Annotated in this window: 322 protein-coding genes, 1 tRNA gene and 1 riboswitch (1 of these 324 only partly in view); of the genes, 134 read left to right on the plus strand and 189 right to left on the minus strand. The window is 57.2% G+C overall.

All coding sequences use genetic code 11. The annotated features are described in order from the left end of the window. Positions 1-406 carry the end of a VWA domain-containing protein gene (locus OHL22_RS09380; protein WP_263335997.1) on the plus strand. 725 nt of this gene lie to the left of the window's left edge, so only the last 406 of its 1,131 coding nucleotides appear in the window; its start codon lies beyond the left edge, outside the window; its stop codon occupies positions 404-406. A gap of 288 nt (positions 407-694) precedes the next feature. On the opposite strand, the gene OHL22_RS09385 is transcribed toward OHL22_RS09380, so the two are convergent. The 3 genes from OHL22_RS09385 to OHL22_RS09395 all read right to left on the minus strand — a co-directional run bounded on the left by OHL22_RS09385 (position 695) and on the right by OHL22_RS09395 (position 4,550). Beyond that, positions 695-2,341 carry an Ig-like domain-containing protein gene (locus OHL22_RS09385; RefSeq protein ID WP_263336000.1) on the minus strand — a complete coding sequence of 549 codons (1,647 nt, stop codon included), beginning with the start codon at positions 2,339-2,341 and terminating at the stop codon, positions 695-697. 273 nt (positions 2,342-2,614) lie between these two features. Continuing rightward, positions 2,615-3,979, minus strand: coding sequence for a TROVE domain-containing protein (locus tag OHL22_RS09390; RefSeq protein WP_263336001.1), 1,365 nt, complete (start codon positions 3,977-3,979; stop codon positions 2,615-2,617). Between the two features lie 196 nt (positions 3,980-4,175). Continuing rightward, the gene (locus OHL22_RS09395) at positions 4,176-4,550 is read right to left on the minus strand and encodes a hypothetical protein (protein WP_263336004.1); all 375 of its coding nucleotides are present in this window, start codon (positions 4,548-4,550) and stop codon (positions 4,176-4,178) included. A gap of 1,367 nt (positions 4,551-5,917) precedes the next feature. On the opposite strand from OHL22_RS09395, the gene OHL22_RS09400 reads away from it, so the two are divergent. The 3 genes from OHL22_RS09400 to OHL22_RS09410 all read left to right on the plus strand — a co-directional run bounded on the left by OHL22_RS09400 (position 5,918) and on the right by OHL22_RS09410 (position 9,355). Beyond that, the gene (locus tag OHL22_RS09400; protein ID WP_263336006.1) at positions 5,918-7,105 is read left to right on the plus strand and encodes a hypothetical protein; all 1,188 of its coding nucleotides are present in this window, start codon (positions 5,918-5,920) and stop codon (positions 7,103-7,105) included. A 97-nt stretch (positions 7,106-7,202) separates the two neighbouring features. Further along, positions 7,203-8,156, plus strand: a complete 954-nt coding sequence (gene cysK / locus OHL22_RS09405; RefSeq protein WP_263336009.1) for a cysteine synthase A — start codon at positions 7,203-7,205, stop codon at positions 8,154-8,156. A 50-nt stretch (positions 8,157-8,206) separates the two neighbouring features. Next, positions 8,207-9,355, plus strand: a complete 1,149-nt coding sequence (locus OHL22_RS09410; protein ID WP_263336010.1) for a trans-sulfuration enzyme family protein — start codon at positions 8,207-8,209, stop codon at positions 9,353-9,355. A gap of 153 nt (positions 9,356-9,508) precedes the next feature. On the opposite strand, the gene tsaE is transcribed toward OHL22_RS09410, so the two are convergent. The 3 genes from tsaE to OHL22_RS09425 are packed head-to-tail and all read right to left on the minus strand — an operon-like array spanning position 9,509 to position 13,261. Continuing rightward, positions 9,509-9,967, minus strand: a complete 459-nt coding sequence (gene tsaE / locus OHL22_RS09415) for a tRNA (adenosine(37)-N6)-threonylcarbamoyltransferase complex ATPase subunit type 1 TsaE (protein ID WP_263336011.1) — start codon at positions 9,965-9,967, stop codon at positions 9,509-9,511. Positions 9,968-9,994: 27 nt separating this feature from the next. Continuing rightward, complete coding sequence (locus tag OHL22_RS09420; RefSeq protein ID WP_263336014.1) at positions 9,995-11,644, minus strand: NAD(P)H-hydrate dehydratase; 1,650 nt, start codon at positions 11,642-11,644, stop codon at positions 9,995-9,997. Positions 11,645-11,698: 54 nt separating this feature from the next. Continuing rightward, positions 11,699-13,261 carry a multicopper oxidase family protein gene (locus OHL22_RS09425; protein WP_263336017.1) on the minus strand — a complete coding sequence of 521 codons (1,563 nt, stop codon included), beginning with the start codon at positions 13,259-13,261 and terminating at the stop codon, positions 11,699-11,701. On the opposite strand from OHL22_RS09425, the gene OHL22_RS09430 reads away from it, so the two are divergent. Beyond that, the gene (locus tag OHL22_RS09430) at positions 13,260-13,472 is read left to right on the plus strand and encodes a hypothetical protein (protein WP_263336019.1); all 213 of its coding nucleotides are present in this window, start codon (positions 13,260-13,262) and stop codon (positions 13,470-13,472) included. The two genes, OHL22_RS09425 and OHL22_RS09430, sit on opposite strands and share 2 nt — an antisense overlap. A gap of 16 nt (positions 13,473-13,488) precedes the next feature. Here OHL22_RS09430 and OHL22_RS09435 read toward each other — a convergent pair whose 3' ends face one another. From OHL22_RS09435 to OHL22_RS09450, 4 genes are all read right to left on the minus strand, one after another. Further along, entirely contained in the window at positions 13,489-15,282 is a 1,794-nt protein-coding gene (locus OHL22_RS09435) for a phospholipase C (protein WP_263336023.1), read from the minus strand. Between the two features lie 252 nt (positions 15,283-15,534). Then, a complete protein-coding gene (locus OHL22_RS09440) occupies positions 15,535-16,764 on the minus strand; it encodes an HlyD family secretion protein (RefSeq protein ID WP_263336026.1) in 1,230 nt (409 codons plus the stop codon). Between the two features lie 2 nt (positions 16,765-16,766). Next, entirely contained in the window at positions 16,767-18,128 is a 1,362-nt protein-coding gene (locus OHL22_RS09445; protein ID WP_263336028.1) for a TolC family protein, read from the minus strand. Between the two features lie 341 nt (positions 18,129-18,469). Next, positions 18,470-19,165, minus strand: coding sequence for a sigma-70 RNA polymerase sigma factor region 4 domain-containing protein (locus OHL22_RS09450; protein ID WP_263336031.1), 696 nt, complete (start codon positions 19,163-19,165; stop codon positions 18,470-18,472). A gap of 272 nt (positions 19,166-19,437) precedes the next feature. On the opposite strand from OHL22_RS09450, the gene ppk1 reads away from it, so the two are divergent. Then, positions 19,438-21,666, plus strand: a complete 2,229-nt coding sequence (ppk1, locus tag OHL22_RS09455) for a polyphosphate kinase 1 (protein WP_263336035.1) — start codon at positions 19,438-19,440, stop codon at positions 21,664-21,666. Between the two features lie 3 nt (positions 21,667-21,669). On the opposite strand, the gene OHL22_RS09460 is transcribed toward ppk1, so the two are convergent. After that, positions 21,670-24,285, minus strand: coding sequence for a winged helix-turn-helix domain-containing protein (locus tag OHL22_RS09460; RefSeq protein WP_263336038.1), 2,616 nt, complete (start codon positions 24,283-24,285; stop codon positions 21,670-21,672). Between the two features lie 212 nt (positions 24,286-24,497). Between OHL22_RS09460 and OHL22_RS09465 the strand changes: the two genes are divergently transcribed. After that, the gene (locus OHL22_RS09465) at positions 24,498-26,309 is read left to right on the plus strand and encodes an ABC-F family ATP-binding cassette domain-containing protein (protein WP_263336043.1); all 1,812 of its coding nucleotides are present in this window, start codon (positions 24,498-24,500) and stop codon (positions 26,307-26,309) included. Here the strand turns inward: OHL22_RS09465 and OHL22_RS09470 are convergent. The 12 genes from OHL22_RS09470 to OHL22_RS09525 form a co-directional block, all read right to left on the minus strand. Next, on the minus strand, positions 26,306-26,542 hold the full coding sequence (locus tag OHL22_RS09470) for a Thivi_2564 family membrane protein (protein ID WP_263336048.1): 237 nt from the start codon (positions 26,540-26,542) through the stop codon (positions 26,306-26,308). The two genes, OHL22_RS09465 and OHL22_RS09470, sit on opposite strands and share 4 nt — an antisense overlap. A gap of 207 nt (positions 26,543-26,749) precedes the next feature. Continuing rightward, positions 26,750-27,907 (minus strand): MlaD family protein, encoded by a 1,158-nt coding sequence (locus OHL22_RS09475; RefSeq protein WP_263336053.1) that lies wholly within the window; start codon positions 27,905-27,907, stop codon positions 26,750-26,752. Further along, on the minus strand, positions 27,904-28,701 hold the full coding sequence (locus OHL22_RS09480; RefSeq protein ID WP_263336057.1) for an ABC transporter ATP-binding protein: 798 nt from the start codon (positions 28,699-28,701) through the stop codon (positions 27,904-27,906). The genes OHL22_RS09475 and OHL22_RS09480 overlap by 4 nt, the downstream gene beginning before the upstream one ends. Positions 28,702-28,721: 20 nt before the next feature. Then, positions 28,722-29,522, minus strand: coding sequence for an MlaE family ABC transporter permease (locus tag OHL22_RS09485; protein WP_263336060.1), 801 nt, complete (start codon positions 29,520-29,522; stop codon positions 28,722-28,724). 144 nt (positions 29,523-29,666) lie between these two features. Beyond that, positions 29,667-34,037, minus strand: coding sequence for a hypothetical protein (locus OHL22_RS09490; protein WP_263336062.1), 4,371 nt, complete (start codon positions 34,035-34,037; stop codon positions 29,667-29,669). A 141-nt stretch (positions 34,038-34,178) separates the two neighbouring features. Beyond that, positions 34,179-35,195, minus strand: coding sequence for a GNAT family N-acetyltransferase (locus OHL22_RS09495; protein WP_263336065.1), 1,017 nt, complete (start codon positions 35,193-35,195; stop codon positions 34,179-34,181). Between the two features lie 273 nt (positions 35,196-35,468). Beyond that, positions 35,469-37,175: an ArnT family glycosyltransferase gene (locus OHL22_RS09500; protein ID WP_263336069.1), complete on the minus strand. Its 1,707-nt coding sequence runs from the start codon at positions 37,173-37,175 to the stop codon at positions 35,469-35,471. 227 nt (positions 37,176-37,402) lie between these two features. Next, positions 37,403-38,440 (minus strand): DHH family phosphoesterase, encoded by a 1,038-nt coding sequence (locus OHL22_RS09505; RefSeq protein WP_263336072.1) that lies wholly within the window; start codon positions 38,438-38,440, stop codon positions 37,403-37,405. Positions 38,441-38,443: 3 nt separating this feature from the next. After that, entirely contained in the window at positions 38,444-38,872 is a 429-nt protein-coding gene (gene rbfA, locus OHL22_RS09510) for a 30S ribosome-binding factor RbfA (RefSeq protein ID WP_263336076.1), read from the minus strand. An 85-nt stretch (positions 38,873-38,957) separates the two neighbouring features. Next, on the minus strand, positions 38,958-39,881 hold the full coding sequence (locus tag OHL22_RS09515; protein ID WP_263336081.1) for an EamA family transporter: 924 nt from the start codon (positions 39,879-39,881) through the stop codon (positions 38,958-38,960). A gap of 83 nt (positions 39,882-39,964) precedes the next feature. Beyond that, the gene (locus OHL22_RS09520; RefSeq protein ID WP_263336085.1) at positions 39,965-40,261 is read right to left on the minus strand and encodes a DUF503 domain-containing protein; all 297 of its coding nucleotides are present in this window, start codon (positions 40,259-40,261) and stop codon (positions 39,965-39,967) included. A 14-nt stretch (positions 40,262-40,275) separates the two neighbouring features. Then, entirely contained in the window at positions 40,276-41,706 is a 1,431-nt protein-coding gene (locus OHL22_RS09525) for a sodium:solute symporter family protein (protein ID WP_263336087.1), read from the minus strand. Between the two features lie 125 nt (positions 41,707-41,831). Here OHL22_RS09525 and OHL22_RS09530 point away from each other — a divergent pair, with 125 nt between their 5' ends. Both OHL22_RS09530 and OHL22_RS09535 read left to right on the plus strand, forming a co-directional pair. Next, complete coding sequence (locus tag OHL22_RS09530) at positions 41,832-42,371, plus strand: hypothetical protein (RefSeq protein WP_263336090.1); 540 nt, start codon at positions 41,832-41,834, stop codon at positions 42,369-42,371. 413 nt (positions 42,372-42,784) lie between these two features. Then, on the plus strand, positions 42,785-43,057 hold the full coding sequence (locus OHL22_RS09535; protein WP_263336093.1) for a GlsB/YeaQ/YmgE family stress response membrane protein: 273 nt from the start codon (positions 42,785-42,787) through the stop codon (positions 43,055-43,057). Positions 43,058-43,121: 64 nt separating this feature from the next. Here OHL22_RS09535 and OHL22_RS09540 read toward each other — a convergent pair whose 3' ends face one another. Genes OHL22_RS09540 through trxB form a run of 3 tightly spaced genes read right to left on the minus strand, consistent with a single transcriptional unit; the run spans position 43,122 to position 45,116 of the window. After that, entirely contained in the window at positions 43,122-43,442 is a 321-nt protein-coding gene (locus OHL22_RS09540) for a DUF167 domain-containing protein (RefSeq protein WP_263336096.1), read from the minus strand. Next, on the minus strand, positions 43,439-44,179 hold the full coding sequence (locus OHL22_RS09545; RefSeq protein WP_263336099.1) for a YggS family pyridoxal phosphate-dependent enzyme: 741 nt from the start codon (positions 44,177-44,179) through the stop codon (positions 43,439-43,441). Before OHL22_RS09545 ends, OHL22_RS09540 begins: the two co-directional genes overlap by 4 nt. Before the next feature lie 4 nt (positions 44,180-44,183). Beyond that, entirely contained in the window at positions 44,184-45,116 is a 933-nt protein-coding gene (gene trxB, locus OHL22_RS09550) for a thioredoxin-disulfide reductase (RefSeq protein ID WP_263336102.1), read from the minus strand. A 184-nt stretch (positions 45,117-45,300) separates the two neighbouring features. Between trxB and OHL22_RS09555 the strand changes: the two genes are divergently transcribed. From OHL22_RS09555 to OHL22_RS09580, 6 genes are all read left to right on the plus strand, one after another. Continuing rightward, entirely contained in the window at positions 45,301-45,501 is a 201-nt protein-coding gene (locus OHL22_RS09555; protein ID WP_263336106.1) for an allantoinase, read from the plus strand. Positions 45,502-45,667: 166 nt separating this feature from the next. Next, positions 45,668-48,736 carry an Ig-like domain-containing protein gene (locus OHL22_RS09560; RefSeq protein WP_263336108.1) on the plus strand — a complete coding sequence of 1,023 codons (3,069 nt, stop codon included), beginning with the start codon at positions 45,668-45,670 and terminating at the stop codon, positions 48,734-48,736. A gap of 170 nt (positions 48,737-48,906) precedes the next feature. Continuing rightward, positions 48,907-50,322, plus strand: a complete 1,416-nt coding sequence (locus OHL22_RS09565) for an NAD(P)/FAD-dependent oxidoreductase (RefSeq protein WP_263336112.1) — start codon at positions 48,907-48,909, stop codon at positions 50,320-50,322. 27 nt (positions 50,323-50,349) lie between these two features. Next, entirely contained in the window at positions 50,350-51,678 is a 1,329-nt protein-coding gene (serS, locus tag OHL22_RS09570; RefSeq protein WP_263336116.1) for a serine--tRNA ligase, read from the plus strand. Between the two features lie 40 nt (positions 51,679-51,718). After that, complete coding sequence (locus OHL22_RS09575) at positions 51,719-52,111, plus strand: hypothetical protein (protein WP_263336121.1); 393 nt, start codon at positions 51,719-51,721, stop codon at positions 52,109-52,111. Positions 52,112-52,267: 156 nt separating this feature from the next. After that, complete coding sequence (locus tag OHL22_RS09580; RefSeq protein ID WP_263336124.1) at positions 52,268-52,942, plus strand: LolA family protein; 675 nt, start codon at positions 52,268-52,270, stop codon at positions 52,940-52,942. 31 nt (positions 52,943-52,973) lie between these two features. Here the strand turns inward: OHL22_RS09580 and OHL22_RS09585 are convergent, their stop codons facing one another. Continuing rightward, complete coding sequence (locus OHL22_RS09585) at positions 52,974-54,359, minus strand: ArnT family glycosyltransferase (protein WP_263336127.1); 1,386 nt, start codon at positions 54,357-54,359, stop codon at positions 52,974-52,976. A gap of 385 nt (positions 54,360-54,744) precedes the next feature. On the opposite strand from OHL22_RS09585, the gene OHL22_RS09590 reads away from it, so the two are divergent. Continuing rightward, a complete protein-coding gene (locus tag OHL22_RS09590) occupies positions 54,745-58,278 on the plus strand; it encodes a glycosyltransferase (RefSeq protein ID WP_263336131.1) in 3,534 nt (1,177 codons plus the stop codon). A gap of 40 nt (positions 58,279-58,318) precedes the next feature. On the opposite strand, the gene OHL22_RS09595 is transcribed toward OHL22_RS09590, so the two are convergent. Next, positions 58,319-58,843, minus strand: coding sequence for a c-type cytochrome (locus OHL22_RS09595; protein WP_263336134.1), 525 nt, complete (start codon positions 58,841-58,843; stop codon positions 58,319-58,321). Between the two features lie 41 nt (positions 58,844-58,884). Between OHL22_RS09595 and OHL22_RS09600 the strand changes: the two genes are divergently transcribed. From OHL22_RS09600 to OHL22_RS09635, 8 genes are all read left to right on the plus strand, one after another. Then, a complete protein-coding gene (locus OHL22_RS09600) occupies positions 58,885-60,186 on the plus strand; it encodes a potassium channel family protein (RefSeq protein ID WP_263336137.1) in 1,302 nt (433 codons plus the stop codon). 85 nt (positions 60,187-60,271) lie between these two features. After that, the gene (gene pruA / locus OHL22_RS09605) at positions 60,272-61,861 is read left to right on the plus strand and encodes an L-glutamate gamma-semialdehyde dehydrogenase (protein ID WP_263336138.1); all 1,590 of its coding nucleotides are present in this window, start codon (positions 60,272-60,274) and stop codon (positions 61,859-61,861) included. Between the two features lie 21 nt (positions 61,862-61,882). After that, positions 61,883-62,671 (plus strand): SDR family NAD(P)-dependent oxidoreductase, encoded by a 789-nt coding sequence (locus tag OHL22_RS09610; RefSeq protein WP_263336142.1) that lies wholly within the window; start codon positions 61,883-61,885, stop codon positions 62,669-62,671. A gap of 333 nt (positions 62,672-63,004) precedes the next feature. Further along, entirely contained in the window at positions 63,005-65,158 is a 2,154-nt protein-coding gene (locus OHL22_RS09615; RefSeq protein ID WP_263336145.1) for a PAS domain-containing protein, read from the plus strand. A 112-nt stretch (positions 65,159-65,270) separates the two neighbouring features. Further along, the gene (locus OHL22_RS09620; RefSeq protein WP_263336147.1) at positions 65,271-66,062 is read left to right on the plus strand and encodes an inositol monophosphatase family protein; all 792 of its coding nucleotides are present in this window, start codon (positions 65,271-65,273) and stop codon (positions 66,060-66,062) included. A 39-nt stretch (positions 66,063-66,101) separates the two neighbouring features. Further along, positions 66,102-66,467: a DUF3175 domain-containing protein gene (locus tag OHL22_RS09625; RefSeq protein WP_263336150.1), complete on the plus strand. Its 366-nt coding sequence runs from the start codon at positions 66,102-66,104 to the stop codon at positions 66,465-66,467. 46 nt (positions 66,468-66,513) lie between these two features. Then, positions 66,514-67,302, plus strand: coding sequence for an SOS response-associated peptidase (locus tag OHL22_RS09630; RefSeq protein ID WP_263336154.1), 789 nt, complete (start codon positions 66,514-66,516; stop codon positions 67,300-67,302). 218 nt (positions 67,303-67,520) lie between these two features. After that, on the plus strand, positions 67,521-70,016 hold the full coding sequence (locus tag OHL22_RS09635; protein ID WP_263336158.1) for an ABC transporter permease: 2,496 nt from the start codon (positions 67,521-67,523) through the stop codon (positions 70,014-70,016). A 6-nt stretch (positions 70,017-70,022) separates the two neighbouring features. Here the strand turns inward: OHL22_RS09635 and OHL22_RS09640 are convergent, their stop codons facing one another. Next, a complete protein-coding gene (locus OHL22_RS09640) occupies positions 70,023-70,742 on the minus strand; it encodes a response regulator transcription factor (protein WP_263336161.1) in 720 nt (239 codons plus the stop codon). 469 nt (positions 70,743-71,211) lie between these two features. Here OHL22_RS09640 and OHL22_RS09645 point away from each other — a divergent pair, with 469 nt between their 5' ends. Then, on the plus strand, positions 71,212-72,879 hold the full coding sequence (locus OHL22_RS09645; RefSeq protein ID WP_263336163.1) for an FAD-dependent oxidoreductase: 1,668 nt from the start codon (positions 71,212-71,214) through the stop codon (positions 72,877-72,879). Positions 72,880-73,025: 146 nt separating this feature from the next. After that, positions 73,026-74,477, plus strand: coding sequence for an ATP-binding protein (locus OHL22_RS09650; protein WP_263336166.1), 1,452 nt, complete (start codon positions 73,026-73,028; stop codon positions 74,475-74,477). A 34-nt stretch (positions 74,478-74,511) separates the two neighbouring features. Here the strand turns inward: OHL22_RS09650 and OHL22_RS09655 are convergent, their stop codons facing one another. Next, entirely contained in the window at positions 74,512-75,027 is a 516-nt protein-coding gene (locus tag OHL22_RS09655; RefSeq protein WP_263336168.1) for a GNAT family N-acetyltransferase, read from the minus strand. Positions 75,028-75,247: 220 nt separating this feature from the next. Between OHL22_RS09655 and motA the strand changes: the two genes are divergently transcribed. Further along, positions 75,248-76,123: a flagellar motor stator protein MotA gene (motA, locus tag OHL22_RS09660; protein ID WP_263336169.1), complete on the plus strand. Its 876-nt coding sequence runs from the start codon at positions 75,248-75,250 to the stop codon at positions 76,121-76,123. A gap of 9 nt (positions 76,124-76,132) precedes the next feature. Further along, complete coding sequence (locus tag OHL22_RS09665; protein ID WP_263336171.1) at positions 76,133-76,954, plus strand: flagellar motor protein MotB; 822 nt, start codon at positions 76,133-76,135, stop codon at positions 76,952-76,954. 21 nt (positions 76,955-76,975) lie between these two features. Here the strand turns inward: OHL22_RS09665 and OHL22_RS09670 are convergent, their stop codons facing one another. Then, positions 76,976-77,509 (minus strand): hypothetical protein, encoded by a 534-nt coding sequence (locus OHL22_RS09670; protein WP_263336174.1) that lies wholly within the window; start codon positions 77,507-77,509, stop codon positions 76,976-76,978. 99 nt (positions 77,510-77,608) lie between these two features. Here OHL22_RS09670 and OHL22_RS09675 point away from each other — a divergent pair, with 99 nt between their 5' ends. Further along, positions 77,609-79,825: an alpha-galactosidase gene (locus tag OHL22_RS09675; RefSeq protein WP_263336177.1), complete on the plus strand. Its 2,217-nt coding sequence runs from the start codon at positions 77,609-77,611 to the stop codon at positions 79,823-79,825. 68 nt (positions 79,826-79,893) lie between these two features. On the opposite strand, the gene OHL22_RS09680 is transcribed toward OHL22_RS09675, so the two are convergent. After that, complete coding sequence (locus OHL22_RS09680) at positions 79,894-81,048, minus strand: MBG domain-containing protein (RefSeq protein WP_263336179.1); 1,155 nt, start codon at positions 81,046-81,048, stop codon at positions 79,894-79,896. A gap of 926 nt (positions 81,049-81,974) precedes the next feature. Here OHL22_RS09680 and OHL22_RS09685 point away from each other — a divergent pair. Further along, positions 81,975-83,552: a ribulokinase gene (locus OHL22_RS09685; protein WP_263336182.1), complete on the plus strand. Its 1,578-nt coding sequence runs from the start codon at positions 81,975-81,977 to the stop codon at positions 83,550-83,552. A 19-nt stretch (positions 83,553-83,571) separates the two neighbouring features. Here OHL22_RS09685 and OHL22_RS09690 read toward each other — a convergent pair whose 3' ends face one another. From OHL22_RS09690 to OHL22_RS09710, 5 genes are all read right to left on the minus strand, one after another. Then, positions 83,572-85,641: an FUSC family protein gene (locus tag OHL22_RS09690; protein ID WP_263336186.1), complete on the minus strand. Its 2,070-nt coding sequence runs from the start codon at positions 85,639-85,641 to the stop codon at positions 83,572-83,574. A 6-nt stretch (positions 85,642-85,647) separates the two neighbouring features. After that, positions 85,648-86,877, minus strand: a complete 1,230-nt coding sequence (locus OHL22_RS09695) for an efflux RND transporter periplasmic adaptor subunit (protein WP_263336188.1) — start codon at positions 86,875-86,877, stop codon at positions 85,648-85,650. 7 nt (positions 86,878-86,884) lie between these two features. Beyond that, positions 86,885-87,160 carry a YtcA family lipoprotein gene (locus tag OHL22_RS09700; protein ID WP_263336190.1) on the minus strand — a complete coding sequence of 92 codons (276 nt, stop codon included), beginning with the start codon at positions 87,158-87,160 and terminating at the stop codon, positions 86,885-86,887. Further along, the gene (locus OHL22_RS09705) at positions 87,157-88,587 is read right to left on the minus strand and encodes a TolC family protein (protein WP_263336192.1); all 1,431 of its coding nucleotides are present in this window, start codon (positions 88,585-88,587) and stop codon (positions 87,157-87,159) included. Before OHL22_RS09705 ends, OHL22_RS09700 begins: the two co-directional genes overlap by 4 nt. Positions 88,588-88,865: 278 nt before the next feature. After that, positions 88,866-89,696, minus strand: a complete 831-nt coding sequence (locus tag OHL22_RS09710) for a PGN_0703 family putative restriction endonuclease (RefSeq protein WP_263336194.1) — start codon at positions 89,694-89,696, stop codon at positions 88,866-88,868. A gap of 303 nt (positions 89,697-89,999) precedes the next feature. On the opposite strand from OHL22_RS09710, the gene OHL22_RS09715 reads away from it, so the two are divergent. Further along, the gene (locus tag OHL22_RS09715; protein WP_263336196.1) at positions 90,000-91,322 is read left to right on the plus strand and encodes a hypothetical protein; all 1,323 of its coding nucleotides are present in this window, start codon (positions 90,000-90,002) and stop codon (positions 91,320-91,322) included. 123 nt (positions 91,323-91,445) lie between these two features. Here OHL22_RS09715 and OHL22_RS09720 read toward each other — a convergent pair whose 3' ends face one another. From OHL22_RS09720 to OHL22_RS09760, 8 genes are all read right to left on the minus strand, one after another. After that, positions 91,446-92,726: an MFS transporter gene (locus OHL22_RS09720; protein WP_263336199.1), complete on the minus strand. Its 1,281-nt coding sequence runs from the start codon at positions 92,724-92,726 to the stop codon at positions 91,446-91,448. A 72-nt stretch (positions 92,727-92,798) separates the two neighbouring features. Then, positions 92,799-93,851, minus strand: a complete 1,053-nt coding sequence (locus OHL22_RS09725; RefSeq protein ID WP_263336201.1) for a VWA domain-containing protein — start codon at positions 93,849-93,851, stop codon at positions 92,799-92,801. Between the two features lie 13 nt (positions 93,852-93,864). Next, positions 93,865-94,950, minus strand: coding sequence for an RluA family pseudouridine synthase (locus tag OHL22_RS09730; protein ID WP_263336203.1), 1,086 nt, complete (start codon positions 94,948-94,950; stop codon positions 93,865-93,867). After that, on the minus strand, positions 94,947-95,834 hold the full coding sequence (locus OHL22_RS09735) for a prolipoprotein diacylglyceryl transferase family protein (RefSeq protein WP_263336206.1): 888 nt from the start codon (positions 95,832-95,834) through the stop codon (positions 94,947-94,949). The genes OHL22_RS09730 and OHL22_RS09735 overlap by 4 nt, the downstream gene beginning before the upstream one ends. A gap of 500 nt (positions 95,835-96,334) precedes the next feature. Next, the gene (locus OHL22_RS09745) at positions 96,335-97,432 is read right to left on the minus strand and encodes a redoxin domain-containing protein (protein ID WP_263336209.1); all 1,098 of its coding nucleotides are present in this window, start codon (positions 97,430-97,432) and stop codon (positions 96,335-96,337) included. A gap of 237 nt (positions 97,433-97,669) precedes the next feature. Then, positions 97,670-98,266 carry a zinc-ribbon domain-containing protein gene (locus OHL22_RS09750; protein ID WP_263336212.1) on the minus strand — a complete coding sequence of 199 codons (597 nt, stop codon included), beginning with the start codon at positions 98,264-98,266 and terminating at the stop codon, positions 97,670-97,672. 136 nt (positions 98,267-98,402) lie between these two features. Continuing rightward, positions 98,403-99,968, minus strand: coding sequence for a S10 family peptidase (locus tag OHL22_RS09755; protein ID WP_263336216.1), 1,566 nt, complete (start codon positions 99,966-99,968; stop codon positions 98,403-98,405). Positions 99,969-100,052: 84 nt separating this feature from the next. Then, complete coding sequence (locus tag OHL22_RS09760) at positions 100,053-100,994, minus strand: catalase family peroxidase (RefSeq protein ID WP_263336221.1); 942 nt, start codon at positions 100,992-100,994, stop codon at positions 100,053-100,055. A gap of 375 nt (positions 100,995-101,369) precedes the next feature. Here OHL22_RS09760 and OHL22_RS09765 point away from each other — a divergent pair, with 375 nt between their 5' ends. Beyond that, positions 101,370-103,685 (plus strand): S53 family serine peptidase, encoded by a 2,316-nt coding sequence (locus tag OHL22_RS09765; RefSeq protein ID WP_263336224.1) that lies wholly within the window; start codon positions 101,370-101,372, stop codon positions 103,683-103,685. Positions 103,686-103,874: 189 nt separating this feature from the next. Beyond that, on the plus strand, positions 103,875-104,102 hold the full coding sequence (locus OHL22_RS09770) for a hypothetical protein (protein ID WP_263336227.1): 228 nt from the start codon (positions 103,875-103,877) through the stop codon (positions 104,100-104,102). 41 nt (positions 104,103-104,143) lie between these two features. On the opposite strand, the gene OHL22_RS09775 is transcribed toward OHL22_RS09770, so the two are convergent. The 6 genes from OHL22_RS09775 to rpmI all read right to left on the minus strand — a co-directional run bounded on the left by OHL22_RS09775 (position 104,144) and on the right by rpmI (position 109,295). Continuing rightward, positions 104,144-104,509: a cell division protein ZapA gene (locus tag OHL22_RS09775; protein ID WP_263336231.1), complete on the minus strand. Its 366-nt coding sequence runs from the start codon at positions 104,507-104,509 to the stop codon at positions 104,144-104,146. A 9-nt stretch (positions 104,510-104,518) separates the two neighbouring features. Continuing rightward, the gene (locus OHL22_RS09780) at positions 104,519-105,076 is read right to left on the minus strand and encodes a hypothetical protein (protein WP_263336234.1); all 558 of its coding nucleotides are present in this window, start codon (positions 105,074-105,076) and stop codon (positions 104,519-104,521) included. A 72-nt stretch (positions 105,077-105,148) separates the two neighbouring features. Continuing rightward, on the minus strand, positions 105,149-107,272 hold the full coding sequence (gene pheT, locus OHL22_RS09785) for a phenylalanine--tRNA ligase subunit beta (RefSeq protein WP_263336237.1): 2,124 nt from the start codon (positions 107,270-107,272) through the stop codon (positions 105,149-105,151). Then, complete coding sequence (gene pheS, locus OHL22_RS09790) at positions 107,269-108,351, minus strand: phenylalanine--tRNA ligase subunit alpha (protein WP_263336240.1); 1,083 nt, start codon at positions 108,349-108,351, stop codon at positions 107,269-107,271. Before pheS ends, pheT begins: the two co-directional genes overlap by 4 nt. Positions 108,352-108,456: 105 nt before the next feature. Then, entirely contained in the window at positions 108,457-108,831 is a 375-nt protein-coding gene (rplT, locus tag OHL22_RS09795) for a 50S ribosomal protein L20 (protein WP_263336242.1), read from the minus strand. A gap of 266 nt (positions 108,832-109,097) precedes the next feature. Continuing rightward, the gene (gene rpmI, locus OHL22_RS09800) at positions 109,098-109,295 is read right to left on the minus strand and encodes a 50S ribosomal protein L35 (protein ID WP_263336244.1); all 198 of its coding nucleotides are present in this window, start codon (positions 109,293-109,295) and stop codon (positions 109,098-109,100) included. Positions 109,296-109,482: 187 nt separating this feature from the next. On the opposite strand from rpmI, the gene OHL22_RS09805 reads away from it, so the two are divergent. Both OHL22_RS09805 and OHL22_RS09810 read left to right on the plus strand, forming a co-directional pair. Further along, the gene (locus tag OHL22_RS09805) at positions 109,483-110,238 is read left to right on the plus strand and encodes a hypothetical protein (protein WP_263336247.1); all 756 of its coding nucleotides are present in this window, start codon (positions 109,483-109,485) and stop codon (positions 110,236-110,238) included. A 429-nt stretch (positions 110,239-110,667) separates the two neighbouring features. Then, the gene (locus tag OHL22_RS09810; RefSeq protein WP_263336249.1) at positions 110,668-112,962 is read left to right on the plus strand and encodes a carbohydrate binding family 9 domain-containing protein; all 2,295 of its coding nucleotides are present in this window, start codon (positions 110,668-110,670) and stop codon (positions 112,960-112,962) included. A gap of 7 nt (positions 112,963-112,969) precedes the next feature. On the opposite strand, the gene OHL22_RS09815 is transcribed toward OHL22_RS09810, so the two are convergent. Together OHL22_RS09815 and infC are read right to left on the minus strand one after the other, a co-directional pair. Beyond that, a complete protein-coding gene (locus tag OHL22_RS09815; RefSeq protein ID WP_263336254.1) occupies positions 112,970-115,126 on the minus strand; it encodes a S9 family peptidase in 2,157 nt (718 codons plus the stop codon). A 104-nt stretch (positions 115,127-115,230) separates the two neighbouring features. Beyond that, positions 115,231-115,941, minus strand: a complete 711-nt coding sequence (gene infC, locus OHL22_RS09820; RefSeq protein ID WP_263336257.1) for a translation initiation factor IF-3 — start codon at positions 115,939-115,941, stop codon at positions 115,231-115,233. A 102-nt stretch (positions 115,942-116,043) separates the two neighbouring features. Here infC and OHL22_RS09825 point away from each other — a divergent pair, with 102 nt between their 5' ends. Next, the gene (locus tag OHL22_RS09825; protein WP_263336260.1) at positions 116,044-116,673 is read left to right on the plus strand and encodes an NAD(P)-dependent oxidoreductase; all 630 of its coding nucleotides are present in this window, start codon (positions 116,044-116,046) and stop codon (positions 116,671-116,673) included. Positions 116,674-116,712: 39 nt separating this feature from the next. On the opposite strand, the gene OHL22_RS09830 is transcribed toward OHL22_RS09825, so the two are convergent. Together OHL22_RS09830 and OHL22_RS09835 are read right to left on the minus strand one after the other, a co-directional pair. Next, positions 116,713-117,546 carry a dienelactone hydrolase family protein gene (locus tag OHL22_RS09830; RefSeq protein ID WP_263336263.1) on the minus strand — a complete coding sequence of 278 codons (834 nt, stop codon included), beginning with the start codon at positions 117,544-117,546 and terminating at the stop codon, positions 116,713-116,715. Positions 117,547-117,618: 72 nt separating this feature from the next. Beyond that, entirely contained in the window at positions 117,619-119,037 is a 1,419-nt protein-coding gene (locus OHL22_RS09835) for a MiaB/RimO family radical SAM methylthiotransferase (RefSeq protein ID WP_263336266.1), read from the minus strand. Between the two features lie 168 nt (positions 119,038-119,205). Between OHL22_RS09835 and OHL22_RS09840 the strand changes: the two genes are divergently transcribed. Continuing rightward, positions 119,206-120,399: an MFS transporter gene (locus tag OHL22_RS09840; protein WP_263336269.1), complete on the plus strand. Its 1,194-nt coding sequence runs from the start codon at positions 119,206-119,208 to the stop codon at positions 120,397-120,399. 224 nt (positions 120,400-120,623) lie between these two features. On the opposite strand, the gene OHL22_RS09845 is transcribed toward OHL22_RS09840, so the two are convergent. The 3 genes from OHL22_RS09845 to OHL22_RS09855 form a co-directional block, all read right to left on the minus strand. Next, entirely contained in the window at positions 120,624-121,169 is a 546-nt protein-coding gene (locus tag OHL22_RS09845; RefSeq protein ID WP_263336274.1) for an AAA family ATPase, read from the minus strand. 173 nt (positions 121,170-121,342) lie between these two features. Then, the gene (locus OHL22_RS09850; protein WP_263336277.1) at positions 121,343-121,789 is read right to left on the minus strand and encodes a hypothetical protein; all 447 of its coding nucleotides are present in this window, start codon (positions 121,787-121,789) and stop codon (positions 121,343-121,345) included. Positions 121,790-121,958: 169 nt separating this feature from the next. Beyond that, on the minus strand, positions 121,959-123,959 hold the full coding sequence (locus tag OHL22_RS09855; protein WP_263336280.1) for a 30S ribosomal protein S1: 2,001 nt from the start codon (positions 123,957-123,959) through the stop codon (positions 121,959-121,961). A gap of 921 nt (positions 123,960-124,880) precedes the next feature. On the opposite strand from OHL22_RS09855, the gene OHL22_RS09860 reads away from it, so the two are divergent. Next, positions 124,881-125,456, plus strand: a complete 576-nt coding sequence (locus OHL22_RS09860) for an HIT family protein (protein WP_263336283.1) — start codon at positions 124,881-124,883, stop codon at positions 125,454-125,456. Positions 125,457-125,488: 32 nt separating this feature from the next. On the opposite strand, the gene rmuC is transcribed toward OHL22_RS09860, so the two are convergent. After that, positions 125,489-127,000, minus strand: coding sequence for a DNA recombination protein RmuC (gene rmuC / locus OHL22_RS09865; RefSeq protein WP_263336286.1), 1,512 nt, complete (start codon positions 126,998-127,000; stop codon positions 125,489-125,491). A gap of 299 nt (positions 127,001-127,299) precedes the next feature. Here rmuC and acpP point away from each other — a divergent pair, with 299 nt between their 5' ends. Both acpP and fabF read left to right on the plus strand, forming a co-directional pair. After that, positions 127,300-127,542 (plus strand): acyl carrier protein, encoded by a 243-nt coding sequence (acpP, locus tag OHL22_RS09870; protein ID WP_263336289.1) that lies wholly within the window; start codon positions 127,300-127,302, stop codon positions 127,540-127,542. 3 nt (positions 127,543-127,545) lie between these two features. Next, positions 127,546-128,793: a beta-ketoacyl-ACP synthase II gene (gene fabF / locus OHL22_RS09875; protein ID WP_263336292.1), complete on the plus strand. Its 1,248-nt coding sequence runs from the start codon at positions 127,546-127,548 to the stop codon at positions 128,791-128,793. A gap of 73 nt (positions 128,794-128,866) precedes the next feature. Here the strand turns inward: fabF and OHL22_RS09880 are convergent, their stop codons facing one another. From OHL22_RS09880 to OHL22_RS09905, 6 genes are all read right to left on the minus strand, one after another. Beyond that, positions 128,867-129,625 (minus strand): YIP1 family protein, encoded by a 759-nt coding sequence (locus OHL22_RS09880; protein WP_263336295.1) that lies wholly within the window; start codon positions 129,623-129,625, stop codon positions 128,867-128,869. Positions 129,626-129,871: 246 nt separating this feature from the next. Then, entirely contained in the window at positions 129,872-130,801 is a 930-nt protein-coding gene (locus OHL22_RS09885) for a DUF5715 family protein (protein WP_263336297.1), read from the minus strand. A 211-nt stretch (positions 130,802-131,012) separates the two neighbouring features. After that, positions 131,013-133,841, minus strand: coding sequence for a DNA gyrase subunit A (gene gyrA, locus OHL22_RS09890; RefSeq protein ID WP_263336300.1), 2,829 nt, complete (start codon positions 133,839-133,841; stop codon positions 131,013-131,015). Positions 133,842-134,145: 304 nt separating this feature from the next. Continuing rightward, positions 134,146-135,357, minus strand: a complete 1,212-nt coding sequence (locus tag OHL22_RS09895) for a glycosyltransferase family protein (RefSeq protein ID WP_263336306.1) — start codon at positions 135,355-135,357, stop codon at positions 134,146-134,148. 178 nt (positions 135,358-135,535) lie between these two features. After that, positions 135,536-135,907 carry a hypothetical protein gene (locus OHL22_RS09900; protein WP_263336309.1) on the minus strand — a complete coding sequence of 124 codons (372 nt, stop codon included), beginning with the start codon at positions 135,905-135,907 and terminating at the stop codon, positions 135,536-135,538. 18 nt (positions 135,908-135,925) lie between these two features. After that, on the minus strand, positions 135,926-136,672 hold the full coding sequence (locus OHL22_RS09905) for a dienelactone hydrolase family protein (protein WP_263336312.1): 747 nt from the start codon (positions 136,670-136,672) through the stop codon (positions 135,926-135,928). 117 nt (positions 136,673-136,789) lie between these two features. On the opposite strand from OHL22_RS09905, the gene ruvB reads away from it, so the two are divergent. After that, entirely contained in the window at positions 136,790-137,830 is a 1,041-nt protein-coding gene (gene ruvB / locus OHL22_RS09910) for a Holliday junction branch migration DNA helicase RuvB (RefSeq protein ID WP_263336315.1), read from the plus strand. 57 nt (positions 137,831-137,887) lie between these two features. Next, positions 137,888-138,448, plus strand: a complete 561-nt coding sequence (locus OHL22_RS09915) for a thioredoxin family protein (protein ID WP_263336318.1) — start codon at positions 137,888-137,890, stop codon at positions 138,446-138,448. Positions 138,449-138,496: 48 nt separating this feature from the next. On the opposite strand, the gene galU is transcribed toward OHL22_RS09915, so the two are convergent. The 3 genes from galU to mfd form a co-directional block, all read right to left on the minus strand. Next, positions 138,497-139,372 carry a UTP--glucose-1-phosphate uridylyltransferase GalU gene (galU, locus tag OHL22_RS09920; protein WP_263336321.1) on the minus strand — a complete coding sequence of 292 codons (876 nt, stop codon included), beginning with the start codon at positions 139,370-139,372 and terminating at the stop codon, positions 138,497-138,499. Positions 139,373-139,510: 138 nt separating this feature from the next. Then, complete coding sequence (locus OHL22_RS09925; RefSeq protein ID WP_263336323.1) at positions 139,511-141,259, minus strand: DUF885 domain-containing protein; 1,749 nt, start codon at positions 141,257-141,259, stop codon at positions 139,511-139,513. Positions 141,260-141,270: 11 nt separating this feature from the next. Then, positions 141,271-144,861: a transcription-repair coupling factor gene (gene mfd / locus OHL22_RS09930; RefSeq protein ID WP_263336325.1), complete on the minus strand. Its 3,591-nt coding sequence runs from the start codon at positions 144,859-144,861 to the stop codon at positions 141,271-141,273. A 156-nt stretch (positions 144,862-145,017) separates the two neighbouring features. Here mfd and tdh point away from each other — a divergent pair, with 156 nt between their 5' ends. Together tdh and OHL22_RS09940 are read left to right on the plus strand one after the other, a co-directional pair. Further along, positions 145,018-146,049 carry an L-threonine 3-dehydrogenase gene (gene tdh / locus OHL22_RS09935; RefSeq protein WP_263336328.1) on the plus strand — a complete coding sequence of 344 codons (1,032 nt, stop codon included), beginning with the start codon at positions 145,018-145,020 and terminating at the stop codon, positions 146,047-146,049. Positions 146,050-146,074: 25 nt separating this feature from the next. Then, a complete protein-coding gene (locus tag OHL22_RS09940; RefSeq protein ID WP_263336331.1) occupies positions 146,075-147,262 on the plus strand; it encodes a glycine C-acetyltransferase in 1,188 nt (395 codons plus the stop codon). A gap of 9 nt (positions 147,263-147,271) precedes the next feature. On the opposite strand, the gene OHL22_RS09945 is transcribed toward OHL22_RS09940, so the two are convergent. Next, entirely contained in the window at positions 147,272-148,711 is a 1,440-nt protein-coding gene (locus OHL22_RS09945; RefSeq protein WP_263336332.1) for a M20/M25/M40 family metallo-hydrolase, read from the minus strand. 165 nt (positions 148,712-148,876) lie between these two features. On the opposite strand from OHL22_RS09945, the gene OHL22_RS09950 reads away from it, so the two are divergent. From OHL22_RS09950 to OHL22_RS09965, 4 genes are all read left to right on the plus strand, one after another. Further along, on the plus strand, positions 148,877-149,818 hold the full coding sequence (locus tag OHL22_RS09950) for a VOC family protein (protein ID WP_263336335.1): 942 nt from the start codon (positions 148,877-148,879) through the stop codon (positions 149,816-149,818). A gap of 26 nt (positions 149,819-149,844) precedes the next feature. Next, positions 149,845-150,201: a VOC family protein gene (locus tag OHL22_RS09955; protein WP_263336337.1), complete on the plus strand. Its 357-nt coding sequence runs from the start codon at positions 149,845-149,847 to the stop codon at positions 150,199-150,201. A 66-nt stretch (positions 150,202-150,267) separates the two neighbouring features. Continuing rightward, positions 150,268-151,749 (plus strand): Asp-tRNA(Asn)/Glu-tRNA(Gln) amidotransferase subunit GatB, encoded by a 1,482-nt coding sequence (gene gatB, locus OHL22_RS09960; RefSeq protein ID WP_263336339.1) that lies wholly within the window; start codon positions 150,268-150,270, stop codon positions 151,747-151,749. Positions 151,750-151,912: 163 nt separating this feature from the next. Beyond that, positions 151,913-153,028, plus strand: coding sequence for a bifunctional transcriptional activator/DNA repair enzyme AdaA (locus OHL22_RS09965; RefSeq protein ID WP_263336343.1), 1,116 nt, complete (start codon positions 151,913-151,915; stop codon positions 153,026-153,028). A gap of 31 nt (positions 153,029-153,059) precedes the next feature. Here OHL22_RS09965 and OHL22_RS09970 read toward each other — a convergent pair whose 3' ends face one another. From OHL22_RS09970 to OHL22_RS09985, 4 genes are all read right to left on the minus strand, one after another. Then, positions 153,060-153,809, minus strand: coding sequence for an SDR family NAD(P)-dependent oxidoreductase (locus OHL22_RS09970; protein WP_263336346.1), 750 nt, complete (start codon positions 153,807-153,809; stop codon positions 153,060-153,062). A gap of 134 nt (positions 153,810-153,943) precedes the next feature. Continuing rightward, positions 153,944-154,261, minus strand: a complete 318-nt coding sequence (locus OHL22_RS09975) for an ArsR/SmtB family transcription factor (RefSeq protein ID WP_263336349.1) — start codon at positions 154,259-154,261, stop codon at positions 153,944-153,946. A gap of 84 nt (positions 154,262-154,345) precedes the next feature. Next, positions 154,346-154,720, minus strand: coding sequence for a DoxX family protein (locus tag OHL22_RS09980; protein ID WP_263336351.1), 375 nt, complete (start codon positions 154,718-154,720; stop codon positions 154,346-154,348). A gap of 122 nt (positions 154,721-154,842) precedes the next feature. Beyond that, on the minus strand, positions 154,843-155,781 hold the full coding sequence (locus OHL22_RS09985) for an ArsR/SmtB family transcription factor (RefSeq protein WP_263336356.1): 939 nt from the start codon (positions 155,779-155,781) through the stop codon (positions 154,843-154,845). 80 nt (positions 155,782-155,861) lie between these two features. On the opposite strand from OHL22_RS09985, the gene ahcY reads away from it, so the two are divergent. Further along, the gene (gene ahcY / locus OHL22_RS09990) at positions 155,862-157,322 is read left to right on the plus strand and encodes an adenosylhomocysteinase (RefSeq protein WP_263336359.1); all 1,461 of its coding nucleotides are present in this window, start codon (positions 155,862-155,864) and stop codon (positions 157,320-157,322) included. 571 nt (positions 157,323-157,893) lie between these two features. Here ahcY and OHL22_RS09995 read toward each other — a convergent pair. The 3 genes from OHL22_RS09995 to OHL22_RS10005 all read right to left on the minus strand — a co-directional run bounded on the left by OHL22_RS09995 (position 157,894) and on the right by OHL22_RS10005 (position 161,282). Continuing rightward, positions 157,894-158,493 (minus strand): hypothetical protein, encoded by a 600-nt coding sequence (locus OHL22_RS09995; protein WP_263336361.1) that lies wholly within the window; start codon positions 158,491-158,493, stop codon positions 157,894-157,896. A 69-nt stretch (positions 158,494-158,562) separates the two neighbouring features. Further along, positions 158,563-160,803, minus strand: a complete 2,241-nt coding sequence (locus OHL22_RS10000) for a M56 family metallopeptidase (RefSeq protein ID WP_263336363.1) — start codon at positions 160,801-160,803, stop codon at positions 158,563-158,565. Next, positions 160,800-161,282 (minus strand): BlaI/MecI/CopY family transcriptional regulator, encoded by a 483-nt coding sequence (locus OHL22_RS10005; protein ID WP_263336365.1) that lies wholly within the window; start codon positions 161,280-161,282, stop codon positions 160,800-160,802. The genes OHL22_RS10000 and OHL22_RS10005 overlap by 4 nt, the downstream gene beginning before the upstream one ends. Before the next feature lie 166 nt (positions 161,283-161,448). On the opposite strand from OHL22_RS10005, the gene OHL22_RS10010 reads away from it, so the two are divergent. Beyond that, on the plus strand, positions 161,449-161,802 hold the full coding sequence (locus tag OHL22_RS10010) for an FmdB family zinc ribbon protein (protein ID WP_263336368.1): 354 nt from the start codon (positions 161,449-161,451) through the stop codon (positions 161,800-161,802). A 57-nt stretch (positions 161,803-161,859) separates the two neighbouring features. Here the strand turns inward: OHL22_RS10010 and OHL22_RS10015 are convergent, their stop codons facing one another. The 7 genes from OHL22_RS10015 to OHL22_RS10045 form a co-directional block, all read right to left on the minus strand. Continuing rightward, complete coding sequence (locus OHL22_RS10015; protein WP_263336370.1) at positions 161,860-162,636, minus strand: ABC transporter ATP-binding protein; 777 nt, start codon at positions 162,634-162,636, stop codon at positions 161,860-161,862. 72 nt (positions 162,637-162,708) lie between these two features. Next, complete coding sequence (locus tag OHL22_RS10020; protein WP_263336373.1) at positions 162,709-163,575, minus strand: prephenate dehydrogenase; 867 nt, start codon at positions 163,573-163,575, stop codon at positions 162,709-162,711. Positions 163,576-163,594: 19 nt separating this feature from the next. Beyond that, a complete protein-coding gene (aroF, locus tag OHL22_RS10025; RefSeq protein WP_263336375.1) occupies positions 163,595-164,647 on the minus strand; it encodes a 3-deoxy-7-phosphoheptulonate synthase in 1,053 nt (350 codons plus the stop codon). Then, positions 164,644-164,985, minus strand: a complete 342-nt coding sequence (locus OHL22_RS10030; protein WP_263336378.1) for a chorismate mutase — start codon at positions 164,983-164,985, stop codon at positions 164,644-164,646. The genes aroF and OHL22_RS10030 overlap by 4 nt, the downstream gene beginning before the upstream one ends. A 198-nt stretch (positions 164,986-165,183) precedes the next feature. Next, positions 165,184-166,017 (minus strand): tryptophan synthase subunit alpha, encoded by an 834-nt coding sequence (gene trpA, locus OHL22_RS10035; RefSeq protein WP_263336383.1) that lies wholly within the window; start codon positions 166,015-166,017, stop codon positions 165,184-165,186. Between the two features lie 15 nt (positions 166,018-166,032). After that, entirely contained in the window at positions 166,033-167,277 is a 1,245-nt protein-coding gene (gene trpB, locus OHL22_RS10040; RefSeq protein ID WP_263336385.1) for a tryptophan synthase subunit beta, read from the minus strand. Positions 167,278-167,318: 41 nt separating this feature from the next. Further along, complete coding sequence (locus tag OHL22_RS10045; RefSeq protein ID WP_263336388.1) at positions 167,319-167,921, minus strand: GrpB family protein; 603 nt, start codon at positions 167,919-167,921, stop codon at positions 167,319-167,321. 137 nt (positions 167,922-168,058) lie between these two features. On the opposite strand from OHL22_RS10045, the gene OHL22_RS10050 reads away from it, so the two are divergent. Then, positions 168,059-168,793 (plus strand): hypothetical protein, encoded by a 735-nt coding sequence (locus tag OHL22_RS10050; protein ID WP_263336391.1) that lies wholly within the window; start codon positions 168,059-168,061, stop codon positions 168,791-168,793. A gap of 27 nt (positions 168,794-168,820) precedes the next feature. On the opposite strand, the gene OHL22_RS10055 is transcribed toward OHL22_RS10050, so the two are convergent. The 4 genes from OHL22_RS10055 to OHL22_RS10070 form a co-directional block, all read right to left on the minus strand. Further along, complete coding sequence (locus OHL22_RS10055; protein ID WP_263336393.1) at positions 168,821-169,525, minus strand: phosphoribosylanthranilate isomerase; 705 nt, start codon at positions 169,523-169,525, stop codon at positions 168,821-168,823. Beyond that, a complete protein-coding gene (gene trpC, locus OHL22_RS10060; RefSeq protein WP_263336395.1) occupies positions 169,522-170,352 on the minus strand; it encodes an indole-3-glycerol phosphate synthase TrpC in 831 nt (276 codons plus the stop codon). Before trpC ends, OHL22_RS10055 begins: the two co-directional genes overlap by 4 nt. 94 nt (positions 170,353-170,446) lie before the next feature. After that, positions 170,447-170,533 (minus strand) — tRNA-Leu (locus OHL22_RS10065). Between the two features lie 143 nt (positions 170,534-170,676). After that, positions 170,677-170,997 carry a cupin domain-containing protein gene (locus OHL22_RS10070; protein ID WP_263336398.1) on the minus strand — a complete coding sequence of 107 codons (321 nt, stop codon included), beginning with the start codon at positions 170,995-170,997 and terminating at the stop codon, positions 170,677-170,679. A 182-nt stretch (positions 170,998-171,179) separates the two neighbouring features. Between OHL22_RS10070 and OHL22_RS10075 the strand changes: the two genes are divergently transcribed. The 3 genes from OHL22_RS10075 to OHL22_RS10085 are packed head-to-tail and all read left to right on the plus strand — an operon-like array spanning position 171,180 to position 172,401. Then, positions 171,180-171,485, plus strand: coding sequence for an ArsR/SmtB family transcription factor (locus OHL22_RS10075; protein WP_263336401.1), 306 nt, complete (start codon positions 171,180-171,182; stop codon positions 171,483-171,485). A 3-nt stretch (positions 171,486-171,488) separates the two neighbouring features. Beyond that, positions 171,489-171,968 (plus strand): SRPBCC family protein, encoded by a 480-nt coding sequence (locus OHL22_RS10080; RefSeq protein WP_263336404.1) that lies wholly within the window; start codon positions 171,489-171,491, stop codon positions 171,966-171,968. 49 nt (positions 171,969-172,017) lie between these two features. Continuing rightward, positions 172,018-172,401: a hypothetical protein gene (locus OHL22_RS10085; RefSeq protein ID WP_263336408.1), complete on the plus strand. Its 384-nt coding sequence runs from the start codon at positions 172,018-172,020 to the stop codon at positions 172,399-172,401. Between the two features lie 7 nt (positions 172,402-172,408). On the opposite strand, the gene OHL22_RS10090 is transcribed toward OHL22_RS10085, so the two are convergent. From OHL22_RS10090 to mutY, 4 genes are all read right to left on the minus strand, one after another. Then, complete coding sequence (locus OHL22_RS10090) at positions 172,409-172,813, minus strand: DUF1634 domain-containing protein (protein ID WP_263336411.1); 405 nt, start codon at positions 172,811-172,813, stop codon at positions 172,409-172,411. A 1-nt stretch (position 172,814) separates the two neighbouring features. Continuing rightward, complete coding sequence (locus OHL22_RS10095; RefSeq protein WP_263336414.1) at positions 172,815-173,648, minus strand: sulfite exporter TauE/SafE family protein; 834 nt, start codon at positions 173,646-173,648, stop codon at positions 172,815-172,817. A 131-nt stretch (positions 173,649-173,779) separates the two neighbouring features. Next, positions 173,780-174,211: an OsmC family protein gene (locus OHL22_RS10100; RefSeq protein WP_263336416.1), complete on the minus strand. Its 432-nt coding sequence runs from the start codon at positions 174,209-174,211 to the stop codon at positions 173,780-173,782. A gap of 421 nt (positions 174,212-174,632) precedes the next feature. Then, positions 174,633-175,730, minus strand: coding sequence for an A/G-specific adenine glycosylase (gene mutY / locus OHL22_RS10105; protein ID WP_263336418.1), 1,098 nt, complete (start codon positions 175,728-175,730; stop codon positions 174,633-174,635). 487 nt (positions 175,731-176,217) lie between these two features. Here mutY and OHL22_RS10110 point away from each other — a divergent pair, with 487 nt between their 5' ends. Beyond that, positions 176,218-177,129: a hypothetical protein gene (locus OHL22_RS10110; RefSeq protein WP_263336420.1), complete on the plus strand. Its 912-nt coding sequence runs from the start codon at positions 176,218-176,220 to the stop codon at positions 177,127-177,129. 89 nt (positions 177,130-177,218) lie between these two features. Here the strand turns inward: OHL22_RS10110 and OHL22_RS10115 are convergent, their stop codons facing one another. The 5 genes from OHL22_RS10115 to OHL22_RS10135 form a co-directional block, all read right to left on the minus strand. Then, on the minus strand, positions 177,219-178,169 hold the full coding sequence (locus OHL22_RS10115) for an SRPBCC family protein (RefSeq protein WP_263336423.1): 951 nt from the start codon (positions 178,167-178,169) through the stop codon (positions 177,219-177,221). Beyond that, the gene (locus OHL22_RS10120) at positions 178,153-178,545 is read right to left on the minus strand and encodes an ArsR/SmtB family transcription factor (RefSeq protein ID WP_263336426.1); all 393 of its coding nucleotides are present in this window, start codon (positions 178,543-178,545) and stop codon (positions 178,153-178,155) included. The genes OHL22_RS10115 and OHL22_RS10120 overlap by 17 nt, the downstream gene beginning before the upstream one ends. Before the next feature lie 265 nt (positions 178,546-178,810). Beyond that, complete coding sequence (locus OHL22_RS10125; RefSeq protein ID WP_263336428.1) at positions 178,811-179,704, minus strand: OmpA family protein; 894 nt, start codon at positions 179,702-179,704, stop codon at positions 178,811-178,813. Between the two features lie 273 nt (positions 179,705-179,977). After that, positions 179,978-180,574, minus strand: coding sequence for a DUF2393 domain-containing protein (locus tag OHL22_RS10130; protein ID WP_263336430.1), 597 nt, complete (start codon positions 180,572-180,574; stop codon positions 179,978-179,980). Positions 180,575-181,125: 551 nt separating this feature from the next. Next, the gene (locus tag OHL22_RS10135) at positions 181,126-181,884 is read right to left on the minus strand and encodes an ATP-binding protein (protein WP_263336432.1); all 759 of its coding nucleotides are present in this window, start codon (positions 181,882-181,884) and stop codon (positions 181,126-181,128) included. A 180-nt stretch (positions 181,885-182,064) separates the two neighbouring features. Here OHL22_RS10135 and OHL22_RS10140 point away from each other — a divergent pair, with 180 nt between their 5' ends. Then, positions 182,065-184,110: a spermidine synthase gene (locus OHL22_RS10140; RefSeq protein ID WP_263336435.1), complete on the plus strand. Its 2,046-nt coding sequence runs from the start codon at positions 182,065-182,067 to the stop codon at positions 184,108-184,110. 16 nt (positions 184,111-184,126) lie between these two features. Here the strand turns inward: OHL22_RS10140 and OHL22_RS10145 are convergent, their stop codons facing one another. The 4 genes from OHL22_RS10145 to OHL22_RS10160 form a co-directional block, all read right to left on the minus strand. Continuing rightward, complete coding sequence (locus OHL22_RS10145; RefSeq protein ID WP_263336438.1) at positions 184,127-184,912, minus strand: SDR family oxidoreductase; 786 nt, start codon at positions 184,910-184,912, stop codon at positions 184,127-184,129. Between the two features lie 119 nt (positions 184,913-185,031). Continuing rightward, the gene (locus tag OHL22_RS10150; RefSeq protein WP_263336439.1) at positions 185,032-186,168 is read right to left on the minus strand and encodes a hypothetical protein; all 1,137 of its coding nucleotides are present in this window, start codon (positions 186,166-186,168) and stop codon (positions 185,032-185,034) included. Between the two features lie 31 nt (positions 186,169-186,199). After that, positions 186,200-187,678: a S41 family peptidase gene (locus tag OHL22_RS10155; RefSeq protein ID WP_263336441.1), complete on the minus strand. Its 1,479-nt coding sequence runs from the start codon at positions 187,676-187,678 to the stop codon at positions 186,200-186,202. Next, positions 187,671-188,021 (minus strand): PadR family transcriptional regulator, encoded by a 351-nt coding sequence (locus OHL22_RS10160; RefSeq protein WP_263336443.1) that lies wholly within the window; start codon positions 188,019-188,021, stop codon positions 187,671-187,673. Before OHL22_RS10160 ends, OHL22_RS10155 begins: the two co-directional genes overlap by 8 nt. A 229-nt stretch (positions 188,022-188,250) precedes the next feature. Here OHL22_RS10160 and bglX point away from each other — a divergent pair, with 229 nt between their 5' ends. From bglX to dusB, 3 genes are all read left to right on the plus strand, one after another. Beyond that, on the plus strand, positions 188,251-190,551 hold the full coding sequence (bglX, locus tag OHL22_RS10165) for a beta-glucosidase BglX (RefSeq protein WP_263336446.1): 2,301 nt from the start codon (positions 188,251-188,253) through the stop codon (positions 190,549-190,551). Positions 190,552-190,634: 83 nt separating this feature from the next. Further along, positions 190,635-190,856, plus strand: coding sequence for a 50S ribosomal protein L31 (gene rpmE / locus OHL22_RS10170; RefSeq protein ID WP_263336450.1), 222 nt, complete (start codon positions 190,635-190,637; stop codon positions 190,854-190,856). A gap of 84 nt (positions 190,857-190,940) precedes the next feature. Next, positions 190,941-192,182 carry a tRNA dihydrouridine synthase DusB gene (dusB, locus tag OHL22_RS10175; protein WP_377819445.1) on the plus strand — a complete coding sequence of 414 codons (1,242 nt, stop codon included), beginning with the start codon at positions 190,941-190,943 and terminating at the stop codon, positions 192,180-192,182. Positions 192,183-192,981: 799 nt separating this feature from the next. On the opposite strand, the gene OHL22_RS10180 is transcribed toward dusB, so the two are convergent. Continuing rightward, the gene (locus OHL22_RS10180) at positions 192,982-193,749 is read right to left on the minus strand and encodes a hypothetical protein (protein ID WP_263336453.1); all 768 of its coding nucleotides are present in this window, start codon (positions 193,747-193,749) and stop codon (positions 192,982-192,984) included. A 203-nt stretch (positions 193,750-193,952) separates the two neighbouring features. On the opposite strand from OHL22_RS10180, the gene OHL22_RS10185 reads away from it, so the two are divergent. Together OHL22_RS10185 and OHL22_RS10190 are read left to right on the plus strand one after the other, a co-directional pair. After that, complete coding sequence (locus OHL22_RS10185; RefSeq protein ID WP_263336455.1) at positions 193,953-195,125, plus strand: prenyltransferase/squalene oxidase repeat-containing protein; 1,173 nt, start codon at positions 193,953-193,955, stop codon at positions 195,123-195,125. 55 nt (positions 195,126-195,180) lie between these two features. Continuing rightward, positions 195,181-196,071: a DUF4097 family beta strand repeat-containing protein gene (locus OHL22_RS10190; protein WP_263336457.1), complete on the plus strand. Its 891-nt coding sequence runs from the start codon at positions 195,181-195,183 to the stop codon at positions 196,069-196,071. Between the two features lie 3 nt (positions 196,072-196,074). Here the strand turns inward: OHL22_RS10190 and OHL22_RS10195 are convergent, their stop codons facing one another. Continuing rightward, entirely contained in the window at positions 196,075-197,688 is a 1,614-nt protein-coding gene (locus OHL22_RS10195) for a hypothetical protein (protein WP_263336458.1), read from the minus strand. A 7-nt stretch (positions 197,689-197,695) separates the two neighbouring features. Then, positions 197,696-198,235 (minus strand): YfiT family bacillithiol transferase, encoded by a 540-nt coding sequence (locus tag OHL22_RS10200; RefSeq protein ID WP_263336460.1) that lies wholly within the window; start codon positions 198,233-198,235, stop codon positions 197,696-197,698. Between the two features lie 415 nt (positions 198,236-198,650). On the opposite strand from OHL22_RS10200, the gene OHL22_RS10205 reads away from it, so the two are divergent. From OHL22_RS10205 to OHL22_RS10230, 6 genes are all read left to right on the plus strand, one after another. Then, positions 198,651-199,931 (plus strand): amidohydrolase family protein, encoded by a 1,281-nt coding sequence (locus OHL22_RS10205; protein ID WP_263336462.1) that lies wholly within the window; start codon positions 198,651-198,653, stop codon positions 199,929-199,931. 51 nt (positions 199,932-199,982) lie between these two features. Further along, positions 199,983-201,449: a metalloprotease TldD gene (tldD, locus tag OHL22_RS10210; RefSeq protein ID WP_263336467.1), complete on the plus strand. Its 1,467-nt coding sequence runs from the start codon at positions 199,983-199,985 to the stop codon at positions 201,447-201,449. Between the two features lie 130 nt (positions 201,450-201,579). After that, complete coding sequence (locus OHL22_RS10215) at positions 201,580-201,846, plus strand: hypothetical protein (RefSeq protein ID WP_263336471.1); 267 nt, start codon at positions 201,580-201,582, stop codon at positions 201,844-201,846. Positions 201,847-201,923: 77 nt separating this feature from the next. After that, positions 201,924-202,646: a DUF5995 family protein gene (locus OHL22_RS10220; RefSeq protein ID WP_263336474.1), complete on the plus strand. Its 723-nt coding sequence runs from the start codon at positions 201,924-201,926 to the stop codon at positions 202,644-202,646. A 42-nt stretch (positions 202,647-202,688) separates the two neighbouring features. Then, positions 202,689-204,083, plus strand: a complete 1,395-nt coding sequence (locus tag OHL22_RS10225; RefSeq protein WP_263336476.1) for a TldD/PmbA family protein — start codon at positions 202,689-202,691, stop codon at positions 204,081-204,083. A gap of 21 nt (positions 204,084-204,104) precedes the next feature. Further along, positions 204,105-205,355 carry a UvrB/UvrC motif-containing protein gene (locus OHL22_RS10230; RefSeq protein ID WP_263336478.1) on the plus strand — a complete coding sequence of 417 codons (1,251 nt, stop codon included), beginning with the start codon at positions 204,105-204,107 and terminating at the stop codon, positions 205,353-205,355. On the opposite strand, the gene OHL22_RS10235 is transcribed toward OHL22_RS10230, so the two are convergent. After that, a complete protein-coding gene (locus OHL22_RS10235; RefSeq protein WP_263336481.1) occupies positions 205,356-206,537 on the minus strand; it encodes a glycoside hydrolase family 27 protein in 1,182 nt (393 codons plus the stop codon). 137 nt (positions 206,538-206,674) lie between these two features. Continuing rightward, positions 206,675-207,982 carry a DUF2264 domain-containing protein gene (locus OHL22_RS10240; RefSeq protein WP_317890893.1) on the minus strand — a complete coding sequence of 436 codons (1,308 nt, stop codon included), beginning with the start codon at positions 207,980-207,982 and terminating at the stop codon, positions 206,675-206,677. Positions 207,983-208,095: 113 nt separating this feature from the next. On the opposite strand from OHL22_RS10240, the gene rpe reads away from it, so the two are divergent. Next, positions 208,096-208,770 carry a ribulose-phosphate 3-epimerase gene (rpe, locus tag OHL22_RS10245; RefSeq protein ID WP_263336887.1) on the plus strand — a complete coding sequence of 225 codons (675 nt, stop codon included), beginning with the start codon at positions 208,096-208,098 and terminating at the stop codon, positions 208,768-208,770. Positions 208,771-208,882: 112 nt separating this feature from the next. Beyond that, on the plus strand, positions 208,883-210,481 hold the full coding sequence (gene bamD, locus OHL22_RS10250; protein WP_263336484.1) for an outer membrane protein assembly factor BamD: 1,599 nt from the start codon (positions 208,883-208,885) through the stop codon (positions 210,479-210,481). A 74-nt stretch (positions 210,482-210,555) separates the two neighbouring features. Here the strand turns inward: bamD and OHL22_RS10255 are convergent, their stop codons facing one another. Continuing rightward, on the minus strand, positions 210,556-210,948 hold the full coding sequence (locus tag OHL22_RS10255) for a response regulator (protein WP_263336487.1): 393 nt from the start codon (positions 210,946-210,948) through the stop codon (positions 210,556-210,558). Between the two features lie 197 nt (positions 210,949-211,145). Here OHL22_RS10255 and OHL22_RS10260 point away from each other — a divergent pair, with 197 nt between their 5' ends. Then, the gene (locus OHL22_RS10260; protein WP_263336491.1) at positions 211,146-211,859 is read left to right on the plus strand and encodes a Crp/Fnr family transcriptional regulator; all 714 of its coding nucleotides are present in this window, start codon (positions 211,146-211,148) and stop codon (positions 211,857-211,859) included. 20 nt (positions 211,860-211,879) lie between these two features. Here OHL22_RS10260 and OHL22_RS10265 read toward each other — a convergent pair whose 3' ends face one another. The 7 genes from OHL22_RS10265 to OHL22_RS10295 all read right to left on the minus strand — a co-directional run bounded on the left by OHL22_RS10265 (position 211,880) and on the right by OHL22_RS10295 (position 223,323). Then, positions 211,880-214,726, minus strand: a complete 2,847-nt coding sequence (locus OHL22_RS10265) for a phosphoenolpyruvate carboxylase (protein ID WP_263336494.1) — start codon at positions 214,724-214,726, stop codon at positions 211,880-211,882. A gap of 95 nt (positions 214,727-214,821) precedes the next feature. Further along, positions 214,822-217,314, minus strand: coding sequence for an ABC transporter permease (locus OHL22_RS10270; RefSeq protein WP_263336498.1), 2,493 nt, complete (start codon positions 217,312-217,314; stop codon positions 214,822-214,824). Positions 217,315-217,529: 215 nt separating this feature from the next. Continuing rightward, the gene (locus OHL22_RS10275; RefSeq protein WP_263336502.1) at positions 217,530-218,804 is read right to left on the minus strand and encodes a Gfo/Idh/MocA family protein; all 1,275 of its coding nucleotides are present in this window, start codon (positions 218,802-218,804) and stop codon (positions 217,530-217,532) included. Positions 218,805-218,843: 39 nt separating this feature from the next. Beyond that, positions 218,844-219,794, minus strand: coding sequence for a sugar phosphate isomerase/epimerase family protein (locus tag OHL22_RS10280; protein ID WP_263336506.1), 951 nt, complete (start codon positions 219,792-219,794; stop codon positions 218,844-218,846). A gap of 111 nt (positions 219,795-219,905) precedes the next feature. Further along, a complete protein-coding gene (locus OHL22_RS10285; protein WP_263336509.1) occupies positions 219,906-220,472 on the minus strand; it encodes a sugar O-acetyltransferase in 567 nt (188 codons plus the stop codon). Positions 220,473-220,547: 75 nt separating this feature from the next. After that, on the minus strand, positions 220,548-222,533 hold the full coding sequence (locus tag OHL22_RS10290) for an ABC-F family ATP-binding cassette domain-containing protein (RefSeq protein WP_263336512.1): 1,986 nt from the start codon (positions 222,531-222,533) through the stop codon (positions 220,548-220,550). An 88-nt stretch (positions 222,534-222,621) separates the two neighbouring features. Then, a complete protein-coding gene (locus OHL22_RS10295; protein ID WP_263336517.1) occupies positions 222,622-223,323 on the minus strand; it encodes a hypothetical protein in 702 nt (233 codons plus the stop codon). Between the two features lie 153 nt (positions 223,324-223,476). Here OHL22_RS10295 and OHL22_RS10300 point away from each other — a divergent pair, with 153 nt between their 5' ends. The 7 genes from OHL22_RS10300 (at position 223,477) to OHL22_RS10330 (ending at position 231,237) form a co-directional block, all read left to right on the plus strand. Beyond that, positions 223,477-223,932: an RNA-binding S4 domain-containing protein gene (locus tag OHL22_RS10300; protein ID WP_317890894.1), complete on the plus strand. Its 456-nt coding sequence runs from the start codon at positions 223,477-223,479 to the stop codon at positions 223,930-223,932. A gap of 432 nt (positions 223,933-224,364) precedes the next feature. Further along, a complete protein-coding gene (locus tag OHL22_RS10305; protein ID WP_263336520.1) occupies positions 224,365-227,013 on the plus strand; it encodes a TonB-dependent receptor in 2,649 nt (882 codons plus the stop codon). A 268-nt stretch (positions 227,014-227,281) separates the two neighbouring features. Beyond that, on the plus strand, positions 227,282-228,055 hold the full coding sequence (locus OHL22_RS10310; protein ID WP_263336522.1) for an SDR family oxidoreductase: 774 nt from the start codon (positions 227,282-227,284) through the stop codon (positions 228,053-228,055). Between the two features lie 24 nt (positions 228,056-228,079). Next, positions 228,080-229,195: a sugar kinase gene (locus tag OHL22_RS10315; RefSeq protein WP_263336525.1), complete on the plus strand. Its 1,116-nt coding sequence runs from the start codon at positions 228,080-228,082 to the stop codon at positions 229,193-229,195. A gap of 26 nt (positions 229,196-229,221) precedes the next feature. Next, positions 229,222-229,509: an Imm27 family immunity protein gene (locus OHL22_RS10320; protein WP_263336528.1), complete on the plus strand. Its 288-nt coding sequence runs from the start codon at positions 229,222-229,224 to the stop codon at positions 229,507-229,509. Between the two features lie 30 nt (positions 229,510-229,539). Then, positions 229,540-230,205, plus strand: coding sequence for a bifunctional 4-hydroxy-2-oxoglutarate aldolase/2-dehydro-3-deoxy-phosphogluconate aldolase (locus tag OHL22_RS10325; RefSeq protein WP_263336530.1), 666 nt, complete (start codon positions 229,540-229,542; stop codon positions 230,203-230,205). A gap of 18 nt (positions 230,206-230,223) precedes the next feature. After that, positions 230,224-231,237, plus strand: coding sequence for a zinc-binding alcohol dehydrogenase family protein (locus OHL22_RS10330; RefSeq protein ID WP_263336531.1), 1,014 nt, complete (start codon positions 230,224-230,226; stop codon positions 231,235-231,237). 50 nt (positions 231,238-231,287) lie between these two features. Here OHL22_RS10330 and OHL22_RS10335 read toward each other — a convergent pair whose 3' ends face one another. Continuing rightward, on the minus strand, positions 231,288-232,340 hold the full coding sequence (locus tag OHL22_RS10335) for an exostosin domain-containing protein (RefSeq protein ID WP_263336532.1): 1,053 nt from the start codon (positions 232,338-232,340) through the stop codon (positions 231,288-231,290). A gap of 444 nt (positions 232,341-232,784) precedes the next feature. After that, the gene (locus tag OHL22_RS10340; RefSeq protein WP_263336533.1) at positions 232,785-236,228 is read right to left on the minus strand and encodes a vitamin B12-dependent ribonucleotide reductase; all 3,444 of its coding nucleotides are present in this window, start codon (positions 236,226-236,228) and stop codon (positions 232,785-232,787) included. A gap of 702 nt (positions 236,229-236,930) precedes the next feature. Here OHL22_RS10340 and OHL22_RS10345 point away from each other — a divergent pair. Beyond that, entirely contained in the window at positions 236,931-238,352 is a 1,422-nt protein-coding gene (locus tag OHL22_RS10345; protein ID WP_263336534.1) for a pentapeptide repeat-containing protein, read from the plus strand. A gap of 155 nt (positions 238,353-238,507) precedes the next feature. Here OHL22_RS10345 and OHL22_RS10350 read toward each other — a convergent pair whose 3' ends face one another. Both OHL22_RS10350 and OHL22_RS10355 read right to left on the minus strand, forming a co-directional pair. Next, a complete protein-coding gene (locus OHL22_RS10350) occupies positions 238,508-242,086 on the minus strand; it encodes a Plug and carboxypeptidase regulatory-like domain-containing protein (RefSeq protein WP_263336536.1) in 3,579 nt (1,192 codons plus the stop codon). 388 nt (positions 242,087-242,474) lie between these two features. Next, positions 242,475-245,045: a PAS domain-containing protein gene (locus OHL22_RS10355; protein WP_263336537.1), complete on the minus strand. Its 2,571-nt coding sequence runs from the start codon at positions 245,043-245,045 to the stop codon at positions 242,475-242,477. A gap of 285 nt (positions 245,046-245,330) precedes the next feature. On the opposite strand from OHL22_RS10355, the gene OHL22_RS10360 reads away from it, so the two are divergent. Beyond that, positions 245,331-246,209, plus strand: a complete 879-nt coding sequence (locus OHL22_RS10360; RefSeq protein WP_263336538.1) for an aldo/keto reductase — start codon at positions 245,331-245,333, stop codon at positions 246,207-246,209. Between the two features lie 68 nt (positions 246,210-246,277). Here OHL22_RS10360 and OHL22_RS10365 read toward each other — a convergent pair whose 3' ends face one another. The 5 genes from OHL22_RS10365 to OHL22_RS10385 all read right to left on the minus strand — a co-directional run bounded on the left by OHL22_RS10365 (position 246,278) and on the right by OHL22_RS10385 (position 251,877). Next, entirely contained in the window at positions 246,278-247,984 is a 1,707-nt protein-coding gene (locus OHL22_RS10365; RefSeq protein ID WP_263336539.1) for an alkaline phosphatase family protein, read from the minus strand. Between the two features lie 330 nt (positions 247,985-248,314). Further along, the gene (locus OHL22_RS10370; protein WP_263336542.1) at positions 248,315-249,082 is read right to left on the minus strand and encodes a carbonic anhydrase; all 768 of its coding nucleotides are present in this window, start codon (positions 249,080-249,082) and stop codon (positions 248,315-248,317) included. Positions 249,083-249,212: 130 nt separating this feature from the next. After that, positions 249,213-249,746 (minus strand): DinB family protein, encoded by a 534-nt coding sequence (locus OHL22_RS10375; RefSeq protein ID WP_263336544.1) that lies wholly within the window; start codon positions 249,744-249,746, stop codon positions 249,213-249,215. 174 nt (positions 249,747-249,920) lie between these two features. Further along, entirely contained in the window at positions 249,921-251,084 is a 1,164-nt protein-coding gene (metK, locus tag OHL22_RS10380; protein ID WP_263336546.1) for a methionine adenosyltransferase, read from the minus strand. A gap of 292 nt (positions 251,085-251,376) precedes the next feature. Further along, the gene (locus OHL22_RS10385; protein ID WP_263336549.1) at positions 251,377-251,877 is read right to left on the minus strand and encodes a helix-turn-helix domain-containing protein; all 501 of its coding nucleotides are present in this window, start codon (positions 251,875-251,877) and stop codon (positions 251,377-251,379) included. A 347-nt stretch (positions 251,878-252,224) separates the two neighbouring features. On the opposite strand from OHL22_RS10385, the gene OHL22_RS10390 reads away from it, so the two are divergent. Beyond that, complete coding sequence (locus tag OHL22_RS10390; protein WP_263336553.1) at positions 252,225-253,328, plus strand: ABC transporter permease; 1,104 nt, start codon at positions 252,225-252,227, stop codon at positions 253,326-253,328. A 131-nt stretch (positions 253,329-253,459) separates the two neighbouring features. Here the strand turns inward: OHL22_RS10390 and OHL22_RS10395 are convergent, their stop codons facing one another. The 5 genes from OHL22_RS10395 to OHL22_RS10415 all read right to left on the minus strand — a co-directional run bounded on the left by OHL22_RS10395 (position 253,460) and on the right by OHL22_RS10415 (position 259,619). Next, positions 253,460-254,485: a radical SAM protein gene (locus OHL22_RS10395; RefSeq protein WP_263336556.1), complete on the minus strand. Its 1,026-nt coding sequence runs from the start codon at positions 254,483-254,485 to the stop codon at positions 253,460-253,462. 260 nt (positions 254,486-254,745) lie between these two features. Further along, on the minus strand, positions 254,746-255,282 hold the full coding sequence (locus OHL22_RS10400) for a hypothetical protein (RefSeq protein WP_263336558.1): 537 nt from the start codon (positions 255,280-255,282) through the stop codon (positions 254,746-254,748). Positions 255,283-255,292: 10 nt separating this feature from the next. After that, positions 255,293-255,871 carry a hypothetical protein gene (locus OHL22_RS10405; RefSeq protein ID WP_263336562.1) on the minus strand — a complete coding sequence of 193 codons (579 nt, stop codon included), beginning with the start codon at positions 255,869-255,871 and terminating at the stop codon, positions 255,293-255,295. Beyond that, a complete protein-coding gene (locus OHL22_RS10410; protein ID WP_263336564.1) occupies positions 255,831-256,436 on the minus strand; it encodes an RNA polymerase sigma factor in 606 nt (201 codons plus the stop codon). The genes OHL22_RS10405 and OHL22_RS10410 overlap by 41 nt, the downstream gene beginning before the upstream one ends. Positions 256,437-256,694: 258 nt before the next feature. Continuing rightward, positions 256,695-259,619 carry a VWA domain-containing protein gene (locus OHL22_RS10415; RefSeq protein ID WP_263336568.1) on the minus strand — a complete coding sequence of 975 codons (2,925 nt, stop codon included), beginning with the start codon at positions 259,617-259,619 and terminating at the stop codon, positions 256,695-256,697. Positions 259,620-260,060: 441 nt separating this feature from the next. On the opposite strand from OHL22_RS10415, the gene OHL22_RS10420 reads away from it, so the two are divergent. Next, the gene (locus OHL22_RS10420; RefSeq protein ID WP_263336570.1) at positions 260,061-260,453 is read left to right on the plus strand and encodes a BlaI/MecI/CopY family transcriptional regulator; all 393 of its coding nucleotides are present in this window, start codon (positions 260,061-260,063) and stop codon (positions 260,451-260,453) included. Further along, complete coding sequence (locus OHL22_RS10425) at positions 260,450-263,338, plus strand: M56 family metallopeptidase (protein ID WP_263336574.1); 2,889 nt, start codon at positions 260,450-260,452, stop codon at positions 263,336-263,338. The genes OHL22_RS10420 and OHL22_RS10425 overlap by 4 nt, the downstream gene beginning before the upstream one ends. A gap of 134 nt (positions 263,339-263,472) precedes the next feature. On the opposite strand, the gene OHL22_RS10430 is transcribed toward OHL22_RS10425, so the two are convergent. The 7 genes from OHL22_RS10430 to OHL22_RS10460 form a co-directional block, all read right to left on the minus strand. Continuing rightward, positions 263,473-264,630 carry a DUF362 domain-containing protein gene (locus OHL22_RS10430; RefSeq protein ID WP_263336576.1) on the minus strand — a complete coding sequence of 386 codons (1,158 nt, stop codon included), beginning with the start codon at positions 264,628-264,630 and terminating at the stop codon, positions 263,473-263,475. Positions 264,631-264,779: 149 nt separating this feature from the next. Continuing rightward, on the minus strand, positions 264,780-266,120 hold the full coding sequence (locus OHL22_RS10435) for an enolase C-terminal domain-like protein (RefSeq protein ID WP_263336580.1): 1,341 nt from the start codon (positions 266,118-266,120) through the stop codon (positions 264,780-264,782). A 316-nt stretch (positions 266,121-266,436) separates the two neighbouring features. Beyond that, positions 266,437-267,639, minus strand: coding sequence for a glycoside hydrolase family 27 protein (locus tag OHL22_RS10440; RefSeq protein WP_263336583.1), 1,203 nt, complete (start codon positions 267,637-267,639; stop codon positions 266,437-266,439). Between the two features lie 254 nt (positions 267,640-267,893). Next, positions 267,894-268,775 (minus strand): PDZ domain-containing protein, encoded by an 882-nt coding sequence (locus OHL22_RS10445; protein WP_263336585.1) that lies wholly within the window; start codon positions 268,773-268,775, stop codon positions 267,894-267,896. A 249-nt stretch (positions 268,776-269,024) separates the two neighbouring features. Next, entirely contained in the window at positions 269,025-270,032 is a 1,008-nt protein-coding gene (locus OHL22_RS10450) for a HEAT repeat domain-containing protein (protein WP_263336587.1), read from the minus strand. 119 nt (positions 270,033-270,151) lie between these two features. Beyond that, a complete protein-coding gene (locus OHL22_RS10455) occupies positions 270,152-270,904 on the minus strand; it encodes an RNA polymerase sigma factor (protein ID WP_263336589.1) in 753 nt (250 codons plus the stop codon). Between the two features lie 146 nt (positions 270,905-271,050). Beyond that, positions 271,051-273,405: a DUF5703 domain-containing protein gene (locus OHL22_RS10460; protein WP_263336590.1), complete on the minus strand. Its 2,355-nt coding sequence runs from the start codon at positions 273,403-273,405 to the stop codon at positions 271,051-271,053. 169 nt (positions 273,406-273,574) lie between these two features. Between OHL22_RS10460 and OHL22_RS10465 the strand changes: the two genes are divergently transcribed. Continuing rightward, complete coding sequence (locus tag OHL22_RS10465; protein ID WP_263336593.1) at positions 273,575-275,497, plus strand: glycoside hydrolase family 13 protein; 1,923 nt, start codon at positions 273,575-273,577, stop codon at positions 275,495-275,497. Positions 275,498-275,659: 162 nt separating this feature from the next. Here the strand turns inward: OHL22_RS10465 and OHL22_RS10470 are convergent, their stop codons facing one another. Further along, on the minus strand, positions 275,660-277,231 hold the full coding sequence (locus OHL22_RS10470; RefSeq protein ID WP_263336595.1) for a zinc-binding metallopeptidase family protein: 1,572 nt from the start codon (positions 277,229-277,231) through the stop codon (positions 275,660-275,662). A gap of 45 nt (positions 277,232-277,276) precedes the next feature. Beyond that, on the minus strand, positions 277,277-278,041 hold the full coding sequence (locus OHL22_RS10475; RefSeq protein ID WP_263336597.1) for a hypothetical protein: 765 nt from the start codon (positions 278,039-278,041) through the stop codon (positions 277,277-277,279). 194 nt (positions 278,042-278,235) lie between these two features. Here OHL22_RS10475 and OHL22_RS10480 point away from each other — a divergent pair, with 194 nt between their 5' ends. Together OHL22_RS10480 and OHL22_RS10485 are read left to right on the plus strand one after the other, a co-directional pair. After that, complete coding sequence (locus OHL22_RS10480; protein WP_263336599.1) at positions 278,236-278,811, plus strand: ECF-type sigma factor; 576 nt, start codon at positions 278,236-278,238, stop codon at positions 278,809-278,811. Between the two features lie 14 nt (positions 278,812-278,825). Continuing rightward, positions 278,826-281,447: a serine/threonine-protein kinase gene (locus OHL22_RS10485; RefSeq protein ID WP_263336602.1), complete on the plus strand. Its 2,622-nt coding sequence runs from the start codon at positions 278,826-278,828 to the stop codon at positions 281,445-281,447. 49 nt (positions 281,448-281,496) lie between these two features. Here OHL22_RS10485 and OHL22_RS10490 read toward each other — a convergent pair whose 3' ends face one another. Further along, positions 281,497-282,273 carry a TIGR03435 family protein gene (locus tag OHL22_RS10490; protein WP_263336605.1) on the minus strand — a complete coding sequence of 259 codons (777 nt, stop codon included), beginning with the start codon at positions 282,271-282,273 and terminating at the stop codon, positions 281,497-281,499. Positions 282,274-282,632: 359 nt separating this feature from the next. Between OHL22_RS10490 and OHL22_RS10495 the strand changes: the two genes are divergently transcribed. From OHL22_RS10495 to OHL22_RS10505, 3 genes are all read left to right on the plus strand, one after another. After that, positions 282,633-284,303 (plus strand): alpha-L-fucosidase, encoded by a 1,671-nt coding sequence (locus tag OHL22_RS10495; protein ID WP_263336608.1) that lies wholly within the window; start codon positions 282,633-282,635, stop codon positions 284,301-284,303. 317 nt (positions 284,304-284,620) lie between these two features. Further along, the gene (locus OHL22_RS10500) at positions 284,621-285,457 is read left to right on the plus strand and encodes a CPBP family intramembrane glutamic endopeptidase (protein ID WP_263336611.1); all 837 of its coding nucleotides are present in this window, start codon (positions 284,621-284,623) and stop codon (positions 285,455-285,457) included. Positions 285,458-285,604: 147 nt separating this feature from the next. Continuing rightward, positions 285,605-286,477, plus strand: a complete 873-nt coding sequence (locus OHL22_RS10505) for an alpha/beta hydrolase (RefSeq protein ID WP_263336615.1) — start codon at positions 285,605-285,607, stop codon at positions 286,475-286,477. Between the two features lie 174 nt (positions 286,478-286,651). Here the strand turns inward: OHL22_RS10505 and OHL22_RS10510 are convergent, their stop codons facing one another. Beyond that, entirely contained in the window at positions 286,652-287,359 is a 708-nt protein-coding gene (locus OHL22_RS10510) for an energy transducer TonB (RefSeq protein WP_263336618.1), read from the minus strand. 174 nt (positions 287,360-287,533) lie between these two features. Here OHL22_RS10510 and OHL22_RS10515 point away from each other — a divergent pair, with 174 nt between their 5' ends. Beyond that, on the plus strand, positions 287,534-288,040 hold the full coding sequence (locus tag OHL22_RS10515; RefSeq protein ID WP_263336621.1) for a ferritin-like domain-containing protein: 507 nt from the start codon (positions 287,534-287,536) through the stop codon (positions 288,038-288,040). A 71-nt stretch (positions 288,041-288,111) separates the two neighbouring features. Here OHL22_RS10515 and OHL22_RS10520 read toward each other — a convergent pair whose 3' ends face one another. Both OHL22_RS10520 and OHL22_RS10525 read right to left on the minus strand, forming a co-directional pair. Beyond that, on the minus strand, positions 288,112-288,504 hold the full coding sequence (locus OHL22_RS10520) for a hypothetical protein (RefSeq protein ID WP_263336624.1): 393 nt from the start codon (positions 288,502-288,504) through the stop codon (positions 288,112-288,114). Between the two features lie 34 nt (positions 288,505-288,538). Then, entirely contained in the window at positions 288,539-289,516 is a 978-nt protein-coding gene (locus OHL22_RS10525) for a hypothetical protein (protein ID WP_263336627.1), read from the minus strand. 451 nt (positions 289,517-289,967) lie between these two features. On the opposite strand from OHL22_RS10525, the gene OHL22_RS10530 reads away from it, so the two are divergent. Beyond that, positions 289,968-291,011 (plus strand): DUF2235 domain-containing protein, encoded by a 1,044-nt coding sequence (locus tag OHL22_RS10530; RefSeq protein WP_263336632.1) that lies wholly within the window; start codon positions 289,968-289,970, stop codon positions 291,009-291,011. A 300-nt stretch (positions 291,012-291,311) separates the two neighbouring features. Further along, positions 291,312-291,866 (plus strand): molybdopterin-binding protein, encoded by a 555-nt coding sequence (locus OHL22_RS10535; RefSeq protein WP_263336634.1) that lies wholly within the window; start codon positions 291,312-291,314, stop codon positions 291,864-291,866. Here OHL22_RS10535 and OHL22_RS10540 read toward each other — a convergent pair. From OHL22_RS10540 to OHL22_RS10550, 3 genes are all read right to left on the minus strand, one after another. Then, positions 291,855-292,910 carry an acyltransferase family protein gene (locus OHL22_RS10540; protein WP_263336636.1) on the minus strand — a complete coding sequence of 352 codons (1,056 nt, stop codon included), beginning with the start codon at positions 292,908-292,910 and terminating at the stop codon, positions 291,855-291,857. The two genes, OHL22_RS10535 and OHL22_RS10540, sit on opposite strands and share 12 nt — an antisense overlap. Before the next feature lie 207 nt (positions 292,911-293,117). Next, positions 293,118-295,910 carry an amylo-alpha-1,6-glucosidase gene (locus OHL22_RS10545; RefSeq protein ID WP_263336638.1) on the minus strand — a complete coding sequence of 931 codons (2,793 nt, stop codon included), beginning with the start codon at positions 295,908-295,910 and terminating at the stop codon, positions 293,118-293,120. 99 nt (positions 295,911-296,009) lie between these two features. After that, on the minus strand, positions 296,010-296,870 hold the full coding sequence (locus tag OHL22_RS10550) for a hypothetical protein (protein WP_263336640.1): 861 nt from the start codon (positions 296,868-296,870) through the stop codon (positions 296,010-296,012). Positions 296,871-296,972: 102 nt separating this feature from the next. Between OHL22_RS10550 and OHL22_RS10555 the strand changes: the two genes are divergently transcribed. Beyond that, positions 296,973-297,248, plus strand: coding sequence for a PQ-loop domain-containing transporter (locus OHL22_RS10555; RefSeq protein ID WP_263336643.1), 276 nt, complete (start codon positions 296,973-296,975; stop codon positions 297,246-297,248). A gap of 216 nt (positions 297,249-297,464) precedes the next feature. On the opposite strand, the gene OHL22_RS10560 is transcribed toward OHL22_RS10555, so the two are convergent. Next, on the minus strand, positions 297,465-298,919 hold the full coding sequence (locus OHL22_RS10560) for a glycoside hydrolase family 125 protein (protein ID WP_263336646.1): 1,455 nt from the start codon (positions 298,917-298,919) through the stop codon (positions 297,465-297,467). 171 nt (positions 298,920-299,090) lie between these two features. On the opposite strand from OHL22_RS10560, the gene OHL22_RS10565 reads away from it, so the two are divergent. Both OHL22_RS10565 and OHL22_RS10570 read left to right on the plus strand, forming a co-directional pair. Next, positions 299,091-299,954, plus strand: a complete 864-nt coding sequence (locus OHL22_RS10565; protein WP_263336649.1) for a DUF1003 domain-containing protein — start codon at positions 299,091-299,093, stop codon at positions 299,952-299,954. Positions 299,955-300,004: 50 nt separating this feature from the next. Continuing rightward, positions 300,005-300,655 carry a YdeI/OmpD-associated family protein gene (locus OHL22_RS10570; RefSeq protein WP_263336652.1) on the plus strand — a complete coding sequence of 217 codons (651 nt, stop codon included), beginning with the start codon at positions 300,005-300,007 and terminating at the stop codon, positions 300,653-300,655. Between the two features lie 245 nt (positions 300,656-300,900). Here the strand turns inward: OHL22_RS10570 and OHL22_RS10575 are convergent, their stop codons facing one another. The 4 genes from OHL22_RS10575 to OHL22_RS10590 form a co-directional block, all read right to left on the minus strand. After that, entirely contained in the window at positions 300,901-303,324 is a 2,424-nt protein-coding gene (locus OHL22_RS10575; RefSeq protein ID WP_263336654.1) for a DUF3536 domain-containing protein, read from the minus strand. 218 nt (positions 303,325-303,542) lie between these two features. Further along, positions 303,543-304,334 carry a DNA-3-methyladenine glycosylase family protein gene (locus tag OHL22_RS10580; protein ID WP_263336657.1) on the minus strand — a complete coding sequence of 264 codons (792 nt, stop codon included), beginning with the start codon at positions 304,332-304,334 and terminating at the stop codon, positions 303,543-303,545. 115 nt (positions 304,335-304,449) lie between these two features. After that, positions 304,450-304,878: a DoxX family protein gene (locus tag OHL22_RS10585; protein ID WP_263336658.1), complete on the minus strand. Its 429-nt coding sequence runs from the start codon at positions 304,876-304,878 to the stop codon at positions 304,450-304,452. 64 nt (positions 304,879-304,942) lie between these two features. Beyond that, a complete protein-coding gene (locus OHL22_RS10590; protein ID WP_263336661.1) occupies positions 304,943-305,377 on the minus strand; it encodes a hypothetical protein in 435 nt (144 codons plus the stop codon). Between the two features lie 300 nt (positions 305,378-305,677). Between OHL22_RS10590 and OHL22_RS10595 the strand changes: the two genes are divergently transcribed. Then, positions 305,678-307,069, plus strand: a complete 1,392-nt coding sequence (locus OHL22_RS10595; RefSeq protein ID WP_263336663.1) for an MFS transporter — start codon at positions 305,678-305,680, stop codon at positions 307,067-307,069. Between the two features lie 205 nt (positions 307,070-307,274). On the opposite strand, the gene OHL22_RS10600 is transcribed toward OHL22_RS10595, so the two are convergent. Together OHL22_RS10600 and OHL22_RS10605 are read right to left on the minus strand one after the other, a co-directional pair. Then, a complete protein-coding gene (locus OHL22_RS10600; protein WP_263336666.1) occupies positions 307,275-308,405 on the minus strand; it encodes a ferritin-like domain-containing protein in 1,131 nt (376 codons plus the stop codon). Between the two features lie 186 nt (positions 308,406-308,591). Then, on the minus strand, positions 308,592-309,113 hold the full coding sequence (locus OHL22_RS10605) for a MarR family winged helix-turn-helix transcriptional regulator (protein ID WP_263336668.1): 522 nt from the start codon (positions 309,111-309,113) through the stop codon (positions 308,592-308,594). 99 nt (positions 309,114-309,212) lie between these two features. Here OHL22_RS10605 and OHL22_RS10610 point away from each other — a divergent pair, with 99 nt between their 5' ends. The 5 genes from OHL22_RS10610 to OHL22_RS10625 all read left to right on the plus strand — a co-directional run bounded on the left by OHL22_RS10610 (position 309,213) and on the right by OHL22_RS10625 (position 312,236). Next, a complete protein-coding gene (locus tag OHL22_RS10610; protein ID WP_263336670.1) occupies positions 309,213-309,722 on the plus strand; it encodes an SgcJ/EcaC family oxidoreductase in 510 nt (169 codons plus the stop codon). Between the two features lie 62 nt (positions 309,723-309,784). Next, a complete protein-coding gene (locus OHL22_RS10615; RefSeq protein ID WP_263336672.1) occupies positions 309,785-310,837 on the plus strand; it encodes an LLM class flavin-dependent oxidoreductase in 1,053 nt (350 codons plus the stop codon). 70 nt (positions 310,838-310,907) lie between these two features. Beyond that, a complete protein-coding gene (locus tag OHL22_RS10620) occupies positions 310,908-311,549 on the plus strand; it encodes a reverse transcriptase-like protein (protein ID WP_263336674.1) in 642 nt (213 codons plus the stop codon). A gap of 52 nt (positions 311,550-311,601) precedes the next feature. Next, the gene (locus OHL22_RS25020; protein WP_377819458.1) at positions 311,602-311,844 is read left to right on the plus strand and encodes an AbrB/MazE/SpoVT family DNA-binding domain-containing protein; all 243 of its coding nucleotides are present in this window, start codon (positions 311,602-311,604) and stop codon (positions 311,842-311,844) included. Then, positions 311,841-312,236 carry a PIN domain-containing protein gene (locus OHL22_RS10625; protein WP_263336676.1) on the plus strand — a complete coding sequence of 132 codons (396 nt, stop codon included), beginning with the start codon at positions 311,841-311,843 and terminating at the stop codon, positions 312,234-312,236. The genes OHL22_RS25020 and OHL22_RS10625 overlap by 4 nt, the downstream gene beginning before the upstream one ends. Before the next feature lie 79 nt (positions 312,237-312,315). On the opposite strand, the gene OHL22_RS10630 is transcribed toward OHL22_RS10625, so the two are convergent. The 3 genes from OHL22_RS10630 to OHL22_RS10640 all read right to left on the minus strand — a co-directional run bounded on the left by OHL22_RS10630 (position 312,316) and on the right by OHL22_RS10640 (position 315,467). Beyond that, a complete protein-coding gene (locus tag OHL22_RS10630; RefSeq protein WP_263336678.1) occupies positions 312,316-312,807 on the minus strand; it encodes a hypothetical protein in 492 nt (163 codons plus the stop codon). Next, positions 312,788-313,381: a hypothetical protein gene (locus OHL22_RS10635; RefSeq protein WP_263336681.1), complete on the minus strand. Its 594-nt coding sequence runs from the start codon at positions 313,379-313,381 to the stop codon at positions 312,788-312,790. The genes OHL22_RS10630 and OHL22_RS10635 overlap by 20 nt, the downstream gene beginning before the upstream one ends. Before the next feature lie 256 nt (positions 313,382-313,637). Then, the gene (locus OHL22_RS10640; protein ID WP_263336683.1) at positions 313,638-315,467 is read right to left on the minus strand and encodes a glycoside hydrolase family 127 protein; all 1,830 of its coding nucleotides are present in this window, start codon (positions 315,465-315,467) and stop codon (positions 313,638-313,640) included. A gap of 258 nt (positions 315,468-315,725) precedes the next feature. Here OHL22_RS10640 and OHL22_RS10645 point away from each other — a divergent pair, with 258 nt between their 5' ends. Further along, on the plus strand, positions 315,726-316,829 hold the full coding sequence (locus OHL22_RS10645) for a LacI family DNA-binding transcriptional regulator (RefSeq protein ID WP_263336684.1): 1,104 nt from the start codon (positions 315,726-315,728) through the stop codon (positions 316,827-316,829). A gap of 31 nt (positions 316,830-316,860) precedes the next feature. On the opposite strand, the gene OHL22_RS10650 is transcribed toward OHL22_RS10645, so the two are convergent. Continuing rightward, positions 316,861-317,301, minus strand: a complete 441-nt coding sequence (locus OHL22_RS10650; RefSeq protein WP_263336686.1) for a hypothetical protein — start codon at positions 317,299-317,301, stop codon at positions 316,861-316,863. A 528-nt stretch (positions 317,302-317,829) separates the two neighbouring features. Between OHL22_RS10650 and OHL22_RS10655 the strand changes: the two genes are divergently transcribed. Genes OHL22_RS10655 through OHL22_RS10670 form a run of 4 tightly spaced genes read left to right on the plus strand, consistent with a single transcriptional unit; the run spans position 317,830 to position 320,188 of the window. After that, positions 317,830-318,183: an ArsR/SmtB family transcription factor gene (locus OHL22_RS10655; RefSeq protein ID WP_263336688.1), complete on the plus strand. Its 354-nt coding sequence runs from the start codon at positions 317,830-317,832 to the stop codon at positions 318,181-318,183. Positions 318,184-318,208: 25 nt separating this feature from the next. Continuing rightward, positions 318,209-319,045, plus strand: coding sequence for an arsenite methyltransferase (locus OHL22_RS10660; protein ID WP_263336690.1), 837 nt, complete (start codon positions 318,209-318,211; stop codon positions 319,043-319,045). Further along, entirely contained in the window at positions 319,042-319,740 is a 699-nt protein-coding gene (locus tag OHL22_RS10665; RefSeq protein ID WP_263336693.1) for an MIP/aquaporin family protein, read from the plus strand. Before OHL22_RS10660 ends, OHL22_RS10665 begins: the two co-directional genes overlap by 4 nt. 10 nt (positions 319,741-319,750) lie before the next feature. After that, on the plus strand, positions 319,751-320,188 hold the full coding sequence (locus OHL22_RS10670) for an arsenate reductase ArsC (protein ID WP_263336696.1): 438 nt from the start codon (positions 319,751-319,753) through the stop codon (positions 320,186-320,188). A gap of 294 nt (positions 320,189-320,482) precedes the next feature. Here the strand turns inward: OHL22_RS10670 and OHL22_RS10675 are convergent, their stop codons facing one another. Next, positions 320,483-323,191, minus strand: a complete 2,709-nt coding sequence (locus tag OHL22_RS10675; RefSeq protein ID WP_263336698.1) for a hypothetical protein — start codon at positions 323,189-323,191, stop codon at positions 320,483-320,485. Positions 323,192-324,005: 814 nt separating this feature from the next. On the opposite strand from OHL22_RS10675, the gene OHL22_RS10680 reads away from it, so the two are divergent. The 3 genes from OHL22_RS10680 (at position 324,006) to OHL22_RS10690 (ending at position 327,010) form a co-directional block, all read left to right on the plus strand. After that, complete coding sequence (locus OHL22_RS10680; protein ID WP_263336701.1) at positions 324,006-324,752, plus strand: hypothetical protein; 747 nt, start codon at positions 324,006-324,008, stop codon at positions 324,750-324,752. Then, complete coding sequence (locus OHL22_RS10685; protein ID WP_263336703.1) at positions 324,749-325,204, plus strand: type II toxin-antitoxin system VapC family toxin; 456 nt, start codon at positions 324,749-324,751, stop codon at positions 325,202-325,204. The genes OHL22_RS10680 and OHL22_RS10685 overlap by 4 nt, the downstream gene beginning before the upstream one ends. 429 nt (positions 325,205-325,633) lie before the next feature. Next, entirely contained in the window at positions 325,634-327,010 is a 1,377-nt protein-coding gene (locus tag OHL22_RS10690; RefSeq protein WP_263336706.1) for a DNA polymerase Y family protein, read from the plus strand. 34 nt (positions 327,011-327,044) lie between these two features. On the opposite strand, the gene OHL22_RS10695 is transcribed toward OHL22_RS10690, so the two are convergent. Then, the gene (locus OHL22_RS10695) at positions 327,045-328,064 is read right to left on the minus strand and encodes a ribonucleotide-diphosphate reductase subunit beta (protein WP_263336709.1); all 1,020 of its coding nucleotides are present in this window, start codon (positions 328,062-328,064) and stop codon (positions 327,045-327,047) included. A gap of 315 nt (positions 328,065-328,379) precedes the next feature. Beyond that, positions 328,380-330,860: a ribonucleoside-diphosphate reductase subunit alpha gene (locus OHL22_RS10700; RefSeq protein ID WP_263336711.1), complete on the minus strand. Its 2,481-nt coding sequence runs from the start codon at positions 330,858-330,860 to the stop codon at positions 328,380-328,382. A gap of 138 nt (positions 330,861-330,998) precedes the next feature. Further along, positions 330,999-331,226: riboswitch (cobalamin riboswitch) on the minus strand. A 149-nt stretch (positions 331,227-331,375) separates the two neighbouring features. Here OHL22_RS10700 and OHL22_RS10705 point away from each other — a divergent pair. After that, positions 331,376-332,149, plus strand: a complete 774-nt coding sequence (locus OHL22_RS10705; RefSeq protein WP_263336716.1) for a hypothetical protein — start codon at positions 331,376-331,378, stop codon at positions 332,147-332,149. A gap of 48 nt (positions 332,150-332,197) precedes the next feature. Here the strand turns inward: OHL22_RS10705 and OHL22_RS10710 are convergent, their stop codons facing one another. Next, positions 332,198-332,764, minus strand: coding sequence for a hypothetical protein (locus OHL22_RS10710; RefSeq protein ID WP_263336719.1), 567 nt, complete (start codon positions 332,762-332,764; stop codon positions 332,198-332,200). 454 nt (positions 332,765-333,218) lie between these two features. Between OHL22_RS10710 and OHL22_RS10715 the strand changes: the two genes are divergently transcribed. From OHL22_RS10715 to gluQRS, 5 genes are all read left to right on the plus strand, one after another. After that, complete coding sequence (locus tag OHL22_RS10715; RefSeq protein ID WP_263336722.1) at positions 333,219-333,755, plus strand: RNA polymerase sigma factor; 537 nt, start codon at positions 333,219-333,221, stop codon at positions 333,753-333,755. Positions 333,756-333,759: 4 nt separating this feature from the next. Further along, complete coding sequence (locus tag OHL22_RS10720) at positions 333,760-334,125, plus strand: hypothetical protein (protein ID WP_263336725.1); 366 nt, start codon at positions 333,760-333,762, stop codon at positions 334,123-334,125. A 25-nt stretch (positions 334,126-334,150) separates the two neighbouring features. Beyond that, positions 334,151-334,738, plus strand: a complete 588-nt coding sequence (locus tag OHL22_RS10725; protein ID WP_263336727.1) for a DUF4252 domain-containing protein — start codon at positions 334,151-334,153, stop codon at positions 334,736-334,738. Next, the gene (locus tag OHL22_RS10730; RefSeq protein WP_263336731.1) at positions 334,735-335,313 is read left to right on the plus strand and encodes a hypothetical protein; all 579 of its coding nucleotides are present in this window, start codon (positions 334,735-334,737) and stop codon (positions 335,311-335,313) included. Before OHL22_RS10725 ends, OHL22_RS10730 begins: the two co-directional genes overlap by 4 nt. Positions 335,314-335,404: 91 nt before the next feature. Then, positions 335,405-336,421 (plus strand): tRNA glutamyl-Q(34) synthetase GluQRS, encoded by a 1,017-nt coding sequence (gluQRS, locus tag OHL22_RS10735; protein WP_263336734.1) that lies wholly within the window; start codon positions 335,405-335,407, stop codon positions 336,419-336,421. 23 nt (positions 336,422-336,444) lie between these two features. Here gluQRS and OHL22_RS10740 read toward each other — a convergent pair whose 3' ends face one another. From OHL22_RS10740 to OHL22_RS10750, 3 genes are all read right to left on the minus strand, one after another. Then, a complete protein-coding gene (locus OHL22_RS10740) occupies positions 336,445-340,614 on the minus strand; it encodes a chemotaxis protein CheB (RefSeq protein WP_263336736.1) in 4,170 nt (1,389 codons plus the stop codon). Positions 340,615-340,973: 359 nt separating this feature from the next. Continuing rightward, positions 340,974-343,601: an ABC transporter permease gene (locus tag OHL22_RS10745; protein WP_263336738.1), complete on the minus strand. Its 2,628-nt coding sequence runs from the start codon at positions 343,599-343,601 to the stop codon at positions 340,974-340,976. Continuing rightward, the gene (locus tag OHL22_RS10750) at positions 343,598-343,960 is read right to left on the minus strand and encodes a PadR family transcriptional regulator (protein WP_263336741.1); all 363 of its coding nucleotides are present in this window, start codon (positions 343,958-343,960) and stop codon (positions 343,598-343,600) included. The genes OHL22_RS10745 and OHL22_RS10750 overlap by 4 nt, the downstream gene beginning before the upstream one ends. Before the next feature lie 263 nt (positions 343,961-344,223). Between OHL22_RS10750 and OHL22_RS10755 the strand changes: the two genes are divergently transcribed. Both OHL22_RS10755 and OHL22_RS10760 read left to right on the plus strand, forming a co-directional pair. Then, positions 344,224-344,484, plus strand: coding sequence for a helix-turn-helix transcriptional regulator (locus OHL22_RS10755; protein WP_263336745.1), 261 nt, complete (start codon positions 344,224-344,226; stop codon positions 344,482-344,484). Between the two features lie 73 nt (positions 344,485-344,557). Further along, positions 344,558-347,221: an ABC transporter permease gene (locus OHL22_RS10760; RefSeq protein ID WP_263336748.1), complete on the plus strand. Its 2,664-nt coding sequence runs from the start codon at positions 344,558-344,560 to the stop codon at positions 347,219-347,221. 375 nt (positions 347,222-347,596) lie between these two features. Here the strand turns inward: OHL22_RS10760 and OHL22_RS10765 are convergent, their stop codons facing one another. The 3 genes from OHL22_RS10765 to OHL22_RS10775 all read right to left on the minus strand — a co-directional run bounded on the left by OHL22_RS10765 (position 347,597) and on the right by OHL22_RS10775 (position 351,966). Next, positions 347,597-350,350: an ABC transporter permease gene (locus tag OHL22_RS10765; protein WP_263336752.1), complete on the minus strand. Its 2,754-nt coding sequence runs from the start codon at positions 350,348-350,350 to the stop codon at positions 347,597-347,599. Beyond that, positions 350,343-350,696: a PadR family transcriptional regulator gene (locus OHL22_RS10770; RefSeq protein WP_263336755.1), complete on the minus strand. Its 354-nt coding sequence runs from the start codon at positions 350,694-350,696 to the stop codon at positions 350,343-350,345. The genes OHL22_RS10765 and OHL22_RS10770 overlap by 8 nt, the downstream gene beginning before the upstream one ends. A 502-nt stretch (positions 350,697-351,198) precedes the next feature. Continuing rightward, positions 351,199-351,966 carry a retropepsin-like aspartic protease gene (locus OHL22_RS10775; protein WP_263336894.1) on the minus strand — a complete coding sequence of 256 codons (768 nt, stop codon included), beginning with the start codon at positions 351,964-351,966 and terminating at the stop codon, positions 351,199-351,201. Here OHL22_RS10775 and OHL22_RS10780 point away from each other — a divergent pair. Further along, on the plus strand, positions 351,907-352,041 hold the full coding sequence (locus OHL22_RS10780) for a hypothetical protein (protein WP_263336899.1): 135 nt from the start codon (positions 351,907-351,909) through the stop codon (positions 352,039-352,041). The two genes, OHL22_RS10775 and OHL22_RS10780, sit on opposite strands and share 60 nt — an antisense overlap. Before the next feature lie 211 nt (positions 352,042-352,252). Beyond that, positions 352,253-354,487 (plus strand): winged helix-turn-helix domain-containing protein, encoded by a 2,235-nt coding sequence (locus OHL22_RS10785; RefSeq protein ID WP_263336758.1) that lies wholly within the window; start codon positions 352,253-352,255, stop codon positions 354,485-354,487. Between the two features lie 168 nt (positions 354,488-354,655). Here OHL22_RS10785 and OHL22_RS10790 read toward each other — a convergent pair whose 3' ends face one another. Further along, entirely contained in the window at positions 354,656-355,516 is an 861-nt protein-coding gene (locus tag OHL22_RS10790) for an NmrA family NAD(P)-binding protein (RefSeq protein ID WP_263336760.1), read from the minus strand. 109 nt (positions 355,517-355,625) lie between these two features. Here OHL22_RS10790 and OHL22_RS10795 point away from each other — a divergent pair, with 109 nt between their 5' ends. Further along, positions 355,626-356,540 (plus strand): LysR family transcriptional regulator, encoded by a 915-nt coding sequence (locus tag OHL22_RS10795; protein ID WP_263336764.1) that lies wholly within the window; start codon positions 355,626-355,628, stop codon positions 356,538-356,540. 66 nt (positions 356,541-356,606) lie between these two features. On the opposite strand, the gene OHL22_RS10800 is transcribed toward OHL22_RS10795, so the two are convergent. The 3 genes from OHL22_RS10800 to OHL22_RS10810 form a co-directional block, all read right to left on the minus strand. After that, a complete protein-coding gene (locus OHL22_RS10800) occupies positions 356,607-359,330 on the minus strand; it encodes an ABC transporter permease (protein ID WP_263336768.1) in 2,724 nt (907 codons plus the stop codon). 10 nt (positions 359,331-359,340) lie between these two features. Next, entirely contained in the window at positions 359,341-359,673 is a 333-nt protein-coding gene (locus tag OHL22_RS10805) for a PadR family transcriptional regulator (protein WP_263336772.1), read from the minus strand. A 109-nt stretch (positions 359,674-359,782) separates the two neighbouring features. Next, a complete protein-coding gene (locus tag OHL22_RS10810; protein WP_263336774.1) occupies positions 359,783-360,673 on the minus strand; it encodes an SMP-30/gluconolactonase/LRE family protein in 891 nt (296 codons plus the stop codon). 271 nt (positions 360,674-360,944) lie between these two features. Between OHL22_RS10810 and OHL22_RS10815 the strand changes: the two genes are divergently transcribed. From OHL22_RS10815 to OHL22_RS10825, 3 genes are all read left to right on the plus strand, one after another. Then, complete coding sequence (locus OHL22_RS10815) at positions 360,945-362,198, plus strand: RNA polymerase sigma factor (RefSeq protein WP_263336776.1); 1,254 nt, start codon at positions 360,945-360,947, stop codon at positions 362,196-362,198. Positions 362,199-362,298: 100 nt separating this feature from the next. After that, positions 362,299-362,697, plus strand: coding sequence for a YciI family protein (locus OHL22_RS10820; RefSeq protein ID WP_263336778.1), 399 nt, complete (start codon positions 362,299-362,301; stop codon positions 362,695-362,697). A gap of 68 nt (positions 362,698-362,765) precedes the next feature. After that, on the plus strand, positions 362,766-363,410 hold the full coding sequence (locus OHL22_RS10825) for a dihydrofolate reductase family protein (RefSeq protein WP_263336780.1): 645 nt from the start codon (positions 362,766-362,768) through the stop codon (positions 363,408-363,410). A gap of 51 nt (positions 363,411-363,461) precedes the next feature. Here the strand turns inward: OHL22_RS10825 and OHL22_RS10830 are convergent, their stop codons facing one another. Further along, on the minus strand, positions 363,462-365,150 hold the full coding sequence (locus tag OHL22_RS10830; RefSeq protein ID WP_263336782.1) for a GMC oxidoreductase: 1,689 nt from the start codon (positions 365,148-365,150) through the stop codon (positions 363,462-363,464). Next, the gene (locus tag OHL22_RS10835) at positions 365,147-365,749 is read right to left on the minus strand and encodes a gluconate 2-dehydrogenase subunit 3 family protein (protein ID WP_263336785.1); all 603 of its coding nucleotides are present in this window, start codon (positions 365,747-365,749) and stop codon (positions 365,147-365,149) included. Before OHL22_RS10835 ends, OHL22_RS10830 begins: the two co-directional genes overlap by 4 nt. Positions 365,750-366,193: 444 nt before the next feature. Here OHL22_RS10835 and OHL22_RS10840 point away from each other — a divergent pair, with 444 nt between their 5' ends. After that, positions 366,194-367,072: an alpha/beta fold hydrolase gene (locus OHL22_RS10840; RefSeq protein ID WP_263336789.1), complete on the plus strand. Its 879-nt coding sequence runs from the start codon at positions 366,194-366,196 to the stop codon at positions 367,070-367,072. 80 nt (positions 367,073-367,152) lie between these two features. Here the strand turns inward: OHL22_RS10840 and OHL22_RS10845 are convergent, their stop codons facing one another. After that, positions 367,153-367,512: a hypothetical protein gene (locus OHL22_RS10845; protein WP_263336793.1), complete on the minus strand. Its 360-nt coding sequence runs from the start codon at positions 367,510-367,512 to the stop codon at positions 367,153-367,155. 73 nt (positions 367,513-367,585) lie between these two features. After that, entirely contained in the window at positions 367,586-368,614 is a 1,029-nt protein-coding gene (locus OHL22_RS10850) for a radical SAM protein (protein WP_263336795.1), read from the minus strand. A 225-nt stretch (positions 368,615-368,839) separates the two neighbouring features. Between OHL22_RS10850 and OHL22_RS10855 the strand changes: the two genes are divergently transcribed. Together OHL22_RS10855 and OHL22_RS10860 are read left to right on the plus strand one after the other, a co-directional pair. Beyond that, positions 368,840-369,040: a cold-shock protein gene (locus OHL22_RS10855; protein WP_263336797.1), complete on the plus strand. Its 201-nt coding sequence runs from the start codon at positions 368,840-368,842 to the stop codon at positions 369,038-369,040. 72 nt (positions 369,041-369,112) lie between these two features. Beyond that, positions 369,113-369,421 carry a hypothetical protein gene (locus OHL22_RS10860; protein ID WP_263336799.1) on the plus strand — a complete coding sequence of 103 codons (309 nt, stop codon included), beginning with the start codon at positions 369,113-369,115 and terminating at the stop codon, positions 369,419-369,421. Positions 369,422-369,930: 509 nt separating this feature from the next. Here the strand turns inward: OHL22_RS10860 and OHL22_RS10865 are convergent. The 5 genes from OHL22_RS10865 to OHL22_RS10885 form a co-directional block, all read right to left on the minus strand. Then, the gene (locus OHL22_RS10865) at positions 369,931-371,349 is read right to left on the minus strand and encodes a deoxyribonuclease II family protein (RefSeq protein ID WP_263336801.1); all 1,419 of its coding nucleotides are present in this window, start codon (positions 371,347-371,349) and stop codon (positions 369,931-369,933) included. A gap of 54 nt (positions 371,350-371,403) precedes the next feature. Next, complete coding sequence (locus OHL22_RS10870; protein WP_263336803.1) at positions 371,404-372,060, minus strand: hypothetical protein; 657 nt, start codon at positions 372,058-372,060, stop codon at positions 371,404-371,406. Positions 372,061-372,070: 10 nt separating this feature from the next. After that, positions 372,071-372,400 (minus strand): hypothetical protein, encoded by a 330-nt coding sequence (locus OHL22_RS10875; protein ID WP_263336806.1) that lies wholly within the window; start codon positions 372,398-372,400, stop codon positions 372,071-372,073. Between the two features lie 303 nt (positions 372,401-372,703). Further along, on the minus strand, positions 372,704-373,858 hold the full coding sequence (locus OHL22_RS10880) for a VWA domain-containing protein (RefSeq protein ID WP_263336808.1): 1,155 nt from the start codon (positions 373,856-373,858) through the stop codon (positions 372,704-372,706). Between the two features lie 246 nt (positions 373,859-374,104). Then, positions 374,105-375,325: a glycosyltransferase family 61 protein gene (locus OHL22_RS10885; protein WP_263336810.1), complete on the minus strand. Its 1,221-nt coding sequence runs from the start codon at positions 375,323-375,325 to the stop codon at positions 374,105-374,107. A 187-nt stretch (positions 375,326-375,512) separates the two neighbouring features. On the opposite strand from OHL22_RS10885, the gene pncA reads away from it, so the two are divergent. The 3 genes from pncA (at position 375,513) to OHL22_RS10900 (ending at position 378,961) form a co-directional block, all read left to right on the plus strand. Continuing rightward, positions 375,513-376,151 carry a bifunctional nicotinamidase/pyrazinamidase gene (gene pncA, locus OHL22_RS10890; RefSeq protein ID WP_263336813.1) on the plus strand — a complete coding sequence of 213 codons (639 nt, stop codon included), beginning with the start codon at positions 375,513-375,515 and terminating at the stop codon, positions 376,149-376,151. A 240-nt stretch (positions 376,152-376,391) separates the two neighbouring features. Beyond that, complete coding sequence (locus OHL22_RS10895; protein WP_263336816.1) at positions 376,392-377,159, plus strand: Bax inhibitor-1/YccA family protein; 768 nt, start codon at positions 376,392-376,394, stop codon at positions 377,157-377,159. 416 nt (positions 377,160-377,575) lie between these two features. Beyond that, positions 377,576-378,961 (plus strand): MBL fold metallo-hydrolase, encoded by a 1,386-nt coding sequence (locus OHL22_RS10900; protein ID WP_263336819.1) that lies wholly within the window; start codon positions 377,576-377,578, stop codon positions 378,959-378,961. Positions 378,962-379,013: 52 nt separating this feature from the next. Here the strand turns inward: OHL22_RS10900 and OHL22_RS10905 are convergent, their stop codons facing one another. The 6 genes from OHL22_RS10905 to OHL22_RS10930 all read right to left on the minus strand — a co-directional run bounded on the left by OHL22_RS10905 (position 379,014) and on the right by OHL22_RS10930 (position 385,754). Beyond that, the gene (locus tag OHL22_RS10905) at positions 379,014-379,946 is read right to left on the minus strand and encodes a hypothetical protein (protein ID WP_263336822.1); all 933 of its coding nucleotides are present in this window, start codon (positions 379,944-379,946) and stop codon (positions 379,014-379,016) included. A 75-nt stretch (positions 379,947-380,021) separates the two neighbouring features. Continuing rightward, positions 380,022-380,648, minus strand: coding sequence for a hypothetical protein (locus OHL22_RS10910; RefSeq protein ID WP_263336825.1), 627 nt, complete (start codon positions 380,646-380,648; stop codon positions 380,022-380,024). Then, entirely contained in the window at positions 380,645-381,268 is a 624-nt protein-coding gene (locus OHL22_RS10915) for an RNA polymerase sigma factor (RefSeq protein ID WP_263336828.1), read from the minus strand. The genes OHL22_RS10910 and OHL22_RS10915 overlap by 4 nt, the downstream gene beginning before the upstream one ends. Positions 381,269-381,458: 190 nt before the next feature. Continuing rightward, positions 381,459-382,139: a Fe2+-dependent dioxygenase gene (locus OHL22_RS10920; protein ID WP_263336830.1), complete on the minus strand. Its 681-nt coding sequence runs from the start codon at positions 382,137-382,139 to the stop codon at positions 381,459-381,461. Between the two features lie 16 nt (positions 382,140-382,155). Continuing rightward, entirely contained in the window at positions 382,156-384,831 is a 2,676-nt protein-coding gene (locus OHL22_RS10925) for a TonB-dependent siderophore receptor (RefSeq protein ID WP_263336832.1), read from the minus strand. A gap of 626 nt (positions 384,832-385,457) precedes the next feature. Beyond that, positions 385,458-385,754: an antibiotic biosynthesis monooxygenase family protein gene (locus tag OHL22_RS10930; protein ID WP_263336834.1), complete on the minus strand. Its 297-nt coding sequence runs from the start codon at positions 385,752-385,754 to the stop codon at positions 385,458-385,460. Positions 385,755-386,151: 397 nt separating this feature from the next. Here OHL22_RS10930 and OHL22_RS10935 point away from each other — a divergent pair, with 397 nt between their 5' ends. Further along, positions 386,152-386,811 carry a Crp/Fnr family transcriptional regulator gene (locus tag OHL22_RS10935; protein WP_263336837.1) on the plus strand — a complete coding sequence of 220 codons (660 nt, stop codon included), beginning with the start codon at positions 386,152-386,154 and terminating at the stop codon, positions 386,809-386,811. A gap of 117 nt (positions 386,812-386,928) precedes the next feature. Here the strand turns inward: OHL22_RS10935 and OHL22_RS10940 are convergent, their stop codons facing one another. After that, entirely contained in the window at positions 386,929-388,557 is a 1,629-nt protein-coding gene (locus tag OHL22_RS10940; protein ID WP_263336840.1) for an FAD-dependent thymidylate synthase, read from the minus strand. 308 nt (positions 388,558-388,865) lie between these two features. On the opposite strand from OHL22_RS10940, the gene OHL22_RS10945 reads away from it, so the two are divergent. The 3 genes from OHL22_RS10945 (at position 388,866) to OHL22_RS10955 (ending at position 392,011) form a co-directional block, all read left to right on the plus strand. After that, entirely contained in the window at positions 388,866-389,675 is an 810-nt protein-coding gene (locus OHL22_RS10945) for a YqjF family protein (RefSeq protein WP_263336843.1), read from the plus strand. Between the two features lie 63 nt (positions 389,676-389,738). Further along, complete coding sequence (gene fabG / locus OHL22_RS10950; RefSeq protein ID WP_263336845.1) at positions 389,739-390,485, plus strand: 3-oxoacyl-[acyl-carrier-protein] reductase; 747 nt, start codon at positions 389,739-389,741, stop codon at positions 390,483-390,485. A 212-nt stretch (positions 390,486-390,697) separates the two neighbouring features. Then, positions 390,698-392,011 carry an EAL and HDOD domain-containing protein gene (locus OHL22_RS10955; RefSeq protein WP_263336848.1) on the plus strand — a complete coding sequence of 438 codons (1,314 nt, stop codon included), beginning with the start codon at positions 390,698-390,700 and terminating at the stop codon, positions 392,009-392,011. A gap of 72 nt (positions 392,012-392,083) precedes the next feature. Here OHL22_RS10955 and OHL22_RS10960 read toward each other — a convergent pair whose 3' ends face one another. After that, a complete protein-coding gene (locus OHL22_RS10960) occupies positions 392,084-392,965 on the minus strand; it encodes a hypothetical protein (protein WP_263336851.1) in 882 nt (293 codons plus the stop codon). Between the two features lie 134 nt (positions 392,966-393,099). On the opposite strand from OHL22_RS10960, the gene egtB reads away from it, so the two are divergent. Both egtB and egtD read left to right on the plus strand, forming a co-directional pair. Further along, positions 393,100-394,392, plus strand: a complete 1,293-nt coding sequence (egtB, locus tag OHL22_RS10965; RefSeq protein ID WP_263336853.1) for an ergothioneine biosynthesis protein EgtB — start codon at positions 393,100-393,102, stop codon at positions 394,390-394,392. 32 nt (positions 394,393-394,424) lie between these two features. Beyond that, positions 394,425-395,441, plus strand: coding sequence for an L-histidine N(alpha)-methyltransferase (egtD, locus tag OHL22_RS10970; protein ID WP_263336855.1), 1,017 nt, complete (start codon positions 394,425-394,427; stop codon positions 395,439-395,441). 69 nt (positions 395,442-395,510) lie between these two features. Here egtD and OHL22_RS10975 read toward each other — a convergent pair whose 3' ends face one another. The 4 genes from OHL22_RS10975 to OHL22_RS10990 all read right to left on the minus strand — a co-directional run bounded on the left by OHL22_RS10975 (position 395,511) and on the right by OHL22_RS10990 (position 402,805). Next, positions 395,511-396,740: a glycoside hydrolase family 27 protein gene (locus OHL22_RS10975; RefSeq protein WP_263336857.1), complete on the minus strand. Its 1,230-nt coding sequence runs from the start codon at positions 396,738-396,740 to the stop codon at positions 395,511-395,513. A 168-nt stretch (positions 396,741-396,908) separates the two neighbouring features. Next, a complete protein-coding gene (locus OHL22_RS10980; RefSeq protein WP_263336860.1) occupies positions 396,909-398,036 on the minus strand; it encodes a mannose-1-phosphate guanylyltransferase in 1,128 nt (375 codons plus the stop codon). A gap of 345 nt (positions 398,037-398,381) precedes the next feature. Continuing rightward, on the minus strand, positions 398,382-400,808 hold the full coding sequence (locus tag OHL22_RS10985) for an ABC transporter permease (RefSeq protein WP_263336863.1): 2,427 nt from the start codon (positions 400,806-400,808) through the stop codon (positions 398,382-398,384). Between the two features lie 317 nt (positions 400,809-401,125). Further along, positions 401,126-402,805, minus strand: coding sequence for an ankyrin repeat domain-containing protein (locus OHL22_RS10990; RefSeq protein WP_263336866.1), 1,680 nt, complete (start codon positions 402,803-402,805; stop codon positions 401,126-401,128). Positions 402,806-403,182: the final 377 nt, after the last annotated feature.

Raw genomic sequence — 403,182 nt, forward strand, 5'->3', positions numbered from 1 at the left:
AGATAACGCCTCCACGCTCAATCTCGAACAGGCGATTCGCCGTGTGCAGCAGCTCTCCGGACCGGTTATCTACTCCATCGGCCTGCTCTTTGGCGATGAGATGTCGCACGGCGAAGTTCGTCATGCCCGGCGAGCGCTTGAAATGCTCTCCGGCGAAACCGGCGGTATTGCCTTCTTCCCCAAATCACTCGATCAGATCGATGAAATCGCCGCCGAGGTGGCGCGCGACATCCGCAGCCAGTACACGCTGGCCTATCACAGCACCAAGCCAAGCACACAGCCCGGCTTCCGGCATATCACCGTCGTTGCCCAGTCCAAGAGTGAGGGCAAGCTCAACGTACGCACGCGCACGGGCTATTATCCAGTGGTGAAGCCTCCGGCGAAACCCGCTACATCAAACCCCTGATCCCGGCTCGCGCTCTTTCGACACTTCGCGGATTGGATCAGAGGGTTTCTCCGCAACAGCATGCGCATCCTGGTTTCTTCTATGCTCGATAAAGATAAAAAAGTCAGAGATATAGCGTTATTCAACGCATTGAAGCAGGTGGCGCCAGCCGAAGCTCTGCCGGCGCATATTCCTGTCTCGGTTCTCTAAGTTTCGATCAGATTTGACAAGAGATTTTTTAGCATTCAACATTGCCGGCCGAAGAGCTGCCGCAGGTAACAGCAGATCTTCGGCTGCAAAAAAATCGAGCTAATAGAAGATCGCTCCGATCGACGTATCGCCGGCTAAGGTCACGGTACAAGTCGGAGAGTTCAACAGTGTATAGCCGGGAGCGGGAACACATCCTACCCCTCCACCCACTCCATCGCCCGAGGACCATCCGCCGAATCCCGCCCCCAGCGGAGAAGCCGTTATCACAATGGTAGATCCGGTTTCATAGGTTCCCGTGCACACTGAGCCTCCTGACGTAGAACCCGGTCCACAATGAATCAAGTTTGGAGTTCCGGTGTCTGAAGGAGCAGTGATGAGCCATGTCGTATTATTCTCGCCTGCGTTAAACACTGTAATGGTTGCGAATTGCGGATGAGCGATCTCCTGATCACACACCTGAGTTATGGGGTCTTTACAGGTAAATAGCTGAGGGCTGGACACCACAACGGTCCCATCTGGGTTGGTGGCTTCGGCAAAGATGTCGGTAAATCCGGTATAACCCTGCGCCGTGGCCAATCCGGCTGGTTCTCCCGAAACGCCAGCTGAATTAATCGACGCTACATCCGGCAAAGTGGTCACCCAGGTTACTTGATTTGTGAGGTCACGAACTGTCGGCGTGGTCGAGTACGTGCCGAACGCCAGAAATTGACCGGTCATACCGCGGTTAGAAACCGTGATTCCGTTGGGAACCACAGTGATCGAGATCAATGGCTCCTGAGCTGCGCCAAGAGTTACCGAATAGGTGCCTTGAGATACGATTTTACTGCCATCTTTGTTTGTCCAGGTCGCTGTAATCGATGCTGTGCCATTCCCGACCGCAGTGGCAAGTCCCGGCGTCCCGCTACCATTGGTTCCGATTGTGGCGACTGAGAGGTTGCTGGAAGCCCAAACTACCTGACTTGTGACGTCGAACTGCAGCCCCGTACTACCGTCGGTACCCAGCACAAAGAACTGACTCGTTTGCGCCTGCGAGGTGGCTGATTGCGACCCGGGGTACATCGTAAGTGCTGTAATCTGTTCAGGCGTGCCACCAACAACCGTAAAGGTTGCAGTACCGGTTACTACCGTGCCGTCTTCGTTGCTGGCCAACGCAGTGATCGTCGTCGTTCCTTGGCTGACTGCCGTTGCCAACCCCGTAGAGCTGATCGTGCCAATTTGCGACGAGCTTGACTGCCAAACCACTTGATTCGTGACATCCACGGTACCTCCAGCAGAAGTCGTACCGATGGCAAGAAATTGAGCCGTTACGCCGGGCGATTGTACAGACTGGGAACCAGGAATTACCGTAACTCCGGTCAGTATGGTCGAGTTGCCGCCATGTCCCCCGCCCGTCACCGTCACTTCTACTACGTTGCTGGTGATCAGGCCGCCAAATCCGTTCGTACTGGCTGTGATGGTTGTCGTTCCGGCGCCAACCCCCGTCACCACTCCGGTTGAGCTCACCGTCGCCACCGCAGTAATACTGGAAGCCCAGGTAACCTGATTGGTGATATTACTCTGGCTCGATGGATGGTTTCCGTGCGAGGTCGTTCCGGTCGCGGTCAACTGCACGGTAGCTCCGGCCGCCAGACTCACTGTAGATGGGCTCACCGCGATGGAATCAATTCCAGTCGCGGAGCCGCATCCGAAAAAGGGCACAAAGAGGCCAACCAGCAGAAGCGCTCCAACCAGGGCACGAACACGCATACTCTCTCCTCGCAGACGCAAAAGGGCGCAGCTTTTTGTGGTCATAGCTCCGCCCGGTTGCTTAACTTAAAGTCATTGCAAGTTCATTGCCATGCTTCAATCACCCTCAAGCCGTACGAATTGAACGGCTTACCTCATCCTTTCCCGGAGAGGTGTAACCATCCGTATACCTATCCCCGCAGCCAGATACGCCCGTTTACAGAACGGGCCTGGAAAGCAGAAAATTGCCGGCGAGCTATTAACTCACCGGCAAGAATTGTTCATCTTTCTCTTTTAAACCGCCTGGGACTCCTTTTCGAGTTCGGCGATGTACTCCACCACAGCCTCACTGAAGCCGTCGATATGAATCCATCCGCCATCACCAGAGCCATACCCGACTCCGTTGCGCGCACTGGCTACGTTGATTACGTACCCACGCCCGCGCGGAGCGGTAACCCGGTCATGCGACTGTTCGTCGGTGATTACCACCAGGCGGTCGTATCGCGGATGCTCCCACTCCACCTGCTTGAGAGCGGCTCCAAGATACGTTCCTCCGTGCGGCTGGCTCCGTTCAATCGCGTCGCGCAGCGCCAACCCACGCCTCGCCGGAACCTGCTTTACAGCATCCGAAAAGGAGTAGATCGACACCCGCTGCGCGATCTCCCGCAGCAGAATCGCCAGACCATATGCCGCGTCTGTCCGGTTCATCTCTGAACGCCGCGATAAAGGCGACTCCATCGAGCCCGAGACATCCACAAGCAAGATGGTGTGCCCGGCCAGCTTCGAGCTCCGCCCTTCAAGCGAACGGAACATCGCCAGCTCCAGCGCCTCTTCCCACTGCATAGCATTTCGCGCCGCAGCCAGGAAGCGGAAAGGCAGCACCCGCTCCGTCTTCATCTGAGCCAGCGCCGACAGTACCAGATCCTCACGTACCCCGGCCTGTGCCATGTTGCGCAGGTTACGCAACAGGGCCAGCGCTCCAAGCCGACGCTCGGAGAGCAGCCGCTCCCAGACCCCAGCCTTGGAGACCCCATCGGCCTGTCCGGCAGCCGACAGCGCCACCTCCCAGGTATCGGGAACCGTAAGCTCGTTGGCCACGAGGCGCTTCCACAGCTCTGCCTGCTCGCTATCCAGCGGCTTGGCGTGCGAAAGGAACAGCACGTCGCGCAGCCGAACAGACGCTGCCCGGTCGTACTTGGCCAGCGCGTACTCGTCGAACTTGACGAATGCCTCAGCAAGCCCCTTCTTCACCTGCGCCGACAAAGGAACGCGTCCTTCGGCCCAGTAGATGGCCAGAAACTCAGCCAACTCATCCGCTCGCTGAATCACACGCTGCAGCGTTTCCGCCACCAGCGCGCGGTGTGTTGCATGACGCGCCATTTCGCGCACCAGCAACAGCGGCACATGACGCAGCTTCATCCGCTCGCGAGCTTCAACAGCGAGAGCGGCAACCTCAGCCGCAGCGACCCGAGGCACTAGCATCCGGATGCGATCCGCGATCGACTGGCCGTCCTCGTAGAACTCCTTCTCCCACAACATGCACGAGAGGACCGAGCGCCGCAGCATCTGTTCCGCGCTCAGCACCTTCGCCGGAGCTCCCTCGTGGGTGCGCAGCGGAGTATTCTCGTAGTCGTCCAGTTTCAGTACATTCAATCGCATCGTTTGCCTCGTTTCTCAGGCGCTATGCCTGAAGTCGGTAATTCCCTGCCGGGGAATGAGTCGGGAACGGAACCAGGTGCTCTGCCTTTGAGCTACCCAGACTTGCGTCCGGGGCGGGACTCGAACCCGCAACCCCCCGCGTGTCGAGCGATGTATCCGTTCCCTGCGCCACCGGCAGGATTGTTATCGTTCGGAACTAGACGCTCAGTGCAACAGCGTCTACGTCCTCGAATTCTTCTTCACTGTCCTCGTCGTTTATCGGAGCCGGATCAAATTCCGGTTTTTCGGTCTCACCTGAAGTCGCACCGAATCCCCGCATCTTCTTCGAAACTCTGACAGGCTGAATTTCGATCGCAAGCTTCTCCATCTGCTGCCAGGTGGGTTTGAACTTGTCCTGAAAATCTGTGCATTGATGCACCACAAACGGGACCGCAATGCTCGGATACACATTGGTGCAGATCACCAGCATGTCCGACTCGCGGTATCCAGTCGTGATCTGCGCATTGCTGCAGCTCTGGCAGAGGTTTTCATTGCCGACGGGCGTCCCATTCTTCATGTATGTCTTTCCCATATCCTCATCACTCGCTATCCGGCGCGTGCCGGAAGAAAAGCTGGCCGGGGAATAAGTCGGCGACGGGCTCTTACCGTTGCTCTACCACTGAGCTATTGAAGCTTGCGCCTCACGAGGGATTCGAACCCTCCACACGCGGTTTATCGTCGAAGTATCCGTTGCCTGCGCCACCGGCCAGGTGGCTGTTGATTGCGTTGCACATCCACTGCGCCGGGGAATAAACGGCGAGAGTTCGGAAGATCGCCTGCGAAACCCAGTCCCTCAACACTGCCGCGCAAAAGACGCAGAGTTCTATTCCGCAGAGCGATCTTCCGGCGGGGTTTCCTTTCCCCGCTGTTTCATGGCAGGAAGTAGCTCTCTCCTGTCGCCACCGGCGCATAACTTAGAGACAGACTTACCTTGTTCACCGCGGATAACTTATCCTGGGCGTCAATTGATCTAATAAGTCTGAAACTCTTCCAGGTCTTCCCAGGGGAACAAACAGGAGCGGGGGTTATCGTTCGTCAGTCGAAGTACCCGCACCCTTCGCCACCTGGGAAGAGTTTGTTGGCATCAGGTCTGCTGCCTTCGCCATTGCACCGCTTGATCCCATTTGGGATCAAAGCAGCGAGATGACTGCGAGAAACAGCAATACCCTCAGCAGAAAATACGGAAATCCAATGTGCATGCGCTTTGCGTAGGATGCGCCAGCAAGGGGATTACTGGTAATCAGGAAGCCACGCCCGGACGCCGGTAAAGCCGGACTTCGGCTCTGCCAGCTCACGCACCTGGTAAATCGAGTTGTGCGTCATGTGTTCCATCGGGCGTTTCTCCTACGCGAAGTTAGATTGCCACAACTTACACGAAAATTGCAAGCACTTATGGCAATGTTTGCGAGAAATATATATAGCCCTGCCAATATATCGGTGGAAAACTTGCCGCTCATAGACCTTGGACTATCTCACTACCCGGATGGCAGGTACTCCACCGTGGCAATATATGACAACATCGTGAATTGCCAGCCAGTCACTCATTACAACCATGCCTGTCTCAAACTAAAAGACCCCGGAGCACGCCAGGATGGGGCTCACATTTGGAAATAGGTATGATGGAGATAAGTGTGCGGGTCAAACCGGCGCTCAACATCTCCTGCCGCTGACAGGCAAAAGCCGTCAGGCAAAATCTGACGCTCCTCCGGGCCGGTGCTTTACACCTCGGCTCGATGCAACGCACTCATCATCAAGGAGAAGCTACCGCTGCAACCCGTGAGCCGCCTGCAATCATTTCAAGCCATTTTCTTTCCAAGACTGCGGCGTTTCCTCCAGTTCCTGCCTTCTCAGGGAATCTCCACAGCCGCAAGCCTACTCTACGGCTTCCTATGCGTTCGCATGCTACCGAAGCCGGAATACGCTAAGTTTACCGTCGTCTTCGGCTTCCTCGGCACTCTTACCATCCTGTCCGACATCAGTCTCTCCAGCTCGCTGATCCCGCTTATCGGCGATCGCATCGATGACCTGCAGTGGATTGCCGACCACGTTGCATCTCTGCGGCAATTGTCACACCGGCTTTACTTCCTAGTAGCACCGGTCGCTATTATCGGGTTCCCACTCATCGTCCGCCATCAACCCTGGGATTGGCAGATCGTCGCCTCCATGATTGCCATCCTGCTCGTCTCCGCCTGGTTCTCGCGTCTTTCCGGCGCCTACGGCGCGGTGCTCATCGTTCGCCGCGACCGCGAGCGATGGCTTTGGGCGCAAAAGGCTTCAAGCCTCGGCACTCTCGCGCTGCTGCTCCTCTTCTGGGCATTGCATTGGCTTAACGCCTTTGCAGCCATCCTTATCAATGTCAGCGGCATTATTTTAATCAGCCAGATCTATTACTTTCGGGCCAGGCATCTTCTCGGAGTACGCGGAAACCCTTCCAAGGAAAAACGACGCGCCATCATTCACCTGGCGGTGCCCTCCATACCAGGGGCCATCTTTTATGCGGTTCAGGGACAAATCTCGGTTCTTCTCATCACTATTTTTGGACGCATCGATGGAGTTGCAAATATCGGCGCTCTGGGCCGTCTCGCACAAATTTACACCGTCTTTACGCAGATGAATCCACTCCTCCTGGAGCCTTACTTCGCCAAAATATCCAAAGCTCAGCTCAAGTCCAGCTATGTCGTCATGCTCGCAGCTACGTTGGGTCTCTGCGGTTCCATCACCGGCGCCGCAGCCCTCTTCCCGCGGCTATTCCTCCTGATATTAGGCCCCAAATACGCAGGCCTGAATCTCGAACTGTTGCTGGTTATAGCCGCGGCCTCCATCGGTTTTTTGGCGGGCGTTCTCTATGTTGTCCACTGTTCCCGCCGCTTTGTGTATTGGTGGAGCGGTCTTTTGACCATCGTGCTTACGGTCATTCTCCAAATCATTTACATCTGGCGTGTTGACCTCGGAACCATGAAGGCTGTTCTCACGCTGGGTCTGCTGTCTTCAATCATTGGCTTGTTCGTAAATGTGCTCACTGGCATATATGGCTTCGTGCGAGGACCGCGAGAACTAGCGATTATGCAGGAAAATGTAGAAGCGTAGTCCATTCCGGCCGCCTGCAGACAGCCGGACCAGTTCACTAAAGCATGCACACCCTGCCCGCAGGCTAAGTTTGCCATGCGCGCTACACTGGACGAGCATGTCCATCGCCGCTTCTGTCACACGCGTTTTGCACGTCGCCGACGACATTACCCAGCTTGTTGGCTCCACTCCGATGCTGCGCCTCAATCACATTGCAGCTGTGACTGACGCAGCGCTTTTTGCCAAGCTCGAATTCCTGAACCCAGGCGGCAGCATCAAAGACCGCGCCGCACTGGGCATGATTCTCGATGCCGAGGCGCGCGGGCTGCTGCATCCCGGTTCGACCATTCTGGAAGCAACGGCAGGCAACACCGGTGTCGGCCTTGCGCTTATCGGCGTGAATCGCGGATATAAAGTAAAGCTCTTCGTCCCCGAAGGATTTGCCGAAGAGAAGTGCATTCTCATGCGTGGTTTTGGTGCGGAAGTGATTCGCACGCCGGAAGCGGAAGGCATGAAGGGCGCGATCGACCGTGCGCGTAAGGCTGCGGAAGCTATTCCAGATTCATTCACCGCGATGCAGTTCAGCAATCAGGCCAATCCCGACTTTCATCACGACACAACCGCCGTTGAGATATGGGAGCAGATGGAAGGCCGCGTCGACGCCTTTGTTGCCGGCGTTGGCACTGGCGGCACGTTCAGCGGCATTGCGCGCTTTCTCAAAGAGAAAAACGCTGCCTGCATCACCGTAGCCGTCGAGACACAGGGATCGATCTTGCAGGGTGGCGCGCCGGGCAAGCACAAGGTGGAAGGTATCGGTGTCAGCTTTATCCCTGAAACCTTTCATCGCGAGTTCTGCGACCGCATCGTTGCCGTGAGTGATGAGGATGCGTTTGCGATGGTGAAACGCCTTGCGGCGGTAGAAGGCCTGCTGGGCGGATCAAGCGCCGGAGCGGCTGTACATGCCGCTGCACAGCTTGCACGCGAACTAGGCGCAGGCAAGCGCATCGCTCTCATCATTCCCGACTCGGCTGAGCGCTATCTCTCGAAGAAGATCTTCGAGGGTGGTGTGTGACGCAGCCTTGGCATCGATACAAGTTCGACGCGATAAGCTAATAACTGACTATGTCTGAATACAAATACGCAACGCTTGCCGTACACGCAGGCCAGCAGCCCGATCCACAAACTGGCGCCGTCAATGTTCCGGTCTACCTGACCTCTACCTTTGAGCTGACAGGAGTCGGCACAGACAAGGGATGGGACTACTCCCGCGCTGGAAACCCCACGCGCGCGCGGCTGGAAGAGGCTCTCACCGCGCTCGAAGGCGGCACGTGCGGCCACGCGTTTTCGAGCGGCATGGCGGCTATCACGGCGCTGGTCTCACCGCTCCATGCGGGGGATCATCTGATCTGCTCGCAGAATGTCTACGGCGGCACGGCGCGCCTGCTCGATCGGGTCATTCAACACTTCGGCATTGAGATTGAATACGTCGATCTCACTGATCTCGATCTGCTCAAGAAGTCCATTAAGGCCAACACAAAGCTGGTGCATGTCGAGACGCCGACCAATCCGCTGATGCAGCTTACTGATATCGCAGCGGTAGCTGAAGTGGTACATAAGGCCGGTGTCGAAGTCAGCGTCGACAACACGTTTATGTCGCCCGCGCTGCAGAGCCCCATCGCACTTGGCGCCGACATCGTCATGCATTCGACGACGAAGTTTTTGAACGGTCACTCCGACGGCCTCGGCGGTGCGCTGATTGGCACCAAGCCGGAGCACAAAGACCGCTTCCTGCTGATGCAGAAAGCCATGGGCGGTATTCTGTCGCCGTTCGAGTGCTTCCTGGTGCTGCGCGGCATCAAGACCCTGCCGCTACGCATGAAGCAGCATGAAGAGAACGGCCGCGCCGTTGCCGCATTTCTTGCGAAGCATGCAAAGGTGCAGAAGATTTTCTATCCGGGCCTTGAGACGCATCCGCAGCATGAGCTTGCGAAGCGGCAGCAGAAGGGCTTCGGCTCGATGATGACGCTGGAGCTTGGATCGCGCGAAGCCGTTGACCGGTTCCTGAAGAGCGTCAAAATCTTTTTGAATGCCGAGTCACTTGGCGGAGTCGAATCGCTTGCGTCGCACTCGGCTACCTCGACCCATGCCGCGCTCACCGAAGAGCAGCGCCTCAAGATTGGCATCACGCAGGGGCTGGTGCGGCTCTCGGTCGGCATCGAGGACAAGGACGACCTGATCGCGGATCTGTCCCAGGCGCTCGATCACGTATAGACCACATACATGCAAGATGTCCGGCGAAAGATTGCGCATCGCGGGACACGTATTGACCAGCGTCTGTCGAGTATTGCGCAACGTGGCACGCCGATTACGCAGTATCTGACGTTTATTGCACATCGTCACACGCGCATTGCGCAGCGTTTTTCGTCAGTTCAGCGTGACTACGATCTTGCGCGCGTCGCCGCCGGTTGAAGTCACCACAATTTCACCATCAGCATGCTTGCGGATGCTCTCGAACTTTTCTCCCCACTCGACGAGAACGATGGCGTCATCCGTTCGCATTTCTTCGAACCCAAGCGAATCCAACTGACGCTCGGTTTCGAGGCGATATAGATCGAGATGCAGCAGTTTCACAGATTTGCCGTTGAGCGTACCGGCATACTCATGCACCAGGGTAAACGTGGGGCTTGTCACTTCATCGGGATCGGCTGCGCCAAGCGCCGAGGCTATCCCCTTGACCAGCGTCGTTTTGCCTGCGCCCAGATCACCCCGCAGAATCAACAACTTCGGCGGCGTCAGATTGTCGACGAGCTTGCGGCCAATGGCTACGGTTCCGGCAGCGGATTTGCTCTCGTATTCGTGGCTTGCGGCAGCAGTCTTTGTCATGGCGCTCCTGTATGGCGAGAAAACCTGTTATGAGCCGAGGTCAGGTGAAATGCCCTGGAGCCAAACGTATCCGTTTTCGGCCTGTGGATGATAGTGGAAAGCACGGTACAGATTCGCCAGAGAGTCGGTTGCGAGCAGCGTGTGCTGGTCGCCGCCAATTCCGGGCTCCCTAACAGTAATATCGGCCGCTAATCCGTGAAGATACACGGCAGTTTCCACTGCTCTGGCAACATCGTGTGGATGCTGTGCGAGCATGGCTGCAACCATGCCGGTCAGCAGGTCGCCACTACCGCCCTTTGCCATCGCGGGGTTGCCTGTGGTGTTGACGGCGATCTGTCCATCGGGGTGAGCGATGAGTGTACGCCATCCTTTTAGCACCAACGTCAGCCCATACTTCGTTGCAAAATCGCGTGCGATGTTGATGCGGTCTGCTTCAATCTCAGCGGTCTTTTTGCCTGCAAGCCGCGCCATCTCACCGGGATGCGGCGTCAGCACGAGCGTACGGCCTTTCGCGATCGCGGCGATGCGATTCGGGTTTGCGGCCAGGATGTTCAATCCGTCGGCATCGACGACTGCGGATAATCTGCTCTGTTCCAAGAGGCCGAGCACGAACTCGGCGGTCTGCGGCTCGGTTCCGAGACCTGGGCCTATGGCCAGAACCGTGATGCGTTTGAGCAATGCTTCGAGCCGTTCCGGGTGCAGGTTCCCGGCGGAGATTTCGCCATCGGGATTGACGGCAAGTGCATGCGTCATCAACTCCGGCGCAATTGCAGCAACCAAGGGCAGCACTGAGGGTGTGACGGCGGCCGTCACCAGTCCCGCGCCGGAGCGCATGGCTGCGAGCGAGGACATTGCCGGAGCGCCTGATTTGCCGGAACTGCCCCCAATCACGAGCACATGGCCGTACATGCCTTTATTTGAATTTGCGGGGCGTTCGACATCCGCGATGGCCTTGGATGATCCAGACCAGTGCAGACCGAGATTGGAAATGATGGCTTCGTTTGGAGAGCCGATGGGCGCAATGATGACGGGGTCGGAGAGCCCACGTGTCAGCAGGCCGAAGACATGGGCCGGTTTTGGCGCAGTGAAGGTGACGACAGCATCGGCAGGAAATGCGGGGCTGCCTTCTGCCGTATCTGCGCTTATGTCCGCGCTCCAGCCTGAAGGAAGATCGATGGCGAGAATCTTTGCTTCGCGTGCCCCTTGCTCAACCCACTGCAATGCTGCCAGCGGCAGCCCTCGGAGCGGCGGTTGAAAGCCTGTACCGACCAAGGCATCGATGATGAGATCAGCTTGAAGAAGCGCATTCAGCGGCAAAAATTCTTCGGCCGATGTGACGAGGTGAATCGAGCTTTGCTGTCTCTGCGCGTGGGCAAAGGCTTGCAGTTCTTCCCAGGCAGCAGCGGCGTCGCCCTTCAAGCCATCAGGAGCACCGAGAAGAATGGTGTTGACCTGCAATCCTGCTTCTGCGAGAAGCCGCGCGGTCATCATGCCGTCGCCGCCGTTGTTGCCACGGCCGCAGAGTACAAGTACACGATGCGCATCGGAGAAAAGCTGCCTTGCGATAGCGGCTACGGCAAAGGAGGCCGATCGCATGAGCTTAAGAGATGGCACGCCATAGCGCTCGACCGTCACGCGGTCGCAGGCCTGCATTTCGGCGGCAGTTAAAACCTTCATACGCTTCATCCTAGAGCACTGCTATCTCATTCGATGCGCGAACGGGAGATTGGCTCACGCCTTGTGCGTAGCCGATACCACCTCAAAAGGACGCATCATCTCGCGGGCGGCATGCTCGAGCAGATGGCAGTGCCATACGTATCGCCCTGCATAGCCCTGGAAGGGCACAATGATGCGCGTCACCGTCTCGGGATGGGCCTTGACGGTGTCCTTCCAGCCGCGCTCATTTGGCTCCGGCGGAGCTGCGCTTCCCAAGTAATTGAGCTGCTTGTTATTGAGAAAGGTATCGACATCGAAGGGAAGACGGTCGAGAATCTGGAAGCGCACCAGGTGCAGATGGATGGGATGAACATCCTGGGTTGTGTTGATCAGACTCCATATCTCGACCGAGTCGAGCAGTGGCTTTTCGGTGACAGGATCATGCCAGTACTGCCCGTTGAGCAGCATGAGCATCAGCCGCGTCTTGGGGTCCATGTATTCGTTGAGCGTGAAACTGCGGGTGCGCACGGCAGAGGATTCGGCAATCGGCTCGATATGCCGCAACAGGGTTGGCATGCCCGATGCCTGCGTCTTCGCTGTGTTTGCGGTTTCAGCTACGCGAAACTGGAGAATTTCGAGCTTTCCGTCCTGCAATACAAATTTCGTTCCGGCAAGAGATGAGAAATCGATCAACAGATCGGCTCGCTCCGCGGGTGCAAGCATCAACTGCTTCATTTCCACGGGGGCGGCGAGCAGGCCCTGATCTGTTCCGATCTGATGAAAGGCGTGGCCGTTGGAAAGCGAGAAGAAATAGGTGCGCGAGTTGGATGCGTTAAGCAGGCGAATGCGATACAGGCGCGGCTCCACATCAAGATAAGGCCAGATCACGCCGTTCGCGAGGATGACGTCACCGTAGACCTCAGAGACCCACGGAGCCTCGGGGTCGCCGGAGTCGGGGTAATGCAAGCCTCCGTCGGCGTAGAAGAGGCGGTCGCTGATGGCGAGCGGAATCTCGTATTTGCCGCGCGGCAGATTCAATGCGTCTTCCTCGGTATCGCGAACCAGAAAGAAGCCGAAGAGTCCTGCGTATTGATTGAGGCGCTCGATGCCCATGGCATGGTCGTGGTACCAGAGCGTCGCAGCGTCCTGCTCCATTGGGTAGAAAGCCGTCTTGCTTTGTCCCGATACCGACCAATCTTCGGGATACCCATCGCTATCCGCTTCGACACGCGCACCATGCACATGCACAGCAGTCCGTACTTCAGGCAAATCTTTTCCGGCTCCGCAGAGCGTGTGATCGACGGGGAGGAAATGTTTCTCGGGCAGTTCGTTGACCCACTCGATCATCATCGGCTCGCCTTTGCGTGCTTCGATGGTCGGGCCTGGCGCTGTGGAGCCGTAGCTCCAGATGCTGGTGGGCGGCAGATCGCGATGCACCTTTACATCCACACGGCGCATGGCGATACGGTGATAGGCTACCTGCCCTCCGGGCTTGTGCGGATGGGGCCGTGTCTCTTTTGCGACGAGGGGCTCAGGTTTGGGCAGCGGATCGACGTACCTCGCCAGCCGCTCAGGATGCAGCCATGGCCGCACTGTGGATTGCTGCTTTGCCTGTTCGCTGACGAGATGGTGAGTCATGCCCGGCATCGGGCTTTGGGACATCAACTCAAGATTGCCGAATAAACCGCTCTGCCCTGCCGCCAAAGCCGCAATTCCTTTTGCGCCGCGCAACAGGATCGTTCGCCGTGAAGAATCCATATCTTTCAGAATGCTGGTTGAATGTTTCAAACAAAAAAATTCGCTGCGCTCCATTGCCGAAGCGCAGCGTCAGTTTGCTATGCAAAGTTAAGTTTGCCTCCGCAAAGCTATTCGACGATCGCGCCGGTGTTGGGATCGAGGAACAGCTTGCGCTTCTTGACTTCGTGCTCAGGACGATTGAAGTCGAACATCGGCGCGATGGAGTTGGCGACTGAGTCAAACGAGCCGCCCGGCTGAATCCGCTTGCCACCGAGGAAGTTGTCTTCGATGAAGCGGATGATGGAGGTCTGATCGAGCAGGGTGTGGTCGATGTAGTTGTCTTTTGCCCAGGGTGAAATCACGAGTAGCGGAAGACGCGTGCCGTAGCCGCAGCGTCCGAGAACCGGCAGGCCGCCAACGCCATTGAGCGGTTTTTTGCGATCCGGCGTCTTGCCGTCTTCCTTCTGCTGAGCGCCGGTCTGGCAGACGCCCGGAGCATTGAGCGCGTCGACCGTGAGGCTGGTGGAAGGGTTCACGATGGAGGGCATCTGGTGGTCGTACCAGCCGTCGGAGTCGTCATAGGTGATGACAACGGCGGTGGAATCCCAGAAGGTGCTTTCCTGGAGCGCATTAATTACGTTCACGACAAAAGCCTGCTCATCGACGGGATCGGAGTTGCCCGGGTGCGCGTCCTCGAAGGACGGAGCCTTGAGGAAAGTGACCGAGGGCAGGATGCCGTTGTCGAGCGCGGTGAAGAAATCATCCGTGTCGTACTGATGATTTGCGGGATCCTTCTTCTTGGAGCCCCACTCGTAGCTGCTGCCGATGGCCTTGATCGAGCTAGGACGGGCGTGGGTCAGGTTGGCCGTGGAGGCGTAGTACTGGAATGGCTCATGGTGCTCGACATAGTCCGCCTGAGGAACACCGCCGTAGCCGGGAATCGCGTTCGGCGTGGAGCGCTGGCAGCCTGTGGTGCCATTGGCGTTGGTCAGCTCAAGGTTGAAGCCGCCCTGGAACCAGCCCCAGGTGATGTTCTTGGAGTTAAGCAAGTCACCGATGTTTTTGCCGGCAAACGCGACATTGTCGGAAGCAGTGGCGGAGCAGGTATCACCGAGAGGCTCGGCATCGCCGATCAGTGTGAATCCACCCTGTCCGTCAAAAACTTCATGAGAATTGTGCAGCAGCGTCGTTCCGCTGACGACGTTGGTGTACTGGGCAAAGCCGTTGGTCTGGCCGGAGATCAGATTGATAGCGCCTGGGGTAGATGGGCCAAACTGCGAGGTATAGGTGTTGTCGTTGAGGGCGAAGTGGTTCGCGTAATTCCACATCGCAGTGACAGTGTTGCCGTCAAAGTAGCCCATCACCAGGCCCTTGCTGAGAGCAGCCTGAGAATCTGCGGTGGCGGAAGGCGGCGGACCAGCGGCGCCCGTCGATCCTGGGAACTGATCGACCTTGCCGTTGTCGTATGCGACTTGTTCCGGCTTAGGAGCGTGGCTCTGATCGGCTGTGCCGGCCTGGGAAGGAGCGAGACGGAAGGGATTGGCCGCCGAGGTGCCATTGAAGGTTGCGCCCGAGCCTGTGGGTCCATTCGGATTGTCGGTCAACAGGTTCAGGTTCTTGATCGGCGCGAAATCTTTAGTGGGATCGAGCGGCGTGATCAGGTTGTTTGCCACGTCGTGTCCGGGATGAGTGGAGGGGATGTAGTGGAAGCGAGTTTCTCCGGAATTGTTCTGCGCCTTGGGATAGGTGCCGAAGTAGTGATCAAACGAGATGTTTTCGCCAAAGATGACGACAACGTGCTTGATCGGTGTCGTGGTCTCAGGCTCGTCCTGCTGGCGGTTGTGCGATTCAGCAAAAGACGGGAAAGGGATGGTGCTGACTGCGATCATCGCCGAGAGCGACGCCGCGAGAAATCTGCGCATGCTACCTCCATATCATTGCTGCAAGCAATGACAGAAGAGTTGTAGATGGCTTCTGTAACACGTTGTTCAAAGTTGTGTGACTGTAGTGCAAATTCATGAGCGTTTTTGCTTGACAGGCCAAACGGAAGCAATTTCGCTCGTTTCGGATGAGTTCCAGCCTCGAAATTTGGGGGATTCCAAAGCAAAAGAGCCGCGAACCGATTTGGCTCGCGGCTCTAATGGCATCCGGCTACCGATGCCGGATGGATGCGCTTACTTTACCTTGACCTTCGGCTCAACTGACATGCCGGGGCGCAGCAGATGATCCTTGTCTTCTTGTGCAAGGTTGGTGAAATCGACACGAACGGGGATGCGCTGCACTACCTTGACATAGTTGCCGGTGGCGTTTTCCGGCGGGAAGAGCGAGAGCACGGAGCCGGTGGCGCCGCCAACCTGCGTTACCTTGCCTTGATAATCGCGGCCTGTCGAATCTACGTGGATCTCGACCGACTGACCAGCGGAAACGTGGCGCAATTGTGTTTCCTTGAAGTTAGCCGTGATCCAGATATCGTCGAGCGATACGAGCGTAAGCAGGTTCTGCCCAGGCGAGACATTCTGGTTAAGTTCAAGGTTCTTGCGCGTCACAATGCCGTTGGCCGGAGCAACGATCTTGGTGTAGCTGAGGTTGAGCTTGGCTTGATCGAGCTGAGCCTGAGCTGCCTCGACCTGCGCCTCAGCCTGTTTTGCGCGGGCATCCTGCGCGGCGACCTGTTGCGGAGCGGTTTCGGCGTACTTATACGATGCTTCCGACTGAGCCTCGCGCTGGTTGGCTACGCGAACGGCTTCCTGCGAGGCCTGCACCTGCGCCTGCGCATCAGCCAACGCGGCCTTGTCGGCGTCGGCAGCAGCTACAGCAGCGTCAAACTGCTGCTTGCTGATCACGTCTTTGGCGACGAGCGGCTTGTAGCGTTCCAGATCAGACTGCGATTTGATGCTGTTTGCCTTGGCCTGCTCGACCCTTGCCTGCGCGGCGATCAACTGGCTCTGTGCCTGCAATACCGAGGCGTGAGAACCGGTGACATCCGCGCTTGCCGAACGCAGGTTGCTGCCTGTGTTCACACTGGTGATCGGCACATTGACTCTCGCGGCCACGGCGGCGGCCTTGGCACTGGCGAGGCCAGCTTCGGCATTCTCAACGGCAACCTGATAGTCAGCCGGATCGAGCTCTGCGATCACGGTGCCTTTGGTAACGAACTGATTTTCGTCGACGTTGACCTTGATGACCTGTCCGTTGATACGCGCGCTTACCTGAATCAGATGGCCACTGATCTGGGCGTCGTCGGTGTCTTCGTAATAGGTCGAGTGCCAATAGAAGAGACCGCCGGCAATGACCAGAACTGCGAGGACAATCAGTAGAATGCCGCGACGCGACTTCTTGGGCTGAGGAGTTACCGCTCCCTTCGGGTCCGGCTGCGCGCCGGAGGCTGGAGTTGCGTCCGCCACGTTTACTTACCTCCTAGAAACTGTTTGTAGTTCTGCGCCACACCCATGGCACGGGCCAGATTGAGCTTGGCTACGTTGTGCTGGTAGAGGCTGTTGACATATTGACTGTTGGCCTCGGCGACGCTGCGTTGCGCATCGGAAACGGCGAGGTTGTCGCTTACGCCAGCCTTGTATCGCTGCTGCGCATCGGAAAGCTCCTGCTCCGAGAGATCCACATTCGATTTGGATACTTCTACCTGCTGCTGCGAGGAAGCGATGTCGAGCAGCGCATCGCGTACATCGGCTTCTATCTGCGCATCCAGATCGCTTTGCTGCGCTAGCTGCTGATCGAGCTGAGCCTGCGCCACCTGCGCTTCACCGCGGAACTGCATTTCCTTGAAGATCGGAATCGTCAGGGTGCCTGTTGCATCGACCGTGCCGTGCGAGCTGCGAACGTTGACACCAATGTCGCCGTAATCGGCGTCGGCCTTTACTGTCGGCAGACGATCGTAAGTTGCGGCCTTGCGCTCGTCCTGATTGGCCTTGGTGATCTCTGTCGAGGCCTGACGGTCTTTGCGCGTGTCGAGGGCCTGTTTGATTGCTGTCTGCACATCAGGCTGGTCGAAGGCTGCGTAGGGAGCTTTGTCTGCCACTTCGAATTTCTGAGCCAGAGGCAGACCAATGATGTGCGCGAGAGCCAGTTTGTCTTTTTCTGCCGTATTCTTCGCGACGATCAGTTGCTGCTGCAGGCTCTGGTAGTCAACCTGGGCGCGAAGCTGATCGAGGCGCGGGGCGGTTCCGGCAGCATGATTGCTGACGGCCTGATCGAGCGAAACCTTCGAGGTTTCCACCTGGGCCTGCGTGGCATCGATCTGAGCTTCATCGGCGAGAACCTTAAGATATGCGTTGCCGATGGTAAGAATCACCATTTGCTTCGCATCTTCTGCCGAGAGCTTGGATGCCTCGAAATAATGCTTGGAAGCAAGGTAGGTCTTGATTGAGTTCAGGCTGAAAACGGTCCAGGAAAGATTTGCGCGCAGATCGGTGTAGCCGAAGGGTCCGATCACGGTTGGCACGCCGGGAATGCGGAGACCCTCGGCAGCAAGATCGACCTGCTGGTAGGCCTCTTTGATATTGCCGTCCACGGAGGGAAGCAGCTTTTGCAGATCCTGGAGCCGCTCGCCACGAGCGCTGGTTATCTGGGTATTGGAAAGCAACAGGCCGAGGTTATTTTGCAGACCGCGCTGGACAGCGTCATCAAGTGTCAGAGACAGCGTATCCTGCGTGGCCGTCCCTTTGGTTACTCCGCCCTGGTAGCTGGATGCGGGCGGTGGCGTCGGCGCCGACTGCTGGCTGCCCAGACTGATCTGGGAGAAAGCCGGCATGGCGACCGCGGCTAACAACCCTGCCGCTAACGAGATGTTCGCCAGCCGGACCGGACACAGGAATCTCCTGGATGGGTTGGCTGGAGGAGAAGGTTGGTTTTGCATTTTTTCGGAGGTCACTCTCACTCAAAGCGTTTCGCTGGTCTGCTAATGGATGCGGTAAGGTGCGCGAAAGGTTCCAAAACAAAGCGCATACGGCTGCGAAAACTGCCGGACACAGCTCTGGGGTGCTGCAGCGGCTGGAAAACCGCCTTATGGAATCTCAAGAAGAATAAACCACGAACAGGTCATCGAACGCCTGTGACGGGCGTTCGTGCGCTATAGTACCAAGACAAGACAACTTACCGAGCTGCGGAGAGATGGATAAGCTGCGAGGCCAGAGAGCAAAGTGCCTGGCGGAAAGCAATGCGCACGCCATCTGGAGTCCAGCCCTGCGCCTGTTCACCGCCATCGAGCGACAGAAGTCCAGCGACCTCGGCGGAGTTCAGGCCCGCAATCGCCCGCAAGACAAAAATCACGCGAAGTTGCGGTGTGAGACCCTCGAGCCATTGGCGGAGCCTGCGATTTTCAGGACCGCTGATCATCTGTTCGAGCTCCGCAGGGGTGACACCGGCCGCTGAAAGATCATCGTCTTCGATACAGCTCGCCGGGCCGCTTTCGCCCTCTGGAGCTGCCAGTGAAGCCGGATCGCCCTGCACCAGACTGGCAATCGCGTTCTCGGCCAGCAGCATTCGCGCCTGATGCCGTGCATCCTCGGGATCGCTACAGGAGTTGAGGTCGATTGCAGCGACCACCCCTTCGACAGCAGCTATCGCTACTTCACCCTCGCCCAGCAGCATGGAAGCGATCCGATACTGCTCAGCGGCAATCTGATCTAATACACCATCCCACTTTGCCAATTCTGCCTCCACCTGCGCTGCATCCTTCGGGTTTCCGTCCAGCATGCCAACCATGGTTTGAAACACTCCCGGGCCATCCGGATGCAGCGGTACCTCGGGAATAAATCTACCGTCGAGTGATATTGGATTGGATGGCATAGCCCACCTCCGGGAAGATTCGGACTCGGCGATCGGGCAGGGACGGACTGCTGGACCTCTTATTTTATCCTCAATCCGGTTCATGTGTTGCGTCAACTCGACGAAGAATCCATATTGCGTTTTGACCGATGGTTAACACCTGCGCACTCACAAATGCGATATGAGTTGAGGAGTACTCTTGAGTCGGGACGCGCGCGAGTTGTGAATCGCCCAATAAGCGTCTAAACTTCTGAAATTCTTGACCCCCACCGCAAAAGGCTGACTGGCGGCGGATGCGGAGAACGACTGAAATGGCACGAGCCACGAAGCAGGTAAAGCATTTTGCCGGGCGCGATACGTCCTGGATGCAGTTCAACCGGCGCGTGCTGGAAGAGGCGCAGGACGAAACCAACCCCATTCTGGAACGGGTCAAATTTCTCGCCATTACCGGCAGTAATCTGGACGAATACGTGGAAATCCGACTGGCTGGGCTGCTGCAGCGGACGGAAGACGGCCACACCGAGCCGGGATACGATGACCTGCCCCCGGAGGAGTCGCTGGCCGTTCTGACGGCCGACATGCATGACTTCGTCGAGGCCCAGTACCGCTGCTGGAATGAGCAGATTCTGCCGGAGATGCGGCGCAACGGCATTCGATTGCTGCAATGGGACGAACTGACTGACTCGCAACGCGAGATTGCCAAGGCGTACTTTCAACGGGAAGTCGATCCGCTGCTGACTCCAATCACGATCGATCCGGCGCACCCGTTTCCGCGGGTGCTGAACCGGGCGCTTTGCCTTGCGATGCTGCTGCGCGTAAAGCGCCGCAGTTCTGGACCGACGGTTCTCGGAGTATTGACGGTGCCGCGCGCGCTGCCCCGGTTCGTGCGTCTTTGCGAGCCAGACGCTGCGAATCCTACCTTCGATTACATTCTGCTGCAGGATCTGGTTGCACAGAACCTTTCCGGCATGTATCGCGGATATGAGGTGATCGCCCAGGCAGCTTTCCGAGTGACCCGCAATTCGAATCTCTACTTCGAAGAAGAAGAAGCGCGGTCGCTGCTTGAGTCGATCCGCAGTGAGTTGCACAACCGGCGTAAAGGCGATGCTGTTCGGCTGGAGATCGTAACCGATGCGCATCCTGAGATCGTGGACCGGCTGCGCACCAATTTTGAGCTTGACGACTCGCAGGTTTACCAGGCGGATGGCCCGGTGAATCTTGCCCGCCTGATGTTTTTCTACGGCGACATTCAACGGCCAGAGCTCAAATTTGCCCCGTTCGTTCCCAAGCAGCTTCACCTGAGCCGCAAGGTCAACGACATCTTTGAAGACCTGCGCCAGCGCGACATTCTGCTGCATCATCCCTACGATTCCTATGAGCCGGTCGTGAACTTTATCCAACAGGGAGCGATCGATCCTCGCGTGGTTGCGATGAAACAGACGCTTTACCGCACGAGCTCAGATTCTATGATGTTTCAGGCGCTCACCGATGCAGCGGCGTCGAAGGAAGCTACGGTCGTCGTGGAATTGATGGCGCGCTTCGATGAGGCGTCGAACATTCGCTGGGCGCGCAGCATGGAAGATGCGGGCGTTCAGGTGTTCTACGGCGTGGTTGGCCTCAAGACGCATTGCAAGCTGGCTATGCTGGTCCGACGCGATGAAGACGGCGTGACGCGGCGCTATTGCCATCTGGGGACGGGCAATTACAACCCGATTACTGCACGCTTCTACACCGATCTGAGCCTGCTTACGAGCGATCCGCAGATTACGGATCAGGTTCACATGGTCTTCAACTATCTGACGGCCCATGCCGAGATTGATGATTACCGGCCACTGCTGGTGGCTCCGCTCACGATGGCGGAGACGTTTCTGCAACTCATTCGGCGTGAGACGGAGCATGCCGCCGCGGGCCGTCCAGCGCACATCATCGCCAAGATGAACGCGCTGCTTGAGCCTTCGGTGATCGAGGCGCTCTACACCGCATCGCAGGCGGGTGTGCAGGTGGATCTGATCATCCGCGGGGTGTGCATTCTGCGCCCAGGCGTTAAAGGCCTGAGCGACAATATTCGCGTACGCTCGATCGTAGGCCGATTCCTTGAACACAGCCGCATCTTCCACTTTGCCAACGGAGGCAAAGAGGAAACATATCTAGGCAGCGCGGACTGGATGCCTCGAAACCTCTTCGAACGCTGCGAGGTTGTCTTCCCGGTGAAGGATAAGGCGATTCGAGCGCGCATTCAGGAAGAGATTCTTGCCGCATACCTGGCCGACACGGCCAAGGCGCGGCTGATGCAGGAAGATGGCAACTATCTGCGCCAGAATGACGGCAAGAAAAACAATGGCGCATTCAGTGCACAAGAGTTTCTGATGCGTCGCGCGGAAGGCAAAGCAGATCTGGATGCGATACCGCAACCGGGAAAGGCAACCGCGCCAGTGGTGAGCGCTGAAACCGCGGCAAAGCCCGCAAAAAAGCGTGCAGCCGTACCGGCAAAGGCCGCAACTGCGTCTGTTGTGGAAGCATGAGATTTAACGTCTGGCTGAAGCGAGCCGTTTCGCTGGATGTGAAGGAGTCGCCTGCGAACTTCGCACTGTTTCACCTGCCAGCCGGGCGTACTCGGATTTGGCTTCTTTGAGCCGCGGCAAATCTGAGTCGGCGTCTTTCCATATCTGCAGCAGAAGCCGATAGGCCATCCGCGCATCATCGGTGCGCCCTGCCTGCACGTCGGCGCGCGCCAGTCCAAGCTGAGCCAATGGGTAGTCATGGGAGAGCGGCTCAACACCGGAGTGGCCTTGAATTTTGCTGAACTCTGCCGTGGCCTCCGCCGGCTGATGAGCCATCAGGTAGGCGCGTCCGCGGAGAGCCGGAACACCGAAGCCGCTCAGATCAAACGACTCCGCCGGCTTGAGCGCATCGATGGCATCGCTGGGCCGCTGCTCGTTGAGCGCAATCGCCGCTCTCACCTGCGGTCCGCGATACTCCTGCCAAAGCGTACTTGCCAGATGCGCATCAAGCTGCGCTTTGAGTTCTTCTTCGGTCCGTGTGATCATGCCTGCGTGCGCCATGGCGACAAGCGCGTCGGGATAATCTTCTGTTCCGGAGATGTGGCTTAAAGTAGATTCAGCCGCGTCGATCAGGCCTAGTTCCGCTTCGATACGGGCCATGGAAGCAAGCACCTGCGCCGCGCGGCTGTCGGCTCCGTGAGCGCGAAACCCTGCAATCGCGGTGTTTGCCATCGCAGCGCCCGCTTTCGCTTTGCCCTGGGCAAAATCCATCAGAGCCTGTTGCCATTGCATTTCTGGCTCGGCATCTTTGCCGCGAGCCCAGGCGATCTGTTCATCGATCCCGGCCTGATCGAGACGGAGAAACGCCGTCTGCAAAAGAAACTCGTGAATCTCCACTCCATCGATTTGCCGGTCGATGGCCAGACGACAGGTCTCGGCAACGCGCTCAAACTGGTCGAGATGCATCTGTGCGCGGGCCAGCACGACATAGGCCTCGGGATTGGCCGGATCGAGCTCAACTGCCCGCTGCGCAGGATCGAGCGCCTGAGCCGGATTACCTGACTCGATCTGCAGCTGTGCGAGCTTCAGAAATGGGGTTGAGCCATTCGGATACTCCGCAATCCAGTCTTTGTAATTGTGAATGCCGGCGCGCAGATCGCCTGTCACCAGTGTGTTGTACATGGCGGCAATGAAGAGCCGCGTCCGATCATCCACGGTGCTGCGAAGCTGGAAGGCACGGGTGATTGCCTGCACGGAGAAATCGCGCTGTCCGAGGTCGGCATACACGCCACCAAGATCGGCAAAGGCCAATGCAAACTGGGGATCGATCTCGACTGCGTGCTGCAGTGGGGCGACTGCATCTTGCAACTTGCCTGTGTTTGCCAATTGATCGCCATCGGCGAATGCTTTGAGAGCCTCTAATGACGATGCCCGGCCTTCGAAGAGCGATCTGCTGTACTGCGAGACCGAGGCAGGGCTTTCCCCAAGCTGCCGCCGCATATCCCATACGACACGGTCCAGAACGGAGACCAGTCCGTCGGTTGTCTCGGCAATGCCACGGCTTACCGCAGCCTGGCGGCCACTGCCGCAGCGGAAGGCAGAGAGTGTGAGCAAGTATCCGCGGGTTAAGCGGTGCACTTCACCGGTCAGGTAGCTCTCTGCTCCGAAGGCCCGGCAGACTGAGCCATACGCACCGGCGCCTTTTGTTTTTGCAGCAGCTAATGCCTGGTCGACTTTGGCCTGCGCGGGAACATCGAACCATGGCGACTGCTCAAAATCAAGATAGACCGCGGTCCTGGCAGCGGGGTCGAACTGCGGCACTCCTGAATTGTTGGTGAACTCGGCAATAATCAGCACGGGGGTGTGCACCGCGGACCGATGCGCCCACCGCCATAGAAAGAATCCGCCGAAGCCAATCACCGCGATCGCAAACGTGATGCATGCGAGTTGCCATGGACCGGGATGTAGAAGTCCGTTGAACACGCGGGCAGCAAAACTATGCGGCTTGTCGTCCTCGTCCTCTATTTCGCTTCTTCCTGCGGAAGACCGCGGCCCCGTGGCGCGGGTTCGTCTTCCGGATTGCGACTTCATTCTGCGTTCCGGGCGCAGACCTGGCTTTGTCCGGCTTCGAAATGGTTCGCGAGACAGGTCTTCGAGGGATGTATGCGATGCTGCATCGAAAGAACGCAGAACCGGGGGCGGTTCATCGGTATTCGCGGGTGTTGGTGCAATTTCGACTTCCGGAACGATATCCGGATCTGGCTCATCTTCGACGGGAATTACGCGTGGGGTGAACTGAAACCCTCGTTTGGGGATCGTGACTATGAGGCGGTCTCCCGATTGGGTGCCGGAGAGCGCCTTTCTGAGCAGGAAAATGTGCTGGTTGAGATTGCTTTCTTCAGCAAGGGACTCTGGCCAGAGCGCCTCCGCGATTGTTTCTTTGCTTATGACGCGCTGTGGATGCCGCACAAAGAAAGACAGCACATCGAAGGTGCGCATGCCGAGAAAGATGGAATGTCCGTTGCGATGCAGAGTACGCCGACTGAGGTCGATCTCGAAGTCCTGAAAGCGAAACCTCTGCGGCTGGTTCGGTGACGAACCAGATGCCGAGATCGATGTGCCGATACGCGAAGCCTGCATGAACGAGTCCGGAAGTAACTACGGTAACAGGCTAAGACATTGCATTCAATACAACCTGGTACTTATGCCGCCTGATCGCCTGCATCCGTCCCGAACCGAAATTATCAACCGCAGTGCAGGACGCGGCTCCGAAAGCACCGTATAACCGGCTCATACAATCAAGAGAGCGCAATGGGGCAAAAGTCCTGTGTGCACGGAGAAGTGGTCAGACATTGGCAGCATTGGTAAATGGCAACGGACTCACGAAGTCCTTCGGTGCGGTTGCGCTCTTTCGCGGCATCGCGTTTCCAATTGACGAGGGCGATCGGGTAGGCCTGATTGGGCCAAATGGGAGCGGAAAATCGACGCTGCTCGGCATCCTCGGCGGAGAGATCGAGCCGGACGAGGGCGAGGTGGTGCGCCGTAAGCTGACGCGCCTGAGCTATGTTCCGCAGGTTTCGGAGTTCTCTGCCGGCTTCAGTGTTCGAGAAATCGTGACTGCGGCGCTGCGTGATGCGGCAGTTCCGGAGAGTGAATGGGAAGCTCGGCTTGCCGACACAATGGGCCGCGCGGGCTTTGAAGACTTTGAGACAGAGGCAGCCAGCCTTTCGGGCGGATGGAAGAAGCGCCTCTCTATCGCCCGCGCATTGGCGACGCATCCAGATGTGCTGCTGCTCGATGAGCCCACCAATCATCTGGACCTTGCGGGAATCGAGTGGCTGGAAGAACTACTGGAGTCAGCTTCCTTTGCCTGCGTGGTCATCAGCCATGACCGCTATTTTCTTGAGAATGTCGCAACGGAGATTGTCGAGCTGAATCGACAGTATCCGCAGGGGCTGTTGCGTGTTCATGGCAAGTACAGCGAATTCCTGATCAAGAAGGAAGAGTTTCTGGAAGCGCAGTCGCGCCGCCAGGAAGCGCTGGAAAATCGGGTGAAGCAGGAGATTGAGTGGTTGCGGCGCGGGCCCAAGGCGCGCACTACCAAATCGAAGGCGCGCATTGGCACGGCCAACGAAATGATCGGCGAGCTCAGGGAGATGAAGGGCCGCGCGCAGGTTTCCACCGCTGCGATTGATTTTTCCGCGAGCGATCGACAGACGAAACGTCTCGTCGAGATCAGTGGACTTCGCTATTCGATCGGCGAGCGGCAGCTGTTTTCCGGCATGGACTTCAATATCAATGCAGGCATGCGTATTGGGCTGGTCGGCGCTAACGGCAGCGGCAAGTCAACGCTGCTGCGCTTGCTGATGGGGCAAATTGATCCCGAAGCAGGCGAGATCAAGCGCGCACCCATGCTGCGTCTTGTTCACTTTGACCAGACTCGCGTGCTTGACGAGACGCTTACGCTGCGCAGAGCGCTAGCTCCGGAGAGCGACTCCGTTGTCTATCAGGATCGCGTTATCCATGTAGCATCGTGGGCTTCGCGTTTTCTCTTTACGGGTGAGCAGCTCAATCAACCGGTGGAACGATTGAGCGGCGGAGAGCGCGCTCGCGTGCTCATAGCAAAGTTGATGCTGCAGCCTGCCGACCTGCTGCTGCTCGACGAGCCTACCAACGATCTCGATATTCCAACGCTGGAGATATTGGAAGAAAGCCTGCTCGAATATTCTGGCGCGCTCGTTCTCGTAACGCATGATCGCTATATGCTCGATCGAGTCTCAAACGTGGTGCTTGGCCTTGACGGTCTTGGCAATGCTGCACGGTTTGCGGACTACGGACAGTGGGAAGAGTGGCTGGCTGCGCAGAAGCGTGAGAAGCTGAAACCAACACAGAGCACAAGTATTTCTGAATCTACATCGCATAAGCCCTCTGTCGAGAGCAAGAAGAAGCTTTCCTATATCGACGCTCGCGATTATGCGACTATCGAACAACGTATCGCCAGCGCTGAAGCAGACCTTACGGCCAAGAAAAGCGTCATGGAGCAGCCCGATGTCGTCATCAATGCAGCCCGTTTGCAGACCGCTCTGACGGAGTTAGAGAGCGCGCAACAGGCAGTTGACGCGCTCTACGCACGCTGGGCAGAGCTGGAAGAAAAACTCAGCTAACGATTGATGTGGATTGTCGATAAGTTCGACAGCAGGCCGAATGCCTCAAGCAGCCACAGCACCACTACAATGACCACGACGGCGTTGAGGATTCCCTTGATGCTGGATTGCATTGGGATGAAGTTGTTTACGAGCCATAGCAAGACGCCCACAACAACCAGGACGAGCAAAATATGCAGCAAGGGAACATCGATTACGGTGGCCACAGCAACAGCCGTTAAAGACAGCAACATGGTCCTTCCCTCCGGGAATATCGTTGTTCCGGCAGAGCTATCCCAGCCCAGCCGGTTTCGTTGATATTGGATGCGGAGAGAACAGCGAATCAGTATTTCAACAGGACAAAACTTGTTATGTATTGCATTGAAGTGTGCTTTTCAGCACAGAACTGTATGCCTCCGAACGGCTTGCCCGCGGCTGCAATAACGAACCCTGACGATTCCCTACCTGGAAGACTGCGACGAATTATCCTGCTGTGATTTATCCGGATTCTTGTCAGGCGGCATCGCTGTTCCAACCGGATAAATGAGTATCTTTATCTCGCCCCATCCGGACTTCGACACTTCACCAGGCTGCTTGCCCAGCGATAAAGTCTTCAGTTTGGTGTCGTCGAATCCGTAGTGCTGGACGATGTAATCTCGCAATGCCAGAGCACGGCCTTCGGCCAGCGTCATATCCGTATCGCTGCTACCCTTTGCGCCTGCCGCGATCTCAATTACAGCTACGCCAAAATCATTCCCGGCCAGATATTCCCCGGCGTCTTTCAGCTTCTTTTGTCCCTTCAGCCGCGCTGTGTCCTGCTTGTCGAAGAGGTCTTTCGCGTCATAATCGAATTCTTTTACGGGTGTGCCATCTGGCGCATTTGCGATGGCGTCCTTGCCTAGATCCGCAGAGTCTTCATAGCCGCGATTCTTGAAGAATCCACGAAGCAGAAAGTTGTGTTTGAGAGCCTCCATATTGTCCTGGAAGTCTTTGATACCGGTTTGCGCAGACGCCACGGTAGCGTCTGCCTTCTTCGCCGTCTCATCAAAGTTGTTGTAGATGGAGCGGTCATTGATCAAAGCACCAACTGTTCCCTGCCCCTGATCGATCTTTGCGCTTACCGACTTCAGATGTTCACTTACCTGGTTGATGTTCTTCATCGCCGCCTGGCCCTCTCCGAGCAGGCCGTTTGCCTTGGCCACCAACTCTGACATCTGCAGCGGCGGTACGCTGGCGATGGTATCGCCGCTTTTTACCTCCGCCTGATCAGACGCTCCGAATGAAACCGCTACATACTGATTCCCGAGCAGGCCTTCTGTCTCTATCGATGCTATCGAGTTCTTTCGCACGATCTTGCGCGTCGACTCATTCATCATCATCGTTACAGTGAGCTTTCCGTCTGGATTATTCGGCAGATCGACAGCTTTTACGGTGCCCGCATGTAGCCCGCCCACCATTACATCGGCTCCTTGCTGCAAGCCGGCGACATTAGCAAACTGCGCCTTTAGCTCATAGGTAGGCGTAAAGAGATAGCGTTTGCTGCCAATTATGAAGATTCCAGTCAGAAGGATTGCAAGCGTGAAGAGGATGAAAGCTCCAAGGCGCGCTGTTCGGTTCATACCTGCTCCAAATCTCGCTGCAGAAATTCCATAACGATGCGCTCTTTGCTTTGCTGCAGTTCTTCATAGGAGCCCTCAATCACGATCTTTCCCTCATCCATCAGGGCAATGCGCGTTGCGATTGTCCTCGCGCTCACCATGTCATGCGTAACGACGATCGATGCGAGGTTGTACTCCTTTTGCAGCTTCATCACAAGCTGGTCGATCTCGGCGGAACTGATAGGGTCGAGGCCGGCTGTCGGCTCATCCAGCAGCAGCACTACCGGATCAAGCGCCAATGCACGCGCAAGGCCGACGCGCTTCTGCATGCCGCCCGAGATGTCGGACGGCATCTTCTTGCCATGACCTTCCAATCCAACCTCAGCGAGCAACTCGTGGACACGATCTGTCCTCTGCTGCGCATTCAAATCACGGCGGTGATGGACCAGTGGGAAAGCAACGTTCTCTGCCACGGTCAATGAGTCGTAGAGTGCTGCGTGCTGAAATAGAAAGCCCATCTGTTTTCTCGCGTCATCTATCTCTCGCGCGCTTGCTCCATTCATGTCTACACCGAGAACGCTGGCATTGCCTTCGTCGGGTGGTTCCAGTCCTACCAAGATGCGCAGAGTTACGCTCTTACCCGTACCACTCCGCCCAAGAATTGCGAGCGTCTCGCCGCGCCTCACTTCAAATGAGATGCCATCGAGCACGCGCTGCGGACCGAACGATTTGACGAGATTGCTGACGATGATCGCAGGCGCGCTGTTTTCACCGCTCACCTCTTTGAACTGTGCTTCATTCTCCATTGCGTGCATAACGAGTCTCTCAATCTGTCTCATGACCAGATCAACAAGATGATCTTGACCAGTACAACGTCCGCAAGAATCACGAAGAGGGATGACAGCACAACAGAGGTCGTGGCTGAACTGCCCACGCCCTGCGCTCCGCCACGCGCCCGCATTCCTTGAAACGACGCAACGCAGCCGATGATCAATCCGAATACGCAGGTCTTGAATGTGGAGGGCAAGAAGTCCTTGAAACCTGCACCTTGAAATCCCTGGTTGATAAAGCGCACGAGCGTTATGGGCTCCATCAACGTAGATGCAACCCAGCCCATGAACACACCACTGAAAGAAGCGGCGAGCGTCAACAAAGGCATGGCAATGATGCAGGCTGCGATGCGCGTGGAAGCGAGCAATCTTCGCGGGTCGACGGCTGAGGTTGCAATGGCGTCGATCTGCTCTGTGACTTTCATGGCTGCGAGCTCAGCTCCAATACCCGCACCAACGCGTCCGCTCACGACTAGCGCAGTAATGATGGGTCCCATTTCCGTGATCACGGAATACACGATGGTGGTTGGCAGCAGAGATTTGGCGCCGAACTGCACCAGGCTCTGCCGTGTCTCCAGAGCCAGCACAGTTCCCGTAGCAGCTCCTGCGAGCATCACGAGGGGCAGAGAACGTGATCCAACCTCATCTAACTGGCGCACAAATTCTTTGAATTCGAAGGGCGGCTTTATGGCGGCGCACAGAACCTGCCATACAAAGATGCCAAACTCTCCGAACCACTCCAGCATGCCCAACAGCAGGTTGGGCTTTGAGTGCACAGCGGATACTGCGGTTGGATTGGTCGACATTCCGCTAGCTCCCGGCTTGTCCCAGTTGCTGACAGGTTGCTTGCATACGGCGCATTCGCGCCCTGTTCCGACAGTCTGCCAGTTTTTGAGACTAACGGTTTCATCGCGTCAGGTCTGCCCAAAAGCAGTCATACAAAGTGTTCCTTAAGGCGCAGTTTTGAAGGTCCACGTTCCCCACAGGCCAGGTGTCAGCTCAGCCTCGCTGGGTACATCGGAGACGATAGCCGTTGCCTTGTTGCTCCAGTAGACACGCTGCAGCGTCTGTGTTCCATCGCCGCGCAGGAGGCCAATATCCGCTCGAATGGTTTCTCCGGGAGCGGGCTTCAAACCAAGCTCCTGCAAGGGAACGGAGAGAACGTATGTTCCCGCATCGTTGCCGCTCAACGCAAGCAACTGCACCTGGCTGCTTACGTCCTGCACCGAATCCATGGTGATGGTTCGTAATGGCGAAGAGAATGAGACAGGGCTCTTTGCATCCAGTGAAACGGGGCGATACAGCATGGCTTTTGTCTGCTTATTAACCTGATATACAAGCAGCCTTTCATCCCCAGCGACGGCAGCGGTTCGTTTGGGATCTGCGCCGGGATTGTTGCCGATCATCAGATCCAGCGCACCACCACTCTTGAATGGTGCGTTGACAACGGCTGCTGAGTTGCGCAACAAGTTCGCATCTCCTGTACGGAAAACCGCATACAGGTTGCCGCCGGCGATCATAATCGAGGTCTCGGCGTCGTTTGCCAGGTGCCCAAAGCCCAATGTATTGGTGCGATGATCAATTGTGGCCCAGGAGGCATTCTTCATCAGCTCCGGCACTTCGCTCAACTGAGGCGCAGGCCCGCTGCGCATCGCCACATCCAGCGCTTTTGCTCCCTGCTCCTGCTGCCGCGCCGCCTCTCGCTGCTTGAAAAATGCCTGCGCCTGCATCAGATGCTGCGATGTTATCTGCAATGACAGGTTGGGCAAGCGGTGCACAGTATTCAGACCGTCGACACGCACCAAAGCTGTGCGGTATCCATCATCGACATATACTTTGCCATCGGATGTCTGTGTGATTGAAGGGAAGAAGTCCTCATCATGCAGCGATACCTGATTCAGGGACATGTTGCGTATGGCGCGAGGCATTGTCCATGGCTGCCCTGTACGCACATCCTGAAAAAGCTGGGTGACGAAGAACCCGTCCATCGTGAAGATATATAAATCACCCTCGTTGCTGTTAACACCCCAAAGTGTTTCAGTGCCAGGGCCGGGATGAATCGGCTCACCCAGCAGACGCGTGACACCTATCAGTTCTCCCGGATGATCGGGCACCGGAGCATCATGACTAGGATGAAGTCCGGGCCAAAGATTGGGATAGCTCCAGCGGTGATTTTGCGCATCGATGCCGCCGATCGCATCACGTGAGAATGGCTCGGGAGCTGTCGTCAGAATGACTCCTTGGGGAGAATACAAGGCTTGTCCACCACCATCGCCGAGAGGAAGCTGCGCCCCTGCGGCCAAAGTCTGGATGGAGTGCAGATCGTATATGGGAACGCCTTCAGATGTGAAGCGGGCTGGAACAAGCCGGACAGCTTTGCCGTCGAGATATGCGTCGACGATGGAAAGATCCGGCATTAAAGTGAGTGATCCAGAAAGTCCTTTTTCCATCGAAACTTCCGCGGGATCGACCTTGCCGTTGCCATTGACGTCTGACCAAGTGAAGAAAACTGCGTCTTGAGGCTTATTGCTTAACGGATTCGTTCCAGCAGGCCATAGCGACCGGAAAGAATCACTTTGCAGAAGAGGCCAGTCATTGGCCGTACCTGCAGCAGCAATCGGATATGAGGCTCCGTTTTTTATCCCGTAGAGCACTGCAATGGGCACTCCCTCGGTTCCATGTCCCAGAAATGTGTTGTGAAAGTATTGATGACCGTGTCCCTCGATCGGGGTAGAGGGATCACTATGTGCTGGGAAAGGAATTGGCCCTGACTGCGATTGATCGCGCAAATACAAAATGTCGGAAATGCTACTTGTCCCTTTGTCCCAGTCGAGTTTGAACTCCATTCCGTCGTAGTAGAACTTCGTCTTGTCGGCTGCATCCAGTGAGCCGCCACCGCCATATTCCGGTCCGCCATAGAAGGCTTTCACAAACTGCCCGTCGAGCGTCCAAATGCTCACGCGCTTGGGCTGGAAATTTTGCTCGGCAACCCAGAGATGCTGATTGCTATCGATGGTGAGGCCAAGAGGATGATTCATGTGCAGCGAATCGTAAGGGCCAACTTTTGCCGGACCGGCATGACCGATGACCAGCAGCAACTTGCCGGCGGATGAAAAGACTTTTACCTGGTTCGAATTTCCCCAGTCGCTGACGTAGATATTGTTTTGATCGTCGACCGTGATTCCATGTGGATCATCCAATCCGTCGGCCACAACAACATGCGGTTGCGCAAGAGTTGGGCTATTCGCTTTCAGCGGCATCGAAAAGCGAAGAATCTGCTTACCTGCCAGCACCAGCAGATTGCCTTGCGAGTCAAATGTGAGCCCGCGTGGATTTTGTACTTGCGATTGGCCCAGAACGTTTCCGCTGGCCGCTTCGACAAAGAAAACCTGATTGAGAAGTGGGAAGCTTACAGCCAACACGCCATTCCATGCCGCGAGCCCGCCAGCCTCGTCGGGCCACCTATCCGAGCCGCTTGGCTGGCCCGGTACAGGCTGCCCCATGTTGAAGTTGTATGCAAGAAGCGGCTTGTCGCCCTGCGCTGTTAATCCAGTCAGACGCAGCACAGCCGATTGTGTCTTTGCGGCGGATGCTCTATCGCCAAACACTGCCGCCGCGTATGCATAAAACCTGGCGTCGGCATGAGGTCCTCGATCCCGCGCGAGGAACGCTGCTCCTGTCCAGCCTCCTCCAATCCATTCCTTACCACCCTGTTTGTTACCGTTCAGATCGACCCAGGCAAACCCAGCTCCACCTTCCGCGACATAACAGCCCAGATAGACCAGAGGTTTGCCTCCGGGAGCTTTGTCCGCGGGAACAAACAGCGTTGACCACGCAGGTGTGTGTGTTGTCAGCCAACCGCCCGTACCGTCGGCTGTATCCCATGGAGGATTCCCCGGTTCATACACGGAGAATTCGTAGCTCAAATTGACGGCCTGATGTTCTATGCCGCGCACGGTGTATTGACCTGGCGCAACCAGATTCGTTGGGATGTAGTATTCTCCGTGACTGGCGGCATCCCGATCGCGCCCGGTATCACTGGAACCGTCCCACCAGACGTTATTCGAGCCTGCCGGGAAATAGGTATCGGAGACGAGGTTGCGCACACGATTGCCTGCTGCGTCGTCGATCACGAGCGAGACATAGCCTGCGGCAGGCAACGTAAACTGGACCGGGATTGGCGGATGAATAGCCGGCGGCGCACTGGATGCAATCATCGCGGGCAGTGCATTCCCGCCAAGCGGCGAGAGAGCCATCAACCCTGCCAGCCAAACACGCGTTCCGTCGTGCGTGCTTCCTTTCAGATGGGGATGATGCGATTCGTTAGTCACCTCCGTCATCCGTAAGCGGACAGCGCGAGTCGTGATGTCCGAGCCAAAATCAAACCAATCTACGCCTAGTTGCAGCGGATACTGATTACTCAGCGTGTAATGGCCCACTACTCGCCAATCCGATTCAGGAGCTCCTTCCAGCGCCACGCCGGCGGGTCCGGTAAACACCTCGACATCGGCGGCGTTGAATCCAGCCCAAAGCGTAGCCAGCCCGCGCAAAGTTACCGGATGCTGCCAGTGCAAGATAATCCACTCCGGTTGCAAAGCCGACACTGTATGCCGAAAATCCGGACCGTTATCCCATGGATGCCAATCGAATTTGTCGTTAATCAGTTTGCCGGACGCGGCATTGTTAGCGCTGACCTGGACGTTTCCAAGTGTCGCCAGATTCGCAAATCGCGTAGAGAGCACGTAAATACCGTCCATTGAGCCGGTGTATGTGGTGTCGGAAGCCGATGCCACGTGCGAAAAACGAATCGCTCGCGTTTGTGTCACTGACGGAAGCACCCATACCGTATAACCGTCGGTCGATACTTCCCCATCTGCCAGCTGTCCCTGAGAAATTCGCTGTGCAGGAAGCCACTGGCTGTCATCTGCCAGGTTACCGGGATACGGCGCTCCGGGACGCAGAACGCTCAATTGGCCACCACTCCGCACCAGCACCGATCCAATTGCAACGGGCTGTGTAAACGCCAGCCGCAGGTATCTTGGCCCCGGTTCGGCTGACGCACCATACGCCATTCCACTACTCGATGGCATGGTCGCCCGAGTCCAGACAAGCTGACGCAAAGCATTTGGGTTCTGCAGCGGCCGCTCATGGCCGTCGACCCATTCGGCGAAATGCGGCATGTCCAGACTTGCATCTGTAACGGGAGTCGCAAACGGTCCGGATTGCGGCTGTGGATCTGGAGCGGACAAAGCGGGGAGAGCGACAGCAAATAAAACAAGCGAGAAGGCAAGAAGGGAAATGCGGGGAGATAGCTTTCTCATGTTCTCTAATTGGATGCCGGAACACAGGAAATCTGCAATACCAGGTATCAACCTGATCCAATTTGGTTGCACCCATGTCATGGAAGATTGTCCAGAGCTAATTGTCAGCGATGTCGAACACGCAGATGCGCAAACCGGGTATCAACCAGAGAAAGAAGCACCGTTGCGGTTCCAGAATGCAGCACTGAAGGCATGCGATGCCTCGTAATTTTCCGTGAGATACAGATTGACGGCACGCTCATTAGCCTCGGTTACGGTCAGCGTCAGCTCCATCATGCCCAGACGGCGGAACTCGCGAGCTGCGACACGCAGCAGGTGACAGCCAAGGCCATGCTGACGCCAGGATGGATGAACGCAAACCTGAGTGATGTGTCCGCAGTAAAGACTTACACGAGAACCGAGAATGAGGGCTACCAGTTCACGACGGCGGCGGTCGTACACAACGTGCGAAGCTTGCGGAGAGAAGACGCCGCATCCGGGAAAACGAACGATGTTTTGCAGAAAACGCTGCGATCCGTGCACCGTGCGGTACTGATCGTTGATGCGGCTATCTGGATGGTCACGATAGGCTTCGGCGATGAGGCGTCCGGCTGGGTTCAGATCCTGGTCCGTCCACGGGCGGATTTCCAGTTCTGGTGGCAGGGCATCGACTGGCCCGAGCCCGCCTGATGCGAGTGACTGACGCATATACAAGCGGCGGTAGACTTCGAACCCCGAACGTCGAAGTATCTCGGAATGCTCCCCAGCCCGGTGCAGAAGAAGCTGTGATTCAATGCGATCTACTCCAGGGGAATGCAGGAGCAGTTCCAATAACCGGCTCAGCAGGCTCTCTTCCACTTCGCGGGCTGCTTCTTCGGCTTCCAGCAGGTCTTGAGACGAATCGCCTGACTGGTTGGGCAAAGCAAAAACATCGCCTATGACTGCCTTTGTATCCTCATAAACACAGAAAACATAGCCAGTTACGCGGCCATTGTCGAGCGCAACATAGCCCGGCAGCGAACGCGAATCGAGGTATTGCAGCAGAAGTTTGGCGGAGGCGAGATAATCCCAGTTCAGGCGCTGCCGCCAAACGACGCTCTCTGCCTCAAGGACGGGGCGCAGCATAGGCGATGCGAAGTGCCGCAGATCGAGAATCTCGACGGAAAGCCCTGAAGCCATACCGAGCCACACCCTTTACAGCAATAGACGATCAAGGGATCGTCAGCGCCACCCTAATTACGAAATCCCAGGACGATCGCAGCAGATTCGCGATTCTGATAAGAGAAAGAATACCGCAAAATCAGCTCGATGCCAGTTGGCAAGGTCAAGACTGAGCTCGGTTTAAGGCAGTTTTCCATCTACCTTGCGCCTTTTTATTCAGCGATATGCGGTTTTTCTTGGAAAAGGCCGCTTTACCTTCCAGATTCCGTATTGCCAGTGCGGCCCACGTCGCTATCTTGCTCCTACCAGGTACACCGTAAGCTCCTGTTCGGGAAACACGAAGAGCTGCTCATAGTGCCTGCCTTCCAAATATTCCTCTAGGGCGGCTTTAGAGCCAAGATCGACTCCACCTCTACCGGCAACGCGGACGACAAGGACATGCTGCTCATCGGGCACGCCACCTTCGTCGTAGTTCACCACTTCGTGGTTGCGGTAGAAGGCCAGGCCATACTCCACATCGCGGCGCACACGAAAGACGGCAATGGTCTCGTTGGGAGGAACCAGCGTAGCAATGCGCTCCGCCAGCGGGCGCGCGGAATAGTAGCGATCGAGCATGTCTATTGTGCGTTTGCTGGCGGCAACCCCAGGAATCCAGAAAAATGGGCCGATTCCATAGAGGAAGAGTTCAAGCACAACAACGATGCAGCAGGTGGCAACGCGAAGCCGGGCAACGCCCCACCGGTAAACGACGAGAAGAATGAGCGCCGCGGCAGAGATGGCTGAGATGCTTGCGATAACCGTCGCGTGGGTGGGTGGCATCTGCTTCGTTCCGTGAACCACGAACCACGGCAGCAACAAAACGGTTGCAGTAATAACGGCGACCAGAGTCACATGGCCTATCAATACCCAACGCTGCAGGCCGCGGGCGCGGGCGCGGAAGAGGAAGTCTCCACTGAGGATGGTAATGGGCGGCAGGGAGGGGAGGATATAGCCGGGAAGCTTGGACTGCGAAAACGAGAAGAAGACAATGGGGATCAAGGCCCACAGGACGAGGAATTCTGGAAAGGCATCGCCGGGTTGACTAACGGCACCACTGGTCTTCGGCTTACCGGGGAAGCGATGGCGGATGCGCCATTCCACAACCGAGACGTGAATGCCATCCCACATGGCACGCATTGCGACGACAGTCCATGGCATCGTGGCCAACAGGACCACGACGAGGTAGTACCAGAAGTGCTGCTGATGCTGGAAGCGGTTGGTGGCGAATCGCTCGAGATTGTGCTGAAGAAAGAATTCGTTGAAGAAGGTGGGATTCTGGTGCTGGACGGCTATAAACCACGGGAGAACAATCGCGAAATAGAGCAGGATGCCCGGCCACCAGAGGGACTTCCAGAAGATCCAGTGCTCTTTGCGCAGAAGCGCGAATGCACCGATGATGACCAATACCAGGAAGGGTGCGACCGGCCCCTTGGCCAGCGTGGCGACGGCAGTAAAAAAATAAATGTCGAAGAGCCAGAACTTGGACTTGGTCTCATACCACGCATACCAGCCGAGCAAACCTATGGAAAGCGGCGCGGCAAGCTGCATGTCCGTCGATGCGCCACGCGAAAACCCGAGAATGCCAACGCAGGCCGCGGTAATGAGCGCTGCATCGAGATGGCCTCCGGGGCGAAAACGCCGCATGTGGAGGTAGGTAAGTCCAACGAGCCAGAGGGCGAAGCTGACGGAGGGCAGGCGCGCGACCCAGTCACGCACGCCGAAATCCTTGAAGACATACATGGCGCGCCAGTAATAAAGAGCCGGCTTTTCGAGCCAGGGGCGGCCATAGAGATAGGGGGTGACGCAGGCGCTCAGCTTATCGTGCAGGGTGTGCGCCTCGTTGAACCTGTTGAGCATCTCATGCGCAATCTGCGCATAACGCGGCTCATCGGCACCCACTAGCCCCAGGCCCGCTCCCCCGAAGATGGGCGTAACGCCATAAAGGAGAAAGATTGCCATGAAGGCAAAGAGGCTGACGACCTCCCACGTGGTATCAGAGGAAGGCCACTGCTTTGGCAGCCATCTGCGCAAACCCGTAACAGGTTGAGGTAAGGGCATCTCCACTGGATTTTTATCTCAACTCGCCGACTTCAATCTATCGAACAGGCCACGTTGGAGGGAGATTGGCACGAGTCTTAGGCTACCAGATTTGCGAGACGAAACTTGTCTTTCGTATCACAGCAGTTTTAAGCCTTGTGTCCTATTTCGCGGCAGAGAGCTTCGAGAATCTCATCCGTTGCTCGCTGCATGGGGCCATCGAGAGAGCATCCAGCGGCGTTTTCATGGCCTCCGCCGCCGAGGCGCTCGGCGATTGAGGCAACATTTACCTTGCCCTTGCTGCGCAGGCTGAGGCGGATGCGGCCCTCCGGGAGTTCACGGAGAAAAACAGCGGCCTCGATGCCGGCAATGGAAAGTGCGAAGTTGACCACGCCTTCACAATCTTCTTCGGCCGCACCCGCATCGATCATGTCCTGATGTGTGACGGAGACCCAGGCAAGCGGCCCATCGCGACGCAGCGTGCTCAATGCCTTGCCCATGAGAAGGATCTTTGAAAACGGGTTAGCGAAATAAACATCGCGGGCGATGTGCACCGGATCGGCGCCCGCCTCGACCAGCTCGGCTGCAAGAGCAAACGTGCCGGGACGCAGCGTGCCATAGCAAAAGCCGCCGGTGTCGGTGAGGAGCGTGGTGTAGAGGCATGTCGCCATTTCCTGTGTCACGACACACCCTGCCGCCTTCACCAGCCGATGCACCAGCTCGCCGACTGAAGTTGCATCGAAATCGATCCAGTTCAACTCACCAAATTCCTTGCCACTGGCATGATGGTCGATGTTGATGTGGTACATGCGTTCGAGACCGCGCAGACGCGTACGCTCCAAACCGTCGCACTCCAATAGAACCACGGCGTCATAAGGTCCATGCACCCGCATCGCGTGACGAATATCCTTAGCTCCCGGCAGATTGCGATAGACAGCGGGCACGCGATCTGCCGCGACGAGATCGGCGCGCTTGCCCATCTGCCGCAAGAGCATCCCCATAGCCAGCATCGAGCCGACAGCATCGCCGTCAGGACGCGAATGCGAACAGACCAAAAACTTTTCCCCTTCGCGTAGAGCCTTGAGGATCGCCAGCATCGGAGCCGGTAGTGGCTGCGGCACAGCGGCCGCATCGACAACCTGCGGAGGCTGCATGCGGCGATGAGAAATGGGTTGAGGTGTAGCCATCAATCAGTTTGTCTCTCGGGTTACTGGCTCGGGCTGTGCAGCCGATTCAGAATTTTCTCCGCCGGCGAAACGTTGACGGCGTTTCGATCGCCCCAGTAATTCCTCTATTCGGGCATTGAATTTCTGTGTCTTGTCGATGTGAAAACTAAGATCGGGAACGCGACGCACACCCATGCGCTCCAGCAGCTCATGGCGGATATAGCCTTTTGCAGCAGTGAGTGCGGCAACAGTGGCCTTTTCAGCCTCTTCGTCTCCGTTGACAGCGATATATACCCGCGCGGATTTGTTGCCGGGGTGCATGGCAACCTCAGTTACATAGCAAACAGCGATGCGAGGATCGGAGAGCTCACCTTCCAGCATCGCGCCGATTTCTTCACGCAAAGTCTCCGCGACACGGCTGCGATGATATATGCGCGATCTTGGTTCGGCCATAGCTTTCCCTCCGAATAAACTAATTAGAATACCAGAGCGATTTTCTCTCGCCTTTCGCTACTGTGCGCTACGAGAAACCGCACGCTCAGCCCTGGTCTTTTACTGTCTGTTTTCTGGCAGTTGTAATCACGATCACGCTGATTAACACGCATACGGTACCCAGAATGGTTCGAAGACCCAGCGGCTCACCACCCAGGAAATATCCCACAATCACGGCAACAACCGGGTTGACATAAGCGTATGTGCCCACCTTTGTAGGCGACTCGTGGTGGATAAGCCAGAGATAGGCCGTGAAACCGATGATGGAACCGAAGACAATCAGATATAGCAGTGCAACCCATGCAGCCGGAGCGACACTCGCGAGATGGAACCGCTGGAATTCGCCTGCCAGGGCCGCAGGTACCATCAGCATCACGCCACCAGCCAGCATCTGTGTTCCAGAGCTCATGACTTTGGAGGCTGGCAGCGGCAGGCGGCGCGTGAGTACCGATGCAATGGACCAGCTTATAGCCGCGAGAATGAGTGCTCCCGCTCCGGCAGCATCTACCGGTGCGCCGCTGAGGCCGAGCGATCGGACGGTGAGAACACACACTCCAATGATCCCGATCAACAACGCCAGGGCCAAGCGCACGGTAAGCCGCTGCGTACGCAGAATGAATATCTCAGCCAAAGCCATAAAGGCCGGGATCGTAGCAAGCACTACCGCGGCTATCCCAGACGCGACACGCTGCTCTGCCCAGAAGAGCAGGCCGTAATCCATAACGAAGATCATGGACGCCAGCAGCAAAATCGACGGCCATTCGCGTCTGCAGGGCGCTGGTTCACGCTTGATTCCAGCCCAGAGCAGCAGCCCCAACCCGGCAACGAAGAAGCGCAGAGCGGCCAGCAGGAACGGAGGAACCTGCTCAACGCCGACGCGGATAGCAAAGAATGTTGAGCCCCAGACGAAATAAATGATGGCAAAGGCCGTCAATGTCTTCCAGAGTGGGCGGCTCGGGTCATGCGTCATGCTCAATACCCTGATGCAGCGTTAGCAAGCAGATGCGGGGCCAGGATTCGGAGATGCAGTTCTTGTTCGAAGCTCCGGCGCGTTCAGATCTCGAGAAAATCCCACCAGGCATCGGCGACCTCGGCGCCAAGATCGCGGACTATTCGAGACGCCGCCTTCTCAACCTCGGCCATCTGCCCCTGCAGATAATCGCGGGAATGCGAGATGGCAGCGATGCCAATGGTGGCGCTCTGCCAGGTAACGGCTTCGTCGAGTTCGGCGACGGAAATGTTGAATCCCTGGCGAAGCTGGTCTTTGAGCGAGCGCACCACCTGTCGGCGATCCTTGAGCGAGTGCGCGTACTCGATGCGGAGTTCGAGAGTAAGCTGGGCTACGGGCATGGATTCAAATGCGCTTATGAGAACTGCGCGAGTTGTTCTGAGGTTGGTTTGGGCGTAATGAGACTCACCACGATCATGACGGCAACTGCCGCGATCAGCGCGGGAAAGATTGCGTCACGCTCGGCCAGGATCGGCGGGAAAAGATGCTTGACGGCTGGCATATCCCATGTGAGGGTAACGGCGGTCCCGGTAGCGATTGCGGCCACTGCTCCCCACGCTGTGACACGCTTTGAATAAAACGCAGCGAGGATCACGGGCGTGAGAGCCGCTGAATAAACGGTATAGGCATAGAGCATCTTTTCGAGGATGCTCTCGGCGTAGAGCGCCTGATAGAGGGCCCAGCAGCCGAGCAGGACAACCGTGAGGCGCGAGACGATGAGGACACGCTTGTGGCTGGCCTCGGGCGAGATGTAGCGAACGTAGATGTCGTTAACGAGATTGGTCGCGGGCGAGAAGAGAAAGTTCGATGCCGTGGAGATGACCTTGGCAAAGACCGCGGCGAGCAGCAGTGCGCCCATAAAGGCCGGCAATCCATGACGTGCCGTGTAGGGGATAATTTCGCGCGGATGCTGGGCTACTTCTCCGGTCTGGAACATCGCCGAACCGGCGACCGCGATGATGATGATGACGGTTTCGAGCAACAGCGTACCGATGATCCAGCCGACAACGGCTTTGCGCGCATCGCCTTCGCTCTTTGCCGCGAAGAATTTCTGATACATCGCCTGGTTGCCGAGCATGAGCAGCAGCGTCGGTACGAGGAACTCCATGGCGCGAAGGAAGCTGAGATTGCCAAGCACCTGGAAGTGTGTTGCGGGCAGCACTGCTTCCATGCCGGACCATCCGCCTGCGCGTGAAACCAGATAGGGCGCGGCGATGACGCAGATGACGGTGACGATGGAGCCAATGATGAGGTCGGAATATGCCACAGAGGACATACCTGCGAGCGCGGTGAGGATGATGACGAAGCCAGCGATCAGATAGGTACCGAGCGCGGGTGAAACGACATCAGGAAAGATCAGATGCAGCACGTCGCCGCCGCCTCGGAACTGATAACTGGTGATGCCGGTGTAGGCGAAGAGGATGGCTATGGCCCCCAGGACGCGCGCGGTCTGGTTATAGCGGGCTTCGAGAAGATCGGGAATAGTAAATTGAGCAAATTTCCGTGCTCTTGGCGCAATGAAGTATATGAGCAGCAGTCCGAGCCATCCTCCGGCCGGCTGCCAGAGTGCGGCCATGCCGTTGCGGTAGGCATTTTCTGCTCCCGCGAAGAGAGAGCCGGCGCCGATCCAGGAGCTGAGCAGTGTGAAGACGAGGACGATTGCGGGCAGCGTGCGTCCGGCGACGAGATAGTCGGCCTTGGTTTTAACCGTGAATGCGCGATAGACCGAAACGGCCATCAACGCGACCGCAATGATTACCAGCAATACGACGTAAAGCGACGACATTAACCGCAGTTCCCTTCCCTGACTCGTTGGAAGACAGAGTAATGCGAGTGTAACGGATCGGGCCGCGGCCTAACCCTGAGGCCGTTGAGACGGAATCTCAGGCAGGAGTTCCGGGGAGGGACAGCATGTACTATCCGCTTATTCAGAATATGACTTGGACAGAGCAACTGTTGTGCTTTGGCATTATCGTTGCGATCTTTCTTTTTATCCTTATTCGCATCATCTACCGCACACGCTCGATGAAGCGCTTCGCCACGGAACGACAATTCCGCTGGCTGGGCAAGGAACTGCCGGATGGCATGCATCTGAGGAAGAGTTCTTTCGCCTGGCGCGATACGAAGATCACAAACAGCGTGGTAGGGTCGCTGCGAGGAAATGAGATTGCGGTGCTCGATGTTGCGTACGATCTGCCTAAGGAAGGTGGACGGCAGGCGCGAACAGTGAATCAGACTGTGGTGGCCTTTCGCAACGCGGGCGATCTGCGCTGCTCAGACACACCGTCTACGGGCGGGCGCAAGTTCCATCTTGAGGTGGCTGGCGACTGGATCATAGCTTATACCGAAGGCAAGCTGATTGCCGTGTCGAAGCTGGATGAGAAATGCCTTGAGATATACGCGCAGGCAGTGGTGCTGATTCAGAGGCTGCCTGCGCTCAGGAATGCTTGAGCGGCGCGAACGAAGGATGTTCTTTTTCTGGCGCCAGGCTTGCATAAGGGAGACTTGCTGATTGTCGCAAGCCCGAGCCTTGGTTGATACCTAGCATCGCCGCAAAGGCGGTGCTGAGCGCTTCGTCTTCTTACTCTCGAAGAGGCGAGTAGTATGCCCATGCCGAATTCGCATGCAGGATACGATTCGCCGGTGGCGCAGCATTGATCAGCTTCCTTCGCGCGCCCATCCAGTGACTCAGGTGTGGTGACTAATTTCTTCTTGCGCAGTCTTCGTGGTCCGTCATACCCTCGCATCCAACCAATTCGTTGGTCCTAACGCGTCAAATACAATCTTGCGCGGAATGATCAATTACAGAGGACAATTCCCCCCAGATCAAATAACGAACCCAAACATATAAGGAGAACGCACACATGGGTCATGGGCTTATCGCTTGGATTTTCATCGGAATCGTCGCGGGCTGGCTTACCGGCAAGCTGATGAAAGGTTCTGGCTTTGGCGTATTTATGGACATGGTTGTTGGTCTTGTCGGAGCACTGGTAGGAGGGTTTCTCTCAAGGCATTTAGGCTTCGGTGGCGTAGGGCAGCATGGCCTTATCGGAAGTATCGTCATTGCGGTTATCGGTGCCGTCGTTCTCACGCTGATCATCCGGCTCATCTCGGGCAACAGATCGGCAAACCTGTAACCTTTCGATACGCGCGGGGCTGATCCATAGCCCCGCATTCGAGCCCCGCATTCGAGTGAGCTAACTACAGGTGAGGCAGCCGCTCCTGTAGGTCGGCAGGGCTGATGCCGCGCACAAGGAGAACTTTGTTCCGGGAGAGTTCGCCCGAGAACACAGTTACGGAGGATTTTGGGAGTTTGAGTAACGACGCGAAGAACGCAATCAACGCATCATTGGCGCGGCCTTCGACAGGCGGAGCCTGCACCGCAACTTTGAGGACGATCTGATCGTCCTGGCCGTGGATGCCTAGGATCTCGGTCTTCTTAGCGCCGGGCTGTACTCGAACAGTGATGGTGCAGCCCTGTGCATGTTTACGTAGAGCCGCGGCTATCCGGGCTTCGGTCATTTCTGATAGCCGGGACGTGTGCCGAAGAGTGCTGTACCGACACGGATGCGCGTCGCTCCCTCGGCGATAGCGAGCGCGTAATCGCCGCTCATGCCCATCGAGAGCACAGGGAAGTTTAAGCGCGGGTAGGTTGCTGCGAGCCGGTCGCAAAGTTGGCGCAGATGACGAAAGCAGGCGCGGGTTTCGTCTTCACGAACATCGAGCGGAGCGATGGTCATGAGGCCTTCGGTTTCGAGGTTGGCGAGATCGGGCAGCTTTTCGAGCAGCTCGCTCAACTCGGGCGAGTCAGGTGCGAGGCCAGCTTTGGTCTCTTCTGTGCTGAGCTTGATTTCGATCAGGACTGGTAGCTTCTTGCCAAGTTTTGCGGCGGCTTCGTTGAGACGCTCGGCGAGCTTGAGCGAATCGACTGAGTCGACAGCGTCGAAGACTTCGGCGGCTTTAGTAGCTTTGTTCGATTGCAGGTGGCCGATGAGGTGAACACGGACGGCCTGACGCGCGGGCATTGCTGCTCCAGGAATCGAAGCCAGCGAGAGATCGACGGATTTGGAGGTGAACTCCTGCACGCGGTTTTCGCCGAAGACGTAGAGGCCGAGGCTGGCGGCCTCAAGAATGGCGGAGGCCGGGTGGTTTTTTGACACGGCCATCAGCTCTACATCTTCGCGCTGTCTGCCTGCGGCGTGACACGCGGCTGAGATGGACTCCTCAAGCCGCGCGTGTCTTTCTTCGAATTCGGACATTGCCTCAGTGACCGTGCTCTTCGAGATACTTCTCTGCCTCAAGAGCAGCCATGCAGCCGGTGCCAGCGGCGGTGATGGCCTGGCGGTAGCGGCGGTCCTGCACGTCTCCGCAGGCAAAGATGCCGGGAACGCGGGTCATGACATTGTCTTTGGTGACGATGTAGCCCTCGTCGTCGAGATCGATCTGGCCATGGAACATCTTGGCATTGGGTTCGTGGCCGATGCCGAGGAAGAATCCGGTGACGGGAAGGACCGACTTCTCGTTGGTCTTGATGTTGCGGATGTGCAGGCCGCGGACGGACTTCTCTTCGACGCCGAGCACTTCGTCAACGACGGTATTGGTGACAATCTCGATCTTGGGATGAGCGATGACGCGCTCAAGCATTACCTTGGAGGCGCGGAAGCTTTCGCGACGATGGATGAGATAGACCTTGGTGGCGAAGCGAGTGAGGAATAGCGCTTCCTCCATGGCGGTGTCGCCGCCGCCGACTACGGCAATGTCGTGACCTGAGAAGAAGAATCCATCGCAGGTGGCGCAGCTTGAGACGCCATGGCCGATCAGGGCCTGTTCACTAGGCAGACCGAGCCAGCGCGCGCTGGCGCCTGAGGCAATGATGAGCGTCCGGGTGTGAATCTCGCCCTGAGAGGTCTTGAGCTTGAAGGGATGCGACTTGAGGTCGACGGAAACCAGGTGGCTCAGCTTGAATTCAGCACCGAAGCGCGCAGCCTGTTTCTTCATGTTTTCAATGAGTTCCGGCCCCTGGATGCCCTCTGGCCAACCGGGAAAGTTCTCAACCAGCGTGGTGATGGAGAGCTGGCCGCCGGGCTCGTGGCCCTCAAGAACAAGGGGTTTCAGGTTGGCGCGTGCGGTGTAGATAGCAGCGGTGAGGCCGGCGCAGCCGGAGCCGAGAATAACTGTGTCGCGAATCTCTTCCATGATATGTACCTTGACGATTGTAACGGAGCCTTTCTGCGGGGCGCATCCGTTAAACCAACCGGCTTATCCATCGGTTCGACTGGGACCGAGGTAAGACGGCGTCTGGTGTATGCCTCCTGACAATGGATGCGCGGGAATCGCATTCGGCTCAAAGCGAAGATAAACCGGCTGTAAGATAGAGCGTATGGCCAACCTGACGCTGATATACGGATTGCGGCTGCTCCCTGAGGGAGAAGTGACTGAGGTAAAAGACGCGGTGTTACAGCTTGCCAACGGACATGAGGCGCGGGTCACGATGCATGTGCTGGAGGGCTCGCGCGAGGAGATCGAGCGGCAGCTCAAGATGAGCCTAGATGCTTTCTTCGATTTCTACCCCGAAATTTAGAGATCTCTGACCCCGGCACGTTAAAACCACCCTAGAAATCTCTGATCTTACGCATGAATTCTGGCCCTGCTCCTGCATGCGAGGCAGTGGATGCCAGCGCGTTCTGTGCGGTTAATTGAGCCGGAGCGAACGCTGGATTTGTTCCCTGCGGAGCAATTGGGTGGGTTTGGCTTTCAGGATAGGCAGGAAGGTTATCGGACGCGGGTGCGTGCTCGCGCTGGGCATCCATGCGTTGGCTATTTGCGTCTGCTTTTCCGCCGGTCTGGAAGATGCCTTTGCCGGAGGGCCGAAGTATGTGGCGGGAGCTACTTATTTCAACGCGGCCGTGATGGGCCAGCCCGTTGTCTGGGCCAACGGACGGCTGCACTACTTTGTGGACCAGGGCTCGCTGGGTCCATTGTTGAATGCGCAGGCCGTGGCGATGGTGGATGCTGCGGCGGCGGTGTGGAATGCGGTGCCGACGGCAGCTGTCCAGCTCACCGATGCGGGATCTCTGGCAGAAGACGTAAATGGCGGCAATGTCGTGGCCGGAAATGGGGTGCTGGATGCGCCGAACGATGTTGTGCCCGATGCGACAGCGACACCTGTTGCCGTGATCTTCGATTCGGATGGAGCGGTGATCGATGCACTGGAAGGATCGGGAGCGAGCGATCCGACATCTTGCCAGCTCAATGGGGTACTTTACTGGATCGACAACATGACAACCAACGCCAATTTTGCGCACGGCGTGATTGTGGTGAATGGCCGCTGTGCTACGTCGGCGAGCCTGCTGCAAATGATGAGCTATCAGTTGGAGCGGGCCTTCGGGCGCATCCTGGGGTTGGATTATTCGCAGGTGAACGACGATGCACTGAAGAACAGCAGCGAAACGAACGGTCCACTGGGCTGGCCGATCATGGAGCCGGCGAACTATGAATGCGGCGAGACGGGTGGAAGCTGCATACCGAATCCGACGCAGATTCGGTATGACGATGTAGCTGCGGCGAGCCGGATGTATCCGGTGACTGCGTCGAATCTGGCGAACTTTCCGGGAAAGCAGCTTACCGCTGCCAATACGGTATCGATTCAGGGAACGATCAGCTTTCGCAATGCGCAGGGGATGCAGGGCGTGAATGTGGTAGCGCGGCCGCTGGATGCGAATGGGAATCCGCTGTACCAGTACACGGTGACGTTTGTTTCGGGTGCGTATTTCACGGGAAATCATGGAAATGAGATCACCGGGTATGTGGATACGCAAGGGAATCGGTATGACCGCTTTGGCAGCAGCAATACTTCGATGCAAGGATACTTTGACCTGAGTGCGATTCCGCTGCCGCCAGGCGTGACCACGGCAAACTATCAGGTGACCTTCGAAGCTGTGAATCCGCAATATGCGAATAGCGAGTCGGTTGGGCCGTATGTACTCGGTTCGCCTGCACCATCGGGCACGATGACGACGATAACGTTGACAGGCCTGACGGCGGGCGGCAGCAAACAGCTTGCGATTATGGTGGCAAATTCGGCTGGTGAGACCACGCCAATCCGGATTCCGGTGGGACCAAATCCAAGACCGGACATGATTATGGAACCGGAATTCCGTCTGGTGATGCAGCCGGGCTCCGGCGCTTCTAGTGGATCAGATCTGCGCACGGCGATCAGCCCGGTACGTATACCGGCGGCACTTGGGACAGAGGCTGATCCAGAGCCTTTGCCTCCGTCCGGCGAGTGGACCAGCACCCTCAACAAAATTGGCGGAGGGGGCTGGTATTCGTTTCCGGTGCAGGCAAACCGGGTCTTCACTGTTGTGACGCAAGCTCTCGATGAGACCGGCACGCCGAGTTCAGTGAAGGCCATGCCCAGCATCGGAGTGTGGGATGCTTTTGCTGCGATCGGCTCGGCTCCAGCAGCGTTCGCCTCTGCTGCAAATGGCGTGGCTACGGGCGAAACGTGGCTGCAGGTTTCGAGCGCTGCAGCCGATACGGTGCGGTTGGGCATTCAGGATGCTCGCGGGGATGGGCGCTCAGACTACGCCTATCATGGCTGGGTTTTGTATGCGGATTCAGTGTCTCCAGAGCGGCTGCCTGCTGCGGGAGGAGCGTTTGTCATTAGCGGCATGGGATTTCGCACTGGAGACACGGTTTTTGTTGGAGGGGCCAATGCACAGGTAACGAGCATTTTGCCGAACGAGATTACCGCGATTGCTCCAGCAGCGGGAGCCGGAATTTCCAGTTCGCAGGATGTAACCGTCAACGATCTTCCCGGCTTTAATGCGACGGCCGTGATTCCAGGCGGAATTAGTTACGATGCAGTAGCGGGGGATGCTTTAAGCATCGTTGCGGCTCCGGCAAATCAAGTGCCTCTGAATGTGCCGCAGCCTTTCACGGTGAAGGCTGTTGGCTCGGATGGGACGCCTGGGGGCGGAGTTACCGTGACGTACGCGATTGCGTCCGGAGCGGCTTCGCTTGGGTGTGGGCAGACCGTTTGCAGTGTGGTCACCTCAGGCGATGGAACGGCGACGCTGCAGATAGCGGCGACAAGCACCGCGATTGCGATTGTCACCGCTTCACTGATCAATGGAGCCAGCGTGCAGGCGCACTTTTATGGCGGGCCCGCGGCAACGATAAGCGTGCTGACGCCCACGCTGTATCTGGCAGCGGGCGCAACGATGCAATGGCCCGTGCAGGCGCTGGTGCTGAACAACGGGATTCCGGTTGCGGGGCAGAGTGTGAGCTGGCAATCGGTAAGTGGCATCGCTGCGCCGGGCACAGCGTCTTTGACTAATTCCTCCGGCATTGCCTCTGCGACGCTGACGGTGGGACCGTTGGCGGAAGGAGCTACGGCAACCTCGAATGCGTGCGTGGCTGGCACGACGAGTTGCGTGGGTTTTGGTGTATTTGGCTCGCGGCCTGAGTTTGGATCTCTGATCGCTGTTTCGGGGACCGATCAGAGCATGGCTTCCGGCGCTACTCCCGTGCAGGTGGTGTTACGGGCTCTGGACATGGACGGCAATGCCATGGCGGGCGCAACAGTGAACGTTACACAGGCACTCTACGCGTGGGCTCCGCAATGTTCCGCACATGGCCGATGCGTTCAGGCTCCTTTGCTCGTAACACAAAGCTCGACTTTGACGTCTGCTCTGGATGGTTTTGTGTCGATTACTCCGTTGACTCGCTCAGGGGTTGCGACAAAACTGCTCGGTCTCGCGACGACGGGAAATTCAGCGAGCCTGATGTTCAGTGTTGAGCAGCATCCATGATGCGCGATGGATTCTTGTCTTCAATTTCTGGGTTCGATTATGGTCGATGGGATTGGCGTTCAACCGCTCAAAGGCGGCTGAAGATATTTCTCACACGCAGCAGATGCCGTTTATCAAGACCTATGACTCGTTTTCAGGCTTCGCCGCATCAGAAACTGTGAGGACTGGAAATGAACGAGACCAACACTTCTCCGTGGGCTGCACAAACCGGTGGCCGCAGACCTCGGGTGGCTGTGGTCGGCGGCGGTTTCGCCGGCATCAATGCGGCAATGGAATTGGGTAAGTTAGCAGTGGATGTGACGCTGATCGATCGCCGCAACCATCACACGTTTCAGCCGCTGCTATACCAGGTCGCTCTCGCGGTGCTGTCACCTGCGCAGATAGCGCAGCCGATCCGAGGCATTCTGAAAAACTTCAATAATACTCAGGTTCTGATGGATGAGGTGACGGGAATCGATTCTTCGGAACACGAGTTGCAGCTCGCCAGTGGAACGACGATCCAATACGACTACCTGATTCTGGCGACGGGTGCAACGCATTCTTATTTTGGTCATGAGGAGTGGGCGAAGAGTGCGCCGGGACTGAAGTCGATAGAGGATGCGCTTGAGATTCGCCGCAGGGTCTTGCTGGCGTTTGAATTGGCAGAACGGCACATGCTGGAACATGGGTGGCATCCGCCCTTGAATTTTGTGGTGATCGGCGGTGGCCCGACGGGAGTTGAGCTGGCTGGGGCGATTTCGGATATCGCGCGGCTGTACCTGCGGCATGACTTCCGCAAGATTCAGCCGAGCGAGGCGCGGGTGTTGCTGGTCGAAGGATCGCCGCGAGTGCTGGCGACGTTTCCGGAGGATTTATCTGAAAAAGCGCTGAAGCAACTGAAAGACATCGGCGTCGAGGTATGGAATAACAAGCAGGTGACGGAGGTTGGCCCCGGCTACGTAAAGGTCGGGGATGAGCGCGTTGAGGCCGCGGTTATTTTGTGGGCCGCAGGAGTAGCTGCATCACCGCTAGGGAGGATGCTGGGAGCACCGGTGAGCAAGCGCGGCACGGTCATTGTCGACAGATTCCTCAATCCGACAGATATGCCGGAGGTATTTGTCTGCGGAGATCTGGCTTATTTCGAGCAGGATGGGCATCCGGTGCCGGGAGTGGCGCAACCTGCGATGCAGATGGGGCGGCATGCGGCGCGAATGATTGCCGCTGACCTAGCGGGCAAGCCTCGCACCGGTTTTCGCTATTTCGACAAAGGGGATATGGCAACGATTGGACGGCTGGCGGCCGTGGCGAAGATCGAATGGCCGTTTAAGGCTCACTGGGGCGGATTCATGGCCTGGATCACCTGGTCGGTCATCCACATCTATTTCCTGATCGGCTTCCGCAACCGCCTGCAACTTTTCTGGTCCTGGACGTGGACGTTCTTCACCTTTACCGATAGCGCCCGGCTGATCACCGGAGATCAAAGGCTGCCGGGTTGGGAGGATGCAACTCACGGGTCGGCGCATGATCCCGAAAATCCCGTTCCGGGGCAAATTCCGGGAGTGGAGCCGGTTGGGATGGCGGCTGCCGAGGCACGCCAGCGCAGATAACACCCGGTCTAGTAATCTGGTAAGACCATGCTGGATCTGGCGTTTGTTCGCAACAATCTGTCACTTGTGGAAGAAAAGCTGCGCGCCCGCGGCGCCGATCCTGTTGCGCTATTGGGCGACTTCCGTTCGCTGGATGTCCGGCGCCGGGAGGCGATTACCCAGGCGGAGCAGCTTAAGGCGCGGCGAAACGAGCTGAGCCAGCAGGTTGGTGCGCTAAAGAAAGCCGGGCAGGATGCCACCGCTCTGATGGATGAGACGAAGTCTCTCAAGGAGCAGTTGGATGGGCTCGATACAGCGGCGGCGGCGCTGGACGACGAGATGCGCCAGTCGCTGGCACGCATTCCCAACCTGACGCGGGACGAAGTACCTGTGGGACGGTCGGAAGAGGATAATGTCGCGGTCAAGCATTGGGGTGAGAAACGGAGCTTTGACTTTACTCCGAAGCCGCACTGGGAGATTGGCGAGGCGCTGGGAATTCTAGATCTGGAGCGGGCGGCGAAGCTGAGTGGAGCGCGGTTTGCTGTTTACAAGGGCGCTGGAGCGCGGCTGGAGCGGGCGCTGATCAACTTTATGCTCAACCGGCATACGGAGCAGCATGGTTATACCGAGGTGCTGCCTCCGTTCATGGTGAACAGCAAGAGCCTGTTTGGAACCGGGCAGTTGCCGAAGTTTGGCGAAGATCTGTTTCGCTGCCAGGATGGCACGGATTTTGTGCCGGGCGAGTACCGGGACAACGACCACTGGTTGATTCCGACAGCGGAAGTGCCGGTGACGAATCTGTACCGCGACGAGATTCTGGATGAGGCGAAGCTGCCGATTTCGCTCACTGCGTATACGCCTTGTTTCCGGGCTGAGGCAGGAGCAGCGGGCAAGGATACGCGCGGGATTATCCGGCAGCATCAGTTTCAGAAAGTGGAGTTGGTGAAGTTTGCCAAGCCGGAAGAGTCAGACGCCGAACATGAAAAGCTGACCCGCGATGCGGAAGAGATTCTGGAAACTCTGGAACTACCCTATCGGCGTGTGCTGCTGTGTACAGGGGATACCGGGTTTTCTTCGGCAAAGACGTTTGATCTGGAAGTGTGGCTGCCGGGGCAGGGCGTGTACCGGGAAATCTCCTCCTGCTCCAACTTTGAAACTTTCCAGGCGCGGCGGGCGAATATCCGCTATCGTCCGGCGGCGGGTGGTGCAAAGGCAAAGAACGAATTTGTGCACACGCTGAATGGCAGCGGACTGGCTGTGGGCCGAACGTGGCTCGCGATTCTTGAGAACTATCAACAGGCTGACGGCTCGGTGCTGATACCGGAGGCGCTGCGGCCTTATATGGGAAATCTGGAGCGGATCACGGCGCAGAGCTAACATATTTGCGCTGACCCGGATCGATTCGCGTGTGGATGGTATGAGTCAAAACACGATTGGCAAGACATTTCGCAGTTACTTTTTCTGGACGCATCCGAGAGGCAGTTTTCATTACGACGTAATGGTGACGCTGATTCTGGCGTTTATTTTTATTACCCCACGCTTCTGGGATTTCGGCGATAAAGCTCCTGAGAATGGAGCGTTGGCTGGACCGATCCAGGTACTGCGCGATGGCAACTATGGGCTGGTGATTACGGTTCCGGCAAACAGCGTGAATGTAACACCGGACGCGGATATCCGCACGGTGCGAAAGGCGCTGCATGTGGCTATTCAGCCAGTTACGGGGGATGCGGTTTCCGTGGTGAAGTGGGAGACTGCCGATTATGACGCCAATGGCAAGCCGGGCTCATGGAAGGTCTGGGCGCATCGCTAGGATGAGCTATCCGGTGTGGAATCAAGGATTGCCGACGTTAGGTGTTCGGGAATCGGTGGTATGGCTGGCATCCTTCGTGGTTTTCTTTCCGTCCAATGAAGCTGGAGAGATATGAAAGACTTCAGGAAATTTTTACGCTTTGGATGTGTACCACTGGTGGCTTTTGCCGTAGCGGGAACCGCGATTGCGGCGGACAATCTGCAGCCGGTGCTGAGTAAGCTGGACGAGTCCTCCAAGACTTTTAGCTCTGCAGAAGCCGACATCGTATGGGAAGGCACGCAGGTCAATCCCGTTCCAGATACAGATACGCAGAGCGGGACAGTGGTCTTTGCGCGGTCTGGTGGACAGATGCGGGTTGCCGTGCACATCAAAGCCGACAATGGGAAACCGTACCAAAAAGATATGGTTTACGCCGACGGAGTAGGCAAACTCTATGAACCGGCGATCAAGCAGTTGCAGGTATTTCAGGTTGGGAATCGGCGCGACCAGTTGAACTCTTTCCTCACCCTGGGCTTTGGCGGGAGCGGCGCTGACCTCGAAAAGAACTGGAATGTGCAGTCACAGGGAGTAGAGGCGGTAAATGGCGTTCAAGCAGCGAAACTGCTGCTCACTCCGAAAGATGCGGCGCTGACCAAGTCGACGCCGAAGGTGCTTCTGTGGATTGATACGGCCCGCGGGGTTGCGGTGAAGCAGCAGCGCTATGACTCCGATGGAAATTACCTCACATTTACGTATAACCACATCAGGCTAAACGGTAAGGTGCCGGGAGATACGTTTGAGATTAAGACTGCGTCAGGGACGCAGACCGTCAATCACTCGGGATCCAACTAAGGTGCTCCAAAATGGTTGATGGTTCCCGTGCTCAGCGCGTCAGCGCATCCATTGAGCGCCGTCGGAAGATATGTTGTAGCGAGATGCCACCGGTAGCGAAGAGGAACGGGAAGAACTCCAGCGTATAGCGCGTTTCAGGCGCTTCAATGGTGAGCAGCAGCAGGCAACGTAATACGAGATAGGCCACCATGTACTGCCAGTAGCGCGGTTTGAGAAATAGCCCGTAGATTCCCAAGCCCAAGAAGAGAAGATTAACGACGCCGTAGACGATACTAAAGCGGGTCTCGGAACGGTGCAGGTGATACTGCCACCATTTGAGATCGATGGTGAGATTTTCGACACGGGGACGGAAGGTCATGTCCGCCAGACGGCCCAAAGGCATGAGAATCATGGTGCGGATGGGGTGATCGTGGGCGCGTTCCCGGGCGAGAGCGGCGAAGCGGACATCCAATTCCGGTGGCATGTCAGGGTTGCGATTGTAGATAGCGAAAATCTGCTCGGTTTCGGCCTTTTGCGCTGGCGAGTCGAAGACCCAGGATGGCAGATCGTTTAGATCGACAGTATCGTCGGGGACATTCCAGTAAATGTTGTAGGTGCAGGTGAAATCGAGGCACCAGGTTTTAACCCAATGCTGCCAGCCCAGGTGCGGGTCTTCGCCGGGGTCATTGGCGTAGCGCGGGGCCAACGGTTCGAAAACGTGGAAGACTTGCCAGTTGCGGACAGCCCAGAAGGCAAAGGGAAGCACTGCAAGGACACCAGCGATCAGAGCTTTGGAAAGCATAGGCCGTAGTGATTGAGTTGTGGCGCGCGCGAAGAATAGCGCCGGCCAGAGCGCGAATGCCAGAAGTGCGCCGTCGGGACGAAAAAGAGCCGCGGAGCTTAATGCAAGGGTGAATAGCAGAAGATATAGAATCGAGTGCTGCCTCCTGGTCAGATAACGGTCGAGGGACCACAGGGCGAGGCAGATTGCATCGAACGTAGGGGACTCGGTGAGCGGCGCTCCGGAAAAGACTGCCGTAAAGGGGCACATGGCAGCGAGCCAGAGTGCGTTCAATCCGGCGCGATCGGTTGAGATATTGCGGACAAAGTCGGCAAGAAGCAGGCATGAAAAGAGTTCGAGGGCGATCTGGAAATAACCGACGGCGTTGTAGTTTTCAATACCGAAGACGCGGAAACAGGTGGCGAGAAAGAGCGGATAACCGGGCAGACGGATGAGCGTGGGATGGATGGAATCGGTGCCAATGGCGAATGTCCCATGCTGCAGGAGATTGCGGGCTATGGTTCCGTAGATCAGGGCATCGCCGCTGACCTGGGGGAAGGCTCGCATCATCCAAAGCCTAAGAATGAGACCGCCGATTAACGCTGCCAGCGCACGCCAGCCCAACCACTGCCAATGCGGGAACGAGATGGGCGACACAGCGCTTACACTAGAGAAAGAAGAGACTGATATTTTGTCGTTCGCAGAAAGTTTCTCTTGTTTGCTCAGCGCATGACGCTTGAATGCGACCCGGTCCTGGCCGGACGCTTCCTCCTGTTGCTCTTGTACATGTTCTGTCTTGGATTGACGCCCCGAACCTGCTTCCATAGGATTCGAGTGTAACCGCTGCCAGCAGAATCGACTGCCGCAGACAGGGACAAGAGCAAGAAGGCACATTCACGCTTTCGATTTCGAAAGATCTGGAAAGAGCAAAGAGGTTTCGTCTGAGAGACGCATTTCCAGTTACCGAATTCGACTTACTATGTAGGAAATTTTTCCAATCCTCGCGGAGATTTATCCGGAACAGCAACAGCAATCCCCAATCATGAGCCCAGATCGCCAGATTTTTTATGACCCTCAACGCAAACGCTGGAAGCGCCTGCGCCGCATCATGGATGTCTCCGCGGTCATTTTCACCCTTGTCGTTACGATCTTTATCTTCAATGTACTGCGCGGGCAGCGCCTTCCTGAGTTACTGCTTCCGGCGCCGAAGCACAACTATAAGGCGCTGCACGACCGCCAGTCAGATCTGATACGCGCGGAAAAAACGAAAGCGAAATCGAGTCGGCGCAAGACAACGAAGAAGGCGTCGGAGGTTCCGTTCAATACGGGCGAAGGCATCCGGACGGCGTACTACAGGCCAGACGATACGGCGAGCTATTCCTCGTTCAAGGAGCATGTCCATCAGATCGACATCGTATTTCCAGTCTGGCTGCATGTCTCGCTGAGCAGCGGCGACCTGATGGAAGAATCGGGCGACGACCGGACCGAGTATCGCGCTGTGGATAACCGGAGTGTGCGCGACCCGGATGAGCTGAACAAGATCAAGAATGTGATTTCGGCGGCAAAGGAAGACACAGAAATCTTTCCCGACCTGACCAGCTACAATCCGCAGAACCAGAGCTTTGACCCGGCGATTGGCTCGATTCTCATGGATCAGGGGAAGCGGGACGCGTTGCGGCAGCAGATTATTCAGTTCTTTGCCGGGTTGCCCATGTATCGCGGCTTGTCGCTCGACATTGAAAACCTGCCGGATGAGGCTATTAGTTCGTACCTGCAGTTCATTCATGACTTGTATGCAGATATGCATGCTCGCAATCTGCGACTGTATGTAAACGTCGAGGCAGGCACGGATGACGATGATTTGAAGTCGATCGCAGCGAACTCCGACGGCGTGATTCTCATGAATTACGACGAGCACGAGGAGAACAGCGATCCGGGGCCGATTGCTTCACAGCAGTGGTTTCTGGGAAATCTGACGCGCGTGCTAAAGGATGTTCCGAAAGAGAAATTGATCTGCGCGGTTGGTAATTTTGGCTATGACTGGTCGATGTCGATTCCCGACCCGAAGGACAAAAAACATCCGAAGCCGAAGGTGCTGAACACGGACGATCTTAGCGTGCAGGAGGCGTGGCAGCGTGCTTCCGATGCCGATGCCGATCTCGATCTCGATTACGACTCACTCAATCCGCATTACTCATTCATTGATGAGGACGAGCACGTACGCCATGTGGTGTGGTTCCTGGATGGCGTGACGCTGCTGGATGAAATGCGTGGCGCGCGGACGCTGGGTATTCAGACATTTGCACTTTGGTCGCTTGGGCAGGAAGACCGCTCACTTTGGAATATATGGGACAAGCCGAGCAGTGCGGATGCGCTAAATCAGCTCTCAGCAGTGCAGCCCGGCCACGATATCGACAGCGAAGGTGTTGGCGACATCCTGCGAATAAGCGGAACACCTAAGCCAGGACACCGTACAGTGCTGCAGGATACGGATGAATCAGACCTGCGGCGGCGGTTGATTATTGACGAGCACATGGATGAATATCCGCTAAGTTACAAGGTCACTTACTACGGATATCATCCAGGGGAAATTGCAATTAGTTTCGATGACGGACCTGATCCGACGTGGTCTCCCAAGATTCTGGACATTCTTAAGAAGAAGAATGTAAAAGCAACGTTTATGCTGATCGGCTCACAGGCTCAGGAGAACGTGGGGATCATGCAGCGAATGGTGCGCGAAGGACATGAGATTGGAAATCATACCTATACGCACCCTGATATCAGTGAAATTTCGCCGCGACAGCTACAGCTGGAAGTAAATCTGACGGAGCGGTTATTCATCAGCAAGCTTGGAGTCCAGCCGCTGTACCTGCGTCCTCCGTATGACATTGATGAAGAGCCAGACACAGACGATCAGGCTGAACCAGCGTACCGCATACAGCAGATGGGCTATGTGATTGTCGGCAACAAGATCGATACAGACGATTGGAACGAGCATCCGCGGAAGACGCCGCAGCAAATGATCACTTCGGTGCTTTCACAACTCGACGAGATGAAGACTAAGCCGCAGTTTCAGGGCTCAATCCTCTTGATGCATGACGGAGGCGGTAACCGTGCGCCAACAGTAGCAGCGTTGCCCGAGTTGATTGATGCTCTGCGTGCACATGGATATAAATTCGTTACTGTGAGTTCGTTGATGGGCAAGACCACGGCAGAGGTGATGCCCAAGATCACCGGTCTGCAATATTGGCGAGCGAGGGCCGACTCAGTTACGTTTAGTGCGCTGAGCCTGGTGGGACACTTCGTCGTCTGGGTTTTCTTTGTGGGCGATGTGTTGATGAGCGTCCGGCTGTTGCTTATCGGAGTACTGGCGCTGATTGACAGGCTTCGCGGGCATAAGCCAGATGTGCCGGAATTTACTCCAGCCGTAGCTGTATTGGTCCCAGCCTATAACGAAGAAACGGTCATTGTCCGCACAGTGCGTTCGGTGCTGAACTCGACGTACAAGAATCTGCGCGTGGTTGTGATTGACGATGGATCCAGTGACAGAACTGCAGAGGTAGCACGCGACGCCTACGGTCCAGAGATTGCAGCAGGCAAGGTCACGGTGCTCACCAAAGCCAACGGCGGCAAAGCTGCTGCGCTCAATTACGGACTTGAGCATCTGACGGAAGAGTTCTATGTCGGCATCGATGCGGATACGGTGATTGCTCCGGACGCCATTACTAAGCTGATTCCGCATTTTGTGGATGAGCGCGTCGGCGCGGTTGCCGGCAATGCCAAGGTTGGCAATCGAGTGAATCTGTGGACCCGCTGGCAGGCGCTTGAATACATTACGAGCCAGAATTTCGAACGGCGGGCACTGAATCTATTTAATGTAGTGACCGTAGTACCGGGAGCTATTGGCGCGTGGCGGACAGGCCCCGTCAAAACTGCGGGCGGCTATCCGGTAAACACCGTGGCGGAAGATGCAGACCTGACGATGAGCCTGCTGGAGCAAGGTCTAAAAGTGGTTTACGAAGACCGCTCGCTGGCGTTTACGGAAGCACCGATTAACGCGACAGGGCTGATGCGGCAACGCTTCCGGTGGTCGTTTGGCACGCTTCAGGCAGTGTGGAAGCATCGCGCGGCGTTCTCGACAAATAAGGCAATGGGGCTGTTTGCATTGCCGAATATCGTTATCTTCCAGATGCTGCTGCCGCTGGTGTCGCCATTCATTGACCTGATGTTTGTGTATGGTACGCTGCAGTTTTTGTATAACAGCTACTTCCATCCGGAAGCCGCGAGCATGGCTTCATTTGAGAAGCTGGTCGCCTATTTTCTGACCTTCATGGTTATCGACTTCATCACCTCTACGATTGCGTTTAGCCTGGAACCGAGGCACGCGGCAAACAAAGGCGACGGATGGCTGCTGTTCCATATTTGGCTACAACGGTTTGCTTACCGGCAGGTCTTCTCGGTGGTGTTGTTCAAGACGATCAAACGCGCGATTGACGGCCGGCCGTTTAACTGGGACAAAATTGCCAGAACGGCAAAGATGAGCAAACAGACCGACCGGTTGATGGAGGGAGTGTAGCTCGTTTAACCATGATCAACGGCATTCCGGCTCTTCTCGTTTACATGGAAGAACCAGAACGAGAACTGGGGCGTGGATGGCCCGGAGGCAGAGTGCGCAGGAATGCGATGATCTGCCAGCGCTGATCTTCAGGAAGCGAGCTCCACTGTGGCATTCCCTGGTACGGATCGCCGTGCTGCAGCATCCAGGCGAGTTCACCGTCGGTTGCGTGACGAATACGCTCGGTACGCAGGCTCGGACGGTTGGGACGACCGTTCGCATCGGCTGCGTGGCATTTGGCGCAGTTTGCCAGGAAAAGCTGATGACCTGCCTCGGCTGCCTGCGGATTGTGTGCGAAAGGGTTCTTGCGGGCGCGATCTTCGTCGGGAACACGATGCAGCCATTTGCCGTCGAACACTCTGGTCTGCGCGAAGCTGATGGTCGAGTACCCCGCTGCCAGGATTATCAGACTCGAAACGATGATTGCGGCAGAGAGAAGAAGAGGTTGGCGCTTACGAGATTCGGCCTGGGGTGGTTTACGCTGGTCGCTGCTGACTTCCTGAGCGGCGGGAAGTGAAGACGGCATCAATACTGTTCCCTCTATATCGATGGTAGCCGACCGGAATGATGAAACGTAATTGCGCCGGCGGCATCGAACCACCGATGCTCACAGAATCGAGCCTGATTCTGATTTTGGACATCCGCTTTTATAGTGATCTCATGCACCCTGCAGCACTCATTGCCGGTTTGGCTCTTCTCGCATTTGTTCTGCTCGATGCGTTTCAGACAATTATTCTGCCGCGCAGACCGGTTGGACGGTTTCGTATCACCCGCCTGTTCTTTTTGGTGACATGGTATCCGTGGACCGCACTCGCGCAGCTGATGCGTGAACGTAAGACCCGAGAACAGATGTACAGCGTGTATGGACCGCTGGCTCTGCTGCTGTTGTTTGTGCTCTGGGCGGCGCTGCTTACCTGTGCCTATGCGCTGATGTATTTCGGCCTGCACGAGCCATTTGTCGATCCAGAGCATCCAACGAGAATTTTTGCGGTGTTCCGCAGCTGCCTTTATGTCAGCGGAACCACCATCTTTACCCTGGGCCTCGGAGATGTGCAACCGGCCAACCAGATTGCACGCATGCTGACAGTGCTTGAGGCGGGTACGGGGCTCGGCTTCGTGGCTCTGGTGATCGGCTACGTGCCGGTGCTGTATACGGCGTTTTCTAGTCGGGAAGTATCGGTGGCATTGCTGGATGCGCGGGCGGGTTCGCCTCCCAGCGCTAGCGAGATGCTGCTGCGGCATAATTTCAAAGGCGGCCACGAGGCGCTAATCGTGCTCCTGGCGGAGTGGGAGCGATGGGCAGCCGGCATGCTGGAAACCCACATCTCGTATCCCATCCTGTGCTACTACCGGTCGCAGCACGACAACCAAAGCTGGCTCTCGGCGATCACAGCGATTCTGGATACGTGCGCGCTGCTGATCACGACCATCGAGGGACCATGCACTCGTCAGGCACAGCTTACCTTCGCTATAGCGCGGCACGTGCTGGTTGATCTAGGGCATGTGTTTCATCGCGAAACCGAGGAAAAACGATATCGCGAAAGCAAACCTGTACGGTTGCAGGATGAAGAGTTTGCACGGCTTTGCGACGCATTGTCAGAGGTAGGGTTTTCACTCTGCGGGGATTTGACGACACGGAAGCGCCTGGATGCGATCCGCAAGATGTATGAACCACATGCGCAGGCAATGGCGGATTACTTAAAGCTCGACCTGCCTCTTTGGATGCCGCCTCCAACAGCAAAGCCGGATAACTGGAAGACGGTAGCTAATCTTCGGACCCCAACTGCTGTTGCCGACCGGCTGATAACGCAAATCAGCCTGCGTTCCGCAGCATCCGGGCTGCAGGATGACGAGTTACACCCGCTGTAATCGGATTGAAGATCGGAAATTGGATTCCTCGATCTCCAACCGTATCGACTTCGCAGCACTGCGCAGCTTCGGCTAGACTTGCAGCATGGCGCACGAATCGGTTTTCCCTATCCAGATGCTGTCGCCCAAGGGCGAATTCAAGAATGAACCGTTTGTCGACTTTGCCGATCCCGAGAATGCCCGGGCGATGCGCGAGGCGCTGGCAGATGTGGCCACCAAGCTTGGGCGTGAATATGACCTGGTCATTGGTGGGCACCGTGAGCGGACGACGGGCAAGATCACCTCGATCAATCCGGCGAAACCTGCGCAGGTGGTGGGTGTGCACCAGAAAGCAGGCGCGGAGCACGCGCAGGAAGCGATGGATGCAGCGCTGCGTGCGTTCCACTCATGGAGCAGAACACCGGTTGAGGTGCGGGCATCGCTGCTGCTGGGTGCGGCTGAGATCATTCGCAATCGCAAATTTGAGTTTGCCGCGTGGCTGACCTATGAGGTGGGCAAGAACTGGGCCGAAGCCGACGCCGATGTGGCCGAAACAATCGACTTTCTGGAGTTCTACGCTCGCGAGGCCCTGCGGCTGGCGCACGCAACGACGCCGATTCAGTATCCGGGTGAGAAAAACCGCCTGATGTACATTCCCCTGGGAGTCGGTGCTGTGATTCCGCCGTGGAATTTCCCGTTCGCGATTATGGCGGGGATGACGACGGCTGCGATTGTTACCGGAAACACAGTGATTTTGAAGCCATCGAGCGATTCACCGACGATTGCGGCGCAGTTTATGGAAGTGCTGGAGGAAGCAGGTCTGCCGGCGGGCGTGGTGAACTTCTGCCCTGGCTCGGGAGCCACCTTTGGCAACGCGATCGTGGCGCATCCGAAGACGCGTTTTGTGGCGTTCACCGGATCGAAGCCCGTGGGCCTGGATATTCACGAGCTCGCGGCAAAAACGCAACCCGGGCAGATCTGGATCAAGCGCACGGTGCTGGAGATGGGCGGCAAGGACTCGATTGTGGTCTGCGCCGATGCGGATGTAGATTCCGCGGCAGACGGCGTGGTGGCTTCAGCCTTTGGGTTCAGCGGGCAGAAATGCTCGGCCTGCTCCCGCGCTATTATCGAGGCGCCGATCTATGACGTCTTTGTCGAGAAAGTGCGAGAGCGTGTGGCGAAACTGACCGTTGGCGATCCTGCCAGAAACCCAAATATGGGACCAGTGGTCAACGCAGCTGCGCGCGACTCTATCCTTGGCTACATAGAGAAGGGCAAGGCCGAAGGGCGGCTTATTTCCGGTGGCGCCGCAGTCGAAACGGCGGCCGGTGGCTATTTCATCCAGCCGACCGTAATTGCCGATATTGATCCAGACGCGGTGATTGCGCAGGAAGAAATCTTTGGACCAGTGTTGGCGCTGATCAAAGTGGAGAGCTTTGAAGAGGGGCTGGCAGTGGCCAACAATACCGAGTTTGGCTTGACCGGCGCACTGTACACCAACGATCACGAACGGCTGAAGCAGGCAGCGGATGAGTTCCATGTGGGCAATCTGTATCTGAACCGCAAATGCACGGGTGCGATGGTGGGTGCACATCCGTTTGGTGGATTCAATATGAGCGGAACAGACTCGAAGGCCGGCGGTCCGGATTATCTGCTGCTGTTTACGCAGGCCAAGAGCGTCGCCGAGAAGCTGTAGCGCGGCGCACAGGTTAGCGAAATGACAACGAAGACAGACAGCCGGGTTGCGGTCATAACGGGTGGCGCGCAGGGGATCGGTCGCAGGACTGCAGAGTTGCTAGCTTCACGCGGCTACAACATCGCCATCATTGACCTCCGCGAGCCTGCGCAGACCGTCCTCGCTATTGAAACACAGGGTGGAACGGCGATTGGCTTTGCCGGGGACATCACGGATGAAGCCACGGTAGAGCGGTTTGCCGACAAGGTCTTCCACACGTTCGGCCCAGTCGACGTTCTGGTAAACAATGCAGGTATTAGTTGCATTTGTGCGGCGGAAGACACGGAGGCCCATATATACCGGCGAGTGATGGAAGTGAACCTTGTCGCTCCATTTCTGCTGGCGAAGGCTTTTGGGCGCGGAATGCTGGAGCGGCACAGCGGTGCAATCGTAAATGTAGCCTCGATCGCAGGGCTAGCTGGCGTCTCAGACCGCGCCGCCTACAATGCATCGAAACATGGGCTGGTGGGGCTTACGCGCACATTGGCAGCAGAGTGGGGCGGACGGGGCGTTCGCGTGAATGCGGTCTGTCCCGGCTGGGTGAAGACGGAGATGGACGCCACCGACCAGGCCGGAGGCAGCTATTCAGATACGGACATTACCCAGCGCGTACCGATGGGCCGGTTCGCGACTCCGGATGACGTCGCGCGGGCGATCGCCTTCCTGGCAGATAACGCGGAGAGTGGATTTGTGAATGGCCACACGCTCACGGTCGATGGTGGATGGACGGCAGACGCTAGCTGGGAATCGGTTCGCCTGCGCAAGCGGTGAGCGCTGATTCTCTGACTCTCTTTTCAAGGTCCAGAGGACGAGCAATCCGCCAACCCTTTGACAAAATCTTGCGCGTTTTCGGCCAACGCATACGCCTGTCTTCACATCTAATTCGTGGAAAAAATAAAACAGGTTGCGGGGCGTCTGCGATCGGGCCGGGGATTATCGCTGCATTCCGGGGTATTCAATCTGAGTCCTTTTATCTAAGCTTTGCTAAGAAAGTGTGCGTTTGCGAAGATAGAGACTCGATAAAATTATCTCTGTCCCCCTCTCGAATATGGAAAGGGTCTGAGCAAGCGCAGGGTCTTTCGCAGCCATTGATGACAAGGGCTCATGAATCCATCGTCTTTCCGGCTTTTGCTGCTACGCTTCGCTTTGCTGCCGATTCTGTGTGTCTGCTTATTTGTCGGCATCCTTAGCTGGCAATTTCATGAAATCGACTTACTGCGCACCCAGACGACACAGGCAACTACGCTGACGATTGGAAGCGACCGGCTTCTAAACAGTCTTGTCGATGAAGAGACTGGCGTCAGAGGATTTGCGCTGTCGGGAAACGCCGCGTTTTTACAGCCTTATCATGCAGCCACTGACCGAATTGACGACGAGTTGGACGCCATTGCCAATGCGGCGGACGGCAAAGCACTTGTAACCGCCGAATTGCACGAGATACGGCAGGATATTGCCAGCTTTGACAAAGCAAATGAGGCAATCGTCTCGGCGGTACCCGCACATATCGAAGATGCCGATGCTTTGCTGGCGCAAAAACAGGCGATGGATCGTCTGCGTACCAGGATTCGCAAGCTCGAGAATGAGCAGTCTGCACTACGCCAGCAAGGGCGACAAAAACTGCTAAAAATGTACGCCGCGCAACCAGTCGTCGCGATCGTTGGCGGAGCACTGGTTGCCATTTTTCTCGTGCTGGATGGAATCGGGCAGTTCCGCAAATTATCGAGAGCTTTTGCGGAGCAACTACGAGAGGTTGAGATTCAGCGCAATTCGCTTTCGACAACATTGAGAAGTATTGGCGACGCCGTCATTGTTTGTGACCAGGACGGGAAAATTACACTATTGAATCCGACCGCAGAAGAACTGACAGGCTGGAGTTCGCTGGAGGCCGTCGGCGAACACTTGGATGCAGTTTTCCCTATCGTGAATGAGACGAGCCGCAAAAAGGTCGAGAGTCCGGTAGCAAAGGTGTTGCGCACAGGACAGATAGTGGGTCTGGCGAATCACACCGTGTTGATTCGGCGCGATGGAAGCGAAATCGCCATCGACGACAGTGGAGCGCCGATTCGTGGCGAGAAAGATGGAATCGCCGGCGTGGTGTTGGTCTTTCGCGATATTGCGGAGCGCCGCAAAGCAGAGCGAGAACTGGCGCTACGTAACGCGGAGCTTGAATCGCTGCTACACAACTCCCCTATTGGATTTGCCACCTTTGACACCTCATATCACTATTTACGTGTCAACAAGGCCTTGTCTGATATTGACGGCATTGCGGAAGAAGCCCACCTCGGCAAGCCTTTAAGCGAGATGATGCCTGAGGCGTTTCCGGTGCTGCAGCCTTTGCTGGACAGTGTTTTGCGCGAAGGAAAGGTGATCCAGCGGGAATTCATTGGACGAAGACCGCAAGACGAAGGCGAGCGCCAGTGGCTCACGTGGTTTTATCCAGTGTTTGCAGGGGAATCGACGAAACCTGTACTGGCAGGCGCCATCATTCTGGACAACACAGACCGATGGCACGCACACGAAGCACTGGTGCGTACGGAAAAACTGGCTGCCGTGGGACGGCTTGCAGCTTCGATTGCGCATGAAATGAACAACCCGCTGACAAGCGTTACCAATCTTCTGTACCTGATCGGCTATGATCAGGCGCTCAGCGAATCTACGCGAGGATTTGTAGAGCGGGCCAGCATCGAGTTGGATCGAGTATCCAAGATTGCGACGCAGACACTGCGATTCGCGCGGCGCACGATGAATCCTGCTCAGGTGAATCTGGAAGAGATTGTCAGCGGGCTCATGCTGCTATTTGGAGGCCGCTTGAATCAAAGCCAGATTACGGTCAATATCCGCAAACGAAGCACCTCGACGTTTATCGGATATGCCAGCGAAATTATGCAATTGCTTACCAACCTGCTGGGCAATGCCATCGACGCAATCGGAACTGGTGGCCGCATCACGCTTGCAACGCAGAGCAGCACACATTGGAGCACGGAAACATCATGCGTTGCGGTCTCGGTGGCGGACTCCGGTCCTGGAATTCCTGAGAATTTGCGGAAAAAAATCTGGGAGCCGTTCTTTACAACAAAGGCCGATACCGGGACAGGCCTGGGACTGTGGCTGGTGGAAGAAACGATTCGCAAGAACGGTGGCTGGATTCGCATGCGCACAACATGTAACGAAGTGAGGCACGGCACCGTATTTCGCTTGCTGCTGCCGCTGGAGATGCCGCAGATATCGGAAGATGAGGCGACGGTACAGGGGTCGTAATCAAAACGGCTAAATCGACCGGGCCGGCAGCGAATCTACAATCGAGAGAGAAGTCGATTCTCAGTTTCAATGAGCGCGGCACATGTCTGCGCAAAGGTTTTAGCTCATCATCATGACATTTGACTCATTGCTACACCGTTTAACAGTGGCCTGCGCCGTTGCGCGTGAGGCTGGGATGCTGCAGAAGCGGCGCTTTCTCAATCGCGAGGCGATGATCTACAAGTTCAAAGGGCCGCAGGACTATCTGACAGCCACGGATGGCGAAGTCGAAAAGCTAATCCGCGAGCGTTTGCTCGAGGCTTTTCCGAACGATACTGTTCTCGGTGAAGAAGAAGGCGGCAAGGTGAGCGATGCGACGTGGGTGGTGGACCCTATCGATGGGACATCGAACTTTGCACGAGGCATTGCGCACTTCTGCGTTTCGATTGCGTTTGTCGATAAAGGGGAAGCCGCCATCGGCGTGATTTATCAGCCGATGCTCGATGAACTCTTTGCAGCCGCCAAAGGACATGGCGCAACGCTGAATGGTGAGCCGATCCATGTATCGAAGACGGCTAAATTGGAACAATCACTGTTGGAGGTAGGCCGCGCGGCGCGGCAGCCACAGGCTGGCTATCTTGCAATGCTCGATAAGGTGATGGCGACAGGCGCAGGCATCCGCGGCGCAGGCTCAGGTGCGCTGGCTGTGGCTAATGTTGCAGCGGGGCGCGTGGATGGATGTTATGAGACGCACATGTATTCGTGGGATTGCCTGGCCGGGCTGGTGATGGTGAAGGAAGCCGGTGGCCGGATCAATGATTTTCTGGCAGGCGATGGACTCACAAAAGGGAACCTGATCTTTGCAGCAGCGCCGGGAATTGCGGAGGAGCTTGCCTCGGTAGTTAGCGTATCGCTGAGCAACTAGTATGCTCTGGCACACTAGCTCCAGCTTTGGCCGTGAGATATGGCATCTCATTTGCTGAGTGCGGCGACGCTGCGCCGAGGAGTTGTGATGACCAAGGCTGCCAGGCAATCAAGTTCCACGAAGAAGCGCTGGGTTAAGGATGTCAAGACGGATTCGACTCATCCGCCTGAAGGTCTGTTTACCAAGGATCCAGAGACGATTGCCAGAACGCTGGCATCGAAAAAGGTTTCTCCGAAAGGGCCTGCTTCGGGGCTGCGCATGCTCACCTACTTCATCAATCGTGGCGGAAAAGGATTGAGTGCATCGCGGCGGAAAGAACTGGAAAAGGCGAAAGAGTTGCTTTCGGAGCGAGTTCATCCTGAAGAGGCTTCCACGCACAGAAAAGCGCACAAGAGAAGCGCCTGAGCCGGCGGTAATCTAAAAGGAGAGAAGGTAGAGATACTGGCGGAAGATGTGCGGTCGATTTCAGCGGCGGCTCGATAAGAAACAGATGATGGAAGCGTTTGGGCTTGGTGCGCTGGAAGAGATGGACGTCAGCCTGGAAGTGGGCCTGGCCCCGAACTACAACGCTGCTCCCGGATCGATGCATCCGGTTGTCGTATGGGATGACGACTTTGGCATGCGAGCGTTGCGCATGATGTATTGGCGATTTCTACCCCCCTATTGCACCGATCCGAAAAAGTTCAATTGGAGTACGTTGCACGCGGGCGCGGAGAATCTGCTGTCGAGCACGATGTGGAAGAAGGCTTTTCAATATCGCCGATGCCTGATCCCGGCGGACTCGTTTGTTGAGTGGAAGACGATCGACAAAAAAGCTAGCAAGAAGACGCTGAAGCTGCCGTTCTTATTTGCGTTAAAGACTGGCGATCCTTTTGGCATCGGAGGGATTTGGCAGCATTGGCGCTCTCCTGATGGGAAAACCCGGATGGACACCTTTGCGGTTGTCACCGTCGAGCCGAACGAGATCGTCCACGATATGACGGATCACGACCGGATGCCGCTGCTGATTGAAAAGAAGGATTACGAGCGCTGGCTGCAAGGCGGAGATGTCGAACGACCACCCGTGGATCTGCTTCGGCCGTTCGATGCCGACAAGATGAAGGCGTGGCGGGTTGGGACTTCAATCAATAGTGTGCGCAATAACGATCCCAGTCTGATTACTCCAGATGACACTCCCGAGCCTGGCGACGACGAAGGTGGGGAATCTTCGAATGGATCAGGGCAAATGGGATTGTTCTGATACTTTCAGTTCCAAGTCCAAACGGACGGAACTTCCTACGCAAAATTTCGTAATATATTTCTGGATTTTTGCTAACCGGCGGCATTATCCAGCGTCTTGACGCCAGTTCTAAATAAGCTTCTCGTTTCTATCTCTTCCCTTTTCTGGGTTTTGCAAGTTAACCGTGGGGCCTTCAGTAGCGTTGTAGTTGTCGAGGGAGTCCTGCGCCTGCATAAGGCATGACAGGCATCCGGTTTCATCTGCCATTTTTCATTCGGGGGTGGGTTGTGGGAGATCTTCGCGGGGACCTGAAGCATGCCTTGCACATGTTCATTAAGAATCCCGGCTTTACGCTGGCGGTAGTTGCCGCGCTGGCGCTCGGGATTGGGGCCGATACAGCGATCTTTTCCGTGGTGAATGCGGTGCTGCTAAAGCCGCTTACCTATCCGGAACCGGATCGGATTGTGCAAATTCTGTTGACTGGCCCAGGTGGCGAAGGACCGGGAGCCTCGGCCACGAAGCTGCATGTTTGGGAAGAACAAACCAGCGTCTTTCAGGATGTGACCGGATATGACTTCGGCGGCGGTATGAACTTGACCGGCTCGATTCCGGAGCAGGTGCATGGAGTTCATGTGACTGAGCCCTACTTCCGGGTTTTTGGCGCGAACTTCATTCTGGGGCGCGGATTTACCAAACAAGAGGACAGACCCAACGGCGGCAATGTCGTTGTGTTGAGCGGAGGGCTATGGAAGCGCCGCTTTGGAAGCGATCCGAATATCGTGGGCAAGGCGATTCAGATTGCGAATTTGCCATACACAGTGGTGGGTGTCGTCAACACTGATTTCTACACTGACCCGCCAGCGGATCTCTGGGTGCCGTATCAGTTCGATCCGAACACGACGGACCAGGCACATTACTTTGTTGCCGCAGCACGAATGAAACCCGGCGTAACTCTTTCGCAGGTGCAAGCGCAGTTGAAGCTGGCTGCGGTGGAGTTTAACCGGAAGTATCCGGGAGCGAATCCGCGTGGCGGTTTTGATGCGCAGTTGCTCAAAGACTCGGTCGTGAGCTATGTGCGTTCATCGCTGATGGTGCTGATCGGAGCCGTCAGTTTTGTACTGCTGATTGCCTGCGCGAACGTAGCGAATCTGCTGATGGTGCGAGCAGCCAGCCGCAGCCGCGAGTTCGCGATTCGTGTCGCGCTAGGGGCAAAACGCGGAAGGATTGTCCGGCAATTGCTGACGGAAAGCGTATTACTGGCTCTTACCGGGGGGCTGATCGGGCTGGTGCTTGGCATGACAGGGGTGCATGCACTGCTGGCCCTGAGCCCCGGAGGTATTCCACGCATCGGCGAGAAAGGCGCTGACGTCGGGCTGGACTGGCGTGTGGCGCTCTTCACGCTTGGCATCTCTGTTTTGACAGGCGTCCTGTTTGGCCTTGTACCCGCGCTCCAGGCATCGAAGCCGGACTTAAACAGCTCAATGAAAGAGTCGAGCCGAGGATCGGGCGCGAGCGTGCGGCATAACAAGCTACGGTCGCTACTGGTAATAAGCGAGGTTTCGCTGGCGCTGGTGCTGCTGGTCGGCGCTTCACTGCTGATCCGCACATTTGTAGCGCTACGCGCGGTTGATCCCGGGTTTAATGCGCACAACGTATGGACAGCGGAGATGGCGCTGAATGGACCACAGTTCGAGAAGACTGCTGGGGTTGCGCAGGTGATTCGCGAAGGACGTCAGCAGCTGGAGGCAACACCTGGAGTCATCTCGGCTGGAGCAACGAATGCCATGCCACTGGAGGGTGGATTCGGCCTCCCCTTCACGATCGTCGGACGGCCAAACAACGGGGAACCGGAAGGAGCGGGATGGATGGCGGTCTCTTCCGGTTTCTTCGGCTCCTTCAAAATTCCGATTTTGCGTGGTCGCGACTTTACCGACAACGACACCGCCGCTTCGCAAGGCGTCGCAATTATCAACGAAGCAATGGCCAAGCACTACTGGAAGAACGGTGAGAACCCCGTCGGGCAGCAGATTGTGATCGGGCATGGGGTCGGACCAGAATTCGAAGAGCCAGCGCGGTTGATTGTAGGAGTTGTTGGCGATGTGCGGGATGGAGGCTTGAATCGCGATCCGGAGCCGAAGATGGTGGTGCCACTGGCGCAGATGACTGACGGGCTGACACAGCTTAATTCAAAGGTCGCGCCTATCTCATGGGTAGTGCGAACACAGCTCGATCCGCACCAGATGACGAAGCAATTGACGGAAGTGCTACGCAAGGCAAGCGGCGGATTCCCAATAGCTCACGTCAAGAGCATGGATGAGATCGTCATCGCTTCGACTGAGCGGCAGGATTTCAACATGCTGCTGTTGAGCATCTTTGGCGGGTCTGCGCTGGTGCTGGCGGCTATCGGTATTTACGGCTTGATGGCGTATTCAGTGCAGCAGCGGACACAAGAGATCGGAATTCGCATGGCGATGGGAGCAGACCGCGGGCGGATTACCAAAATGGTAGTCTGGCAAGGCATGCGGCTGACACTAGCAGGAGTGGTAATTGGCGTCGGCGCGGCCTTTGGGCTCACACACCTTATCGCTTCCCTGCTATACGGGGTCAAGAAATGGGATCCCGGTGTATTTGTCGCGGTGCCGTTGATCCTGAGCGCCGTGGCACTCATAGCAGTATGGCTGCCGGCGCTGCGGGCTTCGAAGCTGAATCCAATGGAGGCCCTCAGAACGGAATAAACGGCTTTATGTGCCCGTACGAGTGATGCTTTGGACCTTTGAGGATCTGCCACCGCCAGCGGATCCAGCGCTTTCCTCCGCTTCGATGCGGCTGCCTACATCGGCTGCCGCCTCGGCCAGCACGCGATGATGCAGGGTGAAGAGCGCCAGCTCCAGGCGATCGCTTACTCCTGTTTTGTCATAGATGGAGCGCAGGTAGTTCTTGATGACCTGCTCGGTGGTCTTGAGGCGATTTGCAATCTCGCGATTCTTGCACCCCTGCACGATGAGCGCGACAATGCGCATCTCTTTGGGCGTAAGACGGTCGCGCACGCGGATGCCGACGAGATCCTGCTCGGGAGCGTCAGTTACGCGTGTATGCACCGGCAGCCATGTTTCGCCGGCGCAAACCTTGCGAACACACTCGACCAACGCAGCGCCGGTAGAGTTGCGCTGGATAACGCCGCGGAAACCAAGCTGCATGTAGCTCGTGGGAATCTCGGAATTTTCGGCAATGACAATGCCTCGGCTGTTCACCGATTCCAGTAGAGGTCTGAGGCGGGAATAGTCGGCTCTCAGTGCCGAAGCGAAAATGACGATGGCATGCGGAAAAGTCGTGATGGCATGCATCATGCGTTCCGCGTCAGAACACTGCGCAATGATGCGAAAATCGTCGTCCGCGGCAAGCACTTTGGCTGTGCCGGCGCGAAAAATGGCCTGGGAGTCCGCGAGTATGATCTTGTTCATTGCCCCTGCTTAAAGCATTTTTCGAATTACTGTGATCTTTCCCAAAGTGCACCCAGGTGAATTTCTCGTGAGGAAAAATCCACTCCGTCGTTTCTTTGGTCTACACCAATTCAGAAAATGCGTTAGTTTCCGGTTCTACATCCGGAGCCAGCCCGAAAACTCCTTCGCACGCAAAGACCCGCTCACACCTGAGCGGCGTTGCAGTGAGAAGATTTCCCCCTTAAATGGGTATATCGGCGGTAGGCGTAACAACTTTGCATTTGTTTTAATCTGCGACATCCAGGGACTAGATATGTCTCTTTGGTAAGCGCTTTTCCTATCCTGCGCCCATTTTCGTAACCTTACCAGCCGCCTTTAGAGTACGGCACGTTGCTGGATTTGCCAACCATAGGATTTCCAGAATGTTGCGCCAGACCTCGACAAGCTGGGGTTGCCTCAGCCGCGCTACCATCTAAACTGGATTTCAGATATGAACAGGCCCATCCTTCTCGCGGTAGACGACGACATCAATGTGTTGGAAGCGGTGGTCCAGGATCTGCGCCGGCAGTATGGATCGACGTACAGAGTTGTGCGCGCGGCCAGCGGTCAAGCGGCGCTGGATACCCTGCAACAGTTAAAGGCTCGTGAAGAGGCCGTAGCCCTGCTTTTGAGCGATCAGCGCATGCCGGGCATGAGCGGTGTCGAGTTTCTGGAAAAGGCACGGAGTTTTTATCCGCACGCAAAGCGCGTCCTGTTGACGGCGTATGCGGACACCGAAGCGGCCATCCAGGCGATCAACACAGCCCGCATTCACTATTACCTGACCAAGCCGTGGGATCCGCCGGAAGAGAAGCTGTACCCGGTGCTGGATGACCTGCTGCAGGACTGGAACGCCGGGTATCAGCCTAAATTCGACGGTATTCGTGTGATTGGACACCGGTGGTCGCTTAAGGATCACCAACTGCGGAGTTTCCTTTCGCGCAATCATGTGCCTTATCGCTGGCTGGATGCTGCCGCTAGCGACGATGCCCAGCAGCTGCTAAAAGAGCGTTCGCTTGACCCGGAAGCGCTTCCGGTAGTGTTGTTTGCGGATGGCAGCGCGCTTGTCGATCCGGAGCAGGAGGTGCTGGCGGCGCGCGTCGGCCTGCGGACGCAGCCTGCCCAGGACTTCTATGACATGGTGGTGGTTGGCGCCGGTCCGGCGGGCTTAGCTGCAGCCGTATATGGAGCGTCCGAGGGGTTGAAGACACTTGTAATCGAGCCGGATGCGCCGGGCGGACAGGCTGGATCTTCTTCAAAAATAGAGAATTATCTTGGATTCCCTGCAGGAATCACCGGTGCCGACCTGGGCCGGCGTGCGCATATGCAGTGCGTGCGGTTCGGAGCAGAGTTCCTGACGCAGCGAGCGATGAGCGTTCGGGCCGACGGGCAATACCGGTTTGTTTCGCTGGCAGATGGACGTGAGGTTTCGAGCCACGTTGTGCTGCTGGCTACCGGGGTGCAATACCGAAAACTCGAAATTCCGGGTTGCTTAGACCTGACCGGGCGCGGCGTTTATTACGGAGCCGCGCTGGTGGAGGCCGCCGCCTGCAAGGATGAAGAGGTCTTCATTGTCGGCGGAGCGAATTCCGCCGGCCAGGCAGCCCTGCACTTCGCAAAGTTTGCCCAAAAGGTGACGATGCTGGTGCGTGGGAGCAGTCTTGAAGCGAGCATGTCGAAATATTTGATCGACGAAATCGAGAAGACCCCGAATATAGTGGTGGAACCAAACACCCAGGTGATAGAAGCACTGGGCAATGAGCATCTAGAGGCTTTGAAGGTTCGCGGACCGGAAGGGGAAAGTTGCCGTCCGGCTGGATCGCTTTTCGTATTTATCGGGGCTGCTCCAGGTACGGAATGGTTGCCGGATTCGATTTTGCGCGACGATAAAGGCTTTGTTTACTCAGGGATGGACCTAAGCACTGCCGATCCGAAGACGTCCGCGAAGTTCAAGGTTCAGTGGAAGCAGGAACGGCCTCCGTTTTTGCTGGAGTCCAGCGTTCCAGGAGTTTTTGTGGCGGGGGACGTGCGCCACGGTTCGATCAAACGAGCGGCTTCGGCGGTAGGTGAAGGCTCGATTGCAGTACAGTTTGCACATCAGTATTTGGCGAGTTTTTGAGGTTAAACGGGTGCGGGAAGAGGCTAACGGGCAAATCTCAACGAAAGTGGAATGGAAGAAACGCATCTTCCTGGCTCACGCTACATCCATAGCTAATGGAAATGTACGAGTAGCGGCAGCAGAAGCTGCGGCATAAACAAAAAACGATGGATACCGAAAACCAAATCACTACCGAGCGGGTCTCGCTGGACGATTACGCGGAACGGCTCACAGAAGCCTTCCCTGGCACCGGCGTTAAGCCGGAACAGCTTTGCGGCCTTGGAGATGCGGACCTGCTTCGCGTACCGGCCAATGTAACTTTTTACGACTCAACTGCCGGTAATGCACCAATGCGCGCTCTTTGGGTTTTGCTTGAGGGCGAAGCGGTAGCTGACAAGGTGGAAGCGGACGGCTCGCAGATGCGTGCCTATGCTGGCAAGGCTCCGGAATCCTTCGGTGAAGTCTTCCTGTTGGCGGGCAAAGCTCCGCCAATGCTCGCCAAGGCCGTGCAGCCTTCCGTAATTTTGCGTATCGATGAGTCAAGCTTCTGGAACCTGATGGCTTGCTGTGAGCCGATCCGTAAAAAAGTACTCATAAATATGTCGGCTCGGCTGAAGGTTCTGCAAGCGGAAGCCGCGCATAGGGAAAAGCTGGTCTCTTTAGGAACGCTGGCTGCCGGACTCATGCATGAGCTGCACAATCCTGGATCGGCGGCAAAACGCGCCGCTTCCCAGCTGCGTGTAAACCTGACCCGGCTACAGGAACTTAGCCTGCGACAAGCTTCGAAGCCAAAGACTCCGCTGCAACTCGAGTGCATGCATGACCTGCTAGCGCATGCTATGCATAGCTGCAAGGCTCCGGCGATGAGCAGTCTGGATCAGGCCGACGCCGAAGAGGCAATGTCGGAATGGCTTGATTCGTCGGGCGTGGAAAATGCTTACAAGATCGGCCCCGCGCTGGTCGCTATCGGCTTTGAGAAAGAAGAGCTGGAATGCGCCCGAACCGCCTTTGAGAACGGCTCTCTGTCAGACGCACTCAACTGGCTGGAAGCTCTGGTATCGAGCATATCGTTAGTCTGCGCCATCGAGGAAAGCGTTTCCCGGGTTTCTGACCTGGTGATGGCAGTAAAGAAGTTTGCGTACGACGACCGCTGCACTTTACGAGACGTCGATGTGCATGACAGCATCCAGAGCACTCTGACGATTCTTGGGCATAAGATGCGGCAGAGACAGATCACCGTGCAGAAGCACTTCGATGCGGCACAGCCGAACATCCGGACGACTGGGGTTGCAATCAGCCAAGTCTGGACGAACCTGCTCGACAACGCCATCGATGCTTCGCCCGAAGGCGGCCAGATCGATGTCAAGACATGGTCCGAACCGGACTATCTCGCAATTGCCATCGTCGATCACGGATCGGGTATTCCGGAGGAGATCCGCGAAAAGATCTTCGAGCCGTTCTTCACAACCAAGCCGGTGGGCAAGGGCACGGGACTTGGTCTCGAGATTGTGCAGCGCATCGTGACGCAGAGTTTTGGCGGAAAGATTCAGATCGATTCGAAGCCCGGCGAGACGAAGTTTATCGTGCGTCTGCCGCAAGCCGCAGGGCTGCCGGCCTGAGCGACCAGAGCAACTGTTGTCGAATCACGGTTGCTCAAATTTCTTTTTCTAAAATTACGAAGTGAAGATCGTCGCGCAGTGACTTGCCGAATCGCTCGTCGCCGCTTGGAAATGGTTCCTGCTCACCTGTGAGAGCATAGCCGCGACGGAGATACCAAGCTAGGAGAGCATGACGAACATTGACTACTGTCATGCGGATACGCGTGGCTCCGTGTGCCTTGGCATATTGCTCGCTGGCCGCCAGGAGCGCCCGGCCAATTCCCTGATCTTGTAAATTCGGCAGAACCGTGAGCAGTCCCAGGTACCAGGTATTTTCGGACTTTGGCTCCAGCCATACGGTACCGATGATGCTGGCTTCAGGGCTTTCCCGCCACACCAGCAGATGCGCATGCGGTGCACGAATGAACTCCTGCCGCAGCAGGTCGTCAGTCAGACGAGTTCCTGTGATGTATCCGCGTTCCGAGTTCCAGCCCTCTGCGCCGCGGTAAGCGAGATTCGCCAACTCGATGATTGCCGGGTAGTCCTTTTCAGTTGAAGGAATGAGCTGCATCGAAAGCCATTCTAAAGCCCTGCATTGCCCCGTTTCAGGACATTCCTTATGGGTATCCACGTGACCTTGGTTTGAAGTTACCTGCAATCACGCCGATAGATGGGCATATACGGAACCGCACAGAGCCTTGGAGAGTGGCCTAAAGCCTGTGCTGACAGGCCTTCATGCAACGCAACGGCTAAGACGGTCGAAGGCCCGAAACCGGATCAGGGAGACAGGAATGTTCGCAATCATAGGCATCCTCGTGGTGTTCGGCGCCATCATCGCCGGATATCTGATGGAAAAGGGCAACATGCTTGTGCTGATGCAGCCGGCCGAGCTCATCATTATTGGCGGCGCGGCGTTGGGCACACTGCTGATTGCGAATCCGCTGCATATCATCCGCGCGATTGCGAACGGGATCGTTGGTGTCATTAAGCCGTCGCCCTTCGGCCAAGAGCGTTATCTGGAAACGATGAAGATGATGTTTGAGTTTCTCAACAAGATTCGCAAGGAAGGCATGCTGTCGGTTGAGAACGATGTTGAGAAGCCAAAGGAATCGGCCATCTTTCAGAAATATCCGGCATTTCTAAGCGACCACCACGTCATGGATTTTGTCTGCGACACAATGCGCATGGCCGTTACCGGTGGCGTAGAACCGTTTGACATGGATCAGATGATGGAGCGGGATATGGAAGTGCATCATCACGGCGCCGTTGCCCCCGTGACCTCACTGCACAGCATTGCCGATTCGCTGCCGGGGCTTGGAATCGTCGCGGCAGTGCTGGGTGTCGTGATAACAATGGGTGCGCTTGGCGGTCCACCGGAAGAGATTGGACACAAGGTAGCGGCGGCGCTTGTAGGCACGTTTCTCGGCATTCTGATGTGCTACGGACTGGTAGGACCTCTGGCGGCGAACATGACCAAACAGGCCGACGATCAGAACGCTTATCTGCAGGTGCTGCGTGTGCTGATCCTTTCCTTCCTCAAGGGCAACGCGCCGATGATCGCTATCGAGATGGCGCGCAGATCGATTCCTTCGCACGTGCGGCCAACTTTCACCGAGATGGAAAAGGCATGTAAAGGCAGCGGCGCCACTGCGGCAGAGGCAGCGTAAGAGAACACTATGCCCAGCCATGCGAAGCGTCCCATTATTGTCATCAAGAAAGTTGTCAGTCATAAAGGCCATCATGGCGGCGCGTGGAAGGTTGCTTATGCCGACTTTGTGACGGCTATGATGGCTCTTTTTATCGTGCTGTGGCTGATGAACACCAGCACCAAGATAAAGCAAGCCGTGGCCGGATATTTTCACGATCCGCGGAGCTCGCAATCGCAAACTGGAGCAAGTCATGTGGGCGATGCGGAGAATTTGCCGATCGACAAAGACAATGTAGAGAAGCTGAAAGAGCGAATTCAAAAGGCGATTCAAAACCAGAAGGATCTGGAGAAGCTTGCCAAGCAGGTCGAGATCACGATCACGCCAGAAGGGCTGCGCATTGAGCTCATCGAAAACAAGAATGGCACCTTCTTTGAAAGCGGCAGCGCAAAACTCAGTGATAGCGGTCAGGAGCTTTTGGGTATGCTGGCGGGGCAACTGAAGACGCTGCCCAACCATCTTCTGCTGGAAGGCCACACAGATGCGCAGCCGTACGCTCCAGACGCGACTTATACCAACTGGGAGCTCTCTGCTGATCGCGCCAATGCCGCGCGCAGGCTGCTGCGTACCGATGGTGTGCGGCAGGATCAGATATCGCAGGTACGTGGCTATGCCGACCAGATGCTGCGCGTGAAAAATGATCCCTATGACCCGTCGAACCGCAGGATTTCTTTGATTGTGCAGTGGGTGCAGATGGCTTCGACAACAGGAATAACGAATGAAATCGAGAAAGAGCCTGCCAAGCTAGCGGAATCTCTTAAAGTTGCAACGCCGCGGCAGTCAGAGAAATAACAATGCCGAAGTAGCGTTGAGCTATTCTCCTGGCTCTTCCGATTTTGCATTTCGTCGAGATGAGCGCGATGGCCGCTCTTCCGTAATGACTCGATATGCGTTTATCTCGCCTCGATTGCAGTAACGGCAACCGCAGAATGGTTTGCTTCCTTTCGCCTTTGGATGGATACGCCAACCGAGAACCTGGCTTGGAGAATAAATCCTTGTAATCGAGGTTCTGGACACACTATGGGGAACGATAACCTCCAAACCGAGCCCGTCATCATGCTCATTAAAAATGAGCGAGGCTTCTGCTGCGGTAACCTCAAGAAAATCGCCATTGTATTTGCCGATCCAAACCAGTGTTTCAGGAACCAGATCGAACTGCACTGCCTGGATAGTCTTGACCCCGGATCGCTTCAGCTCTCGTAGCCATTGATGAGTTCGAAAGTAATCGAGAACGACGGGCGTACAGTAAAAACCTTTTTGCCCAAGTCTAGTTGACCTTGCAAGAATACCGTTTCGCTCAATTCTGGGAATGTGCTTAGCATCTGCGAGATGAATGAACTGTGCCATCGTTTTGCCGTCGCCATTGCTAGCTTACTTGTGGACTGCGGTTTGAATTTTCCTGACGTGGAGACAGATGTTAGCATGACTGGCGACGGAGAATCCTACATGAAGCAAACAAGAATGAAAACCTTTCCAGCCATCCCATTTCTTTTTGCGTCCATCTGGGGGGCCTGCATACCTGGAACCGCTCAGAATCACGTTGATCCCACTGGGCCGGTCTTTCGCATGGATGGTGGCAATGTTACTTACGCCTTCGGCGTAAATGAGCGCGGTGAGCTGCAGCAACTCTATTGGGGTGGGCGCGTTGCTGCGTCCGACAAGATTGAGCCGGCGCATTCCGATCCCGAGTGGGCCTCATTCGATTCTTCCTACAACAACACGCCACAGGAATACGCGGGATGGGGTTCGGGGCTCTACATGGAGCCTGCTCTCAAAGTCACATTTGCCGATGGCGTGCGTGATCTGGTGCTGCATTACGTCTCAAGCAGCAAGCCTGCAGATAATGCGCTCGATGTAGTGCTGAAGGATATTTCGCGAGCTGTAACGGTAACGCTGCATTATCGAATGGATCCCGAGTCAGGCATCCTGGCGCGATCGGCAACGATCGAAAACAGCGAACCTAAGCCCATCATGATCGAACAGGCTGCCGCAGCCGCTTATTCGCTGCCTGCAGCGCACTACACACTTGAATACCTGAGCGGCCGCTGGGCTGGCGAGTGGACGCTGAACTCGGAGACTATCCATCAAGGACAGCGCGTACTCGAGAGCCGCCGCGGCACTACCGGTCATCAACTCAATCCGTGGTTTGCCATCGGCAAAGACGATGCTGATGAGGAACATGGTGACACATGGTTCGGCGAACTGGCATGGAGCGGATCATGGCGCATCACGGTCGAGCAGGACACGCTGGACAAAGTGCGTGTTACGGGTGGCTTCAACCCCTTTGATTTTGGTTATCAGCTCAAGACCGGCGAGAAGCTGGAGACACCGGCTTTCTATACGGGTTATTCCGACCATGGATATGGTGGCGCTTCGCGTCTCATGAACCAATTCACGGTTACACACATTCTTCCCGAGGCTCCGAACCCGCGCCCGCGGCCTGTGATCTACAACTCATGGGAAGCGACGGAGTTTCATGTCAACGAAGCCGGCCAGGAGGCTCTTGCCGTCAAAGCTGCGGCGATGGGCGCAGATCGCTTTGTGATGGACGATGGCTGGTTTGGCCAGCGCAAAGATGATCACGCCGGACTTGGCGACTGGTACGTGAATAAGGAGAAGTTTCCCAACGGGCTCAAGCCGCTGATCGACAAAGTGCATTCACTCGGGATGGATTTCGGACTTTGGGTTGAGCCGGAGATGGTGAATCCGGATTCGGATCTGTACCGCGCGCATCCGGACTGGGTGCTGAATTTTCCCGGCCGTCCGCGCCTGGAAGAGCGCAATCAGCTGGTGCTGAATCTGGCGCGGCAGGATGTACGCGACTACGTCTTCGGATTTCTCGACAAACTACTTAGCGAAAACCAGATCTCTTTTCTCAAGTGGGACTACAACCGCAACTGGAGCGAGCCCGGCTGGGATCAGATGCCGCCCGATCAGCAAAAAGAGGTCTACGTCAAATTCATCCAGAATCTGTACTGGGTCCTGGCAGAGCTGCGTAAGAAACATCCTGGTGTGGAGATCGAAAGCTGCTCCGGCGGCGGCGGGCGTGTGGACCTTGGCATACTGCACTACACGGATGAAGTATGGCCCTCTGATAACACCGATCCCTTTGATCGCCTGAGTCAGCAGGATGGTTTTACTCGTGCGTATCCTGCGCAGGTGATGATGGCGTGGGTCACGGACTCACCCCACTGGGCTAATAATCGCAGCACTTCCCTCACCTATCGCATGCTGGTCTCGATGCAGGGATCGCTCGGCATTGGCGGCAATCTCAATAAGTGGAGCGATGAGGAACTGGCTACAGCAAAACGGCTGATTGCTTCTTATCATCAGGTGCAAAAGACCATCACGCAAGGTAGCCTGTACCGGTTGATTTCGCCTACCAACGGCAGCGAATTTTCTGCTACCGAGACGGTGTCTCCGGACAAATCTCAGGCCGTCTTCTTTGCCTTTGTGCATTCGACGCAGGAGGGACGCAGTTTTCCAAGACTTCAGCTCTTGGGTCTTGATCCTGCAGCGGAATATGCTCTGACCAGCATCGAAGGTAAAACGCTGCCGGGTACGCCTGAACATGCCAGCGGGGCCTGGTGGATGAATCACGGTGTCGATATCGACCTACATGGAGACTTTCAGGGAGCGGCTTTCCGGCTCGACCGCCGCTAATGTTAAAAGCGCGTGCGTGCATTTTGTGGCTAATGCATACGCGCGCTCCTGACGATGAGCCGATGTAACTATTTACTCGCCGGTGGCACGAATGCCTTGCGGATCGAGGAGTTCGAAAATACAGAGTTTGCGTTTACTGCGCTCGATTCACCAGGAAGCATAGCGGAACGCACAGGAACGGATGGCGCCGGCATCACCACGGGACGCTGGGAAACCATGAGCGCAGCGGCAGTACGCGTGGGAGTGGTTAAGGTGGTGGATTCCACGGACGCTACATCTGGCAGCGCCACCGTGTGAACCGGCGCGGCTGGCGCCAGCGGAGCGGCCGAGAGATTTACCAGTAAAGCCGAGCGCGTGTTCTGCGAATGGATAATTAACTGAGCAGAGGTCGAATCAGACCAGATGGCAGCTTTGACAAACATGCCGGAATCGCCGCGCAAACCGGCTATAAAAGCTGGCTGCTCCTCAGAGTCAGTGCTACGCTGACCGGCGAGGGCGAGCCGCACCGATGGTGCGTTGTCTGTGGAAACAGTGGCAGTTTCAAGTGTGCTCTTACCGGCAACCCAGCCGTCCGGTGCAGCTCCACCAACAATCGCAAGCGTGCCATAACCGACCACAAAGGTATAGTTCGGCGAAGAAAGAGTCCCAGGATTGCCCTTGATAACGTAGTTTGCGTGCATGCCGGGATTCGTCGCTGTTGTAGTGAGTGTTGGATTGCCCGTAATGTGAGCCGTATCCGCAGTGTCGCTGTTCACAAATCCTACAAGTGAGTAGTTGGCGACGATGGGAATTTCGCTGCCTGCTGGCGAAACGATATTGTCTGGGACAACTGTGAGAGGCGCCTTATCAATCTGGAGATTGGGAAATTCAACACGCGTCCTCGCATCTCCAGATATCTGGGCAGATGCTTCCGTGATGCAGACTTCGAGGCCTGTGGCATTCACACTGGCGAGGCCGTTGCCATCGGAGATCGCATAAGAAGGAGTGATGCCTACACCGCGACCTGGAGTGAATTCAACCCGGACACCTGCGACCGGGCGATGCGCAACAGTGTCAACAGCACGCACCACCAGAGGATCGGCAAACGCAGACCCGTACGTCGTCACTTGATCTGATCCGCGCAGAACCTGAAGGCTTGTCGCCGCACTTGCGGGCAGAGCAACACTCGCGAACAAAATTGAGATCGGAAGTAAAGAACCAAAGAAATGTCGCGATGGACTCATGGAAACCTCCCCCTTAGAAACTTCCGATCATGCAAGGAAGTTGTGTCAGGACTCGGAATCCCGTTTCCTCAGGAAGTACGCCGCTGATCAGGGTTTATCCTGAGTATCTGGGTAAGATGGAGAGCAGAACTATCCAACTTTGTCTTATCTTGCTACGACTTTCCCATTTGTCGATGGCAAAATAGGCACTAAAAACAAATGTCCTTCGTAATAGTTACCTAAAAATTAGCGGTGTGAAAAATGTTTGCCCCTCAAACAAGAACATTGAAATAGGCCTTCACCGCATTCTTATTGCATAATTGTGCAATCTCTGGCGCTTTACAGGCCGGGAAATGCGTTGACGGTGTTATTTAAATACTTCGAAACAAATTTGGGTCAGATGGGGCCTGATCGAATGGAACAACTTCTCTGAAAGATTTCAGCCATGGAGAAAAGCATGAAACGACCTCAGTGCTCCCTGCCAATCCGATATGCATGCCCCATTGAGGTTAGAATGCAACCATGAGCCTGACCAATAAGATCTGGGGTGCTCTAATCGTCTTGCTCTTGCTTCTGTTGGTGAAGGAATTGCGATCAAAACATTAATCGACTTATCTGCAGCCTTTGAAGAATCATGTTCGACATTTCGGCGATGCCGACACGTTCCCGTCTGACAGTTTGAATTCAGGCGGAGAATGCTGGAAAGTAATCGCCAATCAATGGTTTCAGATAGGTCTTCACACAATGGCAGCCTCTGATGAGGAGGCTGCCATCTCCCCTCACTGCAAACTTTTCTCAGCCGGATCTGGCTTCTGTACCAGGCATGGTTCAAAGTGTGCCCTCATCCCGGTCGGAATTTGCCTGGTTTTGTGTCTTCATTGGCGAAGACAAGCAGTTTGGGATAGACTTCGTTAGATTTGAGTAATCGTTTTCTCGGAGAGTCTGGCATGGCTATTGTTGCTGGTGTCGACTTCGGCACGCTCAGCGTGCGGGTCACTTTAGTTCACAGTGAACGCGGACCGGCAGGAACAGCCTCAGCGGAATATCCCCTGCACCGGCGGAGAGAAGATCCGGACTACGCGACGCAATCGCACGCCGACCAGATGCAAGCTCTCCAGCAGGCAACAAGAGCCGTGCTGGAGCAGACCGGAATACCCGGCGAAGATGTAGCTGCGATTGCTCTCGATACCACCGGCTCCAGCGTAATTCCCGTCGACGGCCAACTACAGCCGCTGGATGAGTACTACCTCTGGTGCGATCATCGCGCAAAATCTGAGGCCGAAGAGATTACAGAGCGAGCTCATGCAGCGGGTCTCGAAGCAATCGAGTGGTGTGGTGGTGTGTATTCGCATGAGTGGGGCTTCGCAAAGTTGCTGCATTGGCTGCGGCATAACCCTGAAAAGCACGAGGCGTTCGCCACAGCGCTGGAACATTGCGATATGGTTGCGGCTACGCTCTGCGGAGTGAAATCTGTCGAAGACCTGAAGCGCAGCGCTTGCGCCATGGGCCACAAGTGGCTATGGAATCCAAGATGGGGAGGCTTCCCTTCTGAAGAATTTCTCGCCTCGGTCGATCCGCTGCTGGCAGGTGTTCGCAAAAAGATGGGCGGTCAATTTCTGACTTCAGAGCACATTGCCGGATATCTCTCAGAAGAGTGGGCGGCCCGGCTCGGTTTAAGAGCCGGAATTCCGATTCCGGTCGGAGCTTTTGACGCGCATTGGGATGCCATCGGAGCGCATGTTCGCGAAGGCGATGTGGTGAATGTCGTGGGCACCTCCACCTGCATTATTGCCATGGCAAAGCAGGCATCGCTTGTGCCCGGCGTCTGCGGTGTGGTGCCGGGCAGCGTGCATCCGGACTACACCGGCATTGAGGCAGGACTCTCAGCTACCGGGGATATTTTTGAAGCCATCGCCAGACGTGCAGGCACAACCGTTGCGGCGCTTTCCCAAGGGCTCGATTCATATCGCGCGGGGCAAACAGGCCTGTTGCGCTTGAGCTGGGATAATGGAGATCGCACAGTTCTGGTCAACCCAGAACTTGGCGGCGTAACGCTGGGCTGGAATCTGCTGCACACTGCGCAGGATGAATTGTTCGCAGCGATTGAAGGCACCGCATTCCACACGCGCATCATTCTCGAACGAATGGCGGAGTATGGCGTCCGCGTAGACCGTGTCATCAATGCAGGCGGCATTCCGCAGCGCAATGAGGTACTCAACCATGTTTACGCAAATGTGCTGAATAAGCCGGTGCTTGTGCCCGCTGGCGTGCCGACAAGCCTGGGCAGCGGCATCTTCGCACTGCTGGCGGCAAAGATCTACCCCACGATTGAAGCAGCACAAGAGCAAGTTTGCCTTCCTCTGCGCACAGTGGCGCCCGATCCAGTTGCGGCGTCGGTTTATGAGAGGCTTTACAAGCACTATCGCGATCTCTACTTTGCGCTTGGTCGTCGCGACGCATCCGCTATTGCGCTGGGTGGCGTCATGCCGGCGCTTCGAGCAATTGCTGCAGAAGCTCGATCCTGACATCTGACTGGAGTATCGATTATTCCTGCGTTTCTAGATAGAGGACGGCCGTTTGTAATTCGCGGAAACGATCGATGGTGTGTTGCGTGTACTCTCCATGGTGCGGATCGGCAATCAGATCGGCACAAGGCCCCTCACAAGCTGCCATAAACGGAAAGGCAGGATCCTGTAATTTGGCCTTTTGTTCAACAGAAGCAGCAAAGGCATCGAGATCATGTTGCATCCCTTGCCGCATCCTAATCATCTCCGGATTATGAATAAACTCTTTATCCCCACGCCGAAGCTCGGAAAGCTCATTCCATAGCAATGAAACAGCGGTCAAGGCCGCCCCAAGAATGGATTGCGCCTCACGCATGTGACGCTCACGATCAACGCCAAAGTCATACTCCACAGCGTCGTTCATCGAGCGTATGGAAGCCATTGTCTTACCTATGTGATCGCGCAGCACGTCGGTTTGCTGAATGAGACGTTCGTGCGGCAACGCTTCCAATTCCATCTGAAACAAACGGCTTTCCTCTTGCAGGATCGACGCAAAAGCGCGTCGCATGATCGTAACGGTACGTACAGGCCACATTTGGTCAAAGACAAACCACATGACAATAAGCGCAACGAGAATACCGATAAGGCGGTCACGTGGCGGAGCGAGCTCTGTCGGAGGCTGAAAGTCCTCAAATGCGACAAGGTAGAAAGAGAAAGCGATCTGCCACCCAACGTAGCCAAATTGGCGGCCTCCCGCGATCCAGGCAGATGCAAAGGCAATACAACCAACCAGCACGACCAACGATGTGATCGAGTCCATGTAGGGAAACAAGAAGATCGCACTGCCCAGTCCCAGGATGAGGCCTCCGATAAGCGCGCCGGCGAAGCGAAAGAGAAATCTTTGCTTCAGAGCTCCGGTCGAGCTGAGTCCTGCGATTAAGACCGTAGTTACCGAAGTAGAAATGCCGGGCCAATCAACCCCCCAATAAAAGAGATAGCAAAGCGTCGCGCAGAGGCTGATCTTCAGCCCGAAATACCAGGTTTGCTTATTGTGAAACGCACCCGGAATGAAGAGCGGAACTTTTGCCGAAGGAAGCGCTACCAGATTCTTGTCACGCGCCGAGCTAAAATCATGTGGCATCGAGGCAATGATGTGCAGGTTGCCCTCGACACGATCAAGGAGAGTCTCGGTCTCTCCAAAGCCCGGAGTACGATATCCCTCATGCTGAGGGACTCGATCATCCAGTAGCGCTTCACATTCTTTTGCTATCTGAGCACAGCGTTCCCGGGTCACAGGATCATCGACCGTGGCATACTGCAGACCAAAAGCTGACGCCACGTCCATAAGCTGCGCCAGCATGGTGATACGAACGCGCGTTCCGATAGGAAGATCGCCCACATCAAGATTACGGTCTACCACGGTGTTATAGAGGCGCTGCATTCCCGACTGACCGGCTACGGCCAGGCGCGAAACACTCATAACAGCGTCGCCAATCCTCTTTGCATCCGCGCCTTCGGCGTAAAGCGAAAACATTCTTGCAAGCGCACGATACCTGTTGCGCCGTTCCGCAATCAGTTGTTGAGCAGGATTCCTGGCGGCAAAAATGTATTCGATTGCTACCGACGATCCAACCGCGATGCCGGTCGCGGCCAGAATCCAAAGCGATGTTTTCACCAGTGGATTGGCTGGAGCACGCCGCTCCCATAACGCAATCAGCGTGCAAAAAATGAATCCCCACATGGATCCCAGCGTTGGAAGAGTGGTAGAAGCTACAAAAGTTCCCGCAATAAAGGAGACGACAATCACGCCTAAAACACGTGCTGCCGGATCATTATCTGTGATGGCGACCAAGGTCAGCTCTGTCGCTACAGCCAGCATGAGAGTAATGAGCGACATAATGCCGGAACGAAGCGAAATCGATGGATTGTCACGCCCGATGATAAAGATAAAAAACAAAGCCACCGACGCAAACGGCACCTGCCAGACCATCAGTAATATGAGCGTGATAAGGCTGGCAAGCGTGATACGCAGGCTTGCGCTCAGACGGCCTTCGGTCGGCTGCAGGTCGAGCCGGATGCGTTCGGCCCAGATGGACGCGCGACTGGGCATGTCTGGTTATCTCACCACGGTTACAGCGGTTGAACCGATGCGAAAGAGTTTTGGATCAGGATCCTGAATCCGAATGCGCACCGGGAAGCGCGATGAGAGATGCACCCAGTTCAATGTGCGCTCAATACTTGGCAGACCCTCAGCGACAGAGGAATCCTCGGGCAATACTCCAAAACCGATGCTTTCGACTACACCTTTGAACTTGCGATCGGGGTGCTCCATCAGATAGACATCGACGGGAGAACCAAGGTGAATTTCTTTCAGTTTGGTTTCACGATAGTTCGCAATGACGTACCAGGTCGTGGTGTCGATCAAGGTAAATAGTGGAGCTCCGGGATGCGCGTAGGCACCCACCGAGATATTGAGATTGGTGACATAAGCGTCAAAAGGTGCAACGACGCGGCACCGCTCAAGATCGAGCCGCGCCTGATCGATGCGCGCAGCCTTTGCCGGGCGCTCTGATTTCAACGTAACCAGCGTATCCACTGTATGGATAGCCTGACCGAGCTTAGCCTGCGATGCAACTGCGGCGGCATCGGCCTCCTGCCTGCGCGACAAGGACTGTGCCTGTTGAGCTTGGGCTTCCTGCAGCGCCGCCTGCGCCTGATCGTAGTTGCCTTGAGCGACGCGAAGGGCCGTGCGCGTCTCATCCACTTGCTCTACAGTTACGTATTGCTTCTGCAGCAATGGCTCGATGCGGTTGAGGTTATTGGTTGCTAGCTTAAGCTGAGCCTCTGCGGCAACGACTGCCGCTTTCGCGCGTTCCACCGCGGCTTTACTTACATCCACAACACGCCCTGCGGTTTCTACTCCGGTCGAAGACTGATGCAACCCGGCGCGAGCTGCTTCTACGCCGCTGCGTTCCGCAGCAATACGGCGTTCTTCATCGAGAATCTGCCCTTCGAGGGTCTGCTGATCCGCCAATGCCTGTTGCAGCGCATATTCATATGGACGAGGATCAATCTCGAACAGCAGATCTCCCTTTTTTACATAGGCATTGTCTTTGATCGGCAACCGAACCAGCCATCCGCTAACCTGCGGAACGATGCCAATGTAATTCGCCCAAACGCTCGCATCATCCGTCCGCGGATAAAGATCGGTGAGCAGGATTGCGAGCACCAGTGCGACTACGGCGCCTCCTGTAACGAGAATGCGGACATTACGGCCGATTCGCTTGCGCCTGGCCAGTTCGACGTCGCGCTCAATGTCTACGGCTGAATTGCTGGCAGCACTCATGCTTCACCTACCGGAACAGAACAAGCCATAAAAGGCATGTGATGAGGATGACGGAGCAGGGATAGAAAAGAGCCAGAGGTCCTACCTCCTGCTCGATGCGATAGCGGAGCAGCAAATAACGCACGCCAAAGGTGAGAATGACTCCAAGAGTGAGGCACACAAGCCACACAGGGAAAAATGAACCAATGATGTCGATAGAAGGCGCTCTGCTGCATCCGAGACAGCTCAACGCCGCGCTCAGCGCCATAACGGTAGTGACTCTCTTCTGGAAGCTTTCGATCATGGTTTCTGACCATCCTGCGTTTGCGTTGCAGCGGGTTGATTACGAAGCAGATTGCCGGTGACAAATTCAAGATTTACCGCCTCAACAAAGAGCGCAGAGCGGGATGCAACCCCCGCGAGCCTGGCTTGCGCAAGCTGGCGCTCAGCCGTAACGACATCAATCAGATTCTTCACACCATATTTGTATGCGTCGAGAGATGCTGAATACGACGAGTTCGCCGAGGTGAGCAGTGCTTCGGCTGCCTGCTCTTTACGCAATGCAGTGCGAAAACCGATATAGGCTGTCCACACTTCGCTGGTGGCCTCATCTTCTTTCTCCCGCATCTCGTCCCGGGCCGATCGTGCCTTTGACCGTGCAATTTCCAACTCATTCTTGCGCGCGCCACCATCGAAGATGCGCCACTGCACGCCTAGCGCAACAGACCAGGTCGGCTCGCTGACAGGCGCGAGTATGCCGTAGTCCGTCGTAGGCCACAGCGAGGTTTGTGCTCCATTCGCGGAGAGCCCAATAGTCGGAAAATATTCTGACTTGGCTGCGCGCGTTTCTTGATCCGCAGCCCGTATCTCCGCTGCCTGTTCCTGCAGGTCAGGACGGCCTTTCACGGCGCGGTCGATCAATGCATCGACTGACATCGTGAGGGCCGCGGGCAATGGCGTCTTATCCGTATTTTCAATCTGGATTTCCGGCGACGGCTCCGCACCGACAATCTGGCGTAGTTGCACGCGGGCCACCTTTTCATCGCCGTCGGCAGATTCAAGATCAAACTGAGCTTGCGCGGTCTCCGCTCTGGCATTCAATACATCGGGCAATGTCGAGCGTCCGTTGTTAAGCTGCGCCTCGGCGGCATCCTGCGTGGTCTGTGCAGTCTTAAGCGTTTCCTTTGATGCGATCAGGCGCTCCTCAGCCGTGACGAGGCCATAGTAAGTTCGCGCCACGTTGAACGCCACCGTCTGATTGGCTCGGATAAAGTTTGCTCCCGCCGCAATTTTTTCCGCTGCGGCTGCGTCTACTTTGCCTTCACGCTTGCCAAAATCAAAGATCAGATAATCGAGATCAATTTGCGGTACGACCGCCGGCACCTCGACCATCACATATCCACGTGGCGCCAGAGGTTTTGTGAAGGGCTCAATCGAGCGAGAATCCGCAAAAGCAGCAAGCCCAGACAAGATCGGATAGTAGGCACTGCGCGCGATGCCTAGATTCTCCGCAGCCTGACGGGCACGTTCCCAGGCAAGGTGCGTCTGTGGATTATTCGTTTCGGCGATATTGATCAGTTCAGCCAGAGAGTACGGATGCGAGGGATCGACTTCGGCCGCTTTATCGATGGGCGTATGCAGCCTGGCACATTCGGCCGCCGACTCGGGAGTAGTGGATACCGCTGCGCACGTCTGCTGAGGCTCTGCCTCAGTCGCTGCGAGAAAAATCATAGAGCACACTACGACCGTAGCAAACCAGCGCATCAGTTGCGCGTCGCGGCTGCGTCGTTGAATTGAGCTGCAATCCATATCGGTGTGGAAATTCAAGTATTGCAATGCGAGATTGTACGCCGTAAGGGTCCCTACAAAAACCATGGCAGCAATAACCTTACGAAATCAAGTACCAAAAGTGGTGTTTTGCGGCTGCCTGCACAATCAACACAACAAGACCATCGCTGACTCTTGTGAATACCTTAAGAGCCACTGTCTGAGATCAGCCTATCTGCCGTCTACGATGCGCAGATGCCATATTTAATTTTGAGAAAATCTTTGAGAATTGACGGCAGCGCGACACACAGTTCCTGCCAGGTAAGAATCTTGAGGCGCGTACGCAAATCGGCACTGCGAACCGCATGGATCACCTGAAACCATCGGGCTTTCCAGTCACTCCCCCGATCATCACAGAGCAACAGATAGGTTGCATCATACGCATAAGCGGCGAGAACTCCGCGAATGAATTGATAATTTTGGAATCGTCCAGCCTCCGAGACCAGCAGACTGACATCAAAGACTTCTTCAAAATCACGATAGCGTTCCAGGAGCCGTCTGGGGGCTGAAGGAGAATTCGACTCTGTCAGTTTGGCCTCAATGAAGAGATCGCCAAGGCGCATGTCCAGTTCGGTCCGGTCTCGCAAGCCATTGTGGCTGGAGAGATCTGGACGGAAGCCGTATTCCGGGTTCAAACCAGCTCCAATACCGAGAAGCGCACATACGGCCGGACGATGCAGCACTCGTGGATAGCAAAAGATATTCATAAGCAGAGCATCGGAACTGTTGGAACAATCCAGTTCGCAATGTTCGTTTTCCCATCCACGCACAATGGAGCGCGAAGCAGAGTAGCTTTTTCCAAGCCGCCTCAGCCAATCGGGATTTGCACAAATGCTGCGATAAGAAGCAGGGAGAAAATTGCCGTGGCGTCCATCCTCATCTTCCCTGTAGAGTGTGGTTGGAATTGAGCCGGTTGTAGTCTCATGAAGGCTGTCGTCGGCTACCTGCTCATTTCGCCACGCAAGTTCTCTGCGCAGCGCAGTCGAGCTTGTGAAACGACCGTTATGCCACATGCTTGCGATTATAGGCGAAGATAAAGAGAATCTGTGACCACTGATGTCCGGGGAGATCACATTTGCAGAGGCCGCTCCTTTAAGCCCCTCTGCTTCCAGCTTTGACCAATTAGAAACAGCCGCCTGAGGCAGAGCGGTGCAAAGCTTGACAGGGTGTTTTTTTGAACAATCCTCGGGTTCCGGCAAAGAGGTTTTTCGCCTTTCTGCCCCCTACTGTATAACTAAACAACGCGGATTCTGAAAGATGCGAGCAACGTTGCCATGAAATCTGGGTTTCTAAGTAACGTAATGAGAAAGGAAAACATGAAATCTGTCTTGAAGCCGATCCCGTTCCCGGTGATAGCTTTCGGCCTTCTTTTAGCCGTAACCGGATGCAAAAGCAATCAAAATCAGACGGCCACTTCGGATCAAAGCGCGCAGGATCAGAGCGCGGCCACAAGCGCCAATCCTCAGGACCCAAATGATCCCGCCAATGCAAATCTGGCTCCTATTCCAACAACCTATACACAATCTGCGAGCACATCTGGATCTGGAACTTCTTCCGGAGCCTCAAGTGCAAGTTCCGGCGCGAGCGATTCTGGTTCCGACTACAGCGCCGATTACGATGACGCCAGCTACAATCCCGAGCCGGATGAATATGCCGATCAGGCTCCGCCAGAGTTGCCTACCTACGAGCAACCGCCCATGCCGGCTCCGGGTTATCTCTGGACTCCCGGCTATTGGGGCTATCAATCGACCGGCTATTACTGGGTTCCGGGCGCCTGGGTTGAGCCTCCTTATCAAGGAGCACTTTGGACTCCTGGCTACTGGGCATTCAACAACGGCCGCTATGGCCATATCAATGGCTACTGGGGGCGGTATATCGGCTTCTATGGCGGCGTCAACTATGGCTTTGGCTACGCAGGCATTGGTTATCAGGGCGGATACTGGCACGGAAACCAGTTTGCCTACAACCAGGCGGTCAATAACTTTGGCAGTGTCCGTGTTGAGAACGTCTACAACCGCACGATCGTGATCAATCGGACAATCATCAATAACCACGTCAGCTACAACGGGGGCCCACGTGGAATCACGTTGCGTCCAACTCCCGCTCAGGTTGCAGCTTTTCGCGCTCCTCACGCTCCACCGATGAGCGCTCAGTTGGAACTACGGCGAACTGCCTCGACGAACCGCGCACAGTTTGCTGCAGTCAATCATGGACGCCCAGCGATGTTTGTCGCCGCCAAAGCCCTTCAGGCCGATCGCAACATCCATCCCGCCCCAGTCATCAGGCCACCGGTAGTTCATCCTGCAGAGAACCGGGCAGGTGAGCAGCCACGCCTTGAGAACCGTCCACAACCACAGCAGCCAGTTCGCCCCGAAAACAGGCCTGAACCTCAACAGCGTCCTGAAGCGCGTCCGGAGACTGCGCATCCGCAAGCTACGCGTCCAGAAGCTGCGCGTCCGGGGGCGCGTCCCGAGGAGCGGCCTCAACCGCAGCGCAGCGAACAAGCACGTCCCGCATCTCATCCGCAACAGCAACGGCCAGAGGAACGGCCCCGTTCGGAAGCTCACCCTCAACCTGCGCATCCGGCGGCGCATGAAAAGCCGGAGCCTAGAAAGCCAGAGGAAAATCCCAGATTTTAGGATTTAGTTACCTCAAATCGTGCCGGCGCGCAAAGCTTTGTGCGCCGGCATTTTTCATGGTTTGTTGTATCGAAACAAGAACAGATCCAAACCTTTCGCGAAAACGCCAGCCAATCTTTTCTTTTATGGCTGCTTCAGATCACGGCGCAATGCTCCGGCAGTCAACTCGTCGGCTTTGCGAAGATCGGGAAACAGGACTGTCCAAAGCCCGGTAACAACCATGGCTCCAATGCCCCCATAAATCGTTGCCCTCACGGCGCCAAGCCATTGAGCCGTCAAGCCGCTTTCAAACTCGCCTAGTTCATTTGAGGCGCCAAGGAACATCGCGTTTACAGCGCTCACTCTTCCACGCATCTCAGGGGGCGTTGCCAACTGCAGCACAGAACTGCGAACGACCACGCTGACCATGTCTGCCGCACCCGAAACGGCAAGTGCTATAAGGCTAAGAGCTAAATTTCGCGAAAATCCAAAGACAACAATCGCTGCGCCGAAGATGCCGACACAAACAAAAAGGCGCAGACCAGCCTTGTTGCGCAGCGGATAACGCGCCAGCATAAAGGAAACAATGAGTGCACCGGCAGCCGGCGCAGCGCGCAAAACACCAAGCCCTGTGGGACCGGTATGCAGGATCTCCTGGGCAAAGATTGGCATGAGCGCAGTCGCACCGCCCAACAAAACGACGAACAGATCAAGCGAGGAAGACCCAAGCAGGATCGGCGTATGGCGCACGTATTTGAATCCTGCCAGCACCACCTGTAACGAAAGATCGCGATGCTCCATGCGGCCAAGCCGGATCGAAAGCGATGCGATCAGCGCGAGAAAAATGACGAGAGTGCATAGGGTCGCGATATACACGATTCCCGCTCCGGCCAGCGCTCCACGCAACGGCAGCGTAAACAAAAGGCCACCGAGCGCTGGACCACCTATATTCGCAAGCTGGAAAATCGCCGCGCCCCATGTGACTGCATTTACGAAATGCCCCTCTGGCACCAGATGCGGAATAAGCGCGGAACTGGCTGGGCCAGAAAAGGAGCGTCCCGTACCGATCAGGAAAAGAACAGCGTAAATGAACATCACATTCTGCAAACCCATCACTGCAATAGTCAGCAATGCGCCGGTGCAAAGCACCTGCAGCGAATAACAGATCAGAATGATGATGCGACGGTCATAGCGGTCGGCAACATGGCCGGCTGGAATGAGAAAGAAGAGGTTTGGCAGAAAAAGAGCCAAGCCTGTAAACCCCAGGTCGAGCGCCCGATGTGTGATGGAGTAAACCTGCCAGGCTACAGCAACTGTCTGTGCTTCCGCGCCAGCGATAACAGCCATGCGCGCCATCTGATAACGCCGAAAGTCACGTGAACGAAAGGCAGCAAGTCCTCGTGCGGGCGCTTTTCCGGAGTCCATAGGTGTCCGTTGATCGAAGATCCTTGATCAGATGGGTCTCGCCGGGAACTGAAGCGCCCAGTTGTGTTCGTGTCAATTCTTGGGCGCGAAATAGCCTTCACGTGCGCGGACCTGATATCGCCGGTCGAGCGCAAAGAGATAGATGGTGCGGAATGAACCATCAGCCTTGAAGTCAGCCGGAGTATAGGTCAGATCGTACTGACTGCGCAGCTCATCTTCAATGCTCTGAAAACCGACGCCCATCTCGTCCACTGATGGAGGGAAGAATGCACGTCCACCCGTCGCCCTCGCCATCTTTTGCAGCACATCGTCACCCCTGCCGCGGCTCGGTGTCCAGTTGGTGCTGATGGCATAGATAATGGTTTCGGCACGCTGGCATTCCTTGATCGCGTCTTCCGCGTATGCGCGGCTCTGGTTGTCGTTGCCGTCGGAGATAACAACAATGGCGCGGCGCACAGGCTCCTGGAAGCGCTCCGCGCCGAGCAGCTTGTCGCGGCATGCAGTGTAGACAGCATCGAAGAGTGCCGTACCGCCGCCTGGGCGTAATTTGGTGACCCCGGTTTGCAGCGCATCGAGGTTATCCGTCCAGTCCTGCATGATCGTAGGTGTCACATCGAAGCCCATGACAAACGCACGATCTTTGCGAGAACGCAATACCTGTAACAGGAACTCATTCGAAGCCTGCTGCTCAAACTGGAAGCGGGAACGAATAGATGTACTGGCATCGATCAAGATACCGACACGCAGAGGCAGATTGGTTTGCTGGGTAAACGACGAAATCCTTGCAGGCGCTTTCTGATCGTCAAGCAGCGCAAAGTCGCTCTGCTTCAGGTTCGGAACGAAATTACCGTGCTTGTCAGTGACAGTGAAGATCAAATTGACTTCGTTCACTGACTGAATGATGCGGTAGTTATCATCGTTGCCACCCTGTTGCGCACCGGGCTGCGTTTGGGCCGGTTGTGTCGTCTGCGCAGGTTGCGGTGTTGCGGTTGACCCGGTGGATCCAGAAGGTTGGGGAGTTGCCGGCTGCTGAGCGCGGCCAATCACGGGTGCCGCAACGCTACACGCGAGCAGGCACACCATGGCGCAGACCCATTTAGCAGCCTTGGAGACTTGTCTGCTCATCTTGACACCTATTTTACCAATCTCTGGAGGGATTACCGGATTTCGTTTTCGAATCGGCAAGAGATCCGGCAGCATTGGACGCTTCTGGGCCCTGCTCGTGAGCAGGCTCTCTAAGCTTTGCGAGAAAACTCTCCAGCTCAGGCGGCAAAGCCGAGACAAGTTGAATTTCCTTCCCGGTGACGGGATGCACAAATGCCAGTTCAGCAGCGTGCAGAAAATTGCGGCCCAGTTCAAGGGTCTCGCGCACCGCTTTGCGTCTGGCATTTGCCGATTGCGCAACCAGCTTTCCGGCTGCACCATACAGCGTGTCACCAACCACAGGATGCGAAATCGAAGACATGTGGATGCGGATCTGATGCGTACGTCCCGTCTCAATACGAACCCGGGCAAGAGTAAATTTGCCGAAGCGCGTCTCAAGCCTCTCCACCACGCGATAGTGCGAAACAGCCGAGCGTGCGTTATCGCTTCGCTTAGTCGTCATGCGCGTGCGCCGAACCGAATCACGACTGATCGCTGCCTGAATCGTAGCGTGGTCCTGTGGCAGAAAACCCTGCACGAGCGTTATGTACGTCTTGGTAATCTGACGCGTTGCAAACATCGAAGCCAGCGCCTCATGCGTGCGGTCGTCGCGAGCGATGACGATGAGCCCGCTGGTCTCCTTGTCAAGACGATGAACGATGCCGGGCCGAAGTTCTCCACCAATCGTCGAGAGTGTTGGAAAGCGGTGCATCAACGCATTGACCAGCGTGCCGCTGCTGCGCTGTTCTTCCGTAGCTCCCGAACCCGCGTGCACCATCATGCCCGCTGGTTTATGGATGACCGCGAGATACTCGTCTTCGTAAACCACATCCAGCGGAATCTCTTCTGCTTTCGCTTCCAGAGGAGCGGTTTGCTGTTCGCCAATCACCACGATGGCTTCGCCGCCACGCAGCTTCAACGAAGCCTTTTCATGGCGGCCATCGACAAGCACCCTGCCCTCGGCGACGAGCTGTTGCACCCGCGAGCGGCTCACTCCGGCCAGGCTGTTCGCTAGAAACTGATCAAGGCGCCATCCAGCAACCTCAACAGGCGCAAGCAGTTCGTCGCGATCCTCGCTCATCGTAGCGCCTCCCCGGATGGGTTGTTTGCGGTGAGATGCGCCGTAGAAGAGACCCCTTGCATCGAGCCGAATTGCAACAGCGCGGCGCACCCGATAAGAACCAATGCGATGGCTGCTATTTGCGGTGTGTCGATGGTTCCATGAAACAGAACACCGCGCCCATCCCAATCGCGAAAGCCTTCCGTGACAAACAACTGCATTCCAAGGCCAATGAGCCAGACACCGGCCACATCTCCTCTCCGATGCGGAATACTAAGCCAGCAATAAGTAATCAAAGCCAGCAGCAATGCACCTGCTACCGCATAAAGCTGCACTGGATACAGAGGCACGCCGAGTGGAGTGCCGCTCCAGCGCGCTGCGAAATCGTTGCTATAGGTAACAGCGAGCAGCGGCGAAGAGTGCAGGCTCTCGATGCCGAAATCGCTTCCCGCCATCCACGCTCCCACTTGTTCTGCGGCTATCGCCAGAGAGAGTGGAACGGCGAGGCTATCGCCAGCCACGGCGATCGGCAGATGCACCTTGCGTATGTAGACCAGAATCGCAAATGCGCCACAAACAATCCCGATGGCAGCCAGCAATGGATGATGAATCATCGATATGGCCAGCAGCCAGCGCGGATGCTGTCTCAGATTGCCCAGATTCATCGCAATCAGAAAAAGACGCGAGCCCGCGAGCGCGGCAAAAACGCCGAGTATCAGCATATTCCAGGCGTGACGTGGATCGATGCCGGCACGCCGTGATGTAAAGCGCGCCGCAGCAAGCGCCAGCAACACTCCAGCCGCGACGCACGCGCCGTACGTTGGCATAAGGAACGAACCGATCTGGAAGAGTAATGGATGCACAAATACGAATGCTACGCCGCTGACGCAATGGTATTGAGCCATAATCGCAAGTACCTGCGGTCTTCGCAAGGTAAGGTGCGTATCCGCCAACGGCAAGCACCTGAGACAGCGATTTCAAGCAGCAGAAAACCGACCCACTGGGCCGTGAGCGATGCGCTGGTGAACCCGTCCTAAGACGGTGGAGCTCTCCGCGGTTCATTAGGCATCCCGGACTGGCGGGCACTGCACACAGAACCGATTTTTCGAGTCGAGCCCCTGTTCAATGAATGTTGGTTCAACCAGCGTTAACCAACTCACCTGCTTTGCAGGCCGGTCTCTAGGTGGATGCTAGGGCATCTGCCAAATCTTGGCAAGTCTCGAAAGGCTCAATTTATCCGGTCGTCTGAGACTTGACGAAAAACCATCTTTCTGATTCCGCCTTGGAGTCAATTCCGCGCGATCTGCATAGGATGTCTGCCGACAGCAATTGGTTTCGCCGCGTTTGTGCACCGATCTGGAGATGCCAGTATCTCAGTCATCTCTTCACAACATCTGGCGCACTTTCAATTCCGCGCGTCTGCCAGCGTCTTTCCTTTCGAATCTTGCTTCGCCTTATCGATCAGTTCTTTAAGCTTCGCCTCGATCTCTCCGCTGCCCACCTGTTGATCCTGTAAGAATCCCTGCGCATCGATAGTGAATGTGGTCGGAATCGCATTCACATGAAATCGGCTTGCGAGCTCTCCATCAAAACCGCCATCCCGATACTGCGCCCAGGTCATACCGTTCTTTGTAATAAAGCTCTTCCACTCTCCTTCATCCGCATCGAGGCTGATGCTGACGATCACAAGCGGCTCACCCTCAAATTCCTTTGCAATCTCCTTCATCTTCGGCAATGCCTGCCTGCACGGGCCGCACCACGTAGCCCAGAAATCAAGCAGCACAACTTTGCCGATCATGCTGTCGAGGGAGATCGGCTTGCCATCGAGCCCGGTAACCCGAAAATCCGGAGCAACACGCTTGCGCGCCAGTTCTGGCTGCGCTGAAAACAACTGCGCCCGCGCGTACTGCGCTCCACTGTTGGGAACTGCCTTCATGTACTCATCGAATCTCGCTTTCGCATCTGCATAGCGATGCAGATGAGCCAGTGCCACACCATCCTGAAAAACGCAGGCGTGGTTATCTGGCTGTATCTTCAACGCCGCCTGGAATTCACTATCGGCTTGCTGAAAGGGCGCCTCAAAGATGCGATAGCCTCCCTCGGAAAGGCATGCTTCTCCGGCAAGATAGTGCGCCTCTGCCTGTTGCTCTGGACCGCTTGCGTGATTCAGCAGAAGTGCTGTCTGCTCACGCGCCGCTGCATAGTCCTCCAGGTGCATCGCTGTTTTGTAAGCCTCAAACTCGCAGGCAACACAGTGCCCGCCGTCTTCCTGATCCGCTTTCTGAAAGCCCGACAGCGCGGCCTGGTAATTACCGCTGCTCAGATCCTTCACCGCTTTGCTATAAAGCTTTTCCGCTTTCGATGAAGAAGGCGCTTGAGCTGAAGACAACGCAGGCAAATCTGTAACTCCCGCGCTGGAATTGGACTGGGCAAAAGCAACATTAAACACTGTAGCAAGGCACACGGAAACCAGGGTTGCATGGCAGGCAGAGATTCGAGTCATCATAGCTCCAGAACAGTGCCTCTACTCTAACATGAGATCTAACTCTCAGAGTGGGTCTCGCCTGCCAAAATGGACAGCCTGCGTGGCGATGAGTAGAGCGCGAATACTGACGGGGCAATCCGCACCACAGATAGAAGCGCGGCTCAATATAAGTTATCGCTGTCTGTTACTAATTCGAGATGAATGTGAGGGACCGCGCATGGCAGCCCCTCAAACACAAGCTATCGTCTCAGTCGCTTAAACCGAACCGGCGAGAGACTTCGCGAGACCTGCGGCCAACGGCACCTCATAACGCTTGCCCTGATAAGCGAAGACCATCAACATCACCCATGCAGCCAGTGTCAGGATTCCGACCGCAAATGAGATCAGCATATGGATGCCGAAGAATCCGTAATGATACGAGCCAATCCAGAAGAAAGTGAGAATGATGCGCAGCACAAACAAACTGCCAAACACCACGATCGACTGCGCAGCATGGAAGCGCACAAAAGGCCGCTTGTCGATCAGCAGGAAGATAATTCCCGTGAGCCATCCAAGCAGGTAGCAAAGCATCCCTGCGACATTCTCCTGCAATCCCGAAGCAGCAGGCTGTGGTGGATATCCATAGGGCTGCTGAGGCGGAACGTATCCCTGCGGCGCACCATAAGGAGGCTGTTGTCCACCGTATGGTTGCTGGCCGCCATAGGGTTGCCCCTGGTAAGGCTGTTGTGGAGGATATTGCGAAGGCGGGTACGGCGGCTGTTGTGGAGGCGCTGCCGCGATAGGCGCTCCGCATTGAGGGCAAAAAGTCGTTCCGTCGAGAACCTGAGTACCGCACTTGCTGCAAAGGGTCATGGTGTGCCTGCTTTCCGCTGCGCCCCGGCCGTGAGACTTGGCACTCGCAGACCGTTCTTTGCGCCGGGGCTGCTCAACAATTTTGTTACAGCGGAACGCTACCTGAAGGCAGCAGACCAGTCAACGAAAATTACACTCAATGTGCGGCAAACATCGCCTGGACATCGCTATGTAGCGCCTCTCGGCTCGACTGCCGGGTATAGAACATATGTCCACCAGGATATTCCTTCACAGCCACACGGCTTGGATCACCCATGATCGGCATCTGATTCACCGTGAGGATTGATCCCATAAACGGGCAGGAAAGATCATTCCATCCATGAACAATGAGCACGCGCAGTTTGGGGTCTGCAGCGACAGCCTCCCGAAGCTGTTCCGTCGATCCGCTTCGCAGCTCTTGATCGCGGTTCCATTCGTTGTTTACTTCATAACTGAGAGCGTTGTAACGCGCGTCGACCTTCCAGCCAACGGTCTGCGTCACAAAGTTGACCATCGCCGTCGTCGTCGGAGCAATAATGCTCGCCAAGATAGGATCATTAGCACGCTGGTCTGGCGAGAACGGAAAAGGATCAAACGCAGTCACGTTCGAGTCATACACAGAACCTAACTTACCCTGCTCTCGATGCGCTTCGCGAAGATAGGCTCCGGTTTCGAGCCGCCCTCCCGAATACTTCACAAACTCGGGATCGAGTCCAGTCATCTCTGTAACCTTCCTAATCAATCGTGGAGTCGCTTCCGGATCGTTATTGCCCTTGAGCAGATCAGTCGCATATTCGCCAAACGTGTAGGCCAGAACGTCTTTCATCGCTTCTGGAGTCAGCTTATGCTGACGCTCAAGATTGGCCGCAGTAATCGAAGGCAGTGTAACCATCCACGGAATAGGAGAAAGATCGCCATTCTGATCGATCGTCGGGTTCAGGTAAGGCGAAACCAGCACCACACCGTTCATCGCAACTCCCAACTGCGATTGCAGGAAATACGTGATACGCGGCCCTCGGAATCCTCCATAGCTCTCGCCCACAAGGTACTTGCGCGAACTCAGGCGATTGTTCTTCACCAGCCAGTCGTAGACAACGCGAGAGAGATATTCAATATCCGGCTCGGTGGAGTAAAACTGCTTCTTGGTCTCATCCATTGACACCAGCGAACGGCTGAATCCCGTACCAATTGGATCAATAAATACAAGGTCGGTAAAGTCGAGCCACGTGCCAGGATTATCGTGAAGCATCGCAGGATCGGAAGGGCTGTCCCCTTCGTTGCCGACGTTAAGAACCTTGGGCCCGATGGCGCCAAAGTTGAGGTACACCGAAGAGGCTCCAGGACCGCCGTTGAAAGCGAATGTCACTGGCCGGTTGGGACCATCGACAACATACGATGTGAATACAACCTGGCCACTCTCTTTACCGTCTTTGTCATACACGGGCAGCGTTCCAACTGTGACCGTGTACTTGAGCGTCTTACCGTTCACTTGTGCGGTTTGCTCTGTGTGTGCATCGGCAGGCAATGGAGGCATCTTCTCGCCGGGCTTGGCGGCCTGATCGGATTTTTCCTTCTCGCTCTTTTCCGCTGCTGGCTTATCGTTCTGCGCGTTCGCGGAAATAGTGAGGGCAGGCAGAGAAACGCAAGCGAGCAGAACGGCGGCACGCAAGGCAATGGAGCTGGGGGCACAGCAGAGATTTTTCAACATACCGATACGATACATCGCCGTGGCAGGTTTGCTTTGAAACTGGCTTGTATCAGCCGGGCGCGCCAGAGTCCACCCGGCTGAAACTTTTAACGGCCATTGCTAAGCTGACCTGCGGCGGCGTCCGCTTAGCAGATAGATCGCGGCCCGTAGCTCAAGCAGCGGATCGTCGGAGGGCTCAATGCCATCGACACGCGGGATCGGATCGAAGATCACGTGTTTCTGCTCGGCCTGATTGTCCTCAACCGGATGCGTAAGCACGAGATCTCCAATAGTGAAGATCTCACGGTCTTCCGGCCAGTGAATGGTGGCGTCATTCACCTCGTCACCCTCATTCGCAAGCTGCGCCACAATCTTGAATTTCACCGGTCCGGCAGCAACGCGGGAAACAATCTCGTCATGAAGATAATTCGCATCTTTCTTCGCAACCTCATCCGCGGTGAGATGATCGTTTCCTGCATCTGGCAATAGACGATAACGGCCGTATCTAGCAGTGCCTTCGCGCGTAATAAAGCGCGTCGCTGTCACACCGTAATATGTCTCACGCGCAAAGCTGGAGGGAGCCGGCTTTGGTGTCTGCACGAACGCCAAAGCCGCAGGATGCGTCCCGAGAAACGCCTCGACCGGTGTCGGATGTGGCGAATCTGCCTTGGTCGCTGCGACCGCCTTCAGAAACTCCAGAAACTCCTGGCCCGTATGCGTCGGAAAGCCATCGACCGAATGGCTGACGATATCTGTGTGTACGCGCTCGGCAAGATGAAAACGCACCGCCATGCCACGGGGATCCGCGTTCGGGTCATTGTCCGGAATCACAGGAACACCCGTAGAGTTAGAGAAGCGCAGTGAAACCGGCGTGGACTCGCGAATGAAATGCGGGGCACGCGAAAGACTGGCTGCATTCGGAGCGGGAGTAAATACCCCGCGCAACATAATCCCTTTGGCGTGCGCCGCACGAAACCCCGGATTCAGCCCGAATAACTGATCGAATTGTTGAAGTAGGTCGTTAGCAAGTGCGAGCAGCTTCTCATCTGTCGGTAATGGCATGGTGCAGTTCTCCTTTTGCGATCGGTATGCGCCAGCAGAGGATTAAGAACAAACTATTCATCTGAACATGGTCGCGCTACAGGGTTCCGCTCACGATATAGATTCACCCAGTCCAACTTCTTTTCCGTTTATTTCCCCTTAAATTTCAGAACCACGCTCTGCTGTCATTCATTTCTGAGCATAGCCTCGCAGAGGACCTCGTCTTAGAAATCGTCCCTCTTTCCTGCGTCAAATTGGTTCTGCGCAATTTGCTGTGCTGTGGAATACTCAATCTTTTTCTTGCCGATCACGTGCAGGAGTGATAGCGTGCCTAGAACCAAAACGCCGTGCAATTCTCTTGAAGCCAATTCACAGTTCCCGAACCCAGGAGAAACCATGAATCGGAGAGTCGGTCAGCTCTTACCCCTCTTTGCTGTACTCGCTTGTCTCTTTAATCCCGTAGCCCAATCGCAGACATTTAGAACCCACCATGTGCGGGAGGCTGCGCAAAATGGCACTGCCCGAATAATCGGTAGGCTGCCCTCCGAGCAGGTGATGCAACTCGACGTCGTGTTGCCTCTGCGTGATGAGACAAGCCTGAAACAGTTTTTAAGCGAGCTGTCTAACCCAGCCAGCCCAGATTACCGCAAGTTCATCACGCCCACTGAATTCACCACAAAATACGGCCCAACCGAAGCTGACTACAACGCGGCAACGGCCTATCTCAAAGCGAACGGATTCTCTATCGTCGGCGGCTCGCGTGATGGCATGGATATTCAGGTCAAAGGTCCCGTCTCTGCCGTCGAAAAAGCCTTCCATGTCGTGATGCGAACCTACCAGCATCCGACAGAGAACCGCACATTCTACGCACCGGACCGCGAGCCAACTACAACGCTATCCTTCAGCCTGTGGCATATCTCGGGGCTCGACAACTACTCGATCCCTCACCCGATGTATGTCAAGAAGAGCGACTATGCCGCCGCCCGCGGTATCAGCCCCGATGCAGTAGTAAAGCACGCAACCACAGGCTCAGGACCGTCAGCGTCTTTCCTCGGCAGCGATATGCGCGCAGCCTACTATGGCGGCTCAGCGTTAAATGGCGCCGGACAAAACCTCGGCCTCTTTGAGTACTTAGGTACTGATTTGAGCGATCTGAATACCTATTACGCCAACGTCAGCCAGACCAATTCCGTGCCGATCACGATTCTCTCCGTCGATGGCACCAGCGCTTCATGCGTATACAGTCGCGCAGGAGGCAACTGCGATGACACCGAGCAAACACTGGACATGACGCAGGCGCTCGGTATGGCGCCAGGCCTCGCCAGTCTGACGATGTATGTCGGCTCGACGGACACTGCAATCATCAGCGCCATGACCACACACAGCCCACTCCCCACCACGATTGGCTGCTCATGGGGATGGACCCCTGCTGATGCCAGCACTCTCGATCCTTATTTTGAAAAGATGTCTTCGCAGGGACAGAACTTCTTTGCCGCGTCAGGGGATAGCTCTACCTGGTCTTCAAGGAACGAAGCATGGCCAGCCGACGACGCGAATGTCGTCTCGGTCGGCGGAACCGACCTCGTTACCGCGAGCGCCGGCGGCGCGTGGAAGTCAGAAACAGCCTGGGCCGACTCAGGCGGTGGCATCTCCCCGGACAAGATCGCTATTCCCTCATGGCAGAAGCTTTCTGGTGTAATCAACTCCACCAATAAAGGGTCGACTACCTACCGCAACGGTCCCGATGTTGCGGCTAATGCTAATTTCACCTTTTATGTCTGCGCAGACCAAACAACCTGCACGGCCAATGAATACGGTGGCACCAGCTTTGCCGCGCCCATGTGGGCGGCCTACATTGCGTTGGCCAATCAACAGCTGGCCAATAATGGCGAGGCGCCTCTCCAGTTCATCAACCCGACCGTCTACGCGCAAAACATAACATCGAGCTACGCGACAAATTTCCACGACATAACAAGCGGCACCTCAGGCAGCTATTCCGCGGTGACTGGATATGACCTTGTCACAGGCTGGGGCAGCCCAAATGGCGTGAACCTGATTAACGCCTTGGCGGGCAGCACCTCAACCACCCCAACCTTCTCGATCTCCGCCTCACCTTCGGCGGTTTCGGTTCAGCAGGGAAACTCTGGAAGCTCGTCGATCTCGACCACGGCAATTAGTGGTTTCAACTCAGCAATCACGCTCTCTGCCAGCGGACAGCCTTCCGGCGTGACCGTCACGTTTGGGACAAACCCGATTGCCGCGCCTGGATCAGGTTCATCTGGAGTCACGCTGGCCGTAGCATCTACCGTTGCTGCGGGCACCTATCCGATCACGATTACCGGAACAGGCGGCGGTGTCACGCAGACCACAACGATCAACCTCACAGTAACCACGTCTGGCAGTGGTAGCTTCGCCGTCTCGGTCTCTCCAACCTCTGGTTCGCTGGCGCGAGGGCAAAGCGGTTACGCAGTTGTAACTACAACAGTCTCCGGTGGCTTCAGCGGAGCAGTGACATTGTCGGCCACGGGTATTCCATCCGGAGTCACAGGCAGCTTTAGCCCCAGCACAATCGCCGCCCCCGGTTCGGGAACTTCCGACTTCACCTTGACCGTTTCTCGCACGGCACCGACGGGAACCTCCACCATCACCATCAAGGCGACCAGTGGAAGCGTCTCTCACACCGCTACGCTGACCTTCACTGTCGTTCGATAGCGATAACTCAACTGCTTCCACAACGAAGCCCGGCCGCATTGGCCGGGCTTCGTTTTTCCTCATCGTCGCGGAAATGTCTTCGATTTTCGCCTTGATGATGTTCTTTGCGCCGTTGGGTGAACTGAACGATCTACCGTTACAATTGGGCTGACCAGTTCTGTATCGTCTCCCAACTCTTCTGGAGGTCTCTTGATCGGCAATATCTATAAGTGCGAAATCTGCGGACTGGAAAGTTCGGCCCCGGTCCGATGGTTCGTGATTCACTGCGGTGACACCAAGCTCGCCGTCATCAAATGGGACACACAGGAAGCAGGCATGTCCGGAGCGCTGCATTTCTGCGGCGAAGGACACGCACAGGTCTACATAAGCCGCTGGTTTGAGTCATTCTGCAGCTCTGCTTCGCTGCACAGCCGATAGCGCACATCGATCAGAGCGCGTTCTCCAGTACACCAACTGACTTACGACGCCGGCTCGCTGGGTTGATCCAGAACGGTATCCAGAAGCCCGCGCAGGCGCACTGCACGCGAGTGCAATTCCGCGGATTCCGCAGCTTCGCGCGTCGCGCCAAGTTGTTGCAGCTGCTCTTCAGCGCGTGCCGCCTCGTCAGCAAAATTCAGCGCCGTCAGTACGGCCACTCGAAGCGAATCCGCCGTCCGGCTCGCCGAAGCCACCGAGCGCATGCAGGTATCCACACGAGCGGCCAGGCGCTGGATCTGCGCCGGATCTGGACCGGAAAGATGGTACGTCTGATCGTAGATATCGACCGACACGAACGATGAGTCGGGGGTCGAACTGCCGTCACTACCGGACTTCGTTTGAGACATGGAGCCTCACTAAAGCTCTAACGCATCAAGCTGTGCAAGCAGCCGTTCCACACGCTGGCGCACCTGCTCGCGCTCCAGCCTGAGAAGTTCAATATCGCTTTGCAATCGTTCAATTGCCGGGTTTTGTGCATCAACCTGGGATTGAAGCTGTGCCGCGCGATCTTCCGCAGCGATGCGCGCCTCGCGCTCGGTCTGCACCAGTTTCACGGCTCTCAGGATACGCTCTTCGAGAGCGGAAAAATCATCGGCGCTCAATGGCGTCAGCTCCTCAGAATGTTTCGCCTCTGCGGCAGACGGTGGCTCTACTGTCTTCGTTTCCGGCATAGAGGCCGCCTCGAACGCTTCGGTGGCTACCGCTTCACCCTCAACCGGCTTCGCTGCTACGGCAGAGTAGCCGCTATCGGCATCCTGTTCACTGCCCGCAAAGAGAGCTTCGCTGTCCTCATCCAGAATCGGCTCCGGCTCGGAGATCTGATCCTGTCCCAGAAAACTCTCCACGTATTCCTGCGACTCTAGCTCTGCTGGTTCTGCAAACATCGATTCCTGCTGATCCAAATGGGCCTCCATGGCGTTTCTCCTGCGGCCCGCCTTCTGCTGGCCCTGCTGGGGAGTATAAGACGGTTCAACGTGGAAAACCGGTCACGAGCGCAATCGCGCCCCGAGAGCGGAAACAGTATCAACAACTTGCGCCGACCACGATTGAAGCTCCTGATCACGCAAAGTACGGTCCTGCGCCTGGAAAGTTGCTCCCAGCAACAGTGCATATTCGTCCGCAACTCCCGGCTCCTGCCGGATTTCGCGTACTCGCCAATCGATGAGTTCCGGGATCGTTTTGGTTGCAAGCGCCGCCAGAGATTCATCAATCTGTGACCACCCCAGCTTGGACGGCACCCGGAACGAGAAGTCGCGCCGCACAGGCTGGAACCGCGAGAGCTCGCGCACCGCAGGTTTTGCCACAGGTAATGCAAACAGGCGATCGAGATAAATCTCTCCAGCAAAGACCGTTGCCTTCAGCTTTCGCTCCGCCGCTAGCTTGGGATGAATCTGCCCAAACCATCCCGCTGTCAGTCCATCCGCTGAAACCCGCGCTGAGCGGTAAGGATGCAGCCATGCCGGCGTAATCCCAACCTCAGCCGGGAACGTATCGAAAATTACGGATTTGGTCCGGAATGACGCAAGAATCAGCTCCACCAGGCCCTTCACGTCGTAAAAATCGAGCGAGCGACCCGGCTGCATCGGTCCAGCCTGCGGAGCAGCGCCTGCTGCCCCAAAACTCAGCGCAGGGCGCTCCTCCACCCGCTCGGTCGTGCCGGAAAAGACCGTTCCAATCTCGAAGAGACGCACATCTTCCACATCGCGATGCAGATTGCCGGCGACCATGTGCAGCATGCCCAGCACCAGCGATGGCCGCATCATGCCCGCCTCTTCACTCAACGGATTGCCCACGGGCACCGCCAACCCCGGCTGAGGCGCAGTCAGCGCAGCATCCTGTGCGGAGCAGAAGGTGCTCGAAATTGCCTCGTAAAATCCGCTTGCCAGCAGCTTGCGCCTGATCACAGACTCTGCAGCCACGTTTGGCAACGCCCGGATCGCGCCCGCAAACGCAGGGAGTGTATTCGCAAAGCGGTTATAACCGTAAACGCGCGCGACCTCTTCGATCAGATCGATTTCGCGCTCCAGATCAAGCCGCCAGCTCGGCAGTGTCACCTGCCAACTCGCTGAGTTACCTGCTGCATCGGACACAAGCGCGCATCCAAGCGCAGAGAGAAAGCCTTCAACCGTCGAAGCCGAAATCCCCTCCGCATCGATCGTCGTGCCGAGATGTCGGTGTACCTCGCTCAACGCCAGTGAGACCGATTTCCGCGTAGCCGTTCGCGCCTGCAACGCCGCCACAGTCACATCCACGAGATCGCCCTCAATGTGCCCGCCACTCTCAAGAATGATGGCGCTCACGATCGCCGAAGCCACCGGTGCAGCATTAAAATCTGCTCCGCGCTCAAAGCGATGCGAAGCATCCGTGTGCAGCCCATGACGACGCGCAGTGCGGCGCACCGCCACTGGGTCGAACCACGCCGCTTCGACGAGAATGTTTTTCGTCTCCGGCGTGATCATCGAGTCCCATCCACCCATCACACCAGCTAGCGCCAGCGGCTTGGCATGGTCGGCCACAATCAAATCTTCTGGATCAAGCTGCCGTTCCACGCCGTCCAGCGTCCGCAGCTTCTCTCCTTTGCGCGCGCGCCGCACAACGATGCCGCCCTCGAGCTTATCGAGATCGAAGGCATGCGTCGGCTGCCCCATCGCCAGCCACGCATAATTCGTCGCATCCACGGCGTTCAAAATCTGTTTTTGTTCAAGCAGATTGAAATACCGCACAACTTCCTTCGACAACGGACCCGCAGCTGCACCCGCTGCAATCGTCACGCCTCGCAGCACGCGAGCGGTGAATCGGCCACAGGCATCCTGCGCTTCAATCTGGACAGAGAACGCTTTTTGCGAAGACTTCGCCGCTGGCAAAACCACCTGAATCGGCGCCAGCTCCAGCCCATAAATCGTCGCAACCTCTCGTGCGACTCCGTAATGATTCATCGCATCGACGCGGTTGGTCGTGATGTCCATCTCAAAGAGCGAACCGTTGCCTGCGCCAAGATCGAAGATGCCTTCAACAGCAATCCCGCGCAGGGTCAGATCTTCGGCGAGCTGACGGTCATCAACGATGAGATTTGGGAGATACGCGCGGAGCCAGTTACTGAGAATTTTCATGCGAATTGCTCCAGGAAGCGCATATCGCCAGAGAAAAATTGACCGATGTCGCTGACGCCGTACTTCATCATCGCAATGCGTTCGACACCCATTCCAAAGGCGAAGCCGGATATCTTTTTCGGGTCGTAGCCCGGCTGCTTTTCTGCGGCGAAAGCGAAAACAGCAGGGTCAACCATTCCGCAGCCAAGCAGCTCAATCCATCCGGACTGCTTGCATCTGCGGCATCCCTTACCACCGCAAAAAATGCAGCTTATCTGGACGTCGGCTGAAGGCTCCGTAAAGGGAAAGAACGATGGGAAGAAGCGGGTCTTTACGCTGGAACCGAAGAGCGCCTTCATGGCGTGATCCAGTGTTCCCTTCAGATCGCTGAAAGTGATGTTGGTGTCAACGCACAGACCCTCGACCTGATGGAAGGTCGAGGAGTGGGTCGCATCGTCGGCCTCATTGCGGTGCACTTTGCCGGGGATGACAATGCGCAATGGCGGCGGCTGCTGCTCCATCGTCCGCATCTGCACCGGCGAGGTATGCGTGCGCAGCAGTAAGCGGTCGCGCAATGGACGGCGCTCCTGGTTTGCAATTACCAGCGTGTCCTGCGTATCGCGTGCCGGATGCCCCGGCGGAAAATTCATGCTCTCGAAATTGTAAAAATCAGTCTCAACCTCAGGCCCCACCCCCACCGAGTAACCGAGTGCAGCAAACACCTGCACAATCTCGTTCATGGTGCGCGTAATCGGATGCTCGGCGCCTAGCAAGCCCCGTGTGCTCGGCAGCGTAATGTCGATAGCCTCAGCCGCCAATGCCGAGTCGCTTGGACCGGCTCCTGCGGCATCCTCCAGCAGCGACTCCACCACCGACTTCAACGCGTTAAATCGCTGGCCAATCTCGCGGCGCGCCTCGGGCGCAGCCGACTTCAGCAGCGAATCGGAAAGCTGCTTGAGCTTGCCTTGCTTGCGCCCCAGCCACACCAGGCGAAACTCTTCGACTGCCTCGGGAGTTGAAAGCGCCGAAGCAGCCTGCCGCGCCTCTTGCTCCAGCTCGGCAAAATATAGATTCAGGTCTTGAGGATCAGATTGCGTCATCTCAGTGCGAATGCGTAAAGAGCAGGATAAATGACCAGGTCCGGTGAAATAGAAACGGCCCGGAGACTTTCACCGGGCCGTTGGAGGGTTGATCGAAGTTGAGAGTTAAGCTGCCTTTTTCTCCGCTTCGAGCGCCGCCTTGGCCTGTTCGACCAGGCGGGTAAAGCCTGCCGCATCCTGCACCGCGATATCGGCGAGGATCTTGCGGTCCAGCTCGATACCGGCCTTCTTCAGACCGTTGATGAGCTGCGAATAGCTGATGCCGTTCAGCTTAGCCGCTGCCGAGATACGCACAATCCAGAGCGAGCGGAACTGGCGTTTCTTCTGGCGGCGGCCGGTGTAGGCGAACTTAAGTCCGCGTTCGACGGCTTCCTGCGCTGCCTGATACAGCTTCGATTTTGTGAGGAAGTAGCCGCTTGCGCGCTTGAGAATCTTTTTACGGCGGTCTGACCGCTTTGTGCCACGTTTTACGCGAGGCATGGTGTTTGTTCCTTTCTTTCCCGGTCCGGTCTTGCCGTTTCCGGTTGCGTTCTGTCTGGCGGCTGGAGGCAGGAGGCGCAATCAGCGCTTGGAACCTCTTCACTCGCTTATCGAGCCTGAATTCTGGAAGCTGTTTTTGCTGCTTTCCGGGGCCGCGCAACGCATTTAGCGTCGACCCGAGCTCACCCGGCACATTCTGCCAGGATCACTTTTCAGGCTTTCATCGATCCGAACCTAACTCGACAATCACGTCGATCAGGTCAGGATCAGGCGTACGGGATCATCCGGGCTACCTTGGCCTCATCGGCTTCCGAAACCAGCAGGATTCTGCCCAGCTTGCGCTTGGTCTTGGGGAGCTTCGAGGTCAGGATGTGGCGCGTCTTCGTCTGGCCACGCTTGATCTTGCCGGTGCCAGTCTTCGAAAAGCGCTTGGACGCGCCCGAATGTGTCTTCAGTTTGGGCATGATGTTCTCTTAATTTTCAGCGATTTGCCCGTGAAGGGCGCGCCGAAGATTTTCTTAACTGCTTCCATTTGTGCCACTTCGGGAACAGTAATCCCTGGGCGCAAAATGGACTTTCCTAGTATACCCCAGCCTCGGTTTTCATGCCATTTCCCTCGCTTCCAACTTCGATTGGAGCTACGGTGTTTCCATGGCTGTCCTGTCCGTTGATCTCGCCTGCCGCAGTTGGTCCGATCTGGGAGTCGTCGTTCTCGAGCAGAAAGGCGCGCTCATCCAGTGCGACATCATCCCGTGGCAGAGCCGTGAAGCGCCGCCGGTCGTTGAATTGGCCATCCGGCTCAACTCCCTGAGTGTCGAGCGCAACGCGGGCATTCTTATGCTCGACGGACCGCAGGCGTGGAAAGCCGAGGACAACGGTCACGAGCATTGCCGCGCCTCAGAACGCGAACTCAATACAGCCGCCAAAACCGGTCTGCCTGGAACCGTCCTCCCTGGCACCTACGAACGGTTTGTCTCATATTGCCTGGCTCTTTACGACGCCCTGGAGCGGCTGGGCTGGCGCCGACTGGCAACGCGCGACACCCCATCAGACTCGATTCCGCAAAAGATCCTCGTCGAGAGCTACCCTCACGCCGCCTGGAAATCGCTGGGCATCTTGCCATTACCGTCAAAACGCCGGTGCCGGGTGAGTGATTTGGCCACGGCATGGGCAGCGCTTACATCCCTGATTCCAATCACCGCCAGCCTGCCGCCTAATCACGACCAGATCCAGGCGATCGTCGGTGGCCTGCCCGGACTGGCCCTCGAACAGCGCAGCCACTTGGGCACTCGCATCGTCGGCCAGCCGCCTCGGCACGAAGGCGGCTACTGGCGCGAAGGATTCATCGCCGTCCCGGTCCCCCCTGCCAAAGATGGGCCTCTTCCTCACCTGCACTGGATCGACTAAAACCTTGCAAAAATCATCCGTTTGAAATTCTGAGTTAGTTTTCAGGTAACCATTTCCATTGGCGATTTGAACAATAACTCGAATTAGGCATGGACTTAAACCTTGTACATAGTGTGATGTAGAGTTAGATTCAAAATAAATCTCGTTCCTCTGCGGAACAACTCAATCGAAAGACTCGAGCTTGATGTCTTGTCATAACTTGTTTCGTCAGCCCACACAAAAGTTCCGAGCTAGAAGTTGAGCGGTGAGGGCAGCAAGTTGGGTGCTTTGCTTTCGGCACATCCAAAGACTTTGTGTTTGTTTGCAAATTCGCTTCGATGGAGACCAGAGAAGCAAGTACCATTGACCATGAGTTTCCTGCGTATTTCAAATTCAGTCGATTTTTAGCTTGCAGCCGGGGCGAAGCCCCAAAAGAGACCGTCCGTTCGAATGTTTCGCATTCCCCCGCGCCCGAAGAATGTCCGTGTAACGCGTGCCGCCGATTCACTATGCATCGGCTTCTGGCTCCTGCTATGCAGCATCGCGACGGCTTCCTGCTTTGCCCAGAGCCAGGGACATGTGCTACCGGCATCGCCTTCCGATTCCAGGCCGCGGGTCCATGTCCGCGCAGCCCAAGGCCCAATTGACATCGACGGCAAGCTCAACGAGCCCGACTGGCAGTCCGCCGACCCGGTCGAACTGGTGCAGCAGTCACCTCATCCGCTGCAACCCACTCCCTACAAGACAACCGTGCGTGTGCTGATCTATCGCGATGCACTTATCTTTGGCTTCGAATGTCACGATCCAAATCCGAAAGACATCGATGTCCATACGTTAGCGCAAGATGCAGACCAGAGCGGCGACGATACGGTTTCGATTCTGCTCGACACATTTCATGACCGGCGCACAGGCTACTACTTTCAGATCAACGCAGCCGGCGGCCGTCTTGACGGTTTAATCGCAGGGCCTGGAAATTTCTCAACTGATTGGGACGGCATCTGGAATGCGCACACCGCACGTACTGCCGACGGATGGACCGCTGAGATATGGATTCCGGCGCAGACGCTGAACTTTGTCGGCGGTAATGCACTATGGGGATTGCAGTTCGACCGCTCTATTGTGCGTGATCAGACCGAGCTGCGCTGGGCCTCACCAACACTCGATGCCAACCTATGGGATATGCGCCGCGCTGGTGAAATGGAGTTCGACACTCCACTCAAGCAGGGCCACGGCATCGAATTCGCCCCCTATACACGCGGCATCATGACGCGCAACAACGTGCCCGAATACCGCAATTGGACTGGCACAGGCGGAGGCGAGTTAACCTGGCGTATCACTCCGCAACTAGCTGCAATCGCCACCGTCAATACCGACTTCGCCGAGACAGAAGTCGACTCCCGCCAGATCAACATTACCCCTTGGCCGCTCTATTTCCCCGAGAAGCGCGCTTTCTTTCTTGAAGGCGCGAATCAATACGACTTCGGCCTCGGGCTCTCCAGCAGCTTCGTCCCGTTCTTCTCGCGCAACGTCGGCCTGCTCGACGGCTACGACATCCCCATCAATGGCGGATTCAAACTTAACGGCCACGTCGGCCCGTGGAGCCTGGCGATGCTCGACGCACAGACACGCACCGCCTGGGTTCCCGATGCTGTCGTAAGCTACCTTGGCTTGCCTTCTGCCGAGGTGAACGGCACAAATCTCTTCGCCAGCCGCATCGCTTACGACGTGGATCGCCATCTTCGCGTCGGCACTATCGTCACCCACGGCGACCCGGAAGCCCTGCTATCCAATACACTCGCCGGTGCCGATGCTGTCTGGAACACATCGAGCTTTTTAAGCCGTCACAGCCTTCAATTCGGAGGTTGGGGAGCAACCACCCAGGGTGACGTGCCCGATGGCAGCCGCGAGGCCTGGGGTGCACAGGCACTCTACCCTAACGACCTCGTAAACTGCGGCGCCGGGACCAGCCGTTACGGCGACGGATTCGATCCACTGCTCAGCTTCCTGCCCCGCCCTCAGACGCAACAGACCAGCGCTTATTGCTGGTACCGGCCGCGTCCCAATTCTGAAGGCCCCTTCGGCTACATCCGCCAGGCAAATTATTCTTTGTCTTATTCACGCATCACCGATACGCAGGGTAATCTGCAGTCACAGCTCTTCACCCTCCATCCGCTCTATCTCACCAATAACTCCGGTGACACTTTCCTGTTGACGGCTTATTTTGACCACGAAGTGCTCACCACGCCGTTCGCGATCTCCTCCAATGTGACTTATCCGGCAGGCTCCTTCGAGTTTCAGCGCTACGGAACGGAGTTAACGACCAGCCCACATCGCACCTGGCAGTTTTCTAACTCTTCTTACATCGGCGGCTACTACAACGGACACCTCTTCCATCAGACCAACTCCTTTGGCTGGACACCCTGGAACGGCAAAGTAGCCCTCTCTGCTACAGCAGATGGTGACTACGCCCACACCCCGCAAGGCAATTTCGTCGAGAAGCTATGGCAGTTCAAAGCCACACTCGCCTGGAGTCCCGATCTCTCACTCAGCACCTTCGTGCAATATGACAATGTCTCTTTTGACCTGAGCAGCAACACCCGTTTTCGCTGGACGTTCAAGCCCGGAGACGATTTCTACGTTATCTGGGACCGCACCTGGGTACGCAATACCACGCACCCAGGCGTCAATCTCGAACCAGACGCAGAATCTATCACCGCCAAGATCCGCTGGACATTCCGCCTATAACCACGACTCAAGGTTTCGGCGTCTCTCCGAAACCCTTCTCCAGAAACTCTACGATCCTCTGCCGTCCATCAAAGCCGTGCCACGGCTCGGGCACAGGATAACCGAAGATTCCCCGCGCCAGCGGCCCGTGATCCTCACGCGGATACTCCACCATCTCCACCGGCACACCAGCCTGCCGCAGGGCACGATACATCTCTTGCGACTGCCCTAATGGGTCAGTCTTGTCCGCCTCACCCTGCAGCAACAGAAACGGCGTCTTAGCCTTCGCTGCACCGGCGAGCGGACTCTGCCTCCAGGCATCTTCCATGTGTTCCCACGGCTTGCCAAAGTACCAGCGGTCATACCACGAACCGCCCTCAGTCCCGTATTCGCTGAACTGGTCGATCACCGGCGCGCCGGAGATGATGGCCTTAAACCGATCTGTCTTACCCTCAACAAACGCAGCCATCTCACCGCCATAGCTGTAACCCATCAGCGCCAGCTTGTCCGGGTCAATCGGATATTGCTTCACGACGGCATCCACACCCGCCATGATGTCGTGATAATCGCCACCGCCAAGATCATTCTTATTGGCCGCCGCGAACTTCACCCCATACGCGCTCGATCCGCGCGGATTCGGCCTCAGAATCGCCCATCCATGCCCAACGAGAAATCCTGTCCACTCTTCGTAGCGATCCTCCCACGCGCCCAGCGGACCACCATGTACATCCACAATCAGCGGAACCTTTTGCGTCGTTGCCTGCGGTGGAAGATACAACAATCCGTCAATCGTCAGCCCATCGCTCTTCCATGTCACAAGCTGCGATTTCACACTACGGAAGTGCTGCGTCGTCAGCTCGGGCGTCGGCAGCGTCTTGCACTCGCCGCCCAGCGTTTCGGCATAGCACAGCGTCTCTGCACGTGTGCTACCTGACGTCAGCCATATCCAGCCCGTCTGTTTTCGGTTCGTACCCAGGTTGGCCACAATTGACTCACTTTGCGGCAGCACATCCGGCGCAGATTTGCCATCGAGCGCTACCCGCGCAGCGCCCATCTTCGTCCCTACGGCAACCGGAGCAAGCACCTTGTCTCCAAGCAAAAAGACGAATTCCCCAAACCCGACTCCGCCATGAAAACCCGCCAGCAAACGCCGCGGCTGAACCTCCCCGGCATCGTTCGAAGGAATCGTCAGCGCAAAAAGCTCCTCGACTCCCGGAGGCGCATCTTCCGGCGTCTGCGCGGCGAACACTACCTGCTCGCCATCCTTGCTCCATCCAAATCCGCCGCGAATCGTCGGCGGCACGCCCTTCAGCGCTACCGGTTTATCAAGGGCGGCAGTAGTGACAATCCACGCAGCTGAAGCGGGCCCGAGATCGCTCACATCATTCGGTGGCTCCGTCACCACCAGCATGCGGTCACTCTTGGGTGACCATGAAACCGCATGCACATCGGGAGCAATCGACACAGGTTTCAGCTCGCCGTCTACCGTTCCATCGGCCTTTAAAGCGGCAAGATACAGCCGCTCGCCATGCCGCTCGTGATTTACCCACACAGCATCGGCCTTGGCGTCTTTGCCCTTCTTTTCGCCGGCTGTTTCCGGATCGTGCGCAATCACCGCAAGCCAATGCCCATCCGAGGAAAAGGCAAAATTGCCCACATCAATCGCAACCGGCTCTGGCTTCGCATCATCCTTCTTCGCATCCGCTTTCGGAGGAGGAATGAAACCCGGTTCCTTAGAGTCATCCACTGCGGGCGTAACCTTAAGCTCGTACGGGGCAGCCTCGCCACCCGTCAGCGGCAACCGGAAAAGCTGCGTATTCTCTCCGCGCTTCGCCAGAAAAAAGATCGCGCTGCCATCCGGCGCCCACGCGGCGCTATGTTCACCGCGCTTGTCGCTGGCAGGAGTGTAGGTGAGCTGATGCGCCGCGCCACCATTTACCGGAACCAGCCACAAATGCGACTTCGCCCCATCCGCCGTAGCGTCGGTCATCGTAAACAAAACCGATTGACCGTCCGGCGAAAGTAGCGGAGCGGCAATGCCCTTGATATGCCGCAAATCTTCACTGTTCGGGAAGCGCGGCTCATCGGCGGCATGCAGCGCAACGCTTGTAACCAGAAACCCAGCAATCAACAGAACAAGGCGACGGCCAAAACAGCCAGCAGAGACATCAGCGATCCGGATCATGCGGCAAGCATATAACGCCGGAGCCGGATTTCCAGCACAAAGCAAAGGGCCATCGCATCGCGATGGCCCTTTGTTCTTATCAGTCGACTTGTCCGAATGAATCGCTACGCCTGCGGCGGATTTGCAACGGGAGCCTTAGGCGGCGCAGCCTGCTGCGGAGGCGCTTGCTTCGGCTTGTTCTGATCCTTTTTGGCCGGCGCAATGATCGCGTGCAGAATCGTGCCTTCCATACGCGGCATAAACTCCACTAACCCGGCATCGCCGATGTCCTGGATGAGGCGGTTGATGATGTTGTAGCCAAGCTCGCGGTGCGCCATCTGGCGTCCGCGGAAACGCAGGCTCGCCTTCACCTTGTCGCCTTCGGTAAGGAAGCGGATCGACTGATTCTTCTTGGTCTGATAGTCGTGTTCGTCCACCGTAACGGAGAACTTTACTTCCTTCACCGTGATCACTTTCTGCTTCTTACGGGCGGCGTTTTCGCTCTTGTCCTTCTCATAGAGGTAGCGGCCGTAATCCTGGATGCGGCAGACGGGCGGAATAGCATTGGGTGAAACTTCCACCAGATCAAGCCCACGCTCACGGGCGATCTTCAGCGCTTCAAAAGGCGCCAGAATACCGAGCTGTTCTCCGTTTTCGTCGATTACACGGACTTCCCGAGCGCGGATTCTTTCATTAATGCGGATGAACTGTTTCGCGGAACGTTTGTCGAGTGCGATAATTCCCCTCCTGGGATCGGGCTTAAGTCCTCTCGGGACGCAGCCTCGCGCTCCGAGTATACCATTTCTTGGATGCGCGGTGCCCCAACACGGTCGCACCGGAAAAGCAGTGAAGCTAGCCGAATCGATTCGGGAAATTCCCCATCCTTAACCTCAGAAGAGTCAGCCGCACTAACAACCTCTGCCTGTAAGGAAAATTCCATGAAAGTAGCGCTTTATGGCGCAACCGGAAAAGCCGGAAGCCGCATTCTCGCCGAACTTTTGAGCCGTGGCCATCAGGTCACAGCAGTCGTTCGCACACCGTCCAAACTGGCCACTCAACCAAGCCTCACCGTCGTCCAAGGTGACGTTTCGTCAGCCGAGGCAATCGCCGCAAAGATCAAAGGCTTCGATGCAGTCATCGATTCCTTCGGCCCGCCAGCCGACGATACCGATCAGGTCATTACCGTCACCCAGCATTTCGTCGATGCGGTCACACAAGCAGAAGTGCCGCGATTGATCGTTGTGGGTGGAGCAGGCAGCCTGGAAGTAGCTCCCGGCGTCACGGTGATTAGCAGTGGTCACATTCCGGCGCAGTGGCTGCCAATCGCCGTTTCCCATGACAAAGCCCTGGCGCTGCTGAAGAAATCTGACATCAACTGGACCTACTTCAGCCCGGCCGGATTCTTTGAGCCTGGCGAGCGCACCGGTAAATTCCGCCTCGGTAAGGATCAGTTGATTGTCGGCTCTGACGGTGCAAGCCGCATCTCGCTGGAAGACTACGCCATCGCTCTCGTCGACGAACTGGAAAAGCCGCAGAACGAAAGAGCCCGCTTCACCATCGGTTATTGATGGCGAGCGAGCCCTCACTGCAGCTTCCTGTGTTGATCTCTACAGTTCTGCCAGCAACTTCTTCAGTCGTGCGTAACCCTCTTCGCGGGCCTTCTTGTTATCCGGGCTCGCGTCGGGGGCCTCGCCTGCGCGCATGAATCCGTGACCAGCACCCTCGTACGTGACTGGATCGTACGTTTTGCCATCCGTCTTCATCGTTGCGGTTGTCGCTGGAATCGTTGCCGAAATGCGCATATCGTTGCCAGCGTAAAAGCCATAGACTGGCGCGGTAATCGCCTTCATTGCCTCGTCCGGTGGCGGAGGCCCATAGAAGACAAATGCTGCGTTTATGTCATGTCTATGCGTGGCAAAAGCAAAACTCTTGCCGCCACCCCAGCAGAAGCCGGTGACTGCGAGCTTGCCGTTAGCGGCAGGCAGCTTCTTCGCATAGTCAGCCGCCGCATCCAGATCGGCCAGCACCTGGTTTGGATCGAGGCCCGAAACCGCTTTCACCGCGGCGTCCTGATCGGGAAAAGCGCTGCTGCCTCCGCCGCCAGGTCCTATGCCAGAGAGCAGATCGGGAGCGATGGCAATGTACCCTGCCGCTGCTATATCGTCCGCCATACTGCGTGCCCAGTCAGTCAGGCCAAAGATCTCGTGGATTACAAGCACAACCGGAGCCTTATGGCTCACCTCTGGATAGACAACGAAGGCCTGTATCTTACGTCCGTCATGTGTAATCGTGACCCACTCGCGATGACGTGGCGAGGCGTCCAGCTTTTTCTTGGCCCAGTCCTGCGCATGAAGCGGTGCAGTCATCAACAGCAGCAGGCACGCCATAAGGCTGTAAAACCCTGCAAAGCGGAGATCGGGGAAATTCCGGCGGTTTCGCATGGCGAGGATTCTAGTAGAGCCGCTGGCGCGGGGCAATGGATGAATTGTCACTCCTTTGTCGCGGTACTCGTCTCATACAAATGCTTTCATCGCAGGCTCGCAAAGCAGTTCTCCGTGGGAACCGATCCCGCGCACAAGCACAGGCAGTATCCGGTTTGGCGGCAGCACTTGATCGATGCGCAGCGGTAGAAAATTATCAGCGATACCAGATGTTCCATCACTGGCGTCCGCGTTCTCATTCGCATTGAGCGTGACCGCCGGAAGCACCTTCCCCACAAAAGAAGTGCGAAATCGATGCGACTTTTCACGAATCAACGCTCGCAACACCGCAAGTCGCTCCTGCACCGCCTGCGCGGGGACAGGCGATTGCCGATGCAGTTCCCAGCCACGTGTTCCCGGCCGTGGCGAAAACCGGAAGATGTGCAAATAGCTGAAGGGCAAGGCAGCGATAAAGTCGTGACTCTCTTGAAACTCCGCATGTGTCTCGCCAGGAAAACCGACCATCACGTCCGCTCCAAGACCAAGCTCATCACCTGCCGCCTCGCTCAGCTCCGCAACCTTTTGTGCGTAGTGCCATGGCCGGTAGCGGCGATGCATGCGACGCAGCACCGCGTCCGATCCAGATTGCAGCGGCAGATGCGCATGACGCGCCAGCCGAGGGCTGGTTTCGGAGAAAGATTCGTGAGCAAACTCGCGCATCAGTGCAATCAGCTCTGCCGTCCAGTCCATCGGCTCGATGGAGCTGAGCCTGAGACGCGAAAGCTTTGTCGTCTCCAGAATCTCGCGGACAAGACTGGCAAACGATCTGTTCTCTGGCAGATCGCGTCCCCAGCGGCCAAGATTGATACCCGAGAGCACCATTTCCTTGCCATCCGCAACGACAAAGCCGCGCACCTGCTCCAGCACTTTTTCCGCACCCATGCTGCGTGAGTTACCGCGCGTGGTGGGAATGATGCAGAAGGTGCAACGGTTGCTGCAGCCCTCCTGGATCTTGAGATTGGGCCGCGTCTGCGCGCCCGGACCAAAGCCAGGCAGAATCTGCGCTTCTTCAATCCATGAATGAGCGAAACCATCATCAACCCAGATCGTTTGCGGGTTTGCCGCAACCAATGCAGAGGCAGGAAGCAGCGGCACCTGCTGTTGTTTAGCCGAACTAACCAGATCAAACGCTATCTGCGCGGCGAACGCTTTGTGGCTATTCCCAACAACAGCGTCTACTCCGGCGATAGATGCTGCCTCCTCAGGAGCGCGCTGAGCGTAGCAACCGGTCACGACAACTTTCACTTCGGGATTGATGCGCCGCGCTTTGCGGACGAAGGCGCGAGCATCCCGATCGGCCTCAGCCGTAACGCTGCAGGAATTGACGATGACGAGATCGACTTCATCGAGCGCTTTTTCTGTCAATCCGCGGCTGCGCAGGCCGTTGGCGATGGCTTCGCCGTCAGCGCGTGCGGCGCGGCAGCCAAAGTTCTCGATGTGAAAGCCAGCCATTGCTTTATCAGAATAACAACGGAGAAGTTATTCCTCTGCGCAGTTCCGAAATAGCGTCCCATGGCGTCTTTAGGCTCTCTTTGCACCGTTCGGTAAGCCAATTGAATCCTATACTTGAGTAAGTCCTCTGGTTTTGCGCATATCTGCGCTTAGGTTTTTGAGAAAGTTATGGCCACGACCACAGCCGTAAGTTATTCCCAGCGGGAACTTTCGGCGCGCATTATCCCTTACGTTTTCTTCACCTTTGCCTGCTATCTCGCCATCGGCGTTCAGTTGGCGATTCTGCCGACGTATGTCCATCTGAATCTTGGCTTTAATACCGTTTTGGCGGGACTGATCATCAGCCTCGAATACGTCGCCACGGTCATCACCAGACCCAACGCAGGACGCATGGTGGACCGGCTTGGGGCGAAGCGAACCGTCCTGAACGGACTGATGATAGGTGGCGTGAGCGGCCTGTGCACTTTGGGCGCGGCGTTTTGTCCGCATCTGCCCTGGCTGGGGCTTTCGCTGCTGGTGGTTGGCCGTTTGTTGCTGGGCGCGAGCGAGAGCATGGTGGGAACCGGCGCGACGCTGTGGGGCATTTTGGCATTGGGCTCAGAACACACGGCTATCGTTATCTCCTGGAATGGGATTTGCACTTACGGTGCGCTGGCGATCGGCGCCCCGCTGGGTGTGCTGTTGGAGCGGGTTTTCGGGTTCTGGTCGATCGGCGCAATCGTTGTACTGCTTGGGTTTGCGCCACTTGCAATGGCTGTCCGGTTGCCACGTGTGCCGGTGCATCATGGGGAGAAGCAGCCTTTCCATCATGTCTTTGGCAAGGTGGCTCCGCATGGACTTGTGCTGGCGCTGGGCAGTGTGGGATTTGGCGTGCTGGCTACTTTTATCACGCTGGATTTCGCCCATCGCGGCTGGACTGGCGCTGCTTTCGCGCTGACTCTTTTTGGCGCGCTGTTTGTGTTGGCGCGGCTGATTTTTGCTCATTCCATTAACCGCGTCGGCGGTTTCTCTGTAGCTTCGGTATGCCTTGCGACAGAGGCTGCGGGACTGATTCTGCTGTGGTTAACAAAGTCGGAAGGGCTGGCCTTTGCCGGTTCCGCTCTGACAGGGTTTGGTTTTTCGCTGGTCTTCCCTGCCCTGGGAGTGGAGGCTGTGCATCATATTCCGCCGCAGGATAAGGGCACGGCGCTGGCTGCTTATGGCGTATTTATGGACTTTTCGCTGATGGTGATCGGGCCAGCTGCGGGAGCGATTATCAGCGGGTTCGGATATCCGCCGATCTACCTGTTTGCAGCTTGTTCTGTTTTGGCAGGATTAGCGCTGACGCAGTGGATGGCAGCGCGAGAGCGGCGCGCCAGCTAACTCCCGGAAACGGTGCGCAATCGGTGTGGCGCGATGCGCAATCCGCGTGTGACTTTGCGCAATATTCGTCGGACGATGCGCAATACTTGTGCGACGATGCGCAATCGGTGTTGGATGAGTTGCAATCCATGTCACTGGGGTATGAGGCGAGATTTGTACGGAGCGGGGCGGCTCATCTGGTGAGCGGAAGTGATTTTTACGAAATGCGATTGCAGATAGAAAATTCAGGAACGCGACGAAGGTAGAGCACCGAGAATTGCCTGGATGCGAGAAGCGATGTCGCCGGGCTCGATGAAGATGAGTTCGAAGCCGTAGCGGCGGTAGGTTTCCTGGTGAATCTGCTCGAAGCGGAGAGATTCTTCGAAGCTGATGCGGCGGGCTTCGGTGGGCTGAACGAAGCCGAGGTTGCGCAGGAAAAAGACGCGGCGGTCGAAGATGTTTTCGCGCAGGACGCGGGCGACCTCTCCGGAAAGAAATGGCGAAAGATCGTAGCCAAGGTATTCGGCAAGAGCGGCGGTGCAGATTACGGACCGATCGTGGAACTGGATTTCGTCTGGGCGAGAGCTCTGGAGTTGGCGCTGGCATTGGAGGGCTGCGATCTGATTGAGGAAGACTGGTTGCAGCCACGGCTCGGCGATGCCTTTGGCTTGCTCCAAAGCGATGACATCGGTGGCAGCTTCTTCGACGACGTAGAAGCCTTCGAGCTCAAGCTGGCGGAGGATGGTGGTTTTGCCGGAGCCGGGGGTGCCAGTGAGGATGTGGCGGGGCATGGTTAGAGGATAGATCGGGCTTTCAGCCCTCGGGTTCTTCTATGGTCTTGTAACCCAGGGCGTTGCCCTGGGCTGGGATAGTTTCGCGCCTTTGGCGCTAGGTTGATACGGTCTGTGACCGGGAAAGAATGGTTAAAACGACAGTAGTCTCGCCGGATATATGGAGAAGACCCTTAGCTACAAGCGTTGTAGGGCATCAGCAATAACAGCCGAACCGGGATATCCTGCACCTGCGGACAAGTAACTTCGCCGCGTTGCCAGAGCAACGGCCGTTCTGGATCGTACAGGTGCAGATAAACGGCAAATCGAAGCGGACCGCTGCCGTGCACGCAATTCATATCGCGCTGAATGAGAGTTTCTCCATCGATAGAGAGCAGCCCTTCGTCGTAGCCTACCTGCATGTACCGCGGGTTGTCAGGAAACTCGGCCTGCATTTGCCCGAACTTACCCATATCGAAGGGTTCGTCCAAGCCTTCCGCAACCGCTTCGATCAGAACTAGCTTGTCAAAATGCTCTTGCGTGGCATTGTCATCCGCCGTTACGTTCCATTGTTCCTGCCATGTTTCCGTGCTAATTTGCGGTCGATATACTCCAATAACCGCCAACGTCGGTTCTGCCATAACAATTACTATAGTGGCACGATAACCAGAAATAATAACCTTCCCCTAACTTTCGTTTCCATTCCTGATCGGCCAGCAAAAACAGCATTGAGTCATTTTTAAATTCTGCAGTAAATGAAAAGGCCACCCCTTGCGAGGTGGCCTTTGTGCTGAGTGGAAACAGCCGGACTTAGCGGCGGTTCTTGGACCAGTTGACCAGGTCGCCGAGGGTGGTGGTGGAGCTGCTCTGCGAGGAGTGGCTGGAGGGAGCCTTGTAGTGTTCGACTTCAGCGCGGCTGGCTTCTTCGCCTACGGCGCGGATGCTGAGGCCGACCTTTTTCTCATCAACGTTCATCTTGATGATCTTGAACTCATGCTCCTGGCCCTGCTCGAGGTGAATCGGCTGACCGTGTGCGTCGACCGCTTCGGAGACGTGGCAAAGGCCCTCGACTCCTTCGGCGATTTCGACGAAGGCGCCGAACTGCGCGGTGCGCAGAACCTTGCCGTGGACGACGTCGCCGACGCGGTGCTGAGCGAAGAAGGTCTCCCACACATCGGGCTGGAGCTGCTTGATGCCCAGCGAGAGGCGGCGGTTTTCCGGCTCGACGCCGAGAACGACTGCCTTGACCTTTTCACCCTTCTTGAGGACTTCAGAGGGGTGCTTGACGCGCTTGGTCCAGCTCAGGTTGGAGACGTGGACGAGGCCGTCAATGCCATCTTCGATTTCGATGAAGGCGCCGAAGTCGGTGAGGTTGCGAACGCGGCCCTCGACGATCTGGCCGGAGGGATAGCGGTCAGAGAGATTTTCCCAGGGATTTTCCTGGAGCTGCTTCATGCCGAGAGAGATACGACGGTCTGAGGGGTTGACGCTCAGAACGACGGTCTCAACTTCGTCACCCGGCTTGACCAGCTTGGACGGGTGCTTCATGCGCTTAGACCAGGTCATCTCGGAGACGTGCACGAGACCTTCGATGCCCTGCTCAAGCTCAACAAACGCACCGTAATCCGTCACCGAAAGGACGCGGCCGTGGACGTGTGCGCCAACGGGGTAACGCTCAACGGCGTCGAGCCACGGATCAGGCGTGAGCTGCTTAAAGCCGAGAGAGACGCGCTGCTTGTCTTTGTCGAACTTTAGAACCTTGACCTGAATCTCATCGCCGACGTTGACGAGGTCGCGGGGGTGGGTGAGACGGCCCCAGCTCATATCGGTGATATGGAGCAGGCCATCGATGCCACCGAGGTCGACGAACGCGCCGTAATCGGTGAGGTTCTTAACGGTGCCGGTAAGAACCGCGCCCTCTTCGAGGTGCTCGAGAGTGGTGGAACGCTTGGCGTTCTGCTCTTCCTCAAGGATTTCCTTGCGGGAGACGACGACGTTGCCGCGCTTCTTATTGAGCTTGATGACGCGGACTTCGATCTGCTGGCCGAGATAGCCGTCGAGGTTGCGGACGGGGCGAATCTCAAGCTGCGAGCCAGGCAGGAATGCCTTGAGGCCGATGTCAACGGTCAAGCCGCCCTTAACGCGGCTGACTACCGTGCCGATGACCGGGGTCTTCTCGTTGGCGGCCTTTTCGATGACGTCCCACACGCGGAGGCGCTGAGCCTTGTCGAAGTTGACCAGGTAGCCGCCCTCGGGCTCTTCGCGCTCGATGACAACTTCGATCGTATCGCCGGGCTTGAACTTGGGCTCGCCGTTGTGGTCGACGACCTGCTCGATAGGCAGGAGCCCCTCGGACTTGAGACCCACGTCGATGACCGCATGCTTATCAGTGATCTTGATGACGGTGCCGCTGACGATGCTGTCGCCATAGGCCTCGACGGCCGCGGCTTCTGCTGCCTGCTCGCGCTCGAAAGCTTCAAGCTGAGCGGAGAAGTCGTCGCCTGCGTCAAAATCATGATCGTGATCCGGCTCGGCTGCAGCAACGGGTGCTGGAGCGGCCTCGGCGACCGGCGCCGGGGCGGATTCAACTGCCGGGGTAGCAGCGGATTGCGATTCCACGTTGGCCAGAGCGGTAGCGACGGTGTGAGCGTCTACCGTTTCGGTCTCAGCCGTTTCAGCTTCGGCGGCAACGGGGTTGTGGGTGGATTCGAGCGACGAGGACTCAGCCTCAGCCGCGGACTCAAGGACAGGGGTTTCCATTTCGGTGTTCAGGGGTTTGCTCTCGGTTTCAAGATTGAGGACGTCTGCCATAACTGCCAGCTCCGCGATTCCTAGCTCGCCGAGGGCAGGAGGATCGATATCTCCTGTTTCGGTGATTGCCCAGCGCCGCGCAGTAGCACAGGGCGAAGGCGAGTGCCCGTCGATGACTGCACCTGGCAAATCCTTAACGATTGCGATTGCGAGTGGAGCAGGAAGAATCTTGCCGAAAGAAGGGCCGGAATCTACGTGTATCTACTCGGGAAATCACGTGTGAAGGATTGGCCGGCTGGCGGGCAGGCCTGACCCTTATGCAGGAATCCGGGCATAAGGGTACTCCTGAAGTGTAGCAATGCAGGTTAGCTGCGTCAATGCAAGCAGTTGCCGTGAAAGCCTTTGCAACGGGTTATTCAAATAAGGTGCTGCGAAAGTGGTGCAACTGAGCCGTGTACGTCTCAGATTGTGCGGATTTAGCTTCCTCAGAGTAGTGCATTGGGTTGTGAGCGGGTGATTCAAAGCATCCTTGCGAAAAACTCAATCCTCTTCTGTTGTTTCGGTCGAAGCGATAAATCTCGTCCGAGTCCCGGAGAAACAAAGGATTGCGAGCGCGATCAAATCGAGGCAGAGATTGAGCAAACGAATCCGAGAGTATCCCCAATACCAGATATGGGTGTGTGACAAGCCATACCAGCCAAGACCTGCACTCACTAATAAGAGAACTCCGGCACTGGATAAAAGCCACTTGCGGTTGTCGCCATTGCTCCCGTTTGGCTTCCAAATATGTATCGATAGAGGGCGGAAGGCAAGCGCAATTCCGGCTACGGTTTGGATAAAGAGAGCTGGGAGCAGCCATGGCGGCAGTTTCATTCCCGCCAGAGTAATGTGACTGGCACTTTCGGTCAATCCGTCAAAGCATACGGTTGTCTATTGTCCTGTACGGCACAGATTTTTGATAGTCCCGATATACTCCGGGCTATGGATCTGCTTTGGACGCCGTGGCGCTACCGCTATGTAACGAATGCCGAGAAGGCGATACGGCCGGGAGTTCCGGCAGGACTCGAAGAGTGGTCGGGAGATTTAGGCTGCGTTTTCTGCAATCTGCTGGCGGCGGTGGATCATGCGATTGCGAATGGGACGCCTGTTGACGAAGCGGAAAAGATGGGCGGTTTGGTAATGCGGGGCCAGAGTTGCTTTATTTGCCTGAACGCGTATCCGTACACGTCGGGGCACGTGATGGTGATTCCCAAGGTGCATGAGGCGAGCCTGGCGGCGCTGCCTGTGGAGACTGCGCACGAGATGATGGACCTGGCGCAGCGGACGGAGCGTGTGTTGACGAAGCTGTATTCACCGCATGGGATGAACTTTGGGTTAAATCTGGGACAGGCGGCCGGCGCGGGCGTGGCCGGGCATCTGCACCTGCATGCGTTACCGCGATGGGTGGGGGATACAAACTTCATGACCACGGTGGGCGAGACTCGGGTGATGCCGGAGGATCTGGAGATTACCTGGCGACGGATGCGGGATGGGTTTGCAGAGCTGCAGCAGAGCTAGAGAGGTTAGCCGCCCTGCGCTTGTTCGCTGAGTCAGGATTTGTCGGCTTCAGCGGCCAGCGAAAGCTGGATGGGGTCCTCTTCGTCGAGGCCGGCGTTTTCGAGGAGTTTCGGGGATAGCTGCTTGCCGGTTGGGAGGCCGAGGCGTTTCAGCTTTTCTGCTTGCCCAACGAGGTTGCCGGAGCCGGTGCTGAGCTTGTTCATGGCTCCGTCGTAGCTCTTGCCGGCTTTACGGAGAGCTTCACCAACGTCTTCCAGATCGCTGACAAAGTTGACAAATTTCTCGTAGAGCTTTGTACCGCGATCGACGATCTCCTGCACGCTGCGAGCTTGCTGCTCCTGACGCCAAAGGTTGTCGATGATGCGGATGACGAAGAGAAGCGTGGTGGGTCCGACGAGGAGGACGCTGCGCTCGTAGGCATCGCGCCAGAGGTCGCCGCCCTCTTGCATGGCGAGCAGGAAGGCCGGCTCGATGGGGACGAACATGACGACGAAATCGGGCGAGTCGATGCCGCGCAGCTTGTGGTAATCGCGCTTGGAGAGGCCGTCGAAGTGGGTCCGGACGCTGACGAGGTGACTCTTGAGAGCGGCTTTGCGCAGATCATCGGTGGTGGCGTTGACGTAGTCGGTGTAGGCGTTGAGCGAGACCTTTGAGTCGACGATGAGATGGCGGTTGCCGGGCAGATTGAGGATAACGTCCGTGCGGGAGGCGCGGCTGCGGGTACCGTCGTCGGTGGTTTCAGCGCTGAAGGATTCCTGAAAGCGGTACTGTTCGCCTTCGCGAAGGCCGGCTTTTTCCAGGAGGTCGCGGAGGATGAATTCGCCCCAGTCGCCCTGGGCTTTGGCTGAGCCGCGCAGGGCTGTGGAGAGATTGTGAGCTTCGACGGCAAGCTGCTGATTCATCTGATTTAGGCTGCTTACCAGGGTTTCGAGCTTGCCGACACCTGTCTGCGTTTGGACGTGGGTCTGCTCGACCTTTTCACGGAAGTCTTTGAGCTGGTCGCGCAACGGTTGCAGAAGATTGCCGAGTTCTTTTTGATTGGCCTCGGAGAAACTGCGGGATTTCTGATCGAGGATTTCGCCGGCGAGGGCCTGGAACTGGTTGGCGAGGGACTGCTTTGCGGTTTCGAGCAGGGCTAGTTTTTCGGCGAGGCTTTGGCGCTCGCTGCGCAATTCGGTTTCGAGGCGGCTGATCTGCGAGGACTGCTGGAGATTGGTTTCGGAGGACCTCAGGAGATCGGTGCGGAGGGATTCGATTTCGGAGCGGAGAGCATCGGCTTGGCGGTTGCGTTCTTCGATAAGGGCCGTTGCCGAAGCGAGCTGCGATTGAGCGGCGGTGTGGGCCTGCCCTCTCGATTCTGCATCGGAGCGCGATTGCGATAGCTCAGTCTGGAGGACGGCTATCTGGGCGCGGTTGGTGGCTTCGCTCTGTTCGCGGAGGCGCAGTTCGGCTTGAGCTTTTGCGGCGGAGATGCGGGTCGCGGCGATAGCGCCGATGGCGATTCCGACGACTATGCCGAGGAGCAGAGCGAGCGTTATGGTCACAGAGTAGAGGCCTCCGGTGTTTCGCCAATTCTACGCCTTTCGCTTGTGCAAACCTTGAGCGGCGGGGAGATTTTCGTTTGCCATCCCGCAAAGCGCGATTGAGCCTGTTTTAAGCAGGCAGCGCGCTTTACATGGCTTCGTGGAGACCGATAGACTTGGAGATTCTGGGCGCTGTGTTTTTTGTTTCTGCACAAGGCCACGGCTGCGGCGCAGAATGTGGTAGGCTGCGAGTCGGACCAGAAGAAACTTAGCGGGTCGAATTGCGCAAGATTTGAGAAAACTCTGAGGAGATTCAGCACATGGCAGTGGAAGAGAAAGTTAAACAGATCATCGTCGAGCAGTTGCAGGTCGATGAGGCCGAAGTGACGCCGAACGCCAGCTTCCAGGAAGATCTCGGCGCAGATTCACTCGACGTAGTTGAACTGGTCATGCAGTTTGAAGAGGCCTTCGACCTGGAGATCCCCGACGAGGATGCGGAGAAGATCAAGACGGTCAAGGACGCAATTGATTACATCGAGAAGAACGCAAAGGCGGGCAAGTAAGAGGTGAGACGCCGCGTCGTCATTACGGGCCTCGGACTGATCTGCGGGGTCGGCAATACAACCGATGAGGTCTGGGGCCAACTGCTGGCAGGGGCCAGCGGAGTTGGGCCGATTACCGCCTTTGACACGACGGGCTTCCGGGTCAACTTTGCCGCCGAGGTCAAGAACTTCGATCCACTCCAGTTCGTCGATAAACAAGAATCGCGCAAAATGGGCCGGTTTATTCATCTGGCTATTGCCGCGACGCATGAGGCGATGGAGCAGGCCGGACTGAAGATTACGCCGGAGAATGAAGAGCGCGTCGGTGTATTTATCGGATCGGGCATCGGTGGATTCGAGATTATCGAACGCGAACATCAGGCGCTGCTGGCTGGCGGTCCGCGTAAGATCTCTCCTTTCTTTATTCCGGCTTCGATTGTGAATATGGCGGCGGGCCAGGTGAGCATTCGCTATGGGGCGAAGGGGCCGATCTCGGCTACGGCTACAGCCTGCGCCACTTCGGCCAACTCCATTGGCGACTCATTCCGGATGATTCAGCATGGCGAAGCAGACGTAATGATTGCGGGCGGATCGGAAGCGGCGGTGACCCAGCTTTCGATTGGCGGCTTTGCAGCCATGCGCGCGCTGTCGACGCGCAACGACGATCCAACCAAGGCAAGCAGGCCCTTTGACAAGGATCGCGATGGCTTTGTGCTGGGGGAAGGCGCGGGCATGCTGGTGTTGGAAGAGTTGGAATTTGCAAAGAAGCGCGGCGCGAAGATTTTGGGCGAGATTATTGGCTACGGCATGAGCGCAGATGCGTATCACATGACCGGTATCGCTCCAGAGGGCGCAGGTGCGCAGCGGAGTATGCGGGCGGCGCTGCGGGATGCGGGAATTGCTCCCGAAGCGGTTGGGTATGTGAACGCACATGCGACCTCGACACCGGCGGGCGATGGCAATGAGTCGCGAGCAATTGAGCTGGTGTTTGGCGAGCATGCGACGAGCAGGAAGCTCAAGGTGAGCAGTACGAAGTCGATGACCGGGCATCTGCTTGGTGCGGCGGGCGGTCTGGAAGCAGGCATTACGGCCCTGGCGCTGATGCACCAGAAGCTGCCGCCGACAACGAATCTCGATACGCCGGGTGAGGATTGCATTCTGGATTATGTGCCGAACAAGGCGATCGATGCGCCGATTGATGTGGCGTTATCGAATTCGTTTGGGTTTGGCGGCATCAATGCAACGCTGGTGATGCGGCGCTGGACCGAATAGCAAGGTTTTCGAACACAAAGTAAAAGGCGCATCCGCGATGGATGCGCCTTTTATTTTGCGAGTGGAAGCTGTGTTAGAAGATTGCTGCCAATCCTACTCCGCCGAGCACGATCAGAATCCACCAGGCGAAGACAGCGACGAAGCCTGAAGAGCGCTTAACACCGGCGACGATGGAGATGCCGATAGCGTAGAGCACCAACGTCCAGATGGTCACAGCGTCGAGTGAGGTGGCGAGTCTGAGAAGGGGCTTTGCGGTATCAGGAGACAGGTAGTAGCCGATGTTGGTGCCGGAAAAGTTCTGCGAGTTGAAGCTCTCCGGAGCCATTCCCGCAAAGAGCGCGGCTACACCCATAACGACCTTAAGCAAACCGGGCAAGCCTCCATACCAGACGACGGCGAAGACCTGCCAGAAGCTTGCCTTTCCTGCAAAACCGAAGTTGATGGTGGCCATCAGCACTCCGGCGATGATGGCTACGCTGATGAGAGAAATGATGGGGAAGACCGCGAAGATGCCTTCAGTGACCATTCCGGCGATCTTGAGCTGGGTCGCACGTTGATCTGGTGTGAGTTTGTCGAACTGCTCGGACTGCTTGGGATTTTGCTTGATGCTGTTCTCAGCGACCTGCTGCCAACCAACCTTTGCTCCCACGGCGCCAAAGAGCGCATAGGTGAAGATCACAGAGAGTAGAAATGGCAGCCACCAGCTGGTGCTGCGCATGATGTCCTTGAAGGTCTTGGATGGAGCAGTGAAGGTGTAGATAACGCGCTGCCCCTGTGTGAGGGGTGGGGTATCGAGTGCTCCAGGCATTACGGGGACGGAAATGTCGCTCATTGGATTTGGCCTCTTGTGAAGATCCGTTACGACGTTGCGGGTTCGTATACGGGTTTTACTTTCCTATGGTTCCGCTTGGCCGAGATTGTACGCCGAAGTACAGAGAGGTTGATGAACAAAAGGTTGATATGGAATCTGATTGGTTGCAGGGTTAGAGCAGAGGATGGCTCGCAAAAAGAAGAAGGCCGGCTTTCGAGAGGAAAGCCGGCTTGGCTGCTTGTCGATGTGTTGCTCTAGCTGATTGCTCTAGCGAGCGCCGGGATCGAGGATGGTGGCTGACTCAATTGGCGAGACGCGCGGTGCATGCGAGGGCGAGGTGGGATCGACGTAACTCTTGTAGACGGAGATATGGAAGCAGGCCTGGCGGAACTCCTCTTCCACGTCGATCTTGCCCTGCTGCTCGAGGGGGATGAGCCAGGCGCGAATCCAGCCGATTTCGCGTGCGGAGAGGCCGGACTTGCCGATGTCGATGGTGCCGCCGGTGAGATGAGGGGACGCGATGTCTCCATCTGCAGCCGCTGCGTTGCCGTTGATACGGCGGAGTTGACGCTGGTACTCGACGGTGCGAACAGCCGAGGTGACCTCAAGCGAGTGGCCAGGGAATTTGGCGGCGTGTGCCTGGGAGAAGTCATGGAGGAACTGAGCTGTCCATGGACGGCAGTAGCGGTGGTTTTCGGGCAGGTCAGTATTGACGGAAAGAGCCGCTGACACTGGCACAGGCACGAGAGACCCCGAGGCTATGCGATTTTCCAGGTCGGTTTCATCGAGGATGCGCTCAAGGCCTTCGGCTTCGGCCATCTCGTTCTGGTGAACGAGCGACTCGTGCGATCCACGAAGAGGCGAAGGGATATTGAAGCGAACCTGCCGGAACTCAGCGGTCTGGTAACGGGAGTTGCGCGAGCGGCTGCGGTATCCGTAGCTGGTGCGAACTTCCGATCTCGCTGGGCTATATGTGGTGCGAGGACGGCGGGTGCTCGAAGCAATGCGGCGAGTGGCTGAAGAGCTGTGCCGACGCGAGGATGCGGCCGCGGTTTTCTTTGTGGATTGGGTGGAGTGCGCGTGAGCGCGGGCGTGACGATGGGCTGGCGCAGCAAAAGCGGTGCCTACGACACTGAGAACCAGGGCAAGACCGGCAGCTAGCGCGGTCCAAAACGAGATGAAAGACGAACGTCGCATCAAAGGGGGACTTCTGCGAGGGTTCGCGGAGAAACCTGAGCAGTATCAGTGTACTAGACGGGTTGCGCGGAGAAAGGTGGCGAGATTGGTGCCGGGAGGTCTGATAATCAGCGAGATTTTTGCTGCAGTTTACATAGTTTCCAGAGGGCAAACAAAACGGGCATCCGAGATGGATGCCCGTTTTGCTTGTGGCTTATGAGTTGAAGTTGAGCTACGAAAGCAGCGTACCCTGGTCGTCTTCCTTGATCTCTTCGGCGGGGATGACGACAGCTGCTGCGACCTTGTCTTCTGCTTCGAGATCGAGAAGCTTGACGCCCTGGGTGGAGCGGCCCGCCTTGCGGATAGAGGTAGTGTCGATGCGAATGATCTTGCCGAACTGGCTGATAGCCATAAGTTCGCTGGTCTCATCGACGGTGAGGACGTTCATGGTTTTGCCGACTTTGGTGTTGGCCTTGAGGTTGGCGACACCCTGGCCACCTCGAGCTGTCAGGCGATACTCATCGATGTCGGTGCGCTTGCCGTAGCCGTTTTCCGTGACGGTGAGGATGAGGGTCTTGGGAACACCGAGCTTTTCGTCGAGATCCTTGAGAGCTTTCCACGAATCTTCGCAGGCCTTTTCGGCGTTGCGCTCGGCGGTCTTGAGCTTTTCGTCCTCAGGGCTGCCGTTGCGGCGGGCTTCGCGGGCGTGCTGCAGGGTATCGTGCGCCTGCTTTTCGGCGTTGCGCAGGGCTTCGAGCTTTTTCGTCTGGTTGGTCTTTGCGGCGAACTCGTCGCGGATCTTTTCGCGAGTGGAGTCGCAGTCCGTGACGGCGACGCCGATCACCTGGTCACCCTTCTTGAGTGAAATACCCTTGTTGCCGGCGGCGTTGCGGCCCATAGGACGAAGACCAGCGCCGCTGCGCTCGGGATCATACTTCTCGTCGAAGCGGATGGCCATGCCTTCGCGTGTGGCGAGGAAGATGGTCTGACCGCCGTTGGTGATGGCGGCTTCGATGAGATCGTCGTCCTTCTCGATGGCGATGGCGATGATGCCGCGCGCCATGACATTGCTGAAGTCCTTGAGCGGCGTCTTCTTGACAATGCCGTTGCGGGTCGCAAAGAGGACGAACTTACCTTCCTCTTCGAGGTCGCGGATGGCGAGAATGGTGATGACCTTTTCGCCAGGCTGAAGACTCAACAGGCTTTGGATCGACTTACCCTTACCGGCTGCGCCGACGTCGGGGATCTCATAGACCTTGAGCCAGTAAACGCGGCCTGTGTTGGTAAAGCAAAGCAGGTAGGCGTGCGTGGAGTTGATGATGAGCTGCGCGACGAAATCTTCATCGCGGGTTTTCATACCGGTGCGGCCCGTGCCGCCGCGCCGCTGCTGGCGATAGGTGCTGATGGGCGTCCGCTTGAGGTAGCCCTGATGGCTGACGGTGACGGCGACCTGCTCATCAGCGATGAGGTCTTCCATCTGAAGCTCGGCGGTTTCGTCGACGATGACGGTGCGGCGGTTGTCGCCGTACTTGTCGCGGACTTCCTTGAGCTCTTCGACGATGACTTCGCGGAGGCGGGTGTCGCTGGAGAGGATCAGCTCGTACTCGGCGATCCTGCGGCGGATCTCGGCGAGCTCGTTGAGGATTTCATCGACCGAGAGCTGGGTGAGGCGATAGAGCTGCAGTTCGAGGATGGCATCGACCTGGCGATAGGTGAGACCACGCTCTTCGCCGGGCAGACGTTCACGGTCGAGATTGACGACGATCTCGGTTCCCTGCCCCCAAATGTAGAGATTCTCGCGAGCTTCGGCGCGAGAGGCCGATCCACGGATGATGCGGATGACAGTGTCGAGATTGTCGAGGGCGATCTTGTAACCCTCTAAGACGTGCTCGCGCTCGCGGGCCTTGCGCAACAGGTAGACGGTGCGGCGGCGAACGACGTCGATGCGGTGATCGATAAAGCTGCGGATAGCATCGACCAGAGGCAGCTCCCTCGGCGCGCCGTTGACGACCGCGAGGAAGATCATGGAGAAGCTGTCCTGCATCTGGGTGTGCTTGTACAACTGGTTGAGCACAATCTCAGGCTGGGCGCCGCGTTTGAGCTCGATGACGATGCGCATGCCGTCACGATCGCTTTCATCGCGGACGTCGCTGATCTCATCGATGATTTTTTCGTTAACCAGGTCGGCGATGCGTTCAATGAGTTTGGACTTGTTGACCTGGTATGGAATTTCGCTGACGATGATGGCTTGCTTTTCTTTCGTCAGGTTCTCGGTCGCCACCTTGGCGCGCATGAGGAAGCGGCCGCGGCCAGTTCGGTAGGCGTCGGCGATGCCGCTGCGTCCGAAGATGAAGCCGCCGGTTGGGAAGTCTGGCCCCTGAACGTGTTTGAGGACGTCAAGGAGACCGGCGCTGGGGTTGTTAACCAGGTCGATGGCCGCGTTCAGTACTTCCGTCAAGTTGTGCGGCGGAATATTGGTCGCCATGCCGACGGCGATGCCATTGGAGCCGTTGACGATAAGCGTGGGAAAGCGTGTAGGCAGAACGGAGGGCTCGGCAGTCGACTCGTCGTAGTTGGGGACGAAATCGACGGTCTCCATGTCGATGTCGGCGAGCATTTCGCCAGCGATGCGTTCGAGACGACACTCGGTGTAACGCATAGCCGCCGGCGGATCGCCGTCGACGGAGCCGAAGTTACCCTGACCGTCAATGAGCGGATAGCGCAGTGAGAAGGGTTGCGCCATGCGCACGAGGGTGTCGTAGATGGCCGAGTCGCCGTGGGGATGGAAGACACCCATGGTTTGGCCGACGACCTTGGCGCACTTGGTGTACTTCTTGTTGTGCTGCAGGCCCATCTCGCTCATGCTGTAGAGCACGCGGCGATGGACGGGCTTGAGGCCATCGCGGACGTCAGGCAAAGCACGGCCGATGATCACCGACATCGAGTAGTCGAGATACGACCGGCGCATCTCCTCTTCAATGTTGATGGGGATTACGTTGGAGCCACCCGGAGGAGTGCCGCCGGCTTCGAGGGGGAGTTGCGGATTCTGATCGTCTGCCATAGAAGGGGACGCGCACGAAGGGTGTCGAAAAAGGCTGAGAAATCAGGCGGTTAGGGCCTTCTGAGCGCTGACTTTATTGTACCGGCTGACGGGGTGTTGCGGCAAGGCGGAAACTGACAAATAAATCCTTATTTTACTTATATTTAGAGCCGGGATGCGATGAGCAGTTTTTCGGCCCGCAAAATGCGGGATTTTGAAGACGAAAATCGGCTCCAAAAGGCTTGCTGAAAAGGCTCAGGGATGAAGCATCAGCGAATCGAGGATGCGATATAACTTACTTTTCGTAGACCGGACGCCGGCCTGCCTAGATGAGGCCGGGAAGACTGAGGATGCAGACGACGGCCTGGAGAGCAACGATGGCTCCGGCGGCGGCGATGGCCAGGCGGCGGCGCGGGGAGTCGTAGGCATCAGCGAAGACTCCGGCGATGAAGGCGAGGAGAAACGGTACTCCCCAGAGGATGGGATTGCCGGGCACGCCGGCCGTGATGACGCTGAAGAGCAGGATCGCAGTGAGGAACGGGGTGGTGTTCCCGAAGTAGAGCGTCTTGCGCAGCCCGAAGTAGAGCAGCAGGGCCGAAGCGGTTGCAACGACGATGCCTGCGTTGCCAGGCGTGGGGAAGAAGCGCTTTGCGGGCTGGAGCGAGAGGCCTAGCTGTGCTGCGTCGGAACGGAAGAGATAGCTGAAGGCGTCGGGAGAGAAGCCGTAGCAGGCAAAGAGGAGGATGAACGCTCCGACGGCGACGACGAGTAGCACGGGGACAATCTGGCTGCGGCGGCCTTCGGCGATCCAGAGCATGAAGACAAAGCCGGCGCCGAGCAGAAGCAGCAGAGAGGCAATATGTGAAGCCGCCGCAACGGCAAAACATACGGTAAGCAGGATGATGCGGGGACGCCACTTGCGGCGCGGTCCCTGCATGGCATGTGCGACCCCGATGCAGGTGTAGAGGCCGCCGAAGAAACCGAGCGCCGTGAGGATCTCGGGATTTGGGGAGACGGAGGCGCGAAGGACCGCAGGCGAGAAGATGTAGAGCGCGAGAGCGGTGTATCCGCCGAGGTTGCCGAAGAGGCGGCGCGTGACCCACCAGAGAGAGCCGCCGAGTAGTAGTCCGGCGGCGATAAACGGAAGCCGGATGAGCAGGAGAACGTGGGTAAGCTGGTGGCGCATCTCCCAGGAAGAGATCTGGTCGTCGAAGGTCTGGACGACTTTGTCTTCGGGCTTGCGAAAATTGTCTGCAAAGCGTTCGTAAGCGAAGTTAAGGGTGAGCGGCAGGCCAGCGACGCGGTAGGCAAGGATGCCGTCATGGATGTTGCCGCATGAGGTGTAGTAGCCAGCGAGCGGCGATGGGCGCTCCCACATTTCGCGGCCACAACGCGCGTACTGGTAGTCGCGCTCAGTCAGAGTCTGGCGGCTGGTGAGCCAGAAGGCCTGAGCGAGAAAGATGAGCAGCATGCCGGCGGCTATGCGCTGGGGCAGATTAAAGCGAAAGCGGCGAAGCTTTCCAAAGCGAAAAGACATGAAGAAGGACTGGTTCCTGAACCAGTTTATCGGAGCGGCCAGGGCAGCTGACCGGAATGCGGACCGCTGCGTGCCGTGCAGCCGGATGTTGCAACACTGCTGCAACATTGCGCTGCTGACGCAATAGCCGCTGCTGTGCCGATAGATTACATGGAGCCGTTGTTCCGCCAACGACACTTCAGAGTATGGGCGAGGAAAACCAGCGGCCGACGATGACGCCTGGGTCGTCGATATGGTTGTAGAACATGATCTTTGCCTGTGGCGCGAGCGAGTGGGCCACATCGATGATCTGCTCCATGAAGTAACTCATGGCGGGATTGCCGGCTACGCCACCGCCGATCAGCACACCATGGCATGGCCGAGAGCGCAGCCGATGTGCGAAGGCGTCGAGGCCAGTCTCAGGTGAAGCATGGTGAATTTCGTAACTGTAGCCAAGGTCGCGCATACGCTGCTGCAGATCGCTGAGCCGCTTTGCGATGATGGAGCGATCGTCGACCGGGATGATGGGATGGTCGAGTGGAAAGCCGATGTGGACGATGTGTATCTTCATGGCGGTGACGCTGCTTGCTCAATTCCCAAGGGCGAGCTTGCGTTGGAAGAGATCGAGGGCGAGGCCGAAGCACTGGCGGGCAAGCTCAGGGTCGTAACGAGGGCCTTCGTCGCGCAGGAAAGCGTGGGCTCCGTTGACCTCGTGCCAGGTGAAGGTGACGCCGACTTCGTTGAGGCGGTTGAGCACGGCCATGCGGCCTTCCAGGGGGATATGCGGGTCTTGGCGACCCCAGACCATGAGCAGCTCGCCTTTGGTTTCGGCGACGCGGTCGATGGAATCGTCGTGCATGCCTTTGCCTAGCGAGCGCTTGTGGATGTCGGTGGCGTAGAAGCAGACGGTGGCGCGCACGTCGGAATTGAAGGATGCACGGAAGGCGAGATGGCCGCCGATGCAGATGCCCATGGCTCCAAGTTGGCCGGTGCAGTCGGGGCGGCCGGTGAGGTGGTCGAGGACGGCGCGGGCGTCAGCGTCGTAGCTCGCTAATTCTTTCGTCGTTTTGAGATCGTTGCCGCGGTCGGTGCCTGGTTTGTCATACGCGAGGACGGTGCCCGGAGCCTCGAACTCGTGGTAGATCTCGGGCATGGCGACGATGTAGCCGTGGCCGGCGAAGATGGCAGCGATGCGGGCTACGGGGCCTGTGATCTGGAAGATTTCGGAGTAGAAGACGATGCCGGGGTATTTGCCTGCGGCTGCGGGCTTGACGATGTGGGTGCGCATGGAGCCCCAAGGCGTGGTTAGCTCGACTTGTTCTTCTACGACGATCATGATGACGGTCCTCCGGAGGCATTGCGAGTTCACTGTAGCACTCCGGATACAGGAGTTGGGCGCGGTCCACAGGCGGCGTTGCTCTGTGGAGAGCCATACCGATAGACTTCCCACAGCATGGTGCACAATCCGAAAGACGATCCTGAGCGGCTGGTGAGCGCGGCGCGCGCCGGCGAGGAAGATGGCTTTGAGCTGAAGCTGCGGCCACGGTGGCTGCGCGAGTTCATTGGGCAATCGAAGGCGAAGGAGCAGTTGGCGATAGCGCTGGAAGCGGCGAAGTCGCGCGGCGAGGCGCTGGATCATGTGCTGCTGTTTGGGCCGCCGGGCTTAGGCAAGACGACGCTGGCAACGATTATCGCCAACGAGATGGATGTGGGTTTTCAGCAGACTTCGGGGCCAGCCCTGCAGATTCAGGGTGATCTGACGGCGATTCTGACGAATGTGCGCGAAAAGCAGGTGCTGTTTCTGGACGAGATTCACCGGTTGCAGCCGGTGCTGGAAGAGAAGCTGTACACGGCGCTTGAAGATTACAAGCTGGACATCATCATCGGGCAGGGACCGGCGGCGCGGACCCATGTGATGGAGATTCGTCCGTTTACGTTTGTGGCGGCGACGACGCGACCGGGCCTTTTGTCTTCACCGCTGCGGTCGCGATTTGGGATTCTGCTGCGGCTGGAGTTTTATACCGAAGACGAACTGCGGATTATTGTGGAGCGCTCTGCTGAGGTGCTGGGGATTCCGATTGATGCGGATGGGGCGGCTGAGATTGCGCTGAGGTCGCGTGGGACGCCACGTATTGCGAACCGGCTGCTGCGGCGTGTACGTGACTACGCGCAGGTACGCGGGACAGGAGCGATTGACCGCGCGACGGCGCATGCGGCGCTGACGATGCTGGAAGTGGATGCGCATGGGTTCGATGACATTGACCGGCGGCTGATGATGACGATTATTCAGAAATACGATGGCGGACCGGTGGGGATAGGCACGCTGGCGGCTACGCTCGCTGAGGACGTGGACGCGCTCGAAGAGGTGTATGAGCCGTTTCTGATTCAGATTGGATTTTTGGATCGGACGCCGCGTGGGCGTGTGGCGACGCGTTTGGCGTATGAGCATTTTGGCATTGGGATGCCAAACAAGCAGTCGCAGCTATTCTCCTGAGTCCGGCCGCGCAACCGCACACAACCAGATTGCAATCCAAAGGAAGTGAGGACGCTTATGGCTCTTACGGAATCGACGATGCTCTCACTTGGCAGTACTGCACCGGATTTTGCGCTGCCGGAGGTGATCAGCGACAACATCATTCGTCTTGATGACTTTCGCGGCACGACCAAGGCGCTGGTTGTGATGTTCATTTGCGCACATTGCCCTTATGTGAAGCACGTGGAAGAGGGGTTGGCCACCTTCGGGCGCGACTACGAGGACAAGCCGGTCGGCATTGTGGCGATCAGCAGCAATGACGCCGAGGCGCATCGCGATGATGCGCCGGAGTATCTCGCGAAACAGTCGGAGCGGCTGGACTTTACCTTCGACTATCTTTATGACGAAACACAGGATGTAGCGAAGGCATATCAGGCCGCATGTACGCCGGATTTCTATCTCTTCGATGATGAGATGCGACTGGTGTATCGCGGGCAGTTTGATTCGAGCCGGCCAGGATCGGAGGTTCCAGTGACTGGCGAAGATCTACGGTCGGCGCTCGATGCTGTGCTTGCGGGCCAGCCCGTGCCTGAGGAGCAGAAGCCAAGCATTGGATGCAACATCAAGTGGAAGACATAAAAACGCGGCTCCATGGAATCGGGAGCCGCGTTGAATTGATAGAGAAATTTAGAGCGGCAGAGTCTTTAGATACTCGGCGAACTTGGAACCGAACTCAGGGCGCTTCAGTGCGAATTCGACGGTCGCCTGCAGCATGCCGAATTTGTCGCCAGCATCGAAGCGCTTGCCTTCGAAGGTGTAGCCGTAGACCTTTTCGGTTTTGAGCAATGCAAGAATCCCGTCGGTTAGCTGGATTTCTCCGCCTGCGCCGTGGGTGGTCTTTTCGAGCGTTTCGAAGACGCTAGGCGTGAGGATGTAACGGCCGATGATGGCCTGCTTCGAGGGAGCGGCTTCAAACTTCGGCTTTTCGACCATGCCAGTGCAGTTGTAGAGGCGCTCGTTGTGCGAATCTTGAGAACCGGCGAGGACGCCATAGGCACTGATGCCCGGACCGTCAATCGTCATGGTGGCGAGTACTGAGCCCTGGCGCTCGTTGTAGACATCGATCATCTGCTTGATGCACGGCGTTGGTGCATCAATGACATCGTCGGGAAGCAGAACAGCAAAAGGCTCGTCGCCGACGAGATCTTTGGCGCAGAGAACGGCGTGGCCGAGGCCCAGCGGCTCTTTCTGACGGACGTAGGAGATGCGGGCCATCGAGGATATCTTGCGGGAGATTTCGAGCAGCTCTTTCTTGCCCTTCTTCTCAAGCGTGGCGTCGAGCTCGTAGCTGATATCGAAGTGGTCTTCCATGGCGCCTTTGCCACGGCCGGTGATGAAGATAATGTGCTCGATACCGGAGGCGATGGCTTCTTCGACGCCGTACTGGATGATGGGCTTGTCGACCAGCGACAGCATTTCCTTGGGGATGACCTTGGTGGCGGGAAGAAAGCGGGTTCCCAGACCACCTGCGGGAAATACTGCCTTGCGGACTCGTTTGCTCATGCGGCGGATTCCTTCCTCAACGTAGTTTTCGGTCTGAGGCACGGTGTCAATGCCCCGTAATTAAACGATATTACCAAGGATTAGTTACTTTAGTTTATCAGCCGCCGAGCCGTCCTTTGCTGATATTCGGAAGCGGCTTCACAGGGTTGGAGACTGATCGCCCAGCATGGCTTCGCGGACTATTTTGATGGGCGGGAATCCCTGGGCCAGGAATGCGTCGTGGAAGGATTGCAACGAGAAGGCCGCGCCCTGCTTCTTCTGCAAGTCGGCGCGAAGCTTCATGATTTCGAGCTTGCCAAGGGTGTAGTAGAGGTAAGTGGGGTCGGAGGTGCCGCGCTTGGTTTCGACCAAAGCGGTCTCGTGGGACTGGTAGCCCTCTTTTTCGAAGAAGGCTACGGCGTCGTCAAAGCTCATGTTCTGCGTGTGCATTTTGATACCGACGATGAAGCGGGCATCGCGCAGAAGCGCATCCTGAAGCTGGCCGAGACGCAGGAGTTTGGATTCGCGGGCGTCTTTGGCGCCTGCGCCCGGCTGCCCGTAGCCCTCATCGAGCATCATCTGTTCGCAGTAGTGGGCCCAGCCCTCTGCATTGGAGGCAGCGCCGAGCAGCTTGCGCACACGGCTTGGAGCTTTGGGCACCCAGAGGAACTGAACGTAGTGACCGGGATAGGCCTCGTGGACGGCGGTGCTGATGACGGTGCCGACATTGAAGGCATGCATGTAGTCCTCAACCTGATCGGGTGTCATAGCGGGATCAGGCAAAGTGACGTTGAAGTAGGCCTCGGTGGCGTGCTGCTCGAATGGACCGGGGGTGTCCATGGACGCGAAGGTGGTGGCGCGCATGAAGGGTGGTGTCTCTTCGAGGATTGGGCGCACGTCGGAGGGAATGGTGACGATGTGGTGGTTGCGAATGAAGCCTATAAGACTGTTGAATGTGTCGCGAAAGCTTTGCAGTAGTTGATCGGGAGCGGGATGGTCTTTGCCCAACTCTTCGAGGACGGTGCGGTAGTCTTTTTCGGGTTCGAGCTCTTTGGCGATACGGTTGAATTCGGCCTGATTCTTGTGCATGTCGGCATAGCCGATTTCGAGCAGCTTATCGAGCGGAGTATCGACCATCTCGTCGTATTCGAGCTTCTTGCGGAAGGTGTCGGCGCCAATGCGGAAGTCTCCATGAGAACGTGGGAGCAGATCGGACTTGAGCCAGGATTCGTAGTCAGTGAGCGCGGCGATTACGGCGGTGTTGGTCTTGGCGAACTCAGCGTTGAGCGCAGGGTCTTTAGCCTCGGTGAAGGCTGCTGGGACGTCTTTCTTAAAGAAGTCAATGATGCCGGGGAGTTGTTCGAGAGCTATCTCGGTGTAGACCTTGGGAGGGTTCTGCAGATTGACGCGCGCCTGCTGAAAGAGCGCGGGCATCTGTTTTTCGCGGGCAATGAGAGAACGCAGGCGATCATCTGGCGGAGCGAATTTGCGCTCCATGAGAGAGAACGCGCCGTTGGAGACAGCGTCAGAGTAGGTGTCAGGATTCTTTTCCCAGGGGCGAACGACTTCGAGTTCAAGGATTTGTGAGCGGATGTTATTCAGGACGAGCTCGCGGTCGCCACGCGTGGCCTGGTCGAGTTGCACCGCGGGGATGGCGTCGATGCGTTTCTCCATTGCATGCAGTGCAGCAATCTCGGCTTCGATCTTCGACTTGTCGAAGCTTTCTAGCTGGGTGTCGTACTGGTGATAACCAGAGAGCGTACCCCCCGTGGGCCCATAAGGGAAATAGACCTGATCGAAGTACGCATCGGAGGCGGCGGAAAAAGCCTGCTGATCGCTGGACGCGAATGCGTGAGCAGTGGACACGATACTGACTCCCATGGCGCAAAGTGCAATTGTTCTTTTCATGTGACTCCGAATCAGGCGGGAACGGCCTCGAGTTGAATTGAGTCGAGCAGGGCACGGGCCTCTGTCATGAGCTGCATTGGGTTGGTACCGGCCGCCGGTGTCAAAGGATACTTCAGGATGCCCTGTGGTGTGAATACTGCGCCTTTGCGGGCGTTGCGAGCTACGAGACGCATGAGACGCTCGGGATCGACGGAGGCTTTTTCGGTGAAGCGCAGATGAAGCAGGTCGCGCTTGCGATCGATCTGTGCGACGCCGATGCGTTCGCACTCGATGCGTAACCGAGCTGCTTCGAGTAGATGGACAGTATGGTCGGGCAGCGGGCCGTAGCGGTCTTCGAGTTCGGCGTGCACATCGTTAAGTGATGCATCGTTGGCCGCACCGGCGATCTTCTTGTAAAGACGCAGGCGCTGATTCTCTTCCGGCACATAGTTCTCTTCGATCCGAAGGGCAATGCCGAGATTGAGCTGCGTGGCGGGGCGTTCTTCCGTGCTCTCACCTTTGAGTTCGCGGACGGCATCTTCGAGCATGGAGGTGTAGAGCTCGAAGCCGACCGCTTCGATGTGCCCGCTCTGCTCACCGCCTAGCATGTTGCCTGCGCCGCGCAGTTCCAGGTCGAGGGCAGCAATCTTGAAGCCTGCGCCGAGGTCGCTGAATTCCTTGAGCGCGGCAAGGCGGCGGCGGGCGATGTCGGTCAGTTCACGCTCAGGCGGGATCATCAGATAGGCATAGGCGCGGCGATTGGAGCGGCCTACACGTCCGCGAAGCTGGTAGAGCTCGCTGAGGCCGTGGCGGTCGGCGCGATTGATGAGGATGGTGTTGGCGCGCGGGATGTCGAGGCCGTTTTCGATGATGGAGGTGGCGACGAGGATGTCGTACTCACCATGGACAAAGGCGAGCATGACTCTCTCAAGCTCGTTTTCACTCATCTGGCCATGGCCTACGGTGACGCGCGCGGCGGGCACAAGTTCCTGAACTTTGGCGGCGATTTCGTAGATGCTCTCGACGCGGTTGTGGACGAAATAGACCTGGCCGCCGCGCTCCAGTTCAAGCTCGATCGCCGAGCGTACGACCTTCTCGTCGAACTTGGCGACAACGGTCTGGATGGCCATGCGGTCTTTGGGCGGCGTCTCGATGACCGACATATCCCGCAGGCCGACGAGGGACATATGCAGTGTGCGCGGGATGGGTGTGGCACTCATGGCGAGCACGTCGATGGCTTTGCGCATCTGCTTGAGGCTCTCTTTGTGGCGTACGCCGAAGCGCTGCTCTTCGTCGACGATGAGCAGACCAAGGTCCTGGAACTTGATGTCTTGCGAGAGCAGGCGATGCGTGCCGACGAGGATGTCGACTTTGCCGGCTTCGACACGTTCGAGAATAACTTTCTGCTCTTTGGGAGTGCGGAAGCGCGAGATCATCTCGACGGTGATGGGGAACTGCGAGAAGCGCTTCTTGAAGGTCTCGAAGTGCTGGAAGGCGAGGATGGTTGTCGGCGTGAGGACTGCGACCTGCTTGCCATCCTGAACGGCCTTGAAGGCGGCGCGCATAGCCACTTCGGTCTTGCCGTAGCCAACGTCGCCGCAGAGCAGACGATCCATGGGGCGCTCCGACTCCATGTCTCGCTTGATGTCAGCGATAGCGTTGAGCTGGTCGTCTGTTTCTGTGTAGTCGAAGGCTTCTTCAAACTCAAGCTGGAACTCGTTGTCGACGCTGAAGGCGTTGCCTTTGGCGGCCTGGCGCTGAGCATAGAGCTTGAGCAGCTCATCGGCCATGTCGGCCATGGCTTTCTTGACCCGGGCGCGAGTCTTGGCCCACTGTTGCGAACCGAGTTTGTTGAGAACGGGGGTAGGACCGGCGTCGGTGGAGCGGTATTTCTGGATGAGGTCGAGGCGCGTAAGCGGAACGTAGAGGCGCGCGCCCTCGGCGAATTCGAGGACCATGAACTCGACCTTGATGCCATCCTGCTCGATCTCTTTGAGGCCAACGTAGCGGCCGATGCCGTGCTCGACGTGGACGACGTAATCACCAATTGTGAGGTCTCGGAAGTCGGAGACGAAGGCAGCGGTCTTGGATTTGCGCGGCTCGATGCGTGCGGCGACGTCGGCGTCGTCAGAAAGATCATTGGCTCCGAAGAGGATGAAGTTTTGCTCAGGAACGCTGACACCGGCGGCGATCTGCGCACGAACGATGACGGGAACACGCATGTCTCCAGCGAGATGGCTGGTTTCGTCGTAGAGGTTTTCACTGCCGACGTGCATCGTGCGGCTGCCGAGGCGATAGGAGAGCTGATATTCGCGGAGAACGGTAGCGACGCGCTCGACTTCGGGCTGATTGGGAGCGGCGATGAGGATGCGCTGCTCCTGCGTGACGAGGTTGCGGATCTGCTCAATGAATGCAGGGATGGAGCCGTGGAAGCGCAGCGTGGGTCGCGTGGCGAATTCGATCTCGCCTAGTGTGGTGTCGTCGTCGAGGACGTCGACATTGCCGAGCTGATCGAGATCGAGACCGGGATGCGAGGCCAGCGTTGCCTGTAGAATTTCGGGGCGGATGTAGATGTCTTCGGGAAGGACGAGATTGCCGATGCCGGAGCGGTCATGGCGTTGCTGTACCTTGTTCCACCAGCGGTCGATCTGGTTGCGGACCATGGCCGGTTCTTCGACGAAGAGAGAGCAGCGCGGGAGCAATTTGAGAAGCTGGGTTTCGGCACCGGCAACTGCGGCGAAGTACTCCCAGCCCGGGAAGATGGTGGCGCCCTGGGCGGCTTCGAGCTGTTCCAGCGCGTCGGATTCGGAGGAAGCCGACGACTCGCCGTCTTCATCGTTCTCTTCGATTCTCTGCTTGCTGAGGCGCGCGTGGATAGCGGCGAGAATCTTTTCGCTGGCGGGGATTTCGACGAGCGGGAGAAGCAAGGCTTCATCGAGTGCGGTAGAGGAGCGCTGCGATTCGGGATCGAATTTGCGGATGGATTCGATCTCGTCGCCGAAGAAGTCGATGCGGATGGGGCGGTCGGCTTCGGGTGAGTAGACATCGAGGATGCCGCCGCGGCGCGCGAACTGGCCTGGCATCTCGACGAGATCAACCTGGGTGTAGCCAACGCTGCCGAGGTGGTCGGTGAGCATGCCGATGTCGACTTCTTCACCGCGTTCGAGCTTTAATGCGAGGCCGGTGTAGTGGCTGCGCGGAAAAAGGCGCAGGGCAACGGCTTCGACTGGCGCGACGATGATAGAAGCCGCGCCGGTGACGTATTTCCAGAGGACGGCGGCGCGCTGCTCCTGAATATCAGGGTGAGGCGAGAGGTTTTCGAAGGGCAATACATCGTGCGCGGGCAGGCGCAGGACGCGTTTGGGATCGATGGCTCCCGTGAGATCGCAGCCGGCGCGCAGAGCTAGCTCAAGAGCTTCAGCAGCCTTGTTATCCGGAACGACGACGATGACGGGTTCTTTAGCAGCACGGGCAAAAAGCGGAATGTAGAGGGCGCGGGCGGTGGCGGTGAGTCCAGAGACACGACGGCGCCCCGTAGCAAGCGAGAGGTGCCTGCGTACGCGATCGAATGTTGTAGATTGCTCCAGCTCCGCGAGGATTTCGCGGACGAACGGGAGGATCATCGCACTATCGATTTTATCAGCACGTGGCGAAGATGCGGTGAAAGCTGTGTCAATGCGGTGCCTGTGAGACGAGAGGCATGACCCCAACGCGGCGCATGACTTAGAGTGAAGAATTGTGGTGTTTATGCGCTGGGCTTAAGGCGCGAAAGGCGGTCTATGAAGGCATTAGTAAAGAGTCACGCTGAGCCGGGGCTGTGGCTCGAGGATATTCCGGAACCGACGATCGGAATTAACGACGTGCTGATCCGCGTGCGCTATGCGGGCATTTGCGGCACGGATGTACATATCTTCCAGTGGGACGACTGGGCGAAGAAGACGATTCCGGTGCCGATGGCGATTGGCCACGAGTTTGTCGGTGAGGTGGTCGAAGTCGGGGCGAATGTGAATGACTTCTTTTCCGGCGACATCGTGAGCGGCGAAGGACATGTGACGTGCGGGCGCTGTCGTAACTGCATGGCTGGCCGGCGGCATCTGTGCGCCAATACGCAGGGCGTGGGCGTGAACCGGCCCGGCGCATTTGCGAAATACATCTCTCTGCCCATGACGAATATCTGGCGGCATCATCCGGGAGTCAGCGAGGAAGTAGCGGCGATCTTCGATCCATTTGGCAATGCGGTGCACACGGCGCTTTCGTTCCCGGTGCTGGGCGAGGATGTACTGATCACGGGTGCTGGACCGATCGGGATCATGGCAATTCCGGTAGTGAAACATGCGGGTGCACGGCATGTTGTTGTGACGGATATGAATCCATTCCGGCTGGATCTGGCGAAGAAGATGGGTGCGACGCTGGCGGTGAATCCGATGGAGACGCCTCTGCTGGAGGTGCAGAAGCGGCTTGGCATGACGGAAGGCTTCGACGTAGGCCTGGAGATGTCGGGCAATCCCGCGGCGCTGAAAGACATGATCGCCAACATGAGTCATGGCGGCAAGATTGCGATCCTTGGCATTCCTGCGAAAGAGATGCCGATGGATTGGCGGCAGGTGATCTTTAACATGATCACGATCAAAGGCATTTATGGCCGCGAGATGTATGAAACCTGGTACAAGATGTCGGTGATGATCGACTCGGGACTCGACATTTCCCCAGTGATTACACACCGATTCGCGTTTGAGGATTTTCAGAAGGGCTTTGATGCGATGATCTCGGGTCAAACCGGCAAAGTTGTTCTGGATCTGACGAAGCTCTAAGATCACTCACTACAAAGGAGCCGGCATGTACGGGAAGTTTGAAGAGCATCTGCGCAGAAAGCTGGATGAGATCGAGAAGGCGGGGCTGTACAAGCGGGAGCGCGTGATTGCGGGGCCGCAGCAGGCAGAGCTGCAGGTGGCGGGCGGCGCGCCGGTGCTGAATCTTTGCGCGAACAACTACCTGGGCCTTGCAAACAATCCGGAGATCGTGGCGGCGGCACAGGCTTCGCTCGATAACTGGGGTTATGGTCTCGCGAGCGTACGTTTTATTTGCGGCACGCAGGCGATTCATAAGCAGCTGGAAGAGAAGCTGGGCGACTTCCTGGGCATGGACGACACTATCCTGTATGGCTCGTGCTTCGATGCGAATGGCGGCTTGTTTGAGACGCTGCTGGATGCTGAAGACGCGATCATCTCGGATGAGCTGAATCATGCCAGCATCATCGACGGCGTACGGTTGTGCAAAGCGCAACGGTACCGCTACAAGAACGGCGATATGGCGGACCTGGAGGCGAAGCTGAAGGAGGCCACAGGGGCACGGTTCCGGCTGATTGCGACCGATGGCGTCTTCTCGATGGACGGCTACATCGCGAAGCTGAAGGAAATCTGCGACCTGGCCGACAAATACGACGCGCTGGTGATGGTGGATGATTCGCATGCGGTGGGATTCATCGGAGAAAAGGGTCGCGGAACACCGGAGTATTGCGGTGTCGAAGGCCGCATTGACATTCTGACCGGCACGCTGGGCAAGGCGCTGGGCGGTGCAAGCGGCGGATACACGAGTGGACGCAAAGAGATTGTTCAACTGCTGCGGCAGCGCTCGCGGCCTTATCTGTTTTCGAATTCGGTGGCTCCGCCAATTGTGGCTGCTTCGCTGAAGGTGCTGGATCTGCTAGGTGAATCAGACGATCTGCGGGCGCATCTGCGAGCGAATACAGAGTACTTCCGCAATGCAATGTTGGCCGAGAGATTCAACGTGCTGCCGGGTGAACACCCAATTGTGCCGGTGATGTTTGGCGATGCGGTGGTGGCAGCGAAGATGGCCGAGGCTCTGCTGGCGAAGGGCGTGTATGTGATTGCGTTTTCTTATCCAGTTGTTCCAATGGGTAAGGCACGTATCCGCACACAGATTTCGGCGGCTCATTCGCGGCATGAGCTGGAGTTTGCGGTAAAGTGCTTTGCCGAGGCGAAGCGGGAACTTGGCCTCGGCTAGACGCAGCCTTCACTCGTTACCGAGAGCTTTGGTGTAGGCGTAGAAGAACTCCAACGACTTGGTGTAGGAATCTACTGGCAGACGCTCGTCCTGGCCGTGGGCGCGGACATCGCTGCGTTCGAGAGCTACAGCGGAGAAGCCGTAGCATGGGTAGCCAGCCTGCGCGAAATAGATGGAATCGGACGCGCCGTCTTCCATCTCCGGCGTAACGGGTGTTCCGGGCCAAAGCTGATCGACGAGCGCTGTGAGTGGTTTGAAGACCTCAGGCATCGGTGGAGGCGGAACGATCGCTTTTCTTTCGGGAGCGGTGTCGCTGACTTCGCCCGCGTCGGAGACGTATTTCACGGTGAGCTTGGAATCGTCGAAGAGCTTCGCGAGTTGCTGGCGGATCTCTTCGGGCGAGTGACCGGGAAAGATACGGCAGTTGACGTTAGCCTGTGCAGTCTGCGGTAACGCGTTGTTGGCGTGGCCGCCTGATAGCCGGGTGGCTACGCAGGTGGTGCGCAGGGTCGAGTTAAAGCTGGGTTGTTTGGAAAGGCGAGCTGCAGCTTTCATGTCCGGAGGTGCGGCAAGGATGGCTTTCATGTCTTCGGCTTCCTGTCCGCTCTCATGATTGCTCAATGCCTCAAAGTACGCACGGGTTGCCGTGTTCAGCTCGAACGGGAAGGTGTAGTTCTGCAGCTTTTCGAGTGCGCCGGTCAGCTCATAGATTGCGTTATCGGGGCGCGGTAATGAGCTGTGTCCGCCGCGATTGACGGCGGTGACCTGATAGTCGGCGTAGACTTTCTCTGTCGCTTCGACGTCGGCGACCATAGGCTTGCCGTTTTCCAGCTCCACGCCTCCGGCGTCGGGGTTGATGACGAAGCCCGCGTCGACGAGATCGCGATGGTTTTCGACGAGCCAGTGAGCGCCGTTGGATTTGCCGCCTTCCTCATCTGCGGTGAGAGCAAGGATGAGGTCCCGCTTCGGCTTGTAGCCTTCCCTGTGCATCTTGAGGAATGTCCAGACGAGGGCGGCGTCTGAGTCCTTCATATCTTGCGTGCCGCGGCCGTAGTAGTAGCCGTCTTTCTCGATGAACTGAAAGGGATCTGTGTGCCAGTCTTTCTTTAGTGCTTCGACCACGTCGATGTGGCAGAGAAAGAGAACGGGTTTGCCGCCGTCGGTGCCATGAATGCGGACAATGAGGTTCTTCTTGCGGTCGTTAGGACCGAGCAGCTTTACGTCGCCGGCAGGAAAGCCTGCATCGAGGAAGCGCTTCTGCATGGCTTCGGTCGCGGTGGTGACATTGCCGAGCGGGGTATCGGTGGTGTTGATCTCGATGAGCTGCTTAAAGATGCTGACGGCCTGTTCGTGGTCGGCGGGAGAGATGGGTGAGATGGTCTGCGCGAGAGAGAACGGAACGGCAAGTGAGGCTGCTGCAGCGACGGCGCAAAAGAGGGATCTTGGCATGGGTGGATTGTACGACGCTAAGGCGGCCGTTCTGTGGCCGGGAAGCATGAAAGCGAGGTAAAGGCATTTACTTCTGCGAAAAGTAAGAAATTTATCAGAAGAGAATGCTTGCGTTTTGCGGGTCTGGCAGCCTATGGTTTTTGCGGACGACCTAAGGAGATTTCCGTGCGCCATCCGATGTTGCTACTTTCTGGCCTGCTTGCTGCCTCTGTCGCTTTACCACCGGTCGCACGAGCGGAGCATCCGCGGCCTGCACTGACTGGAATTTCGCACATTGCGGTCTATACGTCGGACCCTGCGGCGACGAATCACTACTATGCGGACCTGATCGGAGCGGCGAAGGTTGCTGATCCGGAAGTCCCAAAAGGTGTGCGGTACATGATCAACGCGACGCAGTTTGTGGAGGTGCTGCCGCTGCCCGCAGATGCAGGAATCAATCGGTTGGATCATACGGGATGGAAGACGGCGAACGCGGAGGGGCTGCGGCTGTATCTGGCGGATAAAGGATGGAAGGTGCCGGAGAAAGTGACGCGCAACTCGGATGGGAGCCGGTCGTTTCGGGTGCATGATCCGGAAGGCAACCTGATTGAATTTGTGCAGCCGCCTACGAACGCGAAAGCTCCCAAGGCACCGCATGTGATCGGGCACCACATCATCCATGTGGGATTTATGGTGCGCTCGCGCGAGGCGGAGGATAAGTTCTATCGCGAACTGCTGGGATTCAAACCGTACTGGTTTGGCGGCATGAAGGATGACAAGGTCGACTGGGTTTCGCAGCAGACGCCGCAGAGCCACGACTGGCTGGAGTACATGATGACCAGCGGCACGCCGGCAACGGGGATGCCTTCGGACATGACGCAACAGCACCTGGGCGTGATGGATCATCTTTCGATTGGCGTGGTTTCGGTTCCGGACAGCTATAAGCTGCTGGCTTCCGAGAGCCGCGTGCCAGGACACGCAGACAAGGAACCGAAGATCGGCAAGGATGGGAAGTATCAGTTCAACATGTATGATCCGGATGGGATTCGGCTGGAATTGATGGAGTTCAATGCGCGGGAGAAGCCGTGCTGCTCGCCGTTTACGGCGGAGAATCCCAAGGCCGAATAGCGGAATAGCACTTCAAGGAGCGTGGCATGATCTCTGGCGCTCACGTAATCGTGTACAGCAAAGATGCCGAAGCCGACCGGACATTCTTTCGCGATATGCTCGGCTTTCCGCACGTTGATGCTGGTCACGGCTGGCTGATTTTTGCTTTGCCGCCCACAGAAGTCGCCGTTCATCCCGCCGAGAACAATGGCAAGCATGAGTTGTATTTTCTGTGCGACGACCTGGCGGGCGAGATTGCAGCTTTGAAAGCTAAGGGAGTGATTTGCTCAGAAGTGCATCAGGAACGTTGGGGATCGATTACGAAGATTCAGCTTCCGGGTGGTGACGAGATCGGGTTGTACCAGCCGAGGCATCCGGTCGCGATTGGGCTTGGCCATTCTTGAACTGGAGCGTGGGCGCTGGATGATCCCAGGCAGACATGCTGGCCGCTGCTAAAATCGTAGCTATCTATGAGCGCGACTGCTGTGCTGAGCCCCGATGTAATTGACAAATACGAACCTGTGATTGGTCTTGAAGTACATGTGCAACTGCTGACTGAGACCAAGGCTTTTTGCGGCTGTGCGAACAAGTTCGGGGCTGCGCCGAATACAAATGTCTGTCCTGTCTGCCTGGGGCTGCCGGGTGCGCTGCCGGTGCTGAATCGCAAGGCTGTGGAGTTTGCCACGTTGACTGGTTTGGCGCTCAACTGCCAGGTTCGTGAGCGGTCGATCTTTGCGCGCAAGAACTACTTCTATCCCGATTTGCCGAAGGGTTATCAGATTTCACAATTCGACAAGCCTATCGCCGAGCATGGGTGGATCGAAATTCCTACGCCGAATGGTGGAATCAAGCGCATCGGCGTGACGCGGGCGCATATGGAAGAGGACGCGGGCAAGAGCATTCACGATGGCTTTGCAGATTCGCTGACGAAGACGTATGTGGACTTGAACCGCTGCGGAACTCCGCTGGTGGAGATTGTTTCGGAGCCCGATCTGCGGACGCCGGACGAGGCGTTTGAGTATCTGACGAAGCTGAAAGAGATTCTGCTGTTTGCCGGGGTTTCGGACTGCAACATGGAAGAGGGCTCGCTGCGTTGCGACGCGAATGTGAGCGTGCGGCTGAAGGGCGCGCCGAAGTTCGGGACGAAGGCTGAGGTTAAGAATGTGAACAGCTTCCGGTACATTCGCGCGGCGCTTGAATACGAGATTGAACGGCAGATCGAGATCGTCGAATCTGGCGGACGTGTGGCGCAGGAGACGCGGCTTTGGAATGCAGGTGAAGGACGGACGTACTCGATGCGTTCGAAGGAACAGGCGCATGATTACCGCTACTTCCCTGAGCCGGATTTGCCACCGCTGATCGTTTCGGAAGAGTGGAAAGCGGAGATTGCGAAGTCGATGCCGGAGCTGCCTGAGGCGCGGCGCAAGCGCATGATTGCTGAGTACGAACTGAACGAACAAGATGCCCAGACGCTGACCAGTTCCCGGGAGTTTGCAGACCGGTTTGAAGAAGTGGCGGGGAAGGCTAAGAATCCTCGGCGCGTGGCGAACCTGCTATTGAGCGAACTGGGAGGTCGGTTGAAGGCTGCGAATCTCGAGCTGGATCAGTCGCCGATTTCGCTGACTGGAATTGGACTGGCCGCCGATTTGCTGGAAGAGAGCAAGATCAGCTCGAAGCAGCTCAAACAGCTCTTCGATATCAGCTTTGAAAAGGGTGAGGACTTCCCTGCCGTTTATGAGCGCGAGAAGCCGCAGCAGATTACAGATGCCAGCGCGATCGAAGCACTGATCGATCAGGTGATTGCGGCGAATGCGGCGCAGGTGGCACAGTACAAGGGGGGCAAGAAGACGGTGGCTGGTTTCTTTGTAGGACAGGTGATGCGAGCCTCCAAGGGGCAGGCGAATCCCGCGCTGCTGAATGAACTGGTGACGAAGAAGCTGGACGCGCAGTAGCACGGGGGTCAAAGATCAGGTTTCAGGGGTCAGTTGATGTGCTGGTTCCTGAGACGTTTGCGCATTGATCGAACTGTTTGTCAATCTTTCCGAATTGCGCGCAAGGTGCGGATAGTGATTGCGTCCGAATGGCGAGAAGATCATCTTCATGATGAGTTCTCTGATGACCATGACAAGCAAATTCAATTCGGCGGAGGCAGTGATTCGGAATCGTCCGCTGGGTTCGACGCATACATCTCACATCGACGAAGACACTGCATGGAAGCAACTGCTGGACCGCGATGGCAGAGGCGAGTTCTTCTACGCGGTGACGACTACCGGTGTGTTCTGCAGGCCGGATTGTAAGAGCCGGACACCTCTACGCACAAATGTGCGTTTCTTTGCGACACAGGAACAGGCGAGGACCGCGGGTTATCGCGCCTGTATGCGATGCAAACCGGAAGCACCACGACAGGCGTCACCGGTAGCGCGTATGTGCGCATATCTGGAACGAGAAATCGATCGACCGGTACGGCTGGAGACGCTGGGCAGGCTGGTTGGCATGAGTCCATTTTCCGTACAGCGGATTTTCAAGAAAGCGATGGGGGTTAGCCCAGCGGAATATCAGAGGGCGATGCGGGCGCATGGCCTACGCAGTCAGTTGCGCGAGGGAGGTACTGATGTGACAACGGCAATTTATGAAGCTGGATATGGCTCCGCGAGCCGGGCGTATGAGACGCAGCCCTTGGGGATGACTCCAGGCCGATTTCTGGCTGGGGGGCGCGGAGAAAAGATTGGCTTCGCGACCGGGGAGACGACGCAGACTGGCGTTCCGGGTTGGGTAATTGTGGCCGCGACACAGCGCGGGATCTGCTGGCTAGCTCTGGCTGACACGTGTGAAGCTGCCGAAGCCAGCTTGCGCGATGAGTTTCCTGCGGCGGAAATTGTGGCTAATCCAAAGCTAGGCGATATGGTTGAGACAGTTCTGAAACGGATGCAGGGCGAGAAACAGGCTGTCGATCTGCCGCTCGATCTTCGGGGGACGGCTTTCCAACTTCGCGTGTGGAAGGTGCTGCAGGAAATTCCCGAAGGCGTTACGAAGACTTACGGCCAGCTTGCGGCTGAGATGGGGATGCCGAAGTCGACAAGGGCAGTAGCGCGGGCGTGTGCCACGAATCGTGTGTCGGTGCTTGTGCCCTGCCATCGCGTTGTTGGGGCTTCGGGTTCACTGACGGGATATCGCTGGGGGGTGGAGCGGAAGCGCGAATTGCTCAAAAAAGAAGGCGCCCGGCTTGCGTGAGTCGCCGGGCGCCTTGGCTGAGTGTTGCACCTTACAGGCGGTTGCCGCCGGCAGCCTGAATGCTCTGTCCATTGACCCAGGTGGAGTCGTCTGAGGCGAGGAAGACCGCGATATCCGCGATGTCCTTTGGCTGGCCAATGCGGCCTAACGGGGTGCGGGCGATTACTTCCTTATGGAAGTCGCTGCCGAGGAAGCCGGCCGCATGCACGCCTTCGGTCTCAACCATGCCCGGATTCAGCGAGTTCACGCGGATTTTTTTCGCGCCAAGCTCATGCGCAAGAGCCGTGGTGATCGAGTCCACCGCGCCCTTGGTGGCGCTGTAAACAGAGGCTGTAGGCACGCCGCCCGCAGCGACCGAGCCGATGTTGATGATGCTGCCGCCCTTGGGGTCAAAGCTCTTGAGAGCTGCCTGAGTGGTGAGAAGCAGGCCGAGAACGTTGGTGTTGAACTGCTTATGGAAATGATCTGGCGTGACCGCGTCGATGGGAGCGAACTCATAGATGCCGGCGTTGTTCACCAGAATGCTGATGGGGCCGAGTTCCTTTGCAACGGTCGAAACCAGAGGACCGATAGCATCGGGATCGGCGACGCTGCCCTTTACCGCGACCGCCTTGCCGCCTGCGGCTTTGATGTCGGCTACGACCTTCTCGGCCTCAGCCTTGGAGCTTGAGTAGTTAACTGCTACGGCAGCACCATTGGCCGCCAGTTCCTTTGCGATAGAGGCGCCAATGCCTTTGGAAGCGCCCGTTACCAGTGCAACTTTGCCTTGAAGCTTACTCATAAAGCCATCTCCTGGATCGAACTCTATCGAAATCATTTCGACAATTCGATAACCGTCTAATTGATTAGACCAGGAGCATTAGGATTCAGGGATTCTGTGGAAATCTTTTTGCGGAGTCGACCGGAAGTGAGGGCTTATAGCTTTTGCAGGTCGGCAAGGAAGGCCTGCCAGATGTCGCGGCGGAGGGTGAGACGGGCGAATTTGCCTTCGCGCTCGATGTGGATGAGGCCGGCGGTTTCGAGTTCTTTGAGGTGATGCGAGAGGGTGGCGGCGGAGATCGGCAGGCACTCGCGCATGTCGCTACAACCGGTACAGGCTGTTGCAGCCAGGCGCTCGATAATCTCCATGCGGCGGGGGTCTGCGAGAGCTTTCAGGATCGCCAAACGCTGGCTCGCAGAAATGTTGATGGCGTCATTTTCGCCGCCGGTCGAATTGGCGTTTGAGTGCGCCACAAATCATTTTCTCATGAAGAGATTTTGCACTATAAAGCAGCCAACTCTGCGAGCTGCCTTCGCGTTACCTGCCAAAACTCTTCGTTATGAAAGGAATGGGAATACAGACTTGAGACGAGGTTCGCGCAGCCAGAGGCCGACCCAGACGAGAATGCCGAAGTAGACGGGAAAGAGAGTGTTGGAAAAGAGTGGATTGTGCAATCGCAAGTTGGTGGCGACAGCGCCGCCCAGATAGCCTGTGAGCAGGATCGCGCCCAGGACAGATGTTTTCGGAATTGCGTAAAGCAGCGTGCTCGCGAGCAAGATTACGCCGAGGGTGACTGAGAGATCGATGGGCCAGCCGGTACGAACGAAAGCGTCGGCGACAGGCTTGGGCTGGATGAATTTCATGGCAGCGTCAAAGAGATTGAAGGCAATCATTAAGCCACTGATGATCCATCCTGCAATTTTCTTTCCCATAGGAACACTCCTTTTTCAGCACTGCTTCTCGCCGCGTTCGAAGCTCACCGCATGGTAACGGGATTTGCATGGACGCGACAGTATGATCTTTCGCGCTAGCTCTGAACACAAGTGCGCGGAGGTCAGGCTTTGGTGCCGATGGCCAGCAGAGTCTGGAACTGGGGGGCTTCGGGGTCGCGGTCAACTATGGAGGTTTCAACCGAGGTGAAACCGGCTTGCCCCAGCATAGATTCGAGTTCGGCTTCGCCAAAACCTAGCCACTCGTCGGCGTAGAGTTCGCGGGCTTCTTCGAAGCGGTGTTTCGCAAGATCGAGCAGGACGACACGGCCGCCGGGGCGCAGGATGCGAAATGCTTCCTGAATGGCGCGCGCGGGATGCATGGCATGGTGGAGAGACTGCGAGAAGAAGACGAGATCGACGGAGTCGCTATCGATGGGCAGTTCTTCCATGTCTCCGAGGCGGAAGTCGAGATTTGTGACGCAGTGTCGGGTGGCGAGCTCGCGACCGACTTCTATCATCTTTGAGGATGTGTCGACGGCAATAACCCTGCTTGCGTGCTGGGCGAGCAGCATGGCAAAAGTGCCCTCACCTGCGCCGAGGTCGGCGATGGTCATCGGCGGCATGAGACGTAGGAAGGCTTCGGCGACGGACTTCCATGATTTGCCGGGGACGTAGTCTTTACCGAGGCGGCCGGCGACCGAGTCGAAGAAGCTGCGCATTTTTTCCTGGCGTTTTTTGACGATGCGGCGCATTTCGGCCTGGTCGGTCTTTGCTTCGGGCGTCTCTGCTCGAGCGCGGGTGAGCAGCGGGCTTACGATGCCTTCGGAGCCGTTGGGTGTGAGCCGGTAAAGGCTGCTTTTGCCGGTGCGACGGTCCTCGACGAGACCGGCGGATTTGAGCTGCGAGAGATGGGTTGAGATGGTGCTCTGGCCCATGGTGAGGATCTCCTGCAGTTCTGCTACGGAGAGCTCTTCTTGCTGGAGCAGGAGCAGGATGCGCAGCCGGTTGGGGTCGGCGGCTACGCGCAGAATTTTAACCAGCGATGGGGCGGACGAAGACATTGACGGCGTTGGCGGCTCTCTGATACATATCATCATATCGTGATGTGACGATGCAAGAGAGAAACTGAAGGAGATTCTGCATGGCAACTACCACCCTCGAAGTGACGGGCGCGCTCGCCACGAGCCTTCCCTATAAAGTAGCCGACCTGTCGCTGGCCGACTGGGGCCGCAAAGAGATCACCATTGCCGAGCACGAGATGCCGGGACTGATGGCGATTCGCAACAAGTATGCGGCGCAGAAGCCTCTGGCCGGTGTGCGCGTGACCGGCTCGCTGCACATGACGATTCAGACGGCAGTCTTGATTGAGACGCTGACGAGTTTGGGCGCGGATGTGCGCTGGGCGAGCTGCAACATCTTCTCTACGCAGGATCATGCGGCGGCGGCGATTGCTGCCAGCGGCGTGCCGGTGTTTGCGTGGAAAGGTGAGTCGCTCGAAGAGTACTGGTGGTGCACGTACCAGGCGCTGAATCACAAGGACGGCAAGGGTCCGCAGCTTGTGGTGGATGATGGCGGCGATGTGACGCTGCTGATTCACAAAGGCTATGAGTTGGAAGAGGGCGATGGTTGGGTGAACACGCCGAGCGGCAACCACGAAGAACAGGTGATCAAGGACTTGCTGAAGCAGGTGTATGCGGAAGACAAGCAGCACTGGCATAAGGTAGCGAAGGAGTGGCGCGGCGTTTCAGAAGAAACCACCACAGGCGTACACCGGCTCTACAAGATGATGGAGCAGGGCAAGCTGCTGGTGCCGGCGATCAACGTAAATGATTCCGTTACGAAGTCGAAGTTCGACAACCTGTATGGCTGCCGCGAGTCATTGGCCGATGGCATCAAGCGCGCAACCGATGTAATGGTGGCGGGCAAGGTTGCGGTGATCTGCGGTTACGGCGATGTGGGTAAGGGCTCGGCGCATTCGCTGCGCGGCATGGGCGCGCGCGTGATCGTGACAGAGATCGACCCGATCAATGCGCTGCAGGCTGCGATGGAAGGCTTTGAAGTAACGACGATTGAGGACACGCTGGGCCGGGGCGATATCTATGTGACCTGCACCGGCAACCTGGATATCATCACCTTTGAGCACATGCAAAAGATGAAGAATCAGGCGATCGTCTGCAACATTGGCCACTTCGATAATGAGATTCAGATGGACCGGCTCAACGAAGCACCGGGCGTCGAGAAGCTGAACATCAAGCCGCAGGTAGACAAGTACATTTTTCCGGAAGCTGCGGGGCAGGCCGGGCATGAGATCTTCGTGCTGGCCGAGGGACGGCTTGTGAACCTGGGCTGCGCGACGGGCCATCCGAGCTTTGTGATGAGCAATAGCTTTGCCAACCAGACGCTGGCGCAGATCGATCTTTGGGCGAACAAGGACACGTACAAGGTCGATGTCTACGTGCTGCCGAAGAAGCTGGATGAGGAAGTGGCTCGGCTGCATCTCGAAAAGATCGGCGTGAAACTGACGACGCTCTCGAAGAAGCAGGCGGATTATCTTGGTGTGCCGGTGGAAGGGCCATTCAAGGCGGAGCATTACCGGTACTAAGACAAGAAGTACGCCGGGTGTTCCATTTGCGTTGCGGAGTCAGGCAATTCAGGGAACACCCTTTCTTTTAGTTGGTATCATGCATTCCATGCAACAGTATGGATCTTGAATATGGGCTCTCAACTCCATCTCGTGAGCTACGGAGAAACAGAGCGATCCGGTTTGTCCAGGGAATTGGTACGCTCCCTCTTCCCTATCGATCAAGGAAGATCGAACGCGGATTGCTGGACGATCCAATATGATTCCCTAAATGGGTGTTCCATTTATGTGGGACCTCACGAAACCAATTCACAGACGCTTATCAATCTATGGTTCGAGCGGCCCTGCAGAGACATACGCCTATGGGACGCCATTTACGCCGTCTTAGACATGGGATCAGTTGTGCTCATCTATCCTAGTAGCTCACTAATCCTCGTGGCCAAAGGCGTGTGTGTCCAAGACATTCCTACGAAGCTGATAGGTGGGCGCGACAGTGTCGCGCAAGTCGAGTCCACTAGGGAGATGTTAGACGTGCTGGGACTCCTATGATTTTTAGGCGTGACTTCTTCTACTCACTCTCATATGCAATAGGTCATAGGTGTTTTCGCGACCGATGCAAAAGTTGCCACACCGCGCCATGCATCAGCCGCGTTTGCTCCGCTTTCAAGGCTTCGTAAGAGCGCTGCACATAGCCGTCGAACTCCGGCGGCCAACCGATCATGGAGCGGCGCTCGGAGTAATCGCCTTCTGTCCACCTAGCCATCACTGCTTTGTAGCCGACGACGTGAGTGACAAACTCGAGAAGACACTGCGGCATCTGCTCTTCGACGATGAGATAAGCCTTCTCGATAATGATCTTCTCGCGGACATCATTGAGCGGCGCAAAGATGGTCTTCATCCACAAGACCCACTCTTCAAGATCTTCGTCGCGGATGGGGTGCGCCTGCTGTTTGCCTTGTTTTTTTAGAAGTGCGCGATAGGCGATGTGACCGGCCTGTGAGGCGACGAAGAGTGGACCGTAAAACTCATTGAGGCGTTTGTTGACGAGCTTGAGCTTGTCGCGGCGGCGGGCGAGCATGCGGGCGCTGAGAAATGTCATCAGGTAGCCGATAAAGGCCAGAACGATGGTGATGACGGCAGCGCTCTGCACGTGGCTTACGGAAACAAAGGCCGATGGATCGAAGTCTTGCATTGCCGGAGAGTATAAAGCGAAACGGCGACCACCTTCTGTGACCGCCGTTTCCCGACTTCCGGGCTGAGACTAACTCACCGGCTTCGCAGTGCCATTCTGTATGGCGCGGTCGATGAGGGACTGGACTCGCTGGTTCATTTGATCGGCGAGCCTTCCCTGCTCTTCGCCGATGCGGCCCATCTGTTCACCGAGACGGCCCATCTGCTCGCCCAGTTCGCCCTGTTTCTCGCCAAGACGGCCCATCTCTTCGCCGATGCGGCCCTGAAGCTCACCGATCTGGGCCTGTATTTCACCCATCTTGGACTGCAGGTCCGAAAGCATGTCCTGGTTGACCTGTTTGTTGATGTCGTCGGTCATTTTCTTGAACTTATCGCTCTGCAACTCAGCTAGCTTTCGGTTCAGTTCGGCCATCTGCTTCTTCATCTCCGGGCTGTTGGCCATAACGTTTGCCTTGCTCGGGTCGAAGTCTTTCATGCGGCGATTGAGCTCATCCTGCTGCATCTGAAGTCGAGCCTGCTCATGCTCGAGGCTCTTGTTGCGCTGGTCGTAGCTGTTGAACTGCGAGAGGATAGAGGGATCAGTGATGACGTAGGATTTGCCATCGCGCTCGAACCAGATGAAGTTGTTATGGTATTTCCGCTTCGCCTCTTCAAGAGCCTTGCCGGGGTGGCCGGAGAGCGTGACGTTGCCGTTGCCGCGAATGATGGCGTAGGAGTCATCGTCATCACCGTCTCCGGAAAAGCCGTAGGCGAAGTTGTTGGGAGCCATGGCGGGAATTGGAGGCACTGATATTGTGGCGGCGGAGGGAGCAGGTAGAACGGGTGGAACGGGCGCTACGTCGGGAACTGGGGTCGTGACTGCCGCTGGTGTGGGAACGGAAGGCACTGGTGGCACGGGTGCGACTTGATCCACCTGGCCCTCGCCAGCTTGCCCGGTTGTTTCCTGCTGGGCGTCGACAGCTTCCATGCTTTCGGCCGTGGCGGGCTTGGCCTGTGCGGTACCTGTGCCCTCTGAAGCTGTTCCGGTGATGGTTTGCGCTTTCGAGGAGGCCTGTGCCTGAGCTGCCTCGACAGGCGGAACGATGCGGATGCAGGCTACGACCGCAACGAGCGCGACGAGCACCAGCGACGCAGTGAGAGCAATGTGACGCTTGCCTTCAGCTAAGGCAGGCTTGAGACGGCTGAGGTTGAGGACGCGATCTATGCGCGTGGAGAGACTGCCACTGCGGGCCATGGGAACTCCGGCGACGGGTGCGGTGCGCGGCATGGCTGCAAATTCGAGCAGCACCTGCGCATAGGTGGAGGCATCAGGAGCTGCTTCAAGACCTGCACCGTCGCTGAGGGCTTCGCCCAGCTCGGAGAGCTTGCGCTTGAGCCACCAGCCGAGCGGGCTGAACCAGAAGACAGCCACGTGCGCTGCGGCAAGCAGTTGTAGATAGAAGTCGCCCTGGCGCACATGAGAACGTTCATGCGCGAGGACGATGCGCAGCTTGTTTTCATCCCATTCGCCGAAGTTGGCGGGGAGAATCACAGTGGAGCCGATGGTGACAGGCGTTGCCAGATCATAGCTGGCGCGCACCGAGCCGGTGCGGGTTTGCCCTTCGACGTACATCGACTGCAACTCCGGCACTGGCTTGGAGCGGAACCAGAGGCGCAGGGCTACGACCAGTCCGGCAAGGGTGCGGAAAAATAAAAACGCAGTAACGGAAAGATATGTCAGAGAGAGCAGCGCCGGTGCGTGAGTACGGAGCCATGAAAAAAGCCCCAGCCGCTGAGACGACGCGGTAGGCGCGGAAGCAGAAAGTATCGCTCCTACGGATTGCAGCTTGCGGCTGTCGGATGCTTTCCACGTAGTATGAGCGATGCCCGCGTTGGAGCTGCTCGCGATGAGGGAGGACACGGTGTCACTCAGAGTCTCTGTGCGATGCGTGGCGTGGGGCTTGGGCAGATATGCAACGGCGTGCGTGGCAGGAGCGGATTGAAGGGTCATGGTTCCGCCAGCGGTGTGTGCGCCTAGCGGCTGGGTCATCGCAAGAGCCCAGCGGAGCTGCGAGATCAGCGGCTCAGCCATTCTCTCTACCTTCAACATTTCAGTGCGAAAGACCGTACGTGCAGGAATCTGAATAGCGCCGACTGCAACGGGAATAGGAGCGCGCATAACAAATGGCATGATTCCGGCAGCAAGCAATACCAGAACCCAGGCCAGCTTTTGCGCGAGCACCGCCTGCACGCGCATCATACGGATGCCCGCCCATACGGCGGCAGCCATCAACAACGACCGGAACGCGGCTTCGAGAATTACGGGGATCATTTCTTCACTCCCTTGCCGTTGGTATTGTTGCTCTGTTCACTCCGAGCATTGGCGATGCGCTCGGCAAGCCGCTTGAGCTCTTCCTTGTCGAGCACAGAGGAATCGACCATGCCTACCAGGAGCTGCTCAACGGAGCCTTCGCAAAACCAATCCAGAATGCGCTTAACTGCGCGGCCGGCAACCAGAGGGGCGGGTGCTGCCGGTGAATAAAGAAAGGTTCGATTGTCGATGATGTGGTTCAGGTAGCCCTTTTCCTCGAGTCGCCGCAGGACGGTGCGGACGGTCGAGTCCTTGAGTGGGCGATCCTGCATTTCGAGCTCTTCACGTACCTGGTCAGCCGACATGGTGCCGTGCTGCCACATGAGCTGGAGAATACTCCGTTCCAGCTCGCCGAGCTCGGCCGGGTCGTGATGAAGCTCACTGAGTCCCGGGTTGACCGGGCCTGCCGTCTTGCGACTATCTGTAACGTTACTCGCCATAATGCTACAGACGGTAACACATTTCCGGGGTGAGCGCGCAAGAGAAATTTTTTGCGTACATTTTGCCACCCGGAAACTTGCCGTCCTGCCGATACAACGGACGAGCATGGCCCAATGTTCCCGAAATCGCTAAAATTAAGGAAAAAGATTTGCGGAGGATAGGCTTTTGCCTCTCTACGAGTACCGTTGCACGTCGTGCGGCAATACGTTTGAAAAAATTCAGAGCTTCAGCGCTGAGCCGGAACGCGTGTGCCCAAAATGCGGTGGAGAACTTGTGCGTCCGATGACAGCGCCTGCGCTGCGGTTTGAGGGTGCAGGTTGGTATGTGAATGATTATGCCGGCAAGGGGGGAGCTAAGCCGGCAGACGCTGCAAGCTCCGCGGACGGCGGTAAAAGTTCCGCCTCTGAGGCAAAGCCAACTGCAGTGGAGAGCGCTCCGGCGGCTACATCTGCTCCGGCCAGTTCAACTCCAGCAGGATCGACTCCCGCATCCACTAAGAACTCCACGAACGGTAGCTAGACGATCGGCGTTCAATCGGCCGACATCAGACCGAGGCGTTGAACTGCGATCCGCTGGCTAGATCGATGCTCCGTCGCCTGCGACGGACGGAGGAACCGCGGGGGGATGCCCCGCCGGGGCTGAAGCGAACCTTGTTCGGGTGTCGGAGAGGATCATGCCGTCGCGCACCTGGAGGATGCGGTCGGCGATGGCTGCGGCTTCCATGTTGTGGGTGATCATGAGGGTAGTCTGGCCCAGTTCCTTGTTGGAACGGCGCAGCATGGAGAGGACGGCGTCGGAATTCTTCGTATCGAGATTGCCGGTTGGCTCGTCGGCGAGGATGATGGCGGGGCGGGTGATGAGGGCGCGGGCGATGGCGACGCGCTGCTGTTCGCCGCCGGATAGCTCGTTAGGGCGATGGACGAGACGACCCTGGATCGAGAGCAGGTCGCTGAGGTGGTCAAGATAGGCCCGATCCATCGGCTCCTTTTGGCCGCTGATGTCGTAAGCTATCTCGACATTTCCCATGGCGCTGAGCGTGGGCAACAGGTTAAAGCGCTGAAAGACGAAGCCAATGCGCTGGCGACGCAGGCGTGTTCGAGCTGCGTCGTCGAGCGTGGCGAAATCGACGCCATCTATGACGACACGGCCGCTGCTGGCGCGAGTGAGGCCACCGAGCAGGTAGAAGAGAGTCGATTTACCCGATCCCGAGGGGCCGACAATGGCGACAAATTCGCCGCGGGGCACGGCGAAGCTGACGCCGCGTACGGCCTGCACTTCAATCTTGCCGGAGCGGTAGACCTTGGTTAGATTTTCGGCCTGAATAATGGGGCTGGAATCGGCTGTCTGCACCATTTGATTGTAAATGGCGAGGGTTACAAAACTTGTTCAGGACGCGTCAGTTGCTCAGTGAGAAATGTGGGGCGATCAGCCTTTGCGGAAGCGGTTGGCTATCTCGAACTCCTCGCGCAGCTCAGGGGTGCGGAGGTTTTCACGCAGGTGGGTCAGACGTTGTTCGAGAGCCTGGATAGCTTTGGAGACGGCTTCGGTGTTGGTGTAGGCGACATCACGCCACATGGAGTAGGGGCTGGAGCCAAGCCGGGTCATCTCGCGCAGGGCACGGCCGCCTACGGCTTTTAGCTCAGGAGCGTCGCCGACTTCGGTTTCGAGCAGAGCTGTCAGAGCTGTCGCGAGGAACTGAGGCAGGTGGCTGACCCATGCGACCAGTTCGTCGTGGCGGCCGGCATCCAAGTCGATGGTGCGGCAGCCCATAGCCTGCACCCACTGCCGCCATTCTCTGCCGATATCTGTTTCCGATGGTGAGATTGTTGGGGGGGGTCCTGTGTCGCCAGTGAAGATCCAGACAGCTCCGCGGAAAAGCGCTCCGTCAGCTTCGGCTGCACCACTTACCTCTTTGCCTGCCATGGGGTGGCCGGGAAGAAAGGCGGCTTGGCCGGGCTGATTGTATAGGCGATTGGCGGCGGCGGTGATCTGAGCCTTGGTACTGCCTAGGTCCGTTACGAGATGGCTGGCGTTGAGAACCGGGGCCAGCTGCTCCATCCAGTCAAGGATGGCGAAGACCGGGGTCGCCAGCAGAATGAGCTGGCTGGCCTGAGCGGCTTCGAACGGGTCCAGCGCAATGGACTGAATGGCCTTGAGCCTGAGCGCGTCCTGCGTCTGGCGTTGATCTTTATCCCAGCCGATAACGGAACCGTTAAAACCCGCGGCGCGCAGAGCCAAGCCTGCTGAAGCTCCCAGCAGGCCCGTGCCCAGAATGAAGACGCGCTCGATCATCGGCCTCGCGGTTCTTGCTTTACGCGCCGGTTGCGACCGGTGCTCCCGTTGGAGCATAAACGCTTCGGCCTATCGCCTGGGCGACCCGCTTGAGCTCGGTGACGAGTTGAGCGAATTGTTCAGGGAAGAGCGTCTGCGCGCCGTCGGAGAGCGCTTTGTCGGGGTTGGGGTGCACTTCGACGATGATGCCGTCGGCTCCGGCAGCCACCGCGGCCCGCGCCAGCGCCGGAACCATGTCGCGACGGCCGGTGCCGTGCGAGGGGTCGCCGATGATGGGCAGGTGCGAGAGCTTCTTGATGACCGGAATCGCCGAGATATCCATTGTGTTGCGCGTGTAAGTCTCGTACGTGCGAATACCGCGCTCGCAGAGGATGACATCGTAGTTGCCACCGGCGAGGATGTATTCGCTGGAAAGCAGCCACTCTTCAATGGTGGCCGAGATGCCGCGCTTGAGCATGACGGGCTTGCGTACCTTGCCGAGCTCGCGCAGCAGATTGAAGTTCTGCATGTTGCGCGCGCCGACCTGGAAGCAATCGATGTAGGGCAGCATGGGCTCGATCTGCGAGATCTCCATGACCTCACTGATGGCCAGCAGGCCGTACTCGTCGGCTGCTTCGCGCATCAGCTTCAGGCCGGGGATGCCCATGCCCTGAAAGGCATACGGCGAGCTGCGAGGCTTAAAGGCTCCGCCGCGGAGGAAGCTTGCGCCGGCTTCTTTGACCTGCTTGGCTGTAAGGAAAATCTGCTCCTTATTTTCGATGGAGCACGGGCCAGCCATGATCGGAATCTCCTCGCCGCCGATTTTCACGCCGTGGTTGAACTCGATCACCGAGCCTTCCGGCCTCCATGCGCGGCCGGCCAGTTTGTATGGCGAACTGATGCGATGCACGCTCAGAACGCCGGGCAAAAGCTTGTACTCTTCGATATCGATCGACGCCGTGGGGCCTACGCCCGCGAGAATCGTCTGCGTCGCGCCGGTGGTGCGATGCACGTTGACGCCCGCTTCCACCATCTTTTCGATGACGTTATCGATCTGCTCTTCTGTTGCCAACTCAACCATTGCTACGATCATTGCCTGTTCCCCGTCTCGGGCGCTTGTGCGCCTGCTTCGTGGCCCGCGGCGGATGCCTGGGCGTTTCTCTGGCTGGCCAGCTCATTTCTTTGGAGGGCGCGCATAACGTCGATGATGCGCTCGAAGATGTGCGTGAGCTCGATGTCGGGCAACGGGCCCTTGTTTTCACGCCGCACATTCTCGTAGATCGTCTTCTCGCGCACCGGCTCGTAGATGGGCAGCGAAGTGGACACCTTGAGGCGGCCGGCTTCGAGCGCATACTCCGCGCGCTGACTGAGCAGGATGACCAGTTGCCGATCCAGCTCGTCGATCTGTTTCCGCAATTCTTCCAACGTCATATTTGCCTCGTTCCGAGGCTGCGTTTCCGGTTGGGCGTTTTGTTACTTATGCCCGATCCGGCTGCGCTGCCTGGAGAAATCAGTTCAGCCTAAGTTATTCGGCGGCCTGCCCGGAACTCAACCGCTTTCTATGTCCGGGCGGGGCTGCCTGCATGGGTTCGTCGGCGAAGAGGCAGAATACCGGCTCTGCTCGTCGCGTTAAAGGGCCTGCGCCGGATGTAGCTGGCGCAGACCCTCGATAAATCGAGCCACCACGCCGGGCGCCTGCTCTTCTGTTGATCTCTCGATCAACTCAACAATCGCGCTGCCAATGACCGCCGCATCTGCGAATCTGCCGACCTCGGCTACATGATCCGCATGAGAGATGCCGAACCCGACGGCTACAGGCAGCTTGCTCCATCGGCGAATGCGCTCAACGAGCGCTGCCGCATCGGCGGCCAGTTCCTGCCGTTTGCCAGTAACTCCGGTGCGGGAGATGGCGTAGATAAAACCTTTGGAATGGGCGGCGATAGCCTTCAGCCGCTCTTCGGGACTGGTTGGCGCTGCCAGGAAGATAGGCGCAAGGTCAACGCGGTTCATCTCAGCGATGTACTCGCTTGCCTCTTCCACGATCATGTCGGTCAGGAGAACTCCGTCTGCTCCGGATTCGGCTGCTGCGTCGGCGAAGGCTTTGAGGCCGAAACGCAGAACAGGATTTACATAGGTAAAGATCACCAAGCCAGCGTTGGGGCGGGCCTGACGCAATTCTTTGGCGAGAGCGAGAACATCTCTAAGCCTTATGCCGCGGGCCAGCGAACGCTCACTGGCGCGCTGGATCACCGGGCCATCGGCCAGAGGATCGCTGAAAGGCACCCCCAACTCGATGACATCCGCTCCGGCATCAATGGCGGCGAGAGCGATTTCGCGCGTGACCACAAGATGTGCAGGCACATGACTGCCGGCAGTAGCGACGGGCGTACCGGGGCTCAAGCCTGCGTCCCCGGCAGTGAGATAGGCCACAAGGCCGGGATGTTGTTGGAATCGAAGCGCCATTTCGGTTTCGGGGGATTATTCGCCCTGTGCTCCCTGGAGATGTAATTCGCGGGCGAGGATACCCATATCCTTATCGCCACGGCCAGAAAGGTTAACTACAAGTATGTCATGCGGGCCCATCTTCGGCGCAACGCGAACGCATTCGGCGATGGCGTGAGCGCTTTCGAGAGCGGGCAGTATGCCTTCGATACGGGCGAGGCGGACTACGGCTTCGAGGGCTTCGATATCGTTGGCGGAGGTGTACTCGGCGCGGCCGAGATCGTGCAGCATGGCGTGTTCGGGGCCGACGGAGGCGTAGTCGAGACCGGCGGAAACCGAGTGCGTAAGAGCAACCTGGCCGTCATCATCCTGCAGCACGTAGGAATAGGTGCCCTGAAGGACGCCGGGCAGGCCGCCATCGAAACGAGCGGCGTGGTCGCCGAGTCTTTTGCCGCGTCCTCCGGCTTCGACGCCGATCAGGTGCACTTCCTTGTCCGCGAGGAAGGGATGAAAAGCGCCGATGGCGTTCGATCCGCCGCCTACGCAGGCGATGATGGCGTTGGGCAGACGGCCTTCCTTGGCGAGAATCTGCTCGCGGATCTCAAGGCCGATGACACGCTGGAAGTCGCGAACCATCGTCGGGTAAGGATGCGGGCCAAGTGCGCTGCCAAGGATGTAATAGGTGTCGCGGACGTTGGTGACCCAATCGCGGAGAGCTTCACTGACGGCATCTTTGAGTGTCTTGGAACCCGAGGTGACGGGGCGGACTTCAGCGCCGAGCAGGCGCATCCGCAGGACATTCAACTCCTGGCGGCGCATGTCTTCCTCACCCATGTAGACGATGCATTCGAGGCCGAGAAGCGCGCAGGTGGTGGCGGTGGCCACGCCGTGCTGGCCTGCGCCGGTTTCGGCGATGATGCGCCGCTTGCCCATGCGCTTTGCCAGCAGTCCCTGACCGAGGGCGTTGTTGATCTTGTGTGCGCCGGTATGAAGCAGGTCTTCGCGCTTGAGGTAGATTTTGGGGCCACCGTTGGGGCCCGCGAGTTCTTCGCTCAGGCGTTTGGCGAAGTAAAGCGGGGTAGGGCGGCCAGCGAAGTCTTTCAGAAGAGAGGACAGCTCAGCTTGAAAAGCGCTGTCTTCTTGGGCTTCGATGTATGCCTGCTCCAACTCTTCGAGCGCGGCCATGAGCGTTTCTGGCACGTAGCGGCCGCCGTAGGCTCCGAAGCGCCCGGGGCGCAAACCAGACATTGTTTGTGTCTCTGGAAGAATTCCCGATGCCATCGCAAGCCCTCCCGCCGGTCATCCGAAACCGGGCTGACCTTTCAGTGTACTAGGAGTGCGATGTATGCCAAGCGCCTACTCGTCCCAATCGGTTTCGACCGGAAGGCCTCGGCTGAGGCGCGCTTCGTTGACGACAGCTCGCAGAAATGAGGTTTTTCCTGCGATGTAGCGCGGCATGTCGTCATCGAATGCAACGCCAGATCCTGCTTCAAGGCTTCATACGCCCGGGTTACTTCGGGGTGCTGAATCAGCCAGTCGCGGAGCAACAGCTCGCTTTTGAGGGGCCACGTTGGGGCGACAACCAGATGGAGATGATAGGCCAGTTCGCCGTTATCCGCTTCCTTACGGAAGAAGCGGCGTTTGAAGAAACCGGCATCGATCTTGCGGTACCCGGCGGGTTGAATGAGGCTTCCCAGATCATCGGCCTTTTCCAACGAGATGACTGGAGCCATCATGTCGATGATGGGCTTAGCGCTTAGTCCAGGAATGGCCGTACTGCCGTAATGCTCAAGCTGATCTGCAATTTCACCAAGCATTGGCCGCAAGCGCTCGCGTTCGCTGGAGAAGCAAGCAGGCCAAGAGGCATTCGGCAGTGAGAGAGAAACACGGCCGAGCGCGAGACGAGTCTGTTCCGGAAACTGCATCCCGTTTTGTTTAGGCAGGGCTCCTGTGGCATCAAAAATTGGGTTCTCTGGATATTCCTGTCACTGCGTGGAGATGAGAGTTCGTCCAAAACGATATACTCCGGTTGACCGGAGATCCAAGGACAGGAGTCTCACTGATGAATTTTCACAACTACCGACGTATTCCGAGCGCTGCGCTTGTTCTGCTTGCTACCGCTGCAACGGGCCTCTGGACAGTCAACGCTGTTGCGCAGGCTGCATCTGGCAACGACACTGCTGCCTCCTGCGGGCAGATGCCGCAGGGGAGCGTTCCGACCAATCAGACCATCATTGCGAAGTCCCTCGGAATGGACTCGGGACATTTGAAGCCTGGGAAAGAAATATGGTTCAAAAATGCCAAAGCCGTGGCCTACCCCGGATGCACGATCGAAGTGGATGGCATCATCTATGCCAAAGTTGTGTCGGTTAATTCGACCAAGGACGGATCCGAGTTTTCGCTGGATTTTGGCCATGCCGACTGCGCAGGCGGCCATGATAAGCAGCCTTTTAAGATGCGGCTGATCAGTTTAATGGCGCCGGAGGGCGAAGGGAAGAAGTCGCACAACGACACCCCCTCGGAAGTGAGTAGCAGGGGTGGCCCACCAATGGGCGGAGGTAGTGCTGGTGGCGGCGCACCCCAATCGCATCAGTCGAACAGCGGTGCAGCAGATACGACTTCAAGTACGGGCAGTGAACCTAATACGATTCAGCCAGGATCCGTAGTTGGCATTCCAGCCACGAAGCTGGAACCGATGGGCGGTACGGGATGCAGCGATCGCATCACCAGCACCAACAGCAAGATCAAGCTTCAACCAGACTCGCAATTTGTTCTTGTTGTAACGGATACCAAATAGACTGCATTCGGGTCTTTTCTCGTCAAACTAAGGGGCTCGCCGCTCAGGCTGAGCCCCTCCCCATCGGCTTTTGAGTTCGGCATATGCGGAACGAGCATTTGCAATGAAGGCACGGACTTTCGTGGGGTCTTTGCGGCCGGGTGTTGCCTCTACTCCGCTGGCAACATCGACGCCCCAGGGCTCGAGCACGGCGATGGCCTGGGCCACGTTTTCGGGTTTGAGGCCGCCGGCGGCGATCAGTTTCAGTGCGTTGGCAGGAGTAAAGAGAGTGGCTTTGGCTGCTTGCCAATCGTAGGAAATACCGGTGCCACCAACGGCGCCTGCCGTTCGTGAATCTATCAGCACGCCGTTGATTGTTCTATCGTTTGCGGCGGCGCTAAGTTGCGCTTCTGCTTCGCTGCCGAAGTGAATCACACGCAGAATCCGTAAACTCGACCCGAATCTCTGGCGCAAGCGCGATGCAAGGTCACTTGTCGCATCGGAGTGAAGCTGGACTCCGGTGAGGCCGCAGGATTCAACGATGCTGAAAATGGTTGTGAAGTCAGGATCGACGAAGACGCCTATCTTTTCAACAGATGCCGGTAGATTGGGCGCGATTGCCGCAACCTGATCCTTCGTCACCTGCCTGGGGCTGGGGGCGAAGACGAAGCCGACTGCGTCAGCTCCTGCATCTACAGCCAGTTGCGCATCGGCCAGCGTGGTGTTGCCGCAGATTTTTACCCACAGGCTCATTGCGCGGACTCATGCAGTACTGGGATGGAACTCACTGCCTCGGCTAACAGAGTGCTCAGAGCCGCGCCGGGATCGGGTTGGCGCATGAGGCTTTCGCCGATGAGGAAGGCGTCAAATCCAGCCTCCCGGAGACGGACCATATCGGCTGCGGTAGCAATACCGCTCTCGGCTACGCGAACTACGTCTGCAGGGATGCGAACGGCCAATTCCAGAGAAGTTTCGAGACGAACAGCAAAGGTCTTCAGGTTGCGATTGTTGACACCGATGGCATCGGGCGCTTCATCAAGTGCGAGTACGCGATCAAGCTCTTCGCCCGTATGCACCTCGATCAACACATCGAGATCAATGGCGTGCGCTGTGTGCGTGAAACGGTGCATCTCTTCACTGGTCAGCGCAGCGGCGATGAGCAGGATCGCGTCGCCGCGATGCGCGCGGGCTTCTACGATCTGGTACTCGTCTATCGTGAAATCCTTGCGCAGGCAAGGGATGGCGACTGCCGCTGAGGCCAGTTCGAGATTGCGCAGGCTGCCCTGAAAGTAAGGCTCGTCAGTGAGAACGGACAGTGCTGCAGCGCCGCTTGTTTCGTACTGGCGGGCCAGATGCTCCACATTGAAATCTGCGCGAATCAGGCCTTTGGAAGGCGACGCTTTCTTGAGCTCCGCGATAACGGCGGGGCCGCAGGCAGAGCGGACAGATAGTGCGTTGGCCCATCCGCGTGGGCGGTGAAGGGCAGCTCTGCGCTCGAGTTCGCTGACTGGGACCCGGGCTTTATTCGCAGCTACCGTCTCGCGGGTGGTGGCAACGATTTTGTTGAGATGGGTGGACATTGCAGGTTCCAGTATAGATTCGTGAGCGAATTGCGAGATTCAGGTCCAGAGACGACGAAGCCCCGGAAGTCCGGGGCGAAGATCGCGTTATTTTTGGTGCCGAAGAGAGGACTTGAACCTCCACACCCTTGCGAGTACATGGACCTGAACCATGCGCGTCTGCCAATTCCGCCACTTCGGCACGGGCCTTGCATCCAGTAAATACCGGACAGGCAGTAATTTCGAGTGTCGCAAATGCGCCTCGGGGTGTCAAGAATGACCGAGGATGACGACTCCGGCGGTTTGAATCCAATGAGCAGAGAGGCTAGTATGCGTTACGTCCGGTTATCCGAAGTCCGGCCGGGCTGGATGGTCCACGACAATAAGACGCCCGTCGGTCAGAGCTTTGACGGAATGCAGGATGTTCGCGGGCACAATGGCGACGATGCCGGGCTTCGCAATCTCTGTTTTTCCATCGATGGTTAGTTCAAGTTCACCCTCGATCACTTCATACACCTCTTCCTCTGGGTGGAAGTGCTCGTGAATCTTGGAACCTGCCACGAACTCGTAGTGTGCGAGCGTCATGCTGGACGAGTGAACATAACGCCCCTTCCATCCCGGTAACCGTTCGACGACCTTGAGTCCATCGATATTTACAAAGGGCATGAGAGCTCCCTACCGTCAGCGCTGTCCGCGGTACATTCTAGCCCACTTCAACAGGAGCCGACTGCGCCGACTCTGCAACTCGGTTAAGGCCTGACATTGCCGCCGGCTTCCTGCTTTTGCGATCGTCAAAAATCCTCAAAAACTTCTTGACCGCACTTATGGTAAGTATTAATTTACGGTAAGTGAATTCTTACCAACAGTTCGCGCTAGATGCACTTGGCGATAGCACCAGGCGCGCGATCGTTGACCGGCTACTGCGGGGACCGGTTTCCGTTGGCAAGCTTGCAGAGGAGTTCCCGATCAGCCGGCCGGCTATCAGCCAGCACTTGCGCCTGCTCAAGGAAGCTAGGCTCGTCATCGACGAGGCGCAGGGAACGCGCCGGGTGTATCGACTCAATCCCGAGGGATTCGAGACGTTGCGCAGTTATTTTGATCAGTTCTGGATCATGGCGTTAACCGCATTCAAAGAGAAAGTCGAGGAGCAATAACTCATGTCGATAACCGCGACCGAAGTGCCACCACTCCGCAAACACATTTGCGTTCGCGCAAGTACCGCCCGGGCTTTCAAGGTCTTTACCGAAGGCATCGACACCTGGTGGCCAAAGACTCATCACATTGGCCCCTCGGCGCCAGTGCGAGGCGCGATCGAGCCTGGTGTGGGAGGCCGTTGTTACACAGAGCATACCGACGGGTCGCTGGCACAGTGGGGTCAGGTACTGGAGTGGGAACCGCCGCATCGTTTTGTCCTTGCCTGGATGGTGACGACAGATTGGAAGCCGGAGCCGGATCTAGGCAAGGCAAGCGAAGTTGAGGTGCGGTTTACGCAGTCTCCAGATGGAACCACGCTGGTGGAGCTTGAGCATCGCTGCTTTGAACGGCACGGAGAGGCTGGAGCGCTCATGCGGCAGCATGTGGAGGGCTGGACCAGTCTGCTGGAGCTGTTCAGAACCGAGTTGGATCGCGAAGGTTAAAGGGCATTTCGCCTCGATTGCCGCCGGTATCGCACAAAGGAGAAAGAGCATGTTGAAAAGGGTTGATTGCGTCTTTGGAGCGCTGCTCGTGCTGGCGAGTCTTGGCCACACCTTTGGAACACTCAAGTTGCTGCCGGCGTGGAGCGGCATGTGGGTGTGGTCATTGGGTGCGGCACTTGCCGGCTTGCTGCTGGGAGCGCTCAACATTGTTCGCGCAAGCCGCTCCAGCGATACGACCATCGCTGTGCTGACAACCGTGGGAACGGTCTGCTGGATTCTGGTAGTGCTGGCCTTTGGCAGGACTATCGGCAACCTGTTCGATCCCCGCGTGGTGGGACACGTGGCGATTTCGAGTGTGCTGGTGATCTTTGGGGTGCTTACTCTTGCGCGCGCCGCCGGAAGCGCGGCGGAAGCAGTTGTGGCGCGATCCTGATGATCATTTAATGCCCGGCAAGACTGTAGCACAGGACCGCCAGGACGATAGCCGAGATAACCACATACAAATAGTCGCGCTCGGCAAGGAACGCGATCACCGAGAAGACCACCCGGGCGATAGGCGTGGCGATCAACATCAACAGGCCTAACTGGATGATGGCGAGAGGATGGAAGTGAATAGCCCCGCGAAAGATACCGCCAAAGGTATTCAATCCATTAGGAGCTCCGTGAAAACTACTGTAGTCAACCGGGCGGTTACCCTGCTGGCTCAGATATAGAAGTGCCCCGATAAGCACCACAACGGCAGAGCTTAAAACACCGACTTGCAGCAGCATGCCGATTTTTGCGTCGAGCACGGAGTCATCTGTTCCTTGTGGAGCATTGCTCACAGGAGTCTGCGTGTCGGCCATCTTACAGCCTCCCCGTGATGCCGTTGAAGATCATCTCAAAGCCGAGCGTGGCGATGACCAGGGCAAAGACGATTCGGACTACTTTCGTGCGGGCGCGAACCAGGAACCTGGCACCGATGAGCGATCCGATGAGAACGCCGAGGGTCACAGGAAAGTCGAGCGCGGGATGAATATAGCCGCGGCTGAGATAAATTCCCGCGCTTGCTGCCGCTGTGACGCCAATCATAAAGTTGCTGGTGGTGGTTGAGACCTTGAAAGGAATTGACATTGCCTCATCCATTGCCAGCACTTTGACTGCGCCGGAACCAATACCAAGCAGACCTGAAAGCGTGCCAGCGCCAAACATCAGCCCAAAGCCCAGAGGCACTCGCTGTACTGTGTAAGACTGCTTTTTTCCTGCGGCGGGGTAACTGCCGTCGAGCTTGAGCAATGCAGCAAGCTTATTGGGCTCCGCGTGTGGATTGTCTATCTTCTTGCGCCAGGATGCTGCAGCGGAGAACAGCAATACAGCTCCAAAAACGATAGCAAGCGCATGTGTCGGAGTGGATGTGGCAAGGAATGCGCCTACGATCGCTCCGGCAGTTGTTGCAATCTCAAGAAACATGCCGACGCGGATGTTGGAGAAGCCTTCGCGCACGTAGGCTGCAGCTGCACCGGAAGAAGTCGCGATTACCGAGACTAGCGAGGCACCGATGGCGTAGTGAATATCGACTTTGAAGACGAGCGCCAGCAGCGGGACAATGACTACGCCGCCGCCAAGCCCGGTGAGTGCGCCAAGAAAACCTGCCAGCATGGATGCGGCGCCTATGAGTGCTGAGAACTCTATCGCATTCATCGTCGATTGCTCCGTGCGAACTCTTTCTCAGCCCAGGCAGGCCCGAAGCTTATGCAGGAAAATACAGCAACGACGGTATCAGATGAAAGCAGCGCGGAACAGAAAAATGTCCGCGCTGCTCCCCGCGAGAATTAGACCAGCTTGGCGTCGAGCGTGATCTCGGTGTTATTGGCGAAAAGCTTCGAGATGGGGCAGCCGGCCTTGGCGCCAGCAGCGGCGGTGTCGAATGCTTCCTTGGTGGCTCCGGGTACGTCGGCGGTGGTGGTGAGGGCGATCTTGGTGACGGCGAAGCCGCCATCGACCTTGGCCAGCGTTACGGCGGCATGGGTCTCGATCTTGTTAGGGGTGAAACCTGCGCCGCCGAGCTGCGCGCCGAGCGCCATCGAGAAGCAGCTCGCGTGAGCCGCTGCGATCAGCTCCTCAGGGGTGGTGCCTGCATCGGAACCCTCAAAACGGGTCGCAAAGGAGTAGTTCGCATCCTTCAGCACGCCGGTTGCGGTGCTGATGGTGCCCTTGCCCTCCTTAAGGGAACCTGTCCAAACTGCACTTGCCTTGCTCGCCATAATTGCTCCTTGCCCATCCAGGGCGGTCTGGTAATTACGCTCAAGTATGTCCGGCGGCCGTGGGGAACCCGGCGTCGCCGTCCCGGAATCAATTGCTAAACGGAATGCGAATCATTAAAACGTTGATTCGATTGCGGAAAATCGTCGACCGAGGCTTCGTCAGTCGGATTGAAGCGCATGCCCACTTACCATGCTAATCTCTCGATATGCTTCCCGAGCGGCCACGTGCGTTGGATGCTGAATTTGCGGCAGGGTTTTCACCGAATCCTCATGCCGGCGCGCAATCGGTCGAGACCCATATACAGCAGATCTGCCCGAACTGCGGCGAGCGGCTGACTGGGCATCATTGCAAGCTGGTCTGCACGCAGTGCGGATATTACCTGAGCTGCTCTGATTTCTACTGATATATTTCGGACCCGATTCATCCGGCAGAGGCACGAGCCGGTAACATTGGCGGAACGGCGGCAAGCTCAGGAATATCGGCCCGGAGAAGTACTTTACGCGCAAGTCCGGTAAGTGGCAGGCCGAGTACATCTCTCAGGCGTATCCATTTATGTTGACCTGAAGGCAGTGCCAGCAGTTCCGCGTCGTCTTCGAAGGCAGTGCGGATGCGCACGTAGTAATTGACCTGCATGATGGCATGCCGCACAGCCATGCGCTGATGCCTTTCGTCGAATTCCTTATCCGCAAGCGCAGGCAGCTCCCACATACCGGGCATTACGGTTTCGGCCTCGCTGCGCTGCTCCAGCAAAATTTCGCGATATCGAGCTTGGGAACGAATGACTAGGGCGTAGGCTGCGGTTTCGCTGCGCATGCGGGCACGGGTAGGCGCCGGATGTTCGCCTTGCGTCTTGCAATGCTCCCGCAGCGGGCAAGCGAGGCAGAGTGGAGCTTTGGGCAGGCACATGGTTGCGCCTAACTCCATCATGGCCTGGTTGAAATCTCCGGGGGCAGTGGGATCGAGGAGCCTGGTTGCATAGTCAGCGATCTTCCGATTCAACTCGGCCTGACCTTCGCGGGATTCGCTGCCCCAACCGGCGAGGCGTTGGACGACTCGCTCCACATTGCCATCGACGACAGCGACGGGCTCGCCATAGGCAATGCTGGCGATGGCTGCCGAGGTGTAAACGCCGATACCAGGCAGATCACGTAAGGCCGCAGCGGAAGCTGGCATTACGCCGCCAAATTGCTCGACGACGGTCTTTGCCGCTTTGTGCATCATGCGGGCGCGGCGGTAGTAGCCCAGGCCGCTCCAGAGGGCGAGCACATCGGCTTCGGCGGCGTGAGCAAGTGCCACGACTGTCGGAAAATTCTTCAGGAACTGCTCGTATCGTTCGACCACTGCCGCTACTCGTGTCTGCTGCAGCATGATTTCAGAGACCCAGATGGCATAAGGATCTCGTGTACGCCGCCAGGGAAGATCGCGCAGGTGCCGACGATACCAGTCAAGCAGCTTTGCGCGCATCTGTGCTGTATCTTCGGGCTTTAGATCGATCCTGGCTTCTTTAACTGGCGCCAATCTTTTCCGGCCTCTTTCCGCGGATTAATTTGATTTTAAAATTTCTCCCGAATCGGAATGCAATGGCATGGCCCATGACCAACGGAATATTGTGCAAATGCGAAAGGATGCTACCTTTGCAGCAATGAAGCGCTTTGTACTGCGCAAACATCAACGATGAAAAACGTCGGATCATTGGTTTGCCGTTACACAGATTTTTATTGGATCAAGATGAAGTCTTTCCACCAAAGGCAATTCAATCGTCCAAAGAAAAGTTGATTGAAGTCGGGCATGCTGCCGCTCGACCGCAGTATGCCTGTACAGTAACCCGTTCGCCACTGCACCGCAAAGTAGCGCGGATTCCCCCACCGCCGCTGACGAAGACATGCTCGCGTGTGTCCGCCCGCGGCCGTTGCATCACGAACGCTGGAGATCTCCCCTGAAACCCTCCGTTGTTGTTCTCGCTGCTGTCTCTGCCTGGGTGACGTTCGCTGTATTTCCCGGCGAAGTGTCGACCGTTCAAGCGCAAACGGGCACCCCCGTCACGCTCTCGTCGAAAGCGGCTCCCGGCCCACAACCAGAGTTGAACTTTGCATCCAGCATCAGCGAGGACGATGTAGGCCCAGCCGCCCCTGCACCACCTTCAGCGCCCGATCCAGCCGCAGCCGGATATGACCACTACGCTGTGAAGCCCGCGGCAAATTGGTATCAGGCACCGTTCTCCCGCATTGGCGTTGGAGCCGACATTTCGCCGCTGGGCATTGGAATCAAGTCAGCCGTGGTGCTCAACCAGGATTTCGATGCGCGCGGACTCGTGAACTTCTTTCACTTTGACACCGGTCTATTCGAGGTGGAGGGCTTTCATGTCGACTCGAAAGTACAGTTCACCTCGGCTGCAGCCGCGCTGGACTGGTATCCGTATAACAGTGTCTTCCGCCTGAGCGGCGGCATGTATTTCTATAATGGAAACCAGATTTCGGGCACAACTACCGTCTCGCCAGGTACAAGCTTTCAATTGCAGAATACTACTTACTATTCGGCAAATCCGAATCCGGCCACAGGCGCGACGCCGCTGACCGGTTCAGGCGTGCTTAGCTTTCACCAGCGGACGCCTGCGGCTTTCGTCTCTGGTGGTTTTGGGAAGTTTATTCCACGGTCGGACCGTCACTGGTCGTTCCCATCGGAATTCGGGGTTATTTTTACGGGACCACCTACGATCAACGTGAATGCTTCAGGCTGGGCTTGCCTCGATGCGAAGCAGACACAGTGCAGCAATGTCGGTGATCCATCGAATCCGATTGCGATCGAGTTTCAAGACAATCTGAGGGAGAAGCTGGCGCGTTGGCAGAACGATTTGAATAAGGTCGGCGTGTACCCGATCTTTTCCTACAGCGTGGTGTACAGCTTCAATATCAAGTGAGATTTCGCATCGAGCTTTTGACGGCCGAAAGATGAGGGCCGGCAGCTATGCTGCCGGCCCTGCCGTTTGAAGTCTGTCTGCAACGATTCCTATAACGTCATGAGGTACTGCTCCAGCTTTACGAGATTCTCAACCAGCTTCTGGTCGGCACCTACTCTGGCGATAATAGCCTGGCACTCCTCCGCCGTGGGGAAAAGCATCCATACTTTGACTTCCGTCCCACCGTCGACATCGGCGAATACTACTTCCATGCGGTGATGCGGCTGGCAGACATGATTCATGACCAGACGGTCGATCGGCTTCACAACTTCATACAGCTTATGATTTGGATAGTCGATTCCATCGGGTCCGTGCATGACAAATCGCCATTCGCCTCCGGGACGCACGTCCATGTGTTCGATAATTGTGGTGAAACCGTTTGGTCCCCACCAGTTTTTAATGTGCTCGGGCTCGGTACACAGGCGCCACACCAGCGCGCGAGGAGCGCGAAAGATGCGTGAGGCGCGAATCTCGCGACCGACTGTCTCGTGAGCCTTCGATGCGGCCGCTGCCGCGCGACCGTCCGCGCCGAACCCGACATAGGCTTCGAGTTTGTCGAGGCTGCTGCTCCAGCCCAGTTCCATGCCCTTGAGGTACTGTTCCGCGTCGCCGAGCTCTTCCACAACCTGCACGTGGAGCTCAATCAGGGTCTGGTTATCTTCGAATTCCTTGAAGAGAACAGTATTCAGATTTTGAAAAATAGGCTTGCCAGCGCCGTCGAGCGCTGAGGTGAGAAACACCAGTTTCTCAGGCGGGAGGATCTCGCGGAACTCGCCACCCATGGGGTAAACAGCGCCATCCGGGGCGCGCATGTCGACGTGGATCTTGCCGCCGGGGCGCACGTCCCAGTCACAACGGGGATTCGTAAAGCGCGCTGGTCCCCACCAGTTGGCGAGGTGGGCCGGATCGGTCCAGACACGGAAGACAAGCTCGCGAGGGGCACGGAAAAGGCGCGTGACAGTAAGCTCGCGCGCGGCGACGGCACTATTGTTTGTTGGCATTGGGATTCTCCTGATTCGGCTGTTTAACGGTTTTGCTCGAACCCGTCTCCGGGCTCAATTGCTGGATCTGTTCGAGATAACTGTCGAGACGGTCGAAGCTCTGCTCCCAGAACTGGCGGTATTCCTCAACCCAAGCAGCTATCGACTGAAGTGGCGCAGCTTCCAGGCGGCAGGGCCTCCACTGAGCCGACCGACCGCGCGTGATGAGGCCGGCGCGCTCCAGCACCTTGAGGTGTTTCGATACGGCAGGCATGCTCATCTGGAATGGTTCGGCCAATTCCGTAACGGAGGTTTCTCCCGTCGCCAGACGGGCGAGAATAGCTCGTCTCGTCGGGTCGGCGAGTGCGGCAAATGTGAGACTAAGTGGATCATCCATATTTAATCTATCGGTTAAATAACCGATAGGTTAAATATTATTCAAGACGAATACGTTGTCAAGAGGTTTTCTGGAAATTTTCAGAATGATTTTGCTCAGGCGGTCTCAAATACGAAGAAACTCAACGTGCGTAGAAAAAAAAACGGCCCCCGATCTCATCGGGGGCCAAGTTGCCTTGGTTCTCTCGTGTTGCGAGAGCTTGGTTGGCGGCCAAACGGCGGGGGCCGTTAGGCGCGGCTAAGAGCCTCGGGGCGTGGCTGCAGCTTTACTGCTGCACCGCACCTGACTGGGACGAGCCTAACCGGGGGGTGGACCCGTCCTGGGCCGCCAAACTGTTTTCCATCAACCGCAGATCTACGTAGCTGGCGCGGACTGGGGTCGGCTTCGTATCGCCGGTCTCCTGTGCCGATACCGGGGCGTTGCCCAGGGCCACTGCGTGCATGCGGTAGACTGGAATTTCGTGTTCGGTGACGAGGTAGCGCTTAACTGCCTCGGCAAGCCGATTAGAGTTTTGAATACCTACGCTGCCGGCTCCGGGGGCATGAGCTTCTACCTCAAGCAGATAACCCTTTTGTCCGTTGAGCTGCGTGGCGAGGTCATCGAGTTGCTTCTTGGCGTCGGCACTCAGTACTGAGGACCCGCGACGGAAGCTGATAGAAACGGTGTTCTTCTGCGAGTACTGGTCAATGCCCGCTACGGTGGTGTTGATCGTGTCCACCTTAGTGCTTGCCTGCTGAGCGGTCTGTCCCGCCTGCTGTGCCTGCTGGCCAGCAGCTGTGGCCGTCTGGTTGGCGGCGTCTGCGGTTGATTGAGCCTTGCTGATGCCAGCCTGAGCCCGGGCGTCTACATCCTTGATGTCCTGGGCATTCTTGGCGTTGACTTCATCCAGCTCGTTCAGTTCGCTTCTGATCGGCTCAATGCGCCTGTCGACCCACTTTTTGCGGGCGAAGGGATTCACATGACCCCAGAAGCCTTCCTTAGGAGGTTCACTCAGCTTGTTAACCTGCCCTGAAGAAGAGGGCTGGGCGTTTGAGCTAGGAAAGCCGCTACCGGTAGCAGTTGTGGATTGCTGTGCTACCGCAGAAATTGAAAACGCAGATGCCAGTACAAGTACCGCGGCCTGGCCAGGGAAGAATCTCCGAAACGAATTATGAGCCATCATGGGGTCTCCACTCTTGGTTCCCGGACTTGCTTTTCCGGTTATCCCGCGAAGTCACTGCCTCGCTTGCCGATAACTATTGCAAAGCCCGTGCCAAACCCGATGAATGGCAGGCTAAATCGTTAAATTACACAAAGAGAATTGCTTAGGTACGTTTCTGGTTCCTATTTGCAGGGAACGAGAGGGATTTGACGCTAATCTACGATGTAGTTTTTGCAGCGAAGTGTAATTTTTACCATGTAATGATGGAAACGATTCCGCACAATTCACAGATCACTGCGTCACGACATGAAGAACCTGTATTTCAGGAGTGTTGCCGGCCCAATCAGGTGAAACCGAGTCGAAGTTCAAGCGGAAGTCTGCCTGCGCGCCGGGCTTGAGTGGGGAACTCGACAGCGGGGCGGTATCTATATATGGTTCGCGCATGCGGACGATGGTGAGCGGCAGACGCTGGCTCTGCGCCACCTTGTTGGCATAATCGAGGAAAGTGATCTGAACGACCGCTTCGGAGACGGTTTTGTCGCCAAGATTGGCGATATGGCCATCGAGATAAGTGATCTTTCCGCCAGCCAAGTTAGAAGACTCACTCATCGTCACGTTCGAGACTCGTAGGTTGGTAGCGTATGCGTCGGGCGTGGCGGGAAGGTTAGAGAGATCCTGGGTGTGGTTATGGGACTTGCCGAGAACAAACATGACGGCAATGATTGCGAGGACAGCCAGACTGGCGATCACGATTGGCAACCAGTTCCGCTCTGGCCGTGGCGTGTTTTCAGTCAGAGAAAGCGACGGGGATGCACCTGCTGTCTGGGCACTTTCCGCAGCATTCCCTTTCGGATTTACCGATGCTCCTGACGCTGCATTCTGTTCCATTCCTCACTCCTCTTTCCATCGCAGATTCTACATCGAATCGGGAAGTCGACTGTATAGCTTCCCGTTCTGTGAGTAGCGCATGAATTTCTTATCGTTCCGGGCGACTTTTGCTGTGATTCTGCGTTTCTCCTAAGCAGAGAGGGTCAGGTGATTGTTCTGGCTCTTACCCCAAACGGGGAATGGGCAGTCATTGAAATTTAGCGCATCATCCGTGTGCAAAATGAGTCAAACAATATAGCGGGACGAATTTTGCATCTCAGCTTTTGTAGTAACTGACGCCGGAAAAATTGGCGCAGATGAGAACTACCTCTACCGATAAGACGTACATATTTTTGAACAGCACACGAAGGAGGGAGCGCCGTGACGACACGATCTGCTGATCCAGTTATCTCAGGCCTGCGAACCTCTGCAAGTGAAGGCGTCAGGGAATCCACACGCACTGGCAACTTGCTCTATCAGTTAGCTACTGTTCTTGCGATTCTGCTCTTCCTGGTCAGCTTCTGGTCTTGCTGATTCAAGCCCTGCTGACGCAGAACGAGAGATCACAGCAATCATCCGAAGCGGGCTCGTCCGGAACCCTGGCGGAAATCGGCGCCAGCCATCTCTACCCGAACGCACATCTCAGCCAGCCGCGAGCGCATACGCTCGCCGATACGGTCGCCGAGTGTTTCTTCGCGTGAGGCGCGCTGTGTGGTCGAGAGACTCGCGGCGCCCGGCGGAAGATCGGCGTAATTGGTGGTGATGATAGTGGTGCGCTTATCGTTGTAGCGCGTGTTCAGGATCAGAGCTACCGTATCCCAGACCCAATCGGTAGGCTTCTGCGCGCCAAGCTCGTCGAGGACCAATACTTCGGCCTCGAAGACCGGCTTGAGCACTTCGAGCTCTGTTGAGGCTACCTGGGGGTTGTAGCTGTGCTGAATCTGCTTGAGCAGTTCACGGTAGTCGTAAAAAAGGCCTTGAATTCCTTTTTCCTTGGACAATGCGAGCAAAATACCTACCGCCAGATGCGTCTTGCCGACGCCGATAGAGCCGGTAATCAACAGGCCTCGTCCGTCGGTTTCGACCGGATAGCCGCCAACAAATTTGCGGGCTGTAAAGAGCGCATTGTGCAGTGAAGGGCCGTGGCTGGGCAGGACGGTATAGCTATCCAAGATGCAATGCTGGTAGCGCTTTGGAATGCGGGCTGCGGCTATGCGAAATTCGTCTCGTGCCGCCTGCTGGCAGTTGCAGACCCGGGCTACGCGGACGCCGGCGTCATTGACCGCCAGCACCATTCCCGCACCGCTGCACTCGGGACAAAGTTCACTCATGTCTTTATCAGCCTAGCGCAACGAAGGCTTTGTGGCGGTACGCTGAGGTTCTGCAAATGTGGATTTTGCCAGGCTGTGCTGCAGCCCGAACCCGATACAATCCCGCTAACTGCCGGCCCGTACTTTTGCCGCGCATGAGCGGACCATGGATCGCAAACGAATGCTCCGCTAAGGATTGGCATGTCGAGCTCGCGGCTGCTCTTTGGTTGCACCATTTTCCTGGCGTCGTTTCTGCTTTTCCTGGTTGAGCCGATGGCGGCCAAGCAGCTTCTGCCTGTCTTTGGAGGCTCGGCAGCCGTATGGATCACCTGCCTGGTATTTTTTCAGACTGCGCTGCTCTTCGCGTATTTGTACGCACATTGGCTGACACAGCGTCCAGTGTGGAATCTGCACTCGACGTTGCTTTTTCTTGGCGCCGCTTCCGCGTTGATCTGGACCACGCATGCGCGAAGCTGGGCGGGAGCTGGGTCGCATCCATTTCTGGGCGTGCTGTCGGCGCTTGCGATCTCGATTGGGCTGCCGTTTCTGATGCTCGGCGCAACCAGCCCTTTGCTGCAGGTATGGCTGGCGCGCATTGAAAGCGGCAAGATTCCCTATCGGCTGTTTGCGCTTTCGAACCTTGCCTCGCTGCTGGCGCTTGCAGCCTACCCGACGCTGATCGAGCCGAACCTGACGCTACACGCGCAGCGAATGCTATGGGGCAGCGGCTTTGCGATCTTCGCAGCGCTCTCGGCTACGCTGGCTTTTCGAACGCGTCGGGCGACAGCGCCGTTTGCGGTTATAGTTGCACAGACAGACGAAACGGCTCCTGCTGCGCCACTCTCGCGCAAGCTGCTCTGGCTGCTGTTGCCCATGGCTGCATCCATGCAGTTGGCCGCGGTGACGAGCCACATCACGCAGAACATTGCGCCGATTCCGCTGCTCTGGATCTTGCCGCTGGGCGTTTACCTGATCACGCTGATACTGACCTTTGAGTTTCCACGCATCCTGCCGCGCTGGCTCATCTCGCGACTGCTGATTGTACTGCTGGCGGCGCTCGCGTATTGGCTTACCAAACCTGAAGGCTCGCTACCGCTGAAGCTCTCAATCGGCTTCTTTCTTACGGAGCTTTTCGTGGCCTGCCAGTTCTGCCACTCTGAGGCGTATGCGCTGCGTCCGGAGCGGCCATCGGAGAGCACGCTCTTTTATCTGATGTTTGCCGCAGGTGGAGCGCTTGGTGCATTCCTTATCGGCATTGTGGCGCCGATAATCTTCTCGTTTAACTACGACTTATCGGCGTCTTTCCTTGTTACGGCAGCGGTTGCGCTTGTTGCTGCATGGCCCGAGGGCTGGCAGTATCGGCTGGTGTGGTCGTGCTCGGTGATCCTTACGCTTGTGCTGTGTGTCATGCTGCGCAATGCTTTTTATCGCGATACGCCGGTGCATGTGCGCAACTTCTACGGCAGCCTGCGGGTGAAGGAGACGGTTGGCTATCCGGGAGCAGCAATTCATGTACTAACCAATGGCACGATTCAGCACGGAACACAGATCTACACGGACACGTTGCGAATCACACCCACCACGTACTACGCGCGTGACTCTGGAGTTGGCATTGCCATGGCGAACTGCTGCTTGCAGAACGGCTCAATGAAGCCACGCAACATTGGAGTGATTGGTCTTGGAGCAGGGACGATGGCGGCGTATGGACAGGCTGGCGATCACATTACTTTTTACGAAATCAACCCTGCGGTCATTCCGATTGCGCAGAATGTTTTTACCTATATCCGCGATGCAGAATCACGTGGTGCGCGTGTCGATATCGTGGAGGGCGATGCGCGCAATTCGCTGGCAGCCGAACCGCCGCAGCACTTTGATGTACTGGTTGTGGACGCTTTCACAGGGGACGCAATTCCGCTGCATCTGCTGAGCACCGAGGCTCTGGCGCTTTATAAGACGCATCTTGTCTCTGGTGGCGTGCTGGCGTTTCATATATCCAACCAGCACGTGGATCTGGAGCCGGAGGTGTTGCAGCTTGCGAAGGCTTCCGGCATGCAGGCACGCGTGGTTTCTACACCCGCAAATGAAGACCGCGGCGAGTTCATCGCAACGTGGATGCTGGTCTCTTCAAACGCAAATTTCTTCAATATTCCCGCTGTCTTCAACGCATCCCAGCAGGCCAGCGATACGCCGCATGTACGCGTATGGACGGACGACTACTCGAGCCTATTGCCGCTGCTGGACTGGTAGCGGTGTTAGCGATGCGCTAGGTGAGCGCCCGGTCTAGATGGACATAGCCGCCATCGACGATGAGGTGTTGGCCAGTGGTATGCGCTGATTGCGTTGGCGAAAGCAGGAACACCGTGGCAGCAGCAATCTCCGAATCAAGCGTCATGCGATGACCCAGCGGAATCTTGTTGGTAATCTCCTTCAGCTTAGCTTCAGGGTCACCGAGTGTGTCGAGCCAGCGGCGATAAAGCGGAGTCATCACTTCGGCGGGCAGTACGGCGTTGACGCGAATGTTAAAGGGTAGCAGTTCCGCTGCCCACTCGCGTGTCAGGGCGAGTTGAGCGCCTTTGGAGGCCGCATAGCCCGAGGTATTTCCCTGCCCTGTCAAAGCCACCTTCGAGCTGATATTGACGATTGCGCCTTGCGACTTTTTGAGCGCCGGCAACGCGTAATGGGCAAGGGCGTAGCAATGAGTCAGGTTTTTATTGATACTTTCCAGGAATTTCTCGACGGTGCCTGAAGCGAGGCCAACGCCGTCATTCACACCCGCGTTGTTGACCAGGCCGTAGATCGAACCATAGCGCTCCTCAACCTCAGCGATGACTTCTTTGCAACGGCCAGTGTCCTCCAGATGAATCTCAATCATCTCGCAAGAAGCGTCGGCTGCCTTCATCTCATTCATGAACTCCAGTACGTTCTTCGATGGCCGGCTCAGCACCACCACGTGCGCTTCTTCCGCCAGACAAGCGCGAGTAATTCCTGCGCCAATGCCGGCTCCGCCGCCGGTCACAATGATGACTTTATCTTTCAGTCCGAGGTTCATCCGCCGCTCCCACTAAAATCCTGAATTCATATGTTGCACTGTTCGGTTCACACAGTGGCACGCACGATCGCAAGTATACCGTGAAGCGCGAGCGTCGGACTATGCAGCGTGAAGGTGGCTTATTGAGGCGGTGGTCGGGGAGGCAAAGTCAGGTTTATGTTACCCCGCAGAGGAGGCGGGGCGGACTGGGCAGTGCTATTGCCCACGTTCGGCACAGGCCGGGGGTACTGAGGAACTTCGGATTTGTTAGAAAGAACGTTTCCCTCGTGGCCTGTTTGGATGACGAATCTTCGCGCAACCTCCTTGCCATATGCTGTGTTATCAAGCTCAGAGCGCGGCATCACAAGCTGCGTCAGCGAGTCACGCGGACCGGCGTAGAACAGGGCGTCCGCCGCATCGGCAAGCTTCAATTGTGTTGCAGGAACTTCGCCACCGGTCAGTACCGGCAGTGCCGGCAGATCGCCAACCCAGTTGCCTCGTAACGCGATGATGGCGGGGGTAGGCCACGCATCGAAGCGCCTGTCCAGATTGTCGTAACCGCCGATGGCGTTGGTCCCGAAGAGAACGACGTAAGGATCGGCACCGGCCGCGCGCAGTTCGCGTTCCACGTAGTTCGATCCGGCCTGGCCTCGCCCAGAACTTGGTTGCGGCTGACGACGAAAATGTCCGGCCCCCATGATCAGCAGCGCATGATGCTCTTTGGCGATGACTTCATCCTTGACCACCTGCGCGTACCATTGCTCGCGATTGGTGACATACGGGCCTAGATCCTCAACATTGTGAATCTTGTCCCAGTCACCGTAGGGATCGCCTAGCACAATACGCATCTTGTGCTTGTCGCCGCGCTTGAGATTTGCGTTGCGTATAGCCGCATAAAACTGCGGGTATACCGGCGACACAGGCCCGACGGCGCCGATCATGTTTCGCCAGGCCTTCTGTACCTGCTCGATCGGCACATCTTCCCCTGAGATGTAACGATCCACTGATTTCTGATAGAGCGAGTTGCCAAATTCGACGACGATGTCATCGACGCGATCGGCAAAGGCCGGCGTCGCCGCTAGTTTGCATAGCCAGTCGTACTCCTGTTTGTTGCCGTGGGTCTCGCCGAACATCACGATCAAGTGCGTCTTAAATGCATTGAGCATCGCCGTTGTTGCGTCTTCTGGTTGTGGTTGATTTGTTGTTTCTTGGGCGACGCAAAGACTGGAGCAGTTTGCGGCGAGACACACGAAAAGTAGGAGATGTTGAAGCTTCATCTCGGTTCTCCCAACGCGTTTTCGGCTACGGCTATCTCTGAGCCGCCAGTTTTTCTGCAACCGTCAGTGCATCTGCGGCCGGCACTTGTATGTCCGGCTCTACTCCTACGCCTTCCCAATCGGGCTTGCCGTATGGATTGGCTACCTTGACCTCTGGAATCGCAACGCCGAAATGATCGTCGATGCGGTGAAAAACGGCGGAATGCGTGGCTCCGGCAGTGGTTTCGCCGATGATCGTCGCACGCTTCAGCATCTTCAAGTTATAAGCGAACTGTTCTGCGCCTGAGATGGTCTTGTGCGAGGTCAACACGTACACGGGCTTGTCTGCCAACAGATTTCCGGCAACGGGTTTTGTCCACGATTGCGAAGAGACAGCTTCTCGCGGATTGAAGATCATCTCGGGGCGATTGAAGAGATAGTTAGAGACGAACATGACGCCCACGGGAAATCCACCTAGATTGTCGCGTAGATCGAAGATGACAGCCGAAGAGTGATTGAGCGAAGACATCGCCGAGGTCAGCGACGCTCCACAGACTTCGGGATCAGGGAAAGAATTCAGCTTGATGTAGCCGACGTTATGCGGCAGCGTCTCGACTTGCTCAATCGTGCAGTGTGACGCAGCCATGGCACGGCGATACGGCTCCGGCACTCCTGCTGTTGGTTCCGCAACTGGATGAGGCAATATGCCTGCGTCATAGACCACTTCCAAGTGCATGTCTCCGGTGGAGGCGCGAAGCTGGCGGGTCAACAGCTTTGCAAGCGTTTGATCGACCGGTACAGAATCATACGCACCAGCTGTGACGCGCGATTGCATGCTCTCGGCTAGTTGGCCAGCGGAGGCACGGTCGAAGTAGTGATACTTGAGGTTGCCTGCTATCTCTGCAACAACCCAGCGTGTGTAGGCTGTATCCATTTCCACGAGGGCTGGCTGGCCATTCGCGGCTGGCGTGGCGGTCTTTGCATCTCGCTTCCAAGGCTCGCCTGCCGCGTACGCATCTGCTTGCTGTTGAGCGGGGCTGGCAATGGTTCGGTCGGATCCAAGGCTGGAGTTTGCCGCCTCTACTCCCATTCCCGGCTGCTGGGGCGCCCGCTCCGGAGCAAAGCCTGGGCCGCTCAATTGCCGCTCTGGACGCATGGACAGGGAACGCAGCATCAGATGGCCGCCACCGTGGCCCATGAGATACCCAACTCCGGTGAAGAAGGCTATGGCAAACAGCCCGGCTAGCGCCAACGATGTGGGCGTTGGAGGCTTCCCCTCAAGAACTGCGAAGACCGGCCCACGCATCGGCTGAGTTGGCGCACCGGCGAGCGATGGCTGCGCGTAGCGAAATTCACGAGGAACGGAGATGGCAAAATCGGTCAGAAGATCCCAGCAGAGACGAAGTCGAGCAGCAAAGCCACGCTCATCACGCAACCTGTCGCGAACAAGCCGCGCGGCCTCCGCTCCGAAGACTTGCTGGAAGGCGGCAGGGTAAAGACGCAATAGCCAGACAAAGATTCGCTCAAGCATGCTCGCCTCCCAGAATCTTCCGTTCCCGTGCTATGCGCACCATATCCGCCAGCCGCTCAGCCTCAGTGCGAGCAAGCTTACGCCCGGTTGTCGTCAAGCGATAGTAGCGGCGGCGCTCCTGGCCGAGCTTTGCGTCCACGCCTTCACCGACTTCTTCGATCAATTGGGCTTCGACCAGCGACTGGATCGATCCATATAAGGTGCCTGGCCCCAACCGGACCCGGCCACTCGTCTGCTCCTCAACCTGCCGCATGATGCCGTAGCCGTGCCGGTCTTCGTCCGCAAGCGAGAGCAGAATTTGAAATGCAGCGGAGGGTAGCGGATCTAGTTTGCGTTTTGGCATCGATGACCTCGTTTATCGATATATCGATAAACGACTGTAATGCTGTTTTGAATCATTGGCAAGAGTTTTTTTGAAATCTTTCTCCGATCTGAAAATGAGTGAGGCTCTATCGATGGCCCCTTCGCAAATGACATAGCAAAGCGCACATATAGTCATATTTGCGGGAACGGGTTTATTGTGGAATGCGTTTTGGATTTCCACATTCCTACCATTTTTGAGGCCCGTCCGCATGCAAAATGGCAAGCTTATGCCCTTTGCCGCGCTTGTTACGGCAACATTGTTTTCGATTGCCGCTCAAGCGCAAAACCCGCTGGTCAGCCCAGAATCGCAACGCCGCGCTAAAGAGCTACTGAGAAAGATGACGGTCGATGAGAAGGTCGGCCAGCTTAATCAGTCCTCTGGCATAGTCATGCCGGGATTCGTCGATCAGAAGCCCGACGACATGATCGCCAAGGGCGAGGTCGGCTCGATTCTATGGCTGAACAATACTAAGGAGATCAACCGGCTGCAGCACATCGCAGTCGATCAGTCGCGGCTTCACATCCCGATCCTCTTCGCCTTCGACGTGATCCACGGCTGGCGAACTGTCTTCCCGGTTCCGCTGGCGATGGCTTCGTCGTGGGATCCATCAGTAGAAGAAGCTGCGCAAAAAGAGGCCGGCGAAGATGCCCGTGCCGCAGGCATTCGCTGGACGTTTACGCCGATGGTCGATATTGCCCGCGATTCGCGCTGGGGACGCATCATGGAAGGCGCAGGTGAAGATCCATATCTAGGCTCAGCGATGGCGCGTGCGCAGGTATATGGCTTCCAGGGCAAATCGCTCGGTCCTGACAGCGAGCTCGTTTCAGTGAAGCACTTCGCCGGATATGGCGCAGCCGAAGGCGGTCGCGACTACGACTCTTCGTATATTCCCGAAGTACTGATGCAGAACGTGTATCTGAAACCATTCCATGCCGCGGAGCAGGCTGGCGCAGGCAACTTCATGAGCGCCTACATGGATTTGAACGATGTGCCGGCGACCGGCAACAGGTGGCTACTGACCGATGTGCTGCGCAAGGACTGGGGATTTCAGGGCTTTGTGGTTTCGGACGCATTTGCCGTTGCCAGCCTGCAGGTGCATGGATTTGCCGCAGATCCAGCAGATGCAGCGTTGAAGGCAATCAATGCTGGCCTGAACATGGATATGGCGAGCCTGACTTACACCCACAATCTGGCCAAGCTAGTTGCCGAGGGTAAAGTGAGTGAGGCAACGCTGGATAAGGCTGTGCTGCCGATTCTTGCAATCAAGTACCAGCTTGGATTATTTGATCATCCATACGTTGACGACACCAAGACGGACGCCGTGCTTGACCGTCCTGAGGGGCTGGCTTTGGAGCGCAAGATTGCTGCGCGATCGATGGTGCTGCTGCGCAACGAGAATCACACACTGCCGCTGACTACTTCGGCGAAGAAGATTGCCGTCATCGGCCCGCTGGCCGACTCGATCCACGACATTGAAGGCGGCTGGACGGTGGAGGGACTTTTCGGCGGCCCGGCGAAGAGCCATCCAGTGACAGTGCTGGCAACGCTCAAGAGCCGCTATGGCGCGAATGCTGAGATCACATTCGTCCCCGGACCGCAGCTATCGCGTGTCTTCCCTTCTATGCTTGATGCGCTGACCGGCGTAAAGCAGGTGCCTCCGCCGACCGAGGCCGAAAAGGCTGACTGGATCAACAAGACCAAAGCTGCAACGGCAGACGCGGACCTGGTAATTGCCGTGATGGGTGAAGCGGCATCAATGAGCGGTGAAGCGGCGTCACAGGCATCGATGGCGCTGCCGGGAATCCAGCAGGAGATGCTGGAAACCGCGGTTGCCAGCGGCAAGCCGGTAGTGCTGGTGCTCGAAAATGGCCGTCCGCTGGATATTACCTGGGCTTCCGAGCATGTTCCGGCAATTCTGGAGGCGTGGTATCCCGGGACCGAAGGCGGCAATGCCGTAGCCGACGTACTGTTTGGCGATGTAAACCCCGGCGGCAAGCTGCCGGTTAGCTGGGCGCGTTCTGTAGGACAGGAGCCGCTCTACTACAACCACAACCTCACCCATGAGCCCGAAGACCGGCCCACGTTCACCTCACGCTACTGGGACGTCGAGAGCAAGCCGCTCTATGTTTTCGGCTATGGGCTCAGCTATACCAGCTTCAACTTCAGCAATCTGCGCCTGAGCCACGATCATATCCGGGCTTCGGAATCAACTGAGGTTTCTGTGGACGTGACCAATACTGGTTCTGTCGCGGGTGATGCCGTGGCGGAACTCTATATCCATCAACGTGCTGGCTCGGCATCCCGGCCGGTGCGGCAGCTTGAGGGCTTCGAGCGCGTTACGCTCAAACCGGGCGAGACGCAGACGGTGAAATTCACTCTGGGCAAGGATGAGCTTGAGTTCTGGAGCCCTCAAACCAAGGCATGGGGAGTTGAACCGGGTGCATTCGACGTGTGGGCTGGAGGCGACTCGAAAGCGTCGCTGAATACCTTGTTGACCGTGACCCAATAATTGAGTGCGGCGAGGAGGCTGCATCCGATTGCCCCCTTGCCGAATCCAAGGTAAACTAGAAGAATTGCAGGAAAGGTACCATCATGCCCAAAGCAGGAATTCATCCTAACTACGCAGCCGTGCAGGTTCACTGCTCGTGCGGAAACACATTTGAGACCCGGTCGACTCAAAAAGGCGGCAAGATCAGCCTGGAAATCTGCTCCAACTGCCACCCGTTCTTCACCGGCAAGCAGCGCCTGGTGGATACGGCAGGCCGTGTTGAGCGCTTCCGTCGCAAGTACGCTGACAAGGGCGCCGCGAAGTAAATCGTCGACCCAGCAGGAACAAACCGGCCTCCGCTGCGGCGGGGGCCTAGTTGTTTCGGCCTATTTTTCGATTGTTGAAACGATATGTCAGGCAGAGGCTTCACGGTGAAGAAGGACTGGGATAATCCGATCGCGCATGCGATGCCGGACGCCGTGCGCGTCCCAGCCGGTCTGCGCATTGGAAACGTCGAGGTCGCTCCAGCTACCGTGCTGGCTCCCATGGCTGGAGTGACCGACACCGTCTTTCGCCGCTTCATCCGCCAGGCAAGCCAGTTCATCGCAAGCCCGGAGAACGGAACTGATTCCGCTTCAGTCGAAACCGAGATTTCGAATCAGCAGTCGGGCTGCGGATTGATCATGACCGAGTTCACCTCGGCGGATGGTCTTTCGCGTATGCGCGAGTCGAAGCGCAAACGCTACCTCACCTTCTACGACGACGAGCATCCGATTGCGGCACAGCTCTTCGGGTCGAATCCCGAGACCTTGGCTGAAGCTGCGCGGATTGTGCAGGACACGGGTTTCGATCTCGTCGATCTAAATCTCGGTTGCCCGGCTAAGCGCGTCGTGGGCTGCAACGGCGGTTCTGGCCTGTTGCGCGACTTGCCGAAGATCGGCGAAATCTTCAAGGCTGTCCGTGCAGCGGTGACGATTCCCTTCACCGTTAAGTTCCGGCTTGGATGGAATGACTCGCAAATCGTCTGCGTCGATTTGGCGAAGATGGCCGAGTCCGAAGGCCTGTGCGCCGTCTCGTTGCATGCCCGCACTCGCGAGCAGGGCTATACCGGCCAGGCGCGCTGGGAGTGGATCGCCGCCGTCAAGGACGCAGTGAGTATTCCGGTCATTGGCAACGGTGACATCCGAACCCCTGAAGACGCAGCGGCGATGGTGGCGCAGACCGGCTGCGATGCCGTCATGATTGGCCGCGCTGCGCCGTCGAATCCATGGATCTTCCGCCAGATCGCCGAGTACACGGCTACTGGCAACTACACGCGGCCCACCGAACAGGATCGCTACCGCATGATCCGCACCTACTTCCAGATGCTGCTGGATGAAGTGGAAGCTGCGGCGCCGGGCGAGAAATCGGCTTACTCCGGCAAGGAGACTGCGGGCAAGATGAAGCAGTTTGCTAGCTGGTTTACGCATGGCGTACCCGGCGGCGCGAAGCTGAGGTCGCAGATCTATGCGGCAAGAACCGGTAGCTCCGTGCTGGATGCGGTGGATGCGTTCTTTGAAAAACGGCTATGTGCAGGAGACGAAGCGCCATCGGAAGTCGAAGAATGCTCCTCTATTGCATTTTCAGAAGAAGCGCTTTCCTGCGCTGATTGAATTACAAAGTGGACTCTGATTTACTTCATGTCATGAAGGGCACTCTGCGATGGCTGCGCTTAGGGCTAGCTATCTTACTTTTTGCTGGTACTCTTGCGTGGCTGGTCGGACAAGGCGAGGAATGGCGTTTTCGTTATTCCGCAGCCAAACTTCTGCAGAACGTAAAGGCTATTCGCGTTGGATACAGCTCGCCCGAAGAAGCGCGAAGACTCTTAAGTTCCTGGGGTGATAAAGACCACGTCTTTGGTGGATGTTTCGGAAATGAATGCCGATACTTCGTCAACATCGATAACGGTCTAACTTTTCTCGCATCCATGGATGCAGGTCCCGAGCACTTTCAGTTTTTCCACCATCTGCTGGATTCTCTCGCACTCCGACCGTCGTCCGCCGGAGCTGGCTTCATGTGGAACGGAGATTTGATCACCGAGAAGACTTTCGCTGCATCCACTAGCTTGCCCGTGCAAGACTGGTTTGTCAGGGACGGTGCGTACGTCCCCGACTTAGTGATTTCGTCGAGCGAGGTTACGCAATTTCGAATAAGCGATATCTCAACGACAAACGATAAGAACGTCTCCGCACGAAACGTCAAAGGCCCATACGGAATTACGATAAAGTTCCTCCCGCAGGAGTCCTCAGATCAGCAAGCCGCGCTTATGAATTTCAGGTTTAGTTGCTTCACGACCCTTGTCCCTTGTTCAAGTGAAAGCGATCTTCTTCCAGCAGCAAGCGGCCTTATTAAGCAGAAGTAGGAGTCGGGAAACAACCTCGTTTTCTCATACGTATTGAATGAGAGCTGCTGTTACTTTACCTGGTCCGCAGTCACTTCCACCTCCAGCCGATGCGTCGTCCCCGGCACATCGAGCGATCCAAGCACTACAGGCTTTCCCAGCGGCAGTACTGAGGTTGCGCTCAGCTCAGTCTGATGCACCACTGGATCTTCCCCACCAAAGCTTGAGTGCTCGTCACCGACACTCGACTCTGCGATCTTTGATGTCACCTTCACCCCGTCGACAAAACCTTCCGCTCTGGAATCGATGCCGAGGCCGATATCCATGTACTGGATCTGGTTTTCCTTGGCATTGCTGTCTTTGTTGAAGTTGCCGGTCCTGATCGGCACGCGCGTCCCCTGCTTCAGGTCGGCGCGATCACCGGAAGCAACAACCAGTTCAAAGCGCTGCGATACTCCATGCTTGCCGTCTTCAACCTGTGTAAGCGTGTAGGTCAAGCGGTAGGTGCGAACCGGCTTATCCATCTCTGCGACAATCTTCTGCGCCAGCGCAACATCGGCAGCAGAGGCGTTGATCGAGATGATCTGCGCCGATGGGTTCAGATAGGCACTGGCCCGCGGCATCGCATTGCGCAGGGCCTGCATGACGTCGTTAGCCTGGTCGTGCGAAACCATGTGCTGCAGCACAATCATCTGGTAAGTGTCCGCGTGGTAGCGCTCCTCGGATTGCGCGTGTGCTGTTGCCGCTGCGGTCAGACTCATCATCACTGCGATGATCGTTATTGTCAGGGCATTGCTCAGATACTTTTTTTCATTGCCCGCGTCCAAGCGTCGTGACATTTCGCCTCCTCAAGTCTTCACCCCGGAGACAATGTGAGGTTATGCGTCCGGTGTGGTGTCGATACACCCAGACAGACGCGGTGTAATCTTTTGCGCTCAAAAAATTCTTTCCGGCTATCCCTGCCTCCGATCTATGCACTCCTGTGGTAAGCTGCCAACTCATAAGGCCCCGTCGCAGTCCACACCTGTTCCAAGGAGCTCCAATGCGAGTCCGGCCCATTGCCATCGTCCTGCTTGTTTGTGTTGCAGGCGTCGCCGCGGCGACATTAAGCGCCGAGGGCAGAGGGTCAGGTGCATCCAAATCTGACACTCCTAAGGCTACGCAAGGCTGGGACGCCACTGCGGCTGCAAAATATCTCGATGACCGCGAGGTGTGGTGGCAGGCGTGGCCGCATGCACAGAAGGATCACGGCACGGTCTGCGTCAGCTGTCATACGCAGGTTCCCTACGCGCTGGCGCGGCCGGTGCTACGCAATGCGCTCGGCCAGCACACGCTGACCGATCCGGAATCGGCGATGATCGAAAGCGTCGTAAAGCGAGTAAATCTCGGCGATGAGGCAAAGACCTTCTACACGGATGCACAGCATGGACCTGGGAAGACAAAGGAAGCGCGCAACGCAGAAGCGGTCAACAATGCGCTGATTCTGGCCTCGTATGACGCCGCCGACACCGCCGGCGGCGCGCACATGCAGCCCGTTACTTTCGCTGCTTTCTCAGCTATGTGGAAGTTGCAGGAGCGGACGGGCGACAAGGCTGGCGCGTGGGTGTGGCAGAACTTTCACTTCTCGCCATGGGAAGCGCCGGAGAGCGAATACTGGGGCGCGTGCATGGCTGCGGTTGCGACCGGCATCGCACCGGATCATTATCGCGAAGATGCGCGCATCCAGCCGAATCTGAAGCTGCTGCGCGATTATCTACTGCGCGAAGAACCCCATCAGCCAATGATCAATCGCGTGGCGCTGCTATGGGCTTCCTCAAAATTGCCGGGCTTGATGTCAAACAAAGATCGCGATGCGCTGGCCCGTGAACTCGCCGAAAAACAGCATGCCGACGGCGGCTGGAGCGTAGCAGAGCTTGGCACGAATGCTAAGGGTGAGACCGTATGGAAGCGGCATGATGACTCCTCATTCAACACCAATAGCGACGGGGTCGCAACTGGACTGATTGTGCTGGCTCTGGAAGAATCTGGCATGAAGAAGAACAGCGCTGAACTCAAGCGCGGGCTGGCCTGGCTCGAAACAAATCAAAACAAAGACGATGGCAAGTGGCCCGCCTGGTCGCTTAATCTTAAGCGAGACCCCAATTCCGATGTGGGTAAATTTATGAGCGACGCGGCAACGGGATTTTCAGTGTTGGCGCTCGAAAGAAGCCGTTAGTTAAGTCTTAAGTTTTGACCCGTGGGCAATTCTGAAAGAGAAAGGAACCTGCCCCATGTACACTTCTTATCCAACTTCCATGAAGACAATCTTCGTTCCGGCTGCGCTGTTCGTGCTGGCCACTACAACCATGTTTGCCCAGGACTCCGAACACTCCTGGTCGAAGACCTATCAGCTCTCTGGCAAACCGACGCTTGTTTTCGAAACAGGCGATGCTGGTGTCGAGATTCACTCCTGCGGAGGCTGCCGCGAGATCCGCATCCATGTCGCAATCGAAGGCAAGAATCTGAGCGACTATCGCCTCGAAGAAAGCCAGACCGGCGATCAGGTCCAGTTCAAGCTTCACGAGCGTGAGCATCTTGGATTCCACATCGACCACCGTCAGTCCCACACGCAGGTCAGCGTCGAGACGCCTGCCCAGCTCAATCTCCAGGCCAAAACCTCCGATGGCAGCGTGGCTATCGACGGGCTTAATGGCCAACTCGAACTCATCACCGGCGACGGTAGCGTGACACTCGACCATCTCTCCGGCGATCTGCACCTCAAGTCAAGCGATGGCCCCGTCCGCATCACCGATTTCTCCGGCGCGCTTGATGCTCACACCAGCGATGGCAGCCTCAACGTCGATGGCGTCTTTCATGCCCTCACGGTACACTCCGGCGACGCCTCTGTGGATGTGAACCTGCGCCCCGGTACCAAGCTCACCTCCGCATCAACTATCCAAACTTCAGATGGCCAGGTCACGATTCGCGTTCCTGGAGATTTCGCCGCCGATCTGGAAGTGCATACGAGCGATGGCCATGTGGATTGCGCGTTGCCGCTGACGATGGATGGCTATCACAGCAATGGCGGCGATAGTCATCAGCTTCGCGGACGCATCAACGGCGGAGGAACGCTGCTGACCATTCACACCAGCGATGGCAATGTGAAGATTGAGTCGATCTAAAGGCTACAGGCCCATGCTGGCGCTACGCTTGCGGAAGACGACTTTCAGCTCGTTGCGCCAGTGCTCCCCCACTGCAATCAATTCCCACTCCACCTGCGGCGAGAGAAAACGCAGCACCGTCTCGTTCGCCGGATGGATGCGCAGCGCTGGAGCGATCAGCAGGAGCTTTGGCGGGCGCGGCGCAACCTCTGCTCCAGCAAAGTAGCCTTCGCGCTCGAATGCGCCTGTTTCGCGCGTGCCGCGAAGCTGCCGGTCGGCATTCAGCGCGCGCACGCGAAGCCAATAATCGAGCCCCTGCAGCGGCAGGTGCAGATCCTCATCTGCTTTGACCTCGATGATTACCAGGCGTCCCTGGCGATCGAGTGTAAGCAGATCGAGCATGCCGCGCTCGCCTGCTCCGATGGCCGGCACCTGAGAATAGAGAAACTCTCCGCGCAGGCCGGGCAACATCTCTTCGAGCGACCGGCGCAAACAGGATTCAAGCCAACGCTCCGGCTGCATTCGGAACAGCGGATCGGCGTGCTCGCCACCCGCCTGACGGCTTAAGCAAAGCGCTTCCAGCAGATTGCGGCACATCGGCTCGTTCTCAGCGGTAAGACGCGTTTCCTGGGCTCCGGCACCAAGCGTGATCTCTTCTTCGCGCTGGAAAGAATATGCTGCCGTTGCCTGACGGACGCGGGCAAACTCCAGGCCATGCAGCAGTAAAGCGACCTCGCCGGCAGAGCGCGGACGAAGCTCTACTCTCTTGCGGCCTGCGATAGGCACAAGCTGCATTACGCGCTCGATACTCGACGCAGCCTTCTCAATCGCTGCATCCACGTCAAAGGCACGCACCAGCCGCGACGCAACGTTGCCCGTATCGCGAAAGTCAATCTCGGTCAGCTCTTCGGATCTTTCATCGAGAGTAAAAAGCTGAAAATGCGCAGCAGCTTGATTGAGCCACGCCATGCGTTCTGCGGTGGTCTGCTGCGTACCGCGCGGCACAATCACTTTAAGCCCCTCGTAATGACGACTGGGACGCCTGCTGACCGAGTGTTCGCGGCAATGGCTGAGCCACAGCAGGCCAAGAGTGAGAATGCCATCGATCATCGCAGGCGACTCTTCGGAGCCAACGGCGATTACCGCCTCTGCGTGCGCACCCTTGCCGCCGCGTACCAGATGTCCTCGCACATAAGCCGGTCCGAAGCTGTGCTCGAGATCGGTCGCGGAAGTAAAGCCCTCGGGCTTTGCCTCGGGAAATCTTCTAGCCAGGACACGCTCAAGCAGGCGCTGATATTGTCGCCGTGCTGTGTCGCGCGAGGTTGGCGTTCGGCGATCCTTATTCGGAACAATCTCCAGTGAGGTTGGCTTGGGAGCGCCCATGCGGCGGGTCATCAGCCGCAGGCTGGCAGTACGATGCTGCGCTGAGAGGACTGTGCGCACCATGTTGCGCTCTTCACTCCAGAGCTGCAGGACGCAACGACCATGCGATTCCGAGACCTGACATCGAGCCAGCCGGAGGTCGAAGATCACTCGCCCATCTTCCAGTACAGCCGCTTCCAGATGTTTGGCGAGATAACTCTCGATGATCGAAACCAGTTCTTCCGCAGAAGGAGTTTCTTCAGGCTTTACCGGCATTCGCGAGCTACCACCTCATGCGCGCGCGAAGCCCGGTGATGTGCGCCGTATGATGCCGTGAATGCCAATCGTACATGGCAAGTACACGATCCAGTTCCTGATGACCGCCTTCGGGGTGTACGTAGCCACGACGAAAATCTTCTGCGCTTATGGATTTGAGCAATGTGGTCCAGCGCGCATGCAGCGCTTCGAGAAGATTGAGTGATATCTGGACCGGCAGAGACGAATCAGGAAGCGCGGCCCAGGCTGCTTCGTCATAGGGCTTGATCGTGGGCCAGTCTTCTGTCAGGAGCAGCTTCATACGCACATACGCGTTGGCATGGCGATCGGCAACATGATGGACAACCTGGCGAACCGTCCATCCCTCTTCGCGATAAGGCGTGTCCAGTTGCTCGGTGCTCAGATCTGCAACCGCTGCCGCTAGCCGCTCCGGAAGCAGACGAAGCATTTCGATGCTGGCTTCGCGGCCACGAAGGGAATAACTTGCTGGAGGCGTAAACCGGCCTACGGGAAAGCGGAGTGTTTCAAGATCAGGCTGCTGAGTCATTGCATTCACCATAACAAAGCACACCATCGTAAAACAGTTATGCCCCAAAAGCGCGAGGCTCCCAAGCATACCGCTTTGGGAGCCTCGCATTCGCTGTATCCGTGCTAAGCGATTCGCTTAGGCGGCGCGGTGATGGTGGTGACGATGGTGATGGTGGCGCTTGCCGGCCGCGAAAGCAGGGCTCGCGACAACCAGCATCAAAATTGTGGCAACGAGGAACTTCTTCATGCCATGAAGAGTAGCACGATTTTGCTGAGGAAATGTGACGGCTAACACGCTTGTAGCATGCTGCGAACGCAAGAGGAACCAAGAGCGCCAAGATACTGTCTTAAGCCACTTTAAAGGCCTGGCAGCGTATAACTAAAACGTCGGCGTCGGGCAAATAGGCCGCTAATTTCCAGAAATCGAGGCATCTTTGCATTCTTTTTTAACCAAACGGCTCTCACTCCGAGTGCTGGCATTCTTTCTATTTGTTGCCGGCATAGCTCTTCTTGCTATTCCTTCGCGCGCGGCAGATCTTGCTCTTGTTCATGCCAAAATTTACCTTTCGCCCGATGCTCCGCCGATTGAAGACGGCACCATTCTCATTCATAAAGGACGAATCCGCGCGGTAGGGCCGTCGAATCACACGAAAATTCTTCGGTTGATTCGCCGCACCACCGTTATCGACTGCCACGGCAAGGTAATTACTGCAGGATTCTGGAACAGCCATGTTCATGTCCTGACGCCGGTGCTGCTGCACTCGGAGCTGCGTTCGAACGATGTCGTCTCATCTGAACTCGACCAGATGTTCACCCGATGGGGTTTTACTACGGTCTTCGATATCGCTTCGATCCTGAACAACACCAATGCTGTTCGCCGCCGTATTGCGCGCGGCGAAGTACGCGGTCCGCGCATCCTGACTGTCGGCGATCCATTCTTTCCGAAGAATGGAACTCCTATCTATGTTCGGGATCTTTGGCGGCGTGAGAAGCTCCCTTCCGACGAAATTCAGTCGATTCCGCAGGCGGTGGCTCGCGAAAAACGTCAGTTGGCCGCTGGCGCCGACGGGGTGAAGCTGTTTACTGGAGCTAGCGAAGCCAATGGGATCGTGCCGATGCCGGTGGACGCGGCAAAAGCGCTCGTTGCAGAGGCGCATCGCGCCGGGAAGCCGGTCTTCGCGCACCCCGGCAATTCGGAAGGAATTGAAATTGCCCTCGGGAGCGGGGTCGATATCCTCGCACACACGACACCAGACGGCAGCGATTGGACACCGGAGCTCATTGCACGCCTCAAGTCCGCGCACATGGCGCTGATTCCAACGCTGACGCTGTGGGACGTAGAAGCAAAGCGGCAAAACCTGCCGGACGGAGTCCGCAAATCATTTATCGACAATGGTGTGAGACAGCTGCAGGCTTATTCGCAGGCGGGAGGTCTGGTTCTCTTCGGAACGGATGCCGGCTATATTTCCGACTACGACACCGCTGAGGAATTCCAGTTGATGGCGCAGGCGGGTTTAACCTTTCCGCAGATTCTCGCCTCGATGACTACCAATCCGGCTGGCCGTTTCGGTTATGCGCGACGCAGCGGACGTATCGCAAAAGGCATGGATGCCGATCTCGTTGTACTCGCAGCAGATCCGGCGAAGGATATTACCGCTCTCGCACGGATTGATCGTGTCGTTCGAGCAGGAAGGGTCGTTTACCCAACCTATTAGTGTCACCCTGTTCGCTTAGAAATCCTCCTCGGGCGTACACTAAAAAGTACGATGAGTGCAGCTCAGGCCCTACCTAATCCCGCCGCGAACCCTAGTCACAAACGCTATTTTTTTGAGAAGTTTGGCATAACCGAGCGGCTGTTGGAGCGCTGCCTTGGAGAAGCGCTTTCCGCAGGCGGTGATTACGCAGATCTTTACTTCGAATCCGTTACGGCTACCTCGCTCGGCGTCGATGAACAGATCGTAAAGTCCGCCTCGACAGGCACGAGTGCTGGATGCGGCATTCGTGTACTCTCTGGCGAACGCACTGGCTACGCCTATACGGACAACCTGAGCCCCGAGCGTCTGCTGCACGCGGCCAAGACCGCCGCGCTGATCGCATCAGGTCCGGCGAAGGAGCCGATTCAGGGTTTTCAGGAAAAGCCTCTGACCGATCTTTATCCGGTTCCACTTGGCGGATTCGATCTCGATCTGGCCGCTCGGCTTGATCTGATCCAGCGTGCGGATCGCGCGGCCCGCGCCTTCAGCCCACATGTGATCCAGGTGCGATCGAGCTATAGCGAAGAGCTTCGCCGCATTCTGGTCATCGGTTCCGACGGCGCATTTGCTTCCGATACCCAGCCACTCTGCCGGCTCAACGTCTTCGTTATCGCTAAGGACGAGAAAAACACCGCTCGCGGAAACTCCGGAGCAGGTGGCCGCGGCGGACTTGAACTTTTTACGGGCTCGAAAAGCCCCGAAACTCTGGCTCGCGAAGCTGCACGCGGGGCCATTCTGCAGCTTAGCGCGGTGCCTGCGCCAGCAGGTGAGATGGAAGTGGTGCTCGGTCCCGGATGGCCGGGCGTGCTGCTGCATGAGGCCGTAGGCCATGGCCTGGAAGCCGACTTCAACCGTAAGAAAACATCGGCCTTTGCCGGACTTATCGGCCAGTCCGTCGCAAGTTCCAAGGTGACAGTGATCGACAACGGAACCATGGAAGGTCGCCGCGGCTCGCTCAACGTGGATGACGAGGGATCGCCCACACAAGAAACTGTGCTTATTGAAAACGGTATCCTCAAAGGGTACCTGACAGACAAGCTTTCATCGCGGCTGATGGGTTCAGCTAATACCGGCTCGGGGCGCCGCGAAAACTACCAGTGCATCCCGATGCCGCGCATGACCAACACCTACATGCTGGCCGGTCAAGATGAGCCCGAAGACATCATCCGCAGCGTGAAGAAAGGCCTCTACGCGGTCAACTTCGGCGGCGGACAGGTGGATATCACCAACGGTAAATTCGTCTTTTCCGCTTCTGAGGCCTACCTGATCGAAGATGGCAAGATCACGGCACCGGTGAAGGATGCGACGCTGATTGGCAATGGCCCTGAAGCGCTCAAGTATGTGTCCATGGTCGGCCACGATCTGAAGCTTGATGAAGGCATCGGAACATGTGGTAAGGCCGGGCAGAGCGTGCCTGTGGGCGTCGGCATGCCGACTGTGAAGCTGGATCGCATGACGGTGGGTGGAACGGGGCGATAAATCAGCAGCTTTATGCGCTCACCAGAATTGGCCGGAGTCTTTCATACCGCCAAATCTGCGGTCTCAGTGGAATCAGAATTCGCATCTACCTCCAAACGGCTCTGTTCGCCTCCAGGAGGAAACTGCACTTATGACCGATTTTCGCGTAGCACCCGGACAGGTTCACGAAGACCAACTCACAGCCTCCATTGAGAAACATACATCTCAAATTCCATCCAGCCTTTACCTTGGAGCTGCGCTTGCGGCGATGGTAGCGTCGGCCAGTTTTCATTTGGCGAAAAAGGAGCATCCGGCACTGTTCGTCTGCCAGTGGGCCGCACCGTTTCTGCTGCTCGGTATCTATAACAAACTAGTGAAACAGCACGGTTCTGATGGAACAACGCGCGTATCAATTTAGCCGCAGACGGCCCGGCCACGTTATCGTATCCGGGCCGCCATCGCTTCACCCGCTTGATGACGCTATAATTCCGCTTCATGTTCCCGTACGACCCGCAATTGCTCGCTCTGTTACAGACACCACCCAGCACCATCCCTCAAGTGTTGGGTACCATGCAAACCATCGACTCCATTACCGTCGATGGCGATGGTCTCAAATGGTTCAACTGGCTCTATCTGCAGGTCACGCAATCTGTGGAGTCACGGGTCAGCGCTGGTGGATTCACCGATCCGGCTTTTCTTGCTGAGCTGGATGTGCAGTTTGCCCAACTCTATTTCACCGCGCTGAAAAATTTTTTATTGAATCAGCCGCTGCCTGAATGCTGGCAAGTGCTCTTTGCCAGCCGCAACGATATCAAGCTCGCGCGCATTCAGTGCGCCTTCGCCGGCGTCAATGCTCACATCAATCACGATCTTGCTTTTGCTGTTGACGCCACATGCAAGATTCGCGGCATCACACCGCAGCACGGTTCTGTTCAGTACAACGATTTCACCAATCTCAACACTACGCTCGACAGCCTGATCGACTCAGCCAAGCAAACCTTGCACCTGCGCCTGCTCGGCGACCTGCTACCGCCGGTCTCGCATGTGGAAGACACCATTGCGGGATGGAGTATGAGCGCTGCTCGAGAAAATGCCTGGAATAACTCGGAGATTCTGTGGCAATTGACAACCGTGCCCGCGCTGGCGCAGCGCTTTGGCGACGGACTCGATGGCGTTGCGACCGTTATTGGCAAAGCGTTGCTGGTACCCGCGCCGTAGGAGTTGCGCTTGTCGTGGGGCCGTCTTTGATACCGTGAAGATATGGCTGGAGCAATTGCGCCCACAATTTCCGATCTTGATTTGAAATCACTTGCCGCCGATGTTGTCTCACGCGCACTTGCGGCTGGCGCCACCGACGCTGAGGCGATGGTCAGCGAAGGCGATGAGTTCTCCGCCACCGTACGTATGGGCGAGGTGGAAACACTGCAGGAGTCCGGCTCGCGCGGCATGGGATTGCGCGTTTTCATGGGCAAGCGTTCCGCGTCATCTTCCACCAGCGATCTCACACCGGGAGGCATTGCCGATCTCATCTCTGGAGCCCTGGCACTTGCTCGCGTAACCGAAGAGGACAGCTTTGCCGGTATGCCTGAACGCGAAGAATTCGGGCAGTTGACCAGCGACCTGCACCTCTACTTCGAGGATGTGTATTCGCTGCCCGCATCGGAACGCATCGCTATGGCGCGCGAGGCCGAAGCAGCGGCGTTGGCCTTTGACCCACGGATCAAGAACTCGCAGGGCGGTTCGTTCGGCGCGGCTACTGGTCGGCGCATCCTCGCAAACTCTCGCGGCTTTCTTGGTGAGTATCGATCAAGCTATTGCGGCATTTCGACGACTCCGCTGGCCGTCGATGAGGAAGGCAAGATGCAGCGCGACTTCTGGTATTCGAGCGCGCGCCGCATCAGCGATCTCGCTTCACCTCAGTCAATCGGCCAAGAGGCGGCGCGGCGCGCATTGCGCCATCTTGGAGCGCGCCGAGTGCCGACGCAGCATGTCCCTATTGTCTTCTCGCCGGAGGTTTCGCGCACTCTGATCGGACATCTCTTTGAAGCTGCTTCAGGCGATGCTATCTGGCGGCATGCTTCTTACCTGGCAGGCAAGCTTGGCGAACAAGTTGCCGCCTCAAACATCAATATCGTCGATGACCACACGATGCTGCTTCCGACGGGCGTCGGCGGGTTTGGCACCGCGCCCTTCGATGGCGAGGGATTGCCGACTCGCCGCACTGTTGTTGTCGAAAACGGCGTGCTGCAGACCTATCTGCTCAACAGCTACAGCGCTCGCAAGCTGGGCATGAAATCAACCGGCAACGCAACGCGCGGACTCGCCGGCAGTCCGGGCATCGGCGCAGGTAATCTCTATCTTGTGCCCGGCAGTCAGACGCCGGAAGCAATCCTTGCCGATGTAAAAGAAGGTTTCTACGTGACCAGCCTGCTCGGCCAGGGAGTGAACCTCGTCACCGGCGACTACTCGCGCGGTGCATCGGGCCTGTGGATCGAGAATGGTGATCTCACTTATGCCGTCGAAGAGGTCACTATTGCCGGAAGTCTGCGCGAGATGTTGCACAACATCACGGCTATTGGCGACGATCTTATCTTTCGCGGCTCCATCGCAGCGCCTACGTTGCGTGTTGATGGCATGACCGTAGCTGGCGCGTAACGGGAGAAGTAGAATCAGCCCATGGCCAGCCTGCTGCTGACGGAAAACCTCGCCTTCGATCCAGTTCGTCCAGAAGAGGCGCTGCGTCAGCTTCCTTCGCGTAAGGCTGTCTTTGCGCTTTATGGCGAAGACGAAAAGGCAGAGCCTTACATCGGTCTCACGCCCGACCTACGCCGCCGTTTGGAACGTCTGCTGCGCCCGGCAAAGGGCCAGACCAAGCGGCTGCAGCTTGTCTCGCGTGTACGACGTATTGCGTGGCGGCTTACTGGTTCGGAGTTTGAATCACTGCTGCTACAGTTCTCACTGCTGGAGTCCGTTTACGGAGCAAAAGCTCTTGAGCGTATGCACCTGCGCCCTCCGGCTTTTGTGAAGTTTCACGGCAGCAATCGCTTCCCGCACGTTACCATCACTAACCGGCGTGGCCAGCGGGAAGGCCAATGGGCTTTTGGACCTTTCCCCTCGCGCGCTGCTGCTGAGCGTTACGCCGATGAGCTGCTGAAGCTGTTCCTTCTGCGCCGCTGTGAGGAGAATCTCGATCCCAGCCCAAGCCATCCCGGCTGCGTCTACGGTGAGATGAAAATGTGTCTCGCGCCATGCCAGGTAGCCTGCACTGACGCTCGCTACGCCGAAGAAGCAGAAGCGGTGCGCAGTTTTCTCGCAACGCGTGGCGAGAGTAGACTCGTTACGATCCAGCGGCAGCGCGATAAGGCATCAGAGGATCTCGAGTTCGAAGATGCTGCGCGGCTGCATGCGCAGGTGGAAAAGATAGAAGCGGTGCGGGCTCTCGCATCGGAACTCGTGCACCCCATGAGCGAACTGCGGGCAGCGGTATTGCAGACTTCAGCCGCGTCAGACGAGGTTTCGGTTTTCCTCTTTGAAGACGGCGTTTTTCATGGACCTGAACCATTCTCGACCATCGGCATGCGCATTCAGAATGAGCAGTCAGGCTCGAGTTCACTCTATGCGCAGCCCATGGCGGTGCAGCCTGTTCCTGAACAAGGTGCTATGACTAAAGCCTCTCGCGACGTACTCGAAGCCCGCATGGAGTCGGTACTCGATGCATTGGGCTCGGAGGATAGCACTGTGAACACAACGCTGCGGCAGGGTCATCTGGCGTTGCTGGCCCGCTGGTACTACCGTCCACAGCAGAAGCGTGCCGGGGAAATCTGTTTCGCTGATGCAGAAGGCAAATGGCCGCTACGATCGATGATGCGCAGTGTGGGTCGAGTGGCAGGCAGCAACCTGCCCAAGCCGACCCCACCTGCCAAATAACTACTTGCTCACAATCAACAGCGTCACGCCGTGCGTCAGAATCGTGTCTGTAAAGACACCGGAGCGGTGTCCGAGGTCCTTACCTTTCCACACATCGCGCACGTTGCCCCCGTTTTTGAAACCGATTTGCGCCAAATCTACCGAGATATCGCGCGTTGACCAGCTTCGATTGAACAGGCCCACAGCTACCCGCCCGCCACTCAGCGGTTTCGTCCACACATCCAAATCACCGCTCTCGTAGAGCCGGTCGCCTTGTTTCGCCAGCGGGTCCTGATCGATGGCGATTGCATCCTTGTTCATCAGGATGCTCTTGTCCATGTCACTCATTTTGCTCAGATCGTTACCGGCCAGCAGCGGTGCGGCCAGCAGTACCCACAGGCTCATGTGCGTACGGTATTCATCGGCCGTCATCTTGCCGTTGCCAACTTCGAGCATGTCCGGATCGTTCCAATGACCGGGACCTGCATATTTCGATAGACCAGCCTGGCTGAATCCGATGGCGATCATGCGCCCATACGAGTCGTCGATATCGTCAGTCGTGCGCCACATGGACGCACCGACGCCAGGTCCCCACTTCCAGGGATCATCTATTCCATACTGGCACAGGCTGTAGACAATTGGACGGCCTGTCGCCTTGAGCGCATCGCCCATCTTCTTATATGCCGCGATCATCATGCGGTTCTTGATGCCTGTGTCTTCGGGGTGTTCCTTCTGCGCCTGGATCATCAGATCCTGATAGGAGCATAGGTCGTACTTCAGGAAGTCCACACCCCACTCGGCGTAGGTCTTCGCGTCCTGCGCCTCGTGATCGATGCTGCCCGCATAGCCGCCGCAAGTTTTCGGACCAGGCGAAGAATAGATGCCGAACTTCAGGCCTTTCGAATGGATGTAGTCACCCAGCGCTTTCATGTCGGGAAAGCGGTCATTGGGATGGATCACGCCCTGCGCGTCACGGGTGCCCTGCCAGGTGTCATCAACGTTTACATAGACGTAGCCGGCGTCGCGCATCCCGGTTGAGACGAGCATGTCTGCGGCCGAGCGCACGTCCGCATCGGTCACGTGACCGGCAAAGTGGTTCCAGCTATTCCAGCCCATGGGCGGCAACGGAGCAGCTTTCTCCTGGGCCCAAAGGGCGGTAGAAGCAACAAAGGCGAGACAGGCAATCCGAACCACGGCACGCATCAGACAGACTCCAATGTAAGCGTTTGCAAAGCGGGCACCAGAATAGCGCGTCACGCCATCAATAGTCGATCCGGTTCAATCGCCGCCGAAATTTCGCAGATACAGGAAAATGCAATCCGCAGACCAAATGGAGGATATTAAGCCTTTTCTGCCGGTGTGAGAGCATGATCCGCTCTCACCGCTTCACCGTTCCACACCCGCTTTGAAGTCCACGGCATCGATTCCGCGGCCCAGAAAGGATCGTTTGCATTCAGCCCCAGCGGCAGCCATGCGGCCGAGCAGAGATAGCAGCTTCCCGTTGAGATGTAGCTCTCAGCAATCGACGGCTGATGCCCGGAGAAGCCGATTTGCAGCCAGCCATTCTCATCGAACGTTCCCGGAGCCTCAGCCATCCGCCGCATCACCGCCGTCAGCACGCTTCTTACTTGCGCCGGATGGACACCTTCCGGCAGATTCTTTCGCAGCGCCATATCGGCCAGCAGATGAAACGCTCCAAACCGATAGCCGAGTGAGCGGCCGATCGGAGGAAACGACGCATCGGGTGCAATCATCCGCTCCTGAATTGCCGCATACCGCCCGGCGCGCTCCAAGGCTGGCTTTCTGAATCGGTCCCAGGATGGCGATGTTTTTGATACCGTATCGAGAACCGCCAGCAGCATTGGATGTATTACGAAGCTGTTGTAGTAGTCCCAGTGAAATTCCGGCCCGTCGCCGTAAACTCCATCGCCCTTGTACCAGCTATCGAGGCTGCGCACGGCGTAATCCACGCGCATCGGATCCCACCAGACGCCCATCATCGAAAGTGCGGCCTCAATTGTCGCCGGAAACAGGAGCCAATTGCTGTATCCGGGCTGGATTACACGCGTCGATTCGAGCGCGGCAACCAGGTTGCGCTGCGTCGTTGCATCGAGCTTCTTCCACAGCTCCGTAGGCGCGCGCAGTATCGCCAGAGCCAGAAATGCGGCATCGACAACCGGCTGGCCTCCTTTGTTGAAGTTCATGAAATCCGGCGACTTTGGATCCGTGCCAGCTTGAATCCCGGCCCGTGCCCACTCAGCATATTGATTGCGCAGCTTACCTTCTTCGCCCCCGACTGATCCCGACTCCAGCCAGGGAGCCATCCCTGCCAGCAGACGTCCCATTGCTTCTAGATGTGAGTACTGGCGCCGGTCCTGCTCGAATCCCGGAGCCGCTTCTACCGGCATCTGCTCCTTGAGACGACGCTCGCTAAGCGCATGCAGTACCGGCCCGCCCACCCGGCTCATGAGCGATATCCAGTACTGGTGGTCATCTGAACCGGTGACGCCTGAAACCTCCGCGATCGTCTGCGGAGGCAGAGGCGCCAGCGCAGGCAACGCTGCCGCTGCCATTGCCGCGTTTTTCAGCAACTTCCTCCGAGAAATGGACCCGGTTTCCGTCGTGCTTCTCATCATTCCCGTCGCCATTGTATGCCGCAGGGCATCTTAAGCTTGGGCAGGCTTGCAAAGCCTTTCATCAACATCGCTCCAACAAGCCCTGCGATACACTTTCATCGAAGAGGAATTTCATCGTGACCGGTATGGTTGAACTGCTGCCCTCGATTCTTTCCGCTGATTTTGCCCGCCTTGCCGACGAAGTAGCAGCGGCTGAGCGTGGCGGCGGCACCGTCATCCACGTCGATGTCATGGATGGGCACTTTGTCCCCAACATCACCCTCGGCCCCCCAGTGGTCAAGAGCCTGCGCAAGGCTACAAATCTGCCGCTTGACTGCCATCTGATGATCGAGAACGCCAACGAATATATCCCTGCATTTGCCGACGCCGGCGCCAATTGGATCGGCGTCCATTACGAGGCCTGCCCGCATCTGCACCGCACCATCGAGCTGATTCTTAACCACGGCCTGAAACCCGGCGTTGTCATCAATCCGGCAACCCGCGTTGAGGTTCTGCTGGAAATTCTGCCGATGCTGCACCACGTGCTCGTCATGAGCGTGAATCCTGGCTTTGGCGGACAGAAATTTATCGACTTTTCGCTCAACAAGATCCGTCGCCTCGCCGAAATCAGGGAGGAGTTGGGCCTGCGGTTTAGAATTGAAGTGGATGGCGGCGTGGCTCACGATACCATTGCTCAAGTCGTCCAAGCAGGTGCGGAGCTGTTGGTTGCCGGGAATGCAGTCTTCGGCAGCGGCAAAGCCGAACAAAATGCGCGCGAGCTGCTGGCTGCCGCCAAAGCGGCGGCAGGTATCGCGGTTTAGGGAAGTAGCACTGATTCCCTCGCGGGTTTGGGTGGGCCTTCGGTTAAAATTTTCTCGGAAAGCAGCGCGGCAGCAGGCAATCCCCGGCGGCGTGCAGCGACACAGAGGTGGTATGAGTCTTTTCACATGCACGATGCCCGGCAGAACTCTCCGCATCGTCTCCACTGCGAGCATTCTTGCGATCGCTCTTTCGGTCATTCCCGCCAACGCGAAGGAAAAACCGAAGAAGCACAAGAAGAATGAAGACCTTAGCGCCAACCCGCTGGCTGACGTCAACAGCAAGCAGCCTGACAAGCAGCTCTATGACAAGGCGATGCTTGCCCTGAAGAAGGGCCGCTTCGATGTTGCCCGCCTCGATCTGCAGACACTGCTCAATACCTATCCGCAGTCTGAGTACCAGATGCGCGCCAAGCTGGCCGTCGGTGACGCCTGGTTCAAGGAGGGCGGCACTGCGGCGCTGGCCCAGGCCGAGGCCGAGTACGAGGACTTCATCACCTTCTTCCCGACTGCTCCCGAGGCCGCCGAAGCCAAGATGAAGGTGGGTGACATCTACTTCATGCAGATGGAAAAGCCCGACCGCGACTACACCAATGCCGAGAAAGCCGAGCAGAAGTATCGCGAAATGATCCAGCAATTCCCCGATTCTTCCCTGATTCCGCGCGCCAAACAAAGGCTGCGCGAGGTGCAGGAAGTGCTGGCAGAACGCGAATATCAGATCGGCGCTTACTACTCCAGTCGTCTGAACTGGCCGGGGTCCATTGCCCGCCTGCAGACAGTGGCCGATACATACCCGCTCTACAGCAGGAGCGATCAGGTTTGGCTGACAATCGGAGACGACTATGCCGGAGAAGCTAAACAGGTGCAGCTTGCCAAGGGACTTCCGGCAGCGGTTCGGGAGCGGCTGCAGCAGGTGTACTATGACAAAGCCGCCGCTGCCTACGCCAAGGTTGTGACTCGCTACCCGATGGCCCCCATGGTCGAGGATGCCCGTGACCGCCTCATTGCCATGAACCGGCCCATACCTGAGCCGACGCAAGCCGCCATCGCAGAGAGTGAAGCGGAAGAACAGAGCCGTCAGCCTGTCCGGTTTACCGACAAAGCGCTCGGCATGGTCAAGCACGGACCGGTGGTAGTGGAAGCAGCCCATGTCGGTGAACCGACAATGACCTCGCCCACCCGCACCACGGCGCCCGAAATTACCAAGGAGAATCAACAGATTTTCCTCGCAGCCTACAAAACTTCACAGCCAGGATCGGCCTCATCTACGACAGAAGCCGCGGGAGCGGCGAAGCCGACGTCTCCAAACGAACCGCCGCGCTCCGACCAACCGCAGGCTCCGTTGCAGTTTGAGAAGGTTGGCGGCTCCGAGGATAGCGGCAGCGGAGGCAACTCTGTTGGCGTATCGATCGTAAGTGCGCCCAATTCAGCAGCGGATGCGAGTAAAGACGCTAACAAACCGGCTGAAGATCCAAATGCAGTTGTTAAGTCTGTCGGCACCACTCAGACCACACTGCCTGCGGCTGAAGCACCTTCTGCCGCTCCAGATCAGGTCAATGACATTAAGTCTGGTTCAAATCCGCAACCGGCTGCGCAGACCGCCGACGCGAACGGCAAGTCGGCGAAAGCAAAGAAACCAAAGCTGGACGAGAGCGAAGATGCCTCGAGCAAGAAGAAAAAGAAGAAAGGGCTCTCGAAGCTTAACCCCTTCTAATCTCTTCACATAGCACCAATCCAAGAATAGCCCGCCACTCAGGCGGGCTATTCTTTTTCTGGATCATTTGCGACCTACGCGGTTGTCTCCTCCGTCACGACGCGAATGCGCTCCAGCAGGTCTGTTGGATGAATCGGTTTGGTAATGAGGTCGAAAGCGTGTCCATTCTCGGAGGCTTCCTGCAACAGCCCAACGGTAGCTGCCTGGCCGGAAAAGAGTAATATTTTGCACTTCGGAAAGGATTTCCGTACCGCAATCGCCAGATCGACACCCGATAATCGTGGCATCATCACATCTGTAATGAGCAGATCGGGAGGGTTTTCGTGGATAGCCGTCAGTGCCTTCGCCGGATCGGTATAAGAAATCGCGTTGTAGCCGTTTTTCTGAAGAATGGTAGCTAAAGTGACAGCGATGATGGACTCGTCGTCCACGACGAAAACGCGACGGCGATCATGTAGTTCGGACACGGATTAGCCTCTCTTGTTTGACCTTCGGTTTTGCTGCATGCAGAGCCCATGACCGTCCACTCGCCCACAACGGTTCTTTCAGAGCGTATCGGGTTCGACTTTGCCCGTATGTTCGACATCGAACGTAGAGTGAAGAATTTTACGGATAAGCTGTTTGGAAACAGTATTTTGCCGCTGCAACTGAGGAGCACCAACAAGTGGAAGCAGGTATTTTCAAGAACACTCTATTGCGGATGCTTGATGCCAGGACGGTCTCACGCCTCAATCTTGCACCGGTCAAATTCGAACTCAACTACGAGATGGAGTATCCTCACAGACCTATCAAGTACCTGTATTTTCTCGAGTCGGGAATGGCCTCGATGACCGCTACCTTCAAAGATGGCTCACAGGTGGAGGTTAGTACCTTCGGCTTCGAATCCATCATCGGCGTCTCATCTCTGATGGGAGCCAAACGCTCTCTCAATCGCATCTATACGCAGATCGCTGGCCATGGCTACGCCTCGCCAGTCGATGCCGCACGCAAGGAGTTTCGTCTCGGCGGCGATTTCCAGACGCTTGCGCTGCGCTATGTTCAGGCACAGCTCGATCAGGCCACACAATATGTCGGGTGCAATGCCAAGCACCAGTTTGAGCCACGCCTGGCGCGCTGGCTGCTGGTCTGTTCAGACCGTTCGCACACTGACACCTTCCGCATGAGCCATGAGTTGCTGGCCGATATGCTCGGAGGCACTCGCGCTACCGTGACCCTCGCAGCGGGCAGTCTCAAGCGCAAGGGGCTTATCGAATACAAGCGCGGAATCATGCGCATCGTTGACTCTCCCGGCCTTGAAAAGGTCGCGTGCGAATGCTACCAGGTCATCAAATACCACCTGAAAAATTACGCCGAATTCGACATGCCCATCGCCGAGTAGAGCCAGGTATACTCCGATACTCAGCCGGTGTTGCGCAGTCCAGCGGCGATACCGCTGATGGTTGCAGAAATAGCGCGGTTCACTTCCGGTGTATCTTCTCCCTTGCGCTTACGCCGCAGCAGATCTACCTGGATCAGGTGCATCGGGTCAACGTAGGGATTGCGAAGTCGAATCGATCGCGCCAGCACCGCGTTGTTCTCCAGCAACGCCTTCTGTCCCGTAACCGCCAACACAGCTTCCACTGAGCGATCGAACTCGCGCTCAAAATCGTCATATATCCGTTGCCGCAGAGCTGTATCTTCCACCAGGGTTGAGTAAAGGCGCGCCGTACCCATGTCCACTTTGCCCAGTGCCATCTCTACGTTGCGAATGAGATCGATGAACAAGGGACATTCGCGCGCCATCGTACGTAGCGTAGCCAGCCGCCGTTCGCGCAGACTATCTTCGGCGAGATACTGCTCCACGGCGTATCCCACGCCGTACCATGCGGGAACCAACAGCCGGGATTGTGTCCATCCAAACACCCACGGAATCGCACGTAACGTATCTAAATTGAACGAACCCTTGCGTTTGGAGGGGCGCGAACCTATCTTGGCGTGTTCGAGCTCCGTCATGGGTGTCGATTGTGCGAAGTATGTCAGCAATCCCGAATCTTCGAGAATATGTTCGCGATAGAACTCGTAAGCCAGTGTCGAAAGCGTATCAAGCGCTTCTTCCCACTCCGGCTTCAACGCACCACTGAAGTGCCCCTCTGGATCGCGCAGATTGGGCCGCGCAAGCGCGTCGAGCGAAGCCGCAATCATCAGCTCCAGGTTGCGCTCGGCCAGCACCACGTCGGCATATTTGAAGTTGAGTACCTCGCCCTGCTCCGTGATGCGCAGTTGCCCTTCAAACGAGTCCAGCGGCTGGGCAAAGATGGCACGATGAGTCGGGCCACCGCCGCGACCGACCGTTCCTCCTCGCCCATGGAAGAGCCGCAGATGCACGCCTTCCTCGCGCGCAACCTGATGCAATTCACGATGCGCACGGAAGATCTCCCAGGTGCTGGTTAGCATGCCACCGTCTTTGTTGGAGTCGGAGTAACCGAGCATGATCTCCTGCGTGTTGCCCCATGTCTCTAGCAGTGCACGGTAGTCCGGCCGCTTCCACAGCTCGCGGCAGACCTCCGGCGCATTGCGCAGATCCTCAATCGACTCGAACAGCGGTACCGGCATCAAACCCGGATCATCCTCGCCGCCCTCAAATCGCACACCAGCCAGCCGTCCCAGCCGGATCACAGCCAGTACGTCATCCACGCATGTTGCGCCGCTAATCACGTAATGCCGGATCGCCTCCGGCGTCACGCCATCCTTCACTTCTCCGATCACGCGAAAAGTCTCGAAAATGCTCGCCGTTTCCGGGGACGGAGGCTTGGGCAGCGTATGCGCCATCGTGTCTTTGATCGCCTCTTTCAACGCCTGCGCATGCTGTTTCGCGTGTTGGCGGATATCGAGTGTATGCAGATGCAGCCCAAACGTCTTCACCAGCAAAAGAAGTGGATCTATCAGATTGCGCGCAATGCGCAGGCCCCGATTTGTCGCCAGTGAGTCGCGCAGCAATTCCAGATCGGCAGCAAGCTCATGAGCCGAGGCATATCCCGGCAATACCTGCTCCAGCATTGGTTGCGATTCAATCAGCGTCGATGGCCGCGGCAACCGTACAGTGTCGATGCCGGCGTCCTGCATGGTTCTTCGCGCACGCATACGAATGCAGATCAGGAACCGCCGGTACAGCTCGAACTCGAAGTTCTGCCCGTATGCTTCCGAAACCGCGGTGCGAATGCGTGTTTCGTACTCTTCCAGCCGCGCACGCAGCGCCTCGCTCACTGGAGTCTGCTGCGCTGAACTCGACAGCAAATCGATCACTTTCTGCAACTGGTCATCGTAAAAGCCCAGTAGATGCTCCCGAGCCAGTTGAATCGCGTTGCGTGTCACGTCGGGCGTCACAAATGGATTGCCGTCGCGGTCACCGCCGATCCAAGAGCCAAATGCGAGAACCTTCGGCAACTCATGCAGTTCCAGCTTGATTCCATAAGCCGAATTCAACGCTTCGGAGATTTCACGGTATAAGCTCGGCAGCGTGGCAAAGATGGAGACATCGTAGTAATCAAGCCCCATCTTGATCTCGTCATAGACGGTTGGCCTGCGGCTGCGTACCTCGTCGGTCTGCCAGAGCGATGTGATCTCAGCCAGCACCTGCTCTTCCAGTCGCGCCAGCTCACTCTCTGCCACCGGAATGCGGTCCAACAACTCCAGCAGTTCTCCGATGCGACGCCGCTTGAACATAACGGAACGCCGCGCAACTTCAGTGGGATGCGCTGTGAACACGGGTACCACCAGGATTTTGCGGAGCCACTCCAGCGCCTCATCGGCCGTAATGCCAACCCGCGCCATCGCACACAGGGTTCCGGCAAGCGAGCCGCGCTGCCGCCCCGTTCCACTGCTTACCTGCAATGCCAGTCTGCGGCGCTTGCGATGGTTCGTCTCTGCTAGATTGATTAGCTCAAAATAGAATCCGAAAGCGCGGGTCAGCAATAGAGCGCGATCGACAGGTAGCTTGCGCACCATGGCCATCGCGTTGGCAGCGTGCTCTGCGGCGGCTGCTTCCGCACCCTGGTCTTCAGCTTCACGGCGACGAATCGTACCCTGCCGCAATACTTCGACCTGCTCATACAGCTCGTCACCGGCCTGCTCGCGCAGCACCTCACCCAGCAACATGCCCAGCGAGCGAACGTCCCGTCGAAGCGGCGTCTCTTTCAGCTCACCTGAGTCATCCTGCAGCTCTGCCAGCCGTTGCTGCCAGCTCTCCGGATTCCACAAAACACCCATTATGTTTTGATTATGCCTGAGCCATTTCGCACGAATCCCAGCAGGCAGGAGAATCAGACCCCTGCCGCCCGCGCTCTACACCTGCACGCCAAACATTATTCGGACCGCAATGCGCGCATCGGATCGATGGTCGCCGCGCGCCGCGCCGGCAAAGCCGACGCAGCAATAGCCAGAGCAAAGACCGCGATTGCAGCTCCGGCCATCACCACCGGATCGAACGGGCTGACACCGAACAGTATAGAGCGCAACAGGCCCGATGCAGCCGCGGCACCAACCAACCCCAGCACGCAACCAACTACGGCCATTTTTGCTCCGGAGCTGATAATGAGGCGCATGATATCCGCGCGTTGAGAGCCCAGAGCCATGCGGATCGCCATCTCCTGAATACGTGACGCAACCGAAAATGCGATCACACTGTAGATGCCAAGCACCGCCAGCAGCACCGCGGCAAAGGCAAAACTACTGATCAGTATAGTGTTAAATCGCCGCGGAGCCTCGCTCTCTGAAACCGCGTGCTCCATGGTCTGCACCTGGGTCAGCGCCAGTTGCGGATCAAGCGCACGCACTGTGGCTGTCAACGAATTCTCCATCCGCTCAGCGGGCAACATCGAGCGCAACACGATATAGCCGCCGTTGCCGTTAATATCTCCAGGCTGTGCCATGTCTCCGATAGCATCTTCGGATTGATCGAGCGAAATATAGTATTGCTCCTTCGTCACCTCATCGGGAGAGTTCAGCTTTACATCCACCACTTCACCCACGACCGTCATCCACGGCGTCTTCATCTGCTCGGTGCCAACCCGAAGGTGCTTGCCGATCGGATCCTGATTAGGCCAATACTTCTGCGCCAGCTTGTGATTCACGATCAATACAAGTTGAGATCCATGCTTGTCTGCTTCAGTGAAATATCGCCCACGCAGCAACGGAATTCGCATGGCGTTGAAGTAGTCGCCCATGACGGTGGCTACTGTGGCAAGATTCATATCCGCGCCCTTTGGGGGCGTATATCCTTCAACGACAAAAACCTGGTTGTTATTGTTGCCGGAAGCTGGCAAGAAGCTCGTAAAGCCCACCGAAGCAGCGCCGGGAAGCTCTCTCAGCCGCCTCAGCAACTCTTTGTTGAAAACATCTACCTGTGTCTGAGTCGAATACTGCTTCTGCGGCAGCGAGTACGCAGCGGTGGTCACGTTCTCCGGCGCATAACCAAGATTCACATGGCGCATCTTGTCAAAGCTGCGCAACAGCAGCCCCGATGCCGTCAGCAGTACCAGTGCCACAGCGATCTCTGCAATCACAAGCGCAGAACGGAGCCGCGCATGACTTCCGCCCGCTGTCCCGCTGCGCCCTCCCTCTTTCAACGTGTCATTGACATTCGTCCGTAATGCTGCGAATGCGGGCGCAAGGCCACAAAGCGCACCGGTCACGATACCCAGCAGCAGCGCAAATCCAACCACACTCCAGTCAAGCCCAATCTCGCTGACTCTGGGCAGACTCTCAGGCAACAGCCGCTTGCCCACAAACAAGGCAAGCGCCGCAAGACCCAGACCGATCAGTCCGCCACTAACACTCAGAAGCAGACTCTCCATCAGGGATTGCCGCAACAGGGCAATCGCTCTTGCGCCGAGGGCCAGTCGTACCGCAACTTCACGCTGTCTTCTCATTGCGCGTACCAGCATCAGTCCCGCCAAATTTGCGCACGCAATCAGCAGAACGACAGCTACGGCGAGAAACAGCGTTCGGATCAGAGGACGCGACTGCTCAATCGTCTCTTCCTGCAATGGCCGCACCACAGGGCTAATGCGCAGGTTCGCTATTTCTGCCGGAAAGCCGCGCATGATCTCTTGCGCCACACGGTTAGCGTCGGTTTGCGCCTGCTGCGGCGAGACTCCCGGTTTCAGCCGGCCCACCATCTGATAGCTCCAGTTGGCAGCGGCCTGCGGCGAAAGCTCCTGCGGACTGAAACTCATCGGCACCCAAAGCTCGACATGATTAAGCTGCCCAGGCTGTAATGGAAATTCAAATCCCTTCGGCATAACGCCGATCACGAGATACGGCTTGCGATCCAGCAGGATCTTCGTGCCAATGACTCGCTCATCGCCGTGGAAACGGCTTCGCCACGCCGAATAACTCAACACGGCAACCTGCACGCTATGTTCGTCCTCGTCCGAGGTAAACACACGCCCGAACAATGGCGTTACCTGCAATGCCTGAAAGACGCCTGCCGTCAGACGCGCCGCATTGACCTGCGCTGGTTCGCTTACACCCGAGAGCTCATAGCCGTTGAAAGTATAGCCGCCCAATGCTGCAAACGTATGCGTGTCGCGAGAGTAAGTACGAATGCCCTGCACCGTCACTCCCGCCTCTCCGTTACCGCCAACATTGACGCCCGCAATCGTGTCCGCAAGCACCATCAGCCGGTTCGACTCAGGAAATGGCAGCGGCCGCAGCAGCACGCCCTCCACAATGGAGAAGATAGCTGTCGTCGAGCCAATGCCCAGCGCCAGCATCAGCAGCGCGGTAAGAGTAAAGCCGGGCGACTTCAGCAATTGCCGAATGGCCACCTTCGTGTCCAGAATTAAGGCCTGCATAAGAAACCTCGCGAACGCTCGGAAACGAGATGGGCATGCACCTCGCCTGCCAGACTATACGCGGGCACGGTCAGGTTGGTTCAATAGCCACTCTCAGGCTTATTCAGTGACCACTGAATTTCCTTGCTCTCGCGAGAAAGTGATTATCTCTCCATAAACGAACACGCGACCCGGAGGTTGCGTGTCTTGGCTGCAATCGGCTTATGGGCTGAGTCTCACGCAAATTGATTCAGATCCATGCCGAGCTCATACGTCTCGCCATGCGCCATCAGCTCATCCCACGTCACTTCGTGCTTCTGGTAGCCTGCCATGCGGCCCAGCATGCAGCTCAACGCCGTGTCCACGCCTGAGGCAATCTCGTTGATCGGCTTGCCTGAAGTAATGGTCTCGATAAAAGCGCGTTCCTTGTCACGATCTGCATATTTCAGATTGTCGAGGAAGGCGCCATTTGCGGCGAATTTACCGGATCCCTCCTGCGCCGCCGGCTGATCCGGGTCCTGCCACTCCCAAGCCTGTGAGCCAAGAATCTTTACCGGTCCTGAGTATGGACAGGTCGCCATGCCTTCGGAGCCATAGAACTTCAAGCCCGCATCGAATCCGCCGTACGCGCCAAACTGCGTCGAAGCGAATGACAGCTTCACATCGCCGGGATAGTGATAATCGACCTGATAGTTATCCCAGATGTCTCCCCAGTGATTCAGAACATTCCGGCCACCCGTTGCTGACGCCTTCACCGGCTTTGTGCCCAGGATCCAGTTGCAGAGATCGATGATATGAATATTCTGCTCGACAAGAATGTCACCCGAGAGAGCGCGGTCCCACAACCAGTTGCGCAGCCTGTATTCGTCCTTGCCTTCGCCCTCGCGCGTCTTCTCCGTAGAGGCCGGTGCGTTGTAGTTACCCACTACCACTGCGGTCTTACCAAGTGCTCCGCCACGAATGTGCTCGGCCAGAGCTGCGATCGGCGGCGCATTCCGGCATTGGAATCCGACCGCAACGCTCTGCGTCGGCTTGACGCGCTTGGCGATCTCAAGCGCCTGCCGCGCCTGCTTCACATCGATGCCTACCGGCTTTTCGCAATAGACATGCTTTCCACCGGCGACGGCCGCTCCCAGATGCTGCACGTGAAAGAAAGGCGGCGTCGAAATCTGGATCAGGTCCACATCCGGCGAGTGTGCCAGCTCTTCAAAGGCATGCGGCCCACGAAACAGAAGCTTGTCATTGATGGCCGCTTTGCCGAGATCAGCATTGACCTTGTTGAAGTGCTCGTGCCCCTTTGCAAGGTTGTCCGCAAAGATGTCGCCCAGCGCTACAATCTGTGCGCTCGTGTTCTGCGCAAACGAAGTGGCAACGCCAGTGCCGCGGTTGCCACAGCCGAGCAGCGCGTGCCGCACTGCCGAATTCGCCTGATAGCCAAACGCCGTGCTCGGCTTCACAAGAAGCAGCCCTGAAGCCACACCCGCTGTCTGTATAAACTGCCGTCGATCCATAGAACGCGCTCTCCCTGAAATCGATATTGATATCAATCGCTACGAAGCAAACACCTCATCCAGAATGCGCTGCAGATACACCTTCTCATGCCGCACATCCTCGATCTGCTGCGGCCCGGAGGTTTCGCGCTCAATTGTCACCGCGCCTGTGTATCCGAGCTTGTGTAGCTTGGTGAAAACTTCCTTGAAGTTTACGATGCCTTTGCCGATCTCCACCTCTTCTCCCAGCTTGTCCGGATCGGTAGGCCAATTGCCATCTTTGGCATGTATGCCGCGCACATGTGGCCCGAGAATATCGACCGCATCTACCGGATTCGCCTTGCCATACAGAATCAGATTCGCCGTATCGAGCCCCACAGCGAGATTTGGCATATTCACGTCGCGAATCATACGCGACATCGCCGTCGGCGTCTCCTGCCCTGTCTCCATCAGAAAGTACTGGCCATTGCCGTGACAATGCTCAGTCACCGCGCGAATCGCCTCCACCGCTCCTGGATACAGCGCGTCCGCCGGATCTTCCGGGATAAATCCACAATGCGTCTGCACTTGCTGGATTCCGAGCTGCTTCGCAAAATCCGAAGCCTGCTTCAGCGCATCGATGCGCGCCGTCCGCGTCTTCGGAGGCACCAAGCCGATCGTCGAAGGGCCGTGCTCGAAGTCCCACACCAGCGGTGGTGGACCAACCACCTCAACCGTCGTCACTGTGATGCCATATTTATCGATCAGCCCACGATACAGATCGACCACTTGAGGAGTAAAGCCGCTGCCACCAGGGTCGATATAGCCATCGAGCGATAGATAGCAGTTGCGAAGACCAAGATCTTTGAGCACCTTGAACTTCTCTTCCGGAGCAGAATACGGCACAATCAGCAGCCCAATTTCCATTGGCTTCAACGGCGCATGAGCTATGGCCGCAGCCGGTACAGCCTTACTCATTGCACCCGCAGCTGCCGCCGCCATTGCACCACCAATAAACTCTCTTCGGTCCATAGCTTAACCTCTTTATTCGAAACACCAGCCTACACCACGCATCCACACTCTCGTAACGAGCCGCAGCGCCAGGCAGTATCGTAGCCTGAAATCCCGCTAAAGACTTGTTACCTATGATTGCTCAGCCCCGATCGAACGAATCACCCGCGCGGGATTCCCTCCCACAAGAGTATTCGGTGGAACGTTCTTAGTGATCACCGAGCCCGCGGCAACTACCGAGTTTTCACCTACTGTAACCCCGCCGATAATAGTTGCGCCGGCTGCGATCCAAACATTGCGCTCAATCACTATCTGTTTTCCGATTGTCGCGATGCGACGCTTCGATGGCTCAAGCGGATGACCACTCGTGATGATGCTCACGTTCGGGCCAATCATCACATCGTCCGCAATGTCGAGTCCGCCAAGATCATAGAAAGTACAGTTTTGATTGATGAAAACATTACGCCCGACGCGGATTTCGTCTCCACCTGTCGTATAGAACGGCGGAATCAGCAGAAAGCTCTCGTCTACCTTCTTACCGATGAGCTCGCTAAATAAAGCCCTAACTTCGTCCGCGTCATTGAATGTCAAACGGTTCAGCGCAGCCGTAATCGCCATCGCTCGTTTGACATTCGCCAACATCGCCGCAGACTCCGGCGTCCTCCTGTGAATGATCCTGGCGCTGTTCTCATCCGACATTCGCGATTTTCCTTAACGTGCCATCAAACGTGCGTTCCAACTACGAGGTTGGCATTCTGATACCGCGCAACAGTGTTACTGCAGCGCTGCCTGCTCTTCCAGAGCCATCATCAGCTCTTCCCACTCAGCGGTCAGTTTCGTTAACTGCTCGCGCAGGTCATCGAGCAGCTTCGTTTGCCGTTCTGTTTCAGCGACGGAAACAAAGTTCCCCAGTGCCGTCTCGGTTGTTGCGATGGCGGCTTCAATGCGCGGCACCTCTTCCTCAAGAAACGCGCAACGATCCTCCATCTGCTTCAGCTTGATCGGATTCAGTCTGCGCACTTTCTCCTTGCCAGGGGCAGGGGCCGAACCGTCGTTCGCTGCCGCAACACTCCCCGCCACAGGTGCTACCGTGGGTGCAACCGATGCAGCTTCCGCTGTCTTCGGCGCCGTACCCTGCTCGGCAGCTTCACGATCCCGCACGAAATCTGCATAGCCGCCGGGGTACATCTCAATATTACCGTCCTTCACCTCCATCACCTTCGTCGCCAGCCTGTCGAGGAAGTAGCGGTCATGCGAAACGAAAATTACCGTGCCGGAGAAGGCCTCGATCGCTTCCAACAGCACATCTTTTGCGCGCATATCGAGATGGTTTGTGGGCTCGTCGAGCAGCAGAAAATTCGATGGAGAAACCAGGATCCGCGCCAGCGCAAAGCGATTACGCTCACCGCCTGACAACACACCGAGCGTCTTGAAAACATCGTCGCCTGAGAAAAGAAAACAACCCAGCAGCGAGCGCAGCTCCACCTCCGGCACTTTGCGCGCCGCGCGATTCATCTCATCGATCATCCGCGCGTCCGGATCGAGCACCTTGTACTGATCCTGCGCAAAGTACTCCGGCACCACGTTATGCCCAAGCTGTACAGTGCCTGAGGTCGCCGCTTCCACTCCTGTTAGCAGCCGGATCAGTGTCGATTTGCCCGCACCATTGTGCCCCACCAGTGCAATGCGGTCGCCGCGCTCAATAGTAAAGCTAATGCCATTGCTATTCGCGCCCGTAAGAACCTGCTTTTCGCCGTAGCTCTTTTTCAGATCCTTCGCCGTAACCACCGTGCGTCCCGAAGGCGGCGGCTGCGGAAAACTAAAGTGGATCACCGGTTCTTCTTCCGGAACCTCGATGCGCTCGATCTTCTCAAGCTCCTTGATTCGTGACTGCACCTGCTTCGCCTTCGTCGCCTGCGCGCGAAAGCGGTTGATGAACGATTCGAGATGCTCAATCTGGTCACGCTGATTCTTGTATGCGGCGATTAACTGCGCTTTGCGGTCTTCCTTCTGCTTCAGATATTTCGTGTAGTTGCCCGCGTAAATGTTGAGCTTCTTGTTCCAGACCTCGACTGTTCGGTCTACGGTCACGTCAAGAAAGTACCGGTCATGCGAGATCAGCACATAGCCAAAAGGGTAGGCACGCAGATAACTCTCCAACCAGTTACGCGTTTCCAGATCCAGATGGTTCGTCGGCTCGTCGAGAAGAAGAAGGTTAGGCCTTGCCAGCAACAGCTTCGCCAGCGCAATGCGCATCTGCCATCCGCCCGAGAACTCCTCTGTCCGGCGCGCCCAATCCTCTTTGCCGAAACCAAGCCCCGTAAGCACGGTGCCTACCTGAGCATCCAGCGCATATCCATCCAGCGCGTGAAAACGTGCCTGCAGCATCGAGTAGCGCTCAGCAGCCGAGGTATACTCCGCGCTCGCGCGATCAAGGATGGCCATCTGCCCGGCCACCGACTCGATCTCTGTCTCCATCGCGCGCAGTTCGTCGAAGACCGTCAGGCACTCCTCAAAGACGGTGCGCCCGCTGAGCCTTAACCCTTCCTGCGGCAAATACCCGATGGACATACCGCGCGTACGCTGCATCTCGCCGTAATCCAGGGTTTCCAGTCCAGCCAGCACCTTCATCAGCGTGGATTTGCCCGTGCCGTTGGCACCCACCAGCGCCGTTTTCTCCTTCGCTGTAATCAGCCAGTTGGCCTCAGTGAACAGAATTCGCGCGCCAAAGCGTTTGCCAGCATTTTGTAACGAAAGCATGCCTCTTCAGGGTATCGCCTTGGGGCAACTCGTTGCATCCAGCCGCATTTCAGCTCGAGATAACGGTAGATTTAGCTCGTATCTACGTCTACAGCTTTGGCTGTGACTGCTGATCTGAAGCCTTGGGGGTAGACCGCAACTGCGTTCCCGGCTTATTTGTCTGGTCGGTCTCGCGATGGTGTTGCGACCCAGGTGGTGGCTGATTTGCATCCTGGGATGGATTTCGCCTGGCAGAGTGGTTCGCCATTGCATGCTCCACTGTTCCCGGCTCTAGCGACGCCACAAATCTACCGTATGTCGCCAGGTATCGAAAGGAGCTTAGCGTTTCGAACTCGGTTGCCATCAGCAATCCCTTGCCGTCGAGGCTTTCAATGCCCTCATACGAGATCACCAACTGCTGCCCCTGTGCGTTAATCGCTTGCCCTGTGCAATAAACCCTCGGCTTGCCATGCACCGTGCTGGCCTGCTGCGCTGAATTCAGATGAAACGACTTGTAGCCGGAAGCCTCACGCCGCGACACATTCATGAACCATTCCGAAAGCGTACCCCACATAGGTTCTGGGGCCATCAAACGCATCCGGTTCAGCGATCCAGGCTGCGCCGGAATAAACACCATCGCTTCCGGCGTGGCCTGCGCGTGCCAGCCCGCAGGCGTCTGGTAGTACCATCCATTCCAGGTTTCGGAGTTAGCCGCATGCGAAGCACTCGATCCCTGGCTGAATGCGAACTGGCCCCTCACCGCCATCAGCAGAACTGTAAGAACCAGAATTTTCCGGAACCGATAGCGCATCGCAACAGAACTCTCCATTGAGATTTGCGGAAAGTCGTTACTTTTCTGCTCACAAATCTCGGCTCATAAATCCAGAGCAAGCAATCAATAGCATTAACTTGCTCGTCCAGAGTAGGCCTGTCCGGCCCTATCGCGTCATAAGAAAAACAAAAATTGCTGCCGCGCTGGACTCAGCAGATCATCCTCGCTGACTCCATCCTTGGAAACTCGGCGAAAATAGAGGTTATGCAAACCGTCCGCATGGATAAGTGGCTCTGGGCCGCGCGCTTCTTCAAGACCCGTGCACTGGCATCGCGCGCCTGCGAGCTGGGCCGTATCCGCTCGGGCGCTATTGAGGCCAAACCTGCTCGCGATGTCCGCGTTGGTGATCTACTGCATATCAAAACCGAAGGCGGCGAATTCGAGGTCGAGGTTCTCGTCCTTAGCGAAGTGCGCGGCCCCGCAGCCGCCGCTCAAGCTCTCTACCGCGAAACCGACGCGAGCCGCCAGCGCCGTGAAGAGCTCGTCGCCGCCCAGCGCGCACTACGCCAGATTGAGGGTGCGCAGCCAGCCGGCCGCCCCTCCAAGCGCGACCGCCGTGAGATCAACCGCTTCCGCGGCCGCGTGTAGTTGCTCATGCTCTCCGGGAAATCAACCGGAAGAGACATATCCATATAGAAAAGCCTTGAATACAGTCGGGATCCTCGATTGATGCGAAATCGCCGGGGATCTCATAGATCCACGAACGCCATAATGCAGCTTCCTGGCACGTCGTCGACACTTGGTCTAGCCAGATGCGGACGATCTGCTCTTTTAGAACGCGCCGCCCCATCCCTCAAGTACATTCAGCGGTTCGCATAACGTATTCGTCATCTCGCATTCATCCGCTGTAAACAAAATTAATGCATGGTAATCACAGTCTCTGCCCGAAGCCTTGTGGCGTCACGTGCCCTTTCTTTATCGCTCGATCCGGGCTGATCGCTTGTGAACCACATGCAAGTCCCCGCTTTAGCAAGAGATCGATTACATATTTTTGAAAAATCCTATCGGAGGTAGTGCAATATGCAGCATTCTTTGCGCGCGCGTTTTCGTGCGCTCGAGGCCTTGTGTGTCTTGATTTTCTGCTGGTTAACATTTGGTTTTTCGCTGGCGGCTCAGCAACCTGCTGACGCAGCATCGATTGCAGGGACCGTGGTCGATACCCGCGGAGCGGTGATCCCACACGCTACCGTTAGCGTGAACAGTCAAGATACGGGCAAGACCGCTAAGGCCGAGACAGATTCTTCCGGGCACTTTACCATCTCGGGCCTGACCGAAGGCCGCTACACGCTAACCGCTGCCGCACCGGGATTCGGCATGACTGTCGAAAAGGACCTGCTTGCCTCTGCGCAACCTGCAGGAATCACCGTCACGCTCAACGTCGGCAGCGTCTCGCAAGATGTCAGAGTGAGCGCCATCGCGGGCGACTCCGTTGCCGCCCAGCAGGCACTCTCGCAAAACTCTCTGGACGCCGAAGTCCCCATGTCCGAGATCGGCAGCAAGTTTATTCAGGAGTTCACGCCCGGCACCACCGACTACTCAGAAATTGTCAATATCGCTCCTGGAACCATCAGCTACAACTCCAACGGCGTGGGCCTGGGGCAGGGAACGATTTATTTCCGCGGGTTCATCGATGGCGATTTCAACGTCACGTGGGACGGCATTCCCGAGGGCGACACGAATAACTTCACCCATCACTCCTGGGTCTGGTTCCCCGGCCCTTGGATTGGCAGTGTTCAGTTCGACCGGAGTCCCGGCACTGCCTCGACCATCGGACCTGCTACCTATGGCGGTTCCATCAACCTGTTTTCTCCCGACGTTCCCACAGAGCAGTCGGTTCAGGGTGAGGCCACTTACGGCTCCTTCAACACGCTGCTCGTCGACGGCAAGTACAGCCCCGGGATGCTCGGTCCAAAGAAAAACATCGGTCTGACTCTCGATGTCCATCGCTTGACTTCGGACGGCTTTGAATCCTTCAACTATATCGAGCGCACCGCCGGCGACATCAAGGTCTTGTACAAGCTCTCCGACAACACCACTATCACCGGCTACAGCGGCGTTATTCACCTCTTCAGCAATGCACCCAACGTCTCGCCCTACCGCGCTCAGATCGGGGCTTACGGCTGGAATTACATGATGGAGACCAACGATCCCACCAGCGCGTTCTACCAAGCCTACAATCGCAACCTGATCCCCACCGATTTTGAGTATGTTGGCGTGCATTCCACGCTGAGCCACGGCTGGTTCCTTGAGGTTAAGCCGTATACCTACAGCTACAACAACGCACAGTACTATCCAAACGACCCCTCCGGCGATACGACCGGCCTGGCCACCGGCCCCGACGGTTCGAGCGGCTGGATAACACCGGCCTCGTGTTCCACGGTGGCAGACGGTGGAACCCTTACCGTCGCTCCGTACCCTGGCGCGACGCCCCCACCCGGCGTAACCTACTCGAAGCTCCCCTGCGCCGTCGACAAGCTGAACAGCTATCGCAAGTATGGCGAAACCTCCACCGTCAGCCAGAGCTCGAAGTACGGTATCTTCCGCGCAGGCGTATGGTACGAGTGGTCCAAAAGCAATCGCTATCAGATTCCCTCTGATCCCCTCACCGGCTATGACCAGCCGGTGCCCAACTTCCACGAGTACTACTGGATCAATAACTACAACCCTTTTGCCGAGTATGAATGGCACGCCACCCCTAAGCTAACCGTCACGGCAGGTTTCAAGTACGCTTACTATACCTTCGCCCTTCAGCAGTTCGCCGACGACGGCAAGGTGGTAGGGGCATTGCCCAACGGTGCGACCTCCGTAAGCACCGAGAGAGGCTTCGGCGCGAGCCTGCCTTCGGCTTCGGCCAACTACCGCCTGACAAATAACTGGTCCGTCTACGGCGACTTCGGAAAGGGTGATGAGATTCCGCCCAGCAGTTTGTGGGATGTGGCCGGCGGCGGTCCGGAAGTGGGCACGGTGGGCAGCCCCATGATGACCACTACCTATCAGGGCGGCACGGTGGCCAAGTACAACCGCTTTACCTTCGATGCCGACGTCTTCCGCGTCAAGTTCCAAAACAACTATGTCTCCTTAGCCGTCACCAATCCCAACAACCCGGCCTATGACCTGAACGAATATTACCTGGGCCCCGACTCGACCACCCTGGGCTTTGAGGCCGAGGCCAACGCTTCGCTTGGCTATGGCATTAACCTCTACGCCAATGGCACAGTCGACAAAGCTCAATATGCCGGTTCGGGCGTGCCTTCAGGGCTGAATGTTGCCGATACGCCCTCCTACACGCAGGGTCTGGCCGTGACTTATCAAGGACACGGTATGGATCTGGGCGTCCTGGAAAAGCGCGTAGGCAGCTACTACGACGACAACGGCTCCTATCACAACCAGGTCAACGTTGCTCCCTATAACAACGTGAACGTCTTCCTGAACTACACGATTCGCAAAAACTGGATGTTCGACGAGTCCAAGATCAAGTTCAGCGTCAACAACCTCTTCAACAGCGAGGACATCACCGACGCATTTCCCTATAACAGTCCGGTACCGACAAATAACTCCGCGTATTACGCCACGACGCCCACTTCTCCGCTCGATCAGATCAACCTGACTGCTGGCCGCAGCTTCACGGTCAGTCTCAAACTCGGCGTATTTCCCAATCGCCACGAGTAGCATCCATGAGCCCAAAGCCGCGCCAGCTTTTGAGCCAGCGCGGCTTTGGCCGGTTTACCGGCAGATCGGAAGCAATCCTGAAAGGTGCCGGCAAATGTTTTTCTTGGCGCCTGTTCCGTTAGCTCACTGGTTCTGAGTTCTCTCCGCAGAGATTTATCCGCCCCAAGAGTACGCGTGACAATCTCGACCTGTCCTCGTTTTCGGTACGGGCGGTATGCTGTTGCGGGTATTCTTGTTGGGTCGAAGTTTACCTCCGTCGGAGTAGCTTGTGAGCAAATTATTTGATCTCTCCGGAAAGACCGCCGTAGTTGTAGGCGGCACCACCGGCATCGGTCACTCTCTGTCGCTCGGCCTCGCGCAGGCGGGAGCCGATGTTATCGCTTCCTCGCGCCGTCTGGAAGAAGTAGACAAAACCGCCGCCGAGATCGAAGCGCTTGGCCGCAAAACGCTACGCCTCACCAGCGACGTCAAAAATCGAAGCTCGCTCGTCTCCCTGCGCGAAGCCGTGATTGAGTTCTTTGGCAAAGTCGACATCCTCGTCAACTGCGCCGGCACGACCAAGCGCACGCCTACGCTCACGGTTCCGGAAGATGAGTGGAATAACATCATCGAAACCAACCTCACCGGCACCCTGCGCGGCTGCCAGGTCTTCGGCGAGCACATGATCCAGCGCGGCCAGGGACGCATCATCAATATCGCCTCGCTGACCACATTCCTCGGCTTCAACGAGGTCGCAGCCTACGCTGCAAGCAAAGCCGCTGTCGGTTCGCTGACCAAGACTCTGGCGGTTGAGTGGTCCAAGCACGGCGTCAACGTCAACGCCATTGCTCCCGGCATGTTCCGTACCGCCCTCAACGCCAATCTGCTCGATAACACCGAGCGCGGCAAGGAACTCAAGCTGCGCACGCCGATGGCCCGTTGGGGTCACACCGATGAGTTGATCGGCGCAGCTGTCTACCTCGCATCCGATGCCTCCAGCTTCGTAGCAGGCGAGATCATCGCCGTCGATGGTGGTTTCCTCGCCAGCGGAGTGAATCAGTAACCAGACCATCCGAGGAGAACGAACTTGTCCGCCCCCATTCTGAATCTCAAACCCAAAGATACGTGCAAGTGGGATGAAGTCTCCCTCGGCGAAATCATGCTGCGCCTCGATCCCGGCATCGGCCGCGTCCACACCACGCGCCGCTTCGATGTCTGGGAGGGTGGCGGCGAATACAACGTAGCCCGCGGCCTCAAGCGCTGTTTTAACCTGCGCACCGCCGTCGTCTCCGCACTCGCAGACAACCCCGTCGGGTGCCTCGTCGAAGACCTCATCTACCAGGGTGGCGTCGATCAGTCCCACATGAAGTGGGTCAAGTATGACGGCGTCGGCCGCACCGTCCGCAATGGGCTCAACTTCACCGAACGCGGATTCGGCGTGCGTGCGGCCCTTGGCTGCAGTGACCGCGGCAACACCGCTATCAGCCAGCTCAAGCCCGGTGAAATCGACTGGGACGAAATCTTCGTGAAAGAGGGCACGCGCTGGTTCCACACCGGCGGCATCTTTGCCGCGCTCTCCGCGACCACCCCGCTCGTTGCCAAGGAAGCCCTCGAAGCCGCGCATCGCGACGGCGTCATCGTCTCTTATGATCTGAACTATCGCGATTCGCTCTGGAAGGCCATCGGCGGTAAGGCCCGTGCTCTCGAAGTCAACAGCGAGCTCGCCCCGCTCGTCGACGTTATGCTCGGCAACGAAGAAGACTTCACCGCCTCACTCGGCTTCGAAGTCGAAGGCCTCGACAATCTCGAAGCCCACACCGGCGATCTCGACACCGGCAACTTCCGCCGCATGATCGAGAAGGTCGTCGCCAAATACCCCAACTTCAAAGTCGTCGCTACCACCCTGCGCACCGCACGCACGGCCACCGTCAACGACTGGGGAGCCATCTGCTACGCGGGCGGCGAATTCTACGAAGCGCGCCCCATGCCTGGCCTCGAAATTCTCGATCGCGTGGGCGGCGGCGACAGCTTCGCTTCCGGCCTCATCTACGGTTTTCTAGCCGAAAAAGGCCCGCAGTACGCCGTCGATTGCGGCTGTGCTCACGGCGCGCTGGCCATGACCACCCCCGGCGACACCACCATGGTTACGCTGCCCGAAGTCGAGCGCGTGATGAAAGGCGGCGGAGCCCGCGTCCAGCGATAAGCTCTCAGCATTGCGAGTGATTTCGTATGAATATCCAACCTGATGAAGCCTCAATTGTCGGAACCTGGATCTTGCAGGAAGGAAAGATCGTCAGCGACACCGCGTGTAAACGCATAGAGTCCCTAGTTCAATCGGAGTTAGTTTTTGTCGCCAGAGGCAAGAGTGGATGGGAAGTACTCTATGTCGATGTAAACGACGGCCGCTATTGGGAGCAGACTTTTCCGCACAGCGAAATGCATGGCGGTGGTCCTCCGATGTTGCAAGTCATCGAACTCAAAGATGCAGCTCACAAATACGAACTACCTGATAGGTAGCAGAATCCGTACAGTCATAAGGCAAAGATCATGCACAAATCCGAAGTCCTAAAGAAAATCCGCCAGGTCGGCCTAGTCCCGGTCCTCCGCGCCGACAGCGAAGAAGAAGCTCTCCAGATCGCCTACGCCCTCGAAGCCGGCGGCGTCACCGTCCTCGAAGTTACTATGACGGTCCCCGGCGCGGTCGACGCCATCAAGCGCCTCGCCTCCGAAGCCGGCGACCGCATCCTCGTCGGCGCAGGCACCGTGCTTGACCCCGAAACCGCACGTGCCTGCATGCTCGCCGGAGCGCATTTCATCGTCAGCCCCGCACTCAACCTGCGCACCATTGAGCTCTGCCGTCGCTATGATGTTGCTGTCTTTCCCGGCGGCCTCACGCCTACCGAAGTCCTCACCGCCTGGGAAGCAGGCGCTGACGCCGTCAAGGTCTTCCCTTGCTCTGCAGTCGGCGGAGCCAAATACCTCAAGGCTCTCAAAGCCCCGCTGCCGCAGATCGAACTCATCCCCACCGGTGGCGTTTCGCTCTCAACCGCAGGTGAGTTCCTCGAAGCCGGAGCAATCGCCCTCGGCGTCGGCGGCGATCTGGTCGACAACAAAGCCGTCCGCGCCGGTAAACCCGAAGTCATTACCGAGAACGCGAAGAAGTATCTTGAAATAGTAGCCGCGCACCACGCAAAAACGAGTCACCAAAAATAACTCCTTGGACCCGTCACGATGAAAGCTGTTGTAATCGAAAAACCCGGCCAGGCCGCCGTGCAGAGCGTTGCCGATCCAACACCAAAGCCCGGCGAAGTCTTGCTCAAGATCCGCCGCGTAGGCCTATGCGGTACCGACCTCAATTCTTTCCGCGGCAAGAATCCCATGGTCAGCTATCCGCGCGTCATCGGCCACGAGATCTGCGCAACAGTTGTCGAGGCCAGCTCCGGCCACCCGCACCTAACCACCGGAACCAATGTTACCGTCTCTCCCTACATCCCCTGCGGCAGATGCCCGGCCTGCCTGCGTGGACGCGCCAACGCCTGCCAGATCAACCAGACTCTCGGTGTCATGTGCGACGGCGCGCTCGCCGAGTACTTCGCGATCGACGCAGCCAAGCTTTACACCGCCAGCCTTGGCCTTGAAGAGCTATGCCTGGTTGAGCCGCTCTCCGTCGGCTTCCATGCTGTTGCTCGTGGCCGTGTCGCTGCAGATGATGCAGTCGCCATTTGGGGTTGCGGTGGCGTGGGTCTCGGAGCCATCGCCGCCTCCGGTTTCCGCGGCGCAAAGACCATCGCCATCGACATGGACGACGCCAAGCTCGCGCTTGCCCGGAAGGCCGGAGCCACGGATACCATCAACGCAGCCACCGAGCCAGTGCACGACAAATTGCTCGAAATCACTAATGGCCGCGGCCCCGATGTCGCAATCGAAGCCATCGGCCTGCCTGCCACTTTCCGCGCCGCTGTCGAAGAGGTCGCCTTCACGGGTCGCGTTGTCTATATTGGCTACGCAAAAGAGCAGGTCGCCTATGAAACCCGTCTCTTTGTCCAGAAAGAACTCGACATCCTCGGCTCACGCAACGCCCAGTCTGCAGACTTCCGCGAGGTCATTGCCATGCTCGAAGCCGGGCGCTTCCCTGTCGACTCCGCCATAAGCCACACAATCTCCCTCAACGAAACACCCGAGACCCTGCAAGCCTGGAGTACCAACCCGGTCGCTTATTCCAAAATTATCGTTCGAGTCAGTTAGTCATCTTGTATACCCTGCTAGGGCACGTGGCCTTGGGTCTCTCGTTGTGGTCAGCTATCTCGCCGTGCGACTGGCGGCGTCTTTGGAGCCAGATAGGTGTGGCGCCACCTCTTCTCTTTTACAATCCGGAGGAATTGGCGTTTAATCCGGCGCCCAATACCGCTCGCGCTGTGATGACGCATCAGTTCAAGATACTTCCAACCTGCGGATGCTACAAAACCGTGACGCAAAGGTTCAACTTGACGGCTCTCCGACGACCGGCGCTCGAGAAATTGCCCGATCTCACCACCCAGCCTCACAAGATAATCCTGCCACCAATCGCGACATTCGTTCTGCAACGCATTCATCTTTGCAGGATTATTCCTAAGCGTCAGAATCAACTTTCTTGCGCCGTTCCATGAAGAAACCGTTGGCAGCGGATGCTTACCTAGCATGGACCTGAAGTAATCGAGCGTGAGCCGACGCTCAACAATTGGAATCGTTCCAGCTTCCAACGCCTCATAAACGCGAAACGAATCTAGATTGACGTTGCCCATTGGACAAGGAGCAAAAACCGATTCGTGCAGAACCTGGTCGCATTTTTGCCGCGTTAACAAAGCAGGACGCGTTCCATCAGGCCGAGTATCCGTTGTGTGGATAAAATTAGGTTCCACTGAGCGCAAAGCATGTAGCACCTCAGGCCTGCTCGATTTTTCCGCCTGCCCCAGAAAGCTCCATAAATAGGGACGTTTGGAAGCAGCCAACTCCGGCGCCTGCCATGGATCAGACTTCGGATGCCCCAATGGAAGAGTCATCACACCATCTGTATTAAAACCATCTGACCAGTAGTTGCGGAATACTCCACGAAAGTTTCGATACTGAGAATAATCACCACCCTCATAAGTCTCGTCATTGAGGTGAACCAGGAAAACATTCTTTCCATTAAATTGCGTGTAATATGACTTATCTCGAATGTGAACAAACTTATCGAAGAGTATTGCATTATCCAGAACGATCTTATACTCTCCGTCAAAGCACTGCTTTTCGATATAAGGCTCGAAAAGACGCATCAGCCATGCGTACTCTCCAAACGCCGTACCTTGCCAGATAGCGGTAAATTTCATTCAATCCCCTGAATAACAGATCGATTCATCGTCTTCTATTCGAAGTCAAGCCCTTTGAGTTCTCTTGCGCCATGAATAGATCTTATTTACGAAACTTCCCTGCAGGAGCGCACCTTCAAACCAGGTTTCGGCCCGACTCGCGATTAGAATATCAAAATACATTCGGTTCTTCGTCCCGCCCTCTAGAGCAGTTCTCCTTCTACTGTGCGCTCCCGAAAAATTGCGAAGTGCGGTTTTTCTTGAGGAAAAACCGCGAGGAATTCTGCGGTTTCGATGTACATCGGAAAGAGAGCTGCTCTAACGTCTGGTCCAAGCCAATCAGCCGTCTCCAAACACGCAATAAGAAAGCGACAAGCGAGAATCCGCTTGCCGCTCCAACACTTCGCTCCGCCATAAATGTTGCCCTTGCGGTAGCAGTGCAAACTGACTCTTTTGCCTCCGTTGTTAACTGCAACCGCTCGTTGACCCGCAGCTCATGCAGCGATAGCAAGATCCGTTGCGCACCATGATAGCGCCGCAAGTCTGGCAACTAGGCGCATCACCCATGTCATACATCTCCCGCATGGCGTCGGCTGCGTGATATACGCCGCGGTCTGCCATCCCCGGCAGTTTGACAGCTGCTGTTGAGGACGCTGCCTGCATCGGGTCCATCGCAGGAGTCGAAGCCATTCGCACCTGAGGCACCGAACCTACCGCCCCAGCATTCACCTGATTCAGCCGACGTGCAATGTCCTCGACCAGCCTGGTCAATGCCTCACCCGAAACGCCTGGAACACCCTCGCCCGGTGCAGGCTCGGCTTCCGGCTCCGGTTCTGGCAAAAGCGTGGGCGGAGGTGGCGCAATCTGGGCCGGCTGCGGAGCCAGCCCGGCAAACAGCGACAACTGCGTACCAGAGAGGAAGCGCAATTGTAGCCAGCGGAAGATGTAATCCATCAGGCTCTTCGCGTAGCCAATCTGCTCATTGCCTGTCCATCCCGAAGGCTCAAAGCGCGTGTGCGCAAACTTCTCGCACAGCACCTTGAGTGGAACGCCATGTTGCAGCGCCAGCGAAATCGAAGTCGCAAAGGCATCCATCAGGCCTGAAACCGTCGAGCCTTCCTTCGCCATCTTGATGAAGATCTCGCCCGGCTGCCCCGTGGGATACATGCCCACTGTGATGTAGCCCTCGTGTCCGGCAATCGAGAATTTATGCGTCACCGAAGCTCGCTCTTCCTGCAGCCTATGCCGCACAGCCTTCGGCGGAGCATTCAGATCCTGATTCGCCTCAATCGGCACAACAGGTACAGCCGACGCAACCCGAACCTGCTGCGTCGCCGCAGTAGCACTTGCCTGAGCTGCCGCAGTCCGAGCTTGTGCAGCTGATGCCTTCAGTTCCAGTGCCGCAATCACTTCCATCTGCTTCTGGAAGGCAGCAGCAGCCGCAGCTACTTGCTTCGCTGTCACTTCAAGCTTGTCTGCAACCTTCGTTTCCAGCGTCTTCACATCCGCATCAGGAGCATTCGCACCCGTCGCCATCGCAGCCAACACGCGATCACCCGCGGCATCCAACGCCGAGGGCTCACTCTTCTTCGTGTCAGTGCTCGTGTTCAGCGGCTGCACGCCCTTCGAACCATCGCGATAGATCGCCACAGCCTTCAGGCCCTGACGCCAGCTCTCCGCATACGCCTCGGCAATATCTTCCACTGTCGCCTCGTGCGGTAGATTCACCGTCTTCGAGATCGCGCCGGAAAGGAATGGCTGCGTAGCCGACATCATCTTGATATGGCCCATGTAGTGAATCGAGCGCGTTCCCTTTGACGGCTTGAATGAGCAGTCGAAGACGCTCAGATGCTCCGGCTTGATGCCCGGTGCGCCCTCGATCGTGCCCGTCGCGTCAATGTAGCTCACGATCGCATTCACTTCTTCGTCTGTGTACCCCAGCTTGAACAACGCTGAAGGCACCGTCTGGTTCACGATCTTGATCATGCCGCCGCCGACGAGCTTCTTGTACTTCACCAGCGCCAGATCTGGCTCAATGCCCGTCGTGTCGCAATCCATCATGAAACCGATCGTTCCCGTCGGAGCCAGCACCGTCGTCTGCGAATTGCGATAGCCGTAGCGCTCGCCGTAGATCAGCGCCATATCCCAGCACTCGCGGCTCGCCTCAATCAGCGGATCAAGCTGCGGCACCGTAAATGGCTCGCCGCTCGTTTTCGACTTGCCGATCTTGTTCACTTCAGCGCGATGCATCCGGATCACATCCAGGAATGGCTCACGATTCACATAGAACCCAGGGCATGCGCCCCCTTGACGATCCACCTGTGCCGTTAGCGTCGTTGCGGAACCGAGTGGCGGGCACGTCGCAGCTATGATTGAGGACTGCAGATACGCCTGACCGCACATAATCGCCGTCAGACATGCAGCATAGTCGCGCCCCGCATCCGAGTCATACGGCAACCCCGTCGCCATCAGCAGCGCGCCCAGATTCGCATAACCCAATCCAAGCGGACGATAGTCGTGCGAGTTACGCGCTATGTTCTCTGTCGGATAACCAGAGTTATCGACGAGAATCTCCATCGCCGTGATCACAACCGAAACCGCGTGACGGTAAGCGGCAATATCAAACGTTCCCGACGGCGTCATGAACTTCAACAGGTTAAAGCTAGCCAGGTTGCACGCCGAGTTATCCAGGAACATGTACTCCGAGCACGGATTCGACGCATTGATACGCGCCGTATTCTTGCTTGTGTGCCAGCGGTTAATCGTCGAGTCAAACTGCATGCCCGGATCACCGCACCGCCAGGTCGCCTCGGCAATCTTCGTCATAATCTCGCGGGCCTTGTAAGTCTTCACCACCTGCTGATCCTTGACCGTCAGCGTGCTGAATTCGCCATCACGCTCATATGCCCGCATAAACTCATCGTTCACACGCACCGAGTTATTGGCATTCTGGAAAAAGATTGAGGAGTACGCCTCGGAGTCCGGACCGGAGCCGTCATAGCCTGCGCGAATCAGTGAAAAGGCCTTTGCCTCTTCCTTCGCCTTGCACTCGATGAAGTCGATGATGTCCGGATGGTCGACATTCAGAATCACCATCTTCGCCGCCCGCCGCGTTTTTCCGCCCGACTTGATCACACCGGCGAATGCATCGAACCCGCGCATAAAGCTCAGCGGCCCTGAAGCCGTACCGCCGCCTGACAGCAATTCCATCGATCCGCGAATCGACGAGAGATTAGTTCCCGTCCCCGATCCCCATTTGAAGAGCATGCCTTCGGTCTTCGCCAGCGTCAGAATCGAGTCCAGCGAGTCATCCACGGCATTGATGAAGCAAGCCGAGCACTGCGGATTCCGATAGCCCGTTACCGAAAAACGCACCGCACACGTATGTGGATCCCAATGCCAGTTCTGCGCATCCGAATTTGGCTCGAGCCGGTCGCAGCCCACGTTGAACCACACCGGCGAGTTAAACGCCACTTTCTGCGACACCAACATCGCTACCAATTCATCGTGGAAGATCGCCGCATCCTGAGCGCTCGCAAAATACCCCCCGGTCAAACCCCAGTCGCGGATCGTCTCTGCCACGCGGCCCACAAGTTCACGTACGCCCGTTTCCCGCTCCGGCGTGTTCATCTGGCCGTGCAGGTACTTCGAAGCCACGATGTTGGTCGCCGTCATCGACCAGTCGACCGGCACTTCCACATCCTTCTGCTCAAAAATCGACTTTCCGCTCGCATCGGTAATCGACGCCGTACGGCGCTCCCATTGAACCTCGTCGTAGGGCGAGATACCAGCACGGGAAAAACGGCGCGCAAAGTTCAGGCCGCCGCGGGGAAAACCACTCGCCGGCACATTGGGAACGGAAGCAGATACGGAATTTGCGGTGGATGTCGTGGAATAGGCGTCGGGCATCAAATCTCCTTCAGAACCTTGGGGTTGAGGTTCGTAAAACGCGGCAGGGACCAATACCGGACCCTAACCATTAGATGAAACAGCCGCCGGCTCGAACTATCCGGAACGGCTTCACAACATCAGCTGCTCGACGCCGAAAAAGAAAAGCAATCCTTCTAAAACCAGTGTCTTCCCTGGTTTCCGGGTTCTACCCTGCCATTTCCGGGAAATCGAGCCGAAACCCTAAAACAACCCAAGTTGTTTCACGATTTCGTAACAGCCGCAGTTGCAAAAATACCGCTGTCAGTGGTGCAGGTCAAGCGAGAACCACAAGATGTGGTACTTTCATAACCTTACCGGGCACCATCCTCGCTAATGACTGGTTTTCGCTGTGCAAAACACAAAACCCCTCATTTTTGCGCGATTTCCGGCCGTCTTGAGGCACGCAAATACTGGCCAATCAGACAGACCAAAATGGAACTCCGCACGGACTTTCTTACCACGCACAAGCGCTCCGTTTCCAAGACTAGGCGTCACGCTCCACACCTTGCAAGGCGCAGAAACTGTGCAATCGGCGTACATGGATGTGCAAGCTGTGGACAACTGGCTTGAAGCCGCCGCGCGCCTTCAAAACGCCCTTTCCCGCACGCCCACGAAACGGAGCGCCCATCTCTTTCACCAGAACTCATAATTTTCTGCTCGGTGGAGGAAGTCGAAGCTACAATGGCTGGCACTTTGAAGATGTGGCTCACTACCGTCTGCCTGCTGGCGGTCATCTCCCCCGTATTCGCCGAATCCTGGACATGGAAGGATAGCAAGGGTGTTGAGCACTCCCGCGCCGAGTTGGACGAGATCCTTCGGGCGCATCGACGCTGGGTCGATAACGATGGAAAGGAAGGTACCCGGGCCATTCTCGCAGGCGCCGATCTAACCCGTGCCAACCTCTCTGGAAGCGTGCTCAACAACGCAGACCTATCCAAGGCAACCCTCGACCACGCCGACCTGAGCAAAGCGCAGCTCAAAGGCGCAATCCTAAAAAACGCCGACCTTACACGCGCGAATCTATCCGAAGCCGATCTTGAGGACGCAGACCTTTCCGGCGCACAGCTCTCGGGCGGAGACGAAGATTCGCCCGGTGCCGATCTCTGGAGCGCTCATCTTGATAACGCACGGCTCCAGAAATCAAATTTGACCCACGCTTATCTAGGCCAGACTGACTTGATGGGAACTTACTTCGACAGCGACACCGACGTATCGTTCATCAATCTCGATCAAGCGCTCTTTCAGCCCAGAGGCGATCTCGACCCAGAGATCTTCCGTACCGCGAGCAATCTTGCCGCATTGAAATATGTCGATGACCCAAAGCCCATCATCGACCTGCGCAACGCACTGCGCGACTCGGGAATCGAGCAGCCGGCAAGACAGTTGACCGAAGCCTATCTACGCCATGATCCCAATGTTCCCCCGCAAACCCCTGAAGCAGCCAAGACCACTCATCATCATCACCCCGAGGAGTCCGATCCTGAAAACGCGTTGCGGCTTTATACCGGAGCCGAATACTGGATTCATGTCGCTGGATACTGGGCCGGTGAAACACTCCAGTGGATGCGGGAAGCTGCCTTTGACTGGACCTGCGGCTGGGGTGCCGATCCTGGTCGCCCACTTATCATCATCGCCATCATGGCGCTGCTTTGCACCCCTATCTACTGGCTGGGCACTCATGTTCAGCGGTGCAAATGGGGTCTATTTCTGGTCGTCAGCGGCAAGCGCCGCAGGACCGGTCTGTCCCGGCAACATGTGTTTCACATCCGTGTTCGCCACACGTGGCGTACGCCCAAGCTGCGGGAACCTGATGCAATGCCCGGCCCCGGAGACTGGATGCTCCATCTCTGGAAGACCCGCAGCCAGTGGATGCGGGTAGAATTGCGCGCTCTCTGGACCGCCATGCTCTTCAGCCTCATGAGCGTCTTCAACATCGGCTTCCAGGGCTTCAACGGTGGTGAATGGATCCGCATGCTGCAGCCACGCGAGTTTGACCTGCGCGCCCGCGGATGGATGCGCACCGTCTCCGGTGTGCAGTCGCTCTTGGGCGTCGGCCTGCTTGCGCTCTCCATCCTCAGCTACTTCGGCCATCCGTTCGATTAACCCGATCCAGGCTGCAATCACTATCCAAAGGTTCAGCAGAATCGTCTGCTGGCTCTTCACAAGGCTTGACGCTTCAAAAAATAGCTAGGGCAGAAAAAGAATCCCGCGCTGCCTCTCGGCCGCGCGGGATGGATAGATGAGACTTATCGAGATACCTAGTAATGGAATCGCAACCCCACCTGGAGCGTTCGCGGGTTGCTTGTCGTCTTGCCTGTAACCAGGCCAAATTGCGACGAGGTCGGGTTCAAGTTCGGCCCGGCCAGGTTTGGATGGTTAATGAAGTTAAATGCCTCAGCGCGGAACTCAAATCCCGTTCCTTCGGTTACCGGGAAGGCCTTGATCATCGCCAAGTTCCAGTTCTGCAATCCGGGCTGATAGACCTCGTCGCGAATGCCGCCCTGCAGGTTGAAAGTTCCCGCAGTTGGAGCAGTAAATATCTTGCTGCCATCGCTGTTGGTCGTTGCAAACCACGCAGCGCCTGTAGCGGCAGCACCGGCAAAATGCCCCAGTACCTTTGGATTTCCGTTCTTTACATAGAACTCGCCTTCGCTGCCGCAACCGAAGCTTCCAACCTCGCCTACACCGGCATAATCCGTGTTTGTCCCGATGCCGCATGGTGTTCCGGTTTGGGCTTGCACGTTGCCGCTCAACTGCCAGCCGCCTAAGGTTTCACCCGCAAGGTTGTGCTCGTTCTTGAAGAAGGGTAGCGCGTAGAGCCCGTTGACAATCAGCACGTGGCGCACATCGTACTCCGACGGCCCCCACAAATTGCTTGTGTTGTAAGAGTCTGGCACGATATCGCGGTAGTTCGAGCTCGAATCCATGCTCTTTGAGTAGGTGTACGCCGCACCAATCGACGACCCCGAACGGAACCGGGTCGTCCATGAAGCCTGCAGCGCATCGTAGGTCGAGCTCACACCACTCTGCTCCTGCTGAATCGAGGCAAAGCCTTTGTACGGACGCAGCGCCGCCAGTTGTACGCCAGGATTTGCCTGCTGTGCCCCAACTGCCGGCTGATTGATATCGACCACATCCCAGTTATGCAGTCCCCGAGCGCCCACATACGCCACCTGAAACACGGACTGCAACGGCCTCAGCTCATGCTCCACAGTAAGATTCCAGTTCCATCGCGTGGGGGGCACCAGATGGTTGTTGAGTGTGGTCAGCGTAATTGGCGGCTCGACCGTAGGCGTCAGTGAGGCGCCTGGGTTGTCCACCGACACATTGGTCACCGTCACCGTTGGCTGGAAGGGCGAGTTTCCGCCTGGGAAGATGTTGTCCAGCAACCCCTTGTTGCTGATAAAGCGGCCCGCACCCGCGCGTATCACAGTCCTTGGGAAGAGCTGATATGCGATACCCACACGCGGCTGCACCTGCACCGTCGTGTTCACATATCCCTTAGGCAGGTTCGGTGCGAACAGTCCGGTACATGGTTGCCCGGCGCATTCGTCGTTGGAAGCGGTAGCCGCCGGCACGCGGTTGTTCTGGGTTGCCGAGCCGGGGAAGCTGCTGAAGCCCGGAATCACCACGCCGTCGTACGGATTGCCAGTACCCAGCGTGACGTTCCCTGTCGTCGGGCTTACATACGGCGCTGTTGCCGGATCGTAAGACGCCGGATCGAAGAATGTCGCATTGGCCCATTGCGCAAACGGTGGAAAAACATTCGTGATGCGCAGACCATAGTCAAGATGCAGTTTTGGAGTAACCTGCCAGCTGTCCTGCGCAAAGTACTCGAAGGTCCATCCGCGCCACTCTGTAAACGCCTTGGGTCCGATCTCCGTATAACTATCCGACAATCCCAAAGCCAGATTGGCTATAGACGCTCCTGAGGTTGCGCCAAGGTTGTTGTGGTTATCGGTAAAGCCAAAGGTTCCGTTCTGGTTGCTCGCGCCTCCGGGAACCGTACTCACGTTGATCTGATCGTTGTCGTTTTCGCCCATGTATGTGAGCGAGAAGCCACCTTTGAGGGTGTGATTACCCCACACTTTCGTCACGCTGTCCGAGGCCACGAAGATCAGACCCGAAGAGTGCGAGGGATATGGGCCGCCTGCAATGTTGGAGAAGTTATCGTTAAGGTTGGCGGTGGGAATCTTGTTTTCTTGGGCCTTGAGACCGGGAAGAATATAGGGAAAGTTAATCCCAAATGAGCTGCGGTCGTATCCTGCTCCGCCAGGAGCAGCACTGATATAGACATCGTCGATGCTGACACTCGCGCGCGCCTCGTTGATCATCGTCGGACTTACCGTCCAAACCCAGCCCACAGCATCAGTCTGGTTGGGCCTTTCATAGACGATAGGCACCTGCGGATTGCTCTGGTTGAACGGGCTCAACTGATAATACGAGTCATCCGAGCGGCGGAACTCCAGGTGGTGCACCGGCGTAATCAGCAGGTCTCCGTTGATTTGTCCCTTGCGCTGATTGATTGGATCGGGCAGCGACCCGTCGTAGTTCGACGTGCCTTGCAGAAATCCCGGTGTCGGTGCAGGATACGAGTTCAGGATGCCGAGGCCGTTGGCGCTCAGCAACTGCGGCGCGTTATCGGCAATATCGTTGTTCGGGATGGGCACGCAGGTTGCCGCACCAACCTTCGGGCAGGTTCCTGGGTAATAGATTTGCGTGGGTTTGTACCACGGATTGACAGTTGAATCCGAACTGAGCAACTCACTGAAATTACCCTGCCGCATTAGCGCCGTGGGCACTGCCATGGTTTGTGGCGTGTCGTAGCGGTAACGGATCCAATCCTCATTGACAAAGAAGAAGAACTTATCCCGCAGCTTGTCCAGCACTGGAACCTTCGGGGCCCACACTGGGCCGCCCACGGAAAAACCGAAGTTGTTGTACACAAATGGAGCGGTAAACTGCGTGCTCGGAGTCAAGTTGCGGGTCCAAGTATTAGCGTTCATCGCCGAGTTGCGAAGATACTCATACGCCGTTCCATGAAAATCCTTAGTTCCGCTCTTGGTGATGACGCGAATCTGTGCACCCGAAGCACTTCCATACTCAGCCGAATAATCAGCCGTCAGCACCTGAATCTCCTGCACCGCATCCGTATTTGCGCCGGCGATGATCTGGCTGTCGGCGCGTGTGCGTGCCGCTGGAGCATCATCCAGCGTGTAGCGCGTGTCGTTCTGCCGCGCGCCATTCACCTCGAAGCTGTCGCCGCTGTTGAAGGCAAAGTTGAAGTCGCCCATCGTCGTCGTGCTGAAGACGCCCGGTGACAACTGCGCCATGTAGAGCGGGTTGCGGCCGTTCAACTCCTGCTTGTCGACCTGCTCTCCTGTGACCTCGGCCTGCACCGACCCGGACTGCGTTTGCAACACCGTTTCGGTGTCCGAGACCTCAATCGTCTGCGTCTCCTGCCCAACCGCTAGTTGTGCATCAATGGAAATTGTCGTGTTCGACGCAAGGCGATTATGAACACTCGAGAACTTCTGGAAGCCGCTCAGCTCTGCTGTTACCGAGTAGACTGCCGGAGGCAAATCCGGAACCGTGTAATGTCCTTGAGCGTCAGACGTTACAGTGCGCGCCTCGCCTGTGCCCTCATTCTGCACAGTCACATGCGCTCCCGGCACAACTGCGCCGGATTGGTCTTTTACAAAACCCACAATGCTGCCCACGTCACTCTGCCCCAGAGCGCCTGTTGTACAGAAACCAATCAGCAGAATCGCGCAGATGCACGCTATCTTTACGTGCGTCTTCCAATGAAATGCCCTATTCGACCCGTAGAGATTCATAGATTGCCTCCTCAGAGAAAGAACCTTTGTCTTCGGCCTTCCCACTGTTTTGCAGATCGTGAGCCAGGGGATCGGCCGAGTTGCTAACGCTTCCGTCGAAGCCTTGATTGCTACGCTTTGAATTGGGATTGAATTGAGTGTGTATTGAAAAGCTGATGTGTTATGACTCTTTGAACTGCTCCAGATTGCTGTCAGTCATACGGAGGTCAGGTAAGTGCGGCGGCAGGCCCGCCCACCTCATCAATTCTTCATTGGTACCGATTCCAGCTAGCATCACAGCCGCATGAAATTCGGCAAATTGTCGGACTTTTTACATTGCCCCCTCAGGAGCAATCTGTGCTGTATCGCACTTCGCAGATAATTTATTAACTTCAATTAGATTAAGTCTTCAAACTTTAAGTTGATTTTGACTTCCACACTCTGACACAGGCAACAGAATCATCACTGCTGTTCCATGTTCCGCTGTTCCGGTATTTGACCTCAGCCGTATACGTCCACCATGCTTCTCCACAAGCTGTTTTGAAACCCACAAGCCCAATCCAGTTCCAGTAGAGCTGCGTGTAGTGAAGAATGGTTCGAAGATCTGCGTGCGAATCTCCTGGGGCACACCACAACCGTCGTCTGCGAACGTGATGCGTACATACTGCTTTGCGTCTTCAAGCACGCGGCTTTGACCCATTCTTATCCGGATATTCCCGCCATGCTTCATTGCCTCAATGCTGTTGGACAACAGATTGCAGAAGACCTGCCGCAGTTCTCCGCCCACAGCCTCGATCGCGATATCATCTTTCCACTCTTGCCTTATCGCTACCTGCTGTTTACGGAGCTTACCGCGAAAAAGCTCGATAGCAGACTGCATTACGGCCGCAAGGGACGTTATCTGCGCAGTCGAAGGCTCCCGGTAAAAGCCCAGCGATTGCCGCGTAATATGCGCCACGCGCTCCAACTCTTCCGAAGCCATGCTGATGTATTGCTGCGCTTCCTCTGGCAGGTTTGGTACATGCCGCGTCAGATAGAGCAGATTCGTAACCGCTTCCAGAGGATTATTAATCTCATGGGCAATAGAAGCCGCCAGGCGTCCCGCAGAGGCAAGCTTCTCACTGCGTATGAGAGCCTCCTGAGTGCGCTTTCGCTCCGTGATGTCAATAGCCGCGCAGCTGACCCCGGTAATATCTCCGTCTGCATCGCGCAGAGGTTCCACCTGCAAATCATAAATTTCATCCGCTCCTCGCGACCGTACAACGATCTCGCGCCGCTGTCCCACGCCGGTGCGAATCACTTCCCGTTTGATTGTTTCCGTCATCTCGGCATCACTGGCACGCTCGATAAAATCCCGATCACGCTTGCCCAACATCTCGTTCGGATCCATCCCTCGCGCCGGGTTATAAACCCATATGTAGCGCAGATCGCGATCCTGATGAAACACCGAAACCGGTGTGCCGTGGAGTGCAAGCTGGAAGCGCTCATGCGCCAATCTGGCTTGCTCCTCCACACCCTTCCGATCCGTGATATTTGTGACCAACGCCGATAAGCCTTCGCCTGTCGGATGTGCATGTACAAGAAAATAGCGTGTCGTGCCATCGCCCATGGGGTACTTCACTTCGAAGCGATGCGGCGTCCGCTCTCGCATCACCTTTTCATACCCAGCCTTGAACTCGGTCTCGAGCGCGGCAGGATAAATCTCCCATACCGACTTGCCTTGCATCTCGCTCCAGGCCATGCCGCGATGCTCCATCACACTGTCGTTCGCGTACTGAAAGCGCCAGTCCTTGTCCAGCACAATGAACGACTCGGAAATGGAGCTAAGCAACACGCTTAGGCGGTCATGTGCCGCTCGCAGTTCAATCTCCGCTTTCTTGCGGGCCGTTACGTCAATAGCCACACCAAGCCAGCGGCGCGCGCCACTCAAATCAAAAAATGGCTCCAGATGGGCAAGATGCCAGTGATATTCCTCATCACGTGCATGCCGTACGCGATGTTCGTCCTCAAATATCTTGCCCGATGCAAGACTTGCGCTGATCTTTGTCAGCATCCTCTCGCGATCTTCAGGGTGAAACAACTCCAGCGCTTTGCCCGCCTTCACTTCCTCGAGAGTCATGCCGCAGAACTCAAGGAAATACTTGTTGCAATAGTCGATCTTGCCGTTCTCGTCCGCAGTCCAGATATATTGCGACAACGTTTCGGTCAGCAGCCGGTATCGAGACTCACTATTCGCTAGCGCGGCCTGTGCGTGTCGTTCGCGTGTCGTTTCCAGGACCGCAGTTCCAACCGCCTCGATCTTGCCTCTTGCGTTACGCACCGGAAAGTAGCTCGTCAACCAGTAGCGCTGCTTGTTATTCGCCTCATGCGGATCACCGGCGATCTCCACCGTCGTGCTCTCTCCCGTCTCCAGCACGCGCTTCAGATGCGGTATCAGACTCGCCGCCAGTCCCGGCACGGCCTCTGCCAGGGTACGCCCCAGGTGCTCCTCGCGGCGCATCTCGTTCCACTCCGCGAGCTGCGGATTGATGTCGATATAGCTTGTATCTGGCCTGTGCAACGAAAAGCCAATAGGAGCGGAATGCGTGAAATCAGCGAATGCCCGTATTGAACGCGCTTCCCCGGCTCGCGCGAGTTTCAGCTTGTGCGCCAGCAGGCACACATAGCCGCTCAGCGCCGTGTACAAAAACTCCCGCACCATCAGCGAGACGCCATGCGTATACACGAATCTGCGCCAAAACAGCAGCCCCAGCAGAATATCGGACAACACAAGCGCGGTTATGCTCGACTGAAAATCGCCATAAATGGCCGAAGCCGTAACCGCACAGAGATAGAAACATGCCGGCACAGCGGGATACTCAGGGAGATATGGCGAAAACGCGAGACTGGCTCCGGTCGCTAATGCCACCCATATCAGAGCCAGTACGTGATGCCGCATCGATGTTCGCGGCAGATTTTCCGAGCTACCTAAAAGGCGCATGACATACCAGCCTCTGCGAGCAGTTCAATACACTTCAAACATTCACCCCTGCGCATGACCTCCATTCCTGGCATGCCTTCTCCGCCCATCGACGGTATCCGGCGTCCGCCCCGGAAATCAGGAATCAATCGCATGCTCTCAATCAAATCCGGCTGGCTTTCAAACACTATACCGCTTTCCCACATAGCTTCTGTATTGTGTATCGTAAAACTCCGTAGATCTCCTGACCCCAGAACGAATCAAGCCGCCTGTGGTAACATCCCATCCAACGGAGGAACCTCCACCATGGCTCCTTTCTCCCGACGCGCATTCCTCAAAACCACACTTGCCGCGAGTGCAGTCGCTTCCAGTACGCTGCCGCTTCAGGCTAAACAGCAGACTGCCACCGATTGGGTAACCCTTGGCAAATCTGACATCAAGGTCACGCGCCTTGCCTTTGGCACCGGTACCTTCAGCGGCCAGGTCCAGCGCGATCTCGGTCAGGACCAGTTCACCAAACTCGTGCGCTATGCCTATGACCGCGGCATTCGCTTCTACGAGACCGCTGAGTCTTACCACGAGATGCACACCATGCTCGGCATTGCGCTTCAGGGCGTGCCGCGCGACAGCTACCGCATCATGTCTAAAGTCACCACGCGCCCCGGCGTCGATCCGCAAGCCAAGTTCGATGAGCTGCGGACCATGGCGAAGACTGATTATTTCGACATCATGCTATTGCACTACCAGCACACACCCACCTGGCCGGAAGACACAAAGCACTGGCAGGACGCCATCATGGAAGCCGAACATCGTGAGGTGATTCGCAGCCATGGGGCATCCGTACACGGTCTACCTGCGCTGCGACAGGTACCAACGATGGACTGGCTCGATGTCGCCATGATTCGCATGAACCATAAAGGCACACGCATGGATGCGGAGATCCCAGATGCCGATGAGCTTGGAAATGTGAACGAAGTTGTCACCCATGTGAAATCTGCGCACAAGGCAGGCATGGGAGTCATCAGCATGAAGCTCGTAGGGGAAGGTGTCTTCAATCACGAAGACCGTCAGAAAGCCTTACGCTTCGCATTCAAGAATGCCGGGGTAGACGCCGTTACCATCGGCTACAAAGCCCCCAACGAAGTCGACGAAGCCATCGACAATCTCAACCTGGCACTGGCCTGAGATAGATTTCGGTCATAAAAACAAAGGGCGTCCTATTTGGACGCCCTTTGTCGTTTTGACTGACTTTATTACTGAGGCAGCGTAGCCGTACCTTCCCAGCGCACGCCATCCAGCCGCTTCGGATCGATCCCCAGCGACTTCAGAATCGTCGGCGCCACCTGGTTCGTCCCTACGTTGCTATACACCGTGTGGGGCACGATCCCGGGGTTCGACACCAACAGAATCACGTTCGTGTCATCATGCGCAAATCCGCCGTGCTCGGATTCTTTCTTCGTGCTGCCGGTATACACCACGCCCACATTTGGAGTCACAATGATGTCCGGCGTGCGCGGATCAAGTCCCGCACCCAGACCTGGTGTGTTGTAGTTCAGTGACAGAGAAGGACCGTAGAAGATCTGCCCAATCCCTGCCTGATCCTTGTTGGTTTCCAGAAGGCTAACCGCAGTCTTTGTCTCAGAAGAAGAATTCAGCCACAGCAGCGAGATATCGTCTTCCGTCGGTCCAATGCCCGTCGCATTGTTGGTTGACTCCGAAAATGGAAGCAGGTTGGCGTTGCTCAATATCGTCGCCGGCGAAGTTCCGGAATTCAGGATCGGAACATAAAACGCCGGATCGATCGGGTTCTGTCCATGTTTCGCCGTGATGATGATCAGGGTAGACTCGTACAGCCCACGATCCTTGATCTTGTTCACCATTGCACCAATCGAGTCGTCGATGAATTGGAATTCAGTCAGGAGTGCCGGAGTAGGAGTAGCGGCCGCATTCTGATATCCGCCCGTCGTGCCATTGCTCTTCTCTACCAGCTTCTGCCCCACACTGACGGCCTGGAAGTTCATGCCAAAGATCGTTGGCACCTTGGCATTCTTGCCATCGTGTGTCTTGCCTTCAATTTCATTCAGGATTGCGTTGACCTTGAGCTGGTCGTAGCACTGAATATTCTGGAAGCTGTTCGTCCACGCTGTCAGATCCGAGCCTGAATCAGGAACGACAGAACAATCAATGCCGGTCGGCGTCTTGACCCCTGGCAGACCCACTACGTTCGAGTTGATCTCCGGCGAATAGTAATCGTTCAGCGCTCCCGCGCCATCCGGATTGCGCCCGGCCACGGCTGAATACGCAGGGTGTTTGTCCGACCATGCCGTGTAGCCACCCTCTTGATGAATGACTCCGAAGATTGTGTTGGTCCGCACAAACTCCCACGGCCAGACCGGAGCGCAACCGCGTTTGGGATCACGAATCAGACGCTGCGGATCGATCGAAGCAATGCCACCGTCCGTCGGACCCGCTCCTGGAGCTCCACCGTTCACTAAGCCCTGATTCTTATCGATGCCCTCTTCATACTCAGTTCGGGTACCGGTCGGCGCCGCTCCCGCGGTGCATGGTCCGGCTGCAACACCATTACCTGTCGTCTTCGCCGGCGCATCCAGTGAGCGATCGTAAGATACGTCGTAATACACACCCATCGTACGCGGTGTGGCGCCGGTAACAATCGACATCAAGCCGGGGAAAGAATCAGATGGTCTCGACGTGCTCGCCGCCGTGTAGTTCACGCCGGTCGTCGTTAGGGCAGCCAGATTCGGACAATAAGGATCGCCCCCGTTCACTCCCGGGACGCCGTTTGCGCAGTTCAGGAGATCTACCGCATGCATGCCATCTACGCTGATCAAGAGCACATGGCGAATCGGTGTATGATCCCAGTCTTTGTTGGATTCTTGAGAATAACCAACCGCTGCGATGGCGGCCAGAGAAAACACTGCCAGGGATTTGAATTTCATTCTCCCCTCCTTGGCACGCAACTTTAGCTTTGCAACATAAAGAACGATGTCTTGCGCTCATGAATTCTCGGTGAATTCAAGACTGAAAAAGGAGAAAACTTTATTAAATTCTTATGTTTATCTGTTTTGACATGTGCAATTCAGCACACCGTCACGTCAAGAGCACACCGTCACGTCAAGGTAGTTCTTTTTTCCACCACTGTTTTTGGCATAACCAGATTGCCCGGCATAAAAGAAAGCTGACTCAAAAAGAAAGCTGGCTGCGATACACAGTCAGCTTTCAAATGTTTCACTCTGATAGTTACAGAAGGCCCTTTCGATGAAGCCGCGCTATTCGCTGGCCTCAACCTTCCGCCCATGCGGCGATTGCAGCATACGGCTGTTCACCGGATAGAGCGCGCCAAACGCCCGCAGTTGGCCACGCGACAACTCCACTGGCCGCTCCATTACAAACCATTGCACGCCCTCCGTGCATGGTGGTGCTGTCAGCGATCCTTCATACATCCAGTAACCCGGATCGCGTGGAATCAGTCCTAGCGGGCTCATCAGATCGGGCATCTTGTCGCTTGCGCCCACTGTCTTTGGCAGATGCTCCCACAGGGCGGCCAGCACAGCGTTGGCATTCCCTTCCATCAGCCGCACGGCGACCACCGCAATCTTGCCGTCCGCACTCTTGTGCACCAGATGCACGTCCATATCCGGCAGCGTGCCCTTCACAGCCTCCTCGCCCGGATGATGAAAATGAAACTGCACCAAGTCATACCGGGTGCCGTTCGCAATAATGTAGCTGCCCGGCGCAGCCGTCACCTGGACCGTATGTCCGGTATTTACCAGCGTCATCGGCCCAGCAAGATAGTGAAACTCGATCGGCTGCAGATTCTTATCCAGATGCGCGCCGCGAATATCGATCGGCGACTGCTCCTTACCGTCAGCGCAAGTCTTGTATGCCGGATCAAGCTTGCCCCAGTGAAAAGGCCCCAGTTTGCCGGTGTAGTCCCACGCAGCGCCGCCCTGCTGCTGTGCCAGCGTCGCCACCGGAATCGAACCAATTCCAGCACACAATCCCAATCCAATCACTATCCGAACCAGTCGTGCCATCGTCAGTAGTTCACCTTCCTCACAGAAATTTCCAAAATCTCAGGCTTAAGAGAATGGACGCACCAGATCAGAATCAGTCCTCTCTTTTAACCAAGGACATAACCCTGGGCACACAACTACAGACACAACCTCAGAATGCGTATGTCGGAGGCGTAATTCCCTTCAGCCGCAAATACACCTCAGCCTGCCCACGATGATGCGCCGTGTGCGTAAAGTACGACCACAACCACTCCGAACCCATCAGATGACGATTTGCCGGCCCAACCACCGTAGCCATGTTGCTCGCGGGCATCTCAGTAATAGCCTTCTGACAAAAAGCAAAGGTGTCCTGAAGAAACTGCACCGCCGTCTCCTTGTCCACATCCGCTTTCACCAGATCCTTGGTCCAGTCGCCGACCTTGGCCGGTAGCGCAGGCGCTGTGAGCCCGCTCGCGTTGGCGCACGCATTGCGATCAGCGGCGGCAATATGCACCATCAGCTCGCCAAAGCTCATCTCAGCCGGCACAGGGCGAAACGAATAGCCCTCGGAGGGCATGGCATTGGCTACTGCAATAGTGAGATCTCCCGAGGTCTTCCAGTGCTTCAACAGCACATCCTTGTCAGTTGTCTGGCTGAAACAGGGCAGTGCGACGGTTAGCAACATTAGCGCAAACAGCTTCTTCATTCCGGCTCCTCTGATTCTCTCGATTTGATTCTTTCGATTTTCCAACAGTTCCGCAGCCGCATCGGCCACATGCGGTTCCGCAGCATCCCCGGACAGACTACCTTGTTCCTATCAGCTTTCCAAAACAAAAGGCCTCCGCATCGCGGAGGCCTTTGTTATCACATCCAGGTATCGCTACTTCGCCGCTACCGCTACGCCGGCTTGCTCTGCAAGAGCAGCAGCCTTGTCGGTTGCTTCCCAAGTAAAGTCAGCCTCCGTGCGTCCGAAGTGCCCATAAGCAGCCGTCTTGCGATAGATCGGACGGCGCAGCTTCAGGCTCTCGATAATGCCCTTGGGCGTCAGCGAGAAGTTCTTGCGCACCAGCTCTGTCAGCTTCGCAGAGCTCACCTTGCCCGTGCCAAAGGTATCCACCAGCACCGAAACCGGCTCAGCTACACCGATCGCGTACGCAAGCTGTACTTCGCACTTGCTGGCCAGACCTGCCGCAACGATGTTCTTGGCAATGTGACGGGCCATGTACGCAGCCGAACGATCCACTTTCGTCGGATCCTTACCGCTGAATGCGCCACCACCGTGCCGGCCAGCCCCGCCGTAGGTGTCCACGATGATCTTGCGGCCCGTCAGGCCCGTGTCACCCATCGGACCGCCAATCACAAACCGGCCCGTCGGGTTGATGTGGTACTTGGTGTTCTCATCCAGCCACTCCGCCGGAAGAACAGCCTGAATTACGTGTTTCAGAATGTCCGCGCGCAGCTCCTCGTTGGAGACGTGCTCCGCATGCTGAGTCGAAATCACCACCGCATCGATGCGAGCGACCTTGCCGTTTTCGTCGTACTCCACCGTCACCTGGCTCTTGCCATCTGGCCGCAGATACGCGAGCTTGCCATTCTTGCGCACTTCAGAGAGTTTGTGCGTCAGCTTATGCGCCAGCGAGACCGCTGCCGGCATCAACTCCGGCGTCTCATTCGTGGCAAAGCCGAACATCATGCCCTGGTCGCCAGCGCCGCCCGTATCCACGCCCTGCGCAATATCACCCGACTGGCGATTGATCGACGAGATCACCGCGCAGGTATTCGAGTCAAAGCCGTACAGCGCATTGTCATACCCGATCGAGGCCACCACGCCGCGCACCAGCGTCTGGAAATCCACATAGGCCTTGGTCGTGATCTCGCCCGCAATGACAACCAGTCCGGTCGCCGTTAGCGTCTCTGCCGCAACGCGGCTGTAAGGATCCTGCTCCAGGCAGGCATCCAGAATGGCATCGGAAATCTGGTCGGCAATCTTGTCCGGATGGCCTTCCGTGACCGATTCCGACGTAAACAATGTGCGATCGCTCAAAGCGTCTCCTCCTGTGTTATCTGTGCCGGCTTTCTCCGGACCGAAACGCACGCATCGCCTTCAGCCACTCGAGCCCAAGACGCCTCGCACATTCCCACAGTGCAGCGGATAGCGCATCACGCCGGAATCCGCATCTTTACCATCATAATTTCCCGGCTAGCAACAGGGCAAAGACCCTCAGCCAATGGCTCTTTGAGCCATCTCAAAGGCGCTCCAGGCAGTCTGAGTGGGAAATAGCCATTTCTCTAAAAAGCGCGTGTTCGATCTGGAGGAATTGGCGATTTGAAACCTGTCAGTGGTCTAGCCTGAGCTGATAGGCCTCGGCTTGGCGGTCCTGCACCGCCGTCTCCCGGCCCGGCACCACTGTCGGCCACCACCCAGAGCGATAGCCGTAATAGCGATAGCCAAAAAACAACGCAATCCCGACAACCAGCAGCAGCAACACGGCTCCGGCCCACTTCAACCGCTCCGTCGCAGCATCCCGCGGCCTTACCCGCGCCCGCCCCACATTGGCGGCAAACTCCATCCAGTTGCGGTCGTCATCGAGCACATCACCTGAAGCGGCGTAGGCGCTCTGGAATCGCCCGATCCAGTCCATCTCATCCAGACCGAGAACTTTGACGTACCCGCGAACAATGCCTTTGTTCAGGATTCCACCCGGAAGCACACGAAACTGGTTCTCCTCCAGCGCAACCAAATGCCGCTGGCTGATCTTCGTGATCTCCGTGATTTTCTCGAGTGCGATGCCTCGGTTTAACCGCTCCATTCGCAACTCTTCGCCAAAGTTACCCATGCTCATCGCAATCGGGACACTTTTCCCTGTAAGGGATTTCCACAGTCAAAGATACTGCCGAATCCCCGCGCGGGTCAAAATGACTTTCGGAACTTCCCTTTATTTTCATACAGGTGGACTCGATTTTGCCAATACGGGAAAACCTTTGCCCATCCTCGCACTTTATCCCTCAAGTCCAGTATCTCTCTTCCAATCGGGCATAAACTATCGAATCACGCCTCGCCTGTTACCCTCATCCAAGGAACCGGAGCGGTTTTTCTCGTCCAAGTGGCTCGGCTATTCGCGAGTCACGGTGATCGCCAGTTCTTAAGGAGCTCTGAAGCCTGTCCCCAGGCTCGCCATTGTCTATGAACAAGCTCGTCTTCGCCAACCTGATCCACCGCCCGATGCGTTCGGTCATTTCCGCGGTCGCCATCGCGATTGAAGTGGTTATGATCCTCTCCGTATCTGCCATCTTCCTCGGCCAGATCGACAGCCAGAAGATCCGCACTAACGGCATCGGCGCCGATCTCATCGTCGCACCTCCCGGCTCCAGCTTTATCTCTGCTCTCGGCAGCTCACCTGTCCCGGCCAAAAACGCCGAAGCTATCCGCAAGCTGCCTCATGTATCCATTGTCTCGCCCGTTATCCAAAAAACTACCGTCGGCGGAGCGCTCGAAGTCCTCTATGGCATTGATTACCCCACCTACAGTGCGCTAAAGCCCTTCATTTTCCTCTCCGGAGGCCCATTTACCGGGGCCAACGATGTCATCGTCGACGATGTCTTCGCCCGATCCGACAAAGGTTACAAAGTCGGTGATACCATCCAGATCCTCGGCCACCCCTTCCACATCTGCGGCATCGTCGAGAGCGGCAAAGGTGGCCGCAAGATGATTCCAATCGAAACACTCGGCGATCTGACTGGTGCCGAAGGCAAAGCCACCCTCTTCTATGTCAAGAGTGATGTCTCCTCCAATCACGATCTCGTTCAGAAAGAGATTCTTGCAACGCCCGGCTTCCAGAATTACCAGGTCTGGACCATCGAGGAGTGGCTCTCTCTCTGGGCGCCCGAGCACATCCCCGGCTTCAACATCGCCCTCAACGTTGTCACTTTGATCGCTTCCATCATTGGCTTCCTCGTCATATTCCTCTCCATGTACACCGCAATACTCGAGCGCACACGGGAAATCGGCATTCTCAAATCCATGGGTGCCTCGAAAACCGCCATCGTCACCCTCGTTTTACAAGAATCCGTGCTCATGAGCATCGCTGGTATCGTTCTCGGCCTTGCCCTCACCTATGGCATCCATTCGTTTCTACTGGCCACCAAACCCACACTGCTCTTTGAGATCACGCAAAGCTGGATTATCGAGGCCTGCATCATCGCCTTCTGCGGCGCTGTCATCGGCGCTGCCTATCCTGCGTGGCTGGCCGCCCGTAAAGACCCCATCGACGCCCTGGCTTACGAATAGCCTTACGATGCTGAGAACAGAAAAGGCCGGAAGCAATTGCTTCCGGCCTTTTTCTTGAACGTTGACCTTAACACTCGCCTTGTAACAGAACGCGAATTGACTCGCTATTCAGCTCCGAGGCGGGCTTTTTCCTAATTCGCGCCCTGAATTGTCACTAGATGCCCACCCGGCGAAACCATATCCTTCTGCGGCGCCCTCCAGTGGTCGATGTAGCTCACCTGATGCACGCAACTGATCGTGCAATTCGGCGCGCACGACTTCGCCGTCAAGAATTCCCGCTTCAGATCCTCGCGCGTATACTGCGCAATCGGAACACCCGGAAAACCACGCTGCTGCGAGCAGTAATGCACCAGCCCGTCTTCGCAGATATACAGATACCTCGAGCCTGCCCGGCACCGCCATTCATTCGGCCTGCCCTGCGCAATCGCCTCTTGGAACTCATTGAAGCGTGAATAGCTCCTGCGCTCCAGTCCTCGCACCTCAAAATAGATCTTCGCTTCTTCCTCGCCCAGCGGCTTCAACTGCCCATCGCCATCGTGAATGATACCGATCGTGTTGCTGAACCCCAGCTCCAATGCACGCTTCGAAATCACCAGCGCGTCGTTTGGATTTTTAATGCCGCCGCCCACCACCGAGTTGATATTCACATGGAACTCGGCATGTTCGGCCAGCATCTCCAGCTTCTTGTCCAGCACCTTCAGGCTCTTCATCGACACATCGTCCGGATTGATGTTGTCGATCGAGATCTGCATGTGGTCGAGCCCAGCCTTGTTCAGCCGCTCGATCCGCTCCGCATTCAGCAGATATCCATTCGTGATCATCCCAGCCATCGCGCCAACCTTACGCATGCGCATGATCACACCATCCAACTCTGGATGCGTCAGCGGCTCGCCGCCCGAGATCGTAATGATGCTCGTCCCCAGCCGGCCCAGATGATCGATGCGCCGCTCCATCTCAGCCAGCGGCACCGGCTTCGAAACCTTGTCGTACTCATTGCAATACGCGCACGACAGGTTGCAGAACCGCATCGGCACAATCTGCGCCATTACCGGATGCCCGGTCGAGGCCAGCGCCTTTCCTACCAGCGCCAGCTCACGCGCCCGCCGCAACGCGGCCTTCGCGCGTCCTTTAGCCGTCAATCTTGCAGGAGTAGCCATCTTTACTATTGAATCACATCCATCGTTTCTCTGCGACGCAGCGCCCAAACGCGGTGACAAACCGCCCGAATCCCAAGGTTGCATATAAACCGCGAGCATGAAGAAATCACATGCGGTCTGGATTCCCTCCGCAAAGTTGTCGGGACTCATTTTCGAGATTTGCTACTTCCAGAAGATCGGGCGTGGGCGACGATGCTGCATTTGGGAAAGGTGGAAACGGCACAAGGGGTGCGAGACCGCACCCCCTTTTCGTCTTGGGGTTATTTTGCGCCGAGGGGTTGGGCGAGAAGCTGGATTTCTACTTTCTGAGCGTTGATCCCATCGCCGGAAGAAAAGATGGTGGTCAGCTTACCGAGCGGCACGATTGGGACGAGTGAATAAGCCAACCGGCGTCGTACCGGCTGGCCTTGCGCGTCGGAGGCGATGGCTGCGTCATTTTCGATGCGCAACTGCATTCCAAGCATCGAGTCGATTTGCCGCAAAGAATCGACATCAATGTTGGTTCCCACGTCAACGTATTGGTAAGTCGAACTTCCGGGCGCGGTTGGAACAGGAACATGGTCCGTGTCGCGAACAGAGGGATTGCCGAAGGGCGAGCCTTTGCCCCGGCTCGCGGCGGCCAGTGTGTAGCTTTGATCGATGGTTTTCTTTCCATGATCTGTGACGACGAGGGTGAGCGTGAGTTGGTAGGGTGCTGTTGTCCCGGGAGCCTCGGCGGTTGCAGATTGCGGCTCCTGTGCGCAAGCCATGGGAAGGACGAACAGAAGACAGAGCAGTAAGAGACGGTGATTGCGCATTGGTTTTCCTTTAAAAGCTGGGGTGGTCTGCCTGATCCATCGTGATTGCCTGGATCACGACGGGGGTGGAAGAGATAGGTTTGGTCTGGATAGGCTGAACCATTATTGGGTTATCTGCTATCGGGCTAAGGGCTGCGGACGCGGGTTTGGAGATGGCGAGAGCATCTTCGGTATGGAGTGCGACAAATTGAATGAGCAGACGGTCTTCTGAAGTGAGCTGCGGTTGGCCTTGTTCAGGTTGGGTGGCACGGTGAGCGCGGTGAAGGATGACCGGTTCCGCATGAGGAGTGACGGCGTGTGTTCGCGTTTGCGCGGGCCTTGGAATCGGCTGTGATGACGCCGCGCCTTGGACAATTTCCTGCTGCTTCCGGTTTGGGTAAGTGCTGGTTGCGATGAATGCAATGATTGCTGCGAGGGAGACTGCTGCCGCTGTTACCCAGAGAAAATTGCGGGCCGAAAGGTGCCGTGAGGCGTGCCCGGAGGCACGGGCAAGTATGCGGTCTTCAAGGCCGAGGCGCGGTTTGGCAGAAGAGTAGGACCGGAGAGCCTTATCGAGCAGATGGTCGAAGCTTTCTGGCGACTGAGTCATGCGCGCGCTCCTTTCTTGTTGAATGGGTTGAGTTTTCCCATTGACGGCGCAGCTGTTCGCGGGCGGTGTGGACGCGGCGGCGGACTGTGCCTTCGGGGATGCCGAGGATGGCGGCGACCTCGGGTGACGTTAGCTCTTCGATTGCCATGAGGACGAGCGGCTGGCGTAGCTTTTCGGGCAGGCGGTCGATTAGTTCATGGAGGGTGGATTCGGCCTGGCGGTGGATGACTTCTTGCTCGGGGCCGGCGGAGTTTGCGGGCAGGTTGAACGGGAGCTCGCCGGCAGGCTTTGGGCGGTGGCGGATGGCGATGCGCCATGTGACGCGGGCGAGATAGGCGCGGTGGTCGGCGATCTGGGGCCAGCCTGTCGTGCGGTAGAGCTGGAGGAAGGCTTCCTGGACAATGTCTTCAGCGTCATCGCTGTTGCGGGTGACGCTGAGGGCGATCTTGTGCATGAGGCTTGCATGAGCGGTGACGATTTCCGCAAAGGCGGAGCGACTCGCTTCCTCAGTCTCTGCCGGTTTTCGGAGAGATCCCAGCGTCGTCATCGTCAGCGCGTTTTCCATCTCACCTAGTAAAGAGCAGGAAATCGGAGAAGCGTTCGGATATTCGGAAATATTTTGTTCGTGGAAGGTGAATCGCCTGTGTTCTTCACAAAGCCGGGTCGGAAATCTGTTTGTTATTTGTCAGACCGCGGATTGTGCTGCGAAGGATGGGCAAGGCAGAGCAGTAACAGTGCGATGGCTCGCGAGAGGAGTCATTGGAACGGATGCGATGGCCGAGGCACAGCGCAGCTCAGGTTCCGAGAGCCAGATTCCGAGGAGTCAGGGTTCCGAGATGGTTGTGCCGGTCAGAATTCTTGACGTGGATACGAAGCGATGGAAGTCGCGGAATCGAATCTGGTTCAGCTCCAGCGTAGATCGGAGACTTCCTCTCCGCACAACGATCTGCGCTCCGACCGGAAGCAGGTATTGCTGGTTGTTGATGGAGACGAAGTCGTAGTCTGCACTGACAAGAGACTCGCGGATGAGAGATTTTTTGGGCACATCGTCTGCGATCTCAGTGATGCGCCGGACCACGTGAGTAGCGCTGTCGATATAAACCATACCGTGATAACCGACGAGAAAAACCTCCATGGGTCCGGAGCGCAGCGTTAGATTCGAGTTTTCTTTGGCGACGCGATACTTGAAAACCTGTACGGTTCCGTCACCGAGTGCGTCACTTTCAACCCACGTGATCTCCGCTTTAGCGGCTGGCCGAAACAAGCCGCGAATGAGGCCGCCGAAGACTCCGGCGCTGGTGACGCCGCCTCGCGCGTCGGAGCTGCTGTCACGGTTTCTCTTTTGGTCCTTCTCGAGCTGCTGGAATTCCCAGTCTTCTTGATGTTCGAAGTAGGTGAGCTGGCCGGAAAGTGTATCGATGTGTTCCCAGTTTTTTTCATTGTGGGAGCCGACAAATCGCTCGGTGACTTGGTGGCACATGAAGTTCGGCAGAGAATCCCAATATGCATTTGCATATTGCGCTGCTTCGGCAAGGAGCGCTTTGAGTTCATCGTCGGAGGGGCGTTGAACAGGATTGGGTGAGACGGCAATATTCAACGGACCGGAAGGCCGCGCGACAGATTCGACGCTTGAAGTGTTGCCTGCGGTGTCCGCTTCAGCGCCCTCCATACCGCTGAGCGTGAAAGAAGTGTCCGACTCCGCGCTCTTCCCATCCTGGGTGAGCAGAGCTTCAACCTGGTAGGTGCCATCGGTTGCAGGATTTAGAGAAAAGCTGCCGAGGTACGAATAGTACTCTCCCCCGCGGACTTGTCGCGCCAATAATGGGGCGCCTCCTAATACTTGTCCATCGCGGAGCACCTTTATCTCAAGCTTTGCCGGTTGCGGTGAGAGCGGGTTTTCGTGTACTGCGAAAAAAATGGAAACGTTGCTGTTGCCTGCTGCGAGGGCTCCGGAGAGATTTGGCATAATGCGAGTTTTGCCATCACGCAGTGGATCGGTTATATCGAGATCGCTGGAGAGAACAGGATCGGTCCGCCGCACGAGGATCATATTGCCGAGAGAGGGTGCGCTAGACCCGCTCGACACCTCGAAGGAAATCTGTTTCGCCGCAGCTTTGCCGCTCGTGGTGTCGACGATCAAAACTTCGAGGGTGTATTTGCCCGGTGGCAGAATGAAATGACGTTGCAGCGAGATGACTTCGTTGCTTTTGACGCTTGCCTGATGGGAACCGATACGCTGCGGGGTGTCGGAACTGAAGTGCGCCGCGACGGCGCCGGTCTCGTCTTTCACATTGGCGATCATCGCCACATGTGCCAGTGAACCGGGAGAGTTTGCGTCTTGCTGTAGATTCAGGTTTTCGACCGGAACCTCAATCGCCAGCGTACTTCTCCTGCCATCCTCACTATCACCCATATCAAGAACCGTGGCTCGGAAAGGGAATTGGGCAGGCAAGGGCGACTCTTTGAGCTGTTTCAACAGTGGCAGCTCAAACGGTTGCAGGCTACTGCCGTCCGCCGAGGGAGGAGGCAACGCAAGATAGGCAGTCTGGGTACGAATCTTGAGCCCTTTGCGAAGTGGGGTGACTACGAGCGGATGAAGCTTTCCATCGTATTCCTCGCTTCTGGGAAGAAAGGAAGCCTCGTAATATGTCGACATATCTCCGGTGAGTTGGCGCATCGATTTCAAGTTGTCGCCATTGAGATAGATGCCGCCCGTTGCTTCGGCCATGCGCTTCAAGTCTGTATCGATGGGTGCATCATCCACGACTTCCATGGTGCTTTCGCCAGTGCCGTAGTCACGGAAGCTCAATGCGCTGGCGATAGCCGCGCTGCCGGGATTTGTGAGTATTACCTTGGATCCATGATGGCCGAAGGAAGACACATCGACCACATCAACGCGGACGTTAGCCTGATTGGCTGCACCAGCGATCGACTCGATTGCCTGCGTGCCAATATCACTGATCTGATCCTGGCGCATCGAACTGAGATAGATGATCGTTTTTCTTCCAGCCAGATTTTGCTGTGATTGCACGAGGGCCAAAAGAGAGGAGAAAGATGGCAAGATATGTCGGTCCTGCGCAATGCGTGTCGAGTTGCGAAGCGCGGCATAGATTGACTGCGCCTGCAAGCGGTCATGCGTTGCAACCCTCTTGCCTTCCAGATCGGCTCCGCTGAGCGCGACCGAGATTATCTCTCTCTCGGAAATCGCCGCATGATCCTTGTCTCTGGATGCAATCGGCCCTGTAGCTGCTTCAATGGCGGCTTTTACCGCGTTCAGATCGGAAGTGAAGCTTTGCTGAAGATGCAGCCTTGAATCAATGCTGAGCACCGAAAAGTCACATCCGCTTTCAGTGAGCAGTGTAAGGATTTTCAAGGCTGCATCTCGCGCCGTTGCGATCCGCGACGAACTCTTCTGCGAGTGCGCGTCTTTCTCCGGTGGGAACGGATCGAAGACAAAGCTGACGAGTTGCTTTGCATCCTTGTGCTGGTCGACAAGCCGAAGATTGTCTAGTTTGACGGGCACACCGTCTTCCGTGATGGTCAATTCGTCTGGCTTGAGGTCGAGAACTGGCTCTCCTCTCTTGTCATGTGCAATAAGCGAGAGTTGCACGGCGTCGGCAGAGCCAGATGAACTCGGCGAAGCTGGAGCTGGAGCCGAAGCCGCTGACCCCTGTACCGCGCTTGCTAGAAAAAGCGAAGCGGAAAGAGCGACGGCAAGCAGCACACTCAATGTCAAGCGGTTGCTCATTCGATTCCACACTTGAGATTAGCTCTGATGCGGCCAGAAGTACTCATTTTCACCGCGCCCATGAAGAAAACACCCCTTCTGGTCCCGAATCCTGACCGAGTTAGGCATTAAGTAATGTGCAGGTTTTTCATTCGGGAAAGTATAGCCCACAAATTCAGGAACGGAGTGGCAAGCGCAGATCCATCGAATTTGTGCGTTCGCGAGCTGCAAGACTTTTTGTGCATTACGGGACGGCGCGAGCGAGATCTGTCAGGAAAACGACATCGAGGAATTGATTGGATCGCATCTGTTACCCATTGGTTATGGTCACGCGTGACCACGGAATCCAGGGCTTGTTGGTTGGCGAACGAACTATTAATTTCATAATTGACAAGCGGTGCCGGTAGCCGTATAAACATTTCGAACTATTAATTTCTTAATCGCTGGATGCGGAGGAAAGCGTTGGCAAGGAAAAAGTCATTCCATCTCACTGAGGGCGAGTTGCCGCTCATGGAAGTGCTTTGGAAAAAGGGGCGCGCGACTGTGGGTGATGTCGTGACGGCATTGCCGGCCGATCCGCCGCTTGCCTATAGTACGGTGCTGACCACTCTGCGCATCCTCGAGTCCAAGGGCTACCTGCGGCACACGAAGGAAGGGCGAGCCTTCGTTTATGAGCCCATCATTGTGCAGGAAGAGGCCAGCCGCAAAGCGCTTGGCTACCTGGTGAACCGTTTTTTTGGAGGCTCCTGCGAGCAGTTGGTGGTGAATCTGCTGAAGGAAGAAACGATCAGCCGGGCGGAATTGCGACGAATCAAAAAGATGATTGCCGAAAGCGAGCAAGGAGAGAAGAAATGACCCATGTCAATTTTGCGATGACAACTCTTCTCAACGGAATCTGGGAAGGAACACTGCTGGCAGCGGCGATGTGGCTCTTTCTGAAACTGTTTCCCCGATTGAACCCAACAACTCGCTTTACGGTTCTTTGGGTAACACTGCTCTCTGTCCTGGTGTTGCCTCTCGGGCCTCTTACGTCGAGAGTGACCCCCGCATACGCGCCGATGTCAACGAACTTGCCTGTGATTACCGCAGCGAACCAGCTCATGAGCGTAGCGGCCGCGCCGGATACGATTCAGCATCCCACGGCCAGCCAGCGGCACACGAAAGCGGCCTCTGAATTGCATCCTGTTGCAGCTCCGAAATCAAAGCCACTGCCATTGTTGAAGCAAGAGCCTGCAGTTGTTGAAACGCCGAATACCGCCCCCCGGACGGCATCGCCGGTGGTAACGGCCGTTCCGCACCCGCTAATTCGTATCCATTCTGCGAGCATTCTGAGCGCGCTTGCAACTATGTGGGTGTTCCTTTCTTTTGTGTTGCTGGCGCGTCTCGGATTTGGCCTTTTGAAGCTGCGTAAATTAAAGGCAGAGGCCGCAGAGGTCTCAACAGAGTGGCAGCTGCGTTTGGAAGACCTGAGCCGAATCAATGATGTGCGCCGGCAGACGCAATTGCTCGTTTCGAGCCGCATTGCCGCGCCCATGTCGCTCGGATTTTTCCATCCGGCGATTCTGATTCCGCAGGCTCTTTTCGATACTCTTTCGGACTCGGAACTTGAGCATGTTGTGCTGCATGAACTCGCCCACCTGCGGCGTCGCGATGATTGGACCAACCTCGCGCAAAAAGTGATTGAAGCCATGCTGCCGATTCAGCCGGCGATCTACTGGGTCGGTCACCAGATGACGATTGAGCGCGAGATGGCGTGCGATGACTGGGTTATTGCGGCAACTGGAACGGTTGAGCGATATGCGGCTTCGCTCACGAGAGTGGCTGAACTCTCGCAATGGAGACACGCGGGCATCCTGGCGGCAGGCGCAACAGGCAACCGCTCACAACTTTTCACCCGTGTTCATCACATGCTGGACAAAACCCGGAACGCGGCTCCGAAGCTCGCGCTGCGCCCGTTGGCTGCGGCGATTGCAGCAGCAGGAGTCTTGATCTACGTGGGTGTACGGACCCCGCAGATGATCGCCTTCGCGCAGAATACAGCGCATGACAACAGCCATCCGCAAGTAGCAGCGCTTACCCCACTGCAACCGCTGCATGCTGCACAGGTACAAGTTCCAGTACCGGCTCATAACGTTGTGCTGGAGCAAGGGACGCAGCTCTCGGCGCTAATTCCCGAATCTTCAGGCCAGCTGCCCCCGTCACCACTATCACCACTTTCTCCTGGCTCGCCGGAGTCGCCCTTGGCCGCTGTTGCTCCGCCCGCACCAATGACACCAGTCGCTTCACAACAAAGCGGCGAGACGCACATGGAGATGACGACACGCAATGGAATGACCTCGCTCAGTGTGAAGATCGACGGCTCCATTGAATTTACTGATGACGACAGTGATGTGAAGTCGCTCTCGCCGGGCGGCCGCTTCCGCATAGAAGACGGAAACTTATTTTCCGCGCGTGTTTATGACGTAAAGGCAGACTCGGCGGGGAATCTTACAAAGACATACTCGGTGGGCGGGTCTGTGAAGCCGCTGGATGCCGAGGGGCGGGCATGGCTTGCGCGGTTGATGCCGCAGATGATTCGAGAGAGTGGCGTTGGAGCGGAACGCCGTGTCGCTCGCATACTCCGTCAAGGCGGTCCGCAGGCGGTAATCACTGAAATTGGTTTGATTCACAGCGACGGATCGAAGCGCATCTATCTGGAACAACTGTTCTCACAGGCAACATTGAACATCGAGCAGTTAAAAGAGGCCGCCAGACTGATCCGTGGAATCTCCTCGGATGGCGACAAAGCGCAGGTGCTCACCACCGTGGACGGAAAATATTTCACTGGCGACTTGCGCGGGAATTTGTTCGACGCGGTTCAGAGCATCAGCTCGGATGGCGACAAACGCAGGGTGCTTTCCGACATCCTCAACAAGGACGCAGGAAATATCGATACGCTTCTCAGCGTGGCGAGGACAGCCGAACATATCTCCTCCGACGGGGACAAGGCCCAAGTGCTGATCGAGATGGCAAACCCATATCGTGCGAATGGCGGCGTCGCGATGGCGTATTTCGAGGCGGCGAAATCGGTGTCATCGGATGGGGATCACGCGCGTGTCCTGCTGGCCATGCTGGCAGCGCATGGAGACGATCACGACACGCTGGCTCGCACACTGCGGTCGGCCCAGAAGATTTCTTCCGATGGGGACAAAGCGCGCGTCCTCAAAGAGGCAGTTGCACGCTACAGCGATGACGAGATCATTCGCAAGGCCTTCATCGACGCTGCCGACTCCATTTCGAGCGACGGCGATCACCAGCAGGTGTTAGTGACGCTTGTTCACCGGCAGGGACTGAGTTCAACCACGCTGGGCGGAATTGCTCATTCAGCGCAGCGCATTTCGTCCGATGGAGATAAGGCTCGCGTTCTGGTCGAACTTGCTGGAACGAATGTCGAACCTGTCCGCGACGATTTCTTTGCCGCAGCCGACAGCATCAATTCGGATGGCGATCACAGCCACGTTCTGACGGTCTTGCTCGACAAGCCAGGCACTTCTTCGGCGATGGCGATTGCGGCGATTCAGTCGGCAACTCGTATTTCTTCCGACGGAGACAAGAGCCGGGTATTGCTGGATGCGGCCGACCGGTATTCGAAAGATCCGGCGGTAAATTCAGCACTGCGCAAAGCGGTGGAAAGCGTGCACTCCGATGGCGAATATCGATCGGTGATGACCGAAATTATGCGGCACGACCAAAACCATTGATGGCTTCAGCAGTTTTTATTCGAGACCTGCTCAGGCGAGATTGCCATTACGCGCAATGGTCTCAAATTCTGTATTTAGGTTTCGAGTATCGTGCCCCACAGGCAAGCGCTACCAACCCATTCCAACAAGTACGGTTACGCGGTCAATTCGCTCATCTTTTTACCAACGGCGCCGGGGCCGAAATTGATATGAGCGTCTTTAATCGAAAGTCCGACAACTTCAATACGCTTCAGATCGCGTGTTCCGATTCCGGCTTCTTCCGCAAGACGCAGTGAATTGTCGCCCCGGATGAACGGAGAAGAGCCGCGCTCCGCATACGTATCGTAGCCCATCACCGCCATCCCTACGGCGTCCACGTTGACTGCGTTGCGGCCGGCAATGATCACGCCCGGTGTCATCTTTTCCAGGCCCTGAAGCCACGGACCCTCTCCGCCGCGCACGGTCTCGACGCCGTCAACGATTGCGAGATCGATGGGCCGAATACCGTTCTGATCGACCAGAATGCGCGGAACCCGATAGCCCGGGTCGCGCGGCGAATCGGGATGCAGCTCGGCATCGACTACCGACGGAGCTGGCGTCGTTCCGCTGTGCAGCACAGGGCCGCGCTCTTGCGTCGGCCGCTCGTTCCCGTGGGGTCCACAGTCACCGCCATAGAGTGAGCAGGGCGTGTTGCCGAAGTTGTTCTTCATCGTCATGGTCACGCCTGCAATCCAATGGTTTTTCAGCTTGGCCATCGAAACGTATGTGTCGCACTCGAAGAACGCCGGGTTCAGGTGGTACGCCGGATAGGCGTATCCACCCCAGGGAACGGTCTTGCGCACATATTGCTTGTAGTTGCCGAGGTTCTGCACGTTTTCCCAAACCACAGGCACGCCCATGTTGTTGATCGCGTGTACGTCCAGGCCGTAGCGCGCCCACAACGAGAGATCCTGATCGGCAGGGAAGAAGCTTTCAATCATGCGAACGCGCCGCGCACCCGCCTTGACAAACAGATGCACCGTCGCGGCCACCGACTGCGGATCGGTCCGGTAAGGAAGCTCAGGAGTCAGCGGAAAATACTTCGGGTTCCCTGTGAGATTCAGCTTAAGTGCTACGGTTTTCCCGCGCACCAGCTTCTCAATGCCGCCGATCTGATCGAACGCGTGCGAGAGTTGCTGCTCATACTGCGCATAATCGCGACAACGCACGATCGCGACACTACTCGCTGGAGCGTCAGCCTTCATCAACTCCGGCATGCAAAATGCTCCGAGCGTCGCAGCACCCGTGGTAGCCAGCATCTCTCGTCTGTTCATCTCTTCCGCCTCCTCCACAACATGCTACTCGGATATGTTCCGTCACGCGCGCCATATTTGATATCCAGAGGATCCTTTGGTAAGCCGCTCGCTGTAGCCTTCTTTCCAGAACTTTCGCCTCACGACAGGACGCTCTGAACCCGTGGGTTCTACTGCTTGATCACCGTTCCATCCCGCTTACGAATCTCGCCCCATCCACCATTCAGATGGTTCGGGCCGTCCGTGAATGGATACTTTGCCGCGAGTTTCTCGTCAATCTCGATTCCCCACCCCGGCCTCTCGTTCACCCAGAAATAGCCATCCTTCATCTCTGGACACCCTTTGAAGACTTCCTGTGTCGCGGCGTTGAAGGGCGTGTATTCCTGGATGCCGAAGTTATAGCTCACAATATCCAGAGTTACGTTTGCCATGTGTCCCACCGGCGAAACATCCCCCGGTCCGTGCCACGCCGTCTTCACACCATACTGCTCAGCCAGGATCGCGATCTTTCGGGCAGGTGAAAATCCGCCAACCTGCGACACATGGCAGCGGATATAGTCGATCAGCCTCTGCTCGATAAGCGGTTGCCATTCATGAGGATTGTTGAAGAGCTCTCCCATCGCGATGGGAGTAGCGCATTGCGCGCGTATCTGGCGGAAGTAGTCGTTGTCTTCAGGCGAAAGCGGGTCTTCGAGGAAAAACATCCTGAATTTTTCCGCCTCTTTGCAAAACTGCACCGCCTCGTTCGGAGCCAGGCGTTCATGCATGTCGTGCAACAGCTCGACTTCTTCACCAAGCTCCGTTCTGCAAATCTCTAGCAGCTTAAGCGCGCGGCGCATTTGATACGCCGGCTCGAACAAAGGTTTGTCGTGAAGCGCCTTCAACGGAGCAGTGTTCGTGTGCGCCGAGCCATAGCCTGCCATCCCCGGCAGCCCGACCTGCACGCGGATGTTGCGGAAGCCCTGAGCCATCAGTTTTTTCGCGGAAGCTACCACATCTTCAAATTCAGGTCCGTCTGCGTGAGCGTAGCAGTCCACCGCCTCCCGGCACTTGCCTCCAGCCAACTGATACACCGGCATCCCTCCCTGCCGCCCCTTGATGTCCCATAGAGCCTGATCTATTCCGCTCAGCGCATTGTTAAGCACCGGACCATTCTTCCAGTATGAGCTGTCATAGCAACTCTGCCAGATATCTTCGATCCGGTCGGTCGTCTTGCCCAGCAGAAACGGCTTCAGATAGCGTTCCACGGCTGGTTTCACCAGGTCAGCTCGCTGCGTAAAAGTCGCGCAGCCATAGCCGTACAGCCCATCCTGATCGGTCGTGATTTTTACTACAGTCAACCGCGCGCCAGCGGGTGCACACTCAATGACGCTAATGTCTTTGATACGAGGCGATGCCATGCCCCGCGTTGCTTGCGCCAACTGCTCCTGCGCTCGAACAGCAGGCGCCGCCATGCCCAGCAAACCAAGGCCGCCCATGGACTTCAATAGATCACGCCGATACATTGACATAGAGCTGCTCCTATATGAACTGCGAATGCCTGAGAAGAATACCTGAAGACACTAGGCGTTCGATTAAGGCCCTGGGCGAGACGATCCTGTGGCTCCGCGTGTAAGCTCTCACAGCACAACCAGGCGCAGCACTAGACGCAATGAAAATTGCTCATCGCGCTTCGCTTCAGACTGCATGAACCGGCCCTGACATGAACCGGTCAGGCCAACCGTGGAAACCGACCGATATGTAAAGGCAATTGCGGATGGGGTGTTGAAGGAGGCTCAATTCCTTCTGGATTGCAGCTCGTTTGCGAGTTCATCTGGAGCGGATAACTCATTGCCAGACGCGAAGCAGGACAACTCCGCCCTTGGGCGGAATAACCGTGTATGAGTCATGAAGCAAGCCGAGGTCTCTGTGTGCCCAGAGATCACGCGCATGAACGGAACTGCTGAATCCAATGTCCTTGAAGCGCAGCGTGATTGGCTGGGGAACGTCATCGGTAACAAAGTTGAACAACGCAACAGCCTTTGATCCATCAGCAAGCGGTTTGATCCAGACCTGGAGCGGCGCGAGACGTGAGCCCTGGGTGCCCAGTCTGTCCTGATCAACGGCAATCACCTCCCGGTTCATCAGGATCGATTTGGTGGTATCGTCCATCTTGCTCAGGTCGTTTCCTGCCAGAAGAGGCGCGGCAAGAATGGCCCAGAGGCTCATCTGCGTACGGTACTCGTCCGAAGTCATGTGTCCGTTGCCGATTTCGAGCATATCGGGATCGTTCCAATGGCCAGGACCCGCGTATCGTTCGAGTCCGGCTTGCGAGAAGCCGATCAGAGCCATGCTGCGGAAGCTATCGCTGATGTCGTCTGTGGTGCGCCAGAGGTTTCCACCAACCTCAGCTCCCCACTCCCACACCGAGTCTGAACCGTATTGGCAGATGCTGTAGACGATGGGCCGGCCGGTTTTGACGAGCGCCTCGTGCATCTTGAGGTAGGCTTCGCGCATAATCGCGTTTGCCTTGTTCCAATCGGGCTGTGGTTTTTGACTGCGCATGACACTGCGAAGTCCGCAGAGATCGTACTTGAGAAAGTCAACACCCCATTCTGCGTAGGTCTGCGCGTCCTGCTCTTCGTGGCCGTAGCTTCCTTCAAATCCGGCGCAGGTTTTGGGCCCGGGTGAGGAATAGATGCCGAACTTCAATCCTTTGGAGTGGACGTAGTCGGCTAGAGCCTTCATATCGGGGAAGCGGCTATTGGGATGAATTCGACCCTGTGCGTCGCGCTGTCCCTCCCACGTGTCATCAACGTTGACGTAAACGTAGCCTGCGTCACGCATGCCGCTCGATACCATGACGTCTGCGGCTACACGGACATCTGCGTCGGTCACCTTCTCCGCGAAGTGATTCCAACTGTTCCAGCCCATCGGCGGTGTTGCAGCCAGTGGCGCAGTTTGCGCCATTGCAGGAACACCGACGCAGATGCTCAGCAGGCAGATAGAGAGTTTGGATTTGAGCAGGGAAGGTAGATCAAGACAGATCATTGACGGTTCTCAGTGGTTTCCGGAATGCCGCTCGGCACTTTCCCGGTGGAGGAGTGCAGATTCGGAGTATGGAAGACGAGAACCATCGTACACTCTGAGAGCTCAACGGAACACATGGTGATCTATGCGGCGGAGAAGCGCGGCTCTTTCAGGACAGGAATAAAGGATTAACTACTTTATCCGTCTCTTGCGCTTGCTCCTGAAGTTGCTTGCGTCGACAGAAATTTGAGGTAGCCATCACATGCAAGCGCTTCTTACTTCTTCTTCCCAGTCACCTGCAGCAGCACAAGCTGCTTCATCCGGTCCCGGAAAATCTCCACCTGCACCGGCTTCCCTTCGCTTGATCGCAACAACCGCTCCCAGTCGCTGGTTGTCGCCACCTGCTCACCACCTATCGCCAGCACTACGTCGTGCGCCCGCAGCCCGGCGGCATCGGCAGAGCTCTTATGCGCCACGCTCTTGATCATCACGCCGTTCTGCACACCCAGAAAATCCGCCATTTGCGCCGTCAGCGGTTCTACCATCGCGCCCACATGCAGCGAGCTCCCAAACGGCATGTGGAAGCCGGAAGGAATATCCCCAGCCCCGCCGCCAGCAACAAAGCCGCTCCCCACCGATTCCGAAGCGCCAAACGTTCCCAGCCGCTCCCGCGCCTCTTCCTGCACTTTGCGCTTGTCGGCCAGCTGCACCGTAACCTTCTGCTCCGCGCCGTCGCGGTTGATCACCAGCTGCAGCTTCTTTCCCGGAGACATCGTATGCAGCATCGTCTTGAGCTGCTCCGCGCCCTCGATCGTCTGCCCATTCATTTCCACGATCACGTCATGCAGCTTCAGCCCAGCCTGCCCCGCAGGCGCATCGTGATCCAGAATCGTGATCTCAGCCCCGTGATTGTTGTCCTTGAGATGCAACGCCTGCGCGCGCTCCTGATCCACATCGCCCAGATCCACACCAAGAAATCCCTGTGAGTGCGAGTGCAACAGCAGAAACCAGGGCCGCTCTTCCCGAACCTGAATCAGTCCTTGTGCTGTGGCCCGCGCTGAAAGGCCAAGAAACACGCCCGCAGCGGCCAACAATGCGACGCTACGCGTCCATTGCTTCCTCGATATATATACAAACGGCCTCAAAAAGTACTTCATCTTAACCATCTCCACGGTTGGCACGGTTTTAATCCGTGTCCTTTGCCAGCCGGAAGTCCAGCCCACTCCTGCGGCTCAAGCCTGATCCGCTTCTATCTGGTGGAACCGTTACCGCCGCCCATGCAATCGCATAACTGCCAGCACTGCTGGTAACCCAGGCCCACACTCTTTCTGACGGCGTGGTGCCCGGAACGTGAGTTATACAACGTGTGAAACTGATTCCCCGAAGTGTTCTGTGGAGCGAAGAAGCTACTGTATCTCCGAAACCCGTCGCAGCACCAGCCGCGACGCGTTACGAATACTGGAATTCTGGTCCGAAAGCGCCACCGTTGACAAGACCTGTCTTACACTCGTGTCCGCTTCCACTGGCTCCAGCATCGAAATCGCAGCCGACCGTACCTTCGCATCCGGATCGTTCAGCAGCGTTTCCAACACCGCATCACGCACCTGCATGTCATCGGCAATATACGGCTGCAACCCTTCCAGAGCCTTCGCACGCACCGCCGAGCTGCGGTCATAGCGCAACGCCACCATCAGCGCCTCGCGAATGCCCGTTCCCTGCGTCCCCGTGTCGTTGCAATCATGGCCTGCACGGCATTCATCCGCCAGCAGCTCCACCGAGTTGTCCCGCACTGCGGGATTCGCTCCGTTCTGTGAAGCCACCATCAGCAACTGACGGATCTGTGGATCGTCCAAAGATCCTTTGATCTGCCGGGGCTGCACCTGGTTAAACGTCACCTGCACCAGGTCCGAGTTCGGTTCCCGCACAATTCCCGATACATTCGCAACCTCGCCCGGCGAAATCGGCCGCATCTTCGGCTCAACCGAGATAGAAACTGGCTTGAAAGTGGAATCATCCGGATTCTGCGCCGCAACCATATGCCGCGCCGCAAACTCGTATCCACCCAGGCTCCCCAGTCCCGCGCCTGCCACCAACAGCAGCCCTGCCGCTACCGGCGCAGCCTGCAATCCCGTCGCTGTCCGCGTCATCCAGTCGCCCACGCGGTCATACCATCGCTTCGGCGGAATCGCGTCCAGCGCCTCTTCCAGCCGTGTTCGGCTTCGCGCCATCAGGTTGGGATCGAGCTCCGGAACTAGATAAGCCGCCGCCAGCGTCTTCAGCGCCAGCAACTGCTCCTGTTCCTCACGGCACTCCGTACAGCCTGCCAGATGCAGCGCCAGCGCATGTGCCTCGTCGTCTGGCAGCTCACCGTAGGCTGCCAGCACAACCCTTTCGTGACTCTCGTTGCAATTCATGGATATTACGTCCTGTTTGCCTCAAAATTTTGTTCTTCCCCCGGTTGCTTTCTCACCGGCGCTTTGCGCGCTCCTGGAAGCAACTCGTCATTGCATAGGCCCGTTTGTTATGGGCCGTCCTACCTCGCGCCAGCCAATTGGCCGCGCAACTTCTTCGTCGCACGAAAGAGCGTATTCTTAGCCGTCTCTTCCGTAGTGTTCAACATTTCTCCAATCGTCCTGAGCCTCAATCCCTGATAGTGCTTCAGTTCAAACACCATCCGCTCCCGCGGCGTCAGCGTCTCCAGCGCATCCTGAATCCGTGCGCCCAGCACCTTGCGGTCCAGCTCCCGTCCCGGATTCGAAAACGCCCGGTCATCGGAAACCGTAGCCATCAGATCAATCTCGTCGCCCGAGTGGTCCACTACCACCGCCGAATCCTCGCGCCGCGTCTTCTTCCGCCGCAACTGATCCAGGCAAAGATTAGTGACGATCCGGTAAATCCACGTATAAAACGAACACTCAAACCGGAAGTTATTCAGATACCGGAAGGCCTTCAAAAATGCTTCCTGATAAATATCTTCAGCATCCTGTTCACTGCCCGTCAGATGCAGCGCCAGTCGCAGCACCTGATGCTCATACTGCCGCACCAGGGCATCAAAAGCCGCCCGCGATCCAGCTTGCGCCTCGCGGATCAGGTCCATCTCCGTCGCACGGACCTTTAGCCGGTCATCCTGGCTCTGCTGCACATGGCCGCGCCCACGGGAATCCCCCCGCCCGCGCGCCTGCCCGTCGCTTGCCGTTGTCGTCATACCTGGCAAGGATTGTACGCTCAGGCCACCATTCCAGGCAGCATCGATCGGGGCAGTAAGTGGAACTGCGTCGGTCGCCATACGTCGGTTCTCCAGCGAAACAGGTGCCTACAAGCTCGGAACTGCGTATTTATCTGACCCCCAAACCCCGAATTCGTGAGCAAAACCTCGCAGCCGATTCACTGGCATTAGGCATAAATCTATCTTTGCCTTCTATTCCCTCGCCCTCAATTTCCCGGATTCGCAAAGACTACGTCCGCTTTCCGCATCGCCGGTGTTACCGTCAGTCGCGTAATTTTACCGGCCTCAACGTGCCCTTCGACCACTGTATTGTGCGGTGCGTGCAGTTTGAAATCTGCCGTCCAGTCCTTCGGCCATGCTGGAGTGAGCAGGATCTTGCGGCCCTCGGTCTGTATCAGCATGTTCTGCAACGTCAGCATCCCGTTGCCGCCATTATCAAGATCAGGAATCCAATCATGCCCCGCCCTCCAGAACCACTTAAACCGTTGGTCGCCGTAAAAGGTAAACTCCGCCACCGCTGCCTTTTTCGCATCCTCTGTCAAGCCGAGCAAGGCGGCCTCCACACCATCCTGCCCCCAGCAGGTGTCCTGCGGGAACAGACGCGCTGCGTAGGTGTTACGCGCCAGTTCCAGATCTGGCTTACCTACCTCATACAGCTTGTACGGAAACACCGTGTACAGCTCCGGATTCTCCACATTCTCCGTCTTGCCGTACTGGGCTGCAGGCAAAATCACAGGCTTCCCATCTGCATCGCCTTTGCCCAGAGGCGGAATCTTCCCTTTCGCCGTGGTTCCCGTCGCAATCGGCGACAGGTCGTCCAGCACCTTCTTCCACCGCGCCCGATCCGCCTCCGTCGTCAACCCCTCCGGCAGCGCCAGCAGCCGCGGCAAAATCGACTTCAACCCCGCAATATCCGGCGTGGGATTCACCGCGTCGAGTTGATAGGTTTCAATCGACTGCGAAGGAGACATGTGGATCTTTCCATCTGCGGCGCGTGGCCAGTGCTCGTCGTAGTACGTCACAATCGCGTCCGCCAGCGGAACCAGTTTCTCCATCGCAAACCCGGCGTTGCCCGTCACGTCGTACTCGTCCAGCATCTCCGCAATCACTTCCATCGAGCCCTGAATGTGATAGCGCATCCAGCGACTGTCAACCTCATCCGTCGGGTTGTCCCACCCGAAATCGTTCAGGTTCGGTGTCCCCCAGAAATACATTGTCTCGATAAACGAAGCGCCGCCATGGTGGAAGTACATTTGGGTACGATCCTTCGCCAGTGGCAGCGCGTTCACATACATGTTGAACCACGGCTGCAGCAGATCCAGATCGCCGCTCGTCACCAGAGGCCAGTACGGCAACCGGTTGTTCTGGTTCCAATACGAGTCACCCCACGCGCGGTAGTCCGGATTGTGATCCTTCGGCGTCGAGTCCACGTTGTCGGGCACATCGTGGCCCACGGTAAACAGACCGCCATTGAACTTGACCGGATACACGCCCCTCGACGAAGCAGCCATCATGTAGCGCTGCATCGCATACCCCTGCGAAACCGCCTCCGCATCGGGCGATCCTGACACACGAATCCAGCTCCGCCGCCAGAACTCCCGCCACCACAGCGCATGCGACTCCCATGTCTGCGCGGTCGGGAGCGCCTCCACCGTCCTCGCCAGCGCATCCATAGCTGGCGCCCACGTCTTTGCGTCACCCACACCCGTCTGCGTCAGCGCGACAACATCGACACGACTATCCGTGCCAGCTTTTGTCGAACGCAGCACGTGATCGTCCACCGGCTTCATGTCCGGACCCGTAATTGTTGCACCAAAGCACCGATGCAACAGCGGGTCAGGATATTTGCTTTCCAGTGCCTCGAGATGCTCCCGCTTCAGCACCAGCGGATACACGCTCTCGCGATTCCAGTGAAACCAAGTCACGCGACCCACACCCTGTGACTCCCCAACTCGCAAAATTGTGTCGGCCTCAAAATCCAGCGGCACCACGTGATCACCAAATTCGAACATCCCACCCCGCTGCGGCTGCTTCTCGCTGTAAGGCCGCGTCTGGGTACGCCAGTCTTCCAGCCGAGCCTCCACCGTTACTGGCTGTTCCGTATGCGCCTCCACATGCAACACGGGATGATTCGCATCCACCCACACTCGTACACGATTCTCACCCTGCGCGATCTCGATGCTCCCGTCTTCCAGATGCAGCGTCTGCCTGAACCCAGCTCCAGTAAACGGACTCGGCGTCAATCGCACACGCACCCGCCCCAGCTTCAACAACTGCCCAAGCTCAGACCATGCATCGTCCTTCGCCAGCAGCACCACCACATCCCCATTCGCTTCTGTCCAGACGTTTGCGGCGAGATCGCCGTTGCCGATGGGCATCGAGTCATTCTCATTCCGCCCCAGCGAAGTCCACGTCACATCGTTCGCCGCCACTGAGTCCCGGGCAGCAACCAGCCCATCGGGCACAGCCGGCATCTGGCCCTGCCCCCGCGCCACCACCCCGCACAACCCGGCAACCATCATCAGCCCGCACAGCCCCGCCCACCAGCGCATCCGCAACATAGCCCCGCTCCCCCAACAAAACTCAAACCCCACCAGCCTAACTCCTCCAACCCGCGCACAACTGTCCACTGTCGACTGTCCACTGGTCTCTGATCTCTGATCTCTGGTCCCTGATCCCTGTATCCCGCTATACTCCCATCCGAAACCAAAGTCCCCAAAGAGGACCCTCATGCGCAAACGGCAACTCCTCACCGTTCTACTCATCGCCGCCTCAACCACACTCCTCGCCCAGATCGAACCCCAACCTCAAAATTCCCATCTCACTAGCAGCACGACAGAACCCACCATGGCCTCAAACGAAAAAACCACCACCCCCGCCGCAGCCCCCTCCACAGACGCCTTCACCCCGGAAAACTCCGGCGGCTCCGCCCGCGGCGGCGGTGCCCGCGGAGCCATGCTCACCTCCGACGGCAGCTCCTCCCACGCCGGCAGGCTCGTCTCCCAGGCCGAAGGCCATCACAAAGACACCTGGTTCGACCACGCCGTCCTCTACGAGATCTACCCCCGCAGCTTCCAGGACTCCAACGGCGACGGCATCGGTGACATCAACGGCATCACCTCCCGCCTCGACTACCTCCATGACCTCGGCATCGGCGCCATCTGGATCACCCCCATGTACCCATCCCCCGGCGTCGACTATGGCTACGACATCTCCAACTACACCGCCATCGACCCCGAATACGGCACCATGGCAGACTTCGACCGCATGGTCGCAGCCGCCAAACAGCGCCACATCCGCGTCATCATGGACTACGTCATCAACCACACCTCGGACCAGCACCAATGGTTCCTCGACTCCCGCTCATCCAAAGACAATCCCAAACGCGACTGGTACATCTGGCGCGACGCCAAAATCGGCCCCGACGGCAAGCGCCACCCTCCCAACAACTGGCAGTCCTGGTTCGGCGGCTCCGCATGGACATGGGACGAGAAAACCCAGCAGTACTACTACCACTACTTCTACGTCCAGCAGCCCGACCTCAACTGGCGTAATCCCCAGGTCCGCAAAGCCATGTACGACGTCCTTCGCTTCTGGATGGACAAAGGCGTAGCCGGCTTCCGCATCGACGCCGTCAGCCGCCTCTTTGAAGACCCCGAGCTGCGCGACGATCCCTATCTGCCTGGCTACAACGCCTACGGCGACCGCAACATCCAGCACAAATACACCGACGATCTCCCCGAAGTCCACGACGTCCTCCGCGAAGTCCGCAACGTCGTCAACGCCTATCCCGGCGACCCTGTCCTCGTCACCGAAGCCGACGAGCCCAACATCACCCAGCTCACTAAGATGTACGGCAACGGCGACGAAGTTCAGCTCCCGATGGACTTCCAGATCGCCGACCTGAACGAGCTCTCCGCCCCAAAATTCCGCGAGCTCTTCAACCAGATCGAATCCAACACCGCCCACGGCCAGCCTGAATACTTCTTCTCCAACCACGACCAGCGCCGCCAGTGGGACCGCTACGGCGACGGCGTCCATAACGATCAGATCGCCAGACTCATGGCCGCCCTGCTCCTCACCACCCGCGGCACCCCGCAGATGTACTACGGCGAAGAGATCGGCATGCGCACCACCGACCCCGCCCGCATCGAAGACGTCCACGACCCCATCGGCAAACTCGGCTGGCCCAAAGAAAAAGGCCGCGACGGCGAGCGCACCCCCATGCAGTGGACGCCCGGCCCGCAATCCGGCTTCACCACCAACCCAAAGCCCTGGCTCCCCATCCCGCCCAGCGCCGGCGCCTACAACGTAGAAACTGAGTCTAAAAATCCCGACTCCATCTACAACACCTACAAGCGCCTGCTCGCTCTAAGAAAATCCGAGCCGGCCCTGCGCACAGGCGAATACCAGGCCATCGACGAAAACAATCAGCACGTCTTCAGCTACCTCCGCAAGAGCCAGGACGAAACCATCCTGATCGCCCTCAACATGAGCGCCCAGAAACACACCATCGACGCCAAAGAAGCGGGCTCCACAGCTGAAGTCCTCTATCGCAGCCCACTGGGCCCACACGGCCTCGCCACCGAAACCCTCGACCTCAACAAAGTCACTCTGGAGCCTTTTGGCTTCGTAGTAGCCAAAGTCAAATAGTGGCAAATCTTACATCACTCTCGATGGCATAGAGATTTGTCATCCTGAGCGTAGCGAAGGATCTGCTTCCAGCACGCATCACCACAACTCCAGGTGTCTCATCCATTCCGCGGGTGCGCGGGTTCCCCGGTCTCGCTTTTGAGACGGGGAACCACGACACTGCTAATGGCTCATGTAAAACGCCTGCATAAACCGGTACAGCGACCACAGATCCACCTTGCTCGACATCTCGTATGTCGCGTGCATCGAGAGCAACGGAATCCCCACATCCAGCACCTCCATATTGCGCCGTGACAGGAATCCGCCAATTGTGCCGCCACCGCCGACATCCACCTTCGGCGTCTGCGTCTGCCAGGCAATGTGATTGCTGTCAAGAATATGCAGGACCTGTGCAGTGAACTCTGAATTCGGGTTGAACCCCGCGCCATACATCTTCACGGCGACACCATACCCGACAATAGCTGAGTTCGAATTCTCGGAGTTGCCCGGAAAAAGCGGATTGACGCCATCATTGCAATCCGCCGACAACACCTTGGTATTCGCGAAAGCGGTGCGCAAATCCAGCGCAGTCGCTGGCTTTGAAGAAGCAGCCTGGGTCTGCGCATCGATGAGTTCGGTAAAAGCCGTATCAATGAAGTCGGAGCCGGCGCCCGTATTGTTTACGCTACCCACCTCTTCGAAGTTGCTGATGTAGGTGAAGGCCGTCTTCCGCGGCGTCCCCTTCACATCAAACAGCGCGCGAGAAGCGTCGTAAGACGAAAGCTTATCGTCCTGTCCCCACGATCCCGTCAACCCGCCGTCGACGCCCACGTCGGCTGGCTGCGTTGCAGGCACAAGCTCAAGCTCCGCCGCCACCAGATCCTCATCGCGAATCTGAAACCGCCGCCGAAGCTCGGACATTACCTCAGCTGCCACCGTATCGTGCACTCCGGGGATTGAGCCGACAACCGGGTTCATCTCTTCACCCGAGAAGACTTCCGTATACGTGCGGTTGCGCAGCAGCTTATCCGAGTGCGGTGCGGCATCAGGAATCACAAAGACAGGGTCACCCGGCGTAAAACCGATATTGACCTCGACATGTCGTCCATCCACCGTGTCTATATGACCCACCAGCGCCATCGGCAGATTGGACCACTGATATCGCTTGATGCCTCCATAGGGAATCGTCTTCAGCAGTGCAACTGAGCCAGGTGCGTCGATCACAGGCCGCGCCTTGAGATTGATATGCGGCGAATCCTCATGCGCAGCCACCATCCGCGAGCCGCTGATAATAGGGTCCGAACCAATAATCGCGAACAACACGGCACGGCCGCGATTGTTCACAACGAGCCGCGCGCCCGGTTTCACCTGAGACGACGAGGTGAAATCCTGAAAGCCCGCTTCATGCGCAAGCCGCACCAGCTCCTGGTCAGACAGCGAGGCAGACTTGGCATGGCGCATGTAGTCCTTGTATGGGCCCGCGAAGGCAAAGACCTGCGTGCGCTGGTCGGGCGTGAGCGTGATCCAGGCTGATTTGGCGGCTACTTTGCCGGTATCTTTGCTGGCTTCGGAGGGACGCTCATCTTCCTGAGCGAAGGCGGCGAAAGTGAGGGCGGCGACACAGACAAACAAAGCCAGAAGCTTGGCACAATGAACATGAGGCATACCTGAGGATACCGGGAGAGCGTCGATAAGGGAACGCTCGGGCTTCGCGAAAAAAGCGATGCACGCCGCACGCGCAAATTCGCCAGGCATGGTTGCATCGCATGCCCGGCGAGTTCTACGCGTATTTTCTGATCGTTATGCCGTCGCCTTCGCAACGAGGAACTTCTTCAGCGAAGCGAACCCCAGATAAGCCGCAGCCAGCAACGACACCCAGGCTCCCGCGCCTACCGAGATCTGCTTCATCACTTCTTTGCGCATCTCTTCGGCTACTTCCGCCGGCGCGCCATCCGCTGCCGAGCCCAAGCCATGCATAGCCAGTAAAGCCACCAACACCATGAACACCAGCGGCAGCAGTCCGCCCAGCGCAGCACGCTTATCCTTCCACAGCGCGCCGACAAACGGTCCGGCCAGAGCCACGATCCCGAGAAATCCATAAAACCCAGCGCTTCCATGGGTCGACATCTGCTGCATCGCCTCAATCACATTCGAAGCGTTCAGCAGCCCCAGCAAATGCCAGAACGTAAAGCTGAACTTGCCGACAAATCCGCCATCGACCGTTATAGTCGCCAGGAAGAACCACCCGACAATCAGCACAGCCGTCGCAATCAGCGTCGGCATACCAAACTTCGCCACTGCCGTCGATGCGAATGCAGATCCCTTTTCCTTCGCCAACGCCATCGCGCGTTCGGTTTGTTCCTTCGCAAGCTGCGACTCGGAGACAGCCGTCACTGAAAACACCATGCCATCCGCGCTGAAATCCACGTCCACTACCGTGCCCGGCTGCGGCAGCGTCGCCGATCTCCACACGCCTTCCATCGGAAACGTGTACTGTTGTCCGTCCACAATCACCAGACCCGGCCCGTTGGTCGGATCGCGCAAGATCTTTCCTCGCTTGCTCATCTCACCCTCCTCGCAACCCGTTTGAATTTCCCTTCGGTTTCGGGTTGTTACCGCTTCCCGCAAGTGCTACCATCGCGCCAAGAACGAATCAGCCAATTCTGTTCCCCCACAATGTCTTTCTTGCAAGAGCGTTCCTGCGGCCTTACCGCAGCTTTCTCTGCCATCTAGAGCGCAATTTCGGGGGGAAACTGGTCATGCAGCAGGAAAAATCTGAAATATTTTTCGATCCGTCTCGCGAGCCCATACATCCGGCGATGCCGCGTCACGCGCTCGACGACCTCTTCAGCGCGGCGTATGAAGAGCTGCGCCGTCTCGCCTCCGCCATTCGCCGCACTGACTCGAACGCCACCGTCAGCGCCACCACGCTCGTCAACGAAGCATGGATCAAGCTCTCGCACTCGCCTGACTTCGCGTATCAGTCGAAGCTTCACTTCAAGCGCATCGCCGGCCGCGCCATGCGCCAGTTGCTCATCGAGGCCGCACGCCGCAAGCACGCCAACAAACGCGGCGGCGATTTTGCTTTCGTCACCTTCGATGAAGCCATCCAGCATGGCCCTGCACGCGCCGGCGAACTCCTCGCCATCGACGCCGCTCTCGACAAGCTCACCGAACTCAGCCCGCGTCAGGCCATGGTCGTCGAGTGCCGTTTCTTCGCCGGCATGGACGCCACCCAAATCGCACAGGTTCTCGACATCTCCGAAGCCACCGTCCAGCGCGACTGGCGAGCCGCCAAAGCATGGCTCGGCTCTGCATTGCGCCAGGCTGACTAGAGCGGAGGGTGCTCATGGACACAGCAACCTGGGAAAAAATCCAAACCCTCTTTCACCAGGCGCTCGACCTGCCCGAGCTTGAGCGCGACGCATTTCTACGCCATGCCTGCACCGATGATGCCACCATGCTCGCCGAGCTCCACGCCATGCTCGCCGCCGATGCTGAAGGCACCTTCCTCGACAACGACCTCGCTCGCGTAGCCGCCGGAGTCATCGAAGAGCCATCCGCAACCCAGCACATCTCTCGCACCTTCGGCCCTTACACCACCGTTCACTTGCTCGGCGAGGGAGGCATGGCCGTCGTCTATCTTGCCCAGCGCAAAGACCTCGGCGGCCACGTCGCCATCAAGGTCTTGCGCGACGCCTGGCTAAGTCCCTCGCGCCGCGAGCGCTTCCTCAGCGAACAGCGAACACTCGCCCAACTCAACTATCCCTCCATCGCCCATCTCTACGACGCCGATACGCTTTCTGACGGCACGCCCTGGTTCGCAATGGAGTACGTTCAGGGCATCTCGCTCACCGCATGGTGCGCCAAACACAACTGCTCCATCACGCGCCGCCTGCAGCTCTTCCGCACCGTCTGCGACGCTGTGCAGTATGCGCATCAACAAGCCGTCATCCACCGCGATCTCAAACCCTCCAACATCTACGTCAAAGACGACGGTTCCATTCGCCTGCTCGACTTCGGCATCGCCAAGCATCTCGAAACTCTGGAAACACCAGCCTCGCAAACCGTGACCAGCCTGCGCATGTTGACGCCCGCATACGCCTCACCCGAGCAGATTCGTGGCGAAGCAGTCTCCGTGCAGGCAGATGTCTATTCACTCGGCATCATTCTCTTCGAACTGCTCACCAGCTCACTACCGTACGATCTCTCCAACCTGACACCTGGTGAATCCGCCACGCTCCTGCTCGATCACGACACGCCGAAACCATCTGCCCTGGTAGCTCGCAATCGCATGGCGGACAAGCCAGCTCTTGTGGCCAGCCGCCGCGAATGGGCCGACCTCGACGTTCTCTGTCTTGCTGCGCTGCACAAGGATCAGCAGCGCCGCTACCGCACCGTAGACGCTCTTATTCGCGACATAGATCACTATCTCTCCAGCGAACCACTTGACGTGCGCCGCGACAGTCTCTGGTATCGCGCCAGCACCTTCGTCCGCCGCAACCGTCGAGCCGTCGCCTTTGCTACCGGTGTTCTTGTCTTCATCGCCGCGCTTATCACCTGGTCAACCCTGCGTATCGCCCGCGCCCGCGATGCCGCTCTCGCAGAAGCAGCACGCACCGCGCGAGTCCAAAGCTTTCTCGTCAATCTCTTCGATGGCGGCAATGAAGATACCGGCCCCCCCGGTGATCTTCGCGTCGTCCAGCTAGTCGATCGTGGCGCCGTCGAAGCCAATGCCTTAAGTACCGCCCCGCGCACTCAGGCTGAACTCTTCGAAACCCTCGGCACCGTCGAAGATCACCTCGGCAAATACGACAAAGCCGACCAGCTCCTGCATTCGTCCCTGGCCCTGCGCACAAAACTCAATGGTCCCGACAGCCCCGAGGCTGCCGAAGCCCTCCTCGATATCAGCAAACTGCGCATGGATCAGGCGCGCTTCGATGAAGCGGAACAGCTCGCGCGCCAGGCCCTCGCCATCGACAACAAACAGCTTCCACCCTCACACCCCGCGCGTGCCAAAGCCATCTCCGTCCTCGGCATGGTTCTTGAAGATCAAGGCAAATACTCCGAAGCTATCCCAATCCTGCAACAAGCTGTCGCTCTCCAGTCCGCTCCCGGTGGCGTTGAAACCGATCTCTCCGCCAGTCTTACCGAACTCGCCAACTGCCAGTTCTACTCTGGCCATCTCGACATCGCCAACAGCCTCAATCAACGCGTCCTGGCCATCGACCGCCGCCTCTACGGCGACCGCAACCCCCAACTAGCCGACGACCTCATCAACCTCGGCGCTGTCCAGTACGAGTGGGGACACTTCACCGAGGCCGAAAAATACGACCGCCAGGCTCTCGACATCGAGCGCTCCTTCTACGGCAACGATCATCCTGAGACCGCCTCCGCCATGACGCTTCTCGCACGAGCTCTCAACGCAGAGAGCCGCCCAGCCGACGCCGTCACCCTTCTCAAGTCCGCACTCTCCATTGAAGAAAAAGCCTATGGTCTCGTGCATCCACGCGTCGCATCCACCCTCAACGATCTGGGTCACGCCGCGCAGAGGACTGGCAACTTCGACGAGGCCCGCGCCGATTTCCAACGCATGGCCGACATCTATCGCACCGTATACAACGGCAAGCACTATTACATCGGCGTCGCTCTCGGAAATCTCGCTTCAGCCGAGGCCGCGCAAAAGCAGTACGCTTCCGCCGAGCGGCACTATCGTGAAGCTCTCGCCATGTATGCCGATACGTTGCCTGCGAATCACAAATACATCGGCACCACCCACGGCAAGCTTGGCCGTCTGCTCCTGCAACAGGATCGCTACAAAGAAGCAGCACAAGAGTCTGTACTTGCATATCAGAATCTCAAGGCTCAGCCTACTCCGCCCACGGATGCTCTCCAGGAGATTCGCATCGATTTGCAGCAGGAATACACCGCACTCCATCAGCCGCAAGAACTCGCCGCCATCTTGCACTGAGCCAGGCAGCACAGGACGCCCCATTCACTCCAGATCGCACATCGTCACCTTAGTTCGGCGAAGGACGATCCATATGCTCAATCACCACAACCGGCACCGGACCTTTCGCCGGCACCAGCTTCAGCCCAAGCTGCTCTTTCAGCGCGGTAGAGAGTTGCGGTGCATCCGCGGAATCATCTGCCGCTTGTTGACCGTCAGGCGTCCACCTCAGCTCGAAGTCGAACTTCTTCTCGCCAAGCCCTGTCTTGTCCACAATCAGACGCCCCACGGAATTCGTAAATCCAGTCACGATGGCATCCACCTGCATGCCTTTCGCCACCAACCTTCCGCGGTACATCGACTCGGAGGCGTTTTCACTCGCGACCGCTTCTTTCATCTTCAGCCCGCCCTTGGCGATCACAAGATCATAGACAGGCAACTCTCTCGTCTCTTCATGTGCCTTGAACTGGCACCGCTCCTCCAGAATCGACCGGATCATCGGCTCCTCTTCTGCCCATTGCTGCTTCTCAGAGAGATGCTTCCATCGCTCAACCGTCTGTGCATCCACCTTCGCCACAATGTCATAGGTCTCTGACTTCGCCCAGCCAGGCAACCCCGAGATCTGATCCTCCATTTCAATGTCGTACGCCGCTTGAACCAACGAGTACATGCTTATATTCCACCATTCCATGCCATCGGGCAGAGTCCTCATTCCGCTGCCAGCCTCTCCGGGCTTATGCGGCTTGATCGAAACAACCTCATAACTCGGAGCTTTGTCGCCTGCGCTAACCGCGCCAGGAGACTGCGCATCAGCTGCCGAACTGCCCTGCCCGAACACCGGCAACATAGACACAATCCAACACGCCGCAAGAAAGATAAGCCTTTGCATAGCTCACGCATTGTAACGCCATTCCCTTGCAATAAACTCCAGATACGTCAGCTATCGCAGTTAAGGTTGGGCCATCGCCGGGCACCCATTCATTTCACCCTTTCTGTGGAATGAATGGGAAACGACCCCAGGCCATGCACCAACCTCGCAAACCCATTTGCGCAACACACGAACCGGAGAGAGCAGTGGTATTTATGCCATTGAATCGTAAGGCCAGCACAAACGGGGCTTCAGCCCCGGGCCTTTCACACTCACACGCACACCATCCACTAACCCATCCCAACCCGCACACTCCTCACGTTGATACAATCCGCCCTATGAAGCTCCTTTCCGCCGCAGTAGTCGCGCTCTCGCTCGCTCAACCCGCCCTCGCGCAACAAGTTCAGGACAAGCCATTGCCGCTCTCCGAGCCGCGCCCCAGCGCCGCCACCGTAGAGCAATGGCAAAACCGCAGATTCGGCATGTTCATCCACTTCGGTCTCTACTCGCAGCTCGGCGGCATGTGGCAGGGCAAGCAGATCGACAACGGCTACAGCGAGCAGATAATGGCCAATGCGCCTATCCCGCTCGACGAATACGCTGCCACGGCAAAGACCTTCAACCCAACCAACTGGGACCCCGACACCATTGTCGCGCTCGCCAAAGCTGCGGGCATGCGCTACATCGTCATCACTTCGAAGCATCACGATGGCTTCAACATGTTTCACACTGCGCAGTCGAAGTACAACATCGTCGACGCCACACCCTACCATCGCGACGTCGTGAAGGAGTTAGCTGAAGCCTGCAAGCGTGGCGGCATCGCCTTCGGCGTCTACTATTCCACTATCGACTGGCATCAGCCCGGCTTCGATCATTACATCGAGGGCAACAGCAATCCCATCAGCGACGAGCACGCCCGCTTCAACGCCGCACAACTGCGCGAACTTCTCTCCAACTATGGCCCCATCACCGAAATCTGGTTTGACATGGGCAAGCCCACACCCGAGCAAAGCAAGCTCTTCGCAACCACCGTGCATAAGCTCCAGCCGCAAACCATGGTCAGCGGCCGCGTCTGGAACTACGAGGGCGATTTCACCGTCATGGGCGACAACGAAGTCCCCGCCTACGGCATCGACGAGCCCTGGCAAACTCCCGCATCCATCTTTCCGCAGACATGGGGCTACCGCTCCTGGCAAAAACGCGACAACCTGCAGGGCAAGATCGACGAAAACATCACGCGCCTTGTGCAGGTAGTCAGTCGCGGCGGCAACTACATCCTCAACATCGGCCCTGAAGGCGATGGCTCCGTCGTTCCTTATGAAGCCGACGTCCTGCGCGGCATCGGCGCATGGCTCAAGCCAAATGCCGAGGCCATCTACGGCACCAAAGCCTCGCCCTTCGCCAAGCTCGACTTCGGCTATGCCACGCTCAAGGGTAACTCCCTGTATCTCTTCGTGAAATCCGAGCCCTCAGACCACACACTGCGTCTGCACCGCGCCGGTCACAACCAGTGGCAGTCCGCCACCGTGCTCGCCTCCGGCAAACCACTCGTCATACATTCCAGCAAAGGAGACGCCATCGTAGAGCTGCCCTCTGACGCAGTCTCCGGCACGATGCCCGTGATCAAACTGCAATATCGCGGAGCACTCAAAATCGATGAGGTACTGGCGCCCGCCGGCCCGGGCACCTTGCAGGTCGCCGATGCCGAAAAGTTCTACAACTACAACGGCCAGGGCTACGAAGTTCCAAAAACCCTCTACAAGCTCCGCTGGGCAGTGCAATCAGGATGCGCCGCCCTCACCTTCCACGCCGATGGCGAAGGCCGCGTCGCGCTCGTCAGCAATGGCGACGCGCGCACCGTCACGCTAAAAGATGGCGCGCAACAGAACATCATCATCGGCGAAGACCACACTCTCGAAATCACTCCACCCGAGCCCTTCGTCAAAGGCACAACACTGCCGCTGACCATTCGCTCCATAGATCTGATCCCCCATAACTGCGGCCGCTGATACAACCCGGTCGTCATTCTGAAACGTGGCTTGTCATCCTGAGCGTAGCGAAGGATCTGCTTCTCGCTCGCACCACCATAAACAGGAGTGGATGACAGAACGGCCCGCACCACCGCTGCTTTTCTGTCTGCATCCCCGAAGGGATTTCCAAGAGGAGAGGAAAGGCTAGAAAGTCGGCATTTTCGCTTTCCATACTTTCCGCTCCTCGTCATTTCCAGCGCAGGTCTGTCAATGCAGGATTGGTTCCAGAGCAATCTTTAGATTTGAGCTCGTTCCCTATACTGACGCTAAGCGGACAAGTCCACTAGACTCAAGCCATGCCAACGAGCAACGTTGGATCGGTGACGCGAAAAACGATCGGGCTTTTCGTGTGTCTGGCTTACGGTATCGCGTGGTTCTTGTGGTTGCCGGTTGTTCTTGGCCCCAAAGGACTTCATCTCACCCGATTCGATGCTTCCATTCCGGTCTTTGTCTCCCTTGGAACCACCGGTCCCATGCTTGCCAGCTTCATCGCCATCCGCATGGAAAAAGGCCGCTGGGCTATGCCGAGCCGTTTCTTTCCCTCCATCCGGACGCGGAGTTGGCTTAACCTGTTTACTGGTCCGGCGTTGATCACAATCGCCTTCGTGATCATTCCTTACACAATCTGCGTTGCACCAGGGCACAAGGTCATCACGCTTAGTTTTCTTGCCCCTCTGTTAGGGGTCTGGCCCAATATCCTTGGCGGACCACTGGAAGAAGAGTTCGGTTGGAGAGGCTATTTATTGCCCCGCGTTGGAGCACGGACAGGAAACGTCGTGGCCGCCATCCTGGTCGGAGTCGCCTGGGCCACCTGGCACCTCCCACTCATGCTGATCCACCTGTACAGCGTCTCCTTCTGGTACTTCCTCGCTCTCGAGGTCGCAGCAGCCATCTTCGCGTCGTTCGCGTACTTCGCGACAGGTCGGAGCATCCTGGGACCTGTAATTGTGCACTACTTCTACAACACCTGTACCTTCATGCTCTACACCGCACTTGCAGGACACCCATTGAATCCCAGCCGCGACGTGGACAAGATAGTGCTCTTGAGCATGATCGGCGTAGCTGCGATGACGATCGCTGTAACCCGAGGCCGGCTTGGCGCCGCCCCTGTAACAAAGCAAGACCTGTCTTGAAAAAATCTCGACACTTATGGGAACTGATGCCTCGTGGTACCCATTCATTCCGCGTTCTCTGCGGAATGAATGGGTGACCACCACAGCCCGCACCACAGGCGAGAACACTGCCCACTATTCACCGTATCCTGTTAGACTTTCCCCGCCATGAAAATCCGTCCCATCAGTCTTATCCTTTTCGCCATTTCTCTGGCTGCGACCGTCTACGCGCAGGATGTGATCCACCTCTACCCAGCCGACGCCGCAACGCCACCGAGCTATCCCGAAAAGGAGTACTACTCCAACGTCTGGCATACCGAAGTCGTCACCAACGTCACACAACCTACGCTGACCGTCTTCCGTCCCTCACCGGATGTAAAAAATGGCTCTGCCATCGTCATATGTCCCGGCGGAGGCTTCATGGCCCTCTCCATCTCCAGCGAAGGCACTGACGTAGCGCGCTATCTCGCCGCGCGCGGCATGACCGCCTTCGTCCTCAAATACCGCCTCGCCCACACCGGCGAGGACGCAACAGCCGAGTTCGGCACGCTCTATCAGGACAAGGCAAAATTCGGAGAGATGATGAAGACCGTCGTACCCCAGTCCGTCGCCGATGGGCTCGCCGCCGTCACCTACGTCCGCCAGCATGCCTCCGATTACGGCATCGCCACCGATCGTGTCGGCATCATCGGCTTTTCCGCCGGTGGCACCGTCGCAGCCGAAGTGGCGTTTCGTTACAGACCTGAAGGCCGCCCCGCATTTGCCGCCCCCATCTACTCCGGTGGGTTGCCGGCCGACATTCCCGTCCCAACCGATGCGCCTCCCATGTTCATCGCAGCCGCCACGGACGACAATCTGGGACTTGCCCCAAGAAGCATCGATCTCTATCAACGCTGGACCGCCGCCCACAAGTCCGCCGAGCTCCACATGTACGTCAAAGGCGGCCACGGCTTCGGCATGCACATCCAGCACATCCCCACCGACAACTGGATCGACCGCTTCGCCGAATGGCTCACGACTGAAGGCTTCCTGACCAAATAACCACCACATGCGCTGAGCCAGAATCTGCTTCTCCACCACAACCCGGGTGCCCCATTTATTCGGCGTTTGTTGCCGAATGAGTGGGAAACAACCCAGGCCCGAACACTCAATTCGCATACTCTTTTCGTGCAAAGCACGAACCGTAGTTTTTCCCTGGCCTCTGGTTCCTCGCTTCTACTCTCCCAGCTTGAACACCACCTGCACCGTAGTCTCCACCTCCACCGGCTGGCCATTCAGCAGATACGGCCGATACCTCCACTGCCGCACCGCATCCAGCGCCGCCTGCTGCAGCAGCGGAGACCCGCTGACCACGCGCAGATTCTCAATCGTCCCCATCTTCGAAATCGTCGCCGCCAGTGACACCGTTCCCGCCGTGTGCGTAGCCTTAGCAATTGCCGGATACTGCGGCGTCACCTTGTACACCAGACTGCTCTCTTCCAGATGCGAAACCGCGATCTTCTGCGGCGTAGCCTGCTGCTTCACCACCGGCGGCGGACTTGGCTGGAAAGCGGATACCGCAGCCTTATCCCCGCCAACCACCGAATCCGGCATCCCCACACTCTCCGGAGCTATCGTCGTCGCGATGTCCGGCCTCGTATCGATCTTCGATAGCTTCGTCAGATCCGTCGGCGGGATCAATGGATTGAATCGCGCGACCGTTGTCGTCGTCGTTGGCCGCGACACCACAGCAGGCGCAGCCGAAGGCACCGTGATGCCAAGCGTGCGATGCAGTATCTGTCCCGGCAATCCCTCGGGATAGATCAACGGCATCACAACTAGCACTGCGACAATCGAGGCATTAAAAGCCAGCGCAAACACAATCCATTTGCGCGTCTGCGTCGCAACAACTCCCCGGGACTCGAACGTTGCATCCTCGAACATACGGCCCTCCCGAACAGCATGAAATCTGTTCAGATAGACACCGCACATGCGCTGTGTGTTCCCGGCGTTCTTTAGAAATCCCGCTCGATACCTAATCCGTCGCCAACACCTGCACCGCTCCCCGCATCCAAACCCGAGTCGCAAGGAATTGCGAGAGGGAGCAAAAAGAAACACATGACTAACGAAAATAAGAAGAGCGCATACGCACATGACAACCAGAGCTCCGACTCCAAAAGCGCTATCAAAGAACTCATCGACGCCCTTAACGAAGATCTCGCCCGCGAGTACCAGGCCATTATCGCCTATACCGTCTATAGCAATGTCCTCTCCGGCGCCAAGTGGATGAACATCGCCGCCGAGCTCAAGCTTCACGCCGCGCAGGAGCTGCAGCATGCCATGATCATTGCCGATCAAATCGACTACCTTGGCGGCATGCCAACAGCTACGCCCAAACCAGTCAAGCTCACCAGCAAGGCCGAAGAGATGATCCAGGCCGACCTCGACAACGAAACCGAAACCATCAAGAACTATCGCCAGCGCGTCAAACAGGCCGAAGCCTTAGGCCACTACGCACTCGCCGAACAGCTTCGCACCATCATCTCTCAAGAACAGGAACACCAGCACGACCTCGCCACAGCTCTTGGCATTGATGTTCCCAAAGTCCTCGAAGCCGGCGCATAGTTGCTATCACCCAAAACAAAAGCCCCGCGGACAATCAGCTCCGCGGGGTTTGCTTATGTTTTTTCTGATGCCTAAATCGTAGGAAAGAAGCTCAGCACCGCCGTTATCCCCGCCACCACATTGGCAATAACGCCAATCTTCTTCGCCACATTCTCCATATCGCCCTGCACCTTCTTCAGGCCGGCATTCGCATCTGCCACAGTTTTCTTCAACGCAGTAAAACTCGCGTCATCCTGCGCAATGCGAGCCTCATCATCCGCTGACAACACATTGCCGATCCAGAGCTCGATATCTCCGAGCTCCTTGATCGTCAGCGTATCGTTCGTCTGCTCAAATGATTTCTTCGTCGACTCGTACAGATCCTCGTACGCTTTCCGCACCGCGGGACTCAGCGGATACGTAATCGCATCCACATTGCCTGCCGCCGCGCCGCTACCCCCTGGATTCACCGGTGTCGTGCTCAATGCAATCCTCCTCGCGCCGCGCGCGTCCACTTCGCTACTTCGCCAGACTCGACCCTGCTTCAGCCAGACTGCTCAGCGTCTCTTTCAGGCTCCCGGGGTTTCCCCCACTCAGCTGCACCGCCAGCGCGTGATGCTTCATGTACAGGTCTTCAAGCGCAGACTTCAGCTTCATCAATTGCTCATGCCCTGCGGTCTCCTGGCGCTGCCATTGCGGCATCTTCTCAATCTCATTCCGCTTCACCGCTGGATCAATAACCGCGCTGCTCGTCAAAAACTGTCGTTGCCGCACAATCAGGCTGTCCAGGTCTTTCTCTTCAGCATCCGCAAGATAATCCGCTTCCGCTGCCAGCTTGCCGCACAAATCCTTCATCGGACCATCCATCGCCGTGACCTTTGCTGGCAGCTCTTTCTGCTCTACGCGATACGTCAAAAACTCCCCCAGCGCCTGCACACCCTTCGTCAGTCCCGTAGAGATCGTGGATGTGATCGGCGGCGCAGGAGAAGTCGAACTGCTTACGGCGCTCGTCGTCGTCCCGCCGGAAACGGTCGTAGTCGTGGTCGTAGTCGTAATCGTTGAGGTAGCCAGCCCCAATCCCGATTCGATAATCGGCCCCTGCTGGTTTCCAAGCGCCGTCAGGCTTCCGCCCATCGACTTCGCCGAGGCATCCAGATCCTTCGTATCCAGCCCATCTGAAATCGCAGTGAGCTCTTTCACATACGTCTGCAGACCCTTCAGCACCTCCAGGCGCACCTCCACCTGGCTCTCGCTCAACAACGGCTTCACCTTTGCGTAATAAGCCGAATCGCCATTGTTGAACGCATCGATCGCGTCATAGTCTTCGCGCTGGTTGTGAATTGAATTCGCGGTGTCGTACGCCGCCTGCGACTGCGTCACCACGGGAGGCGTCGCATCCGCCAGCGCCTTCACCTGCTGCGTAATCGCTTTCTGGTTACATCCACATGCCGCGAAGCACAGGCCAGCGCTAACCATCGCCGCCAGGCTTCGCGTCATCCATAGGGAGTTGCATCCCGCGCCGTGACCCGCCGCACAGGAATCCACCGTCGTTCGCATGCCCGCATGGGACACCACAATCAGCCCCCTTGTCAATCGAATCCGCTCAAAACGCGGACGATTCTTTCATTTGTGTCTTCAGTCCCGAAATCGCTTCACCATCGCGCGAAAGCATCCACGCTGATCACTGCGGGTGGCCCCAGGTCCGGTTACTGTGTTGCTGCCGTCTCGCCCATTGCGCTCTATTCCTCTCCAATCGATCCGGTCTCAAGCCTTCCTGAATCGATTTGCAGAGTCAAGCACGAAATCTCCATCGCCAATTGCCCCGCGTCAGAGTATCCTCCTTGCGAAACTTCTTCTGGGTTCACATCACTAAAGAGCGTATCCGCGCAGAAGCAGCCTCCATCCGAGGCAAATCTCCTGCGCCAGCCGCATCGATAGGAGCAAGACCATGCCCAAACGAATCGTCTACCTCAGCGACGGCACCTGGCAGGGACCGCTGGACAACACCAACATCTACCGTCTCTCCAAAGCCTTTGTCGAATCTGCCGATCAGCACATCATCTACGACGACGGCATCGGCGCCGACGCCACCGGCCTTGATCGCATCCTCGAGGGCGCCTTTGCGACGACCATCTTCAAGAAAATTACTGACGGCTACAAAGCCATCGCCCACTCCTACACGCCTGGCGACCAGCTCTATCTCTTCGGCTTCTCCCGCGGAGCCTACACTGCCCGCTGCGTCGCCGGCATGATCGCCAACTGCGGCCTTCCTTCCGGTTCCTTCACCGATGATTGTGTCGACAAGGTCTTCTCCGCCTATCGCACCCCCGCACAGCGCGCCGCCATCCTCGCCACGCTAGGCGCATGCAACCTCGTCCCCGCCAGCATCTTTATGATCGGTGCCTTCGAGACCGTCGGTTCCCTCGGCATCCCAGCCATCTTCGGCAAAATCGATGTCGACAAGTACGGCTTCCTCGACACCAACCTTCACCCCGACGTCAAGAACGCCTTTCACTGCCTCGCAGTCGACGAGCACAGACCTCAATTCCCCGCCACACTCTGGACTCCGCTCGATCCCCCCGTCCCTGGCCAGACTCTCGAGCAGATCTGGTTCACCGGCTGCCACGGTGACGTGGGCGGCGGCAACCAGGCCGGCGGCCCCGTTGATAACAACACCCGCCTCTGCGACATCACCATGGGCTACATGCTCGGCAAAGGCATCGCCTGCGGACTAACCGCCGATCCTGCCGTCGTAGCCAAATACGGCACACTCGCCTCCGAATACGCCATGGACGCCTACACCGATAGCTGGAAACCCGTCGACGGCAACCCCTTCTATCGCCCCATTGCCTCAGCTTCCAACCTCTCCAACAGCGTCTCCATCCGCGCCAAATACCTGGACGCTTACCGCCCACAAAACCTAACCTTCACAGACGACGCCCTCGCCACCACTTACGCACTCATGGACCTCGTAAGCAACAGTCCCTTCTGACCAGAAGCAGGCTGTCCTGCGAAGTAGGTTTTTGTAAGAAGCAGGTTGTCATCCTGAGCATAGCGAAGGATCCGATTTTGCTCGCATCACCACAACCCTCGTGGTGCCCATCATTTTTCGCGTATCTTGCGAAAAGGGTGAGCACCACGAATATCTGCACCACCAGCAATCGCAGCGCCATCGTCGCCGTATTCCTCGCAGTCACGGCAGATCCACCTCGTGGTTCTCGATTAATCGGCCCCACCGATTTTCTACGGATTTTGCCCAGCATCCACATCCCGTTCGGATACATTGTTGCCTATGAGGCCCCTGCCAGCAACGATCCTCCATCTCAGCGCCGCTTGCCTTCTCGCTCTCGCTGTCTCCGCGCCCACCTCAGCCCGTGCCCAGGCAGATGCCTCCACAACCGCAGGTTCTGCACCCGCAGCCAGCGCACCCACCCTCACTGTCGAAGTTATCGGCAAACCCACCCTCTCGCTCACCGCCGCCGACCTCGACGCCATGCCCCGCGCCACCGCATCGCTCAGCTCCGACGGCAACACCACCACCTACCAGGGCGTCCTGCTCTACGACCTGCTCATCAAAGCAGGCTGGCAATTTGGCCGCGGCATGACCGGCAAAGGCATGGCCAGCTACATCCTCATCACCGCCCGCGACGGCTATCAGGTCCTCTTCGCACCTGCCGAAATCGACCCCGCCTTCGCCGGTGAAAAGGTCCTCGTCGCCGACCGGGCTGACAACGCCCCACTCCCCGGCCCGCAACAACCCTTCCGCATCGTCAGCCCTGCCGACAAAATGCACGCCCGCAGCATCTACTCCATCGTCAAAATCGAGCTAGTAAAACTACGACAGTGAAACCAAAGAAAGAGATCGCTGCTTGCGTTTGCCCAGCAGCGCAAGCAGAGGCCGCTCGATCGCGAGATACACTCCGATTCCAACGGCAACACCACAGCCAATCAACACCACCAACCAGACTCCTATAGGAACAGGCAATCTCCCCCAATGCGCATAACAGAAACGTGCTACCACCGAGACAACCATGAAATGCGCCAGATAGATCGAGTAAGAGGCATCGCCTAAAAACGTCAGCCAGCCCGCAACTTTCCATTTCTCATCTCGCTCCAGCACGGCCGCTCCATACAAAATTCCCGTCGCCCCAACACCTGCCACCAGGCGAACCGCCATCCCGCGCGTCCACCAACCATCAAGAGCCATACAAGCAACAAAGACAAGTGATCCTAACCAGAAAAACAGCCGTGGCCGCACATGCCAACCCTGTTCAAGCGCCCATGCCACAGCAATGCCCATTCCAAACAGGAGATGATTCGGAGAAAAGATTGTCGCCCAGTACATCTCCGTTGGATTCAGAAAGAAAAGCGCTCCCAGGAACCAAAGCGATAGCAGAATCGCACCAGCGCGCCTGTGAAAGAGCAGCACAGAAAAGAGCAGATAAAAGAGAATCTCATCGAAGAGCGACCACGAAACCACCATGATCGACTGCCACGAAAACAGATGCACCAGCAGCACGCTCGACGCAATCACCCACGGATCACGCATGTAAGCAAGATCGCCTGTGAATGAAACCGAGTGCTTCCACAGCGTGGGTAGCAGGAAGATCCAATACAGCGGATAAATGCGGCGAAAGCGCTTCCAGTAAAAGGCCGCTCCATTGCGCTGCCGCCTTATATCGTCTCGATGCGCCGTGTACAGCACAATGCCGCTCAGCACAAAGAAAAGCTGAACCCCCAGCGCCGTCCCTCGCAGCCACAGAAAGAGAGAGTATCGGTGCCAGAGAGATGGCTCCTCTCCAACAAAGGCCGCGGCATGGCAGATGACTACGAGAATCGCTGCAATTCCCCGCGCAGCCTGCAGGCTCTTGATGTGACGTGAGGAGGACATCTTGGCTCGGATCGCGAAAGCAATCGCAGGCTCAGGCTACTGCGGAGCGCCAAGCATGTTGTCTCCGGGATGTCATCACATTGTTTTTTGCATTCGCGCGAATGCGCGAACCGGACGGAGCAGGGGCATTCATACCCCTGAATTAGCCATCCACAAAAGCAGGGGCTTTAGCCCCGGATCGCGCTCAACAACGCGGGATACACGCTCCTACCAGGTCAGCGTAACTTTCATAGTCTGCCAACCATCACCTCTGGGGAAATGAAGCTGGAGGAACCACAACTGCAATCGTGGGTCCGAAGCCGATGTATTGCTTGGCAAATCATCGTCGGACCGGAGCAGCTTTGCCGCCTCGCCCCGATTCTCCGGGTCGCCCTTGATCTGTATCCGTCGATACGGCCCGTTCTGTCTCAGATAAAGAATCGCTGAACTGTCGGGCGTGCCGGAGAACTCCAGTGTCAACTCGTTCTCCTCGTAATGCTCCGACAGAACCTTGAGCTGAGCGGTCCGCGAACCAGGAACCGGCAAACTGTGTTCCGGCAAAATCGGTTCAACGGCAGGGGCAGGAAATTGCAGCCGCTCTCCCGTCGCCATCGAGTTCCGATGAGTACCCGCTCCGGCCCCTCGGACACCCGGAATATCGCTGCGCAACTTGATCTTGGCAAGCTCACTGCGACCGCCTTCCGGCGCATACACAGATACGGTCAGCAGAGCGTTCGCGCGATCCTGAGAGTTAGGACGGTCGATGTCGTTCGCCTGATCAAAACTCAAATCAACCACCTTGTTCCCCAAATGCAGATTCGAAACCGCAGCATGCGCCCACCAAGCCGGCAAATGCGGATTCACCGTCACCACATTAGCCGCCGCATCCAGCTCAATCCCAAACAACCCCCGCAGTATCGGCGTAATCACCATCGCGCTAGACCACAACTGATGGCTCGTGCTCCTCCCAAACGGAATGAAGTAATCGCCCGACAGCAGCTCCGTCACCGCGCCCGGATCCTGCGCCCATGTCAAATCCACATTCTGCATCAGCAACTGCTCACCAGCCAGCGGCTGTCCCGCGCGATACTCCGCCAGCGCCGCCCACCCCGTAAACAGCGGCCACACCGATCCCTGGTGATAGCTCATGCCGTCGTAGTAAGGCTCATCGTCAGCCACATCGCGCGTTCCCCAATCCGTGTCGATCGCCGGTGCTGCCCATTCCGATAAACACGCCTCCGGATGCGCCAACGCCGCTCCATCATCCCAATACGCAATCGCCGGATACACCGTCCGCGTATGATCCGCAGGACTATTGGGCTGGCCCGCCGGATTCGTAGCAAACGCATAGCATCCCTTCTGCGCGTCGTAGTATTCCCTCTCAATCGTCTCCGAAATCTGCTTCGCTCTCGCTTGTGCCGCATCCGCCTTCGTCGAATCCCCAAGCGCCGTCTCCATCACCCCAAAAGCCCGGCTGGCCTGCTCATCCAGCAACGCCAGATACACCTCCTGGTGCGGCATCGCGCCGGGCCAGCTCTCGACCCAGCCCGTTCCCTGGCTGTTGTCGTAGATTCCGTCGTGGTCCGTGTCATGCGCCGCATCCGTCTCAAACGCCCACGCCTTCTCAATCGCCTCCCGATGCGCTTTCAGAAAATCCAGATCGCCCGACGCGCGATAGTAATCCCGCACCGTCATCAGAAACAGCGGCGTAGCATCCGCCGCAGCATACATGTACGGAAAAGCCTTCCAGTCCACCGTCGGGTCATTCGCCGTCTGCGAATACTCGTGCATGATCTTGCCATCCGCACGCTGCCGCCGCATCAGAAACTCCAGCTCTGACCGCGTCAGCGCAAAATCCCCAAACCCATTCACCGCATACAGCGTGTACAGCGCATCCCGTCCAAAGAACCACCCAAACCCCGGCCGGGCCGAATCCGCCGACTGGTAATACCCCGCCACCATCGCCATCTCCGGCGACGTTACTCCCTGCGGCGAAGCCGATCCCGGATATTCCAGCGTCCGCAAGTGCTCAATCGAAACCACCGCCCACTGAAATGCCTCATTCAACTTCTTATCCGGCGTGTCAATCTTCGTCGAGCTCGCCAGCACCTCGCGATAGTGCTTCGCCTCCGCCTCATAGTCCGCAGCGAGATTGTCGTTCAGCCGCTTCAGCGCCTCGCCCAATGCTTCTTCGCTTGCCGTCTTCGCCGTTGTCCCCACCGCCATCAGCAGCGGAAAAAATTTATTCCCATCGCGCTTCGGATCGTAGTGCAGACGCAGCTCCAGCGGATGCACCTGCGGCCGCTCCTGGTACGGAGCCATCACTCCCGGCACCGCACCCGGAATCGTCACCGCACCAGCCAGGTCCGGATAATCCATATGCAGCACGTAATACCCCGGCGTCACTGCCGCAGGCTCTTCCGTCGAATTTGTCGGCACAGGCGGTACACTCGCGACCCAGTCCGCTCCCGGAATCCCATCATTCCGCCGCGGCCACATCCATTGCATCTCCGGCGTAAATCGGAAAACAAAATCCGTCGGATGCAGCGCATCGATCTGAAACATCACCACCGGCCCAGTCGACGGCTCATTGCTCCCACCAGCATCCGCCGGCGAAAACATAATCTGCCGCAGCGTAAACCCCGGATGGCTATAAGTGATCGTCGTGTGATCGGGCCGAACCTCGATATTCGCCGCATGATCGTTCACCGGTATCGGCACCGGATACCCCTCGATATTCGCCTCAATCGTGATGTGGCTCAGCAGCTTCACCGGCAGCACCCACGACTCAAACGTCCCCTCTTGCGTGCCAACCACCACTCCACGCGGACCCGCCACAGTAAAGGGTTGCGCCGGCTCAGCAGGCCGTGAAATCACCAGCCCATCCTGCGTCAAAGGAAACGCCGCCACAGGTTCAAACACAGGCCGCGGCATTGGTGCCTGCGCACCAGCAGAGAAAACAGCCACATCAAAAACGGCAACAAATACAAGCAGAGAAGAGAGAAGTCTGAGGAGTCTCATCGGCGGGTAGTTTACGGCATTTGCTCCGGCTGCGTCAGATTCGTTCCCGCATACACGGTCATTTCCTATCGGAAAACCATCACGCCACGCCTGTCTGAGCTATCGATGCATCGTATATTCCGGCGACGCGTCCAGCCTCGGCGCAAACCGCAACACCCTGTCTCCCGCGCCATCAAACACATACTCCTCGCAGAAGCGCGACTCATGCTCGCGGTCAAATACATCCAGATACGTCACCGAACCATACGCCAGCAATGCAAATCGCGGCATCGCTGCCGCATTCTCCACCGGCTCGTATCCCCGTTCCGTCTCTACGCCCCAGTATGTCGAGAGCCGTATCTCGTCCCCCGGCGCCAGCATGCGGTCATGCAGAAACACAGCATCGCCATAAAACGGCCTCTCCGGAATCTCCGCGCCAGCCGTCATCACCTGGCACCGCGCCTGCGTCTCCATCAGCCGCGCCGGAGTCTTCCCCACATTCCGAATCACCCAATGGAACGCCCCCTCGCGCGACCAGTCCTGCTCCCCGCGCGCTGGACCAATCAGCAGCCACGCCCGCTCCGTCGCCGCCAGCGACTCGGCATGCAACTGCGCCGCACTCGCAGCCTCGGCAGCCGCCTCCGTCTGTTTGCTGATCCGCGTCAGCAGCAGCGCACCCACCACCACGACGCCCAGCCCCGCCAGCGCCGCCAGATACTCCGCGACTACCCCCGCCTTATCCCAGGGGTCCTTCTCTTTCTGCGAATACGTAATGAACGTCTGCCCGCTCGTATCCTTCGCCTGATCCGCATTTTGCGACTGATCCTGAGCCTGTTGCTGCTGGCTCGCCGCATCGCTCTTCTTCGCAGCCGGTTTCGCATGCCGCGTCCTGGTCGCAGCGACCGCCATCTCTGGCGCAATCGCAACTCCGGACACCAGAGCCAACAACAAACCCACCACCACTACTCGAACCCAGTCCAATCGCCTCATAAGCCCGCAATCTATCACAGCCAGCCCCTCCGTCCGCCAATGGACACAGCATTCGTCTGTTCGCCGGTTCACGAACCCGCTAACCTGCTAAACATGAAAGAAATCATCGCCGTCCTCTTTGGCCTCGGCCTCGTCGTCAACGGACTCCTCTTCGTCCCGCAGGCCATCGCCCTCTGGCGCAAAAAATCCGCCGAAGGCGTCTCACTTGTCACCTTCGGCGGATTCAACCTGCTCCAACTCGTCGGCATCGTCCACGGCATCTACCAGCAAGACCGCTCCCTCACTCTAGGCATGATCGCTAGCTTCGTCTGCTGCGGCGCCGTCACCTCCCAAGCCATCCTCTACCGCGTTCGCAACTCTGCGAAATAGCTTGCCTTGCACGCATTGCCAATAAAGTTTCTGGAGAGAACATTGTTGTCATCCTGAGCGTAGCGAAGGATCTGTTTTTGTTCCTGCTTCTCTATCTGTCATCCCCGAAGGGGATCTGCTTTTCGCTCGCATCCCCACAACACGGGCACCTATTCATTCCGCGTTTTGGCAAGATGAGTGGCCGTTGCCAAAACCTTCACCGTCACAGTCCAGCCGCTACGCCAACAACCCAGGCCGCTCCTTAGCCACCTTCAAAATCAGCTCCCCAAACAGCGTATTCGCCCACGCAAACCAAGCCCGCGTAAAGTTCTTCGGATCGTTGCACTGAAACGACTCATGCATCAGCCCTGTCCCCGCCGTAGTATCCCGCAGCCATCGCAAACACTGCTTGATCTCCGCATCGTCAAGCGACGTAAGCGCTCGCATCATGATCGACATCGGCCACACAAACCCCAGCCCAATATGCGGACCACCCACTCCCTCTGCGGCCGTTCCCTTAAAGAAGTACGGATTATCTCCGCTCAACACAAACTTCCGCGTCTTCAGATACAGCGGATCGATCGGCGCGCAGCTTCCCAGATACGCCAGGCTCAACAGTCCCGGAGCATTCGCGTCATCCATCTTCAGCACATTGCCGTATCCATCCACTTCATATGCCCAGATCGCGCCCAGCGTGTCATGTAGCGCCAGCCCATGCTGCGCCGTAGCCCGCGCCACCTCCGTCGCGAGCGCATCGCACTCCGCCGCCAGCTTCACATCTCCCAGCGGACCCTTCGCCAACTCCTGCAACTGCCGCAAGCTATGCACTGCAAACAGATTCGCCGGCACAAACAGCGGATAAATGCACGCATCATCCGACGGTCTGAACATCGAATAGATCATCCCCACCGGCTTCGCAGGATTGCCAAATCCACTCAGCGGCACCGTGTCCGTCGGGATCGGGCTCGACCTCTGAAATGAATACGGCCCCGGCCCATGCTTCCGCTGCTGCTCGCGAAACGTCCGCACAATCGTCCACGCCGTATCCTTCCACGCCGCGTCAAACGGCTCCGCCGTTCCCGTCTCCTTCCAGTACCCATGCGCCAGCCGTATTGGATAGCACAGCGAATCAATCTCCCACTTCCGCTCGCCCACTCCCGGCACATGCTTCGTCTTGTCATCCACCGCCCAGCTCAGCGGCTTGTCGCCCGGTTCGCGCAAAAACGCATTCGCATACGGATCGAGCCGTATCATCCGCCCTTGCCTGCGAATCACGCCCTCAACAAGCTCCTTCAGCTTCGCATCACGCTTCAGCAGCGGCAGATACGGCCACACCTGCGCCGACGAATCCCGCAACCACATCGCATCAATGTCGCCCGTCACCACAAACGTGTCCGGCTTGCCCTCAAATGTCCCTGGCGAAACCGTGGTATCCAGCGTATTCGGATAGCAATTCGCAAACAGCACCGCCAGATCCCGATCGGCAATCTTCTTCTGCGTCGCGGCGATAGTCTCTTCCACCGCCGGACTCACAAACTTCCGCTCCGCCGCCTTGGGCCGCGCCTCCGGCAGTTGTAGCGCCGCTCCATACTCTGCCTGCGGCATTCCAAAGCTCGTTGCACTATACGCGGAAACGGCCAGCGCAGCCGCTCCCTTCATCCATTCGCGGCGCGTCACATCGTAAATCGGCATGTATCTTCCCAGCTTGAGATAGCAATTCTGCTGCAAGCCCATTCTAAAGAACCCAGCCTCCCGCCGGCTGCCTCGTCCTCCGTTTGCCAATAACACAAAATTCTCTCGTCTCTGATATCGTCTTGTGACGCCGCTTTTCAAGCCAGACTGACCAAATCGGAGCGACCCAGCATGCCCTGCGATCCCGAAGAACTCAAGCACGTTCCCCTCTTTCAACTCCTTGACGACGAAGAGTTAGCCGTCCTCGCCTCTCAGGTCGAGCCCAGAAAGTTTGCCGCGCGTCAGCGCATCTTCAAGATCGGCGAGCAATCCCTGCGAGCCTACGTGCTCCTCTCCGGTACAGTGCACGTGACCACCGTCGATGAGGATCAGCAGGAGGTACTCATCGACGCCCCTGCGCATGGAGGCGTCTTCGGATTTGCCTCCATGATGGACCAGACGGAGCACCAGTCGAATGCCATGGCGATGGAAGAATCCACCTGCATCGAGATCGACCGCCACGACATCTCGGTCCTGCTCGAAAAGAAACCCATGGCAGGCCTCGACATGCTCACCATGATGGGCCGCCAATTCCACGCCACACAGCGCCTCATCAAGATGCGTGCCGCGCGTAATCCCAACACGTTGATAGAGGAGGACGCGACCTTCGGCGAACGGATCGCCGACCATGTAGCAGGTTTCGGCGGATCATGGACCTTCATCATCTCCTTTTGCGTCGCACTCGTTGTCTACTCCACCACAAGCATTCTGCTCAGAAACAAATCCTGGGACCCCTATCCCTTCATTCTTCTCAATCTCTTCCTCTCCATGCTCGCCGCCATCCAGGCCCCGGTCATCATGATGAGCCAGAACCGCCAGGACTCAAAAGACCGCCTGCGCAGCGAGCTGGACTTCGACGTGAACCGCCGCGCAGAAGCCGAAATCCAGGCCCTCAGCAACAAACTCAACCTCGTCACTGAGAAGCTATGCGACATCGAAGAAACCATGCGCGAACGCGCCGCCTCACCGGATCAGGGTATTACGGGCAAAAAGTAAGGCGCAGTTCCGGCTATACTGTGGCTCACCTTTGACCGGGAGTGATTTCCATGCCTGTAGCCAAGACATTTGATCCACGCGCCTTCGACCCGCGTGTCGACATGTACATCACAAAGTGCAAGCCTTTCGCGCAGCCCATCCTGGAGCACTTACGCGAGTTGGTGCACAAAGCCGTCCCCGACGTAACCGAGACCATCAAGTGGAGCCATGCCTTCTTCGAGTACAAAGGCGTCATCCTCGCCAACATGGCCGGCTTCAACGAGCACTGTAGCTTCGGCCTCTGGGGCAAGGACATGGCCCAGGTCCTCAACGACGCTGGCCTGCTCTCCGGTGAAGGCATGGGCTCGCTGGGCAAGCTCACCAGCGTCAAAGATCTTCCTGCAAACAAGCAGATGATCGCCATCCTCAAGCTCGCGGCAAAACAAATCGACGAAGGCAAATACGTTAGCTCCATGGCGCGCCCGCGCGTAGCCAAGGAACCAAAAACCGAAGTCGAGATGCATCCCGCATTTGCAAAGGCTCTAAAGGCAAACAAAGCCGCAACCGCGGTCTTTGCAAAGTTCAGCCCCAGCTGTAAGCGCGAATACCTCGAATGGATCGCCGACGCCAAGCGCGACGAAACACGCGAAAAGCGCATCACCCAGGCCGTCGAGTGGATCGCCGAAGGCAAGCAGCGAAACTGGAAATACCAGAACTGCTAAAAAATAGCGAAGGTTGCTGACAAACCTATCAAAAAGATAGGCCAGAGTAAAAAATAGACCGCGTCAAAAAAGATAGACCGGGAAGGTAGGCAGGGGATTTATCCCCGGCACAAAGCAAACGCGATCACCGGGGCTTCAGCCCCTGAGGCGAGTTTTGATCCTTGCTGGGCAGCCTGACCTGCTGAAAGCAGCAGTATCTCTGCCTCCAACAAAATCGCTTGCAATCAGACTCGCAAATCAACCCCTCAGCCAGCAAAAGCAGGCATCGGCTCATCCGTCATAATCGATTCACACGCAATCGAGAGACAGCAGCCGAGCTCGCGAAAATCGCGGTCCCAGCGCGGTCGCTCGCCAGGGTCGTGCGCCGTCAGCGAGTGCGGCGAGCCGCGCATGATCTCGTACCAGATGTTCTGCGCCTGCCACAGATTCAGATCGAAGGGCAATTCGCAAAGCGTGCGCGCCAGTGACAGCGCGCGATCCAGAATATCGAGATTGCCGCTCGACATCGTCAGCTCTATCATCGCGCGCTTCATGCGCAGGTCCGCAATATAGCTCAGAGTGGGTTTATCAAGTTCGATATCGTCCGCCTTCGCCATGTTCAGCAGCGACTGCACCAGCGCAAGATTGATCGGCTCTGTCTCCAGCGCGCGGCGCAAGCCTGCATTGATCGCAAAGCTCGCCGCCATCGCCAGCGCCGGAGGCTTCGGCAGTCCCGCTCGCGAAAGAAAATGCAGCAGACTCGCGTGATCGTCGTAAATGGTCTTGAGCGAGCCCTCAATGTCCGCCAGCGTCGAATCCAGAATGATGCGCAGAATGCGCCGCTGCTCATCTCTAAAGAGCGACGTCAGCGAATAGTCGAGGTGATAGCTGCGGTCCAGCAGTCGAATCACTTCCGGGAAATTGCCATCGCGCACTTTGTCGCGAGCCTCATCCGTAACGCGTTCAAACTCTTCCACGCATTCCTTATCGTTGGGATTGTACTGTTTCACCGCGCACGTAATGTTCTGGTCTCCAAAGTGGAGAACGGCAAAGGAGAAATCCTGCCGCAGCCCAGTGATAGCCGACTGAATCGAAGCCCGCCCCAGCGCCAGCTTCCCGCGCCCCGAAGTGAAGGCTTCATACGAGTCGCGACGCACCACATAGCTGAAGATCTCCGTCTCGTCCGCAAACGACGAAAAAACCGAACTGATCGCATAGTGAGCCGCAACCTGCTCCAGTCCAAGCTCCATGCGCAGGCACTGCTCCTTGTAAATCTTCGCGCCATCACCCGCTGACGCAACATTCGATTTCGCAAGCGCAAGCTTATCCAGAAAAGTCTGTTCTATGCCGGCAGCCGCATCGCCGAACAGCTCCTGAGCAAGCTGAATCACCCGCGCCGCATACGCAATGATCTGCACCGTCTCAATGCCCGAGATATCGTCAAAGAACCACCCACAGCTCGTGTACATCAGCTGCGCATGACGCTGCATCTCCATCAGCTCAAGCGCGCGCACACGCTCCCTCTCCTGCAATACGTGCCGCTGATGCTGCGCAAAGAATCGGTCCGTGTTTTCCGGATGACGATCCAGAATCACCTCAATATACGCATCGCGCGCCGCCCATACATCCTTGAAAAGCTCATTACCTGTAATCTCTGTAAGCTGGATCAGCGTATCGCGAAGCTGATCCAGCCCCTCGCGCAGCGGCGTGCGCCACAGTTGATTCCATCCTGCCTTCCCGCCATTGCATCCGCAGTTTGAGCGCCAGCGCTCCACGCCATGATCGCAGCTCCACGATGAGTTATCGTGAATCTCCGCCTCCCACTGCGGCGGAAACTGCGCCAGAAAACTACCGTAATTCGCGAGCTGAACATCCTTATTCTGCTCGATCAGTCGCAGTGCGAAAGCCAGCGCCATCTCGCCATACCGGTGATGATGTCCATAGCTTTCCCCATCCGTAGCTATGTGTACAAGCTGCGCCTGTGTGCTCTCATGAAAGCCTTGCTTCAGGCGCGAAAAAAAAGTCTCGCCAGAGTTCAGCAGCCCTTCGAACGCAACCGCACGCGAGATAGGTCCATCGTAAAAAAACACCGCCAGCGATTTGCCAGAAGCAAACCGCACCAGATACGGATGCGTCGGATCCACCGTCGCATTCGGCGTATCAATCCATTCCTCCGGCGGCGCAGCGTCGTTTGATTCACGCTCAGCAATAGCGCGCACCCGCTTGCACTGCCGTGGAGCCAGCACCGTGAACTTGATCCCCTCCTGCGCCAGCAGCTCCAGCGTATCCGTGTCCGCAGCCGTCTCGGCCAGCCACATGCCTTCCGGAGCAAAACCAAACCGGTGCTTGTAATCTGCAATGCCCCATCGAATCTGCGTCAGCTTATCGCGCCGGTTGGCCAGCGGCATAATCAGGTGGTTGTACACCTGCGCCATCGCCGACGAATGGCCCTTAAACGTCGCCCGGCTGCGTGCTTCCCCATCCAGCAACATGCGATAGCTCCGCGGCGCATTCTCAGCCAGCCAGCTCAACAGCGTCGGCCCGAAGTTGAAGCTGATGCGGGCATAGTTGTTCACAATCCGAACGATCTTATTCTTCGCGTTCACCACCCGCGCCGAACCATTCGTCGCATAGCACTCCGCGCATATCCGCTCATTCCAATCGTGATACGGAGTGGCTGAGTCTTGCATTTCAATAGTCTCAAGCCACGGATTCTCACGCGGCGGCTGGTAAAAATGTCCATGGATACAGATGAATCGTTTATCCGAAGCAGAAGGCACAGGGGAGTCCTTGAATAATGGCGTTACCGCAAGGGCCATTCTAGTCGACCCAGAAGTCCCGGAGTAGACCACAACGAACACTCACCCAGGCATAGGTCCCAATCGCCAGTGCTCGTTCGTCGCTTTTCTTACTCATCTCCATCCGGCAGCACCATCTTGCGGTCGGCGGTATCCAGATCACACGCCCGCCACATATACCAAGCAGCCACTGACCGGTACGGCGACCACTTCTTCGCGCGCCGCAGCATCACCTCCGGCTTCGGCAGGTCGGCCGCGGTCAGCGCCCGCGATTTCGGCACGCGCATAAACGTAAGCGCAAAGCCCTTGCGCACCCCATAATCCGTCACCGGAAAAACATCCGGCCGCCCCAGCGTAAAGATCAGCATCATCTCTACAGTCCACGAGCCAATGCCGCGCACCTGCGAAAGCCGCTCGATGATATCCATATCCGTCAACTTGCGAATCGCCTTCGGATCGGGCACAGTCCCATCGAGCGTCCGGGCCGCCAGATCGCGCATTGCCTTGATCTTGTTAAATGAAACACCGGCTCCGCGCAGCAACTCGTCCGGCGTATCCAGAATCTGTTGCGGATGCGGATCATCCAGCAGATGCGCAAATTGCGTATGGTCGGCCCCACCCTCAATCGCCGCTCGAATCTCCGCCGAAGAATAGATCAGCCGCACCCGTCGGTGAATCGTAGCCGCCGCCTTGCCATGCAGCTGCTGATAAAGAATCGCCTGAAATAGCGAATGGAACGGCGAACGTGTGTGGCGCGGCTTCAGCGTAAACCCGCCAATGCTCTCCGTCCGGTCAATCAGTTTAGCGAGCTTGGCATCGGCAGCCCGAAGATGAGCGATCGCTTCAACGGGGTCATAAAGCAATACAGATTTGGCAATACCAGACTTGGCAACACGCGACATGGATGCAAGTGTAAGACAACAGGCGAATGACAAATGTCAGTAGTCTTCAACGAGCTGTGAGCCTCGTGCCCAGATCGACCTCGTGCTCGGATCGAATAGACAGCCTGTTGAAACTTCACATATCTTTCCTACGCATTACCCCATCCAGCGAATACCGGTCATACCCCGCAAACGCCGGCAGCACCGCATACACGAGTCCATACATGATCTGTGTCACCGCAGTCGCCCAATCCTGCCGCAGCGTCGTCCCAAACGTCAGCGCCACCATCACCAGCAGCCCACCCACAAGTGCCGCGCGGGTCTTGAACCCCGCCAGCAACAGCAGACCCAGCGCCGCCTCCACGCACGGCAGCGTTAGTCCAAACCCATAAACAAAACTCTGCGGAAGAGGCGTCTTCTGAAACTCCGGCAGCAAAGAACCCGCAAAATGTCCAGTCCCCGCCAGAATCCTCGCAATGCCATGCATCGCAATGTTCAGGCCCACCAGAACCCGTAAAAACAAATAGGCCATCTCGCCATCTCGCGTCAGGAATTCGCTTCTCACCCGCATCGCTCCTGCATTCAAAGACGGCAGCCATGGCCTGTTCGCCTCAGTCCACACCTTCCACCTACTGCGGAGTCGGCTTCGGCTCCGTCTTATCCTCTACCTTGTCCGCGGCCTTCTCCGTTCCCTTCGCCGTCCCGTGGACTACCTTCTTCGTCCCTTCCTTCGTCTTGTCGTATGCCTTTACAGTGCCTTTCTTCGTGTCGTGAGCCGCTGTCTTGGTCCCTTCCTTGGTCTTATCCGCAGCCTTTTCGGTGCCCTCTTTGCTCTTGTCATAGGCTTTCACCGTGCCCTTCTTCGTGTCGTGAGCTGCCGTCTTGGTGCCTTTCTCTACAGCGTGCCCCGTCTTCTTAGCGGCATCCTTCGTATCCTGCCCAGCCTGTTTAATGTCTTGTCCCGCAGTCGACTGCAGAGCATACGCAGGCTGCCACACCGCAAACGTCATTACCGCTGCAAATGCAGCCAGCACAGGTATCGAGCTCAAACGAATCGTACGCATTCTCTATCTTTCCTCCCGAAAAGCTCTTTCTTTCATGGATTCCCGAACAACCCATTAGGTTGTAACAGATTAGCGCCTTAACCATCTCGAACGCGCGGTTTTAGCTGTCAGACCCCTGCCACGCAAGCGCTTACAACCGCGTGCAGACCATTCTTATCCGCCTGCATAAAACCGCTCACTCCCCGCGCGGCAAAATAGCCACTTAGCCATGATTCACACGCGATTAACCCAGCATTCACATTTGCAGGCGTCTCAATCACGGTGCACGCGAGACCGCACACCTCATCTCCGGAGGTCCCGATGCCCGCAGAAATTACCCCCTTCCCCGGCAACGATTTTTCCGAGCTCGACAACGCTAAAGTCTCCGCCACCCACTGGAAGATCATGTTCATCTCCGGCATGGGCTTCTTCACTGACGCCTACGACCTCTTCATCATCGGCGTCGTCATGGCCCTCCTGCGCGATCTCTGGAAAGTCGGCAAGCTCGAGGAAGGCCTCGTCGAATCTACCGCGCTTCTCGCCTCGGCCTTTGGTGCGCTCCTCTTCGGCCGCATCGCCGATATGCTCGGCCGCAAGCGCATCTACGGCGTCGAGGTCCTCGTGCTCGCCCTTGGAGCCATCGCCTGCGCCTTCTCACCCGGCATCTGGTGGCTCATCGGCTTCCGCTTCATCCTCGGCGTCGGCATCGGCGGCGACTACCCCGTCAGCGCCACCATCATGGCCGAATACGCCGGCAAAGCCTCGCGCGGCATGCTCGTCACCCTCGTCTTCGCCATGCAGGCCGCCGGACTCATCCTCGGCCCACTCTTCGCCTCGGCTCTGCTTTCAACATCGCTCTCCCATGACATCATCTGGCGCGTCCTCGTCGGCTTCGGAGCCGTTCCCGCCCTCGCCGTCTACTGGGCCCGCCGCCACCTCAAGGAAACTCCGCGCTACCTCGCCGCCGCCGGCATGGAAGAGGATGGCTCCGGCAACCTCACCAATGCCGCTCACTGGGACAAGGACAAACACTCCGTTTCCTTCTGGGACGGATTCCATCGCCTCGTCAACAACAATCGCCTCCTCAGCCTGCTCATCGGCACCAGCGCAGCCTGGTTCCTCATGGATGCGGCCTACTACGGCAACACCGTATCCAGCCCGCTCGTCCTCAGCGCCCTCGGCGGCACGCACACGCTCCTGCAGAAAACCCTCACCCAGCTCGGCGTCTTCGTCATCTTCGCTGCGCCCGGCTACGCGCTCTCCGCTTTCCTGATGGATCGCCTCGGCCGCAAGGCCATCCAGGTCCTCGGTTTCGGCATGATGACCGTCACCTTCTCCCTCCTGGCCTTCATCCCCAATCTCCAGCAGTCCGTCACCCCCTTCCTGCTCATCTACGGCCTCAGCTTTTTCTTCACCGAGTTCGGCCCCAACTCCACCACCTTCGTCTACCCCTCTGAAATCTTCCCTGTCCGCGTCCGCACCACCGGACACGGTATCGCCGCCGCCATGGGCAAGCTCGGAGGCTTCCTCGGTGTCTTCCTCTTCCCTCCCCTCATGCACTGGAAAGGCCTCTTCGCAGCCGAATCCGCAGCCGCTGTTGCCAGCCTCCTCGGCATGTTCGTCACCATCGCCCTACTGCCAGAAACCAAAGGCCGAAGCCTCGAAGAAATCGAAGCCGCAGCCGCCCAGTTCCACCGTCACCTGGCCGCATAACAGCTATGTAGATGTCGTCATCCTGAGCGCAGCGAAGGATCTGCTTTTCGTCGGCATCACCACAACCGCTGGAACTCATTCGTTGTTCCTTAGTCCCTAATCCCTGATTAGGCGGGAACGGGCTCCTCCTGCGCGGAAGAGCCCGTCGTTGAGGTGGGATGGTATGGCAGGGTTGTGTTGCGGAACAGGTCAAAAAGCGGTTTGATTAGAAACCACGCACTGCTGCATCGGCCTCATCGGCTAGTTGGTTGAGAACCCTGAAGAAGGATTGGGGCTGGCCCCCGAACAGGTTCATGTCAGTCAGCGCCTTCGCCGCAGCACGAGCGCCAAAGAATCGATCCGTAATGGGCCGAATAACCGCGCACTTCGGCAGCTTCTTGCTGATGAAGTCCGCAGGCACCGGGAAAATGAGGTTCGGCTGAAACAACGGGCCTTTCTTCGTAAAATCCGGAAAAGTCAGCCCATTGTCGGTCACCGGTGACGTAGATCCGGAAAAGCTGAAGGCTCCGCCATTGCCCGGCTGTACCGAGTTTCCGGCAAAGTCCACCCACTCCAGAAAGTGCGCAACCTCGTCGCCGCCAATGCCCAGCACAATCGTCAACACCTCCGGGTGTCTCACCTTCTGCGCCAGCGACGCATACAGGCTCGTGCCACCCTGCTCGATCGTGCCAAAGTGAAAGGCCGCCGTATTCGCAATCGCCTGAATATGATTCGGCCCTTCAAAGTCTGCGTCCGTCGCCGGAATCGCCGGACGATTCGTAATCGTGATCGCCTGCGGAGACGTCGCCCCAAAATCAGGACTGGTCGTGCTGCGATAACGGATATACCAGCTCGTATCCACATTCAGATGCAACAGGTTCGTCAGCCTTCCGATGTTCTTCGAACCCATCGCCGTGCTGCCCTGCAAATTACGGAACGCATCCAGATCCACCGGCGGTGTACCCTTGGATTCGAGATACGCATTCAAAAAGCTCGCGTGGCTGGCCTCATCCAGCGTGTTGCTCGAGATGTATTGCAGTCCGTCCCCATCCAGGAACTCGAAGGCCTGCTGATATGTGTTGTTCGAAGTGTTATCCACGCCACCCAGTTCGGCGTACTGATCCCACAAGTCGGTTTCGATAATTTCAGCCGCGGCCAGGAATCGCAGAATCGCAATATCGCCCCGATCCAGTTCTCCCCGATCGTTATGATCGTCGCGATCAGCCAGTGCAGAGTTGGAGTGTGCCAGCATTCCAGCAGCAGCAATACTGCCAGCAATAAGCCCGCCTTTCAAAAGCGAGCGGCGGTTGACGGAGCCCTTTGCGGTCGTAGGGGAAATCTCCGCTGATTCTTCCATGAAGGTTCTCCTTTCGAAGCCGTCCGTTGAACGGACCTGCCCCGAAGAAAACCATAGATTCTACATAGAGCCCCTGTTGTCACTGCCTCGTAAGACCTTTGTCCGTTTTTTGAGACGAACAAATGACATTTGCCACCGTTGACGAAGATGATCGCCTGGCGTCGCATGCAAAACAGATCATCACCGTCACCCCTTCGGTCCCGCCACATTGCCTCGCAACCGCCGCGTCTGCTCCCGCGACTCCGCAATTGCCTCTCCCAGAAACTCGTGAACCAGCCTCAACTCTTCCACCGAATATCGCTCGCTCAACGCGCGCATTCTTTTCCCCAGAGGACCCAGCAGCTCATCCATCCGCGCTCCAAATCTTTCAATGTTGGTTGCCTCCACAAGCACCACGCGCCCATCCTCCATGCTGCGCACGCGCTTGGCATATCCAAGCTTCTCCAAACGGTTGATCACACTCGTGATCGCGCCCGTCGTCAGCCCCGCAAACTCAGCCAGCTTCCCCGCCGTCACCGGACCCACTTCGCAGAGCATCCCCATGCACTTGTGATCGGTGATGTGCAATCCGAGCCGGTCCGCTACTGCCTGATGCAGCATCAGCCCCGCCGTACTCGAGTCCCGAAAGCTCCGTTCCAACGCATCCAGCATCTCGGTCCGATTGCTTTTCTTCTCGGTTTTGCCTTTTTCCTTTTTCTTCTTACTCATTAAGATATTCTCTCAAATATTTTCCGGAACCACTGGAACCGATCTGACCCACTCCACGTTATCTTAATTATTAAAATAATTTTCCTTAAGGAGCCAATCATGCCAACTACCGCTACACAAATCATCGACTCAGCCACCGACCAGGCCGTCCGCGACACCATGCAGCACCTGTGCGAAGCCTGGGAAGCCGGCGACGGCAAAGCTTACGCTGCTTTATTCTCCGAAGACGCTCAGTACGTAACCGCCCCCGGCCAGCGCCTCCATGGCCGGGAAGCCATCGCCACCTCGCATCAACAGATCTTCGACACCATCTTCAAAAACTCAAAGCTGGGCCGAAACTACCCCGTCGCGTTCCACGCCATCGCTCCCGGCGTCGTTCTCCTTGAAGCCGCCGGAGCGGTCCTCTTCCCGGGCGAGCGCGAGTCCGACATCCCGCCCAACGGCCTCATGACCATGGTCCTCGCCCATCGCGATGACGCTTGGAAGATCGTCTCCTTTCAAAACACACCCACAGGCCCATCCCGCAAAGCCCGCTTCATCTGGAGATACTTCCGCTCTCGCATGCGCCTGTATTCCACCCCCAACAGCCCTACTCGTTCCGCAGCTTAGATCCACCGGTCCTTGCCAAGCGGCTCTTGAACCAAACTTGCTTCGAAGCTCATCTAACGAACATGAGCGATAGCCCGCGCAACGGTTTCCCAATCTCAGTTCTTGACCTCGTCACCCTCCGCAGCGGCGACCCCGCCGACACCGCCGTCGCCCAGGCCGTCGCACGCACCGTCGATCTCGCCCAGCACACCGAGCAGTGGGGATACCGCCGGATCTGGTTCGCCGAGCACCACTCCATCCCTGGCATCGCCTCCGCCGCCACCTCCATCCTCATCGGACACATCGCCAACGCCACCCGCACTATCCGCGTCGGCTCCGGCGGCATCATGCTCCCCAACCACGCTCCGCTCGTAATCGCCGAACAATTCGGCACCCTCGCGTCGCTCTATCCCAATCGCATCGACCTCGGTCTCGGCCGCGCCCCCGGCGGCGACTGGGCTACTATGCGTGCCCTCCGTCGTGAACTGAAGCAGGACGGCGATGACTTCCCCGCACTCCTCGCCGAGCTGCAAGGCTTTCTCGGGCCCGTGCGTCCCGGTCAGGCCGTCCGCGCCATTCCTGGTCAGAACACGCGTGTCCCCATCTACATCCTCGGCTCCAGCCTCTACGGAGCTCAGCTCGCCGCACGCCTCGGGCTGCCCTTCGCCTTTGCCGCACACTTCGCACCGCAGGCGCTCTACGAAGCAGCGCGCATCTACCGCACCACTTTCAAACCCGGCCTCCTTGCCCAGCCGTATCTGATGATCGCCGCACCCATCATCGCTGCCGATACTGATGCCAGCGCCAATTATCTCGCCACTACTCCGATGCAACGCTTCCTCCGCCTCATCCGCAACCAGCCTGTCGAGGTCGTCGCTCCCATTGAATCCATGGACCACCCCGCCCCCGGCTATGAGCCCTGGAGTCCGCTCGAACGCGAAGCCGTGCACGCCCGCTTAGGCGCAGCCATCGTAGGTTCCGACGCAACCGTGCAGGCAGGCCTGGATAAGCTGATCTCCGAGACCGGCGCCGATGAAATCATCGCCGTAACCGACCTCTGGGAGCACTCCGACCGCCTCGACAGCTACCAGCGTGTCGCTGCAATCGCTCAGGCAATTCAACCCGTCACCGTCTAGTCTTCGCTATGGCTGTGGCGAATGCGGTTGTCGGGAAGAAGTGTGCCCTTAGTCCCGTACACTAGACTCCGTGACTTCGACGCTCTTTTCCCAGCAATCCGGCTCCGGACTCCTCATCGCCCACTGTGACGGCGGCTCCCGCGGCAACCCCGGCCCTGCCGGTTACGGCGCCGTCATTGAGGACTCCAAGGGCCAAATCCTCGCTCGCCTGAGCGAATACATAGGCAAAAAAACCAACAACGTCGCCGAATACTCCGGCCTCATCGCCGTCCTCGCCTGGACTCTCGAAAATAGCCACACCGCCCTCCGCGTCATCGCCGACTCCGAGCTCATGGTCAAGCAGATGAAGGGCCAGTACAAAGTAAACAGCCCCGACCTGCGCCCCCTCTGGATCGAAGCCCACCGTCTCGCCAACCAGCTTGAGCGCTTCGAAATCGTTCACACCCTGCGCGGCGGCAACAAAGAAGCCGACCAGCTCGCCAACGACGCCATGGACCGCGGCATGGGCCGCACCCCGGCTCCCGCGCAAACCCCCGCGAAACCTTCCGCGCCAACGTCAAGTCCCACTAAGGCAGGTCCAGCGGCAGGTTCCAAATCCTCAACCGAGACCAAACCTCGCCTCGTCTTGGAAGGCTTCGTAAAAAACGGCGTAGTCCACCCCCTCGGCGGCGAACTCCCCGATGGCATCTTCGTAAAAATCATCCGCGAGTAGATTTCCCCTTACAATCCACCTATAGTAAGGAAAGCGGGGAAAAGTAAGGGACATGGCGTCAGCAACCGTCACTTCCAAAGGTCAGATCACCATTCCAGCCGAGGTACGTAGCGCTCTCGATCTGAAGCCTGGGGACAAAATTGATTTTGTGAAGGTAGGGGACCGCGATTTCCGCCTTTTCGCTCGGACCGGTTCGGTGAAGCGATTGAGGGGAATGTTTGGCAAATTCCCTAGAACCATCTCTATAGAAGAAATGAATGAAGCTATAGCAGAACGAGGATCGCGCCTGCGTTGATTGCACTCGATACAAACATTCTTGTTCGCTACATTATGCAAGATGATCCTGCACAATCGCCCCGTGCAGTCAAACTCATAGAATCTCTTACACCCGATAGTGCCGGTTTCGTGCCTCTCATCTGTTTAGTCGAGCTATATTGGGTTCTTGACCATACCTACAAGCTAAGCACTGCTCAAATAAGCGAGGTTCTGGAAGCTCTGCTTACCAGTGATTCACTCATCGTCGAAGACCACCTTCGCGCGGAAATGGCCTTCCATCGATATCAATCCAGCAATGCTGATTTTGATGATTGCCTCATCGCTGAGGCGGCATTTGCAAATGGCTGCAATCAGATCTTCACCCTCGACAAGAAAGCTGCCAAAGCCCTCAACATGACGTTGCTAACTTAGCTTGAAACAAAAACAAAGACGGCGACCCATCTACCCGGATCGCCGTCTTCTCAACGAAGCTATTCGAATTGTCGAAATATCAAAACGCCAGCAGTCTTCCAAACAGCGCCCTATACTTCTTCAGCGCCTGACGCATCTCCTCCGTCGAAATATTGCTCCCGTTTTCCCACTGTTTCTCGAGCTTGTTCCGTTCCTGCGCAAACTGTTCTTCAATCCGTTGCACCACATTCGCCACCAGCGAGTCAGCATTGCGTACCGCCTCCCGTGGCTCATCCACAAACGATGCCTGCACCTGATCCCACTGTTCGCGAAAACTTTTCAGTTCCGCATCCGCAAATAACGGACCAGCGAAATCCGAGTTGGCATAGTCCGCATCCGTGTAACTTTTCTTCCCCGGCGCCACATCTATATCTTTACCGGCCACATCTTTGCCGGGTTGATAACTTTCTTCCTCAATTGCCACCGCCGAACTCGTCCAGGTCTCAGAGTTCGCCGGATACGCAGTATTCGTAGCTGGATACGGGGTATTCGTCTCTTCGAGTCCTTCGTTTTTACGACGCAATTCGTTCATGCACACCTCCTCGTTTCTCGCCTGCCGGCGTTTCGAGCAATTCCTCGAAAAGCGAACGATAGTAAACCATCGCCTGCCGCATATCTTCCGTAGTCGCCTGCCCTTGACTGTGTCTGCCAACAATCACGCGGGCTGCGCGATAGTTCTGGACCACCCGCGGATAACTCACCGAAATATCCGCCGCTCTCTGTTCAAAATCCGTCATCGGGTAACCACGCGCCGTCATCAGCGCCGTCACTAGGCTGTCCGCTTCCATCACCGCCATCGCCGGATCGTCTACAAAGCGCCGCTGCACCGCGGCCCATTCGTTGACGTACCGCTCACGATCAGCCATTGTCAAATGCCGAATCGAAAACTTCGACACGCGCTTTTCGCGTTCCGCAAGCAGTGCTTCCGCCTTGCGCGCATCGCCTTGCTGCTGCACTACCCGGTCATATTCGGGACCGAACTTCTGCCGCAACTTTTCGCCTCTGCGCTTCCGCTCGATCAGCCAGCCAACGAGCACAAGCAAAACGACGACAACTACGCCAATCGCAATAAGAGTGCCCGGCTGCATAAGAGTGTTTGTGTCCATGGCTCCCAACCTTTCGTGCATTGGGATGCCGTACAAACGCAAGAGATTGCCTGCGATCTCAGATACCCTGTTCGCTTTTGACCAGTAGATATGCGGATAAAACACGGGTCAGACAAATACAAATCGGCAACGTTGCGCTGGCAAGTTTGGCATTCAACAAGTGTTGTTCGCGATCTATACCGCATCGGGTACCCATATCTACGCGCGTTTTTTTTCGCGGAGATGTGGGAATCACCTAAGTTCTCACACTCTACACTCACACTCGTAAATACGTCCGGTACCGTTCCTCATGGATCTCCGTAAACGGCGTAAGCACCAGCGGTCCATTCCCCGACTGCGCCATCCAGATCGCCTGCCCCTTCATCCGCTGCGCCCCCAGCAACTGCTCCCGCGTCACCTTCGGATCATCCTCCGTCAGCGCAAACAACACCAGCGGACCGCGCACCAGCGCCACCGTCTCCGGATGCGAAGCCTCAATCGCCTCCAACCGCATCGGCATAGGCAAGTTCAGTTCCACGCGGTCCCCATCCTTCCACTTCCGTGAAATGGAAGCAAACCCCTTCACCACCGAGACCTGCACCGGAAATCCGTTCACTTTAATTTGCGTCTCTTCCGCGCCCTGCGCCCACTTCGGAATCCGCAGCCGCATCGCAAAGTTCTCGCCCTTCGAAGCCTTCAGCAGAAACTCAACACGCCCATCCAGCGGATACTCCCCCGTCTGCGTCAGCTCCAAATGCGCCCCATGCGGCCCCGTCCACTTCAGCGTAGACGGCAGATACAGATTCACCCACAGCCCCTCCGCACCGCGAAAATACACCGAGATCCGGTAGTCCGCCGCCACCTGCGGCAGCGTCCCCGAGCAGCAAGGCCACCGGTCATCGTGGTAATACTTCGTCGCCGTGTTGCTGTAGTCCGAGTAGTAGAAAGAGTGCCCATCCGCCAGCAGCGGCTTCGCCCCCAGCACCGTGTTATAAAACACCCGCTCCATGCTGTCGCCATACTGCCCGTCGCGTGTCACCCGCAGCAGATACCGCGTCAGCTTAAAGTGCGCATAACTCCCGCACGGAGTCTCAAAGCTATGCTTGATCTTCGTCAGGCTGTCATACAGCGCTCCCGAGTTAGGCTCCCGAAAACTCTCATCCGGACCCCAGCCGCCCGTCGCAAAACTCTGCGTCGTCACAATCATCTCGTGCGCATTCACCGCCGCCCGCAGATGCCGTTCACTTCCATCGCTCAAATACGCCTGCATCGCCGAGCTAAGCGCATTGCAAAAGCTGTAAGCATGATGCCCCGGCAGTACATTCTTCCCATCGCTCAGCGGATAGAAGTATGTCTCATTCAGCAAATACTTGGGAGCCATCACGTGATACCGTTCGCCCGCCCCGCGCTGCCAGGCCAGATATAGGTTCTCCGCCAGCGTATACGGCTCATCCCAGCAGTAGTCGTCCGTCGTGTTGTCGCCCACCGCGGCACGCCACTTCCGCTGCACTTCATCGCGATCCATGGCCTTCGGCTCCAGATGCTGCACCGCCGCATCCGTCGTCTTATCCAGCAATCGAAACGCGCTCTTCGACCCCGCAAACTCATGCGCATCGATCAGCCCGATCACCATCTTGTCGTAGTCGTATGCAGGAAAACGAAAATTCTTATAGAACTTGTCCGAGATCGCCGGCTCATACAACTCCAATAGCCGATCCATCTTGGTCTTAGTCGCCGCATCGCCCGTTGCCGCATATCCCCGCGCCAGTGCCGAAACCCACTGCCCAAACGTCTCTGCCGGCGCAAACCCATGTCCATCCTTACGCAGCGGACCGGGCACCTCGTCGTACCATCCACCCATGTCCGGCCCCGGAGCTGGCAATCCCGCCCGCAGCCTCCACGGCTTCAGCAGTGCATCCTCATCCATCCCCAGCAAGATCGACTGCGTCGCCTCTAACTGCTCCTGCGGTTTTCCCGGCGACAACCGCACATCTCCATACCCAAACAACTCCAGCGGCTTAGCTTCCGTCTCCGCCTCCAGCCGTGCACCTACTCCAACGCCAACTGCCGCAACCGCACCCGCCTTCAGAAACTCCCGCCGATCCATGCACATCTCCCTGCCATCCAATTCGCTTTAGGCACACTTATGGTAAGTCTTCCACCCGAACATAGCAGCCTACTTTCCGTCCACCCCTAAGCTTCAGACCAGGCATTCGGCGAATAGGTCGTTGTTCACTGTCCACTGCCGGCTGATCCCTGTTCTCTGGTCCCTTCGTCCCTGTTTTTATTCCCTAAACCCTCAACTTCCACTAGACTCGTTCTAAGCATCGCAGTAAACGCTTTCTCCTCAAAGCCATCAAAACCCATGACCGCCCGCCCAGCAAAAAAGAAGACCGCCACCCGCACCCCGCGCCAGCCCGACAGGCCCGAGCGCACCGACATTCGCACCATCGCCCGTCTCGCCAACGTCTCCATCGCCACCGTCTCCCGCACCATTAACGGCGTAACTACTGTCGATCCCAAGCTCTCCAAACGCGTCTGGGACGTCGTCGAAAAGCTCGACTTCGTTCCCAACACCCAGGCCCGCGCCCTCGTCTCCGGACGCAGCAAGATCCTCGGCCTCATCATTTCCGAGATCACCAATCCCTTTTTTCCGGAGCTCATCCAGGGCTTCGAAGACATCGCCGTGGACAACGGCTACGAGATCCTCGTCTCCTCCACCAATCACGATCCCCAGCGCATGTCGCACTGCATCCGCCGCATGCTTGAGCGCAAGGTCGAAGGCGTCGCCATCATGACCTTCGGCATCGAAGAGCCCCTGCTCGACCAGTTAGCCAAGCGCAAAGTCCCTATGGTCTTCATCGACCACGGCCCCGACCGCGCCGGCATCAGCGTCCTTAAAATCGACTACCACCACGGCATCCGCCAGGCCGTCCAACACCTCGCCGCACTCGGCCATCGCAGCATCGCCTTCGTCAGCGGACCGCACCATCTCCACTCCGCGCAATCCCGCCTCGCCGCCTACAACAAATCCATGCAGGAGTGCGGCATCCAGCCCCTCTCTGAACAGATCGCTGAAGGCGACCACACCCTTGAGGGCGGCGGCGCTGCCATGGAAAAACTCTTGGCGCTCAACCCGCTCCCCACCGCCGTCGTCTGCTCCAATGACCTCACCGCCATCGGCGTCCTGCACAAGCTTTACCGCACCGGACTTAAGGTGCCCGACGATATCTCCGTCATCGGCTTCGACGACATCCACATCGCAGAGGTCATGATGCCTCCGCTCACCACCGTCCAGATGTCCCGCGCAGACATCGCCAAAGCCGCCTTCGAAGCCCTCCGCAGCCACGTCGAAGCCACCGACTCCAAACCCGCCCCCCGCGAATACAAAGTCCCCACCCAGCTCATCGTCCGCGAATCCACTGGCTTCCCTCGCGGCACCATGACCCACCTGCGCAAGAAGACGTAAACGAGCGCTATGACACGAATTCGCCACTGGGTTAAATACAGCCTGAGAAGTACAGTCTAAGAAGCGATTCTTGCTCTGCCTCGCGCGGTACGACGCCATTCAAAATTTCAAGAAAATTGCTCATTCGGTCAACCAGGTCATCAGGCTCTGAATGAACTTGGTCGTGCAGAATGCAGATGACTGCTCGAATTGCGCATACTTCAGGATCATCGAAGCTCGTGGTCCGCTTCTTTTTATCCAATTCCCGCCAGCATTCTGATAGTGCTTGTTGCACGGAAACTGTCCCCGCTTCTTGTCTCAAGTAAGATTTGGCAGTCTGTAGCGACTCAAAGGCAATCCGAGGCAATTCGCTTTCGATGAGAGATGCACATTCCACCATGAAAGGCAAACACGCCGCGGCGTACCGGCTAGGTTCACAATTCGTCTCAATATCGTTCAGAATCAGGTCGAGTTTTCGTCCGCCGTTTGCCATCGTGACTGCGTCGCATCTCCATCCATGGCATCATCAAGAAATCGTCGGATACCGAGCCTATCTCTATCAAAATTTCGCTTCGTCTGCGTCGCCGCTCTAAGACTACCCTACTCCGCTCAACAACCAATCCCCCAGTCGGGTGGCTGTAGATGATCAAGACGTTGTTCCATCTGAAAGATCAGATCAAGCAGTCTTACGGTCCGAAGGGTGGTGCAAAAGGCGGAGCATAAACACGCTCCTTGGAAATACTTACGACCGATTTCCGCTTTCGCACCGCCCCTACTACTGTCAATAATTTTTTTTCACAGAAGTGGAACAACGTGTTGAAAGATCACAGGTGCCCACATCTCGATTTTGAGATGTGGGTACCATTACCGCCTGCATCTCCGAGGACACACCTTCGCGCATAAGCGCGAACTGGAGGGAGCAGGGGTATTCACGCCCCGGGAAAATGGCTCATACAAAAAGCAGCTTCATCCGCAGAGGATGCTGATTTGATAATTTCAATATTTCAACTATTATCGAAATATGAAGGCAGCGAAGGCCAAAGAAACGGACGAACAAATCTCCCGCTACGCCGACATGTTCTCCGCTTTGGGCACGGAACCGCGGTTACGCATCATGCGCCTTTTGCTATCGGCCCACCCTGACGGCATGATCGCAAGCGACGTCAGCAGGGAAATCGGCCTCTCCGCATCGAATCTCTCCCATCATCTCGAAAAGCTCAAGCATGAGGGCCTCGTCAACGTACGCCGCGAAGGAACATTCCTCTGGTACTCCGCCAATGCCGACGCGCTGCGCGAATTGCTCGGCTTTCTCTACGCCGAGTGCTGTACCCGCAATAAAGCCGTAGAACCGAAAGCAATCGCCCTGTGCTGTTAGCAACGCGGGTGGGAAGAGAGACGATATGGAAATCAGGGAAACGGTAAAAGAAAAATACGGTGAAGCAGCGCGGCGCGTAACTTCCGGAGGCAGTTCGTGCTGCGGCGCGGCTGCCGCGCTTGAAAACTGTTGCGACCCCATTACCTCAAATCTCTACGATGCTTCGCAGACTGGCCTGCTTCCCGAGGAAGCAGTACTAGCCTCACTAGGCTGCGGAAATCCCACCGCTCTCGCCCAACTGAATCCCGGCGAAACCGTCCTCGATCTTGGCTCTGGAGGCGGCATTGATGTGCTTCTCTCAGCGCGGCGGGTTGGGCCATCCGGCAAAGCCTACGGCCTTGACATGACCGATGACATGCTCGCCCTTGCCCGCGAAAATCAACACAAGGCAGGCATCGAAAATGTCGAATTTCTAAAAGGCGAGATCGAACACATTCCGCTTCCCGGCGATTCAATCGACATAATCATCAGCAACTGCGTCATCAATCTCTCGATCGACAAGGATAAGGTATTGCAGGAAGCCTTCCGCGTCTTGAAACCCGGAGGCCGCTTCGCCGTATCCGATGTAATTACACGCGGTGAGGTCCCCGAGGACGTACGGCAAAGCATGCTGCTCTGGGTCGGCTGCATTGCAGGTGCTCTTCAAGAGCAGGATTACATTTCAAAGCTGCAGCAGGCTGGCTTTACCGGCATCAGCATCGAACCAACGCGTGTTTACAACATCGAAGATGCGCGCATCTTTCTGAACGGACAAGGAATTGACGTCGATGTAATTGCCCCGCAGGTTGAGGACAAGTTCATGAGCGCGTTTGTTCGCGCGATCAAGCCTGCGCCATCTTCTATTTCAGGTCACTGCGCATGATATCGGCACGACGCATCGCTGCTGAGGCCATCGGAACTATGTTTCTACTGGCCGCAGTCGTCGGCTCCGGCATCATGGCCGAACGCCTCGCCGGAGGGAACGTGGCCATCGCCCTCCTCGCAAACACCTTTGCGACCGGAGCAATGCTCATCGCGCTCATTCTCACCTTCGGCCCAATCTCCGGTGCGCATTTCAATCCAGTCGTAACTCTCGCAGATGCCGCGCAGGGAGGTCTTGCCTGGCGCGAAGTGCCGGGCTATCTCGCTGCGCAGATTGCCGGAGCCTTCGCGGGTGTTGCGATGGCGCACCTCATGTTCGGCGAACCAATATTCAGCTTTTCACACCACGCCCGCGCAGGAGGATCTCAGGTCTTCAGCGAGTTCATCGCAACCTTCGGCCTACTCTGCGTTATCTGGGGCTGCGCGCGGCTGCGCTCGTCCGCCGTTCCATTTGCCGTCGGCGCTTACATCACTGGCGCCTACTGGTTCACAGCCTCAACATCCTTTGCCAATCCCGCAGTGACATTAGCTCGGTCGGCAAGCGACACCTTCGCCGGAATCCGGCCCACCGATGTTCCGGGCTTCATCGCAGCGCAACTGATCGGCGCGGCAGCAGCAACAATCTTGTTTCGCTGGCTCGTACCGTCAATACCCAAAGACGCGGCCGCTGTCGTTCTTCCTCACACTTCTAAATAAAGGATCATCTATGAGCGATAAGAAACCTGTCGATAAAAAGCGCGTACTGATACTCTGCACCGGAAATTCCGCCCGCAGCCAGATGGCCGAGGGGCTGCTAAGGCACGATGCCGGAGAGCGCTTCAACGTCGAGAGCGCCGGCACCAAAGCCAGCCTCGTGCGTCCCGAAGCCATTGCCGTCATGCAGGAGATCGGCATCGATATAAGCAAGCATCGCTCGAAAAACGTCGATGAGTTTGACGGCCAGCCCTTCGACTACGTGATCACAGTCTGCGACAACGCCCGCGAGACCTGCCCAGTATTCTTCCACGCAGCGCAAAAACTGCATCACAGCTTTGAAGACCCCGCAACGGTGACCGGTTCTGAAGAACAGCGGCTGGCGGCATTCAGGCGCGTACGCAATCAACTGCGCGACTACCTACGCGAGTTCGATAACTCCGCCGCATAACCTACCAAATCTGGAACCTCGTCCCCACCGGCACACCCGTCGACATCCGCCCATGACAAAGCTCAACCAATCAGCAGCGAAACCCCAACCCCGCATGCTAAGGTAAAAGAGTCAAAGGGAGTTCCAGATGGATATCACTTCGCCATATTTCGTAGTGCCGGTGATGGGCGCATTGTTCCTGGCATGTATCTTTTGGGCAACGCTCACCGGCAAAAAAAACGACCACTCGCACCACTAGAGACACGTCCTGTCCGCAGCCCCCTGTTACCCCGCAAGCTGCACTTGCGACCCAAATTAGAGATTCGGCTGCGAAGCCGTTCCCGCATCCTGCTTCCCATTCGGCTTAGTCGCCGCCTTCGGATCGCCAGTCGGCTTCGCATCTCCGCCCGTTCCGGCCGATGCATCTCCCAGTCCCGGTACAGTATCTCCACTCTTTGGCGTCGCAGGCTCCGTCTTTGTCGAATTCGCTGACGTTGCCAGCGCCGCTCCCTCTACGCCGTTCGATCCCGCAAGACTGCCCGTCGGCGAAGCAACCGGCAAGTTCAGCGTCTGCACTGTATCCGGATCATCCCGCAGCTTAAAGTACAGCGTTCCCGTCATCCCTGTCCGTGAAACATTCGGCACCGTCAGCGCCGTCCCGGTGAACTGCGGCGGCACATCCACCGCATTCGACATATCTGGTACCGTCCCCACCGACGTAATCAGAAACAGGTTCGTCCCTGTTAACAGGCACGGTTTTGCCAGACTCCGTGGGCAGCGCAGCTCCTTCGCCGTCGGATTCCCCGTAAAGCCCGGCAACCGCACCAGCGTTCCCAGCGGCACCCAGTCTCCGCTCACCCCGCCCGCCGATACCGCGCGAAACTGAATCGGCCCAAACGCCGAAGCTCCAAACCGGTCCAGCGGATCGAGCGAAGCCACCGCCGTGTGCGCATCCTCCAACAGCAGGCTTCCATCTGCCAGCGACAACGTCGTGGAAAAGCTCCCATCCTCCGCCGCAACTTCGATCTTCTCCGCGCGCGGGAAATTCGCCGGCACCTTCGATCGGACAAAGAACACCACCCGGCGCTGCAGCGGCAAATCATCCGGGCTCCCAAGCTGCACCGGCTGCGGAGCAGCTTCATCCTGCGTCGGCTGCTGCACTCCCTTGCTCAACAGCTCCACCTGCGGCCTGGGCCGCTCCACCGTCGCAGGCACGTGCAGCGTTCGTCCATCGCGCAGCGTCACGCTGGCAATGTAGTCATCCCCCGGTTTCAGCGTCGCCGTCGATCCCGTCGCAGACATATCCAGCTGATCTTCATCCTGCACGCGGTTCAGCGCCGAAGGTGCAAACGAAATGCCCGCCAAATCGGCCGTCTCCACCTCGTCCAGCCGCTTGCCCTTCAGCAGCGCCAGCTGGTCTCCGGCGCTCAGCGTCAGATGATCGATCGCCGCCGCCTCCGCATATCCACGCAATGACAGCTTGTCCGGCACAGCCATGCCGTACTGCTTCACCAGCACCGACACATCGCCTGGCGCCGCGTCCTTCATCGGGACCGTCATCTCCAGCTGCTCCGGCTTCGGCGACTTCCAGGCCAGCTTCACCGGATTCGCAATCGTCTTGCTCGCCGCTGGCGGAATATCCGCCTGCACTTCCTGCACGCACAACGTACTCTCGCCCTGCAGATGCAGCGTGTCCTCGCGTCCCGTAATCAGCGCCGTGTGGTCGCCCGACGCAATCGTCCACTTGCCCGGATGCGGCGACACCAGGTTGAACTTAGGCCCTGCAAACGTATCGAATCCCCAGCTCCCGCGCAGCTCCGCCGTCGTTTCCGCTTCCGGCAACGCAACCAAAGGCTTATCCAGAACAAATCCGCCCTCTATCGCAAACGGTTCCACCGGTATATCAACACCCGAGCTCGACGCTACGCCGACTCCCGCACCAACCGTTGGCTTCAGAACCGCGTGCTCCTGGCCATCTCCCGCACTCTGCGGCGTCTGCGCTTTCGTATCGATATGCAGATACAGGTTGTGCGCCATCGCCGTCGAATACACCAGCGGCGCACCTTCCGCGTTGAACACCAGCTTGGGCTTCGTCGAGCAGTACGTCGGTACAAAGTTCGCCGGTGTGACCGCCGACGAAGCGTCTGCCTCGCTCGCATGCATAGCCGGCAGTTTCGTAGGTCCAATCGGCGGCAGCGCCACCACAATCACCGATTTTGGATTCCGGAATGAAGGCGCCACATTCAACCGCAGATTCAGCGTATCCTCCTGCGATTTTTGCGGCAGCGCCAGCGCCGGAATGTACTGATACTTGGCCGTGTGGATGCTGCTCAGAATCTTCGCCATGTCGACAATCGCGCCGACATACGGGCTGTAAACGCCGCCACCAAACGTTGTCGAGTAGCTCAACTGTGACATCATGTCCGCAGCCGAACCATTCGCCATCTGGTTCACCATCGACTGCGCACCCGAGTCATCCAGCACCATCCCGTCCGGATGCTGCGTCAGGCAAGGCGCCTGCTGTTCCGACGGCTTGTCATAGCACTGCGAATCAACCTTGATCCCCAGGCTGCGCGCCGCCAGCTCGCTTCCCTCTTTCAGTGCCTTCGTGTCCGTCGGAGGAATCGTCTTCACCTCCGCCAGATACTCATCCAGCCGTAAACGGTCCCAGCTCGCCTGCTGCAGATCCTGCCCCGCACGAACGAACGTACCCGGCCGGTCGTGCACCGTCTTCCGCAGCGTGTCAAAATCTCCCGAAGTCTCCGGAGCCAGGAAAATCAGCGCCTGCTGCGCTTCCTGCGGCACCGTAACAAATACGCCTTCCTGCTTCACTTCGCGGTTCCACGTCTCCACCCGTCGAAACCAATCCGGAGGCGGAGGATTCGTCGCTCCGCGCAGAAACGCCACCACCAGCACGAAGTGCGCCGACTGGCTATCCGGCAAATCGGGATGAATCCACAAACGGTCGCCCGGCAGTAGATTGGGAACCTCTGCAATCGGCAGCGTCACACCATTCCGCTGCACGTGCACATCGACTTTAGGACCGGTTAGATCAAACGGAGGGTTATCCGCGAACGCAGTTCCCAGAGCGGCACTCGAAAAGAGAACTAGAAAAACAACCATAAGCCGGAAAGAAAAGCAGCGCCACATACTGTTTATTGTACGGATGTGTAAACCTCCCGTGCTGTTTCATTTTTCCCATATCGGTAAACGAGTATTTCCGTATATTCGGAAACGAATATTTCCGCATATTCCCTTAAAACCCTCCGCACAGCTCTTTGTTTCGTTGATTTCCCTTCGTTTTTTGATTTGGTCAAAATTGAATTTACTTTTATTTCATTACAGACCTTCACTTCGTATCTTCTTTGATAGAGTCTGGCTCACATCGTATGTTCGCGCTAAGATCATGGGAGAGTTTCATTTGCGCGATTCAGTCCCGCAGTAGCTGACTCATGCAGCTGACGCCGCGAGGATTGTCGGTACTCATCTCACCGGAGCTGTTAACCGGAACGGTTTTTGTGCGCGCAAAAGACTGCTTGGAGGATTGAGATTCGCATCCGCATGTCGGATGCTTGACGAAAAAAAATAAACTGGCGTACATCAAGTGACGGGTTTCATCCCGGATTTACGCTTCTTATATTGTGGACGTTTTCGTGCTTTCCCCCAAAGCGCGGTCCAGAATCAAGAGACTCACCCAAAGAATGACAAAGCAGGTAGAAGTAGTGCCGCACTCAGTCGGCCTTCCTTATAGCGTCATCCCAGGTAATGAAAGCTCCTATAAGAGCACTATCGATGGGAACGTAAAAAAGGCGATAGAGCCGCGAATATGGAGAAAGCCATGAAAGCGATACAAAGTAATGCAGTACAAGAGTTAGACAATCTGACCGTTCCGGAAGCTGAAGAGATTATTGAAGAAGCTCTCGAGGAACTATCCTATTCCACCGACCCGGGCCTATCCCGCGCGCTCCGCTTCCTCGCGCCTGCGGGTTATCAGGCCATCGTCGAGTTGTGTGGAGAAAATGGCCGCAGCAAGCGCCGTAATGCGCAGGCCTCCACCTTCAATCCCGAAGAGGATGAAATCCGTATCTACTTCGAACGCATCGACGGAACCGAAGAACACGAACGCGCAGGCGCAGCCCCTCGCAACGGACGCACAGCACGCACCACGCACGCATTCGACGAAGCCGTCATTACCGATCCTCCCGCGGCTCTCCCGGCGGATATAGACGACCGCATCCGCGAGCTCTGCACCACCCTCGCCGAAGCCGAACGCGGCGGCCACGCCTTCATTGCGCTCAAATGGTTCCGCGACTCATTCCTTCCCCGCAAGACCTTCAACTGGAATCAGACCCCGGAATCTCGTCAGATGATCCTCGCCGAAGCTATCCTTCGCGGAGTCGTCCTCACCAGCAAGATTCCCAATCCCAAGACTCCGGCGTACCCCACCACCACCATCCGGCTTAACCGTGCAGAGGCAAATGTACCCGATGAAACACAGCGTTTCCGTCCCATTGCCATTCAAGGCGAGGCTTTCAGCATCAGCATCGAGCAAGACAGCCTCGATCAAGATAGGGAGGATATGTGAAGTGTTATTTCCTTGACTTCACCGCCTTTGCCAAGCTCTTCGTGCAGGAGCCTGGCACCGCGGCCATCATTCAGCTCATGGAGTCGACCGAAGATAACCGCAAGCTCATCTCCGCCGGAACCCCACTCGAGGTTTACGCGGCGTTGAAGCGCCAGGAACGCGCCGGCTCCATCAATCTGGAGGACGGCGAAGCAGCACGCTCTATCCTTCGCATAGAAGCCGCGCGCATAGTCCAACAGCCACTCAATCCGGCTGTCCTCGAAGCGGCGCGCCAAAGCCTTGACCGTCACGAGTTGCGTTGCACCGAAGCTTTGCAGCTTGGCGCAGCCATCGTGGCGCGCGAAATGTTTCAGGGAATGCAGATCGTCTTCGTAAGCTCAGACGCAAAGCTGCTCGAAGCTGCCGGAGAATCAGGATTTGAAGTAATGAATCCGGTGGAATACGCCGCCTGAGGCAATTTCCGTCAATTCATTGAGTGAGCACTCCCCCGCTCCACTCGATAAAATCGCCCGCGCTCGACCCGCTTAAGCCGATTTCTTTCGAAACAGCTCATCATTCTCTTTGCAGCCGCAGCTTGAGCAGCTCAGGCAGCAATAAATCAGGACTCCAGCGCCCAGCGTAATCACCACCGCCAGAACGGTTCCAATCGACGTCATCCAATGTACCAGCGAGTGCATAATTCCTGACTAAGCCGGCTCCGAACATCCGGCTAGTTTCAACCTGCCTGCAGAGTTCAACCCAAGGATGTACAGAAAGTCTCACGTGGAAACTCTCACGTCAAGTATTACATCGGTGCTTCCACTGAAACTTTAGACGTAGGGAGTGGAAAAGTAGTTGTGTTTTGGCGAAAATAAGGCGAAAATAGAACAGAGGATTTCGCAATGGCCACGTTTGCGCATCCCGTCCCTCCCCCAGCCACCCGCCGCCTTGTCACGCAGCAGCCTGAGGTCAATTGGCTCTTTCTCGACCTCAATTCCTATTTCGCCTCCGTCGAACAGGAGGTGCGCCCTGAGCTGCGCAACCGCCCTGTCGCCGTGGTGCCTTCTCTCGTCGACACCACTTGCTGTATCGCCGCCAGTTACGAGGCCAAGGCCTTCGGCGTCAAGACCGGGACCATGGTGAAGGAAGCCAGGGAACTCTGTCCCAACATCATCTTCGTGGAAGGCCGCCACGAGCTCTATACCGAGTACCACAAGAAAATCGTCGCAGCCGTCTGGACCTGCATTCCGGTCACATCCATCCGCTCCATCGACGAAATGGTCTGTCAGCTCATCGGACAGGAACGCCCCCTGTTGGCCGCCATGGATCTCGCGAAGCGCATTAAGCAGGCGATCCGTGAGCAGGTGGGCAGCACGCTGCGTTGCTCCATCGGTCTGGCCACGAATCAGTATCTGGCCAAAGTCGCCACCGACATGGACAAACCGGACGGCCTTATCGCGCTGACAAAGGATATTTTGCCCCAGGCACTGCCCACTCTTGAGCTGCGCGACCTGCCCGGCGTAGGCGCGCGCATGGAAAAGCGGCTTAACGACAAAGGCATCCACACCATGACTGACCTGCTCGCAGTCCTGGAGCGCGACCATGGCCGCGAGCAGGCTGGCGAACTCTGGGGCTCTGTCTGGGGTGAGCGCATGTGGCACTGGCTACGCGGCGACGATCTGGTAGAGGAAGACCGCGAATGCGCCAAATCCATGGGCCATCAACACGTGCTGGCGCCAATCTTCCGCACTCCCGAAGGCGCATGGGCAGTGGCGCACAAACTGCTGCACAAAGCAGCCATGCGGATGCGCGGTGACAATCTCTGGGCTTCGCGCATCAGCCTGACCATCGCCTTTCAAGGCAGGACGCGCATGAAAGGCTCATCACCATTCGGACCGGGTCGTTCGGAAAGCTGGTCGGCAGAGATGCGGCTACTGGAGTGCCAGGACAATCCCACGCTGATTGGCGCATTGCTCCGGCTATGGAATTCGCGACCCAAAGATCGCGAACACCAGCAGCCCTTCTTCGTAAGCGTGACACTAAGCGATCTCGTTCCCGACGAACTGCATTCGCTGACCCTCTTCGACTCACAGGACGGAACCAGCGAACGTCTGCGCCTCGCAGCCGCAATGGATACGCTCAATCACAAGTACGGCATGAGCACCCTCGCCCCAGCCGTCATGCTCAAAGCCTTCGAGGCCGCCCCCACTCGCATCGCCTTCCGCTCCGTACCGGAGATCTTCGACCACTCGAAAAAAGGCATCAGCCTGCGCCTGTAACGCAGCCTCCACGAACACACGTCGTCCAATTCGCCTAAAAATCTTCGTGAAATGCCACTTCACCGGCCACCGCCACCTGGTAGGCCGAGACGCGCCGTTCAAAGAAGTTAGTCAGCTCTTGAACATCCTGTAACTCCATGAAATCAAACGGGTTCTTCGATCCGAAGATAGGCTGCATGCCCAGCCGCACAACACGCGAATCCGCTACATATTCCAGATACTGCCGCATCTGCTTCACTGACAAACCAGCCACTCCACCCGAAAGCAGATCCTCCGCAAACTGCACCTCGCAATCCACAGCCTCACGCAACATCGTCACCACATCCCGCTCAAGCTCGGCGTCAAAGAGATGCGGATGCTGCTCCCGCACAATACTCACCACTTCAAACGCGAATTCCAAATGTGCGCTTTCGTCACGAAAGACCCAGTTCGTTCCAGCTGCGAGGCCATTGAGCAATCCCCGTGATCGCAGAAAATACACATAAGCAAACGCAGCAAAGAAAAACAGCCCTTCAATACAGCCGGCGAAGCAGATCAGATTGAGCAGAAACTGCTTCTGATGTTCTTCAGTGCGGAGTTCGTCGAGTTGCTGGATAGAGTCCATCCACTTCATGCAGAAGTCGGCTTTTTTGCTGATCGAGGGGATGTTTTCTACTGCAGCGAAAGCGGCGGCACGAGCGTCCGGGTCGGGCACGTAGTTGTCGAGCAGCGTCAGGTAGAACTGCACATGCACTGCCTCTTCAAAGAGCTGGCGCGAGAGATAGAGCCGGGCTTCGGGTGAGTTGATGTGCTTGTAGAGATTGAGCACGAGGTTGTTGGAGACGATGGAGTCGCCGGTGGCAAAGAAGGCAACGAGGCGCTGGATGAGGTGCGTCTCGGCTGGCGTCAATCGCGAGCGCAGGTCTACCAGGTCGGTCGAGAAGTCGACTTCTTCAACGGTCCAGGTGTTCTTGATGCCATTTTTGAACATGTCGAAGAAGACCGGGTACTGCATAGGGCGCAGGGTGAGCGAGAGGCCGGGGTCGAGGATGCTGTTCGGGGCTTTGGTGGACATTGAGAACTCCTGATCTTCTTTGGAAATTGCTCCACGTGGAACATTTTTGATGCGGGAAATTGCTCCACGTAGAGCAATTGCGAACCCAGGTCTCAAAATCGAGACCTGGGGCACCCGCTTGATTGGTACTTCGGAATTGCTCCTCGTGGAACACTTTTGGGCGAACGGTAATGGGTTTGGCGAGGTTTGTTGGAAATCGCCTGATTTCAGATGCTTGCAATTGCGTACAATTTTGGGTGTTTGTGCCTTGTTACAGCGAATGGAAAGTTGCTCCACGGAACGCGGTGTGGAGCAATTTCCTGTGGAGCAATTTGGCTACTGGCAGGCTTCGCAACTGCCGGGGTTTTCGAGGGAGCAGGCTATGGCCTGGCTGGCTGTGTACTGCGGTGCGGGCGGCGCTTCCGCGGCCGGACGGGCCGCATGTGCGACGGTTGTCTTGGAGATCTTGGTTGCGGGACGCGAGCGCAGGTAGTAGGTGGTCTTGATGCCGCGCTTCCAGGCGTACATGTACATGCTGCTCAGGCGGCCGATGTTGGGCGACTCCGAGAAGAGATTGAGCGACTGGCTCTGGTCCAGGTACGCTCCGCGATCGGCGGCCATGTCGATGAGCGAGCGCATGGGAATCTCCCAGACGGTGCGGTAGATCAATTTCAGTTCGGCGGGGATCTCGGCGATGGACTGGATCGATCCCTCGGCGAGCTTGATGCGTGTGCGCATCTCTTCCGACCACAGCCCGAGCCCCTTGAGCTCGTTCACAAGGTAGCGGTTGATCTGCATGAATTCGCCGGAGAGCGTCTCGCGCTTGAAGAGATTGGAGATCTGGGGCTCGATGCACTCGTAGCAGCCGACGATGGAGGCGATGGTTGCTGTCGGCGCGATGGCGATGAGTAGCGAGTTGCGCAGGCCGTGCTTGGCGATGCGAGCTTTCAGCGCGTCCCAGCGTGCGGCGTCCGTCGGCTTCACACCCCAGAGATCGAACTGCAGCTCGCCCTTCGCAGCGCGAGTTTCACCGAAGGCTTCATGCGGACCGCTGTGCTCGGCCAGCTCGCACGATGCGGAGAGTGCGTGGAAGTAAATCTCTTCCTGAATGCGGGCCGAGAGCTCGCGAGCTTCCGGGGAATCGAAGGCCCAGCGGAGTTGGAAGAAGACATCCTGCAGGCCCATGAGGCCGAGGCCGACGGGACGCCAGCGCGAGTTCGATCCGGCTGCCTGCGGGATGGGATAGAAGTTGATGTCTATGACGCGGTCGAGCATGGGCACGGCGTGGCGCACGGTGGCGGCGAGTTTGTCGAAGTCGAACTTGCCATCCGTAATGTGGCGGCCAAGATTGATGGAGCCGAGATTGCAGACGGCGGTTTCGGCCTTTGAAGTGACCTCGGTGATCTCGGTGCAGAGATTGGAGAGATGCACGACGTTGCCGGGATTGCCGATCTCGTTTGTGCCGGTCTGGTTGCACTTGATGTTGCAGGCGTCTTTGAAGACCATCCAGCCGTTGCCGGTTTCGGCGAGTGTGCGCATCATGCGCGCGTAGAGATCGCGAGCCTTGATCTGGCGCTTGTAAATCTTCTTCGCTTCGGCTTCTTCATAGGCAGTCTGGAAGGCTGGACCGTAAAGATCGGTCAGGTTGGGCACATCTTTGGGATCGAAGAGCGACCACTGGCCGTCGGCTTCGACGCGCTGCATGAAGAGGTCGGGAATCCAGTTGGCGAGATTGAGATTGTAGGTGCGACGGGCCTGATCGCCGGTGTTATCGCGCATTTCGAGGAAGCTCTCGACGTCGGCGTGCCACGGCTCGAGATAGACGCAGCATGCGCCTTTGCGCTTGCCGCCCTGGTTGACGGCGGCGACGCTCGCATCGAGGGTGCGGAGCCAGGGAACGATGCCATTGGACAATCCGTTGGTGGCGCGGATGAGGGAGCCTTCGCTGCGGATGCGATGGAAGGCGAGGCCGATGCCTCCGGAGAACTTCGACAGCAGCGCGACCTGCTTGTAGGTGTCGTAGATGGAGTCGAGCGAGTCGGACGGCGAATCGAGTAGGTAGCAGCTCGACATCTGGCTGTGCTTGGTGCCGCTGTTGAAGAGGGTCGGCGAGCTTGGCAGATAGTCGTGTGAAGCGAGCAGGCGATAAAAGTTGACGGCCTCGTTTACGGTTGTGGACAACCCTGACGAAACGCGGAGGAAGAAGTATTGCGGCGTCTCGATGACCTGGCGGGTGATGGGGTGGCGCAGCAGGTAACGGTCGTAGACGGTGCGCAGGCCGAAGTACTCGAAGCTGTCGGAGTAGCGGTCGTCGATGGCGGAGTTGAGCTTGCGCGCGTTGGCGGCGACGAACTCGGCTGCATCCTTGGAAACGACGCCTTCGCGCGCGCCGAGCTCGACGGACTGTGAGAAGGAATAGATGTTCTGCCCGGCGACTTCTTTGGCGATGGTTTCGAGCAGGAGACGCGCCGCGAGGCGGGAGTATTCCGGCTCCTCGGCGATGAGCGAGGCGGCGGTCTGGATGGAGATGGAGTCGAGCTCGCGGGTGGAGGCACCGTTGTAGAGGCCGCCGATGGTCTTGCTGGCTACGCGGATGGCGTCGACGTGGGGCAGGCCAGCGCAGCAGCGCTCGACGGCGCGGACGATCTTGTTGACGTCGACAGGCTCGTGGGCTCCGGAGCGCTTGCGCACCTGCATCTGCGGCGCGGCTTCGGCGGGTGGAAAGTTGGGATCGAGCTCGGTAAGGCTGGCCTGCTGGGCGGCTGGCCGGTCGGGCTCGAAAGCAGAATCGAAAGCGGGTTGCAATGTTGCGGCCATTGGGGAGGGGGTCCTTTCCGGTACAGGTAGAGCAAAAATCATCAGACCGAAAGGAAACGAAGACGGACCAGTGCCTGGAAAAACCAGCCAGAAGCCGCCCGGCCTTCCCCTCGGAGGCGGTTGCGTATCTCGCGTTCGCCTGGAACGCGTCTCCCGGCAGGTCTTCGGACTTGCAGGCTTGCCTACTTGCTCCAGCTTCCCAGCTCTTGCCGACCGTTGGGAGGATCGGGCGTTCGCCAGTGCTTTTGACCTTTGCAGGCCTGGAGGGTTCGTTCCTGTTTACCGCTGCGGGGCAGTTCCGGAGTTGCACCGGATTCCCTTTTCAGGTGAATCGGAGGATTCACCACCGAAAGCAGTTTCGACTATATCGCGGGTCTGGTGGCTGGTCAACGTCTATATGTTGGGGTGGGTGTGGAAATGGGTACAAGTGGGAAATGGGAGTGTGGAGTGTGAAAAGCGGAGGAAGCGGGGGCATGGGCCTCCCGCAATAGAATTCGAGAATCGAGGATATATCCATGCTTCGCGATTTCTTGGAGTCATTGCGGCCAGACAAGGACCTTCTGTTATCGGAGATTTCAAAGCATATTAGTGACGATATGCTCGCGAAGATTGCGCTAGCTGACTATGGCCAAGACCAAGAGCAGCATTTCGCAGCACTTCGATTGCTTCGAGATAAGCACATCTTTGCTGAACCGATGCATTGGTACCCCTGCGAGGTTCTAGAACTGGTTCGCTATTCCGAGCCGGACGGCAGCCCGGAGCCGGAGCGGGAAAAGGAACATTGGATTCGCGCATTCTCGAGCGCAGCACTACTTCGTGCGATGCAATCACCTTGGAACTACAGCGCCGATGGGGCGAGCCCGAGTCTCAGCTTGATCCAGTTAATCGGCAGTCTTGAGGCGCTGCCGATTAATTTCAGTGGAAGCGCGGTTCGCTTTCTTGCGTGGATGATGCTGCATCCTAATCTTGAACAAGGAGACGAGCAGCCGATTTACTACGGCATCGCCTTGTTGTGGCTCGCACTACGCATCCCTGATCTTCCCTTCGATCAGGACCTTTTAGAGCTTGCGGAATGGGTTGTCCGGCGAGAAGCCGAGATTCGCGAAGGATGCCCTTGGGCGTTTGATCGATGGCTGCTTGGCATTGCACATGATCCACCGCCGTCTAAGTGGGAGCCGCTTGGCACAAGGCTCGCCAATCTGGATCTCAGCGGTCGATCAAGGGAATTACGAAATTGGATAAAGCTCATTGGACTGGAACTGGCTGGACAGTCGTTTTCAGGGGCATGAATGCCCCTGCTCCCTCCCGGTTCGCGCTTTGCGCGAATATGGCTCGTCTTAAGAGCGATGAGGCTGCGCTGAAACTGGAGAATCTGTGGAGCTCAACAACTTCAATAGATCAGGCTGCTTTATCCCGTCGGTTTGGACGACGTGCCAGCCGTTCACATCTTGCCATTGCGCGTACCAATACCGGTACGAGTTGCCATCGGGTATGTAGGCCATTAAGCTGCCTCTCTTGTCCTTTTCCGATTCACCGCTGTACCAAACCAACAGCGTGCCGGGAGCAATTTCTGAGGCCTTCCTTCTTAAGGCATGCCTGCTTCGGATCTTTTGATGGATTGGCGATCCTGCGTCTACTTCCTCGTAATACGGTGCGGTGAATCGACGCTGTGAAACAACTCTGTTCGGAACGAACGGCGGAATTCTCGTCCCGCTTCCCCGATAGAACGCAGCGACATGCGGTATCGGCAGGCCAGAAAATCCTAGCCATTTTTGCCCGAACCAGTTGTCGACCTTGATCACGATCAGGCTTTCCGGCTTCTCATTGCGAAGCAGTCCCTCGATTACTTCGTTGACCGCAGCCACGAATCCCACAGCATCGTTTTCTGACGCTTCAATGCGCATGTGAACAAATATCCCATGAATGGAGAGTTGTTGAGTATCTCTGCGCGAAAAAGCAATCATTTGGATTCCGCTAGATCGGTGGTGACTACAAGGAAGGCCCGCGGCTGAAGCCGCTTTCTTTTCCGGGCTGATTTTTCAGGGGCATGAATGCCCCTGCTCCCTCCGGTTCGCGCTTTCGCGCGAATGGGGTTTGTTGGTGGAACCGCCTGGGCGGAATCCCACTCATTCGGCAGAGTGCGCCGAATGAATGGGGTACCCCGGTGATGGTGATTCGGGCGAAAAGCAGAGACAACAGCAGATCCCCTTCGGGGATGACAAACAAAAAAGCAAGGACAAAGGCAATGGACACTCCAGTGGCCGTTAAACTCGGTGGCCATTGAACATCTCTGCGCGAAAAAACGTATGGCTTTGCATCCCGATAGACCGCTGGTTGCGGAATAGAGAGTAGAAGCGCATGAGAGAGCCGAGATGGCAGCCGGATTTCGAAGAGTTAGTGGAGGAGCACCAGTCGATGGTCTTCTCGCTGGCCTGGCGAATAACCGGCGACCGGGGACTGGCGGAGGAACTGGCGCAGGATGTGCTGCTGGAACTGGACCGGAACCTGGGCAAGATGAAGTCGGCCGAGCATGCGCGCTGGTGGCTGCGGCAGGTGACGATGCATCGCTGTGCGGATGCATTGCGAAGGCGCAGGACGCGGACCACCAGTCTTGGCACCGATGTATGGGTGGAGCTTGAGGAACGGCACGTGTTGATCGAGCCATTCGATGAGGATGGTCCATTGAGCGCGCGGATTGAGGAGTTGCTTGCGGGTTTGCCGGAGTCGCAGAGGGCAGCACTGGTGCTGCGATACCAGGAAGAGATGACGCCGGAGGAGATTGCAGCGATGGTGAAGTCTCCGTTGGCGACGGTGAAAAGCCAGTTGCAGCGCGGGTTGAAGCTGTTGCGGGCGAGAGCCGGGGAAACCCTGAAGGAGTATGTGCGTGGAGCATAGCAGGATGGACCACGAGAACGAGCAGGAGCTGGCTGAGTTTGAGCAGCGGCTGCGGATGGCGATGCAGCGGCGTGAGGCTCCGATGGGGCTGAAGGCGCGGGTGCTGGCGGAGTCAAGGGCGCGGCGGCAGCACAGGTTTGCCGAGGGCGGCGGCTGGATGTTGCAGCGGATTGCGGCTTCGGCGGTGCTGGCGGCGATTGCGAGCGGAATTGTGGTCTACCACCAGATGGAAGTGCGGTCGGTGGAGCGGCAGAAGGGTGAAGAAGCGAAGGCACAGGTGATGCTGGCGCTTCGGATCACGAATCGGGCGCTCGACCGGATTAATGACCGGATTAACGACAAATCAAGCTCCAGCGAAGAGAATCGCTGATCGGCGGCGGGAGAAAGAGGACGGGATGAAAGCGACGAGAGTGTGGGCGGGAATGTTGGCGGTTGGTATGGGGATTGCGCTGGTGATGGCGGCGCGCGCGCAGGATGAGCTGCCGATGCCTTCGCCGGCAGAGAAGGTGTTGGCGGACAAGGCGAAGCATGTGACAGAGGTGACGCTGGATAAGAGCATGCTGGCCTTTGCAGCGAAGTTCATTGACAAGGATGAGGGTGACGATAAGGACTCGCAGGCCGTGAAGGACATGATCCGAAACCTGAAGGGCGTGTACGTGCGCGACTACGAGTTCGATAAGGACAATTCGTATTCTGCGGCTGACCTGGCCGCGTTGCGCAAGTACTTTGAGGGTTCGGAGTGGTCTCCGATGGTGCATGAACGGACGAAGGGCGAGCCTGAAGGTACGGATGTGTACGTGAAGCTGGTCAATGGCCAGATGCAGGGTTTGTATGTGCTGGATGCCGAGCCGAGGGAGCTTTCGCTGGTGCTGATTCTGGGGCCGATCGATATCGATAAGGTTGCGGAGTTGAGCGGGAACTTTGGGATTCCGAAGGAAGCGGGCAAGCGCATCAAGAAGGCTGAGAAGGAGGCCGGCAAATGAAGCAGGCATGGTATCCGGTGGCGGTGGGAATGGGCATAGCTGCCGTGATGACTCCGGCGATCATGCTGGCGATGGGCGGCGGTTTTGGCGGGGGCGGGTTCGATCCGGTGGTACATGGCATTGAGTCGCGCTATCACGTGCATGCGAACAAGATTCCGTTTATGGGGCTGATCAGCGGCATTGCACATGTTGCTTCGCATGGCGGCGTGGGCGGGCTGCATGTGGCGGAGATCGAACACTTCGACGAAGATGTGGACGGCGCGGAGCTGACGTCGATTGTGGAGCAGCATGTAGGCAAGGGCTGGGGACGGATGATTCGCGAGACGAGCAAGGACGGAAGCGAGCAGACGCTGATCTACACGAAACCCCAGGGCGACCGGATGGCGATGCTGATTGTGGATCTGGATGGGCATGAGATGGATGTGGTGCAGGTGTCGGTTGATCCGAATCATCTGGATGACGACATGTCGCCGTTCCATCACAAGCATCATCAGTACACGGGTGGGTCGGATAATCAGGATCACTCGCCGAAGGATGCGGACAAGAGCGATTCGGCGGATGAGGGTGCTGAGTAGATTTTCGGACAAAAAGTCGAAACAGGGTATGCGCGGTGTGGAATCAAGTCATCCATTCCGCGCATTTCTGTTTTGTGCGTAGACTTTGAGGGTGAGCACTGATCGGCTGCTGCCTTCGCTGACGATTACGGATGCGAAGGGCAGTGAGGACAACCCGGAAGAACACGCCGGCAATGAGCCGTATCGCAGCCCTGAGCTGTATCGCGGCCGGCTTGCGCCTTCGCCGACGGGGCTGATGCATGTGGGGCATGCGCGGACTTTCTGGACGGCTTATCAGCGGGCGCGGGATGCAAAGGGCACGCTGGTGATGCGGATGGATGATCTCGATCCGGAGCGCAGCAAGAGCGAGTATGTGGATGCGGCGATTGAGGATCTGCGGTGGCTGGGGATTCGCTGGCAGGAGGGTCCCGGGGCTGCTGGTCCGGATAAGGCAGATCGCACAGGCAACAACGGCCCTTATGCGCCGTACTTTCAGAGTAAGCGGCATCGGCTGTATGCGGACGCGTGGCGGAATCTGATGCGGAGGGGGTTGATTTATCCGTGCCGGTGTTCGCGTAAGGAGCTGGCCGCGCTGGCGAGTGCTCCGCATGAGGGCGCGATGGCGCAGGCGGATGATGAGCCGATTTATCCGGGCACATGCAGGCATCTCTCGGCGGATACGGCGCAGCTTCCGGGGCCTACCTCGGGAAAGATGGAGCCGGCGCCGGCGAACTGGCGGTTTCGCGTGCCGGATGGGGCGGTGGTGGAGTTTTACGACCAGCACATGGGACTACAGCGGTTCACAGCAGGCGTGGACTTTGGGGATTTCCTGGTGTGGCGCAGGGACAATGTGCCGAGCTACCAGCTTGCCTGCGCGGTGGACGACGCAACGATGGCGATTACGGAAGTGGTGCGCGGGGCTGATCTACTGAAGTCCACGGCGCGACAGATACTGCTGCTGCGCGCGCTGGGCTTTGCCGCGCCTAGCTGGTACCACTGCACGCTGGTGGCGGATCACCATGGGCAGAGGCTGGCGAAGCGTTATGATGCGCTGAGTCTGCGCGCGCTGCGGCAGCGCGGGATTACGCCGCTGAATATCTTTTCGGCGGAGCTGCCGATACTGGCTTGAGGCATGGCAGCAATGGTGACGGCTTAAGTTTTGGCGGGGAAAAAGATTGAAAAGCAGGTTCCGCTCTTACCTGGGCGCACGCTGCTTCGAGTCAGAATCGAGCCGCCAGCACGGTCTATGATCCCGCTTGCCACCCAGAGGCCCAGTCCGGTGCCATTGTCACCTTTGGTGGTAAAGAATGGATCGAAGATACGAGAAATGTTGGATGCGGGAATGCCGACTCCGTTGTCGGAAATGGTTACTCGAATACCCCGAATCGCCCGATTTTTCAAGTGAGACGTCTTGCGAGTGCGGACGGCAATGGCGCCGCCGGTATCGACCGCCTCCATCGCATTCAGAAGCAGAGTCGAGAATACCTGGCGAATCTCGCCGGGATAGGTTTTGACAGTCGTACCATTCAATCGATATCGCTTCATTACGCGGATCTTCTTGGCTTGAATGCGTTTGTCATAAATGCTGAAGACACTATCGATCACCTCTTCGACATTGACGGGCGTTGGAACAGATGACTCCCGGTAAAAACTCAGAGACTGTTGGGTGAGATGGCTCACACGACGCAGCTCGCTCTCCGCCATCGCCGCATGTGCCTGACCTTGTGCATCCAGTCCAGGAGATCGCGCCCAGATGTTGACAAGGTTCGTTATAGCCTGCAGAGGGTTGTTTATTTCATGGGCCAGCGTAGCCGCCAAACGCCCCGCGGTGGCCAGCTTCTCCGATCTGATCAAAGCGGCTTCCGTGAGTTTTCGACCGCTGATATCGCGCGCGATTTTTGATGCGCCCACAACCCGGCCAGCCTGATCGAAAATAGGGGAAATCGTTAACGAGACAGGGAGCAAGCTCCCATCCTTACGCCGTCGGATAGATTCGTAGTGCTCAATGTGCTCTCCGCGGCGAATGCGTTCCAGAATCTCTGATTCCTCATGGACCCGCTCGGGGGGCATCAGTATTGTGACGGACCGTCCGACTGCCTCCTGCGCTGTGTACCCAAATAAGCGCTCTGCCGCGCGATTCCACGACTGAATCACTCCATCCACGCTCTTGGCGATGATAGCCTCGTCCGAGCATTCGACGATGGCGGCCAGCCTTGCGAGAGCGGTCTCCGAGTGCTTACGCTCGGTGATGTCCTCAATAGCGAGCAGAATCATTGGCTGAGATTGATTCGGTTGCACGAGCGTTCGTGCGTTCAGCAGCATCGTTCTCGTGCCGATCGTTTCGAAGTCGTGCTCCACTTCAAAGTCCGTTACGATCTGCTTTTCAGGCAGCACTCGTTCGAGCAATTTCCGTAATGCGGGGATCTGCCATTGGCCGTTGCCAAGGTCATAGAGCAACCTGTTCGAAGTTTGTTCCGATGAAACCTTGAACGTATTCAGAAAAGACTCATTCGCGCTAATGACCCGAAGATCTGCATCGAGCACCAGCAGCGGTTCTCGAACCGTGTCGGAGATTCCACGAAAGAAGTCATTGGATCTTGCCAGCTGATCCCTGGCCGACTTAATGGCATCGATGTCCTGCAATGCCAGCACTGCGCCATCTATCTTGTTGTCCTGCGTTCGATAAGGCAGGATGCTCAATGCGTGCCAGCGCCCATCCAGGTCCCGCACCTCGCGCTCGACTGGCTGGAGATTATCGAGAACCTTTCCGATCTCCATTTCGAGATCGTAGGACGCCATGTCGATGTTGAGCTTGATGTCGGTAAACGGCCGCCCAACATCTGCAGGACGGACCGCGAAGAGGCCGGAAGCACTGGGGGTAATACGTCGTATGTGAAGCCTCCGGTCCAGCATGACAACGGGAATTCGCGTGCTGTTCAGCAGGTTCGAAATATCATTGCTCAGGTCGTGGAGTTCGGTGTTCTTGACGCGCAACTCAGCATTGAGCGTGCCGAGCTCTTCATTGGCCGATTGCAGCTCTTCCTTAGAGGTCTCAAGCTCCTCATTCGTGCTCTGCAGCTCCTCGTTCGCAGAGAGGATTTCCTCGTTCGCCGACTGAAATTCTTCCCTGAGGGAATCTTCCGACTCGATTGCGGACCGCAACGCGTCGCGCGTACCGGCAAGTTCCTGCTTCAGCCGCCTCGTTTCCTGATCGCCGGCTCCACGGCCTTTGGACCTGCGCTCCGCAGTCACCTCCTTCGGAGGGGTCCACAGTGGAGTCACGTCATCGAAGAGGATCAGGAAGAAGTCTCTATTCCGCGCACCTTTCTCGACCGCCCCCTTTTCTCCCAACGGCGTCACCGACAGGTTGAGTGTGCGCTTATGACCGTTCTCGTCGAACGCGACACTATCTTTCCTGACGGCTGCATCTTTTTTCGCCGCAGCGGTAATCAACGCCCGCAGTTCGATGGCCAGCCCATTTCGCGCCAGCTTCAACACGTTCATGCTGGGTTTACCCGGCGGAGGCGCAAGATATGGTGTCGTCTGTCCCCGGAACTGGACCACTTCCATGTCGCGGTTGATCACCACTCCGGCGGGAGCGTGCTCCCGTAGTACGAGCCGGTCGGCCTCAGCCTGAACATCGAGCTCATCCTTGTCGTTGAACTGCGATTTGAGCGCCTGGCCGCGAATACTGAGCGCGCTCTGCGCGGGATAATAACTCTGGACGAAGTCATAATGAAGGCGCGAAGCCGTGGCCTTTTTGGCGTAAATTTTGTGCTTCTTGTCCACCGTGGAGAACAGCTCAGGAAAGGTGGATACACTCTCCGAACTTCCCAGGACAAGGAACCCGGAAGGCTTCAAGGCATAATGCAGAACGGGGATGATCTTCTTTTGCAGTACCGGCTGGATGTAGATCAGCAGGTTGCGGCAGGCAACAACATTCATCTGCGAAAAAGGTGGATCGTTGGCCACGTTCTGCCGAGCGAAGACGCACATATCGCGCACTGCTTTGTTAACCCGGTAGCCGTCCTCTACCTTAACGAAAAAGCGCGCCAGGCGGTCCTGAGATATCTCTTCCGCGATGCTTTCCCGGTATACCCCGGTTCGGGCTTTTTGAATGCTCTTTTCGTTCAGGTCAGTCCCGAAGATCTGCACCTGGAAGCTGGAGGCACGGTCGCCCAGGAACTCCAGCAGGGTCATGGCCAGCGAGTAGGTCTCTTCGCCCGTCGAGCAACCCGGCGCCCACATCCGGATTGTGCCCTTGTTCGCCTTATCTTTCACGATGGCGGGATAGACCTGCGTTTTCAGAGACTCGAAAGCCTCGAAATCGCGAAAGAAACTGGTCACAGGGATGAGCACGTCTTCGTATAGCTTTTGACTTTCCTCGGGATGCTCTTTCAGATAACTCCCATACTCTCGAAGCGAATCGATTTTGAGAAGCAGCATCCGGCGCAAGGACCGGCGATGAATCGTGTTCGGTTTGTATTGGCTGAAATCGACCCCACTGGCCTTGCGAAGCTGAGTCAGGAGTACGCCGAAATCCCTCGCATGAGACGACGAGATTGAGTCATCGGAGTGCTCTTCCGGGCCTGACTTGTCCGAGGCAGGTTCCCCCTTGTCCGACTCCCCTCCGCCCGGTTGCTCGATCTCTGATTCGGCATCCTGTGTTTCCAGGTGAACATAAGGATGATGCTGGATGCGCCGCAGTTCCTTTGCCATCTCCTTTGGCGCAAGAATGAAGTCCGCGCACCCGGAATCGATGGCGCTGCGCGGCATTCCGTCATACTTGGCCGTCGCCGGACTCTGAGCAAAGGTGATGCCCCCTTCCGCCTTGATCTCCTCCATCCCGGCCGTGCCGTCTGTTCCCGTGCCGGAGAGGACGATGCCAATTGCACCACTCTTCCGCTCCCGGGCAAGAGAATGCATGAAGAAATTCACCGGCAGATGCTGGCCCGGCGTTTTGCCACGCGGTGACAATTGAAAAATGCCACCCGCCAGGGCCATAAGGGTATTGGGCGGAATGACATAAACGTGATTTGGGCGAATGGGCGTGCCGGATCGAACCTCTTCCACCGGAATTGTGGTGGCTTTTGCAATGATTTCCGTCAACATGCTTTCGTGGCTCGGATCCAGATGCTGGATCAGCACAAACCCCATCCCGGTATCGGACGGCAGCGCACGGAAGAACTCTTTAAATGCTTCGAGACCGCCGGCAGAGGCTCCGATGGCGACTATGGGAAAAGTGCCCTTTCGCGCGGGCGGGTCTTTGCGCGCGAGATTCTTCTTCGGTGAGGATGCAGGCTTGGACGGACGGGATTTCATCTTGGTTTTGCTCCCGCTTCTCTCGCTGCGTCTTGCAGGCACACGAAAATTGGAATCGCATACCGGGAGAAATCAGTGGCCTTTAGAGTATCGTGCAGAGGGGGCGTCGTACAGAGCGGTAACGTACAAAGGGCGAAATACTGTTGATGACGGGATTTCTTCCCAAGAATCGAGCGGCAAGAAGCGCTCAACAACACCTCTACTCCGGGCGGAGTTCGGTCTTTGCTGTGTGAGCGCGCTGGCCTATTGGCATCAGTTGACTCGGTCAGGCACTTTGAGCCGACACCCACAGTCTCAACCACAAGACGAAAGGACAGCAGGCACTGGCAAGGTGCATTTGCAAGTACCAGATCCGCTGTTCACTCGTATCGCAGCGCCACTGAGGGGTCTACGCTCATCGCTTTTCGCGCCGGCAAATAGCATGCAGTGAGGGCAATCGCTCCCAGTCCGATGGCTACCGACGTCATAGTTGCTGGATCGTTCGCCCCAATCCCGTACAGCAGCGGCGACAGTAGGCGCGCCGCCCCAAACGCAGCGCACAATCCAATCCCTAGCCCGATCGCTGTCATCCGAAGTCCCTGACTCATTACCATTTTCAGCACATCTACGCGCCGCGCCCCCAGAGCCATGCGCACGCCGATTTCGTGAGTCCGCTGCGACACCATGTACGCAATCACCCCAAACAAGCCGATCGTGGTCATCACTACCGCCAGAATCCCTGATACACCTAAAAGCCATCCCACCGTGCGCGCCGGAAATAACGGTAGCGCCATGTACTCCTCGATCGTCTGCACCCCGGTGGCAACCATGAGCGGGTCAACGATTGGGACCTCGCGGCTCACCTCGCCCAGCAGCGTACGTGAATCGCCAGCAGTACGTACCACCAGCGTGCGTGCTGCGGGAATCGTCCCGCGAAACACAACCGGCAGCGGCCCCTCGCCCAGCGAGCGGTACTTCCCATTCTTCACCACGCCCACAACCTGGCTCATCTCTTTCTCACCCCCTAACGCTATCTTTTCACCTACTGGATTTTTGCCAGGCCACAGGCTACGCGCTAACGTCTCATTGATCACCACCGCGTCGGGCTTGTCGCTGTCAGCTTCCTTTTGGGTCAAGTCCCGCCCGCGTAACAGCGAAATCCCCATTGTTCGGAAGAATCCCGGCTCCACACGGTACACTCCGACCCTGATTGCGCTCGGATCCTTGCCTAATTGCTTGCCTGCAGACATCTCTGAGCGCGAGGTACCCAGCGGGAGAAACTCCGCATAGCTCGCCGAGATCACGCCGGGCAGGCGTTCCACCCGCTCCAACAGCCTCGCGTAAAACTCGTTAACCTTCTCTGGCGTGTATTTCAGGTTGCCCGGGTCCAGCCTCGCCAGCGCTATGTGATGCGTGTCGAACCCCGCGTCAATCGCGTTTGCGTTGATCAGGCTACGCACGCACAGCGCCGCCCCGGCGAGTAGCACCACGCACATTGCCATCTGCACAACCACAAGCGCATTTCGAATGCGCGCTTTCTTCCGGTCCCCGCTCTGCGATTCCTCTTTCAGCACCCGCGCCGCCTCCACTGCGCTTGCCCGCAACGCCGGCGCCAGCCCGAATAGCACTCCTGTTGCCAGTGACACCGCTACGGTGAACAACACCACCCGCCAGTCCATCGGAATCGCTAGCGTGATCGGAATGTCCGCTGGCTTCAATTCCAAGAGCAGACGTGCTGTCGTCCACGCAATCGCCATACCTGCAGTTCCTGCGATGCCCGCCAGCATGAGGCTCTCCACCAGCATTTGACGCATCAGGCGCCCGCGTCCGGCTCCCAGAGCCGATCGAGTTGCCATCTCCCGCGTCCGCCCTGTGGCCCGCGCCAGGAGCAGACTGGCTGCATTCGTGCACGCAATCAGCAGCACGATCACAAAGACCGCCAGTAGCCCTCCAGTAAACGCTCCGACATATCCGCGAAACGGTCCCGGAACAAGCGTTAGCGGATACACCCGCGCATCTTGAAAGTCGTCTGCGCTCTTCTGCGCCACGTACACCTGTTTCGCCAGTACTTGCAGTTCCGCCTGTACGCTTTTACGGTCGCCGCTTCTTCGCATTTTTCCGGCGACGATCAACCAGTAGGAGTGCCGGTTGGTCAACCGGTTCTGGTCCTCGTGTGTGAAACGCCCCTGTGTCGTAAGCGGCGCCCAGAAGTCCGGCGCAGCGCCCACCATCAACCCCGTAAACCCAGCCGGCGCCACACCCACAACCGAAAATTCCGCGCCATCCAGCATGAGAGTCTTACCTACAATTCCTGGGTCGCCGCCCAGTTTCTGCCTCCAGAACGGGTAACTCAACACTGCCACCTGCCGAGGGTTGTTAATCCTGTCGTCATCCACTGAAAGCGTGCGCCCCACCACAGCGTTCACTCCCGCAAGCGAAAACAGATTTCCCGATACAAGCTGCCCGTGAACGATTTCTCCTGTCCCAGCTTGATTCCAAATGGCTTCCTGTCCATCCCCGTCGAAAGCCATCAAGCCTTCCAGCGATTTGCTGTGGTCGCGATAGTACGCATAGTCCGGATAATTGAAAGGTAAATAACTTTGTACGCCGCTGCCCTTTGGGTCGTGCAGAAACACCTCAACCAGCTTGTTGGTTGTGGCTACTCCCTGAGGCGGCCGCAACAAGAGTGCATTCACAAATGTGAATACCGCCGCATTCATCCCGATGCCCAGCGCGAGCGCCAACACCACAGCCACCGTTAATCCTGGGCTCCGCAACAACATGCGAGCCCCGTAACGAACGTCCTGAAGCAACTGCTCGAGCCACACCACACTCCACACTGCGCGCGTTTCTTCCTTCACTCGCGCCACGTTGCCGAACTTGCGCAGTGCCGCAGACCGCGCCTCTTGCGGCGACATGCCGCGGTCGATGTTGTCCTGTGTCTCCATCTCCAGGTGGTCACGAAGATCCTGCTCCAGATCCTCCAGCATGCGTTTGCATAGCCTCATGATTCACTCTCCTGCTCCCCGGGCCGAAGAATACGAGCAATCGCTGCTGCCAACGTGTCCCACTTGCTGGTCTCAACTGCCAGCTGCCGCCGCCCCTTCGCCGTCAAACGGTAGAATTTGGCGCGGCGATTGTTCTCGGAAGTCCCCTCTTCCACCGAAATCCAACCTCGCTTAATCAGCCGATGTAACGCCGGATAAAGCGACCCTTGCTCAACTTGCAGCACATCGTCGGACCGGAACTCGATAGCCTTGGCGATCGCATGCCCGTGCAGCGGACCAAGCTGCAGCGTGCGGAGGATCAGGAGGTCCAGAGTGCCCTGGAGCAGCTCAATGCGCTCTTTTTGTTCTTTGGTAGACATTCTAGGTGATCGTATTGCCATTCGGGTAGAATGTCAAGGGGAGCATTGCCGGCACAGCACCGGATCAGCTCAATGCATGCCCTGGCCTGTTATCGCCTGACAAGATTTCCCGATGTTCATACTTCCCGGACCCCACAATCCTGTCAGGGAATCAGTCTGATCTGGCAGAGCCCCTATCGGGCAAAGTCGCCTGCATTCCCCTTGACATCTAGGGTAGATCAGGGCTACGCTTCTCACTGCCCTCGCTGTCTAGGGTAAGAACTATGGCGAAAAATGACCTCCAGGGCGCACTCGACCTCCTGATCCTAAAGACACTCTCGCAGCTTGGCTCCATGCACGGATATGGGATATTGATGCAAATCCGGCGCGTGACCGAAGAGCAGCTGATTGTGGAAGAGGGCTCGCTCTATCCCGCAATGCACCGCATGGAGCAGAACGGCTGGGTACGCGCCAGCTGGCCGTTACGGAGTATGCCCGCAAAGCCAAATGGTACGCGCTCACGCGCGCGGGCCGGGAGCGGTTGACCAACCGCGAAAAGAACTGGGCTCAGGTAGTCAAAGGCGTCGATGCGATGCTGCGTTTTGCATGAGGTGAACGATGGCAATCTTTCGAAGAATTCTGTCGCTGGGTACACGCGAACGCATGGAGCGTGAAATTAATGCGGAGTTGCGCGAGCATATGGCCATGTGCGTGGACGACAATATGGCCCAAGGCATGAGCCGCGAAGAAGCGGAGCGCGATGCGCGCAGGCGCTTTGGAAGTCCCACTGCCATGCGTGAGCGTGTCGTGGCGGAGGACGCTGCGCTTGGCTTGGAAAATCTCTGGCAAGATGTGCGCGGGGCGCTGCGCGTCTTCCGCAGAAGCCCGGGCTTTTCCCTTGTCGTTGTCGTCACGCTTGCCCTCGGCATCGGCGCTAACACCGCGATCTTCGAGATATTCAACGCGGTGAGGCTACGGGCTCTCCCCATCGCAAACCCCGGTGAGTTGGTGGAACTACGCATCGCCAACGGCAATCCGACTGGAATTGGGATCCAAAGCAATACATTTACCGACTTTACCGTGCCCATGTGGCGCGAGATCAAAGAACATCATGATCCGTTGTCGGGCATCTTTGCCTGGGGCACAGGCCCTGCTCTGGTAGGGCCGCCCGGGCATTCCTATCAGGTGAATGCGATGGAGGTCAGCGGAGAGTTCTTCAACGTACTTGGGGTCACTCCGGTTCAAGGACGTCTGATCGAACCGGTGGATGAGGCTAACTGTCAGCAAGCGGGCGTCGTGGTCAGCTACCCATTCTGGAAGACGCATATGGGCGGTGAGCCGATCACCCCGAAAAGCACCATCGTTGCCGGAGGGCAACCATTGCAGGTTGTCGGTGTGACATCGCCGTCCTTCTTCGGCATGGTTGTCGGCGACCGCTTCGATGTTGCTTACACTACCTGCAGAAACCCCAATGGGCACACCGAAAATTTTGTATACACCGTGATGGGACGGCTGAAACCTGGCTGGACCCTGAAGCAGGCAACGGACTATTTTGACGCGCTGAGTCCCGGGCTTTTTCAAAAGACCGCACCGATGGGCTACAGTGCCGAGGCTCTCAAGGCCTGGAAAGCCTTTCGCCTGGCCGTATATCCGGCTGGAGCCGGCGTAAGCTATCTACGCAATCAATACAACTCTTCGCTGGAGATTCTGCTGGCAATTACCGGGCTCGTGCTGCTGATTGCCTGCGCGAACCTTGCCAACCTGATGCTGGCCCGGGCCAGCGTGAAACGGCGCGAGGTGGCGATCCGCATGTCCCTGGGCGCGTCGCGGGGGCGTCTTCTGCGCCAGATCCTGCTGGAGAGCGCGCTGCTGGCGGCCTGCGGCGCGACGCTGGGAGCGGCGCTTGCGCAACCCCTCAGCCGCGCGCTGGTGCACTCTCTCGATACCAGCCAGAGCGCCATTCAGCTGGCCATCGTGACCGACTGGCGCGTGCTCCTGTTCGCAGGCGCGGCATCCGTCGCGACATGCCTCATCTTCGCCACGCTTCCGGCTCTACGCAGCAGCAGTGCAGAACCGCTGACGTCGCTGAAATCTGGTGAGCGCGGAGTGGTTGGCAACCGCGAGCGATTCTCAGCGCAGCGCGCGCTGGTGATTACTCAGATCGCTGTGTCGATGATCCTGCTCGTGGGAGCATTGCTTTTCATCAGGAGCTACCGCAAGCTGTTGACCCTGAATCCGGGAATCCGGGAGAACAACATCACGATTGCATTCCTCGTACCAAATGTGAAGCCAGAAGGTCTTGAAGATTTCAAGAGGCAACTGGTCACGACGGTGCGCGCCATTCCTGGAGTGGAGAACGTGGCCACCAGTACGTTTATTCCTCTCAGCGGGGGCGGCTGGATCCATGACGTCGAGGTTGGAACGATCGGCGGGTCGAGCAACTTTTCTTACGTCAGCCCCTCCTTTTTCGCGACCTTGAGCATTCCAGTGCTCGAGGGACGCAACTTCACGGATTACGACACGATGGACAAGCCGTTGGTCGTGGTGGTCAACCAGGCCTTTGTCCGGAAGTATGTCGGTGCCCGATCTCCTCTCGGCGTTCAGGTCCGTGTGCACTCCGAACCCGGCTTTCCCGCGCGCATCTGTCAGATTATTGCGGTGGTTCCGGATACAAAATATGCCGATCTGCGCGCCGACCCTCCGACCCAGGCTTTTGCGCCCATGGCACAGCTACCGGCCATGGCGCCACTCGGATGGGGGATGCTGATTGCTTCACGCGATCCTGTCGCCGCGCAGTCGGCTGTGCAGCACATCGTGGACACGCAGTTTCCCGGCACGCAGGTCCAATTCTCCGATTTTCAGCAAGGCATCCTCGATCAACTCGTGGGTGATCGCATGATGGCCAGACTGGCGGGGTTCTTTGGCATTCTGGCGGCTTTGCTGGTCGTGGTCGGATTACACGGAATTCTCTCGTACTTCCTCGCTCAGCGTCGCAGTGAGATTGCCATTCGTATAGCGCTAGGAGCCAGCCGCGGCCGTGTGGTGGCAGGCATGCTGCGCAGTACCTGCGTGATGCTGGCGGGCGGCCTCGTGGCGGGTACGGCATTGGCGCTGCTCGCTGGCCGCGGAGTCAGCACATTGCTCTTTGGCCTGAAAACGTGGGACCCAGTAACTCTCGCTGGCGCTGCTGCGCTGCTGACATTGGTCACCGTCATTGCAAGCGTCATTCCATCGCTGCGGGCAGCCAGTGTGAATCCAGTCGACTCTCTCCGTGCTGAATAGGAACTTGATACCCCGCGGACTCACTCGACGCCCGCGTCTGTTGACCCGAAAGCGCCGAGGCGATTGTTGAAAGGCATGCTTGAAAATTCGCAGAGAGACTTCAGGAGATATTCAGGAATCGAGCAATTTCCAATACGAAATCAAGATGCGGCATTTGCCGCTGTCACACGGGCAATGGCTTCTGTTCAGTGCTCATGCGACCTTCCTCCCCCTTTCTCATCACCGAGAAAGGGGGTTCTTTTGCATAAGGGCCAGCATGTAATCACCGGTCACTCATCGAGAGCTGGAACGAGAATGAAAATCCGACTCGGCCGGGCGCATGCGCTGAGTGCTAATTTGTGATCGCAGCTGCAGACGGTGAGGTAATTGTCCTGTTTACTCTTCGCGGAGTACCTGAATCGGATTGACCGAGGCTGCGCGAATCGCCGGAAGCAAACTTGCTGCCATGGCGATAATCAGAAGTGCTGTTGTCGCGACGACCAAGGTCATAGGGTCGACAGGGTTAATGCCATAGAGTAACGCTCTTGCGCTTCTCGCAGAGGCGATCGCGATGGCTGTGCCTGCTATAAGGCCTCCAGCGACCAAACCAGTGGCCTCGCGCAGGATGATTCCGAGCACGCTCATCCTTTGGGCGCCGAGGGCGATCCGAAGCCCCATTTCGTTGCTGCGCCGGATGACCATGTAGGACATGATGCCGTAGACACCCACCATTGCCAGAATGGCAGCGAGAGTGCCATAGACACCTGACAGCGTGGCCATCAACCGTTCTCGAGTCAGTCCCTGGAGAACGGAGGTTCTCAGCACACTGAAGGTCAATACGATTTGAGGGCTGTTTCTTGCCGCAGTATTTTTCAACGACGGAATCAGAGACGCCGGGTCTTCCTCGGAACGCACGACGAAGGTGGAATCGGTGCCCGCGTCGTCTGTCTGGTACGGCGACACAAAGATGAGCGGGGTTGGCACATCGTGAATGTCACGGTACCGGGTGTTTCCTACGATTCCAACGATGCGGTAGATTCGGTTGGGCTTGCCTCGATCCTGCCGTATCTCAAATGTTTTTCCAATCGGGTTTTTATCTTCGAAATATGCATGCGCAAACTGCTCGTTCACAATCGCCACGTGCGGTGAGGTTGCCGTATCGCCGTCGTTCAAGTCTCTTCCTGCGAGCATGTGAATTTGGAGCGTTTGAAAATAGCCTGAACTTACAGCGCTGAAATACACGAGCTGACGGGAAAGACCGCGGTCTGGAATATCGATGAACTCGTTCCATCCATCACCATTGAGAGGAACGATCGTAGTTTCGGCCGCAGAGAGAACACCAGGCGTGCTCTTCACATCCGCCAGAAGCTTGCGCTTATATTCCGCGCGGTTCGACGGTCGGATGTGCAAAGGTGAGAAGTCGAAATCTGCAACAAGCACTCCATCTTGTCGAAAGCCGGCATTCACGGTCAGAAGGTTGCGGAATGTCTGGATAAACAGCAGAGCCGCAACAAGGAGTACAAGCGAAAGAGCGACCTGCGAAACGATCAGCCCTCTTCTCAGCAGGAAATGCTGGCGTCCCGCCATGATGCCGCGGCCATTCATTTTCATCACTGTACCGGGATCGACTCGCACGGCACGAAGAGCGGGAGCGACGCCAAAGAACAGACATGTCAACAAAGCGATGCCGATTGTAAACAGCAGAACGCGAAGATCCGGATAGAGCGGAAGGAATATCGGATCTTCAGCGTTTCCAATAAATGCGATGAGAACCCTTCCCAGAATCTGGGCGAGAGTCAATCCAACGGTGGCGCCCACCATGGCCAGAAGGATGTTCTCTGTCAGGAGTTGGCGAAGCAGGCGGCGCTGTGACGCGCCCAGCGCCAGGCGCAATGCTATCTCACGCTGCCGCGCACCGGCCCGAGCCAGCATCAGATTGGCGAGATTCGTACACGCCAGCAGCAGGACAAGAGCCGAGATCGCAAGGAGCGCTCGCAACGGATCAGCATAGTGGGCACGAAGCTCGGAGACCCCTGTGGCTGCTGACTCCGCTTTGAGGCTAAAGCGCAGATAGTTTTTTCTGGCAGCAGCGTCATATCCCGCAGGCAACGTTGCGGCGAATATTCCGGGGGCAATCGATGAGAGTTGAGCATTCGCTTTCTGAAGGGTCCAGCCGTCATCCAATCGAGCGATGACATCGAGCCACCAGGTCGTTGTATCTGCTGTCCACGAGCCCTCCGGACGGATGGCCGGTTCACTGCAGAGCGGCACAGCGACGTCGAAGTTATGGCCTATCTCGAGTCCGTAAAAACTTGCCGGTGTAACGCCGACCACTTCAAATGGATGGCCGTCGAGAGAAAGCTTGCTTCCAACGGCATCGGTGCGGCCTCCAAACGCCCGCTGCCAGAAGGGGTAACTGATGACCACGGCTCGAATTCCGCATCCTCGATAGTCGTCGCTCTCGGTAAGCAGGCGGCCCGTTGATGGCTGTATTCCGAGGGTATGGAAGAAGCCTCCGCTGACCCACATGCCATCTACGTAGCGCGCTTCGCCTCCTTGCCCGAGATCGAATCTCTCTGTACTCCACGCAGCTGTTCGGGAGAAACCTTTCTGCTGTTGCTGTATCTGCTGCCACAGAGCGAAGGAGAAATTCTTCTGCCGCGCGACCGTGCTTCCAATTCTGTCGTCGTGGATCTCTTCGATATTCGCCAGTCGCTGCGGAGCCTGTACGGGAAGAGTTCGAAGAAGAACTGCATCAAGCAACTCGAAAATCGCCGTGTTAGCTCCGATTCCGAGGGCGAGCGAGAGAATCGCTACGGCTGCGAAACCCGGGTTGAGACGTAGCATCCTTATGGCATAACGAAGATCGTTTCCCAGCCCTGCGAACGGCCTCTCCCGCTTGTCATTTCCTGGCGATATTGATTCCGAAGCTGGAGCGAGAATGCCTTTGAGTTCGGCTACAAGCCGGCCATCACCCAGCTCACTTCGAACCAGCCGGATGGCTTCCGCTTCATCCACACCTTCGCGCCTCAGCTCGTCATAGCGGTCTTCCAGGTGTTGCGTCAACTCATCCGCAACCGACGCTTCCTGAGCCACGCTCAGATTGAGGCGTTCAAGCGCCGCATGAATTTCCTTTGACCAGTCAGGCATGCTCATCCTCCGTGATCCGGTTGATCGCAAGGACAAAATCGGCCCAGCAACTGCGCTGGTCTTTCAGCACCTTCTTCCCTTGGGCGGTGAGCTGATAGTAGCGGCGTCTACGCTGGCCCTCTTTTTCAACCCACCGGCCAGTGATAAAACCGCGCTTTTCAAGCCGATAGAGCAGCGGGTAGAAAGAAGCGACATTGAACTTGAGGAGACCCTCGGAGCGCTGTTCGATCAGTTTGCTGATCTCATAGCCGTGGCGAGGACGGCGCTCAATAAGCGAAAGAATGAGCAGCTCGGCGCTGCCTTTTTTCAATTCCCGCTCGAACAGTCTTGCTCCGATATATTTCATAGCAATATATGACATCGTCGAATTTCATTGCGTCAAGCAAAGATTTACATGGCAAGGTTTATTACTGAAGTGGAGCGTGGAAAAGAGGTGTGTTGAAAGTGATTTATCGGGACTAACCTAAGTTCGAAGACTGGCACGGCAATCAGCATCACCTTAGACAACCTGATTGCCGTGCGGTGGCTGGCCATCGGGATCACATGGTCTTCGCAGATGCTTTCCTCGGAACGTCCGCTTTCGAACTCTGTTTCTCAGCTATGAACACACGTCCGCGATGTCGAGGCTTCTAAGTTGTTGATTTCAAGTCACTGACATGTGGAATGTGACGTGCTCTCTCCCAGTGGAACCCGAAGTGTGGAGAGGTTTGATCGATGCGGATTCTACTTCAGGACGTCACCTGCGCGCGGCGCCGGGTTCGGGCAGCCCAGTCTAGCTGCAGCCAACATCGTTGCCGATGTCCAAGCGGCAATGCAGCCGTCTACTCCGGGCAATCTGGGCGATCGCTTTATCTATCGAGTCCAGATCGAGCCCAAGGGGCCAAAGCTGCATAGTTTTTCGAGTAACTAATGAAGACACGTTCAAAAGCGCCCGTTGGAAGCAGGCCATCCTCGCGAGGATTGGGACCGCTGCCAACTTCATTCATGGGTGTTACGAATGACACCTGTCTCACCGGACATGCTCCCACAAGGATGTCTTGGGCGGGTAGAACAGCAAATATCTGCTCCACTCCGTTGACTACGCGCTTGAGCACTGGAGCCCGATTTACGGGAACTCTGAGAAGGCGCGGCTCTACCGCATACAACACTGCCGCGTTACTCCCCGAATCCAATCGAAGCAGCACGGGAGCCACATTCGCGGTCGTGAGTCGCACAGAAACAATCATGGGCCGCGTGAACGGCGAGTCATCTCGCGGACCGTAAGGCTGCTCCAGCAAGATATGGTCGCCCTTGATCGCATGCGCGAGGATACTCGACTCATCAAGGCACAGAATTTGTTGCCGGTTATCGATGAGCAGATCGAAATGCGAAAGGAAGTTTTCACCCAGTATCCCGCGTATGCGAGGATCCGCTGCCTTTAACTCCGCGATGTCCTGAATGATTGCGAGAAACTGTGAGACCGAATGCCTTCCAACCTCAACCAAGTCGACAAAGGTAAACGCGCTTCGAGATTGGGTGGCAACGCCGCTTACTCCCGTCAGACCTTCGATTTTCAAATGAAGGTCCGAGGCAAGGACAGGATCAATCGTCGTGATCTGGGAGCCTGTGTCAACCAGGAAGTCGTAGGGCCCGGTGCGGTTTATCCGGACTCGGACAACGATGAGATGGTCTTGAATGCGACGCAAGGCTAGACTGGCGACGTTCCCTGGACAGCGTGGTTCAGCATGAAGCGTGGAAAGGGTCAAGATGGCAAGAGTCGAGGCGATAAAGCAAGCGACAAAGCGTTTGATAAGCGACATTGGAAATCACCTCAGCCGCGTTGGCTGAATGCAATGTCGCCCTGTAGCGTCGCGAGGTCGTGATGCGAGTCTGACGATTCTCTGAAATGCGAGTGAGGGATTTGTGACGGACCACAAGTTCTCTGTTTTTAAGTTCGAAGAGATCGAGGTCAGGGAGCGTGAGTTCCTGCTGGTGAAGGACGGAAACTCCCTGCCGGTGGAACCGAAGGTGTTTCGCGTGCTTTTGTTTCTGCTGCGAAATCCCAAGCGACTGGTGACGAAAGACGAGATCCTGAACGCAGTCTGGAATGACTGTGCGGTTTCTGACAACTCGCTCACTCGTAGCATCGCTACATTGCGCAGGCTGCTTGGAGATGACAGCCGTGAGCCACGATTTATCGCAACTGTGCCCACGATAGGCTACCGATTTCTGTGCGATGTGGTGGCTGTAGAGGAAGGCGTCAACGAGTTTGCTATGGATGAAACTCATCTTCTACCAGAGATCGATACCAAGAATCATCCCAAGCCAAAATTCGAACCGGGCCGCAAGAGACTCTCTTATCTGTCCCTCTCAGGACTGTGCATTTTGTTAGTCGTAATCGTCGCGGCTTGGTTCTTAGTACGCCAGGCCGTCAGCACACGTGACGTGCACAGACCCTTCGTTCCACATCTGGCCACCGAAGAGCGAATCACATCAAATCCGCCAGAAGCGCCCGTTGACGATGCCATCCTATCGCGCGATGGCAAATATCTCGCTTTTTATGACAATTTGGGGCTTTATCTGCGGCAAATCGCTAACGGCGAAACCCGCGCTTGGGGCCTGCCAAAGGACTTCGTTGCATGGCCCGATGACTGGTTCCCCGACGGTACCCATCTGTTGGTGACACGCAGAGAAGGCCCGTCCAGAACACTCAGTCTTTGGAAACTTTCCCTCTTGGGCGACGATCCCGAAAAGCTCATGGACGATGCCGCAGGGGGATCTGTATCCCCGGATGGATCACGGATCGCCTATGTGCCCGGGCCCAAATTCGGCAGCGAACTCTGGGTCATGAACTCCGATGGCGCCAACGCCCGAAGAATAGCTTCGGCCAGAAAACCGGACCCGCCAAACCTGGGAGAGAGCTGGATCCAACATCCCGCCTGGTCACCCAATGGCACACGTCTTGCGTATGTCGAGGCCCGCTTCGCAACTGCCCAGGCTGATCCCGAGCAATTTGCTAACTCACTTCTGACTAGCGATGCGAATGGTGGCGATTTACAGGTTGTGTTGAAGGACGATGCCCGGTTGCGGCCGGCACTGTGGTGGACCGCGGATGGACGTATTCTCTTCGCCTACCTCAATGATCCGACGAGCGAACGTGAAGACACAGACGTTGACTCGATCTCGATTGACGAGCACACAGGGAAGGCCGCTACCCCACCGCAACGAGTAACTGAGGGGCAAGGGTGGATTGGCCGTTTGAGCGCCACGTCAGACGGGAAGCGGCTTGTTGTATCGAGAGAGAACACAACGCGTCAGGTATTTATCACCGAACCCGATCCGGGCAACCACTGGTGGAAAGCGCCTCGCCGCCTGACCCTGGATACGAACGAGAGTCTAGCCACGGCGTGGACCGCTGACAGCAAAGCAGTCCTTTTCGTTTCGGACCGGAATGGCAGCTGGAAACTTTTCAAACAGAATATCGACGAGACCACAGCCGAGGTCCTTGTTGAAGGGCACGGCATGCGTTTCCCGCGTCTGAGTGCGGATGGTTTGCAAGTACTTTATCTTGTTGAATCGCAGCCAAGCGATCACTCGTTCCCTCCATCCTTGATGTCCAGGCCGTTGGCCGGAGGGCCTCCCCGGTGGATTCTTCGGGAAAATGGAATCAGCAATTACCAGTGTGCGCGGGCTCCATCGCAATTGTGCATTTTCAGCAAGCTCGTGGGATCCGATCACGTTCTTGTCTCGTTCGATCCGGAACACGGCGTTGGCCGTGAGATTACGAGAATCGCGAGCGGCGGATATTACTGGAGTCTTTCCCCGGATGGATCACGGCTTGCGCTTGTCCTCGACCCCCATCGAATTCGATTTCTCTCGCCGGACACCGGCGCCGCTCATGATGTTAACCTCAACGACTGGCCTGCGTTTAATATCGATTGGTCAGCCGATGGTGCGAGGCTCTTCATACGGAGTATTACGCCGGCAGGCATTCCGGTGATTCTGGCCTTAAATGAGGCAGGGAAGGCGGAAGCGGTCATTGAAGGGCAAGTGGGTTCCAATTTTGCCTTCTTTATTCAGTCTCCCGACGGGCGACACGGGATTTTAGAGATGCCAACTCCAGGCGACAATAATGCCTGGATGGTCGAAAACTTTTGAGTCGCCCATCGACGACCTGTAAGTGCATAGCCGCGCTTTTTCTAACTGCCCATATCTAAAGGTTTGGGCCGACGGGGCGAATGATTGTTACTCAACGTCTTTGCGGAAACGGATAAGATGTTTTTTCATCGCTTCCAGTCGTTGCTGTCTTTCGTCGTTCGCTTACTTCTACATACCCTCGACTAACGACCGAAGAGCCTCCGTCAAAGTGACGCTGCCTTTGCGCGAGCCTGCAGATCCTGATTCAAAATCAATCCAGCCTTCATTGAAACCATCCAGCATGCGCATGCGAGGTGATGGATTCTTCATCCCTTGCGAACGAAACAACTCCTCCCAGCCAGAGCGAGGAACGGCTTGAATCCCAACATTGTTGCCGAGAGCGCTTCCAAGCGCGCCAGCCACATCGTTCGCGGAATAGCGTTCGGGCCCTTCCAACTCGACGACGCGGACTCCCTGCCATGTTTCGCTCAGGAGTTCTGTTGCGGTGCGAGCAATGTCCACTGTTGAGACCATTGGAATCTGATGGTCGAGCGGCTGCAGGAAGCTGTGCACCACGCCAGTTCTGGCGGACTCGACATCCCAGGACGTGTTCTCCATGAACCATGCCGCCCGAAGGAACGCCACTGGAACGGATACAGTGCGAAGCATCTCCTCTGTGATGCCGGAATTGTTGAGCAGGTTCGGCTCTGTTACCTGAGCGCCAACCGTAGACAGGAAGACAACTCTCGGGGGGCGCGTGGCTTCAATGGCGGCACGAATCGCTGCCGCGTTCTGCCGCGTGTCCGGGAAGCCGGGTTCGGGGTCATAGTCGGGAGGCGTCATCAGGAAGACGCCTTCGACATCGCGGAACGCCTCTGCCAACGCGTCAGCGTCATCAATGCTCGCGATTGATACCTCGCAACCGATCGCGGACCATTTGTCACCTTTTGACTGGTCCCGAACCACCGCTCTTATCTTCTGCCCCTGCGCGAGAAGATTTCGCGCAACTTCGCCTCCCACTTTGCCCGTGATTCCAGTAATCGCAAACATATTTCCTCCAAACGTGAGCCGAAAGCTCGGCACTGGTTATCTGATGTGGCTTCTATTGCAGCGTTTCACGCATAAAATGCATAGTAGTAATGCATATAGCGCAATGATCATGCGATTCGACGAGCAAACCTTAAGTGACGCGAGCGTATTTGTAGCGATTGTGCGATGCGGGAGCTTTGCCAACGCAGCCAGATCGCTGAACCTGTCTCAATCCGCCTCAAGCCGCGCCGTCAATCGCCTGGAGAAGCGTCTCGGCGTCAGGGTTCTTGACCGGACGACGCGATCCCTCTCCCTCACGGATGAGGGCAGGGGCCTATTCGAGAGACTGGAGCCGCTGCTGCATGGTTTCGAGGATGCATTTGCCTCGGTGCACGAAGACCGATCACGGATGCGCGGAAGACTGCGGGTGAAGATACATCCGACCCTGGCTCACGTGATTACCGGCGAACAACTCAGGACCTTCGTCGAACGCTGTCCGGAGCTTGCCGTCGAACTTATCAGCAGCGACAAGCTTGGCGACCTTGTCGGGGAAGGCATGGATATCGCTCTCCACGTGGGGGAGCTGTCTTCGTCCCGCCTGATTGCGAAGAAGCTCCTCGACACGCGTGTCATTACAGTAGCAGCACCCGCATACCTCAGAAAACACGGGAAAATCGTTCATCCCAAAGACCTACTCAAAAAAGAACACGCCTTGATCGACTACCGTAATCCGGAGACAGGCAGACCGTTCCAATGGGAATTTCATCGAGGCCGGGAGTTGGTTAAGATCGCCACACCAGAAAAGCTGGTGGTCAGCGATATCGTCACCTTGCATCGCATCTGCATGGCCGGATGGGGAATCGCGCAGGTGCTTGAAGTCGCTGTCAGGCCCATGCTTGTCTCGGGAGCGATGGTGAAAATACTGGCCGAGTGGGGCGATGAGCACTTTCCTATTTACGCGGTCTATCCATCCCGGAACTATGTTCCGCCGAAGCTGAGGGTATTTTTGGAGTTTGTTTCTTCTGTCATAAGTGAAGAGGATTAGCCGGGACTGCGTCCGATCAGGTACGAATCTTTCCTGGATAAAAAAACGAAGCAAAACCGCCGCTTGCTACTCGCAGCGAAGAGCCGTCATGGGATCAACGTGCGTGGCGCGGCGCGCGGGCAATGCGCAGGCCAGGATTCCAACCAGGAGCAGGAGACATGCGGTGAGAACGAACGTCGCCGGATCAGTAGGCTGCACGGCGTAGAGCAGGCTCTTCAAGAGGCGGCTAACACCGAGTGCCGCTCCGCATCCAACCAACACACCAGCCATCATCAGCACGATTCCTTGCCACACCACCATAGACCAGATAGTTCCACGCTGTGCTCCGAGCGCTGTGCGAATGCCGATTTCGCGCGTGCGGCGTTCTACCTCGTATGAGAGCAAACCATAGAGGCCAATGCAGGCGAGCAAGAGACCCACGATTGCGAAAATGCCAAGGAGCCGGCCTACCAGGCGCTCGTTAAAAAGCAGGCGGTCGATTGAATCGGATTGCGTACGCATACGCATGATAGGCAGATTGATGTCGACGGTATTCACTACGTTGCGTACGGCGGGCATGAGCGAGGAAGGTGCGGACTGGGTTCGAATTGCAAAAGTGGCGCCGTCGGACGCGAGCGGCATGTAGGCGGTCGGCGCAACTTCTTTGCGTAGCGTGTCATATTTGGTGTCGCCGACCACACCAACGATTTCCCATTGCGGGTCCTTCGGGTCATCTCCGCCGATATGCAAACCGAGCGGGTTCTGGCCAGGGACGTATTTTTGTACGAACACGCGATTGACGAGCACGCGATTGGTAGTCGCAGTATCGGCCTGATTTAGCAGCCGCCCCTCCAGAAGAGGAATCCTCATCGTATGAAAATACTCCGGGCCTACGGAGAGGGTTTGTACTTGGACGGAGCTTTTATCGGCGAGCCCTTGTACATGCATGGTCCGGCTCGAACGCCCGCCGTCGAGCAAAGCTCCGGAAGAATAAGTGACGTTGATGACTCCAGGCAATGCGGCAATTCTCTTCTGCAGATCTGTGTAGAGATTGGTGATTTGCTGGTCTTTATAGCCAGTCAGCTCGGGATTGATGGAGAAGAGGATCAGATTTCGTGTGTCGAAGCCAGGATCGATGTTGCGCAATTTGTCGAGAGAGCGCAGGAGTAGTCCGGCTCCCGTAAGTACGACCATGGAAAGCGTGACCTGGAGGATGACCAGGACGCTGCCGAGACCGAGAAGGCGTCCGCGGCCATGGCTGGCAGCGGCTGTCGTGGTATTGCCTTTCAGTTGCGCGGTCACACTGGTGCGAGCGCCGCGGAATGCCGGGGCAAGACCAAAGCCGACTCCGGTGAGAAACGCGACGCCAACGGTGAAGAGCAGAATGCGCGCATCGACATGCAGGTCGAGCTGCAGAGGAGAGTAAGAGTTCGCCGAGAAAAACGAGGCAAGGGCTGAAACGCTAAGAGGAGCAAGTAATACGCCGAGGCCGGCTCCGATGAATGAGAGCACGAGACTCTCGGTGAGAAGCTGGCGGATGACGCGACGACGCGACGCGCCCATCGCAAGGCGCACTGCCATTTCTCGCTCGCGAGAGGCAGCTCGCGCCAGCATGAGACCTGCTACATTGGCGCACGCTATCAGCAAGGTAAGGCCAACTGCCGCCATGAGCAGAAGGAGCGGCTCGCCATACGCGTTTCGAATCCCAGTCAGGGCCTCTTGCGCGGGCAACAGAAGAAGATGAGGATCGTCGGCCGGATCCCATTCCTTGTTGGGACCATGAAGCATCTCATTCTTGTAGATCGAGTCGAGTGCAGCCTGTGCCTGTACGCGCGAAACACCAGCGTGCAAGCGGCCAACAACCACGAGCCACCAGTCTGTCGGATCGGTTGGGTCAATATGTTTGAGCCCAAGCGTGGTTGTCTGGTTCAGTGAAACCCATAGATCGACCGATTTGCCCGGTGTGAGTCGCGTAAAACCGGGCTCCGTGACGCCGATGATAGTGAAAGGAGCATTGTTGAGGTGGATGATTCGCCCGATAACCGTCGGGGATCCACCAAAAGCGCGCTGCCAGTATCCATAGTCGAGCACGGCTACCGATGGCGCTCCGGGCTTCTCATCATCCGGCGACAAGGTGCGACCCAGCGCAGGTAGTACGCCGAGTGTCTCAAAGTAGCTTCCCGAAACAAGTTGTCCTTGCGCGATCGCCGCGGCTCCATTACCGCTGAGGTCCATTTGAAAAGGCCCGATGAAGGCCATTGCATCTTCGAGAACACTGTTTTGTTTTTGAATTTCCTGGAAGAGCGGATACGACATCGTGCATCCGGTTGTACCCTCAGGGTTGTGGGTACAATCTCCAAAGCTGCTCACGCCTACATGGCTCGGCCCGTGATGCGCCGACCATTGCGCCATAACCAACTGCTGCGGATCGCGCACAGGAATGGAGCGAAGCATGATTGCGTTGACGAGCGTAAAGATAGCGGTATTCGCTCCAATGCCGAGCGCCAGGGTGATGATGACGACTGTGGTGAAAACAGGCGATTTCACCAGCATGCGCAGACTGTAACGCAGATCCTGGACGAGAGAATCGAGAAACGAAATGCCACGGGCATCCCGGCAATCTTCCTTAACTTGTCCGACTCCACCAAAGTCGAGCCGCACCTGGCGCAGCGCTTCATCCTTGCTCATGCCAGTGCGCATGTATTTGTCTACCTGCTTTTCCTGATGGAAACGCAGCTCATCATCGAGTTCTTCGTCGACCTTCGCGCGGCGAAAGAGGGAACGAAGCCGGATATACAAATCGCTCAGCATCACGCACCTCCTAAACGGCTCTCAGCACCTGGGCGACAGCGGTTGTCAGCTTTTCCCAGACGTCCTGCTCGGCAGCAAGCTGTTTGAGGCCTGTCTTGGTCAGCTCGTAGTATTTGGCACGGCGATTATTTTCCGATGCGCCCCATTGCGCTTTGATCCATCCGCGCCGCTCCAGACGATGAAGCGCTGGATAGAGAGATCCCTGCTGAATGCGCAGAACATCCTCGGATATCTGCTGAATCCGCTCGGAAATGGCCCATCCATGCTGCGGGCCCAGGGACAACGTCCTCAGGATGAGAAGGTCCAGCGTGCCTTGCGGCAAGTCAATATGCGGGCTCGTCATTTCTACCCCTTCTACTTCTACAAGTGGCAATATATGCCAACTCTTGTAGAAATGCAAGGGGAATCCGCAGATCGAATCGAACGAAAAACCGTGGTGGTCGGCAGACGAATTATTTGGGCATGGGGATCGATACGGCTTTGCCTGCGCCGCGCTCGGCGATCCAGAGCGTGTCACCTGCGGGCTCTACGCCGGTTGGCGTATTCAATCCTTCCTTAACGACGGTGACGTGGGCCTTATCTCCATCGATCGTAAGGACAGAGATTTTGCCGCTGCCATTTTCGGCAAGGAAAAGCTTGCCGTTGGCTGCCCTCATGCCATCCGGTCCCTTGATTGGCTGATCCGTCCAGATATCGACGGGTGTGCCTGGTTTACCATCAGCGCCGACAGGGATGCGATAAAGCTTGTTGTAGATGACGTTGTTTACATAGAGCGTGCCGTCGAGAAAGGTAATGCCATCGATGCCCATCAGCGTCCGATGTTCCAGATAAAGCTCTGCTGAAGAAGCGCCTGCAGGCAGCCTGTAGATTCTGCCAGTCGCGGTGTCGGTGATGTAGAGCGCCTTGTCCGGTCCGATGGTGAAGTCGTTGCAGGTGGTGTTTTCTCCAGGCAGATTCCAGCGAATCTTCGGCGCGCCGGTGGAGAGATCAAAGCTTCTGAGCGCGGTGTGGCGCTGCACCGGAGTAGTGTTGGGCACCGGAGTCAGTTGGCATGTCCACAATGTGTTACTGGAAGCATCGGCGAGCATCCCGAAGAAGAATGTCCCGGGAACCTCGGCACTGGCGTCGATAAACTTTTCGGCTATCGATGAACCTGGGCGCACTTTGTAGACAAATGGCGAACTGGCGCTGCCGACGATCAGCACCCCGCCGGGCGCCATGGTCAGGCTCTCAGGCTGCGACTTCGCATCGGAGATCAGAATTTCCGCAGCAGACGCGACTTGCGCAAAACTCACGATCAGAGCGGCACAGGCAGCAAAACATCGAAGGTTCCGGATAGCCATTGTTAAATCTCCCTGGAGATGCTCTCGCGTTAAGGACGAATGAATCGGGGGGTGATGGATTGCAATCACGAAGAGAAACTGCAAAAAAGTCAGCCTGTACAGTATGCCGGATAGGATGCAGGCTTGTGGTTGTTAAATTTGTGCGGAAATTGCAGACTTGCCCGCAGGCGCCGCGACGGATGGGAAAACGAAGTGTCTCATGTGAAGCTGGAATGAAAAACTTCTGCGCCTGCGAGTACCGTATAAGAAGCCGCGCCGGAGCTGGTGTCTGTTGAGCTTTCATAAACCTGAGATGACGTCCGCGAAGCCAGTACCGTTGAGCAGAGCCATCGAGGTACTTTACCGGTCGGAGTCTGGCAGGATACTGGCCACGCTGGTGCGGCTGCTTGGCGATATTGACCTGGCGGAAGAGGCCATGCACGAGGCTTTTGCTACTGCCCTGGAAGCATGGCGCGACAGCGGTATCCCTGAAAGACCTCGCCCATGGCTAATTTCAACTGCGAGATTCAAAGCCATTGATGGGATGCGCCGGCGGGCCCGCTTCGACGCCACGCAGACGGATCTTGGACTTTATCTTGAGACGCAAATCCATGACGAGCCTCAGGAAGAGGAGATCGAGGATGATCATCTCCGTCTTATCTTTACCTGCTGCCATCCATCGTTAGCTCCGGAGGGGCAGGTTGCTCTTACGCTGCGAGAAGTCTGCGGATTAACAACAGAGGAAATTGCCCGAGCCTTTCTTGTTACACAGGCGACACTGGCGCAACGCATTGTGCGCGCAAAAGCCGTCATTCGCGATAAGGCGATTCCCTACCAGGTACCTGCACAGCAGGAGCTTCCAGAACGGCTCGGAGCCGTACTTCAGGTTGTCTATCTTGTATTCAACGAGGGATATTCGGCAGAGACAACGGGATCAGAGCTGAGCTGCGAAGCGATTCGCCTGGGCAGACTGCTGCATGAGCTGCTGCCGGAACCAGAAGTGATGGGCCTGCTGGGGCTGATGCTGTTGCAGGAGTCGCGGCGCGCGGCGCGAAGCTCTCCAGAGGGCGACCTAATTTTGCTCGATCAGCAGGATCGTTCTTTATGGAACAGAGATCAGATCGCCGAAGGCATTGGGCTCACCGAGAGCGCTCTTGCATCGCGGCGCTTTGGCGCTTACACATTGCAGGCCGCCATTGCCGCTGTTCATGCCGAGGCTCCAACCACGGCATCGACGGATTGGCGTCAGATCGTGGCGCTTTATGACGGGCTGATTCAGATACAGCCGTCTCCGGTTGTCGAGCTTAACCGCGCGGTGGCAATCGCTATGTGGAAGGGACCGGAGCATGGGCTTCGTCTCATCGATGCCATGCTGATGCGTGGAGAACTCACCAACTACCACCTTGCGCATTCTGCCCGGGCTGATTTATGCCGCAGACTTGGCCGGATATCCGAGGCCCGTACTTCGTATGAGAGAGCGCTTGCTTTGGTCCGGCAGGAGCCGGAGCGCCGCTTTCTGGCCGGACGGTTGCGGGATTTGAAATAAAAATCAGCTTTGCTGTCGATTTTGCACGTGCGTAACGACTATAGGGCGAACAGGCAGGCGCGCAAACGGCGTGGCTGACTTTCAGAGGAAGAGATGAGAGATGAAATACATCTGTTTGGGATATATCGAGCCGGGAAAATTTCAAGGCATGACGGAAGATGAGCGGCACGCGATGCTCGACGCCTGCTTTGAGTATGACGACCATCTACGGGCAAATCATCACTTTGCCGCAGGAGAGGCGCTGCAGCCCCCGGAGAGCGCGTTAACGCTGTACTGGAAGAACGGCAAGGTGGCAACCACGGATGGCCCGTATGCGGAAACCAAGGAGCAGCTTGGAGGCATTCTGGTGCTTGAGGCGCGAGACCTGAACCATGCCATCCAGCTCATCTCGCAGCATCCGGGCCTCAGATATGGGCCGTGGGAGATACGACCGGCAGCCGACCTGAACGAGATGGTGCGGGAGAGTGAGCTTCGGCGAAAAAAGAGCTCAGAAGGATAAGACTGTACAGAACGTGCAGGTACACCAGAAAACGACAAGAACAACATGGAGATGCGAGGGAGACACAGATGTCAAAGGTGCGTGTAGCAGGATTTAGCGTTTCGCTGGATGGGTTCGGCGCGGGAATCGAGCAGAGTCTCAGCGACCCGTTGGGCAAGCGAGGAGCAGAGATGTTCCAGTGGTTTTTTCGGACGAGGACGTTTTGTGCGATGCATGGGAAGCTCGGCGGCGTTGTCAATACCGATGATGAGTTCGCACAGAGAGCGATGGATAACTTCGGTGCGTTTATTCTTGGCCGCAACATGTTCGGCCCTGTTCGCGGCCCGTGGCCCGACGATTCATGGAAGGGCTGGTGGGGCGACAACCCGCCGTATCATACGCCAACCTTCGTTCTGACCCACCATGAGCGCGAACCAATCGTGATGGAAGGAGGGACAACCTTCTACTTTGTCACCGGCGGAATCGAAGAAGCGCTGAGGCTGGCTAAAGAGGCCGCGGGCGAAAAAGACGTAAAGATCGGAGGAGGTGTTTCCACCGTGCGGCAATATTTGCGAGCCGGACTGATAGACACACTGCAATTCGCGCAATCTCCAGTGGCGCTTGGTCAGGGAGAAGCAATCTTTGCCGGGATCAACCTGCCAGCGCTTGGGTTCCGCGTGACCGAGCACAGGGCTACAGAGCACGCGACACATATTGTGCTGGAGAAAGCGTAAGGAAAAAACCGGCAGCGATTCCGAAAGAGTTCGCTGCCGGTGAATTGACGATCAGAGCTCTCCGTTTTTCATCTGGTTGACAGCGTAGTCGCAGGCGCGGGCGGTCATGGCCATATAGGTCAGCGATGGATTCTGGCATGCGGACGAGACCATGAAGGAACCATCGGTGACGAACAGATTGGCGATGTCGTGTGCCTGATTGTGCGCGTTGAGTACCGATGTTTTGGGATCGTTGCCCATGCGCGCGCTGCCCATCTCGTGGATGCCTTCACCGGGTAGAGATGGTACGGAGAAGAGCTGGATATCCTTGGCTCCGGAAGCTTGCAGCATTTCAGCACCGGTAACCTGCATGTCCTTGACCATAGCCAGCTCGTTCTCTCTCCACTTATGGCTGACCTTGATCGTCGGAATGCCCCACGCGTCTACCTTGTCCTTGTTCAGCTCCATGTGGTTGTCGTGGTTGGGCAGGCACTCGCCGAAGCCGGCGAAGGTGAAGCGCCATGGGCCGGGATTGCGAAGCTGATGCTTGAAGTCCGCGCCGAAGCCGGCCATATCGGTGCCGCGCCGCCAGTCTTCGCGTCCGCCGCCGCCCTGGAATCCGTAGCCGCGCACGAAATCGGGATGCTTGTCGTGCATGTTGCGGAAACGAGGAACATAGATGCCGTTGGGCCGGTTGCCGAGCTGCACGCGATCTTCATGGCCGGGAATGATGCCGGAAGCGCCCCCATGCATGATGTGATCCATAAGGTTGTGGCCAAGCTCACCGCTTGAATTGGCGAGTCCGTTCGGAAACTCAGTAGTGGCCGAGTTCAACAAAATGCGCGCAGATTCGAGCGTAGAAGCGTTGAGAAAGACCACCTTGGCGTGGAACTCCATCGTCTCTTTGGTCTGCGCATCGATGACCCGAACGCCGGTGATGCGCCGCGTCGCGGAATCGAATACGAGGCTGTGCACCACGCTGAAGGGCCGCAGCGTCATCTTGCCCGTTGCTTCGGCCGCGGGCAATGTTGAATTGAGGCTGCTGAAGTAAGAGCGCGTGATACAGCCGCGTGAGCATGGGCCGCAGTAGTGGCAAGCACCGCGTCCGTTGTGCGGAACGGTGAGGATCGCTGTGCGGCCGATGGTGAGGCAGCGATCGGGAAATTTCTCTTTCATCGCTTCCTTAACGGCGATCTCGGCGCAGTTCATCTCCATGGGAGGAAGAAATTTGCCGTCGGGAAGCTGGGGCAATCCTTCTGTCTGGCCGGAGACACCGATGAAGTTTTCCACGTAGTCATACCAGGGCTCGATGTCTTTGTAGCGAATGGGCCAGTCGCTACCGTGACCGTCATCCGCATTGGACTCGAAGTTGACGTCTCCCCAGCGATACGACTGACGGCCCCACATGATGGAGCGGCCACCAACGTGGCGTCCGCGCAGGAAAAGATACGGCTGATCGGGCGGCGTGGTGTAGGGATTTTCGAGATCGTTGACGAAGAACTTGGAGTTCCACTCATCGCCGATGTGACGCTGGATGGGCTGATAGACCTCTTCGTATTTGCGGTCGCGCAGGCCGCGGAATTTTACGTCCCACACCGGCACGTGCTCGACATAATCGCGCTCGGGGACGATAGTCTGCCCTGCTTCAAGCACGAGTGTCTGCATGCCTTTTTCCGTCAGCTCTTTGGCAGCCCATCCGCCGCTGATACCGGAGCCGATCACGATTGCGTCGTATTTATTTGCTGTTCCGATTACATTCATTGGCGCGCCTCCTGCAGTGGGGCACAGCCCGAATGGCTTGCCGGGATGATGGACTGTCCCAGCTCGTTTTCAAAACCGACTTCCGAGGTGTAGTAGCCGACGAGCGTGAGGCGCTTGAGGGTGTAGAAGAAGTTTTGAGGAGCTGGTGACGTGTCATGCTGCATGGCACGTTTCCTTGCCTCGGCACCCTGATTGTGCGCGGATTCCATCGCTTCGCCGTCCATCTGCTTCATCAGTTGCGTCTGTTGCGCAACGGTGCAATCGACAAAATCTTTGCCGAAGAGCTTGCGGCTGCGGGCATCGACGGTTGCGAGACCTTCGAGGAAATGCGCAGTTTCCTGCTGCTCGAACCAATCGGTCAGCATCAGATCGAGAAACTCATTGACCTTGGCGCCGGTTGCGCCGGGTGTATCGGTCGCGGGAATGATGAGCTCGGAGATGGTGGTTACAGTTGCATTCTGATGAGCATTCAGCGTTCTCAGCCCTGGGAACGGGCCTGCGTCTGCTCTTGCCTGCTGCAATGCCATCATCGCTTCCATGGGCATCGCGGATAAGACCGCTGAAGAGGTCAGCAATCTCAATACATCACGCCTTTGCATTCTATGATTCCCCTCTAATTCATTACTCTGCCGCCGCCTGCGGCGCAGGCGAAATAGTCCCGCAAAGGCGACAGTGCCATTGAAGGACTTATATCAACGCGAGCCCCATGTCGGCCAGTCTCTAGTGGTAATATCCCGCGGTCCTGGGCCTTGTTCATGGTTTTTGCAGGTACTTTAGAGGCTGAAAATTCTGTAAGTCTTCATTGACATGGGCTTGCCGCTTTTCTAATCTGAATGCGTCAACCCGGGTAGCGCTGGACGCAGGGGCCTGAAATAACAGGTGCGTTTCCAGAGCGATGGTTGATGCGAGCTTCCCTAGCCGATTTGGGGAGGGCTCCGCCCAAAGCTACCCGGCGTCACTCCCAAAATCAGTTAGAGATGCTGCTCGATCCTTCCCGGACGTTGAGATATTCGCTGGACGCTGCTGCGTCCGAGGGAGTGTTTATGGGTACATATCGAACTTTGAAGATGAGTGTGTGCGCACTCTTTGCCGTCTTCCTTTCATGCATCGCGCAGGCACAGAGTGGAGCGGAAGCAATCCACTACGGTGCGAATCCGGCTGCGGGCCATTATCTTCGCGTGGACGACGTGAATATCTACTACGAAACTTACGGCAGCGGTGGAACTCCGCTGGTGCTGCTGCATGGCGGGCTGTACGGATACATTGAAGAGTTTGGCGAACTGATTCAGGAGATGAGCAAGCACCGCCGTGTGATTGCGATTGCTACGCGCGGTCATGGCAAGTCGGAGATCGGATCGAAACCATTTTCGTATGCGCTGTTTGCCAACGATGCCTATACCGTTATTCGTCACGAGACGAGCGAAAAGGTTGATGTGCTTGGATTCAGCGATGGAGCGGTGACTTCTTATACGCTCGCAAGCGCTCATCCAGAGCTGGTAAGGCGGCTGGTGGCGATTGGCGGCCCAAGGAAGTTTACGGATTGGACTCCCAATGCGCAGGAGGAGCAGAAGAATGCGAAGCCCTCGGATGTTGAGCGGGACTCGCCGCAGTTCGTGGCGGAGCGCAAGAAGCTGATGCCGCAGCCGGAGCGATGGATTGAGTTCAACGAAAAACTCAATGCCATGTGGCTCGGGCCGGTTTATGTGACGGATGAGCAGATCGAGTCGATCAAAATTCCGACACTGATCATTGCGGGCGATCATGATCCTTACAACCAGACGGAGAAGTTTGTTGAGCTTTATCAGCTATTGCCCCAGGGAGAACTGGCCCTCATTCCCGGCTGTGGTCATGTGGTGCTGAATTGCAAAGGTCAATTCACCATTGAGGCGGTCGAGGCATTTCTCGATGAGAAGGAAAAGTGAGGCGGAGGCTTTAAAAGAGACAGGCGGCTCATATGAAAGTGAGCCGCCTGCCGGGAACGTACTTCTGACTGCAACCATGCTTAGCCCGGCAGAAAGATGGCGACTAGAAAGAACACCAGCACGACGAGGAGGACGACGCAGAGAAGCGATGCGATCTTCGACCCGCGCGTGCGCTTGAATCCTCGCTGTGTGGCGTGGCGGCGTAGCCATGCCGAGATGCCGAAGCAGCACAGGCCTGCGCACGCAGCAAACGCAAGATAGAGCATGACGGCGCGAGTCTCGCGTGACCAGCCGGGTGAGAGTAGCATCATCAGCACGAAGTAGATTGCCAGCAGACCTGCTGCGTCACACGGTATGGCTGTAAGGAGCTCCCAGTAAGTGAACCAGCTCTTCCCTAACTGGATGCGCGATGGTGTGTCCTTGGAATCAGCAGCACTCATACACCATAGTTTGCCTTGTCAGGGTTGACCTCGTCAGGGCACTTGATCGGGCATCGTATCGCGCGCTTTGTGGTCAATTCTGAAGAATCTTGAAAGCTGCTGTTTTCGGCTCGGGAGCGGTTCTAGAGAACTTCTCCCGTACTGCCCGCAAAGACGTTCCGACGCGGTCAGATACATGGAGCAGATGGCCAGCGGTGAGGGGTCCGAGCACACGATGGTGCCCGACTGCGGCCAGCACCATGGAGGCGATGCAGCCGCACTCGGCGCAGTTTGGATTCCCTCCGAACTGGCAGGGGGTGATCCTGGTTTGCAGATCCGCGGAAATGGTGCGCGTTGTTTTGGCGAAGATGCACTCTTCCGGGCTTTGGGGAGGAGCGAGAAATTCCCGGAGGAGCGGTTCCGGCATCTCCAGGATCGGATATTGCACACGCAGACGCATCAGATCCTGCACGACGAATGCGCGCTGTTCGGGGGTCAATATTTCCTCTCCGGTTGCTCCACGCTGCGGGGTGAAAAAGCTGAACCAGACCCTATGGATCTCAGGACGCGCGCTCCAGAAGCGAAGGAACTCCTCCAGGTAGCCAGGGCGTCCCGCGATATTACCCGTGATGGTCGAGTGGATCGTTACTTTCGCGAAAGCGATGTTCTTGAGGATGCGATCGTACGTGGCTGGTTTACGCCGTTCATCATGCTCCGGCTGCAGACCGTCGATAGACACCACAACGTTCAGGCGTTTGAATCGGCCCCACTCCGCCGGTATCTGCCGAAAGGCGCTGGTGACGATCTGCGTATACACCCGACGGGCATCGAGCTCCGGCAGAAGTATTTCCAACTCGCGGTAGCGGACCAGAGGATCACCGCCGACAAGAGAGACGTGGAGCGGTTTTTCCCGATCAACGATCTCCAGAATCTTCGCTACCAGCTCTGCTCCTTTGAAATCGGAGAGCTCACGCAGCCCGGTTTCGCTTCCCAAATGAGCTGCGTCGAACGCATAACAACCAGGGCAACGCAACGGGCACTCTTTGGTGATCTCGATGGAAAGAGAAGGTTTACGTCCTATAAGAATCGCTGCCCATGCCTGTAAGACTTCAGATGTCTTCATTCACGCCCCATACGCACGTAGGTTAGATGCCTGTTTTGGAGTACATGGGCGCACGGAACAAGCTGAGAAGCGTGTTTCTTCTGCTTTTAGGGTTTTTACGCGAATTAGTATATGCTGTAAGTTGATCGAAGAATCCGATCTGGTCTTTTTTGCCTGTTCCGTGAACCGCTACTCGCAACCAATTCCAAATTGAGTTCGGCGGTACATTGTCAAAGGAACAAGTTAATGGAACAAGGAACAGTAAAGTGGTTTAACGACGCGAAGGGATTCGGCTTTCTGAGCCGGCCCAACGGCGATGATGTGTTTGTACACTTCTCGGCGATTGAGAGCCAGGGCTTCCGCAGCCTTCAAGAAGGCCAGGCAGTGGTCTTCAACGTCGTCAAGGGCCCTAAGGGCTTCCAGGCAGAGAACGTAAGGATTGCCTGATCAAGAGATAACTGATTGAAAGAGGGCGGTCATCAAGGCCGCCCTCTTTTTCATCCTCGAAAAAGGAATCCCATGGCAAAACCTGCTCTTCGGAACGATAAGTATTTCCTCCGCGATCTTCATCAAGAGATTGATCTTTACGATCGCAAGCTTTCCCACCTGAAAAACTATGTAGAGTTTGCCTCCGCTGCAGACCGCGAAGAGGCTCAGAAAAAATTGATCACGAAGCGGGCCACTCTCGAGAAAGCCGCGAGAGATCTTGTGGCATCCGGCGTTGAATTCGAGGAGAAGGATCTTCCGCGATCATTTCGCAAGGAAAACCTCGAACAAGATATCGAGCATGTCGAGCGCGAGAATATCTTCCTGGTCAAGCAAGCGTAAGACGCCCACGGCTGTTTCAGTTTTCACCAGCTATCGCTTCGCCCAAATCGCTGTATGTAGTGAATCGCTCCAAAGGATTGGTATCTCAATCCATGACATGCAAACAACAGTTCGCCCCGCTGTGCGATCTGCACCATACGGCGATGGAGCGAATGATGTTGGAAGAAGATGCGGAGGAAATCCGCTCTTATCATGCTTGCAGTCGACCCGAGTGTACGCGAGTATTCCAGGATTCTCTTGGCTACCTGGACTTCATTGAAGGAAAGTTCGATGATTCCCGGATCTCGGTGGAGAGATGTCCTCACTGTGGGTCTGCTCTCTATCTCGCAGAGGCGGATCACACACAAAAAATCGAGAGCTGGGATTGTCCGCAAAAGGGCTGCGATTTTTCGGGAGACTCTGCATCGCCGTCTGCACGATAGACGAAGATGCGTCACATGAGTATGCGTCTTGCTTGTGTCAGCGAGCTTTTGAAAAACCCAGGATAACCGGTTCTTCATTCGGCCATGTTACTTCGCTGCTGGTTCTATGGGAGCGGAGCCGCCGGCTATGAGACTGCTCAGGCTGCCGGCCAACTGCGGTTGCACCATGACGAAAAACATGCCGCCGCGCCCGTTCTGGCTGCTGGTGCAGTTGCCGGTGAGCGAGCCTTGCTGGTTCATGTCGCCGAAGATGTTGTAGGCCGTGTCGCCAGCGGTCGAAACGCCGATCTTGGCATGGTTGTGATTGCCACCTTCACCGCCGGTGAGTGCAAAGGTCTTGCCGTCCCATGTGCCGGTGGTGGCGATATCGACTGGTCCCGGTTTCGGCAGCGACGGACTCCAGCATCCAACAGGACTGTTGGCATCGGTCGAGTCCATGGCGGGGTTAGCCCACCAGTTGGCCGTGCGCAACGGCACGCTGCCGAGCAGCGCTGAGACAAGCTGCCATGGCGGCACATTCAGTTTCGATGGCTTAGAGATCAGCTCCACGCCCGAGGAGAGCGTGGTGTTGAAATAGGTGGTGCTCGCCGAGAGCTTGCCTAGCTGCGAGGCGAGTTGCTGAATATCCGATGGGCCGCCGTTGTGAACGACCTGCTGATTGGTTGGATCGGTGACGACGCTGGCATTGTTGAGTCCGCGCAGCACCGCGACCACATCGTTCTTATTGAGCCGCAGGGCAAAGAAATGCTGGCTCACTTCCACATCGTCATCCTTGACGCAGCCGAGTGTGTTGCCGTCGCTCTTGCGCGGAGACTGCGCGTTACCTGAGGCGGGCCAGGATGGCGTGGAGACCTGCATGATCATGCCGTCGCCGTCATCGTTCCAGGCGAGCATGCCTTTGGAGTGTCCCCACGGCGCGTCGCAGTTGCCACTGGAGCAGCCCTTGATCTGCGGGTCGGCATAAAACTGATCGTTCCAGACGACGTAGTTGAACTTGCCGTTGTAGACCTCATCAAACGTCGCGCCGATGGGATCGTTGACCGTGTCGCCTGCGCAGCCTGCCCCCTGTTTGAGCGTTGGCTCTTCACTGCTGGCGGAAACATACTGCTGGCCCCATCCGGATTTGTAGGGCTGCACTGTGCCGCCGAAGGGACAGGCACGATCGACACCGGAGCCGCAGCCGGGAAAGACAGATGAGTTGAGCTTGAAGACAAACCACCAGTCGACGGGATGGCCTTTCTGAATCATCGGATACGGCGCAGTACATGCGGGTGAATCCGATGTACCGGCGCCGCAATGCGTGTTGGAGAGCGTGATCGACGGCACGAAAGGCAACGTCGCGTTGGCCTGGATTGTGGCCGCAGGCGGCGCTTGCGTGGGCGCAGGCGCAAGAGCGCTATGCGCAAGCGCAACGGCAAGCGGCAGAACAGGCGCGATGGTGCGAACAGCGCTGCCGGGCTTCTTCGCCGGTGGATCGGGCGTCGCCGATGTTTTACGTGTGGTCATGCTGACACTCCGCATCGAATGGCAAGACTTGCCCGGCTACGATGGACAGCGAAACTATTCACCGGAGGCATTGCTGCCGCCTGTCGGATTCGTACTGGCATCAGCAATGGTGGCGGCAGCGACACTGACGTCTTTTGCGACATTGGCATCGACGGCAGCGTCTTTTGCGACAGCGGCACTGACCTGGGAGGCGACAGCGGCGCCGACGGTGGTTGCCTGCGCGACGCGAGCAGTCGTTGCCGCTTGTCCGGCGGCAGCTGCAGCCTGCTGGGCGGCTGCAGCGTGGGACTGAGCAGTGGCTGCGGCCTGCTCGGCGCGGATAACATCTTCTGGAGTCGGGTCAGGCTCGAGGGTTTGCGGCTGGCTGTAGGAAATGCCTTTGCCGACAGCATAGGTGGTCGCGCTGATGCCCAGGAGTGTGAGCACTCCTTCTGGGATATCCGGCAATGCGCCGTTCTTCATCACCAGCTCAAAGACGCTGATGGCGATAACGAAAGTAAAGAGAAGCAACTGGAAGCGCGACATGCTTGCCTGGCCGTTAACCTCGTTGAGCAGATGCGTCAGGTCAATCTGCCGCTTATGAGGCGGCGCCCACCAGATAAGAACGATGATGGAAAGAGCGAGCATGCCGAGAAAGAAACACGCCACATATCCAGCTAAGCTCGTAGGATCCCAATTGATTGTGCCCAATGCTGTTACTGCCTGCCCCATAACTTTCCTCCTAATTCCCTTTCCGGTTGCTCCACATCGACCAAGCTTTTTCGAGCACGTAGATACTGCTGCTGCCTCCAAGAACATAAAGCCAGTTGGCGCTTACGTCGGGCAGCTTTCCATCAGTGGACTTCGCAACCTCTGCGAGATATGAGCCGCACGCCGTGATGGTGGCCAACAACAGCTGCACTCGACCCGGACTGAGATTTCCCCCGGAGTCCTTATGCATCAGAAGGCCTGAGAGCGGGATGCGGCGCGTGAGTATCTTCCACGCGATGGTTGCCATCATCAGAAAGAGAAAGCCTTGCATCTCCAGGATCAATAAACGTGACGGAGTCATGCGGGCTCCTTTCTGCATTCAAAGAAGGTGTTGACGGGAGATCACGCCGGATGCTGGGCTCCGGCGAATAGATCTGGATCGAGGAAGGATCAGTATGCTGCGCGGCGCACCGTGCGTCAAGGCTTTTATTTGTCGCACTTTAACCGCAGATAGCGCTGGAGGCGAAGACAATCGCGCTGCAATCCATTGCAAACGCGCGACGGGTTCTCGATGAGTTGCCGCGCGAAGCTATAGATGAGGGTAGAGGCACGAAGGTACGCATATGGCGTGTCCTTGTGCCTCTGCTTTGAGCACCACTCCGAACTACTTTGACTCCGCATAATATGCATTACGCGTGTGTACAACCAACTCTGGGTTGTTCACCCTAACCGTGAGTGCATGATATTCGTCAGGGTGTTTTGCCTCGGGCCCGTTGAAGATGAAGCTGTAATCAGAATCATAGCTCGCTACATTGCTTGCAATCTCCTGCCAGAGATCCTTATTCGTAGGGCTGATTGCGCGGCCCCCGCTCTGTTCAGCCAGTACCTGTAGCGCGAGATTGGCAGCGTTTGCGTTATTCGGTTTCTGAACGCCCTTCAAATACTCCCGGTAATAATTCCAATGAAAAAGATCCGCGCCCGAATTTCGCACTGGATCAATGTCGAACAGAGTCACACGTGCTTGGCGCAGCCCGTTCGACATCAGCACAATCCATTGGAAATAGATATCGAGCGCCTTTCCCGATGGATTCACTTGTGTTCCGACAAGAAAGGGCCAGCCTGGGCTTACCCAGAACATCAATTTCCGCCCTGGTATCTGAGCTGAACCACGCGTGAGCATTGCCATCGTTCGTAAAGATCGATCGAGCTTCTCCTCATCGCCGTAAAAGCCTTCAGAGCGTCTCACCGGGTGCAGATTCGCACCTTGAACCTGCAGCGCAGCGGCAAGGGCATTTCCATCGGTTGTCTCTTGTCCGATCGGTACTGCGCCATCGCCATTGAACATAAATAGAGCGACAGGATGGTGTAGCTTTCCGCCATCGGACTTGAGATACTCCATCACCTGATCGCGCGCGTACGCCGTATCAACGAGCGAACTGTTTACTGTATCGAAGACAATAAGCACTGCCGAGATAGCGTCGGCCTTGGCTCCGTCAGCCGCAAAGTCCGTCAGTGTCACTGGATGTCCAGCGTCCAATACAGTGAAATCCTGCGCTGTCAGATTGGTCACCGGTTTTCCCTGCTTATCGGTCACGAGTGCATCGAGGTGAATAAGCCTGGGATCGATTGGCTGCATCTTGTTGCCTATTGGTTTCAGTGCCCCAGCATCCAGTTGCTCGCTGTGTGGATGGTTTAGCCCCGGCGGCGGAACTACCTGCTGCGCGTGCAGCAAAATGCTGCCAGCGGCCAAAACTGTAAGAGCAAGACCTGCGAGAGCCAAAGCAACACATCTGGAGCGATCTATTCTAGTGCGGTCCATCGTCTCATCCTCCTCAACATCAAACCGCTTGTAATGCCGCCAGGAGGGCAACGATCCATGGAAGAGACTTGCACTGATAACTTCCGTCGGGAAAAAGCACCCTCAACAGCGCATCCGCATACTACCACGCAACCAGCACAAATGGCTGCGTATCTTCCTGACTTTGAGACGGATCGGAGTTGATTTGCGGATAACTTAAAACACAATAAAGTTATGTCAGGTTTCTAACAGGTTTCCGGCAGACTTCTAACAGGTTTTGAGCCCCATCGGGCCAGCAAGCAACTCTTCAATCCGATTGAGGTCAACTGCGAAATCCTCGACTGAATCCTCGCCGCCTTCCCAGTTTCCAGTGACACCGTAGTGTTCCAGCCCAAGGCTGCGGGCCATGGTGTAGAAGTATTCTCCGGGATGCTTCTCGGGGTAAAGCACCAGAAGTTTTGCGTGCGTGGAGAAGACCATCCCGCCAAGCGCGCCGCCGTGTGGAGCGACGATTGCTTCGGCGCGTTGAAAAAGCTCTACCTGCTCGCGCATGGAGAGGCGCTCAGGAAAGGCGGTCTGGAATCCGTAGCGCTCCAGAAGCTGCACAAGCTCCGATTCATTAAGCACTCTTCTACGCCCTGCCGTGCCGCGCGACAGGTAGATACGCAGATCCGGCTTTGCGACTAACTCCGGAAGTCCGACTCCCTTGGCGATTCTGCAGCGGATCTCCTCGTAATAGCCCGGATGGATATAGCCGCTGCGCCTGCCGGAAAGATACGAAGGAAGAATGAACCGATCCGTCGCAATCCAACGCTCAGCCGGAACAAACTCTACCTGCATGGTTTCCGGCAGCATCAGTTTCAGAGTTTCGCGTTGGAAGCCGCCGAGGTTGTCTCCCATCAGCAGTGTCAGCGGCTCGCCTTGCATGTAGCGCTCCAGCGTGATGATCTGCGGAAGACAATCGGCAAACCAGTGCCAGAAGCTGTAAGAATCAATGCGCTGAATGCTGGAGACAGGGCCGCTTCGCCGGTCAACCTGGCGTGGGCGAAAGCTCATGTATATATCGCTGGTTTCAAAACGATGCGGCAGCAGCACGGAATCGCCGAAGACCTCAAACGACTCGTTCGCGACAACGCCGAGATATGGATAAAACATCGCAGGTGAAACCTCGCAGACAAACACTTCATCGAGTCCGAGACTGCCGGTACGATATGCGCGAACGGTCTGCAGGAACTCCATTTCGTGTGGCGTATCCGCAATCTTCACTGTCTGTGCGGGATGAAAAACCCGATAATTCTTTACCTCTTGCCCAATGCGATCTTTGGCCCAGATAACCTTCTCGATCATGGCCTGACTGAGGCCTACACGATTCAGCGGCCGCAGCAATCCTTTCTTGATCGCTCTGCCTGCCTTCCAGCGCAGCCAGTGCGCTCGCGCCTTCACTCCACGCGGCGACGGATGCAGTCCAGAGCCATAAGGTTGACGCAAGGGTGTCCCTCTTTCGCTGACTAATCAAAATTAAGTGGATGCTGCGTGGCACGGCTGAGTCATGTTCTCGTTGCACAAACAGCCCGCATGCACTCAGGATCGGAATGGCTAGAATCATAACAGGCAGCGGAATTATGACCTATGTCACGAAAGCTGCATATCCCGGCCACTGAAAGCGATAAAAACTGTGCCTCTCGAAAGCGGAATTCAATCGACTGACCTCTTGCTCGTTATCGATGTGCAGCGTGACTTCTGCCCCGGTGGCGCACTGGCCATCAACGAAGGTGACGCAGTCGTTCCGCTTATCAACCAGCTGGCGCCTCGATTCGAACACATCGTGCTCACGCAGGACTGGCATCCGGCCAATCATCAATCCTTTGCCTCCACGCATAACAAAGATGCCTATAGTCAGCTCGAAGTCTCTTACGGGCAACAGACGCTGTGGCCCGATCACTGTGTGCAGGGAATGCCCGGTGCGGAGTTTCACCCAAGTCTCGAACTAACGCGCGCCGAACTGATTCTGCGCAAAGGCTTTCGCGCCAACATCGACTCTTACTCCGCTTTCTTTGAGAACGATAAAACCACCACAACCGGTCTTGCCGGCTACCTGCGCGAACGCGGCTTCCAACGTATTTTTCTCGCCGGGCTGGCCTTCGATTTCTGCGTCAGGTTCTCTGCTATTGACGCGGTCCGGGCCGGCTTTGAAGCGCTGGTCATCGAGGACGCTTGCCGCTCCGTCAACCTGCCCGGCACCGTCGATGCGACCCGCCAGGAGTTCGCCGCTACGGGCGTTCAGCTCATCGAGAGTGACATGTTGCTTAGCTGACCCGTTCCGCACGTAAACGGCTGAAAAATAGATGCTTCCTGCCTGAGATCGTCCAATTCCGCACAACTCGCCGGAACGCTCATGACAACTTCTGCGTAGCCTAACCTGTACGCCGCGCAAGGGAGACGTGAGACGCAACTTTCTTCTTCGGCGCGTATCATTAGTAGTAGGGCACTCGTTCCTGCATGGCGCTCGTCCATAAGCCATGGCGCGGGAACACGAGTGCCGGGAGAATTGGCAATGCCTCAACTGATGAAGACTTCAAACCCGGCCTTGGGAGCGAACACCTTTCGCAATGTCGCCGGTTATGGTGGATACGGCGACGTAACGGCGCGCATGACGCTGAACGGTACCGTGAACAAGACCGGCATACTGCTGGTATGCGCCCTGGCAACGGCTGGTTATACCTGGTTCCGTTTCTTTTCCACCGGCGATCCTGCTTCCGTCGCCGGCCTGATGATGCTCGGCGTCTTCGGCGGGCTGATCGCCTGCCTGGTGACCATTTTTAAGAAGGAATGGGCCGGCGTTACCGCGCCTGCCTATGCGCTGCTCGAAGGCCTCGTGCTCGGCGGCGTATCGGCGATGTTTGAGATCCGTTATCCCGGCATCGCCATTCAGGCTGTCGGACTGACGTTCGCCACGCTCTTCGTGATGCTGCTGCTTTACACCACGCGCATTATCAAGGTGACGCAGCGCTTCTACATGGGCGTGCTCGCGGCAACAGGCGGCGTCTTCCTGTTTTACATGGCAGAGATGATCCTCGGTTTCTTCGGCATTCATCTCGCAGCGGTCAATGGGTCAGGGCCGCTCGGCATCGGCATCAGCCTCGTCATCGTTGCAATTGCGGCTTTTAACCTCGTACTCGACTTCGCGTTTATCGAGCAGGGAGTGCAGTACGGCGTGCCCAAGTACATGGAGTGGTACGGTGCATTTGGCATCATGGTCACGCTGGTGTGGCTCTATATGGAGATCCTCAATCTCCTCGGCAAACTGCAACGCCGCAACTGATTCCGTTACCTATACCGCATCAGAATGGGGGAGCTTATGGCTCTCCCATTCTTGCGTTTTACCATTGCTTAGCCTGCCCATAAAAAGGCGATCTTCAGCTAAATTGGCTCGTCAACGCTCTCTTTTCTTACTGACCACCGCTTACCGGCGGTAACGTTCCGGCGTCTGCTATCTTGTCTTCCATCTGACTTTGAGGATGCTCCATGTTCACTTTCCCCATACGTCGATCCCTCTTCGTTTTGTGCATCTCTACTGCTCCTCTCGTATTGACCGCTATGCCTTCGACTGCATCTGCAGTCAGCGTTGCGCTCGGGGCTGCTGCTTCAAATCCAGCACCTCATTCCCAGTCTGCAATCCAATCTCCTGGTTGCGATGGCCTTGAGCCAAAGCAGTGTTTAAATCTCGCGATTGAGGCCATGGGCGGCCGCGATCGTCTCGCTGCAATTCACAATCTCAAGCTCGATGTCATCGCACACACCGCGCTTGTGGAACAGTCGTACCGTCAGGCTCCATTCATCACCTCGTACGAGCGCGACCAGATCGTCATCGATCATGAGCATCAGCGTCTCATGCAAAAGCAGCACTCCGTCTGGCCTGAGGCCGATCTCAAAGGCGCTGACTCTGACGTCACGCTCATCGTTACGCCGGCGGGCGGAGTCTATCGCTTTGGAACGAAAGACGCGCCTTGTGGCGCTTCCGACCTCGATGCGACACGCGATGCACTTGCACTATCGCCGGAAGCCGTTTTGCTCACCGCAGCCGAGGCAACCGACCTGCACTACGCGGCAACCGAATCTCTGCGCTCCACGCCTCACACCGTTCTCGCGTTTACGTGGAACAAGACCCCTGTCAAAGTCCTCGTCAACCGCTTTAACCATCTTCCGGATGCGGTCGAGACCACGCAACAGTTCCGCGATTTCTGGTTTTACTGGGGCGATGTTCAGCAACGCGTTTATTTCGATAACTGGCGTCTCGTGCAGGGCATCGAATACCCAAGCAATCAGATCACTGAGCGAAACGGCATTTTATGGAACTCAACACAGGCTCTCGATATTGAGTTCAACGCGGCATCGGATGATAAGGACTTCAACATCGACGCCAAAGCCGCGGCACAAAGCCTGCAATCCAAAGGCTGGAATCGTCCTTTCAGCGCTGCAAACAGTCAACAACTTGCACCCGGCATCGATCTCTTTCAAGGCTCATGGAACACCACTATTGTGAAGCAGAACGATGGCATCGTCATCCTGGAGACGCCCATCTCCGGCACCTTCACGCAGGGTATCTTTGATGAAGCCAGAAAGCGGTATCCGGAACAGAACATTGCGGCGATTCTCTCCACATCTGACTCATGGCCGCATACGGGCGGTGTTCGCTATGACGTTGCGGAAGGGCTTCCCGTCTACATTCTCGATCTGAATAAGCCGCTTCTCGATCGCATCGTTGCCGCTCCGCACACTCTCGATCCCGATGCGCTGGCTAAATCAAAGAAACAGGCGAACTGGCACATCGTCTCTGGCCGCACTGAGATTGGCGCTGGTCCCAATCGTATGATCCTGTATCCCCTGCGCGGCGCTTCGACGGAACGTCAGTACATGGTCTACTTTCCTGAACATCAGCTTCTGTATGCCAGCGATACTCTTGTTCTCAATCCAGATCACACGCTCTATGATCCCGAACTGTTTCGCGAAGTACAGCAAGCGGTCGAACACGAACACCTGCAGGTGAAAACCGTCTACGCGATGCACCAGGCTCCGGTTTCCTGGAGCGAGGTTATCGCTGTGCTTCAGAAATCTCTCGCGTAAACAAAAAAATGGGGAGGGCCTCAGCCCTCCCGAGATTTCCCATTGAGACACTTTATTTTCGGGTTGAGAGCGCGTAGCTGGACGGCGGCGTAAACAGCTCTACTAAAGGCTCTGTTGTCTGCAGATTGTCGAGCTTGTAGGTCGTTTGCCCATACCTCGGATCGTCCGTCGTCGACAGCACCACCGCGTCAATCGATGGCGCATACCAGGTCTCTGTCACAATCTCGATAGGCTTCTCATTGCCGACTTCTCCAGCCGGAATCGTGATCGTGTGCTTCGTGCCATTGCAGTCAACGCCTGCTATCGAGCGCACGCCAAGGTCCTCTTTCGTCTCGCCGCGCTTTTCGTTATCCCTCTGGACTACCAGCACATTCGGGTTTCCGGAATGATCGTCCCTGAATTGGATCATCATCTTCTGATTTCCCGAGCCCAATTGCTCCTTCTCGGCAACTGACTTCGACATGACCCGCGCCCCGTCGTCATCGCTATTGCGCTCGCTTAAAAAGAGCGGCGACCGACGTACCTTCTCCGCTGTCTTCGACCCTGGATCCAACACGTATGCCGTTTCCGCAACCGGATCATCGATGAACACCTTTACCTCATGTGGTGTGGGGTGCGCCGGATCCACATTGCCGAACGTCTCCTCGCGCCGTGTCCTTCCCTCGCTGTCACGAGCAAACTTGCTCACCGTCCGATGCACGATCCGGTTTCCATCGCTAAGCGTCTGCACCGTTTCTGTCGAAGTGTCCGCCGAATACGGCTTGCCCTTCACTATCGCCGCATCCGCAGCAACCAGCTCCAGCGTCACCTTCTGGTTCGCCTCCTGTAGCTCAGGACCGTTGCCATCGGGAATCACCGCGGCCAATTCCGCCGCATGCTTCGCCTGCTGTCCCGCATCCTCCTGCGCCACGGCCCGCGAGGCCATGCCAGCCATCGCCGCCGCACTCAGCGCCGCCAGCATCAACGGCGCACTTACTCGACCCATGCGAATTCCACTCATCTCCCGTCCCATCCCTTCTCGTTTGAATTGATTCCTATTTACCGCGTTCCCTAACAACCTTCACTGCACAATGCGAATAGCGCGCGGCAGTCCATCCTCACCAACCACAAACTCCGCCAGCAGGCTTCTTGCCGCCGCATCTGGAGGAGCCTGCAGGCCATACTGCTGCAGGTCACTTCCCGTTAATGTCACTCGCACCAGACTTAACTGATTCGCCGGCGGCAGCCCCTCACTAGTCGGCAGCGGAATGAATACATCGAGGCTGCCTGTATGCGCCGCAAGCGCCACCTCGTGCGCTGTTTCGTGTACAGCCCGACGCCTCTCTTGCATCTGGTCCACATCGCGATGCGCAGGCTGTATCACCTGTTCCACTGCCGCATGCGCATCCGCTCTGGGCGTTCGATTCTGCAGCTCATGTGGCGTCGCCTTGATCGTTGCCTCAGGACTCTTCCACGAATGCGAACGCCAAACAATGGTGCCCCACACAGCCAGTCCCGCCAGTACTGCTGCCGCACCCCAGGCCCACGCGCGCCGTGCCATGGCAGTTGACTGCTCGCGCTTTGCATTTACCTGCAACTCCCGCATTTTCGCCAGCAGCGCAGGCTCCAGCCGCTCGGGCGGCTCAATCGCGCGATGCTCACGCCCGACCTCCCGCAACAAATCATCGAACTCGTCTTCCAATCTCATTGAGTTCTCCTTCGCAATACCGTGCGCTCACTGACACCTGCCATATCGCTACGTAGCGCGCGAGCCAGCCTCAGCTTTGCCCGATGCAGCCGCGAGCGCACCGTTCCAACCGGAACCGCCATCGCTTCTGCCGTCTGCTCATAGCTCATCTCTTCCAGCGCGCACAACACGATCACTTCTCTCAACTCCGCCGGCAGCGTATTGATAGCGCTCTGCACGGCGGCGACAGCTTCGCTTCGTAACAGCAACTCCACCGGACTGTCATCGTCTGCAGCAGGTTCAACTAGCTCCTCATCGTCGTCCGCCAGACTTTGCCTGCCGGTTTTCTCGTAGTGCTTCCAAAGCTGCCTTCGCGCAATCCCACACAACCATGTCGGCAACGCAGCTCGCTCCGGATCGAATCGTTCAGGCTGGCTGAGCAGCGCAAGAAAGACTTCCTGCGTAATCTCTTCTGCCACCGTCGCATCGCAGCTCATGCGCAGCGTGAAGCGGTAGATCAGCCCGCCATGACGCCGGTAGAGAGCAGCCATCGCATCCGTGCTTCCAGCCAGCGCAGCCCGATGCAGTTCCGCATCGCTCGTCTCCGCTCTAAGCTGCCTGCTCCCGAGCCAGTTCCACATAGTCATCCATGATTACGCTGAGCTGCAAAAAAGTTCCCACGCAGATCAATCGCTCAACGGTTTTTATCCCGAAGCAACCTCAATGCACAGAAAAGCCGAAAGAAAAGACGCGGCGGCGCAAGGAAAGTAGCCCCGCACCGCCGCCAGAGGAAAGAAGATTTTAGGTCGGAAAGAACGCAGCCTGCGCGAACTACATCTCAGCCCAGCGCCGCAACAGATTGTGATACACGCCGGTCAGTTGCACGCCTGCAGAATTGCCCGGTACTTCCTTCGCTAGCTTCTGAATGGCGGTGTCGAGATCGTACAACAGTGTGCGGTCTCCGTCGCTTCGAATCATGCTCTGTATCCAAAAGAACGAAGCCAGTCGCGCGCCACGCGTCACAGGCGTTACACGATGCAGGCTCGTTGCTGGATACAGCACCATGTGTCCCGCATGCAGCTTCACGCTATGCACACCATAGGTATCTTCGACCAGCAACTCGCCGCCGTCATACTCATCCGGCGTAGAGAAGAACAGCGTCGCTGAAATATCAGTCCTGATCCGCTGGCCCGTGGAGGCCATTGCGCGGATCGCCGTATCCACATGCGTGCCGAAGTGACCGCCGCCGGTGTACCGATTGAACATCGGCGGAAACACCTTCAGCGGGAGCGCGGCCGACATAAAGAGCGGAGAGCGCGCCAGCGCGGCCAGCACCATCTCACCCAGTTTCACTGCCACCGGATGCCCCTCAGATAGCTGCAGATTTTCCTTCACCGTCTGCGCCTGATAGCCGGCCGTTACCTTGCCATCAATCCAACTGGCAGCCTCTAACGCAGCTCGCCCCTGCTCAAGCTCATCCTTTGTTAAAACATCCGTAATCGTAATCAACATATCGTTTTCTCCGCTGCTAGAACTTGAAGTTCAGTCCGAACTGCGCGTTGGCTCCGGCCCCTGGAATCAAATGGCTCGGATGTGGCAGGTCAATGTAGTAGCGATTCAGAAGATTGTTCACATTTACCTGGAAGTCAAACTTCTCTCCCAGCGATCGCTTAAGCATCGCGTTAAAGATCCAGTAGCCAGGCACCTGTTTCATCGCCACGCTCGTCACAATATACCCTGCTCCATTCGGATTCGGAGCATACGATGTCGGCACATACGGCACCGTCGAACTGGCCGTTCTGCCGCCCACATAATTACCGCCGAGGCCACCATCTAGCCTCCACGGCAACCGGTGTGTCACGAACAGATTGAACGTCTGCTTCGGCACGTTTGCCAGGGGATATCCAACCGCGGCAGGAAAGAATTGCGAATAGATCACGTCGCTGTCGAGGTACGCATAGCCTGCTACCAGGTCCATACCCTCCGGCAACCTACCAACGACGCTCAGCTGCACGCCTTTCACGAGCTGATTACCCGCAGCCACGATGTCATTGGAGTTGGTGGGATCGGTCTCGTGCGCATTGTCTTTCTCCGTGCGAAAGACCGCCCCCTCCATCATCAGCCGCTCGTTAAGGAAGCTCCACTTTGCGCCGCCTTCATAGGTCTCGTTCTCTTCCGGCTTTACGTTGCCGTTGACGAGGCCCGCGCTCAGGCTCAATGACTCAGCATCGGGATCGAAGCTTGTGCCCCAATCAAAATAGACGCTGCCATGCGAGGAGGGCTTGTAAACAAAAGCTGCGCGGTACGTGGGCTGCTTATCTAGACGGCTCAATGAGACAAAAGCTGCCGGCGCGCTGGAGGTTGGCACGACTGGCGTGTACACGTGATAGTCGGCATTGAAGTAATCCCATCGAGCGCCGCCACTCAACTCGAAGAGATGCCCTAACTTCATCGTATCGACGAAATAGATGCCTGTGCTGTCTGCCTTGGTGTGCACCACGGAACTGATGTAACCATTGCCTGAAAACGGCTGTGCTTCGTTGGGATCGAGAAGAGTCGTGTAAGGAACAGAATTGATCGTGCCCGTCGCTCCGCTGCTGCTCGTATAGGGCTGGCTGTAGCTGTAGCGGATGGGGTTGGAAGTCTCCTGTCCACCCTCAACGCCTGCGACAAGATCGTTGCGAATGCCATGGATCTTAAAGTCAGCGGCTATCTCGGTCTGATCCCAGAGATCCGTCTCGACGCTCTTCACCTGGATCTGATTGCGATTCACAACACCGATCTCGCTTGCCGGCGTGTTCGCGTCATAAGGACAGGCAATCGTAGAGTTGTAGGCCAGCGTTGGCAGCGCCGAAACCACCGTCCCTACTGGCACGCTCTGGCTTGCATTCGAACATATCTGAGACTCGGTAATCTGTACCTGCCGTGGATAATTCGCGCCACGCGCGGTCGTGTGAATATTCAAGCCCGGACGGAAGTCGTGCTGAACCTTCAGCGTCAGAATGTCGTCGTTCGTCTTGAGATAGTTCTCGTCGGCGAATCCAAAGTAGCTGTGCCGGTTCGCTCCTGACAGGTGATTGAACTGCCATGGCAATCCATAGTCGGGCGTATCGTCTGCTGTCAGGTGCTCATAGCTCAGTGTCGCGTGGGTCTTGTCATCGAGCCCCACCGAGACCGAGGGCGCCAGTCCGAAGCGGCGAATCTCCGCACCATCGCGGCCTGCAACCCCGCTTTCCTGCCCCATCATATTTACTCGAAAAGCAGTGCCACCCATCTCGGGATAGAGAGGAGTATTTGCATCGAGCGTCAGCCTTCGATTGAGATCGGTGCCGAACTGTGTATCGACATGCACGAATTGGCTGGCGCCGGGAACCTTGCTCTCCTGATTAATGACACCACCGGTCGAACCGCGTCCAAACTGGACGCCTGAGGGCCCTTCCAAAACGTCTACCTGCTCATAGTTGAACGCATCGCGATAATAACTGCCGAAATCGCGAATGCCATCGAGAAAGATGTCGTTGCGCGCAGTGAATCCGCGAATGGTGAGATTGTCGCCCTGCGCGCCCGACTCGCCTGCCGCCAGGCTGATACCGGGCACGTTGCGCAGCGTATCTCGCAGCGTCGAAACGCCCTGGTCCTGCAACACAAAATTCGGCACTACATTGATGCTCTGCGGCGTCTCCAGCAACGGTTCGGTGAACTTGTCCATGCTCACCGAATCCGCTGCCGAGGCTGTTACCGATACGGTGTCGCTTGCCTGCACGCCAACGGCAATTGTCGTTGCATCTTCGGTGCGATAGTTCAATCCTGTGTCTTTTAACAGCATCTGCATCGCCTCATCTTCGCGATACAGCCCATGCACGCCCTGCGTGGTAAATCCGGCGAGTGTCCCAGAAGGCAACACCACCTTTACTTTTATTCCAGTGATCTTTTCGTATTCGGCAATTGCCCCATCCAGCGGTCCTGCCGCAATGTCGAAGCGCTTGAGCGGCAGCGTTGCCGCCGTGCCTACCGCGCCTGGCTCAGCCTTTCCGCCAATCGCGGCCAATGCCGGCTGGCTTGTGCCGAGCGTCGCATAAGCTGCCAGTGTTCCCACAACGATCCAGCCGCGCGGCCCTTTAAGGGCCTGCCCGCTCGCCAGCGCCTTTTCGCGTGCCATCTGTCCAGCCCGGCCTATCCGCTTCGCAATCTTCCTGCTCTTCATCCGTCTCCTTCAGGTCCTGTCGTTAAAGGCCGTGTTCCACTCGCAGCGGCCAAGAGACACAACTTCGTGCACGCGTGCAGGCTTGCACCCGTTCGCCAATCTCTTCGCCTTCGGCCTGGACATCGCTCGCAGCCAACGTGCAATTGCGTAGCGCGCCGAGTTCTGTTGTCGATCTGGGAGTTCTCGAGAAGACGGGCCTGCGGAAAAGCAACCTGAGCGTCCGGTGCCACGGTTGCTCATCCCTGCCGCGCCTGGGGGGAAGGACACGGTACAGGGACACGAGATATCTGGCATTCACCAGAAAACGCCCTATAATGCAGGTAGCTTCGAGTCCACGAGGCTCAAGCTTCAGGGCTTTGCGGTCTCCGCCAAGAGATAACCCGCAAGGCCCTGTCCCTTTTCTCCTGAAGCACTACTCAAATCCGGTGTCGAGTTCCGACCTTCTGAATATACGACATAAATAGTCGCATATCAATGACGCCATGGTGAAAATCTCGCATGATGGATCGAAGCAACACATGAGTTGCGCAGAATGCCCATGCCTGCTTTTGCAGACAGTCGTGCTTTGCGAGCGGCCGGACACAAAAGAGAATGAATGAATTTTGCAATCGCCGTGGGTGGAGAATTCAGGCGTTAAAGGCGCCTATGCGATTCTCGCTGGCTGTAATGGCGTCACAGGAGCGGTCGAGCGCCTCGTAATCTGCATCATATTCAGCACGGAAGGCACGGAAAGCATCTTCGCTGTCCCAGCGGTCAATGGTGACGTACCGTCCCGGAACATAAGCGTCCTTGAGAAGTTCGGTGCCGTGGTAGGCTCCAGAACGCGTAAAGAGCCGTGACCATGAGCCGGTGGGCCCATAGGCTTCTTCGAAAGCGGCAATGCCGCCTTCGGCGATGTCGAACTGCCAGAGTATGACGAACATGCGAGGTCTCTGAGCCATTATCGCATTCGGCCACGCAGCGATTATCGGCTAGCACAGGCCCAGAGATGCGCACCGCAGGATCTAATTCCCATGTCAGAATTTGTGTTCAAGATGAGACAACTACGGAAGGAACCAGTGCATCCTACTCGCTGAAGACGAAGGTGTCTGGTCAAAACGGTACTGCCTGCCGTCCGCGCATCCGCATATCTCACCCACGATCAAGTATCTTTCACTTACCCACACGTTTATCTTCTTTGCCATGAAGGCAACTACGAAACTTAAGCACTTCTTACATCCAGATACAACCCGTGTATAAAATGCAACGTCCAACAAAGGCAAACGAGCTCCTTATTGCTCGATCTACAAATTCCTGGAATTCCCGAGAAAGGTTGTGGTTATGGCTGTAGGAAATGATGTTTTCGATCCCCAGGAGTATCTGTCTAAAGGTGGATTCGGCAAGACTATCCTCCAAGTCAGAAAGAACGAAGGGATTTTCTCGCAAGGAGATTTGGGCGACACTGTCTTCTTTGTTCAAAAGGGAAAGGTAAAGTTGTCCGTGGTATCACCCACGGGTAAAGAAGCCACGATCGCAATCCTAGGCGCCGGTCATTTCCTCGGCGAAGAGTGCATAACATCCGATCAACCCAGCCGCACTAGCTCGTCGCGCGCTCTTACACCTTGCACGCTGCTGCGTATCCGCCGGCAGGAGTTTGTGCGCACCCTGCTTGAACAGCAGATGATGTCACGCATGTTCATCAAGTACTTGCTGTCACGCAATAGCCGTATCCAAGCCGACCTTGTCGATCAGCTATTTAACTCAAGCGAGAAGCGTCTCGCCCGCACCTTGCTGCTCCTCTCGCAGACGGGCCGTGAAGATATGCCGCTGGCCCCGCTGCCGCGCATCAGCCAAGCCACGCTTGCCGACATGGTGGGCACAACTCGCTCTCGAGTGAGTTATTTCATGAATCGGTTCCGCAAGTTGGGCTTCATCGAGTACAGCGGGCTTAACCGCATTCAGGTGAATAGCTCCCTGCTCTCGATGGTTCCGATGCAGTAAGTTTAAAAACATAACGATCAGCGGTACTCACTGAAGTAACTTATGGCGCTCCTTGCATAAAGGAGCGCTTACTTTTTATCCATGAAGCATGGATATGAAATAAGAATCCGACAGTAACTATCTCTGAAAGACATCAATTGGCTTACTAAAGTCAGTTACCCGGAAGTATTTTGCCAGCGATGGGTACTGCCGCTGCACGGCAAGATACATCTCCCAGGCTACTTTACGATAACTGAAGTGCCCTGCCGGAGCGCTGCGCAACTCTGAGATATAGACCGCCTGCGCAAAGTCCATCTTGAAGAGCGAACGAATGCGCGTCGCCAGCGGCAGGACATAGAGCGCAGCCTGACCGGCTTCGAACGCGCTGCTTTGCGCGATGGAGCGGGATGCTGCTTGAGCAGCCTCTATGGTTTGCGTGTACTCAGAGATCAATCCCGCATCGGCCAGTCCGGCGGCGTCGCCTGACTCGGGAACGTCATAGCCGTGCAGATATGTGAATTGTTGAAGAATCTGTGTAGCCCGGCGATGCCGGTGCATGTCGCGAAAGCCGCCAATGTCCATCAAAATGTCGAAACGCAGTGCCGCTCCTGCATGGAAAGAACGGAGCAGCTCATCGTGACGGCCACGGCTGCGTGCGCCCAACTCGATGATTTCGGCCACACGGGCCTCGGGCAGCTCTGCAACCAGGTCTCGAATTTGACGGTACGGATGGTGACTGGCGGAATAGAGCAGTGTGGCCGCAAGCTCAACTTCCAGTGATTCCGTGCGCTCCACCAGATCGACAACGGGCGCTGGAGCTATCGGCAGATTCGACAGAAGCTCTGTCGCGGCCTGGGTAAGCTCGGTCCGCGTGGCGATCTCATACGGATTGGGACTGGCGTACTTCACAAGCGTAGGCGCAACGTGGATTTCTCGATCCAGCAGCGCTTCGGCTTCCAGCGCGAGGTCAGGATTTGCATCAGCGATCTTGCGATACAGGCCGTTAGACGCCTCGGCATATATGTTCCATGCCTGACCGGTCGCGGCAGCGCGCAGCTTCTCGCCGAGATCGCGAATCTCGGCCGCTGGATGCGAGAGCAGCCGCGAAACCTGTGTCTCCAGCGTACGCGCGTTCACAATCTGCCCAAGCGAGGTATTGGTGGCGAGCGGCAGCAGGTAGCGCGCAACGTCGAAGGCGCGGGCCTTGAGCGTACGCTCATATGCGTCCTGCTTCATGCCTTCCGGACAGGCGACCCGCTCTTTGAGCGCCTCGAAAACAGCCGTCGAGGTAGCCGAGTAGGACGCGAAAAGCTTTTCGACTGTCTGGATGTAAAGATTGCGGGCCTCGGCTGCGGGGCCGAACTCAGGAAGATACCAACCGGATTTCTGGAAATTCTGGTAACGGGTGCTGCGCTCCTGACCGTCCCAGCGCTGCTCATCGACCAGAACAATCGCCGCAAGCAGAGAAAGCCGCTCAACGGCAAAGGCGACGTGAGCCAGGTCAGCAATGGAGCGATGGCCGTACTGGAAGTAAAACGTGTTCAGGAACTGCTCAGCGCGCTGTGAGCTGATTTCGCGCAGCGACTGGCGCATGGAGAGTGCGGAACGCGAATATTTCGCCATGGCATACGCCAGTACTTCGGGATCGGCCCCGTGAACGGCAAAGACTTCGGTGCGATTTTCGGCGTGGACAGGAGTGTGCGCCTGGGCCTCAACTGGGGTGGATGCAGGGGCTGATTCCGTTGACTGGATGGGGGTCGTGGTCATGCGCTGGCGGGCTCTCCGGCGACCAGAATACGCTATCGACGGTATCGAATGGACGCGCGCTCGGGCTGTTCCGTTCAATGGCTGTGGATTCCGGCTGCAATATTCGGCGCCCAGCCTTGAAGCCTGCGAGAATGGAATTGAAACGGCTCAATTTAGCGCTTTCATGCCGTCTAAAACCGTGCGTTGGCAATGTATATTCGCGCCATTTTTTCGCGGCGTGCAATCATGTTGGACTAGCATAAAACTTGCATAGAGCGCGCCCTTCTTCCCCCAGAGAGCGATCTCCTGCGCAGACAAGCCGATCGTTGATGCGACAGATTCTGGAGAAGACGTCACACCGCCCGTGGCCGTTGCCACCTGGCCGCTGGGCTATGACCCAGCGCTGGAATGATTTGCTGTTTGCCCACTGGCCCATGCGCAGCGCAGAGATCGAGGCGCTGCTGCCGGAGGGGCTCGAAGCGGATATTTGCCAGGGATCGGCCTGGATCGGCGTCGTTCCGTTCTGGATGGACCGTATCCGGCTGCGCGGCGTACCTCCGATTCCCGGAGCGCGCAAGTTTCCTGAGCTAAATCTGCGAACTTACGTTCGCGAAAAGAGAACCAAGACACCGGGCGTGTATTTCTTCTCTCTCGACGCTGCCAGCCTTCTGGCCGTAATCGCGGCGCGAACTCTCTTTGACCTGCCGTATTACTGGTCGCAGATGAGTATCAAGCCGCGCGGAGACCGGGAATTTTCGTATTACAGCCGCCGCCTGCTCAGCGGAAAGCCGGTGCGGTTTGTCGCACGCTACCGCGGCCTCGGTCCCACGCACAAGCTGGCACAAAGCAAGGCTGGATCGATCGAACACTTCCTGACGGAGCGTTATTGCCTCTTTACAAAGAATGCGATGGGCAGACTGGTGCGGGCCGATATCCACCACATACCCTGGCCGCTCGAAGAGGCTGAGGCCGAGATTACGCAAAACGATCTGGCCGCGCACATCGGGCTAACGCTGCCTGATACGCAGCCGCTGCTGCACTACTCGCGTCATCTGGCGGTATATGTTTGGCCTGCGATGCTGGCGCAGGCGTGGCGTGCTCCTGAGCCGATCACGGCAGCGGCTGTGCCATCGGGATAGACTAGCCCGGAACTCTATAATTTTCATGCGCCTGAGGTTCGTTTACGGCGCCCATGAGGTAGTATGAGCGGATTGAATGGCCGGATTGCGCTGGTAACGGGCGCTTCGCAGGGAATTGGACGGGCATGCGCACTGGCGCTGGCCAAAGAAGGCGCAACCGTTGCCCTTGCAGCGCGAAATGAAGCCAAACTGGCCGAGGTACAGGCCGAGATCGAGACCGCCGGCGGCAAGGCTGCTGCGTTTGCTCTCGATGTGGCGAGCGAAGAGTCCATCACGGCGGGAGCGAAGGCTGTCGAGGAGAAGTTCGGCAAGGTCGAGATTCTGGTCAACAATGCCGGCATCACACGCGATGTGCTGGCGATGCGCATGAAGCGCGCCGACTGGGACGACGTGATCCAGACCAACCTGACCGGCGCCTTTCTGCTGACGCAGGCTGTATTACGCGGCATGATGAAAAACCGCTGGGGCCGCATCATCAACATCTCAAGTGTGGTTGGGCGAACAGGGCAGGCCGGGCAGGCGAATTATGCAGCCAGCAAAGCCGGCATGATCGGCATGACCCGCTCCCTGGCCCGCGAGTTGGCCTCCCGCGGTATCACCGTCAATGCCGTCGCTCCGGGATATATCGAAACAGCGATGACCTCAGCGCTCAACGAAGAGCAGACCAAAGCCATGCTGGCGACGATTCCCGCTGGCCGAGCCGGAACGGACACCGAGATTGCGCATGCCGTTCTTTATCTCGCATCGGAAGGCGCTGCTTACGTCACTGGCCATGTGCTGGACGTCAACGGCGGCATGTTCATGGGTTAGATCTCGTATCAGGACGTAACGAAAGGCCGGCATCTTCGTTTCCACGCGCGAAGGCCGGCCTTTTCTTTGCCCGGCTCATGTTACTGAACCGAAATGCCGATGACACCGGTAGACTCCTGCTGGTTGTTCTGCCGAACGGTGAACTCCGTGCGGCACAGCCCTTATATATTTACTGTTCGCGGTGATGGGCAAACGACGGGAAAGCTGGTGCGATGACTCTTATAACTCAAGCTCTCTCCACTGAGAGCGACGCTCCGCGAGAGAACAACTCTGAAAACGCTTCCTCGCCACAGCCCGAAAGTCTCTGCTGCGTTGCCCTTCAGCCCATTCTGGATATGCGCAGCAAGGTGTTCGGTTACGAGTTGCTCTTTCGTTCCAGTCCCACATCCATGGCGTTCGATGGCGATGGCAACAACGCCACGCGCACGGTGATCGACAACAGCCTGATTTTGGGATGGGAGCGTCTGACCAACGGCCTGCCCATGTTTGTGAACTGCACCTACGAGGCGCTGATGGGCGGACTTGTGCATCTGCTGCCGCCCAATCAAACAGTGCTTGAAGTGCTCGAAACACTGGAGCCGACACGCGAACTGGTCGAGGCCTGCCGCGCACTCAAGGCAAAGGGATTCCGGCTGGCTCTGGATGACTTTCAGGGCAAGGCCGGCTGGCATCCACTGGTGACGATCGCCGACTTCGTCAAGATCGATCTCAGCCAGACGACCGCGCAGGAGCGCATGGAGCTGCGCCATAAGGTAGGACGCCACAAAGCAAAACTGGTGATGGAGCGGATAGAAACCCGGGAAGACTGGGCGCGCGCCAAAGCCGAGGGCTTCACGCTCTTTCAGGGCTTCTATTTCTGCCGCCCGATACTGATGAAGGGCAAAGGCATCCCAGCCAACCGCATGGTTCATATTGAGATTCTGCAAGCGGTGCTGGAGTCTCCCCTGCACGTGAAGCATGTAAGCACGCTGGTCAAACGCGATCCCTCACTGACGTATCGTGTCTTGCGTGTTGCCAATTCGCCGCTCTTTGCAACGAATAAGGCGGTGACCTCCATTGAGAGCGCACTGGTGCGCATCGGCGATGAGATGTTCCGGCGATTGGCTATCGTGGCAACTGTCGGCGCACTGAGCGCCAGAAAACCAGTAGAGTTGCTGCGCATGTCGCTGGTGCGTGCCCGGTTTTGTGAGCTGGCCGCGCAGAGTACAGGACAGGACGCGACGGAACCGTATCTGCTCGGCATGTTAAGCCTCATGCCGGCGATGCTCGATGTGCCCATGGAGAGCATCGCTCCAGCCCTGCCCCTGCGTGAGGAAACCCGCAAAGCACTTCTGGGAGAGACCAACGAGGAAGGCAAGCTGCTGCACTGGCTGGCGCATCATGAGCGCGCCGAATGGCAGGAGCGCGAAGAGATATCCCGCGTGATGGGAATCGGGGAAGGAACTCTTGGCCGTATTAATCTTGACCGTATTTATCAGGAGGCGATGAACTGGGCTGAAGCCATGGTGAAAGTCGTGACCAGTTGAGCAGCGAACACCCCGCAGCAGAGACCACGCTGAGTGTCACGGTCTCTGGCCTGCGATAACCAGCATCCTCGCTTACTGCGGATTGGGAGCCGCTCCGCCGTCGCGGTTGCGCGTTCTTCCCTGCCCTTGTCCCCCTTGTCCCTGCCCGTTGCCGGGCTGCATCGCCGCCACGGTGGTCGCGGTAAAAGCTCCGTTCTTCAATGCACCCTCGGCGCGGAGTTCCTCGCCCGGCTTAATATCTGCCAGCGTGATGGAGTCACGGCGTTCGCGGAACGAAGTGTTCTCATCCACGACGATGGCGTGCGGCTGGTGATCCATGGTGCCTTCAATCGTGATGATCGTATCCTGAATGCCTGTCACCTTGCCAGCCAGCCAGGTCTTGCCCCAGTCGGCCTGCATCTGCTTCATGCGCGCCACCTGCTCGGGGCTCATCTGCATGATGAAGACCGCGCCGACAGACTTGGCCGAAGCATCCACCTCGCCGCCGGTAGTGATCACGTCGCCAATCTTGATGTCGGTAGACTTCAGCATCTGCGGTGGCTGGCGCGGAGCCTGCGGCTGATCTCCGCCGGCTTCCCCTGCGCCTTGTCCGCCGCCCTGTCCAGAACCTTGTCCCGAACTTTGCCCTGAACCCTGTCCGCCTCGGCGAAAACCGCCACCGACCTGCTTCATGATGCGCGTGTTGGCGCTGAAATGCACTGTGTAGAGGTCGCCAGTTTCCGTCTTGATCGTGTAGTGGTCAGCGGCAACCTCCGTCACCGTGCCGATCACTCCGCGGCCACCGCCAAAGCCGCCGCGCATTCGTCCTTGCCCCTGGCCTTGTCCTTGTCCCTGGCCGTTACCGGCGGAAGAGGGACTGGTGGATTGGGCGTGGGTTGCCTGTGGCGAGAGAGCAATGACGGTCGAAAAGATGAGCGTAGCTGTCAGTAGACCCGCAAATTTTTTGTGACGCATGGCAGAGACTTCCACTCTTATGGATTTAGACGGAAGAACTGTTTCGAAAGCTACAGCACCAGAAGGCATCCGGTCGAGTACACTTCGACGGTCCGGTGCAAAAGCGATTTCCGGGTGGAAGGACGGTTGAACCGATGGCGACAATTGCTGTAGCAAGTGATACGGGGCTGCGCGAGCGGTATCTGGAGGTACGGAAGCGGAGCCTGGCCATCTGTGAGCCGCTGACCGCTGAGGACATGATGGTGCAGTCCTGTCCGGAGGCATCACCGGCCAAGTGGCACCTGGCCCACACGGCGTGGTTCTTCGAATCCTTCGTCCTGCGCGAGTTTCTGCCAGGTTGTCGACTCTACGATCCGGACTTTTCGTGGCTTTTTAATAGTTACTATCAAACATTCACTGAGTTTCCCGAAAAGAAATTACGATCCTCTTTCTCCCGCCCCGGTCTGATCACCATCCTCAGCTATCGCGATTATGTAGACCAGGGCATTCTGCGCCTTCTCGAAACCGGTGCGCCTGCGGAAGCGCTCACGCGCATCGAGCTTGGCCTGCACCACGAAGAGCAGCATCAGGAGTTACTGCTTACCGATATTAAGCATGCACTCTTCACCAACCCACTGCAGCCGGCTTATCTCGACCGCGATGACGAGGAGCCTATGCCGAAAGTGCTGCCGATGGAGTTTTTCTCTTACGACGGTGGCCTTGTCGAAATCGGACAGAACGAGATCGGGCAGAACAGAGGCGACGGCTTCGGCTTTGACAACGAGCGACCTCGGCACAAGACATGGCTTGAACCATTTCAGCTTGGCTCGCGTCTTGTCACTTGTGGCGAATATCTCGAGTTCATCGAAGACAAAGGGTACGAGCGGCCTGAGCTCTGGCTCTCTGCCGGATGGGATACCGTGAAAGCGCAGGGATGGCAGGCGCCGCTGTACTGGCAAAAGAGCGGTGGCCAGTGGACCGTAGTGTCGCTTCGCGGCAAGCAGAGGCTGGACGCAGCGGCCTCTTCGCCTGTTGCACATGTCAGCTATTTCGAAGCCGACGCCTACGCGCGATGGGCAGGCAAGCGGTTGCCGACCGAGGCAGAGTGGGAGTCAGTCGCAGCGAATGCTCCGATCACCGGCAACCTTCTCGATACAGGCTCACTTGAACCTCGTGCAGCTAATGCGTTCGATAGCAGACAAAGCCTCCCGGCACAGTTATTCGGCGACTGCTGGGAGTGGACGGCAAGCGCATATCTCGGCTATCCCGGCTTTGTGCCGTTGGGCGGAACGCTTGGAGAATATAACGGAAAATTCATGAGCGGACAGATGGTGTTGCGCGGCGGATCGTGCGTCACGCCGCAGCGGCATATCCGCGCCAGTTACCGCAATTTCTTTCCTCCGGAAACACGCTGGCAATTTTCCGGAATTCGACTGGCGTCCTCGTAACCAGACCCACACAAGCTGCATCGAAGGAGACTATGGCTACTCTATCGGCGGAAATTCTGCCATCCGATCCCTGCGTCCTTCTTGATACTTCCTGTACAACAATCGCTGAAACCGTACGCGAGGGACTGACTGCGTCTCCCAAAACCCTGCCGCCGTGGCTGTTCTACGACCGCGACGGATCGGACCTCTTCGATCGCATCACGCAACTTCCCGAGTACTATCTCACCCGCATCGAGCGCAGCATCTTTGCCGCCGATGCACCGGAGATGATGGCTCTGGCTGCATGCGGTGAAAAGCTGCGCGTCGTGGAGATCGGCGCAGGCTCTGCCGATAAGACTCGCCTGCTGCTGGCCGCCGCTGCTGACATGCAGGGCCGCGTCAGCTACCACCCCGTTGATGTCTCCGAATCTGCTCTCGAAGAAGCAAAGGAGCGCCTTCAGCGCGAGATGCCCGAAATCCATTGCCATCCACAGGTAGCCGACTACACGCGCGATCTGCGGCTCACGCCCTGCTTCGATGGGGAACGGCGCGTTGTGCTCTTCATTGGTTCAAGCATCGGCAACTTTTTGCCGGAAGAAGCATCAAGCCTTTTGCGCGGGCTGCGGCTTGCGCTGGATCGCGGTGACTCGATTCTGCTCGGCGTGGATCTTGCGCCAACCGCCGACGGCAAGAGCATAGCAAATCTGACGGCAGCGTACGATGACGGCGCGGGCGTCACCGCACAGTTCAACAAAAATATGCTCGTTCGACTCAATCGTGAACTGGACGCTGACTTCGATCTCGACTCGTTTGCTCATCGCATCCGCTGGAATGAAGACGAGTCACGGATTGAGATGCACCTGGAAAGCCTCATCGACCAGCGCATTCGAATCGACGCCCTCGACATGAATGTCGAATTCGCCGCAGGCGAAACCATCCATACCGAGAACAGCTACAAATACCGCATTGGTGAAGTGGAAAAGATGCTGCAGTCAGCAGGCTTCGGCCATCCGCAACGATGGCGCGATGAAGACGGCTGGTTTGCCGTATACCTGGCCCAAGCCGAATAATTCATCCCCAGAAATAAAAAGAGCGGTCCGAGATTCCGGCCGCTCTTTTCTTTGCTTACTCAACTTGCACTACATGCCAGGATGATCGATCCGAACCAGAAGAATATCGTGGCTGTCGAGTTGAATTGGCATGTTGTCGCTCAGCGTAACTTCCTTGCCCGTCCAGAGATCCTTGCCGGTCTGCGAACCGCTCAGATGCAGCTTGGCTAGATCCAGGTGGAAGGGGTGATTCGCTGTCTTGTCGCTGCCCACGTTGATGATGGCTACAGCCAAGGCTCCGCCCTGCAGATGACGCGTCCACACCTCAACTTCACCATCAGAATAGGCGCGTGTGCCCTGCTGTCCCAGCGAGTCCTGATCGATCGCGATCACATCCTTGTTCGTCAGAATGGCGCGAACCTCCGGCTTCATATGCGGCAGGTCATTGCCGGCCAGCAGAGGCGCGGCCAGCATCGCCCACCACGAGAAGTGCGTGCGGTTTTCAGCGGCCGACAACTTGCCGTTGCCGACTTCTAGCATGTCAGGATCGTTCCAGTGTCCCGGCCCGGCATACTTTGCCAATCCATCCTGCTGGCTGGCGATGTCATAGATGCTCTGCCAACGCGCCTGAATGTCGCCCGTAGTACGCCACAGGTTGCCGCCCAGCGCAGGCGCCCACTCCCACGGAGAATCCCATCCATACTGGCAGAGTGAGAAGACTATCGGCCGCCCCGTCTTCGCAGTCGCAGCCTTCAAAGCGTTCCCCATTTTGACGTAGGCATCGATCATGATCTTCATCTGTGCGGCCTTGTCATTGGGAGCCTGCTTCTGCATCACGTCGGGGATGAAGCTGCACAGATCGTACTTCAGATAGTCGATGCCCCACGCCGCGTAACTCTCCGCATCTTGTTCTTCATGGCCAAGCGATGCCGGATAGCCAGCGCAAGTCTTCGTTCCCGGCCCAGAATAAATGCCCAGCTTAAGCCCCTTCGAGTGCACATAGTCGGCCAGTGCCTTCATGTCCGGAAACTTCGAGTTGGTGCGGATCTTTCCATCCGGTCCACGCTCAGCTTCCCACGTATCGTCGATGTTGACGTAGACGTAGCCAGCATCTTTCATGCCGGAGGCGACAATAATATCCGCAGCTGCGCGGATACCAGCGTCATCGACCTTACTGGCAAAGTAATTCCAGCTGTTCCAGCCCATAGGCGGCGTCTGCGCCACCTGCGCATGAGCAGTGCTGACGGAAAGAAATACAGCGGCGGAGGCGGCAACGAGTGACAGAAGACGCAGGCGTGAACAGATCGTAGATTGGCTCATAGATTGGCCCTCAAAAACAAGATGGGGTTGATGATAAGGTTTACATTTTGGCGTACTCTTACTGGCGTGGTCTGCTGAATCAAGACGAACGCATACCAGTCAGCATGCGCCAACCTTTGTACACTGGCAGGGCTCAGCTTGGCTAGAGGATTCGCAGGCGGACTCGGTTTACAGCAGTTCTGTCTGCCCCGTAGCTGCCAGCTCCTTCACAATCTTGCCCACATCCTGCGAGTGCTTGCGGTGTGAAATCAACAAGGCATCTTCTGTCTCCACCACCACCAGATCCTGCACGCCCACGAGCGCCACAAACTTCTTCGGGCTATAGATGTAGTTATCGACCGAGTCAAGCGTCATGAGGCCGCTGGTCTCCGCTACATTGCCTTCTTCGTCGCCGCGTGACCGGGTCTCCACCTGGTACTCGTACAGCGACTCCCATGAGCCAAGGTCATTCCACCCAAACTCCGCGGGAATGCAATACAGCCGCGAATAATGCTCACCTTTCGCCGACCGCGGCTCCAGAATCGCGTAATCCACCGAGATGTTTTCGCACTTCGGATACAGCTTCGCGAAGACCTGCTCGAATTCAGGCGTTCCATAGCACGACGCAATCTCTTCGAGCAGCGGAGCCATCTCCGGCAGATGCTCTCGCACCGCATTCGCCAACGTCCGCGCCGACCACAAAAACATCCCCGAGTTCCAGAAATAGTTCCCCGCGGCTACGAACTCCTCGGCCCGGTTGCGGCTTGGCTTCTCCGTAAACCGCCGCACGCGCAGCGCGCTATCGTCCAGATCCGCAGGGCCGGAATCACCGGTCTCGATATATCCGTAGCCCGTCTCGGCGCGTGTCGGCTCAATGCCCAGCACCACCATTACATCGCCAGAGGCAGCCAGTTGAACGCCACGCTGGATGATCTTCAGAAATCGCGGTTCGTCGCCGATTACGTGATCGGACGGAAACACTCCAATCACCGCATCAGGGTTCGACTTTTCCACCAGAAACGCGGCCAGTCCACACGCCGGAGCCGTGTTGCGCGCCACCGGCTCTTCGACGATCTGAGACCGCGGCACTCCCGGCAACTGCGACTCGATCTCGGCTGCCAAAAGCTCGTTGGTAATCACCCAAACCTTTTCATTCCCGGCTATGGGGCTCAGCCGTTCCACCGTCTGCTGCAACATCGAGCGTTCTCCATCCAGCGCAAGCACCTGCTTCGCACGTGCGCGGCGTGAGCGCGGCCAGAATCGCGTTCCACTTCCACCGGCCAAAATTACTGGGCGAAAATCGATCTTCTTCGTCATGGAACCGTTATCCTACCCCACCAGAGGGACCGTTGCCTAGCTCACTCGAACCACACCTCGGTAACTGAGCAGGCAACAATTTCAGCTTTTAAAACTCTGTATATAAATTGCGCATTTCTGCAACAAATAAGACCGGTTCTGAGGCCAATTCCCACATTCTTTGCAACAATCCTTCACCGCGTCGGCGCCCACACTCCAGGAGTGATGACGAAAAGTAAAGCCGGCAGGACTTTCGCCGCCCGCCGGCTCCCTTCAGAAAACGAATTGTGATTCTCGTGGCGAAGCGGAGCCATCAACCAGCACTAAGCTCGTTAGTCCCTAATCCCTGGTCCTGTTTCGTGGTCCCTATTCCGTCCTCAACGCCTGCATCGGCTCAATCGCAGACGCACGCGTCGCCGGCAGATATGCTGCCAGCAGACCAGTGACCGCTACCAGTGCACACACGGCTGCCATCACCAGCGGATCGCGCTCCTGCGTTCCATACAGCATCGTCTTCATTACGGAAGCAAACGCCAGCGAAGCCGCCAATCCAATCGCTATCCCCGAGCCAAGCAGCAGTCCAGCGTCACGCAGAATCATGCGCAGCACCATCGCACGCTGCGCGCCCAGCGCGAGCCGCACGCCGATCTCACGCGTCCGCCGCGACACCGAATACATCATCACGCCATACAGCCCAACCACCGTCAGCAGCAGCGCCAGACCCGCAAACGTCCCCAGCAACACCACGGCAAAACGCGGCTGCGACATCTGCAGACTCATCAGCTCCGGCATCGTGCGCACATCCGTCACCGGCAGATCGCTGTCCATGGACGCGACAAGGTGTCGCACCGTCGGCTCAAGGCTCGCAGGATCCACCGACGTCCTCACCACTGTTACCAGGCAGCACCAGCCCGGCATCTGCGCCGACGGCAGGAAATACCCTGGCCGGTCATGCCGCTGTGCCATCGAGTGCACCATGTTCCCCACCACGCCAACCACCTCACGCATCGGCGGCAAGCCGTCGTCGCCCGCACCCGGCTTCAGCTTTTTCCCGATCGGGTTCTCTCCATGAAAATACTTCTCCGCGAATGCCTGGTTGATGATCATCACCGGCACAGACCCCTTCACATCTCCATCATTAAAATCTCGACCCTGCAATACCGGAGTTTCCATCGCCTTGAAGTAATCCGGCGAGATCAGCGAAATATCCGCAGAGGGCAACTGCCCCGGAGGAAGCGGATGCTCCGGATTCTCAAAGCTCACATCGGCGTTGTCATCCGTCATCGGCAGAATCATCGAGCCCGCCGCCGATTTCACACCCGGCAATGCGCGCAGCTTCTCAAAGTAGTTGCGATAGAACTCCGCCCGCGTCTTTCCATAACGCGCGTCCGGCGTCTCAAAGCGATACGTCAGCACATGATCCGGATTAAATCCCACATCCTTGTGCATCATCTTCATGAAGCTTGAGATCAGCAAACCCGCACCCGCCGTCAGCACAATGCCCAACGCTACCTGGCACACAATCACCAGCGAACGCATCCGGTCATGCCCCGACATGTCCGAAGCGCCACCCGCCTTCAGCGTCGATACCAGGTCAGTCTTCGATGCCGTCACTGCGGGCACCAGGCCAAACACCAGCCCTGACACCAGAGCAGCGGCAAATCCAAACGCCAGCACTTCGATGTTCACACCCGCATCCGCCGCGCGCGGCACGCTGTCACCAATCAACCGCAACACCGCCGGCGTACACAGGAACGCCAGCACACATCCGGCAACTCCACCCGCCACACTCAGCGCGATCGACTCAACCAACAACTGCCGCACAATGCGCGTCCGCGATGCGCCAAGCGCTGTGCGCATCGCAATTTCACGCCGCCGGTCTCGCACCCGCGCCAGCAGCAGATTCGCAATATTCCCGCACGCAATCAGCAGCACCAGCGCAACAGCACACAAGATCACTTCAATCAGAATCTTCGTATCGCCAAGCACATAGTCCAGCTCGCTCTGTACCTTCGCCGTATCGTGCTTCGTGTTCGTGTGGGGATACTGCTTAGTCAAACGCGCCGCTACCGCCTTCATATCCTGGTCGGCCTGCGCCACCGTAACACCGGGCTTTAGCCTTCCCATCGCATTCAGCCAGTGCATGCCGCGATTCGTCATCCCATCGCCCGTCGGCGTATCGTCCACCGCGAGAGTCGTCCACATACCCGTCTTCGGAGCTGTAATCGGGAAGCGGAAGTTCGCCGGCATTACCCCGATCACCGTAAACGTCTCGCCGCTAAGCTGAATCGTCCGCCCAAGCACATTTTTATCGCCTGCAAACTGCGACATCCATAGTTCGTGGCTCAGCAGCACCACGCGTGTTCCGCGCTTCTCTTCATCCTGCCTAAACCCGCGTCCGATCTCCGGATTGATGCCCAGCATCGGCAGCAGATCCCATGAGGTAATCTCCGCTTGCACGTGAACAGCCCTCGCCACGCCCGTCAGCGTATAGCTGTTGTCGTGATAGCTCACCAGGTGCTCGAAACTCTTGTTCTGTGCCCGCCAGTCCAGGAAGTCGGGATACGAGAGATTGCTCTCACTCGTGTTCTTGCTGTACCAGGACTCAGCCTCCACCAGCCGCTCCGGCTGCATATAAGGCAGCGGCCTCAGCAGCACAGCATCCACCACGCTGAAAACCGTAGTATTCGCGCCAATGCCCAGTGCCAGCGTGATCACCACCACCGCGGTAAATCCTGCCGACTTCCGCATCTGCCGGATCGCCTGCCGCAAATCCTTTAACAAGTTTCCCATCGTATCTCTCCTGACAATCCACTACCCAAACAAGACTGGCCAAATATCGGCCTCGTTGCGAATTGCTTTTGCCTTTCGTGACAGGTAGGCGAGGGCTTCAGCCCTCGCATTGAACCCCCATTGAAACTGGGCTTTAGCCCCTGAGGCGAGCTTGTCATTCCAGGCCAAACGGCTTCATCATTGGGGTGAAAGCAATTCACCATCCAACAATCCCTAAATACCATCCACTCATTCCGCAAGACTTACCCCCAAACACAAATGCGCCCGTGAACAAACCATGTTCGCGGGCGCACTCCGATGTCCATCAGCGGACACCCTCACCCTCCATGCCTCCGCAACAGCGCATCCGCCTCCGCATAACCCGTGGGAACAGAAACACTCTCCTGAGAAGCCCCAGCCTCCAGCAGCATCGCAATCGACTCCGGCGACCGCCGCGACTTCCAGTACGAATCCACACACGCGCGCACTGCAAACATCAGCGCCGTCCGGCCGCGCTCGTCCTTCGCATCCACCGGAACACCCCGCTCCAGCAGCAGCTTCACTGCTCCATGCTGCAGCCGCCATGCCCCTGAATGCAGCGCCGTCCCACTTTTGGCAATCTCGAAGTACGGATCTCCCTCAAGATTCAGTGCCGCCGCAGCCACTCCCAACTCCATCAGCACGCGCATCCCTTCTACGCAGCCTGTGCCCGCATACTGCGAAAGCAGAGCTCCGCCATGCGCCAGCACCATCGCCAGCGCCGCTGGATCTGCCGCAGCAACAGCCTTTGCTTTCTCCAGATCGCCACGCGCGCACGCTTCCAGCAGACGGTCAAATCCAAGCAGATCCGGCATTAGCCCGCGTTCATCCAGCAGCTTCAGTAGGTCCGGCCGACCACGCCGCACCGCCTGTTCCGTAGCACCCAAGATCGACGCTTGTACCTCCTCCGTCTGCTTACTCAACGGACCCTGCGCATCAGCAAGCATTGTCTTTACCAGCTCAATCCAGTTATCCCGCTTCACGCTCCATGCAAACGCCGTGTTCTTCCACTGCGTACCCCGGTGCGGATTGCCCCCAAACTCCAGCACCAGCTTCGCCCCCTCCAGATCGTGCCAGTCCGCCTTGCGCACCAGCAGCGTCGTCTTGCCCCCCTCAGCCAGCTTTCCGCTCTCCAGCAGCGCACGCACCGGCCCTTGTTCATAGTTTTCCGCCGCGTGATACGCCGTCTCCTCATCGTTCGGATCAGCCCCATACTCCAACAGCAGCCGCGTCAGCTCTGCATGCTGCGCCACACCCGCAGCACCATAGAGCACGCTCTCCCACGCCGGAGTCGCCTCGCCAATCCCGTCAAACCATCCCGTATCCACATCCGCGCCAGCCTCCAGCAACGCCCGCGCCGCATCCACAAACGCGCGCGATCGCGCCTCATCTTTACGCAGCCATCGCGCATACCGCGAAAAACACAGATACGTCAGCGGATCCCACGCATACACCCCGCCGCGTTGCGAAGCCAGCCCCTTATCCTTCGCCAGAAACGCCTTCACCGCAGCCGCATCGCCATACACCGCCGCAGCCCAGACGCTTTCGATCTCTACGCCCGGATGCGCCTTGCGCACCGCCTCCGCCGCATCGGTCGTAGCTCCCGCTCCATCATGATCTTCGCCGCGCGGAACACTAGCCGCCCGCAGAAACGCAGCCTCGGCATTCTCCTCAGCCTCAAGCCCCGCTCGCCGGGCCTCGATCGCCCGCACAAACTTCGGCCAGCTCAGAAATCCATGCTCCCGGGCAATCACCAGTTGCGCATCGCTCAAGGCAAACTCCGCCCCGCGAATCTCCGCCTCTGTCTTACCCCTGAATTGTGGATGGTATTGCTGGATCATCTTGAACAGACGCTTCAGTTGCATCTGCTGCTGACGGTTCTCTCCCGCCTCGCGCCGAAAGCGCACCAGCTCTTTAGCTTGTTTCTTGTATTGCTCCACGTTCGGAACGCGCGCAAGCTCTCTCGATTGAAACGACATACGAAGCTCCTCTCGGTAGTGGCCTGGAGTCCGCACTCGAACAGCATTTCGCCGCCCGTCAGGCTGAAAGAAGTTTCGTTACCGCAACTCAGATTGTGTAGGTGGGCACTGCCCTTCCCGCGGACCGGATGCGCCCTGCGCGCTGGAAACAGGCTACGAGGGCTGGTCGATGAACGTCAATTGAAAACTCGAATCTATGCAGACGAAAGAAGCTGATCGGAAAGTGTGGAAGTGTGAGTGTGAAAAGCGGGTGCCTGTAGAAGCTCAAGAGGTTGTTCCATCGGCGAGCGGTATCTCGGAGCGGCTGATGGGCGGGTTGTAGTTGAGGCTACCATGAGGTCTTTCGTGGTTGTAGTAGTGAGTCCATGGCTGCAGAT

The sequence above is a fragment of the Acidicapsa dinghuensis genome, from assembly GCF_025685685.1.
In the GTDB taxonomy this organism is placed as follows: Bacteria; Acidobacteriota; Terriglobia; order Terriglobales; family Acidobacteriaceae; genus Acidicapsa; species Acidicapsa dinghuensis.

Bases quoted from the DNA above. Each gene is read 5' to 3' on its own strand.
- OHL22_RS09385 (WP_263336000.1), bottom strand. From the start codon at position 2,341: ATGCGTGTTCGTGCCCTGGTTGGAGCGCTTCTGCTGGTTGGCCTCTTT.
- OHL22_RS09390 (WP_263336001.1), bottom strand. From the start codon at position 3,979: ATGCGATTGAATGTACTGAAACTGGACGACTACGAGAATACTCCGCTG.
- OHL22_RS09395 (WP_263336004.1), bottom strand. From the start codon at position 4,550: ATGGGAAAGACATACATGAAGAATGGGACGCCCGTCGGCAATGAAAAC.
- OHL22_RS09400 (WP_263336006.1), top strand. From the start codon at position 5,918: ATGCTACCGAAGCCGGAATACGCTAAGTTTACCGTCGTCTTCGGCTTC.
- cysK (WP_263336009.1), top strand. From the start codon at position 7,203: ATGTCCATCGCCGCTTCTGTCACACGCGTTTTGCACGTCGCCGACGAC.
- OHL22_RS09410 (WP_263336010.1), top strand. From the start codon at position 8,207: ATGTCTGAATACAAATACGCAACGCTTGCCGTACACGCAGGCCAGCAG.
- tsaE (WP_263336011.1), bottom strand. From the start codon at position 9,967: ATGACAAAGACTGCTGCCGCAAGCCACGAATACGAGAGCAAATCCGCT.
- OHL22_RS09420 (WP_263336014.1), bottom strand. From the start codon at position 11,644: ATGAAGGTTTTAACTGCCGCCGAAATGCAGGCCTGCGACCGCGTGACG.
- OHL22_RS09430 (WP_263336019.1), top strand. From the start codon at position 13,260: ATGCCCGGCATCGGGCTTTGGGACATCAACTCAAGATTGCCGAATAAA.
- OHL22_RS09425 (WP_263336017.1), bottom strand. From the start codon at position 13,261: ATGACTCACCATCTCGTCAGCGAACAGGCAAAGCAGCAATCCACAGTG.
- OHL22_RS09435 (WP_263336023.1), bottom strand. From the start codon at position 15,282: ATGCGCAGATTTCTCGCGGCGTCGCTCTCGGCGATGATCGCAGTCAGC.
- OHL22_RS09445 (WP_263336028.1), bottom strand. From the start codon at position 18,128: ATGCCGGCTTTCTCCCAGATCAGTCTGGGCAGCCAGCAGTCGGCGCCG.
- OHL22_RS09450 (WP_263336031.1), bottom strand. From the start codon at position 19,165: ATGCCATCCAATCCAATATCACTCGACGGTAGATTTATTCCCGAGGTA.
- ppk1 (WP_263336035.1), top strand. From the start codon at position 19,438: ATGCGGAGAACGACTGAAATGGCACGAGCCACGAAGCAGGTAAAGCAT.
- OHL22_RS09460 (WP_263336038.1), bottom strand. From the start codon at position 24,285: ATGCAGGCTTCGCGTATCGGCACATCGATCTCGGCATCTGGTTCGTCA.
- OHL22_RS09470 (WP_263336048.1), bottom strand. From the start codon at position 26,542: ATGTTGCTGTCTTTAACGGCTGTTGCTGTGGCCACCGTAATCGATGTT.
- OHL22_RS09475 (WP_263336053.1), bottom strand. From the start codon at position 27,907: ATGAACCGAACAGCGCGCCTTGGAGCTTTCATCCTCTTCACGCTTGCA.
- OHL22_RS09480 (WP_263336057.1), bottom strand. From the start codon at position 28,701: ATGCACGCAATGGAGAATGAAGCACAGTTCAAAGAGGTGAGCGGTGAA.
- OHL22_RS09485 (WP_263336060.1), bottom strand. From the start codon at position 29,522: ATGTCGACCAATCCAACCGCAGTATCCGCTGTGCACTCAAAGCCCAAC.
- OHL22_RS09490 (WP_263336062.1), bottom strand. From the start codon at position 34,037: ATGAGAAAGCTATCTCCCCGCATTTCCCTTCTTGCCTTCTCGCTTGTT.
- OHL22_RS09495 (WP_263336065.1), bottom strand. From the start codon at position 35,195: ATGGCTTCAGGGCTTTCCGTCGAGATTCTCGATCTGCGGCACTTCGCA.
- OHL22_RS09500 (WP_263336069.1), bottom strand. From the start codon at position 37,175: ATGGCAATCTTTCTCCTTTATGGCGTTACGCCCATCTTCGGGGGAGCG.
- OHL22_RS09505 (WP_263336072.1), bottom strand. From the start codon at position 38,440: ATGGCTACACCTCAACCCATTTCTCATCGCCGCATGCAGCCTCCGCAG.
- rbfA (WP_263336076.1), bottom strand. From the start codon at position 38,872: ATGGCCGAACCAAGATCGCGCATATATCATCGCAGCCGTGTCGCGGAG.
- OHL22_RS09515 (WP_263336081.1), bottom strand. From the start codon at position 39,881: ATGACGCATGACCCGAGCCGCCCACTCTGGAAGACATTGACGGCCTTT.
- OHL22_RS09520 (WP_263336085.1), bottom strand. From the start codon at position 40,261: ATGCCCGTAGCCCAGCTTACTCTCGAACTCCGCATCGAGTACGCGCAC.
- OHL22_RS09525 (WP_263336087.1), bottom strand. From the start codon at position 41,706: ATGTCGTCGCTTTACGTCGTATTGCTGGTAATCATTGCGGTCGCGTTG.
- OHL22_RS09530 (WP_263336090.1), top strand. From the start codon at position 41,832: ATGTACTATCCGCTTATTCAGAATATGACTTGGACAGAGCAACTGTTG.
- OHL22_RS09535 (WP_263336093.1), top strand. From the start codon at position 42,785: ATGGGTCATGGGCTTATCGCTTGGATTTTCATCGGAATCGTCGCGGGC.
- OHL22_RS09540 (WP_263336096.1), bottom strand. From the start codon at position 43,442: ATGACCGAAGCCCGGATAGCCGCGGCTCTACGTAAACATGCACAGGGC.
- OHL22_RS09545 (WP_263336099.1), bottom strand. From the start codon at position 44,179: ATGTCCGAATTCGAAGAAAGACACGCGCGGCTTGAGGAGTCCATCTCA.
- trxB (WP_263336102.1), bottom strand. From the start codon at position 45,116: ATGGAAGAGATTCGCGACACAGTTATTCTCGGCTCCGGCTGCGCCGGC.
- OHL22_RS09555 (WP_263336106.1), top strand. From the start codon at position 45,301: ATGGCCAACCTGACGCTGATATACGGATTGCGGCTGCTCCCTGAGGGA.
- OHL22_RS09565 (WP_263336112.1), top strand. From the start codon at position 48,907: ATGAACGAGACCAACACTTCTCCGTGGGCTGCACAAACCGGTGGCCGC.
- serS (WP_263336116.1), top strand. From the start codon at position 50,350: ATGCTGGATCTGGCGTTTGTTCGCAACAATCTGTCACTTGTGGAAGAA.
- OHL22_RS09575 (WP_263336121.1), top strand. From the start codon at position 51,719: ATGAGTCAAAACACGATTGGCAAGACATTTCGCAGTTACTTTTTCTGG.
- OHL22_RS09590 (WP_263336131.1), top strand. From the start codon at position 54,745: ATGAGCCCAGATCGCCAGATTTTTTATGACCCTCAACGCAAACGCTGG.
- OHL22_RS09595 (WP_263336134.1), bottom strand. From the start codon at position 58,843: ATGCCGTCTTCACTTCCCGCCGCTCAGGAAGTCAGCAGCGACCAGCGT.
- OHL22_RS09600 (WP_263336137.1), top strand. From the start codon at position 58,885: ATGAAACGTAATTGCGCCGGCGGCATCGAACCACCGATGCTCACAGAA.
- pruA (WP_263336138.1), top strand. From the start codon at position 60,272: ATGGCGCACGAATCGGTTTTCCCTATCCAGATGCTGTCGCCCAAGGGC.
- OHL22_RS09610 (WP_263336142.1), top strand. From the start codon at position 61,883: ATGACAACGAAGACAGACAGCCGGGTTGCGGTCATAACGGGTGGCGCG.
- OHL22_RS09615 (WP_263336145.1), top strand. From the start codon at position 63,005: ATGAATCCATCGTCTTTCCGGCTTTTGCTGCTACGCTTCGCTTTGCTG.
- OHL22_RS09620 (WP_263336147.1), top strand. From the start codon at position 65,271: ATGACATTTGACTCATTGCTACACCGTTTAACAGTGGCCTGCGCCGTT.
- OHL22_RS09625 (WP_263336150.1), top strand. From the start codon at position 66,102: ATGGCATCTCATTTGCTGAGTGCGGCGACGCTGCGCCGAGGAGTTGTG.
- OHL22_RS09630 (WP_263336154.1), top strand. From the start codon at position 66,514: ATGTGCGGTCGATTTCAGCGGCGGCTCGATAAGAAACAGATGATGGAA.
- OHL22_RS09635 (WP_263336158.1), top strand. From the start codon at position 67,521: ATGACAGGCATCCGGTTTCATCTGCCATTTTTCATTCGGGGGTGGGTT.
- OHL22_RS09640 (WP_263336161.1), bottom strand. From the start codon at position 70,742: ATGAACAAGATCATACTCGCGGACTCCCAGGCCATTTTTCGCGCCGGC.
- OHL22_RS09645 (WP_263336163.1), top strand. From the start codon at position 71,212: ATGAACAGGCCCATCCTTCTCGCGGTAGACGACGACATCAATGTGTTG.
- OHL22_RS09650 (WP_263336166.1), top strand. From the start codon at position 73,026: ATGGATACCGAAAACCAAATCACTACCGAGCGGGTCTCGCTGGACGAT.
- OHL22_RS09655 (WP_263336168.1), bottom strand. From the start codon at position 75,027: ATGCAGCTCATTCCTTCAACTGAAAAGGACTACCCGGCAATCATCGAG.
- motA (WP_263336169.1), top strand. From the start codon at position 75,248: ATGTTCGCAATCATAGGCATCCTCGTGGTGTTCGGCGCCATCATCGCC.
- OHL22_RS09665 (WP_263336171.1), top strand. From the start codon at position 76,133: ATGCCCAGCCATGCGAAGCGTCCCATTATTGTCATCAAGAAAGTTGTC.
- OHL22_RS09670 (WP_263336174.1), bottom strand. From the start codon at position 77,509: ATGGCACAGTTCATTCATCTCGCAGATGCTAAGCACATTCCCAGAATT.
- OHL22_RS09675 (WP_263336177.1), top strand. From the start codon at position 77,609: ATGAAGCAAACAAGAATGAAAACCTTTCCAGCCATCCCATTTCTTTTT.
- OHL22_RS09680 (WP_263336179.1), bottom strand. From the start codon at position 81,048: ATGAGTCCATCGCGACATTTCTTTGGTTCTTTACTTCCGATCTCAATT.
- OHL22_RS09685 (WP_263336182.1), top strand. From the start codon at position 81,975: ATGGCTATTGTTGCTGGTGTCGACTTCGGCACGCTCAGCGTGCGGGTC.
- OHL22_RS09690 (WP_263336186.1), bottom strand. From the start codon at position 85,641: ATGCCCAGTCGCGCGTCCATCTGGGCCGAACGCATCCGGCTCGACCTG.
- OHL22_RS09695 (WP_263336188.1), bottom strand. From the start codon at position 86,877: ATGAGTGCTGCCAGCAATTCAGCCGTAGACATTGAGCGCGACGTCGAA.
- OHL22_RS09700 (WP_263336190.1), bottom strand. From the start codon at position 87,160: ATGATCGAAAGCTTCCAGAAGAGAGTCACTACCGTTATGGCGCTGAGC.
- OHL22_RS09705 (WP_263336192.1), bottom strand. From the start codon at position 88,587: ATGATTTTTCTCGCAGCGACTGAGGCAGAGCCTCAGCAGACGTGCGCA.
- OHL22_RS09710 (WP_263336194.1), bottom strand. From the start codon at position 89,696: ATGTGGCATAACGGTCGTTTCACAAGCTCGACTGCGCTGCGCAGAGAA.
- OHL22_RS09715 (WP_263336196.1), top strand. From the start codon at position 90,000: ATGAAATCTGTCTTGAAGCCGATCCCGTTCCCGGTGATAGCTTTCGGC.
- OHL22_RS09720 (WP_263336199.1), bottom strand. From the start codon at position 92,726: ATGGACTCCGGAAAAGCGCCCGCACGAGGACTTGCTGCCTTTCGTTCA.
- OHL22_RS09725 (WP_263336201.1), bottom strand. From the start codon at position 93,851: ATGAGCAGACAAGTCTCCAAGGCTGCTAAATGGGTCTGCGCCATGGTG.
- OHL22_RS09730 (WP_263336203.1), bottom strand. From the start codon at position 94,950: ATGAGCGAGGATCGCGACGAACTGCTTGCGCCTGTTGAGGTTGCTGGA.
- OHL22_RS09735 (WP_263336206.1), bottom strand. From the start codon at position 95,834: ATGGCTCAATACCATTGCGTCAGCGGCGTAGCATTCGTATTTGTGCAT.
- OHL22_RS09745 (WP_263336209.1), bottom strand. From the start codon at position 97,432: ATGACTCGAATCTCTGCCTGCCATGCAACCCTGGTTTCCGTGTGCCTT.
- OHL22_RS09750 (WP_263336212.1), bottom strand. From the start codon at position 98,266: ATGACCCTTTGCAGCAAGTGCGGTACTCAGGTTCTCGACGGAACGACT.
- OHL22_RS09755 (WP_263336216.1), bottom strand. From the start codon at position 99,968: ATGTATCGTATCGGTATGTTGAAAAATCTCTGCTGTGCCCCCAGCTCC.
- OHL22_RS09760 (WP_263336221.1), bottom strand. From the start codon at position 100,994: ATGCCATTACCGACAGATGAGAAGCTGCTCGCACTTGCTAACGACCTA.
- OHL22_RS09765 (WP_263336224.1), top strand. From the start codon at position 101,370: ATGAATCGGAGAGTCGGTCAGCTCTTACCCCTCTTTGCTGTACTCGCT.
- OHL22_RS09775 (WP_263336231.1), bottom strand. From the start codon at position 104,509: ATGTCTCAAACGAAGTCCGGTAGTGACGGCAGTTCGACCCCCGACTCA.
- OHL22_RS09780 (WP_263336234.1), bottom strand. From the start codon at position 105,076: ATGGAGGCCCATTTGGATCAGCAGGAATCGATGTTTGCAGAACCAGCA.
- pheT (WP_263336237.1), bottom strand. From the start codon at position 107,272: ATGAAAATTCTCAGTAACTGGCTCCGCGCGTATCTCCCAAATCTCATC.
- pheS (WP_263336240.1), bottom strand. From the start codon at position 108,351: ATGACGCAATCTGATCCTCAAGACCTGAATCTATATTTTGCCGAGCTG.
- rplT (WP_263336242.1), bottom strand. From the start codon at position 108,831: ATGCCTCGCGTAAAACGTGGCACAAAGCGGTCAGACCGCCGTAAAAAG.
- rpmI (WP_263336244.1), bottom strand. From the start codon at position 109,295: ATGCCCAAACTGAAGACACATTCGGGCGCGTCCAAGCGCTTTTCGAAG.
- OHL22_RS09805 (WP_263336247.1), top strand. From the start codon at position 109,483: ATGGCTGTCCTGTCCGTTGATCTCGCCTGCCGCAGTTGGTCCGATCTG.
- OHL22_RS09810 (WP_263336249.1), top strand. From the start codon at position 110,668: ATGTTTCGCATTCCCCCGCGCCCGAAGAATGTCCGTGTAACGCGTGCC.
- OHL22_RS09815 (WP_263336254.1), bottom strand. From the start codon at position 115,126: ATGATCCGGATCGCTGATGTCTCTGCTGGCTGTTTTGGCCGTCGCCTT.
- OHL22_RS09825 (WP_263336260.1), top strand. From the start codon at position 116,044: ATGAAAGTAGCGCTTTATGGCGCAACCGGAAAAGCCGGAAGCCGCATT.
- OHL22_RS09830 (WP_263336263.1), bottom strand. From the start codon at position 117,546: ATGCGAAACCGCCGGAATTTCCCCGATCTCCGCTTTGCAGGGTTTTAC.
- OHL22_RS09835 (WP_263336266.1), bottom strand. From the start codon at position 119,037: ATGGCTGGCTTTCACATCGAGAACTTTGGCTGCCGCGCCGCACGCGCT.
- OHL22_RS09840 (WP_263336269.1), top strand. From the start codon at position 119,206: ATGGCCACGACCACAGCCGTAAGTTATTCCCAGCGGGAACTTTCGGCG.
- OHL22_RS09845 (WP_263336274.1), bottom strand. From the start codon at position 121,169: ATGCCCCGCCACATCCTCACTGGCACCCCCGGCTCCGGCAAAACCACC.
- OHL22_RS09850 (WP_263336277.1), bottom strand. From the start codon at position 121,789: ATGGCAGAACCGACGTTGGCGGTTATTGGAGTATATCGACCGCAAATT.
- OHL22_RS09855 (WP_263336280.1), bottom strand. From the start codon at position 123,959: ATGGCAGACGTCCTCAATCTTGAAACCGAGAGCAAACCCCTGAACACC.
- OHL22_RS09860 (WP_263336283.1), top strand. From the start codon at position 124,881: ATGGATCTGCTTTGGACGCCGTGGCGCTACCGCTATGTAACGAATGCC.
- acpP (WP_263336289.1), top strand. From the start codon at position 127,300: ATGGCAGTGGAAGAGAAAGTTAAACAGATCATCGTCGAGCAGTTGCAG.
- OHL22_RS09880 (WP_263336295.1), bottom strand. From the start codon at position 129,625: ATGAGCGACATTTCCGTCCCCGTAATGCCTGGAGCACTCGATACCCCA.
- OHL22_RS09885 (WP_263336297.1), bottom strand. From the start codon at position 130,801: ATGCGACGTTCGTCTTTCATCTCGTTTTGGACCGCGCTAGCTGCCGGT.
- gyrA (WP_263336300.1), bottom strand. From the start codon at position 133,841: ATGGCAGACGATCAGAATCCGCAACTCCCCCTCGAAGCCGGCGGCACT.
- OHL22_RS09895 (WP_263336306.1), bottom strand. From the start codon at position 135,357: ATGTCTTTTCGCTTTGGAAAGCTTCGCCGCTTTCGCTTTAATCTGCCC.
- OHL22_RS09900 (WP_263336309.1), bottom strand. From the start codon at position 135,907: ATGAAGATACACATCGTCCACATCGGCTTTCCACTCGACCATCCCATC.
- OHL22_RS09905 (WP_263336312.1), bottom strand. From the start codon at position 136,672: ATGATCGTCGTAGAAGAACAAGTCGAGCTAACCACGCCTTGGGGCTCC.
- ruvB (WP_263336315.1), top strand. From the start codon at position 136,790: ATGGTGCACAATCCGAAAGACGATCCTGAGCGGCTGGTGAGCGCGGCG.
- OHL22_RS09915 (WP_263336318.1), top strand. From the start codon at position 137,888: ATGGCTCTTACGGAATCGACGATGCTCTCACTTGGCAGTACTGCACCG.
- galU (WP_263336321.1), bottom strand. From the start codon at position 139,372: ATGAGCAAACGAGTCCGCAAGGCAGTATTTCCCGCAGGTGGTCTGGGA.
- OHL22_RS09925 (WP_263336323.1), bottom strand. From the start codon at position 141,259: ATGAAAAGAACAATTGCACTTTGCGCCATGGGAGTCAGTATCGTGTCC.
- mfd (WP_263336325.1), bottom strand. From the start codon at position 144,861: ATGATCCTCCCGTTCGTCCGCGAAATCCTCGCGGAGCTGGAGCAATCT.
- tdh (WP_263336328.1), top strand. From the start codon at position 145,018: ATGAAGGCATTAGTAAAGAGTCACGCTGAGCCGGGGCTGTGGCTCGAG.
- OHL22_RS09940 (WP_263336331.1), top strand. From the start codon at position 146,075: ATGTACGGGAAGTTTGAAGAGCATCTGCGCAGAAAGCTGGATGAGATC.
- OHL22_RS09945 (WP_263336332.1), bottom strand. From the start codon at position 148,711: ATGCCAAGATCCCTCTTTTGCGCCGTCGCTGCAGCAGCCTCACTTGCC.
- OHL22_RS09955 (WP_263336337.1), top strand. From the start codon at position 149,845: ATGATCTCTGGCGCTCACGTAATCGTGTACAGCAAAGATGCCGAAGCC.
- gatB (WP_263336339.1), top strand. From the start codon at position 150,268: ATGAGCGCGACTGCTGTGCTGAGCCCCGATGTAATTGACAAATACGAA.
- OHL22_RS09965 (WP_263336343.1), top strand. From the start codon at position 151,913: ATGACCATGACAAGCAAATTCAATTCGGCGGAGGCAGTGATTCGGAAT.
- OHL22_RS09970 (WP_263336346.1), bottom strand. From the start codon at position 153,809: ATGAGTAAGCTTCAAGGCAAAGTTGCACTGGTAACGGGCGCTTCCAAA.
- OHL22_RS09980 (WP_263336351.1), bottom strand. From the start codon at position 154,720: ATGGGAAAGAAAATTGCAGGATGGATCATCAGTGGCTTAATGATTGCC.
- OHL22_RS09985 (WP_263336356.1), bottom strand. From the start codon at position 155,781: ATGTCTTCGTCCGCCCCATCGCTGGTTAAAATTCTGCGCGTAGCCGCC.
- ahcY (WP_263336359.1), top strand. From the start codon at position 155,862: ATGGCAACTACCACCCTCGAAGTGACGGGCGCGCTCGCCACGAGCCTT.
- OHL22_RS09995 (WP_263336361.1), bottom strand. From the start codon at position 158,493: ATGCAAGACTTCGATCCATCGGCCTTTGTTTCCGTAAGCCACGTGCAG.
- OHL22_RS10000 (WP_263336363.1), bottom strand. From the start codon at position 160,803: ATGATCCCCGTAATTCTCGAAGCCGCGTTCCGGTCGTTGTTGATGGCT.
- OHL22_RS10005 (WP_263336365.1), bottom strand. From the start codon at position 161,282: ATGGCGAGTAACGTTACAGATAGTCGCAAGACGGCAGGCCCGGTCAAC.
- OHL22_RS10015 (WP_263336370.1), bottom strand. From the start codon at position 162,636: ATGGTGCAGACAGCCGATTCCAGCCCCATTATTCAGGCCGAAAATCTA.
- OHL22_RS10020 (WP_263336373.1), bottom strand. From the start codon at position 163,575: ATGATCGAGCGCGTCTTCATTCTGGGCACGGGCCTGCTGGGAGCTTCA.
- aroF (WP_263336375.1), bottom strand. From the start codon at position 164,647: ATGATCGTAGCAATGGTTGAGTTGGCAACAGAAGAGCAGATCGATAAC.
- OHL22_RS10030 (WP_263336378.1), bottom strand. From the start codon at position 164,985: ATGACGTTGGAAGAATTGCGGAAACAGATCGACGAGCTGGATCGGCAA.
- trpA (WP_263336383.1), bottom strand. From the start codon at position 166,017: ATGGCGCTTCGATTCCAACAACATCCCGGCCTTGTGGCCTATCTCACT.
- trpB (WP_263336385.1), bottom strand. From the start codon at position 167,277: ATGGCATCGGGAATTCTTCCAGAGACACAAACAATGTCTGGTTTGCGC.
- OHL22_RS10045 (WP_263336388.1), bottom strand. From the start codon at position 167,921: ATGCAGTTTCCGGAACAGACTCGTCTCGCGCTCGGCCGTGTTTCTCTC.
- OHL22_RS10050 (WP_263336391.1), top strand. From the start codon at position 168,059: ATGAATTTTCACAACTACCGACGTATTCCGAGCGCTGCGCTTGTTCTG.
- OHL22_RS10055 (WP_263336393.1), bottom strand. From the start codon at position 169,525: ATGAGCCTGTGGGTAAAAATCTGCGGCAACACCACGCTGGCCGATGCG.
- trpC (WP_263336395.1), bottom strand. From the start codon at position 170,352: ATGTCCACCCATCTCAACAAAATCGTTGCCACCACCCGCGAGACGGTA.
- OHL22_RS10070 (WP_263336398.1), bottom strand. From the start codon at position 170,997: ATGCCCTTTGTAAATATCGATGGACTCAAGGTCGTCGAACGGTTACCG.
- OHL22_RS10080 (WP_263336404.1), top strand. From the start codon at position 171,489: ATGTCGATAACCGCGACCGAAGTGCCACCACTCCGCAAACACATTTGC.
- OHL22_RS10085 (WP_263336408.1), top strand. From the start codon at position 172,018: ATGTTGAAAAGGGTTGATTGCGTCTTTGGAGCGCTGCTCGTGCTGGCG.
- OHL22_RS10090 (WP_263336411.1), bottom strand. From the start codon at position 172,813: ATGGCCGACACGCAGACTCCTGTGAGCAATGCTCCACAAGGAACAGAT.
- OHL22_RS10095 (WP_263336414.1), bottom strand. From the start codon at position 173,648: ATGAATGCGATAGAGTTCTCAGCACTCATAGGCGCCGCATCCATGCTG.
- OHL22_RS10100 (WP_263336416.1), bottom strand. From the start codon at position 174,211: ATGGCGAGCAAGGCAAGTGCAGTTTGGACAGGTTCCCTTAAGGAGGGC.
- OHL22_RS10115 (WP_263336423.1), bottom strand. From the start codon at position 178,169: ATGCCAACAAACAATAGTGCCGTCGCCGCGCGCGAGCTTACTGTCACG.
- OHL22_RS10120 (WP_263336426.1), bottom strand. From the start codon at position 178,545: ATGGATGATCCACTTAGTCTCACATTTGCCGCACTCGCCGACCCGACG.
- OHL22_RS10125 (WP_263336428.1), bottom strand. From the start codon at position 179,704: ATGGCTCATAATTCGTTTCGGAGATTCTTCCCTGGCCAGGCCGCGGTA.
- OHL22_RS10130 (WP_263336430.1), bottom strand. From the start codon at position 180,574: ATGGAACAGAATGCAGCGTCAGGAGCATCGGTAAATCCGAAAGGGAAT.
- OHL22_RS10135 (WP_263336432.1), bottom strand. From the start codon at position 181,884: ATGAGTGAACTTTGTCCCGAGTGCAGCGGTGCGGGAATGGTGCTGGCG.
- OHL22_RS10140 (WP_263336435.1), top strand. From the start codon at position 182,065: ATGTCGAGCTCGCGGCTGCTCTTTGGTTGCACCATTTTCCTGGCGTCG.
- OHL22_RS10145 (WP_263336438.1), bottom strand. From the start codon at position 184,912: ATGAACCTCGGACTGAAAGATAAAGTCATCATTGTGACCGGCGGCGGA.
- OHL22_RS10150 (WP_263336439.1), bottom strand. From the start codon at position 186,168: ATGAAGCTTCAACATCTCCTACTTTTCGTGTGTCTCGCCGCAAACTGC.
- OHL22_RS10155 (WP_263336441.1), bottom strand. From the start codon at position 187,678: ATGCTTGAGCGAATCTTTGTCTGGCTATTGCGTCTTTACCCTGCCGCC.
- OHL22_RS10160 (WP_263336443.1), bottom strand. From the start codon at position 188,021: ATGCCAAAACGCAAACTAGATCCGCTACCCTCCGCTGCATTTCAAATT.
- bglX (WP_263336446.1), top strand. From the start codon at position 188,251: ATGCAAAATGGCAAGCTTATGCCCTTTGCCGCGCTTGTTACGGCAACA.
- rpmE (WP_263336450.1), top strand. From the start codon at position 190,635: ATGCCCAAAGCAGGAATTCATCCTAACTACGCAGCCGTGCAGGTTCAC.
- dusB (WP_377819445.1), top strand. From the start codon at position 190,941: ATGTCAGGCAGAGGCTTCACGGTGAAGAAGGACTGGGATAATCCGATC.
- OHL22_RS10180 (WP_263336453.1), bottom strand. From the start codon at position 193,749: ATGTCACGACGCTTGGACGCGGGCAATGAAAAAAAGTATCTGAGCAAT.
- OHL22_RS10185 (WP_263336455.1), top strand. From the start codon at position 193,953: ATGCGAGTCCGGCCCATTGCCATCGTCCTGCTTGTTTGTGTTGCAGGC.
- OHL22_RS10190 (WP_263336457.1), top strand. From the start codon at position 195,181: ATGTACACTTCTTATCCAACTTCCATGAAGACAATCTTCGTTCCGGCT.
- OHL22_RS10195 (WP_263336458.1), bottom strand. From the start codon at position 197,688: ATGCCGGTAAAGCCTGAAGAAACTCCTTCTGCGGAAGAACTGGTTTCG.
- OHL22_RS10200 (WP_263336460.1), bottom strand. From the start codon at position 198,235: ATGACTCAGCAGCCTGATCTTGAAACACTCCGCTTTCCCGTAGGCCGG.
- tldD (WP_263336467.1), top strand. From the start codon at position 199,983: ATGAGTGCAGCTCAGGCCCTACCTAATCCCGCCGCGAACCCTAGTCAC.
- OHL22_RS10215 (WP_263336471.1), top strand. From the start codon at position 201,580: ATGACCGATTTTCGCGTAGCACCCGGACAGGTTCACGAAGACCAACTC.
- OHL22_RS10220 (WP_263336474.1), top strand. From the start codon at position 201,924: ATGTTCCCGTACGACCCGCAATTGCTCGCTCTGTTACAGACACCACCC.
- OHL22_RS10225 (WP_263336476.1), top strand. From the start codon at position 202,689: ATGGCTGGAGCAATTGCGCCCACAATTTCCGATCTTGATTTGAAATCA.
- OHL22_RS10230 (WP_263336478.1), top strand. From the start codon at position 204,105: ATGGCCAGCCTGCTGCTGACGGAAAACCTCGCCTTCGATCCAGTTCGT.
- OHL22_RS10235 (WP_263336481.1), bottom strand. From the start codon at position 206,537: ATGCGTGCCGTGGTTCGGATTGCCTGTCTCGCCTTTGTTGCTTCTACC.
- OHL22_RS10240 (WP_317890893.1), bottom strand. From the start codon at position 207,982: ATGGCGACGGGAATGATGAGAAGCACGACGGAAACCGGGTCCATTTCT.
- rpe (WP_263336887.1), top strand. From the start codon at position 208,096: ATGGTTGAACTGCTGCCCTCGATTCTTTCCGCTGATTTTGCCCGCCTT.
- bamD (WP_263336484.1), top strand. From the start codon at position 208,883: ATGAGTCTTTTCACATGCACGATGCCCGGCAGAACTCTCCGCATCGTC.
- OHL22_RS10265 (WP_263336494.1), bottom strand. From the start codon at position 214,726: ATGGGTGTTTTGTGGAATCCGGAGAGCTGGCAGCAACGGCTGGCAGAG.
- OHL22_RS10270 (WP_263336498.1), bottom strand. From the start codon at position 217,314: ATGCAGGCCTTAATTCTGGACACGAAGGTGGCCATTCGGCAATTGCTG.
- OHL22_RS10275 (WP_263336502.1), bottom strand. From the start codon at position 218,804: ATGGATCGACGGCAGTTTATACAGACAGCGGGTGTGGCTTCAGGGCTG.
- OHL22_RS10280 (WP_263336506.1), bottom strand. From the start codon at position 219,794: ATGGACCGAAGAGAGTTTATTGGTGGTGCAATGGCGGCGGCAGCTGCG.
- OHL22_RS10285 (WP_263336509.1), bottom strand. From the start codon at position 220,472: ATGTCGGATGAGAACAGCGCCAGGATCATTCACAGGAGGACGCCGGAG.
- OHL22_RS10290 (WP_263336512.1), bottom strand. From the start codon at position 222,533: ATGCTTTCGTTACAAAATGCTGGCAAACGCTTTGGCGCGCGAATTCTG.
- OHL22_RS10295 (WP_263336517.1), bottom strand. From the start codon at position 223,323: ATGCGCTATCGGTTCCGGAAAATTCTGGTTCTTACAGTTCTGCTGATG.
- OHL22_RS10305 (WP_263336520.1), top strand. From the start codon at position 224,365: ATGCAGCATTCTTTGCGCGCGCGTTTTCGTGCGCTCGAGGCCTTGTGT.
- OHL22_RS10320 (WP_263336528.1), top strand. From the start codon at position 229,222: ATGAATATCCAACCTGATGAAGCCTCAATTGTCGGAACCTGGATCTTG.
- OHL22_RS10325 (WP_263336530.1), top strand. From the start codon at position 229,540: ATGCACAAATCCGAAGTCCTAAAGAAAATCCGCCAGGTCGGCCTAGTC.
- OHL22_RS10330 (WP_263336531.1), top strand. From the start codon at position 230,224: ATGAAAGCTGTTGTAATCGAAAAACCCGGCCAGGCCGCCGTGCAGAGC.
- OHL22_RS10335 (WP_263336532.1), bottom strand. From the start codon at position 232,340: ATGAAATTTACCGCTATCTGGCAAGGTACGGCGTTTGGAGAGTACGCA.
- OHL22_RS10340 (WP_263336533.1), bottom strand. From the start codon at position 236,228: ATGCCCGACGCCTATTCCACGACATCCACCGCAAATTCCGTATCTGCT.
- OHL22_RS10345 (WP_263336534.1), top strand. From the start codon at position 236,931: ATGGCTGGCACTTTGAAGATGTGGCTCACTACCGTCTGCCTGCTGGCG.
- OHL22_RS10350 (WP_263336536.1), bottom strand. From the start codon at position 242,086: ATGAATCTCTACGGGTCGAATAGGGCATTTCATTGGAAGACGCACGTA.
- OHL22_RS10355 (WP_263336537.1), bottom strand. From the start codon at position 245,045: ATGCGCCTTTTAGGTAGCTCGGAAAATCTGCCGCGAACATCGATGCGG.
- OHL22_RS10360 (WP_263336538.1), top strand. From the start codon at position 245,331: ATGGCTCCTTTCTCCCGACGCGCATTCCTCAAAACCACACTTGCCGCG.
- OHL22_RS10365 (WP_263336539.1), bottom strand. From the start codon at position 247,984: ATGAAATTCAAATCCCTGGCAGTGTTTTCTCTGGCCGCCATCGCAGCG.
- OHL22_RS10370 (WP_263336542.1), bottom strand. From the start codon at position 249,082: ATGGCACGACTGGTTCGGATAGTGATTGGATTGGGATTGTGTGCTGGA.
- OHL22_RS10375 (WP_263336544.1), bottom strand. From the start codon at position 249,746: ATGAAGAAGCTGTTTGCGCTAATGTTGCTAACCGTCGCACTGCCCTGT.
- OHL22_RS10385 (WP_263336549.1), bottom strand. From the start codon at position 251,877: ATGGGTAACTTTGGCGAAGAGTTGCGAATGGAGCGGTTAAACCGAGGC.
- OHL22_RS10390 (WP_263336553.1), top strand. From the start codon at position 252,225: ATGAACAAGCTCGTCTTCGCCAACCTGATCCACCGCCCGATGCGTTCG.
- OHL22_RS10395 (WP_263336556.1), bottom strand. From the start codon at position 254,485: ATGGCTACTCCTGCAAGATTGACGGCTAAAGGACGCGCGAAGGCCGCG.
- OHL22_RS10400 (WP_263336558.1), bottom strand. From the start codon at position 255,282: ATGCGCAATCACCGTCTCTTACTGCTCTGTCTTCTGTTCGTCCTTCCC.
- OHL22_RS10405 (WP_263336562.1), bottom strand. From the start codon at position 255,871: ATGACTCAGTCGCCAGAAAGCTTCGACCATCTGCTCGATAAGGCTCTC.
- OHL22_RS10410 (WP_263336564.1), bottom strand. From the start codon at position 256,436: ATGGAAAACGCGCTGACGATGACGACGCTGGGATCTCTCCGAAAACCG.
- OHL22_RS10415 (WP_263336568.1), bottom strand. From the start codon at position 259,619: ATGAGCAACCGCTTGACATTGAGTGTGCTGCTTGCCGTCGCTCTTTCC.
- OHL22_RS10425 (WP_263336574.1), top strand. From the start codon at position 260,450: ATGACCCATGTCAATTTTGCGATGACAACTCTTCTCAACGGAATCTGG.
- OHL22_RS10430 (WP_263336576.1), bottom strand. From the start codon at position 264,630: ATGAACAGACGAGAGATGCTGGCTACCACGGGTGCTGCGACGCTCGGA.
- OHL22_RS10435 (WP_263336580.1), bottom strand. From the start codon at position 266,120: ATGTCAATGTATCGGCGTGATCTATTGAAGTCCATGGGCGGCCTTGGT.
- OHL22_RS10440 (WP_263336583.1), bottom strand. From the start codon at position 267,639: ATGATCTGTCTTGATCTACCTTCCCTGCTCAAATCCAAACTCTCTATC.
- OHL22_RS10445 (WP_263336585.1), bottom strand. From the start codon at position 268,775: ATGAAGTACTTTTTGAGGCCGTTTGTATATATATCGAGGAAGCAATGG.
- OHL22_RS10450 (WP_263336587.1), bottom strand. From the start codon at position 270,032: ATGAATTGCAACGAGAGTCACGAAAGGGTTGTGCTGGCAGCCTACGGT.
- OHL22_RS10455 (WP_263336589.1), bottom strand. From the start codon at position 270,904: ATGGCGACCGACGCAGTTCCACTTACTGCCCCGATCGATGCTGCCTGG.
- OHL22_RS10460 (WP_263336590.1), bottom strand. From the start codon at position 273,405: ATGTTGCGGATGCGCTGGTGGGCGGGGCTGTGCGGGCTGATGATGGTT.
- OHL22_RS10465 (WP_263336593.1), top strand. From the start codon at position 273,575: ATGCGCAAACGGCAACTCCTCACCGTTCTACTCATCGCCGCCTCAACC.
- OHL22_RS10470 (WP_263336595.1), bottom strand. From the start codon at position 277,231: ATGCCTGGCGAATTTGCGCGTGCGGCGTGCATCGCTTTTTTCGCGAAG.
- OHL22_RS10475 (WP_263336597.1), bottom strand. From the start codon at position 278,041: ATGAGCAAGCGAGGAAAGATCTTGCGCGATCCGACCAACGGGCCGGGT.
- OHL22_RS10480 (WP_263336599.1), top strand. From the start codon at position 278,236: ATGCAGCAGGAAAAATCTGAAATATTTTTCGATCCGTCTCGCGAGCCC.
- OHL22_RS10485 (WP_263336602.1), top strand. From the start codon at position 278,826: ATGGACACAGCAACCTGGGAAAAAATCCAAACCCTCTTTCACCAGGCG.
- OHL22_RS10490 (WP_263336605.1), bottom strand. From the start codon at position 282,273: ATGTTGCCGGTGTTCGGGCAGGGCAGTTCGGCAGCTGATGCGCAGTCT.
- OHL22_RS10495 (WP_263336608.1), top strand. From the start codon at position 282,633: ATGAAGCTCCTTTCCGCCGCAGTAGTCGCGCTCTCGCTCGCTCAACCC.
- OHL22_RS10500 (WP_263336611.1), top strand. From the start codon at position 284,621: ATGCCAACGAGCAACGTTGGATCGGTGACGCGAAAAACGATCGGGCTT.
- OHL22_RS10505 (WP_263336615.1), top strand. From the start codon at position 285,605: ATGAAAATCCGTCCCATCAGTCTTATCCTTTTCGCCATTTCTCTGGCT.
- OHL22_RS10510 (WP_263336618.1), bottom strand. From the start codon at position 287,359: ATGTTCGAGGATGCAACGTTCGAGTCCCGGGGAGTTGTTGCGACGCAG.
- OHL22_RS10515 (WP_263336621.1), top strand. From the start codon at position 287,534: ATGACTAACGAAAATAAGAAGAGCGCATACGCACATGACAACCAGAGC.
- OHL22_RS10525 (WP_263336627.1), bottom strand. From the start codon at position 289,516: ATGACGCGAAGCCTGGCGGCGATGGTTAGCGCTGGCCTGTGCTTCGCG.
- OHL22_RS10530 (WP_263336632.1), top strand. From the start codon at position 289,968: ATGCCCAAACGAATCGTCTACCTCAGCGACGGCACCTGGCAGGGACCG.
- OHL22_RS10535 (WP_263336634.1), top strand. From the start codon at position 291,312: ATGAGGCCCCTGCCAGCAACGATCCTCCATCTCAGCGCCGCTTGCCTT.
- OHL22_RS10540 (WP_263336636.1), bottom strand. From the start codon at position 292,910: ATGTCCTCCTCACGTCACATCAAGAGCCTGCAGGCTGCGCGGGGAATT.
- OHL22_RS10545 (WP_263336638.1), bottom strand. From the start codon at position 295,910: ATGAGACTCCTCAGACTTCTCTCTTCTCTGCTTGTATTTGTTGCCGTT.
- OHL22_RS10555 (WP_263336643.1), top strand. From the start codon at position 296,973: ATGAAAGAAATCATCGCCGTCCTCTTTGGCCTCGGCCTCGTCGTCAAC.
- OHL22_RS10560 (WP_263336646.1), bottom strand. From the start codon at position 298,919: ATGCCGATTTACGATGTGACGCGCCGCGAATGGATGAAGGGAGCGGCT.
- OHL22_RS10565 (WP_263336649.1), top strand. From the start codon at position 299,091: ATGCCCTGCGATCCCGAAGAACTCAAGCACGTTCCCCTCTTTCAACTC.
- OHL22_RS10570 (WP_263336652.1), top strand. From the start codon at position 300,005: ATGCCTGTAGCCAAGACATTTGATCCACGCGCCTTCGACCCGCGTGTC.
- OHL22_RS10575 (WP_263336654.1), bottom strand. From the start codon at position 303,324: ATGCAAGACTCAGCCACTCCGTATCACGATTGGAATGAGCGGATATGC.
- OHL22_RS10580 (WP_263336657.1), bottom strand. From the start codon at position 304,334: ATGTCGCGTGTTGCCAAGTCTGGTATTGCCAAATCTGTATTGCTTTAT.
- OHL22_RS10590 (WP_263336661.1), bottom strand. From the start codon at position 305,377: ATGCGTACGATTCGTTTGAGCTCGATACCTGTGCTGGCTGCATTTGCA.
- OHL22_RS10595 (WP_263336663.1), top strand. From the start codon at position 305,678: ATGCCCGCAGAAATTACCCCCTTCCCCGGCAACGATTTTTCCGAGCTC.
- OHL22_RS10600 (WP_263336666.1), bottom strand. From the start codon at position 308,405: ATGGAAGAATCAGCGGAGATTTCCCCTACGACCGCAAAGGGCTCCGTC.
- OHL22_RS10605 (WP_263336668.1), bottom strand. From the start codon at position 309,113: ATGAGTAAGAAGAAAAAGGAAAAAGGCAAAACCGAGAAGAAAAGCAAT.
- OHL22_RS10610 (WP_263336670.1), top strand. From the start codon at position 309,213: ATGCCAACTACCGCTACACAAATCATCGACTCAGCCACCGACCAGGCC.
- OHL22_RS10615 (WP_263336672.1), top strand. From the start codon at position 309,785: ATGAGCGATAGCCCGCGCAACGGTTTCCCAATCTCAGTTCTTGACCTC.
- OHL22_RS25020 (WP_377819458.1), top strand. From the start codon at position 311,602: ATGGCGTCAGCAACCGTCACTTCCAAAGGTCAGATCACCATTCCAGCC.
- OHL22_RS10630 (WP_263336678.1), bottom strand. From the start codon at position 312,807: ATGAACGAATTGCGTCGTAAAAACGAAGGACTCGAAGAGACGAATACC.
- OHL22_RS10635 (WP_263336681.1), bottom strand. From the start codon at position 313,381: ATGGACACAAACACTCTTATGCAGCCGGGCACTCTTATTGCGATTGGC.
- OHL22_RS10640 (WP_263336683.1), bottom strand. From the start codon at position 315,467: ATGGATCGGCGGGAGTTTCTGAAGGCGGGTGCGGTTGCGGCAGTTGGC.
- OHL22_RS10645 (WP_263336684.1), top strand. From the start codon at position 315,726: ATGACCGCCCGCCCAGCAAAAAAGAAGACCGCCACCCGCACCCCGCGC.
- OHL22_RS10650 (WP_263336686.1), bottom strand. From the start codon at position 317,301: ATGGCAAACGGCGGACGAAAACTCGACCTGATTCTGAACGATATTGAG.
- OHL22_RS10655 (WP_263336688.1), top strand. From the start codon at position 317,830: ATGAAGGCAGCGAAGGCCAAAGAAACGGACGAACAAATCTCCCGCTAC.
- OHL22_RS10660 (WP_263336690.1), top strand. From the start codon at position 318,209: ATGGAAATCAGGGAAACGGTAAAAGAAAAATACGGTGAAGCAGCGCGG.
- OHL22_RS10665 (WP_263336693.1), top strand. From the start codon at position 319,042: ATGATATCGGCACGACGCATCGCTGCTGAGGCCATCGGAACTATGTTT.
- OHL22_RS10670 (WP_263336696.1), top strand. From the start codon at position 319,751: ATGAGCGATAAGAAACCTGTCGATAAAAAGCGCGTACTGATACTCTGC.
- OHL22_RS10680 (WP_263336701.1), top strand. From the start codon at position 324,006: ATGAAAGCGATACAAAGTAATGCAGTACAAGAGTTAGACAATCTGACC.
- OHL22_RS10690 (WP_263336706.1), top strand. From the start codon at position 325,634: ATGGCCACGTTTGCGCATCCCGTCCCTCCCCCAGCCACCCGCCGCCTT.
- OHL22_RS10695 (WP_263336709.1), bottom strand. From the start codon at position 328,064: ATGTCCACCAAAGCCCCGAACAGCATCCTCGACCCCGGCCTCTCGCTC.
- OHL22_RS10700 (WP_263336711.1), bottom strand. From the start codon at position 330,860: ATGGCCGCAACATTGCAACCCGCTTTCGATTCTGCTTTCGAGCCCGAC.
- OHL22_RS10705 (WP_263336716.1), top strand. From the start codon at position 331,376: ATGCTTCGCGATTTCTTGGAGTCATTGCGGCCAGACAAGGACCTTCTG.
- OHL22_RS10710 (WP_263336719.1), bottom strand. From the start codon at position 332,764: ATGCGCATTGAAGCGTCAGAAAACGATGCTGTGGGATTCGTGGCTGCG.
- OHL22_RS10715 (WP_263336722.1), top strand. From the start codon at position 333,219: ATGAGAGAGCCGAGATGGCAGCCGGATTTCGAAGAGTTAGTGGAGGAG.
- OHL22_RS10720 (WP_263336725.1), top strand. From the start codon at position 333,760: ATGGACCACGAGAACGAGCAGGAGCTGGCTGAGTTTGAGCAGCGGCTG.
- OHL22_RS10725 (WP_263336727.1), top strand. From the start codon at position 334,151: ATGAAAGCGACGAGAGTGTGGGCGGGAATGTTGGCGGTTGGTATGGGG.
- OHL22_RS10730 (WP_263336731.1), top strand. From the start codon at position 334,735: ATGAAGCAGGCATGGTATCCGGTGGCGGTGGGAATGGGCATAGCTGCC.
- OHL22_RS10740 (WP_263336736.1), bottom strand. From the start codon at position 340,614: ATGAAATCCCGTCCGTCCAAGCCTGCATCCTCACCGAAGAAGAATCTC.
- OHL22_RS10745 (WP_263336738.1), bottom strand. From the start codon at position 343,601: ATGAGGCTATGCAAACGCATGCTGGAGGATCTGGAGCAGGATCTTCGT.
- OHL22_RS10750 (WP_263336741.1), bottom strand. From the start codon at position 343,960: ATGTCTACCAAAGAACAAAAAGAGCGCATTGAGCTGCTCCAGGGCACT.
- OHL22_RS10755 (WP_263336745.1), top strand. From the start codon at position 344,224: ATGGCGAAAAATGACCTCCAGGGCGCACTCGACCTCCTGATCCTAAAG.
- OHL22_RS10760 (WP_263336748.1), top strand. From the start codon at position 344,558: ATGGCAATCTTTCGAAGAATTCTGTCGCTGGGTACACGCGAACGCATG.
- OHL22_RS10765 (WP_263336752.1), bottom strand. From the start codon at position 350,350: ATGCCTGACTGGTCAAAGGAAATTCATGCGGCGCTTGAACGCCTCAAT.
- OHL22_RS10770 (WP_263336755.1), bottom strand. From the start codon at position 350,696: ATGAAATATATCGGAGCAAGACTGTTCGAGCGGGAATTGAAAAAAGGC.
- OHL22_RS10780 (WP_263336899.1), top strand. From the start codon at position 351,907: ATGAAGGTCCGAGGCAAGGACAGGATCAATCGTCGTGATCTGGGAGCC.
- OHL22_RS10790 (WP_263336760.1), bottom strand. From the start codon at position 355,516: ATGTTTGCGATTACTGGAATCACGGGCAAAGTGGGAGGCGAAGTTGCG.
- OHL22_RS10795 (WP_263336764.1), top strand. From the start codon at position 355,626: ATGCGATTCGACGAGCAAACCTTAAGTGACGCGAGCGTATTTGTAGCG.
- OHL22_RS10800 (WP_263336768.1), bottom strand. From the start codon at position 359,330: ATGCTGAGCGATTTGTATATCCGGCTTCGTTCCCTCTTTCGCCGCGCG.
- OHL22_RS10805 (WP_263336772.1), bottom strand. From the start codon at position 359,673: ATGACGAGCCCGCATATTGACTTGCCGCAAGGCACGCTGGACCTTCTC.
- OHL22_RS10810 (WP_263336774.1), bottom strand. From the start codon at position 360,673: ATGGCTATCCGGAACCTTCGATGTTTTGCTGCCTGTGCCGCTCTGATC.
- OHL22_RS10820 (WP_263336778.1), top strand. From the start codon at position 362,299: ATGAAATACATCTGTTTGGGATATATCGAGCCGGGAAAATTTCAAGGC.
- OHL22_RS10825 (WP_263336780.1), top strand. From the start codon at position 362,766: ATGTCAAAGGTGCGTGTAGCAGGATTTAGCGTTTCGCTGGATGGGTTC.
- OHL22_RS10830 (WP_263336782.1), bottom strand. From the start codon at position 365,150: ATGAATGTAATCGGAACAGCAAATAAATACGACGCAATCGTGATCGGC.
- OHL22_RS10835 (WP_263336785.1), bottom strand. From the start codon at position 365,749: ATGCAAAGGCGTGATGTATTGAGATTGCTGACCTCTTCAGCGGTCTTA.
- OHL22_RS10840 (WP_263336789.1), top strand. From the start codon at position 366,194: ATGGGTACATATCGAACTTTGAAGATGAGTGTGTGCGCACTCTTTGCC.
- OHL22_RS10845 (WP_263336793.1), bottom strand. From the start codon at position 367,512: ATGAGTGCTGCTGATTCCAAGGACACACCATCGCGCATCCAGTTAGGG.
- OHL22_RS10850 (WP_263336795.1), bottom strand. From the start codon at position 368,614: ATGAAGACATCTGAAGTCTTACAGGCATGGGCAGCGATTCTTATAGGA.
- OHL22_RS10855 (WP_263336797.1), top strand. From the start codon at position 368,840: ATGGAACAAGGAACAGTAAAGTGGTTTAACGACGCGAAGGGATTCGGC.
- OHL22_RS10860 (WP_263336799.1), top strand. From the start codon at position 369,113: ATGGCAAAACCTGCTCTTCGGAACGATAAGTATTTCCTCCGCGATCTT.
- OHL22_RS10865 (WP_263336801.1), bottom strand. From the start codon at position 371,349: ATGACCACACGTAAAACATCGGCGACGCCCGATCCACCGGCGAAGAAG.
- OHL22_RS10870 (WP_263336803.1), bottom strand. From the start codon at position 372,060: ATGGGGCAGGCAGTAACAGCATTGGGCACAATCAATTGGGATCCTACG.
- OHL22_RS10875 (WP_263336806.1), bottom strand. From the start codon at position 372,400: ATGACTCCGTCACGTTTATTGATCCTGGAGATGCAAGGCTTTCTCTTT.
- OHL22_RS10880 (WP_263336808.1), bottom strand. From the start codon at position 373,858: ATGGACCGCACTAGAATAGATCGCTCCAGATGTGTTGCTTTGGCTCTC.
- OHL22_RS10895 (WP_263336816.1), top strand. From the start codon at position 376,392: ATGCCTCAACTGATGAAGACTTCAAACCCGGCCTTGGGAGCGAACACC.
- OHL22_RS10900 (WP_263336819.1), top strand. From the start codon at position 377,576: ATGGGCGGCCGCGATCGTCTCGCTGCAATTCACAATCTCAAGCTCGAT.
- OHL22_RS10905 (WP_263336822.1), bottom strand. From the start codon at position 379,946: ATGGGTCGAGTAAGTGCGCCGTTGATGCTGGCGGCGCTGAGTGCGGCG.
- OHL22_RS10910 (WP_263336825.1), bottom strand. From the start codon at position 380,648: ATGAGATTGGAAGACGAGTTCGATGATTTGTTGCGGGAGGTCGGGCGT.
- OHL22_RS10915 (WP_263336828.1), bottom strand. From the start codon at position 381,268: ATGTGGAACTGGCTCGGGAGCAGGCAGCTTAGAGCGGAGACGAGCGAT.
- OHL22_RS10920 (WP_263336830.1), bottom strand. From the start codon at position 382,139: ATGTTGATTACGATTACGGATGTTTTAACAAAGGATGAGCTTGAGCAG.
- OHL22_RS10925 (WP_263336832.1), bottom strand. From the start codon at position 384,831: ATGAAGAGCAGGAAGATTGCGAAGCGGATAGGCCGGGCTGGACAGATG.
- OHL22_RS10930 (WP_263336834.1), bottom strand. From the start codon at position 385,754: ATGTTCGTCATACTCTGGCAGTTCGACATCGCCGAAGGCGGCATTGCC.
- OHL22_RS10935 (WP_263336837.1), top strand. From the start codon at position 386,152: ATGGCTGTAGGAAATGATGTTTTCGATCCCCAGGAGTATCTGTCTAAA.
- OHL22_RS10940 (WP_263336840.1), bottom strand. From the start codon at position 388,557: ATGACCACGACCCCCATCCAGTCAACGGAATCAGCCCCTGCATCCACC.
- OHL22_RS10945 (WP_263336843.1), top strand. From the start codon at position 388,866: ATGCGACAGATTCTGGAGAAGACGTCACACCGCCCGTGGCCGTTGCCA.
- fabG (WP_263336845.1), top strand. From the start codon at position 389,739: ATGAGCGGATTGAATGGCCGGATTGCGCTGGTAACGGGCGCTTCGCAG.
- OHL22_RS10955 (WP_263336848.1), top strand. From the start codon at position 390,698: ATGACTCTTATAACTCAAGCTCTCTCCACTGAGAGCGACGCTCCGCGA.
- OHL22_RS10960 (WP_263336851.1), bottom strand. From the start codon at position 392,965: ATGCGTCACAAAAAATTTGCGGGTCTACTGACAGCTACGCTCATCTTT.
- egtB (WP_263336853.1), top strand. From the start codon at position 393,100: ATGGCGACAATTGCTGTAGCAAGTGATACGGGGCTGCGCGAGCGGTAT.
- egtD (WP_263336855.1), top strand. From the start codon at position 394,425: ATGGCTACTCTATCGGCGGAAATTCTGCCATCCGATCCCTGCGTCCTT.
- OHL22_RS10975 (WP_263336857.1), bottom strand. From the start codon at position 396,740: ATGAGCCAATCTACGATCTGTTCACGCCTGCGTCTTCTGTCACTCGTT.
- OHL22_RS10980 (WP_263336860.1), bottom strand. From the start codon at position 398,036: ATGACGAAGAAGATCGATTTTCGCCCAGTAATTTTGGCCGGTGGAAGT.
- OHL22_RS10985 (WP_263336863.1), bottom strand. From the start codon at position 400,808: ATGGGAAACTTGTTAAAGGATTTGCGGCAGGCGATCCGGCAGATGCGG.
- OHL22_RS10990 (WP_263336866.1), bottom strand. From the start codon at position 402,805: ATGTCGTTTCAATCGAGAGAGCTTGCGCGCGTTCCGAACGTGGAGCAA.